This is a genomic window from Pseudomonas sp. ADAK2 TE3594 (assembly GCF_053628675.1).
Genome location: NZ_JBRJGV010000001.1, coordinates 4042533 through 4503905 on the forward strand (window position 1 = coordinate 4042533; position 461373 = coordinate 4503905).

The window sequence follows — 461373 nt, forward strand, 5'->3', positions numbered from 1 at the left end:
CACAACGACTGGAACAACATGGGTCAGCGCCAGACCGACAGCGGCAGCGCCACGTTTGAACGGGTGAGGGTCGAAGAGTCGGAGTTGCTGCTCGACCCCGGTCCGTTGAGCACGCCATTTGCCTGTCTGCGCCCCTTGATCGCCCAACTCACGTTCACCCATATGTTCCTCGGCATTGCCGAAGGCGCTTTCGAAGAGGCGCGGCAATACACCCTCACTGAAACCCGTCCGTGGCACAAATCCAGTGCTGCGGATGTGCGGCAGGATCCTTACGTGCTCGGCCACTACGGCGAATTCTGGGTGGCGCTGGAAGGTGTTCGATTGCTGGTGCAACGCGCCGCCGAATTGCTCGACAAGGCTTGGACCAAGGGCCCGAATCTGAGCGCCGAGGAACGCGGACATCTGGCCACCGCCATCGCCACCGCCAAGGTCGCCGCCACCCGTAATGGTCTGGAACTGTGCAGCCGTTTGTTCGAAGTGACCGGCGCCCGTTCGACTCATGCCTCACTGCGGCTGGACCGCCACTGGCGCAACTTGCGCACGCAAACCCTGCACGATCCGGTGGATTACAAACTCCATGAACTCGGTGACTGGGCACTGAACCAGTCCCTGCCGATCCCGACCTTCTATTCATAGCCTTCCACTCATGGAGCCTGTCCCATGCAACTGCTGACCTTACCGCCCTCGCCCGCGCTGGCCACCTCGATTCGCGCTACGGCGCAGGTGTTCGAAGACCCGAAATCCCAAGCCCTGCTCGCGCACTTGCAGCAGGTCGCGCCGAGTGAGGCCAGCGTGCTGATCATCGGTGAAACCGGCACCGGCAAGGAGTTGGTGGCACGGCACATCCACAACCTCAGCGCCCGGCGCAACCGGCCGTTCGTGGCGGTGAACTGCGGCGCATTCTCCGAATCGTTGGTGGAGGCCGAGCTGTTCGGCCATGAAAAAGGCGCCTTCACCGGCGCGCTGAGCGCCAAGGCCGGCTGGTTCGAAGAGGCCGATGGCGGCACCTTGTTCCTCGACGAAATCGGCGATCTGCCAATGGCGATTCAGGTGAAACTGCTGCGTGTGTTGCAGGAGCGCGAAGTGGTACGCCTTGGTTCGCGCAAGAGCATTCCCATCGATGTGCGAGTGCTGGCGGCGACCAACGTGCAGCTGGAAAAAGCCATCAACGCCGGGCACTTTCGCGAGGACCTGTATTACCGCCTTGACGTGGTCAGCCTGGAACTGAGCCCATTGCGCGAACGCCCCGGCGACATCCTGCCGCTGACCCGGCATTTCGTCGAAGCCTACAGCCAGCGTTTGGGTTACGGCAGTATCACCATCAGCAAAGAGGCCGAACACAAACTGCGCAGCTACAGCTGGCCGGGCAACATCCGTGAACTGGAAAACGTCATTCACCACACCCTGCTGATCTGCCGCAATGGTGTGATCGAGCGCGATGACTTGCGCCTGTCGAACATGCGCATCGAGCGTCAGGACGACCACCACGCCAACGTCGACGACTCACCGGAAGCCTTGCTCGATCGGGCCTTTCAAAAGCTCTTCGAGCAACAGGCCGGCGCGCTGCACGAGAAAGTCGAAGATGCGTTGCTGCGGGCAGCCTATCGCTTCAGCCACTACAACCAGGTGCACACCGCTGCCCTGCTGGGGCTGAGCCGCAACGTAACCCGCACTCGGCTGATCAAGATCGGCGAACTGGCGGTGAATAAACGCCGACCCACGGAGAACGTACAGGGTGAGCGTTTGATGCAGTTGTCGATCTAGCTAGTCAGATGGCAATGCAGTGCGTTGTCGTGGCTAAGCGCCAGGCTATGCAGCACCTGAAATGAGCCGAAGGTGACAGTTTTCGCCCGATGGGCGCGAATCAACTGCCAGAAATCCTGCTCGCCACTTTCGAAGCTCTGAAAAGCCGCTTCCCCGGCTTCGCGGGATTGCCATTGCAGGTAATTAAGCACCCGTCGACCATCGTCGCTGGCCTGGATGCTGGCACTCAGAAACCCTGTGTAGCCTTGGGCCAGACGTTCGGTGTGCGCCGACAGTGCCGACACCAGCGCGGCCTGCTGACGGGGTTCGATCTCGAATTCGATCAGTTGGGTGAAGCTGCGATTTTTCTCTGGCGCGTGCATGAATAGTCCCCACTCACTGTAAGCCGGATCTTGCGATCCGAAGACCCGCAGGGTAAAACCTCGAGCTAACTAGAGGTCAAGGGGCATTTTTTAAATGATCACCTCGCAAAACCTGCATAAAGAACTGACCGTCGGCCAAGTCGCCGCCCGCAGTGGTGTGGCGGTCACCGCGCTGCACTTTTATGAATCCAAAGGCCTGATCAAAAGCAATCGCAATCAGGGCAATCAGCGGCGTTATCCGCGGGAAGTGTTGCGCCGGGTGGCATTGATCAAAGTGGCTCAGCGTTTGGGGATTCCGTTGGCGGAGATTGGCGAGGCGTTGAAATCCCTGCCGGATAACCGTGCACCGACGGCGGCGGACTGGAAAGTGTTGTCGGCGCAGTGGAGTCGGGATCTGGATGAGCGGATCAACCAGCTGACCTTGCTGCGGGACAGGCTTAATGGCTGCATCGGGTGCGGATGTTTGTCGACGGAGGCGTGTCCGCTGCGTAACTTTGGTGATGTGTTGGGTGAGCGCGGGCCGGGCGCGCAGCTGCTTGAGTCGGGGGTTGATCGGAAATAGCGGCGCGGCTATCGCGAGCGGGCTCGCTCCCACATTGGATCTGTTTTCAGACCCAATTCTCGTTCACGACACAAAACTATTGTGGGAGCGAGCCTGCTCGCGATGGCGTCCTGCCAGTCGATGGTGGTTTGGGAAGTAATCTGCTGCTCGTCGGGCACTCGGTTGCGGGAAAGGGGCTGACCTATAGTTATTCGACCGGAAATCGGCGAAGGAACACCTTAACCCCACAATAAAAGGAGAACCGTCATGAGCGTAAAACCTATTCCAGAGGGTTATCACAGCATCACCCCTTACCTGGGCATTCAGAAAGCTGCCGAAGCCATCGACTTCTACAAGAAGGCCTTTGGCGCCACCGAAGTCATGCGCCTGGCCATGCCCGATGGCGGCATCGGCCATGCTGAGCTGCGTATCGGCGACTGCCCGATCATGCTTGGCACACCCTGCGACCAAGGCCCACTGAGCAACCCGGACAACTCGCCATCCGTGGGGCTGCATCTGTATGTGAACGATGTGGACAAGTCCTTTAAACAAGCCATCGATGCCGGTGCCACGCAGGTGTCCGAGGTCAAGGATCAGTTTTATGGCGACCGTTCGGGGACTTTGAAGGATCCCTACGGGCATCTGTGGTTTCTGGCCACGCGCAAGGAGGATCTGACTCAGGAGCAGATCGAACAGCGGGCGAAGGAGATGTTTAAGCAGGGTTGAAATCTTCGGTGCCTGATCAGGCCCCATCGCGGGCAAGCCCGCTCCCACAGTGGCTTTGTGTACACCGTCCAATGTGGGAGCGGGCTTGCCCGCGATGGGGCCACCACGTTCAACATCAATGTAGACCGTCAGACGCCTTCCGCGAGCAAGCCCGCACAGGGCAGCAGAAACACGAAACATTTACTTTCATATCCCCTTTCGGGATTTTCGATGCTCATACGTCTTATTTAGATGCAGTCGGTCGCGTAGGCAAAAGCCACGGCCGGACTTTTTGTGGACCGTAACGCTGGGAAGCCCGCAGCAGAGGTCCTCTCATCGAAACAAGACCTTCAATCATGTCGAAGAAATCCCGCTCAAAACTCTGGTTTCTGGTCCATAGCTGGCTGGCGCTGCCCATCTGGTTCTTTGTGCTGATTGTCTGTGTGACCGGCACGCTGGCGGTGGTCAGTCAGGAAATCGTCTGGCTGGCCAACCCGCAAATGCGTGCCAGCGCGCCTTCGGACGACGCGCCGCTGCTCAACTATGACCAGATCGTCGCCGCCATCAAACAGGCCGAACCGCAAACGCTGGTTCAGAGCATCAGTCGCCCCGACGAGTCGCATTTCGCCCTCGACGTGGACGTCACTTACCCGGACGGACGTTCGGTGACGGTCTATGTGAACCCCTATAGCGGAGTGATTCAGGGCACCGCTCCACAATTCAATTTCAAGGCGTTCACGCGTGCACTGCATGGCTGGTGGCTGGTGCCGTTCACCAACGGCTACAGTTGGGGCTGGTATCTGGTGTCGTTCCTCGCGCTGCCGATGCTGGCGTCGCTGGTGACCGGGTTGGTGGTCTACAAACGATTCTGGAAAGGCTTCTTCCGGCCAACCCTGCGCATTCGCCATGGCGCGCGGATTTTCTGGGGCGACTTTCACCGGCTCAGCGGTATCTGGTCGATCTGGTTCATTGCGGTGATCTCGATCACCGGTGTCTGGTTCCTGATCAAGGCGATTCTGTTCGATAACCAGATTTCGATTACCACGGAACCGGTGGTGTCGGTCGTTTCGCGCGAAAGCGTCCCGTTGACCAGCACCGGCAAGCCGGCCCCGATGATCAGCCTGGAACAGGCGATCAAGGTCGCTCAGGAACAGATCCCCGGACTTGAAGCGAGTTTCGTCAGCCTGCCGGGCAACGCCTACAGCCACCTGTCAGTCGGTGGTCGAAGCTGGTATCCGCTGATGTTCCAGACGGCCGAGGTCAACCCGTACAACGGCGATATTGCCAGCACACGGCTGCTGTCCGATCGCACCAGCCTGGAATTCGTGACCGAGTCGATGCGTCCGTTGCACACCGGTGACTTTGGCGGGATCTGGATCAAGCTGATCTGGTTCTTCTTCGGTTTGTTGCTGAGCATGATGGTGCTCAGCGGCTTGCTGATCTGGACCAAACGCACCGCCCTGGCCACCGCCAATGCGTTCAAGCGCAACAACAAGGCTCCGCGCCCGGTGTCGAGACCGCAAACGGTCATGAACCGCCAGACTCCGGAGGGCAACCTGTGAGCAAGACGATCACTGCACCGCTGCCTTCGCGTGCGAGCCTGCTTTGGCGCAAATGGCGCTTCCACATCAACATTTTCTTGCTGCTGATCCCTTTGGGCTTCATGCCCAAATACTTTGCCGACGCCTCGCTGTTTCGCGGCGACAGCGGACTGGGGGAGCGGGAAATCGGCGAAATCCAGATCGGTCCCTGGAGCCTGCAACTGGCCGAACTGCGCAACGAGGCGCCCCTGTTGACTGGTCCCGCCGGCTACATGAAAGGCTTCAATGCAGCGCTCTGCGAGCGCTGTCGCGATCAGGTCAAGGCGACGTACCTGCGCATCGGCAAACCCCGCAGCCTGCGTGCGGCCGGGGTGATTTTCTTCGGTACGCCATACCGCATGGGCGCGATGCTGCCGGTGCCTGAAAAGACCAAAACCGACGCCGAGCTGTGGATCACCATGGAAGGCTGGGACGGCGCCATACATCAAGCGTCCATCCCCCTGAGCCAGGCATCCCCGGCCACCCTCGCCTGGCTGAACAAACAAGGAGGCAAACCATGATCAGCGTTTTTCGCCCCGTTCTATTGATGTTCTGCACCGCCTTCAGCGCCAGCGCCCTGGCCCATAACCCGATGTGCGAATGCAAGGCCATCGATGCCGAACAGATCCAGTGCACCGGCGGTTTCTCCGACGGCAGCGGCGCGCCGGGCGTGACCCTGGACGTGATCGGCTACGACGAAACCATTCTGGTGCCGGGCAAACTCGGCGCCGATTCGACCCTGACATTCAAGAAGCCCGGCGCCGAGTTCTACGTGCTGTTCGACGCCGGTCCCGGCCACGTCGTCGAGATCGACCAAGCGGACATCCAAGCCCCATGACTACACCAACCACGCACGTCATCCGCCCGGCCGGTGCCGGCCATGAAACCCTCTATGTGCTGCTGTTGTGCCTGATAATCCTGGCGATTGCCGGCTCGGTGGTCGCCTGGCGTGGCGAGGCTCAGGAAGTGAGCAGCGTTGGCAGCCATCAACTGGATGCCCGTCGTGACCTGAGCGCCTCCGAGCAAGGTATTTACGCCGACCTGCGGGTCACGCTGGATGAAATTCATCTGTTGCGTCAGGAACAGCAGGCGTTGCCCACACCCGCCATCCTCGCCGATGAAGGCTTTGCGCCGTTTGCCCGGGACGCCAGTTCCGTCAGCCGCGGTGGCCATGCCTGGCAGTTGCTGGACACCAAGGCCTACTTCGGCCAGAGCCAGGTCCCAACCGTGGCCGGTTCGTTTCTGATGCGCTTGACCGCTGAAGACGACACCGCGCCGGACATCTGGCTCAACCGCGCCAGCACCCTCAACGCCCCGAACGATCTCACCGACGCCGCGCTCAACGGCGCCGGCTGGCAGCAGATCGTCGCGCAATTCGATGCCGGCGTCACCCGCCAGCATCGGCATTGAACCCTCGCCTTCACCCGAGAGAAGACCGCTTTCCCATGCCTAGTTCATCTCAACGTCATTGCTTTTTGCGCCTGCTGCTGGTCGGTCTGTTTGCCTGTTTGCTGACACCTCTGGCCAGTGCCAATGAAGCCAAGCGCCTGCGCATCGGCATCACCCTGCACCCTTATTACAGTTACGTGGCCAACATCGTCGGTGACAAAGCCGAAGTGGTGCCGCTGATCCCGGCCGGTTTCAACCCGCATGCCTACGAGCCGCGGGCCGAAGACATCAAACGCATCAGTGGGCTGGACGTGGTCGTGCTCAACGGCGTGGGCCATGACGACTTCGCCGACCGCATGATCGCCGCCAGCGAAACCCCGAACATCAAGTTGATCGAAGCCAACGAAAACGTGCCCCTGCTGGCCGCCACCGGTGTCGCTGCCCGGGGGGCCGGCAAGGTGGTCAATCCGCACACGTTCCTGTCGATCAGTGCGTCCATTGCCCAGGTCAACAACATCGCCCGGGAACTGGGCAAGCTCGACCCGACCAACGCCAAGACCTACACCCAGAACGCCCGCGCCTACGGCAAACGCCTGCGGCAGATGCGCGCCGACGCCCTGGCAAAACTGACCCAGGCGCCGAACGCCGAACTGCGCGTGGCCACGGTGCATGCCGCCTACGATTATTTGCTGCGCGAGTTTGGCCTGGAAGTGACCGCCGTGGTCGAGCCGGCCCACGGTATCGAACCGAGTCCCAGCCAGCTGAAAAAGACCATCGATCAGCTGCGGGAACTGGATGTGAAAGTGATCTTCTCGGAGATGGATTTCCCGTCCACTTACGTCGAGACCATCCAGCGTGAATCGGGGGTGAAGCTGTATCCGCTGTCGCACATTTCCTACGGCGAATACACCGCCGACAAGTACGAAAAAGAAATGACCGGCAACCTCAACACCGTCGTCCGCGCGATTCAGGAGTCCGGCGCATGACCGCTAAAGAAACCATCAGCCCGACCGCCCCCGAATCCCCTGTGGGAGCGAGCCTGCTCGCGAAGGCGTCCAGTCAGTCAACATCATCGTTAAATGACACGCCGCATTCGCGAGCAAGCCCGCTCCCACAGGTTTCGGGGCCGACGCTGGATTTCGCCGAGGTCAGCCTCACGCTGGGACGCACGACGATCCTCGACAAGGTGACCTTCGAGGTTCGGCCCGGCAGCGTGCATGCACTGGTCGGCCCCAACGGTGGCGGCAAGAGTTCGCTGATCAAGACGTTGCTCGGGCAGATGCCGCATCAGGGCCGATTGAGCCTGCAATGGCCTGGGGAACCGGGAACCATCGGCTACGTGCCACAGGCGCTGGAGTTCGATCGCGGTTTACCGATGACCGTCGACGATTTCATGGCTGCCATGTGTCAGCGGCGCCCGGCGTTCCTCGGGTTGAGCAAACACTACGCGGCGGCCATCGGCGAAGCACTGGAACGGGTCGGCATGCAGGACAAGCGCAAGCGGCGCATGGGCGCGTTGTCTGGCGGTGAGCGCCAGCGCGTTTTGTTGGCCCAAGGGCTGATTCCGGCGCCGCAATTGCTGGTGCTCGATGAACCGATGTCGGCCCTCGATGAGGCCGGTATTCAAGTGTTCGAACGGCTACTGGGCGATTGGCGCCAGAGCGGCATCACCGTGCTGTGGATCGAGCATGATCTGGAAGCGGTCGGGCGACTGGCGGACCGGGTCACCGGGCTCAATCGCCGGGTGCTGTTCGATGCCACACCGAAGCAGGCACTGACCCCGGAGCGACTGCTGACCTTGTTCTCGACCCATCCCCGGAGCGCTGCCTGATGAGTTATGAAGCCTTTCGTTTGATGGTCCAGGGTTGGGCCTCATCAGGTTACCTGCCGGAAGCGCTGGCCTATGGATTTGTGGTCAACGCGCTGCTCGCCGGGCTGTTGATCGGCCCGGTGCTGGGCGGCTTGGGTACGCTGGTGGTGGTCAAGCGCTTCGCGTTTTTCTCCGAAGCAGTGGGCCATGCCGCGCTGACCGGGGTGGCCATCGGCATTCTGCTCGGTGAACCCTACACCGGGCCTTATGGCAGCCTGTTCGGTTACTGCCTGCTGTTTGGCATTTTGCTCAACTACCTGCGTAACCGCACGGGGCTGGCGCCGGATACTTTGATCGGTGTGTTTCTCTCCGTATCGCTGGCGCTTGGTGCGAGCCTGCTGCTGATCCTGGCCGGAAAGATCAACGTGCACATTCTGGAAAACGTGCTGTTCGGTTCAGTGCTGACAGTCAACGGCAATGACCTGCTGGTATTGGCGATCGTCGGTTCACTGGTGATGGCGCTGGCCCTGCCGCTGTACAACCGCATCATGCTTGCCAGTTTCAATCCGCAATTGGCGGCAGTACGCGGTGTGGCAGTGAAGACCCTGGATTACCTGTTCGTGATTCTGGTGACCTTGATCACGGTGGCAGCGGTGAAAGTTATCGGCGCGATCCTGGTCGGTGCGCTATTGGTGATTCCTGCGGCGGCCGCGCGATTGCTCAGTCAGTCGCTGAAGGGTTTCTTCTGGTGTTCGGTGCTGATCGCCACGGTGAGCACGCTGTGCGGAATCCTCGCGCCGATTGTCTTTGACCTGCCTATTCCGTCCGGTGCCGCGATCATTCTGGTGGCCGGTATCGCCTTCGCCCTGGCCGCGATTGCTCGCGGCATCGTCCCAAGTCTGAAAGGGAACCTCGGATAAATGTCTTTTTCTCTGCGTCAATTGACCTTGGCATTGACCTTCACATTGCCCCTGTGTGGGCTGGTCACCATACCGCTGCTGGCGGCTGACAGCGCCAAACCGTTACGCGTGCTCGCCTCCTTGCCCGTCACCTATGGCTTGGGCGAAGTCCTGCTCAAAGGCACCGATGTCAGCCTCGAACGTGCGGTGCCGGCCAACCTGCCCGGCAGTCGGCAGACCGCTTACTTCACCGGCCGTGGTGCCCCGGAGCTGGCCAAACTGGCGACCAACGCCGATGCGGTGATTGGTCTGCGGTCGCTGTGGGCGGATGACCCGCTGTACCCGATCTCACGGCGCAGCAATATCCGCATCATTGAAATCGACGCCGCCCGCCCGGTGGACGGCGCCCTGCCTGGTATCGCCGTGCAGCCTGGCAGCAAGGTCGACGGTTTGAACAGTCAGCCTTGGTTGGCCAGTAACAACATGGGCCGCATGGCGGATGTCATGGCGGCAGACCTGGTGCGCCTGGCGCCAGAAGCCAAACCGAAGATCGATGCCAACCTGGCAGCGCTCAAACAGCGTCTGCTCAAGCTCAGCGCCGACAGCGAGTCACGCTTGGCCAATGCCGACAACCTGAGTGTGATGAGCCTGAGCGATCATTTCGGCTACCTGATCGGCGGCCTTAATCTTGAGCTGATCGGCCTCGATGCACGGCCGGATGCCGAGTGGACGCCCGAAGCGCTGACGCAATTGGGCGCAACGCTCAAAAACAATGATGTGGCGGTGGTGCTGCATCATCGCCAGCCGTCGGATGCGGTAAAAGCGGTGATTACAGAGGCTGGCAGTCGGTTGCTGGTATTGAGTGTCGATGCGGCGGATCCGGTGGCTGAATTGGAAGGGAATGTGGATTTGGTGATTAAAGGGTTGAACGGTGCGTAACGTCAGTTAGACCGCGTTATCGTTCTTCGCGGGCAAGCCTCGCTCCTACAGTTTTTGTATTGATCACGGTATGTGTGGACACCCCAAACCCTGTAGGAGCGAGGCTTGCCCGCGAAGGCAATTTCAAGCCATGAAAAAGCCCACTGACCGTCACCGGTTCAGCGGGCTTCTTTTTGCGCGGTGACTCAGTGAGCCACAGCCGCCTGTTCTTCCATTTTCTGGCGCAGGCTCAGTGGACGCATGTCGGTCCAGACTTCTTCGATGTAGGCCAGGCATTCCTTTTTCATCCCGCTCTTGCCCACGGTGCGCCAGCCTTGTGGCACGGCCTTGTAGTCGGGCCAGATCGAGTATTGCTCTTCGTGGTTGACCACGACCTGAAAGAGGATGTCCTCGCGGTCGAATACTGACGTCATGCTGTCTCTCCATCGCTGTAGGGTGGGCTGCACGCCGTGCGCAGCCGTTATGTAGAAGGAACGTTCAAGGCACCAAAAAATTTAGAGAGTGGCGATGGCTGCAGCCATGGCCCGGCCGAAAATGTCGGCCACCCGATCGATTTCTGCTGCTGTGATCACCAGCGGCGGCAAGAAACGCACGACACCGCCGTGACGCCCGCCCAATTCGAGGATCAACCCACGCTTGAGGCATTCGCGCTGCACCAGCGGTGCCAGACGAGCGAATATCGGTGGATGACCCTGAGCATCCGACACGCCAGCCGGATCGACCAGCTCGACGCCCAGCATCAAGCCACGTCCGCGAATATCGCCCAATTGCGGGAAGTCCCGCTGCAGGATGTGCAGGTGCTCACTCAAGCGTTCGCCCATGGCGGCGGCGTGCTCGCACACCTTGTGCTCCGCCAGGTAGCGCATCACCGCAGAGCCTGCGGCCATGGCCATCTGATTACCGCGGAAGGTCCCGGCATGGGCGCCCGGCAGCCAGGTGTCGAGCCAGTCGCGATAGACCACCACCGCCAGCGGCAGGCTGCCGCCGATGGCTTTGGACAGCACCACCACGTCCGGAATGATCCCGGCGTGCTCAAAGGCGAACATCTTGCCGGTGCGGGCGAAACCGCTCTGGATTTCATCGACGATCAGCGCTACGCCGGCCTTCTCGGTGATGCGGCGCAAACCGCGCAGCCAATCGAGATCAGCCGGAATCACCCCGCCCTCACCCTGCACCGCTTCGACGATCACGGCAGCGGGCAATTGCACGCCGGCCTCTGGATCATTCAGCAGGTTTTCCAGGTAATTCAGGTTGACCTGCACCCCCTGCGCGCCGCCGAGCCCGAACGGGCAACGGTAATCGTAGGGATACGGCATGAACTGCACGCCATTGCTGAGCAACGCACCCAACGGTTTTTTCGGCCCCAGGCTGCCCATCAGGCTCAGCGCGCCCTGGCTCATGCCGTGGTAACCGCCCTGGAACGACAACACGGTGCTGCGCCCGGTGGCGGTGCGCACCAGTTTCAGCGCGGCTTCCACCGCATCGGTGCCAGTGGGCCCGCAAAACTGAATTTTGGCTTCAGCGGCCAATGCCTGTGGCAACAGACCGAACAGGTCCTGGACAAACTGATCCTTGACCGGCGTGGTCAGGTCGAGGGTGTGCAGCGGCAGTTCATCGGTCAGCACTTGCTGGATCGCTTCGATCACCACCGGGTGGTTGTGCCCCAGGGCCAGCGTCCCCGCACCGGCCAGGCAATCGATGAAACTGCGGCCTTCGACGTCCTCGACATAAATGCCCTTGGCACGCTTGAGTGCCAAGGGAATACGCCGCGGGTAGCTGCGTGCGTTCGATTCCTGCTGGCTCTGACGGGCCAACAGCGGCGATTCGTTGAACTGATAAAGCGTCTCGGCCGGCGTCGGGAGGATCCGGGCCGGCTGATCTTCGATAAGGCTGGTAGCGACTGACATCTCTCGACCCCTCAATACGCTGTTGATAGTGACCAAAACTGCACACCGGGCAGGTGCGCGTTCCGGTCACGGGGCGCACTTGCAGGTTTTCCTGTTCTGGAAACGCATCAGGACCTCAAGGATTTAGCCCCTCGATCAGCTTTCTATGAAGGTGGCGACAGCGCCTTGTGCATGGGAATGGCGTGGAGTCCCGCCACAGTGAAGGTTTCAGCGCAAGCCCGGTAACCCAGACGGTGGTAGAACGCCTCACCGGTACGGGTGCTGTTGAGCCGCGCCTGAGGTAAACCGCGAGCGATCAACCACGTCTCGAGGTCCTGCACCAACGCTTGTCCGGCGCCTCGCCGAAACCATTCCGGTTGCACGTAGCAAAACGCGACCTTGCCGCTGATCGCCGCCATCGCGACGCCGATCGGTTTGTCCTGCAGCAGGGCGATGTTCAGGTACAACCGCGGGTCGGCGAGCCAGGGCTGCACGTGTTCGATGGTTTTGTTATGGGTCCAGGTGGCGACGGTTCGCGGATCGTTGCGGTGATCGAGCGCGCAGCCGACGCGAATAGACCGCTCGACGATGCGGCTGATGATGCCGGCGTCGGCAGGCGTTGCCTTGCAGATGTTTATCGATGCATCCATGGCGCTGTTACCTCAATCCATTGAGTCAAAGCTGCCGGGGACGATAACGTTGTGGGAGTCGGGTGGCTAATGGAGAGACGTTACATTTGGTGTGTATGGAAGATTGCTTTCGCGGGCAAGCCTCGCTCCTACAGGTCCGCGCTGATTTCGAAATCGACACTAACCCTGTAGGAGCGAGGCTTGCCCGCGAAGGCCATCACACCGGTTGCAGAGGCATGGTCAGTTCGACCCGCAAGCCATCCGGCCGGCTGTCGAAATGCAAGGTACAGCCGCAGCGCTGGACGATGGCCTGGACAATCGCCAGGCCGAGGCCGCAACCGGTGCTCTGGGCGTTGCGCCAGAAGCGTTGGGTCAGGTGTTGCAGGTCGTCTTCGGCAATCCCCGGGCCGTGATCTCGGACCAAAAAGCGCACGCGATTGTCGGTGGTCTCCAGGCTCAGCTCCACCGCCCCTTCGCCCGGGGTATGGCGCAGGGCGTTGTCGAGCAAGTTGCGCAACGCAGCAATCGACAGCACTGCGGGCATTTGCAGCGGCGCATCGGAGGATTTGACTGGCATCTGAAACTTGATCCGCTGACGATCACCGCTGGTCGCATCCTGAATCGCCAGTTTCGCCACCTGCTCGGCGCTGCATTGCACGCCATCATCGAACGACAGACTGCCCTCGACGCGCGCCAGCAGCAGCAATTGTTCAAGCGTGCGGTGCAGCCGGTCGGCGCCCTCTTCGGCCCGGGCCAAGGACTGATCCCGGGCACTGCCTTCGGTCATGCGCGCCACCTGCAAGTGGGTCTTGATGGCGGTCAGTGGGCTACGCAACTCATGTGCGGCATCACCGGTCAGGCGCCGTTCGCGCTCGATGGTCTTGCCGATGCGCTGGAACAACTGATTCTGGGTTTCCAGCAGCGGCTGCAGTTCGCTGGGCAACGGCTGAATCTGCAACGGCTCCAGAGAATCGGCGCTGCGTCGCATCAACGCATCGCGCATACGATTGAGCGGTGCCAGCCCTTGACCGATGCCGAGCCACAACAGGCACAGGCAACCAAGTAGCGCCACGCCGACCGGTACCGAGGCCGCCAGCAGAATGGACATGTTCAGCGCTTCGCGCTCGATTTGCCGGTCTGCGGTGGTAATGCGCACATCACCACGCGCCAGGGTGAAGCTGCGCCATGGTGCGCCGTCGATCATTTGATCGTGAAAGCCCATTTTTTCGGCTTCCAGGGTTTGTTCGGGGCTACTGTGGCTGCGCGCCAGGATTTCACCGCGCAACGAGCTGACCTGACAGGCCATGCCGCCAGGGATGCTCAGCTGTTCAGCGCTGAAATGGGTCCCTTCGCCCTTGCTCGGCAACGCCGGCAGTTGCTCCAGCAGCCCGGCCACCATCCGCGCCGACGCCACCAGCCGCTGGTCCAGGGAAAACATCATCTGGTTGCGCAGATCACTGAGCATCCAGGCGGCGGCCAGGGCCCAGATCAGCGCAAACGCGGCGCCGAGGGTCAGGCTCAACCGCAAACGCAGGCTCATCACTTCGATTGCTCTCCACCATCGGCCGGCCCCAGGCGATAGCCCAGGCCGCGCACGGTCTCGACAATGCCATTGCCGAGTTTGCGCCGCAGGTGATGGATATGCACGTTGAGGGCGTTGCTTTCCAGTTCGTCGTTGAAACCGTAGACGCTGTCTTTCAATTGCTCGGTGGACAGCACCCGGCCACGGTTGTGCAGCAAGGCCTGCAACAGTGACTGTTCGCGACGGGAAAGGTCCACCGGCTGACCGCCGAGCATGGTTTCGCGGCTGCTCGGGTCGTAGGTCAGACGGCCGTGTTCGATCAGGTTGACGCTGCGCCCCGCCACTCGTCGCAGCAAGGTGTGCAGGCGGGCGGCAAGTTCGCGCAGGTCGAACGGTTTGAGCAAGTAGTCGTCGGCGCCCGCTTGCAGGCCGTCGACCCGGTCGGTGACCGAATCCCGCGCAGTGAGGATCAGCACCGGGATTTCCAGGCCATGATGGCGCAATTGCTGCAACAGCTTCAGGCCGTCTTCATCGGGCAGACCGAGATCGAGCACCATGACGTCGAATTCGGCAACCTTGAGCATCGCACGGGCTGCCGAGGCGGTGGCGACATGCTCCACGGTCAAGCCTTGGGCAGTAAGCCCGGCAACGATGCCGCTGGCGATCAGTTCATCGTCTTCGCAAACCAATACGTGCATGGAAGCTCCCTGAGCAAAAATACGAGTCAAACAGGTGAGGATTAAGGCCAAATTATGACGAGTGATACGACGGACGAGAAGCGTATTCGTGATCTTTAACCAAAGACACAAATTGCCCAATGACGACAAACAACATTCAACCCATATACTTTCAGTCAATCCGAAACACCCATTTCGGTTTTAACTAGAAACACACAACCCCACTAAAACATATTTTAAACTTCAATTTTTTACATTAGTCTGGCACCACCAAATGGCAGTACCCACACAATCAAAATACATTTAACAAATCGCCTACACAAGAAAGCCAACTTAAAATCAATTGAAAGGAATCAAACAATGATAACTATGAAAAACTTCGTCGCCGTCGACTGGCGCAGTGGTCCCGATCGCATTTATTTCTTCTTCAAGGACACTAACACCTACTCTCGCTTTAACCTTGGAGACAACAGTGTCGAGGATAATCACCCCACCGCTGTTGACGATCACTGGGATGACTTCGACAAACACGTGAAAGACCTGCGCTTTGGATTCAACACCTCGGGCCTTAATTGGAAGCAGGTTAACGACGGCGATATAGTTTGGCTTTTCTACTACGAAGGCAATACACCGATGGTATGCAAGTACAAACAATCGAGTGACAAGGTTGTTTTCAAAAAGCCAGTTTCACAAACGGAGTGGGCGGTATTGCTACCTTATTTCGACCGAATCGTCGGTGTCATGTGGAATGAAAATGCGGACACCAAGCACACTTTCTGGATACTGTTGAACGACGGAAACTATATTACCTATAGTCCATGGTCGGAAATACTGTGGGTCTACCCCCTCAAAAACTCTCCATGGCAGAAACTTGAGCAATACAAAGACCGCATGATTACCGCGGTCTTGAACGACCACCCCCTGTTCGAAATTTATTTCTACATCTTCCTGACCGATAATGAATACCTGAGGTATGACGTTGAACATGGAGTACAGGGCCCGATCTCTGTCGATGAAGACTCGTGGCCGGGTTTGATTCCCGATGGACTGTAATAGGATATCGCTTCCTCGATTGTCACGTAGGACGCGGTTAATCATCGGTTAATCGCCGCCCGCCACTGTGCACCTCACTTGCACAGGGATAAGGCTTACCCATGCGTCGACTGTTTTTATTCTTTGTTCTCTTGATCTCGGGTATGGCCCAGGCAGGAACGAATCCGTTCGAGACCAAACCCGATTTTCTCCCGGTGGAAAAAGCGTTCATCTTCACCTCCGAGCGCCTTGAATCCGGGGAAACCCAGCTCTATTGGCAAATTGCCGACAATTATTACCTGTATCAGAAACGCCTGAAATTCGACGGTCTGGCCCCGAAGCAGATGCCGGTGCTACCGGAGGGCGAGTCCCACAGCGACGAGTTCTTCGGCGAACAGCAGGTCTATCGCCAGGGTCTGGAGCTGAGGATCCCGGCCGGTGCCACCGGTCAGATCAAAGTGGGCTTCCAGGGCTGCGCCGATGCCGGTTTGTGTTATCCGCCACAGACTCAAGTCGTCGATCTTGGCGCCAGCAATGTCCTTACCGCGTTTAATGAAGAGGCGCCCGACCAGGCCCTGGCCAGCGGCCTGCAACAACGGGCGCTGGGCTGGAGCCTATTGGTGTTCTTCGGCCTGGGGCTGCTGCTGGCGTTCACGCCTTGCTCGTTGCCGATGCTGCCGATTCTGGCGGGGTTGATCGTCGGCAGTGGTGCCACACCCAAGCGCGGTTTTGCGCTGGCCGGCAGCTACGTGATCAGCATGGCGCTGGTGTATGCGGCGATGGGCGTTCTGGCGGCGCTGCTCGGGGCGAACCTTCAGGCACTGCTGCAAAACCCTTGGTTGCTCGGCAGCTTTGCGGCGGTGTTCGTGCTGCTGGCCTTGCCGATGTTCGGTTTCTTCGAGCTGCAGTTGCCGGTGGCGGTACGTGATCGACTGGAACATGTTTCGCGCAATCAGCGCGGTGGCAGCCTGATCGGTGCCGGTGTGCTCGGGGCTTTGTCCGGCCTGCTGGTGGGACCGTGCATGACCGCCCCATTGGCCGGCGCCCTGCTCTATATCGCCCAAAGCGGCAATGCGCTGCATGGCGGGCTGATTCTGTTCGCCATGGGCATCGGCATCGGTGTGCCGCTGTTGTTGCTGGTGACCGTCGGCAATCGTTTCCTGCCCAAACCTGGCGCCTGGATGAACCTGCTCAAAGGTGTGTTCGGCTTCCTGTTCCTCGCTACTGCGCTGCTGATGCTGCGTCCGGTGCTGGATGAATCGCTGTGGCTCGGATTGTGCGGCGCGTTGTTGTTGATCGCCGCCTACAGCGCCTGGAAGCAGTCACAAGGCTTTGGCCGCGTCGCCCATCTATTCGGCGCCAGTTCGCTGCTGTTGGGGCTGTGGGGCAGCTTGCTGGTGGTCGGTGCGGCGGGAGGCAGTGACGATCCATATCAGCCGTTGCAGGTGTACAGCGCCGGCCGTACCGACGCCGCCGCGCCGAGTGCTCATGATGCATTCACGACGATCAAGGAACCCGCCGTCCTGCAACGCGAACTCGATGCGGCCAAGGCCCAGGGCCAATGGGTGCTGCTGGACTACTACGCCGACTGGTGTGTGTCGTGCAAAGTCATGGAAAAACAGGTCTTCGGCAAACCGCAGGTACTGCAAGCGCTCAGCGATGTGCGCTTGCTACGGCTGGACGTCACCGCCGACAATGCCGCCAGCCGCAAATTGCTCGGCCGCTATAAAGTGCCGGGGCCGCCAAGCTTCTTGTGGATCGGCCCCGACGGCGAAGAGCGCCGCAGCCAGCGCATCACCGGTGAGGTCGATGCCGGCACCTTCCTGCAACGCTGGACCACCACCCGAGACGCTCGTTAATGCTGACCTTTACCCTCGGCACCTTTGCCATCGCGCTTAATCACCTGCTGCTGATCAGTGCCCTGGCGCTGGCGACCTTTGTCGGCTGGCGGGTGGCCAAGCGTGGCGGCGAGAACCCGGAGTCGGTGCTGTTCAGCCTGTTCCTGCTGGGCATGCTGGCGGCCCGGGTCGGTTTCGTGATTGCCTACTGGGCGCAGTATCGCAACGATCCGTGGCAGATCATCGACCTGCGCGACGGTGGTTTCCTCGCCTGGCCGGGGGTGGTCGTGTTGTTGCTTGCTGCGTTGTATCGAGGCTGGCGTCGCCCGGGCATGCGCCGGCCGTTGGGCTTTGGCGTGGTCAGCGGCCTGGCGTTCTGGCTGCTGGCGACGTTCTCCCTGAACATTTATGAACAAGGCACACGCCTGCCGCAGATCACCCTGCGCAATGCCGCTGGCCAAACCATACAGCTCAGCGACTACCAGGGCGGTCCGCTGGTGATCAACCTTTGGGCCACCTGGTGCCCGCCATGCCGCCGGGAAATGCCGGTACTGGAAAACGCCCAGCAACAGCGTCCGGACCTGACCTTCCTGTTCGTCAACCAGGCCGAAAGCATGCAGAGCGTCGCCACCTTCCTCGAAACCCAGGGCCTGAGCCTGACCAACGTGCTGTTCGATGGCAGCGGTCGATTGAGTCAGGCCGTGGGTTCCATGGCATTGCCGACTACGCTGTTCTATAGCCCTGACGGCTACCTGTTGGGCAGCCATCTGGGCGAACTCTCTGAAGCCAGCCTGGCCCGCGCCCTGGAAAACTTCGACACCCCGAACCCGGCCACCTCGGCCACGCCTTCAAGGAAATTACCATGCTCCGCCTCCGCCACCTGCTGACGTTGACCCTGGGTGCCGCCCTGCTGCACTTGCCGTCGGTACAGGCTGAAGAGTTGCCTGCAGCGATCAAGAAGATCGAAGCCAAAGGCGCCAAAATTGTTGGCACCTTCGACGCACCCGACGGCCTGCGCGGTTATGCAGCGCAGTACCAGAACCGCGGCATGGCGCTGTACCTGACCCCAGACGGCAAACATGTACTGCTGGGCAATTTGTACGACGCCGAAGGCAATGACCTGAGCAGCGCGCCGTTGCAGAAACTGGTCTACGCGCCGATGGCCAAGGAAGTCTGGGGCAAGATGGAAGCGAGCAACTGGATCGGTGACGGCAACAAGGATGCACCGCGAATCGTCTATCTGTTCAGTGACCCGAATTGCCCGTACTGCAACATGTTCTGGGAACAGGCGCGGCCGTGGGTCAAGGCTGGCAAGGTGCAATTACGGCACATCATGGTCGGCATCATTCGCGAAGACAGCCCGGGTAAATCCGCCGCGCTGCTGGCCGCCAAGGATCCGCAAAAAGCGTTGGCAGACCATGAGAAAGCCGGCAAAGACAGTTCGCTCAAGGCACTGAAAGATGTGCCGCCGGCCATTCAGGCGAAACTCGCGGCGAACATGCAGTTGATGGAAGACCTGGAACTGGCTGCCACCCCGGCAATTTTCTACATGGATGACAACGGCCAGCTGCAACAGCAGCAAGGCGCGCCGTCGCCGGATAAATTGATGCAGATTCTAGGGCCTAAGTAATCCCCGCTGGCCTCTTCGCGGGCAAGCCTCGCTCCTACAGGATTTGTGTAATTCGCGATTATTGCGAACGACTCGATCGCTGTAGGAGCGAGGCTTGCCCGCGAAGACGTCCGCTTGATCGACTAAATTCTCTCAGCCAAAAACTTCAGCAGTGCCTCTGTAACAAACTGCGGATTCTCCAGATTGGAGATATGCCCCGCCTCCGGCACCAGCACATACGGGCAACCGATCAACTCGGCCATTTCTCTGGTTTCCGACGGTGGTCGCGGTTTGTCCTGATCGCCACACATCAACAGCGTGGTTTCAGGGTTCAGTTCATCCAGGCGCGGCAACAGATCATCACGACCAAAGGTAATCCGCCCCATCGGCACGATGCTTTCACGCAAGCGGTCGGCCGGCAGCGCAGCCAGTTTGGCGCGGAAACCCTGATACAGCGCCGACTGCGGATCGATGCCCGGACGGAAGAAGATCGGCACAATAATGTCGAGCAGTTGCGGCGAGATCACACCGCTGTCTTCGATCTGCTGGAACAGCGAGAAATAGTATTGGCGAGTCGGTTCCGGCTCGACGCCGACGTAGGTGTCCATCAGCACCAGACCATTGAGCCGCTGCGGTGCTGACAGCGCCAGTCGAACGCCCCACATGGCACCGACCGAAAGACCGACCAGCGTGACCTTATGGATATCCAGATGATCGAGCAATGCCAGGGCCTGGCGTGCTACGTCATCCAGCGACTTTGTGCATTCGGGCATCCGCCCGGATTTGCCATGGTCCCACAGGTCCAGGGCGATGACCCGATAGTGCTGCGACAGCGCCGCAATCTGCGGCGCCCACATGGCTTGGTCCCACAGGTAACTGCCGGCCAGCAGTACCGCAGGGCCTTTGCCTTGATCTATGTAGTGAAGCGCCTGTCCATCAACCGTTGCGAAGGGCATCGACTGTCTCCCTGGTGAAATAATATCCATTGAAAAAGCACAGGAAGACTGAGCCGCGTGGGACCGGCAGTCAACCCGCAGCTTTGTGGTGTCTGTGATGACGCCTTCGCGGGCAAGCCTCGCTCCTACGGTATTACGCGGACCTGTAGGAGCGAGGCTTGCCCGCGAAGAGGCCCTCACCGACGCTAAAGAATTACAGGCCCTCCAGCTCCGCCATCAGGTCATTGAGCCGATCCACCTTATCTTCGGTAATGTCGCTCGCCGCCAACCCGTTGATGTACTCGGCCAACTCCGCCACCGTGCTGCACTCGAACATCGCCCGCAACGGCACATTGCGTTGCAGGGCTTTTTGCACCCGCGAGGCGATTTGCGTGGCCAGCAGCGAATGCCCGCCGAGCTCGAAGAAGTTGTCACGCACGCCGACCTTCTCGACCTTCAACACCTCGGCCCAAATATCGGCCAGGGTCTGTTCCAGTTCATTGCGCGGCGCCTGATAGTCCTGGCTCTGCAACTGGCCGATTTCCAGCGCCGGCAAGGCCTTGCGATCGAGTTTGCCGTTGGCGTTGAGCGGCAGCTTGTCGAGCCACAACCAGTGCAGCGGCACCATGTATTCCGGCAATTCGGCGCGCAGGCGTTGCTTGATGCGCTCCAGTCGTTCGTTCGGATTCAGCGCCGACTCCGCGGCAACCAGATAGCCGACCAAATGCTTGCCGTTGACGCCTTCCTGCACACCCACCGCCGCGTCGCGAACTTCCGGCTGCTCGTGCAGACGGGCTTCGATTTCACCCAGTTCGATGCGGTAACCGCGGATCTTCACCTGATGGTCGATACGCCCCACGTATTCCAGCACGCCGTCACTGCGACGTCGGGCCAGGTCGCCGGTGCGATACAGGCGATCCCCCGGTGCGCCGAACGGGTTCGGCACAAACACCTGAGCGGTACGCAACGGATCGCTCACATAGCCACGTCCCACGCCAATGCCGGCCACGCACAACTCGCCCACCGCCCCCAACGGCACCAGTTCCAGCGCACCATCGAGCAGGTACAAACGGTTGTTATCCGTCGGCGTACCAATCGGCAGATAACTGCCGCGCGTCGAGGCCAGGTCGACGCGGAAGAACGCTACGTCGTCCGAGCATTCCGCCGGGCCATAGGCGTTCACCAAACCAATCTGCGGGTAACGCAATAACCATTGATGCGCCAGCTCCGGTGGCATCGCTTCACCCGTCGGCAGCATCCAGCGCAGGCCATCGAGGCTCATGCGGTCCTGGGCGAGCATGCCCTGAATCAGCGACGGCACGCTTTCCAGCACGGTGATGCCCTGGCTCTGAACATGGGCCAGCAACCCCTGCGGATCGTGGGCGATGCTGTTCGGTACGATGTCCACTCGAGCACCGAACAACGGCGCCGCGAGGAACTGCCAGACCGAAATATCGAAGCTTTGCGAAGCGGTCTGAGCGATCACATCAGCCTCGCTCAATTTCAGGTACGGCACCTTGCTCAACTGGTTATTGAGCATGCCGCGCTGCTCGACCATCACCCCCTTCGGCAGACCGGTGGAGCCCGAGGTGTAAATCACGTAGGCAAGGTTGTCCGGGCCGCTGTAAATACCCGGATTGGCCACCGAAACATCGCTCGCCTGCACGTCTTCCCAAACCAGCAATCGAGGTCGGTTGGCACAACCGAACTCTTCCAGCAGCGCGATGGCTTGTTCACGACACGCCTGGGTGCAGACCAGCAACGGCGTGCGGCTCAGGTCAATGATCCGGCTCAGGCGCTGACTCGGCAGGCCCGGGTCCAGCGGCAGGTAACCGGCACCGGCCTTGAAGCTGCCGATGATCATGCCCAACAGATCAAGGTTACGTTCGGCGAGCAGCGCCACCGGTTGATCCAGGCCGACGCCGGCCGCAATCAGCGCATGGCCGAGGCGGTTGCTGCGCTGGTTCAGCTCAACGTAGCTGTGTTGCTGATCAAGACAACTGGCGGCAACTCGCTGCGGATGCTCGGCAACCTGCGCTTCGAACAATGAGACATAGCTCTGCCCCAGCGGGTACTCGTGTTCGCTCTGGTTGCAGCCATGAATCAGGAAGTCCTGTTCCTCGGTGCCCAGCAGCGGCAGGTCGGCCATGTCGCCATGGAAGCCTTCGACCAGTGCCAACAGCAGGCGCTTGAATTCGCCGAGCATGCGCTCGACCGTGGATTCATCGAAATAACGCTGGTCGTAGGACAGGTGCAAGCCCAGGTCATCGCCCGGATAACACACCGCCGTCAACGGGAAGTTGGTGTGGGTGCGGCCCGAATCCGAGGTCGCGTTGAGGCTTTGCGCACGGTCCAGTACCGAGACTTCCACCGGGGCGTTTTCAAACACGAACAGGCTGTCGAACAACGGCTGACCTTTAGGCAGTTCGCTGTTTTCCTGGATGTTCACCAGCGGCAGGTATTCGTACTCACGCAGTTGCATGTTGCTGTCGAGCAAACTACTGAGCCACTGGCGAACGCTGCAACGCTGATCGTCGTCAGGCATTTTCACTCGCAGGGCGATGCTGTTGATGAACAGCCCGACCGTGCGTTGCATCTCCGGCATCTCAACCGGACGCCCAGCGACCGTGACACCGAACAGCACGTCGCGATCACCGCTCAAGCGACGCAGCACCAGCGCCCATGCCGCCTGGGCGAAGGTGTTGATGGTCAGCTGATGGGCCTGAGCCAGTTCGCGCAACTGCGCACCATCGCGGGCATCGAGCCGTGTGTAGCGGTCGCCGACGATCATGCCGCCGCTGTCGCCGGCATGTTCACGCAGGAACGGCCGGTCGCTCGGAATCGGCGTGGTGCGCTCGAAACCTCGCAGGTTCTGCTGCCACCACTGTCGCGCTTCGGCCAGGCTCTGGCGTTGCAGCCAGCCGATGTAATCGCGATAACGCGGCGGCACGGCCAGCTGCGCTTCGCGGCCTTCGCCGAGGGCGGTGTAGATCTCGAAGAAATCGTTCATCAGCAGCGAGCGGCACCAGGCATCGATGAGGATGTGGTGGTTGCTCATCATGAACCAGTAGCGCGCCGCGCCCACGCGGATCAAGCGCAAGTGGAACGGTGCCTGGTTGAGCAAATCGAACCCGGCCTCACGCTCGCCTTTCAGCAGCGCCTGCAACTTCGGCTCTTGCTCGGTTTGCGCGACGTCAGTCCAGTCGAGGTACTCGATTGGCGTGCTGCCCGGTTTGTGGATCACTTGCAGCATGTCTTCGCCGACGTTCCAGCAGAACGAGGCGCGCAAGGCTTCGTGACGGGCGATCACCGCTTGCCAGGCCTGGGCGAAACGCTCGGGGTCGAGCTCGCTGTTGATGCGGTAGCGATCCTGCATGTAGTAGAGGCCGGTGCCCGGTTCCAGCAAGGTGTGCAGCAGCATGCCTTCCTGCATCGGGGTCAGCGGGTAGACGTCTTCGATCATCGCCGCCGGGACTGGCAGTGCGTCGAGTTGCGGCTGAGTCAGTCTGGCCAGCGGGAAGTCCGACGGCGTCAGGCCGCCCGCGTGGTCGCTCAGGCAATGCTGGATCAGGCTTTGCAATTCGCCCAGATACGCCTCTGCCAGTTCGGTGATGGTTTGCCGGTCGTGGCGTTCGGCGCTGAAGGTCCAGCGCAGCACCAACTCACCGCCATACACCTGACTGTCGACGCTCAGCTCGTTGGGCAGCGGCGCGTGTGGATCATGGGCCGCGCCGACCGGCTCATCGAGCGGCCGGAACAGCGCATCACTGCCGAAGCTCTGGTCGAACTGACCCAGGTAGTTGAAGGTGATCGGCGCCACCGGCAGCGCGGCCATGGTCTGACGGCACAGGCCATCGGCCAGGTAACGCAGCACGCCATAACCCAAACCCTTGTGAGGCACGGCGCGCAGTTGCTCCTTGATCGCCTTGATCGAGGCACCCTGCTCTGCCACAGGCGTCAAACGCAGCGGGTAAGCACTGGTGAACCAGCCAACTGTGCGGGTCAGGTCGATCTCGTCGAACAGGGTTTCGCGACCGTGGCCTTCGAGTTGAATCAACGCCGATTCGTGACCGCTCCAGCGACACAACACACGGGCCAATGCAGTCAGCAGCAGGTCATTGACCTGAGTGCGATAGGCCGTCGGCGCCTGTTGCAGCAGTTGGCGGGTGCGATCGCTGTCGAGGCGCACGTTGACGGTTTGCGCGTGACGATTCTGTTGACCGCCCTGAGGCCGATCACACGGTAATTCAACGCTTGGACCGGCCAGTTGCGTCTGCCACCAGCTTAATTCTTCACGCAGGGATTCGCTGCCGGCGTAAGCCTGCAAGCGTGCGGCCCAGTCCCTGAAGGCACTGGTTTTCGACGGCAGTTTTACTGACTGTCGGGACTCGAGCTGCCGGTAAACCGTTTGCAGGTCGTCCAGCAGCACTCGCCACGACACCCCGTCCACCACCAGGTGGTGAATGGCAATGAACAGCCGTTGTTGTCCCTCAGGATCATCGACCAGCAGCGCCCGCATCAGCGGCCCTTGCTCAAGGTCGAGACTGCGCTGGGCATCGGCGAACAGCGCCACGCATTTGTCTATGGCCGGCACTTTCACTTGCCACAGCACTGCAGCGTCGGAGACCGCCTGGTGCTCGGCCTGCCAATGGCCGTCAACGTCGGTGAAACGTAACCGCAAGGCGTCGTGCTGTTCGATCACCGCCAGCAGCGCTTGCTCCAGGCGATGAGGTTCGAGCACCACGGTCGGCTCCAGCAGCAACGCCTGGTTCCATTGTTGACGCTGGGGGATTTCAGTGTCGAAGAACCAGTGCTGAATCGGCGTCAAACGCGATTCACCGCTCAGCAGGCCTTGCTCGGCGGTGACCTGCTCGGTGCGGGTTGCGACGGCGGCCAGCGTCTGCACGGTCTGGTGCTGGAACAGGTCACGCGGGCTGAAGTGGATGCCCTGCTGCCGTGCACGGCTGACCACCTGGATCGACAGAATCGAATCGCCGCCCAGTTCGAAGAAGTTATCGTTGAGGCCGACCTGCTGGACGTTCAGCACTTCGCACCAGATGCCAGCCAGAGTCAGTTCAAGTTCGTTGCTCGGCGCCACGTACTGCTGACGATTCAACTCCGGGTCCGGGGCCGGCAGTGCGCGACGATCGAGTTTGCCGTTGGCGGTCAGCGGCATGCTGGCCAGCAGGATCAAGTGCGTCGGCACCATGTAATCCGGCAACTGATTTTTGAGGTGCGCCTTCAATGCTTCGCGCAATGCAGTTTGTTGCGCTTCATCCTGTTCGGCGACGTGGGTGACCAGGTAGCCGACCAATTGCTTGCCGCTCGGTGCATCGAGGGCCAGAACGACTGCTTCACGGATCGACTCATGTTCCAGCAGACGGGTTTCGATCTCGCCCAGTTCAATGCGGAAACCACGGATCTTCACTTGATGGTCGATCCGGCCGAGGTACTCGACCAGACCATCGGCGCGCTGACGGACAAGGTCGCCGGTGCGGTACAAACGCCCGCCGTTCGCTGCAAAAGGATCAGCGACAAACCGTTCGGCAGTCATGCCCGGACGCTGGTGATAACCCTGGGCCAGACCGGCACCACCGACATACAATTCGCCCGTCGCGCCTTGTGGCACCAACGCCAGATCGGCGTCGAGTATGTACGCCACCCGAGCGCCAATCACGCTGCCGATCGGCACGCTGCCCAGCCCTTCTTCCAGCTGCTCCGGCGCGAGGCTGGCGAGCGGCATGACCACGGTTTCGGTCGGGCCATAAGCGTTGAAAAACAGGCTCGGTTTGAACGCCGCGCGAATCCGTTGCAAGTGTTCGCCGGTCAACGCCTCGCCGCCGGTGATGCACATGCGCACTGGCAGGGTTTCGCCCTGAGTCGCCAGCCATTGCGCCAACTGGCTGCCGTAGCTTGGGGTGAAACCAAGAATATTGATGTTGTGGCGACGAATCAGGCCGCAGATTTCTTGCGCATCCCACTGGCCTTGCGCACGCAGGACCACCTGCGCACCGCTCAACAGCGGCACCAGCAGACGTTCGGTCGCGGCATCGAAGTTGATCGAGTAGAAGTGCAGTTCGCAGTCGTCAGGACGCATGCCGAAGCGCTCGATCACCGCACGGCAATGCATGGCGATTTCACCGTGAGACACCACCACGCCTTTCGGTTTTCCGGTGGAGCCCGAGGTGTAAATCAGGTACGCCTGATGTTGCGGCAGGCTGATAAACGGCAGCTCAGTGGCCGGGTAATTGGCCAGTGCAGCGGCATCTTCTTCCAGGCACCAGCGGCCGACCCTGGCCGGCAATTCACCGAGGGCCGCGAACATCGCCGCATCGCTGAGCAGCAAACCGATGCCGCTGTCTTCGATCATGTAGTGCAAGCGATCCAGCGGGTACTCCGGGTCCAACGGCACATAGGCGCCGCCCGCCTTGAGGATCGCCAGCAGGCCGACGACCATCTCCAGCGAACGCTCCAATGCCAGGCCAACCCGAACCTGTGGCCCGACACCGCGCTCGCGCAGCATCCAGGCCAGACGATTGGCGCGGCTGTCGAGCTCGGCGTAGCTCAATGTTTGCCCGGCGAACGTCAGGGCCGGTGCGTCCTTGCGCACCAGCGCCTGTTCGCTGAACAGGTGATGGATGCATTGATCGAGGCGATGCTCGCCCGGCTCAATGCCGAGGCTGTCGAGCAGGTTTTGCTGTTCAGTGGCTTCCAGCAACGGCAGTTCGCTGAGGCGTTGTTGTGGGTCGCTCAGCAACGCTTCCAGCAGGTTGCGCCAGTGCCCGGCCATGCGCGCAATGCGCGGCTCGTCGAACAAATCGGTGCTGTAGGTCAGGCAGCAACCGAGGCGATGGTCGAGGTCGGTGACTTCCAGGTTGAGGTCGAACTTGGTCGCTCGCGCATCGTTGGCCAGGTACTCGACGGTCATCCCGGCCAGGGTGCGACTCTGCTGGAATTCCCAGCGCTGCACGTTGCACATCACCTGGAACAGCGGGTTGTACGCAGCACTGCGGGGCGGCTGCAAGGCTTCCACCAAATGATCGAACGGCAGGTCCTGATGGGACTGGCCTTCGATCACGGTGTGGCGAACCTGCTCGAACAACTCGCCGACAGACATCTGCCCGTCGAGCTGGCAACGCAGCACTTGCGTGTTGAGGAACGCGCCGATCAGCCCTTCGCTTTCCGGGCGAATGCGGTTGGCCACCGGCGCACCGATGCGCAGATCGGTCTGGCCACTGTAGCGGTAAAGCAGCACCGCCAGCGCGGCAGTCATGGTCATGAACAGGGTCAGACCGTTGTGTGCGTTGAAGGCACGGACCCGCGCCGCGAGATCATCGCTTAGGTCAAAGCGGAACAGTTCGCCCTGATGGCTTTGTACCGGCGGACGCGGACGATCGGCCGGCAGTTCCAGCAGCGGATGTTCACGGCCCAGTTGCGTGGTCCAGTAATCGAGCTGGCGCTGACGTTCGCCGGACTCCAGCCACTGGCGCTGCCAGACGCTGTAATCCAGGTACTGCACCGGTAGCGGTTGCAGCGGTGATTCGCGATCATCGACGAACGCTTCGTAGAGCGCGCTCAGTTCCCGGGCAAAAATGTCCATCGCCCAGCCTTCGGTGACGATGTGATGCAGGGTCAGGACGAAGTAATGCTCCTGCTCGGTGGTCTTGACCAGGCAAGCACGCAGCAGTGGTCCGGTTTCCAGATCGAAAGGCTTATGGGCTTCGTCATCGGCCAGTTGCTGTACCCGTTGTTCACGGGTGTCGACCGCCAGCGCGGAAAAATCCTTCCAGTCCATGCGCAGGCCGGTGTCTGGCTGAACCTGTTGCCAGGCCACGCCGTCGATGCTCGGGAACGTCGTACGCAGGGTTTCGTGACGGATGATCAGCGCTTGCAGCGCCGCTTCGAAACGCCCGACATCCAGCACGCCGCGCAACCGCGCCATGCCACCGACGTTGTACGCCGGGCTGTCCGGTTCCATCTGCCAGAGGAACCACATGCGTTGCTGAGAATAGGACAGTGGCACCGGTTGGCTGCGATCGACCTTCTCGATCGGTGGCTGTTTGTTGGTTTTACCGCTGGCCTGGATCAAGCGAACCTGCTCGGCAAAAGCGCCCAGTTCGCTGTTCTCGAACAGTGTGCGCAGCGGTAACTCGACATCGCAGGCCTGGCGGGCGCGGGAGATGATTTGGGTGGCCAACAGCGAATGGCCGCCGAGGGCGAAGAAGTCATCGCGCAAGCCGATCTGTGTTTGGCCCAGCACTTCACGCCAGATGCCGGCGATTTGTTGCTCAAGGGCAGTGGCTGGTTCGACGTGCTCACGGACTTGCCATTGAGGTTCCGGCAAGGCGCGACGGTCGAGTTTGCCGCTTGGGCTCAGGGGCATTTCATCCAGACGCATGAGTTGCGCCGGGACCATGTATTCCGGCAGCTCGGCGGCGAGTGCGGCTTTCAGGCGGGTGGTTTGAGCATCGAGAGTTTCGCTGGTTTCAGTGGCGGTGTAGTAACCGATCAACTGCCCGCCGGCCGCCGTTTCGCGCACCAGCACCACCGCTTGGGCGACACCGGACTGCGCCAATAGACGCGCTTCGATTTCTTCCGGTTCGACACGAAAACCACGCAGTTTGACTTGCTGGTCGAGACGGCCGAGGTATTCGATCACACCGTCGGCTGTCCAGCGCGCACGGTCACCGGTGCGGTACAGACGTGCGCCCTGCTCGCCCTGCGGATCGACCACAAAGCGTTCCGCAGTCAGACCTGGGCGACCCAGATAGCCACGGGCCAAACCGATACCGCTGATGCACAGTTCACCCGGCACACCGACCGGTACCGAGTTGAGGTCGCTGTCGAGTACTCGGCACAGCACGTTGCCCAATGGCCGGCCAATCGGCGAGCGCTCGCCATCGGCGGTTGTGCAATGCCAGTGGGTGACGTTGATCGCCGTTTCGGTCGGGCCGTAGCGGTTGTGCAGTTGCACTGCCGGCAAGTGTTCCAGCACGCGATTGCGCAGTTCGGCGGGCAAGGCTTCGCCGCCGGAGAACAGTCGGCGCAGGCTGGTGCATTCGGCGCTGAGCGGTTCGTCGATGAACAACGAAAGCAGCGGTGGCACGAAGTGCAGCGTGGTCACGCCGTACTGCTGAACAAGCTGCGCGATGCGATGCGGATCACGGTGTTCACCGGGGCCGGCGATCAGCAGGCGGCACCCGGTGATCAGCGGCCAGAAGCACTCCCACACCGACACGTCGAAGCTGATTGGCGCTTTTTGCATCAGCACATCGGTTTCGTTCAGACGGTAGGAGGCTTGCATCCATTGCAGCCGTTCAGCGAGGGCCGCATGAGTGTTGCCAACGCCCTTCGGCTGGCCGGTGGAACCCGAGGTGTAAATCACATAGGCCAGGTTGTCGCCGTGCAGGTGCAGACCGGGCGCATGACTTGGCCAGTTCTCCAGATGCAGGGCGTCCATGGCAATCACGCTGACGCCATCGGTGGCCGGCAGTCGGTCGAGCAACCCGGTTTGGGTCAGCAGCAACTCAACGCCACTGTCGCTGAGCATGTAGGCAAGTCGGTCGGCCGGGTAGTCCGGGTCCAGCGGCACATAAGCGCCACCGGCCTTGATGATCGCCAGCAAGCCGATCAGCAGCTGCGGCGAACGCTCGGCGGCGATGGCCACGCACACGTCCGGGCCGACGCCTTTGTCGCGCAGGTAATGCGCCAGGCGGTTGGCCTGGGTGTGCAGTTCGGCAAAATCCAGGCTGCCACCATCCCACAGCAGCGCGGTGCGCTCCGGGGTCTGGCGCGCTTGCTCGTTGAGCAACTCAGGCAGCCATTGACTGGCCGGTGTGCAGGGGGCGGCGCTCCAGGCGGATTGCTGATCGTGCTCGCTCGGAGTCAGCAGTTGCAGGTCGCCGATGGTGGTCGTCGGTTGTTCGCAGATGGCTCGCAGCAGGTTGCTGAAATGCTCGGCCAGACGCTCGATGGTCGTCGCGTCGAACAGCTCGCTGGCGTAGTCGAACGACAGGCTCAAGCGACCGTTACGGTCTTCTTCGCTGTGCAATTGCAGATCGAACTTGGCTTCGCGACTGTGCCACGGCAGCTCTTCGGCGAGCAGTCCCGGCAAGCGACGCAGTGCACTGAGATCCCGTTGCTGGTGGTTGAACATGACCTGGAACAGCCCCTGCTCGCGGGCCTGCGGGAAGGCTTCGAGCAGTTGTTCGAACGGCAAATCCTGATGCGCTTGCGCACCCAATGCGGCTTGACGGGTTTGCGCCAGCAACTCAACGAACGGCAGTCGCGAATCCACCTCGGCGCGCAACACCTGGGTGTTGATGAAGAAGCCAATCAGCCCTTGGGTTTCCAGGCGCGGACGGTTGGCATTCGGCACGCCGATACGAATGTCGCGTTGACCGCTGTAGCGATGCAGCAGGCTCTGGAATGCCGCGAGCAACAGCATGAACGGCGTCGACTCATGGGCCTGGGCGGTCTGGCGAATGGCATCGCTCAGGCTCGCATCCAAACGCCGGGTGTGACGGGCGGCGCTGTGAGTGTGTTGCGCCGAGCGCGGATGATCGGTGGCCAGGCTCAGGGTCGGATGATCAACGCCCAACTGCTCTTTCCAGTAAGCGAGTTGACGCTCGCCCTCCCCTTGCGCCAACCACTGGCGCTGCCAACTGCCATAGTCGGCGTATTGCGTCGGCAACGCTGGAAGGCTGACGGTTTGGCCTTGAGAGGTAGCCGCGTACAGGCGCGAGAATTCGTCGATCAGCACGTTCATCGACCAGCCGTCGGCGATGATGTGGTGCATCGTCACCAGCAGTTGATGGTCTTCATCGCCGAGGCGCACCAGGGTCACCCACAGCAGCGGGCCTTTTTCCAGATCGAACTGGGTGCGGGCTTCGTTCTCGCGAATTTGCTGCGCGCGGGCTTCACGCTCGGCGGCTGGCAGGTCGCTGATGTCGATCACTTGCAGGTTGAATTCGCCGGCAGTAATGACCTGTTGCAGGGCTACACCGTCACGCTCGAAAAACCGTGTGCGCAGGGATTCGTGACGTTCGATCAGTTGCTGGAAACTGGCGCGCAAGGCGTCTTCGTCCAGTTCGCCGCGCAGGCGCAAGGCACCGGGAATGTTGTAGGCGCTGCTCTGCGGATCGAGTTGCCAGGTGATCCACAGACGGTTTTGTGCCAGGGATTGCGACATGGCGTCACTGCGCGACAGCGTGGTGATCGCGCCTTGAGCCTGGCCGCCATCCTGTTGTTGCCGGGCGACCGCGGCAGCGAATGCGCCGAGGGTTGGCGCTTCGAACAACAGCCGCAGATTCAGCTCCAGCCCCAACTCTTCACGCAGGCGCGCGACCACTTGAGTGGCGGCGATGGAGTTGCCGCCGAGCAGGAAGAAGTGATCGTCGGCATTGACCTGCTTGACCTGCAATTGCTCACACCAGATCTGGCCGATCAACGTTTGCAGCTCAGAGCCCGATTCAGTTTCAGACGTGCTTGCGATGTCTGCCGACGGGAACAGCGCATAGCTGTCGAGGCTGCCATCGGCCAGGCGATTGCGGCAGGCGGAGCGTTGCAGCTTGCCGCTGGACGTCTTCGGCAGCGCCCCCGGATTGAGCAATACCACCACGCTCGGCGCTTGCTGATACGCCTCGGCCACCGCTTGACGGATGGCTTTGATCAGCGCCTCGGGCGGCAGGATTTTCTGCACGCTGCGGCTGATTTCCGCGGCGATGCCGATGCCTTCCTGCCCCTCGATGTTGATCGCGAACGCGGCCACGCGACCTTTGCGCACCACCTCCACTTCACGCTCGATGGTCTGCTCGATGTCCTGCGGATAAAGGTTGTGACCGCGAACGATCAGCATGTCTTTCAGGCGCCCGGTGATGAACAGTTCCCCGTCACGCAAAAAGCCCAGGTCGCCGGTGCGCAGCCAGGTGCGGTTGGCGTGCTGGACGAACGTCTTGGCCGTGGCTTCAGGGTTGCGCCAGTAGCCATGGGCGATGCTCGGCCCGGTGGCCCAGACTTCACCGATCGCGTTGTCGGCGAGTTCTTCGAGCGATACGGAATCGACAATCAGCACCGCGTGATCCGGCTGGCTGATGCCGCAACTCATGATCGGACTGCCATCGCCCGGCTCGGCACGGTTCTGCGCCAAGGCCTGATCATCCACACGCAATGCCGGGATGCCCTGGCCGCGCGGGCTGCCGGCAACGAACAGCGTGGCTTCCGCCAAGCCGTAAGAGGCCATGAAGTTGTCCGAGGTAAAGCCACAGGCCGCGAACTTCTCGGCGAAGCGTTCCAGGGTGTCGAGGCGAATCGGCTCAGAACCGGAATACGCGACGCGCCAGCCACTCAGGTCGAGGCGTTCCAGCGCCGATTCGCTGACCCGTTCGCTGCACAGTCGGTAGGCGAAGTCCGGCCCGCCGCTGATGGTGCCGCCGTATTCGCTGATCGCTTCCAGCCAGCGCAATGGCCGACCGAGGAAGTAGGCCGGCGACATCAACACGCACGGCACGCCGCTGAAAATCGGCTGCAACAGGCCGCCGATCAAGCCCATGTCGTGGTACAGCGGCAACCAACTGACGATCACGTCGTCGGGGTTCAGATCGATGCCGAATCCGTGGCGAATCAGCAGCTCGTTGGCCACCAGGTTGCCGTGACTGACTTGCACACCTTTAGGCAACGCCGTGGAGCCGGAGGTGTATTGCAGGAAGGCGATGTGATCGCCTTGCAAGTCCGGCGCGAGCCAGCGTTCGGCCAGGGCACTGTCGAGGGTGTCGACACACAGCAGCGGCGGCGCCTCGTTGATTTGCAGCAACGCGTCGCGCAGGTCAGCGCTGGTCAATAGCAAGCGTGGTTCGGCATCGCTAATGATCGACAGCAGACGTTCCTGGTGATGACGACGGGTCGATTCCGGCGGATAGGCTGGCACCGCAATTACACCGGCGTACAGGCAGCCAAAAAACGCCGCGACGTAATCCGGGCCGCTGGGGAACAGCAATACCGCGCGATCGCCAAACGACGTCTCGGCCTGCAACGCACCGGCAATGGTTCGCGCCCGCTGATCGAGCTCACGATAACTGAGCACCACAGCCTGATCCTGGGTTTCGGCGAGAAAACGCAAGGCCACCCGGTCCGGCGTCAGGGCCGCGCGGCGCTGAAGGGCTTGGACCAGTGTGCTAGGGAGTTCGAACGCGTCGGTCATGAGGTTTCCTGCCTGAATTCGGCTTGCAAGTGGAATCGGTTTTCGTACGTCACGCCCGTTCATGGGCATGCAGGACGCGGTCTTCACCGACCGCGCAAGGATTGGGAATGCTGTTTTGGCCGGGGCTTGCGCCCGGAACCATTCACCAATGAGAACGGATGAGGTCTTGAAATAATTAGTCGCCAGGCTTGAGCGCCAGCAGGCTTGCGGTCAGTAGGTGAGTCAGCGTGTCGCAGTTCTCACTCTGCTTTTTTGTGGAGCATTAATTCTCTTTCTCAATTGACAATCATTATCATTCAACATAATTTGTCGCTCGATGTGTAGGACGACGCCGATCCCCCTGTCGTCCCACGACCCTATTTGCAGCAAGGTGATTTCCAATGACGGAACAAGTATCCACAAGCAGGTGCGATTCACCGCTACTTCAGGCCTTCGTCGACAACCGACTGATTCTGGTCAAGATTGCCGCCCGCATCACCGGTTGCCGATCACGCGCCGAAGACGTGGTGCAGGATGCGTTCTTCCGGCTGCAATCGGCGCCGCAGATCACATCGTCAATCAAGGCGCAGCTCAGCTATCTGTTCCAGATCGTACGCAACCTGGCGATCGATCATTACCGCAAGCAGGCGCTGGAGCAGAAGTATTCGGGCCCGGAAGAGGAAGGTCTGAATGTGGTGATTCAGGGCGCTTCGCCGGAAACCTCGCACATGAATTTCTCGACCCTGGAAAACATTGCCGATGCGCTGACGGAGCTGCCCAGCCGTACCCGTTACGCCTTCGAGATGTACCGCCTGCACGGCGTACCGCAAAAAGACATCGCCAAGGAACTCGGCGTCTCGCCAACCCTGGTGAACTTCATGATTCGTGACGCGCTGGTGCATTGCCGCAAGGTGTCGGGCAATCGTGCGGATACCTTTGCGCGCCGTTAAGATTTTGAATCGCGGCGCCCCCATCGCGAGCAGGCTCGCTCCCACATTTGATCTGTGGTGTTCACAAATGGTGTGTTCACAGGAGACTCAATGTGGGAGCGAGCCTGCTCGCGATGGCTGACTCAAGACCAAAGCAAGTATTGAGCCTTACGCATCAAGCCAACGAACACCGATCAAAAAACCGCTCACGCCCCAACATCATCAGCGCCGCACGCTTGTGCGGGAAGTCGAACTCTTTTTCGCAGTGGAAACACTGATTGTGCATATGCCCGATCATCTTCGCGTTGTCGGCGCGAGGCTCGGCGACCACCCGTTGGGTGCGTGGATCATCGAGAAACAGGTAGTGCACCAGCGCCGATAGCCAACTCGCCACCTTATGCGGGCCGCGGTGATGTTCTTCGCCCACCAGCATGTGGATGCCACGGTCGTAATCGCCAGCGTCATAGAACGGCGCAATGCGATCTTCCTTGGCCCAATAGGCTTCGAAATAGGCAAACGGCTGATCATCGAAGCAACCGATCAGCGTCAAGGTGTGCGGGTCGGCTTCGAGCTTGCTCAGGTATTCGCGATGCTTCTCGAGACCGCCCTCCTCCTGCCAGAAATTCGCCACCCGCGGGCTGTTCTGCCAGCGGCTGAAACGCGCCAGGTCATGCTCGATTTCTACCGTGCGCAGGGAGACCCACGCACCGAGCCGCGCATCGAAGCGTCGATACACCTCACCACGGGGTTTGACCGCACGCAATGGATGGCGCTTGCCGCCACTGATGACCATTTGCTGCGGATAGCTGCCAGTGCGCGACTCCCCCAGCCAAGGCTGGGGCAGCTGCCAGAACAGCGTGCGTTCGCAGCGATACTGGCCGGTGACTTCGGTTGCGATCAGCAACCCGCTGAGCAAGGCTTCGGTGGGTACATCATCGAGGTGCCAGGTCAAACGCTGACACGCCGCGTCACGGGCAAACAGCCAATAACAGGCCGCCCAGAATGCCTGACCGTCAGGACGGCCGAAACGCTCCTCCAGCCGCAGATGCAACTCCGGCTCGCGGGTCAGCCGCAGTTCGATCAACGGCTGCCCTTGCAGGCTGAGGCTCAGACGGCTGGCGGTTTCATCGGCCACAAGACAGTTACCTGACGGCAAGGCCAGGGTGGTCAGGTCATTCAGATTGGACATGGGTGGGGCTCACGGTAATCGTCGACAGTTAACTGAGGGGACGTGAGCCAGGCATGGAAATTTAACGAAAAACACCGCGAACCTTAATCAGCGTTCGCGGTGGCATGCATAGCCTGGATCAGTTCCAGGCCATTGACGTTGTGCAGGCGCTAGATCGACCTGACCCAGATTTCGCGGAAGGCATAGTCATTCCCGTTTCCGGTGGCGACATGGTTAACGATCTGCAATTCCATCTGCGACGCGCTCGCGGTAAAAGTGCCTTTGAGCGGTGCCCAGGCCATTGATGAGATTTCCGTCGCGGGGGCGATGATTTGCGATCCGCTGTTGAGTGACAGCACCGGAACTGAATATTTGTCATTCCATCTGCGCACGGTCAACCCGAACTCATAGGACCGCCCCACCTCCAGCTTCTGAAAGGTCTTTTTCAACACTGTCCCGGCAGAGTTGTTGGTGTAGGTATTGTCGAATAATACGTAGATTCCCCCATCGTTGGTGATGGTGAGATCCCGTGGATCAGTCGCAGCCTCCCCCCTCATCCAGCCATTCCAGTTATTGGTGCCGTCTGTTGCCGAGAAGGTCGTTGTGTCATCGAAAGGCGCCCGAACCTCAAGACACAATGGCGGGAACAGTGCCGGGCAAGCACAGTTGCCTCCATCCAGCTCGGCCTGAAAAACAAACGAGAGATGGCTGTGGTCTTTGAGGTTTTGCAAATACGCCCAGGCAATATTCCGACGCCAGCCCTCCTGGAACTCTTGTTGCGTGACGGGCTCGGCGTCGGCCACTCGCAGCATCACTGGCGAGCCGTCGGCTTGTTGACCGCAGACATGCAACGTCGCCTTTTGATTGACCACCATGAACGGCCAACGCGCCACCTCGACCGTGACACCAGCCGAATCATCAGGTTTTTTCAGAATGAGTACATTGTCGACAGCTTGCGCCACTACAGGAGAGGGAACGCAGGAGAGAGAAACCAACGAGGGGGTTGTCATGGCAGAAATCCTTTCTGGATGAGAGCCGACCCCTCCATGGGGTCGGACACAGAAAAGGAGCTAAGACCACGTTAGGCGAAGCGTCTACTGTCAATTCGACCATTCGAACAGCAGAACACAAATACTGGATGAATGGTCGTCCGCTCCCCTGAACCCGGAAATTGCATCGGTCAGTGCTTGCCCACCGGCACCAGGGCAATTTTGTAGGGGTCGAAAATCTTCAGCATCTGGCCGTTGTTCCGAAGGCCTTGCAGCAACTTGCCAAACGCTTCACCGGTAATCGGCGCCTGCGGGCGAATCAGCGCGTAATGGTGATAGACCTGATCGATGCGCTGCGACACCAGCAATTGCTCGCCGACTTTCTCGTTACGCAGCAGATAATCGCTCAGATAGGAGCGAGTCACCAAGGCAATGTCCGCTCGTCCACGCAGCACCATCAGCAGGTTGCTGTCGTGGGAATAAGTCAGCGTGGCCTTGTAGGTGTCGGCCAGATACTTGGGATCGGCGTTGAAATTGGCAAACTCGTAGTGATAGCCGCTGTACAGCGCCAGGCGCTTGCCCGTCAGGTCCTTGAAGTAATTCTCATCGCGACCGGGTTGCTTCTGCGCGACAAAGATTTCTGCATCTTCCAGGCCCATGTCGACGTCGGTATGCGCAATGTCCTTCCAGCCCCACTCCGGGTTTTCGAAAATCGCCATATCGACCCGGCCTTCCTTGAAGTCATTGAAACGTCGAGGAATCGAGGTGGGTACCAGCACAAACTGATAATCGGTTTGCAACTGATTCAGCGCTTCCACCAGTTGCGGCAGCAGACCGGTGTCGGCACCGGACTCCGGGCGCACGGTATAGGGTGGAAAATGGGCGGCACCGACCCGCACCTGTTGCGCGGCCTGAGATGGCAACACCCAGCACACCGCAAGCGCCGCCAGCAAAAGCCGCGACGCCATTCGAATTGGCGAAGACTTCAAAACAGCACACTCCCCAAAAAATACTCATCAATGCATACAAACTAGGTGGTTTCGTCAACTTAGCCAGTTTCTTGCCGAGATAGACGGCTCATTACCGTTCTTCAAGCACCAGAATCAGTGCCTCATCGGCCAATTGATCAAGGCTCATGCTGCCATCGGCACGAAACCAGGTGGTGGTCCAGGACAACGCGCCCGTCAGGAAACGGCGAGTGATGAACACGTCGCCACGGATAAAACCGGCGTCCTTGGCTTCGCCCAGCACCTGCAACCAGATGTCTTCATAAATATCACGCAGCGCCAGAACCTGCGCCTGGCCTTCTGCTGACAGCGAACGCCACTCATACACCAGCACCGCCATGGCCTCGCCGCTGCCGCCCATGATCGACTGTAATTCGCAGCGAATCAGCGCCAACACCCTCTCGCGCACACTGCCGGCCTCGGCCAGGGCGGCGCGCATCAATGCGGTATTGTAGCGAATGGTTTCCTCCATCACTGCCCGCAGGATCTCATCCTTGCTTTTGAAGTGATGAAAAATACTGCCTGACTGAATACCCACCGCACCGGCCAGATCACGCACGGTGGTGCGTTCATAACCCTTGTTGCGAAACAGGTGAGCGGCCACTTGCAGCAGTTTGCCGCGGGCGCTGTCCGGGTCGGTCAATTGGCCGCTGTCGACCAACTCGCGCATCACCCTCAGGGCTTTTTGCTCGTCCACCCGTTCTCTCCTACAGTCGATCAATCAATTGCGCCGCTGCCCGCTAAAACAGCGGGGTTGCGCGGGCAATTTAAGCTGGCGGAGGCGACCAAGCAAGCGCTTGGGCAGAAGATAGTTCAGGCGTTTACAAACCAAGCGCTTGCTTGGTAGTCTCGAAGCACTGCTGTCGGAGGTGGCTATGGAGTTGACTGTGCCTAAAACAATCCGCATCGGGTGCGCCAGCGCATTCTGGGGCGACACCTCGACCGCCGCCGCGCAACTGGTGGAAGGCGGGCGGCTGGACTATCTGGTGTTCGATTATCTGGCCGAAATCACAATGTCGATCATGGCCGGGGCGCGGATGAAAGATCCGGGGGCCGGCTATGCCAGCGACTTCATCGAAGTCCTCAGTCCCCTCCTCAACCAGCTCGCGGAACAGAAGATCCGCGTCATCAGCAATGCCGGGGGCGTCAATCCACAGGCTTGCGCCGCGGCCCTGCAAACGGCCTGCGATAAAGCCGGGGTAGCGCTGAAGATCGCCGTGCTGTCGGGTGACGATTTGCAATCTCAGTTCAAACGCCTGAGCAGCCTTGGCCTCCATGAGATGTTCAGTGGTGCGCCCCTGCCGCCGATGTGCGTGTCGACCAACGCCTACCTCGGCGCTCCGGGCATTGTCGAAGCCCTGCGTCTGGGCGCCGACATTGTGATTACCGGGCGCATGGTAGACAGCGCCGTGGTCAGCGCCGCGCTGGTGCATGAGTTCGGCTGGTCGTGGCACGACTACGACAAACTCGCCCAGGCTGCATTGGCCGGGCACCTCATTGAATGTGGCGCCCAATGCACCGGCGGCAATTTCACCGATTGGCGCGACGTTCCCGATTACGAACATATCGGTTTTCCGATCGTCGAAGTCGGCGCCGACGGCCAGTTTATCGTCAGCAAACCCGACGGTTCCGGTGGTCTGGTCACGCCCCTGACAGTGGGCGAGCAGATGCTTTATGAAATCGGCGACCCGCAGGCCTATCTGCTGCCTGACGTGGTGTGCGATTTCAGTCAGGTCAAACTTGTGCAACAAGGCAAAAACGCCGTTCAGGTGCATGGCGCAAAAGGCTTGCCGCCGACCGATCAATACAAGGTCAGCGCCACGTATCCGGACGGTTTTCGCTGTACCGCCAGCTGCCTGATCGCCGGGATCGATGCCGTGGCCAAGGCCCGACGGGTCAGCCAGGCGATCATCAACAAGACCTCGGAAATCTTCAGCCAGCGCGGCTGGGCGCCCTACAGCGAAGTGAACATCGAACTGCTGGGCAGCGAAGCCACTTATGGCCCGCATGGCCAGCGCCAGGACAGCCGCGAAGTGGTGATCAAACTCGCCGTGCGCCACCCAAGCAAACAGGCCTTGATTCTGTTCTCCCGGGAAATCGCCCAGGCCGCCACCGGCATGGCGCCGGGGTTGACCGGGATCGTCGGCGGGCGGCCGACGGTGTACCCGCTGATCCGGCTGTTTTCATTCCTGATCGATAAAACGGCCTGCACCCTGCAAATCGACCTCGCCGGTGAGCACCACTCGTGCGCCCTGCCCGCCCTCGATGTACTCGACCCGGATGACTTGCCGCTACCGTTCGATCCGCCCCAACCCACAGAACGCGCCGACGCCAGCGTGGCCCTGATCAAACTCGCCGTGGCGCGCTCCGGCGACAAGGGTAATCACAGCAACATCGGCGTCATGGCCCGCCATCCCGACTACCTGCCGTGGATCGCCGAAGCGCTGACACCTGAGGTGATGGTCGACTGGATGAGCCATGTCCTCGATCCGATCCACGGGCGTGTCGAACGCTGGTATTTACCCGGCACTCAGAGCTTTAATTTTCTTCTGGAAAACGCACTCGGCGGCGGTGGCGTGGCCAGCCTGCGGATCGATCCGCAAGGCAAGGCGTTCGCCCAACAACTGCTGGAGATCCAGATTCCAGTGCCGCAGCGCATCGCCGATCAGGTCTAGGGGGCGTTCTCAATTAGTTTCCCCGCCGCGCCGGGTCTGCTGTTGTGCAGGGCAAGGCGCGAGAAGCGTAGTTTGGTCATTCCAAACAAGCTTCGAGCAACACAGCCCTGCACAACAGCAGGCCCGGCCCTTCGGGTTGTGCCTTAAAGCGGGCCAGGCTGCGTTGCAGGCCTTGGAAAGGGAGCTACCATTCCCAGCGGCCTGCGCCTTGCCTGGCCCGCTTTAAGGCGACAACGCGGCAGGGAAACTAATTGAGAACGCCCCCTAAGAGGACCGTCGCCATGGCTTATGACTCGATTTACAAACCCGACCTGTTCGCTGGCCAAAACATCATCGTCACCGGTGGCGGCAGCGGTATCGGCCGTTGCACCGCCCACGAGCTCGCAGCCCTCGGCGCGCAGGTGCTGCTGGTGGGGCGTAATGTCGAAAAACTGAAAAAGGTCGCCGCTGAAATCACCGAAGACGGCGGTAAAGCCAGTTGGCAGGTCTGCGATATCCGCGATGAAGACGCCGTCACGCAATTGGTCAGCGAACTGATCCGTAAACACGGGCCGATTCATGGGTTGGTCAACAATGCCGGCGGGCAGTACCCCTCGCCCCTGGCGTCGATCAATCAGAAAGGGTTCGAAACCATCCTGCGCACCAACCTGGTGGGCGGTTTTCTGATGGCCCGTGAGGTGTTCAATCAGTCGATGAGCAAGCACGGCGGCGCCATCGTCAACATGCTCGCCGACATGTGGGGCGGCATGCCCGGCATGGGTCACTCGGGCGCGGCGCGCTCGGGCATGGACAACTTCACCAAGACCGCCGCGTTTGAATGGGGCTATGCCGGCGTGCGGGTCAACGCCGTCGCGCCGGGCTGGGTCGCCTCAAGCGGCATGGACACCTACGAAGGTGCGTTCCGGGCCGTGATCCCGACCCTGTGCGAACACGTGCCGCTCAAGCGCATCGGCACCGAATCGGAAATCAGCGCGGCGATTGTTTTCCTGCTCAGCCCGGCAGCCGCGTTTGTCAGCGGCAGCACGTTGCGCATCGACGGTGCCGCCAGCCTCGGCGGGCGGGCCTGGCCGATGCACAAGGCGCAGAACAGTCATTCGTACAACGGCTTTCACCGCGCCTATTTACCCGAAGTACTCAGACCCGACGCGTCCAAACCAGACGTCTCCAAGCCAGACGAGCTCAAGGACAAGGAATAACCATGCCGGTCATCCAGTCCCAGATAGATCCGTTCAGCGAACCGTTCGCCCGTAACCGCACGGCCATGCTGGCCGGCATCGAGAAGGTCCGCCAGCTCGAACAGAACCTGCTGAGCAAGGCCGCCGAAGCCAAGCCCAGGTTCGACAAGCGCGGGCAACTGTTGCCCCGGGAGCGGCTTAACCTGCTGCTTGACCCCGGCGCGCCGTTCCTCGAACTGGCGAGCCTGGCCGGCTACAAGCTGCACGACGACAAGGACGGCAGCTCGGCCGGCGGCGGTTTGATCGCCGGCATCGGCTACGTGTCCGGCGCGCGGGTATTGGTGGTGGCGAACAACAGCGCGATCAAGGGTGGAACCATTTCCCCCAGTGGTTTGAAAAAATCCCTGCGCCTGCAACAGATCGCCATGGAAAACAAACTGCCGGTGATCACCCTCGCGGAGAGCGGGGGCGCCAACCTCAATTACGCGGCGGAGATTTTCGTCGAAGGCGCGCGCAGCTTTGCCAATCAGGCGCGGATGTCGGCCATGGGCTTGCCGCAAATCACCGTGGTCCATGGCTCGGCCACGGCGGGCGGTGCTTATCAGCCGGGGTTGTCGGATTACGTGGTGGTGGTGCGCGGCAAGGCCAAGCTGTTTCTTGCCGGGCCGCCGCTGCTCAAGGCCGCCACCGGAGAAGTCGCCACCGATGAAGAACTGGGCGGCGCCCAGATGCACGCGCAAACCGCCGGCACCGCCGAATACCTGGCCGAAAACGATGCCGATGGCATGCGCCAGGTGCGCGAGATCATGAGCCTGTTGCCGTGGAACGATCAGCTGCCATGGTTACCCGAACGTCAGTGGGAAGAGCCGCTCTACCCCATCGACGAACTGCTGGGCCTGATCCCGGATGACCCGAAAAAACCCTACGACGTGCGCGAAATCATCGCAAGGATTGCCGACGCTTCGAACTTCCTCGAATTCAAGGGCGAGTTCGACTCGCAAACAATCTGCGGGCATTTGCAGCTTCAGGGTCGAGCCTGTGGGTTCATCGGCAACAACGGGCCGATTACACCCAAAGGTGCGAGCAAGGCTGCACAGTTCATTCAGCTCTGCGACCAGAGCCAGACGCCCCTGCTGTTTTTCCACAACACCACCGGCTTCATGGTCGGCACCGAGTCGGAACAACAAGGGGTGATCAAGCACGGCGCGAAAATGATTCAAGCGGTGGCCAATGCCCGAGTGCCCAAACTGACGATCGTCGTTGGCGGTTCCTACGGCGCTGGCAACTACGCGATGTGCGGCCGAGGCCTCGACCCGCGTTTCATCTTCGCCTGGCCCAACAGCCGCACCGCGGTGATGGGCGGCGCCCAGGCCGGCAAAGTGCTGCGGATCGTCACCGAAGCCAAACAGCTGAAGGACGGGTTGGTGCCCGATCCGAAAATGCTCGACATGCTGGAGCAGGCCACCGCGCAGAAACTCGACAGCCAGTCCACCGCACTGTATGGCAGCGCCAATCTGTGGGACGACGGGCTGATCGATCCGCGGGACACCCGCACGTTGCTCGGGTACTTGCTGGATATCTGCCATGAGGCCGAGGTTCGTTCGCTGCAATCCAACAGTTTCGGCGTAGCCCGTTTTTGATGACGCGGAGCGTCTAAGGCTGCATTCCCACGCAGAGTGGGAACGATCACAGGAGAACAATAAAAAATGATCTTCACCCAGGAACACGAAGCACTGCGCCGCACCGTCCGCCAATTCGTCGATCACGAGATCAATCCTCATGTCGAGGAATGGGAAAAGGCCGGGCGCTTTCCGATCCATGAGATCTTCCGCAAGGCGGGCGACCTCGGTCTGCTGGGGATTTCCAAACCGGAAAAGTTCGGCGGTATGGGGCTCGATTACAGCTATTCGATTGTCGCCGCCGAAGAGTTTGGCACCATTCATTGCGGCGGTATTCCGATGTCCATCGGCGTGCAGACCGACATGTGCACCCCGGCCCTGGCGCGTTTCGGCTCCGATGAACTGCGCGAAGAGTTCCTGCGACCGGCGATCACCGGTGAACAGGTCGGCTGTATCGGCGTCTCCGAAGTCGGTGCCGGCTCCGATGTAGCAGGTTTGAAAACCAGCGCCCGCAAGGACTGCGACGACTACGTGATCAACGGCAGCAAGATGTGGATCACCAACTCGCCGAGCGCCGACTTCATCTGCCTGCTGGCCAACACCTCGGATGACAAGCCACACATCAACAAGTCACTGATCATGGTGCCGATGAACAGCCCCGGCATTAGCCTCAGCTCGCACCTGGACAAGCTCGGCATGCGCAGCTCGGAAACCGCCCAGGTGTTTTTCGACAACGTGCGCGTGCCGCAACGCAACCGCATCGGCCACGAAGGCGCGGGGTTCATGATGCAGATGCTGCAGTTCCAGGAAGAACGATTGTTCGGCGCCGCGAACATGATCAAAGGCCTGGAGTACTGCGTCGACAGCACCATCGAGTACTGCAAGGAGCGCAAAACCTTTGGCAATGCGCTGATCGACAACCAAGTCATCCATTTCCGCCTGGCCGAACTGCAAACCGAAATCGAATGCCTGCGGGCGCTGGTCTATCAGGCCACCGAGCAATACATCAAAGGCCAGGACGTCACCCGTCTGGCGTCCATGGCCAAACTCAAGGCCGGACGACTGGGGCGGGAAGTCAGCGACAGTTGCCTGCAATATTGGGGCGGCATGGGCTTCATGTGGGACAACCCGGTGGCGCGGGCCTACCGCGACGTGAGGCTGGTGTCGATCGGCGGCGGTGCCGACGAAATCATGCTGGGGATTATCTGCAAACTCATGGGCATCCTGCCGGGGAAAAAGAAATGAGCACCCTCCCCATTTGTCAGACCCTGTTGCTCGAACGGCATAACGGCGTGTTGCACATCACCCTCAATCGCCCCGACAGTCGCAACGCCATGAGCTTGCAAATGGTCGCCGAGCTGCGCGCGGTGCTGGCGGCGGTGCGCGATGACCGGCAGGTTCGTGCGTTGGTGATCGGCGGTGCCGGCGGGCATTTTTGTGCCGGTGCCGACATCAAGGACATGGCCAATGCCCGCGCTCAAGGCGCGACCGCCTACCGCGAATTGAACCGTGCGTTCGGCGCCCTGCTGGAAGAAACCCAGCACGCGCCGCAAGTAGTCATCACGGTGCTGCAAGGCGCGGTGCTTGGCGGCGGCTTCGGTCTGGCCTGCGTCAGTGACATAGCCATGGCCGATCATCAGGCGCAATTCGGCCTGCCGGAAACCAGCCTCGGCCTGTTGCCGGCGCAGATCGCGCCGTTCGTGGTGCAGCGCATTGGTCTGACCCAGGCCCGCCGACTGGCCCTGACCGCCGCACGGTTCGATGGCACCCAGGCGCGGCGCATGGGGCTGGTGCATTTTGTCGAGCATGACCCGCAAGCCTTGGCCGAGCGCCTCGATGAGGTGCTGGCCCATGTGTTGTGTTGCGCACCGGGGGCGAATGCGGCGACCAAAAAACTCTTGCTGGCAAGTGCCGGGCAACTCTCGGATGGCCTGCTGGATCAGGCCGCCGAATGGTTCAGTGAAGCAGTGACCGGGGATGAAGGGGTCGAGGGGACCATGGCCTTTGTGCAAAAGCGAAAACCGGGTTGGGCAATTTAAGAGCTTCGCGGGCAAGCCTCGCTCTTACAGGGATATCACGCAGTCCGTAGGAGCGAGGCTTGCCCGCGAAGAGGCCCTCACATTCACCGCAAAAACCAAGGGAACAACCCATGCCCGCCTTCAGCAAAATCCTGATCGCCAACCGCGGTGAAATCGCCTGCCGCATCCAGCGCACCGCGCAAGAGCTTGGCTACCGCACCGTCGCCGTGTTCAGCGATGCCGACGCCGACGCATTGCATGTGCAGATGGCCGACGAAGCCGTGAACATCGGCCCGGCCCCGGTGCAGCAGTCTTACCTGGACATCCCGGCAATCATCGACGCCGCCCGGCGCACCGGTGCCGATGCGATACACCCCGGTTACGGCTTCCTCTCGGAAAACGCAGAATTCGCCCGCGCCTGCCAACAGGCCGGCATCATCTTCATCGGCCCCAGCCCCGAGGCCATTGAACTGATGGGCAGCAAACGTCTGTCGAAACTCGCCATGATCAAAGCGGGCGTGCCCTGCATCAAAGGCTATCAGGGCAGCGAACAGGACGACGCGACGCTGAGTCGCGAAGCCGAACGCATCGGCTACCCGCTGATGATCAAGGCCAGTGCCGGCGGCGGCGGTCGCGGCATGCGCCTGGTGCACAGCGCTGGAGAGTTGCTGGAGCAGATTCGCACCGCACGCTCCGAGGCGCGGCATGGGTTTGGCAGCGACGAACTGATCCTCGAGCAAGCCTTGATCGACCCGCGTCATGTCGAAGTACAGGTGTTCGGCGATCAGCACGGCAACCTGATCTACCTTGGCGAGCGCGATTGTTCGATCCAGCGCCGCCACCAGAAAATTATCGAAGAAGCGCCCTGCCCGGTAATGACCGCCGAGTTGCGCCAAGCCATGGGCGAAGCGGCGCTCAAGGCGGGGTGCACGGTGAATTATGTCGGCGCTGGCACTGTGGAATTCCTGCTGGATGCTCGCGGGCAGTTTTACTTTCTGGAGATGAACACCCGGCTGCAAGTGGAACATCCAGTGACAGAGCTGATCACCGGCCTCGATCTGGTGGCCTGGCAGTTACATGTCGCCGAAGGATTGCCACTGCCGTTGCGACAGGAGCAGGTGCAGCTCAACGGCCATGCCATGGAAGTGCGCCTGTACGCCGAAGATCCAGCCCAGGGATTTCTGCCGCAAACCGGGCGAATCGCAGCCTGGGAGGCTGCGTTGCAGGGCAGCGTGCGGATCGACCATGGCCTGATCGAAGGCCAGTCTGTCAGTCCGTTTTATGACCCGATGCTGGGCAAGCTCATCGCCCACGGTGCCACCCGCGAAGAAGCCCGGCGCAAGTTGCTGCGGGCGGTGCAGGACAGCGTGTTGCTGGGCGTGCAAAGCAATCAGCGCTTGCTCGCCTGTCTGCTGGAACATCCGCAGTTCATCAGTGGCGAGTTCAGCACCGGGTTCATCCCCACGTACTTCGCCGATCATCCTTGCCTGCATCCCTACCCGCCGAGCAGCGAAGAACTGGCCATCGCCGCAACGCTGTTTTATCAAGCTTCAGCGCAGGCTCACCGCGCCCCGCTGGCCGGTTGGCGCAACAACGCCAGCGTGCCTTTGCACTACCGAATCGGCCTGGAGGATCAGGATTGGCCAGTAGAATTGAACGCTGAACCTGGCAAACCCTACCGTGCTCAGATCGGCGCTCGTGCCCTCGAACTGAAGATCATCGGATGCGACGGACGCTGGGTTACCCTGGAAATCGACGGCATCCGCCAACGCCATGCCTACCGCCTCGAGGCCGGGCAACTGTGGTTGTTCACGCGCCCCGGCAGCCTGCGGCTGGTCGATCGGACCCAGGCGCTGGTCAGCAGCCAGGCCAGCGTCAGTTCCGGCACGCTCAAGGCGCCGATGGACGGGGCGATCGTCGATGTACTGGTCAGTGAGGGCAGCCCGGTCAGCAAAGGTCAGCTACTGGTGGTGCTTGAAGCAATGAAAATGGAGCATCCACTCAAATCGGGTATCGACGGAGTCCTCACACGGTTGCAGATCAAGGTAGGCGATCAGGTGAAAAATCGTCAGATTTTGTTAGAGGTCGAATAAGCCGCTAGGCGGATCCGCCGGGTTTGGCTACGCTCAAGCCCTATCAGGACGCGGATACCAGGAACCCTGCGATGCCCCACTGGCTGGTCATTGATCTGGAAGCCACCACCGATGAGGGTGGCTGGCCAGTAACGGAAATGGAAATCATCGAAATCGGTGCCACCCTCGTGGACCGCAAGGGCCAGGAACTGGATCACTTCCAGTGCTTCGTGCGCCCGTTGCGCCGGCCCTTGCTGACGCCGTTTTGCCGGGAACTGACCCACATCACCCAGGCCAATATCGATGCCGCACAGCCGCTCACCGACATCTGGCCGTTGTTCGAACGCTGGCTCGGCCAACATCTCGAGCGCCTGGAAGGCTGGGCCAGTTGGGGCGATTACGACCGTAAACAACTGCTTCAAGACTGGCAGCGCCTGCAACTCGACAGCGCCCTGAGCCGGGTGCCGCACATGAACCTCAAGCAACGTTTTGCCAAGGCTCGTCGGCTGGAGCGCCCGCTGGGGCTTAATGGAGCCTTGCAACTGGCGGGCCTGCAGTTCAACGGTCAGCAGCATCGGGCGCTGGAAGACGCGCGCAATACTGCGCGTTTGTTACCGCTGGTTTTCCCCGCTAATCCTTGAGTGCAGGAGGTGACGCCTATCGACACCTTGTGCATACTGGCCGGCCCTTTTTAGCCCTTTTCGAGGAACCGCCCATGTTTAAAGTCAACGAGTACTTCGACGGCACCGTCAAGTCGATCGCCTTTGGCACCGCTGAAGGTCCAGCGACCATCGGCGTCATGGCACCGGGCGAATACGAATTCGGCACCAGCCAGCGTGAAATCATGCATGTGGTGTCCGGCGCCCTGACCGTCAAATTGCCCGACAGCGACACCTGGGAAACCTTTGCCGCCGGCAGCCAGTTCAACGTGCCCGCCAACAGCAAATTCCAGCTGAAAGTGGCTGTCGACACCGCTTACCTGTGCGAATACCGCGGCTAAAACCCCCTGGCTTTCACAGCGACAAAAAAATGCCCGTGTCCTTGGACACGGGCATTTTTTCATTTTGAAGGGCTTTTATTCGAGAATCGTCACGGGCATGCCGACTTCAAGCCGGCCATTGCCGTCGTTGACCAGGTTCTGTCCGAACATCGCACCGTCGGTCTCGGTGCGGTATTTCTGCAAGGTCGCCAGCGGTTCACGATCTTCGCTGCGTTCGCCGGTCTGCGGGTCGATGGTGGTCAAAATGCAGCGTGAACAGGACTTGACCACGCGAAACTCGACCTCACCAATGCGGATGCGCTTCCAGCTATCTTCGGCATATGCCTCGCTGCCCTCAATCACCAGATTGGGCCTGAAACGCAACATCTCCAGCGGCCGCCCGACCTTGCTCGACAAGTCTTCCAGCGACGCCTGACCGATCAGCAACAACGGAAAGCCATCGGCAAAAGCCACCTGATCATCGTCCTTGCCATAACCGGCCTGGGTGGTCCGCGCGCGATCAAGCGGCACTTGCACCAGACGCGTCGGTTTGCCGATGAACTCACTGACCCAGGCACCCGCCGCATCGCCGGCATCGGGAACGCGCAAAGTGTCGCGCCAGATGGTCACCCCACGCAGATCGGCCTCAGCGTCAGGCAATGCAATATCGATCGGTGAATGGTCCGGGGCACTGAGGGTCAAGCCGCCGTCGGCATTCCATAACGCTGACAACTGACTCATTTTCGCGACCGCGCGCTGGGTCAGAAAGCGCCCGCTGGCCTCGTCCACCAGCATCCAGCGTCGATCACCGTCCAGTCCCAGCTTGTCCAGGCTGACCTGATTGAGGGTCTCGCCCTTGCCGGATTTCAACGGATAACGATAAAGCGCGCTCAGACGCAGCATGGCCAGCTCCCTGGTAGGTAAAAACGTCACCCTATACGAGCTTGTTTGCCGAATCAAAGCCCCGTGGCGGGGGGCTTGCGCAGAATCTGTAGGCGCGAGGCTTGCCCGCGAAGAACGATGACGCGTAATACCTGAAAAACCGCGGCGCATTCTTCGCGGGCAAGCCTCGCTCCCACAGGACTTTCGTCGCTCAAAATTCTTGACTTACCGGCATCGGAGCTTGCCCCCGTTAGCTACGCAGCGGCCCCAACCACTGCCACCGCGCGTTTCCAGATCGTTATCAGGCAGGCACTGCGTCGAGCATCAGGCGCTGGCGCACCACGTCGACGAGTTTGTCGGGCTGGAACTTGGAGAGGAAGTTGTCGCAGCCGACCTTCTTGACCATCGAGTCGTTGAAGCTGCCCGACAGCGAGGTGTGCAAGACCACATAAAGGCCGCGCAAACGGGGGTCGTTACGTATTTCGGTGGTAAGTCGATAGCCGTCCATTTCCGGCATTTCCGCATCGGTGAAGATCATCAGCAGCTTGTCAGTCATGACTTCGCCCGTATCGGCCCAGGCCTTGAGCATGTTCAGCGCCTTCAAGCCGTCGCTGGCGATGTGCATCTTCACGCCCAACTGACCCAAGGTGTCGCGCAATTGCGACAGGGCCACGTTCGAGTCATCCACCAACAGCACTTCACGACCACGGGCAAGTTCCAGAACCGGATCGTCGAGTTTTTCGCGCGATACCTTGGCGTTGTACGGAACGATTTCGGCCAGGACTTTTTCGACGTCGATGATTTCCACCAACTGATCATCGACCTTGCTGATGGCGGTCAGGTAATGCTGGCGACCAGCGCTGGTCGGCGGCGGCAAAATGGCTTCCCAATTCATGTTGACGATGCGGTCCACGCCACCCACCAGGAACGCCTGCACCGAACGGTTGTATTCGGTGACGATGATGGTACTGGTGGGGCTTGGCACCAGCGGACGCATGCCGATGGCTTGGGACAGGTCGATTACCGGCAGCGTCTGGCCACGCAGGTTGACCACGCCGCAGACAAAGGGATGACGTTGCGGCATCAGGGTCAGCTTCGGCAGCTGCAGCACTTCCTGGACCTTGAAGACGTTGATCGCAAACAATTGCCGTCCGGCCAGCCGAAACATGAGAATTTCCAGGCGATTCTCACCCACTAGTTGCGTGCGTTGGTCTACCGTGTCGAGAATGCCGGCCATTAATGACTCCTGGGCTTGTTCTGATGAATTCACTAAAGGGAGTTATCGGCTGTTCTTGCCGGACCTTGACCCCCAGACAAAATGCCACGATCAAACATTGATGTCACATTAACATCATGCTTTACTGGCTCCGTGATTTTCATCTGCTTCATTCCCTGCGGCGCGACCTCGGTTTGCACGTTAGGTTCCCCTGCGTAAGGGATTCCCCTAGTAACAATCAGGCCCAACCTGATATTCGCAATATCCAATAGCCATTAATGTGACGCCATTCTCATTGCATGAACGGAGTCAGGCTTTTGTGTGCGATCGCAGGTCAGTGGCCATCCACCCTCTCGAGTTCCCCAGCCGGCGCTCAAACCTGCCGGAGCGCGATCTCACGAAGGCTTGGCAGCGCCGGGACGCGTATGGTTCCCGTTGGCACACACGACATTCCCTCATCTGACATGACGTTGTGGAGATAAGCATGCCGAACGACACCAAAGAGTGGGCTCAACGATTTCCAGAATTTCTCGTCGAGGCCGAAACACTCTTGGCCAAATCCGAGGAATGCCTGAGTCATTTGCAACTGATCAGCAATGACAAGGACGCCATCGATTGCATGCTCAGCACCCTTCTCAAGCTGTCCAGCAAGGCTGATGCCTTGGCCCTGGCGGCGGTCTCGGAGTTCTCGCTGCATATCCATGGATTGCTGAGCCACGCGCAGAACCACATGGACCTGCACGATCAAGCCCTGGACGCGCTCAAGGACTGCTTCACATTAATGGCCTGGCAACTCGAACTCATCGATCAGACTACTGGCCAGCTCAGTCTCGATGACAGTGAACAGACCTCACTGATTGAAGCGTTTGCGTTTCAAGTGGGACATAGTCAGTTTCAACCGCCCAGCCACTCCAGACCGTTCAGGCTCGTTTCGTTCGCGGAACGGCAAGCCTGAAATCACCTTGCCTCTGGCCGTGTTGCGCTTTTTATGGTCATGACGCGGCCATGTAACTTGGTGCGTTCATGTCGCAATTGAATATTTCTGACCATTCCACGACAGCGCGAAACAAATAGTTATCCCTGTCTCGACTTCAGATAGTGCCTGTCCAATAAAAACAAAATGCCTGGCAATCGATATATTCCTACGATAAAACTCGACAGTTTTTCCATTATGGAACCATCGTCCAAAAACCATATTTCCTGACTGTATAGAGTTATATACCGAGCGCGACCAACGGTATCTTAAGTGTTATTATGCCGACCATTAATTGACGTTCATTAATGACAGAGTGACTCCAGACGAGCACATTGAAGTCTGTATTTCGAGCACTGCACCGCAGCCATTGAAGCCGACTTCACACAACGATTTCCACACACAGACCCGTCAGTCCTTACGGCCGGTCTGCCCGCAGCGAACATCCATTGGCTCCATCCGCTATGTACGCCAGCCTCAAGTCAAATACCCTGTGGCCACCTTCCCGAAAAAACGCGCGCCGGTTTACGCTTTTACTGTGCATCTGCTCGGCGCTTGGCAGCCTGCTGGTCTATAGCTTGTCCATGCCTCTGCCGGTGAGTCTGCTGGTGCTCAATGGTGCGGCGCTGACCTGTGTCTGGGTGGGGCATTGTCTCTCGCGCAAATCGATAAAGTTTCAACCTCAAGAACTGGCTGACCGTCTGCTGCAAGTGCAGGAAAACGAACGCCACCGGCTCAGTCGGGAGCTGCATGATGACATCGGTCAATTGCTGACCGCCGCAAAACTTCAAAGTGAATGGCTCAAACGTCGATTGCCCGAAGAACTACAAGGCCAGTGTTCGATACTCAGCGATACGCTAGACGAAACCCTGACCAAGGTTCGTGACGTCTCGGCCATCCTCAATCCGCGGCAACTGGCCAGTCTCGGGCTGGAAGCCAGTCTGCGTGCGCATTTACTCAGGACGATGGCCAATACCTCCGTGCACTGGAGCCTGGAATGCCATCAACGCTTGACGGGTATACCGGAGGAAATGGCGGTGGCAGCTTTTCGAATCACTCAAGAAGCAATTACCAATATACTGCGTCACGCCGAGGCCAGTAACCTGTTGGTCCGCCTGCAACGCCTGCCCCAAGGCCTGACCCTGTTGATCAGCGACGACGGTTTGGGTTTCGCACCTGCGGCAGATCCCGCTCGCGAGGGGCAACGGGGAATGGCCGGAATGTCGGAACGGATCGATCAGTTAGGTGGCACGCTGACCGTGACCAGCGAACCAGGCAAAGGCACTCAAATAGAAGCACTCTTCCCCTGGGCGCCCCGTGCGCTAGAACGGGCCAGTACGAATAAGGTTATGCATTGACTTGTAACTTACTTCTGGTGGACGACCACTCGCTGATCAGGGCTGGCGTGCGCGCCCTGGTGCTGGATATTCCCGGCTATGCGGTAATCGGGGAGGCCAATGACGGCTCGCAGTTGGTCGAGATGGTCGAGCAGCTATCCCCGGACATCATTCTGCTGGATATTTCCATGAAGGAAACCGGTGGCCTTGAAGCCTTGCAACGACTCAAACGAGTACGCCCGCAGTGCAAAGTGCTCATCCTGTCGATGCACACCGACCCGGCGCTCATTATGCAGGCACTGGAGTCAGGGGCTCATGGCTACCTGCTCAAGGACACCACGGCCACCGAACTCGAACATGCCCTGGATGCCTTGCGCAATAACGAACGCTACCTGAGCCCGGCCATTGCCCATACCGTCATCAACCAGGCGCTGACCCGAACCCAGAAAAATCAGACGCAAACCCAGGACTCGCACAATCTGACGGCACGTCAGCTGGAAATCCTGCGACTGATTGTTCGCGGCAAATCCACCCGGGAAATCGCCAATGGCCTGGGTCTGAGCATCAAGACTGTCGAAACCCACCGCTCGCAGATCATGAAACGCTTGCAGATCTACGATGTGGCCGGCCTGGTGCTGTTCGCCGTGCGCGAGCAAATTATCAGTCTGGACGATTAGCTGGTTACGAGACGCTCAGCAGCGGCGAGCCCTCGGGCAAATGCACCCGCAATGCCGCCGGGCGCGCCGAGAATCGCAGACTATCGCCCTCCAGAGGTTCACCATCAAGGTTGATATAAAGGCCCTCCGAGGCTTTGATCTCGACCCACGGCAAGCGAGCTCGCACAAACATGTTGTCGATGCCAAAGCCATCGGCCAGCAAATCTTTCAAGGTACCGACCACTTCCTGTGGCGCGGGCAAAATGCTGATATCCAGCAGACCATCGTCAGCCAGCGCCTGCGGGCACAACACATGTCCACCGCCAGCCTGTCGACCATTGCCAATGCCCAATGCCAGCAATTCGCCGCTCCAGTGAAAATCCGGCCCCTGCAACTCGCCATAGGCCGCATGCAACTCACTGAAGCGCGATAAACCCGTGAAGAGATAAGCGGCGCCTCCAAGAATTTTTTTCAGATCCTCGGAGGTATTGGCCGTGACCTGACTGCCAAAGCCGCCGGTGGCCATGTTCAGGAAAACCTGACCGCCGACTTCTCCCAGATCAATGGTTCGCGGGGCAACCTCCAGAAGATCCAACGCCTGAGCGGGCTCCAGAGGCACACCGGCAGCGCGAGCAAAATCGTTGGCGGTGCCCAAGGGCAAAAGTACCAGACTGGCCTGCGTAGAATGCGCCGCCATGGCTTCGGCAATATCACGCAAGGTACCGTCGCCGCCGCCGGCAATCAGTTGCGTATAGCCTGCCTTCAGCGCTTCTTCCACCAACCGCTGCGCATCCCCGGCCTCCCAGGTCAGTCGAACGGCCAGTTTCCAGCCCTGCTGGCGCTTGCCTTCGACGGCTGCACGGACCTCCTCATTGAGTGCCTGCTTGCCATGCAGAATCAACAGTGCCTTGCGCTCGCTCATTTTTGCCACTCCCATATCCGCAATTCCATGGGATATGTTGACCTCGCAGCGCCTCATAAAAGTCGCAGGAATTTGAATTATTTCCAGGGAAAGGAAAGGTGAGTCCTACAGAGTGGTATTTTTTCTTACAAAACGTGAGGAATCGGCTCAATTGACCCAACAGGGCAATTGGTACACCGTTGTGTCTCGGTTATCAGTCATCACCCGTTAATTTACACAGGGACGTGAAAAACAATGAATGGAACCCCCTTAAGGGCCTCAAAAAGCGCAAGCAATAACGGCATCGACCACTTGAATGGTTTTAACGCAAGGAGCCAGTTACTCCATGCAAAGCCATGACCTCAGACTACCGGTAACTCCGGTCGCGCCGTTCGCAGAAAATCGCGCCAATCATCAGGCTGAACTCAAAAACAGCGCAAAGCCCGCCGGAGAAGTTGATATGGAACCTCGCGTCATTGAACTGGAGACACACCTCAAATACATCCGAAGAGACATGGATGAAGTCCGGGGTGACGTCAAATCCATCAAACACAGACTTGCCTATTCAGCTGGCGGAACAGCCGTGATCCTGGGACTTCTGACCTGGATCGCCAACAGCCGCTTCGACCAGGTCGTGACACTTCTGGCACATTAAGGAATGGTCATGCACGCAAGCCCAATGCGATCAACCGGGCTTGCGTGACAAAACCAGCGCCTGTATCAGCTCAAGACTTCACTCAGCGGGATGAAGCTCACACAATCACCCTCGATCAGCGTACGGTCTTCCAGCACTTCAACCAGACCGTCAGCCCAGGCAGCACTGCGCAGTACGCCAGAGCTCTGATTCCTGTAGATGATTGCCCGGCCATTCTCCAGACGTCCGCGCAAGTACTCACGTCGGTTACCAGCCTTTGGCCAGACAAACCCTGCCGGCACCTGAAACTTCAGGGGCTCAACCTCTTTTACGCCTTGGCGGCGTAAGAGGTAGGGCCTTGCCAACAGAGCAAAAGTCACCAGGGTCGATGCCGGATTGCCGGGTAAACCAATCACAGGCACACCGCGAAAATGCCCGAACGTCAGTGGTTTGCCTGGTTTGATGGCAAGCTTCCACAGAGTCAATTCGCCCTCTTCCCGCAAGGCAATGCCCAGGAAGTCAGCCTCTCCCACCGATACGCCACCGGTCGAGAGAATCAAGTCGACATCCTTTAGCTCACCAAGGCGGGCACGAGTGGTCGCTAAATCATCGGGAAGAATGCCGGCATCGATCACCTCACAACCCAAGCGCTGCAACCAGCTGCAGAGCAATACCCGATTGCTGTTGTAGATCTGTCCCGGCCCAAGGGCCTGACCGGGCTCAATCAACTCATCACCGGTAGACAAGACCGCAACACGAGTTTTGCGAACCACGTCCAGCTCAGCGCACCCCAGCGATGCCGCCAGCCCCTGCTCGATAGGCCCCAGACGTGTTCCGGCGGGCAAGATCAGCTCACCGACGTTGGCTTCCTGACCTTGTGGACGGATGTTCTGTCCCGGGGTCATGGTCTCGGTGAAACGTACCCGCTCATCCGCCTGAACCTCGGCGTTCTCCTGCATCTCGACACAGTCGGCACCTGCGGGCACAGGCGCGCCGGTGAAGATCCGCGCACAGGTACCCGGCTTCAAGGGCTCCGGGTCCTGGCCTGCAAAAATCTTCTGACTGACCACCAACGGCTCTCCCGTCCAGTCGGCCAGATGCAAGGCGTAACCGTCCATGGCACTGTTGGGCCAAGGCGGCAAATCAAGTGTCGAGACCAGGTCAGTGGCCAGTACACGCCCCTGAACCTGCGCCAACGGCAAGCGTTCGTGCTCACGAATCTTCGTGGCGTCGGCCATTTCCAGTAAACGCGCCAGTGCCACTTCGACAGCCATCAGACTGCCAGTCTTGCCTGGCTTACCCGCGCGATTCACAGGGTGCCGCCTGTTTCAGGTGGGCCACGAAATTGCACGGACGGTGACGCGAATCCAGTTGCTCGGCAAGAATGCCGTCCCAACCAGTGCGCACCGCATTGGTCGAGCCCGGCAAACAGCACACCAGCGTGCCATTGGCCAGACCGGCCAAGGCCCGGGACTGCACTGTCGAGGTGCCGATATCCGCTACCGATATCTGCCGGAACAACTCACCAAAACCATCAACCTGTTTATCCAGCAGGCAACTCACGGCTTCGGGCGTGCTGTCGCGACCGGTGAACCCGGTACCGCCGGTGATCAGCACCACTTGCACGACCTCATCGGCAATCCAGTTGGCGACTTGCGCGCGAATTTTGTAGAGGTCATCTTTAAGCAGTACACGGGCCGCCAAGTTATGACCGGCAGCGCTTAAACGGTCAACGAAGACCTGGCCTGAGGTATCGGTTTCCAGGGTACGGGTATCGCTGACAGTCAGCACCGCGATGTTGAGCGGTGCGAAAGGTACATCAGCCTTGGCTTTCATAGGCTCGTCCAGTTGTAGGAGAAACAGCCCGGTGTTATATCACAGCGCCTCATTTTTTCGCCGCCCCCATGGAGAAGTGCGATGACCTCGAATACACCTCTGGCGCCTTGCTCCATTCTGCTCCTGGCCGGCGGTCGCGGCCAACGCATGGGGGGTCAAGACAAGGGTTTGCTGGATTGGCACGGCGAGCCACTGATCGCGCACCTGCACCGTAAGACGCGCCCACTGAGTGATGACCTGATCATCTCCTGCAACAGAAACCTGGAAAAATATGCGCCTTATGCGGATCAGTTGGTCCATGACGACGAAGGCGACTTTCCGGGGCCATTGGCGGGTATTCGCGCAGGCATGAAGGCGGCCCGTCATGCCTACTTACTTGTGCTGCCTTGCGATGTGCCACGCATCGATGCCGCGCTGCTCCAGAACATGCGTGAAACTGCCGGGCAGCATCCGGACAAGCCGCTGATGCTGCGCCACGGCGAACACTGGGAACCCTTGCTGTGCATGATTCCTGTCGCCCTTTCAGCGGCTTTCGAGACGGCCTGGAACGAAGGTGAGCGCAGCCCGGGCCGCCTTATGCGCAAACTGGGCGCCACGGCCCTGCAATGCCCGGATAACGACGCTCGCCTGGCCAATCTCAATACGCCGGAACTGTTAAGCACACACCACACTGTGTCAGACTGACACGCGAAGGAACTTGCGCGCGTTGTATACGTCTCAAGCTCGGCAATCAAAAGAATTTCCATTCGGAGACACACCCATGACCCAACGGACCCTCGCCACTTTCATGCTCGCACTGGGCCTTGCGACCCTCGCCGGTTGCGCATCGCCTACAGTGATCACCTTGAATGACGGTCGAGAAATCCAGGCCGTCGACGCGCCTAAGTACGATGAAGAATCGGGCTTTTACGAGTTCGAACAACTGGATGGAAAACACACCCGCGTCAACAAGGATCAGGTTCGCACCGTTAAAGAGCTGTAATCTTTGCGGCGACACCAGATACAGAAAAGCCCGCTTTAAAAGCGGGCTTTTTCGTGGCTTAAGAAAAGCAGAGTCGTTAGCCCTGTGATCACCACTGCAAGGTGATAGTGCTTTCGAATTCTCTGTCCTGCCCCGTGACCGGATCGACAAATCGCAACCCCTGAGCCAACAGCTTCAAGGGGTTGGCATAGTCATCTTCTACGTCCTTGAGCACCTGCGGATAGAACGGATCATTGCAGATGCTGGCCCCCAGGGCCGTCATGTGAACTCGCAACTGATGTTTCTTACCCGTCACCGGGTACAGCGCATAACGCCAGAGTTCACCGTTTTTTTCCCTGACCTCGACAGCCGTCTCGGTATTGCTGATGCCCGGACCTTCTTGCATGCGAAAAAACGGCTCGCCATCGATAAGTCGACTTTTATGGACCAGCGGGAAGGAGTGTTCAGGCAATGCCCGGGCGATTGCTTCATAGCGCTTTTCGATCTGGCGTGTAGGAAACAATGACTGATACGCCGACCGACTCTGAGGGTTGGCTGAAAACAGCACCAGCCCCGCCGTATGCCGGTCGATGCGATGCAATGGCACCAGATGCGGGTTATCCAGTCGACGGATCAGCCGTCGCAGCAATGTCTGCTCCACGTATTCACCCGCCGGAGTCACAGGCAGAAAGTGCGGCTTGTCCGCCACCACCAGATGCTCGTCGGCATAGAGGATCGACTCCACTACCGGGATCGATTTTTCGTCCGGCACCTCACGGAAGTAATGAATCCGCAGACCTTCCTTGTAAGGCAGGTCCAGGGCAATCGGCAGGCCGTGCCCATCGAGGACACGACCGCGAGCAATTCTGTCCAGCCATTGTTCACGACTGATGGCGCTGAAGTGTTCGCACAGGCAATCGAGCACGGTCTGCCACGGCCCCGGCGGCAGATAGAGCGTGCTGGCCTGGTTATGTGCAGCAGAAAAAGATGAAGTGGACATACGAAAAGCTCTAACCCCTCAATGCAGGGCGGCATTATCCAACAGTGGCCGGAACGAACCTAGAAGAGAATCCTCAGGCCGGTATCGACTGTGTTCGAGCGGCCGCTTCGGTGAACTCCTTGAGCCAGCGCAGCACATCGACCGCTTCCCAGCGCCCCGGATCATAAAGCGCATACAACAAACCCTGATAGCCCACGACATCCAGCTGCCGGTGATAGCCCGCACGCTGGAACAAGGCTTCGATTTCGGCGAAACAGGTATTGAAATGCAATTTGTTGAAGGGCGTTTTTCCTTCCGTGACCAGGCCATCCAAACGCAATTCGACGACGGCCTCGCGCACCACGTCCGCCGACATCCGGTTCACGCTGTTCTTCAATTGCTCGACATTGACCAAGGTTCATCCCTCTGACGTCCGGGATCGGCTGCCAAACCCGAAACCGGGAAAAGCATGGCAGGCAATCGGAATAACTGTATGCACATACAGTAACCGAATAACCTGTCTTTGGCCAATGGATGACACGAGGATCGCGACAGGTGGGGCACATCGCAAGCAGCATCAGGGTTCGCGCAGGAACGCCACCACTTCATCGGCACCAAACGGCCAGCCCAACTCAGCGCCGGTATCGACCCGTCGCAACACCGGAATACGCAGACTGTAAGCTTCGAACCAGGTTTCATCGTCAGCGATATCCACCAGTTCCACCAACAGACCACGCTCGACAAACTCCATCAGCATGGCTTCGGCGACTTCACAGAGATGGCAACCAACGGTACCGAACAGCTGACATTCAGGAGGCATGACGACAAGACCCATCGAAGTAAGCGCTCATTCTAGGCCCGCTATCAAAAGCAGTCGAGCCGATGCCCTATCTGTCTGAGCAATGGCTGATTTCAAGAGATTTCGGCAAACTCCTGACGCACATCATTCGCCTCAACGGTCATTTGCGCGATGCTCGCGTCTTTTTTGCCTCTACGCTTGAGTAGTCAGAACCCTCACCGGAGCTTTTTGTGTTCGCCAATCTGTTGATCATCTTCACCTCCTCACTGGTGGTGATTGCACTGTTCCAGCGCCTGCGCTTGCCGCCGGTGCTGGGCTACCTGTGCGTAGGGCTGATGATCGGGCCGACAGCGTTCAACTGGGTGAATGAAAGCGAAGAGCTGCCCGACCTTGCCGAGTTGGGCGTGGTGTTCTTGCTGTTCTCCCTCGGGCTTGAGTTTTCCCTGTCGAAAATGCTCGCACTGCGCCAAGTGGTATTTGGCCTGGGCAGCCTGCAAGTACTGGGTTCCGGGATTGTGCTGGGGGGGTTGCTGATGCTGTTCGGCATGCCGACCAAGCCTGCACTGTTACTCGGTACCGGTTTGGCGCTGTCGTCCACCGCCATTGTCAGCAAGGAGTTGAGCAGCCTCGGTGAGCTCTTCAGCCGCCATGGCCAGAATGCCATCGCCGTGCTGTTGTTCCAGGACGTGGTCGCAGTGTTGCTACTGACCCTGGTGCCGGTGTTCGCCGGCAGCAGCGACCAGGCCTGGTATTGGGCGCTGCCTTTGACGCTGGGCAAGACCATAGTGCTGTTCGTCGGCCTGCTGCTGGTCAGTCGCTGGTTTCTGCCACGGCTGTTCCATGAAGTCGCCGCGTCCCGGTCCGCAGAGTTGTTCGTGCTGTTGGCGCTGGTGATCGTTTTGCTGACGGCCTGGTTGACTCACCTGCTCGGCCTCTCCCCAGCCCTGGGTGCCTTTCTCGCCGGCATGCTACTGGGGGAAAGTCACTACCGACATCAGATCGAAGCGGACATCCGTCCGTTCCGCGACATTCTGCTCGGGGTGTTCTTCGTCAGCATCGGCATGCTGATCGACTTGCGGTTGTTTGCCAGCCACGGCCTGCTGATTCTCGGTCTAACGCTGGGATTGCTGCTGATCAAAGGCACCGTGGTCGCGGTGTTGGTCAAATGGCGCGGCAGCGATGTCGAAACCGCCTGGCGCAGCGGCCTGGCATTGGCTCAAGGGGGCGAATTCTGCTTTGCCCTGATGGCGCAGATGCAGCAGAGCAAACTGATGCCCGCCGACTTCGGTGGCCTGCTGCTGGCCGCCACGTTCTGCTCGATGCTGGTGACGCCTTTACTGCTGCGCGCCGCTCCCCACATCGCCACACGCCTGCACCACAAGCCCAACGAAGAAGCCGAACTTGAAGAAATCAGCGCGCTCAATGCAGGCTTGCACAATCACGTAGTGATTTGTGGTTACGGCCGCGTAGGCCAGTCCATCGGGCGGGTCTTGCGTAATGTAGATCAACCTTACATTGCGCTGGATACCGACCCGGTGCGGGTTCAGGAAGCAGCCGTCAATGAAAGCTGTGTTCATTACGGCGACTCACGTCGCGGCGAGTTGCTGGTCGCGATAGGGCTGGAACGCGCCCGACTGCTGGTGGTCGCCGTGGACAAGACGGACATCGCACTGTTGATACTCAAGGAGGCACGCCGGTTCAACCCGAGCGTATCGATCCTGGTGCGCACGCGGGACGACAGTCAGTTGGCCGAGTTAAAGGCGGCTGGCGCCAGCGAAGTCGTACCCGAGTTGCTGGAGTCCAGCCTGATGCTCGCCTCCCACGCGCTGATCATGCTGGGCATACCCGGCCAGCAAGTGCGAGACCGGGTCGACCAGGTACGACGTGACCGCTATCGCCTGCTGCACGGTTTTTACCCCGGCGCAGACGATGAGGAACGGTGATTCAATCCTGACTCACGGCGCCGATCTTGTGCACCGACAAGTCCGCGCCGTAATACTCCTCTTCCTGGCTCAGGCGCAGGCCATGGAACGTCTTGATCGTGCCATACACCGCAAAACCGCCGGCCAGCGCCACGATCACCCCCAGAGAAGTGCCGATCAACTGACTGATCAGGCTCACGCCCCCCAAGCCACCCAAGGCGGTTTGACCAAAGATGCCGCAAGCGATCCCGCCCCAGACACCACACAGCCCATGCAAAGGCCAGACGCCCAGCACATCATCGATACGCCATTTGCCTTGAGCCGCGGTAAAGCACCAGACAAACAGTGCCCCGGCGATGGCACCGGTCACCAATGCGCCCACCGGGTGCATCAGATCCGAGCCGGCGCAGATCGCCACCAACCCGGCCAACGGGCCGTTATGCAGGAAGCCCGGGTCATTGCGCCCGACGATCAACGCCGCCACGGTGCCGCCGACCATGGCCATCAGCGAATTCACCGCCACCAGCCCGCTGACCCCTTGCAAGGTCTGGGCGCTCATCACGTTGAAGCCGAACCAGCCGACGATCAAAATCCACGAACCCAACGCCAGAAAGGGAATGCTCGACGGTGCGAATGCCACGAGTCGCCCATCGCGATAACGACCTTGCCTTGGACCGAGCAACAACACCGCCGCGAGTGCCAGCCAGCCGCCCATGGCGTGAACCACTACAGAGCCTGCGAAGTCATGGAAGCTGGCGCCAAAGCGCTCCAGCAACCAGGCCTGCAGACCAAAGTTGCCATTCCAGATCATGCCTTCGAAGAAGGGATAGATGAACGCCACGATCAGCGCCGTCGCACACAACTGCGGCACGAACCGGGCGCGCTCGGCGATGCCTCCGGAAATGATTGCCGGGATTGCCGCAGCAAAGGTCAACAGAAAGAAAAACTTCACCAACCCATAGCCATGGTCGGCAGTAATCACCGCCGCCGGTTGCATGAAAGTGACCCCGTAAGAAATCCAATAGCCTATAAAGAAGTAGGCTAGGGTCGAAATGGCGAAGTCGCTGAGGATCTTCGACAAGGCGTTGACCTGGTTCTTTTGTCGAACCGTACCCACCTCGAGAAAGGCGAAACCGGCGTGCATGGCAAGGACCATGACCGCACCGATAAGGATGAACAACGTGTTGGAGCTATGGACCAGACTGTCCACAGCACTTTGCAGATTTTCCATGGATTGGCAGACCTGAAGGCTGAAAAAAGCACCAAAGCAGTTCGCGCGGACGACTGACGCACCAAGTTGCAGCTCATCCAGACCGCAGCGCTAATCTGGATGAACCGCTTTGGCGCACAAGAACGCAGCCTTTGCGCGAGTTTTGATTATTTGAGTTAAGGTTTTCCTTAAATCATGCCCAGCAACAGCGCAATGGCGCAGGCTGACGCACCACGACACAGCAAAAGTTGTACCAGTCATTTGTACTGAACCTTCACGCAAGGCTCATACTCGAACGCTTCAGAAGCCACTTACGGAGATCACCAATGGCACGCACTACAGCAAAGACTGCTCAAGAAGTTCTGATGGAAGATTTTCAGACGCTGGTCACCGACACTGAAAGGTTGCTGGAACACACCAAATCCCTGGCTGGCGATCAAGCCGATGAGTTGCGCCAGCAGATCCATGACAGTCTGATGCGCGCGCGGGAAACCCTGAGATTGACCGAAGACTCTGTGCGCGAGCGCGGCAAAGCCGCTGTCACCGCCACGGAAGATTACGTCCAGGCCAACCCATGGCAATCGGTCGGAATTGCGGCTGGCGTGGGTTTCCTGATTGGCCTGCTAGCCACTCGGCGCTGATATGGCGATCGGCGAATCCGGCTCGTCCGAGACGGGCACCGGCTCATCACCGCGGCGCCTCGGTGCCGCGTTTCTTGGCCTGCTGCACAGTCATGTCGAACTGTTTGGCATTGAATTGCAGGAACAAAAAGCACGCACCGTAAGCCTGTTGCTGTTTGCAGGCCTGACGCTGGTCTTTGCCTTGTTATTACTGGTGGGGTTGTCGACGCTGGTGTTGATCCTGTTTTGGGACACCTATCGCCTGGCAGCGATCATCGGGCTCTGTGTGTTCTATACCCTCGCAGCGTTGTTCTGTGCGATGCGCTTGAGAGCAGCGATTTTCGATGAATCCTCGCCCTTCCATGGCACCCTGGAAGAGTTGGCCAATGATCGGGAGCGTCTGTTGCCATGAGCATGCCTGAACTTCCCCGCAACAGCTCGCGCACGGAAATGCGCAAGGCACTGATCCGCCTGCGCATGGAAATGCATCGCCAGGAAATTCGCCACGAATCCCAACACCTGTTGCATCCCCTGCAACGCGTGCGTGACATGACGCAAAACCTGCAAGACGGTCTCGGCATCAAACACGCCCCGCTCTGGGGCATCGCGGCCGTGATCGGGTTGGGCTTTCTGACCGGCAAGGGTGCCAAGGGTGGCGGTATCGGCAGCCTGACTCGGCTGGCTCGCCTGGGCGTCACGCTGGGGCCACTGATCAAGCTGATCATGCAGAACTCGCGCAAACACTAATCAGTCCTGTTTGGCTGCATTCTTGCAATACCACCGGGATCAACCTCTTTATCGAGAGGTTGATCCCGCGTGCCTGCCTGATGTCCAGGTTTACCCAGAACAACCCCTCACTAAGGAGGCCTCGTGATCGACGGGCAACCGCTCGCCTGCTTTCAACCGTTCATCGATACCGCGACGGGCCGCATCGCTGGCGTCGAAGCGCTGGGTCGACTGCGTCAGGCCGACGGTCAACTGACCTCGGTAGGACCGCTGTTCGCCGACCCGCGAACCCCCGCCATCGCCCTGCGTCGTCTCGATCGCCAGATTCGCGATGATGCGCTGAGCCGTCTGCATGAAGCGCCCCCGGACTGGTTTCTCAGCCTGAACATATCGCCCCGCTGGATCAGTCGCTTGCGCCGGGACCAGGCACTGCCAAGCCTCAAGCAGCTGAGCAGGCATGGCGTCGACGCACAGCGAATCGTATTCGAAATCACCGAACTGAGCGGCGACAGCCAGCGTCTGGCCGAAGTCGTGGCCCGCTACCGGCAAGCCGGGGCGCGGATCGCCATCGATGATTTCGGTGCCGGTTACTCTCAGCTCGATCGCGTGCTCGCTCTGCAACCGGACATTCTCAAGCTCGACATGCGATTGTTCCAGGCCGCCGCGCTGGGAGGCCCCAGCAGTGACGTGGTGAAGGCACTGGCGCAAATGGCGGAGAAAACCGGTTGCTGGATTATCGCCGAGGGCGTGGAAACCGAAGCTCAACTGAATTTTGCCCTGGAGTGTGGTTCACGCTACGTACAGGGCTTTCTGTTCGCCCGTGCGCAAGCTGACTTCTTCGCCACTGATGCCTTTGTCGAGCGCTTCGCGCAACTGCGCCAGCGCTATGTTCAGCAAAAACTGGCTGAACGCGCTCGTCTGATGATCATGCGCCAGCAACTCAGCGAACTGATGACCATCCTGCAAGCCTGGGCTCAAGCCAGCGCACCCCTCAGTACCTTGCCGCAACTGGAAGCGTTTCCCTGGTTATTGCGTTTTTATCAATGCGACCGCCACGGCACGCAGCTGACCCCCAACCTGGAATGGCGCAACAACGGCTGGGAAGCCGATAACCGCTACCTGGGCCATAACTGGTCATGGCGCCCCTACTTTTATCATTTGCTGGCCGAGGGTTGGGATGAGCGCCGGCTGACGCTTTCCAACACCTACCGCGATGCCACCAGCAATCAGTACTGCCTCACCGCCGGGCAATTTTTCGATAACGGCGAACGACTGCTGCTCATCGATATCGATGCCGCAGGGCTTTAGGGTCTGTTGACGTATGGTGGCGGTCGTCACCATACGTCAACAGACCCTAGTTCCTCTTGCAGGTATCGGCGCGAACCGGGAAGCTAGGGGATCAGTCACCTGACGGAGAAACCAGCCTTGGATTGGCAAACCCTGCTTACCCGCGAACGCCTCGGAAAGCCTGTGCACAGCCCGGAAGAACTCGGCCGCAGCCCTTTCCATAAAGACCATGACCGCATTATTTTTTCAGGCGCGTTTCGCCGTCTCGGGCGCAAGACCCAGGTCCATCCGGTCTCCAGCAACGACCACATCCACACGCGCCTGACCCACTCGCTGGAAGTCAGCTGCGTCGGCCGTTCGCTGGGCATGCGCGTTGGTGAAACCATCCGCAGCGCCCTGCCCGACTGGTGCGAACCGAGCGACCTGGGAATGGTGGTGCAATCGGCTTGCCTGGCCCATGACATCGGTAATCCGCCCTTCGGCCACTCCGGCGAAGACGCGATCCGCCACTGGTTCCAGCAGGCCGCAGGCCGTGGCTGGCTGGATGCGATGAGCGAAGCCGAACGCAATGACTTTCTCAATTTTGAAGGCAATGCCCAGGGTTTCCGGGTACTTACCCAGCTTGAATACCACCAGTTCGAAGGGGGGACCCGCCTGACCTACGCCACGCTGGGCACCTACCTGAAATACCCGTGGACTGCTCGGCACGCCGACTCACTGGGCTACAAGAAGCACAAGTTCGGCTGCTATCAGAGCGAACTGCCGCTGCTGGAACAGATCGCTCATAAACTCGGCCTGCCCCAACTGGACGAACAACGCTGGGCGCGCCATCCGCTGGTGTACCTGATGGAGGCCGCCGACGACATCTGCTACGCGCTGATCGATCTGGAAGATGGCCTGGAGATGGAGCTGTTGGAGTACGCCGAAGTCGAGTCCCTGCTGCTGGACCTGGTGGGCGATGACCTCCCCGAAACCTATCGCCAGCTCGGCCCGCAAGATTCGCGTCGGCGCAAACTGGCGATTCTGCGGGGCAAAGCCATCGAACACCTGACCAACGCAGCAGCCCGAGCGTTCGTCGAGCAACAGGACGCGCTGCTGGCTGGCACGCTGCCTGGCGACCTGGTGGAACACATGCATGGCCCCGCCAAACGCTGCGTCTTGAATGCCAAGGACATGGCGCGCAAAAAAATCTTCCAGGACAAGCGCAAGACACTCCACGAAATCGGCGCCTACACCACCCTGGAAATCCTGCTCAACGCCTTTTGCGGCGCGGCGCTGGAGCAGCACAACGGCCGTACGCCATCCTTCAAGAACCGTCGCATACTCGACCTGTTGGGCAATAATGCGCCCGATCCTCATGGCCCTTTACACACCTCCTTCTTGCGCATGATTGATTTCATCGCCGGCATGACCGACAGCTATGCCAGTGAAATGGCGCTGGAAATGACCGGTCGTTCAAGCCACGGATAGAAGCGTATCGGTCAGCCGTGCCAGAGCACTCTGAACGGCTGATCGAATGTCTCGACATTCATCTGTATTTCAACGTCGACAGAATCGCCCTACACCTTGTGCAGAGCGGACTGATCGATTGTTCGACCATCTCGCGAAATAATCACACTCCCCTGCTCGACAGATGACGCATGAAAACTCCTACGTTCAAACATGATTGGCGCATCTTGCTGGTGGAAGATCATCCCTTTCAGCTACGGGCGACTCAGTACCTGCTCGAGAGTTATGGCTTCACCCAACTGACCGCCACTGACAGTGCCGAAGGCGCCTTGCAGCAAATGCTCAAGGCTGCGCAACCGTTCGATATTCTTCTGTGCGACCAATGCCTGCCCGACCTTCCAGGCCTTGATTTGATCGAGTACGCCAGTCACCGGGGGATGATCAGGCAGGCAATACTTCTGAGCAGCCTGACATCCGTCGAACTGGACAAACTTAAAGTAGTGGCCTACGAACATGGACTGCCCTTGCTCGGTTACTTGATAAAGCCATTGAAACAATCAGACTTCAGAAACTTATTGACCTTGGCCTCAGCATAAAAACACAAAAACCCAAACACACTACAAACATGACCAAATCATAGGTTCACACCTCTAACTCAATGCTTTCAATCTCTCGACCAGCCCTACCAAACTTTTGCTCTTCCTCATGCAAAACCTAGTTGATACGTAGTCCTATTCTTCTTCGGCTGTAGGACTTTTCCTATATTGCTGCTACAGCCCCCTCAGTTCATGCGGCCCCTCAACTATCTGAGCTAAGGTGCGCGCTTTATTTGTGCACGTATGGGATTTGATTATGAACTCCGTTTTTATTGTCGACGATCACCCTGTTATCCGCCTTGCCGTTCGAATGCTGCTGGAACATGAAGGTTACAAAGTCGTCGGCGAAACTGACAATGGGGTCGATGCAATGCAGATGGTTCGCGAATGCATGCCTGACCTGATCATCCTCGACATCAGCATTCCCAAACTGGATGGGCTGGAAGTTCTCTCCCGTTTCAACGCCATGAGCACCCCCCTAAAAACACTGGTATTAACTGCACAGTGCCCGACACTTTTCGGTATTCGCTGCATGCAGTCCGGCGCATCGGGCTATGTATGCAAACAAGAAGATCTCAGTGAACTGATGAGTGCGATCAAAGCGGTCTTATCAGGTTACAACTACTTCCCCAGTCAAGCCTTGAACCCTGTTCGTCGTGACGACGCGCGCTGGGCCGACCTGGAATTATTTAAATCCGTTAACGATCGAGAGCTGATGGTATTACAGCTTTTCGCTCAAGGCCGTACCAACAAAGAAATTGCCAAGGGCATGTTTCTCAGTAACAAGACGGTCAGCACTTATAAAAAGCGACTCATGCAGAAACTCAAGGCCAAGTCCCTGGTTGAACTCATCGATATGGCAAAACGTAACGCGTTAGTGTGAGAAACAGGATGCCCAGCCGTTTCAAGGATTATCTAATACTCATGGCCGCGGGTTTATGCCTGAGCACCTCAGTACTCGCGGCTCAGACGGCCAGCGAGCACTACTCCCTGCTCAGTCGCTCGACGGCCGGGCACATGGAAGTCCAGCTGGATACCTCACAACAACAATGGGTTAAAGACAAACGTGAATTGATCCTCGGTACATCGGCCCCGGATTATCCTCCTTTCGACCTGACCCTCAGCGGCCATGACTATGAAGGTTTCACCGCCGATTACGCAGGTATCCTCGGCAAGGCCATAGGGTTGCCGGTCAAGGTTCAGCGCTTCGCATCCCGGGGGGCCGCGATCGAGGCGCTGGAAAAAGGCCAGGTCGACATGCTCGGCACCGCCAATGGGTTCGAGGCCGACAATGCCGACATTTCCCTGTCCACGCCTTATGCGGTGGATCAACCCGTACTGGTGACACGAGAAGGAGAAACCAGATCGCTGACCGATGGACTTGCCGGCATGCGGCTCAGCATGGTGTATCACTATCTGCCTCTGGATGAGGTCAGGGCGCTGTATCCGAAGGCAATCATCACCTCCTATCCGTCCTACCAGAATGCAATCAATGCGGTTGCCTTCGACCAGGCCGACGTTTTTCTCGGCGACACCATTTCAACCCACTACATGATCAACAAGGGGTATCTGAACAACATCCGCATGGCCAACTTCGGTAAACACGAAGCCCATGGTTTCAGTTTTGCCGTGCAAAAGGACAACCCGGATCTGCTCGGGATCATCAACGCGGTACTCAAGGCCATCCCCACCAGCGAGCGAGAAAACATCGCCAAACGCTGGAGTGCCGGCAGCGACATTCTTCTCACCGATCACAAACTGCAACTCAGCCACCGTGAAGAACGCTGGCTGGCACAACATCCGGTCGTGCGCGTCGTGGTCAATGAAGCGTTTGCGCCGCTGACGTTTTTTGACAGCGACGGTAACTTTCGAGGTGTCACGGCTGATCTGCTCGAGCTGATCAGATTGCGCACCGGTTTGCGTTTCGAAATCCAGCGCAGCCGAAGCGATGACGCGATGATCGAGCAGATCGCTAACCATCAGGCTGACCTGATCGCCGCCCTGCTTCCCAGCGTCCAACGTGAAACCACACTGAACTTCAGCCGCCCCTATCTGGAAAACTCCTTTGTGCTGCTGACGCGAAAAGCGGCCGACAGCCCGACAAACCTCACGCAATTGCAAGACAAACGCCTGGCCATCGCCCAAGGCAATCCACTGGTGGATTACCTGCGTAGCGAGTTTCCGCGGATCAACCTGGTTGAAACCCCGGACACGTTCAGTGCCGTGGAGCTGCTCGCCGAGGGCCAGGCAGAAGGGGCGGTGAACTCACTGGTGATCGCCAACTACTTCATCTCGTCGAGGATCTTCGAACAGACACTTCAGATCAGCACCACCATCGGCACCCGACAGGCAGCGTTTTCCCTGGCGACCGGGCGCGACGCCAAGGAACTGAATGCCATCCTCGACAAGGCACTGCTGAGCATTGCACCGGAGGAGCTGGGCATCATCAATAACCGCTGGCGCGGCTATTCAGCGGCCTCGCAAAGTACCTGGCGCAACTATCACCGTGTGTTCTATCAGATCGTTATCACTGCCGGCGTGTTACTGCTGATATCCATTGCCTGGAACGCCTATATGAGGCGCCAGATAAAACAGCGGCAAGCGGCCGAGCGCGCCTTGAACGATCAACTGGAATTCATGCGATCACTGGTCAATGGCACGCCTCATCCCATTTATGTACGTGATCGCCAGGGATTGCTGCAAAGCTGCAACGACAGTTACCTGGAAGCCTTCCGTGCAAAACGCGAAGACATCATCGGTAAAGGCGTCATACCAGGCACCCTTGGCAATGCCTTCGAAGCAAGGGAATATCAGGCGGATTACCAGCGCGTCATGGCCGAGGGGACGCCGCTGATTCTCGACCGTCCGTTGCACATCGACGACCGCAATCTAACGATCTATCACTGGATTCTTCCCTATCGCGACTCGAGCGGCGACGTGCAAGGCATCATTGGCGGCTGGATCGACATCAGCGAACGCCGGCAACTGTTCGATGAACTGCGGGCCGCGAAAGAGCAAGCCGATGCTGCCAACCGAGCTAAAAGCACCTTTCTGGCGACCATGAGCCATGAAATCCGCACGCCCATGAATGCAATCATCGGCATGCTCGAACTGACGCTCAAACGTATCGATCACAGTCATCCGGATCGGCCAGCCATCGACGTCGCGTACCACTCGGCGAAAGACCTGCTGGAATTGATCGGGGACATTCTCGATATTGCGCGCATCGAATCCGGACGTCTGAGCCTGAGCCCGGAGCGCGTCAACCTGGCTGAAACCATAGCCTCGGTGGTGCGAATTTTCGACGGGTTGGCCCGGCAGAAAAATCTCGGACTGCACCTGGAGTTCAGCCCTGCCAAACCTGCGACCGATGTTGTGTTAGACCCGATGCGCTTCAAGCAGGTGCTGTCCAACCTGATCAGCAATGCCATCAAGTTCACGCAACAAGGCCAAGTCAGGATCAGCGTCGAGTTGCAGCCGACCGACGAGCCCGACCGGGTCCAGTTGCAGTTGCGGGTTGAAGACAGTGGCGCAGGGATCAGCGAACAGGATCAACAGCGATTGTTCGAGCCTTTCGTCCAGGCCGATAACTCCGGCCAGTCAGCCCGAGGCGGTGCGGGGCTGGGCCTGGTGATCAGTCGCAATCTATGTGAAATGATGGGCGGCAACCTGCAATTGAACAGTCAGCCGGGAGTCGGCACGCAGGTCCGGGTTTCGCTGAACCTGGCCACCCTGCCGACAGAACGGATGCCGGAACCTGCCGGGCTGCAAATCCACCCGAGCACTGCGCCCTTGAACGTGCTGGTGGTCGATGATCACCCGGCCAATCGTCTGCTCATGTGCCAGCAGCTAGAGTTTCTGGGGCATCGATTCAACGTCGCAGCGGATGGCGAGGCGGGGTTCGAGGTCTGGAAGAATCAGCCATTCGATCTGGTGATTGCCGATTGCAACATGCCAATCATGAATGGATATGAGCTGGTCCGTGCCATTCGCCAACATGAACAGCACCTGCAGCGCCCTCCCTGTACCGTTCTCGGTTTCACCGCCAACGCGCAGCCGGAGGAAAGACAACGCTGCAAACTGGCCGGGATGGACGATTGCCTGTTCAAGCCCCTCAGCCTGACGGCCTTGAGCCAATGGGTCGAAAGCATCACACCGACGGTCCGCGAGCCGGCCTTCAGTCTGGAGGGGCTGCACCTGTTGACCGGTGGCAACCCGACACTGAACCAGCGATTGTTGACCGAACTGCTTAACAGCAACCGCCTGGACCGCACAGCGCTGCTGGCGTTATCCGAGTCAAAGGACCGGCAGTCACTCCTCGACATTGCCCACAAAATCAAGGGCGCGGCCCGAATCGTCCAGGCATCGCGACTGATCGACAGCTGCGAGGCGCTCGAACAGGCCTGCAATAACAGGCTCCACCACGATGAAGTGGCCGATTGCAGCAAGTCCTTGGAGCGCGCCATGCTCGAACTGGAGCAGGCATTGCAACAACAGATGGCACGCCATGACAAAAGCAGAATGAAGGAGCATTAACTATGCTTGGGGGCTGAGCAGTGTGTTAATCATCATGGAGAAAGCTGCAATGCCCAGCCCACTGCGCCCGGATCAACGCCGGTTCCCTCTGCACATCCATATCAGTGTGATGTTCACCTTCCTGTTGTTGCTGACCGGGGTGGTACTGGGCATTTTCAACTATCGGCAAACCACCCAGATCATTCTTTCCAGCAGCGAAAAGCTCTTCAACCGCATCGAGCAGGATGTCCGTCTGGACCTGCATCGCACCTATCAGCCGATCCGTCATTTGCTGAACCTGCTGGCGGACAATCCAGCGACCCAGGCGCCCGATCTTGAGCAACGCCTGGCGTTGCTCAAGCCCTTCAGCCAATCGCTCAAGGACAACTCCGATCTGGCCTCGCTGTACCTGGGCTATGGCAATGGCGACTTCTTCATGGTTCGTCCTTTGCGCACCGACGCCCTGAAAACGCTGGTCAAGGCACCGCAGACGGCGGCGTTTCAGGTATGGAGCATCGAGCACCCAGGCAGCGGTCAGATCCGCTCCCAATCATTGTTCTTCGATCAGAACCTGGCCCTCATCGGCCGTCAGGACAACCTCGACGAAACCTACGATCCCCGTACCCGCACCTGGTTCTCCAGCGCCCGCAGCGACCGTGATCAGATCACCACCGAACCCTACCTTTTTTTCTCCACCCACAACGTCGGCACCACACTGGCCCGGCGCAGTGGCGAGCATGCGGTGATGGGGGCCGACCTCACGCTGGCTGAACTGTCGGCGACCCTGGCCAAACATGTGGTGACCCCCAATACCGAAATTGTGCTGTTCGATGCCGAGGGCAATGCCATCGCCTACCCCGACAGCAGCAAACTGATCGTCGACGACCAGACTGCCCGGCTGGTCAAAGCCGCCGACCTGAGCCCCAGCCTCGCGGCCCTGCTCACAAGTCCCACCGAGGTCAATCGCCTGAACACCGCGGGCCGCCAATGGATCGTGGCGCGCAGCAGTATCCAGGAGGGTGGCCCGCAGGGACTGCAACTGGCGCTACTGGTGCCGGAGGATGAATTGCTCGTCGATGCCTACCGTATGCGCTGGCAAGGCGCATTGATTACCCTGGCGACGCTGCTGTTGTGCCTGCCGATGGGTTGGCTGACCTCGAGAGTCCTGGTCAAACCCTTGCGCGCCCTGGTGCAGGAAGCCGATGCGATTCGCAGTTTCGATTTCAATTTTCCGGCCTCCCGTCGCTCGCCGGTGCTTGAAGTCGACCAACTGAGCGTGTCGATGGCGCGCATGAAAGACACCCTGGCAAGTTTTTTCCAGATTACCGACAGCCTGAGCGCCGAGACCCGTTTCGCCCCGCTGCTGCAACGGGTGTTGTTTGAAACCGTGAAAATCGGCCAGGCCCAGGCCGGTCTGCTCTACCTGCGGGAAAGTGATGACGATCGCGTGGAGCCTCATGCGCTGGTCATTAACGGCAGCTCACAGGCATTGTCATCATTCGATATTCAAGGACACACGCCTCAGGATCCGCTGAGCCCTCAATGGATGCAGGAGCTGTCGAATACCAACAATGTTGTCAGCCACCTCGGCTTCGAACAGGCAGGGGACCTGCAGAAGGTTTTGCTCGCGCTGGAGTGCCCTCGGGTTCATCTGATCGGTATCCGGCTGCACAATCGTCATAACGAAACCGTCGGGCTACTGGTCCTGCTGCTGGCCGACAGCGGCACGCAAGACGACCTGGAAAAACTTCGCCCGGACCGCATCGCATTTCTCCAGGCGGTTTCCGGTGCAGCCGCCGTGAGTATCGAAAGTCAGCGCCTGCAAGCCAAACAGAAACAGTTGCTGGACTCTTTTATTCAACTGCTGGCTGGCGCGATCGATGCCAAAAGCCCCTATACCGGCGGGCACTGCCAGCGGGTGCCAGCACTGACGCTGATGCTGGCACGGGCTGCCGCGGCCAGTCAGGACCCGGCCTTCAGCAGCTATCGGCCCACCGAAGATGAGTGGGAAGCCCTGCACATCGCTGCCTGGCTGCATGATTGCGGCAAGATCACCACGCCTGAATACGTGGTCGACAAAGCCACGAAGCTTGAGACCCTGAACGACCGCATCCACGAAATCCGCACCCGTTTCGAAGTGCTCAAGCGTGATGCCTGGATCAACTATTGGCAGGCTATCGCGCGAGGAGGTGACGAGCAGCCTCTGGCGCAATTGCGCGATACGAGCCTGGCGGCGCTGGATGATGATTTCGCATTTGTGGCCCACTGCAACTTGGGCAGCGAGGCCATGGCCGAGGCCGATCTGCAACGCCTGAACACTATCGCCAAACGCACCTGGACCCGAACCCTGGACGATCGACTTGGGGTTTCATGGGAAGAGAACCGTCGCCAGGCCCGGACTCCGACGCCGACCCTGCCGGTCAGCGAGCCGCTGCTGGCGGATAAATCCGAACACTTGCTCGAGCGTGCCGACAGTGAACTGATCCCGGCCGACAATCCGTGGGGGTTCAAGCTCGACGTACCGCGCTACAAGTACAACCGGGGCGAGCTTTACAACCTGAGCATCACTCGAGGCACCCTGACCCGCGAGGAGCGTTACATCATCAATCACCACATGGTGCAGACGATCCTGATGCTCAGTCACCTGCCCTTCCCCGGCCACCTCAATAACGTCGCGGAGATCGCCGGCGGCCACCACGAAAAAATGGACGGCACCGGTTATCCCAAACGTTTGAAGCGCGAAGACATGAGCCTGCCGGCGCGGATGATGGCGATTGCCGATATTTTCGAAGCGCTGACCGCCGCCGATCGCCCCTACAAGAAAGCCAAATCCTTGAGCGAAGCGCTGGGCATCATGGCCACCATGTGCCGTGATGCCCACATTGACGCTGAATTGTTCGGGTTGTTCATCAACGACGAAGTCTATTTGCAGTACGCCAACCGTTTTCTCGACCCACGACAGATTGATGCGGTCGACCCGTCAAGCCTGCTGATCAAGGCCGGCTTGATGGCCTGATCAGCAGTCGGTCAGACGCAGGAAAATCGCCGCCAGTTGCTCGATACCGGCCTGATCGTCAGCGGTAAAACGCGCGAGTTTCGGGCTATCGAGGTCCAGTACACCGATCAGTCGACCGTCCTTGACCAGCGGCACCACCAGCTCACTGTTCGAGGCACTGTCGCACGCGATGTGCCCAGGGAATGCATGTACGTCTTCGACCCGCTGGGTCTGCAAGGTGGCCGCCGCCGCCCCGCACACACCGCGACCGAATGGAATACGTACACAGGCGATCTGCCCCTGAAACGGGCCAAGCACCAGTTCTTCGTTGCGATTAAGGTAGAAACCGGCCCAGTTCAGGTCATCGAGCTGGTTGAACAGAAACGCCGAAAATTGTGCGGCGTTAGCGATAAAATCACGCTCGTCCGCCAGCAGCGATTCAAGTTGTGCCCACAGCATGCCGTAGCCCTCCAGGCCCTGGCCGCTCTTTTGTAAATCGATCATGCCTTGTGCTCCAACAGCTTCAGCCCGACCCAATAACGGGCAAATTGATACGCGCAACGTCCGTTGCGATTGCCCCGGCCTGTGGCCCAGCGCACTGCGAGGATGTCCAACTCTTCGTCACGCTGCCACTCAAGGCCGGCCTTGTCGGCCAATTGGCCGATCCAATGCTCGACGACGTTAAGGAAATGCTCCTGAGTAAACGGATAGAACGACAACCACAGACCAAAACGGTCCGACAGCGCGATCTTGTCTTCCACCGCCTCACTGGGGTGGAGTTCGCCATCGACCCTTTTCCAGTTCTCGTTATCACTCTCCTTTTCCGGCACCAGATGGCGACGGTTGGAGGTGGCGTACAGCAGAACGTTGTCTGGCGCCTGTTCGAGCGAACCATCGAGCACGCTCTTGAGCACGCGGTAATCGCCCTCGCCCGACTCGAACGACAGGTCATCGCAAAACAGCACAAAGCGCTGAGGCAACTTGGCGATCTGTTCGACCACGCGCGGCAAGTCCGCCAGGTGATCGCGTTCGATCTCGATCAGCCGCAGGCCGCTCTTGGCGTGTTCCGACAGCAAGGCGCGCACCAGCGACGATTTACCGGTGCCACGCGAGCCCCAGAGCAAAGCGTGGTTGGCCGGCATGCCGTCGAGAAACTGTCGGGTGTTGCGGCCCAGTTGCTCCAGTTGCCGGTCAACGCCGATCAAGTCGGACAAACGCGTGTCCAGGCTGACTTGCAGCGGCAACAGAAAACCGCTGCGCCCCTCGCGCTGCCAGCGTGCGGCCAGGCAGTGCGTCCAGTCGATGGTTTGCCGAGGCGCGGGCAGCAGCGGCTCGATACGGGCCAGAACGGCATCGGCGCGTTCAAGAAAAGCATTCAATCGGGAATCCACGTCTTCTCCTCGGGCACGTTCACGGTAATGATGGCGGTACAACGACGAAACACAGCATCTACACCCCCTGCAGGTGTTTTGCGAGAACATCGGTATCCATTGATGATCGACTATGCTTGAGCAGCGAAGGGAAACGGAAGTGGTTCAACATCCCATGGATATCAAGTTCAGCCACCGGCTGTCGTACAAACAAGCCAGGATTACGGTGCTGGCCGGTTTCATTCTGGGCACGCTGCTCAGCCTGCTGCAAATAGGCATCGATTATGCCAGCGAAGACGCCTCCATCAACCGCGAAATACTGTCCTTGCTGGAAATCAGCCATAACCCGGCATCCCGCATCGCCTACAACATCGATGCCGAACTCGCTCAGGAACTGGCCCTGGGTCTGTTGCGCTCCCCGGCAATCATCGGCGCGCAATTGACCGACAACAACAATACCGTGCTGGCCGCCGTCAAACGTCCGGGCCTGGAAAACAATGACCGGATGATCAGCGACTTCCTGTTCGGCGCCAACCGGCAGTTCGAAGACCGCCTTTATCTCGACCACTTGCCGGAAGAATCCCTCGGGACATTGCGCCTGGAAGTCGATACCTACACCTTCGGCAGTCGTTTCCTGCGCCGGGCCGAAGTGACCCTGCTCAACGGCTTCGCGCGCAGCCTGATTCTCACAGGCATTCTGCTGGCGCTGTTTTACGTGATGCTGACCAAACCGCTGGTGCGGGTTATCCGCGAACTCAGTGGCCGTGATCCGCGCAGTGCGGAACCGACGTTGCTGGAGTGTCCGACGGGGCATGAAAACGATGAAATCGGGGTCTTGGTCGAAGTCGCCAATCAGCAGTTCGAAAATATCGCCACCGAAATCCAGCAACGACGCAACGCCGAAAACCGCCTGACTGACTACCTCTCGCAACTGGAAAACATCGTCTCGGCCCGCACCGCGGAACTCAAGGCGATCAATACCCGCCTCAGCCAATCCAACGAGGAATTGGAAGTCGCCCGCAGCACTGCGCTGGACATGGCCGAAGCGCGCTCGGTGTTCCTGGCCAACATGAGTCATGAAATCCGCACGCCCCTCAACGGTCTGCTGGGGATGATCGCGCTCTCGCTGGACGGCCCGCTCAATGCCGAGCAGCAGCAACAGCTGTCCATCGCCCATGACTCGGGCAAAGTGCTGGTGGAACTGCTCAACGATATTCTCGACCTGTCGAAGTTCGATGCCGGCCAGCTCGAACTCGAACACATTCCATTCGACCTTGGTTCGCTGATCGAAGATACCGCCAACCTGCTGTCCCAGAACGCCGCGCCGAGTGTCGAGCTGGCATGCCTGATCGACCCGCAATTTCCCGCACTGGTGCTCGGTGATCCGACCCGGGTCCGGCAGATCGTCAGCAACTTGTTGTCCAACGCCCTCAAGTTCACCCGCTTCGGGCGGGTCGATGTGCGTCTTTCAACGTTCGAAGACGGTGTGCGAATCGAAGTCTGCGACACTGGCATCGGCATCGCCCAGGACGCGCAGGTCAAGATCTTCCAGCCGTTCACCCAGGCCGGTGCCGGCATTACCCGGCAATTCGGCGGGACCGGGCTGGGCCTGGCGCTGACTTATAGCCTCTGCGAAGCCATGCAAGGGCGTCTGACGATCAGCTCGGAAGCGGGCTTCGGCAGTCAGTTCTGCGCCGACCTGCCCCTGCCCTGCCATACCCGGGCCATTTCCCCGGCAGCACTGCGGGGCAACGTCGTCGCGATTACTGCCGCCAGCAGCGGTCTGGCGGAACTGTTGAGCAGTCTGTTGCCCGGCTGGGGGCTCGACTATCAGCAGCGTTCCATCGATGACCGGCTAATCGGCCTGGAGCCGGATGTACTGATCACCGATTGTCCCGAATGCCTGTTTGGCCTGCGTCCTACCTTCACCGCGCCGATTCTGTTGGTGACCGCTTACGGCAGTTTCCTGCCCGGCGAGCAAGCCAACGCCCTGGCGCCTTTGCAGCAGCAGGCGCGGCCTTTGGCGCGCAACGCGCTTTATCAGGCATTGCGGCGGATCTTGCAGCCGGAACTCACCACGATCAACGGTGCCCGGATCGAAGCCATCTCACCCCAGCGACGCGGACGCATCCTGCTGGTGGAAGACAATCCGGTCAATCAGTTGGTGGCCAAGGGAATGCTCGGAAAACTCGGTTGCGAGGTGAGCGTCGCAGCCCACGGCGGCGAAGCGCTGGATCAGCTTGAGCAGAGCGAATTCGATCTGGTGCTGATGGACTGCAACATGCCGGTGATGGATGGCTATGAAGCCAGTCGGCAGATTCGTCGTAGCGGGCGCTGGCCACAGTTGCCCATCGTCGCCCTGACCGCCAACGCCATGTCCGAAGAACGCGAACGCTGCCGCGCGGCGGGCATGAGTGACTACCTGGCCAAACCTTTCCGCCGGGAAGAACTGGCCGCCCTGCTCGACTTGTGGATACCCACTACGACAGCGCTTTGATTTGTCCCAGCAGGTGATCGAGGCCATCGCGCAGATCATTCAGGCGATCAAGATCGACGCCGCTATCGCACAACAGCCGGGCCTTGAGCGGCCCGACCTGATCGCGCAAAGCCTTGCCGGAGGGCGACAGGCTCAAGTGCACCTCACGCTCATCGCGCGCCGAACGCTGACGCTGCACCAACTGCAGTTGCTCAAGGCGCTTGAGCAGCGGCGTCAGGGTCCCGGAATCCAGCGCCAGGCGCTCACCCAAGGCCTTGACCGTCGGCTGCTCCGGCGCCGTCTCCTGCCATTCCCACAACACCAGCATCGCCAGGTATTGCGGGTAAGTCAGGCCCAACTGATCGAGCATCGGCTTGTAGGCACGGATCACCGCCCGAGAAGCGGCGTACAGTTTGAAGCAGAGCTGACTGTCGAGCTTCAGCGAATCAACTGACAACGTGTTCATTTGAGCAGGGCTTCGATCTCGCGGCTCAGGTCCTGCGGCTTGGTCGCCGGAGCAAAGCGCTTGACCAGCTTGGCGTCTTGGCTGATCAGAAACTTGGTGAAGTTCCACTTGATGCCTTGGGAACCGAGCACGCCCGGTGCGCGCTTTTTCAGCTGAACGAACAGTGGATGGGCGTCGGCACCGTTCACTTCAATCTTCTTGAACAGCGGGAAACTCACCCCGTAATTCAACTCGCAGAACTCGGAAATCGCCCCCTCGTTGCCCGGCTCTTGCTTGCCGAACTGATTGCAGGGAAAACCGAGCACCACCAGGCCTTGATCCTTGTAGGTCTGCCACAGCTCTTCGAGGCCTTTGTACTGCGGGGTGAACCCGCACTTGCTCGCGGTGTTGACCACCAGCACCGCTTTGCCGGCGAAATCGGCCAGGGTCTTTTGCTCGCCCTTGATGGTGGTGCAAGGGATGCTCAGCAGGTTGTCGCTCATGGCACGAACTCCGAGTGAAGGAAGAAAGACCAAACATAGCGAGCAATTGAATTGTGTGCAATTTAAATTGTGAGACGCTGATCCTCTGTAGGAGCGAAGCTTGCTCGCGAAGGCGTCTTAACATTCAACACTGATGTTGACTGACCCGACGCCTTCGCGAGCAAGCTTCGCTCCTACGGGGCTCGCCTTACTCGCGGGGAACCAGGTCCAGGCACACCGAGTTGATGCAGTAACGCAGGCCAGTGGGCGGCGGACCGTCCGGGAACACATGCCCAAGGTGCGCATCGCACTTGGCGCAAACCACTTCGGTGCGGATCATGCCGTGGCTCACATCACGGATCTCGACCATGGCGCTGTCGCCGATCGGCGCGTAGAAGCTCGGCCAGCCGCAACCGGAATCGAATTTGGTCCTGGAGTCGAACAGCGGCGCGTTGCAGCAGATGCACTGGTAGACACCGTCGGTTTTGGTGCCGTTGTATTTGCCGGAGAATGGCCGTTCGGTGCCCTTGAGGCGGCAAACGTTGTACTGCTCCGGATCGAGCATTTCACGCCATTCTTCCAGGGTTTTCTGCAACTTTTCCATTGTTACACCTCAGCAGCTGAAAAAGCCCGATCTGTACCTTTTCCACGGATCGGGCGGCACGTATGATTGCGCCTCGTCAAACGCCAGTCTGGCAGCCAGACCACGTGCATTCAAACGGATTTATGAGTGCCGTCACTCAAGGCGTCAGGCCTGTGTGAATACGCAGGATTCCCAGCACGGTCGTTCATACGCCGCCTGGATCGTTCATTTTCGGGAATACATCGCCATGCAGGTCAGCAAATCGAACAAGCTCGCCAACGTCTGCTACGACATTCGCGGCCCAGTGCTCAAGCACGCCAAACGCCTGGAAGAGGAAGGTCATCGCATCCTCAAGCTGAACATCGGCAACCCGGCGCCCTTTGGTTTCGAAGCGCCGGATGAAATCCTTCAGGACGTGATCCGCAACCTGCCGACCGCCCAAGGCTATAGCGACTCCAAAGGCCTGTTCAGCGCCCGCAAGGCCGTGATGCAGTACTACCAGCAAAAGCAGGTGGAAGGCGTCGGCATTGAAGACATTTATCTGGGCAACGGCGTTTCCGAGCTGATCGTGATGTCAATGCAGGCCCTGCTCAACAACGGCGACGAAGTGCTGGTGCCGGCCCCCGACTATCCGTTGTGGACTGCCGCGGTAAGCCTGGCGGGTGGCAACCCGGTGCATTACCTGTGCGACGAGCAGGCCAACTGGTGGCCGGACCTGGCCGACATCAAGGCCAAGATCACCCCGAACACCAAGGCCCTTGTCATCATCAACCCGAACAACCCTACCGGTTCGGTGTATTCGAAAGAAGTACTGCTGGGCATGCTGGAACTGGCCCGCCAGCACAATCTGGTGGTGTTCTCCGACGAAATCTACGACAAGATCCTGTACGACGATGCCGTGCACATCTGCACCGCCTCGCTGGCACCGGACCTGCTGTGCCTGACCTTCAACGGTCTGTCCAAATCCTATCGCGTGGCCGGTTTCCGTTCCGGCTGGGTCGCCATTTCCGGCCCGAAACATCATGCCCAGAGCTACATCGAAGGCATCGACATACTGGCCAACATGCGCCTGTGTGCCAACGTGCCGAGCCAGCACGCCATCCAGACCGCGCTGGGCGGCTATCAGAGCATCAACGATCTGGTGCTGCCGCAAGGGCGTCTGCTGGAACAGCGCAATCGTACCTGGGAACTGCTGAACGACATTCCGGGCGTGAGCTGCGTCAAGCCGATGGGCGCATTGTATGCGTTCCCGCGGATCGACCCGAAAGTCTGCCCGATCCACAACGACGAGAAATTCGTGCTCGACCTGTTGCTCTCGGAGAAGCTGCTGGTGGTACAAGGCACGGCCTTCAACTGGCCATGGCCGGACCACTTCCGTGTGGTCACCCTGCCACGACTCGACGACCTGGATCAGGCGATTGGCCGGATCGGTAACTTCCTCAAATCCTATCGCCAGTAAGTGGCCTGTCACCGTGCGACGCTGCTTAAAGTCGCACGGTGATTAATTCAGCAACATATCTTTGCACCCTGCCCTGCATCGTTGTTTCAAGCGCTGACTGACGACACGTTTCATGCCCGCGCCTAACAACGGCGGGGGCCTGCGACGCTAATTGGCTGACAACCGTTTCCCATGCCGACGTCGGAAATGCCCTTCAAGCCGCTAGACTGTTGTTGTAGGACACAGTTTGAAATAGTCACTCGGTTGAATAGCCCGGTGCAGCACCTTATATACCCCGCAGTACGCTACATATTTAGCACGAGGAGATTTCTACAACCATGATGCGCATTTTGCTGTTTTTGGCCACTAACCTGGCGGTCGTGCTGATTGCCAGCATCACCCTGAGCCTTTTCGGCTTCAACGGGTTCATGGCGGCCAATGGGGTTGATCTCAACCTCAATCAGCTGCTGATTTTCTGTGCGGTCTTTGGTTTCGCCGGTTCCCTGTTCTCGCTGTTCATCTCCAAGTGGATGGCGAAAATGAGTACCAGCACCCAGATCATCAGCCAGCCGCGCACCCGGCACGAGCAATGGCTGCTGCAAACTGTCGAGCAATTGTCCCGCGAAGCCGGGATCAAGATGCCCGAAGTCGGGATTTTCCCGGCCTATGAAGCCAACGCCTTCGCCACCGGCTGGAACAAGAACGACGCACTGGTCGCGGTCAGCCAAGGCTTGCTCGAGCGTTTCTCGCCGGATGAAGTGAAAGCCGTCCTGGCCCACGAAATCGGCCACGTGGCCAATGGCGACATGGTTACCCTGGCGTTGATCCAGGGCGTGGTGAACACCTTCGTGATGTTCTTCGCCCGGATCATCGGCAACTTTATCGACAAGGTGATCTTCAAGAACGAAGAAGGCCAAGGCATTGCCTACTACGTGGCGACCATCTTCGCCGAACTGGTCCTGGGTATTCTGGCCAGCGCCATTGTCATGTGGTTCTCGCGCAAACGTGAGTTCCGTGCGGACGAAGCCGGCGCGCGCCTGGCCGGTACCAGCGCAATGATCGGCGCCCTGCAGCGTCTGCGTGCAGAACAAGGGCTGCCGGTGCACATGCCGGACACGCTGAATGCCTTCGGCATCAACGGTGGTCTCAAACAAGGGTTCGCCCGTATGTTCATGAGCCACCCGCCGCTGGAAGAACGCATCGACGCATTGCGTCGTCGGGGCTGACAGACTCCGCATCAAAAAAAAGGCCCGCAGCGATGCGGGCCTTTTTTTGTTTGTTTGATTAGTGCGGTGCTCTTCAGGGCCTCATCGCGGGCAAGCCCGCTCCCACAAGGATATGCGTTTGTCGATGCACCACCATCCCCTGTGGGAGCGGGCTTGCCCGCGAAGAGGCCAGCAAACTCAACACACCTTAATGGCTGGAAACCCGATACACCCGCTCTTCAAGCCGCGTGACACCGGCCTCAAGAAACTTCCAGCTCTCACCCAGGACGTCCTGGTCTTCCAGAATCTTCAGCGCCCACACATCGCCGAACAACCGCCGCACTTCATCATCCAGCACCGCAAACGGCGGCCCGTCCATCTGCGCCTGGTCGTAATCCAGGGTAATCAACAACCCCAGAGAATCCTTCGGCAGAATGCGAATCAAATGAGCCGCGTATTGCTCACGCATCGCCGGCGGCAGGGCAATCAACGCCGCGCGGTCGTACAGCCCGCTGCAGTCGGCGACATCGCCTGCCGTCAACTCAAAGAAATCGCCACACCACAACTCGATTGAACCGGCACGGTAGACCTTGAAGGGCCCCTGCTCACTGACGTCCGGGTCAAATTGATGCTCACTGAAGAAATCCTCCACGGCCTTTTCCGACAGCTCAATCCCCAAGACCTCATGACCTTGGTGCGCCAGCCACAACAGATCCAGACTTTTCCCACACAGCGGCACCAGCACGCGAGCGCCCTCTTCCAGGCTCAACGCTGGCCAGAACCGTTGCAGATAAGGATTCACTTCCGGCAGATGAAAGCCGATCTGATTCGACGCCCATCGTTTGTGCCAAAACTCCGGCTGCATAATTAACCCCGAAAAATTCGATCAAAAGACCCTAAAACTTATATTAGATTTAGATCAATGATCTGACTGAAGATGGTGCCATCTTACTCTCAGGAGCTCATTCATGTTCCCCAGCCTGTATATCTCTCATGGCTCCCCGATGCTAGCCCTGGAACCCGGTGCCAGCGGACCGGCTCTGGCGCGTGTGGCCGCCGCATTGCCGAAACCCAAGGCCATCGTGGTGGTTTCCGCGCATTGGGAAAGCAGCGAACTGCTGGTCAGCGGTAACCCCCAACCTGAAACCTGGCACGACTTCGGCGGCTTTCCGCAGGCCTTGTTCGAGGTGCAATACCCGGCCCCGGGCAATCCGCAACTGGCGGCGGAGGTGGTCGAGCTGCTGAAGGCCGACGGCCTGCCTGCGCGCGTCGACAGCCAGCGACCGTTCGACCACGGAGTTTGGGTGCCCTTGTCGTTGATGTATCCGCAAGCTGATATTCCGGTGGTACAGGTTTCGCTGCCCACTCGTGGTGGCCCCGCCCTGCAAACCCGTGTCGGCCATGCCCTGGCCAGCCTGCGCGAGCACGGTGTTCTGTTGATCGGCTCCGGCAGCATCACCCACAACCTGCGCGAACTGGACTGGCACGCCGGCCCGGAAAGCGTCGAACCCTGGGCCAAGGCGTTCCGCGACTGGATGATCGAGAAGCTTGAAGCGAATGACGAAGCCGCATTGCACGACTATCGTCAGCAAGCTCCGAATGCTGTGCGCAGCCATCCGAGTGACGAGCATCTGCTGCCGCTGTACTTTGCCCGCGCGGCTGGGGGTGAGTTCAGCGTGGCGCACCAGGGTTTCACCATGGGGGCACTGGGGATGGACATTTATCGCTTTGGCTGACAGGTAGACCGAGTCGCCCCCATCGCGAGCAGGCTCGCTCCCACATTGATCTGCGGCACCTGTGGGAGCGAGCCTGCTCGCGATGGGGGCGACTCCGCTCAAAAGCCGGGCAGAAACAGCAGGCAAAAAAAATCCCCGAACCAGTCAGGGATTTTTTATGTGCGATCAATCAGCTCGAGAGCGGATCAATCTTCGCGATAGCGACGCAGCTTCAACTGCTTACCGGCAACGCGAGTGTCCTTCAGTTTGGTCAGCAGCTTCTCCAGACCATCTTCCGGCAGCTCGACGAGGCTGAAGCTGTCACGTACCTGGATGCGGCCGATGGCTTCACGCGCCAAACCGCCTTCATTCAGGATGGCGCCCAGCAGGTTCTTGGCAGCGATACCATCACGCGCACCCAGCGCGGTACGGCAACGAGCACGACCTTCGGCCAATGGAACCGGAGCGCGACGCTCACGATCACCACGGTCTGGACGATCACCGGTACGCTCAGGACGATCGCCACGCGGTGCGTTGTTCGGCACCAATGGACGTTCTTTCTCGATTGCGGCCAGGGTCAGCGCCTGAGCGTTGGTTGCCTTGCGCAGCAGAGCAGCGGCCAGTGCACGCGGGGTGCAACCGATGTCGGCGGTCAGGCGATCCAGCAGATCACCGTGAGTCGATTCGGCATCAGCGACCAGCGGCGACAGGCTGTTGGTCAGTTTCTTGATGCGAGCATCGAGAACGGCCTGGGCATCCGGCAGACGAACTTCGGCAACCTTCTGACCGGTAACACGCTCGATCACTTGCAGCATGCGGCGCTCACGAGGAGTCACCAGCAGCAGTGCACGACCTTCGCGACCGGCACGGCCGGTACGGCCGATACGGTGAACGTAGGACTCAGGATCGTACGGCATGTCAACGTTGAACACGTGAGTGATGCGCGGAACGTCCAGGCCACGAGCGGCAACGTCGGTCGCCACAACGATGTCCAGACGGCCATCCTTGAGGGATTCGATCACGCGCTCACGCTGGTTCTGAGCAATGTCACCGTTCAGCGCAGCGGCTTTGTAGCCTTTGGCTTCCAGGGCACTGGCCAGGTCCAGGGTCGCTTGCTTGGTGCGCACGAACATGATCAGGGCGTCGAAATCTTCCACTTCCAGCAGGCTCAATACAGCCGAGGTCTTCTGGTCAGCGTGAACCAACAGGTGAGCCTGTTCGATCGCGGTAACGGTCTGAGTCTTGGTCTGGATCTTCACGTGTTGCGGATCGCGCAGATGGCGTTCGGCAATGGCACGGATCGACTGCGGCAGGGTGGCCGAGAACAATACGGTCTGACGGGTTGCAGGCAGTGCCTTGAAGATAACTTCGAGGTCGTCCATGAAACCCAGTTTGAGCATTTCGTCCGCTTCGTCGAGAACCAGGTGGTTCACGGTAGCCAGGACTTTTTCGTCACGACGCAGGTGGTCGCACAGACGGCCCGGCGTGGCGACAACGATCTGTGCGCCATTACGGATTGCTTTCAGTTGTGGACCCATAGGGGCGCCGCCGTAAACGGCCACAACGGTAACGCCCGGCATTTGCTTGGCGTAGGTTTCGAAAGCGGTTGCTACTTGCAGCGCCAACTCACGGGTTGGCGCCAGGATCAGGGCTTGCGGCTCGCGCTTTGCAGGATCGATGCGGTGCAGGATCGGCAGGGCGAACGCGGCGGTTTTACCGGTACCGGTTTGCGCCTGACCAATCATGTCGTGACCGGCCATGATGATCGGGATCGATTGCTGCTGAATAGCCGAAGGCTCTTCGTAGCCGGTCGCAATGACGGCTGCAAGAATATTCGGATTAAGATTAAAAGCGGCGAAGCCGCCGGTTTCCTGGGTCATGGGTCTGCCTCTAAGTGCATCCGCAAAGACCCATGCTCCAAAGCTGCGCATGCCGTGTAAGACTCAAGAGTCGCCCTGGCTGCTTTGTCGGCGGGGATTTGCGAAAACGAATGAATGAAAAAGATTCGTCAAGGAAGAGTCCGCTGTGCGGACGTGCAGCCGAAGCTGACTTCGGGGAATTGCGCTACCTAAACGCGGCCCGGTTAAAGGCCGGCGCGCACTATACCGGAATTAGCCCAAAAAGGGAGCTTTTTTTATCGGAAAAAACCGGCGTACGCCGTTGTGTCATGGGCTTTGCGGATAATCGTGCGACGGTCTATTTTGCAAAGGCCCGGCCCTGCTGACGATGGCGCTAAAACGGTTCACTCTTGTGACGCAGACCTTTGGTCTCACATATCCCTTCCCGCCCCTTCCCGCCCGAGGAAATGTCCCATGAATCAGCCCAGCCCCAGTCGTGTAACCCGTGAACGACATGGTCATGTCCTGATGATCGGCCTGGATCGGGTGGCCAAGCGCAATGCCTTCGACCTCGACCTGCTCAACGAACTCAGTCTGGCCTATGGAGAGTTCGAGGCCGACAGCGAGGCGCGGGTGGCGGTGGTGTTCGGTCATGGTGAGCATTTTACTGCCGGGCTCGATCTGGTCAGCGCCGGCGCGGCCCTGGCCGAAGGCTGGCAGGTACCGCCCGGTGGCTGTGACCCGTGGGGCGTGCTCGCCGGCCCCAGGGTCAGCAAACCGGTGATTGTCGCGGCTCAAGGCTACTGCCTGACCGTTGGCATCGAGTTGATGCTGGCTGCCGACATCAACCTGTGCGCCAGCAATACCCGTTTTGCCCAGAAGGAAGTGCAGCGCGGGATCTTCCCGTTCGGCGGCGCCACTTTGCGCCTGCATCAGGTCGCCGGCTGGGGCAATGCCATGCGCTGGCTGCTCACCGGCGATGAATTCGACGCCCATGACGCCTTGCATCTGGGGTTGGTACAGGAGGTCATGGCCAGTGAGGACTTGTTGCCGCGGGCAATTGAACTGGCTGAGCGGATTGCCCGGCAGGCACCGCTGGGGGTTCAGGCAACGCTGATGTCTGCCCGGCAGGCACGCTATGAGGGTGAAATGGCGGCAGCTCAGGCCTTGCCGGCGCAGGTGAAAAAATTGCTGAATAGCGAGGATGCCAAGGAAGGTGTGCGGTCGATGATCGAGAAGCGACCGGGCGTTTTCAAAGGGGTTTGAGGATGTATTGACAGGAAGGAAGCCTTCGCGGGCAAGCCTCGCTCCTACAGGGTTAGGTCGTTCACATTGCCGTAAACGACACAAAACCTGTAGGAGCGAGGCTTGCCCGCGAAGAGGCCCTAAAGGCCAACCACTCTCTACGTCGCCGGCCGAATCGCTTTGATCAACGACTGCAACGAATACCCCAATCGCGGCGCCAGGCCTTCAGCGCGTGCGATCAGCCCATCCATGTCCAGTTCCTGATCCAGCTCCGATGGCACGATCAGAATCACGTTGCCCTCCTTCACTGGCAGCTCCCAGTAATGCCGGTGATAGAGGCCGCGCAACAACGCCGCCCCCAACGGTCTGCCATCGTCGGTGGCCCACTGGTTGATCACCAGCCAGCCACCCGGATTCAAACGCTTCTGACAGTTTTCCAGAAAACCCCAGGCCAGATGCCCGACACCCGGCCCGACATCGGTATAGAGGTCGACGAAAATCAGATCGGCCGATTCAGCCGTATCGAGCAATTCCAGGGCATCGCCGACGCGGATGTACAGCCGCGGATCGTCATCCAGCCCGAGGTACTCGATGGCCAGGCGCGGCACATCGGGGCGCAGCTCGATGGCTTCGACGTCTTCCAGTGGCAGGAACTTGAGGCAAGCCTGAGTCAGCGTGCCGGCGCCGAGCCCGAGGAACAGCGCGCTTTCCGGCTGTTCGTGGCACAGCGCGCCAATCAGCATCGCCCGGGTGTAATCGTACTCGAGCCAGCTCGGGTCAGCGGTGAACACGCAGCTCTGTTCGATGGCATCACCGAACTCCAGAAAACGGTAATCGGCCACTTCCAGCACGCGAATCACGCCGAACTCGTCCTGTACCTCGGCGAGCAGATGCTCGACGCGCTCCTCAGTCATTTCGTCTCCTGATCGTTACCGGGCCCGGTAACGTAATAAACCGCAGGGTTGAAGCGGCAAAGGCGCGATTGTCCGCGAAGCGACGGGAACAGGTCACGCACTAATTGCTGATAACATAACCGTCCGAGCGTAAAACACTAGAGACTGCAATGAGCCAACCCTGGAGCCCTGACAGCTGGCGCGCCCTGCCGATCCAGCAACAACCTCAATACCCCGACGCGGCGCATTTGCTGCACGTCGAGCAAACCCTGGCGAGCTATCCGCCGCTGGTGTTTGCCGGTGAAGCCCGGGAGTTGCGCCGTCAGTTCGCCGAAGTCACCCAGGGCCGGGCATTTCTGTTGCAGGGCGGCGACTGCGCCGAAAGCTTCGCCGAATTCTCCGCCGCGAAAATTCGTGACACTTTTAAAGTGTTGCTGCAGATGGCGATCGTCATGACCTTCGCCGCCGGTTGCCCGGTGGTCAAAGTCGGGCGCATGGCCGGCCAGTTCGCCAAACCCCGTTCGGCCAACGATGAAACCATCAACGGCGTGACGCTGCCGGCCTACCGTGGCGATATCGTCAACGGCATTGGTTTCGACGAAAAAAGCCGTGTACCGGACCCGGATCGCCTGCTGCAGTCTTACCACCAGTCCACCGCAACCCTGAACCTGCTGCGTGCCTTTGCCCAGGGCGGCTTTGCCGACCTGCATCAGGTGCACAAGTGGAACCTGGACTTCATCGCCAACTCGGCGCTGGCCGAGAAGTACAGCCACCTGGCCGACCGCATCGATGAAACGCTGGCCTTCATGCGCGCCTGCGGCATGGACAGCTCGCCGCAACTGCGCGAAACCAGCTTCTTCACCGCCCACGAAGCGCTGCTGCTGAACTACGAAGAAGCCTTCGTGCGTCGCGACAGCCTGACCAACGACTACTACGATTGCTCGGCCCACATGCTGTGGATCGGCGACCGTACCCGTCAACTGGACGGCGCGCACGTCGAATTCCTGCGCGGGGTGCACAACCCGATCGGCGTGAAGGTCGGCCCGAGCATGAACCCCGAAGACCTGATTCGCCTGATCGATGTGCTCAACCCGGACAACGACCCGGGTCGCCTGAACCTGATTGCGCGGATGGGCGCGAACAAGGTCGGCGATCACCTGCCGCAGCTGATCCGCGCAGTGCAGCGCGAGGGCAAGCAGGTGCTTTGGAGTTCCGACCCGATGCACGGCAACACCATCAAGGCCAGCAGCGGCTACAAGACCCGCGACTTCGCGCAGATCCTTGGCGAGGTGAAACAGTTCTTCCAGGTTCACGAGGCGGAAGGCAGTTATGCCGGCGGCATCCACATCGAAATGACCGGGCAGAACGTCACCGAATGCATCGGCGGCGCGCGGCCTATTACCGAGGATGGGTTGTCGGACCGTTACCACACTCATTGCGACCCACGGATGAATGCCGATCAGTCGCTGGAATTGGCGTTTTTGATTGCTGAGACGTTGAAGCAGGTTCGGCGGTGAGTCAGTAGGTTTTTTTATTGCCTGACAGGCCGCCATCGCGGGCAAGCCCGCTCCCACAATGACCGCGTCGTTCACAAATTATGTGTTTGGCACAAACCCTGTGGGAGCAAACTTGCCCTCATCCTGAATGACCCTGCCGTTCACAAATTATGTGTCCGGCACGAACCCTGTGGGAGCGGGCTTGCCCGCGATGGCGTCGGCTCAACCACCCTCAATCTGTGCCAATGCCACCCGCAATCTTGCTGCACTCGCCCGCGGGCAATTCAATTGAATCTGCGCCAGCCCCAACCAATCCGCCATCCGCCGCAGATTGACCGCCAACGCCAACATCCCCGCCTCATCCAGCCCCGGTTCTTCCTCATGCACGGCATGCACCGCCAACCGGCCCAACGCTCGCTCGGCCCGTAAGTCGACCCGCGCGGCAATCCGCTCATGGTGCAAAAACGGCAATACGTAATAGCCGTAGATGCGCTTGTGCTGCGGCGTATAAATCTCCAGCCGATAACGGAAATCGAACAATCGCTCGGTACGACTACGTTCCCAGATCAGCGAATCGAACGGTGAAAGCAACGCACTGGCCTCGACCTTGCGCGGTACTTTCGGCTCTGCCAGGCAATAGGCCGGTTGTCGCCAGCCTTCAACCTCACACACCAGCAGATCACCTTCCTCTACCAACTCTGCCAGACGCGGCCGGCTGTCTGCCGGGCTCAGGCGAAAATAATCCCGCAGGTCCTTTTCCGTCGCCACGCCCAACGCATTGGCGGCATGTAGCAACAGCCCGCGCTGAGCCTCGGCCTCGTTGAGCAAGGGCTGCTGGAGAATCACCGAAGGAATCACCCGTTCCGGCAAGTCATAAAGCCGTTCGAACCCGCGCCGGCCGGCCACGGTCACTTCACCGGCAGCGAACAACCATTCCAGCGCATGTTTTTCCGCGCTCCAATCCCACCACGGCCCTGCCCGCTCCTGACGGGTCGACAAGCTGCCCGCCCCCAGCGCACCGAGTTCCTGAACCGACGCCAACACGCGGCGAATCGTGTCCTGCTGCTCACGACCGAAGCGCGCCAGTTGCTGATAGATGTCTTCACCGCGGGTCGCGCGCCGCATGCGCCAGCGCATCAAGGGGTACATCGACAAGGGCAATAAAGACGCTTCGTGGCCCCAGTATTCGAATAACGTGCGTCGACGGCCCTGGCTCCAGGCAGCCTGATCGAGCAAGTCGGATGAATAATTGCCAAGACGGGAAAACAAGGGAAGGTAGTGCGAACGCACCAACGCATTGACCGAATCGATCTGCAGAATGCCCAGGCGTTCGATCAGCCTGTTGAGCTGAACCGCTTTGATCGCCGTCGGCGGCTGGCGCCCGTTGAACCCTTGGGCAGCCAGCGCCAGACGCCGAGCCTGTTTGAGGGAAAAAGACAGTGTGGCGGGCATGAGCATCTCCTTGTCTGCTCGCAACCTACCTCACCCGCAAGTGGTTTGTGTAGCGATGGCATCATCATTTATGCATCGGATCATCCCAGAACGGTCTTACCGTCTCATGCTCCACATCCGCACGGCTCACGCCGATATCCTTCAGTGCTTCGTCGCTCAAGCTCGCCAACATTTCCCGCTCACGGTGAAGTTCGTACCAGCGACTAAACTTGTGCAGCAGATCAGATACCGCGTGGATCGAGAATTTTTGTTCCGTTACATGCTCGTTGTGACCTTTCATCGTGTAGCCCTCCTTTAGGGATGGCCCAAGTCTCGCGCCAGCGCTAAGATCAATCCAACGAATGTTTCTGATGGCATACATCTCGGAGATTGATGAATGTCCGCCTACCCCAGTATCGACACCGATGTACTGCGCACCTTCGTCGCGATCGCCGATCAGGGCGGTTTTACCCGCGCCGGTGAAATGGTCAACCGCACCCAGTCGGCGGTGAGCATGCAGATGAAACGCCTGGAAGAAGACGTGCTGCAGCGCCAGCTGTTCGAACGCGACGGGCGCCAGGTCAAGCTGACCGCCGAAGGCCAGGTATTGCTGGGCTATGCGCGGCGCATCCTCAAACTCCACAGCGAAGTCTTCAATACCCTGCGCGAGCCGCACATGGTCGGCACGGTGCGCATCGGCACGCCCGACGATTACGTCATGCGTTTTCTGCCGGGCATCCTGTCGCGCTTTGCGCAGTTCTACCCGCTGATCCAGATCGAGGTTCATTGCGAATCGACTCGGCAACTGTTGCAGCGCCAGGACCTGGACCTGTCCATCGTCACCCGCGAGCCGGGTAACGAGATTGGCCAACTGCTGCGCAAGGAGCGTTTTGTCTGGGCCGAAGCCCAATGCTTCAGCGCCCATGAGCAAACACCGTTGCCGCTGGCGATGTTCAACAGCGATTGTTTCTGCCGCCTCTGGGCATGCAATGCCCTGGATGCCATGGGCCGCGACTACCGGATTGCCTACAACAGCTCCAGCCTGTCGGCGTTGATGGCCGTGGTCAGCGCGGGCCTGGCGATCACCGCGCAGCTGGAAAGCCTGATCACACCGGACATGCGCATCCTCGGCGCCAACGAAGACCTGCCGCTGTTGCCGGAAGCCAGCATCATGCTGATCCGCAACCTGAACAACCCTTCGCCGATCACCGAATGCCTGGCCGAGCACATCGTCGAAGGTTTCAAACTTTAAACGCGAGCATCACCGCACAGACCACCAGAAAACCACAGAACAGCCCGCGCAGGAGCCGCTCGGGCAATGCGTGGGCAATTCTCACGCCCCAACTGATGCTCATCAATCCACCGACCGCCAACGGCACACCAATCGCCCAATGCACCTGATGATGCACCGCATAAGTCGCCAGGGTGACGCCCGTACTCGGCAACGCCAGCGCCAGCGCCAACCCCTGGGCAACCACTTGAGTGGTACCGAACAGGCTGGTCAACACCGGCGTTGCCACCACCGCCCCGCCCACTCCAAATAATCCGCCCATCGTCCCGGAAGCCGCGCCGAGCACACCCAGCCACGGCCAGGAATAGCGCATCTGCGAAGAGGCCGGTGCGTTGGTGGTGAACATTCGCATCAGGTTGTAGACCGACAGCGCGATCAGGAAAGCGACGAAGCCCAAGCGCATGGTTTGCGCATCGATACCCACCGCCCAGATCGAACCGATCCAGGCAAAGCAGAACCCCATCGAGGCCAGTGGCAGCGCATGCCGCAATTCGATGCGATTGCGCTGGTGATAGCGCCACAGCGCCAGCATCACGTTCGGCACCACCATCACCAGTGCAGTGCCTTGGGCAATCTGCTGATCGAGACCGAACCACACGCCCAGCAGCGGGATCGCGACCAACCCGCCACCAATGCCGAACAGGCCGCCGAGGGTTCCCAAGGCCGCGCCAAAAACCAGATACAACAAGAACTCAATCACAGGCGATTTCCTTTTGTCAGGCTGTTCATCCTACGCAGTCGGCTCTGGCGGGGAAACGCACAGCAACGCACAATGGCTGTGCCAATTTCGCACAAGCGCCGACGAACCATGAACCCCAATCAATTGACCGAACAACTTGGCCTGTTTCTCGATGTGCTGGAAAGCGGCAGTTTTTCCGCCGCGTCCCGCCGTCATCCATTGACGCCTTCGGCAGTGGCACGACGCATCGATAGCCTTGAAAGCGCCGTCGGCAGCCAGTTGTTCATTCGTAGCACCCATGCCGTGCGCGCTACCCCGGCCGGTCTGGCTTTTGCTGAGCGTGCGCGGCGGATCGTCGCTGAACTGCGCCTGGCCCGGGCGGAAGCGGTGTCTCTTAGCAGTGCACCGGAAGGCTTGATTCGGGTGGATGCGCCGGCAGCGTTCGGAAGACGACACCTGGCGCCGGTGATTGCCGACTTCCTGACGCTTTACCCTGGCCTCGACGTGCAATTGCACCTGATCGACAGCTTTGTCGACATGCAGGGCTCGAATCTGGGCAAGGTCGATCTGGTATTACGTGCCGGGCAGATGGCCGATACCCGACTGGTGGCGACGCCGCTGGCGAGCATGGTGCGCATCGCCTGCGCCAGCCCCGATTACCTGCAACGGCGTGGTGTGCCAACCGATCCGGCGCAGTTGGTCGATCATGATGGCCTCGACTGGGAAGGCCTGGCTCCACCCTTCGCCTGGCGCTTCGAGCGGGATGGACAGATGCACTTGCACCGGCCAGCGCGAATCCGCATGAGTGCCAACAATGCCGAGGCACTGGTCTGCGGCGCACTGGCCGGGTTGGGCATCGCGCATTTACCGACCTGGCTGGCCAGCGAATATTTGTTACGCGGCGAACTGCTGCCGCTGTTTTGCGAAAACGGTCTGCCAAAACCGGAAAGCACCGGCATTTATGCGTTGCGCCTGGAGCAGCAACCCAGTTCGCGCAGCCGCTTGTTGCTGGAATACCTGAAAACCCGTTTCAGCCCTATCCCGCCGTGGGATCTGGCGCTGCAAACCAACCTGGACCGCCACTAGTCCAGAATTATCTGGCGCATTAAAGATTCGCCCGCTAGATTTATGACGATCACTGATCAAGGCTTTGAAATGAACACCGAGCGCAACAACCCGGATAACTGCGACGACCTGCTGCTGGACAATCAGGTCTGCTTCGCCCTGCATTCCACTTCGCTGCTGATGACCAAGGTCTACAAGCCGCTGCTGCAAGCGCTGGGCCTGACGTATCCGCAGTACCTGGCGATGATGGTGTTGTGGGAAAAGGATGGGTTGACGGTCGGCGAAATCAGCACCCGCCTGCTGACCGATCCCGGCTCCCTCACCCCGCTGCTCAAGCGCCTGGAAGCCGAAGGCCTGCTGAGCCGCACCCGCAGCCGTGAAGACGAGCGAGTAGTGATTGTCGAACTGACCGAGCAAGGCCGTGCACTGCGAGACAAGGCGCGGGGCATTCCCCAGTGCATCCTCGGCGCCAGCGGACAAACGCTGGAACAGTTGAAAAAGCTGCAAGCGGATCTTCAAGCGCTGCGTAGCCATCTGCAAGACAGCCTTTAGACCGCGTTATCGTTCTTCGCGGGCAAGCCTCGCTCCTACGGGTTTTCGGTCGATAAAGCGACACAAAACCTGTAGGAGCGAGGCTTGCCCGCGAAGGCGCCCTCCCCGTCGCAAAAAATTTTACTTCGCAAAAATCCCGCACAAAAGCCTCTATCTCAAGCTTCTCCTCCACAATCAAATTGCTGGGCTACGACTCAAAACAATTTTCTTCGAAAATTTATCTTGCGCGCTAAATATTAGCGAGCTACATTCACTTCGCACTTACTTAGCGCGCAAATATTTAGCGCAGAACATCCAAACCCGAACGAGGCTCACACCATGCAAACTCTCTACACCGCAATCGCAACCTCCACCGGCGGCCGTGACGGTCGTGCGATCTCCAGCGACAACGTCCTCGACGTCAAACTCGCTACCCCGAAAGAACTCGGTGGTGCTGGCGGTGCGGCAACCAACCCTGAACAACTGTTCGCAGCTGGCTACTCCGCCTGCTTCATCGGCGCGCTGAAATTCGTCGCCAGCCAGACCAAACGCAAAATCCCGGACGACGCATCGATCACCGCCCATGTCGGCATCGGCCAGATCCCTGGCGGTTTCGGTCTGGACATCGACCTGCACATCAGCCTGCCGGGCCTTGAACAAGCCGATGCACAAAGCCTGGTCGAAGCTGCACACCAAGTCTGCCCGTACTCCAACGCCACTCGTGGCAACGTCGATGTGCGCCTGCACGTTACCGTCTAACCGCTGACTCCAAGGCCTGACAGGAAATGAATATGAACACTTTCAGCAAAGTCTTGACCGGTACTCTTCTCGCCCTGTCCATCAACAGTGCATTCGCAGGCAACGGGGTTGAACACAACACCCAGGCGTTCCTCGATGTACTGAATGCCGGCACCGGCAAACCGATGGAACAGCTCACGCCTGCCGATGCCCGCGCGGTGTTGGTGGGTGCGCAGGCCGGGGTGAAACTGACGCTGCCAAAAGCCGATGTCAGCGAGAAGACCATCCAGGTCGAAGGCCAACCGATCAGCCTGACCATCGTTCGGCCGGCCGGGGCCAAAGGCGAGCTGCCGGTGTTCATGTTCTTCCACGGTGGTGGTTGGGTGCTGGGGGACTTCCCGACCCACGAACGGCTGGTTCGAGACTTGGTAACGGGTTCGGGCGCGGCGGCGGTGTTCGTCAATTACACCCCGTCGCCGGAAGCGCATTACCCGGTGGCCATCAACCAGGCCTACGCCGCAACGAAGTGGGTGGCCGAACACGGTAAAGAGATCAACGTTGACGGCAAACGTCTGGCCGTGGCCGGCAACAGTGTCGGTGGCAACATGGCAGCCGTGGTTGCGCTGATGGCCAAGGATAAAGGCACGCCGGCGATCAGGTTCCAGGTGTTGTTGTGGCCGGTGACTGATGCCAGCTTCGAGACGGCGTCCTATAACCAGTTCGCCGAGGGGCACTTCCTCACCAAAAACATGATGAAGTGGTTCTGGGACAACTACACCACCGACGCCAAGCAACGGAACGAGATCTACGCGTCACCGCTGCGGGCGACCACTGCGCAACTCAAGGGCTTGCCACCCGCGCTGGTGCAGACAGCCGGCGCCGATGTATTGCGCGATGAGGGTGAAGCCTACGCCCGCAAACTCGATGAGGCTGGTGTGCCGGTCACGGCAGTGCGCTACAACGGCATGATCCATGACTACGGTTTGCTCAATGTGGTGAGCCAGGTGCCCGCGGTGCGTTCGGCGATGTTGCAGGCGTCTGAAGAGCTCAAGCAGCATTTGAAGAAATAACATACCCCTTGTAGGAGCGAGGCTTGCCCGCGAAGGCGTAGTGTCAGTCGGCATCAATGTCGAATGATTAATCGCCTTCGCGGGCAAGCCTCGCTCCTACAAGGGCACGCACAAAAAAGCCCGACTCAATGGTCGGGCTTTTTCATTCCTGAGGCTGTGCTTATTTGGCACGGCCTTTGTAGGAACCGCCTTCGCGGGTATCGATCTCGATCATGTCGCCGATTTCGATGAAGTCAGCAACCGACAGTTCGGTACCGTTCTTCAGTTTGGCAGGCTTCATCACCTTGCCGGAAGTGTCACCGCGAGCGGAACCTTCGGTGTAGTCAACCTGACGCACGATAGTGGTCGGCAGTTCTACGGAAACCAGACGCTCTTCGAAGAAGATCGCTTCGCAAACATCGGTCATGCCTTCTTCAACGAAAGGCAGAACGGCTTCGATGTCTTCAGCGTTCAGCTCGTACATGGTGTAGTCGGTGGTGTCCATGAACGTGTAGGAGTCGCCGCTGATGAAGGACAGGGTCGCTTCTTTACGGTCGAGGATTACGTCGTCCAGTTTGTCGTCGGCGCTGTAAACGATCTCGGTCTTGTAACCGGTCAGCAGGTTCTTCAGCTTGGTCTTCATGATCGCGCTGTTACGACCCGACTTGGTGAATTCAGCTTTCTGAACCAGCCAAGGATCGTTTTCGAGACGGATCACCATCCCGGGTTTCAGTTCTTTACCAGTTTTCATTGCGAATATCCGAATTTGGATGGGATTTACAAAAATCTAGGCCGCGTATCATATCCAATTTAGGTAAAACTGTACCAGCGCTGCGGCAAGATCTGCCTGCAAGGCTTGTTCCAGACACCATGTCTCGGCATGTTTTTCCAGTTCAGGCCAGTGTTTGCGGGTTGATTTCCAGTGATCGGTCATTGTCTCACCTGCATTCCATGCCCGCCATAGACCGCTGATCGCCTCGCGGGCAGGCTCGGACAGGCCTTGGGTGTACAGGGTCAGGAAAGCGTCGAGCTTGTCCAGATGGATATCTTCGTCCTGCCGATAGATGTGCCAGAGCAACGGCCGACCTGCCCATTGAGCGCGGACAAAGGAGTCTTCGCCGCGCACGGCGTTGAAATCGCAGCTCCATAGCAGCAGGTCATATTGATCCTGTCGGACGAACGGCAGCACTTGCACGGTCAAGGCGTCGCGCACATGCACCGCACCGGCCTTCAGCCCATCCACCCCGAGCCAGCGTTCGACGTCGCCGAGAATCCGCCCTTCGGGCACCAGCAAATGCGTCGGCGTCGAGTCGGCCGCCATCGTGTCGAGCCAACTGGCCAGCCCGGTATTTTCGTAGGCAAACAGCGAGATCAGTTGGGCATTCGGCACGCGATCAATTCCCAGGCCTTGCAGGAATTCTTGCTGAGCTTGCGGGCTTTGCTGAAACTGCCGACGCCGCTCCAGCAATCCGCTTTCACGCAGCAAGCCGCCAGTGCCCTTGCGAAAGCCCGGGAAGAAAAAGAACTTCTGCACGTTCTTGTACTTTACCGATGGCAAGCCGTGGCAGCCGACGACCCAGTCTTCGGCGCTCAGATAATCGAGGTTCATCCACAGCGGCGGTTTTTCCCGTTCGGCCATGGCCTCCATATAGGCACTCGGCAACTGGCAGGCGAATGCGGCGATGACGACATCAGCGGCTTCAGTGAGTTGCCAGTCGGCCGACCACTGTCGCACCTCGACGCCCTGCTGCCACTGCTGCGCAGCGTTGATATCGATCTGCGGACACAAACGCTCGAAGGCTCGCAGGTCGTCGACCCACAAGCGCACTGTCGCGCCATGTTCGGCCACCAGTTGTCGGGCCAGGCGCCAGGTCACACCGATGTCGCCGAAGTTGTCGACCACGGTGCAAAAAATATCCCAGCGCCAGCGGTTTTTCACTTGAGGCATTTCAGGCATTCCAGGCTCCCGTTGGCAAAGGCGCCGATTGTCCGCATAAATTAGCCCGCGCAGAAGAGCCGACGGCGATTAATCTTCGTGCGACAATCGCCACTTGCCCGCGACCACCCGCCAGGAGGCAGTAATGCCCTACCGTCCCAACCCGCGCCGTCCCTTGCCGATCCAGTTTAATGCGCTGCAACTGACCGGCAGCATTGCCCTCGGTTTGTGGCTGGGATTCATCGCGATTGCACTGACTTGCTGGCTCGCCTGGCGCCTGTTGTTCAACGAGCAATTGGCGCCCTTGGCCCAAGCGGTGGAGCAACTGGCCAAGCCACCGGTGATTGAGCAACCCGCCCCGCAAAACCCGATGCTCGATCAGTACGAGGACAACCTGCGCAGGAATGAACAGCAGCAAATGGTGGAACAGGCCAGAAGCAGCAAACACAATCTGTCCAATCCAAAATGCCAGTTCTGGCTGCAACAGAATCAAAATGCACCGAGCGAAAAAAGCCGCGCCAACGTCCTGCAGTTCTGCGATTGATCATGAAACTCTCTATGCACAAGCCGACCGTCCACCAACTGATTATCGACAAGCTGCGGATCGATCTCGACATCGCCGAACGAGCCGCGCAAACCGCTTACGAAACCGCGACCCACGAAGAAAACATAGCCGAAAACAAGTACGACACGCTGGGGCTGGAGGCGTCTTACCTGGCGGCCGGACAGGCCAGACGAGTGGAAGAAATCAGGCAGTCATTGGCCCTTTGCCAGAATCTGACATTACGGCCTTATGACGATCAGCGCGGTATCGAAGTCGGCGCCCTGCTCGGTCTGGAAGACGAAAAGGGTCGCGAACAATGCCTGTTCCTGGCCCCTGACGCGGCCGGGCTGAAGGTTGATCTGGTGGGGCAACTGATTACCGTCATCACCCCTCGCTCGCCGCTGGGCAAAAGCCTGCTGGGCAAGTTCGAAGGGGATGAAGTGGAGATTCTGGTGGCGGGCGCTCGGCAACAGTTCTCTGTTACCGAGGTGGTGTAGAAAAAACGATTAATGCACCGGCAGTTCGACGCCGTCGAACAGCTCTTCCAGTTCCTGTTTGTTGTGGCACTGAATGGCCTTGGCCATGACTTCGCGGGTCAGGTGCGGTGCGAATTTCTCGATGAAGTCGCACATGAAGCCACGCAGGAACGTGCCGCGACGGAAACCGATTTTGGTAATGCTGGATTCGAACAACTCGCTGGCATCGAGCACCACCAGGTCGCTATCGAGCTTGGTGTCGACCGCCATTTTAGCCACGATGCCCACGCCCAGGCCCAGACGAACGTAAGTCTTGATCACGTCGGCGTCGGCGGCGGTGAATACCACTTTCGGTGTCAGGCCGCGATGACTGAAGGCTTCGTCGAGTTTCGAACGGCCGGTGAAACCGAACACGTAGGTCACGATCGGGTATTCGGCCAGGGCTTCGAGAGTCAGCTTCGACAACTTGGTCAGCGGGTGGCCCTGAGGCACGACCACGCAGCGGTTCCAGCGGTAGCACGGCATCATCACCAGGTCGCCGAACAACTCCAGCGCTTCGGTGGCGATAGCGAAATCGACGGTGCCGTCAGCGGCCATCTCGGCGATCTGCATCGGCGAGCCCTGGTGCATGTGCAGGGCAACGTCCGGGTATTGCTTGATGAAATTGCTGATCACCGGTGGCAACGCATAACGCGCCTGGGTGTGCGTGGTGGCGATCGACAGGGTGCCTTTTTTCTCGTTGGAGAATTCCTGGGCGATCTGCTTGATGCTTTCAACTTTGCGCAGGATCTCACCAGCGGTGGTGATGATACGCTCGCCGGCCGGGGTCACCCGGGTCAGGTGCTTACCACTGCGGGCGAAAACCTCGACCCCCAATTCGTCTTCCAGCAGACGGATCTGTTTGCTGATGCCCGGTTGCGAGGTGTAGAGGCTTTGGGCTGTAGCTGAAACGTTGAGGTCGTGGTGCGCCACTTCCCAGATGTAGCGCAATTGTTGAAGCTTCATATGAATCCCTCAAAGCAGGTAGACGCCACGGGCATCAGCGACGGTATATAACTATATTAATGGTTTGATTAATAAATCTAGAACTTTTTTATCAAAACGCCATTATTCGTATCCTAGCGATCCCCTTTGCGGCGACGTTCCGTCAGCGGCACCAGATAGACCGGCACCCTGGACAGTTGCAACACGCGCGCAGCGGTTCGGCCCAATGGCGTTTCCGCGCCAGCGCCATGACTGTGACTCCCTACGATCAGCAAATCGACGGAGAGTTTCTGCGCCTGGTCGAGAATCACCTGCGACGGATCGCCCTGCAGCACCCGCACTGCCCGAATCCGTTCCAGGTCCTGCTCCCCCTCATCCCCCAGCTCTTCGCGAAAGCTGTCGAGCACCCGCTGCTCGATATTGGCAATCACCGTATTCAGACCCTGACTGTGAAACTCGTTCAAGGCCTGCTCATCGAGGTAACTCTGTAGCACCGATTCGGCGAACAACCCCATCGGCTCAACCGCGTGCACCACATACAAGTCGGCATTGAATGTTCGAGCCAGTGCCAACGCATGCTGCATCACAAAAGGTGCATACAGACCGAGGTCGGTGGCATACAGCATCGAATGAATCATTGGGACCTCCTGAATGCCAACATGGCGGAGATTGATTCAGCTTAGCAGTGCCGTGGCGAGAGCGGCGTTCGGCGCCATGCATTGAACCGCAGCGCTTTAAATCGATGGTTCGTTACTGATGCCATGCGGCACGTGACCGGTGGCGACCACTTCACGGGCCAGCTCGCAGTGGCCGGCCTGATCGTCGAAAAACACGTCGGCGGCAAAGGCTTCGAGAAACGGTGCCTTGTTCAGGCCGCCGAGGAACAGCGATTCGTCCAGACGGATGTCCCATTCGCGCAAGGTGCGTATCACCCGCTCATGGGCCGGTGCAGAGCGCGCCGTCACCAGCGCGGTCCGGATCGGACAGGCATCATCGGGGAACTCGCGCTGCAAAAGGTTGAGCGCTGCGAGGAAGCCTTTGAACGGTCCGCCACGAAGGGGTTCGCGGGCTGACTCGCGTTCGCTGGCCTGAAACGCCGCCAGGCCTCCCGACTGATAGACTCGCTCCGACTCATCGGAAAACAGCACCGCGTCACCGTCGAAAGCAATGCGCAATTCATCGCTGGCGGCGCGACTGGCACCGCCCGATAGAATAGTCGCTGCGGCGAAACCGGCATCCAGCGCACTGCGCACATCGTCGGAATGGGTCGAAAGAAACAGGTCGCAGCCAAAGGCCTTGAGGTACGGATAAGGACTTCGCCCGCCGGAAAACGCTGCGCGGGAGATTGCCAGGCCAGAATCGTTGATCGAGTTGAAAACCCGCAGGCCGGTGTCGGCGCTGTTGCGCGACACCAGGATCACCTCGACCCGGGCACGGCCGAGACTGGCATTCAGGTTCAGGAGTTTTTCCACCAACGGGAACGCATCGCCGGGCTCGAGAATTTCGTCTTCGTGTTCGATCTGGTATTGCCGATAGGCCTCGACGCCGCTCGACAGATAAACCTTGTGACTCTCACTCAAGTCGAACAGTGCTCGCGAAGAAATCGCCAACACCAGTTTGTCGTCTATGCCATTGGCCATGCCCTTCCCTCTCCTTTTGACCGACTCAGTGATTACGTCGATCGATAAAACTCAAGCTGCGATACAAGGCTTCTATTCGCGGCAACTCACATCCCGCCGCCTTCGCCGCTGCCAGTGGTCGAGTGTAGATCGCGTCCAGTTCCAGCGGCCGCTTGTGCAGGAAGTCGTGGTACATGCTCGGCCAATAGTCGGGCATTTTTTCAGTCACCATGAACAGATGGTCGGCATATCCGGCCGGCATTTCGTGACCACAGGCCGTTGCCCCCTGAACCACTTCGGTCATCAGCGCCTTGATCAGCTCCCGGCAGTCGGTATCGGCCATCAACGGCGTGGTGCTTGCCCCGAGCAGAACCGACAGACCGTTGTAAGGGATATTCCAGACCAGTTTTTGCCAACGCGCCTGATGCAGGTTCGGCATGGCCTGGGAATCGATTCCGGCGGCGCGGAACAGTCCGGCGCCTTCCTCGACAATCGCCATCCGCGCCTGCTCATCGACTGCCGGGCCGCTGTGGTAGCCGACATTCACCGCGCCGAGTGCCTGATGGGTGATGACGCCAGGTCCCTTGCGATGGACGCAGATAAAACAGAGCCCACCCAGCAAGTGCAGCGAATCGGGGAGCAAGTCGCGCAGGCTGTCTTCGACGTCCAGGCCATTTTGCAACAACAGCACTTTGGCATTCGGAGCGGCAGCTTGAATGATTGTCGGCGCCAAGTCCGCGTTACTGGTGGTTTTCGTGCCCACCAGCAACCAGTCGCAGGGCGGCATATCTTCGGCCGTCGAATAGGCCTGAACCGGTTTCAACGTCAACGTGCCGTGCACCGCACTGTCGAGTTGCAGCCCGCGTTCGGCCACCGCTGAAAATTCACTGCGCAACAGAAAATGCACATCGAAGCCGGCACGCGCCAGCATCAACCCGTAGAAACCGCCGATCGCGCCGGTTCCGACAATACCGATTGTCGGCTTGGCAACTGCCCCCATCATGGTAATTCCTCTGCTATTCGACTCAACGCCAGCCCCACGGCTGCATTGAGCTCGGTGCTGGTCAGGCGCGATTTTAGTGCCCCAAAGAACTCACCGTCGCGCACCACAAACAGCGCTGGCAAATGAAATACCTGATAACGCTCCACCGCACCGCCGTTGTTCCCGGCATCGATCCAGCACAGTTGATCGATCGCCAGATCCAGCGTGGGCAATTGCTCACGGGCAAAGCGGCAAGAGGCGCAACCAATGCTGGTAAAAATCACCAGTGAAATGCCGCTCATCGCCAACAGCCGTTGGTCGGCATCGAAATCGGTCAGTTCCAGTTCGACCACTATACTGGGAGGAACAATGTCAAATGGCCGACACAGGGAGTCCGTGTTCATGGGACGTTATCTTCCTCATCCTGACGATGTACCCGTTGAATTAACGTTGCTCAGACATGAATGTATTTCGCGGCAACAGCTGCACACTATCAGCCTCGGCGGCATGGCTTGCAATTATCACCGCGCGTGGCGCCACGGTACGGCGCTGGAAGTGCGCATGCCGACCGTGAACCCGGACTTGCGTTATCTGGGCTATGTGGCCTGGTGCCTGCGACGAAAGCACGGCTATCTGGTGGGTATTGCTTTCGTTGACGAGCACACGCTGTTCAGTGCGCGGATGGGCGAGCAAGTGTGCCAGATCGAACGCTATTGCCGCATGCATGAGACTCACAGCGACTTGCATGACAACCAGGCACTGGCCCTCGAATGGGTCCAGCGACATGCCGACGAATTCTCCCACGACACCGTTCGCAAGGCATTTGCACAGCCAGCGCTGGGTTAGAGGCGCGCTCAATTGGTTTCCCCGCCGCGAAACTAATTGAGAATGCCCCCCGAAACCGGCGTCTACCCATTGTCGAGCCACGGTGTAACGCGCTAAGGTTCGGGCTCCCCCGACGCGCTTAAATTTGCTGTGCTCCGCCGCGCGGGGATCGCTGGCGGCCGGCACCCGTGACCTGACGAGTAAACGATGGCTGATTTACCGATCAACGACCTTAACGTCGCCTCCAACGAGACCCTGATCACTCCCGATCAGCTCAAGCGTGATATCCCTCTGAGCGACGCTGCCCTGCGCACCGTCACCAAGGGCCGCGAAGTCATTCGCAACATTCTTGATGGCACCGACCACCGCCTGTTCGTCGTGATCGGGCCGTGCTCGATCCATGACATCAAGGCTGCCCACGAATACGCCGAGCGCCTGAAAGTGCTCGCGGCCGAAGTGTCCGATACCCTGTATCTGGTCATGCGCGTGTATTTCGAGAAGCCACGCACCACCGTCGGCTGGAAAGGCTTGATCAACGACCCGTACCTGGACGACTCGTTCAAGATTCAGGATGGTTTGCACATCGGTCGTCAGTTGCTGCTGGACCTGGCCGAGATGGGCCTGCCGACCGCGACCGAAGCCCTCGACCCGATCTCCCCGCAATACCTGCAGGACCTGATCAGCTGGTCGGCGATCGGCGCACGCACCACCGAATCCCAGACTCACCGTGAAATGGCTTCCGGCCTGTCCTCGGCTGTCGGCTTCAAGAACGGCACCGATGGCGGCCTGACCGTGGCCATCAACGCCTTGCAGTCAGTCTCCAGCCCGCACCGTTTCCTGGGCATCAACCAGGAAGGTGGCGTGTCGATCGTCACCACCAAGGGCAATGCCTACGGTCACGTGGTGTTGCGCGGCGGTAACGGCAAACCGAACTACGATTCGGTCAGCGTCGCGCTCTGCGAGCAAGCGCTGAACAAAGCGAAGATCAAGCCGAACATCATGGTCGACTGCAGCCACGCCAACTCCAACAAGGACCCGGCCCTGCAACCGCTGGTGATGGAGAACGTCGCCAACCAGATCCTCGAAGGCAACCAGTCGATCATCGGCCTGATGGTCGAAAGTCACTTGAACTGGGGCTGCCAGGCGATCCCGAAAGACCTCGCCGACCTGCAATACGGCGTGTCGATCACCGATGCCTGCATCGACTGGACCGCCACCGAAAACACCTTGCGCAGCATGCACGCCAAGCTCAAGGATGTGTTGCCTAAACGCGATCGCAGCTGATCACCGTTTCACGCAAAAAAAAACGCCAGGCTTAAACCTGGCGTTTTTTTATGCGTTCGCTTTGTTCACAGCTTGGCGGCATGCCGCGCGTGACGCTCCATGTAGCGCTCCACATAGGAACACGATGGAATGACTGTGTAGCCCATTTCCTCGGCGTATTGCAGTGCCTGCTCGGTCAACGCCGCCGCGATGCCGCGACCACGCAGTGCGTTGGGCACAAAGGTACGATAAATATCCAGGGTCTGTTTCCCCAGATCCATATAGGTCAGGTAGGCACGATAACCGTCCACAGTGGTCTCGAACTGATGACCAGCCTGGTCATGGTGGATGGACAACGCCTCGCTCATCACTACTCCTCGCGGGTCTTTAATTCTGACCCCTACCTTACCGATGTTTTTCCGGCGAAGGAACATCTACGCCACCCTGTGCCTGAATGGACACCGAGAGAGCAACACCAATCTCGCGCAACCGAGCACGTATCAAATAGTAGGCACCATTGGCAGAAATGCTCAAGGGACGCTCGTCATGCTGGCAGGCGGGTGCTGCTTGGGGTAATGCAGGGACGGCTCGACCGGGATCTTCCCGGGTCCAGGCCTGAACATTGCCGGATATTGAGACTTAAGACGAGCGCGCTTTGTTTAAGTCACCTCAACATGGATAAAGATATGAGAGCCGCTGCGCAAAATCCGAACAAAAGTGTGGACGATCCCATCTAGACAGACTTTAGCCTAGACTGAAAAACAGCTGCCGACACCGGGAACTTTTCTCCAGAAGCTCGCTCAGCTCGGGCCTCGCAGCTGGATATTTTTTATACAATGCAGTTAAAAGTTGCTCGAAAAAGAATCAACGCCTACAATTTTTTTTGCTTCTTGCTCTACGTCAGTTTACTTACTACAAGTAATGGGTAGTATGTACGCCGGCTATTTCCTCACTCTGAGGAGACAGCTACTTAATAGAAAGTCCTTGAAGGGGAACACGATGAACAACGTTCTGAAATTCTCTGCTCTGGCTCTGGCCGCAGTTCTGGCTACCGGTTGCAGCAGCGTATCGAAAGAAACCGAAGCACGTCTGACTGCTACTGAAGACGCAGCAGCTCGCTCCCAGGCTCGTGCAGACGAAGCTTACCGTAAAGCTGATGAAGCTCTGGCTGCTGCTCAAAAAGCACAACAGACTGCTGACGAAGCTAACGAGCGTGCTCTGCGCATGCTGGAAAAAGCTAGCCGCAAGTAATAGTCCTTCGGGATTGTTATCAAGCCGACCCATTTTTTGGGTCGGCTTTTTTATTGCCCGCTGTTTCTGCAGGCCATAAAAAACCCGCCGACGCGGCCTGCGTCGGCGGGTTGCTTTTAACGCGTTACTGCTGCAGGTCGATCGGTGCACTCGATACCATCGGCGCCGACGCATTCGGTACGGCGATTTCCACCGGCAGGCCATCTTCAGCGGCAACCACGTCACGCACAACATCCCAGTTCATGCGCAAGTTGTTAGTGATGTCCTCACGCTTGAGCATCGCATTGATCACTGCGGTGTGCTTGTCGACTACCGAAGGGTTGCCCTTGTCGTCCAGCGGCGTGTGCGCTTCCAGATAAACCTTGCCGCCACTGAGGCCGAACTTGTACGGGTCGTTGAGGATGCGCACCGACGTCCCTACCGGCACCATGCTGGCCATTTCCAGCACGTTGTTGTTGAACATGCGGAAGCAACCGTGGCTGGTGCGCATGCCGATACCGAACTTCTTGTTCGAACCGTGGATCAGGTAGCCCGGAGTGCCCAGTGTGAACTTGAACGGCCCCAGCGGGTTGTCCGGGCCGGCTGGCACCACATTCGGCAGCGGGTCGCCATCAGCGGCGTGCTCGGCCTTGATCGACGCTGGAGGCGTCCAGGTCGGGTTCGGCGTCTTGGCGATGATGCTGGTGTGGGCAATTGGCGAGCCCCAGCCTTCACGGCCGATACCCAGCGGGAAGGTGTACACCACGTTCCGGCCTTTCGGGAAATAGTAAAGACGGTATTCAGCCAGGTTGATGACGATGCCTTCACGGGGGCCCGGCGGCAGGATGAAGCGCGTCGGCAGGACGATTTCGGTACCTGCGCCCGGCAGCCATGGATCAACACCCGGGTTGGCCGCGACCATTTCCGAATAGCCCAGATCGTAGGTGGTGCCAAGGTCGGCGAAGGTGTCTTCGTACTTGGCCTTGATCACTTGCACCTGACCGATGATATCTTCACCGGGTGGTGGCAGGGGTAGCTCCAATGCTGCTACCGGACCCGCGACACAGAGGGCGGCAAGAGACAGGCAGCGGGTGACGGCGGGAAAGCGCGGCAACATCCGGAAAATCCTTCGCATGATCGACAAGGGTATAAAAACGGAATTGTACACCGCCTTCCGTAATTTCGGGGAGACGTAAAGACCTGTGGTTGCGGAGCTTGCCTGGGGAGGTTATGGAGGCATAGGTCTCTATCTTGATGGTGTACATATCCGTTTCTGCGATCACGGCTTCTATTGGTTTCGCTTTTACAGCGAGTCACTTTCGAAAAGCGCGAAAGTAACTCGCTGTAAAAGCGAAACCGCCAGCCGTCGCTACCGCAGAAACGGATATGTACCCGATCAAAAGAGCCCAGTCGACTATCAGGCCGCCTTCGCGGGCAAGCCTCGCTCCTACAAGAGCGGGCGATAACCGCCGACCCAACACAGAGGGAGCCCCCTCGCCACAGGGATCTAAAGCTCGAACCGCAACTCAGGCCAGATCGGCGAGGTGCCGCGTTTTTGCGATTCCAGAATGGCCCGGCACAGCGAGCACAGGCGCTGGTCCTGGAACACTGTACGGTCGACGCTCGACCAGCGCGGTTGCGCCGGCAACAGGCTGCCGCACAAGGTTCGGTCCGCCGAGCCGCCCAATTCCAGCTGACGGGTCACCAGATGTACCCGCACTTCCTGGCAGGCGAACAGATCCAGCTGTTCGTCAGGCTCGATCAGTTGGTAGGCAAAAAGGGACCAGGCAGGACGCGGCATCGGGGGCTCCAAATCGGGGGCGCCACCTTAGCCGAAACACCGCCGCTAGAAAAGCGTCAAAGCAGCGGTTTCAGTATCGGCCAGACATTTTCCAGCAACTTGTCCTGAGCCGCCGCTGCCGGGTGCAGGCCGTCGCCTTGCATCAGGTCCGGATGACCACCCACACCGTCGAGAAAAAACGGCACCAGCGGAATCTTTTTCTCGTTGGCCACCTTGGTGAATACCTCGGCAAAGGCCTGGGTGTAACGCACGCCATAATTGGGTGGCAATTGCATGCCCAGCAACAGCACCTTGGCGCCACTGACGCGGGAGCTGTCGATCATCGACGCAAGATTTTGTTGCAATTGTGTTGGCGGCATTCCGCGCAGGCCGTCATTGCCTCCCAACTCGAGGATAACCAGCGCAGGCTTATGCTCTGCAAGCAGCGCCGGCAGGCGCGCCCGGCCTCCGGCACTGGTGTCGCCGCTGATGGACGCATTGACCACTTTATCGTCGAAACCTTCGCGCTTGAGCCGTTGCTCGAGCAATGACACCCACCCCAAGCGGGTATCCAGGCCGAAACCGGCGCTGATACTATCGCCAACGATCAGGACTGTACCCGCCGCTGCGCTCTGGGCCATGCACATCAAGGCCAGGCCAGCACTCAAAAACCACACACGCATCGGATTCTCCATGGGCGCAAGCATTCTCACCGCGAAGAACCTCAGCAAAGTGGTTCCGAGCGCGGAAGGTGAACTGACTATCCTGCACGAACTCAGCCTGGAACTGAACAAGGGCGATAGCCTGGCCATCGTCGGCGCTTCCGGTTCCGGCAAATCCACCCTCCTCGGCCTGCTCGCCGGCCTCGACCTGCCGAGCAGCGGCGAAGTCACCCTCGCCGGGCAAGGCCTGAGCAATCTCGATGAAGATCAGCGCGCCCGCATTCGCGCCGAGCACGTGGGGTTTGTTTTTCAATCATTCCAGTTGCTCGACAGTCTCAACGCTTTGGAAAACGTCATGCTGCCGCTGGAACTTGATGGCCGCAAAGACGCTCGCGAACGCGCCACCGAACTGTTGCAACGGGTCGGTCTGGGCCAGCGCCTGACCCACTCACCACGCCAGCTCTCCGGCGGCGAGCAGCAGCGCGTGGCGATTGCCCGGGCGTTCGCCGCCGAGCCCGACGTGCTGTTCGCCGATGAACCCACCGGCAATCTCGACAGCCACACCGGCGAGCGCATCAGCGATCTGCTGTTCGAACTCAACCAGGAAAGCGGCACGACCCTGGTGCTGGTGACCCACGACGAACGCCTGGCACATCGCTGCCGGCGCCTGATCCGCCTTGAAGCCGGCCTGCTGGTCGCCCCTCTGGAGCCTTGATGGCACGCTTGCCGCTGTTGCGCCTGTTCAGCCTCGCCATCCGCCAACTGCTACGCGATGCCCGCGCCGGTGAGTTGCGGGTGTTGTTCTTCGCCTTGCTGGTGGCCGTGGCGGCAAGTACCGCCATTGGTTACTTTGGTGCCCGCCTGAATGGCGCCATGATGCTGCGCGCCACCGAATTTCTCGGCGCCGACCTGCTGCTCGAAGGCAGTTCGCCGGCGCGGCCGGAACAGATCAGAAGCGGCACGGAGCTGGGCCTCGAGCACGCTCAGGTGGTGGAATTTTCCAGCGTCATCGCCACCGACAACGGCATTCAGCTGTCCAGTATCAAAGCCGCCGATGACGTCTACCCGTTGCGCGGCGAACTGAAAAGCGCCCCCGCACCCTTCGCGCCGGAAGAACCCGGTGGTAGTCCGAAACCCGGCGAAGCCTGGGTCGAAGCGCGACTGCTGACCGCACTGGACTTGAAGATCGGCGACAGTATCGACGTCGGCATGAAAACCCTGACGCTGGCGCGAGTGCTGACCTACGAACCGGATCGCGCCGGCAATTTCTACAGCCTCACACCACGGGTGCTGATCAACCTCAGCGACCTTGAGGCGACCGGCGTGGTGCAACCCGGCAGCCGGGTCAGCTACCGCGAACTCTGGCGCGGTAAAGCCGAGGCGCTGGAAAGCTATCGTCAGCTGATCAAACCCGGGCTGGCGGCCAACCAACGCATCCAGGATGCTCGCGATGGCAACCGGCAGATCGGCGGCGCCCTGGGCAAGGCCGAACGTTACTTGAACATGGCCAGTCTGGTGGCGGTTCTACTGTCTGGCGTGGCGGTGGCGCTGTCGGCGACACGCTTCGCCACCCGCCGCTTCGATGCCAGTGCATTGCTGCGCTGCCTGGGCCTGTCCCGTCGGGAAACCATGGTGCTGTTCAGTCTGCAACTGACCGTACTCGGACTGCTTGCCAGCATCAGCGGCGCCCTGCTCGGCTGGCTCGCGCAGCTCGGGCTGTTTGCACTGCTGCGTGATTTACTGCCAACCGATGTTCCTCCGGGTGGCCTGCTGCCGGCCATCGCCGGGATCGGCACCGGGCTGGTCGCACTGGCCGGTTTCGCCCTGCCGCCACTGGCCGCTTTGGGTCGAGTGCCACCGCTACGAGTGTTGCGTCGCGACATGCTGCCCATCCCGTCCAGCACCTGGATGGTCTATGGTGCGGCGTTGGGTGCCCTCGGCCTGATCATGTGGCGCCTGAGCCTGGACCTGGTGCTGACCTTCGCCCTGCTCGGCGGCGGAGTGATCGCGGCGTTGGTGCTGGGCGGCTTGCTATTGCTGCTGCTCAAGAGCTTGCGCCGGATGCTGGCGCGCGCCTCACTACCATGGCGCCTCGGGTTGGGCCAACTGTTGCGCCATCCACTGGCAGCGGCGGGCCAAGCCCTGGCCTTCGGTTTGATTCTGCTGTCCATGGCATTGATCGCTTTGCTACGCGGCGAGTTGCTCGACACCTGGCAAAACCAGTTGCCGAAAAATGCCCCGAACTACTTCGCCCTGAACATTCTGCCAGCGGACAAACAGGCCTTTACCGATCGATTGATGGAGTTGTCAGCACAATCGGCGCCGCTGTACCCGGTGGTGCCGGGACGGCTGATCAGCATCAATGGCCAGCCAGTGCAGGACATCGTCAGCAAGGATTCAGCCGGTGATCGAGCCATTCAACGCGACCTGAGCCTGACCTGGGCGGCAGACCTGCCGGCCGGCAACAAACTCACCGCCGGCAATTGGTGGGATCAGCAACCCGCGGATGAGATACCCGGTGTTTCGGTGGAAGGTAAAGTCGCCGAAAGCCTCAAACTCAAGCTCGGCGATCACATGGTGTTCACCGTTGGCGGGGTCAATCGGGAGGCGAAAGTCACCAGCCTGCGGGAGATCAACTGGGACAACTTCCAGCCAAACTTTTTCATGATCTTCCAGCCCGGCACCTTGAAGGACTTGCCGGCGACCTACCTGACCAGTTTCTACCTGGCGGCCGGTCACGATCAGCAGATCGTCGACCTGTCCCGCAGCTTTCCGGCAGTGACCATTCTACAAGTCGAAGCCTTGTTGGCGCAGCTGCGCAGCATCCTCGCCCAAGTCACTCTGGCGGTGGAATACGTACTGTTGTTTGTATTGGCGGCGGGGATGGCGGTGCTGTTCTCCGGTTTGCAGGCAACGCTGGATGAACGCATTCGCCAAGGTGCATTGCTGCGAGCACTGGGTGCCGAGCGACAGTTGTTGGTCAGGGCTCGACGTATCGAGTTCGGCCTGCTCGGCGCGGTCAGCGGGTTGTTGGCGGCACTGGGTTCGGAACTGGTGAGTCTGGTGCTCTACCGTTATGCCTTCGACCTGCCTTGGCATCCGCATCCATGGCTATTGGTGTTGCCACTGATCGGTGCCGTGCTGATCGGCGGTGCCGGTGTGTTCGGCACGCGCCGCGCCTTGAACGCCAGCCCCCTGACAGTCTTGCGCGAGGGTTGATAAACTCATCAAGTATTCAATCACAATAAGCACCACGAGCCGTTATCGCCCTCCCCGTAGGGCGATCGCTCGGAAAACGCCGAGTACACCCTATTTCGGGTATCTGATCTCGTTTATCCACCACAACATTTCTCCGCTCGGGGTCTGCACAACGGCCTCATCACCGACCTCTTTCTTCAAAAGCGCACGCGCCATTGGCGAATCGATGGAGATGTAATCGTTGCGACCGTAGATTTCGTCATACCCCACAACCCGGAATTTCTTGATTTCACCTGCCTCGTTTTCGATCTCGACCCAAGCCCCGAAAAAGACCCTGCCTTCCTGCTCAGGTGAGTACGCAACCACCCGCACATCTTCGAGGCGCTTGCGAAGGTAGCGAACACGTCGGTCGATTTCCCGGAGCAGCTTCTTGTTGTATTGGTAATCCGCGTTTTCGCTGCGGTCGCCGAGCGACGCCGCCCAAGTGACCTTGCGCGTGGTGTCAGGACGCTTTTCCCGCCAAAGGTAGTCGAGCTCCTGCTTCAGAGCCTCATGACCTTCCTTTGTGATGATGTTCGTACTCAAGATGGATTTCTCACTAACGATTTATCTCCAGCAAGGCTGTATCGGCTCTTGGAGCCCCAGGCCGCGCTCAAGCGAAGCGCACCCTTGAATCACTGAGAACCCGGTGAATTGCACCCCCCGCAGACTTGGGGATTTTCAGTGCTCTGAGCACACGATCCCAGTCATCAAGCGCCGCGAGGGTTTGGTCGATGTATTCATCAGGCTTGAGGTATTTGTAATCCTTGCACAAGTCTCTGATGACCTTTCGTGTCGGTTTACCATGACCTGAAAATGCAGTGGAGTGCTCGCCCATCCCATCGGAGAAAGTAAGGTCGTACGCTGGAGACAGCCTCCAGCCCCCCTGCCCACTTTTGTCCTGAGGTTCGTGATACAGAAACGCAAAGTTTTTGGTGTGATCGTCGTAGTTGTGGAACACCGCATTGAAGATCATGAGCCTTGCCATTTTCTCAACCTCGGCAGCGCTTTTCGTCAGCGCGCTTGTCAGCTTGAGTATCTGGCTGTAATCCATCGTTGGCGCCCGGAAGTCCGCGTAGACCAACGCGCAGAGGGTAATCATGTGAATCTTGCGGTCGCCATCACGATCGAAACGTTTGGCTGCGAAGAATCGCTCAAATCCGCCCTGAGGCATCTGCACCCCTAGCAGTTCCGTATGCGCCATACTCACCCCAGCCTTTCTGGCCATCACCGCATACGCTTGCTCGATCCCGCCAGTCTCCAAAGGCTCACTCAGAGCCCTGAACTTCACAAGCCAGTGAGCGTATCCAGGTGGAAGTTGGCCAAAAGCTGAAGTCGCAGTTTCAAGATCGTGTGACAGTGCGGCGATTGCTTTGGGACGAGCACCACCAGGGGAACCACCCGCCAAGCGTAACCCCTTGAGCACTCTTGGGGTGTCTCCTTGTTGTACCTCGACAGATGCCTCGAACAGGCGAGCAAGATTCACTGACTCGGCGGCAACCTTTTCTGCTTTGGGATGGTACTCAAAGATCCCCATAGCCCGATCACCAATATAGGCCAGCCGATCCAGCGGACTGAGCGTTAGCGAGGTGCCTGCTCCGAAGGTCGCGTCGAAGAATCTATCCATCAGCAGAAGCCCCCAACCGTCCGGCAAGGAATCTGCAAATGGGCCATGCAAGCCCTTGAACACACGACTTTCACGAGCGAGCTGTGGCTTGTCGTCGAATGTCATTGTCAGGGGAGAAAGGTCGAACCCCTTGGCCAGCCATTCTTTGTCGTACACAAAGTAGATACCTTTCCCCTCGATACGGCTCAATTCACCAACCATTACGCCATTGGCAGTGACGGTGAGCGATTCAGTGGGCTTGAACCTGGGGGTAGGCGAACTCATTTGGTGCCTCGTTTACGCTTGAGATTTTTTAGCTCGTCGATTGAGCCTGGATGCGAGGGTTTGAAAAGACTCATCACCGGCGTTAGCTCATCGAGCGCCGTGGCCAGGAGAATCATGGACTCAAGAGTGATCGAGCCTGAGTGTTCGAACCGCTTGATGGAGGACTCAGACACTCCGGATTGCTCAGCCAAGGTTCTGCGAGAAAGGTTCTTGGACAAGCGCAACGATTCGGCATTCTTCCCCAGCTCGCGTGCGATTTCCGCTGGGCTGTACAAAAAATGCATAAGCGACATAGATTTCTCCGAACACACTATTGGTCATAACTGACCCAGTATGACCAATAATATCGAACAAAGGATCTATTCTGACCAGTTGCATCAATAGCAAGATATGTAATTTATTGTATTAATGGTCATATTTGACCAATTAATACAACATAATAACTATAAAAGGTCAGATACGACCAATAGAGTTAAAATGCGCGCGGCCTGATCGGCAAGGCACTGGACGCCGAAGTGCGGGTCCAGACACCGACCGGTGAACAATGCGTGTATATCGTGGCGATCGACTATTTTTGAGCCGCGGCGCTCTGAGCCGCAGCGCCATGAACCTCAGCGACGAGTAATCAGCCCTTGGCGAGCCACACGAGTCAGCTGCCTGATCACTTCCGGCGCATCCTCGACGCTGGGCGCCAGAATCACCGCCAGATCGAAGCTATCGTTGGCAAACCGTGCCAGTGACTCGCCGTCGTCGACAAACTGAATCAGGAACGCAGCAGGCCCACCGGTACGACGTGGCCAGCCATCGAGGTAACGCAGAAGCGTCGGCTGATGTTTACCGCCAAGCAGGATTTTTGGATTGCGCTGGGTGAGGTGTGCCGTGATCGGCGCGGGGCGTATAACGGGGCTTAATGCATTCATTGTGTCGTGTCTCTGCCTCAAAAGTCTGCATGGCAGGTGAGAGGCAACACCGAACCAGCGCTTTAGCGGTATTTCGAAGCCTGTTTCAAGCTTCTATCGGCAACTGAAGGAGTCACCTGGCGCCCCGCAAGTAGCTGTTTAAATCGGCGCATGGGCAGCATCCTAGAGAAGCTGACCGGACAGTGTCAAGAATCACCCATAACAAAAAAGGCCTGCACAGTGCGTCGCACAATGCAGGCCTTTTTGTTGAACCAGAGCGGTCAGTCGGTGATGGCACGGTCGACCGAGAGTTTGCCTGCACCTTCGATCAGTACTGCGAGGCTGCCGCCGAGCAAAGCCAGGGCAAATTCATAACCGTTATTAGCCATGAACAGACCGTTGCTGATGTGCACCGTGAAGATCGCCACCAGCGAGAGGAAGGTCAGGCCCAGCGCTGCCGGGCGTACCAGCAGACCGATGATCAATGCCAGGCCGCCGAAGAACTCGGTACCACCCGCCAGGATCGCCATCAGGTGACCCGGTGCCAGCCCGATGCTTTCCATGTACTGCGCGGTGCCGGCAATGCCGTAGCCGCCGAATGCGCCGAAGAGTTTCTGTGAGCCATGGGCCGCAAAAATAATGCCGACGAAAATACGCAGAATCGTCAGACCGTAGCCCGCGCGAGTGAACAGTACCTTGTTGATCAGTGTGCTCATGCTGTGTCATCCATTGTGAGTGTGTGTTGGTTGGCCGCTATATTAATCAGTAAAACTCATGTTAAAAGCGCAAAAAACGCACCATAACAATCAGCTTAGTCGATCATTTCCGTGAGGCCACTTTTTGCCCCTGAGGCTCCAACGACTCCCGCTCCCGATCGAACGCCAGGTAATACTTGTTCACGCTATTAACATAGCTGACAGCCCCCATTCCCACCTGCTCCATGGCAATGCGCTCGACCTGGAAGAACCACTGATTAGGATTCAAGCCGCGTCGCCGGGCTTCGGCACGCATGCCTTGAACCCGCTCCGGCCCCATGTTGTAGGCCGCCAGCACGAACGCCATGCGCTCGCGCTCATTGAGTTTGGGGCTGGCAAAAAACTTGCGGCGGATCATCGCCAGGTACTTGGCGCCGGCCTGCACATTGGCGTCGAGGTTTTGAATATTACTCACGCCAACCCGTAGGGCGGCGGACGGGGTGATTTGCATCAGGCCGGTGGGGCCGCTACCGCTTCTGGCGTTGGGTTGCAGCGCCGACTCTTTGAAGGCCAGCGCTGCCAGGTTCAGCCAGTCCATGCCTTGGGCTTCGGCATGTTTTTGCAACACCGGGCGAAGTTTTTCCAGGCGCTGCCGATCGGCCTTGGCCAAGGGATAGTGCACTTGATACAGGCGCCTGTAGATCCGCAGGAACGCTGCATCCTGATCCGACGGCGTCTTGTAGGTAGTCAGGAAGCGATCGATGCTCGAACGCAGCATCGAGGCGTCGCGGCGCACGAACCAGTATTCCTCACCCGGCTCGCTGATAAGGACCTGACGATCGAAGCGCAATTTGGGCAGGATCTTGCCCCAGCGTTCGGCAATCGGTTGCTCGACAATCGTCAGATGAAAGATCCCGCCCTGGACCATTTCCAGCACGTCCTCGACCGCCAGGCTTGGATCGACCCACTCGATCTTCACCGGAGGCAGTTTGTGCAGCGCGAGCTTCTGATTGATCTGACTGACCGCATCCCCGGCGGCACTGCCGGTGGGCAGTGCCAGGGTTTTGCCCGAGAGTTGTTCGAGACGGGTGTAACGTCGCTCGCCTTTGATCCCCACCAGCAGTAACGGCACATTGCTGGCGATCGGTTGACTGGTGCTGACCGCGAGGCCCGATTGCGGGTCGAGCAATTCCCCCGGCGCGACCAGATCACCCTCCCCGCGCTGCAACGCACCGAGCAGTTGATCCTTGGCTTTGGGAATGATCTTGAGGGTGATTTCCTGGCCGTCACGGGCATGGCCATTGAGGTATTGTTCGAAAGCGCGCAGGCGGTGGTATTCGACGCCGATGGCCTGGCCCTGGACTTCACCGGAGCTGTTGCGGCTCTGGTTGACCAACACCCGCAGCACGCGACTGCTGCGAATCTCCGCCAAGTCGCGGACCTGGGCCGCCGGCACGGCTTGCAACGGCCCGGCCAGACGCGCAACCACCGGCATCGGCAGCAGCAACGAACAACACAGCAGTAACAGAACCGAGGGACGAGTCATCCACTCTCCGGAAAGAATACTGGTCGACTTCATGGGTGATTTCATGACGTCGAGCGACAGAAACAGAGCGCCTGAAGCGCTGGCAAAGTGCGCGAGAGTGGCACAGTGATAGCAATTCTACCAACCCGACTTGTCTCGCGGCCTCAACAGACAGCTTTAACTCGTTGTAGTTCTTGGCTTTTCTTATAAATCTACAGCTCTGATATGCTTTCCGGCCTTTGGTCCGAGGTAGCACCATGCAACTCATCGATATCGGCGTCAACCTGACCAACCCCAGTTTCGCCGACAAACACCAGGCTGTACTTGACCGTGCCTATGCTGCCGGAATCTGCCAACTGGTGCTCACCGGGACCAGCGTCGAGGGCAGCGAACAGGCTCTGGAGCTGTGCCAGCAACTGGACGAAAGCGCTCAGCGGCTGTTCGCTACGGCCGGTATTCACCCGCACTCGGCCAGCGACTGGAACGCCGACAGCGCCCAGCGCCTGCGCAGTTTGCTCAAGGAGCCGAACGTGGTGGCCGTGGGTGAATGCGGCCTCGATTTCAATCGTGATTTCTCGCCCCGCCCGCAACAGGAAAAGGTCCTCGAAAAACATCTGGAGATGGCGGTCGAACTGCAGCTGCCGGTGTTCCTGCACGAGCGCGATGCCAGCCAACGACTGCTGGAGATCCTGCGCGATTACCGCGACCAGTTGCCGGCTGCCGTGGTGCACTGCTTCACCGGTGAAAAAAAGGCGCTGTTCAGCTACCTCGATCTGGATCTGCACATCGGCATCACTGGCTGGATCTGCGATGAACGCCGGGGCACGAACCTGCACCCGTTGGTCAAAGAGATAAAACGCGGGCGCTTGATGCTAGAGAGCGATGCGCCGTATCTGCTGCCGCGCAGTCTGCGCCCCAAGCCGAAGAATGGTCGCAACGAGCCGGCGTATCTGACCGAAGTGTTGCGTGAGGTGGCGTTGCATCGTGGGGAGACAGTGGATGATTTGGCTGCTCACAGCACGGCCTGTGCGCGAGCATTCTTCAGTCTGCCCTCAATCACTCAATAAACACACTTCCCCTGTGGGAGCGGGCTTGCCCGCGATGACGGAATATCAGGCGACATCTCTGGCGCCAGATACACCGCTATCGCGGGCAAGCCCGCTCCCACAGGTTAGCGGTGTTGCCCATTGATCCATATCAAGAGTCGGCCTCCTGAGTAGCGGCACACTAATGGCACCTTGCCAAAACTGTTTCCGCTATCAGAGAAGACCTCCATGGGTGCCTGGCTTAGCAACATCTCGCTGAAATACAAATTCTGGGCGGTCAACGCCGTCGCCTTCGTCACCACCCTGTTACTGGTGCTGTACGCCGTGCAGCTTGAACAACAAGCCCGCAGCCACGCCGCCCTGGCTTCGGTTCAGGCCCAGGCGCAATTGCTCAATGCCTGGCCTGCCGGGCAGCCGCTGCCCAAGGCCGATAACCTGTTGACCTTCAATCGCGGGCAGGCGCCGTTACTGAATGGGCAACCGGTGCTGGAGCTGACCGATACCAACGGTTGGGTCGAGATTAACGCTATGCCGCTGTTCGGTGAAAACCCGTTGATGGGCGCCGAGGTATTCACTCGCCCTGACGGTCAACAGATCGCGGTGATTGCCTATGGCCCGAGCCTGAGCCAAGTGTTCGGCGAACGCTTCACCCACTACGCAGTAGCCGTATTCATCCTGATGCTGGCAATGCTCGGCGCGTCGCAACTGTTGATCCGCTTCCTGCTCAGCCAGCTCAACACCTTGAAAGACGTGATGCTCCACGTCGAGAAAACCGGCGACCTGTCGGCCCGTGTGCCACTGGCTTGCAAGGATGAAGTCGGGCAGATGGCCAACGCCTTCAACGCCATGCAGGCCGGTTACCAACGGGTGGTCAACACCGTCGCCAGCACCGCCCGGCAACTGGATGTCGGTGCCGCGCGGCTGGCTTCGAGCATGAACGAGGTGCGTCACGGCATGCTCGGTCAACAAAGCGAAACCGATCAGGCCGCTACGGCGATCAACGAGATGACTGCCACGGTTCATCACATCGCCCAACACGCCGGCGCCACCCGCGACCTCTCGCAAACCGCCGACACCCTGGCGGGCAGCGGCCAGGCAGTGGTCACTCGGGTGCAGCAATCGATTGGCGGCTTGTCCACCGGCGTGCAGCAAACGGCCGAGATGATTCAGCGTCTGGCCGAGGACAGCCAGAAGATCAATGGCGTGGTCAGCGTGATCCACAGCATCGCCGAACAGACCAACCTGCTGGCCCTAAACGCAGCCATCGAAGCGGCCCGGGCCGGTGAAATGGGCCGCGGATTTGCGGTGGTCGCCGATGAGGTGCGTAACCTGGCCAAGCGAGTCCAGGCGTCCACCGACGAGATCACCACCATGGTTTCAGCGCTGCAGGCCGGCACTCGGGATGCTGTGGACTTCATGCAGGAAAGCTCGTACAAGGCGGACGACTGCATGCAACAGGCTCAGGAAGCCAGTGTGGCGCTGGTCGAAATCACGAGTGCGGTGGCGCAGATGCGTGAAAGCAATACGCAGATCGCGGTCGCAGCCGAGCAGCAGAGCCATGTGGCGCAGGAGATGAATCGGGCGGTGGTGAGCATTCGCGACGTGACCGAAAACACCGTGCAGCAGACCGTGAATTCGGCGATTACCAGCAATGAGTTGGCGATGTTGGCCGGGGAGTTGAGCAAGGCCATTGGGCAGCTCAAGCTTTAGAGATCGCTAAAAGATCGCAGCCTGCGGCAGCTCCTACGCCGATCGCGGTCCCCCGTAGGAGCTGCCGCAGGCTGCGATCTTTTTTGCCCATCACACCTATCATGTCGATAGCCAGCCTCGATTCGCCGACGGCTTTCGCCAAGCCTATTCTTTGTTCAAGAGCCTCATCGAACCAAGGATAAGCATCATGGGCAAACGTCATCCCAACCTTCCCGCCTGGCAATGGCGAGCGTACCCGCATAATCACCAGCACCCGACCAATCTGGTGTTGCACCTGATTGCCGTGCCGCTGTTCATCGTGGCGTTTTTACTGATGGTCTCGGGGGTGTTCAGCCTGGATCTGGCGAGCATCGCGATCGGCGTTATCGGCCTGATCGCCGCCTTGGGTCTGCAGCGCCAGGGTCACCGTCTGGAGGCGCAAGCCTCCGAGCCGTTCAGTGATCGCAAAGATGCGGTATCACGCTTGTTGGTCGAGCAGTTCCTGACCTTCCCACGGTTTTTCTTCAGTGGCGGTTGGTGGCGCGCCTGGCGTGAACGCCACCGTCGTCGTCACTGATCAGGCGAAAATCGTGACTGTCTGCCGGCTCATGGCGATCAACTGACCGTCTTCGCTCCACAGTTTTGCGGCGGCGTGCCCGTAGCCGTCAGCGGCATACTCGATTTCAACCAGGTACTTGCACCAGTCCAGCGTGCTCAATGCGAGCAACGGCTGGACGAATTCGATGGTCCAGGTCAGCGTGCTGCCTGCCGCCGGTTTCTTCAGATACGACAACAAGGACGGCGGCCAAGCGTCCACCAGCGCCAGAGTATGCGCTTCGCTGACCGTCTCGTCCTTCACCTCCCCACGCAAGCGCACCCAACCACCCATCTCGCGGGATGTGTTGCCGGTAAACGGCAGGCCACCGACACTCCAGCGCATTGCCATATGACGCATGAATTCCGGCGTCACCCCTTTGATATAGGGCATTTCCTGACAGTCGTCCCAGTGCTTCATCTCGGGCGCCGCGTTGGCCGTGACCGCCACTTCGGAAGGTCGCGAGGCGCCGAAGCTGCCCTGGACCAACGTCACCACCTGGCCCTTCTGCATCGCCCGGCCCAACACCTGGCTGACGGCTTTGCCTTCGCGCAGCACATCGACTTCAAAGCTGACCGGCACATCGGGCTCGACCGGTCCGACAAAGGTGATTGCCAACGAACGCACCGGACGATCCGCCGGGACTTTTGCGCGCATGGCTTCGTATTGCAAGGCGGCTATCAGCCCACCAAAACTCGCCCGCCCCTGGCCCCATTCGGCCGGAATAGACAGCTCCTGCGGCTGGCTGCGAACAGTGTCGAGCAGATCGGAAAAGCGCATGGGAACCTCAGAGACAGGAAAATGGATGGAACGATCTTAACCAGCCCGCAAAGCCGACACAGCGCTTATTCCGGCCAAAATCACTGACAGATGAGCCGTGCCTGCATTGAACACACAACTAATGTGGGAGCGAGCCTGCTCGCGATGAGGCCATGACATTCAACATTGATGCTGGCTGTCATGCCGCCATCGCAAGCAGGCTCGCTCCCACATTTGATCTTTGGGGTTTTCAGGATTTGAAGCAGGCGACGCTGAATTTTTCGAGGACGCGGTCGGCGCGCTCTTCGGCCTTGGCCAAGGTGGTTTTCCAGACCGCGACACACGGCTGCAAATCGGGCTCTTCCTTGGCGCGCTCCAGCCACTGCCAGCTATCGTGCCAATCACCCAAGGCAGCCTGCGCCGATTTCAGTCTGGGCAGGGCCGCTTCCGGCAAGCGATCCAGTTCGGGGTAGGCTTCGATGCCATAGCGCACGCGCTTGATCAGCAGGCGCAGGCGATGGCGGTCATGGGCGGGGTCATGCAGGGCCTGGTCGAGTTTCTTCCATTGTTTGCCCAGGCGTTTTTCGATGCGCTTGCGCAAGCCCTTGAGCAAGCCCTGACGCTGGGAAGCCCGCAGGAAGCGCGGAAAAGCGTCGAGGATCATCAGCATCTGCGCCACTTCCGGGCTCGCCGCCACGAGGGGATAAGCCTCGGCCATCCGCACCATGCGCCGGTGCGCGGCCTCGGGATGATCGTGCTGGAGCAGGTACGCCGCCAGCACTTCGCGATCGCGCAACGGCGTGGTCAGGTCACCGACCCGGGACGCCGCCGCTTCCAGTTGCTCGACCCCGGGCAAACCGCGCAAGGGCCGCAGCAGGCTGCGCAAACGTCGCACGGTGGTGCGTAGATCGTGCAACGCTTCGGAGTCGGTGCGGGCACTCAAGCGTGCCTGACAGGCGAGCAAGCGAACGTCCAGGCTCAGAACATGAGCCACCAACCGATCAACCAAGGCAGACATCGCTTGCTCCCTGAATCGAGTTCCCCCATTGGCTATAGCATGCTTCAACGGCCGGCGCGAGACTCGCGAATGTAGAAGCGCGCCTTCTCGGCTTTCCTGGTGCAACCCTCATAGGCTTCGAATTGCTGCTGGGTCTTGGCACCGGTCAGCAACGACAGCGCCTTGGAGTAGCTGACGGTCCCGGCAAAGCCCTCGACCTTGGCCAGGTCCAGTTCATGCCAGGCGGCGTCGAGCTGGCTTCCGCAGCTGTCACGGTAAGCGGTTTTACCGGCACAACCGGCGAGTGCCAGGGCAATCAACGGCACACAGATCCAGACTTTCATCACTCACACCTCAAAGATAGGTAAACATGCATGCACGTAAGACGGTCTGGCGCGTGAAAAGTGCCTTGGGCCCGCAGTGGAAACTATGGCGCCCGCGAGAATACCCATTAGCCTTCCCGGAGTGTCAAAAAACGACGCACTGGCCTCGCCGAACGACCATAGCGATTGAAGCGTGCCCCTCGATAGGTGCATTGTTGAACCTTGTCAGAGAGGTCGATTCATGAAAAAGCGTGTCGCACTGGTGTTGGGCTCGGGTGGCGCCCGGGGCTACGCTCATATTGGCGTCATTGAAGAGATCGAACGGCGCGGCTACGACATCGCCTGCATCGCCGGTTGCTCCATGGGCGCGGTGGTCGGCGGGATTTATGCTGCCGGCAAACTCAACGATTATCGCGACTGGATCGAGAGCCTAGATTACCTCGACGTGTTGCGTCTGGTGGACGTCAGCTTTCGCCTGGGCGCGATTCGCGGGGAAAAGGTCTTCGGGCAGATCCGCAAGATCGTCGGCGAGATCAACATTGAGGACCTGCGCATTCCCTACACGGCGGTGGCCACAGACCTGACCAACCAGCAGGAAATCTGGTTCCAGGAGGGTTGTTTGCACCAAGCCATGCGCGCCTCGGCGGCAATCCCCAGCCTGTTCACGCCGGTGATGCAGGGCAATCGAATGCTGGTGGACGGCGGTATCCTCAACCCGTTGCCGATCGTGCCGGTGGTGTCGAGCCATTGCGACCTGATCATCGCGGTCAACCTCAACTCCACCAACCAGCGTCACTATCAACTGCCAGTGATCCAGCGCCCGGCCGCGTTCAGGACCCGCTTCGACAGCCTGATCAACTCGTTGGGTTCTAAATTGCCCTTCCGCCGCAAACAGGCCGAACAATTGCTGCTGTTGGAAAAGGAAGCGTTGATGGCAGAAGCGGCCGAGATTAATCCGTGGATCGAATCCGCCGCGCCCGAAGGCCAGCAACCGGCGGCGGCCCCGGAAAGCAACGGCGCACCGAAATCCGCCACCGGGTCGTTCATCATCGACAACGTCGGGCCGGCGTCCTTGCTGGACCTGATCAACCAGAGTTTCGAGGTGATGCAGACCTCATTGGCGCAGTACAAGATTGCCGGGTATCCGCCGGATATCTTGATCAACGTGCCCAAGCGAGTGTGTCGGTTTTTCGAGTTCTACAAAGCGCCGGAGTTGATCGCGCTGGGGCGCGAGATTGCGCGCGATACGCTGGATCGGTATGAGAATGAGCGGGATTCCTGAAGCTCTCGGTGAATGTGAGGGCCTCTTCGCGGGCAAGCCTCGCTCCTACAGGGTTTGAGTCGATCATACGTTTTGTGAGCGACATCAAACCGTAGGAGCGAGGCTTGCCCGCGAAGGCGTCAGATCAATCAATACAGAACTAAAGGCTGCCCTCACTCAACAACCGATACCCAACCCCCGCTTCGGTAACGATGAACCGTGGCTGAGTCGGATCATCCGCCAGTTTCTGCCGCAGGTGCCCGACCACGATCCGCAGATAGTGACTGTCTTCGGTGTGAGTCGGGCCCCAGATGTCCTTGAGCAATTGCTGCTGGGTGATGACCCGCCCCGGATGCCGCGCCAGTTGCGCCAATACCGCATACTCCTTGCGCGTCAGCGCCACTTCGGCGCCGTCCAATAGCACCCGGCGATAAGCCAGGTCCACGGTGAGCGGACCAAAACTGAGCGCCGCTTCCTGGGCCTCACCCGTCGGCGCCTGACGCAGCAACGCGCGCACTCGGGCCAGAAACTCCTGGATGCCGAACGGCTTGGTCACGTAGTCGTTGGCGCCGCCATCCAGGGCTTGTACTTTCTGCCCTTCGCTCGCGCGCACCGAGAGCACCAGTACCGGCACCGTCGACCACTCGCGAAACTCGCGCAGCACCTGCTGGCCGTCCATGTCCGGCAGGCCGAGGTCAAGCACCAGCAGGTCGGGTTTGTTCAATGCGGCCTGGGCCAGGCCTTCCGTGCCGGTGCCGGCCTCGAGCACTTTATAGCCTTGGGAGGCGAGACTGATGCGCAGGAATTTGCGGATCTGCGGTTCGTCGTCAATGACCAAAATGGTCGCGGTCTGGCTCATGAATTCACATCAACACAAAGAAGTGGCAAGAGAGTAGCGCAGGCGAGATCAGGCTTCACTGTCCAATCCCGGTTGAGTCTGCAACGGCAGGTGCAGCGTGATGCAGGTACCGCGCCCTTCGATGCCGTCGGCGACGCTGATCCGCCCGCCATGGGCACCGACCATGCCCTGACAGATCGCCAGCCCCAACCCGGTGCCCTGCCCGCCGCGATCGCCGCGAGCGGCGGTGTAGAACATGTCGAAAACCTTCGCCCGTTCCTCCTCCGGAATCCCCGGTCCCTCATCGCTCACCGAAAAAAACAGCTCGCTGTCATTGGCCCCTGCACGCAATTCAAGACGCCCGTGGGGTGGTGAGAAACGCGCGGCGTTTTCCAGCACGTTGACCAGAGCTTGTTCGATCAGCGCGGCATGCACATAGAGCAGCGGCAACTCGGCCGGTACTTCGGTAATCACCTGCAACGATGCCAGCACCGCGCGCAGACGATTGAGCGAACTGCCGACGATGTCTGCCGGCGACACCCAGTCCCGCGCTAGCTTCAGGGCGCCGTGACCGAGGCGAGTCATGTCCAGCAGGTTTTGAATATAGCGATCCAGCCGTTCGGCTTCATCGCGGGTGCCTTCGAGCAGTTCGCGGCGGTCCTCCAGGGGAATCGCCTCGCCAAGCGCCAGCAGGCTGTCGATGCTGCCGCGCATGGAGGTCAGCGGCGTGCGTAAATCGTGGGACACCGAGGCCAGCAGCGCGCTGCGCAGTTGCTCGGTTTCACCATGCAAGCGTGCCGCCTCAAGGTCATCGGCCAGTTGCGCGCGCGCCAATGCTTGGGCCAGCGGTTGGCTCAGCGCGGTCAACAAGCGTCGACGCTGGCCGCTCAGAGTCTGACCTTCTTTGGCACACACGCCGAGCAGCGCCAGCGGCCCATCGTCCACCGACAACGGCCACCACCACCAGCGCCCGAACGGCAAGGTGCCGGTGCCTGCGCCGGCCGGTTGGTCGTGTTGCCAGGCCCAATCGGCGGCAGCGCGCTCGGCTTCGGAGAACTCCAGCGGCCCGCCGGTTTCAACTTTCCAGCCGCTCTGGCCATCGCGATTGAGCAGGCACAGTTTCAGGTCGGTCCAGCCATTGAGGTGCTGCGCCGCAGCGCTGACCACGGCCTGCCGGTCGGTGGCGGCGGTGAGTTTGCGCGACAGGTCGAGCAGTTCGCTGGTTTCTTCCTGGGTGTCGCGCAAGGCCTGCAATTGCCGCCGTTGCCGAGCCGCAAGGTTGCCGGTCAAGGCCGCCATCAACAGGAAGAACAACAAGGTCAGCACGTCTTCTTCGCGCTGGATGCGGAAGGAGAAATTCGGCGGAATGAACAGAAAGTCATAGGTCAGGAATGACAGCGCCGCGCAGGCCAGCGCCGGGCCAAGGCTGCTGCGCACTGCCACCAGCAACACCGCGGCGAGGAACACCAGCGAAATGTTGGGCAGCGGCAAGACGCTCGACACCGCCCAGGCCAGGGCACTGGCGAGCACCGTCGCCACCAGCGCCAACGCGTAGTCGAACCAGACCAGAGATTGCGCCGAGCGTTGGCGCGGTTGATGCTGTTCGTGGTCACTGTCGAGCACGTTGATTTCCAGCCCGCGAGCATCGCGCAGTAAACGAGACGCCAGCCCGCCACCGAACAACCGTCGACGCAAACGCTGGCGCGACTGGCCCACCAACACCAGGCTGGCGCGTCGTTCAGCGGCATGCTGGATCAGCGTTTTCGCCACCTCGCCCGCGCGCAGCAACACCACTTCGCCACCGAGGCGTTCGGCCAGTTGTTGAGCGCTTTGCAGGCGCAGCCGCGATTGCTCGTCGCGCACACGGCCGTTGTCCACATGCACCAGGCTCCACGGCAGATGCCGCCGCTGGGCGACGCGACTGGCATGACGTACCAGGCGTTCGGCCTGAGCATCGCCATCGACGCCCACCAGCAAGCGACCACGCACAGCCGGCGCGGCCTGCCCCAACTGGCGGTAACCCTGCGCCAGATCGTTATCCACCTGAGCGGCTGCGGTTTGCATCGCCAGTTCGCGCAGGGCGGTGAGGTTGGTCTGGGTGAAGAACGCATCGATGGCCGCCCGCGCCTGCTCAGGCACGTAAACTTTGCCGTCGCGCAGACGCTCCAGCAACTCGCGCGGCGGCAGGTCGATCAGCAGCAGTTCGTAGGCTTCTTGCAACACCCAGTCAGGCAGGGTTTCGCGCACCTGAACGCCGGTGATGCCGCGCACCTGATCGTTGAGACTTTCCAGATGCTGGACGTTGACCGTGGTGAACACGTCGATGCCGGCAGAGAGCAATTCCTGGATGTCTTGCCAGCGCTTGGTGTGACGACTGCCAGGGGCATTGCTGTGGGCCAGTTCGTCCACCAGCACCAGTTTCGGTTTGGCTTTGATCAGACCGTCGAGGTCCATTTCTTCAAGCATCACGCCACGGTATTCCGAGCGCACCAACGGCTGCTGCGGCAAGCCAGCCAGTAGCGCTTCGGTTTCGGCGCGACCGTGGGTTTCGACCACCCCGGCCATGACTTTCACACCTTGGCGCAACTGAGTGTGGGCGGCTTGCAGCATGGCGTAAGTCTTGCCGACCCCCGGGGCTGCGCCCAGGAATACCTTGAGCCGGCCACGGCCATCGCGGGGCAGGTCTGCTAACAGCGCGTCGGCGCGGCCGGAGTCACTCATGCTTGAAGTTCTCTCTCATTCTGATGTTGATGCAGTGACTGTCAGGGCCTCTTCGCGGGCAAGCCCGCTCCCACAGGGATCGATGGTGGCCACAAATTCTGTATCCACCATCGCCTCCTGTGGGAGCGGGCTTGCCCGCGATTGGCGGCGCCACCGATTTACAGTTTTTCCAGTGCCATGTTCAGCGCCAGCACATTCACCACTGGCGGCCCCACCAGGGGCTGCTCGATGTGCGCGTCCAGCAGTTGCTCAAGCGTAGACACCGGCAGATTGCGCGCCGCCGCGACACGCGCCAGTTGATAGGCAATCGCCGCCGGTGGCAAGTGCGGATCGAGGCCGCTACCAGAGGTGGTCAACATGGCCAGCGGCACTGGCCCCTGACCGGCTACCTGCAGTTTATTGGCTTCGTCGATAACGCGAGTGGCCAGCGCCGGATTGCTTGGCGAGAGGTTGCTGGCGCTGCTCGACACAGTGGCAAAGGCACCTGCCGATGGTCGCGGGTGGAACCAGGTGTCGCCGACGAAATCCTGGGCAATCAATGACGAGCCACGGACCTTGCCGTCGGCGTCACGCACCAGGCTGCCGTTGGCCTGGGCCGGGAAGGCGACTTGGGCGACGCCGGTGACCACCAAGGGATAGACGACGCCGGTGATCAGGGTCATCAGCATCAGCAGGCTCAGGGCTGGACGTATCAGTGTGGACATTTCAAAATCCTCGAATTCAGAGAACAAATACAGCGTTCAGTCAGGTGAACCGTGGCGCATTCATCGCGAGCAGGCTCGCTCCCACAGAGGAATGTAGTGCCTTTGTGGGAGCGAGCCTGCTCGCGATGGCGGCGCAGCTGGCGCTCCGCGCAAGTCAAACCAAATGCAACGCCGTCAACAGCATGTCGATCGCCTTGATGCCCACGAACGGCACCAGAATCCCGCCCAATCCATAGATCAACAGATTGCGTCGCAACAACGCCGCGGCACTCACCGCCTGTACCCGCACACCCCGCAACGCCAATGGAATCAGCACCACAATGATCAGGGCGTTGAACACAATCGCCGACAGAATCGCGCTCTGCGGACTGCTCAGGTGCATGACGTTGAGCACACCCAGTTGCGGGTAGATCGAGGCGAACAGCGCCGGCAGGATCGCGAAGTACTTGGCCACGTCGTTGGCGATGGAAAAGGTCGTCAGCGCACCGCGGGTCACCAGTAATTCCTTGCCGATCTGCACCACGTCCAGCAGCTTGGTCGGGTCGCTGTCGAGGTCGACCATGTTCGCCGCCTCCCGCGCCGCTTGCGTACCGTCGTTCATCGCCATACCGACGTCCGCCTGGGCCAGGGCCGGGGCGTCGTTGGCGCCGTCGCCGCACATGGCGACCAGGCGACCGTCGTTCTGCTCGTGACGAATGCGCGCCAGTTTTTTCTCCGGCGTGGCTTCGGCCAGCACGTCATCCACGCCTGCTTCGGCAGCAATCGCAGCAGCGGTCAGCGGGTTGTCGCCAGTGACCATGACCGTGCGAATCCCCAATTTTCGCAGTTCGGCGAAACGCTCGCGGATGCCGGGCTTGACCACATCCTTGAGGTGGATGACACCGAGCAATTTGCCGTCGGCGCAGACCAGCAGAGGCGTGCCGCCACTCTGAGCGATCTTGTCGATTTCCCGGGACAGAGGCGCGGCCAGATCGGCGCGTTTCAGGCCGACGAAGGTCAGCAGCGAATCCACCGCGCCTTTGCGATAGACCCGGCCTTGATAGTCGACACCGGACAGGCGGGTTTCGGCACTGAACGGCACAGCGGTCAGCACCTCGGCGGACGGCTCGGGTTGTGGGTGAAGACCGCGCAGGTACTCGACGATGGATTTGCCTTCAGCCGTGTCATCGGCCAAGGAGGCAAACAACGCGCCCTCGGCCAGTTCCCTGGCAGTGACACCCGGCGCGGCATAGACCGCGGAGCAGCGACGGTTGCCGAAGGTGATGGTGCCGGTCTTGTCCAGCAGCAAGACGTGAACGTCCCCCGCCGCTTCCACGGCGCGACCGGACTTGGCGATCACATTCAGACGCACCAGACGGTCCATCCCGGCAATCCCGATCGCCGACAACAAACCGCCGATAGTGGTCGGAATCAGCGTGACCAATAACGCCACCAGGAACACCAGCGGCAGGCTGCCATTGGCGAAATGGGCGAATGGTTGCAGAGTCACCACCACCAGCAGAAAGATCAGGGTCAGGCCGATCAGCAGAATATCCAGCGCCACTTCGTTCGGGGTTTTCTGGCGTTTGGCGCCTTCGACCAGCGCGATCATGCGGTCGAGGGTCGACTCGCCGGGGTTGGCGGTGATGCGCACCAGCAGCCAGTCGGACACCAGGCGAGTGTTGCCGGTGACGGCCGAGCGGTCGCCGCCGGATTCGCGAATCACCGGCGCGGATTCACCGGTAATTGCCGCTTCGTTGACCGCCGCGATGCCTTCGATCACCTCGCCGTCACCGGGAATCATCTCTCCCGCTTCGACGCGCACCACATCATCTTTGCGCAGGCTAGTGGCGGGCACCACTTGAAAACTGCCATTGGCAGTTTTGCGACGGGCACTCAAGCCTTCGCTGCCAGCCTTGAGGCTGTCGGCGCGGGCCTTGCCGCGACCTTCGGCCAGCGCTTCGGCGAAGTTGGCGAACAACACGGTGAACCACAACCACAGTGCGATTTGCGCGGCGACGAAGGTCGGCACGGCACTGTCGGGAATGAAGCACAGCACAGTGGTCAGAATCGCAGTCAGCTCCACCACCAGCATCACCGGCGCACGTTGCAATTGCCGAGGGTCGAGCTTGACGAACGCTTGCACCAGCGCCGGGCGCCAGAGCGCGGCGATCGCGGTTTTCGGTTGTTCCGGCGCCTTGACGACGGCGGCTTTAGTTGCGGGCATATTCATCATTGACTCCTTAGAAGCCCAAGCTCAGATGTTCGGCAATTGGACCCAGCGCCAGCGTCGGCAAGAAGGTCAAACCACCCACCAGCAAAATGGTCACGGTCAGCAAGGTCACGAACAGCGGGCCGTGAGTCGGGAAGCTGTTCTGGCCGATCGGCGCGGTTTTCTTCATCGCCAAGCTGCCGGCCAGGGCCAGTACCGGGAGGATGTAGCCGAAGCGCCCGATCAACATGCCCAGTCCCAGCATCAGGTTGTGGAACGCGGTGTTGGCACCGAAACCGCCGAACGCCGAGCCGTTGTTGGCACTGGCCGAGGTGTAGGCATAGAGCAACTGACTGAAACCGTGAGCACCAGGGTTACTGACCGCCGCGACCGGGCCAGGCAGGCTGGCGGCAATCGCGCCGAGCACCAGCACGCCGACCGGCATCACCAGCAACGTCACCACCAGCAGCTGAACTTCCCGGGCTTGCAGTTTCTTGCCGAGGTATTCCGGGGTGCGGCCAATCATCAGGCCGGCGAGGAATACCGCAATCAGCACGTTGAGCAACATGCCGTAGAGCCCGGCTCCGACGCCGCCGAAGATCACTTCGCCGACCATCATGTTGACCATCGCGACCATGCCGCTCAGCGGGTTGAGGCTGTCGTGCATGCCATTGACCGAACCGTTCGACGCCGCCGTGGTGGTCACCGACCACAGCACGGTGGCGGTGGTACCGAAGCGCGCTTCCTTGCCTTCCAGCGGCGCGGTCTGTTCGACGGCGACGTTGTTCAGGGTCGGGTTAGGCTGGTACTCAGCCCACAGCGAAGTCGCGCCGCCGATCAAAAACAGCGCCAGCATGCAGGCGATGATCGCGCGGCTCTGACGCAGGTCTTTCACGTAATGGCCGAAGGTGAACACCAACGCCACCGGGATCAGAATGATCGAAGCGACTTCGAACAGGTTGCTCCACGCCGTCGGGTTCTCGAACGGATGCGCCGAGTTGACACCGAAGAAGCCACCGCCGTTGGTGCCCAGTTGCTTGATCGCAATCTGGCTGGCGGCCGGGCCGAGCGGGATCACCTGATCGACGCCCTGCATCGTCACGGCATTTACGTACTGAGCGAAGGTTTGCGGCACGCCCTGCCACACCAGATACAGCGCCAGCAGCAGACACAGCGGCAGTAGGCCGTAAAGGGTGGCGCGAGTCATGTCGACCCAGAAGTTGCCGAGGGTTTTGGTGGATTTGCGGCCGATGCCGCGACAGAGTGCAACCAACACGGCGAGGCCAGTGGCAGCACTGACGAAGTTCTGCACGGTGAGGCCGACCATTTGGCTCAGGTAGCTCAGGGACGCTTCGCCGCTGTAGGCCTGCCAGTTGGTGTTGGTCATGAAGCTGACGGCGGTGTTGAACGCCAGCGTCCACTCCTGACCCGGCAGGTTTTGCGGGTTCAATGGCAAATGGTCCTGGAACAGCAGGATCGCAAACAGCAGCAAAAAACCCGCGAGGTTAAAAGCGAGCAAGGCCAGGGTGTATTTCTGCCAGCTCTGCTCGGCCTGCGGATCGACGCCGGCCACCCGATAGCAACCACGCTCCACCGGCCCGAGGATCGGTGAAAGCCAGGTGCGCTGCCCTTCCATCACCTTGTAGTAGAAGCGCCCCAGAAACGGTGCCGGAATCAGCACCACGGCGAAGAAGGCGAGGATCAGCCAATAGTCATAACTGTGCATAGCCGCTCCTAGTTCCGGTCCGCGCGCAACAGCGCAACCAACAGATAAATGAACAGCCCCACTGCCAATAGCAGTGACACCCCGTCCAGAACGCTCATGGAAGTTCTCCGTATTACGGCGTATTGCCGTGTGTGGAGTGATTGTCGGTAGGGAGGCTGTAAAGGCGCGAGATCGAGGGGTGGGGCGGGGCATAAAGAATGCGTAAAGAGTGGGTTTATGCCGTTGTTGCAGCGGTGTCCGGGCGGGCCTCATCGCGGGCAAGCCCGCTCCCACAGGGGACGGTGGTGTATCGCTAAACGCATATCCTTGTGGGAGCGGGCTTGCCCGCGATGACGGCAGAACAGGCACCGACGCCCCCAACTGGCGCACAAAAAACCCGCATTCAGCCGCGAACATCCCCGATACGACAGCTTTCAGCGCTTTACGACGCCCACCTGAAAAATGGCACGCCCACTGCACACGCCCTCCCCCGAGCTTTTCCAAACCGTTCAGGGAGCAACGCATGAACACACAACTCAAACCCACGCTGGGCACGCTCCACCTGTGGGGTATCGCGGTCGGGCTGGTGATTTCCGGTGAGTACTTCGGCTGGAGTTACGGCTGGGGCGTTGCCGGGACACTGGGCTTTTTGGTGACCTCTTTCATGGTCGCCACCATGTACACCTGCTTCATCTTCAGTTTCACCGAACTGACCACCGCCATTCCCCATGCCGGCGGTCCCTTTGCCTACAGCCGCCGCGCCTTTGGTGAAAAAGGCGGATTGATTGCCGGGTTGGCGACCCTGATCGAATTCGTCTTCGCCCCACCAGCGATTGCCCTGGCGATCGGTGCCTACCTGAACGTGCAGTTTCCAGCCCTCGACCCGAAACACGCGGCGGTCGGTGCCTACATCGTGTTCATGGGCCTGAACATCCTCGGCGTGAAACTGGCCGCGACCTTCGAACTGGTGGTCTGCGTGCTGGCGGTCGCCGAATTGCTGGTGTTCATGGGCGTGGTCGCTCCGGCATTCAGCTTCAGTAACTTCGCCCTCAACGGCTGGGCCGGTTCTGATGTGTTCGGTGCGCCAGCGATTGCCGGGATGTTCGCGGCCATTCCGTTTGCCATCTGGTTCTTCCTGGCCATCGAAGGTGCAGCCATGGCCGCCGAAGAAGCCAAGGACCCGAAACGTACGATTCCCAAAGCCTACATCAGCGGCATCCTGACCCTGGTGCTGCTGGCCATGGGCGTGATGTTCTTTGCTGGCGGCGTCGGCGACTGGCGCACCCTGTCGAACATCAACGATCCGCTGCCGCAAGCCATGAAAGCCGTGGTCGGCGAAAGCTCCGGCTGGTTGCACATGCTGGTGTGGATCGGTTTGTTCGGCCTGGTGGCGAGTTTTCACGGGATCATCCTCGGCTACTCGCGGCAGTTCTTCGCCCTCGCCCGGGCCGGTTACCTGCCGGCATCGCTGGCCAAATTGTCGCGTTTCCAGACCCCGCACCGGGCGATCATCGCCGGTGGCGTGATCGGCATCGCGGCGATCTACAGCGACGGCTTGATCAACCTCGGTGGCATGACGCTGACGGCGGCGATGATCACCATGGCGGTATTCGGCGCGATCGTGATGTACATCATGAGCATGCTCAGCCTGTTCAAACTGCGCAAAACCGAACCGAACCTGGAACGCACTTTCCGCGCGCCTTGCTACCCGCTGGTGCCGTTCATTGCGCTGGTGCTGGCAGTGGTTTGCCTGGTGGCGATGGCCTGGTTCAACACCTTGATCGGGTTGATCTTCCTCGGCTTCATGGCAGTGGGTTTCGTGTATTTCATGCTCACCGCGCAACTGCGTGCCGACGCGCCGGCCGATGCGATGTTGACCGGGCTCTGACTGTAGTTTCGAAGATATGGCGCAGATGAACGGGACATAACAGGCCTAGAATGGAACCACTGCGAAATTCCATCGCTCAAAAGTGGTATGCAGGATCGATCGGCGAACCCTCGCCCATCGGCCTGTCCTTAAGGAGAGCCGTTATGCCTTGGTATGCCTGGTTGATTCTGATCGTTGCCATCGGCTCGATCGTTGGCGGTTTGATGATGCTGCGCGACACCGCCAACAAGGTCGAATTGACCGAAGAGCAACGCAAGCGCGTCGCCGAACGCAACGCGGAAGCGGATGCCAAGGATGCGCAGGACCGCTAGATCAAAAGATCAAAAGATCAAAAGATCAAAAGATCAAAAGATCAAAAGATCGCAGCCTTCGGCAGCTCCTACGAGTCTGCGATCTTTTTGCTCTGCTTTTGGCGCTTACTTTTCCCAATCGGCCTTGGCGATGTGCAAGCCATGCAGCCCTTTGTAAGCCGCACGTTCCGGCTGGCTCCAGCCCTCGAGCAAAGAATCCTCCAACCGATAAATCTCCACCCCAAGCGGACGACACACACTCAACGGATCCTGCGCATCCGGCCCCCACATGGCCAAGGACAGATCGCCACCCGGACAGGTCGACAGTGCACACAGCAAATCAATCTCGGCAAAAAACTCCAGGTAATCGCCCTTCTGTGCCGGGCAGGCTTTCATGAAGTACATGTCGTCGTGGTTCAGGCCGGTGCACTGAAAAATGTTCAGCACATCATGCACGTCAAACTCGGTCAGGCCATGGGGTAACACTGCGCGAGTCAAATTCGAGTGGCAGTGATGATGGAAGTCCTCGCCGGTGAGCATTTTGTTCACATAGGGATCGCAGCGCGTCCCCAGCAAATCATGCAAACGCCCGCCATGTTCGTCGATGCCGTACCCGGCCAGGCTATCGTCGGTAATGGTCACCAGCGGTCTTAAGAAAGGCAGGTTCGACCAGAGCCGGTCATGGGTGCTGACATGCGCCCCTTGCAACTGCCGGGTCCGCGCGGCCCACAAGCGTTCGCGCGGGTCGTGGGCATTCCAGACATTGAAGTCCCCGACTTGCGGGCCGATCGGGGTCGTGACCCTGAACACATGCCCGGCTGGCACATTCCAGGCGCGGCCGGTGCGGATCGGCACTTCGAATTGTTCGATCAGCGTGCGCCCTTCTTTCTTGTCCCGAACTCTCTCGTAGAAAGCCGTGTCTACCTGCAAGGCCGAGCCTTTGCTGACTTGATAGGCCGCCGGATAGTCTTTGTACATGGCACAAATCCTCGATCAGTGATGGGAAGAAGGGGCAAGCATTTGCAACAGGAGGTGTTCGGAGTCGTCGAGATAAAGGCTCATGGCGTCCCCGGCCGCGCGCTTATCGCCGTCGGCCAACAAGTCATGAATCTGCCGGTCACGCGCTAGCCAGGGCGCCTGAAAACGTGATTCGTCGGGAGCGGTGCAAAACACCAGGCGCAGTTGCGCGACAACGTTAGTGAAGAACTCATCGAACAATGGACCTGCGCAGCAATCCGACAATGTGTTGATGAAATGCCAGGCTGTGGGTGCCGACGGCACGCCAGTCCTCACGCTCCCGGGCCAGCTCGGTGGCCTCCAGGGCTTCAAGCATCCGGTCGGACTGATAATCACGAAGCGGCTGACTGGCGCTGATGGCTTGCAGTTCCAGGGTGCGACGGACCTTGAACAGATCGCGCACATCATCAGCCCCCAACCTGCGCACCATCACGCCTTTGTTGCGGACATAACGGGTCAGCCCTTCCTGCCCCAGACGATGCAACGCCTCGCGAATTGTGTTTCGCGAGGCGTTGTAAGCCGACACCAGATCGTTTTCCACCAACGCCATGCCCGGCAGCAAACGACCGCCGATGATGTCAGCGCGTAACTCCAATGTGATGTGGTCGGCCAGGGACAGTCCGCTGCTCATACTCAACGCCTCGTGATTGTTCAACAATCGTTAGCGAATGAGTAATCACTATTCGTGCCATCTGCCTTGAACTACTCATCCCAGTATTTGAACAACACACTGGCGTTGACGCCGCCAAATCCGAAGCCGTTGGACATCGCGTACTCGATCGTCATTGGCCGCGCCTGACCGTGAACGATGTCCACGCCTTGCGCCGCCGGATCCGGGTTATCGAAGTTAAGCGTCGCCGGCACCACCTGATCGCGGAGCGCCAGCAGCGTAAAGATCGCCTCGATCCCGCCAGCGGCGCCTAGCAAATGCCCGGTGGCAGATTTGGTCGACGTCACCGCTATCTTGTTGTCCGAGCCGAACAACGATTTGATGGCCGCCAACTCCCCCAAATCCCCAACCGGCGTCGAGGTCGCATGAGCGTTGAGATGCTGCACCTGCGCCGGCGAAATGCCTGCCTGGGCCAACGCCAGCGACATCGCCCGACGTGCACCGCTGCCATCTTCAGGCCCCGCGGTCAGGTGATAGGCGTCGGCGCTGGTGCCGTAACCGACCAGCTCCGCCAACGGTTGAGCGCCGCGCGCCAGGGCATGCTCCAGGGACTCGATCACCAGCAGGCCAGAGCCTTCGCCCATCACAAAGCCGTCACGATCAGAGTCGAACGGCCGCGAGGCACGTTCCGGGGTGTCGTTGTAACCGCTGGACAAGGCTCGAGCTGCTGCGAACCCGGCGAGGCTGACACGATCGATCGCCGCCTCCGCACCGCCACACACAGCAATGTCTGCCTCACCACATCGAATCAGCCGCGCCGCGTCACCAATCGCCTGAACCCCGGCCGCGCACGCTGTTACCGGAGCCCCCAAAGGACCCTTGAAACCGTGCTCGATCGACACATGGCCCGCGGCGAGGTTGACCAGAAACGAAGGAATGGTGAACGGCGACAAACGTCGCGGACCACGGCTGTCGGTGGTGCGCACCGCATCGGCAATCGCGCCGAAACCACCCACGCCCGAGCCAATAATGGTGGCCGTGCGTTCCTGGGCGTTGACGTCCTGCGGATGCCAACCGGCCTGCTCCAGTGCCTGACGCGCCGCCTCCATGGCAAACATAATGAAGCGGTCCATCTTCTTCTGCTCTTTGGGCGGCGTCGCCCGGTCCGGGTCGAAACCCGCCTCCGGATCTTCCGCCAGCGTCTGCACTGCGCCACCAACCTTGGTGGACAGATCGGCAACCACCTCGTCCGGTAACGCCCGCAACCCAGAACGCCCGGCCAACAGACGCGCCCAAACCGCTTCGACGCCACTACCCAACGGCGACACCAGGCCCATGCCCGTGACCACTACTCGACGATTACTCATAACGCAAATACCTCAAGCCGATTCATGGTGCCTCACTTGTAGCGCGTGGCGGCCGTGCTTCTGGACAGATTCGGCGCCATCGCATGACGCGCCGCCATAAAGGCCTCCCACTCGGAGGCATTCGGTAACGAAGGAATGGTGATCAACTCACCTTGGTCCAGACCCGACAATGCCGCGTCGACCATCTCTCCCGCTTCCATGATCATATCCGCCGGAATCTGGGACGCATCGATACCGGAGCGCTCCAAAATCTCGGTGCGTGTTACACCCGGCAACACCGCTTGAACCTGGACCCCGGTGCCCTGCAGTTCGGCGTTCAACGACTGAGTCAGGCTCAACACATAAGCCTTGCTCGCGCTGTACGTCGCATTGAACCGCTCAGGAAACAACGCCACCACCGACGCAATATTGATGATCGTCCCGCGACCAGCCTTGGTAAAACTGGCCGCCGCCGCCGAGGCCAAGCGCGTCACCGTAGTAACGTTCAACTGAATCAAACGCTCCAGCTGATCCATATCGGCGTTGGCGAGCAAACCATCCGCCGCCACACCGGCGTTGTTCAGCAACAGGCTGATACTCGAATCGCTGCGCAGACGCTGCTCAAGCTTCAACACATCATCCTTTTGCGTCAGATCTGCCTTCAGTACCTCCACCTGAACCCCATGCGCAGCGCGCAACTTGCTCGCTGCCGCTTCCAGCCGTTCTTGATCACGGGCCACCAGCAACAAATCAAAACCACGCGCTGCCAACCGCTCCGCGTAAACCGCACCGATGCCGGAAGAAGCACCGGTGACGAGGGCCGTACCTTGGGTCTGGACAGAATTCATGACAATGCTCCTGGAGGATGCTTGAGGAAGGCGAGCGCCTGAAAGTCAGGGCGCATCAACGAATGACGAATTTATTATAGGCATAATTTAAGAGCTATATGATAGCCGTAATTTTTTGTCTTCCGATGAAAGGCGCCAAATCACCCTCTGCGGCAATATGCAAAAAGGCCGGTCAATGACCGGCCTCTTGGGTGGATTTACAAGCTTAGTTCACTTCCAGCTTCTCGCGATTCTTGTCCAGAATGGCTTTGCCAATCCCTTTCACTTCCAACAATTCGTCGACGGACGAAAACGGCCCATTACTCTCACGATAAGCAACAATCGCCTTGGCCTTCGCTTCACCAATCCCGGTCAACTCGCGCTGCAGAGTCGGCGCATCAGCCCCATTGAGATCGACCTTGGCGGTTTGAGCCTTGGCGGCAACGTCCAGCATCAAGGGTGCCTTGGTAGCCTCTGCCACGACCGTCGGCGCAGCGATGGCCGCGATAGAGGCGCTGGTGAGCAGGGCAAAAACCAGAGAGTAGAAATAGCCAGTACGCATAGATGAAGCTCCATGACATCGATTGAAAGAAGCAGCTTTTCCGAAGCTGCCCCCTAAACTTAGGCGATGTTATGGAGCTGTCAAAAGTGTGTCTATTGCAGGATGTGAAACAATCAGGGTTCGAGACGGCGTTGCTGGTAGATCCAGTCAACGATTTCGCCGTCGGGGGTATAACCACTGACCGTTTCTCGCAGGAGCTGGCGCACGCGGGAGTAATCGTCCTGCTCAACCGCCAACAACAGCTCGGTCAAACGGCCCTTGAGCACATCCCAAGGCAGATGGTCTTCGTTGGCGGACATGATCATTGGATGGGACGTCGCAGCGACGTTATCCCCGATCAGTAACTCCTCATAGAGCTTCTCTCCCGGACGCAGGCCGGTGAACTCAATGGAAATGTCACCGTGCAGGTTCTTTTCCGAGCGGATGCTCAAACCGGACAGGTGAATCATCTTCTCCGCCAATTCGATGATCTTCACTGGTTCCCCCATGTCCAGCACGAACACATCGCCCCCCTGCCCCATGGAACCGGCCTGAATCACCAGTTGCGCGGCTTCGGGAATGGTCATGAAGTAACGGGTGATCTTCGGGTGCGTGACCGTCAGCGGCCCGCCGGATTTGATCTGACTGTGGAACAACGGAATCACCGAACCTGACGACCCCAACACATTGCCAAAACGAACCATGGTGAAACGGGTTTTGTTGACCCGGGATACATTGGCCTTGTCGCCAAACAGTACCGGGGCAACTTCACGACTGAGGGCCTGCAGGGTCAACTCCGCCAAACGCTTGGTGCTGCCCATGATGTTGGTCGGACGCACCGCTTTATCGGTGGAGATCAACACAAAGTTGGCCACACCCGACTGCAAGGCAGCCTGAGCAGTGTTCAACGTGCCCATGACATTGTTCAGCACGCCTTCAGCGATATTATGCTCGACCATCGGCACATGTTTATAAGCAGCCGCGTGATAGACGGTATCTACCTGCCAGGTCTTCATCACATCGAGTAGTTTGTGCGGATGACGGATGGAGCCCAGAACCGGCAACAACCTGACGGGCAACGACTCCCGAAGGATTCGTTGCTCAAGTTCCAAAAGAATGGTGTAAAGATTGAATTCGCTATGATCAAACAACAGTAATGTCGTAGGCGCCAACTCAATGATCTGCCGACACAGCTCGGAACCGATTGAACCTCCAGCCCCGGTCACCATGACCGTTTGACCCTTGATGCAATGCTCCAGCAAAGCGTGCTGGGCTGGAACGGCGTCTCGTCCCAGTAAATCGGCGATGTCTACTTCTTGAATGTCGTCGACTTTAACCCTGCCACTGGCCAGATCCATGAAGCCGGGAACACTGCGTACGTGTAACGGAAACCCTTCCAGGAAGCCGAGGATTTCTCGACGGCGCCCACGGCTGGAAGAAGGGATAGCAAGCAGGATCTCCTGAGCCCCGGTCACATCTATCATCTGTTGAATCTGTTTGGGTTTGTAGACTTGCAACCCCGAAATGACCCGGTCAGCAATACCGGCATCATCATCGATAAACGCCACAGGGCGCATCACACGGCCCATGCGCAGCGCGGCGACCAACTGATTACCAGCAGCCCCCGCACCATAAATGGCGACTTTCGTCAGACCATCTTCGCGGCCGGAGAAAGGCGATCTTTGAGATGCCGAAAACCAGTCGCCCATAAAATAATGGCGCATGCCGAGACGCAGACCACCAATGATGACCAGGCTGAGCCACCAATAATTGAAGACGATGGACCTCGGCACCACGGTCTGATGGTTGCTGTACCAGTAGACGATGACTGAAAGTATCAAGGAGGATAACGTGACGGCCTTGAATATCTCGATGAGCGCATCATTGCCAAAGTAGCGCATCACCGCACGATACATGCCGAACCGGACAAACAGCGGAATGGCGATCAGCGGAGCACTGACGAACAACCACAGATGCTCGCGAAACGGATTCACCATATCGTCGATGCCCAGACGCACGATAAATGCCATCCACAGGGCACCCCAGACCAATATTACGTCAGTAAAAACCTGGATCATCCGTTTCCGCCGACGAGGCAACGCCAGCAAAAACGCGCGCAATCTATCCATATACCCCTTTACCAATCTGGCCTGCTCCCTTGGATGAATCGGCAACGCTCATTGTACGTAGGTAAGGTTCATCGTCACAGAAAAATTACAATGAAGATTGCCCCGCAGATTGATTCGTTTGCGACGAATCGAAAAAGAACAGGAGAATAGCTATGTAACTGCCCAAATGGCCGCTAAATGATGCGCCGTCATCCGCCGTCGCCTCCCCCCCCGCCTGCAGCGCCCCCCACCTTCTCTGGGGTGACGGGCGCAATTTGATGGTCTGTGCCACGTCGCTTGCCGTTGAACAACCTGCAAATCAATCATTGTCTCGCAGCAACAGCTACTTGACCGCTTCAAACACCTGAACCGTTGGCAAGTCGCACACTCTTTTAAACCGTTGATTATTAAACGCGCCTGTTAGAGCCAGCTCAATCCGGGCAGCACGGTCGTTTTTTAAAGACTCCACCAGTTTCTCATCAGTTGAAGCTAGTTTTTTTTCAAACTCGTTCTGAGGTAATGAACCCGGCACTGTTTTATCAAGGACAATAAAATCCAACGGCCGATCACAATATTTTCCAGCCGGCGACAAATTGTTCCAAACCACAGAAACGCAGGACTTCGGAAAGCTCAAAGAGTTGAATCCAGTCGGGATAGTAAAATCTATAAACACATGCCCTGGCCACGCCCTGTTCTCAGAGACACCCATACATTTCGATATCTCGCCACCGGTTTCAACCTGGCCTCTGAATTTGATATCTTTCACAAAATAGGTCAAATGATTCCACTTACTCCCCCTTACATCACTTACATTGAACTCTGTATTCAGCTCATATTGTTCCCGAACAACCAAATCAACGAAGAGTAAAGATGGCAACCCTATCAGTACGAAAAAACCGTAACGGGTACGTGCCCATCCGGCAACGCCAAACAAGAACAGAAACGATACCGATGTAAAATAAACACCGATGCTGTTGCCATTTTTTACCGTGATCCCCAGATACAGTCCCACCAGCAAAACAACAAAAGCAATGGCCACTAAATCCAGTCTGACTTTTTTCTCTTTAGCAAAGAACAACATCACACCAATCACTAGCATCAGCATGATGAAAAAATTCATTCCACTTGAAAATACAGCTCGATAAAATCTGAAAACAGCACTTTCGGAGCCAGAAGCGATGTGCGTGACGGCCATAAAATGACTTAGTATTTCCCAGTACTTTTCAGCGATATCCGGATAAAAATAAGCAAGCATCAATGCGGGATTGGTAAACACCACGAGCAACAACGAGAACAACAGACAAGCAATAATAAAATCGCGCAGGATAATAGCGGGGGACTGGCGCTTGTAGCGAAATACCACGAGTAAAAAAACAAGCGGCGCGATGAGTAAACCACTTAGCTTTATCCCCCCCGCCATCGCCAGAGAAAGAACAATCCATACACGCCCCCGCCCCGTCGACGGGTTATCTCGTAGCGCCAGATATACACTAAAAATTGAAAAAAACATCACCGCGCTAACGGTTCCAAACTTCAGTGAAAAAAAACCAAATGTCGGGAACAGTGTAAAGATCAATAAGGCGATCGCCCGCTCCCTTGCCGCAACCCCTTCCGCAGACAACAACTTGCTCAGAACCGGAAGACTCATAACAGAAAACAACAACGACAGTTGCCTAGGTGCAACAATCAATGGCCAATCAATACCCGCGTGGGTACTTAACAAATACAATGGGTAGGTCAAGAACGATAAAGGCGCCCAAAAAATCCAACCGTAAGCATAGTCATTTATCTCCCATATTTTCGAATACTGCGAACTTTCGATCAGTAAATGAACACGCCTTAATGTTTCCTGAAATGCAACATCGTCTATTTCTCTAAAACGAAGCACGATAAAGCTTTCGGAAAAAACAAAGTTCTCAACAAAAAGTGTCAACACCACCAATAAAATCAATAAATAACAGACCCTCGTAACATATTTACTGATCAACGCCTGGCGATCAACCACACTCCCATCAAAATTATTATTTTTTGTCATTCTAAAAAAATCCGAAATCGTAGCCATACTATTGAGAGACCTGGATTCTGTAAAGCTCTGCATCCCAGTGCAGCAGCTCAAACACCTGGGGCTCTGACAACGCGCGAATCTTCGCCTCTTCGGGCTGGCGCCTGATAACTTCGTAATAGCAAAGTAATTGAGCGTACTTGGCCTTAGTAAAGTCCGCTTTTACATAAACTCCCCGCCCTTGCACAAACACAAGTTCTGGTTCAGACCCGCGCTCCTGAATAACCTGTGAAAGCACCTCAAACGAGGGGTAGGTGTGAGCTTGCGCACCTAGAAAAACCACATGATCAGGGTATAACGCCCAAGTCGGGCCAAGTGCCGCAAAAAGCTTCGGATCGAGCGCCAATTGATGCAGCACGCGGTCTACTACCGGCACGTACCGCTCCAGGCCAGGCAGGGCTGTAGGTATTTCCGACGGCGTATCAAGCGCGCTTTCGCCAACGTGAGCGCTTAGCTGACTGATTAACAATGTCAGCGTGTGATTGATCTCTTCGACATCATCACCTCCAATCACCACGCCATGGTTACGCAAGAAAACGATCTTTATCGCCGAGTCCTGTGCGGTAGCCGAGTTCACCGCACTCGCCAATTCGGCGCCTGGTTTGTAGTAATCAACCATCACCCATCGAGGACAATTGGTTAACAACGCCTGGAAAAGCTCTTCACAATTTTCCCGGACCAAATATGCCAAAACCTCGATGGCATGGAGGTGTGCAACAACTTTCTGAGGCATCAGGGCATGAAGTAAGGTTTCAATCGACGGCTTTAGACTCCCCCCATCCAGCGCTTTTGGTTTAACGTCAAAATGCCCCGCGTCTATCGCCACGCGAAGTTGCTGCAAGTCTACGGGGACGAAGATCTCCTTGCTTGCAGCAGCGAGCCATGTACCTGACGCTTTTACCCACAGTGTGTCACCATCTTTCCAGGAGACATTGCCGCCAGCGCCTTGAACTAACAGAGGGTCCTGACCTATCTGATCGCAATAATTGATGACCGAAGTCACGCGTTCGTCTTCAACAAAATTCATTGCCGCTCTCCCAACTTGGCCAGACAACGACGAAGCGCTCCAAACTCCTGGAATGAAGCATCAGGGGCGTTTTCGCCAACCCCTAGCGGAGTCCCTTCATGGATTTTTTGTATCGTCACTGCTCCGATTTTCTCTCGGCCACCACGGATATCATTAACTGGATTGTCACCAATCATCCAAATGCAGTCGCCTTTGGGGCGCATTTTTTCCAAGGCAATCTGGAACGGAGCTTCGTGCGGCTTATCGAACCCGGCTTCCTCGCTGGTAACGATGTAGTCAAAGTAGTGATCAAGACCGAAATAAACGACTTTTCGAAACTGAATTTGAGCCGTCAAATCAGTCACGATTGCGGTAGGAATACCGAGAAGTCGAATGTCATCCAGCAACTCCTTGACCTCGCGAAATAGCATGGCGTTACTGAGGAACGTCCTCCAATACGTCTGTTCGAAGTCAAGGGCGAGCAGTACCTGAGATCCCAACCCCATGAGTTCGAGCATGCGCTGGAGATACAGAAGTCGACTATGGGATGACGCCGTACCTTTAAGGCGTGACTTCACTTGCTCTCGTGCTTCTTTAAAGGTTTTGTCAAAATCCTCGGGTTTAATCGAAAACGTCTTGACCACCTTGTTTCTTACGGCTCGCTGCGCCGCCGCGTGGGCAGGATCATAGGGGTACAACGTATTATCGGTGTCGAACAGAATGGCGTCCGGCAATCGATCAAATCGCTCTTTTGAATATATCTTCATCATATGAACCGTTTTGTAAGCGCTTGATTGATGTGAGACAAAGTGATTAGTTGCATCAAGCCCATAACCCCATCTTGCCATTTCGGCTGGACATCTAAAAACTCAAAAATGCGAGGACAGATCAAGTGTGCGGCCAGCGCAATATCCTCAGCGGATGTTTCGCCTTCGATCGTCAGTTCAACCTCCGAAGAAACACTCCCTCCCACCATGTCCACGTGCAAGCCACAAACGCCTATGAGCACTCTCATCAACGTCAATTCACCGAGCCCGTTACGCGAGCGCGCGACAAGCTTGAAGCGCATGGGGTTATTGCCGGCAGTGTCATCAAGGGTGCAGGGGTGAATCGGTTGCAGCGAGAACACCAGATCCGCAAGCGACGCTTGCGGCCGAATGAATCGTACGGAGTCCGGCTCACGCTTTTCAAAGGATGACATTACCCGCTCGACAGTATGCCCTCGTTGATGGACATCACGCCTGAGCTTAAAATACTGTCGCAAGCCTTCATCGATATCCAGATAGACGCTCAGGTTGTAGCAGTTACGCAAGATCGGCAAGTAGAGCGCATGGAGGCCGCTGGCAATAATAATGTCGTTGCTTTTGACATGAAGCGGGCGACTCATCCGACCACTCTGGTGATCGTAATGACGTGACTGGATGCTTTTTCCGTCGGTCAGCGACACCAGATCATGCGCAAGCCCTTCAAGGTCGTTCGCCATTGGATTGAGATGGGTCATGACCTGCCACATGGGTTTTTGTCTATCCCAAAGATGGTAGTCATCGCCCGAAACGGTAGCGACTGAATGACTACCGAATAAGCCTTCTATCGCATCCGAGAATGTATCTTTGCCAGCGCCAGAGTCACCCGCGACCCCAAGGACAAACGGTTTACGACTTAAACGGAAAAAATCGTTACGACTCACCGTTTCTCGCCAGATGCGGATGGCAAGCACAATACCAGTAGCCACCATTCCAGTATGGAGCAATGACAATACATGCGCCTCCAGTTGAGGAGGTATCGTCCAGCCAATCCAGGCATAAAACGATGCCGACAGCAAACCAATCTGCGCGCTCATCAGTAGACTGCTCAACACATACAATACGGAGAATATTGACACCAACAACACTGCGATATTATCGCTATTAACTTGATACGTTACTAATAGCGGCACTATCCAAACAAACCAACCGGGAGAGGCCGGCGTCATTAGAATCACAAGCAAAAACGAAATACCCAATATTGCGTTAAACAACTCGAAATTCAGGCGCCTGACCCGCCACGCCAGATAAAGTATTAACAGATACACCAAGGGGGTAATATAAATTTTAATATTACCACCCAGATCAATAGTTAACTGGTAAACCTTTACCATCTCCGGGTTGTTGAGCAGCATTGCCACGCCGGCATCCGCTATGATAAAAAACGGCAGCAATGTGAACACAGCTCCGATCAATAAACCCTTGATGAAATAGCGTAAAAACTGACGAAGCGTACGATTATGGAATAAGTAAATCATGAAAAACGGCAGCGCCAATATCATGCTTAACTTTGCTGAAATTGCCGCCACGCAGGCTAAACCCGCAAGAAGCAAACGAGCCTGCCTCATGTAATACAGCGAGACAACCAGAAACAACACGGGGATCAAATCGTTGAATCCAAAAAAATAACTGGCAACGATAACGATCGGTGACAACCAATAAACGGCCAACAGCAGTCGATCCTGACCTGGCAGCATCCTCCTCAGTATTAGTAACACTGCTATGTCCGCCACGAACAAAGTGGCCCCATATGCATAAGTAATCGGTATTCCTATTGCGTCACAGATCAGCGTCTGCGGTAGAAACGACAACCACATCGTATAACCGTACGGAAAAGCCGCCGGAACGCCACCTTGCTGAAGCCAGACAGCCCATGGATCAAGGCTCACTGAGCTGGCACTTACCTGCAAAAAAGGAGCATACCAATCAGCCACTGCAGTTGGGACGATTACCGCAATCAACGACAACCGAATGACGAGTCCCAGCAGGAACAGAGGATTCAATACGCGTCCTCTCATGGTCGGTTAGCTACTTGTTCCCAGAGGTCAGGTCGCTTCGTACATACGGCATCCGCCGTAATATCAAGCGAATCCAGTAACAAGATTAACTCCGGGATTTCAGTCTCTGCATTGCGCCCTTGAAGCTCCGGGGAAACCAGACACAATTTGAAACCGGCTGTCTTCAATCGGGTTGCATCAGTTTTGCTCAGGGGGAAGCGACTGAAGCAATCTACCCAGATCCAATCGACCTTACCGGCAAGTGTCAAAGCAGTTTCAATCGATTCAAACTCCGAAACTCTCGCCGCGCAGCGGTTTACTCCCAAATTTGACCATTTTATTAAGAACGGAAAAGACTGATCAAGAAAGAAATAGTCCTCAATACCCCGGGATTCCATCAACGAAATCAATCGACCCTCAAGGCCCTCTTCTTTAACGTTCAAGATTAATGTGGAATGCTGGTAGACAGCGAGCCAGGCATCAAAAGACTCCCCAGAGACAAACGGGTCGTGATGAATAATCAATTGCTCTCCACAACTGCGAATATCGACTTCGACACCGTACTTTGTCGGGGTCGCATTAAGTTCTGCAATTGTGTTACGACGATGTGAAATTAGTTTCATGGCTCTAGACTCTTCTTCAACTGAATACTGAATTCCACCGTGCGGCGAATGAACTTTAGCTTGGCGGCCCAATTGATGTTCCAGTGCGACGAGCCATGCGCTCTGTCGCCAAATTTTACTGAAAAACGATGCACATCAAGATGATGACTGCGCGCTAGATAGTACGCATAAAGGTCAAGGGAAAAATCGTGAGGCGGGTGTTGCCAAGACTGATAAAAACGCTTGGAGAACATTGTGGGTTGGGCATTGATATCCCATAGCGGTTTACGTAACAGCAGCGTTTCAAAAAGGCTCATGCAAACCGTAAAGACCACATCGCTCATCGGGCGTCCATAGCGCCGTCCTTTCACGAAAATATCCGATCCATACTGCTCGAACAGTTTTAAACCACGCAAAGCATCCTGCGGGTCCGTTTGCATGTCCGCGTGAGTCCAGCCCAAAATCTCCCCTTCGGCGACACTAAGACCCGATAGAATACCAAACCCGTAACCTTGATTTTTTTCGACGCGAATACTACGAAGCCCTGGGTACAGGGGCAGCAAATCCCGTAGAACTCTCGGACTATCATCTGTCGAACCATTGTCGACCAGAATCACCTCCACATCAGGAAGGCGAGCGAAATCCTTACATCGCTCTAACAATAAAGGCAGGTTAGCGGATTCATTAAAACAAGGAATTATCAAGGAAAACTTCATCGATGCTCCAGCACGGGTTTCTTTTTAAATACGAACCACTTCATGCCTACGAAATTTAATGCGGCCGAGACTCCCGTTGCCAGCAAGAAAGCCCACTGAACAACTGCTGACGCGTGACGAAACATATCCAGCGTCCATGTATTAACCAGTACATTAGCGCCGAGCGTAATGGCATAGAGCGTTATAAAACGCCAAGCCGTACCCGAGAAGTGAGTCACGCGGCCAAATGTCCAGGTCCGGTTCATAAAATACGCGAAAATCGTTCCGATCAAAAAACTGGAACCCTTCGCAATATCAACCTGGATCGCGAGCCCTTCCACCAACCCACGATAGGACAAAAAATCAACTAATACCGTCAGTGAGCCAACGATGATGAAGATGCCCAGTTCGCGGCCTAGCATTTACGCGCTTCCGGCAAGCTAATCAGCGGCGCCATATAAAGCGCATCAAGCGAAGGTAGCGCTTCGATGGACACGCGCTTGTCTAGCTCGAGACGATAAGGGTGACCTGGCCATTTGTGGAAACAGGACTGCCAATATTCAAATGTCCGCAAATCATTGGGCGTGCCCCAAGAAATAAAACTGTCCACTTCAAACAGGAAACACTTTAAACCAAGTTCGATGGCATCATTAATACAGGAGTCAATATAAAACTCACCATTGACGCGTCCATCCCGAGCAATTAAACGATCAATTACCCGGCGAAAATCCTCTGACCGACGGAAGGTAAAACACCCTATAACAATAGGATCGTTTGCCGGTGTATCAAGAGGAACCTTTACTGAAATCGATTTTACGAGCCCGTGCTCAGCGTCTATCCAACCAAACATTTGAGGATGGCGAATGGCGTTGGCATGCCTGCGAACACCCCAGACGATGACATCCGCCTCTGGGTTACCAATGAGCTTTTGAAACGCCTGAGCGTCGAATAAAACTCCGTTATCGCACGCACCAATTGTAATCGGCCCTGGAACATTGCCCATCGATTCTTCAAGCGCGTCGAGTCCAAGCAGTGCGGTACATGCTTGCCCTTCTGTGATCCCCGGAATAGTACACACAATTGCATCGGGGTAGAGTATTCCGATTTCCTGGGTAATGACGTCATACTCAGGCATATCACTTCTAATCACAAAAGCATGATGACGTGCCGAAGGCAAATCTTCGACAGCCTGGGTAACCATCGGTTTACCTGAAACGGGGATGAGAGGTTTGGTAACGCTGTAACCTTCATTTACAAAGCGCGATCCCAACCCGGCCATTGGAATAATTATAGAACCAACTTGTGGTGTCGCTGCATCAGCTGACGATAACATCGCGCGGAAAGCAGTTGACCAACCGTTGTATTCCGACACATCTTCAGGTGTCCCCCATTGCATGAAATGTTGAAGTGGGTAGACAGCGACAGGCAGATGACTCTCGAGTAGCGGTTTATACGCAAGGCTGACGTAAAACTCCCCCCCCACATTCAACCCCTGATCGACGGTCCGATCAAAGGCCTCTTTCATGATTGCCCCTGAGGCGAAATAATACGTGCCGCTGGAGGCAAACTCAGCCATACGATTGTTAGTGTAGGGTTGCTTTTCCTGTATATCCTGAACCCAGCCATCTGTTTCACGCAAATAGGCGTAGTTAGTGCTACCTAGTGTATGCGGGTGAAATCCTTTGTAGGCGGGTATCGCTCCAACACATGCGGTTTCACGAACAAATTTCTTGAAATTATTCCAATCCCAATAGCAGGTAAAATCGCAATAATTAACAATGACCGGCGCGTCGAGATCTATAAGATCAGCGACTTGCAAGACGGCATGAACAGGTCCCAGCTTATGCGACGGAATACCCACTACACGACCGCTAGGGCAATACTGATTAAGGACTTCTGCCATCCGATAATCAGGATTATCCAGATGATCCTGATTACAGATAAAAATAAAATCTTGCTCACCTGGAAACATATCGATCACATGAGCAACGATAGGCTTTCCGTCAATTTCGATCAGGGGCTTAGGCTTGGAGTACCCCGCACGGCGGAAACGTTCGCCGAACCCAGACATAGGAATGATAATCTGCACAGAACACCTATTCTTTTTGCCAGCTATGAAGCGTTACTCCTAACCAGCAGCATTATCCATAAAAATGAACTACTGCGGCCATATTAATGGGTACACAGGGCATATGCCACCTGTGATTTTGCAGATATGCATTTGCTGCAAACCGATTCGAAAATGACGTAGCTGCTTGACAAAGCGCTGACACCCCACGGGCGCGCGCACGAAAAAAGACTGTCTATTGCACACACTGGAAAGACAATACGAATGCTGCTTCCGCGCGGAGGTTTAGCGGGCTCCACCTCCAAGCCGCATCTGCTGCGGACCTGCACACCTGGTGAACACCTAGACGTCCAACTCATGGGCGTATCGCAACCGCGCTTGCCAGCGCGGTGTCTTGGATCAACCTCGAATCGTTTCGAAACGATAGAAGGCTAAGTGGGTTCCTTGGGGCCAGCACCAATTAGTGTGGGACCGCATCTTGTCGCGACCTGCTTGTGAAACCCTGCGAGCGATGCGCAACGGTACCTGTCTGCTCTAACGGAAAAAGCAGGCACAGGTCTGTGTTTCTCCATGTTAAGATTCACCAAAATACCAAACGGACTCAGCAATATGATTGCAAAATCTGAAATCCTCCCGCTTACTGGGTTGAGATTTTTTGCGGCACTTTATGTTTTCCTTTTTCACATGCATATCCGCTGGCCGCTGTCCGACAACACTTATATAAAAAACATACTGGACCAAGGTGCTATCGGGATGAGTCTGTTCTTCATCCTTTCGGGTTTTGTACTTGCTTATAGATACTCAAACGACAATACAACTTACCGATCATATCTGATCAACAGATTCTCTCGAATATATCCAATTTACGCGTTCACCGCGATTGCCACGCTACCATGGATTGGCGTTGACTTCGGTAGCGGTTCAGTTATCGATACAACCATGGCACTCATAAAAATAACCCTGCTGCTTATCGCAAATGCCTTTGTTATTCAGGCATGGTTCCCGCAGATGTTCAGCTACTGGAACGACGGGGCAAGCTGGTCTATCTCGGTAGAAGTTTTTTGTTATTTCCTACTCCCCTTCATACTGCCAAAGCTGATCAGTATAAATAACAAACGTCTTTTCATACTGAGTGCGGCCTGCGTGTGCTTTTCCGCAATGATAGGTATAAGCGCAGCGCTATTTGACGATCCAGCAAATAAAGTTTTTTACTCAATCCCAATATTCAGATTACCAGAGTTCATCGTTGGAATTTGCACCTATCTATTTTTCCTGCGCGGATATAAAAAATACTGCACCCCCGTCATTCAAATATCCTTAATTATGACGGTAGCTATTTATCTATGTATCATCGGAAGCAAAATGCCGCTTTACGTTGGGCACAATTGGATCATCGTACCCTCAATTGCCTTCTTGCTAATATCGTTCTCTGTCGGAAACGGTGTACTGGCGAAACTGCTGTCATCCAGAATAATTGTATGGCTAGGAAAAATAAGTTATTGCTTCTATTCATTACAATTCTTAATCATTGTCCCACTTGTGAAACATCACGACTCCGTCGTGCAATATTTTAATGCCTTAAACAACCCGAAGATCTTGATGCTATGCGCACTTTTGATACTCATCGGCGCTTCTGCTCTTGCTCATCACCTCATCGAAGAACCAGCTAGAAAGTGGATTAACAAGCGTTACCAAGAAAAGCGCACCACCGAGCCTGCAGCTTCTCAAGCCAGCACTCCAGACAGCTTCGGTATTCCGACCGCAAAGTAGCATAAGCGATCCATAACCCTTAAAAACGGGTTATGGATCGTACGACTCTACATTTATAGGTATGCACAATAACCGGGGTTTCAAGCTTGCTCCGGCATTCCGGCACGGTATCTGTGCGCGAGAACCAGCAAAGGTAAATAGGCGATCAACAACCCTAGCCCCCCGTCAAGCTTCATACACACTACCAGCGCCGCAATGGGTAAAAGCCAACATAGATTGATTAAGCCTACGGTCATCGTAACAATTAGGTGACTACCATGCGCCCTCGATGCTGACTGATAGGCATGACTTCGGTGGGCTTCATAGACTTTTTCCCCACGTAGTAAGCGCCCGCCCAATGTGTAAGTCGCATCAACAATGAAGACCCCCAATAGTATCATCCAGCCCCACAGAAACTGAGGATCTGCCATTGCTCCGCTTACTGACAAAACCCCCAACATCAGCCCGATAAACCCACTGCCTGCATCCCCCATGAATATCCGCGCGGGCGGGAAATTGAAGAACAGAAAACCTGAAACCGAAGCAGCCATGACCAACGGCGCCCAAATAAGATTATCCCGCCCCACCAGCCAATATAGAAAAGCCGCAGAAAGCGTTACTGTCAGCGCCTCTACACTCGCCAAACCATCGATACCGTCCATGAAGTTATATAAATTTATCATCCAGACTAAATAGAAAACAGCAAGAAACCCACAGACGTACCAGGAGCTAATGACAAAACCCGCTATGGAAATAGAGGGACTACCACCAAAACAGAATAAAACCCCCAGCGCCGCAGCAAAGTGGCCGAGCAACCGCCAACGCGCAGAGACATGACCGTGATCATCAACAAAGCCTAATGTCGCAACCAGTATGCCTGGAAAAAAAAACGCCATGAAAAATGGCAGTGAAATCATGCCCACCGCTAACAACACCACGTTCGCCAGCAAAAAAGAAAAAACAATCGCTACCCCCCCACCTCTAGGCGTTGGAATCACGTGAGAACTTCTTGAATTAGGAACGTCAATAAGCTTGCGTGCTATCGCGTAACGGCGCAATCCGAAAGTCAGCGCGAGCGAAAGCAAAACAACAAAAGCTATGAAGAAGTAATAGATCATGCTCTGACATTCTCAATATAAGCTTTAACAGTATTTTCTATGCCCTGATCCACGCTATAAGGTGGCTTCCAATTTAATAGCAGTGAATTTTTACTGACATCAACTTGCAAGGATGAAAACAGTCGGGTGGTGATAGCGCGCTTACCCAAAACAATCGCGCAAAAACTCATCAATCGAACGGGTATGGATATAAAAAAAGCTGGTCGACCTAATGCTGCAGATATTTTTGATACCAGACCTGGTGTTGATAAGTCCTCCCCGTCACTTATCAAAAAAACATTACCTGCGGCAGCAGGGTGCACCATACACAACTTGATAAATTCGACCAAATTGCCCAGGTAAACAAAGCTACGTTTGTTACGAACTCTTGCAAAGGGCAGCGGTACCCTCCGGTTGATCAAAGTCATTAGTGTTAGAAAATTAGCCTTCACGCCGGGACCATAAACCAATACAGGCCTTATTATCACCAACTCCATTTGAGCCGTGGCGACGAGGCGTTGCAACTCTCGCTCGGCCTCCATTTTCGATACACCATAAGGATCAACGGGTTCAGGGGTATCCTCTGCGCTAAACGCTCCGTCCTTCTCAGTCAACTCCCCATTAACCTTGATAGAACTAATATATATGAATCGCTTAACATTGGCGTCAACCGCCTGCCTTGCCAGTTTGATGGTTTCGAGTACGTTGACGCGACGGTATTCTTCTAAACACGTATTAGGGTCGTCGTGCATTTGATGAGCCCGGGCACCACAATGGACCACCACATCAATATCTTTCAATAATGGCAGGTCTGCTTCGGGAATAGAAAAGCCCTCTGAAATCAAGACCTTTGAATTAGCAGGCGCGTCTTCAATAGTTCGCCGAGACAGCGCTATGACTCTGTCACCGGTCACTTCGCAGAGTTTATGCAACAGCGCACGACCGACAAAACCTGTTGCACCTGTCATTAATATATTCACTGACACTTTTCCAAGTTATAGAACACGTCATGACTTCAGAATGGATTTCAAATAAAAGTCCATTTCAGCAGTTACATAGTCTTGCGAAAAAAAATTTACCGCGCGCTGATGAGCCTGTTCTGCCAGCTGGCTTCTGAAGAGCGGATCCTCGTAGAGCTTCTTCATACAGTTAAATATTTCATCTCTGTCGCCTGCCGGATGAAAAACACCGGTTTTACCTTCATCAACCGCATCAGTGAGCCCATAGATCCTTGAAACTATAGCAGGCAAGCCGACACTCGCCGCCTCGACAACCGCCGTTCCAAAGCCTTCACGATAGCTTGGTAGACAAAAAATATCAGCAGCAGCCATCCATTCCTCCGGGACGTTGGTAAATCCCATCCGATGATAGCGCCCCTCCTTACCCACAAGGATGGAGCTTAATTCCTTATCAACACCGTCGTCGTCGGGCCCCACCAAAAGCAGTTGCACATTTTCAAATTGCGCTGACAACTTTCTGAAAGCGCATGCAAGATCAAAGACCCCCTTAGCCCGCGAAGCACGTCCCAGGAATAGGAAAACAACATCGTTTTCCTTAATACCTAACATTTCCCTGATCTTGCATCTGATTAACGAATTGGCAGCAAACCGATTGGTATCAACACCACTGATGGAGCCATTGCCCAATACTTTAATCTTGCCTACCGGTGCAACCCGGTTAACTTCCAAGAAGCGTTTTTGTGAGTGGCTATCCGCCAAAAGATGAGTCGCGCACAATGCCAGAAGTCTATCCAGCGTCGACAATAGAACACGGAACAGCCCGGATTTGGTTGCCCAAACTTGCCCTGTAAAGATGTGCAGCCTCACGGGGGTCCTTGCTATAAACCCCGCTAACATTCCGATTAAGCCCGATTTTGGCATAAGAGAGAATACACAATCATACTTGGCCATTCTCAAATGTTTAGAAAATAAGAAAAGTGCTCGAAAATCTTTTCTAATGGAAATTTTTCTCTCGATATCCAAACGCACAAAATCAACATGCGCAGATAGTAATTCATCAACGCCTTCTACGGTGCCAGATGTCACTAACGTGACATCAAAAAACTCTGAAAGCTTTAAAATATGCGAACGCATGAAAACATGCAGGACAATAGGCACAGTTGAAACTATACAAATCTTTTTTCTTTCCATCAGCGTTGCCCCTCCAGAATGGAGGGGACAGAACCAGGAATATCAAAAATGGCGATAAAGCCCAGTTCAGCCTTTATTAGTTCACTCGAATAGCTGACTTTTGAAACCAAAGCATCAACCCTCCCAGTGGTTAGCGGAAACTTTGGTATCCACGAAAAAAAACTTACGGACAAACGAATCAACCACGCGGGGACTACCAGACGAGGGCATCTAACCTGGTAACGCTTGGCCATTGCAACAATGACTTCGCGCAACATACAGTCGTTAGAAACAATGTATGTCCTATTTTTTGCACGCTCGTCTGTCGCACAAAGCACAAGTGCACGAACAACATCCTCTACATGCACATAATTCGCGACAGCTGCCGAGTTTCCGATATAAAAAAATATACCGCTGCGCACCATATTGGCCAACTGATGAAATGACCGATTAGACATACCCTGCCCAACAACATTTGTTGGACGAACAATTGTAAAACTCATTGTTGGATCTGCTGTGCAGTAGCTAACAACTATTTCATCTGCGACAGTCTTGGTGACCTCGTACTGGCCTACAGGGTAAGGAACGGATTGTTCGTTAACCGATATTTTGCGTCCGTTTGATCTCGAGGCCATGCCATAGGCACCGACACTGCTAAGCTGCACGAAGTGTATTGGTTTTTTTGTTTTCTTTGAATGACTCAAAAAACTTTCAATCAGCCTTCTGGTGCCGTTAACATGTAACTCGTACATCTTTGTTTCTGCTCCGACCTCTCCCATGCAGTTAATAACCACATCAACATCATGGAGTCGGGGAGATAACTCGCTCCCCCAATCGAAAACATCACCGAGAATCACCTCAACCCCGGGAATAAGCAGCCCAGCCTTTCGGCTTAGAACCACCACTTCATCTCCACGAGTTACTAGAGCGCGGCACAATGCCCTGCCAATGAAACCACTGCCTCCCGTAATAAAGAACTTCATACTCCTCCTTTAATAAAAGCGCAGTGCACTATCATTGGCATCCATGTTAAAAGCACAATCGGCATTACTACCAACGAAAAAAAAGATAACATAAGCCCTGATAAAAACGCAGTTCCTTATAAACCTGAGGAGTTCGTGCAATACTAAAAAAAACCCGCAGCGACTCTTTCTTCCTGGCGATTGATAAATCCCTGAATCGAGCACATTCGACAACAATTCGCGCTTGAGCATAATATTCATGCCCTGAATACCGCTCGATAATCTTTACTTTTTCTGCATGCATTGCATCAAGCTGCTTCCATGTATTGGATGAATGAACGCGATAACCCGCCAACACATCAGAAACTACAGCAATAGCAGTACGCCTTCCTATCGAAAGCTTCAACCACATATCCCAATCTTCGACTTTGGTATTCTTGTCGAATCCTCCAACGCGATTCAGCTCACTGCGTCTAATCAACGCTGCAGGAGCCGGAAGCTCGGCTCGCAGTAAGAAAATATCTTTAAAACTATAGATTGCGCTTGCCGTCCGCTGAGCTATTTTTTTGGAGTTCTCATCAATTAGATAAACAGAACCAAAGGCAGCAACGGTATCGGGATTACTTTCCAGATATTCAACCAAGACACTGGTTTTATTGGCAAAAATCACGTCATCAGAGGCCAAGCCACAAAAATATTTGCCGTCGGCCCACCGCAAGCCCTCATTCAGTGTCTCGGACACTCCGACATTAGGACGAGAGATAACCTTGAATCGCTGAAAACGTGCTTTACAAGCATCGATATAACGCTCAACTATCGCATAGGACGAATCAGTTGAGCCATCATCTATAATGATAAGTTCGATATTCGGATAGGACTGAGCAATCACACTTTCGATGCACTCCGCCACGAAATCCGAGTGATTAAAAACAGGAATGCAAACGCTAACAAGCGGCCCGGCACTGCTGGAGTACATTGTATTTTCCCAGGATCGCAAAAACACCAACTGTATTCTATGCAGCCCGCCAGGACTTCCTTAGCCTGGCAGGCTTATATGCATAGAATTATTGGGTCAACTTAAATGAATTACAAGCGTTTACTACTTCCTCAGCTTGCTCCAAGCTCAGGGTCGGCCCCATTGGCAAGCTAAGAACTTCATCGTGAATTTGCTCAGTAACCGGCAAATTCAGTGCATTGAATTGCGAGTAAGCTTCTTGTTTATGTGGCGGAATCGGGTAGTGAATCAGTGTTTGAATACCCAGTTTCGACAGGTGAGCTTGTAGCTGTTCACGATGTTCAGTTCTAATAACGTACAAGTGCCAGACGTGTTGATGCATATTCATCACATCTGAATCTTTACTGACCGGCAGGGAGATCAAGTTATTATTAATGCCTTTCGTGTAGAGACTAGCAACCTCTCTACGATGGGTAACGGTCTGATCAAGATATTTTAACTTTACGCTGAGCATTGCAGCCTGAATTTCGTCCAATCGGCTGTTAACGCCCTGATACAAACTTTTATATTTCTCATGCGAGCCATAATTACGAATAGCTCGAAGGGTACTATTTAATTCAGGGTCATTTGTTGTGATGGCCCCCGCGTCTCCCAATGCACCGAGGTTCTTGCCAGGGTAGAAACTGAATCCTGAGGCATCACCCCAGTTACCGGCGCGTTTGCCATCGATACTGGCGCCATGCGATTGGGCAGAATCCTCCAGGACCAGCAGATCATGCTCCTTCGCAATAGCCATCAGATTTGGCATATCTGCGAGTTGACCATACAAGTGAACGCACATAAGTACGCGTGTTTTGTCGGTCAGTGAGGCTTTAACATTTTCAGGACAAAGGTTGAACGTTTTACTATCTGGTTCTACAAACACAGGCGTGAGATTATTTTCGGTAATAGCTAGCACACTGGCAATGTACGTGTTGGCTGGCACGATAACTTCGTCACCATCCTTCAACTTGCCGAGTTCTTTCCACGCGCGCAACGTCAGGATAAGGGCATCAAGCCCGTTAGCAACACCAATGCAATGCTTAACTTCGCAGTAACTAGCGAAGTCTGCTTCAAACTTTTCCAGTTCTTGCCCGCCGATGTACCACCCGGAATCAATAACCCGAGTCGTAGCTTCAATCAATTCACTACGTAACGTCCTGTTTACAGAAGACAAATCAAGAAATGGAATAGTTGTCATTTGAAAATCACCGAAAGTTTCTGCTCTGAATGCTTAACTGCATCATTTGTAATTTCATAATAGTAGTTAGCGTCATCTTCGCCAACTTGAACAGCGCCCATTTTCTTATGAAAGGATATGACTTTATCATTGCCTTTCATTACATCGAAATGGCATTTCTTGAACCCTAGCTGCTCGAAACCGAATTTATAGACTAGAAATGCACTTTCGATTGCCGCAAAACGGGTTTTATTTTCATTGAGAATCCAGCTTCCCCAACAGAACGAATCGGGGCGAATATCGTATATTCGAACAGTTCCACAAGGTGTGCCGTCGAGCCTTTGTATAATAAAATAAAACTGTTTTTTGTCAGCTTCATCAGCTTTATACTTTGCAATCCAGGCTTTTTGCGATTCGAGATCTGGAGAAACCCCTGACAAAAATTTATTGTATCTATCATCCAAACGCAGACTCAGGATGAATTCCGCGTCCGTCACCTCAACCAACCTGAGGCCTATTGTGGAATGCTCTAAATTCACTACGCATTTCTCCATCAGTGCAAAATTGGCGTTGATTTCAGCCACCAATACACACTGCTCATTAGTTGGTTATCTGATCTATCGGACTCATCAGATACACCCGGCCATCGATTGAGCAGCACCACAGAGCGGCTGCACCGAAATTATTGTAGCGGGCCACTGTTAAAAACACCAGAAAGTCTTTAAGACCGGTTATCTATCAGCCGTTAATATCAACCACCTCAAGAGGAATATACTGTGCTTGGGCGACCGAGAGGTATATGTTCGCTAGCCAATACAGGGCTGATCAAGCACGACGAGATGGGCACGTCACAGCCGCAAGATACTGTAAATATTAAGGCGAGGCATTGACGAAAACAGAGACTGCGGTGGCGAAACAGGGGGGCAAAGTAAAGCGCTATCGACTTACAAACAAGACCAAGCCCTGCGATCAGGGCTTGGTCATATTCACATCAACTAATGGAGAGACCTGGATTAGCATCGCTGATGAACTTGTCATAATCCCGGTAATAGTCTTCTTCATCGTAAAAATCAGACGCTAACACCATACATACCGCACCAGAGGAAAAGTTATCAATCTCCCGCCAGATCATCGGACAAACATATAGACCAGAGTAACTACGATTCATATGAATCGTTTTCTTGCCGAACCCATCATCAATATGAATATCAAAAGAGCCTGACATGGCGATAATCAACTGATGTAATGCCTTGTGAGCGTGACCGCCCCGCTCTGCTCCACCTGGAACATCATAAAGATAGTAAACTCTCTTTATATCAAACGGAATATGGCGACCCGCCTCAACAAAAGTGAGATTCCCACGAGGATCATTGACTCTCGGCAAAGTTAATATTTTACACTTATCCAAATTCATTTCCAGCGCCTCCTCTCTTCGGGTCACGATATTCACGCAGGAATATCCGCTTCAAGCACACTTAAAAAGTTTTTTAAATCGATGCTGAAATCAGCATGGATACCCTTTCCAGTGGAATCGGCTGCTCCCAATACGTAGCTTATCTGCTTCCCGGAGGAGCAAGCCATGTTTTGCCAATACCAGTAACTGGTTTCGGGAAACTTGCTTATCAAGATGAATATTTTTGCATCTTTTGGCGCAAACACCAGGTTTCCCAATGCGGCACCTGACGAGCCAATAATTATTTTTGCACGGCTAAACAGTAAGACCTGCTGTATAAATGTAAGACTTTCCGTTTCAACAACCTTAAAGCCTTTTGGAACAAGCGCCGACTCCAGGTCCGCAAAATTGCTGACCAGTCGGGCTCCGGTTCTTCTTCTAAGAATAATTTTTTCTGGCCAGTTACCATCTGATTGAACAGCCTGACTTTCCGCACTCGTCTTCAGCAGATCAAGCGCAGAAGGACTGAACAGGCCATGTGAATGCCCATCCAACGCTGTATTACGACGCTCGAATGGCACGTAACCCGCAACCGATGTGATATATAACTGGGCAACGGCAACAGCTTTACCTGTTGGTAGTGCAATAATCTTACGATCGCCACCTGTAATAACTTTTAGCGACTCCATCAAATTCCGATGTAACCCATCATTTATAAGAATCGGAATATCCTTATAAGCCTCATTCGCGCAAAAAATAGCGACTCGGGGCAATACTTCAGTCATCCAGTGCGCGTAGTTGGATGCACAGGAGTCAAGAAATGAAGCAGCCACCGGGATTACTTCGGGAGCAGCATCGTGTGATAACCAGCGCCCTTTGCTTAGCGCGCGATCGAACACTAATCTGCCGTGCAGTTCTTCACTTGTGTAATCTCGAGCAAAATCATAAAGATCATGATGCAGGATTTTGTTTTCGACCAGCACGAAGTTTGACCCACCGTACACGATTGCATTATTCGCGGAAAAAACATAAATCTCCGGATATACGTACGATGTATGCGGCGAGGTTAAATAGTCTTGATCATCCGCGGGAAGGACTCGTGGCGCGGGCGTTTCGACCTGCTCTTCCGGCACAAGCATCAGCGAACTCAAATTATGCGATGCTACATAATCCTTATGACTCGTGAGTTCGCGCCATTTTTGATTTTTACTACCCGACAAAAGAGCACGAACATTAGCATAAATTGGGTAGCCGTTACGCCAAAGCCATAGCACGACCCAACGAATGAGTGCATTCTGTTTAAGGTGCTTTAAATAAAACTGGCCGACTGCCGTACTTCTTAATCTTTCAACTTTGTTATGAGGCTTTTCAGCGTCAAACTCGAGCCTTTGAACTGTTGCGTCAACTGCCTCAATTTTTTTCTCTGCCACGCTGGGTGTAGGCGTCCATCTGGAAACTTCAAAGATGCGGCCTTGCGCGTTAAGCAATATACTTAATGAGCGCAGTTGCTCTTCGTGCTTCTCTACTTTTTCCTCAAGCAGCGCTATTTGCTTTTTTAACTCATCACTACTTAGCTCATCCATGAGTAGGTGCTCCCTTGAGGTACATTTCTATAACTTCAGCAGGATCGCCATCAGCAATCTTCTTTCCGTGATCCATCCAGATGACTCGATTACACAAGGACTTAACCAGATTATGATCGTGAGAAACCATGATCATAATATCTGCCTTGGCAATCATAGAGTGCATTCTCGCCTTGGCCTTTTCCATAAAGGCCGCATCGCCACCAGCAAAAATTTCATCGAGCACCAGCACTTCAGGGTGTACAGCGGTCGCCAGCGAAAATGCCAGGCGCATATACATACCTGTAGAGTAGTACTTGACCGGCGTATCAATAAACTCTTCGAGTTCAGCGAACGCGATAACTTCTGGTTCAATCTCTTTCAACTGGCTTTTTGTATAACCCAAAATCGAGCCATTCAAGTAGATGTTTTCTCGCCCGGTAAATTCCGGGTGGAAGCCAGCACCAATTTCCAACAACGGCGCGATACGGCCCGAGACTTTTATCGTACCTTGTGAAGGCTCATATATTCGGCACAACGCTTTCAACAACGTACTCTTTCCTGCGCCGTTGTGCCCTACAATTCCGACACGGTCGCCCGCATTCAAATTAAAGGAAACATTATTGACCGCCAAAAAATCCGAGTACGCCGACTTGCTCTTTTTTTTGAATATGCCGGTAAAATAATCTTTAAATGAAGGCGTCGAATCGTGATAAATACGAAACTTAACTGATAAATCGACAATTGAGACATTCGACATATTATTTACAGCCTAAAGATAATTTTTTTCTCTTTAAGGAGAAAAAATATAAACCCGAGAGAAAGACTGCATGCGGCCAGAGCCATGCAAATCATAACCGTTGTAGAGTTTGGCAAGACGCCTTGAGTCAAGGGAGCACGAAACATATCCACAAACGGAACGACCGGATTAAAGCTCACTAACCAAGCCACCTTCCCCATCAGAGCGTCATTTTTGTACATGATTGGCGTCAGAAAAAACCAAGCTTGCATTGCAATCAAAATGATATGTTGCAGGTCCCGGAAGAAAACTGTCGCAATTGAGATAAATAGAGCAATCCCTAGCGAAAACACAAACAGCAGCATATAGGCGAATGGAATAGACAGGAGTGCCCATGTCAGGTGTCCACCAATCGCAAAAATGATCAAAGACAGAGCAACGAAAGATAGACAACTATCAATCAAAACTCCAACAGCAACACTCAACGGGAAGATCAGCTTTGGTAGATATATCTTTTTTATCAGGCTTTCGTTATTGATGAACGCGGCCCCTGACTGCGTCACTATTCCGCTAAAACAATTCCAGGGAATCATCCCTGCAAACAAGAATACGGCATAGGTTTTCAGGTCTGCCTTGAACAACGTCGAAAAAACTACGGCAGTTACGGTCATCATCATCAGTGGATTAATCAACGTCCACAGATAGCCCAGTGCAGTCCTTCGATACCGCAGGATCAAATGTTGACGAACTAACTGCCATAGAACGGCGTGGCTACTGTACAGCTCAAAAAGCTGCCTAAATGCCTTATTAATCACCCGATCACCTCAGCGACCATATCAACATCAAAACTATAATGCTGTTTCATTTTTTTGCCTTATCACTAGCAGAGCATACCCTTTTTTCCAACACTTATTGTGGAGGGTCATTGTTAAGCTCGCGTGCTCTTTATTTCTTTCAGAATAGCCAGTAGATACTTACCATATCCATTTTTCGCCAATGGCGCCGCGAGCGCTTCTAACTGCTCATCATTAATCCATCCCTGCCTGAATGAGATTTCTTCAGGACAAGCGACTTTCAATCCCTGACGGCTTTCTATTGTGGCAATAAACTGCCCTGCATCAAGTAATGACTCGTGTGTCCCGGTATCCAGCCATGCATATCCTCTGCCCATGGTTTCGACGTCCAACTGGCCTTTTTCCAGATAGAGTTTATTCAGGTCAGTAATTTCGAGTTCACCTCTGGCGGACGGCTTTAAACTCTTGGCGAGCTCCACAACTTGTGAATCATAGAAGTACAACCCTGTCACCGCGTAGCTAGACTTGGGTACCGCTGGCTTTTCTTCGAGGCTGATGACCTTCCCTTGACTATCAAACTCTGCGACGCCATACCGCTCCGGATCATTGACGTGATATGCAAATACGCTTGCCCCCACCGTCCGAGCCATTGCGTTCTTGAGTAGATTATGGAAATCGTGACCGTGGAATATGTTGTCACCCAAGACCAGCGCGCAAGCCCCTCCGTCAAGAAACTCCTCCCCAATTACAAATGCCTGAGCAAGGCCATCAGGCGAAGCCTGTACTGCATACTGCAGGTTGAGACCCCAACGCTTACCATCACCGAGCAACTGCTCGAAGCGTGGCGTGTCCTGGGGAGTGGAAATAATCAGAATGTCTCTTATGCCCGCGAGCATCAGCACGCTTAGCGGGTAGTAGATCATAGGCTTATCGAAAACAGGCAAAAGCTGTTTTGAGATAGCCAACGTTGCAGGGTGAAGGCGCGTTCCCGAGCCACCAGCGAGGATGATGCCTTTGCGGTTTGTCATGGTCATTTATTCAAAACTTCCCTAAGCATTCGGATTACACCACTTTGCCAATCCGGCAAGTGTAGAGAAAAGGTGTCACGCAGCTTCTGAGTATTCAATCGCGAATTCAGAGGGCGGAGTGCAGGTGCTGGATAAGCGGTCGTATCGATTGGGTTGACCGTCGAGACGGCTAGTTCTTCGCCAACAGCCCTGGCAAAACCAATCACCTCACAGGCATAGTCGTACCAGGACACTTCACCGCTGGCCGCCAGGTGATAAAGGCCCGACAACTCTGGCTGATCAATGATCCGGTGAAGCGCCAAAGCCGTTACGTCAGCGATCAGGTCGGCCCCTGTCGGAGCACCTATCTGGTCAGCTATAACATTAAGGGTTTCACGCTCTTTGGCCAGGCGCAGCATTGTCTTGGCAAAATTTTGACCGCGAACGCTATAGACCCAGCTAGTGCGAAAGATCAAATACTTGCAACCTGACGCCTGAATCGCCTGCTCTCCGGCCAGCTTACTCACGCCATAGCTATTTATCGGAGCCGCTGTATCCGTTTCCAGCCATGGGGCTTGCCCCTGTCCACTGAAGACGTAGTCTGTTGAATAATGAATCAGCCAAGCCCCGAGAACCTGCGCCTCTTCTGCCATGACTTGAATAGCCTCACCATTTAAGAGGTGGGCCAAATCGGGTTCGGACTCAGCTTTATCAACGGCGTTATAAGCAGCAGCATTAACAATAACGTCTGGCTTTATCTGCCGAATCGTTGTGCGCAATGCCTCAATATCTGAAAGGTCACCGGACAGCCCATTTACCGTCTTGCGGTCCAGGGCGATCAACTCACCGAGCGGCGCAAGGGAACGCTGCAGCTCCCAACCCACCTGGCCGTTTTTTCCCAACAAGAGGATTTTCATGCGTTATTCGAACGATCTGCGTAGTTCTGATCGATCCACTGCTGATAACTACCGCTCTTCACGTGAGCCACCCATTCAGTGTTGTTCAGGTACCACTCGACGGTTTTGCGAATACCGGTTTCAAATGTTTCTTCCGGCGTCCAACCCAGCTCGCGCTGAATTTTGCTGGCATCGATTGCGTAACGCTGGTCGTGGCCCGGGCGATCCTGGACATAGGTGATCAGGCTTGCGTGCGGACGATGGGCAGAGTCCGGACGCAGTTCGTCGAGCAGTGCGCAAAGGGTGTGCACCACTTCGATGTTTTGCTTCTCGTTATGGCCGCCGATGTTGTAAGTCTCGCCGATTACGCCTTCGGTCACGACTTTGTACAGTGCGCGGGCGTGGTCTTCGACGTAGAGCCAGTCGCGGACCTGGTTGCCTTTGCCATAGACCGGCAGCGGCTTGCCTTCCAGTGCATTGAGGATGATCAGCGGGATCAACTTCTCAGGGAAATGGCATGGACCGTAGTTGTTCGAGCAGTTGGTAACCAGAGTCGGCAGACCGTAGGTACGACTCCAGGCACGAACCAGGTGATCGGAACTGGCCTTGCTGGCCGAATATGGCGAGCTTGGCTGATACGGCGTGGTTTCGGTGAAGAGGTCTTCCGGACCTTCGAGGTCTCCGTAGACTTCGTCGGTGGAAATATGGTGGAAGCGGAAGTTGGCTTTACGCGCATCATCCAGTGCCGCCCAATAATGGCGTGCTGCTTCCAGCAAGGTGTAAGTGCCAATGATGTTGGTCTGGATGAATTCGGACGGACCGGAGATCGAGCGGTCAACGTGGGACTCTGCGGCCAGGTGCATGATGGCATCCGGTTGGTGTTCACGCAGGACACGGTCCACTTGATCACGGTCGCAGATGTCGACGCGCTCGAACACGTAACGCGAGTTCTGACTGACTTCGGCCAGCGACTCAAGGTTACCGGCATAAGTCAGTTTATCGACGTTAACGACAGAGTCGTTAGTGTTGGAGATGATATGACGAATGACTGCCGAGCCGATAAACCCGGCGCCGCCGGTTACTAGAATTTTCACGCGAAACCATACCCTTAAGTTACTGACAGGGCCGCCAATCGCGCACTGTCTAATCCATGAATGCAAAAGCCATCAAAATCAGCCGTGGCTTCTGACAGAGTCAGTCTGAACCGATTCGGGAACTACCCTATCGACCAAGCGCAGCATTTTACAGCTTAATGAAGGTTTTACTAATGGATATGGACAAGCCGGGATGCAAGTTCAACGTGTACCACAGGTTTGTCGCGATCAGACAAGGCGCTTGCGCGAGGCTCTGGACGTACGTCCCAGAAACCAGCCAAGAATCGGCCCGATCACCATACCGATCAGCAGCGCAACCACCATGACCAGCGATACTGGCAACTGCGGGCCTGCCCAGCCCAGGAATAGCAGCGACACACTTTGCTGGTTCTCCAGAACGAACGCCAGGATCGCGAGAACGAGCAATAGGACAAATACAGCGAGAAGTACGCGCATGAGGTTACGCATCAGCGGTTCCTTGAAGTGCAGCAGCTGTCAAAGCCCCTCCTCCTCTTCCTCGTTCACGCGATCGCGCAGTTCTTTGCCTGGCTTGAAATGCGGAACGAACTTGCCGTCGAGGCTGACGGACTGACCGGTTTTTGGATTGCGACCTACGCGCGGGGCACGATAGTGCAGGGAGAAGCTACCAAAACCACGGATCTCGATTCGATCACCGGTGGCCAGACATTGGGACATTTGCTCAAGCATGGTCTTGATGGCCAGCTCCACATCCTTGGATGAGAGCAGCCCTTGATGGGTGACAATTCGTTCGATCAACTCCGACTTCGTCATATTTTTCCCTTCTTTTTCAAGCAGCTAGATCAGCGCTTCAAAGGTTTTAGCATGCCCGGAGGAATTTGAACAGCCCGAGTTTTGACATATCTTTCCTTGTAATGAGGCGCCCGATTTCAGAGCATCGGAACATTGCTTAAACGCGGCATTCATCTACAGATAACCAGCATGGTGCGCGTCAGATAACCCGCGGGATTGAAGCCAAAAGGGAACTCATCTTCCTCCTTCGCATCATCGGACCTTACGACAACTTTATAACCTGCACCCTTGCACTCCCTGGCGGCTCTCTTGTGACACTTCTCCCATCCGGAGCCCAATCCTGAACAATCGATCTCTATACCACTGACTCCACGTACTGCATGAGTCTTGGCGCTCGTGGTACAGCCCGCCAATGTCAGTACTGCTATCACGACAATGAGCTTGTTCATTCACTTCCTTATGCCAGGCGCACTGCCCAGCGGTCGTTCACTTCAGACCAAGCCTAGCCTTGGATAGACGATTGACCTGTATGAAGTTACAGACAACTTATGTAGATCATTGGTTTCACGAAAGAAATAAGCCAGCGGGCGGTGGTGTCAGCCCTCCCCTGGGATTCACCAAATCGCAGACACAAAAAAGGGCGACCGAAGTCGCCCTTTTTCTATGGTCTGACAGAACTCAGTTCTGTTTTTCCATTTGTGCACGCAACAGGTCGCCCAGAGTGGTAGGACCAGCAGCGATGCTATCCGAAGGCTTGTCTTTCAAGCTTTGGATGGCTTCTTTCTCGTCTTCAACGTCTTTCGACTTGATCGAGAGCTGGATTACGCGGCTCTTGCGGTCAACGCTGATGATCTTGGCTTCTACTTCTTCGCCTTCTTTCAGAACGTTGCGCGCGTCTTCAACGCGGTCACGGCTGATTTCGGAGGCTTTCAGAGTCGCTTCGATATCGTCGGCCAGAGTGATGATGGCGCCTTTAGCGTCAACTTCTTTCACGATGCCTTTAACGATGGCGCCTTTGTCGTTCTCTTGAACGTACTCGGAGAACGGATCGCTTTCCAGTTGCTTGATACCCAGGGAGATGCGCTCGCGCTCTGGGTCAACCGACAGGATAACGGTGTCCAGCTCGTCGCCCTTCTTGAAGCGGCGAACGGCTTCTTCGCCCACTTCGTTCCAGGAGATGTCGGACAGGTGAACCAGACCGTCGATGCCGCCGTCCAGACCAATGAAGATACCGAAATCGGTGATCGACTTGATGGTGCCGGAGATTTTATCGCCCTTGTTGAACTGGCCAGAGAAATCTTCCCATGGGTTAGATTTGCACTGCTTGATGCCGAGGGAGATACGACGACGCTCTTCGTCGATGTCCAGAACCATAACTTCCACTTCGTCGCCGACTTGTACGACTTTCGAAGGGTGGATGTTCTTGTTGGTCCAGTCCATTTCGGAAACGTGTACCAGGCCTTCAACGCCTTCTTCCAGCTCAGCGAAGCAGCCGTAGTCGGTCAGGTTGGTTACACGAGCGGTAACGCGAGTGCTTTCTGGGTAACGGGCTTTGATAGCAACCCATGGATCTTCGCCCAGTTGCTTGAGGCCCAGGGAAACACGATTGCGTTCGCGATCGTACTTCAGAACCTTGACATCGATCTCGTCGCCAACGTTGACGATTTCGGAAGGATGCTTGATACGCTTCCAAGCCATGTCGGTAATGTGCAGCAGGCCATCGACGCCACCCAGATCGACGAATGCGCCGTAATCGGTGAGGTTCTTGACGATACCTTTGACTTGTTGGCCTTCCTGCAGGGATTCCAGCAGAGCTTCACGCTCGGCGGAGTTCTCGGCTTCGAGGACGCTGCGACGGGAAACGACAACGTTGTTGCGTTTCTGGTCGAGTTTGATGACCTTGAATTCCAGCTCTTTGCCTTCCAGGTGCGTGGTGTCGCGCACTGGACGGACGTCAACCAGAGAACCTGGCAGGAACGCACGGATGCCGTTAACGTCGACAGTGAAGCCGCCTTTAACCTTACCGTTGATAACGCCCTTGACCACTTCTTCGGCTGCGAAGGCTGCTTCCAGAACAATCCAGCATTCAGCGCGCTTGGCTTTTTCACGGGACAGCTTGGTTTCACCAAAGCCGTCTTCAACCGAGTCCAGAGCAACGTGAACTTCGTCACCGACGTTGATAGTCAGTTCGCCAGCATCGTTGTAGAACTGCTCAAGCGGGATGAGTGCTTCAGACTTCAGGCCAGCGTGAACGGTTACCCAGCGAGCTTGGTAATCGATATCAACGATAACACCGGTGATGATGGAGCCTGCCTGAAGGTTCAGGGTTTTTAGGCTTTCTTCAAAGAGTTCCGCAAAGCTTTCGCTCATTTTAATTCCTGTTGAATAAGGGCGAAGGATACGCCCATCTCCACATCCCAGACGATGTGGGTTACGTTCATTTAAAGAAACGGCACAGGACTATGACTGGTCCCCTGGGTCGTTTCTTGGTCACCCGGCGATATCGCGAATGGCGATCTCGCTCATGATGCGTTCCAGCACCTGATCGATGGATAATTCCGTGGAATCCAGCTGGATGGCGTCAGCCGCCGGTTTGAGCGGGGCTACCGCTCGCTGGGTGTCACGCTCATCGCGCGCACGTATCTCATCTAGCAGACTCGACAGACTAACACCATCGACTTTGCCCTTCAACTGCAAGTATCGACGGCGCGCACGCTCCTCGGCACTGGCGGTCAGGAAAATCTTCAACGGCGCGTCGGGAAATACCACCGTGCCCATGTCGCGACCATCGGCCACCAGACCCGGTGACTCCTGAAAGGCCCGCTGGCGCTGAAGCAGCGCGTCGCGCACGGCGGGCAACGCAGCGACTTGCGAGGCACCCGAGCCGATACTTTCAGTGCGAATGACATCGCTGACTTCGTCGCCTTCCAGAATAATGCGCTGCAGCTGACCGTCGGTCGCTGCGATGAATTGCACATCCAGATGAGCGGCAAGCTTTTTGAGCAATTCCTCGTTCGTCAGGTCGACGCCATGGTTATGCGCAGCGAAAGCCAGCAATCGATACAGCGCACCGGAATCCAGCAGGTTCCAGCCCAGGCGCTTGGCCAACATCCCGGCGACCGTGCCCTTGCCAGAGCCGCTTGGCCCATCAATGGTGATGACCGGTGCGATGTTTTTCACGACTGAGCCTCTTGTGCAACACGGATACCGACCTGCGCGCACAGCGCGAGGAAGTTCGGGAACGAGGTCGCGACGTTGGCGCAATCATGGATGCGGATCGGTGCACTTGCGCGCAGCGAAGCCACGCTGAAAGCCATGGCAATCCGGTGATCGCCGTGACCGTGCACTTCGCCGCCGCCGATCTGGCCGCCGTCGATGATGAGGCCGTCCGGGGTTGGCTCGCACTTGACGCCCAACGCCAGCAGGCCGTCCGCCATCACCTGGATCCGGTCCGACTCCTTCACGCGCAGCTCTTCGGCGCCGCGCAGCACGGTGCGCCCTTCGGCACATGCCGCGGCCACGAACAGCACCGGGAACTCGTCGATAGCCAGTGGAACCAGCGCCTCAGGGATCTCGATACCTTTGAGTTTAGCTGCCCGTACGCGCAGATCCGCTACCGGTTCACCGCCGACTTCACGCTGGTTTTCCAGGGTGATATCAGCGCCCATCAGGCGCAGGATGTCGATCACACCGGTACGGGTCGGATTGATGCCGACGTGCTCAAGCACCAGCTCCGAACCTTCGGCAATCGACGCCGCCACCAGGAAGAACGCCGACGACGAGATATCGCCCGGCACTTCAATGTGGGTCGCGGTCAACTTGTGGCCGGACTCGACCGAGGCAGTCGCGCCGTTGACGGTCACCGGGTAGCCGAAGCCGCGCAGCATACGCTCGGTGTGGTCGCGAGTCGGTGCCGGCTCGGTGACGGTGGTCTTGCCTTCGGCATACAGACCCGCCAGCAACAGGCAGGATTTAACCTGGGCGCTGGCCATTGGCATGGTGTAAGTCAGGCCCTTGAGCTTGTTGCCGCCACGAATGGTCATCGGTGGACGACCTTCAGCAGCGGTCTCGATCACGGCGCCCATTTCACGCAGCGGATTGGCCACGCGATTCATCGGACGCTTGGACAGAGAAGCATCGCCGGTCAGGGTGCTATCGAAGTTCTGCGCAGCCAAAAGGCCAGACAGCAGACGCATCGAAGTGCCGGAGTTGCCCAGATAGATCGGGCCCGGCGCAGGCTTCAGGCCATGCAGGCCGACGCCGTGGATGGTCACACGACCGTGGTGCGGACCTTCGATGACGACACCCATGTCGCGGAAAGCTTGCAAGGTCGCCAGAGCGTCTTCGCCCTCGAGGAAACCTTCCACTTCGGTGACGCCTTCAGCCAGGGAACCGAGCATGATCGAGCGGTGGGAAATCGATTTATCGCCCGGTACACGAATCCGCCCAGTCAGGCGGCCACCAGGTTGTGCCAGGAAAATCAGATCGTTGGAATTCATAGCGTCCACATAGGCCCGGCGGGCCAGGATTTTACTGAAATGCTCGCGGGCAACCCGGGCGCGAGTGAACACGCCCAACAATTGGTGCCCATCCCCTGCATCGACCGCGTCGCGCAAGGCGTCGAGGTCGCTGCGAAATGTATCGAGTGTGCGCAGGACAGCTTCGCGGTTGGCGAGGAAGATGTCGTGCCACATGACCGGGTCGCTACCGGCGATTCTTGTGAAATCGCGGAAACCGCCCGCAGCGTAACGGAAGATCTCAAGATTTTCATTGCGTTTGGCCAACGAATCGACCAAACCGAACGCCAGCAAGTGCGGTAAATGGCTGGTCGCCGCCAACACTTCGTCGTGACGCTCGACCTGCATGTGCTCGACGTCGGCGCCCAGTTCGCGCCACAACCGGTCGACCACTGCCAGCGCGGCCGGGTCGGTCTGATCCAGCGGCGTCAGAATCACTTTATGGCGACGGAACAATTCGGCATTGGAGGCTTCCACCCCGCTCTGCTCGGAACCGGCAATCGGATGCCCCGGCACAAAACGCGCCGGCATGCCGCCAAACGCCTCGGTCGCCGCGCGCACCACATTGCCTTTGGCGCTACCGACGTCGGTCAGAATCGCTTGCCCCAGGTCCATGCCCGCCAACAGCGCGAGCAACTTCTCCATGGCCAGGATCGGCACCGCCAGCTGAATCACGTCAGCGCCCTGGCAAGCCGCCGCCAGGTCTTCTTCGCAGCGATCCACCACGCCCAACTCGACCGCCAGCTTGCGCGACTGCGGGTCGAGATCGACCCCGACCACTTCGCGGCACAGACCGCTTTCACGCAAGCCTTTGGCAAACGAACCGCCGATCAACCCCAGGCCGACCACCACCAGGCGACCGATCATAGGTTGAGCAGATTGCAGTGCAGTGACATCAACCACGGGCCAAAACCTTGGTCAGCGCCTCGAGGAAGCGGCTGTTTTCAGCCGGCAGACCAATGGTGATACGCAGGTGGTTCGGCATGCCGTAGTTGGCCACCGGACGCACGATCACGCCTTCACGCAGCAACCCCTCGAACACTGGCGCCGCAACGCGACCCAGATCGACACAGATGAAGTTGCCTTTGGATGGAATCCAGCTCAGACCCAGCTCACGGAAACCCGCTTGCAGCTGCTGCATGCCGGACTCGTTCAAGCGACGGCTTTCGGCCAGGTACTCGACGTCTTGCAACGCGGCACAAGCGGCAGCCAGTGCGAGGCTGTTGACGTTGAACGGCTGACGCACGCGATTCAGCACATCGGCGACGATGGCCGAGGACAAGCCGTAACCGACCCGCAGCGACGCCAAGCCATAGGCCTTGGAGAAGGTGCGCGAGACCAGCAGGTTCGGGTAGGCCGCCAGATAGTCCAGGCCATCGGGCAAGTCGCTGCCTTCGGCGTACTCGATGTAGGCCTCGTCCAGCACCACCAGCACATGGGCCGGTACGTCCTGCAGGAAATCATCCAGCGTTTGGGCGTCGAACCAGGTCCCGGTCGGGTTGTTCGGGTTGGCGATGAAAACCACGCGGGTATCGGCATCGATCGCGGCGAGCATGGCCGACAGATCATGCCCCCAGTCTTTGGCCGGGATCACTTTTGCCTGGGCGCCGACGGCCTGGGTGACGATCGGATAGACCGCAAACGCATGCGCGCTGAATACCGCGTTCAGGCCTGGCGCCAGATAGGCACGTGCCACCAACTCCAGAATGTCGTTGGAGCCGTTGCCCAGCGTTACCTGGCTCAGCTCGACGCGGCACTGATCGGCCAGCAGGGTCTTGAGTGCAAAACCGTTGCCGTCCGGATAGCGGGTCAGCTCGGTCAGCGCTTCGCGAATCGCCGCCAGCGCCTTGGGACTGGCGCCCAACGGGTTCTCGTTGCTCGCCAGTTTGACGATATTGGCCGGATCGAGGTTCAGCTCACGGGCCAGTTCGTCCACGGGTTTACCCGGAACGTAAGGCGAAAGTTGTTGCACGCCCGGCTGTGCCAGAGCGAGGAAGTTGCCACTCATTTGCTACCGCCCTTAGAGAACTGCTTTCGGGTAGGAACCCAGCACTTTGAGTGCTACTGCTTCCTGACTGATCTTTTCCAGTACACCTTTGACCAGTGGGTCGCGGTGGTGGCCGACGAAGTCGATGAAGAACACGTAGGTCCATTTACCGCTGCGCGACGGACGGGTCTCGATACGCGTCAGGTCGATGCCGTTGTCGTGGAACGGCACCAGCAGCTCGTGGAGCGCGCCGGGTTTGTTGCTCATGGAGACGATGATCGAGGTCTTGTCGTCGCCGGTCGGCGGTACTTCCTGGCTGCCGATCATCAGGAATCGCGTGGAGTTGTCCGGACGATCCTCGATTTTCTCGGCCAGACGAGTCAACCCGTACAGACCGGCGGCCATGTCGCCGGCAATCGCCGCCGAGTTCCACTCACCCTTGACCCGCTTGGCCGCTTCGGCGTTGCTCGAAACCGCCACGCGTTCGACATTCGGGTAATGGGCGTCCAGCCACTTGCGGCACTGGGCCAGGGACTGGGCGTGGGAATAGATGCGGCTGATGCTGTCGGTCTTGGTGTTTTCACCCACCAACAGGTGATGGTGAATCCGCAGCTCGACTTCGCCACAGATCACCATGTCGTGTTCGAGGAAGCTGTCGAGGGTGTGGTTGACCGCGCCCTCGGTGGAGTTTTCCACCGGGACCACGCCAAAGTTCACCGCACCGGCCGCGACTTCACGGAACACTTCGTCGATCGCCGCCATCGGCTTGCTGATCACCGCGTGGCCGAAGTGCTTCATGGCTGCGGCCTGAGTGAATGTACCTTCAGGACCGAGGTAAGCCACTTTCAGCGGCTGCTCGAGGGCCAGGCACGAGGACATGATTTCGCGGAACAGCCGCGCCATCTCTTCGTTGCCCAGCGGCCCCTGGTTACGCTCCATCACACGCTTGAGCACCTGAGCTTCACGCTCAGGACGATAGAACACCGGCACTTCGCCTTCGGCCAGCGAGGCCATCTTTACTCGCGCAACTTCCTGGGCGCAACGTGCGCGCTCACTGATCAGCTCCAGGACTTTTTCGTCCAGAGCATCAATGCGCAGGCGCAGTGCCTTGAGTTCTTGCTCAGACATTAGCCGTGTTCCTTCTCGAACTCTGCCATGTACGAAACCAGTGCGTTGACCGCAACAATATCGACGGCGTTATAGATGGAGGCACGCATGCCGCCCACGGAACGGTGGCCCTTGAGGTTCAGCAGGCCACGTTCGTCGGCACCGGCCAGGAACGGCTTGTCGAGACGATCGTCGGCCAGACGGAACGGCACGTTCATCCACGAGCGGTCCGACTTGTTGATCGGGTTGCTGTACAAGCCGCTGGCGTCGATGAAGTCATACAGCGTGCGCTGCTTCACTTCATTGAGCTTGCCGATGGCTTCGACGCCACCCTGCTCTTTCAGCCACTCGAACACCAGACCGGACAAGTACCAGGCCAGGGTTGGCGGGGTGTTGTACATCGAGCCGTTATCGGCCGCGACCTTGTAGTTGAGCATGGTCGGGCAAATGGAACGGGCGTGACCCAGCAGGTCTTCGCGCACGATGTTCACGACGACGCCACTCGGGCCGATGTTTTTCTGGGCGCCGGCGTAGATCATGCCGAAACGCGAAACATCGACTGGACGCGAGAGGATGTCCGAGGACATGTCGGCCACCAGCGGTACATCACCGGTTTCCGGGATCCATTGGAATTCCAGGCCGCCAATGGTTTCGTTCGGTGCGTAGTGAACGTAGGCCGCATCCTTGGACAGGTTCCATTCGTTCTGACCGGGGATAGCGAAATAGTCGTAGGGCTTGGCGGTGGCGGCAACGTTGACGTGACCGTAGCGCGAGGCTTCTTCGATAGCTTTCTGCGACCAGATACCGGTATCGATATAGTCGGCAGTGCCGCTTTCCGGCAACAGGTTCAGAGGAATCTGAGCGAATTGCTGGCTCGCGCCACCCTGCAGAAACAGCACTTTATAGTTCGAGGGGATATTCAGCAGATCACGCAGATCCTGCTCGGCCTTGGTGGCAATAGACACGAACTCATCGCTGCGATGGCTCATTTCCATGACCGACAGGCCCTTGCCATGCCAATCAAGGAGTTCACCCTGGGCGCGCTTCAGGACAGCTTCGGGAAGCGCCGCAGGACCGGCACAGAAGTTATAGGCTCTCTTGCTCACATCCAATCTCGCTCTGATTTGGTGGTCACTTAAATCTTTCGGTCTGCGGATGATCGTTCCCACGCTCTGCGTGGGAATGCATCCAATGACGCTCTGCGTCATGGGACGCGGAGCGTCCCGAGCGGCATTCCCACGCAGAGCGTGGGAACGATCCTGTGCAGTGTCGCAAATTTTCAAACAGAACAAACAACAAGGGGGCGAATCTTCATCCGCCCCCTGCTTGCCCGCTTACTCTTGCGGCTCTTCGTCAGCGGCGGCGTCGAGTTGCTGGTCTTCGGCCACGTCGTCGATCACGACCTCACCGTCGAACACTGCACCCTCTTCACCTTCAAGCCCTTCACCTGCCAGCTCTTCGCCTTCGACTTCCGATGGCTCTTGAACCCGCTCCAGGCCCACCAGCGTTTCATCGCTGGCCAGCTTGATCAGGGTCACGCCCTGGGTGTTACGACCCAGGCTCGACACTTCGTCGACACGGGTACGAACCAAAGTACCCTGGTCGGAAATCAGCATGATTTCCTCGCCGTCGAGCACCTGAACCGCGCCGACCAGACGGCCGTTACGGTCGTTGCTGACCATGGCGATAACGCCCTGGCCGCCACGTTTGTACTCAGGGAACTCGGTGATCGCGGTGCGCTTGCCGAAACCACGCGCCGAAGCGGTGAGGATCTGGCTGCCTTCTTCCGGGATCAGCATGGAAATCAGCTTCTGGCCTTCCGGCAGACGCATGCCGCGGACACCGCGAGCGGTACGGCCCATGGCGCGGACGTCGGTTTCCTTGAAGCGAGTGACCTTGCCACCGTCGGAGAACAACATGACTTCGCGCTCGCCATCGGTAATGGCGGCAGAAATCAGTACGTCGCCTTCATCCAGCTCCAGCGCGATCAGGCCGACACTGCGTTGACGGCTGAAGGATTCCAGCGGGGTCTTCTTCACAGTGCCTTTGGCAGTGGCCATGAAGATGAAATGACCTTCGGTGTATTCCTCGACCGGCAGCATGGTGGTGATGTATTCATCACTGTCCAGCGGCAGCAGGTTGACCAACGGACGACCACGGGCAGCGCGGGAGGCTTCCGGGATTTCGTAGGTTTTGAGCCAGTACACTTTGCCTTTGCTGGAGAACAGCAGCAGCGTGGTGTGGCTGTTGGCGACCAGCAGGTGAGCGATGTAGTCCTCATCCTTGACGCCGGTAGCCGATTTGCCTTTACCGCCACGACGCTGAGCCTGGTACGCAGCCAATGGCTGGGTCTTGGCGTAGCCACCGTGGGAAATGGTCACGACGCGCTCTTCTTCCGGGATCATGTCACCCAGGGTCAGGTCGAGACGGGCATCGAGAATCTCGGTGCGACGCACATCACCGTATTCGGCGCGGATCACTTCCAGTTCTTCGCGGATCACTTCCATCAGGCGCGTGGCGCTGCTGAGGATGCGGATCAGCTCGCCGATCTGGTTGAGGATCTCTTGATACTCGGCCAGCAGCTTCTCGTGTTCCAGACCGGTCAGACGGTGCAGACGCAGTTCCAGAATGGCTTGCGCCTGTTCTGGCGACAGGAAGTACTTGCCTTCGCGCAGACCGTATTGCGGGTCCAGGGTCTCTGGACGGCAGGAATCGGCACCGGCACGTTCAACCATCGCGACCACCGCGGAGGATTCCCAGGCAGTGCTGATCAGCGCTTCCTTGGCTTCCGACGGTGTTGGCGAGGCCTTGATCAGGGCGATGACCGGGTCGATGTTCGACAGGGCAACCGCTTGACCTTCCAGGATGTGACCACGTTCGCGCGCTTTGCGCAGTTCGAACACGGTACGGCGGGTAACCACTTCGCGACGGTGACGAACGAAAGCTTCCAGCAGGTCCTTGAGGTTGAGGATCCGCGGACGGCCGTCGATCAGCGCGACGATGTTGATACCGAACACCGCTTGCAGCTGGGTCTGGGCGTAGAGGTTGTTGAGGATCACCTCAGGCACTTCACCGCGACGCAGTTCGATCACGACGCGCATACCGTCCTTGTCGGACTCGTCGCGCAGCTCGGTGATGCCTTCGAGCTTCTTCTCTTTTACCAGCTCGGCGATCTTCTCGATCAGACGCGCCTTGTTCAGCTGGTAAGGGAGTTCGGTGATGACGATCTGCTGACGACCACCGACCTTGTCGATGTCTTCGATCATCGAGCGGGCACGCATGTAAATGCGCCCGCGGCCGGTACGGTAGGCTTCGATGATGCCGGCGCGACCGTTGATGATCGCGGCGGTCGGGAAGTCCGGACCGGGGATGTATTGCATCAGTTCATCGACGGTCAGCTCAGGGTTGTCGATGAGTGCCAGGCAACCGTCGATGACTTCACCGAGGTTGTGCGGCGGGATGTTGGTCGCCATGCCCACGGCGATACCACTGGAGCCGTTGACCAGCAGGTTGGGAATACGGGTCGGCATGACCGCCGGGATCATTTCGGTGCCGTCGTAGTTCGGCACCCAGTCCACGGTTTCTTTGTGCAGGTCAGCCAGCAGCTCGTGCGCCAGCTTGGTCATGCGCACTTCGGTGTATCGCATGGCCGCGGCGTTGTCGCCGTCCACCGAACCGAAGTTGCCCTGACCGTCTACCAGCAGGTAACGCAGCGAGAATGGCTGCGCCATCCGAACGATGGTGTCGTACACCGCGGTATCACCGTGAGGGTGATACTTACCGATCACGTCACCGACAACACGGGCAGATTTCTTGTACGGCTTGTTGAAGTCGTTGCCCAGCTCGCTCATCGCGAACAGCACACGCCGGTGCACGGGCTTCAAGCCATCGCGCGCATCCGGCAGTGCCCGCCCGACAATCACGCTCATCGCGTAGTCGAGGTAGGACTGCTTCAGCTCGTCTTCGATATTGACCGGGAGGATTTCTTTGGCCAGTTCGCCCATGAGAAGCCTGATTCCTTTTTCTGGTGAAACTTCGTCACATCCATATGGGACGAACGAAGCTCGCCGATGCAGACTGAGTGCCGTGCACCGACTTACGACAAATCAACGAGTTATGCCATGGATCTGCGCAGTAAAGGCAGCCACATCAGGCTACCCTGGAAACCGCCGGATGTTATCACAAGAGCCGCCACGCACCTATCCCCCAGATGCGCATGGAGCATAGTTAGTTGACCGGTGACAGGCTTGAAAGGGACGAGAGGGGCTTAGAGCCGTGTTGAATGAAGAATCCAGGCCTGATTCGAGCCTTATTCATTGTCTTCCGGGCCTCTTCGCGGGCAAGCCCGCTCCCACAGGGTTCTCTAGCGCTCACAAAACCTGAGGGAGATCAGGCTTGCTTCATTGGCTTTGAGGGCCTCTTCGTGGGCAAGCCTGTTCCCACAGGGTGTGGTAGCGCTCACAAAACCTGTGGGAGCGGGCTTGCCCGCGATAGCGATTGATCAGGCGCCTGGGATCATCAATGCAGACGCTTACGGCACATCAACTGCGCCATTTTCGCGGTATCCGGCCGTTCGACGATGCCTTTTTCGGTAACAATCGCGTCGATCAAATCCGCAGGCGTTACGTCGAACACCGGGTTGAACGCATCGACATCCGCCCCGACCCGCTTGCCGCCAACTTCCAGCAACTCGCGGCCGTCACGCTCTTCGAGGGGGATCTCGTCACCACTGGCCAGGTTCATGTCGATGGTCGAACTCGGCGCCACCACCATGAAGCGCACGCCATGGTGCATGGCGTTGACCGCCAGCTGGTAAGTGCCGATCTTGTTCGCCACATCACCATTGGCGGTAATGCGGTCGGCGCCGACGATTACCCAGGTCACGCCTTTGGTTTTCATGATATGTGCAGCGGCGGAATCGGCATTGAGGGTCACGGGAATGCCTTCATTGGCCAATTCCCATGCGGTCAAACGCGAACCTTGCAGCCATGGCCGGGTTTCATCGGCATAGACGCGCTCGACCATGCCCTCGATGAAAGCCCCGCGAATCACTCCCAGCGCCGTGCCGAAGCCGCCAGTGGCCAGGGCGCCGGTGTTGCAGTGCGTTAGGATCGCCTGGGCGTTACCCTGATGCTTGCGGATCAGGTCCACACCCAGTTGGGCCATGGTCAGGTTGGCTTCGCGATCACTTTCATGGATGGCGATGGCCTCCGCCTCCAGCGCCGCCAGAGGATCTGCGTCGTCCTTGAGGCGGTCCAGGCGGTCACGCATGCGATTCAAGGCCCAGAACAGATTAACCGCTGTTGGACGGGAATCGGCCAGTAGCGCGTAATCCTCTTCCCACGCCGCCAGCCAGTCACCGCCCTCGGCAATTCGGGCGCGGGCCGACAGCACCATGGCATACGCCGCACTGATGCCAATCGCTGGCGCGCCGCGTACCACCATCGAGCGAATGGCCTCAGCCACACCCGCGGCGCTGGTGTAGGCGATCCAGGTTTCCTCGAACGGCAAAATACGCTGATCCAGCAGATACAGGGCGTCATTACGCCAATCGATGGCCTTCACCCTCTCCGCAGCCAACAGTCGATCGCGCATCCCCATACCCCGCACTCATGAACAAAAACCGCCGATTATAGCGAGCCCCCCGCGAAGACGCTCGGGTATACTTCGCCATCCTTTACAAAAGCACTGGAACCGACTTTCGATGCCGACCCCCACCGCTGCGCTCGACCTGTTATTGCTGCCGACCTGGCTGGTACCCGTCGAACCGGCTGGCGTGGTCCTTAAAGAGCATGCCTTGGGCATCCGCGACGGTCGTATCGTATTTATCGGCCCGCGCGCAGCAGCCTTGAAGTTTAACGCAACCGAAGTCCGCGAATTGCCGGACATTCTGCTCAGCCCCGGCCTGATCAATGCTCACGGGCATGCGGCAATGACGCTGTTCCGCGGCCTGGCCGACGATCTGCCGCTGATGACCTGGCTGGAAAAGCACATTTGGCCCGCTGAAGCCAAATGGGTAGACGAGGCGTTCGTACGCGACGGCACCGACCTGGCCATCGCCGAGCAGATCAAAGGCGGCATCACCTGTTTCTCCGACATGTATTTCTTCCCGAAGGTTGCCAGCGAACGCGTACATAACAGCGGCATTCGCGCCCAGATCGCCATTCCGATCCTCGATTTCCCGATTCCAGGCGCCGCCACGGCGGATGAAGCCATTCGTCAGGGCGTTGAATTATTTGGCGATCTCAAGCATCACGAGCGGATCAAAATCACTTTTGGGCCCCATGCACCCTACACCGTGGGCAACGAAACCCTGGAAAAAATCCGGGTGATCGCCGAAGAACTGGACGCCTCGATTCATATGCACGTCCATGAAACCGCTTTCGAAGTGCAGCAGTCGGTCGAGCAGTGCGGCGAACGCCCGCTGGCCCGCCTTGGCCGCCTGGGCCTGCTCGGGCCGCGCCTCCAGGCCGTTCACATGACCCAGATCAGCGATGAAGACCTGATGCTGCTGGTAGAAAGTAACACCAATGTGATTCATTGCCCGGAGTCGAACCTGAAGCTGGCCAGCGGTTTCTGCCCGGTCGAGCGCTTGTGGCAAGCCGGGGTCAATGTGGCGATCGGCACCGATGGCGCGGCCAGCAATAATGACCTCGACCTGCTCGGCGAAACCCGCACCGCTGCGCTGCTGGCCAAGGCCGTCGCTGGCTCCGCCACCGCGCTGGACGCCCATCGTGCCCTGCGCATGGCCACGCTCAATGGCGCTCGCGCGCTGGGAATCGAAGCTGAAACGGGTTCGCTGGAAGTCGGCAAAGCGGCGGACATCGTCGCGTTCGACCTGTCGGGCCTGGCACAGCAACCGATCTACGACCCGGTTTCGCAACTGATCTATGCCACTGGCCGCGACTGCGTGAAACACCTTTGGGTCGCCGGCAAGCAACTGCTCGACGACCGTCGCTTGACCCGCCTGGATGAAGCACAGCTGTGCGCCACCGCCAACGCCTGGGGCAGGCGCATCAGCGGCCACACCGAATCGTAAGTACCGAATTGTAAGCACCCTGGACCGAAACCGGGGCAACAGGATTTTTCAAGTTTTAGAGGACTGACACCATGAGCAACGTCGACTACGCCGAAATCGCCAAATTCGAAGCCCTGGCCCATCGCTGGTGGGATCGCGAAAGCGAGTTCAAACCGCTGCACGACATCAACCCGCTGCGGGTCAACTGGATCGACGAGCGCGTCAATCTGGTCGGCAAGAAAGTCCTCGACGTCGGTTGCGGCGGCGGCATCCTCAGCGAAGCCATGGCTCAACGCGGCGCGACCGTGACGGGCATCGACATGGGTGAAGCGCCGCTGGCCGTCGCTCAATTGCATCAGCTGGAATCCGGCGTGAGCGTCGAGTATCGGCAGATCACCGCCGAAGCCCTGGCCGAAGAAATGCCCGAGCAGTTCGACGTGGTGACTTGCCTGGAAATGCTTGAACACGTGCCGGATCCGTCGTCGGTCATCCGCGCCTGCTTCAAAATGGTCAAACCGGGCGGCCAGGTGTTCTTCTCCACCATCAACCGCAACCCGAAGGCGTATCTGTTCGCCATCGTCGGCGCCGAATACATCATGAAGTTGCTGCCGCGCGGCACCCACGACTTCAAGAAATTCATTCGCCCCTCGGAGCTTGGCGCCTGGAGCCGCATGGCCGGCCTGACCGTCAAGGACATCATCGGCCTGACCTATAACCCGCTGACCAAGCACTACAAGCTGGCCGCCGATGTCGACGTCAACTACATGATCCAGACCCTGCGCGAGGAGTAAGCCGATGCGTATCAGAGCAGTTCTTTTCGACATGGACGGCACCCTGCTCGACACCGCGCCGGATTTCATCGCCATCTGCCAGGCGATGCGCGCTGATCGTGGTTTGCCGCCAATCAACACTCAACACATTCGCGATGAAATTTCCGGCGGCGCCAAGGCGATGGTCGCTGCGAACTTTTCCATGGACCCGGAATCGCCGGGGTTCGAGGAACTGCGTCAGGAATTCCTCGACCGCTACCTCAAGGGCTGCGCGGTCCACAGCCATCTGTTCGACGGCATGGCCGAAGTGCTGGAGAAAATCGAAAAGGCCAACCTGATCTGGGGCGTTGTCACCAACAAACCGGTACGTTTCGCCGAGCCGATCATGCAGCAGCTGGGCCTGGCCGAACGTTCGAAAGTGCTGATTTGCCCCGACCATGTGAAGAACAGCAAACCGGACCCGGAGCCGTTGATCCTGGCGTGCAAGATGCTCGACCTGGACCCGGCCAGCGTGCTGTTTGTGGGCGATGATCTGCGGGACATCGAATCCGGCCGCGATGCGGGCACCAAAACCTGCGCGGTGACCTACGGTTATATTCACCCGGACGATAACCCGAAGCACTGGGGCGCAGACGTGGTGATCGATCATCCGCTGGCGTTGCTCGAGGTGTTGGACAACGCTTTGTGCAGTTGCTGATTCAAATCAAAAGATCGCAGCCTGCGGCAGCTCCTACAGGAGACCGCGATCGGCGTAGGAGCTGCCGAAGGCTGCGATCTTTTTCGGCCCTGTTAACGGATTATGTTGAGGTTTTTTATGTTTGATTATTCCGCCCGCCCTGAATTGCTCAAGGACCGGGTCATCCTGGTCACCGGCGCTGGCCGTGGCATTGGCGCTGCCGCTGCAAAAACCTACGCCGCCCACGGCGCCACCGTGCTGTTGCTGGGCAAGACCGAAGCCAACCTGACTCAGGTCTACGACGAAATCGAAGCCGCCGGGCATCCACAACCCGCCGTGATTCCGTTCAATCTGGAAACCGCACTGCCTCATCAATACGATGAACTCGCAGCCATGATCGAGACCGAGTTCGGCCACCTTGACGGCTTGCTGCACAACGCCTCGATCATCGGTCCCCGGACACCGATCGAGCAGTTGTCCGGCGAGAATTTCATGCGCGTCATGCACGTCAACGTCAACGCCATGTTCATGCTTACCAGCACCCTGCTGCCACTGCTCAAGTTGTCTCAGGACGCCTCGGTGGTGTTCACCTCCAGCAGCGTCGGTCGCAAGGGTCGTGCGTATTGGGGCGCTTACGGCGTTTCCAAGTTCGCTACCGAAGGCCTGATGCAAACCCTGGCCGACGAAGTAGACACGGTGGCACCGGTGCGTTCCAACAGCATCAACCCCGGAGCTACCCGCACCAGCATGCGCGCTCAGGCCTACCCCGGTGAAAACCCGCTGAACAACCCGACACCCGAGGAGATTATGCCGGTCTACCTTTACCTGATGGGTCCGGACAGTACCGGCATCAATGGTCAGGCATTTAACGCTCAGTAATGCCCGTGCGTCGCTTTTCTGCCGCGACGGCTTCCCGCCGCGGCACTCAAACCCGGTGGCAACCACCCCTGCTTCAAGTCAAATAAATGTCATCACCCTCCACGACTCCTCTCCCATCTCCTTCCAGTATTTTGATTTTTAAAGCTTTTTATTCGACTGAACCGAATGGCACGACTTTCGCTCTAATTTTGCTCAGACACGCCGTGTGAAAGCAGAAGAGGCGGAGCTTGAGCCGATAGGTTACTAATCTTCGGCAAAGCGGACTAAACTCGTGCCAAATGTCCTACGGGACTGATGGACCAGTATGACGCGCAGCCCAAAGCCGCTCTCACCCAGCCTGTAAGACAGCCTTACTGCTTAGGGGCTCATGCCATATGAAATCACCTTCCCAGACCAACGCAATTGACTTCGACAGTGCCAAATTGCAACGCCTGGGCTTTGGTCAGCAGCCTCCCCTCCTGGAGCGGCCCATCAGTCTTGCGCAGTTGCGCCAAGCGCTGGGCCTGCAACTGCAAACCAGTCTTGAGCCGCAACGCATTCTCGGACTTTTCTTCCGTGAAATTCAGCGCCTTGTGCCGCTGGATGCCTTGAGTTACGAACATCAGCCCAGCGACTTGCGCCTGCAATTCGGCGCGCGGGGTCATCATTCAATCAGCTACAGCCTCAGCCATGAAGGCGAGCAATTGGGTGAGCTGGTGTTCCGCCGCAATCAGCGTTTCAGTGAACAGGAACAGGGCAACCTGGAGTCACTGTTGTCGACCCTGCTCTTCCCCATGCGAAACGCTCTCCTCTACCGAGCGGCGACTCAAAGTGCATTGCGTGATCCGCTGACCGATACCGGCAACCGCATCGCTATGGATCAGACGCTGGAACGGGAAATCGAAATGTCGCGGCGACACTCCCAGCCCCTGTCGCTGTTGATGCTGGACATCGATCACTTCAAACAGATCAACGACACCTACGGGCACAGCGCCGGCGACGAAGTGCTGAAGGCCGTCGCAGCCTCGATCAAAAACCAATTGCGCAACGTCGATATGGTGTTCCGGTTTGGTGGCGAAGAATTCCTGATTCTGCTTTCCAACACCAGTCGGGAAGCTGCAGCCATGATCGGTGAACGACTGCGGTTTGCGGCGCAGGCTCAGGACTATGAGGCCGAGGGCAAGATGATCGAACTGACGGTCAGCATCGGTTGCTCGACGCTGCTGCCCGGCGAATCTGCCGAGGGTCTGTTGCGACGGGCCGACAGTGCGTTGTATGTGGCCAAGCGCGAGGGGCGTAACCGGCTGGCGATGGCAGGCTGATATTTCAGCACCGCTGCATAACCAATGTGGGAGCGGGCCCGTGGCGAGGGGGCTCGTCGGAACGCCGCACCGCCCCGTTGGGCTGCGAAGCAGCCCCCAAATCTCTGATGTATCAAAGATCTTGTGAGTGCTACGCACTCAGACGGGGGCGAGCCCCCTCGCCACAGGTTCGCTCCCACATTTGGTTTGTATTGCTCAGTGGATCAGCTTTCGGCCAACGCCATCCGCTCACGGGCTACCGGGGTTTTCACTGCCAGTTCCAACTGCATGCAACGTTCCAGGAACAGATACATGTAGTCGTAACTTTTGCAGACAGCTTGGCGCAATTCCACTTGCAGTGCTTTGCTCGGGTTCATGCCTGCCAGGGTGCAGATGATTTCCAGCGCTTCCCATGGATGGGCATCGTCATACTGGGCGTGCATCTTCAACCACTTCATGGCCCGCTTGCGATCTTCCTCGGGGAACGCTGCCGCGTAGACGCCACTGGAACAGACCAGCGCCGACCACTCCCCGGTCGCACCCTCGATGGCGTAGTTGGTGGCGGCGATGGCCACGATCAGCGAGTCCGACGAACTGGTGTGCCAGCACCAGTGGCTCAAGGCGTGAAGCTCAGGGGCCACCTGTTGGGCTTGCAGATCTTCCAGGCTGATACCGTGAGCACGGCTCCAATGCACCCAGTAATCGGCATGGTTCAATTCGACGCGAATGTTGCGCATCAGCCAGCGACGCGCCATGTCTTCGCCAGGGTGGCGCGCAAAACGGGTCTTGGTCAGGTTCTGTGCCATGTATAAAGCGAACTGTTCGACCACCGGCCAGCCACCAATAAGGTACTGGCGCATGGTTTTTGCACTGAGTTTGTTATCTCGCATGCGTTGATACAGTTCGTGTCCGACAACCCGGCGCTTGCTCTCGCTGCAATCCTGGATCAGTTGCTGAGCCCAGGCGGGATAACTTGCAGCTTCCATGAGTGGTCCGGTTCTGTTGAATGTGTCGATCACTGTCGCGCTCCTTTTGATTGTGATTTTCAGATCAACAAAAGTTTCAACGGAACGTGCCCGGCGCCTTGAACAACAAAGGTCGGGGCCGGGCAGGACGACTTTGCAAACTATCCCAGGTAAACAGATGCGGGCGTTCAATCACATACCCTTGAGCGTAATCCACCCCGATCTCCAGCAATGCCTGCTCGATCTGAGGTGTTTCAACGAACTCGGCAATCGTGCGCTTACCCATGACATGACCGATGTGATTGATCACTTCGACCATGGCGCGGTTAATCGGGTCGTCCAGCATATCCTTTACGAAACTCCCGTCGATCTTCAGGAAGTCTACAGGTAAATGTTTCAAGTAAGCGAATGAGGACATGCCAGCGCAAAAGTCATCTAGCGAAAAATGACAACCTAAACCTTTGAGTTCATTGATAAATCTAATCGCGCTGCCCAGATTTGCAATCGCACTGGTTTCTGTAATTTCAAAACAAATCATTTCAGGTGGAATTGAATATGCAACAAACTGTTCACGAAGGAAGTCCAGAAACGCCTCATCTCCGATAGTAATACCTGACAGATTTATCGCACACATGGCCAACGGCCCTGCGCGCTCTTCAGCGATGCATTGGGCAATGACCTTGAAAACATTTTCCACCACCCAACGGTCAATCGACGTCATCAAACCGTAACGCTCGGCGGCCGGAATGAAACTGTCCGGCAGAATCATGCGCCCCGCTTCGTCATGCAGGCGCAGCAGGATTTCGATATGCCCGCGGCCTTGCTCGTCAGAGCCAAGGGGCGCGATTTCCTGGGCGTACAGACAGAAGCGGTCTTCTTCCAACGCTACGTGCAGGCGCTGCACCCAGGCCATCTCGCCAAAACGCAGGGACAGCTCCGAGTCATCAACGTGATAGACCTGAACCCGGTTGCGGCCCTTTTCCTTGGCCATATAACAAGCCATGTCAGCGGCCCGCAGCGAAGCTTCGAGGGTGGCCGGGCTCTGGGCCACATGCACCAGACCGATACTCACGGTGGTCACGAACGGCCGGCCTTTCCAGACAAAATGCAGGTTCTGCACGGTCTGGCGCAGGCCCTCGGCGATTTTCTCGGCCGCTTCCGGCGCGCAGTTTTCCAACAGTATGCCGAACTCGTCGCCACCCAATCGGGCCAGGGTGTCGCCTTCGCGCAAACCTGATTGCAACAACGCGCATATATGCCGCAACAGCTCGTCGCCCGCCGCATGACCGCAGGTGTCGTTGACCAGTTTGAATTGATCCAGATCGAGAAACATCAAGGCGTGACGCCCCGCTTGGCGCATCAGGTTATGCAGGGCCTGTTCGAGGCGATATTCGAATTCGCGGCGGTTGGCCAGCCCGGTCAGGGCGTCATGGGTCGCCTGCCACGACAGATTGGCGATGTACTGTCGCTCCTGGGTCATGTCATGCAGCACCAGCACGGTGCCACTGACCTTGCCCGTATTACGGATTGGCGCGCCGACCAGCGTGACCGAAACTGTGCTGCCATCCAGGCGCTGGATCAGTTTGGAATGCTCGCTGCCACCGCTGAGCTGACCGCTCAAAATGTGCTCGATCAAGGTAAAACCGTCGGCCTGAGCGTTCTCGTCCAGAAGATTGAACAGCGCCGCCAATGGCAACCCCGCCGCCTGTTCGGCCTTCCAGTGAGTCAAGGCCTCGGCGGCCGGATTCATATAGGCAATCGCACCCTCGACATCCGTGGTGATCACCCCATCGCCAATCGATTGCAGAGTGATCTGCGCCCGGTCTTTCTCCAACTGCAAGGCATCGGCGAAGGCATGGCGCTGCTTGAGCAGTTTATGAGTGCGCAGCAGGGCCAACACAATCAAACCCAGCGCGGTGGCGAGGTTCGTCATCAACAGCAGCCGGAGAATCACCCGCGAGCCTTCGCCCAAGGCGTCGCTGAACGCTTTGGCGGCAGGCGTCACGCCATCGTTGATGGCAAAAATCTGATCTTTCCAGCGTTTGACGTCGGCATCGGTGACCTGGCTATCGGCAATGCGCTGATGCATCTCCCGTGCGACGTCATCGAGTCGCACCAGGTACGCGTCACCGACCGTCCAGAGGCCGATGGCTTTTTCAAGGTAACTGAAGTGGCGGAAATTGAGGTACAGCCAAATCAGGCTGGAGACGTCGTCAGGGTGGTTGCCGCCCTTGAGGATCGCGATCCGCGCCGCCTCGATATTCGGAGGCTGATGATCCAGTGCCAGACGCAATTCATGGCCACCCTGAGGCACCGCAATCGCGTTCTGGTATTTGAGAAAAATCGTTTCGTCGCGACTGTCGGCGTAGAGATTGAGGTAATAGATGGCGTCTTTCTGGCCCTTGGACCACAGGCTTTCACCACCAACGTAGCCGCGTACCGCCGAAAGAACGTAAAGACTGACACTTCCCAACACTGCCTGAAATAACACGACGGCGATAAAAGGCCAGACGATGCCCAACAACCGAGGGGTTGCGAGAGTCCTTTTTGGCTTCATGAGGTCCCTTGTCTTAACACTGCTCGATCGTCGTCCGGACGAAAACGCTACCGCTAGACTAGGATGGGTTCTCACTCTAGGCAAGCCGGGGAAGCTCATGCTCAACAGCAGCACAGTCCCGGCGATTCAGGGCTGGCTCGTCTTCATGTGCCAATCCTTGCCGGGGAAAATGCCCTGAACGTCTTGTGGCATTAATCTAGTGCTGCTGTAAATGCCCATAAAGCTTGGCGTACAAACCACCATCGGCAATCAGCTGCTGATGGTCGCCATCCTCGGCAACCTGACCACCGTCGAACACCAGCACTCGGTCAGCCTGCTTCACGGCCGACAACCGGTGCGCAATGATCAGCGTGGTGCGGTGACTCAAGAACCGCGCCAGTGCCTGGTGCAGGTTGTATTCGGTGGCCGCGTCCAGGGCGGACGTGGCCTCGTCGAGGATTACCACTTTGGGTTCGGCCAACACCATCCGCGCAATCGCCAGGCGTTGACGCTGCCCGCCGGATAAACGCACACCGGAGCGCCCGACAATACTATCCAGGCCATTGGGCAATTCACGCACCGTGTTGTGCAGTTGAGCAATTTCCAATGCCTGCCAGCAGGCTTCATCGCTGCGTTCGCGGCCCATGGTCAGGTTGGCGCGCACGGTGTCGTTGAACAGTGCCGGATGCTGCAAGACCACGGCGACATTTTCACGCACGGTTTCCAGGCCGATCTCTTCCTGCGTCGAACCACCGAAACGGATGGTGCCGGCCAAGGGCGTATACAAGCCAAGCAGCAACTGCACCAGGGTGCTTTTGCCTCCCCCGCTGGCGCCGACAATCGCGACTTTTTCACCGGGGGCAATCGACAGGTTCATTTGATTCAGCACCAACTCGTCGCCGTAGCCGAAACTCAGCCCCTGAACTTCGATGCCTACCGTGTCACGCCCTTGAAACGGGTCGACACTACCGGTGTACTGCGGCTCATCAGCGCGGGCCAGCAACTCGTTGATCCGCGACAGCGCACCGCCGGCGGCGTAAAAGGCGTATTGCAGGTTGAGCAGTTGTTCCACCGGACCGATCATGAACCACAGGTAGCTGAACACGGCCAGCATCTGGCCGATGGACAGGTCGGAAAACAGCACGGTGAGCATGGCCGCGGCGCGAAAAATATCGATGCCGAACTGGAACAGCAAGCCGCTGGCACGGTTCGACGCATCGGTTTTCCACTGCGAGTTCACTGCGTAATCGCGAACTTCACGCGCTCGCTGGCCAAGCCGTCCGAGGAAAAAGCCCTGACGATTACCGGCGCGCACTTCCTGGATGGCATCCAGGGTTTCGGTCAAGGCCTGGGTGAAGCGTGAGGTGCTGTCGTTCTCGAGTTTCTTCAGGTGTTTGACCCGCTTGCCCAACTGCACCGTGGCATAGATCACCAGCGGGTTGAACAGCAGGATCAGCAGCGCGAGTTTCCAGTGCATCCACATCAGGATGGAAGCGGTGCCCACCAGCGTCAGCATGGCTACGAGGAAACGACTGAGGGTTTCGCCGACGAATTTGTCCAGCGTGTCCAGGTCGGTGACCAGGTGCGTAGTCACCGTGCCGCTGCCCAGGCTTTCGTATTCCCCCAGCGAGATGCGCTTGAGTCGCTCGATCAGCCGCACCCGAATCCGATACACGATGTCCTTGGCCAACGCCGCAAACAATTTCGCCTGCACAACGTTGAACAACAACGCTGCACAGCGTAGTACGAGCGTCACCAGCAGCATCAGGCCAATGTAACCCGCAGCTTTCTGCCAGACGTCGGGCAGCGCGTGGTTCATGATTTTCAGCGCAGCGTCACCGTGGCCCAGCAGTACTTCGTCGACCAGCAACGGCAACAGCAAGGGGATCGGCACGCTGCACAGCGTTGCCAATACCGCGACGCCGTTGGCGATCCACAGGGATTTTTTATGGTGAAGGGCCAAGCGACGAATTTCCGCCCAGCTCAGACGGTCGACACGCGAAGGGGCTGGAACGTCGTCGGGCAGATCATGCACAGGCAGCGCGCTCCAGCCAGCGGCCGAGCAACGGTGACAACACACTCAGAGGCTGATACCCATTGGTCAGCAACGCCAATTGACCATCACGCTCTGCCAGCAAGGTCGGGAAACCGGCAATGCCCAGGTCCTGGACCCAGGTGAAATCGGCAGCGGTGGCGGCGTGCTGATCAGCACGGTCGAAGGCGGCGGCGAACTCGATGCGCGGCAAACCTGCCTGTTCTGCCAGCTCCACCAACACACTGGCGTGGGTGACGTCGCGACCTTCGGCGTAGAACGCATGCTGGATCAGCCCGAGCAGTGTCCACGCGCAATCCGGTGCCAGGCTGCGCGCCGTCACCAGCGCCCGACACGCCGGCTCGGTGTCGTAGACAAACCCGTCGGGCAGCGCGCCTTCAAACTTGAACGGTTGGCCTGTAGCCTCGGCGACTGCCTGCCAGTGCTCAAGGATGTAGCGCCGGGTGGTCGGTTCCAGCGCCGCACCACTGCCGGTGCGCAAACCGCCGACTACCAGATGCACGTCCACCCCCGCTGCCTGCGCCTGCTCGACCAACGCTTTGGCCACCGGCGCAAAACCCCAGCACCAGGAACACATCGGGTCCATCACATAGAGCAGGCGACGCGCAGACATGGTTCAAGCCTCGGAAGGAGTTTGCTTGTAGTTGTAACCGATCGGGTGCGGCATGTTGCGTGCCTTGGCCAGTTCGATCTGCTTCTGCCGGTCGATGGCACTGCGACGGGTTTTCTCGCTCAGCTTATCCCAGCAATGCGGGCAACTGATGCCGGCCACATAATGCTCGGATGCACGGTCTTCCACGCTGACGGGCGTACGACAGGCATGACATTGATCGTAGTCGCCTTCGCTGAGGTCGTGACGAACGGTCACGCGGTTATCGAACACGAAGCAGTCGCCCTGCCATTTGGTTTCTTCCTGCGGCACCTCTTCGAGGTACTTCAGGATGCCGCCCTTGAGGTGATAGACCTCATCGAAACCCTGGTTGAGCATGTAGCTCGAAGCCTTTTCGCAGCGAATACCACCGGTGCAGAACATCGCGACTTTCTTGTGCACGGCCGGGTCGAAATTGGCTTTGATGTAGTCGGGGAATTCGCGAAAACTGGTGGTCTTCGGATCGATGGCGCCTTCGAAGGTGCCGATCGAGACTTCATAGTCGTTACGGGTGTCGATCAGCAGTACTTCCGGATCGCTGATCAGCGCGTTCCAGTTCTGTGGATCCACATAGGTGCCGACTTTTTTGTTCGGGTCTACGCCTTCGACGCCGAGGGTGACGATTTCTTTCTTGAGTTTGACTTTGGTGCGATAGAACGGCTGCTCGTCGCAGTACGACTCTTTGTGGTCGATGTCGTCCATGCGTGGGTCGTTCTTGAGCCAGGCCATCAGCCCGTCAATGCCTTCGCGGCTGCCGGACACGGTGCCGTTGATGCCTTCTTCGGCGATCAGCAGCGTGCCTTTGATGCCGTTGTCGACCATCGCTTGCAGCAGCGGCTCGCGCAGGGCGACGTAATCTTCCAGGGTGACGAACTTATACAGTGCCGCCACGACAATCTGTTGTGTCATGGGTAATTCTCCAGGTGGCTACCCTCGTAAGGGGTGAACCGGATGCGAAAAAAAACGCGCCGGGTGAGGGCGCGTTGCGGATTCTAGCAAAAATAAACCCTCCTGTAGGAGCATGGCTTGCCAACGATAGCGATCTTGAATACGCCTTCGCGGGCAAGCCTCGCTCCTACAGGTAACAGGACATCAATGTTTGCTACCGCCAGCACAGGTCGGCGAGGCCGGGGCCGCGTCGATCTGTGCCCATTCTTGCGGCGTGTAGGTATGCAGCGCCAACGCATGGAACTCGCCCATCAGTTCGCCCAACGTGCCGTACACCTTCTGGTGGCGTTTGACGCGATTGAGGCCCTCGAACTGCTGGCTGACCACCACCGCCTTGAAGTGGGTCTGCAACCCACGGCTGTGCATGTGGCTTTCATCCAGCACTTGCAGGTGCTCGGGCTGTAGCAGCCCGAGCGTCGATTCGATGCGTTGTTGCATGGTCATCCCGAACTCCGCTTAAGGCTTTTTCTTGGCAGGAGCGGCGGCGCCTTTAGGCTCCAGCTCGGCCGTCATGTCAGCCAGCAGTTTGTTGACCACAGGCACCGCGCTTTCCAGCTTGGCTTGAGTCATCTGGGCCGATTGTTGAGTCAGCTGCGGCATTTTTTCCAGGACTTTCTTGCCCAGTGGCGACTGGTAGAACGCAACCAGCTCCTTGAGCTCGGATTCGCTGAAATTGGTAGTGTAGAGCTTGACCATGTCCGGCTTCAGCTTGTTCCAGCCAATGGCTTGATCCAGAGCGGCGTTGGCCTTGGCCTGGTAAGTTTCCAGAACGGCTTTTTTCGATTCAGGGGCTTTGGTCTGTTCAAAGCGCTGAGCGAACATTTGCTGCACTTGCATGTACACCGGAGTGCCCAATTTGTCAGCGTGCGCCAGGGTCAGGAAAGCTTCGGCACTGGCGTTGTGGCTGGCGGTATCGGCAAAAACCTGGCCGCTGGCGCAAACCAGTGCAACCGCGGTACAGATGGCACGAAGACGAGTCATCGAGTTTCCTTTTCTAGCAGGCGAGGCAAAACCTCAAGGGCGTCCATTCTGCACCTAAAAAAGTGTGTCACTCAACCCCAAGCCTTGTCGCGCCTGATTTAGAGGGGTTGAACGGTCAAATTCCAGACTGATGGAACCACGACCGGCGATCACGGCCTAAACTGCGCTATCAGACCTACAGGAGTGTGCATGATGAGCCGTATCGAAACCGACAGCCTGGGCCAGGTGGAAGTCCCGGACGACGCTTACTGGGGCGCTCAGACGCAACGCTCGCTGATCAACTTCGCCATTGGCAACGAGCGCATGCCGCTGGCGGTGCTGCACGCCCTGGCCCTGATCAAGAAAGCCGCGGCGCGCGTCAACGATCGCAATGGCGACCTGCCCGCCGACATCGCCCGGCTGATCGAACAGGCTGCCGACGAAGTACTCGACGGCGACCATGACGATCAGTTCCCGCTGGTGGTCTGGCAGACCGGCAGCGGCACCCAGAGCAACATGAACGTCAACGAAGTGATCGCCGGTCGCGCCAACGAACTGGCCGGCAACCCGCGCGGCGGCAAGGCCCCGGTACACCCCAACGATCACGTCAACCGTTCCCAGAGTTCCAACGATTGCTTCCCCACGGCCATGCACATCGCGACGGCTCAGGCGGTGCAGCAGCATTTGCTGCCGGCGATCAGCGAGTTGTCTGGCGGGTTGGCGGAGCTGTCCGCACGGCACATGAAGCTGGTCAAGACCGGTCGTACCCATATGATGGACGCCACGCCGATTACCTTCGGCCAGGAACTCTCGGCATTCATCGCGCAACTGGATTACGCCGAGCGGGCGATCCGCAGCGCGCTGCCGGCCGTCTGTGAACTGGCTCAGGGCGGCACTGCGGTCGGCACCGGATTGAACTCGCCCCACGGTTTTGGCGAAGCGATCGCTGCTGAACTGGCCGCCCTCTCCGGCCTGCCGTTCGTTACGGCCCCCAATAAATTTGCCGCTCTAGCCGGCCACGAGCCGTTGGTCACCCTCTCCGGCGCACTGAAAACCCTTGCCGTGACCCTGATGAAAATCGCCAATGACTTGCGTCTGCTGGGCTCCGGACCGCGAGCAGGGTTTGCCGAAGTGAAACTGCCGGCCAATGAGCCCGGTAGCTCGATCATGCCCGGCAAGGTCAACCCGACTCAGTGCGAAGCCCTGTCGATGCTGGCCTGTCAGGTATTGGGCAATGACGTTGCCATCGGTTTTGCCGCCAGTCAGGGCCACCTGCAATTGAACGTGTTCAAACCGGTGATCATCCACAACCTGCTGCAATCGATCCGCTTGCTGGGCGATGGTTGCAGTAACTTCCAGCAGCATTGCATCGCCGGGCTGGAACCGGATGCGCAGAAAATGGCCGAGCATCTGGAACAAGGTTTGATGCTGGTGACGGCGCTGAACCCGCATATCGGCTACGACAAATCGGCGGAGATTGCCAAGAAGGCTTACAGCGAGGGACTGACCTTGCGTGAGGCGGCGTTGCAGCTGGGGTATCTGACGGATGAAGAGTTTGATACGTGGGTGAGGCCGGAGGATATGTTGGAGGCAGGTGCCAAGGGCTGAGTACTCTAGCGACCGACAGTCAGTCATCGCGGGCAAGCCACGCTCCCACAGGTTTCGGGTCGTTCACAGGTATTGTGATCGACACAAAACCTGTGGGAGCGTGGCTTGCCCGCGATGAACGATAACACGGTCTAACTGGCCGCCATCCGCACCCGCCGGGCCCTGAGCCCCGCCATCAACGATGGCCCCAACGCCACCAGCGCCGACCCGAGCACCACCAACACCGCTCCGCCGTAACCCAGGCCGTTGATCTGCTCGGCATGCACATACTCCGGCCATAACCACGCGGCCACGGCCACGGCGGCAAAGGTCACCAACGGCGTGATCGCCAGCGTTGCGCTGACCCGCGAGGCTTCCCAATGGGCCAGGGCTTCGGCGAAGGCGCCATAAGCGATCAGGGTGTTCAAACAACACGCCAGCAGCAGCCAGCCTTGCAGCGGACTCAATTGCAGCGCCTCCAGCGGATGCACCCATGGGGTCAGCAACAGCGCGCAAAACAGGTAAATCACCATCATCACCTGCAACGAATTCCACACCGTGAGCAACTGCTTCTGGCCCAAGGCATAGAAGGTCCAGACCGTGGACGCCAACAGCACCATCAACACACCCGCGGTGTAATCGGTCAGGGAAGTCAGCAGTTCACTCAAACGCTGATTGAAGAACAGTGCAAAGCCGATCAGCAGCACCAACAGGCCAATCCCCTGCCCCACGCTGAAACGCTCCTTGAACACGAACAGACTGGCGATCAGCAACATGATCGGGCCCATTTGCACCACCAGCTGCGCGGTGCCGGGGCTGAGCAGGTTCAGGCCCATCAGGTACAGCACGTAGTTGCCGACCAGTCCGAGTACCGCCATCAACACCAGCCAGCCACCGCGCGGGCCGAGGACTTTGCGACTCGGCAGGCGTTTGGTCGCTGCCAGATAAATGAACAGGCAACCGCCGGACACCAGCAAGCGAAACCAGGTCACCGTCACCGGGTCCATCACCAGCAGCACTTGCTTGAGCTTGATCGGCAGGATTCCCCACAGCAACGCGGTCAGCAAGGCCAGGCACAAACCATAAACCCAGCGACCCGATGAAATATGCATGCTGACCCCGAAGCCGATTGGCGATAACGGTCATTCTAGGCTCAGACCGGGGCGCGACACAGGGACAGTTGCCGATGGGCCGCGAATGAAACTGTGCAGGTCGCATTATAAAGTTGACGATATGCCGTCGATCAGCTGGCCAGGCGCGGCAAGTGGTTCATGCATAAGCTCATTGAAACCGTCATCCGCAGGAGATCGCCCATGTACGGCATGCGCACCCAAGACAACGCCCCCGCCACCCACTTTCGTTGTGACCGGTTGTGTCGTGTGAATGGAGAGCTGTATTTCACCACGCGGGAACAGACGCTGGAGGGGCCGTTTGAAAACCCGGAGGTCGCGGCGCGGGAGATTCAGGCGTATATCGAGCGGATGCAGTTCTTGTGCACGAGCCGGTAAACCGCGGCGCCTACATCGCGAGCAGGCTCGCTCCCACAGTGGATCTATGGTGAACACACTATTGGTGAACACCAGTGATCAATGTGGGAGCGAGCCTGCTCGCGATAGCGGTCAATCAGGCAACACGAATTTGCAGATTTAACGCACCGCCTCAAACAACCCCGTAGCCCCCATCCCGCCCCCCACGCACATGGTGACGATGCCGTAACGCAGGTTACGCCGTTGCAACTCACGCACGATGTGCCCGACCTGACGCGAACCGGTCATGCCGAACGGATGGCCGATGGCAATCGAACCGCCGTTGACGTTGTACTTGTCGTTATCGATTTCCAGCCGATTGCGGCTGTACAGGCATTGCGAGGCGAACGCTTCGTTGAGCTCCCACAGATCAATGTCGGCAACCTGCAATCCCTTGGCCTTGAGCAACTTCGGCACCGAAAACACCGGGCCGATGCCCATTTCGTCTGGCTGACACCCGGCCACGGCAAAACCGCGGAAGAAGGCTTTGGGCTTGAGCCCCAGCGCCAGGGCTTTTTCCAGGCTCATCACCAGGGTCATCGAAGCGCCGTCGGACAGTTGCGACGAGTTGCCGGCGGTCACCGAGCCGTCCTCGGCAAACACCGGTTTCAACCCGGCCAGGCTTTGCAGGGTGGTGTCAGGGCGGTTGCAGTCGTCGTGATCGACGATGCCGTCGAGGATCTGCACCTGACCAGTGTTCTTGTCTTCAACGCGATACTTCACCGCCATCGGCACGATTTCATCGTTGAACAACCCGGCGGCCTGCGCCAGGGCGGTACGTTGCTGGCTTTGCAGGGCGTACAGATCCTGCTCTTCGCGGCTAACGCTGTAACGACGCGCGACGATTTCGGCGGTCTGGCCCATGGGGAAATAGATGCCCGGTACCTGCTCTTTCAGCAGCGGGTTGATCAGGTTGTCGGTGTTGACGCTTTTCATGGTCAGGCTGATCGACTCGACGCCACCGGCGACGATGATGTCGCTGCAACCCGAAGCGATCTGATTGGCGGCAATGGCGATGGCCTGCAAGCCCGATGAACAGAAGCGGTTAAGGGTCATGCCACCCGTGCCGATGCCCAAGTGCGAAAGCACCGCGACGTTACGGCCGATATTGAAGCCCTGGGCACCTTCATTGGAGCCGGCGCCGACGATGCAATCCTCGACACTGGCCGGGTCGACGTCATTGCGCGTGAGCAGCGCATTGACACAGTGGGCCGCCATGTCGTCCGGGCGGGTCATGTTGAACTTGCCGCGAAAGGATTTGGCCAGGCCGGTCCGCACGCTGTCGACGATCACCACTTCACGCATGGCATACACCTCATTGTTGTTGTCAGTCAGGAGTTGGACCGAGCATAAGTCCACCCTATGACTGACCGCGACAATCATTCACCCCGCGTATGCGTAGCCATCGGTTCAGCGCTTGCGCAGTTTCTTCTCGCGTTTGTCGGACTTTTCGAACGCCTCTTCCAGCGCCTGGTTAATGGTGCGCAGGACCTTGACCCGCGCCCAGCGCTTGTCATTGGCTTCCACCAAGGTCCACGGTGATATCTCGGTGCTGGTGCGATCGACCATATCGCCGACGGCGGCACGGTAATCGTCCCACTTGTCGCGATTGCGCCAGTCGTCTTCAGTAATCTTGAAGCGTTTGAAGGGGATCTCTTCACGCTCCTGGAAGCGTTCCAGTTGGGTCTGTTTGTCGATGGCCAGCCAGAACTTGACCACGATCACCCCGGCATCGGCGATCTGCTCTTCGAAGTCGTTGATCTCGCCATAAGCGCGCATCCAGTCCGCCTTGCTGCAAAAGCCTTCGATGCGCTCCACCAGCACCCGGCCATACCAGGAACGGTCGAACACGGTGAATTTGCCCCGGGCCGGGATATGCCGCCAGAACCGCCAGAGATACGGCTGGGCCCGTTCTTCCTCGGTAGGCGCGGCGATCGGCACGATGTCGTACTGGCGTGGGTCGAGCGCTGCGGCCACCCGACGAATTGCCCCGCCCTTGCCTGCCGCGTCGTTGCCTTCGAACACCGCGATCAACGCGTGACGACGCATGCGCTTGTCGCGCATCAGCCCGGAAAACCGTGCCTGCTCGGTAATCAGCTGTTCTTCGTAATCGTCCTTATCCAGCTGCTGAGTCAGGTCCAGGCTGTCGAGCAGATTCACTTGATCGACGCTGGGAAACAATGGCGCGGCGCTGACTTTGTCCGGGTGAATCCTGGGTCTCTTCAGAGCGCTTTGCAGGCCCTCGAGCAAGATCTTGCCGACTGCCAGGCTTCGATAGTGCGCGTCCACGCCGGCGATCACATGCCACGGCGCATAGTCGCGACTGGTGCGGCGCAGCACCCGTTCGCCGTACTTCACAAATTTGTCGTAGGTCGCGGATTGCTGCCAGTCCAGCGGGCTGATTCGCCAACTGTGCAGCGGGTCATCGGCCAACGCCTTGAGCCGCGCTTTCATTTGTTTTTTGGAGAGGTGAAACCAGAACTTGAAGATCAGCGCGCCTTCATCGCACAGCATCTTCTCCAGCCGCTCGGCCCCATTGATGCTTTGATCGAGTCGCGGATCCTTGAACAAACCATGAACCCGTCCCTGCAGCATCTGGCTGTACCAGTTACCAAAGAAAATCCCCATGCGGCCTTTGGCCGGGAACATCCGCCAGTAGCGCCAGGCGGGCGGGCGCGCCAGTTCTTCATCGGTCTGCTGGTCGAACGTGCGGACCTCGATCGAACGCGGGTCCATCCATTCGTTGAGCAACTTGACCGTCTCGCCCTTGCCGGCCCCTTCAATGCCGTTGATCAAAATGATCACTGGAAAACGGTGTTGCTGCCGAAGTTCGAACTGCGCTTCGAGCAAAGCTTCACGCAGGGCCGGCACTTCGGCGTCATAGGTTTCTTTGTCGATGGTATGACCGATTTCGGCGGATTCGAACATGGAGCGGCTCCTTCCAGGATTGAGCAAGACTAGCGGATTGGGCAGGTAGTCATCAGAAAAATTCCCAGGGGAAGGGGGCCGCACAACCTGTAGGAGCGAGGCTTGCCCGCGAAGAACGATGACGCGTAATACTTGAAAAACCGCGGTGAATTCTTCGCGGGCAAGCCTCGCTCCTACAGGATTTTGGATCAAGCACCACAACGGCGATCAGCTAGAATGGCCACCTTGTCGTTGCCGAGCCTGCCATGAAACCTGTATTGCCCCACGCCCAGCTCGACTGGGACGACCAAGGTCGCCCGCGTTCGCGGGTGTTCGATGATGTGTATTTTTCCGACCTGTCGGGCCTTGAAGAAACCCGTTACGTGTTTCTACAGCAAAACGATCTGCACGATCGTTTCGCCGCCTTGCCGGCGGGTGGGCGACTGGTGATTGGCGAGACCGGGTTCGGTACCGGGCTGAATTTTCTCTGTGCCTGGCAGTTGTTCGAACAGCACGCGGTGGCCGGTGCGCGACTGCATTTTGTCAGCGTCGAAAAGTACCCGCTGAGCGCGCCCGATCTGCAACGGGCCCTGGCGTTATGGCCGCAGCTCAAGCCATTCGCCGATCAATTGCTGGCGCAATACGTAGCGATCCATCAGGGCTTTCAGCGCCTGGTGCTGGACAACGGTCGCGTCACCCTGACCCTGCTGATCGGTGATGCACTTGAGCAATTGCCGCAACTGGATGCGCAGATCGACGCCTGGTTTCTCGACGGTTTCGCTCCGACGAAAAACCCCGACATGTGGACCGCCGAATTGTTTGCCGAACTGGCGCGCCTGGCAGCACCCGGCTCGACCATCAGCACCTTTACCAGCACCGGCTGGGTGCGCCGTTTGCTGAACGCGGCGGGTTTCAAGATGAAGCGCACGCCGGGCATTGGCCATAAATGGGAAATTCTGCGGGGCACGTTCCTCGGTTGGCCCGAAGAGGCCGCTAAACCAGCCTCGGCAAAACCATGGTTCGCTCGTCCACAGCCGCAGACCGGCGAACGCCACGCCCTGGTGATCGGCGCCGGGCTGGCCGGTTGCGCCAGTGCCGCCAGCCTGGCCGCGCGGGGTTGGCAAGTGAGTTTGCTGGACCGCCACGAAGCACTGGCGCAGGAAGCCTCGGGCAACCCTCAGGGCGTGCTGTACCTCAAGCTTTCGGCCCATGGCACGGCGTTGTCGCGATTGATCGTCAGCGGTTTTGGTTACACCCGCCGTCTGCTGGAACAGCTGCAGCGTGGCGTCGACTGGGACGATTGCGGCGTCTTGCAACTGGCCTTCAATGCCAAGGAAGCCGAGCGTCAGGCGCAATTGGCCGCGGCCTTTTCACCGAGCCTGGTGCACCTGCTCGATCAACCCCAGGCCCAGACCCGAGCCGGCATCGAATTGGCGCACGGCGGCTTGTTCTACCCTGAAGGCGGCTGGGTTCATCCGCCTGCGTTGTGCCTGTGGCAGGCGTCTTCCAAAAACATCCAGTGGCTGCCCCATCGCGAGGTGCTGGAACTGCGCAAGGTCGATGATCAGTGGCAGGCCTGGGACGGCGATGCACTGCTGGCCAGCGCGCCGGTGGTGATTCTGGCCGGCGCTGCCGAGATCAAGCGGTTTCCTCAAAGCGCCGACCTGCCCCTCAAACGTATTCGCGGCCAGATTACCCGACTGGCGCAAACCCCTGAAAGCCAGAGCCTGGCGACCGTGGTCTGCGCCGAAGGCTATGTGGCGCCCGCACGCCTGGGCGAACACACACTCGGCGCCAGCTTCGATTTCAAAAGCGATGAGCTGACCCCGACCGTCGCCGAACACCTCGGCAATCTGGCGTTGCTCGAGGAAATCTCCACTGACCTGGTCGCCCGTCTGCATGTTCCAGACCTGGACCCGCAGCAACTGGAAGGGCGCGCGGCATTCCGCTGTACCAGCCCCGACTATCTGCCGATCGTCGGACCGTTGGCCGACCAGGCGGCCTTCGCCGAAGCCTATGCCGCGCTGAGCAAAGATGCCCGGCAAGTGCCCGATATGCCATGCCCATGGCTCGAGGGGTTTTACGTCAACAGCGGTCACGGTTCTCGCGGTTTGATCACCGCGCCATTGTCTGGCGAGCTATTGGCCGCATGGCTTGAAAACGAGCCCCTGCCCTTGCCCAGAACCGTGGCCGAGGCCTGCCATCCCAATCGTTTTGCCTTACGCCAATTGATCCGCGGAAAAGCCTGACCCCTCGACATATAACTTATCGGTCTAAAACTCCAGGGATCCCGCTGGGTCAGTTTCCGGGTACCCGCCGTTTTTGGCGAGGTATCGATTGACCCTCCCCAACGGAAAAACCGGTAAGGACTTATGTGCGGATTAGCTGGAGAATTACGTTTCGACCATCAACCTGCGGACCTCGCAGCCATTGAACGAATCACCCATCACCTGGCCCCTCGCGGCCCTGATGCATGGGGTTTCCACAGCCAGGGGCCGATTGCCCTGGGCCACCGGCGCCTGAAAATCATGGACCTGTCGGACGGCTCGGCTCAGCCGATGATCGACAACCAACTGGGCCTGTCCCTGGCCTTCAACGGCGCGATCTACAACTTCCCGGAACTGCGCACCGAGCTGGAAAACCTCGGTTACGCCTTCTATTCCGGCGGCGACACGGAAGTGCTGCTCAAGGGTTATCACGCCTGGGGCGAAGCCCTGTTGCCCAAACTCAACGGCATGTTCGCCTTCGCCATTTGGGAGCGCGATGCCAAGCGCCTGTTCATCGCCCGCGACCGTCTCGGCGTGAAGCCGTTGTATCTCTCGCGCACCGGGCAACGCCTGCGCTTTGCCTCGGCCCTGCCAGCACTGCTCAAGGGTGGCGACATCAACCCGATTCTCGATCCGGTGGCACTCAATCATTATCTGAACTTCCATGCGGTGGTCCCGGCTCCGCGCACCTTGCTGGCGGGCATCGAGAAACTGCCCCCGGCGAGCTGGATGCGCATCGAAGCGGACGGCACCACCGAGCAGAAAACCTGGTGGACCCTGCCCTACGGCCCAAATGCCGACGAACTGAATCTGACCCTCGAAGATTGGCGCGACCGCGTGCTCGACAGCACCCGTGATGCAGTGGCGATCCGTCAACGGGCGGCGGTGGATGTCGGCGTGCTGCTTTCCGGCGGCGTCGATTCGAGTCTGTTGGTAGGCCTGTTGCGTGAAGTCGGGGTCGAAGACTTGTCGACCTTTTCCATCGGCTTCCAGGATGCCGGCGGCGAGCGTGGTGACGAGTTCCAGTATTCGGACCTGATCGCCAAGCACTACGGCACCCACCATCACCAATTGCGCATCGACGAAAAAGAGATCATCGAGCAACTGCCCGCGGCGTTCCGCGCCATGAGCGAACCGATGGTCAGCCATGACTGCATCGCGTTCTATCTGCTATCTCGCGAAGTGGCCAAGCACTGCAAGGTGGTGCAAAGCGGCCAGGGCGCGGACGAGTTGTTCGCCGGTTATCACTGGTATCCGCAGGTGGACGGTGCGAGCGATCCGTACGCGGCGTATCGCGATGCGTTTTTCGACCGCAGCTACGCCGACTACGCCGCCACGGTGCAGCCGAAATGGCTGACGGCCAACGACGCGGCCGGCGACTTCGTGAAGGAACATTTCGCCCAGCCCGGTGCCGACGCAGCCGTAGACAAAGCCCTGCGTCTGGACAGCACCGTGATGCTGGTGGATGACCCGGTCAAACGGGTCGACAACATGACCATGGCCTGGGGGCTGGAAGCGCGTACGCCGTTTCTCGACTATCGCCTGGTGGAATTGTCGGCGCGGGTGCCGGGCAAATTCAAATTGCCGGATGGCGGCAAGCAAGTCTTGAAAGAAGCCGCACGGCTGGTCATTCCGAGTGAAGTGATCGACCGCAAAAAGGGTTACTTCCCGGTCCCCGGCCTCAAGCATTTGCAGGGCGACACGCTGAACTGGGTGCGTGAACTGCTGCTCGATCCGAGTGAGGATCGTGGCCTGTTCAACCCCGCCATGCTCGACCGCCTGCTGACCGATCCACAAGGTCAACTGACCCCGTTGCGCGGTTCCAAGCTGTGGCAATTGGCAGCCCTTAACCTGTGGCTCAGTGAACAAGGAATCTGATCGATGAAACCTCACGCTACGGCTTATAGCCAACGCTTGTTGCGCGGTCAGGCGCCCTCCTACGAACGCTTGCAGGCGCGCCTGGCCGAAGACGGCAGTGAATTGAGCGCCGCGCCAATCGCGGTGCATTGCGGTTGGGGCCGGCTGCTGATCGGCCATACCTTTCCCGATGCCGCGAGCCTTGCCCAAGAGTTGCTCAATGAGCAGCCCGGTGAGCGGGACATCGCCTTGTACGTCGCCGCGCCCCAGCAAGTGCTGGGGCTGGAGCCGGCGCAACTGTTCCTCGACCCGTCCGACACCTTGCGCCTGTGGTTCAGCGACTACCGTCAGGCCACCCGGGTATTTCGCGGCTTTCGTATCCGTCGGGTGCAAAGCGAAGCGGACTGGCAGGCCGTCAATCAGCTGTATCAGGCGCGCGGCATGCTGCCGATTGATGCGAGCTTGCTGACGCCTCATCCCCAGGGCGGCCCGGTTTACTGGCTGGCCGAAGATGAGGACAGCGGCGCGATCATCGGCAGCGTCATGGGCCTGAATCATCACAAGGCCTTCAACGACCCGGAAAATGGCAGCAGTCTGTGGTGCCTGGCGGTCGATCCACAGTGTTCCCGCCCAGGCGTCGGTGAAGTGCTGGTGCGGCACTTGATCGAACACTTCATGAGTCGTGGCTTGAGTTACCTGGACCTGTCTGTGCTGCACAACAACCGTCAGGCGAAAAGTCTTTACGCCAAGCTCGGATTTCGCAACTTGTCGACCTTCGCCATCAAGCGCAAAAACGGCATCAACCAGCCGTTGTTTCTCGGCCCCGGCCCCGAAGCCGAGTTCAATCCGTATGCGCGAATCATCGTCGAGGAGGCTCATCGGCGCGGCATTGAGGTGCAGGTAGATGACGCGCAAGCGGGTCTGTTTACCTTGATTCACGGCAGTCGTCGGGTGCGTTGCCGCGAATCCCTGAGCGATCTGACCAGCGCCATCAGCATGACGTTGTGTCAGGACAAGAGCCTGACCCACAAGGTGCTGAAAAACGCTGGTCTTGAACTGCCCGCCCAACAACTGGCGGGGAGCGCGGACGACAATCTGGCGTTTCTCGACGAGCACCAACGGGTGGTGGTCAAACCGCTGGACGGTGAACAGGGCCAAGGGGTGGCGGTGGATTTACGGACCCTCGAAGAGGTCCAGCAGGCCATCGAAAACGCCCGCGCATTCGACAGTCGAGTACTGCTGGAAAGCTTCCATGAAGGCCTCGACTTGCGGATTCTGGTGATCGGTTTCGAAGTGGTCGCCGCCGCCATTCGCCGGCCGGCGGAAGTGGTGGGCGATGGTCAGCATTCCATCGGCGCGCTGATCGAAGCCCAGAGCCGTCGCCGCCAGGCGGCGACCAGCGGCGAAAGCAAAATCCCGCAGGACCATGAGACCCAGCGCACGTTGCAGGCTGCGGGTTACGACTACAGCAGCATTCTGCCGGCCGGTGAGCATCTGTTCGTACGGCGCACGGCGAATCTTCATACCGGCGGCATTCTTGAGGACGTCACGGCGATTCTGCATCCGACCTTGGTGGATGCGGCGGTGCGCGCGGCGCGGGCGCTGGATATTCCGATGGTCGGGCTCGACCTGATGGTGCCGGCCGCCGACCAGCCGGAGTATGTGTTTATCGAAGCCAATGAGCGCGCCGGGCTGGCCAACCATGAACCGCAACCGACAGCGGAGCGGTTTGTGGATTTGTTGTTTGCGCATAGTCAGCCGGTGGCCTCTTAGTAATGTAGTGCCTGTCAGGCCGCCTTCGCGGGCAAGCCTCGCTCCTACAGGTATGAGGCGACGACACCAATCCTGTAGGAGCGAGGCTTGCCCGCGAAGGCGGCCTGACAGGCAACGTAGATTCCCCCTCCTCATCGAAACCATCGATGCTCTCACTTCATCAGGAGTTTCCATGACCAGCAAAATTCCCGAACCGGACCTCAATTACCTGCAAAAAGTCCTGCTGGAAATGCTCGCCATTCCCAGCCCCACCGGGTTCACCGACACCATCGTACGTTACGTCGCCGAACGCCTCGAAGAGTTGGGCATTCCCTTTGAGATGACTCGTCGCGGCACTATCCGCGCCACCCTCAAGGGCAAGAAGAACAGCCCGGACCGCGCGGTCTCCGCTCACCTGGACACCATTGGCGCAGCGGTTCGCGCGATCAAGGACAACGGCCGCCTGACCCTCGCGCCGGTCGGTTGCTGGTCCAGCCGTTTTGCCGAGGGCAGCCGCGTCAGTCTGTTCACCGACAATGGCGTAATCCGTGGCAGCGTGTTGCCGTTGATGGCCTCGGGGCATGCGTTCAACACCGCCGTGGATGAAATGCCAATCAGCTGGGATCACATCGAATTGCGCCTGGACGCCTATTGCGCCACCCGCGCCGATTGCGATTCGCTGGGGATCAGCGTCGGCGATTTCGTCGCCTTCGACCCCTTGCCGGAATTCACCGAAAGCGGCCACATCAGCGCCCGCCACCTCGATGACAAGGCCGGCGTTGCCGCCCTGCTGGCGGCGCTGAAAGCCATTGTCGACAGCGGCGAAGAGTTGATGATCGACTGCCATCCGCTGTTCACCATCACCGAAGAAACCGGCAGCGGCGCGGCGGCGGCCCTGCCTTGGGATGTCAGCGAATTCGTCGGCATCGACATCGCGCCGGTCGCGCCCGGCCAGCATTCCAGTGAACACGCGGTGAGCGTGGCAATGCAGGATTCCGGCGGGCCTTACGACTATCACCTGTCGCGGCACCTGCTGCGTCTGGCCAGTGATAACGAACTGCCGGCGCGCCGCGACCTGTTCCGCTACTACTTCAGCGATGCTCACTCGGCCGTCACGGCTGGCCACGACATTCGCACCGCCCTGCTCGCCTTCGGCTGCGATGCCACCCACGGTTACGAGCGCACCCACATCGACAGCCTCGCCGCCCTCAGCCGCCTGCTCGGCGCCTACATCCTCAGCCCGCCGGTATTCGCCAGCGATGCTCAGCCAGCCAAGGGGTCGCTGGACCGGTTCAGTCACCAGATCGAACACGAGACGCAGATGGAAAGCGATACCCGGGTGCCGTCGGTGGATAGCTTGATTGGGCAGCGTTCGGAGGGCTGATCCTGACATTTTGCCACCAGGAAAATCGCCATCGCGGGCAAGCCCGCTCCCACAAGGTATGTGTCGATCCGGGATATTGTGATCGACGCAAAACCTGTGGGAGCGGGCTTGCCCGCGATGGCGGTAGCTCAGTCAACACATCATTACCAGGCTAGCCGCAACCCTTCATTCGCCGTAGCATCGCGCCATTGTTTAGCCGAGGTGCCTTATGCTGATCCCCCACGACCAACTTGAAGTCGACACGCTGACCCGTCTGATCGAGGACTTCGTGACCCGCGACGGCACGGACAACGGCGATGACACACCGCTGGAAACCCGCGTTTTGCGTGTTCGTCAGGCATTGACCAAGGGCCAGGCGCTGATCGTCTTCGATCCGGAAAGCGAGCAATGCCAGTTGATGCTCAAGCACGACGTGCCCAAGCACCTGTTCGACTGAGGTTCTTAACGGGCTTTGGCTTTGGCCTGTTTGATCTGGATGCGCTCATAAACTTCGGCGCGATGTACGTTGACCTGCTGCGGCGCTTCAACACCGAAGCGCACGCTGCTTCCGTTGACGGCGAGAACCCGCACGGTGATGTTGTCACCAATGGATATCAACTCGCCCACAACGCGACTAAGTACAAGCATGGCATTCATCCTTCAGGGTTACCGGCCCTTGAAGATGCCCGGCGCGTAGCGGGTCTTCAATGCAACAGCAGCAAAACAGTCTCGCCCTACGGCGCAGGATGCCTCACCCTGAAGGACGTATCCGACAAACCGGTTTGAATGCAGGACCGATCCTTCAGGAAACGGAAAAGCGCGGGCCAAACAGGATGACGCTCGCCCCGATCACACACAGCGCCACGCCAATCCAGTCCGAGCCCAGCGGACGAATCCGCTCGACCACCGCCAGCCAACCGATCGACGCAATGATGTAGATGCCACCGTAGGCCGCATAGGCGCGGCCGGCATAGCTCGCTTCGACCCGGGTCAGCAGCACCGCGAACAAGATCAGGCTGAGCAACGCCGGGATGATCCACCAAGCGCTTTTACCCTGGCGCAACCACATCCAGAAGGCGAAGCAGCCGGCGATTTCGAACAGCGCGGCAAGGAAAAACCACAGGTAATTGATCATGCAGATGTCTCGTGAGGATGGCCGGTTGCGGCCACCCTAACGACGGTCTTGCATACGGGCAAGTTCAGCCTGCGGATTGTTTGGCCTTTGCGCGCATTTTGTCGGCCATTACGGTCATTTCGTTGTAGAGCACTTGCGGGTCTTTTTGCTTGATCGCCCAGGCCATGCGGCCCTGTTCGTGAGGCAGAATCAGGAATTCGCCGGCGGCGACCTGCAGATAGATGTAGTCAGCAATGTCGGCAGCGGTGATCGGCGAACTTTCCAGCAATTTGCCGACCTGGGCTTTCATGGCCGGGGTCGGGCCGCGGAAGGAATCCAGCAAGTTGGTCTGGAAGAACGACGGGCAAACGACATGCACGCTGACTTCCTCGTGGGCCAGTTCGATCAACAGACTTTCGGACAAAGCCACCACACCCGCCTTGGCCACGTTGTAGTTGCTCATGGCCGGACCTTGCATCAGTGCCGCCATCGAAGCGATGTTGATGATCTTGCCTTTGCTTTTCTCCAGCAGCGGCAGGAACGCCTTGCAGCCCTTGACCACGCCCATCAGGTTGATCGCGATCTGCCAGTCCCAGTCTTCCAGCGACAGTTCACTGAAGAACCCGCCCGAGGCCACGCCGGCGTTGTTGACGATGACATCGATGCCGCCGAACTTCTCTTCACAGGCTTGGGCGAACGCCGTCAGCTGGCTGTAGTCGCGCACATCGCAACGCTGGATGAAACCGTCACCGCCGGCTTCGCGAACCAGCTTCAGGGTTTCTTGCAGGCCGGGTTCACTGACATCCGACAAGGCCAGCTGCCAGCCTTCACGCGCCCAACGCAGCGCGATTTCGCGACCCAGGCCTGAGCCCGCGCCAGTGATCATCATGCGATTTTGCATAGCAAACAGCCTTGTTGTTCCGGGGAAGATGCAGCGAGTGTAGCGAAGGATAATGCGCGACCCACGCTCCATCAGAGTGCTGAATGGCCGACGATGAATCATGGCGCGGTTCGGTTGTTTCAACGTTGAGACGCAGTAAAAGAAATAAACGTGCTTTCCAAATACATTAAAAAAACCTGGAATTTTTCTTCATATCCATGAGTCGGATTTTGTAAGCAGCTAGGATTAATAAAACGTCCAGCTGATGGCTAAAACGCCAAGTCAAATCCACAACGCTTCCAACAAGGAAACAGACATGGGCACAATTCTTATCGTTATTCTTATCCTGTTGCTGATAGGTGGTCTACCGGTCTTCCCACACTCCAGAAGTTGGGGTTATGGCCCGTCCGGTATCATCGGCGTGGTGTTGGTGGTGCTGTTGATCCTGCTGCTGCTCGGCAAGATATAGAGGTTTAACAGGCAAAAAAAAGAGGCCCTTGAAAGGACCTCTTTTTTATTGCGCCAACACTTAGTCTGGCTTGCCGTCAACCACACCGGCAGTGTTGTCGATCAGGCTTTTGGTGGCCGTCTGGATGAACGACTCGAGCTTCTGCTTGAGCGCCGCTTCGTCAGCCGACGCCGGGATTAATTCACCTTTCGGATTAGCGCCCAGTTCGTATTGATACAACTTCGGCGGCATCTCTTTGGGCAGTACCAACACGCGATCCGCGGTGAGCAATGCGACCGTCTGATCGCTGCCCGATGGCTTGATCACACCGAAACCCTTGTCGCCTTCCGGCAGGTTCAGCAAGTCGCGCCCCCAGCATTGTTGAATCACGTCGCCACCGATGCGGCCCATGATGGTCGGCACGATGTCGATCTGGGTGCCCACGGTGTGGTCGACCTGACCGAATTTCTCCTGGACACCCGGACCGATCATCAGCATCGGCACATTGAAGCGGCCCAGGTCCATTTCGGTGATCTGTTGTTCATTACCAAAACCGTGGTCGCCGACCACCACGAACAGGGTTTCCTTGAAGTACGGCTCTTTGCGGGCCTTCTCAAAGAACTGACCCAACGCCCAGTCGGAGTAGCGCATGGCGGTCAAGTGTTCGTTGAGGCTGCCGCGATCGGTCACGCGCGCAACCGGCAATGGCGTTGGCAAGGCGTACGGCGTGTGGTTGGACAGGGTTTGCAGCAAGGCATAGAACGGCTTTTTGTCCTTGCCATCGCGAGCTTTCAACTCTTCCAGGCCACGGTTGAACATGTCCTGGTCGGACACGCCCCAGGTCGGATCGGAGAACACCGGGTTGACGAAGTCATTGCGCCCGATGAAATTGGTCATGCCCTGGTTGCTGAAGAAGCCTGACTGGTTGTCCCAGGCAAAATCGCCGTTGTAGACATACACATCGTCGTAGTCACGAGCGCTGAGCAACTGCGGCAGGCCGGACAGTTTGTGGCTGCCTTCCGGGGTCTGCATCAGGTATTCGAAACCCGGCAGGTTCGGGAAGCAGGCCATGGTGGCGAACATACCCTGATGGGTATGGGTGCCATTGGAGAAGAAGCGGTCGAACAACAGGCCTTCTTTCGACAATTTGTCGAAGTACGGCGTGACTTCACCCGGACGACCCAGAGCGCCCACCGAGTGACCGGCGAAGCTTTCCATCAGGATCACCACCACGTTCTTGATCGGCAGTGTCTTGTTGGCATCGGGGGTGGAGTTGCGGCGCACCGCGGCGATCTCGGGATCGACCAGCTTGTCGCTTGGGGTCAGCAACATATCGCGCACGGTCTGCTGGGCCAAAGGCTGCGGCAGTGTGGCTTTCCAGATGTTGTCGCGATCTTCGGACATCCGGCTCTTCGCCGCCGCGATCAGCGACAGCGTGCCGTTGAGGCCCAACTGGTTGGCGAAGTTGGAGTCGGTGGTGTAAACGTCACCCCAACGCAGCGGCGGGCCTTGACGCAACGTACCGCGAGCCGCGACCACGCAAACCAGCAGGCAGACCACGAACACCACGCCGCGCGCATACCACGGAGCCACCTGCCGCGTACTAATGCTGCCACCGCTGAACGGCCCGCGAGGACGCGTGGCACGGTCGGCGCCCTTGAACGCGAGGGTCAGAATCAACGTCCCCACGGCCCAGGCCAACAGATAACGAACCACCGGAAAACCATACCAGAGCATGCTCATCACGGTTTTCGGGTCTTCTTTCACGTACTGGAAGACCAGACCGTTGAGGCGCTGGTGGAACTCGCGGTAAAAGTCCATCTCCATCAGGCCGAGGAACAGCGCGATGCTCGAGACAACGGTCAGCCACAACCGGAAGAACCCGCGTGCGGCCATGGCCCTGGCACTGAACAGGGCCAGCAGTAGCGGAATGCTGAGGTAAACCACCAGGCGCAAGTCGAAACGCAGGCCGTTGGCGAACGCTTCCAGAAAGGTCGAGGCCGGTGTGTCGAGGATCATCGAGCTGTTGTAGACCAGCAGCGCCACGCGCAGCAGGCTGAACATGACCATCATGACCAGGGCACACAATAGCGTGTAGGCCAGATGCGATTTGACGGTCGGTTGCAGCAGGCGACTAGAAGCTCGCTGCTGACTCAGGGCGTCCGGGTTTGCCATGTCGTTTTAGGACCCATTGGAAGTTGAAGTTTCAAAAATACAGCGGCGCCTTGCCTGATGCTGGTCGGTCAAGAAGCGAACCCCGTGGGAGCGGGCTTATGTGGCGAGGGGGCTTGCCCCCGTTCGAGTGCGCAGCGCTCGCAAATTTTGGGTCCGCTGCGCGGCCCAACGGGGGCAAGCCCCCTCGCCACAAACCCGCTCCCACATGGATTGCGTTTAACTGACCGGCATCAGCTGTCTCGCCCTCTGTTGGCCATCCTCGGCCCCGGGGCTTGCGCGGTGCGCAAATGTTGCACGATCAACCGCGGCATTACCATTGATTACTGACCCGCAGGCCCGTCTGTCGCTTGTAGCGTTGTGGGACAAGAGACATGGTGCAAAGTTGCGGGCTGACTCATTGGGACGCGAGTGAATTGTCTTGGAGGCTTTGTGAAAATTTCGTTCAACGCATATCCAGAAACAAAATAAAGCCCCGCCCTTGGTAAAAAAGCAAACGCCCCGATCAAATCGGGGCGTTGCCCAACAGGCCATATCAAAAGAATACGCGGTTACTTCTCGGCGCGTTCTTTCAGGGCTTTCAGGGTATTGAACGGCGCGTCGACCACAAACTTGTTGGCCAACCAAGACGGCACGCTGCCGCCGGGTTCGGTATGGGCCTGATAAGTCACTTCGACTTGATCGCCCTTAGGCACGAGCTTCCAGAAACCTTTGACCTGGGCCACCCGTACAAAACCTTTTTCTTCCGGGACGTACTTGGGCTGCCCTTCCAACTCGCGGGTCAGGCTGCCGTCGGCGCCTTCAACGGTGGTGACATGCAACACGGAGTCGCGAGGAGTAACCGGCCAAGGGGTATTGAACTGGGTGTAGGTCCAGCTCTGGTTACCTTCATGCTTGAGCAGCTTCTGGGTCTTGCATTCGTGGATCCAGGCGCAGGCGCCCGGCACGTCTTCCTGCAATGCACGCAGTTTGGCCATGGTGGTCTTCATGACGGTCACGCCACGGTAAGCCTTGTATTGGGAACCGGCCACTTCACTCAAGGACACCTTGATGCCCTCTTCTTCCTTGGCGGTTTTCCATTCTTCGGCCTGGGCCGTGGAGGCCAGCAAAACCGTCAAACCACACAGCACAGCCATACGATGCAGCGAACCCATAGTCTTATTCCTTATTGTTGAAGTTCCGTTCGTTGAACACATCACGCGGCCGTCATTTGTTCCCACCAGCCCAGCAACTTGATCGCTTCGTCGCTGCTGCTTCCGCAAACCTCGACATCGGCTTCAAATGCCGAACACACCGCAGGACGTTCCGGCTTGCCGAAAATGCTGCACAGGTTATCGGTAGACAGCTGTACGCAACGTTCTCCGGCGGCTTTGCCATTGGGCATTCCGGGAATCGGCGAACTGATGGAAGGGGCAATGCAACAGGCGCCACAGCCTTCACGGCATCTCATGACGACAAGCTCCTCGCGACGAGTAAAGGGACGTGGCACAGAGTAACGGCTAAAACGACTGTTTAAAATTACCTGAGCCCGGGTTTTTTCGCTCAAACGAACGTGACTGACCAGTCTCCGACAAAGCGTCTGGTCCGCGGGTCACGAATGGGAGGGATTTACTGCTTGAACTCGAATTCCAGCGCCGCGCCTTCAACTTCCCGACGCTCTTCATTGCGCAGTTGCAGCTGCATTTCGTTGCTGAGCAGGCGTCCGTTGAGCTGGAACGGGCTGCTCTTGTCACCGAACATTTGTGGCAACAACGCATCGTGTCGGGGCAACCGTACCGTGCCGACCGGCTTCAGATCTTCGACCATGTCCTTGGGCAAGCTCAAGTCGAGATTTGCGGAAGGGAGTTTGGTTTTCACGACTTCACTGGCCGGTTTCGACTTGGAAGCAATGGGGGAACGTTTTTTGACCGCCGCAGCCTGCTTTTTGGCCGGTGCGGCCTTTTTGACCGCTGCCGTTTTTTTCTCGGTGGTGCTGGCTGTCGGTTTTTCCTGAACGGAAGCCGCCATGACGCCTTCCGGGTGACAGGTCATTAACAGGCAGATCAACAACCCGGCGGCAGGAAAAATCGGCTTCATGGACCCAACGGCGTGAACGGCAGAAGGCTATATGCTCGCCTGTTGGAGACGACAAGACAAGCGGGCAGTTCAGAACTGCCCAGCCGTTTAAAAACCGCTCGCCGTTTCCTGACAAAGTTGCGTCGCCAGTAACCCCAGCGTCATCAATGCACGCTCGGCCTCGCGGTTCCAGGGGATGCCACAGTTCAGGCGAATGCAGTGATTGAACTGCTCGGTATTACTGAAAATCAGCCCCGGCGCAATGCTGATGCCTTGCTGCAACGCACGCACATGCAGTTCCTGCGTGTTGACCCGCCCCGGCAGGCTCACCCACAGAATGAAGCCACCGGTGGGCCGCGTCATCTGCGTGCCTTCCGGGAAGTACTGCTGGACCGCCAACTGAAAAGCGCTGAGGTTCTTGCGGTACTCCTGACGGATGTAGCGCAAATGCCGGTCGTAGCCACCGTTCTCCAGATAGGCCGCGATGCCCATTTGCGTGACGCTGCAGGCCGAATGGGTGCTGAAGGTCTGCAAGCGCTGGATTTCCTGCTGGTACTTGCCGGCGATCATCCAGCCGATGCGCACACCGGGCGACAGGGTTTTGGAGAAACTGGAGCAATAGATCACCCGATCCAGCCGGTCATAGGCCTTGAGCGACTTGGTGCGACCCTGCTCGAACATCAGTTCGCCGTAAATATCGTCTTCGACCACCTGGATATCGAAATCCGAGGCCAGGCGCAGCAGTTGTTTCTGCCGCTCTTCGGGCATGGTGCCGCCCAAGGGATTGCTCAGGCGCGTGGTCAACACCAACGCCTTGATCGACCACTGGTTGGCCGCCAGTTGCAGGGCTTCGAGGCTCATGCCGGTGGCTGGATCGCTGGGAATCTCGATGACTTTCAGCCCCAGCAGGTCGGCCAGTTGCAGCAAACCGTAATAGGTTGGCGACTCGGCCGCGATCAGATCGCCCGGCCGGGTCAACACGCGCAGAGACATCTGCAACGCATCGACGCAGCCGTGGGTGATCACCACTTCCGACGGATCGACCACCACGCCGGCATCGCGCATGCGGATCGCCACTTGCCGACGCAACGGCTCGAAACCGGGGCTGAACATGTAGCTGAACGCCCGCGGACTATGGAAACGGGTGACTTTGGCCAGTTGCTGATGCAGCGCCCGCACCGGCAGATAATCGACGCTCGGTACAGCCGCGCCCAACGGAAAGACGCCTTCGCGACGGGATTCGACCAGGACTTGCTGAATGATGCTGCTGCGGGTGACAAGGCCAGGTCGCTCGACCCGTGCGATGTCCGGGGTTGGCGCCGTGAGCGCTGGCGTCTGGTGCACGTAGTAACCGGATTGCGGCCGGGCACGGATCAGCCCCTGATCCTCAAGGTTGGCGTAGGCCTGCAACACCGTTGCATGGCTGACGTTGAGCTGCGAGCTCATCTTGCGCACCGAAGGCACGCGCTCCCCCGGTTGATAAACGCCGCGGCGGATATCTTCGGCCAGTTGCTGAGCAATACGTTGGTAGAGCAAGAGATTGGTCATGACGCAGCACTCGATTTCACGGGCATTTTATTCTTGTGTGAAACATTACCGGAACAGTTTGGAAGTGTACTGGGACAGTTGCCACAATAGTCGACCGTACAGTGCATTGTCAGCAAAAACTGTACTGTTTTCAGGAAGAGTATTGGCTGATTGGCAGACACAAAAAAACCCGGCACTGCTGACAGGCCGGGTTTTCCAGTAACGCAGCCCTTAGCGGGCGGCGCCGAGCTGGCCTTTTTCGTCGGAGAACACAATTTCCACCCGACGGTTCTGCGCACGCCCGCGCTCGGAAGCGTTCACGTCCACCGGGTATTCATCGCCGTAGCCTTCGACTTTGATACGTTTGTCGTCGATGCCCAGGTCCATCAGCACATCCGCCACCGATTGCGCACGGTCGCGGGACAGCTTGAGGTTTTCCTGTTTACCGCCAGTGCTGTCGGTGTAGCCCTCGATCCGCACCACACGCTTGGGGTTGAGCTGCAAGAACTGGACGATCTTCAGCACCACGCGGTTTGCCGAGCTTTTCAGCTCTGCTTCACCGGTATCGAACAGCACATCGCCCAGGGTCATCACCAGGCCACGGTCGGTTTGGGTAGTCGCCAGCGCCACGATCTGCTCTTCGAGCCACTTGCCCTGTTGCTGAACACTGAGCAACTTGGACTCACGCAGGGCCAATTGCAGGCGCTGACGTTCGAGCTCGAGCTTCGCCGCGCGTTCCTCATTGAGCACTTGATTGGTGTGTTCCCGGGCGATTTCGCTGTAGCGCTGGCTCAGGTAGGCGTAATGCACAACGTCCGAACCGCTGCCCCAGTAGCTGGACAGGCGATCGGCGCGGGCCAGGGACTCGCCGGCACGGATCACGTCTTTGGGCGCAATGCGCAGCACGTTGGAGTCTTCCTTGACCTTCTGGAAGTCAGTGCCGGCCTGCTGCAATGCGGCTTCGCTGTGTTGACCGGCGCAGCCATAAAGGCTTGCGCAGCCAGCCAGGATCAAGCCGCCAAGTACTTTGGTCTTCAGGCTCATTGGGCATCTCCCAGTTGCTTGCGCAGGCGAGTGATGCGGGTATTGAGCACGTTCAACTGCTCCTCGCTCTTGAGGGTCAGAACCCGGGCTTCGGCCAGGCGCGCGTCCAGCTCGGCCTGCTCGGCCCGCATGCGCGCGTTCTTGAAGGACTGGTCGGCCATGTTGCCCTTGGCACGCTTGAACTTGTCTTCAGCCAGCTTCAGCTCTGGTACTTCGTCGACGGTAGCACCCACGGCCTTGGCTTGTTCGAGTGCCTGTTCGGTCAGGCGTATTTGTTCATTCGGCGCCGGATCGGCTGCACAACCCGCCAGAGCCAGAACGGCCAGGGCAGCGAAAAGAGGTCGAATACTCACTAAGAATCCCTACTGTTTTGGGGTACTGACAGGTTGTGGCTGCGGTTGTGAGAGTTGCGCTTTCCAACGCTCGATATTGCGCAGCAGTGCAGCTTCTGTCAGTCCAGACGCGGGCAATTCTGTCATCTTTTTGGCCAGCTGTCCGCGCAACCAAGGATCGTTGCAAGCAGAGTTATGGGAAACGGCGAGATACAGGCCGGGTTTGTCGATGGGTTGTGGGTGGGCCATCAAGTCATCGGCCATCCCCAGCGTTTGCACCATGGCCATGCCCGAGTAGCGTCCGGCGAGGACAAATTCCACCTCGTTCAGCAGCAATTTCTGAAAGGCCTGGGTCAGATTGGGCGTGCGCACCAGGGTCAATTGCTGCTCGGCGAAAGTGCCAAATGAGGGGGTTACTCGAGCCTTTTCCGACAAGGCACCGGGATGACCGTGAAGGTCCTGCGCTTCGTTGTAGACCAGTAACGAGTCGTTGCGGGTCCAGACCAGATAATCGTTTTCCAGCAGCGGTGGATGGATGTAATCCAGATTTTCCAGCTCACTGACCGTCAATGGCGCGTCGGCCAGCATGTCCATTCGTCCGCTGCGCACTTCGTCCAGGGCCTGGGAGCGCTTGCCGGCATAAAGCAGTTCGACCTTGATGCCCAACTCCCCCGCCACTTGCTGCAACAGGTCGGCGCTGGCGCCTATCAGGTACTTGGGGTTTTGCGGGTCTTGCCACAGATACGGCGGCGCGTCCGGGCTGCCGGTCACCACCAGGCGCTCGCATTTGCCTGCGGCTACGGACAGCCCCGGCATCATCGTCAGCCCCAGCAGTAATGACCAGCCACACACGCGGCGAAAATCCATGGGGACACTCCCTACAACCTATTATTTTCGCCCGTAGGAGCTCCTACAGAAGCACAAAAAAAAGCCCGACCAAAAGGTCGGGCTCTTTATAAGTCAAGCCGCCGGATTAGACCAGCTTCTCGAACTCGGGGATGGCTTCGAACAGGTCTGCCACCAGGCCGTAATCGGCCACCTGGAAGATCGGCGCTTCTTCGTCCTTGTTGATCGCAACGATCACCTTGGAGTCTTTCATGCCGGCCAGGTGCTGGATCGCGCCGGAAATACCGACGGCGATGTACAGCTGTGGAGCAACGATCTTGCCGGTCTGACCGACCTGCATGTCGTTGGGTACAAAACCTGCGTCGACCGCGGCGCGGGAAGCACCGACGGCAGCGCCCAGCTTGTCAGCCAAGGCGTACAGGTGTTTGAAGTTGTCGCCGTTCTGCATGCCGCGACCGCCGGAAACGACGATTTTGGCAGCGGTCAGTTCCGGACGATCGGACTTGGCCAGTTCTTCACCGACGAAGCTGGAGGTTCCAGCGTCGTGTGCAGCGGCAACGGCTTCAACAGCCGCCGAACCACCTTCAGCTGCAACCGGGTCGAAACCGGTGGCACGCACGGTGATCACTTTGACCGCCGCGTTCGACTGTACGGTAGCAATGGCGTTACCGGCGTAGATCGGGCGCTTGAAGGTGTCGGCGCTTTCGACCGAGATGATCTCGGAGATCTGGTCAACGTCCAGGGACGCGGCAACGCGCGGCAGGATGTTTTTGCCGTTCGAAGTAGCGGCAGCCAGGATGTGGCTGTAGCCCTTGCCCAACTCGGCAACCAGAGGAGCAACGTTTTCCGGCAGTTGATGAGCGTAAGCGGCGTTGTCGGCCACCAGCACTTTTGCTACACCAGCGATTTTCGCAGCGGCTTCAGCAACAGCACCCACATTCTGGCCAGCGACCAGAACGTGAATGTCGCCACCGATCTTGGCGGCAGCAGCAACGGTGTTCAGCGTGGCCGGGGCCAGTACTTTGTTGTCGTGTTCAGCAATAACCAAGATAGTCATTTAGATTACCTTCGCTTCGTTTTTCAGTTTCTCGACCAGTTCAGCCACCGACTTGACCTTGATACCCGCGCTGCGTGCAGCCGGCGCTTCGACTTTCAGGGTCTTGTTGGTGGAGGCGGTGGAAACGCCCAAAGCGTCCGGAGTCAGCACTTCGAGAGGCTTCTTCTTGGCTTTCATGATGTTTGGCAGAGACGCATAGCGCGGCTCGTTCAAACGCAGGTCGGTGGTGACGATGGCCGGCAGTTTCAGGGAAACTGTCTGCGCGCCGCCGTCAATTTCGCGGGTCACGGCAACAGTATCGCCGCTGACTTCGACTTTCGAAGCGAAGGTGCCCTGACCGTAGCCGCTCAATGCAGCGAGCATCTGGCCAGTCTGGTTGTTGTCGCTGTCGATGGCTTGTTTGCCGAGGATCACCAGCTGAGGCTGTTCCTTGTCGACAACAGCTTTCAACAACTTGGCAACCGCCAGGGAAGTCAGATCTTCAGCGGATTCGACGAGGATGGCGCGGTCGGCACCCAGAGCCAGCGCGGTGCGCAGTTGCTCTTGAGCGGTGGACGGGCCGATGGAGACGACGACGATTTCAGTCGCAATGCCTTTCTCTTTCAGACGTACGGCTTCTTCCACTGCGATTTCGCAGAACGGGTTCATCGACATCTTGACGTTAGCGAGGTCGACGCCGGAATTGTCCGCCTTGACACGAACCTTGACGTTGTAATCCACAACGCGTTTGACAGCTACAAGAACCTTCATGGATTCCTCGTTACTCTCCGGTGAAAAGAAAGTCGCCTAGGCGAACCTGGCGGTTGATGCTCATCGGCGCAAGGGCACCTCTAAAAACGCTGGCAGGTGTATCGGGTGAACGTTGCTCACGAGGCTGATAACCGTTCGTCAGTGGTGACCGACGAGTCATTCATTATCGCTGCGTGTAAACTGCGCGCCTGACCTGCACTGCGCATCACCTTATACTGCCATCGCCCTGTCTTTAGAGGTGCTCTTGAAACCAACAGTCAGCCTACGGCGAGCGCAAAACCGCCCGTATCTTGACCGGAACGCCTATTCCGGTCAATACGGCAAAATAGCCGTTCATAAGCCGCGTGACTTTGATTTCTCTGGGTTTGAGCCAATTCAAACAAACGTTTGTATTGGACGCTAGGAGTGGTGTAGATATAATGCGCCACCTAGAGAGAAAGGTGGGTCGTCCATTGTCCCTTCCGGCAGTTGCCGGAGGAAATAATGGATGCGACACCAAACCTCCAATTAGAAAAAAACTGTTGAGCCTTGAGTAGGAGATAGCCTGTGGAACGCGAATACATGGAATTCGACGTGGTCATCGTCGGTGCCGGCCCCGCTGGCCTGTCCGCCGCCTGCCGTTTGAAGCAGAAGGCCGCCGAAGCCGGTAAGGAAATCAGCGTCTGCGTGGTCGAAAAAGGCTCCGAAGTCGGCGCTCACATCCTGTCCGGTGCCGTGTTCGAACCACGCGCCCTGAACGAACTGTTCCCGGACTGGAAAGAACTCGGCGCGCCGCTGAATACGCCAGTCACACGCGATGACATCTTCGTTCTCAAGAACGCCGACAGCGCGCAGAAGATTCCTGACCTCTTTGTGCCCAAGACCATGCACAACGAAGGCAACTACATCATCTCCCTGGGCAACCTGTGCCGCTGGCTGGCTCAACAGGCCGAGAACCTGGGCGTGGAAATCTACCCGGGCTTCGCCGCCCAGGAAGCACTGTTCGACGAGAACGGCGTGGTTCGCGGGATCATCACTGGCGACCTGGGTGTTGATCGCGAAGGCAATCCGAAAGAAGGCCTGTACACCCCAGGCATGGAACTGCGTGCCAAGTACACGCTGTTCGCCGAAGGTTGCCGTGGCCATATCGGCAAGCAACTGATCAAGCGTTTCAACCTCGACAGCGAGGCCGACGCCCAGCATTACGGCATCGGCCTGAAAGAAATCTGGGAAATCGACCCGGCCAAGCACCAGCCTGGCCTGGTGGTCCACACCGCCGGTTGGCCGCTGGACATCATGGGCACCGAGAACACCGGTGGCTCGTTCCTCTATCACCTGGAAAACAACCAGGTGGTCGTTGGTCTGATCGTCGATCTTTCCTACAGCAACACCTTCCTGTCGCCGTTCGACGAGTTCCAGCGCCTCAAGCATCACCCGGTGCTCAAGCAATACCTGGAAGGCGGCAAGCGCATCAGCTACGGCGCGCGTGCTATCTCCAAAGGCGGCCTGAACTCGCTGCCGAAAATGGTCTTCAAGGGCGGCGCGCTGATCGGTTGCGACCTCGGCACCCTGAACTTCGCCAAGATCAAAGGCAGCCACACGGCGATGAAGTCCGGCATGCTCGCCGCTGAATCCGTGGCCGAAGCGCTGTTCGCTGAAAAAGACGGCACCGAAGAGCTGACCACCTACGTCGACGCGTTCAAGAAGAGCTGGCTCTATGACGAACTGTTCGCCAGCCGTAACTTCGGCCCGGCGATCCACAAGTTCGGCGCCATCGTCGGCGGCGGTTTCAACTGGCTCGATCAGAACATCTTCGGCGGCAAACTGCCGTTCACCCTGCACGACACCAAGCCGGATTACGCTTGCCTGAAACTGGCGGCCGACTGCAAGAAGATCGACTACCCGAAACCGGACGGCAAGATCAGCTTCGACAAACTCAGCTCGGTGTTCATCTCGGGGACCAACCACGAAGAAGAGCAGCCTTGCCACTTGAAGCTGACCGATCCGAGCATTCCGATCGCCAAGAACCTGCCGATGTACGATGAACCTGCCCAGCGTTACTGCCCGGCCGGCGTGTACGAAGTCGTCACCCAAGAAGACGGCGAGAAGCGCTTCCAGATCAACGCCCAGAACTGCGTTCACTGCAAGACCTGCGACATCAAGGACCCTGCACAGAACATCACCTGGGTGGCACCGGAAGGTGCCGGTGGCCCGACTTACCCGAATATGTAAGTTGACTCGCTGAACATCAAGGCTCCCAACATGGGGGCCTTTTTGTTGCCCGATAAAAGTTACAGCGGGCGTAATCTTCAAGGACGCCTTCGCGGGCAAGCCTCGCTCCTACGGTGATGTGTCGTTCACACCTCCCTGTAGGAGCGAGGCTTGCCCGCGAACACCGCGAAGCGGTGCCAGACATCAAGCAGCCCGCTCATCCCCGGGATTACGTTCGAAGTAGCGCTTGTACTCGCGGCTGAACTGCGACGTGCTCTGATACCCCACCCGATGCGCCACTTGGGCCACGCCCAATCCTTCGCCCTGCAGCAAGCGCTGGGCCTTGAGCAAGCGCAAACGCTTCAGATACTGCACTGGCGACAACAAGGTGCAGCGTTTGAAATGCTCATGAAACGTCGACGCGCTCATGTTCGCGCAACTGGCCAGGGCGTCGACGTTCAGCGGCTCGGTGTAATGCGCATGCAGATGGCTCAGGGAGGCCGCGATCCGGGCGAACTGCCCCTGTTGCTCCACCAACGCTCGCAATACATCGGCTTGCGGCCCACGCAAGGCGACGAACAACAACTCACGCAATCGCGCCTGTCCCATAACCTGGCTCTCCAGCGGGTCGTGCAGACAGCGCAACAGCCGTTCAACACAACCACGCATCGCATCATCGAGCACCGCCGAAGTCATGGACTCTGGTGTCTGCGCCGCGATACAGCGCCCCGACGCCAGCCCCATGGCCAGCACCAACTCTCCGAGCAATACCCGGTCAATGGCGATGGAAATGCCCAGCATCGGGCCATCGGGCGCGGAAAACGTCTCGCACTCGAACGGCACCGGCAGCGCCTGAATCAAATAATGCCCGGCGCCGTATTCCAGAGTACGCGACCCCAGATACGCCAACTTGCCGCCCTGGGCAATGATGACCAGGCTTGGCTCGTAGATTTGCGGGCCACGGGCCAAATCACGACTGGCCCGCAAAATCTGCACGCCTGGCAACGCGGTAGGCGTGTAACCATCGCGGGTGGTCAGCGACTGGATCAGCGAAACCAGCGTGGCATTGGCATCGAGATAACGTGTCAACAACATGGGGAGCTCTTCACAAAAAAGTAGCGAAAAAAGGGATGAAAACATCATCGCAGGTCTGAACGCCAATGCGGCCAATCGAAGGTGCATGCCGGAGGATTAGGCATGACAGCCGGAGGAATCGCCATGGCCGGTCACCCGTGCGGTGTCCAGAATGGCTCGCCTCACCTGTCACTGCTTTTGCGAGGTTCACCATGTACACAGCCATCGGATACGCCGCTCAGTCGCCCACCACTCCCCTCGCCCCGATGAAATTCGAACGCCGCAGTCCACGGGCCGACGACGTCGCAATCGAGATTCTCTACTGCGGCGTCTGCCATTCCGACATCCACCAGGCGCGCAACGAGTGGGGCATTGCGGTTTACCCGCTGATGCCCGGCCATGAGATTGTCGGCAAAGTGACCGCCGTCGGCGCGAACGTTACTAAACACAAAGTCGGCGATCTGGTCGGCGTCGGTTGCATGGTCGACTCGTGCCGCCACTGCGAAGCCTGCCAGGCCGATCTGGAGCAATACTGCCTCGAAGGTCCGACCACGACATACGCCACCCCGGACCGGGTCGATGGCAGCAATACGATGGGCGGTTACTCCGACAGCATCGTGGTCAGCGAACACTTCGTCGTGCGCATCCCGGAGAAGCTTGACCTGGCCAGCGCCGCCCCGATTCTGTGTGCCGGCATCACCACCTACTCGCCGCTCAAGCACTACGGCGTCAAGGCCGGCGACAAGGTCGGGATTCTCGGCATGGGCGGCCTCGGTCACATGGGAATCAAGTTCGCCAAGGCGATGGGGGCTGAAGTGACGTTGTTCACCCGCTCGGCGAGCAAGGCTGAAGAAGGTCGTCGCCAGGGCGCGGACCACGTGATCATGTCCACCGATGCCCAACAGATGAAGGCTGCCGCAGGACAGTTCGACTTCCTGCTGGACACCATTCCGGTGCAGCACGACCTCAATCCCTACCTCGATACGCTGCGTTTCGACGGCGTGCACATTCTGGTGGGTTTGATCGAGCCGATCGATCCGCCGGTGCATGGGGGCAAACTGGTAATGAGCCGTCGCGTATTGGCCGGCTCCCTGATCGGCGGCATCGCAGAAACCCAGGAAGTGCTGGATTTCTGCGCCGAACACGGCATCACCTGTGACATCGAAATGCTCGACATCCGCCAGATCAACGAGGCTTACACCCGCATGATTGCCGGTGACGTGAAGTACCGCTTCGTGATCGACATGGCAACGCTGAAAATCTAAACCTTCAACCCGAGCTCCGCCGACAGCCGGGCTGTGACCCCTTTGATCAGGGGAATCAGCTCGGCCATTTTTTCCAATGGCATGTACGGTACGGTGCTGGCGATGCTGATACCGGCGACGATGCGCTTGCTGGCATCGCGGATCGGCGCCGCCACGCAGCGAATCGACGGTTCGTTGTCTTCCAGGTCAAAAGCATACCCACCGGCCACGTACTCGATCATGCGCTGCTGAAACTGCTCCCAGGATTGCTCCGGGTGCTGCGGCCAGAACTGATTTTTCCCACCCACCGGCAAGCTGATTTCGTACAGCCGTTGCCATTCTTCCTGTGTGTCATCGAGCATCAGCGCCTTACCGATCCCGGTACGCGCCAATGGCATGCGATGACCGACTCGCGAACGCATTTCCGGACCGTTGCGCCCCGGATTCTTGTGCAGGTACAACACCTCGTCGCCCTCACGAATCGCCAGGTGAATGGTGTCACCGGTCAACGCCGACAACTCATCCAGATACGGCCCGGCCAGCGTCACCAGTGGCAACTCTTCACGAGCCTGGAAACCCAGCTCGATCAGTTTCGGCCCTAGCAGATAACCGACTTGTGGCACCACCCGCAAATATCGCTCGTCCACCAGGCAACTGGCCAGACGATGAGTGGTGCTGCGCGTTGTGCCGATCAGCCGGGCGATTTCCTTGAGATCGCGGGCGCCACTGGCCACCGCCTGCACCACACCCAGACCACGAAGCAGTGTCTGGGTGCCGGTCGGCGCAGCGTCCTTGGCGATTTTTGGGGCATCTTCCTGCATATCCAGCCTTTACCGTTGAGCGAGTGAACGGACGGCATTATGGTCGCCCGACGGCTGCGACTACAACTTGATACGCTCGACCTTGCCCACCAGCAACACGTAGGAAAGCGCACCCAACAACGCCAGAACCGAGATATAGGTAATCGCCGGGGCAAACGAATCACCGGAGGCGAGAAAACCGATGACGATCGGCGTGGTGATCGCCGCCAGGTTGCCGATGAAATTGAACACGCCACCGGTCAATCCAAGCAAGCGCGCCGGGGCCAGGGTCGACACCAGCGACCAGGTGATCGAGGCCAGACCGTTGCCGAAAAACGCCAACGCGAGGAAGGCAATCACCAGCGGCGTCGATTCAACGAAATTGGCGCCGATGATCGAGGTGGAAATCAGCAGGCCGCCAATGATCGGCAACTTGCGGGCGAAACCCACCGTGTAGCCGCGACGGATCAAAAAGTCCGAGAAGAACCCCGAACACAGCACACCGACGAAGGCCGCCAGAAACGGTAGCGACGCCAGCAAGCCAGACTTGATGAAGTCCATGCCGCGATATTTCACCAGGTAGGTGGGGAACCACGTCAGAAAGAACCACAAGGTCGAATTGAGGCAAAACTGGCCGAGGTAGATGCCCCACAACTTGCGTTTGCTCAGGACAATCCCAAGGTCGATCCAGCTGAATTTCGCCTTGGCCTTGGCGGCCTCGGCCTGGATATCCACCAGCCCGCCACCCTCGCGGATCAGTTCGATTTCAGCGTCATTGGCGCCCTTGAAATCCCGGGGTTCGCGATACACTGCGTACCAGATCACCGCCCAAATGATGCCCACCGCACCGGTGCTGACAAACACCATGTGCCAGCCATATTGGTGTTGCAACCACGCGAGCACCGGCGTGAGAAACGCCAGCCCGACGAACTGCCCGGAGGTGTAGAAACCAATGGCCGTGGCGCGCTCGCGTTCGGGGAACCAGGTCGTCACCACGCGGCTGTTGATCGGATACGCCGGTGCTTCCAGCGCACCAACGGCCATGCGCAGCACGAACAGCGCGATGAAGCTGGCAGCGAAGCCGAGCATCACCGTGGCCAGCGACCACAGCAGCAATGCGACGCTATACAGGATGCGCGGCGGCACCCGGTCCACCAGCCAGCCGCCGGGGATCTGCATGGCGGCGTAAGTCCAGCCGAAAGCGGAAAAGATCAGCCCGACATGGATCGGATCGATGCCCAGGTCGCTGGTCAGCGCCGGGGCGGCAATCGACAGGTTGCTGCGGTCCAGATAGTTGATCACCACAGTGATGAACAACAGGACCATGATGAAAAACCGCTTGCGGCTCGGCGTCACCAACGACGCCTGCCCGGTGAGGGTTTGCGGTTGCATGAGAGGTGCCTCTTCTTATGTTTATTGAGGTCAATGGACGAAACGCAACAAAATCTGTAGGAGCGAGGCTTGCCCGCGAAGGCGTCAGTGGGAACGCCGATGAGAATCAAGCAGACCGAGGCGTGGCCTTCGCGGGCAAGCCTCGCTCCTACAAGGACGGTGTCAAATCACCACTCGGCAAAACTGCCATCGGCATGACGCCAGATCGGGTTGCGCCAGCGGTGGCCGACAGCGGCGCGTTCGATCACGTATTCCTCGTTGATCTCGATGCCCAGGCCCGGGCCGTTGGGGATCTTCACGAAGCCTTTGTCGTAGTCGAACACCCGTGGATCTTTCACATAATCGAGCAGGTCATTGCTCTCGTTGTAATGGATACCCAGGCTCTGTTCCTGGATGAACGCGTTATAGCAAACCGCGTCCAGTTGCAGGCACGCCGCCAAGGCAATCGGGACCAACGGGCAATGCAGCGCCAGTGCCACGTCGTAGGCTTCGGCCATGTTGGCGATCTTGCGGGTTTCGGTGATGCCACCTGCGTGGGAGGCATCGGGCTGGATGATGTCGACGTAGCCTTCGCTGAGTACACGCTTGAAGTCCCAACGCGAGAACAACCGCTCGCCGAGGGCAATCGGGGTGCTGGTCAGCGGTGCCAGTTCTTTCAGCGCTTCGTAGTTTTCGCTGAGCACCGGCTCTTCGATGAACATCAGTTTGTACGGGTCGAGTTCCTTCATCAGCACCTTGGCCATGGGCTTGTGCACCCGACCATGGAAGTCCACGCCGATGCCGACATTCGGGCCGACGGCATCGCGTACGGCGGCGACGTTGGCCAAGGCCAGGTCGACCTTCTCGAAGGAATCGAGGAATTGCAGTTCTTCGGTGCCGTTCATTTTCACCGCAGTGAAACCACGGCTGACCGCTTCTTTCGCAGCGCGAGCGGTGTCCGCCGGGCGATCACCACCGATCCACGAATAAACGCGGATCTTGTCGCGCACCTGACCACCCAACAGATCGCTGACTGACACACCCAGAGCCTTGCCCTTGATGTCCCACAACGCCTGGTCGATGCCGGCCAGAGCACTCATGTGGATCGCGCCGCCACGGTAGAAGCCACCGCGGTAAAGCACGGTCCAGATGTCTTCGATGTTGCGTGGGTCTTTGCCGATCAGGTAGTCGGACAATTCCTCAACCGCAGCGGCGACGGTGTGCGCGCGGCCTTCGACCACGGGCTCACCCCAACCGGTCACGCCCTCGTCGGTTTCGACCTTGAGGAAGCACCAACGCGGCGGAACGATGAAGGTAGTGAGTTTGGTGATTTTCATCTTCTGCTCTCTTTTTGTTAATGCAGCTCTTATTAGATGTAGCGCGCTCGGCGCCAAAAAGTCTTAACGCAGAGCGTTCCATGCAGCGACATACGCCTTGGCGTTTACTGCCACTTGCTCAGGTGTCATGCCCGGTTTGAACAACCCGGAACCGAGGCCGAAACCTTTGACGCCGGCCTCGATAAACACCTGCATGTTGTCCGGTGTAATCCCGCCCACCGGCACCAGCACCGTCCCCGCCGGCAACACCGCCAGCCAGGCTTTCACAACGGCTGGGCCCATCTGTTCGGCCGGGAACATCTTCAGCACATCCGCCCCTTCGGCCAATGCAGCAAAGGCTTCGGTCGGTGTCGCGACGCCCGGCGACAGGAACAGCCCCGCCGCTTTCGCCGCGCGCAACACCTTGGCATCACTGTGGGGCATGACGATCACTTGGCCGCCCGCCGCTTTCACTTGCTCGACCTGTTCCGGCGTCAACACCGTGCCCGCGCCGATCAGGCAATCGGCGGGTAAGGTACTGCGCAGGATGCGGATACTTTCGTACGGTTCGGGGGAATTAAGCGGCACTTCGATGACGCGAAATCCGGCCGCGTACAGGACTTCGCCGACGGCTGCCGCTTCTTGCGGGCGCAGGCCACGCAGGATCGCGATCAGTCCGTTTTGTGCCAGTGCTTGCTTGAGCATGTCAGACCTCCAGTCAGGTTTAACGGGATGGGGGTGTCGTGATCAGTCCGGCGGCGACCGCCAACTGCCACAACCCGCGTTCGGTGGCCTGCTCGGCCAGAGTCACCCGGGCAAAACCGCAGGCGTCGAGTGCCCGGTTGTAGCGGGCGCAGAGTTGGGTATTTCCGATGAGGATGATCGAAGGCAAGTGCACGCTGTTACGCCGACGCCGCTGAACGTTGGCCAGGGCTGACAGTTCATGACCAATCAGCAAGCCCGACAGATAGTCCGGTTGAGCCGTGGCGCTCAGTTCACCGGTCAGCCCCAGACTGCGAGCACTGAACAATGTCGACAGCGGTCCGATCTCGCCGTCCGCCGACAGGGCTACCCGTACGCCGCGATCAAACGCTTCGCCATCGAAAGACCCGCCACGCTGCTGAGTGCGCCCCAGAATGCTGTGTTCGCTGAGGACGGCGAAGACTTCGCCCGTCATGAAAGTATCGAAATGCACGATGCAGCCGTCGGCCACTTCCACCCATTTCGAATGGCTGCCCGGCAGACCGATCAACAGATCGTTGCCCGCCCCGCTCGGCAGATTCTGCAACACACCGAGGACTTGGGTTTCCTCGCCGCGCATCACGTTCGGCAAACGAGAACGCTGAATCACGCCCGGCACGATATGCACATCGACACCGCGAAGACTGCGAACGGTTTGTAGGGAAGTTCCGAGATTGGCGACGTTCGCCGGCGTGTCGCAGTAGGCCGCTTCGCGCCAGCCCTGAGCGCTGCCGACCATGCCGCAAGCAATCACCGGCAAATCGGGCTGCGCGTCGAGCCAGTCACCGCACGCCTCATTGAAGGCCAATTCAAAACCGTCGGCACATTCCTGGCCGGCGATGATTCGCGGCGTCTTGGGCAGCTGCATGATCCCGGACGACAGCGAGCGTTGTTCCAGTACCTGGCCACCGAAGCCGAGTTTGTAAGCACGTAATGAGGTTGTCCCCCAATCGAGCGCGATCAATTGCGCCAGCATCGCTTCACCTGTTTTGTTTTTTGGCAGTGAGTGAGCTGGACTATAAACCTGGACGCAGATAAATCTCAATATATAAATATCACTCCCATATTATGGGATTTACAAACACCCTTCCAGGCCAAAGCTCTGCAACGCAGCATCACTCGCCGTGTGGGTGAAACCGCCGAGATTGCGGATTTCAGTCAGGAGTATACGTACTGGAAAACGGCCTTCGATGAAGGGAAGGCCGGGGTTTTCAAGATCACCGTGAGGCAGGCACTTGATGGTTTGCTCAGTGGTAACTGGGAAGCAAGTGAGTAATAAGGCTGCTTGCTTTCTGACAAGAAGCCTCACCGTTCGCTATTACTCTTGAGTAGCCGCCCTCAACAGATCTGCTGTCGGCACGCGCATAACATTTGAGAAGTATGTTTTATAGCTAGTGGTATGAACTCTGAACGTGCAAGCCATGAACTCTCGCTTATCGAGAATCTCACGCAGTGCTTGATCGGTGAGAATAGTCTCCTTCCCTTGCAGTTCTCCAGCCTCGCGAAAGAGGATCGTTGAAACATAATGTTCACCTGAAGAATCTTTCACAAATTCGACAGCCCCTCTTCCTGAGCGTTTTATGTAATGCCCGACGGAAAAGTCAAGATCATCTTCTAGCGCACATACCAACCCCTCACCGATCTTGGACTTGAACAACCCCAATAGCTCGGTATCACTGGTAAAACTTATCAGATAGGCGTTACCACTCGGTGCAATTTCCACCTTCTTGTAATAAAGCGTCGCGATGGGTCTTCCGTGATTTGAAGAGCACGAAGCACACAACACCACAAGAAGACAAAAAACAAAACTGCGCATAGCTATTTCTCTTTAAAGTAGCTGAGTATGGACTCCGCCAACAACTGGCGAGCAGACTTCCCACCGTCTAACGGCTTCGCGAACATAATGTTCGCATCTGCATGATTGACATCTACCCTGCCACTTACATTCGGACCCGACGCAATCTCCCATTGCTCACCAAAATCCGCAACAAAGTCAGACACGTTCCGGTCTTTTATTTTTGCAGCTCGGACATTGATCCAGAACTCTGCTTTGGGTTTAGGAGTCAGCCTGTAAATATTGGAGATGCCATAGACAATTTTCCCTTCGCCCACTGGGTCCAGAGTAATCAACATCCTTATTTTGTACCCTTTATCCGTCAACACACTGGAGAGATGCGCACCGTTCCAACCACCCAAGCTGTGTCCGATAATATAAACCGCTGTGGAGGTATCAGGAATTTCGCTCAGAACATTTTTTGCCAAATCTTCATCAGTTATAAATTTGTTGTAAGCCATTGCCCGTACAGGGCACCGACAGAGATAGCTCAGAGCATCAGCATCCGCCAACACGTCGTCGCGAACATAACTGACGTTCCAGTTTGGGCCACTCAAGTAGTAACTTTCCTGATCCCCAGCCCCACCAATAAAAAAGATAAATATTTTCTTTACCGCAATGGCAACCTGCTTCACTGACGTGTCTTTCGGGTCTGTAAGTGGATGATCACAAACCTGTCTTTTCGGCAATTCTTCCTTCACTGCCGCGCTTTCGCCTGCCATCTCCAATCACTCCACAAACAATTTAATAGTTTCAGCCAAATGCGAACTGACGGTATGGGTAAACCCGGACGCATCCGTGATGCCATGCTCTTCGCTGCCGTCACCACGCTGAATGGTGTAGGGGTGATAGGGAACGGGTTCTCCAGTTGCCTCATTGACCACCTGCAACCTGTCCGTGAAATGCACCGGCATCGGCAGCAACCCACTAAACGCCGCCCCTCCGCCACTCTGGCCAATAATTACCGTGCCAGAGCCGCCAACCACCACGTTGCCATGCCCGCCCGTACTGTCGAGCGTTGCGGCGTTGAGGCCGTTGATGAATACCGTGCCGGAGATGGCGCCGGTGATCGGGCTGCCGCAGGCGGATTTGTCGGTCATGCGAGCGGCGGCGAGGCCATCGAAGAACACGTCCGGGGAGCCGGATGCGATCGGGTTGGTGCCATGGCCCGGCAACGGGCATGCGGTCGGGTCGGTGACGCGCGCAGCGGGTTTTCCACTCAAGTCAAAGCTCCTTGCTTCTGAGATTCAGGGTAAGGCTGATGGATATCGATGTCGGTCGCGGCAAAGCGCCAGCGGTTATCGACCGGGTCGAACAGCGCGTGGCAATTGTCATGGCTGTCGGAGGATGAAACGTTGTGAAGGGTTTGCCAGGCCTCGGCGACTTGCCATTCCAGAGCCGCATCCGAGACGCTGTCGAGGTCGTTGAGCACGGCGTTGTAGTCGCGCAGCCCGATCCGGTCATAGGACGCCTGCAGCAGGCTGGCCATCTGCGGGCCGAAGTCGATGTAATGCTCCGCGGTCCATTGGCCGATGTCGAAATAGACGTACCAACCCATGGGCAGCAACGTGCCGTCGCTCAATAACGATTGATCCGCCAGGGCAACGAAGCCACAGCAGACGTGCAGCGTCAGCCAGCCCTGATGTTGCTGGATAAACGGATTTGGATCGAACGTGCGAAGCGGTATGACACGGTACTCCTCAAGACCGCGACTGCGCGCCATCAACTCGGCGTCCAGACGCGAGACGAACGCCCGGATCGCCTTACCGCCCGTGCGGTTGAGGGTGCAAAGGATGTCCACCGGCTGGCGATGGAGGTCGTCCGTGGAGCCGAGGTTTTTCACCAGGCCATACAAACGCAGAGTCGCCCGAAGTCCGCTCATCGCCGGTCACTCATTGACGCGGCGAAGGCTCCACGGGCGTGGAGAAAGAGTGCCAAAGGCATTGCAGGTGTCGTCCGTGAGCGCGCAAAGGGCGCACAGAATGCCGGACTAAAGCGGTGCGAACAACTGATTCATATCAGATTGCCAGCAGCAATCACCGACCCTCGGCAAACTCCCTCAACACCGCCCCATCCATCCGATACCGCACCCACTCCTCCTGCGGTTGTGCGCCGAGGGATTTGTAGAAATCGATCGCCGGTTTGTTCCAGTCCAGCACGCTCCATTCGAAACGGCCGCAGTCATTGGCGCAGGCGATTTTCGCCAGGTGGCGCAGCAAGGTTTTACCGGCGCCGCCGCCCCGTTGTTCGGGAGTGATGTAGAGGTCTTCGAGGTACAGGCAGTTGCTGCCCAGCCAGGTGGAATAGCTGAAGAAGAACACCGCGAAGCCGATCGGCTGGCCGTCGCGCAGGCAGATCAGGCCATGGGCGGTGGCGCCTTCGCTGAACAGGCTGCGCTCGATGTCGGCGACGCTGGCGATGACCTCGTGGCGGGCACGTTCGAAGTCGGCCAGTTCAGTGATGAACGCGAGGATTTGCGGAGCATCGCTGGGAGTTGCCGGGCGGATTTCGATCGTCATGAACGTGCCTTGTAAAAAGTTGAAAACGCCATACTAAGTCCGCGCGCGGCGCTCGTCACATTTGATAGCAATGTGGCGAGGGAGCTTGCTCCCGTTCGGCTGCAAAGCAGTCGCAAAACTGGCGACGCCGATCTAACTGAAATACCGTGTCGTCTGGGGGTGGGGCTGCTGTGCAGCCCAGCGAGAGCAAGCTCCCTTGCCACAAAAGCGCTTCCACACTAAAGGACTTTTATGACTGCTATCGCTTTTGCGCCTCTGCATAATCTGGCCTCAAGACTGCTGCCCCATGCACTGGAACCTGGCGAGGATGGCGCCCATGATCTGTCGCACTTGCAGCGGGTGTGGCACAACGTGCGCACGCTTCATGCGCAAGGAGGCGGTGATCTTGAGGTGCTGCTGGCCGCCGTGCTGTTGCACGATTGCGTGGCGGTGGAGAAGAACTCGCCGCAGCGCTCACAGGCCTCACGACTGGCGGCGCAGAAAGCTTCGACAGTTCTGATAGCAATGGATTGGCCTCGCGCAAAAATCACAGCGGTCGCCCACGCCATCGAAGCCCACAGCTTCAGTGCCAACATCATGCCCATCACCCTCGAAGCGAAAATCATCCAGGACGCCGACCGCCTCGACTCCCTTGGCATGCTCGGCGTGGCACGTACCTTCTACATTGCCGGGCGCATGGGCAGTGCGTTGTATGACCCTTTGGACCCAGAGGCAAAAGAACGGGACTACGACGACAAGCGCTTTTGCCTCGATCATTTCCAGACCAAGCTGCTGCACCTGGCGGACGGTTTCCAAACGACCACCGGTCAACGTCTGGCACTGATTCGCCACGAACGCCTGAAGGGTTTCATGGAGCTATTCAAGGAGGAAATTGGCGTCGATCAATAAGTCTGGGCGGCACCGCTCGTCGTTCATCAGGCACCAATCCAGGTCAGGAAGGACCAATATCGGGTAAGGGCTCGCCGATGTGAGCGAGGAGCAACACTCGTCCATCCCAACCAAGAGGTAACCATGAACGTCGATAAAAACCTGGAAAAAGAAGTCCTGACCCGCCTGCTGCACGCCCACCCGAATGGCTTGGGCAAGGAGGTGCTGGACAATTACCGGGGGGAGAGAGTCGTGGCCAGCACCCTCGCGACTCTGCAGGAACGCGGGTTGATCCAGCACGGTCATGTGATCTGCAATGAAGCCGGCGAGCACTCGCTGAACCTGCCGATCAAACTCAGCGCCGCAGGGGTTGAAGCGGCGCGCAAGCTGGATATCTAACCGAGTAGGCGCTGCAACAGGTTGCGATCTTTTGCCTGTGAATGTTTGAAGAGCAAAGATCGCAGGCTTCGCCAGCGCCTGCAACCAGGAGAAATCCCATGCCTCGTGGAAGCAAAGACAAATACACCGCCGAGCAAAAACGCAAGGCCGAACACATCGAAGAAAGCTACGAGCACAAAGGTGTGTCGAAAGATGAAGCCGAAGCTCGCGCCTGGGCCACGGTGAACAAGCAGTCAGGCGGAGGTGAACGCGCTGGCGGCTCCGGGCGCAAGAAGCCGGCCAGCGCCAAGTCTGCAGATCGCAAGGAGTCAGCCCGACGTGCGGTGGCCACCCGTGATGGCAAGCCGCGCAACAGCAAGGCTTCGCGCGATACGCAGACGGTAGACAGCCTGAAGAAAGAAGCCCGGGCGAAGAAGATTCCGGGGCGCTCGAGCATGCGCAAGCAGGAGTTGATCGAGGCGTTGCGCAGGGCGGGTTGAAGGTCAGGATTGAGGGTGGATTCGAGGGCCTCATCGCGGGCAAGCCCGCTCCCACAGGGGATTTGTGTCGTTTACGGTCCAATGTGGGAGCGAGCCTGCTCGCGATAGCGGTCGATCAGGCGCCGTAGGTCTCCCGGATCAACGCATCCACCTCAACCGCCCCCGGCGAAGTCGCCGGCCCCCAACAAGTGACGGCCAAAGCAGCTGCCGCGTTCGCCCGCCGCGCCGCGTCTATCGCCGACAAACCTTGCGCCAACCCCGCAACCAACACCCCGGCATGGGCATCCCCCGCACCGTTGCTGTCGACGGCCACGACCTTGAATCCCGGCACATGCTGACGGTCACCATGCTGGCTGATCCAGCACCCCTGCGACCCATCGCGAACCACCATCAAGGCGTCCGCCGGCAAATGATCCGCCAGCCCATTCAACGCCTCGGCAATGTCCTTCGCCCCAGTAAATCGCAACGCCTCGACACGGTTGCTGGTCCACAGATCGATGCGCGGCAACAAGGCCTTCATCAGCGGTGCGTCCGGCGAATCCACCAACGGCCCCGGATCGAACACCACCTTGACCCCGTCCGGCAAATCCAGCACCCAATCCACCAGCGCCTGAGCCTTGCCGCCATGCAGCAGGCTATAGCCGCTGACATAGACAAAATCGCCCGCCTCGGCCGGCACACTCGCCAGGTCTTCGGCGGTCAATTCGCCTTCGGCACCGATGCTGGAAATGAATGTGCGCTCGGCCGAGGCTTCGGTCAGCGCGACACACAGCCCGGTGTCGCGCTCAGTGCTTTGATCGATGCCGATCCGAATGCCTTCAGCCGCCATCGCCTCTCGGGCCAGGTCGCCGAAACGGCCCTTGCCATGGCCACCGAGGTAGACCACCGGCAAGCCGTTTCGCCGGGCCGCAGCCATCACATTGAAGCCACCGCCAGCTTCGAAACGGGCGGATTGCGCCAGCACGTCACCGCCCGATTGAGGCAATTTATCCACGGCCATGACCAGGTCGATCATGACCTGGCCGGTGTGTAGCAGATTAGGCATGAGCCGGCTCGATCAACGCGGCTCGGCGGTCCTTGGCGCCGCCGAGGACCCAGTAAATGCCACCGGCCACCAGGAACGTCACGATCCAGCCCAGGCCGTTGTGGCCCAGCCAGGAGTCGGACAAAAAGCCCCGGAACCAGACATCTTGTTCAGTGGTGCCAATGGTGGTGAAACTGAAGCCCAACACGATCGCCAGCGCCCACGCACCGAAGGCGCGCCACTCGACGCCACCGCGATACCAGTAGGCGCTGCTCGGGCTGACGTCCAGCAGATCTTTGGGGCTGTAGTAATGCCGGTGAATCAGGTCGACCACAAAGATCCCGACCCACGCCGTGATCGGCACCGCCAGCAAGGAAATGAAGGTGATGAACGGGCCGTAAAAACTCTCGGCTATCAACATGAAGTAGATCGAACCGGCGAAGATCGCAATGATATCGAGCACCACCGCATACACGCGCTTGACCTTCAGGCCGAGGGTCAAGGTGGTCAAACCGGCGGAGTACACCGACAGGTTGTTCGACAGCAGCAGCCCGCCGAATGCGGTGATCAGGTACGGTACGGCCATCCAGGTCGGCAGCATGTCGCGGATCGCGACGATCGGGTCAGTGGCCGAGGCCAAATCATTGTTGCCTACCGACAGCAAACCACCGAGGGTGATCAGCAACACCAGCGGAATCCCCGCACCGAACGCCGCCGACGCCACCAGACGCACGGCTTTGACGCTGCGGTGCTGGTAGCGCGACATGTCGGCACCGGCGTTGGCCCAACCGATCCCGGTGCCGGCGGCCATGGTGCCGATGCCGATGATCATTGCGCTCAGGGGCGCTGGCGTGGCGTTGAATACGGCGCTCCAGTCGATGGTCGCGCAAAGGAAACCGCCGACCAGGATGTTCAACGCACCGAACACGTAGGTCGCCCATCTCTGGATCACCAGCAACGTGGCGTGGCCGAGGCCGGACACCGACAACGTCAGCAGTACGAATATCGCGATAAAGACCAGGGTCAGCAGCGGCGCGCTTTTGGCTTCCACCGGCGAGCCGAACAGAATCGAGCACAACGACAACAAGACGAATGCGGCGGTGGTGGTGTTGACGGTTTCCCAACCCAGTCGCGACATCAGCGAGACCAGCGTCGGGCCGATATTCCCGCGTACGCCGAAGATTGCTCGCGACAGAGTCAGACTTGGTGCGCGACCACGGCGACCGGCAATGGAGATGATCCCGACCACCGCGAAAGAGCCGGCGGCACCGAGGATGGCGACGATGATCGCCTGCCAGATCGCCAGGCCCCGGAAGGCCACCAGCGTGGCGCCCAACGGCAAGCCGAGGATGGAGATGTTGGCCGCAAACCAGACCCAGAACAGTTGCTGTGGGTGACCGTTGCACTCCCCTTCCGGCACCGGTTCGATACCACGGGTTTCCAATTGCCCGGCACTTTGCCCGGCGCTCGATGAACTCATAAAAATGCTCCTGTTGCCATTGTTGTGGTTATGGGCAATTTCGGAAGTCGAGATAAAATTCCGGCGATCCTTGCCATATCAGTGCGTTCCATTGCGGGTGAAATTCTAAATAGGCGGCGCCCCTATCGCGAGCAGGCTCGCTCCCACAGGTACGGCGTGTGCCTTGAGATTGCACCATACCCTGTGGGAGCGAGCCTGCTCGCGATGGCGTCAGCGCGAATAACGCAAAGCCAGCAGCCCCTGCACCAACGGTTCCAGCTGCAAATCATTTACCGCTTTAACCTGCTCGATCATCGCGACAGGCCAACTCTCAAGCCCCAGGCAGGCCCCAAGCATTGCGCCGAGAATCGCCGCGATGGTGTCGGTATCACCGCCCAAACTGGCAGCCATGCACAACGCTTCGAAGGCCGTCATCTCCCCGATGGCCACTTGCTGAGCCAGCGCGAACGACACCACCACCGATTCCTGCGAGGCCACCGAAGTGCCGATCACGTCGTACAGCAAGTCCGCCAGCAACGCTTTGTCGCTGTCGACGCTGATGCTCCGCGCCCAACTGATGCGCGAAGCGATACGTCCGCCAGCAATCCAGTGGCCATGACCCTCGGCTTGCTGAGCGATCTGCTGGCCGAGGTTCAATGCTTCGCCCAGGTCCATGCCGTTGATCCCGGCAGAAACCACCGCCGCCACCGCCGCCGCACTAGCAATTCCCAGCGTGGTGTTGTGGGTCACCTGACAGGCTTGCACCACGGCGCGGATGAAACGCCCGGGATCGGCAACATCGGCCGCAATCCCCACCGGCGTGATGCGCATGGCCGCGCCATTGGTGGTGCCGTGGCGACCTGCCTCTTCCAGCGAGTGGCCGGCGAGGATCATCTCGATCGCGCGTTTGGTCGAGGGGCCGAGCAAATCCTGCGAGCCCTTGGCTTGCATCCCGGCTTCCCATTCGATCAAGCGCTGGGCCAGCACCTGCGGTTCGATCCAGCCCTCGCCTTCAATCAATAGCTGACCGACCAGGATCGCCTGCTCCGTATCGTCAGTGATCGAGCCTTTGGGCATGTTTGCAGCGATCGGTTGATCCGGGCCTGCGTCTTGCAGATCGGTGATCTCACCGAAGCGCGCCTTGATCTCGGCGCGGCTCAGGGATTGTGTCGGCATGCCCAACGCATCGCCCAGGGCCAGTCCGTAGAACGCGCCGAGGGCACGGTCGAGTTTGGTCACTTTGAAGCTCCAATTTGCAAATGCAGACGAAAGCGCACCGGATCGAGCAGGCTTTCGACTTGTTCCATGAAGCGGTTCTGACGGTCGTAGGTGGTACGCAGGGCCTTGAGGAACACCGTGCCCTCCGGGCGCCCGAGCAGCTTGGCGTCTTCGGCGTTCAAGGGTTCGGCACCGATCCACTGATCGCCATGCTCGCCAATGTAGCCGTAGGCTGCCAGCGTGATGGTCAGGGAATCATCGATCAGCCCCACTCGCGGGAGACTTTCCAGGCCGCCAGTGGCAGGCATCAATGAACGCTCAAGAGACACCAGGGTGCCATCGGTGCCACGGCGGCGACGGTCGAGGGTGATGAATTGATCGGTACCGAAACGCGCCAACAGGTCCGGACGAGTAACCGCCTCCAGCCGCAGCACTTCGGTATTGATCAGCGCCCCGTTGTCGGCCAGCGCCTGGGCCCAGCCGTTGCGCTGATCGAGCACCACACCATCGAACGTGACGATGGACCCCACTGCGCCTTGCGTAACGATGTCGTGGCGCCGCTTCAGTTCGACCAGGGCTTCACGCAGCGTGCCGCGGCTGACCTTGAATTCTTGAGCCAACTGATGTTCGCCCGGCAATGGAACGCCGTCCTCCATGAGGCCGTTTTCGATGCGTCGGGTGAGCTCGTCGACCACCTGTTGTTTCTTGTCTAATCGTACTGGTCTGATCATGTACACCTCGGGTGTACCGTCATAGCTGAAACGGGTTGGGGCGAGCAAGGGATATTTTGTGAAAGTGGGTGAAGGATGCCGGTTCAAAATCGACCGCTGCGCGATCAATCGCGAGCAGGCTCGCTCCCACAGGGGATCTGCCGTGTAGATAAATCTTGTGCGCGACACCGATCAACTGTGGGAGCGAGCCTGCTCGCGATGGCGCAGGCACATTCAAGCTCAATGTGTCAGACAGCCCACTCCCACAAGGAAAATCAGCGCTGTTTCAACCGGTCAATCACCACCGCCAGCAACAGGATCGAACCACGAATCACGTACTGATAAAACGTATCGATATTCTTCAGGTTCATCGCATTCTCGATGATCGCCAGAATCAGCACCCCGGCAATCACATGCCGAATCATCCCGATCCCGCCGCTCAGCGACACCCCGCCAAGCACGCAGGCCGAGATAACCGTCAGCTCGAAACCCTGGCCGATCATCGGCTGACCGGACGTCATGCGCGACGCCAGAATCACCCCGGCCAACGCACCAATCACACCGTGCACGGCGAAGATGATGATCTTGGTCCGATCGACATTTACGCCGGCTAACAACGCTGCTTCCTGGTTGCCGCCGATGGCCATGGTGTTGCGCCCGTAGGTGGTGTAGTTCAGCAACCAACCGAAAAACAGGAAGCAGACGATGGTGATCAGAATCGGCACCGGCACACCGAACAACTGGCCGTTACCGAAGACGAAGAACTGTTCCTGCGAAACGCCCACCGCTTTGCCGTTGGCAAAAATGTAAGCCAGGCCACGCACGATCTGCATGGTCGCCAGCGTGGTGATCAACGCATTGACCCGCAGCTTGGCGATCACGATCCCATTGATCAGCCCGACGATAAGCCCCATCACCAGCGCCGCACTCACGCCGAGGAACACGCTGTCGGTGTCGCGCATCACCACCGCCGCGACTACGCCGGCACAGGCAATCACCGAGCCCACCGACAAGTCGAAATGCCCGGACGCCAGGCAATACAACATGGTGCACGCGGCAATTCCGGTAGTAGAAATCGCCAGGCCCAGACCGCGCATGTTCAGCGGCGACAGGAAGTTATCGATCAGCAAGGTGCAAAGCACAAAGATCCCGACGGCCGCCAGCAGCATCACCCAGTCATCGAGAAAGCGCCGCAGGTCCAGAGGTTTTCGCGGGGTTGGCAGAGCGTTGTTTTGGACGGTCATAGTCACCTCTCAGTTCGCCACGTCGGCAGCGCGTTGGCGTGGCAACGCCAGTTGCAGCAGGTTGGATTCATTGGCTTGTTCGCGGGTCAGTTCGCCGCGCATCGCGCCTTCGCAGAGCACCAGGATGCGGTCGGAAATGCCCATGACTTCCATCAGGTCGCTGGACACCACAATCACCGCGATGCCGCTGGCCGCCAGGTTATGGATGATCTGGTAGATCTCGGCTTTTGCACCGATGTCGATGCCCCGGGTGGGCTCGTCGAGCAGCAGGACTTTCATCGGCATCGACAGCCAGCGACCGAGGATCGCCTTCTGTTGATTGCCGCCAGACAGGTACATGATTTTCTGCGCCGCGTTGGGCGTCTTCACCTTCAGCGCCTTGATCTGCTTGTCGGCATTGTCCTTTTCCCACAGGCCGCGCAACAGGCAGCCGAAGGTGGAATGGGCGCCGCGAGCGCTGATGTTGATGTTCTCGGCGACGCTTGCCAGCGGCAGGATGCCCTCCTTCTTGCGGTCCTCGGGGCACAGCAGAATCCCCGCGGCGATGGCATCGCGAGGCGAATGCAGTTTCAGTTCACGACCGCGCAACTCCAGGCGCCCGGCAGTGTTGCGCGTCAGCCCGCTGAGCATCCGGAACAGCTCGGTGCGCCCGGCACCGACCAGGCCGAACAGCCCGAGGATTTCACCCTTGTGCGCCTCGAAACTCACCGGCTCACGCAAGCCCGGCCCCAGTAACCCGTCGACCTTGAGCGCCACCGCGCCACGCGGACGGCTGCGGTAATCGTAGATGTCCTGAATGTCGCGACCGACCATGCACGTCACTAACTGATCATGGGTCAGCGCGCTCATGTCCTCGAAGGTGCGCACGAAGCGGCCGTCCTTGAACACCGTCACCGCGTTGCAGATGCGGAACACTTCTTCCATACGATGGGAGACGTAAAGCACCACTTTGCCTTCGTCGCGCAGGCGCCCGATGATCGCCATCAAGCGATCGATCTCCCGCGCCGACAGGCTGCTGGTGGGCTCGTCGAATGCAATCACATGCGCGCCACGGGACAACGCCTTGGCGATTTCCACCAGTTGCCGCTGGCCCAGGGACAAGCGCCCGACTTTCTCTTGCGGATCGATTTCATCGGCCAGGCCTTTAAGGCAGGCCAATGCCTGTTGTCGCAAAACGCCGCGATTGATCAGGCCGAAACTCGCCGGCAGATGCCCGAGAAACAGGTTCTCGGCGACCGTCATTTCCGGCACCAGGTGCAGCTCCTGATGGATCACCGCGACCCCGCTGCCAATGCTGTCGGCGGTGGATTTGAAGATCCTCTTCTGCTCGCCGATCTGCAGATCGCCGCTGCTCGGCGTGTAAGCACCGCCAAGGATTTTCAGCAGCGTGGATTTACCGGCACCGTTCTCGCCCATCAAGGCGTGAACCTGCCCCGGATGGGCGACGAAGCTGATGCCGTCCAGCGCCTTGACCCCGGGAAAGGTTTTACCGATCCCGTTGAAGCGCAGGCTGCCGCCGATACTCTGTTCATGTGTTTGTACGTGTGCGTGCATAAACCCACCTCATCACACCGGTCAGGCAGCCCCGTCGCCAGGGCCGCCGATGAAATCAACCGCGCCTCAGTTCCACAGGCCGATTTTTTCCAGTTCCTGCTTGAAGTTGTCGCGCGTGATCAGCGTAACGTCGTCCATCGCGGTGTATTTCGGCGGTTCTTTGCCGGTGGTGACCCACTCGTACATCATGCTCGCGGTGTTGTAGCCCTCGATGTGCGGGCTCGGCAGCATCGAGCCGAAGAAGCCGCTGTTGGGTTTCTTCAGTTCGCCGATGGCATCGGTGCCGTTGATGCCGATGCCGATCACGTTGGCCGCGGCAAAACCGGCGCTTTCGGTGGCGCGCACGCCGCCCAGCACGGTGTTGTCGTTCATGCCGCCGATGATCAGGTTTTTCGCCGCGCCCGGAAGCTTCACCAAGGCCGAGTTGGTGGCGTCCATGCTGCCCGGTACGTCGAGGGTTTTCAGCGCCGAGAAAAGGATGTGGTCTTTCGGCATACCCGCGTCTTCCAGCGCTTTGACGGAACCGTCAGTGCGCTTCTTACCGGTGTCGAGTTCGTTGTAGGTATTGATCACCGCGTAGGTGTCTTTCCAGTCCCAGCCGCGTTTTTTCGCTTCGGCGGCCATGGCGGCGCCCTGCTTCTGGCCGACTTCGAAGGCAGCCATGCCGAGGTACGGCACGTTCTCCATGAACTTGCCGCCGGCATCGACGAAACGGTCATCGACGGCGATCACTTTCAAACCGTTGAGTTTGGCCTTGGCCATGATCGCCGGGCCCAGGGACACGTCCGGCGGGCAGATCACGAAGCCCTTGGCGCCGTTGGCCGCCAGGCTGTCGATGGCCGAGAGGGTTTTCTCGCCGTCAGGCACGGCGATCTTGATGACGGTGAAGCCCTTGTCCTTGCCGGCCTTTTCGGCGAAGGCCCATTCGGTCTGGAACCAGGGCTCTTCCGCTTGCTTGACCAGAAAACCGATCTTCACTTCCTCGGCCGCCAGCAATGTACTGCTGAGGCTGACCGCGGTGACCGCCAAAGCGGCACAGCACAGGGAACGGATCCCACGACGACGTTTCATAAGCTGACTCCTTGTTATTTTTTTTGAGCGTTATTTGAAAGCCTTCAAAGCATGCAGCTAATAGTCATATCGTATGATGATTGGATTTCAGACGTAGTTTCGCGCTTGAAACCCGAGTTATTCAGTCGTGGTACATGACCGAGCGCCCACCATCGATGGTGATGCATGAAGCGTTAATGAACGGCGCTTCATCGCTGGCCAGGAACACAGCGGTCATCGCCACTTCAATCGGCTGGCCTATGCGCCGCGGTGGATGCAGGTCGAAGGCCCGCTGACGTTCGGCATGGGGGTCGGCAAAACCATTCCAGTAATCGACGTTCAGCTGGGTTTCGATATAGCCCGGTGCGATGGCGTTGACGCGAATGCCCTTCGATGCGTATTCGATACCCAGGGCGCGGGTCAGGCCGAGCAAACCGTGCTTGGCCACCGGGTACGGGAAGCAGCCTGGAATGATGTGAGTGGAATGGGTCGAGGCGATGTTGATGATGCTGCCGATGCCCTGCTCGATCATCTGCGGCAACACGGCCTTGCAGCCATACCAGGCGCCGTCCAGATCGATGGCGAAGCAGCGATGCCAGTCTTCTTCGGTCATTTGCAGCGGGTCGCGGAACACGTTGACCCCGGCGCAGTTGACCAGCACGTCGATCCGGCCGTGAAGCTCAATGGCCAATTTGGCCATGGCATGCAGGTCTTGCTGGCGCGACACGTCGGCCTTGATCGCCACGACATCCGCGCCTTGTTCACGCCAGTGCGCCGCGACTTTTTCGACTTTCTCGCCCTGGATATCGCTGATGACCAGCCTGGCCTGCTGAGAGGCGAAGGTCGCGACAATCGCTTCGCCGATACCCTGAGCCGCGCCGGTCAGCAGCACCACCTTGTTCTTCAGGCGCTCACCCTTGGGCGGTTCGGGCACCGGTGGCAAGGAAAGAGGTTCAGCCATGGATCAACACTCCTGTTCGAAGGCACGACGAAAACCGGACATCTGTCGATGTCCGGTCAAAAGGCTTTGGGGAATAGGCAGGCAGGCGCGAAAACGCCCGGGCGCCGAGGCGGCCTGAAGCACTGACTCCGTAAGGGAGTGCGGTGGAATATCGCTGCATCACTTCACCTGTTTTGTTTTTTTAAGTGTGAGTGCGTGTAACTGATGGGGCCGACTATAAACCCGACCACCAAATAATCTCAATATATAATTTTACATCCCATATTTTGGGATTTATCCAGCAAACCGTTGACAAGCTTTTCCGGGCACATCCATTCGAATCGATAACAGCGCGCCGTCCAACGGGTGATTGAGCGGGCTTGCGGCGCTGGTGATGTACAGGGTTTTGAAGTCTTCGCCACCGAATACACAACTGGTGGGACGGCTGACCGGCAGTTCGATTACCCGATCCACATAACCGTCCGGGTTCAATCTGAGCAGACAACTGCCGTCCCAACGGGCATTCCATATATAGCCCTCGGCATCCATCGCCGAGCCGTCGGGGCCGCCACGTTCGTGGGGGCCAAGCCAGACATAGGCGGTGTCCAGGTTGCCGTCGGTATGGATGAAATACCGGTAAAGCGTGCTGTCGAGGCTGTCGGCGAAATACAGGGTTGTGCCGTCGTCGCTCCACAGCAACGTGTTGGGAATACCTAATCCTCGAAGCAGCGGCGTGACCCGAGCATCGCGGTCAATGCGAAACAGCCCCCCCGAGCGACGCACGACAGGTAAATCTTCGCCCTGCTCGCCGATGTTGTTTTGCATGGTGCCCAGCCAGAGCCGGCCCTGGGCATCGCAGCGAGCTTCGTTGGGGCGATTGCCGGGTTGCGGATCGGCCATGCAGAACAAGGTCAGCCGAGGTTCCAGGCCTGGGGAATCCAGATCCAGCCGATAAACCCCACTGCTCAATGTCACCAGGGCATCGCCGCTTTCGCAGGGGATGAACGCGGACACGTGTTCCGGCATCTGCCAGATTTCCACGTTGGCGCCGATCAGCCGGAGCGCTTGTTTACCGGCGATATCTACCCAATACAGTGCCTGGGTTGGGGCATCCCAAAACGGGCCTTCGCCGAGTTGCGCACGGTGTCCGGTAACCGCAGTCCACGTCATGAAACCTCCTGCTTTTATCTTTTATGTGGGAGCGAGCCTGCTCGCGATTGCGGTCTGTCTGGCACATGGATGTTGGATGTACCGATGCTATCGCGAGCAGGCTCGCTCCCACAGGGTTCGTCTGGTTAGCTGGCCTTTTTATCGGCCATGACTTGCGGGTAGAAGCGTTTGATCGCCAGGTCCGCGTTATCGATCAGCGTCATGCAAGCCCACACACCCCGCGCGGCATCCCGGGCGGCGATGGCGTCGGCCATGTCTTTGTGGATTGGCAAGGTTCGGCGCAGTTCGTCCGGGTCAGCGGCAGACACTTCGAAAGACACTGCCAGCAACGCGCCGAGGGCCGGGACCATTTGTTCGATGAATTGATTGTGGCTGGCGGCGAGGATGCACTCGTGAAAGAACTGGTCGGCGCGGTTGTAATCGATGCCGCTGTCCACTGCCCGTTCCAGCGCGTTATAGGCCTGGAGTACGGCTTGCACTTGTTCCACCGTCGCCCGCTCGCAGGCCCAGCGCACCGCCATGGGTTCGATGGTGCGGCGCAGGTCGAGCAGGTCGTCGACGAAGTTTTCCGGTAGGCCGCTGCGCGACAACCAGCCGACGACTTGCGGATCGAAGAGATTCCAGCGCCGCACCGGCAATACGCGTGTACCGACCTTTGGCCCGACTTCAAGCATGCCTTTGGCCACCAGGGTTTTGATGGCTTCGCGGATGACCGTGCGACTGACACCGAGCTGCTCGCCCAGATCGGCTTCGACCTTGATGGTTTCGCCGGGTTTTACCTGGCCGGCAGCAATCCAGCACCCCAGCCAGTCGACCGTCGACGCATGAAAACTGCTGGACATGGGCACCTCGTCGACCGGAGATAAAAAAGAAACGACACAAAGCCGTTCGCGATGGGTGTCCACGCTAATCATCATATGATTGGGTGTCAATTGGATTTTCAGGTGTCCCTGAAAAAACGGACTTGCCCGCCTGCTCAAAGGGATTTGAACATACCCGCTTTGTAAACTACGTTTAGCCGCAACAGATCAGGTAGTCAGCGATCTGCTCCCCTTCAAATCCGCTATCGATAGGTATGAACATGGACATGGATGCGTCTACGAAATACCCCATTGTGTTGGTTCACGGTCTTTTCGGCTTCGATAGAATCGCCGGTTACCCCTACTTCTTCGAAATCGAGGAAGCCCTTGAACGCGCCGGCGCCCAGGTGTTTGCCGTCAATATTCCAACCGTCAACGGTAATGAGGAACGCGGTGAAAAACTGCTCGAACACGTCGACCGCATTTTGCTGGAAACCGGAGCCGCCAAGGTCAATCTGATCGGCCACAGCCAAGGCCCCTTGGCCGCACGCTACGTTGCAGCCCTGCACCCGGAAAAAGTCGCGTCGGTCACCTCGGTCAGCTGCCCCAATCACGGCTCCGAGATTGCCGACCAATTGCATAAGGCGCTGACGCCCGGAGAGTTGCCCGAAGCCTTCGTACTGGCCCTGTTGAGCGCGGTCGGCACCTTCATTTCGTTGATCAGCGGCCACCCGGAAAACCCCGTGGACCCTCAAGCTGCATTCGAATCGCTGACCAGCGCAGGATTGGCTGCCTTCAATCGCAAGTACCCGCAAGGGGTGCCAAAGGTTTGGGGCGGGGAAGGCAACGAAGTTGAAAACGGCGTGTATTACTACTCCTGGAGCGGGATCGTGCAGAACTTCCAAAGCCTGCAACTCCTCGACCCGACCCATTTGAACTGTAAAGTGCTGTCGAAGTTATTTTATAAAGAGAAGCACGCCAACGATGGACTGGTCGGTCAATACAGCTCTCACTTGGGCAAAGTGATCCGCTCGGATTATCCCATGGACCATTTCGACGCAGTCAATCAGATGGCCGGGATCAACAGTTGGAACGTGAGCCCGGTCATGCTCTACCTGGAACATGCTGCCCGACTCAAGAGCAAGGGTTTGTAAGCCCATAAAAAAACGGCCCGTTGCAATAACGGGCCGTTTCGTTTCCGGCGCTCAACCCGTTACGGCTCAAGCCCGATAGGGAAGAATTCGCCACCGCTCCACACGCCCAGCCAACGCTGCCCGTCGATCTCACGGGTCACCGCCAGCTCCACCAGTTGGTAGAACACGTTGCGGTGAATCAGCGCTTCAAGATTGGTGCGCACATGCACGTACGGCGCGGGTTCTTGAGTTACCGGATCGATCACCACGCGCATAGGGTGCTCGGCGCCGGCATCGGCCGTTTCATCGACGTTGGTGGTAAAGCGCAAGACCTGAGCTTCACCCTCGCCTTCGACCTCCACGGCAATCGCCACGAACGGCGCATCGTCAACCTTGATGCCAACCTTTTCGACCGGGGTAATCAGAAAGTAATCATCGCCATCGCGGCGAATAATGGTGGAGAACAGCTTGACCATCGGCTTGCGCCCGATCGGCGTGCCCAGGTAATACCAGGTGCCGTCGCGGGCGATGCGCATGTCGATGTCGCCGCAGAAGTCGGGGTTCCACAAGTGGACCGGCGGCAAGCCTTTGGTTTTGGGGATTTGCCCCAACAGGTCGTTGGCTTTTTGCGGGCCACTCATGGCGTTCTCCTTTGAATTACTGGTCGCTGAGCCCCAGCAGGCTACGAGCGTATTGCTCCAGCGGCGGGCCCAGCAAGTCTTCTGGCTTGTTGTCGTGGAACGTCAGTAAACCGCCACGACTCTTGATACGTGCAGTATCGATCAAATACTGGGTGCTGGTCTCGATCAACATGATCTGAATTACGCCGTTGTCGATTCCGAGGCGATCCACGTGTTCCTGGTCGAGCCATTCGTCCGAATTGCCGATGCGGTCGTCGGCCTTGGCAAAACGGGTGTACAGCAGGTAATGGGCGCCGGCGGCACGGGCTTCGCCCATGGCAGCGTCGAGGCCTTCCGGCGCGCGGGCGCGGCGAACCATCGGGAAATATTCGATAAAGCCGTTGAAGGCCTCCTCGGCCACCACGTTAGGGCGCGGGTAGGCATTGCCCGGCGGCACGAAGGCACCTTGGGCGATGTAGATGAACGAGTCCGGCTGAATGCGGAAGTTATTCACGCGACGGCTGTCGCTGTGGTCCAGCAGCCCCGCGTCGCTCATGTGGTAGCGAGTCCCTTCGGCCATATCGCTGACATTCATGCAGCCACCAAGCGCCAAAACGGCCAGCAGCAAAACCAGGCTACGCATCCTACCCTCCAGAGGCCGGTGACGGAAAACCGGCGAATGGCCATGGGATGCAGCTTCCGCGCCAGCTCAATGTACAGGGGATGTGTCAGGTGTTTTTGGGGAACCGAAAGATAGCTTTCGCGGGCAAGCCTCGCTCCTACAGGTCATATGTGTAACCTGTGGGAGCGTGGCTTGCCCGCGATGAGGCCCGATCAGCCGCCAATAATTTTCATGATGGTCGCACCACCAGAGAACGCCACTTCCTGCTTGTCCCCCAAGGCTTTGACCAGCAGTCGCTGCAAGGCCGGTAGCGCCTGGTGACGAGGCTTGTCCAGCAGGTCGCCGACATAGTGGCGATTGCTTGACGACAGGCAGCCATGCAGCCAACCCGTGGACGACAAGCGTAGACGCGAACAGGTGCGGCAAAACGGAACGCTTTCGTTGGCGATCACGCCGAAGTGGCCCAGCCCTGGAATCTGGTAACGCACCGCCGTGGCATCGACCGGCGCATCGGCCTGAAGGTACTCGTAGCGCTCGCCGATCAGGCTCAGCAATTGCTGAAGGCTGACGAACTGCTGCAGGAAGGCGTTGGAGTCGCTGGCCAGGTGGCCCATGCGCATCAACTCGATGAAGCGCAACTCGTAGCCGCGCTCCAGGCAGTAGTCGAGCAGTGGCATCACCTGATCGAGGTTCTGCCCACGTAGCGGCACCATATTGACCTTGATCTTCATGCCGGCCGCGGCGGCCTGGTCCATGCCGTCGAGGACGGTCGCCAGATCACCGCCGCGCGCAATGCTGCGAAAAGCGCTGGCATCCAGGGTATCGAGGGAAACGTTGATGCGCCGAATGCCGGCATCCACCAGCAGTGGCAGCTTCTTCGCCAGCAACTGACCATTGGTGGTCAGACTGATGTCCGCCAGGCCCATCTGCCCGACGGCGGTCATGAAGGCTTCGAGTTTGGGGCTGACCAGTGGCTCGCCACCGGTAATGCGCAAGCGCTCGATGCCCGCAGCTTCGATCAGATAGGCCACGCCGCGTGCCATGGCCTCGGCCGACAACTCATCCTGCGCAGCCACCAGACGCTTGCCGTTGGGCACGCAGTAGGTACAAGCGTAGTTGCAGGCTGAGGTCAGACTGATCCGCAAATTGCGAAAACGCCTGCCTTGACGGTCAACGATCATGATCACTCCGGCGAAAGAAGATTCGAACGCGCAAAACTTGACTCACAAATCAAGTTTTAGCAAGCCCTATGCCTGAGTATATTCCTGCGGTACTGCGCCATGTAGCTAAATCATGGCGCAATAAGGCAACTGAATGGTTCAGCTGCTCGGCGTGTCGGTATCGCGCTTGCGCTTGTTGCCCATGCGCACGCCGATGTCCATCAGGAACTGGAAGAAACCTTCCTGATCTTCCAGCACGTTGCTCCAGAACGGCGAGTGATACAGCGCCACGGCGCCGTGCACCAGCGCCCAGGCCGCGCAGTAATGGAAGTAAGGCGGCACGTCTTCGAGCTTGCCTTCGCTGATCCGGCCCTTGATCAGCAGGGTCAGGCGTTCGAAGTTCGAGGCGCGGATCTTGTGCAGCTCCTCGACCATCTCCGGCACCTGGTTGCCCTTGACCACCTTTTCTTCCAGGCGATCGAACAACCGATAGCGTTGCGGATCGCGCATGCGGAATTCGAAATAGGCCCGGGACAGGGCTTCCTTGTCCTTATCGACATCGGCGGAATGCAACAGCTCGTTCAAATCGCGCTCGTAATCGAGCATCAGGCGCAGATAGATCTCTGCCTTGGATTTGAAGTGCTTGTAGATCGTGCCTTTGCCGATACCGACGGCATCAGCAATCATCTCGACGGTGACACTGTCTTCACCTTGTTCGAGGAACAGCTTGAGCGCGGTATCGAGAATTTCTTGCTCGCGGCGACGAAACTCACGGACCTTACGAGGTTCTTTATGCATAAGAAAAGGTCTGTAGGGGTCAAAATTCGAAGCCGCGTATTATGCCTAACTTACGCCAAAATGCACGGATCATCCGACCATATATGTGTTTCTTGATGAATTCGCGCAACCTCGGCGGTTGATGAGAACTCAACCGAAGCGCGCGTATTCCAAATTTGTTTAAAAACCCGACCAGCTAAACTGGACTCGGCGCAATACTGATCAATACTTCAACTGTCGGCGAGGCATCTCCCCCAAGTGTCGCGCCGATGAAGGTACCAAAGGATTGCGTGCCTTTGTTTTACTCCTAATGGTCTTAACCCGGATTCACCCCCCAGAACCCGGGTTTTTTTTGCCTGCGATTCAGCGGCCAAAGCCCCTTGGGAGCTGCCGAAGGCTGCGATCTTTTCTAACGTTACACCGATGCCGCGACGTGCGCCAACGGGAACAAACGCTTGAAATTCTCGGTGGTTTGCTCGGCAAATCGTTCGTAGGACTCACCTCGCAACATAGCCAGAAATTCCGCTACCTCGCGCACGTATTGCGGCAGGTTCGGTTTGCCGCGATAAGGGATCGGCGCCAGGTACGGCGAGTCGGTCTCCACCAGCAACCGGTCAGCCGGCACCTTGCTGGCCACATCCCGCAGGGCATCGGCATTGCGAAAAGTGACAATACCGGACAAGGAAATGTAATACCCCATGTCCAGCGCAGCCTTGGCCATCTCCCAGTCTTCAGTAAAGCAATGCAGCACGCCCGCCTGAGGCAGTGCCGCCTCGCGTAGCAGCTCAAGGGTATCGGCCCGCGCGCCACGGGTATGGATGATCACCGGTTTGCCGGTCTGCTGAGCTGCTTGCAGGTGCAAACGGAACGATTCCTGCTGCAACGCTGCTGCTTCCGGCTCGTAGTGATAATCCAGGCCGGTTTCACCGATCGCCACCACTCGCGGATGGTTGAGTTCGCGCAACAGCCAATCCAGCGCCGGTGCGGCACCCGGCTGCACATCGAGGGGATGCACGCCGACCGAACAGTCGACATCGTCGTAACGTTCGGCCAGGGCTTTGACGTCGGCGGCGTTATCGGCGCTGACGCCAATACACAGAAAGTGCCCTACCCCGCGCTCACGGGCCGCATCGAGTGCGGCATCCAGGGAGCCGTCGTGGGCAGTGAGGTCGAGGCGATCAAGGTGACAATGGGAATCTACGAGCATAAAAAGGGCTGCAACTTACATCGTATGAGTGGGACGGTCGGACTTCAGGGCTCCGGCCAGATGGGTTTCGATTCGACTGCGCGCGGTGTTGTCGCCTTCGTTGAATTGCACACCAACCCCCGCGGCACGGTTGCCTTGGGCGCCTTTGGGGGTGATCCAGGTGACCTTGCCGGCAACCGGAATTTTTTCCGGTTCGTCCATCAGGTGCAGCAGCATGAAGACCTCATCGCCCAACTTGTAGCTTTTGTTGGTCGGGATAAACAGGCCACCGTTCTTGATGAACGGCATGTAGGCCGCGTAGAGCACGGCCCTGTCCTTGATGGTCAAGGACAAAATGCCATTGCGCGGCCCCGGACTGATGGGTTCGTTCATGCTGACCTCCATTTCTGATGATCAGAGTCTAGGCCCAGACGGTCACTTCTGGGTAGGCAAGGATACCCATTGCACCAACAGCGCCTCCAGCAACAACGCAGGATTGAGGTTGGCTTTACTCATCACTTTCTGCCGCTGGGCGAGGATCCAGTCCTGGATATTCAGGACTTTGTCCTGTGCGGATTTCTGCGCCAGGTATTGAACGACCTTGCGCATGTCCGCCAGGCCCAGCCCTGCTTCATCCTGAGTCAATTGATAACGCAGGATCAGGCTCGACCAATCACAGAACCAGTCGAACAGCAGCAACATGGGAATGGTTTTCCACTCCTCGGCCAATTGCGTCGGCGATTGCTGCTGCTTGAGCAGCTTCTTCACACCCTCGACCACCAGCGCCCGCTGCTCGCGCACGCCTTGTGCCTGCAGCTTGACCGCGGCCAGGGGCGAACCGGCGGCGAGGGTCAGCAGTTCAATGCGCTCTTCTTCCGAACAGTCCGGCAAAGCGCTGGCCAGCCAAGCCAGACTCATGGCCTCGCTTGGCAACGGACAGGCCTGCTGCACGCAACGGCTCTTGATGGTTGGCAGCAGACGGCTGGTCTGGTGGCTGACCAACAGCAATACGGTATCGCCGGACGGTTCTTCAAGGCTTTTCAGCAAGGCGTTGGCGGCATTGATGTTCATCGACTCGACTGGCTCGATCAGCACCACTTTGCGACCGCCCATCTGCGCGGTCTGAACCACGAAGCTGACCAGATCACGAACCTGATCGACCTTGATCGCCTTGTCTGCTTCTTCCGGCTCCAGGATGTAGTTGTCGGGGTGACTGCCGGCCTTCAGCAGAAGACAGGATTTGCACTCGCCGCAAGCCTCCAGGGCAGATGGGCGCTGGCACAATAAACTGGCCATCAAACGCTCAGCCAGCGCACGCTTGCCGATCCCGGCCGGGCCATGCAGCAAATAGGCATGGGCGTGCTGGGCACGACCGGCCAATTGCTGCCAGAGGCTGTCCTGCCACGGATAGGCTTCAGCCACGGGTCAACTCCAGCAGACGTGGCAACAAGGCATCCAGAGACTGCTGAACCTGCGCCAGCGGCTGAGCGGCATCCACCAGGACATAACGCGCAGGATCCGCCTTGGCACGCTCGAGGAAGGCAGTGCGCACCGCATCGAAAAACGCTCGGCCTTCGAGCTCGAAGCGATCCAGGCGACCGCGGGCGCTGGCCCGTGCCAGACCCACTTCCACCGGCAGATCGAAGATCAGCGTCAAGTCCGGGCGCAGATCGCCCTGGACGAACGTTTCGAGGGTCGCGATGCGCTCCAGCGACAAACCGCGGCCACCGCCCTGGTAGGCATAAGTCGAATCGGTAAAGCGATCGCACAAAACCACCGCACCACGGGCCAGCGCCGGGCGGATCACCTCGGCCAGATGCTGGGCTCGCGCGGCGAACACCAACAGCAGCTCGGTGTCGGGGTTCATGACCTCATCGACCGGCGCCAATAGCACGTCGCGGATCCGCTCAGCCAGGGGCGTGCCACCGGGCTCCCGGGTCAACACCACTTCGATCCCGGCAGCGCGCAGACGTTCGGCCAGGTATTCGCGATTGGTGCTCTTGCCGGCGCCTTCCGGGCCTTCCAGGGTAATAAACAAGCCAGTCACAGGCAGTCCTTAGTCAGAGTCATTGCGGGCTTTGCGGCGCGGGCGCATCCGCTTCGGGTGCTGGCGCTGGCTCTTGTGCAGAGCCTTGCCCGGAGTCTTGCGGCGCTACGGGAGGCAGGTCTTCGGGCATCGTATCGGGCGAAGCCGCCGGGATTGGCGCCTTGGTATCTTCCGTCTGCGGCGTGACAGTCGGCGCCGGGCTGGAACGGTAATCGGCTCGTCGATTGATCTGGAACTCGCGCACCGCATTGTTGTGGGCGTCCAGATCATCGGAGAACACGTGGCTACCATCACCGCGCGCGACAAAATACAGGCTGTTGCCGTTCGCCGGATTCAGCGCTGCATGGATCGCTTCGCGACCGACCATCGCGATGGGTGTCGGCGGCAAACCAGCAATCACGTAAGTGTTGTACGGCGTCGGCTCCTTGAGATGAGCGCGGGTCAACTTGCCGTTGTAGCGATCACCCAGACCATAAATCACGGTCGGATCGGTCTGCAACAGCATGCCCATCTCCATGCGCCGCACGAACACGCCGGCGATCTGCCCACGTTCCTGCGGCACACCGGTTTCCTTTTCCACCAATGAGGCCATGATCAGCGCCTGATAGGGCTCGGTGTAGGGTACGTCGGCAGCGCGCTGGTTCCACTCCTTGGCGAGGACCTCGTCGAGGCGGTCGTAAGCTTTCTTGAGCAGATCGGCGTCGGTCATACCACGCACGAAACGATACGTGTCGGGAAAGAATCGTCCTTCCGGAAAAATCCCGCTGTGCCCGAGCTTGTCCATCACTTGGCTGTCGCTCAGACCGTTGAGGGTCTGCTCGAGTTTTTCATCCTTGGCCAGGGCCGCGCGAACCTGATGAAAATTCCAGCCTTCGACCAGCGTCAGGCTGTACTGCACCATTTCTCCGCGTTTCCACAGGTCGATCAGCCCGTTGACTGTCATACCGGGCACCATGCGGTATTCGCCGCTGTGCAGCGGTTGCCCTGCCAGATTGAAGCGCCAATACACACGCAGCCAGAACGCGTCCTTGATGACACCATCGGCTTCAAGTCGCAGGAAAGTGCGGTTTGGCGTAGTGCCTTTGGGTACTTCCAGCAGCTCTTCCTGGGCGATGTTCAGCGGCTGTTCCAGCGCCGAATCGATTTTCCAGGCGCAAGCGCCCGCCAACAGCCCCGCCAGAACCAATCCGGTTTCCAGCAGCAGCAAGAATTTACGTCTCACGAATCAAGCATCCAGTAGCGCACGAGCAATGGTTTGGAGTTTACGGGTGAGCGGCCCAACCGGCCAGCTCAGTGCGGCATAGGCGCGCACCGGCCAAACGCCATACACGCTGTTGCAGACAAAGACCTCGTCAGCCCATTGCAGCTGCTCGAGGGTGATATCGGTGATTTGCGTGGGAATCCCCAATGACTTGGCTTGAAACAATAATTCGGCACGCATCACACCCGCCACGCCACAGCGTTTGAGATTGGCGGTTACCAGTACACCATCGCGCACCAGAAACAGATTACTGAACACGCCTTCGATCACCCTCCCGACCTGATCCAGCATCAAGCCTTCGGCATGCTCGGAGTCCTGCCATTCGGAGCGGGCGAGCACCTGCTCCAGACGATTCAAATGCTTGAGACCGGCGAGCAATGGTTGCTTGGAAAGACGTGTCGCACAAGGAAACAGCCGAACGCCCTGCTCCGCATGAACAGCCGGATAAGCAGCAGGAGGATTGCCTTGCAGAATGCGTCGAGCCTGAGCCGAGGGATCGGCGGTGTAACCGCGCAAGCTGTCGCCGCGGGTGAGGATGAGTTTGAGCACGCCCTCGCCCAGCGCCGCGGCATAGGCCAGCAGCTCTGCGCGGATCAGTTGATGATCGGCGGCGATCGCCAAGCGCGAACAACCCTCCGCCAGACGCGACAAATGTCGATCCAGCAGCAGCGGCTGCCCGCCCTTGACCGCGATGGTCTCGAACAGACCATCACCGTAAGCCAGGCCGCGATCCTTCAGCGACAAAGCGTCAGCCGGTTGACCGTCGACCCAGCTGTCCATCAGTCAGCGAACCGGCGGAACACCAGCGAGCCATTGGTACCGCCAAATCCGAAGGAGTTGGACAGCACCACGTCGATATCCATGCCACGCGCGGTGTGGGGTACGAAGTCGAGGTCGCAGCCTTCGTCCGGCTCATCGAGGTTGATGGTCGGCGGTGCTACCTGGCTGTTGATGGCCAGTACGCTGAAAATCGCCTCGACCGCGCCCGCCGCACCCAACAGGTGACCGGTCATGGACTTGGTCGAACTGACCGCCAGCTTGTAGGCGTGATCGCCGAACACGGATTTGATCGCACAGGCTTCGGCAAGGTCGCCAGCCGAGGTCGAGGTGCCGTGGGCGTTGATGTACTGAACCTGATCGCCATTGATCTTCGCATCGCGCAAGGCATTGGTGATGCAACGCGCAGCACCCGCGCCATCGGCCGGTGGCGAGGTCATGTGGTAAGCGTCGCCACTGGTGCCGAAGCCGATCAGCTCGGCGTAGATGGTCGCGCCACGGGCCTTGGCGTGCTCCAGCTCTTCGAGAACCAGTGCGCCGGCGCCGTCGGACAGCACGAAGCCATCACGGCCTTTATCCCATGGACGGCTGGCGCGGGTCGGCTCGTCGTTGCGGGTCGACAGTGCGCGGGAGGCACCGAAGCCGCCCATGCCCAGACCACACGCGGCCATCTCGGCACCACCGGCAATCATGACGTCGGCTTCGTCGTACATGATGTTGCGTGCCGCCATGCCGATGCAGTGTGTACCGGTAGTACACGCGGTGGCGATGGCGTAGTTAGGTCCCTGTGCCCCCAGATGGATGGACAGGAAACCGGAAATCATATTGATGATCGAGCCAGGCACGAAAAACGGAGAAATCCGTCGTGGCCCGGAATCATGCAGTGTGCGACTGGTCTCTTCGATATTGGTCAGACCGCCAATACCCGAGCCCATAGCCACGCCGATCCGCTCGCGATTGGCGTCGGTGACCTCAAGACCTGCGTTACGCACGGCTTGAAAACCTGCAGCCAGACCGTATTGAATGAACAGGTCGAGTTTGCGAGCTTCCTTGACCGACAGGTATTCCTCGACATTGAAGCCCTTTACCGAGCCGCCAAAACGGGTGGAATAGGCAGAAAGGTCGGTGTGTTCGATCAGACCAATGCCACTACGGCCAGCCAGAATGCCCTGCCAGCTGCTCGGCACATCCGTGCCCAGTGGCGACAACATACCCATACCGGTGACTACGACGCGTCTACGCGACACAGCACTCTCCTTTTTCAAATGACGACTTTGCATCAGGCCTAAAGAAAAAACCGCACGCCATGATGGCAGTGCGGTTTTTCCATGACAGCGAGCGACGACTAAAAACTATTACGCCTGGTGGCTGGTAACGTAGTCGATTGCTGCTTGTACAGTAGTGATCTTCTCAGCTTCTTCGTCAGGGATTTCGGTCTCGAATTCCTCTTCCAGAGCCATCACCAGCTCAACAGTGTCAAGGGAGTCGGCACCCAGGTCTTCAACGAAGGAAGCAGTGTTGACCACTTCTTCTTCTTTAACGCCCAGTTGCTCAGCAACGATTTTCTTGACGCGCTCTTCGATGGTGCTCATACCTTGTTTTCACTCCTAATGGACAAATTCAGGCAGCTGGCCGGTGGGTAAGTGTATAGAAAGACTTTTCAGTTTTTCAACTGAAAGCTTCACTCCTCAAACCCGGCGACCCTCTGCCTATAAATAGATTGCAGCTTTATAACGGATTTTAGACAGCTCGTATGACATTTTTTTGAAGCAATCCGTCACATTTAACTCATGTACATCCCGCCGTTCACCGGGATTGTAGCCCCAGTAACGTAAGCCGCACCGTCGGATGCAAGAAAAGCGACCACAGACGCGATCTCTTGAGCTTGCCCCAGACGACCCAGCGGAATCTGCGTCTGCAAGGCTTCACGCTGCGCCTCAGGCAGTTCACGGGTCATATCGGTGTCGATGAACCCAGGGGCCACCGAGTTTACCGTAATCGAACGCGAACCGACTTCACGCGCCAGTGCACGGCTGAAACCTTCCAGACCGGCCTTGGCGGCAGCGTAGTTTACTTGGCCTGCGTTGCCCATGGCACCCACAACCGAACCAATACTGATAATTCGTCCCCAACGGGCTTTGGTCATGCCGCGCAAAACGCCCTTGGACAGGCGGAACAAGCTGTTCAGGTTGGTATCGACGACGTCATGCCATTCGTCGTCTTTCATGCGCATCATCAGGTTATCGCGGGTGATACCGGCATTATTGACCAGGATCGCCGGCGCACCAAATTGTTCCTGAATGCTCGCCAGCACGGCCGCTACGGACTCATCGCTGGTGACATTGAGTTCCAGGCCAGTACCCTGAATACCATTTTCTTTCAGGGTCGCAGCAATACGCTCGGCCCCCGAAGCGGAAGTCGCGGTGCCGATAACAATGGCACCCTGACGACCCAATTCCAGAGCGATAGCCTGGCCGATACCACGGCTGGCACCAGTAACCAGTGCAACTTTACCTTGCAGACTCATGCAAGCTTCTCCTTGTTCAGGCCAGCGCTGCACGGGCGGCAGCGAAAGCGTCTGGGGTATTGAGGTTAGAGGTCGACACGCCTTCAGCGCAACGTTTGTTCAAACCGGCAAGTACTTTGCCAGGGCCGCATTCGACCAGCTCGGTCGCGCCCTTGGCAGCCAGCGCCTGGATCGACTCGACCCAGCGCACAGGCTTGTAGAGCTGTTCAAGCAGATCGCGCTTGAGGGTTTCCAGATCGGCCGGCACGTTGGCGCTGACGTTCTGTACCACAGGGATCTGCGGCGCCTGCCAGTCGATCGCTGCGATCGACTCGGCGAACCGCTCGGCGGCCGGACGCATCAATTCGCAGTGGGACGGCACGCTGACCGGCAATGGCATGGCGCGCTTGGCACCACGTGCCTTGCAGCCTTCGATGGCGCGCTCGACCGCAGCCTTGGCGCCAGCGATCACTACCTGGCCCGGGGAGTTGAAGTTGACCGCACTCACCACTTCGCCTTGCGCCGCTTCGGCACAGGCGGCCAGCACATCGGCATCTTCCAGACCCAGGATTGCAGCCATGCCGCCCTGCCCGGCCGGAACAGCCTCTTGCATCAACTGACCGCGACGCTCTACCAGCTTCACGGCATCGCCCAGACTCAGACTGCCTGCAGCCACCAGGGCGCTGTATTCGCCCAGGCTGTGACCGGCAACGTAAGCCGGACGCGCGCCGCCTTCAGCCAGCCACAGACGCCACAAGGCGATCGAGGCGGTCAGAATGGCCGGCTGGGTTTTATCGGTTTGATTGAGTTGTTCTTCCGGCCCTTGCTGGGTCAGTGCCCACAGGTCGTAACCCAGAGCATCGGAAGCTTCTTTGAATGTTTCGAGGACCACCGGATGTTGCGCGCCCAACTCGGCCAGCATGCCGAGGGACTGCGAACCCTGTCCTGGAAAGACGAATGCGAGGGAAGCAGACATGTAACAAGCCCCTAATGATCTTGTCGTCGGAGAATTGACGTCCCGTTTGTGGAACGCAAGAAACTCACAGTTGGATGGCCCATTGAACTGAGCGGTCACATTTAAGCATTGTCCGACGAAAACGCCTAAGGCAACAAATCTTCCAGGCGCCCATGAAGCCGTTCAGGCAAGTTTTCCTGGATCTCGATCAACGCGCGTTGAATCGCACTCTGAAAACCCTGCACCCCCGCCGAGCCGTGGCTTTTCACGACAATTCCCTGCAAACCAAGGAAGCTTGCGCCGTTATGTCGTGCCGGCGCCAACTCGGCCTGCAAGCGCTTCATCAGCGGCAGCGCCAGTGCGCCCACCACTTTCGACGCGAAATTTTTCTTGAACAACGCCTCGATGCGCCCGGCAATCATGGTCGCCAGGCCTTCGCTGGACTTGAGCAGGATATTGCCGACAAAGCCGTCACACACCACCACATCCGCTTCGCCACGGTACAAGCCGTCACCTTCGACAAACCCGATGTAGTTGATGCCACGAGCACTCTGCAACAAGGTGGCCGCCAGTTTGACCTGCTGATTGCCCTTGATGTCTTCGGTGCCGATGTTCAGCAATGCGACCCTCGGGCGAACGACGCCCAGGGTTTCTGCCGCAACCGAACCCATCACTGCAAACTGCAACAAGTGCTCGGCACTGCAATCGACGTTGGCACCCAGATCGAGCAACTGGCAGTAGCCCTTCTGTGTCGGAATGGCCGCGATCATTGCCGGTCGATCGATGCCCGGCAAGGTCTTCAGCACAAACCGGGACAACGCCATCAGCGCGCCGGTATTGCCGGCACTGACACAGGCCTGAGCCTTGCCATCGCGCAACAACTCCAGCGCCACGCGCATCGACGAGTCAAGCTTGCCACGCAAGGCCTGCGCAGGTTTTTCGTCCATGGTGATGACTTCGGACGCCGGCGTAATCGACAGGCGCGCGCGATCCACAGCCGATTGGCTGGCGAGCAGTTCTTCAAGAAGGGAGGGTTGACCTACGAGGGTCAGGTGCAGCGAGGGTGTAGCAGACAGACAAGCAAGGCTGGCCTGAACAATGCTGCGGGGACCGAAGTCCCCGCCCATTGCGTCAATCGCGATGACTTGAGCGGACAAGTGATTACTCGTCAGCGCCCTTGTCGATCACTTTACGGCCACGGTATACGCCTTCTGGCGATACGTGGTGACGCAGGTGAACTTCACCGGTGGTTTTTTCTACAGACAGGGTGCTAGCCTCGAGAGCGTCGTGCGAACGACGCATGTCACGGGCAGAGCGGGATTTTTTGTTCTGCTGAACAGCCATAATTGATTAACTCCTAAACGTTTGGGTCACGCTTTAACTGCGCCAATACACTGAACGGGTTGGACCGCGTTACCTCGTCCTCGCTCGGTTCGGGCTCATCGAGACCCGCCGGCTGCTGGCATTCTTCCGGATGATGAGCAGGCACAATGGGCAAGGCGAGCAGAAGCTCCTCCTCGATCAGTGACTGCAGATCCAAAGGATCTTCGCCCAGTTCCAGCACGTCATAACCTTTCGGCAACGACTGGGTATTCGCACCCTCCTTCACCACAGCATAACTGCATTCGCTATGGATCGGCAGGGTGACCAGCTCAAGACAACGCTGGCAAACCATTTTGACTTCGGTGTCGATAAAGCTGTGAATTACCACAGATTTACGTTCATCTCGTTCAAAAACGAATTTAGCCTGCACCGTACCGACAGTATCGGAAAGCGGGTCGCAGAGTCTCTCCAAATCGGCCAGCAGCAGTTCACCTTGAAGGGTGGTGCCACGGTCAGCCAATTTGCGCGGGTCAACGTGAGGTGGAATCGGGTCATTCAACATAGGCGCAGCATTATAGGGATGCCCCCAGCCATGTCAAAGGAAATTCAGCCCTGTCCGTCACTTGAGCCTGCGCTAGAATTCGCCCCTGCCCTTTTGGAGATGCGCATGCTGCCTTTATTACTCGCTTCAAGCTCGGCCTATCGCCGGGAACTGCTGGCCCGCTTGCAGCTGCCGTTCACGTGCAGCTCGCCGGATATCGACGAAAGCCATCGCCCGGACGAGTCAGCCGTCGAACTGGTAAAGCGCCTCGCCGAAGAAAAAGCCCGCGCACTTGCAGGCAGTCATCCAGCCCACCTGATCATCGGCTCGGATCAGGTCGCCGTACTCGGCGAGCGGATTATCGGCAAACCTCACACCTTCGAAAAGGCCCGCGAACAACTGCTGGCATCCAGCGGCGCCAGCGTGACCTTCCTGACCGGCCTGGCACTGCTCAACAGTCAGACCGGCCACTGCCAGGTCGACTGCGTGCCCTTTACCGTACACATGCGCACGCTCGACGCAGCGCGCATCGAGCGCTACTTGCGCGCCGAACAGCCCTACGACTGCGCTGGCAGCTTCAAGGCCGAAGGTTTGGGGGTGAGCCTGTTTCAAAGCACCGAAGGCCCTGACGCCACCAGCCTGATCGGCCTGCCGCTGATTCGCCTGATCGATATGCTGTTGGCTGAAGGCCTGCAAATCCCCTAGCGATATTTTGCGCATAAAAAAAACCGGCCACTCAGGCAAATGCCTCGTAGGAGCCAGGCTTGCCGGCGAAGGCGCACTTAAGGACGCCTTCGCCGGCAAGCCTGGCTCCTACGAGGCACACGCCACGCAGGTCGGTTTGTTTATGCAGCCAGATGATCAGCGCAATGCTGGCCCCTGAAAGCCCATCCACATCGCCAAATGCTCAGCCACGCTAGCCCCGAGCTTCTTCGAGAAGCGATCGAATGGCGACTCCTCAACAGTGAAATCCACCAACTCTTTCTCGCCGATCACATCGCGCGCAACCGAACTGGCATTACCCAGACCATCGATCAAGCCCAGCGACAGCGCTTGCTCACCCGACCAGACCAGCCCGGAGAACAGTTCCGGATGCTCCTTGTCCTTCAGGCGATCACCACGACCCTTCTTGACGCTGCTGATGAACTGCTGATGAGTGGTATCGAGCACGCTCTGCCAGAACTGGGTTTCCGCAGGCTTCTGCGGCTGGAACGGATCGAGAAACGATTTGTGCTCGCCAGAGGTGTAGGTACGACGTTCGACGCCCAACTTCTCCATGGTCCCGACAAAACCGTAACCGGCCGCCGTCACACCGATGGAACCCACCAGGCTCGCCTTGTCGGCGTAGATCTGATCCGCGGCGCTAGCGATGTAATAGGCACCGGAAGCGCCCAGATCCGAGATCACCGCATAAACCTTGGTATCTGGATTCAAGCCGCGCAAACGACGGATCTCGTCGTAGACATAACCCGACTGCACCGGGCTGCCGCCAGGGCTGTTGATCCGCAGAATCACACCCTTGACCTTCTTGTCCTCAAAGGCTGCACGCAGGCTGCCAACGATATTGTCGGCACTGGCCGGCTCTTTGTCGGCAATCATACCTGCCACATCGATCAGCGCCGTATAGCCGGAGCCGAGGCTTGCGCCTTTCTCCATGCCTATCAACGGCGATAACAGAATCAACGCGCCGAGCAGGTACAAAAAAGTCAGCGATTTGAAGAATATCCCCCAGCGACGGGACCGGCGCTGTTCCTGCACACCAGCCAGCAGGGTTTTCTCCAGCAGCTTCCAGCTTTTCTCGTCACCGCTTTCTGCACTCGCCTTGGCGGGCGCTTTCCATTCGTCGGTCATGCCATGTACCCCAGCAAAAAAACCAATTAAACCCGCTGATTCAGCCAGGCGTGCAACTCTGAAAAACGATCAATGGCCAGTCTCGGCTCGAATAGCTTCAAGGCGTCGATCGATTGAGCACCATAGCTGACCGCCACCGAATCCATGCCCGCATTGCGCGCCATCTGCAGGTCGAACGACGAATCGCCAACCATCAGCGCCTGCTCCGGACGAACCTCGCAATGGGCGAGAATCTGCTCGAGCATCAGCGGATGGGGCTTGCTGGCGGTTTCGTCAGCAGCACGGGTGATATCGAAATAATCTTCCCAACCGTGAGACTTCAGCACCCGATCCAGCCCACGACGAGCCTTGCCGGTCGCTACTGCCAGATGATACCCCTCGGCACGAAACGCTTCGAGAGACTCCACAACACCCTCAAACAGCGGGGAAGGCACGGTCTCCGCCGCAATGTAGTGATCCGCATAGTGCTGACGGAATGCTATCAGCTCGGTGTCGCCAATCTCTGGATACAGGGTGCGGATCGCTTCCGGCAAGCCCAGACCGATAATGCCTTTGACGGCAAAATCATCACGCAACTGAAAACCGGAACGCTCGGACGCTACATGCATCGCCTCGACAATCCGACCGATGGAGTCAGCCAGCGTGCCGTCCCAATCGAAAATCAGCAGCTTGTAATCAGTAGGGTGCACTCAAGCGCTCCACGGTTTTGGCCCACATCTCGTCGACCGGCGCCTGCAACTTGAGCTCACCACCATCAGGCAGCGGCACAGTGAGCATGTAGGCGTGCAGAAACAGACGCTTGCCGCCGAGATCACGAATCTCTTTGCTGAAACCCTCATCGCCGTACTTGGTATCACCAGCGATGCAATGGCCCGCATGCAGAGTATGGACGCGAATCTGGTGAGTGCGGCCAGTGATTGGCTTGGCTTCGATCAGGGTGGCGAAGTCGCCAAAACGACGCAGGACCTTGAACACGGTCACAGACTCCTTGCCCTCCTCCTCGTCCACCTCGACCATGCGCTCGCCGGAGCGCAGATTGCTCTTGCCCAGCGACGCACGGACTTGCTTGATCGAGGTCGCCCAGTTGCCGCGCACCAGCGCCATATAGCGCTTATCGACGCCATCGCCGCGCAATGCCGTGTGCAAGTGGCGCAACATGCTGCGCTTTTTGGCAATCATCAGCAGGCCGGAGGTATCACGATCGAGACGATGAACCAGTTCGAGTTCCTTGCAATCCGGACGCAACTGACGAAAGGCTTCAATCACGCCGTAGGTCAAGCCACTGCCACCATGAACCGCAATGCCGCAAGGCTTGTTGACCACGATCAGCGCCTTGTCTTCGTAGACAATCGAGGCCTCGAGCCGCTGCAGCAGCCCTTGGGCCAGCGGCACGGGTTCGTCGCGCTCAGGCACGCGAACCGGCGGCACGCGCACGATATCGCCCGCCTGCAGCTTGTATTCGGGCTTGATCCGACCTTTGTTCACCCGCACTTCGCCCTTGCGCAAAATGCGGTAAATCAAGGTCTTGGGCACGCCTTTGAGCCGAGCGAGAAGGAAGTTATCAATACGTTGGCCGGCATATTCCGGCGAGACCTCCAGCAGTTGTACGGCTGGGGTCGAAGGGGCAGTAGTCGTCATGGTGCGGATGATAACAATTTTTTATGGAATTGAAGCACTTAATCATTGCTGCTATAGTCGCGAACGCCGCCAAAAGTGGCCTGGACAGCGGACTAACGGTCAAAAACCGGCCCTGACCAACGCAATTCACGAGGACGAGAGGCCGTCCTACGGGGCTTTCGCTACGTAACGGCAGAGTTTGCAGTTGTAACGAGCGCAGGTGACATAAGGCCTGAATCATGCCGCAAAGCAGAGTTTTCACTCGCCTTCCGAGCAAATATTCACGGCCAGTTCACAAAGTGCAGTCAGCTGCGAACGACCCCGAGCGAACGCTTCGGAAACATCGCCTAAATTAGCCATGATGCGTGACCTCCCCTTTCGGAGCTCACGGTAAATGCCAACCCGCTGCGGATTCTGCGCGCGGCAGCACCCGAATTATCAGGGATACGTGTAGGGTGGAGATGCACAACCGCTGGACTGTGTAGCAATAGGCTTTATCAAGACGCTTCATCTCGTCCACAGCCGCCGGTTGATTCCTCCTCCTGACTGAGTGCTTAAGTAGCCACAGCAAGCAGGACGCGTACGTCGCGACACCGGCCCAATTGGTTGGGGTTCGCTAGACACTGGAGTGGCCAACCACTCCTGACGCACCTGACACCGACCGTGAGAAGTCGTGTGTGCCGAACGCCGTTTCCGGCAGCCCGGAAACCGACGGTACTACATGAAAAGAATGCTGATTAACGCAACTCAACCCGAAGAGTTGCGTGTTGCACTGGTAGATGGCCAGCGCCTCTACGACCTGGACATCGAATCCGGTGCACGCGAGCAGAAGAAGGCCAACATCTATAAAGGCCGGATTACTCGCATCGAACCAAGCCTTGAGGCTGCCTTTGTCGATTTCGGCTCTGAGCGCCACGGCTTCCTGCCCCTCAAAGAAATCTCCCGCGAATACTTCAAGAAAGCCCCTGAAGGCCGCGTCAACATCAAGGACGTCCTGAGCGAAGGCCAGGAAGTCATCGTTCAGGTCGAAAAAGAAGAACGTGGCAACAAGGGCGCCGCCCTGACCACTTTCATCAGCCTGGCCGGTCGTTACCTGGTGCTGATGCCGAACAACCCGCGTGCCGGCGGTATCTCCCGCCGCATCGAAGGTGAAGAGCGCAACGAACTGCGTGAAGCCCTGAACGGCCTGGTTGCCCCGGCCGACATGGGTCTGATCGTTCGCACTGCCGGCCTTGGCCGCAGCAGCGAAGAAATGCAGTGGGACCTCGATTACCTGCTGCAACTCTGGACCGCCATCAAAGAAGCTTCGCTGGATCGTTCCGCACCGTTCCTGATCTACCAGGAAAGCAACGTGATCATCCGCGCCATCCGCGATTACCTGCGCCAGGACATCGGCGAAGTGCTGATCGACAGCGTTGAAGCCCAGGACGAAGCCCTGACCTTCATTCGCCAGGTGATGCCGCAGTACGCCAGCAAAATCAAACTGTACGAAGACAGCGTTCCGCTGTTCAACCGTTTCCAGATCGAAAGCCAGATCGAAACCGCCTTCCAGCGCGTCGTCGAACTGCCTTCCGGCGGCTCCATCGTTATCGATCCGACCGAAGCCCTGGTGTCCATCGACATCAACTCGGCGCGCGCCACCAAAGGCAGCGACATCGAAGAAACCGCCCTGCAGACCAACCTTGAAGCTGCCGAAGAAATCGCCCGTCAGTTGCGCTTGCGCGACATTGGCGGCCTGATCGTCATCGACTTCATCGACATGACCCCTGCCAAGAACCAGCGCGCCGTGGAAGAGAAAGTCCGCGAATGCCTGGAAGCCGACCGCGCTCGCGTGCAAGTCGGTCGCATCTCGCGCTTCGGCCTGCTGGAAATGTCCCGTCAGCGCCTGCGTCCATCGCTTGGCGAAAGCAGCGGCATCGTCTGCCCGCGTTGCAACGGCACCGGCATCATCCGTGACGTTGAATCGCTGTCGCTGGCGATCCTGCGCCTGATCGAAGAAGAAGCCCTGAAAGACCGCACCGCCGAAGTTCGCGCACAAGTGCCGATTCCGGTTGCAGCTTTCCTGCTCAACGAAAAACGCAACTCGATCACCAAGATCGAACTGCGCACCCGTGCCCGCATCGTCATTCTGCCGAACGATCATCTCGAAACGCCGCACTTCGAAGTTCAGCGTCTGCGCGATGACAGCCCGGAAGCCGCGGTCGGCCAGTCCAGCTACGAAATCGCTGCTGCCGCTGCCGAAGTCGAAGAAGTCCAGCCAGCCGCCGCGACCCGCACCCTGGTTCGCCAGGAAGCTGCGGTCAAGACAGCTCCGGCCCGCGCCAATGCTCCGGTTCCGACCGAAGTCGCCGCGGCTCCAGTGGCTGCACCGGCCGTCGCCCCAGAGCCTAGCCTGTTCAAAGGCCTGGTGAAGTCGCTGGTCAGCCTGTTCGCCACCAAGGAAGAGCCTGCTGCGCCGGTTGTGGTTGAAAAGCCAGCCACCGAACGTCCTGCTCGCAACGAAGAGCGCCGCAACGGCCGTCAACAGAGCCGCAACCGTAACGGTCGCCGCGATGAAGAGCGCAAGCCTCGTGAGGAACGTGCACCGCGTGAAGAACGCGCACCACGTGAGCCACGCGAAGCCCGTGAAGAAGCTCCAGCAGTCGCCCTGGAACGCGCTCCACGTGAAGAGCGCGCACCACGCGCCCCTCGCGAAGAACGTGCACCGCGCGCCCCGCGTGAAGATCGCAAGCCACGTGGCGAGCGTGAAGAACGCCCAGTTCGTGAACTGCGCGAGCCTCTGGATGCCGCTCCGGCCGCCGCTGCCAGCGCTGAAGAGCGTCCAGCCCGTCAGCCACGTGAAGAACGCGCTCCACGCCCACCGCGTGAAGAACGTCAGCCACGTACCGAACAAGCCGCTGCTGCCGTTGCTGAAGAAGAGTTGACCACCAACGAAGAGCAACTGCAGGAAGACGGTCAGGAAGGCGCCGAAGGCGATCGTCCACGCCGCCGCTCCCGTGGCCAGCGTCGTCGCAGCAACCGTCGTGAGCGTCAACGCGATGCCAACGGCAACGTGATCGAAGGTTCGGAAGAGTCCGAGTCGGCTGAAAACGCCGAAGCGCCAAGCGCTGCCGATCTGGCCGCCGGCCTGGCTGTTACCGCAGCCGTTGCCAGCTCCGTGATCAGCGCGCCCGCTGAAGCACAAGCCAACGAGCAAGCTGAACGCGCCACTGCCGCCACGCTGGAAACTGCTCCGGTTGAAGCTCCAATGGTTGAAGCGACCACGCCGGTAGAAGTTACCGCTGCTCCGGAAATCGAAGTGGCTCCGGTTCGTGAAGCACAGCCTGAAGTTGAAGCTGCCGCTGAGCCGGCCGTCGTCGCTGAACCAGTGGCCGCTACCGAGCCTGTGGCTGAAGCGCCGGCTGAACCGGTACGTGAAGTTCGCGAAGAGCAAACCACGTTCAACTGGGTTGCCGAGCCACCTGTAGCGGTCGAAGCTCCAGCGCCAGTCGCTGAAGCCCCGGTTGCTGAAGCCATGGTCTCTGAGCCTGTAATTGCTGCTGCCGAGCCTGCTCCGGTGGTTGAAGCGCCGGTGGTGGCCGAACCGGTGGTTGAAGCCGCCCCTGCCAGCGCCCTGACCCCAAGTGGCCGTGCGCCAAACGACCCGCGTGAAGTGCGTCGTCGCAAGCGTGAAGCCGAGCGTCTGCAGAAAGAAGCCGAACTGGCTGCCACTGCTGCTCCGGCCGCTGCCGAGCCAGCACCGGTTGTTGCTGAAGTTGTCGAGGCAGCCCCTGCCCCGACCGCTGAAGTCGCTGCCGAACCGGTTGAATCCGTGATCGACGAAGCACCGCGCTCCGTTCAGGAAGCGGTAGAGCAACACGAGCAAGCCCAGGAAAAAGAGCACGAGCCTAAACCCCTCGCCTGATTCCATCGGCCACTAAAAAGCCCCGCCTGGTGATCCAGGCGGGGCTTTTTTTATGTGAATTTGCGGTGTTTGAGCCGACGCCTTCGCGGGCAAGCCTCGCTCCTACAAGTATTGCGCCGATCCGTGTAGGAGCGAGGCTTGCCCGCGAAGACGGTGTGTCAGGCAAATGCTAATGCAGCAGGCACATCCACATCCCACAACACCCCCGGATCCTCCACCGCCACCTCGACCACCCTCGCCTGTACGAATAGCGACTTGGCGCCGTGATCACCGGTCAACGCCATCAACCCTGGACCGAAGCTTCGCCCGAACCCCACCGGATGCCCATATTGCCCCTCATGCACCGGCACGCTGATCGCATCATCGGCAATATTCGCAACAACCTGTTCAATGCTGGATGGCAGGATAAACGGCATATCCCCCAGCATGATCAGCCAGCCACCGAGTTGCGAGCATGTCGCCACACCCGCTGCAATGCTGTCACCCAGACCGGTCGATTCGATCCGCACAATTTCACAACCGTAGGCCTGAGCCATGCGAATCACTTGCGGGCGATCCGCCGTGGTCACCAGTACGCGCTTCTCCAGCGCGGCCGGCAGATTCACCAGCACCTGCTCGATCACCGAATGCACGGTGACGCCGTCACGAGCGGTGCAGTCCACTAGCAGCTTGTCCTTGTCGTCACCCGCTACCTGTCGAAACCGACTGCCCTGCCCGGCGGCCAGGATGATGACGCCGATGGAGTCGCTCATACGCCCTCCTGCAACGGCCTCTTCTGTTTCAGTTCGATGCCGTTCTTGATCGCCACAATTTCGGCCAGCAGCGACAAGGCGATTTCCGCCGGTGTATGGCTGCCGATGTGCAAACCGATCGGGCCGTGCAAGCGCTCGATGGCCTGTTGTGACAAGCCTAGCTGAGCCAGGTTGTCCCGGCGCTTCTGGCTATTGACCCGCGAACCCAGCGCACCGACATAAAACGCCTTGGAGTCCAGGGCTGTGAGCAGCGCCATGTCATCCAGGCGCGGATCATGGGTCAGAGCAACGATGGCCGTACGTTCGTCGGTCTGGATGGTCAGTACCGCTTCGTCGGGCATGCCCGGGACGAAGCGACCGTGCTGCTCTTCCCAGCCGTAGACAAACTCGGTGCGAGGGTCGCAGATCAGCACTTCGAAATCCAGCAGCCGCGCCATCTCGGCAACGTAGCGCGACAGTTGTCCGGCGCCGATCAGCAGCAACCGCCAGCGCGGACCATAAATGGCGCGCAAGGTCTGCCCGTCAAACACCAGCGCATCCGTCTTGCTCGCCGCCTGCAAAACCACGTCACCGGTCGTCAGATTCAGCTCACGCGCAACGATTTCATGCGCCTCGCAGCGCGCCAGCAATTGGGCGACCCACGTCGGATCGCCGACGCGCTCCTCGGTCAGGCGCAACGTGCCGCCGCACGGCAAACCAAACCGCGCGGCCTCCTCACGGGTGACGCCATAAGTAATCAACTGCACCGGCGGCCCATCGGCCGGAATACGGCCATCGTGCAGCCGGGCAATCAGGTCATCCTCGACACAGCCACCGGACACCGAGCCAATTACCATGCCGTCTTCACGCAAGGCCAGCATGGCGCCAGGTGCCCGGGGCGCGGTGCCCCAGGTCTGGACCACGCTGTACAACATCACCCGCTGACCGGCGCGGCGCCATTGCAGCACGCTGCGCAGGACGTTCAGATCGACGCTGTCCATCAGGCTTGCGCCTTCTGCCAGCCTTGCAACTGATAGCGCACCGGCAGGTTACGGATGCGCTTGCCGGTGGCGGCGAAGATCGCGTTGCACAGCGCTGGCGCAATCGGCGGCACGCCCGGCTCACCGACTCCGCCCAACGGCACATCGCCCGGTGGCGTGACCAGATGCACGGCGACTTCCTTCGGCGCCAGGGACATGCGCGCCACTTCGTACATGTGGAAGTTGTCCTGCTGGACCTTGCCGTCCTTGAAGCTGATTTCCCCCAGCACCGCGTTGCCCAGGCCCATCACGCAGGCACCTTCGAACTGCGAGCGAATCCGCTCAGGGTTGATCTGCGGGCCGCAATCCACGGCGATGTCAGCCTTGTGCACGATCAACGTGCCATCGTCTTTGACTTCAACCTCGATCACCGCCGCCACATACGTGACGAAGCTGTAATGCACCGCCAGGCCTAACCCTCGGCCCTTGGGCATCTCACGTCCCCAACCGGCCGCTTTGGCGGCAGTTTCCAGCACGGTGCGCATACGCGCGGTGTCGATCGGGTAACGCTCGGGGGATTCGCCATAGTTCCACTCTTCACTCAAGGTGCGCGGATCGATCTGACGGTCCGGCCCGAGCAACTTGATCTGGTACTTGAGTGGATCCTGGCCAGCCTTGTGGGCCAGTTCATCGACAAAGCTCTGAATCGCAAAGCCGTGGGGAATGTTCGACACCGAGCGATACCAGCCGACCCGGGTGTGGACTGTCGCTTCAGGGTTTTCCAGGCGCACGTTGGGGATCGCGTAAGCCATGTTGGTAAAGCCCATGCCCAGCTCGAAAGCCGCCTCATGATTCATGCCCGGCGCGAACAACGCGGTGATGCTCGGCGCCACTGTGCGGTGCAGCCAGCCGGACGGCAGGCCGTCCTTGTTCAGGCTGGCCTTCAGGTATTCGGCAGACACGGTGTGGAAATAGGAGTTGTGGATGTCGTCTTCACGGGTCCATTGCACCCGCACCGCCCTGCCCGGGAACTCCTTGGCCAGGATCGCCGCTTCAACGACGAAGTCCGGCTTGGACTTGCGACCGAAACCGCCGCCGAGCAAGGTGACGTTGAACGTGACGTTATCGAATGGAATGCCGAGGCGCTCGCCAATCCGTTCGCGGGTGACTTGCGGAGCCTGGCTTGGGGCCCAGGCTTCGCACACGCCGTCCTTAAAACGGGCGATGGCGACCATCGGTTCCATCGGCGATTGCGCCAGGTGCGGCAGGTAGTAAGAGGCTTCGAGGGTGCTGTCGGCGCTGCCCATGGCTTGGTCGATGCTGCCGGTATTGCGCACCACTTTGCCAGGTTTGAGGGACGCGGCTTCGAGTTCCTTGCGGTAGGCGATCGAGTCATAACTGGCGTTGGGGCCATCATCCCACTCGATTTTCAGCGCTTCGCGGCCCTTGATCGCCGCCCAGGTATTGCTGGCTACCACGGCCACGCCGCCCAGAGGCTGAAACTCGGACGGCAATGGACGGCTTTCGATCTGCAGGACCTTGATCACGCCCGGGACTTTCATCGCTGCGCTGGCATCGAAGGATTTGACCTTGCCGCCATAGACCGCTGGCCGCGCGATGGTGGCGAAAAGCATGCCTTCAAAATGCACATCGGCGCCGTAGACCGCGCGACCATTGACGATGTCCTCACCGTCGATGGCCTTGGTGCCTTCCTTGCCGATGTAACGGAATTCCGATGGCTGCTTGAGGCGCAGACTGTCGCGGGCCGGCACCGCCAGTGCACCGGCAGCAGCGGCCAACGCGCCGTAGCCCAGTTCACGACCGGTTGGTTGGTGAATGACTTTATGCAGTTGTGCACGGCACTCGCTGACCGGCACTTTCCACTGCTCGGCAGCGGCTTGTTCAAGCATGGTCCGCGCGGCAGCACCGCAACGGCGCATCGGCTCGTACCAGTGACGCATGCTGCGCGAACCGTCGGTGTCCTGGTTACCGAAACGCACTTCGTCGCCCGGGGCCTGTTGCACTTTGACCAGCGCCCAGTCGGCGTCCAGCTCATCGGCCACCACCATGCTCAGGCTGGTGCGCACGCCCTGGCCCATTTCCGAACGGTTGCAGACCACGGTCACGCTGCCATCGGCGGCGATGCTGACGTAAACCTTAGGATCATCGATCCAGCCGTTGGGCATGCCGTCGGCGCCGAACTTCTTGTCTTTTTCGGCGGCGAGCGCGTCCTGCCAACCCCAACTGGCTGCCAGCACCAGCGTACTGGTGGCGCCCACGCCTTTGAGGAAAGCACGGCGGCTGAGGTTGCTCAGCGCAAAATCATTCGGTAACCGGCTCATGCCTTGGCCTCCTTCAGGTGAGTGGAGGCCTGGCGGATGGCGGTCTTGATCCGGTTGTAGGTGCCGCAACGGCAAATGTTACCGACCATTGCCTCTTCAATCTGCTCGTCGCTGGGGTTGGGATTGGTTTTCAGCAACGCCGTAGCGGACATGATCTGCCCGCCCTGGCAGAAACCGCACTGGGCCACGGCGCTGTCGAGCCAGGCTTGCTGGACGACTTTGCCAACCGGGTCGGCGTACAGGTTGTCGATGGTGCTGACGTTCTGGCCGACTACCGAGCCAATTGGCGTGATGCAACTGCGCGCAGGCGCGCCGTCGATATGAATGGTGCAGGCGCCACACAGGCCCATTCCGCAGCCGAATTTGGTGCCGTTGTAACCCGCCACGTCACGGATCGCCCAGAGCAGCGGCATGTCCTCGGTGACATCGAGTTGATGATCTTGTCCATTGAGTTTCAGGGTAATCATGGGCACGCCCGCCATTTTTTCTCATAAGAGGTCGAGGTTATGGGGTCGAGCAATCTGTCGCTGGGTTCCTTCACGCAGATCGACTCAGGCTAATGGGCTCTCTTACGCGGACGACAACGTCTGCATCGGGCCTTTGGTGGAGCAAATGCTTGCATCGTTAGGTGGCTAAGTTAACTGAGCATTAACAAAAAAGCCCTGCACATTTGAAAGATGTGCAGGGCTTTGGAATCAGCCTGAAAGCGTAGCCTCAATACTGATTGGGTTCCATTTCCAGGTCGACCTTGAATCGCTCTGAAATATCTTTCTGAATACGTTGCGCCAGGTTCAGCAATTGCAGGCCTGTTGCGCCGCCGTAGTTGACCAGCACCAGTGCCTGTAATTTGTGTACACCGGCATCGCCGTCGCGAAAGCCTTTCCAGCCGGCCCGTTCGATCAGCCAGCCTGCCGCCAGTTTCATTTGCCCGTCGGGTTGCGCGTAGGCCACCAGCTCCGGGTATTGCTCCTTGAGTTGCACCACTAATGTTGCCGGCACCAAGGGGTTCTTGAAGAAGCTGCCGGCATTGCCGAGCACAGCCGGGTCCGGGAGCTTTTCGTTACGGATGCTGCAAATGGCCTGGCTGACATCGGTGGCAGTCGGGTGATCGATGCCCTGTTCAGTCAGGCGCTGACGCACCGGGCCGTACTCCAGATGCAGGTGTGCGGCGTGATCCAGGGCAAAACGAACGCGCAGGATCAACCACCGCCCCGGCTCCTGTTTGAACAGGCTGTCGCGGTAGGCGAAGTTGCACTCGGCCAGCGTGAAGTCGCGCAGCTCGCCGGTCTGGCGATCGAGGGCCGTCAGGCCGGCAAACACGTCTTTGATTTCGACACCGTAAGCGCCGATGTTTTGCATCGGTGCCGCGCCCACGGTGCCGGGAATCAGGCTGAGGTTTTCCAGCCCCGACAACCCTTGCGCCAGGGTGTGCTGCACAAACGGATGCCAAGGCTCGCCGGCCTCGGCTTCAATCACGACCTTGCTGCCGTCATCACTGAGGATGCGAATCCCCCGTGTGGCCATGCGCAGCACCAGCGCCTGCACATCAGCGGTCAGCAGCAAATTGCTGCCGCCGCCGATCACCAGCACGGGCACATCATGTTCCAACCCATAGGCCAGGGCTTCGCGCACGTCAGCATCGCTATGGGCTTCGGCAAACAGCCGGGCCTGAACGTCCACGCCAAAGCTGTTGTACGGCTTGAGCGAAACCTGGGGTTGAAGCTGCAAACTCATAGCCGTCCCTTCAATTCGATCACCAGCAGATCGCTGGCGCGCTCGATCAGGTCCAGTACCTGTTCGAAGCCTTGGTCGCCGTCGTAATAAGGATCCGGCACTTCATCGATTTCCGACTGATAGCGACGCAGGAACAGGTCCAGCTCGGCCTTGCCCTTGATCGGTTGCAGCGCCTTGAGGTGACGCAGGTTGCTATTGTCCATCGCCAGAATCAGGTCGTAGGTCGCAAAATCGGCGCGGGTCACTTGCTGCGCGCGCTGGGCGGACAGGTCGTAGCCGCGCAGTTTCGCCGCAGCCTGGCTGCGCTTGTCCGGAGGCTTGCCGACGTGCCAGTCACCGGTGCCGGCGGAAGCCACTTCGACTTGATCAGCCAGCCCCGCCTCACGCAGTTTGTGCCGCAATACACCTTCGGCCGTGGGCGAACGGCAGATGTTGCCCAGGCAGACGAACAGAACCCGCATCAGGCCTCCAGCAAGCGACGAACGCGCTCAAGGTCTTCAGGGGTATCGACGCCGGTGGGCGGTGCGATCAGCGCATCGGCGACGTGAATCCGCACGCCGTGCCAGAGCGCCCGCAGTTGCTCCAGAGACTCGGTGTTTTCCAGCCAGCACGGGCCCCAGGTGACGAAGTCCTGCAGGAAACCGGCGCGATAGGCATAAATGCCGATGTGACGGCGATATGGCACGCCTTCGGGCAATTGCTCGCGGCTCTTGGCGAACGCGTCGCGAGCCCACGGCAAGGTGGCACGACTGAACGTCAGCGCCAGGCCATTGAGGTCGCTAACCACCTTGACCACGTTGGGGTTGAACAGGGTTTCCACGTCTTCGATCGGCTCGGCCAACGTGGCCATGCGCGCTTCGGTGTGGGCCGCCAGGTTGGCGGCGACCTGATCGATCACGCTCGGCGGAATCAACGGCTCGTCGCCCTGAACGTTGACCACGATGGCGTCCGGGGCCAGACCCAGTTTCGCCGCGACTTCGGCCAGACGGTCAGTGCCGGAATTATGGTCTTCGCGAGTCAGCACCACTTCGGCACCAAAACTTTTGCAGGCCTCGACAATGCGCGCATCGTCAGTGGCAACGACCACACGCTGGGCACTGCTTTTACTCGCTTGTTCCCAGACATGCTGGATCATCGGCTTGCCGGCGATCAGCAGCAGGGGTTTGCCCGGCAGACGGGTGGAGGCATAACGCGATGGAATGACAACGGTAAAGGCTGTGGTCATTTATCCAGACGCTCGTCGGTGGTCAGGGTGCGTGCTTCACTTTCGAGCATCACCGGGATGCCGTCGCGAATCGGGTAGGCGAGGCCGGCGCCCTTGCTGATCAGCTCGGTTTTGTCGGCGCTGAGCTTGAGCGGACCTTTGCAGATCGGGCAAGCGAGAATATCGAGCAATTTGGTGTCCATGAACATTCCCTGGAGAGAAACGGAGTTAAGGCAAAAGACGAGCCGGCAACAGGCGTATCAGCTGCGTATCGAACCAGGCCACGAAGGCCGGCGATGGCGCAGCATCGACCGCCAGGTACCACCAATCGGCGGCGGCGAAGGCACGGCACTTCACCGCGTCTTTTTCAGTCATCACCACTGGCAATGACGGGGTGAAATTCAAGGCCTGCACGCTGTACTCGGCGTGGTCGGCAAATGCATGCGGCACTGGCCGCCAGTGTAGCGTTTCGAGGGTCGTGAAGAAACGCTGGGGATTGCCGATCCCGGCCACGGCGTGAATGGCCTGGCCTGGGGGGAAGTGATCGAGAGGCCGGCGTTCGCCGCTTTGCAGGTTGACCAGCGCCGTGGGTTGCAGCTGGAAGGCAAAACCGTCGATGCGGTCGGCCGTGGCACCGTTGTAAAGCACCGCATCGACGCTTTGCAGGCGCTCGATCGGTTCGCGCAACGGCCCGGCAGGCAGGCAACGCTGGTTGCCCAGCCCTCGGGCGGCATCGATCAGCACCAGTTCCAGAGCCCGGCCCAGCCGGTAATGCTGCATGCCGTCGTCGGAGAGGATCAGGTCCAGCGGCTCGCTCGCCAGCAAGGCTTTGACTGCGCGGCTGCGGTCCGGGTCGATCATCAGCGGCACGCCGGTGCGCTGGACGATCAACAACGGTTCATCGCCCGCCACGTCTGCGCCTTGATCCGCTTCGACCCGCCATGGTAATTGAGCAGGTTTGGCGCCGTAGCCACGGCTGACCACGCCGACCCGCAGACCGTTGCGCTGGCAGTGCTGGATCATCCACAGAATCAGCGGCGTCTTGCCGGTGCCACCTACCGTGATGTTGCCGACCACGATCAACGGCACCGGTGGTTGGTAGATCTCGCCCTCACCCGCCAAAAAGCGTTTGCGCTTGCCGGTGACCACGCGTCGATACAGCCATTCCAGAGGCTGCAACAGCTTCAACGCCGGATGACCTTCGTACCACGCAGCGAGCAATCGATCGGACATGGCCATCAGGATGCCGGCGCCGCCTCGACTGTGGTCATGCGCAAGTGACTGAAACCGAGCTTGCCGGCAGCATCCATCGCAGTGATGACGGACTGATGAGGCGTCTTGCCATCGGCGCTGATGGACAGCGGCAGGTTGGTGTCGCCGTTGGATTCTTTCTGCAGCGCTTCCATCAGGCTGGTCAGGTCATTCTTGGGCAACAATTGGTTGTTGACCGAGAACACCCCTTCGGCGCTGATGGCGATGTCCAGCTGCTTGAGTTGCTGATCCTCGGCCGGGGAACCGCTGACCGCTTCCGGCAGGTCGACGCGCAACTGGGTTTCACGGGTAAAGGTGGTGGTCACGACGAAAAACAGCAGCAGGATAAACACCACGTCAATCAGCGACGCGAGGTTTATGTCGACCGTTTCCCGCGGTTTACGACGGAATTTCACGCTTTGCCCTCAGCCAGGTCCACGTCGCGGTCGCCCTGTATAACCTCGACCAGCTTGATCGCTTCCTGCTCCATGCCCACCACCAGCTCATCGATCCGGCGTTGCAGAAAGCGGTGGAAGAACACGGCCGGGATGCCGACCATCAGGCCCGCAGCGGTGGTGATCAGCGCTTTGGAAATACCACCGGCCAGCACCGAGGCGTTGGTGCCCATGCCCGAGCCCATGAACGCACTGAAAATATCGATCATGCCCAACACCGTACCCAGCAGCCCCAACAACGGGGCCATGGCGGCAATGGTGCCGAGGGCGTTGATGTAGCGCTCGAGCTCATGAATCACCCGCGCAGCGGCCTCTTCGATGCACTCTTTCATGATCTCGCGACCATGCCTGGAGTTCGCCAGACCGGCGGCCAGGATCTCGCCCAACGGAGAGTTGGCGCGCAGTTCCTTGAGTTTTTCTTTGTTGAGTTGTTTGTCCTTGATCCAGACCCAGACCTGTCCGAGCAAGTGCTCCGGGGTCACGCGGCTGGCACGCAGGGTCCAGAGACGCTCGGCGACGATCGCCATGGCCGCGATGGAACTCAGAATGATCGGCAGCATCATCCAGCCGCCGGATTTGACCAATTCCCACACAGTGACAGTCCCCTCGAAAAAGTGCGCCACTCTAACATAGGGGGTGGACGCACCGAAGACCGCGATGTCGCATCCGGTCGGGCTTCAATAACTCGGGTTACTGGCTGGATGGTGGCGGATCGCGCCAGAAGCGCCGTTCTTGAAGCATCGTCCACGGCGGCTTGAAGCGTCCCAGTTGCAGACGAATGGCACCTTGCTCGGCGCTGTCGTAGATCGCCACACCGTGTTTTTGATACCGCGCCACGACCGTGGGATGGGGATGGCCGAAAGAATTGCCGTTGCCACGGGAGATCAGCACCGCTTTGGGTTTCAATACGCTGAGCAACGCCATCGAAGATGAACTGCGACTGCCATGGTGCGGGGCCTGCAACCAATCCGTCGGCACCGCCAATGGACCGTCGAGCAGCGCCCGCTCGGCCGCGCTATCGATATCGCCAGTCAGCAACAACCGCTCGCCATTGGCTTCGATCTGCAGCACACAGGACTTCTGATTGCTGTCGCTGGCCAACGGCCACTGCCAGAGTTGAAATTTCACGCCGTCCCAGGCCCATTGCTGACCGCTCTTGCAGCCCTCGGCGTGCAGTTCGTCTGGCAGGGCCAGATGATCGCCACTGAGTATTTGCTTCACCGGTATTCCATTGGCAATTGCTCGCGCACCGCCGGCGTGATCGGCATCGGCATGGCTGATCAGCATCAGATCGATGCCGTTCACACCCAGTTTGCGCAATGACGGCAGCACCACCCGCTCCCCCAGGTCGATATCGCCGAACCGTGGCCCGGTGTCATACAGCAAGGTGTGATGACGGGTACGCACCAGGATTGCCAAACCCTGACCGACATCCAGCTGCCAGACCTCGGCCATACCTTCAGGCAACGAGTGCCGGGGTGGAAAAACCAGTAACAGCAACATCGGCCAGCCCAACGGGCGCAACGGCACGCCTCGCGGCAGTAACAGGAGAAAGGCACCCAGCGTGCCGAGCGCCCATACCCACAACGGGACCGCCACCGGCACCCACGCGGGCAATTGCCCGGCGATCAACGCCAACCCCTTGAACAAAAGATCGATCAGACCGCCGGCCAGCCAGATCAACCCTTCGCCTACATAAGGAACGGGCAACAGCAGTGTCCCGAGCAAGGCCGGCGGCAAGACCACCAGACTGACCCAGGGCACCGCCAGTAAATTGGCCAGCGGCCCGCTGAGACTGATCGGCAACCCCAGCATCAACAGCAGCGGGCACAGACCGATCGCGATCAGCCATTGAGCGCGGGTCCAGGTTTGCCACCAGCGCCATGCCCCCAATCGGCCGCCAAACGTGAAAATCAGCACCGCGACCGCCGCAAAGGATAACCAGAAACCCGGTTGCAGACTCGCCAGCGGGTCCAGCAGTAAGACACCATCAAGCGCCAACAGCAGCGGCCACCATGCGCCAAGGTGACGAAACCGTAGTCGCCACAACAGCACCAGACCGATCATCAGGCAAGCCCGGCGCACCGGCACTTCGAAGCCGGCCAGCAGCCCATAACCAAGCGCTGCCGCAAACGCCAGTCCGCATGCCCATGGCAGCCACGGCAAGCGCTTGGGCCATAAGCCATAGCGCGCCAACCCGGCAATCAGCAGATACATCACTCCCGCCAGCAAACCGATGTGCTGCCCGGAAATCACCAACAGGTGCACGGTGCCGGTGTCTTGCAGCACCTGCCAGTCCTCACGACTCAATCCGGCGCCATCCCCCAGCACTAATGCCGTCAGCGCACCCGTTCGCCCTTGGGCATCCACGGCCTGCAAACGCTGACGGATGCCGTCACGCCAGGCCCACTGTGCTTCCATCAGTCGCTGGCCATCTTTGACGGTCCCCGTGGCGCCAATGTGCCGGGCCAGTAACCAGGCGTCGTAATCGAACGCATGCGGGTTAAGCAACCCGACAGGACGCTTCAATTTGACAGCCAGCCGCCAATACTCGCCGCTGTTGACGGGCGGCCCGCCATACCAGGCCAGGCGCAGGTGCCGGGGCAGTCTGGTGCGACGCGACTGGCTGTCTGTCAGTTCGAAACGCACTACGCCCTCGGCCTGCTGCGGTAACCCGGTCACACGACCTTCGATCCAGCGAGTCTCGCCATCGAGATTCCGCGCCAGGCGATCATTCAGCGCCCACTGCGCATTCGCCCCCCCCAAACTGAAACCGAACAGAAAAAATGCCAGGGGGAAGGTGCGAAACGGCAGCAACATCAAACCCACTACCGACAACAACAGCCACAACCCCGCCGGCGGTAATACCGGTAAAAAACGCAGGGCCAGCAGACCCAACGCCAGCGCCATCATCCCTGTGCGCATAAGCCCGTCCTTGAGAGTCCCCTCCCTAGGCTTAGCCGGTGCGCCGCACGTACGTCGTTATCAATTGTCACAAAGTCTGAATGGGCGGCTCGTAGAATCCAGACATACTTGCCGCCTGAACCGACCGAGAAGCCTTATGCCCCGGCGCTTATTCAAACGTTACATGCCAGACCCGACCAGCATCAGGGAACACAAATCCTTACGCTTTCTCGGCACCCTGCTGCATGACCCGAACCTCTGGCACCTCAATCGCCACTCCGTCGCACGGGCCATGGCTGTCGGTCTGTTTGCGGCATTCCTGCCCATCCCGTTGCAGATGCTGTTGGCGGCCATCCTTGCCATTGTGGTGCGCGGCAATATGCCGATTGCCGTCAGCCTGGTCTGGCTGACCAACCCGATCACCATGCCGGCGGTGTTCTTCTGTACTTACCAGACCGGCGCCTGGCTGATGGACGTCCCCGCCCGCAGCCTGCCGGATGAGTTGACCTGGGAATGGATCAGCGGCGAACTCTCGAGCCTGTGGCAACCGTTCTTGCTTGGTTCGGTGGTGACGGGGTTGGTGCTGGGTGCCCTCGCCTATTGCCTGGTGATGATGTATTGGCGCTGGTGGGTGAGTAGGCAGTGGAAGCGGCGTAAGCGTAGCCGGATGTAAGAATGCAAAACGGCCTCCACTTGGGAGGCCGTTTTTTTTTATACCGATGGTTTGATCGGGGACATATCCATTGCCGCGGTGACGGCGGCTCTTTGGTTGCGTACATATCCATTTCTGCGGTCACGGCGGCTATTGGTTCCGCTCTTACAGCGGGTCACTTTCGAAAAGCGCGAAAGTAACCAAAGCGCTATTGCCCCGCCATTCGGTGCCTCGCTTAGGCTCGGCATGCCCTCACTCCGGCATTGCTCCGGGGGCGGCTACCGCGGCATCCTTGCCGCGGTGCCCCCTGCGCAACGCCTGCGTTCGGCCTCTGGGAAAGGGGCGACAGATCAAGATCAAGATCAAAAGCCAAAGCAACAGCAACGGCAACGGCAACGGCAACGGCAAGATCAACAGCTTCGCGAGCAGGCTCGCTCCCACAGTTGGACTGGGTACATCCGGGGAAGACTGGTCGGCTGTCAGGCCGCCATCGCAGGCAAGCCAGCTCCCACAATTGGACTGGGTACATCCGGGGAAGATTGGTCGGCTGTCAGGCCGCCATCGCAGGCAAGCCAGCTCCCACAGGGATGATGTGCATCTGTTAGAGATTGGTCGGCTGAAAGGCCGCCATCGCAGCGATGCGGCGACCCGACAAGCCAGCTCCCACAATGGAGCGGCGTACCACGGCGCTTTTCACCACTCAACAGGCCGAGCGTTAGCTCGCCTGCAGCTTTTGATGTTGACGCACCGCCCCCTCGAGAGGCCGAGAGGAGGTTCTGCGCAGTGGGCAACCCGGCATGGATACCGGGTTAGCCGCGCACGGCCATGGATGGCCGATCGCGGCGGGCCCACGGAGCAGGACCGGAGCGAGGGCATGCCGAGCCTGGGCGAGGCACCGAACGAAAGGGGCAAAAGCGCTTTGGTTACTTTGGCGCTTTTCCAAAGTGACCCGCTGTAAAAGCGGAACCGTTAGCCGCCGTTACCGCAGCAATGGATATGTACACCATCAAAAACCACATCGCCTGACACCCAGCCTTCGCGGGCAAGCCTCGCTCCTACAAGAGCATCACCGTACGAGGCTCGCCCGCGAAGGCCGCGCCACAGTCTTGATCAGGTACGCATCCCGCGCCCACTCACCAGCAACCGCGCACAACCGATATACAGCACAACGGTCGCAATGAGCATGAAGGTGATCGCCACGCTGATCTTGATATCCGACACACCGAGGATGCCGTAACGGAAAGCGTTGACCATATGCAGCACCGGGTTGGCCAGCGACACGGTTTGCCAGAACGGTGGCAGCAAGCTGATCGAGTAGAACACCCCGCCCAGGTACGTCAACGGCGTCAGCACGAACGTCGGGATGATCGAAATATCATCGAAATTGCGCGCAAATACCGCGTTGATGAAGCCCAGCAGCGAGAAAATCGTCGCCGTCAGCACCACCACCAGAACAGTCACGCCCAAGTGATGCACCTGCAATTGAGTGAAGAACAGCGACAGCAGGGTCACGATGATCCCGACCATCAAGCCGCGCAGCACACCGCCCAGGGTGTAGCCGATCAGAATCGTATGCGGTGACACCGGCGACACCATCAACTCTTCGATCGAGCGCTGGAATTTGCTGCCAAAGAAACTCGACACCACGTTGCCATAGGAGTTGGTGATCACCGACATCATGATCAGCCCCGGCACGATGTACTCCATGTAGGTGAAGCCACCCATGTCGCCGATCTGCCGACCGATCAGATTGCCAAAGATCACGAAGTACAAAACCATGGTGATGGCTGGCGGCAGCAGGGTCTGCGGCCAGATCCGGGTGAAGCGCTTGACCTCACGGTAGACGATGGTATTGAGGGCAACGAGGTTGGGTTGCAGCTCGGAACTCATACCGCCACCTTCGACAGATTCTTCTCCACCAGGGACACGAACAACTCCTCGAGGCGATTGGTTTTGTTACGCAGGCTCAACACTTCAATGTTCTGCTGCGCCAATTGAGTAAACAGCGCGGTAATGCCCATGGCCTTGTCGACCTGGACTTCCAGGGTATGACTGTCGATCAGTTTGGCCGGGTAACCGAGCAACTGCGGTGCCACTTGCAAGGTGTTCTTCATATCCAGCAGGAAGGTTTCGACATGCAGTTGGCTGAGCAACTGCTTCATGCTGGTGTTCTCGACAATGGTGCCGTGGTCGATGATGCCGATGTTGCGGCACAACTGCTCAGCCTCTTCCAGGTAGTGGGTGGTGAGGATAATGGTGATGCCTTTTTTGTTCAGCTCGGTGAGGAAGGTCCACATCGAGCGACGCAATTCGATGTCCACCCCCGCCGTCGGTTCGTCGAGGATCAGCAGGCGCGGTTCGTGAACCAGCGCACGGGCGATCATCAGTCGGCGCTTCATGCCGCCGGACAGCGAGCGCGACGGCACATCACGCTTGTCCCACAGGCCCAGTTGGGTCAGGTACTGCTCGGCGCGTTCCTTGGCGATTTTCGCCGGGATGCCGTAGTAACCGGCCTGGGTCACGACAATGTCGAACGTCTTTTCGAACTGGTTGAAGTTGAATTCCTGGGGCACCACACCAATGGAGCGCTTGAGCTGCGCAGGATTCTTGTCCAGGTCGTGACCGAAGATATTCACCGTCCCGCTGGTCTTGTTCACCAGGGTCGAGAGAATGCCGATGGTCGTGGATTTGCCGGCGCCGTTGGGGCCGAGCAAGGCGAAAAAGTCACCTTCGGCGACGTCCAGATCGATACCACTCAAGGCCTGGAAACCGTTGCCGTAGGTTTTGGTTAGCTGCCGGATGGACAGAGCGGAACTCATATCGGATTACGCACCAAGAAGGGAAGAAAGGAATAAATAAGGGCGGGCGGCGAGCAATGCAACCGCGGCGCACGAGCGCAATGGTGCTTGTCGCCGCCACACAAGTACAGTCAAGTGTGTCGATAGTGAGTATTAAGTCAACGCGGTCATGACCGCCTTCTTATAGGCCGGACGCTGTTTCAGGCGCTCGTACCAGGCCTGCAAATGAGGCTGCGGCGCGCGCTCGATCGGCATCTCGAACCAGGCATAAATGAAACTGCCCAAGGGAATGTCGCCCATGCCGATCTCATCGCCGGACAGGTACGGTTTGGCCGCCAGCGCTTGATCGGCCATCGACAGCAAATCGTCGCACTCCTTGATCGCGGCCTTGATGGCCGGCCAGTCCTGCTGGTCTTCCGGGGTGCGCAACACGCCCCAGAACACCGTGCGGAACGGGGCGGCAAAACTTGAAGTGGTCCAGTCCATCCACTTTTCGGCAGAAGCGCGGGCCTGCAGGTCTGTCGGGTACCAGGCCGTATCGCTGGCATGACGGGCCATCAGGTAACGGACGATGGTGTTGGATTCCCACAGCACAAAACCGTCGTCTTCGATCACCGGCACGCGGCCGTTGGGATTCATCGCACGGTACTCAGGCGTGTCGACCACGCCAAAGGCGCCGCCGGCATCGATAGCTTCATAGGCCAGGCCCAGTTCTTCGGCCGCCCACAACGGCTTCCTGACATTCGACGAATTTTTCCGACCCCAGATCTTCAGCATGACCGCCCCTTTTTGGATGAATGCGCAGGCAGCATACGCCGGATCAGACGCGACTCAAATCGCTCTGCATATCACCCAGCAGCACCGGCAATTGCTCGCCGAACAGATGCGGATAGCACTTTTCCAGGTGTTCGAAAAAGAACGCTTCCGGCACATCGGTGAACTGGCCGTGATCGATCAGATATTCCATCAACTGCTCGCCGTCACGGTTGAAGGGGTGGAACACGCTGTCGTTGATCCCGTCGAACTCCAGCGGCGCGACATTGAACAGTTCACAGAGTTGTTGATTGAACGCTGGGGTGGCTTTGACCCAACGATCGTTCAGATATAACTCGGTGTAGCCGTGCATGGCGAACACATCGCTTTTGAGCAATTCAAGCAGACGTGGCGTCGACAGATGATTGCGTACATCTGCCAGACCGATACGCGCCGGGATCCCGCAATGCCGGGCTGCACCGGCAAGCAGCGTGGCCTTGGGCACACAATAACTCTCCCCTGCCGCCAGCGCATAGCTGCCGCGCAAGGTCTCTGGATCGCGACTGAAGGTGTAAGGGTTGTAGCGCACGGCCTCACGCACCGCGTAATAGAGATTGATTGCCTGTTCGAGCGGATCGCGCCCGCCGCCACGATGTTTTTCGGCGAACGCCACCACCGAGGGATGGTCACTGTCGATGAAGCGGCCGGGGCTCAGATACGCATGCATGGCAACAATCTCCTGGGGGAAGCCACGAGTCTAGCGACAGCTTCAGCACAGAGATAACGACGTTTCGGCCAAATGTCAGCGCTTGCGGCCCTATTTACGCAAGCGTTAAACCGTCCGCCCTCGAAATAACTGACGAATTTCAGTCGTTGTTTCCTACACGCTCAGACTCATGCGCTGACCACCCACTTTTATGGATGCCGTCTAAGCTCTGAAAGTGGTTTTGCCTCTGGCTTCATGGAGAATTGAATATGTTGCTGTTGTGGATACTGGTTCTGGTGGTCGGGATTGCCTACCTCGCACATCGCCGCACTGCGCCTCTGCCCGCCTTGGGCATCATCGCTGTCTATCTGCTGGCGATGGGCATATTCAGACATGCGAGCCATGCGCCCGTCTGGCTTATGCTGATTTTCTGGGTGATGCTCGCAGCCGTGGCCGCTTTCCTGTTGCTGCCAGACCTGCGCCGAAAACTCTTCACGGCGCCAATATTCGGCTGGTTTCAAAAAAACCTGCCGCCGATGTCGCAAACCGAACGTGAAGCCATTGAAGCTGGCACGGTCTGGTGGGACGGCGAGTTGTTCAACGGCCGCCCGGACTGGAACAAGCTGCTGGCCTATCCAAAAGCGCAGCTGAGCGAAGAGGAACAAGCGTTCATCGATGGCCCGACCGAAGAGCTCTGCGCCATGGTCAGCGATTGGCAAATCGGCCAGTTGCTGGATCTGCCGCCCAAGGCTTGGGATCACATTAAACAACATGGCTTTTTTGCCCTGATCATTCCCAAGGAATACGGTGGCAAAGGCTTCTCGGCTTATGCGCACTCCCAGGTGGCGATGAAACTGGCCACCCGCAGCGGCGACCTGGCCTCGACCGTCATGGTGCCCAACTCCCTCGGCCCGGCGGAGCTGCTGCTGCATTACGGCACCGACGAACAACGCAATCATTACCTGCCACGGCTGGCCCGTGGCGACGATATCCCCTGCTTTGCCCTGACGGGTCCGATGGCGGGCTCCAACGTCGGCGGGATGACCGACACCGGGGTGATCTGCAAAGGTGAATGGGAAGGCAAGGAAACCCTCGGCCTGCGTCTGAACTGGGAAAAACGCTACATCACCCTCGGCCCGGTGGCGACCTTGATCGGCCTGGCGTTCAAGGCTTATGACCCGGATCATCTACTGGGCGACAAAGTCGACCTGGGGATCAGCCTCGCCTTGATTCCAACCCAGACCCCCGGTGTAGAAATCGGTCGGCGTCACCTGCCGCTGGGCGCCTCATTCATGAACGGCCCGAACTCCGGCAAGGATGTATTCGTACCGCTGGAATTCATCATTGGCGGTCAGGAGATGCTCGGCGAGGGCTGGATGATGCTGATGAACTGCCTGTCGGTCGGGCGTTCCATTTCGCTGCCTGCCATCGGTACCGCTGCGGGCAAGTTCACCAGTCTGGTGACGGGCCAATACGCGCAGGTTCGCGAACAATTCAACGCACCACTGTCAGCCTTCGAAGGGATTCAGGAAGCACTGGCGCGGATCGGCGGCAGTACCTGGCTGATGGACAGCGCACGGATGCTCACCGCCAACGCGGTCGATCTCGGCGAAAAACCGTCGGTACCTTCGGCCATTATCAAATACCACCTCTCCGAACGCGGTCGCGAATGCATCAGCCACGCCATGGATGTTCACGGCGGCAGGGCCATCATCATGGGCCCGAACAACTACCTGGCGCGTAGCTGGCAAGGTGCGCCCATTTCCGTCACGGTCGAAGGTGCGAACATCCTCACACGCAACTTGATGATCTTCGGCCAGGGCGCTATTCGCTGCCATCCGTTCGTGCTCAAGGAAATGGCCCTCGCCCACCGCGAAGACAAACCACAGGCACTGATCGAGTTCGACGCACTGCTGCTCGACCACATTGGTTTTGCCGTGAGCAACGCCGCCAGCACTCTGGTACTGAACCTCGGCCTCGGGCATTTCGAACACGTGCCCGGGGACAAGCTCAGCCAAGGCTATTTCCGCGCCCTCAACCGTCAAGCCGCGGCCTTTGCGCTGCTTGCAGACCTGAGCATGATGCTGCTGGGCGGCGAACTGAAACGCCGCGAACGGCTGTCCGCACGTCTGGGCGATGTACTCAGCTACCTGTATCTGGCCTCCGGCGCACTCAAGCGTTATCACGATCTCGATTCGCCGGAGCATATGCGTCCGCTATTCGCCTGGGCCATGGAAGAGAGCCTCGGCCAGTCCGAACGTGCGCTGGACGAACTGCTGACCAACTTCCCGAACAAGGTACTCGGATGCCTGCTGCGGGTGATGGTGTTCCCGTTCGGTCGTCGCCACAGAGGCCCGTCGGACAGGCTGGCAGCCGAAGTTGCAGCCGTCACCGGCCGTGCCAAGGGCGATCCAACCCTTGAGGAGTTACTGGGGGGCTGCTATCGCCCGCAATCGCCCGAGGATTCGGTCGGCGCCCTGCAGCACGCCTGCGACTTGTTGAACGCTGCCAAGCCGCTACAGAAAAAACTCAATACGGCGCTGAGAAGTCGCCAGGTCAAACCCACTGTCGGAGAATCGGCCATCGATGCAGCCCTGGAGACTGGCGTCTTGCAACCGCTTGAAGCCCAGACCTTGCGCGAGGCAGAAGTGGCGCGACGCAAGGTGATCGATGTCGATGATTTCGATCCAAAGGAGTTGGTATTGGCCAAAGGCAAGGTCCGCTGATCCGGCGGACCCTGTGTCTTGCATGGGGCTCTTTAATATGTGAAAAGGGGCGCGGGAGCTTTATACTCCCGCGCCCGTTTTGTTCTTGAGGACTTATCTCGTGTCCAACGTCGTTGCCGATCATCTCGTCTTGCTCGACCACCTGCGCAGCATCCTGGTCGCCGTAGGTGAGGCCGAACAGGTTCCCGAAGAAAGCCATGCCTTGTTCCTGGAGCGCTTCGACGAACTGCTGGCATCACTGCCGATCGAACCGATCGAAAGCCAGTACCTGGGCCAGGACATCCTGACGCAGGTCATTTCCCGTTATCCGCAAATCGCCCACCTGATTCCACGGGACCTGCTGTGGTACTTCGCCGGCGACTGCCTGCACTACCTGTCCGACGAAGAAATCGACCTGTACCAGGCCCTTGAAGAGCGTCGCTTCGAAGCCGAACAGAATGACGAACCGTTCGACTGGAATCAGGAAAAACAGCTGCTGGCGATGTCGAACCAGGACAGCAAGCACTGATCCCACTGTCAGCAAATGCAAAGGCCCGCATGGTTATTCATGCGGGCCTTTTTTTTGTGGCATTGCCGAGTGATGTGGTGGTTCGAAGTCAGTCTTCGCGGGCAAGTCGGATCGCCGCACCGCTCGCTCCTACAGGTTGGTGTCATACGTAATGGCGCGCGACATAAACCTGTAGGAGCGAGGCTTGCCCGCGAAGAGGCCCTTCAGAGCAACCCATCACTCTCTGGCAACTCATACTCCACCGCGACCTTGCCCAACGCACCCGGCTTGCCCGGCCGGCTCAAGGTCGGCTCTTTCTCCAGGCATTCCACCAGATAGTCGATAAACACCCGTAACTTGGGCGGTAGATAGCGGGTTGGCGAATGCAGCAGCCAGGCGCCTCCGTGGTAGGACGCCAGAAAAGTCCAGTCCGGCAGAACCTGCACGATCAGCCCTTGTTCCAGCGCATAACGGGCGGTGAAGTACGGCAGGCTGCCGATTCCAATGTGTTGCAATACCGCGCCCAGTCGCACGCCCGTGTGATTGGCGGCATAACGTCCGCGCACGCCGACAGTCACGGCTTTGCTGCCTTTCTTGAATTTCCAGCGAGCATCGCTCGGGGTTTCGCCCAGATAGATGCAGCTGTGGTTGAGCAAATCATGGGGATGAGTCGGGGTGCCGTGCTCAGCCAGGTACTGCGGCGTTGCGCAGAGCAAATGATCAATGGTCAGCAGCTGGCGCCCCACCAGCCCTGCGGGTGGGCGGTCGGTAATACGGATCGCCAGATCGACGTTGTCGTCGATCAAGTCCACCTGACGGTCCTCAAGCAACAACTCCACATTCACTTTGGGATAGCGCCGCAGAAATTCCGGCATATGCGGATGAATCACGAATCGCCCGACGGCCTTGGGCACGCTGACGCGCACCAGCCCTTCCGCTTCATGGGTGAACTGACCGCTGATTTCCATCACCGACTTCGCCGCGCTGACCATCTCCTGGCAGCGCTTGAACACCTCTTCGCCACCGTCACTCAGGCGCAGCTTGCGCGTGGTTCGTTGCAGCAGCCGCGTGGCGAGTGCCTTCTCCAGCCGCGAAATGCTGCGACTTACCGCCGAGGGAGAAGAGCCTAATTGGCGTGCCGCTTCGGAGAAACTGCCGGTCTCGACAACCTTGACGAAAATCGCCATTTCACCGAGCAGCGGCAGGGGAAGATTTATGCTCACAGCGCAACAGTCCTTTGATGATTGAACGGATTATCACGCAATTCCACGGTTCATATAATAAAAAAAGAAACTTTAATAAGGGCATGGAATATGACGCTTCGCCTCTTTTTCCATAGTGATGACCTCAAGGCCAATGTGGAAGTCCTGGATTGCACGCCCTACGAGAACGAATTCGCAGTAGTGCTGCGCGCCACACTGTTTCATCCCCAAGGCGGCGGGCAACCCTGGGATACCGGCTGGATCGGCGAAAGCCAGGTGCTGCGCGTGATTCAGGATCCGGACCGGATCATCCATTTTGTCGACCACCCGGTAAAACTCGGCATGACCCAGATTCGGGTCGACGAGCAACGCCGCCGGTTCAACACGCGCATGCATTCGGCGGGGCACTTGATTGGCCACTTCGTCCAGGCGATGGGCTGGATGCCGATCAAGGCTCATCACTGGCCGGATGAAGGACGTGTCCAGTTCAAGCCGGCTGATAGCGCGCAGGAGGTCGATGCGCAGACGATTCAGTACGGCATCAAGCAATGGATCGCCCATGACCTGCCGCGCCTGACGTCGTTGCGCGAAGGCGCCCGGGAAATCGGTTTCGGTGAACTGCCCGCCTACGGTTGCGGCGGCACCCATGTACGGAGCCTGAAGGATTTGGGCACGGTCACGATCGCTTCCCTTTCACAGAAAAAGGGAACGTTGTCAGTCCACTACAGCGTGGATTGAACATTTGGGCGATGTCGGCCCCGTCATCGCCTGACGCCGGGGGAGCCTGCATTCGCGAGCTCTGTTGACTATCGATAGATGGACCTAAAAACATGATGCTTGACGTCGAGCGTCTCGATGAGACGTGCATACAAAAACTGGCCAACGAAGAAGTCCTCGCCATTCGCGTCAAAGGCTTGTTGCCTCGGCCGTTGGCGATCCAGATCGGCGACAAGATCCTCGCCCCCGGCTTCGAAGGCTACATCAACGCGCCGAGCATCGGCCGCATTGGCATGGCGTTTTATGAAGCGGAAAACCAGCCGCTGCTGATCGAGGATTACTTCGAGCGCGCCACCAGCAATATCGCCGAACTGCGCAGCCGTTGTGCGCCCTACTCCTCTCCCGTCGACACGTTGCGCTGCATGCTCGACGAGTCTTGGCCGGCGGGGGCGCATCTGGAAAATCTCTATGGCCGCAAGATGTATGTGGGGCTATCCCGGGTCGTCAAGCCTGGAGTGTGTTTCCTCGCCCATCACGACATTTTCGCCAAGGATGCCCCGGACAGCTTCCAGGCCAAAAGCCTGGAAGCGCAGTTCGCCTGCAATGTTTACCTGAACATGCCGACCGAGGGCGGCGCATTGCAGATGTGGGACCACGACATTTCTGCGGACCAGTTCGACGAAATGCGTGGCGACAGTTACGGCATCGACCCGGCTTTGCTCGGCCCTCCAACCCTGGAGATTCGTCCTGAGCCGGGTGATTTCATCATGTTCAATTCGCGCTGCATGCACTCGGTGACCCCGGGTGTGGACGATCCGCGATTGAGCCTTTCGTTCTTTGTCGGCTATCGCGGCAATGCTTCACCCCTGACTTTCTGGAGCTGAGATGTTTTCGAATTACCTGGGCGAGTTTCTGGCGCTGGCAACGATCCACTTTCTGGCCGTGGTCGCCCCCGGACCGGACTTCGCCGTGACCATCCGCCAAAGCGTGCGTTTCGGCCGCTTAGTGGGGATTTGCACCGCGCTGGGTATCGGCGCGGGCATTTCCGTGCATGTGCTTTACACCTTGCTCGGCGTCGGCGCGCTGATGCACACCACGCCCTGGTTATTGACGGTGGCCAAGGTCGTGGGGGGGGCCTATATTTTGTACCTCGGCGTGAGCCTGATACGCAGCAAACCCAAATCGGCAATTGAAGGCGACAAGAGCGCAGAGGCGTCAGCTGAACGACAGACCTTGTTCAAGGCCTTCAGCACGGGGTTTCTGACCAACGCCACCAACCCCAAGGCCACGCTGTTTTTCCTGGCGATCTTCACGACCATCATCAGCGCCACGACGCCGCTGCAGATTCAGGCGCTGTACGGGCTGTGGATGTGTTTCGTGAATGCCTTGTGGTTCGTGATCGTGGCGCTGTTTTTTTCCAGCGCCCGGGTGCGGTTGCTGTTCATGCGCATGGGGCACTGGTTCGAACGAACCATGGGGGTAATCCTGATTCTGTTCGCTGGCCGATTGATTCTGTCGATGTAAAACAAACGGCCCGCCAGTCTGGCTGGCGGGCCGTCGATATCATTTCTTGTTCGATAACCGAGACACTTACCAAAGCGCCAGGGTATAGCTGATGATCAAGCGATTCTCATCCAGGTCATTGCCAAAGTTCGAACGCACCGACGCGTTGCGCCATTTAAAGCCCAGGCCTTTCAACGTACCGTCCTGCACCACGTAAGCGATATCGGTGTCGCGCTCCCACTCCTTGCCTTCACCCGCAGCGCTGCGCTGCACGTTATCGCCCGAGATGTAGCGGGTCATAAAGCTCAACCCCGGTACACCCAATGCGGCGAAGTTATAGTCATAGCGCGTTTGCCAGGAGTGTTCGTCAACGTTGGCAAAGTCACCGATCTGCACGAAGTTGACCAGGTACGGATCGCTGCGTCCGATGTACGGAAACGGATCATCGCCGCTCATGCGCTGATAGCCGAAGCCCAGTGCGTGGCCGCCGAGGCTGTAGGTAAACATCGCACCGAAAGCCTGGTTATCGAGGTCACGGAAGTTGCCATCTTCGATGCTGCGCGCATAGCGCACGTCGCTCTTGAGCGACTGGCCGGCCCCCAGATCCAGCAGGTGGACCAATCCGAGGTAGTTTTGCTGGTAGATATTTTCCAGCTTGCCGTAGCGGTACTGCGCTGTCAGGTTCGGCAGGAATTGATAGTCAGCCCCGGCGAACTGGAACTTGTCGCTTTGCCCGCCGATGCGATTGGCAGTCATGTCCTGATAGTCAGTGGAGTCGACAAAGTTGATCTGCGTGAGTTGACCGGCGGTGAGCTTCAAACGGTCGATTTCCTGAACATTCACCAGTGCGCCCTTGAATGTTCCGGGTAACAGGCGAGTGTCGTTGGAGTTCACCACCGGATCCTTGATCTGCAACGTCCCCAGCTTCAGGGTGCTCTTGGATAAACGCACTTTGGCGGTCAGGCCCAACTCGCCATAGCGATCCTGTGAGCCGCCCGACGAATCCGGCGGCAACAGATTGGTGCCCGCCGTGCCGCCGCCGGAGTCCAGTTTAAAACCGGCCATGCCCAGCGCATCCAGACCAAACCCCAGCGTGCCAGCGGTATACCCGGACTCCATCCGCAACAGAAAACCCTGTGCCCATTCCTCGGCTTTGTCTCGCGAGCCGTCCTGGCGGAAATCACGATTGAAGTAAAAGTTGCGGGCTTCCAGGCTGCCTTTACTGTCGGTAATGAAATCCGCCTGAGCGGGCGGTGCGCCGAGCACACTCAAACCGAGCAATGTGCCGACCGGGATGTACAAGCGTTGGGTGGAAAGCGAATAGTGCATGCCGTGCTCCTGTTACGGACGCGAGCGAGCCCTCTCGGGGGCGTTACGATCGCGACCGATATTTGTCGATTAGCAATGGATCAGCGACGTCTGGGCACAATGGCCCAGACGTGTCGGGGTTCAGGATTCGAGTTGGCGACCGCGGGTTTCCGGCAGGCTTAACGCGGCCAGAATCACCACGCCGTAGGCACCGGCAGCGAAGATTCCGATCCCCGTCCCAATCGGCAACGTTTCGCTCAGCGCACCGATGAACAACGGAAACAGCGCCGCAATGGAACGCCCGGCGTTGTAGCAAAAGCCCTGGCCCGAACCGCGCATGCGGGTCGGAAACAACTCGGTCAGAAAAGCGCCCATGCCGGCAAAAATGCCCGAGGCGAAAAACCCCAACGGAAAGCCCAGCCAGAGCATCCAGGTGTTGTCGATGGGCAGTTGGGTGTAGGCCAGAACAATCGCCATGGAACCGACGGCAAACAGGATGAAGTTCTTCTTCCGGCCGATGGCATCGGTCAGCAATGCACTGGTTACATAGCCGATGTAGGAGCCGACGATCACCATCGCCAGATAGCCGCCAGTGCCGAGCACGCTCAGGCCGCGCTCGGTTTTCAGGTAGGTCGGCAACCACGTGGTGATCGCGTAATAACCCCCCAGCGCGCCAGTGGTCAGCAACGAAGCGCGCAAGGTGGTACTGAGCATCCGAGGCGCGAAAATTTCGAAGAAGGCCCAACGCGAATCCTTTTCAGGCTTGGCCTTGCGCTCAATACAGGCCTGCTCGAAGGTGTCCGACTCCTTGACCAGTCGGCGGATCACCAAGACGAAGAGCGCAGGCACCAACCCGATCATGAACAGCGCCCGCCAGGCCTCTTCCGGTGGCAGAAAGCTGAATAATCCGGCGTAGAGCAATGCCGTAAGCCCCCACCCCAGCGCCCATCCGGCCTGCACCATGCCCACTGCCTTGCCGCGATCCTTGGAGCGAATCACCTCGCCAATCAGCACCGCACCCGCGGTCCATTCACCGCCGAAGCCAAAGCCCATCAAAGTCCGGGCCACCAGCAGTTGCTCGTAGTTCTGTGCCAGCCCGCAGAGGAAAGTGAAGAAGGCGAACCACAGCACCGTCAGTTGCAAGGTGCGCACCCGACCGATGCGGTCGGACAGTATTCCGGCGATCCAGCCACCCGCCGCCGAGGCCAGCAGCGTACAAGTGCCAATCATCCCGGCATCGCCCTTGGAGATGCCCCAGGTTGCGATCAGGGTCGGAATGACGAAACTCAGCATCTGTGTGTCCATGCCATCCAGGGCATAGCCGATCTTGCAACTCCAGAAGGTACGCTTTTCATTTTTCGACAGGGGGCCGTACCAACTGAACGGGCCGGTGCGGCCCGAACCTGAAAGCACGTGGTCAGTCATGGTCTTTTCCATGGGAGTTCCTGCGGCAGCAAGCGAAGATGACGGACACGCCTCATTATTTTTTTGTGAAGGCGTTGTCGTGGGGAACGGACGCAGTGACCTGCGTCGTGGAGCAGATTCTTCGTGCCGATGCCAAGCAGCGTCAAACGGGAAAAGTACGAGGCTACGCATAAGAAAATTTGATACCCCCGGCGACGAACTCTGGAGTAACAATTGCAATGCGTCGAACACTTATCCCTGTGGGAAAACCGCCATGAACCTCAAATTCCTCGAAACCTTTGTCTGGGTCGCCCGCCTGCAAAGCTTCAGCCTCACCGCCGAGAAAATGTTCAGCACTCAGGCCGCTATCTCCAGCCGGATTGCCTCGCTGGAAGAAGAGTTGGGCCTGCGTTTGTTCGTGCGCGATTCGCGCGGCGTGTCGCTGACGCTCGAAGGTCTCAAGGTGCTCGACTACGCCGAGCAGATGCTCGAGGTTCAGCGAGCGTTGAAACACTCACTGGATAACACCAACCCGCAACAGGGCCTGGTGCGCATCGGTGTGATGGATACGGTGATCCACACCTGGCTCAGCCCGTTGATGTCGACCTTGATGCAGACTTTCCCCGCCGTGGAAATCGAGATCACGGCCGACGCCGCACGCAATCTGTGCGAGCAGTTGCAAAAGGGCTATCTGGACATCGTGTTCCAGACGGACCTGATCCGCCACGAAAGTGTGCGCAACCTCGAACTGGCGCACTACCCCATGCACTGGATCGCCGCCAGCAATTCAATCTATGCCCGCCCCTATGCCTCACTGGCCGAAATGGCCAGCGAGCGCATCATCACTTTCGTCAAAAACTCCCGGCCGCATCAGGATGTACTCAACCTGCTGCACGCCCACGGCATCAGTACGCCACGCGTCAGTTGCGTCAACTCGGTGTCGGCCATGACCCGGCTGATTCGTGACGGTTTCGGTATTGGCGCCTTGCCGGCCGCGCTGGTGGCCAAACCTTTGGCCAGCGGCGAGTTGATTCAGCTGGAACCGGGCACTCGCTTGCCGCAACTGGATGTCGTGGCTTCGTGGCGCGCCGGCGTCGGCCTGGAGTTGATCGAGAGCATCGTCGACATGAGCCGCCAGGTAGTCTCCCAATACGCTGCGGATGTCGGCCCGCTTCGAATGGTTCCGGCACCCGGTCTCAACAGCCGACGGTCCCTTGAATAACTTTTAGTTGTCGGGGGGTAACAACATTCCTGGTTGGACGGCATCGTCATGGTTTTCTAAAAAGGCTCATCGAACCTGAAGAGATGCCGTGATGAGCCAACCCACCCTGTCTTTCGAACAACTGAGGCACAGCGTTCCACTGGCCCTGCGCCAATGCATCGCTGCCGGACAATATCAGGGCCACACCAGCGGCCTGGCCCAAGGTCGGGTGCAAGCCAATATCGTGATTCTGCCCAATGATTGGGCTAACGAGTTTCTGCGGTATTGCACGCTCAATCGTCAGGCTTGCCCGGTGCTCGACGTTACCGAACCGGGTGATCCGTATTTTCGCAACCTCGGCGCAGCCATTGATATCCGCCACGAGGTGTCCCGATACCGGGTCTATCGCCATGGCGAACTGAGCGAAGAACCGGCGGATATCGGACATTTGTGGCAGGACGATCTGGTGGCCTTCGCCATCGGTTGCTCGTTCTCCTTCGAACAACCGCTGCTGGATGCCGGCATCGCCCTCAGGCACATCGATCTGGGGCGCAATGTTGCCATGTACCGGACGAACATAGACACTCGCCCTACCGCTCGCCTGAGCGGCAAGCTGGTGGTGAGCATGCGCCCGATGAAGGCCGCCGCGGCGATCCAGGCGATCCAGATCACCGCACGCATGCCCAACGTCCACGGCGCGCCCGTGCACATCGGTGATCCGGCGCTGATCGGCATCGATTCACTAAGCAGCCCGGACTACGGCGATGCCGTGCCAGTCGAAGCCGACGAAATCCCGGTGTTCTGGGCCTGCGGTGTGACCCCGCAATCGGTGGTGCAAACTTCACGTCCACCGCTGTGCATTACCCATGCTCCCGGCTGCATGCTGGTAACGGATGTGTGGAATAGCGCTTTGTAAATGAGGGCGGGCTCGCGTGGAATAGTAACGTGAGCCTCGGATAAGGATGTTCTCAACCTGATAGGGATGCGACGGACAAACAATGAACACTGCTCAACAATCGATTCGACAGTACATAAAAGCCAAGGACAGTAATCGCCCACATTTGTTGCGCCAGGCCTTTGCGCCAGACGCGATACTGGACATGGTCGTGCACACCGGCTCTATCTCGTTTCCACCCCACGTTGAAGGCCTCGGATCTATCGGCGATGTGCTCGTCAGGCGATTCGGCCAGACTTTCGAAAACGTCTATACCTTTTGCTTGGGACTCCCACCTGAACCGCAGGCCAAAACATTCCAGTGCAAATGGCTGGTCGGCATGTCCGACAAGAGTTGCGGCGAAGCCCGAGTCGGTTGCGGTCTGTATGAGTGGCAGTTCAGCCCCGAGTCGGGGCTTGTCGAGAGGCTCACTATCACCATTGAGCACATGAAAACCCTGCCAGCGACTGATCTGCACTGCATCATGGAGTGGGTATCGCATCTGGATTACCCATGGTGCAGTTCGCAAACGTTAGTGAACGATGCTCCTGACATAGACACGCTTGAAGAGGTGATCCAGTACCTTACGGCCAATACTCCAACCTGAACTTCGCAGGTGTAGAACTACACAATCTGTCGTATTCAGCTTCCTTGTCATATCCCGCCAGATGCCATTGTTACGATTGGTCAGCATTCGAAAAGTACAAACCGGCACGCCTGAGAACGCCACTCAATGAGTGGCGTTCTTGTGAAATATACAGCGCAAAACCCAAAGAAAAACTCGCGGGACCGTGAAGCCCCCCTTATTCCATCAGCATCCAGCGCAATACCAATGATTGCGTGGCCTGACCGTGGTTTTCAGAAAAAAACCAGTATCTGTATCGAAAGTTTTCGTTCAAAGCGTGGCGCTTTGCCTTGGTTGAACTACCTTTCAAACAAGAAGAAGACATAACGGTTTGAAATTGCACGTTAGGTTCAGCGATCAGATAGCGAAATGGCAAAAGGAGTTACCTCACTATGGTCCTGACAAGCGTTTTCCGGCTCTTTGCGTTGTTTGCCGGTTGCTTTTTAGGGGAGTCAGGTCAGCGGACAGTGGCGTCTTTAGCTGCTGTTGCTTTCGAGCCTGAGCATTTAGTTCGGGTCGACAGCTCAGGTATCTGGATCACTAAAAACCGTTATAGCGAAGGTCGCTCGTTGTTCCGTCAGAACAGCGTATTGCAGTTGCTTGCATGTAGCACCAAAGAATATTGCCGGGGCCATTAGTCAGGGGTCTGGCGGGGTAGAGGGCCGACCGAGGCCCCTTGTAGTGATCCGAGGCAACCTGGTTTTGCCTCAAAGATGGCCTATTCAGCGAGGATGCACTTAATGAGCTATCGTACCGTGCCCGCTTTCAAGCGAATTATCCATGGTCTGTTCTGGACGGGCCTCAGCGTGAATGCGGCTCAGGCCGCGCCGGCCAATTGTTCGCAACTGGATAATATGCCGACAACGTTTGAGGTCGGTCAGGGGCTTCAGAATGAACTGCGCGTCCCCGTCCCGGTGACACAGCTGGCAGTCGGCGATCCGAAAATCGCCGACGTGCAACCCAGCGGCAACAACCCCAATGCCTTCTTGCTCACCGGTATGGCGCCGGGGACCACCAGCCTGATGGTCTGGACTGCCTGTTCGACAACGCCGCGCCAAAGCATGGTGTTCGTCAAGGGCAAGGCCACCGCGGCGCTCACCAGCGTCACGACAGTGCCTTCCGAAGATCCGCTGTTGCCGATCCAGGTGCAAACCGACATCCGCTTCGTTGAAGTCAGCCGGACCAAACTCAAGGAAGCCAATGCCTCGATTTTTGGCCGCCAAGGCAACTTCCTGTTCGGCTCACCGAGAACCTTGCCCACCGTCGGCGGCATTGTCACGCCGTCGGTGCCGGTGAACAACGGCATGTTCAACTTCGCTTTTGCGTCCAGCGATACTCTAGTGTCGATCAACGCACTGGAAGGTAGCGGTTTCGCCTACACCCTGGCACGGCCAAGCCTGGTAGCGCTCAGCGGGCAGAGTGCGAGCTTCCTGGCCGGTGGTGAAGTGCCGATTCCAGTGCCCAGTTCCGGCAGCGATAACGTGTCTATCGAGTACAAGGAATTCGGTATTCGCCTGACCCTGACGCCGACCATCATCGGGAAAAACCGTATCGCGCTGAAGGTGGCGCCGGAAGTCAGTGAACTGGACTTCACCAACGCTGTAAGCATCGCCGGCACCATCGTTCCGGCGCTGACCATTCGACGTACCGACACCAGCATCTCCCTGGCCGACGGCGAAAGCTTCGTCATCAGCGGCTTGATCAGCACCCGCAATAGTTCCCAGGTGAACAAGTTTCCGGGGCTGGGCGATATCCCGATTCTGGGCGCGTTCTTCCGCGACAACAGCATCAACCGTGAAGAGCGTGAACTGCTGATGATCGTTACCCCGCATCTGGTCCAGCCACTGGCTGCCAATGCACAACTACCGTCATTGCCTGGCGAGCAACTGCGCAATTATGACCCGAACTTCTACCGCATGTTCTTCCTCGAAAATGGCGATTTCGACAGTCGCTCCGGGCTCTCGCAATGAGCCTGAATCAGACTTGCCTCGCCCTCACTCCTAACGGTGATCTTGAACGCCTGCCAAGCCAGCTTTATTGCCATTGGCCAGGCGTTCAACGTGTTGTAGCCAGAGGACACTCGATGAAAGCAGTCATTGCAATAGCGGCGACATTAATGCTCGCAGGTTGTGCCAGCAATGGCCTGCCTTCGCGACCGCCTGAATGTGCCAAGCCCGGTTCGGATCAAGAGTTGGCCCTGAGCCTGGCCGACAACATGGTCAGCGAAGGCCGTTTGTATGCCAGCCTGGCGAATCTTGAAGGTTTGCCCGACAACCTGGTCCAGGTTCGCCTGCGCAAGGCTCGGGTGCTGCGCTTGATGGGGCGTAACGAGGCGGGGCCGTTGTATCAAAGCTTGCTCGGCACCTGTCTGGCCGCCGACGGGGAACATGGCTTGGGCCAGTTGGCCGCGGCCAAAAATGATTACGCCAACGCTACCACTCACCTTGAGCGTGCGGTGAAGATGGCCCCCACCGACGACAGGATGCGCAATGACCTGGGGGTGGTCTACCTCAATCAGCGACGGATCCCTGAAGCACGCTTTGAGTTCATGACCGCCATGGAGCTCAAACAGTCCAATTCACTGGCGGCACTCAATATGGTGACGCTGCTGATCTATCAGGATAACTGGAAGGCAGCTTCCGAACTCGTGACCCGCGCCAGCTTAAACCCTCAGCAAGTCGCAGAGGCTCAAACCCGCGCGGAAAAACTCAAGGCTTCTGCTAAAAAAGCAGTGGCATCCGAGGGGAATCGCAGAACTGAGGTAGCCGCTGCCTCAACCAGTGCGACCAAGTAAAACGTACGAGGAGTCGAGATGAATACCAAGAGGCTGTTGATCGTGTGCATGGCTTGCCTGTCCACCAGTGCCTGGGCTATTGAACCGGGTCCCTCTTCGAAGGAGCAAAAAGGTACCGAGCAGTGGATGCAGCTACAGATTCGCGGCATCGTTGCGTCACCCAAACTGCAGACCGCTTCGGCCACCGAACGTGACTTGGCCATGCAGCGCTGGCTGAACAGCTTCAACTACCCGATTCCAGAGTTTTTTGACCAGGATGTAGGCGGCGACGCCGCCAGCAGCAGCAACTGAAATACGTCAATGGGTGATCAGCCTCTGGCATCGTCCAGAGTAAGCCTGGCTGCAAGCCGGGCTTAACGACGTATGCAGAAAAGTATTGATATCCACATTTTCCAATCCTGCCCGGATTCTCCCGTAGGAGCTGCCGAAGGCTGCGATCTTTTGTTCTTCAGCAATCCCTCGGCCATCAAAATCAAAAGATTGCAGGCTTCGCCAGCTCCTGCCCGCTCGGTGTTCCAGGAGGAGGTGTCTGGTAACCCATTACTTGCGCCTTGATCAGTCTGTCACCGAGCGTATCGCAACAATCAGCGCCAGGTTGTGATCAACCGATGCACGCAAATCTCTGTACGAACTGTCGCAGGCTGCGATCTTTTGATTCAGAGGCCTGGACAACTAATTGCCTGGCATAAAAATCAAAAAATCGCAGCCTGTGGCAGCTCTACAGAGAAGGTGTAGATCTATGGCGTGCAGATCAGGTTCGGGTGGCGAGGCCATCTGACTCGGCAGCCTCCACCCGTTCCTCTCACATATTTCCGAAGGCTCTGAACACGCCAATCATGGCCGGGCCGATGGCAACCAGGAAGAAGCTCGGCCACAGGCAGAAAATCAGCGGGAATATCAGTTTGGTACCGATTTTCGCCCCCATCTCTTCGGCCGCCTGGGTACGCCGGTCACGGAACTCATCGGCATAGATGCGCAAAGTGTCGGCCACACTGGTACCAAAGCGGATGCTCTGCGCCAACAGGCTGACCAATCCTTGTACGTCCTCCAGGCCGGTGCGCACAGCCAGTTGCTTGAGCGCCTCGGTGCTGGAAATGCCCGCGCGGATTTGCGCATTGACCAGGGCCAGTTCTTCAGCCAGTTCAACCTGACTGACCGACATCTCTTCAGCCACCCGCTCGATGGTCGTGGGCAGGGCCAGGCCCGACTCCACGCAAACCACCATCAGATCCAGCGCATCTGGAAACGCGGCACGCAGCCGGCCTTGCCGAGCCTGCTTGCGCTTGCCGACATACAGTGCCGGCAGCAACCAGCCGATACCGGCCGCCATGAGCACCAACACCACGCCAATGTTCAGCGAAACCCTGGGGATCATGGGTAATAGCAGCAATGTAACGCCGACCATCAACAGCGGTAACATCATGCGCACCGCCCAATACATCTGCACCGCCGAAGAGGAACGGTAGCCCGCGTGCATCAACAGGGTCTGGGTGACAGAGGTTTTAGCCGATTCGGTCGAGGCAAAACGCTGGCCGACCCGCTCCAGCAATAGCTGCAGATTACCCGGAGCTTCCTGCCCGGCCGTGTTGCCTGAATGACCACGTTTGATCAGCGCCAGGCGACGCTGCACCGGGTCCTGAAGACCCAGCATCAGCAACATCACGGCGCTAGCCGCAAGCACCGCACTAATACCGACCACGCTGATAAACAATAGGCGCGCCAGCGCTTCATTCCCCGTAACCCGACTGAACAATCCGAGTAAAAAGTCCATGACCTATACCTCCCGGTAGCGAATACCGCTTAAACCTGAATCCGGATGATTTTTTTTATCCAGAAAATCCCGATCAACATGGCGCAGAAAGCCCCGATGATCAGCTTGTGGCCAATGGGATCATTGAGCAGCACAGGCATGTATTTTGGGCTTGTGAGCACGATCGCAATGGCCAGCACGAAGGGGATCGCCACCAGCACCCAGGCCGACATGCGCCCTTCCGCCGACAGGGTTTTGATCTTGCGCTGAAAGCGGAAGCGCCCTCGGATCAGTCGGCTCAAACGTTCCAGCACTTCGGTCAAATTGCCGCCGGTCTCACGATGGATGAGGATCGAAGTCACCAGCATCATCACCGTCATGCTCGGCATCCTTTCCAGTAGGCCAAGCATGGCCCGGCGTACATCGTTGCCATAGTTGATATCGGCGAAGGTCAGGCCGAATTCATGGGCGACCGGCCCCTTGTGCTCTTCAGCGACCAGGCGCAGGGTTTCGTTGAACGGGTGCCCGGCACGCAGGGCCCGGCACATGGCGTCCAGCGCATCCGGCAGGCCTTCCTCAAACTGAGCGAAACGTTTGCCGCGGTCACGAGAGATTTTCAGCAGGGGTATCCAGAACGCCCCGAAGGCCGCCAGGAGCGCCATCCACCAGACCGACGAGAGCATCAGGATCGAAATGCCCGCGCAGGCGCCCAGGAACAGCCCGAGCAATATCACCCGATAAGCACGATATTCATGTCCCGCCTGCTCGATCATCTGTGTCAGGTTCGCCATAAAAGGCAACTGCTCGAGCATGGCCTCCAGTGGCGACAAACGCGTCAGGTATTTCTGCCGCAACACCGTCTGCATGTTGGGCAGATTGTTGGCTTTTTCCAGCACGTGCAAACGGCCGCGGATGCGTTTGCGCATCTTGCCGGCCTCGCCGAACACCGGCACCACCACGCCCTGGGACAGCAGGAACACGGCAATAAACACCATGCCAAGGAACATCAGAATGAATTCACTGGGAATATTGTTCATGACTGCCGTCCCTCCATCCATTCAGGCCTGAACATCGTCAGCGGCAATTCGATGCCGCGTTTGGCCAGCACATCGCGGAAGGCCGGGATCATGCCGCTGGGGCGATAGTCGCCGAGCACTTCGCCGTTTTCACCCATGCCTTGACGCGCAAAGGAGAAGATTTCGGTCATGGTGACGACCTCGCCTTCCATGCCGTTGATCTCCTGCACGCTGACCAACCGGCGCTTGCCGTCCTCCTGACGCTCCAGCTGGATCACCACATCAATGGCCGAAGCGATCTGCTGCCGCATGGCCTTGATCGGGAAGGTCGCTCCGGTCATCGACACCATGTTCTCGATTCGCCCCAACGCATCGCGCGCGGTGTTGGCGTGGATGGTGGTCAAGGAACCGTCGTGGCCGGTGTTCATGGCTGTCAGCATGTCCAGCGCTTCTGCGCCGCGCACTTCGCCGATGACAATGCGGTCCGGGCGCATCCGCAGACTGTTGCGTACCAACTCCCTCTGACTCACCTCGCCACGCCCTTCGATGTTGGAAGGTCGGGTTTCCAGGCGTACCACGTGGGGCTGCTGCAGTTGCAGTTCGGCCGAGTCTTCGATGGTGACGATCCGCTCGTTCTGCGGAATGAAACTGGACAGCACATTGAGCATGGTGGTCTTGCCGCTGCCGGTACCGCCGGAAATCAGCACGTTCAAGCGCCCACGGACAATCGCCTTGAGCAGCAGGGCAATGGCCGGGGTCAACGTCCCCACCGAGATCAGGCTGTCGGTATTGAGCAGGTCCACCGCAAAGCGGCGAATCGACATGCTCGGGCCGTCGATGGCCAGCGGCGGGATAATCGCGTTAACCCGCGAACCGTCCTTGAGTCGGGCGTCCACCAATGGCGAGGACTCATCGATACGCCGACCGAGGCTGGACACGATGCGGTCTATGATGTTCAGCAAATGCTGATCATCGCGAAAACGCACATCGGTCCTTTGCAGTTTGCCAAAACGCTCGACATAGACCGAGGCAAAGCCGTTGACCAGAATGTCGGACACGCTGTGATCGGCCAGCAACGGCTCCAGGGGACCCAGGCCGAGGACCTCGTCGGTGATCTGCTTGATGATCAACTGGCGGCTGGTGGTACTCACCGGCGCCGAATGCTCTTCGAGCAGGCGCTGGCAAATATCTCGAATCTGCCGCGTGGCTTCGGCTTGTTCAAGGGAGTCCAGCAAGGACAGGTCCATGACCTTGAGCAACTGCTGGTAGATCTTTTCCCGCCACTCGGCCTCCACCGGGGTGACCTGGCTTCTGGTTTCGTAAAGAACGTCGGGTGCTGCACGCTCCCACGCCATTATTTCCTCTGCCGGATCCAGTTCGTCGCCGGTCTGAGCGGCGGGTTTAGCGGACTGTTTGCGCAAGCGGTTACGAAAGTCGCTGATCATGGGTCATCCCCCGAAAAAACGGTTGAAGGCGCGTTTGAGTAAGCCTTTGTTCCCGGCCACCTGTTGACCGACCAGGTCCTCGGTCATGTCGCGCAGTGCAGCAGTGATCGCTGCCCTCGGCGCATGCAGCCCCAACGGCACGCCAGTGTTCTGACTCTGGCTGACCAGGTTGAAGTCGTTGGGTATTTTCGACAGATTGGTGCAGCGCAGCGCCTCGCCGATATCTTTGAGGCTGATCGCTCCCGACTTGTCAAAGCGGTTGACCACTATTTGCAATTGATCCCCGCGCACGCCCAGGTCATCGCGAAGGATCCGCACCAGGGAGCTGGCATCGCGCAGATGGCTGACGCTCTGCTGCACCACCACGTACACCCGGTCCACCTGTTCCAGCACAGAGCCAGTGAGGTGGTCGATTTGCCGCGGCAGGTCAATCACCACCCAGTCGTAGCTGGCGCGGGCCAGCTTCAACAGAGCGTCAAGTTGCTCGGGCTGGGCGTCCTGCGGCAGACACAGCTCACCGGCCCGACCACCCAGCACATGCAAGGTGGGGCTGAAGTGACTGCAAAAACCGCGTAGCGCGACGCTGTCCATGCCGTCGATCTGGTGCAACACCTCCAGATGGCTGTGCGACTGCGCCACATCCAGGTAATGCGTGACGCTGCCAAATTGCAGGTCCATGTCCAGCAACAGGGTGCTGCCGCCCCTGGCACTGAGCTGCTGAGCCAGGTTGCAAGCCACCAGGGTTCCGCCGGAGCCGCCCTTGGCGCTCATCACGGCGATCAATTTCCCTTCCGCCCCACTGCCGGTCCGAACCTCCATGACCAGCCGATTCAAGGCGGCAACCAATTCCGTCTCGGCGATGGGCTCGGGCAGCACGTCACGGGCGCCGGCCTGCATCGCCATACGCATACCTTCCTGTTCGGTCAGCAGACCGCAGACCAACATCGGCGGGCGCTCATGGGCCGGGTGCAGCAACAGCGCCGCCAGTTCCTCACGCCACAGGTGACTGACGCGCAACAGCAACAGATCGGGCATCCGGTCCAGGCCGTAGAGCGGGTCGACATGCCCATTGCTCACCAGGCGAGTGCTCACCTCAAGGCTCGGCATGCGTTGGCAGACGCTCTGCAAATCGCGCAAAGAGGTGGCATCACGGCTGCTGATCAGCAACCGGAGCCCGCCTTTGCCGGTCGAGGTGGCGACTGGAGTTTCTTTAGTATTCAGCATGGCGTGATCTCCCCGGAATCGGAATGACGTCCTAGGCTTTCACGTGGCAACGTTGCCCTGAATGTGGGCAACGTAATGGGCACGCCGAACCCGGGAATAAACAGGTTGAAAACGAAGTTTTGCAGGCTCAACTGGACATAGCGGATGGCACGGAATCCATTGACCCCACTCGTGTCGGAGGGGTTGGCCACCACAGCACCGTTTACATCCAGATAGGTCAATATCAGGTTGCTGGTGGTCAGGTCAGTGATCAGCTGGCTTGTACCAGCGTCGCTCGCGGCATTGAAGATCGCTCGCCGCAGGACCACCGGATCACTGATATTGCATACCGCTGCCAGGCGCGCACCACGTCGCGCGGCTTCATCCAGCGCATTGACCGTAAAGTACACCCGGCCCATTTCCACCACGCCGAACAGCAGGATGAACATCAACAAGCCAACGAAGGCGAACTCCACGACATAAAGGCCCTGCATATTTTTTTTGTTCATTACAGTGCCCTCATGACGGTCGTGGCGACCAGTGGAATGCTCAGCGCAATCTGACTACCAAAAAACCCCGGAATCGATCCGCCACAATTGCCACTGCCAATCACCGGGCAGAAGTTATAGGTAATGGTGACCCGCACATGGTCGATGCCCACTGCGGCGACTGTTACGTTCGCGGTCGTCAACCCTGACACCACCGCGGTGCCGGTGTTGGCAGGCACGCCATAGACCGCGACGTTTTTCGTCTGGGTCAGCAGCGCATTACTCAAAGAGACTGTGCCAAGCGTCGAGTTCCAGGCCTGACCAGCGACAAAACGGTCGGCATCGCGGCTCGCTTGCAGCAGGACGTTGTACTGGTAAAGCATGCGGCCAAACTCGCCGAGGCTCAGCAACAACAGGAGCAACACTGGCAGCACCAGGGTGAACTCCACCAGCGCCACGCCTTGCTGGGCCTGTGCTCGTTTAAATGCATGAAGTCTCATGACGCCTCCTACGAGTCAGTGCTCGGAATGCCGATGCCGAGATAGGTTTTGTAGAGCTGGATGATCTGCGGGCCCGAATCGTTTGACGGCGAAGGGCTAGGCACGTTGTCGCCTTCGCACTCCCTCACAAACTGGCCGAAGATCTGCGCTTGCGTGCCGCCGCTACTCATTGGCTGCACTATGAAATAGCAACCAAAACCCAGGACGGGGATCGTGGTTGAACCGCCCTGTTTACCGGTGCAGTTGCCAACGACGACTTTCAGCATCCGACGCTCGAATACTCCATTGCTCTGGCAGCCACTGCCGGCTCCCGCCACACATGCGGCCACGCTCGCCTTCCAGTCGTTGTAATCCTTTATCGCGTTGCCGCCCGCGGTGAGATTGCCATTGCTCGAGGTAACGGGTTGCCCCTGGTACAGCACCTGCGCGGGGGTGACCGAGTCGTTGTAGGTGATTGCGGGACTGCTCGATGATGTCACCAGGTCTGGCGGATAGTTCGAGGCACTGACCGGGCCGTTGTAGATGCCGAAGCGCGTATTCAAGCCTTGAGACGCAGGGCCCACCATGTTGCCGGGTGAGGTCTGGACATTTTCCCCCACATTGCGGCAGACCGAGCCGCCTCCGGCCAGGTCTTCTCTGACCGAACTGCCGCCCGAACCAAAATCAAGCAACTGAAAGTTGCCTGGCCCTATGGCAGACGAATTGCCGGCAGCCGACTTCAATACTTGCAAATCACCAAATTGAAAGCCCCAGAACATGCCTGCGCCCGGGTTGTATTGACTCGCGTCGCCACAGATCATCAATGGTGCGAGATCACATGGGCTGGTAGGGCTGGGTCCAGCAGTGGCGATCGCCGCCACCGCTTTGCCCCCCAGTCCGCTGGAGCCGATTGTCTGGGCGAAGTTCCAGAAAAATCCCGTCAGGCTGTAGTTCGATACCGATACCCGAACGTATTTGGCATCCGTCGGCCCTGGATAGGAGAACGGGCCATAGACGCTGCTGGACAGCTCTACCGTCGCAAAGGCGCCTGGGTTGCCGGCGACCGCCGTGGCCAATTCGGTGTTGCCTGCAGCGTTGGCGTTTGCCTGCAGCGTAAACAGCGCGGCGGTTCGTGTTGCACTGGCGGTATTGAGCCCTCCCGTCACCTGGCTCAAAGTTTTGGCGCCACTCAGGGCGGCGGCGTCCACCGCATTCTGCAGGCGCGTTTTGTTCAGCAACATGTGCCCACCGTCCAGGGCCAACGCCGCCATCATGCCAATCGCCGCCAACGCGAACACCATCAAGACACTTACCGCTCCTTCCTGGCGCCTTGGCGTCGCAGTGAACGGCTGCTGAATACGAAGATTCATCATCAAGCCCTCATTTGCCGATGCTGATCCGGATCGGCTCCGCCAAGACCTGGGTGTCCAGGCACCTGTTGCGCTCTGTCAGCGAATGTTGACTACCTTGGTTTCGATCCCACGGATAATGGTGATGGCTCCGCCACGCTCGCCGCCGCTGCGCTGCACCACGCGTTTTGGCACCGTGGCGGTGGCCACAGCCATGACCGGTGCGACTGGTGCAACAGGTGCAACGGCCGCGATTTTTTTCTCGGAGTTCAGCGGGTTGCGCAGGGTCAGTTGCAATTTCCCTTCCGTTTGCGCCGTGACCAGGGTTTCAGCCTCTGCTGTCGTCATCTCCAGAGTCACTGCACGCACCACCACCGGTTGGGTCTTGTCGGTACCCGCCGTCTGGTCCACCGCCAACACCCGCAAGTTCTCGAGGATGGTCCTGGACACGGCACTGTTACTGCCGGCACTGGTGGTTTTGGTCGCCAGCACATCAACCCGGTTGCCTGGAAGGAGGAACCCGCCCACACCGACCACATCGTCCACGCGTACTGATATGGCACGTTTGTCGGTCGCAATCAGAGAGGCCAGGGTGCTGCCACCCAAGTGCTCACTCAGACGCGCGCCGCGCACGATGTCGCCCTTCAGGATGTCGAACGTTGCGATCTTGCCCACTGCTTTGTCGCTGGAGTCGAAGGCATCGTCCGGGATCGTGTCCATGGGCATGCGCATGGTCGTGACCTGCTGGGCTTCGACCATCTGCCCGAATGGAATCTCTACCGTGGCGACCACCACGCTTCGAAGGTGATCATCCGGGCTGGCATTGAGCCGTGCGCTCAGCCAGGAGTCAGCCATCCATGCAGCACCAAGGCCCATGACCAGGGAAACGCCTACCAGGGTAAGAGTACGAGAGCTCATGTCAGTATCTCCGCATCAAAGAAAGTCGAGCTGGACGAAGTAGTTGTGCCAGGCCCATTCCAGCTCCTGTGGCGACAGAGCTCCGGAACCGCCCATATAACGCTGACGGTCGAGTGCCATATTCAGGAGATCGCGGGGATGGCAAGGCACCAGGGGCATGCCTTCACTTGCATAAAGCCTTTGCAGTACATAACGCACTAACAGCGGGTCGTAAGGAATGCCCATACGCTCGCTTTCCTGACGCCAGATCTTTTCGTACTCCTCAGGCTTCAGGTAACCGAATTGCAGCTTGTAGCCAATCCGGCGAAGGAAGGCCTCATCGGCCAGCTCCAGGGGATTGAGGTTGGTGGAAAACACCAGAACCAGATCGAATGGCAGCTCGCAATGCCGACCGCCGCCCAGGTTGAGGAAGTCGCGTTTCTCTTCCATTGGAACAATCCAGCGATTCAACAACTCGGCAGGTGCCATGCGCTGGCGCCCCATGTCGTCGATGATGAACAGGCCATTGCTGGCCTTGAGCTGCAAGGCAGCCTGGTACTGACGGGTGAAGGGGTCATAGCGAACGTCCAGTTGCTCCATGCTCAGCTCGCCGCCCGTAATCACGATCGGGCGTTTGCAGCACAGCAGTCGACGGTCGATCCCTTCGTTGAGCATCAGATTGTTCTGTTGACTGTTTTCGTCGAGCCGCTGATGTACTTGCGGGTCGTAGATCTCGATCACCGATTCGTTGATGACGATGGCGTAAGGCACCCAGATGGCCTCGGCGAACAGACGAATCAACCGACTGCTGACATACGTCTTGCCGGTACCCGCGGGACCATAAATCATGATCGCCCGTCCGGAGTTCAGGGCCACGCCCAACTGATCGAGCATGCCTTCGGTGAGTACAACGCCAGCGAGGGCACTGTGCATATCCTTGGCAGTGATGCGACCGTGGTGAATGGTCTGGATTTTGATCAAGGAACGGTAGCTACTCACCGGAAAAGGTGCCGCGCCGATGTAGCCACTGCGCGACAAGGCGTCGCGGGCGGCGCTGCGACCGCGCTCTGTCAGGCCATAACGCAGCATCTGCCCGCTCGTCGTTTGCGGCCCCATCTGGCCCAGCACTTCGACACGACCATCCTTGCGCAAGAACGCCAGGACTTCTTCAAGTACAGCGCCGGTCAGCGCCAGGCGCTCCACCAGCCGCGGCATGTCCAGCACGCCGGCGTCATACAAATGCTTGCACACCAACTCACCGAGAAAACTGTCGGTCAAACCGGTATCGCGAATTGTGCACGGTTGAGGAGCCAGCCGTTGCACAGCGTCCCGATCGCTGGGGTAGGCATCACTATCGACGATGACGTGCATGACTAAGCTCCCAATCCACCAGCAACGAGTTGCCAGTAGACGCTGTTTAAAGTGCCGATCAGAATGGCGATCGAATAAGGAAAAGGTTTACCGGCTACTTCATCCGAAGCAGGCGCCAGATAGGACTGCGCCCTCAGCATCAGCCGATAGCGGCCCAGGGTTTGAAGTAATTGACCGCGGAACAGCACAATCAAGAAACCGCATACGCCGCCGGCAATCAGGCTGAACAAGGCAGCCCACAACGCGTAATGAACCGGTAAAAAACTGCCTACCATGGCCATTAACTTGACGTCACCGGCGGCCATGCCACCCACGGCGTACATCGGCAGAAAGAACCCAAAACAGATCAGCATACCCAGCAGGCTGTCACTCAATCCGCTGACACCACCTGAATAAGTCTGACTGACCAATCCCAGGGCAAGCCCCAACAGCACCAGCATGTTGGGAATACGGTGGCGAAGCAGATCGCTCACCACCGCCACGCCCAATAGTCCTAGCAGTAATACAGTCGACACCAGCAATTCCATGGACATGGCGCGTCTCCCCTACCGGGATTATCGTTAGCAGGCCGCACCTTTGACCGCAGCGCACAACGCTGTGATCCTGGTATTCACCTCGCCGCCCAAAAGAACGAACATGGCAGCAACAGCGACCGTAATCAGCCCACCCGCCACCGCGTATTCCACAATGGTCAGGCCATCTTCATCTTTGGCGAACGTGCTTATCGACGTTCCGATTGTTTGCAGATTCATTTTGTGTACCTCACTTCAGCGATCAAACAGCTCAGAAAGTACATTGGCGGGGACAGTGCGAAATCCATTGGGTTGCTCCATGGATGTCGGCGCGCCCCCCCCTCCGTGAGTTGCCCTGTCAGCAGGCAGCACCTTTGACTGCAGCGCAAAGCGCGGTGATCCTGACGTTCACGGCGGTGCCCAAAAGACCGAACATTGCGGCAACAGCCACCGTAATCAGCCCACCGGCCACCGCGTATTCCACAATGGTCAGGCCGTCTTCGTCTTTGGCGAACTTCACTACTGAAGCCTTGATTGTTTGCATGATCATTTTGCCCACCTCACTCGAATGTTGTTTTTTCCGGAGGCAGTACGTTCTGTGCTGCCTGGATGCAACACTAGTCAGGGGTAAGGCATGGGCGTTAGGAAGATTTTGCACATCACTAGGACTTTTTTGCGGGTGAGCCAAATACGGGTCATGGGCCCTTGAAGAAGTAAATAAGAGGGGGCAAAACGAGGGGAGGCAGGCAAAGGCGATTGCCATTGATTCACAAGCGACAAGCGGTTGATATCGGGTGTTGCCAAGCCACGTCAACAATACAGTCGCCCTAGACCGACCTCAGGCAACACATAGAGCGAATAGAACTAACTTCCGTCTTTCTTATCAGCATTTATTCTGCAAAGTGATAGCACGTTAGCAATACTACTCACCGAGAACGGCACGAAGAACCGCAGAGTAGAGACATGACGTCCAATTTGACCAAAAGGCCATCGCTGCTGTGGTTCGATCAGACCCATGATCGCTCCACCAAGGAACTCATCGCGCAGTTCGAGAGCGCCTGCGACTGCAAATTGGCGAAAAGCCCCGTGTTGCCCCACGGGGAACAGGCAGACATGATCTGCATCCATTTTGATCGCCCCGACACACCAGGCTTGAGGCTGTTGCTGGAGATCAAACGCACCACTCCTACCATCCCGATCACCATGTTCACCGTGCAGCACTCGGAAGAACTGGCTGTCTGGGCCATGCGCTCCAGTGTCTGGGAATACATGGTGCTCCCACTTTCGGCCACCGAGAGGAAACGCTATCTGACAGCCGTGGTGCAGCTGTGCGAGTTGCGCCGAAATGCCAACGGCCAGCGCCAGACATCGTTGATCGATCACTCCCCGACCCTGCCGGACAGCATCCGGTTGACCGCGGGACACCAAAAACACCAGGCGCTGAGCAACATCATGCTGTACATCGATCAGCACTTTCGGGACAGCATCGATCAGAGGGATTTAGCGAAGCGCTGCGGCATGACGACCTTTCGCTTCAGCCGCCTGTTCAAGGAAGCCAATGGCGTTGGCTTCACCGATTACATCCTGGACAAGCGCATGAGCTTCGCCAAGCAACTGCTCGACAATAGCCAGATGCCTATTACCAGCATCGGCTATGAGGCCGGCTTCAAAGATCCGTCATACTTTGCTCGCGCCTTCAAGCAGTTCGTCAACTGCACGCCCAGCGAATACCGTTTGACCTGCCAACTCAGAGCGGTGGCAGCACAACCGGCGCTGGAGGATACAACCACGCAAGCGCTCGAAAGCCTGGTGCAAAGCCTCGGAAATTGAGGCAGGTTTTACACGCACACAATTTCAGCCACGACGCACTCTTTGTAGCAGCAGCCTCGAAGGTTTTTATTCCAATCAATGAAAATGGCAAATAACGCGCATAAAAAAACGCCGCTCAATGAGCGGCGTTTTTTTGAATTTGGAGCGGGAAACGAGACTCGAACTCGCGACCCCGACCTTGGCAAGGTCGTGCTCTACCAACTGAGCTATTCCCGCAAATGGCGTCCCCTAGGGGACTCGAACCCCTGTTACCGCCGTGAAAGGGCGGTGTCCTAGGCCACTAGACGAAGGGGACACGCTGCCCGGAACACATGGTGTGTGTTTCGGTGCCCAGATCCGCATCCGAAGATTTGGTTCTGGTTTCACTCAGCCCTGCCCGAAAGCAAAGCCGTTTAAAACTGGAGCGGGAAACGAGACTCGAACTCGCGACCCCGACCTTGGCAAGGTCGTGCTCTACCAACTGAGCTATTCCCGCATTGGCGTCCCCTAGGGGACTCGAACCCCTGTTACCGCCGTGAAAGGGCGGTGTCCTAGGCCACTAGACGAAGGGGACACACGTACAACATTCACTCCCTACCGCGTTTCGCTGTGTGCTTTACGCTGTAAGTGGCGCGCATTCTATGGATGGATTGAGGGGTCGTCAACCCCCAGATATAAATTTATTTAAATCAATGACTTCGCCCTGCTTTCAGCAGCGATTCGGGCTTTTCCGTCGCCTGACCCTGGGCGCCTATATTCTGGCATCCATCAAGACGCTATAGTCCGCGCCGAGATGATGGCAATGTGCACCTCGCACGTTATTTACTTATATATGCAGCAATACGGCCGATATAAACAGAGCTGTAACCGATTCAACTCGTCGAGCGGCCCTATGCGCCCAAATGCCAAGCCACTACACTCGACTCGCACGCGAACCCCATAAAGAGGTCTTACCGGTGACACCACTCATGATCACCCTGCTAGTCGTAGCCGGGATCGCACTATTGATCGCCATTGGCTACATGAACCATGTGGTGGAAAACAACAAGCTGGAAAAGGCCCGCACCAAGGTTGAACTCAACGACCGCCTGCGTCGCTGCGGCGAAATCACCGAGACCTTCCCCGGTCAATTGATGACGCCGGCGCTCAAGCTGCTGTTGACCCGTCTGGAACTGAACGTCTGCCAGCGCCTGCTGAACCTGGAAAAAACCAATGCCACGTTGAAGGCTCGGATTACCGAACTGAGTGCCCTGGTCGCCCAGGGCGAATCGATCCCGGTCAACAACCCGCCGGCACCGATCCAGACCGAAGCCAAGGCCAAAGACGTGCGCTTCCTGCTCGAAGCCCTGCATGGCCAGATCACCCGCGCGGCACAGGACGGTTTCCTGCCGCCCAACGAAGCCAAGCGCTGGATCCGCGAGGTCCGCCACATCCTGGTCCTGCTGCACATCGAATTCTTCAACAACCTGGGCCAGCATTCTCTGCAACAGAACCAGCCCGGCCAGGCACGCCTTGCCTTTGAACGCGGTGTGCAATACCTGCGCAAACAACAGGAACCGCAGGTTTATGCAGAGCAGCTGGAATACCTGGAGAAACTCCTGGCCCGCGCCAACGCCCAGGTCATGGACAAGATCGCTCCGGTTGAAGGCGAAGTGAACCAACTGACCGAAGGCCTCAAAGACGTCGAGGCTGATGCCGACTGGAAGAAAAAAGCGATCTACGACTGATCAGAACAAACAACGAAGCCACCGAAAGGTGGCTTTTTTTTGCGCGCCGTTTGCCGACGATGGGCAATGGGGCCTTGAGCCCTAAGGCCGGTCAGTTAAGGTGCAGCACCTGTGGGAGCGGGCTTGCTCGCGAAGGCGGCGGGACAGTCAACATTGAGGTTGACTGACACTCCCTCTTCGCGAGCAAGCCCGCTCCCACATGAATTGCGGCGCTTAACTGACTGGCATTAGCCTTGAGCCCTGCATTGCTCAGAGCCTGAAATGCCCCACCATCCCCTTCAGCTCAACCCCCAGCTGCGCCAACTCAATACTCGACGCCGCATTGCCCCGCATCGCCAACGACGACTGATCCGCACTGGCACGAATACTGGTGACACTGCGATTGATCTCCTCGGCCACTGAACTCTGTTCTTCCGCAGCCGCTGCAATCTGCTGGTTCATCTGCTGAATCAACGACACCGCTGCCGCAATGCTCCCCAATGCGCTCTCGGTCTGCAACGCATCGCTCACCGCCAGCTTCACCAACTCGCCACTGCTCTGAATCTGCTGCACCGACGACTGCGCCGCCGAGCGCAAGGCACTGACCAGCCGTTCGATTTCCTCGGTCGATTGCTGAGTTCGCTTTGCCAATGCCCGAACTTCATCGGCCACCACCGCAAAACCCCTGCCCTGCTCGCCGGCCCGCGCCGCCTCGATGGCGGCATTGAGCGCCAACAGGTTGGTCTGCTCGGCGACGCTTTTGATCACGCTGAGCACCGTGCCGATGTTCTGGATTTCCGCACTGAGGCTTTCGATGCTGGAGCTGGCCGAGGTGGCCGAGTCCGCCAATTGTTCGATTCGCGCCATGCTTTGACGCACCACCTGCTGACCGCTTTCGACCTTGCCATCGGCAGTCTGTGCCGCCTGGGCGGCCTCTTCCGCGTTACGTGCGACGTCGTGCACCGTGGCGGTCATCTGATTCATTGCGGTGGCGACCTGCTCGGTTTCTTCCTTCTGGCTGCTGACTTCAAGGTTGGTCTGCTCGGTCACCGACGACAGCGATTGAGCAGAGCTTGCCAGCTGTTCGATACCGGCCTGCAAACCACTGACGATATTGCTCAGCCCTGCGCCCATTTGCTGCATGGCTTGCATCAACTGGCCGATCTCGTCACGGCGGGTCACTTCAATCGTTGCACTCAAATCGCCCGCAGCGATCTGCTGAGCGACACGGATCACACTGCGCAGCGGCGTGACGATCAACCGGGTGATCACCCACGCAGCAATCAGCCCCACCAGCAAGGCCAGTGCCGAGGAGCCGATGATCAATAGCGAGTTCTTTTTCAGCTCTGCCTGCATCGACAGGTCTTCGGCAACGTAGGCCTGATCCACCCGCTCCACCACTTGAGCGGCGCGCTGGTGGAGTTGCTCGTAGACGGTCTTTTCCTGCGCCAATAACCCGGTGTACTCGGCAAGTTTCTCACTGAAACCGGCGATGTGACCGGACACTTCATTGAGGACGGTCTGGTACCCCTCATCCTTGATCGTGGTTTTCAGTTGCCCGGCTTGGGTCAGTGCCTGATCGGCTTGCTCGATCTTGCCCTGCCCGCCACTGTCGTCGCCCTTGCGGCTCTGGTCCAGGCGGACGCGCGCTTCGTTCATGGCTTGCAACATCAGCCGCGATACCTGACTGACCTGATTGGCCTGCTCGATGAATTGCGCGCCGTCCTTGCCCTCGGATTCCTTCAAGGTATAGGCACCATCATCGGCGAGCCCGGCCTGCAGCACGTCCAGGTTATTGGCCACGCTGGATACCGACCAACTGGCCATTTCCAGCGCCAGGTCCTTGGCCTGACTCAGCGAGACGAACTCGTCAAAAGCCTTGCGATAAGCCCCCAGAGATTGCTCGACGTCATTCATGACCGGCACGTTGGCCGCTGACTGGGCCTTGAGCTGGGTCGCCAGAGCGATCAGAGCGTCCACCCCGGCGTGCAAGGCGTCCGCGGTTTTCGGATTACCGTGCAAGGCGTATTCCTGCTCGAGCAGGCGAACCTTGAGCAAACCACTGTTGAGCGACGACATCTGCTTGAGCCCGTCGAAGCGCTGACTGATGGTTTGCAGGGACCATACGCCGATGGCCGCCACCAAGGCTGTCAACAGCAGCACCAGTACAAACCCGACACCCAGTTTTTTCGCCATACCGAGGTTGGCAAAACGTCCTTGCACGGCCGAAATCATTGCGCTTAGTCCCCTGCCATTGTCTGTGGATGCAGATTCGCAACGGGCTTGTGCCAACACAAGTCTCTGGCGTCGGAATAATGGCAAAAAGCTACGCCCACGTCGCTTTCAGAACGCTTGAGGTCGATCCCCAGGGCCTGTCGACGTTTGGTGACGACCGCCAAACGTCAACAGACCCTGGCGGTGGCTTGAAAAAATGCCCGGGCGCGAGGATCACAGGCATAGGCAACGTTGATGCGCTGCCAGTCATCAGCCTGGCCGCTCGGACTGAACGCCGTCGGGCAAGACAGCAGGACACCAAAACGCCGAGCCTGAGTTCGCACCTGAGCGTAGTCAGACTTGCGCGATCGCGCCCAGATGAACAGGCCACCTGCCGGTTTGCCGAAAACCTCCCACTCCGCGTCTTCGAGCACCTGCAAGGCCGCTTCCCTGCCAGTGCTTAAACGCTGGCGCTGACGCTGCACCAATTTGCGGTAGGCACCACTGGCCAACAGACAAGCCAGCACCGACTCGCTAAACCGCGAAGCCCCCATGCTGCTGATCATCTTGACCTGCGCCAGTCGCGAAATCACATCGGCGCTGGCCACTACAAAGCCAACCCGCAAGGAACTGCTGAGGGTTTTGGAGTAGCTGCCGACGTAGATCACGTTGTCATCGATGCCGAGTGCCGCAAGGCGCGTGCCGGGACCGCTGTGAAAATCAGCATAGACGTCGTCTTCGATCACCAGCGCGCCGTGATTTTTGGCCAGTTGCAGGACCTGCTGAGCCACCCCCGTGGTCAAACAGCTGCCAGTGGGGTTGTGATAAAAGCTGTTGATGAACAAGCCACGGGGTTTGTACTTCAACAACAATGCCTCAAGTGCTTCGGTATCTGGCCCGCGAGGGGTTCGTGGCACCTCGATCATGCTGACCCCGTGCAGCCTGAGCAAATCGAACAACATCGAATAACCGGGGCTTTCCACCACCACGCAATCGCCCGGTTTGAATAAAGTGCGCACAATCAGATCGAGCCCATGACTGGCCCCCGCCGTGGTCAGTATTCGGTTTTCATCCACCTCGATACCCAGTTGTTTCAGTCGTTTGAGGATCTGCTGGCGCAAAGCAGGCAGGCCCAGTGGAGTGCTGTAATTGAACAACCCGGCCATGTCGGTGCGGCTGACCTGGCGTATGGCGTAGCTCAGGTCGTCAGTCTCGCGCCAGCTCTCGGGTAAGCCGCCGCAACCCAGTTTCAGTTCGCCGACGAGGCCGCTTTGCTGCTCAACCCCTTCGGACCAGGGAAGATCTCGTTGCCCCTGAACGGCCACCGTTGCCGCGACAAAGAAACCCGCCCCGTTGCGCGTCGCCAGTACACCTTGAGCCACAAGCCGTTCACAGGCCTCGATAACACTGGATTGACTGAGCAGATTTATCCGTGCGATTTGCCGGACGGAAGGCAAACGCGTCCCCGGTGACACCTCGCCGCGACGGAGCCAGTCGGCCAATGCGTCGACGATTTGCTGCACGACCGGCACCAATGCCTGTCGATCGATTCTCAACTCCATGAGCAAGCAAACTCCTGTCCGTTTTGCGGGAAACAGTTAATCACAGGAGTGCTCGAGGGGATGTGCGACAACACCGCCAAAACCCTCGGTTCTAACCATTTGAAACACATTGACCGGCATCTTCGCGGAATCAACGCCGAACAATAAAAAAAGTGGGAGCGGGCTTGTGTGGCGAGGGGGCTTGCCCCCGTTGGGTCGCGAAGCGGCCCCCGGCACCCGTCCAGACAGACCGAGTTGTCTGGATTTACGACTGCTTCGCAGCCGAACGGGGGCAAGCCCCCTCGCCACACAAGCCCGCTCCCACACGGATTGCACTTGACTGACATTACGCAGCCTGAAAGGTTAAAACGCCGTGACCCCACCATCCACCGCCAGCGAATGACCGGTGGTGAATGCCGCGCCGTCGCTGCACAGGTACAGCACCGCGCTGGCAATTTCTTCGACCTTGCCGATACGCCCGACCGGGTGCATGGCGTTGGCGAACTCGCCCTTCTTCGGGTCCGCTTCATAGGCACGACGGAACATGTCGGTGTCGATCACCGCCGGGCACACCGCATTCACGCGAATCTTTTTCTTGGCGTATTCGATGGCCGCCGATTTGGTCAGGCCGATCACCGCGTGTTTCGAGGCGGCGTAGATGCTCATCTTCGGCGCAGCGCCCAGGCCGGCGACCGAAGCGGTGTTGACGATTGCGCCGCCGCCCTGGGCCAGCAGCAACGGCAACTGATACTTCATGCACAGCCAGACGCCTTTGACGTTGACGCCCATGATCGCGTCGAACTCATCGACCGTGCCGTCGGCCAGTTTGCCTTTCTCGATTTCGATGCCAGCGTTGTTGAAGGCATAGTCGAGACGGCCGTAGGTATTCACCACCTCGTCCATCAGATTTTTTACATCGCTTTCCACCGTGACGTTGCAGCGCACGAAGGTCGCTTCACCGCCGGCAGTGCGTATCAGCGCCACAGTACCTTCACCACCGGCCGCGTCCAGATCGGCGACCACCACTTTCAAACCTTCAGCGGCGAACGCCAAAGCGGTCGCGCGGCCAATACCATTGGCCGCGCCCGTCACAACGGCGACCTGGCCGGAAAACGTCATGCTCATTGTTATGTCCTCGGAGGGAAGAATGCGGGGGATCGCGTGTGCCCAGTCTAGGCACAGGGGCCTGGGGCAAGGCAGCACTATCAAAAGGCCGGTTGGGCACCCATGAGTTGCAGTGATAGAACCGCCGCCCTGACTATCACTGCACTGGATCGATGTGCATTCGCGCCATCAGCCAACCTTGCGGCATGGCCAATGAAGGTCTATCAACAAGACTTCATTCATCTTGAGTGCCTGTCATGACTACCCAGACCAATCGCCAGTTCCTGCTCGCCAAACGTCCCGTGGGGCCGGCCACCCGTGAGACGTTCACCTATCAGGAAGTACCGGTCGGCGAACCGGCGACGGGTCAGATCCTGGTCAAGAACGAATACCTGTCCCTGGACCCGGCCATGCGTGGCTGGATGAACGAGGGCAAGTCCTACATTCCTCCGGTCGGCATTGGCGAAGTCATGCGTGCATTGGGCGTAGGCAAAGTCATTGCTTCGAACAATCCGGGCTTCGCCGTGGGGGACTACGTCAATGGCGCCCTTGGTGTGCAGGATTACTTCCTCGGCGAGCCACGAGGTTTCTATAAAGTCGATCCGAAACTGGCACCGCTGCCGCGCTATTTATCCGCGCTGGGCATGACCGGGATGACCGCCTACTTCGCCCTGCTCGATGTCGGCGCACCGAAAGCCGGCGATACCGTGGTGCTGTCGGGCGCGGCCGGGGCGGTGGGCAGCATCGCCGGGCAGATCGCCAAGATCAAAGGTTGCCGGGTGGTCGGCATTGCCGGCGGCGCGGACAAGTGCAAGTTCCTGATCGATGAACTGGGTTTTGACGGTGCCATCGACTACAAAAACGAAGACGTGCAGGCCGGCCTCAAGCGCGAATGCCCGAAAGGCGTCGATGTGTATTTCGATAACGTCGGCGGCGATATTCTCGATGCCGTGCTGAGCCGACTGAACATGAAGGCGCGGGTGGTGATTTGCGGCGCCATCAGCCAGTACAACAACAAGGAAGCGGTCAAAGGCCCGGCCAATTACCTGTCGTTGCTGGTCAACCGCGCACGGATGGAAGGCTTCGTGGTGATGGATTACGCCGCACAGTTCGGCGCTGCCGGGCAAGAGATGGCCGGCTGGATGGCCAAGGGGCAGCTCAAGAGCAAGGAAGATATCGTTGAAGGACTGGAAACATTCCCGGAGACGCTGATGAAATTGTTCAGTGGCGAGAATTTCGGGAAGTTGGTGTTGAAGGTTTAACCTGATATCTGAAGCACCACAAAACCTTGTGGGAGCGGGCTTGCCCGCTCCCACAGGTTTAGTGGCGTTTAGGCGAGTTCGGCCACTACCGCCGCCAACGCCTTCGCCGGATCCGCCGCCTGGCTGATCGGACGCCCGATAACCAGATAGTCGGAACCCGCTTCCAGCGCCTGGCGCGGGGTCAGGATGCGGCGTTGATCGTCCTGGGCGCTGCCCGCCGGACGAATCCCCGGGGTGACCAGTTGCAGCGACGGATGCGCGGTTTTCAGGGCCCGGGCTTCCAGGGCCGAGCAGACCAGACCGTCCATCCCGGCTTTTTCCGCCAGCGCGGCCAGGCGCAGCACCTGCTCCTGTGGTTCGATATCCAGACCGATACCCGCCAGATCCTCACGCTCCATGCTGGTCAGCACGGTCACGCCGATCAACAACGGTTTCGGGCCGCTGCGCTGATCGAGCACTTCACGGCAGGCGGCCATCATGCGCAAACCGCCGGAGCAGTGCACGTTGACCATCCACACGCCCATTTCCGCGGCAGCCTTGACAGCCATGGCGGTGGTGTTCGGAATGTCGTGGAACTTGAGGTCCAGGAACACTTCGAAGCCTTTGTCGCGCAAGGTGCCGACGATTTCCGAGGCGCAACTGGTGAACAGTTCTTTACCGACTTTGACCCGGCACAGCTTCGGGTCCAGCTGATCGGCCAGCTTCAGTGCGGCGTCACGGGTAGGGAAATCCAGGGCGACGATGATAGGCGTCTGGCAGGCGGACATGAGTGGGCTCTCAGGCAAGTCGAAATCGGCGCGCATTGTAGCGGAACCAGCGCCGCTGCGGGACCCGATGATCGGTAATTCGTCGTCGCGGCCAAGACAAGACTAGCTTCTGCAGCAATTGTGTCGAGTTCGGTACACACACGACACGCCCACAACATCCTTCAACGCTACCCTCGGCAGCCGCAACAGGTCCTACAGCACTTCCCGCCTCACGGCCGGACGCCTATGCTGAAGCCACAACCTCGCAGCCTATCTTTGTGGTTGGCAGCCTATCTGGCAGATGAACGCACGCATGCACAACTCCCCAGCACCTCTGAACGACGATCAAAAAGCGCCGGCCGACGATAAACGCTGGAGCATTCGCGCCCTGATCGTAGACGATGACGTCCCGATCCGTGAACTGATGATCGACTACCTGGCCCGGTTCAATATCCACGCCAGCGGTGTCACCGATGGCGCCGCCATGCGTCAGGCGCTGCAAGCCGAGCATTTCGACGTGGTGGTGCTCGACCTGATGCTGCCCGGCGAAGACGGTTTGTCGCTGTGCCGCTGGTTGCGCGCCGAATCGGACATCCCCATCCTGATGCTCACCGCCCGCTGCGAACCCACCGACCGGATCATCGGCCTGGAACTGGGTGCCGACGACTACATGGCCAAGCCATTCGAGCCACGTGAGCTGGTCGCACGGATTCAGACCATTCTGCGTCGGGTGCGCGACGACCGCACCGAACAGCGTGCAAATGTTCGCTTCGACAACTGGCGCCTCAATAGCGTGCTGCGCCAGTTGATCGCCGCCGATGGCCTAGTGGTGCCGTTGTCCAACGCCGAATTCCGTTTGCTTTGGGTGTTCATCGAACGTCCGCGCCGGGTACTCAGCCGCGAACAACTGCTGGACGCCGCCCGTGGTCGTTCGATCGAAGCGTTTGATCGCAGCATCGATTTGCTGGTGTCGCGCCTGCGCCAGAAACTGGGTGACGATCCGAAAGCGCCACAACTGATCAAGACCGTTCGCGGCGAGGGTTATCTGTTCGACGCACGAGACATCGGCTGATGCGTGCGCGCTTCGATACGCTGTTCGGCCGCCTGTTTGGCGTGCTGCTGCTGGCGATCGTACTCGCGCACCTGTTGGCGTTCCTCTGGTTCAAGCATTACGGTCCACCGCCTCCCCCTCCTCCTCCGCCGGAATTTTCCGAGCGCTTCGACGGACAACGCCCACCACCGAACCCGCGCTTCGGCAACCGGCCGCCACGGCCGTGGTTCGGCGGGCCGCTGGTGCCGCTGACCTTTCAGTTTGTCTCGCTGATCATCGCCGCCTGGTACGGCGCCAAGCTACTGACCCGCCCGATTCAACGCCTGAGCGATGCCGCCGAGCGCCTGAGTGAAAATCTCGACAGCCCGCCGCTGGATGAGTCGGGGCCACGGGAAGCGCGGCAAGCGGCCCACACCTTCAATCTGATGCAGCAACGCATTCTTGAACAGATGCAGCAGCGCTCGCGGATGCTTGGCGCGGTGTCCCATGACCTGCGCACGCCGCTGTCGCGACTCAAGCTACGGCTGGAGAAGATCGATGACGACAAGCTGCAAGGCCAGATGCGTCAGGACCTCGACGACATGATCGGCATGCTCGATTCCACCCTCACCTACCTGCACGAACAGCGCACCAGCGAGGCGCTACAATGGATGGACGTGCAAGCGCTGGTGGAATCCCTGAGCGAAAACGCCCAGGACCAGGGCGCCAACGTCCAGGCCAGCGGCCATTGCGCGCCGTTGCAGGTTCAGCCGATGGCCTTGCGCTCGTGCATCAATAACCTGCTGGACAACGCCTTGCGTTATGCCGGCGACGCGCTGATCACCCTTGAGGACAGCCGCGAGGAACTGCTGATCCGGGTCATCGACCATGGCCCGGGTATCGCGGCGGATAAACGTGAAGCAGTGTTCGAACCGTTCTTTCGCCTGGAAGGTTCGCGTAATCGCAACTCCGGCGGCGTCGGTCTGGGCATGACCATCGCCCGGGAAGCCGCGGAGCGTCTGGGTGGGCAGTTGAGCCTGGAAGAGACTTCCGGTGGTGGTTTAACCGCCGTCATTCGCCTGCCCCGCCTCTAAGCCACAACGACTCCCCTGTGGGAGCGGGCTTGCCCGCGATAGCGATCTGACAGCGAACATTGATGTTGGATGTGCTGGCCCCATCGCGGGCAAGCCCGCTCCCACAGGATCTGAGCCAGGCCAATATTTGTGTGTACCAATCGGTACAAATCCCACATACCCACGACAACTTGCTCCTTGAGGCTGGATAAGCCGGTGTACCCACCGGTTTCCAATAAGGAGTGAGCCTAATGATCGGTAGTATCAGCAGTAACTACACGAGCTATACCAGCACCAGCAGCACCTCCACCAACAGTGCCCGCGGCCAGCAATTCCAGAAAGAATTGCTCGCCAAACTCGACAGCAACAGCGACGGCGCGGTGGATCAGGACGAGCTCACGAGCGCCCTGTCGCAGAAAACCGACGACGGTCTGCTGGTTAGCCTGAGCAAGAACTTCAGCGACCTGGACAGCGACGAAAGCGGCAGCCTGAGCAGCGAGGAAATGGCCGCGATGGCCCCTCCACCGCCACCGCCGCATGATCAGGCACCGAGCACCGAACTGGCCGATGCACTGATCAGCGCTCTGGACACTGACGGCGACGGCGCCATCAGCAGCGATGAACTGAGCAGCGGCCTGAGCAATGCCGGCAGCACGGCCGACAGCACGGAAATCTTTTCGGCCCTGGACAAGAACGAAGACGGCACCGTCAGCCAGGACGAACTTGTCGCCAGCCTGACCCCGCCGCCACCGCCACCCCAGCAGATGTCCAGCGAAGAGCTGTTCAGCCAGCTCGATACCGACAGCGACGGCAGTGTCACCGCCACCGAACTGAGCAGCGCCCTGGCCAGCGACAGCACCTCGTCGACCAGCACCGACACCAGCGCCGCACTGCTCAAGATCCTGGACAGCGACAGCAGCGGTGGCGTCAGCAGCGATGAACTGAAAACCGCCCTGCAAGCCGGTCGCGAACAGAACACTGACAGCTCCACCAATCAGTTCAACGTGACCGAAGCGCTGAACAAAATGATCGCCAACCTGAGCAAGCAGTACTCGCTCGACAACGTGGCGACCGTGGGCAAATACCTGAACGAGGCGACCTGAGTCAAAAGCTTCGCGGGCAAGCCTCGCTCCTACGGATGTGCAGGGACACCGATGCAACGTACCGTAGGAGCGAGGCTTGCCTGCGAAGAGGCCCTAAGCCCCAACAAAAAAACCGGGGCCGGATATCCTGAATCCAGGCCTCGGCTCTTTTGCTTCTTGGACACTGGGTGGGTAGATCAAAAGATCGCAGCCTTCGGCAGCTCCTACGGGGGATTGTGCTCAACCGCGATAGGGCGGTGAACACCAAATCTGTAGGAGCTGCCGAAGGCTGCGATCTTTTGACTTTCAAAACCCCAAACAACAAAAAGCCCACCATTTCTTTCCAAAGAAATGGCGGGTTTTGTCGTTTCAACTCACACCGTATCCACCTTCAACGAATGGTCATTGAGCATGCCGTTGATGATCGTCGCCGTATCGTGACCGCCAGCAATCACACCACCCGCTCCCGGTGTGACGCCGTAATGACTGGCCAGGTTCACGCCGGCAAGGTCGATGGTCTGGTTCGGCGTGGCGCCGGCCATGGCGCTGACGTCGATGCTGGTGACCAGTGAGGCGCCGCTGCCGGTGACCTTGAAGTGCAGGTAGTCATCCAGCGACGCCGCGGTGCCGTTTTCCCCTTGCAGCAGTTGTGACAGGTCGAGTTTGTCGGTGCCTGGGGTGAAGTCGGTGATGACGTCGTGCCCGCTGTTGCCTTTGAGCCACTGGAAGGTGTCGGCGCCGCTGCCGCCGGTGAGGGTGTTATTGCCCAGACCTCCGATCAGGAAGTCATCGCCGCCCCCGCCATTGAGCGCATCGTTACCCAAACCGCCGTTGATGATGTTGCTGTTGTTGTCACCCATGAGGCTGTCGTTGAAGTTTGAGCCGGTGAGGTTTTCGATGCCGGTCAGGGTGTCGGTGCCTGCGCCGAGGGTGTTTTGCGCGGTGAGCTGGCTCAGGTTGACGGTAACTCCGGCGGTGGCGTGGGCGTAGCTCGCGGTGTCGTTGCCGGTGCCGCCATCGAGCAGGTCGTTGCCCGCGCCACTGAACAGCAAGTCATTGCCGGCGCCGCCGTGCAACTCGTTGTTGCCTGAACCTGCGGTGAGTACGTCGTTGCCGCCGCCGGCATTGATGACGTTGTTGCCCGTGCCCGCCACCAGTACGTCATCGCCCGAAGTGCCGGTGAGGGTGTGGCCGTCCTGATAGCTGATGGTCACGCCCGCGCTATCACTGCCGCCATGGTTGTCGTTGGCGGTGTAGGTGCCATGGAAATCCGGGGTGCTGTCATGAGCCCCGGCGTAGTTGACGGTCATGGTCAACTGGTAGTTTTCCGACCCCTTCCCGCTGTTGCCCGGACCACCGTCGTCGATGTTGGTGATGTGGATCTGGTACGTGCCGTCTGCCGCAGCGGTGATGGTCTGGCCGTCGGCGATGGCAATGTAAGCACCGCCGTTGACCGAGTACTCCATGGTGATGTGGCCGGCTGCCAGGTTGTGGTCCAGGTTGAGGGTTTCACCCTGCTTGAGGTTGACGGTGATCTGGTCCTCGTCGTTGGTATTGTTGTTGCTGACCGACCCCAATGCCCCGCTGACCACCAGCACCGCGGTCATGGCTGCGGTGTTGGCGACGAATGCGCTACGGGCGATGGTCACTGCCTGGTTATTTCCGGTGAAGCTGAAGTTCGAGTTGGTGCCGGTGAAGTCCGCGCCCTTGACCACCCACCCGGTGTTGAAGGTGGTTGGCGAAGCGGTGAGCGCGTCGCCATTCACGTCGCTGTCGTTGGCCAGCAGCAGTTCGCCCGGCACCACAATGCTGCCCGACAGCACGTTGGTGATGACATGGTCATCGACCGCCACCGGTGGCGTGTTCGGAATCACGTTGATCACCAGCGTGGAGTTGGCCAGATCACCGTCGTTGTCGCTGGCGGTGAAGCTGATGTTTTCGGTGATCGTCACGGCCGTGGTTTTCTGCGAGAGGTAGGTGTACTCGCCGGTGTCGAGGTTCACCAGCAGCGTGCCGCTGTTGTCGGTGGCGATGCTCAAGGTGTTGTTGGCGGTGTTGAAGGTGCCGTGGTTGACGCCGCCGCTGAAGATCAGCGAACCCTGATTGCTGTTGCCTTTGGGGTCATAGGTATAAGTGGTGCCATCGACGGTGATGGTTTTGATGAAGCCGCCATCGGCGCCGAACGTACCGCCCTCGCCCTCGCCCAGCAACAAGCCGGTGACCGGCGCGCCTTGCACGGTGCCCGAGAGTACCGAGTTGAGTTGATTGAGGTCGGTCACTGCCACGGCATTGGTGTCGGTGTGCGTGCTGCCGTCATAGGCCACTGGATCGAGGCTGTCATTACTGACGCCGCTGCCCAGGCCGATGGCGTAGTTTTTGATGCCATTGGCGTCAAGGAAGGCTTTGAGCGCGGCCTCGTCCGCGGTGCCGATGTCGCCTTCGTTGGGTTTGCCATCGGAGAAGAAGTAGCCGACGTTCTGCGCCCCGGTGAGTTTGCCCGAGGTGTTGAACGCGGTTTGCATGGTCGCCACGGCCGCGTCGTAGTTGGTGCCGCCGCCCGCGCTGAGACCGGCGATAAGCGACTTGGCGGTCGCCACATCGACCCAGATCGACGTCTGGTCCGTGGCGCTACTGCTGAAGGTGACGACCTGCACTTTCACATCGCCCAGATTGTCGTACTTGTCGAGCAGTGCGCTGATCGCCTGTTTGGCCAGCTCAAGTCGCGACAGGCCCGATACGCCGGAGGGATCGTCCATGCTTCCGGACACGTCGATCACCAGCAGCAGGTTGGAGTCGATCTGCACCGCGGGCACCGAACGGTCCGAGGCGACGGCGTTAGACGGCACGTCATCGACGATGCTGACCACAAGGGTGCCGGTGGTGCTGTTGCCCACCGAATCGGTGGCGGTGTAGGTGAAGCTTTCGTTCAGGGTGTTCGCGCCGTCGTTGGCGTTGGGCGAAGTTTTCGGCGCCGAGGTCAGGGTGTAGGTGTAGCTGCCGTCGGGGTTGAGCAGGATCTGCCCGTAGGTTCCGGTGGCGCTGCCGACCAGGGTGTAAGTGATTGCGCCGTTGGCGCCGGTGACCGCACCGACCAGCGTACCGGAGCCGGTTTCACCGGTGTGGCCAGGCTCGCTGCCGGTGACCGTGCCCGCTGCCAGGTCTTGGCCGTCCTTGGTCAAATCCAGGGCTTTTTCGTAGACGGTCACGTCGGTATCGGGGACCGTTACGAGGCAGCTGTTGTGGACGTCGATGACCAGGGTGGTGGTGCTTTCATCACCATCGGCATCACGCACGGTGTAAGTGAATACATCCGTGGCGCCCGGCTCGCCGACCGAGTTCGGGTTGCTGTGGTACACGGCGTTGCCGTTGGCATCCAGAGTCAGGTAGCCGTAGGTGCCGTTGATTTGGCTGTTCAAGCCGCCGATGGCAGAGGTCGAGGTGTCGCTGCCGGCGCGCACGCCGACCACTGCACCGCCCAATGCAGGGCCGTCAGCACCGAGCACATCATTGCCCAACACATTACCGCTGACTGTCCCGCCCTCTACCACCGAGACTGAATCGCAGTAAGCAGTCGGCACGTCATCGACGATGTTGATCACGATGGTACTGGTGACGCTATTGCCTAGAGAATCGGTGGCCTGATAGGTGAAACTTTCGCTCAGGGTATTCGGTCCGTCGTTGGCATGGGGCGTGGTCGCTGGTGCCGATGTCAGGGTGTAGGTGTAACTGCCATCCGGGTTGAGCAGGATTTGCCCGTAGGTTCCGGTGGCGCTGCCGACCAGGCTGTAAGTGATCGCGCCAGTGGCGCCGGTGATGGAACCGACCAGCGTGCCCGAAGCGGTTTCACCCGTGTTGCCTGGATCGCTGCCGGTGACGGTGCCCGCCGCCAGGTCCTGGCCATCCTTGGTCAAATCCAGCGCTTTCTCCTGAACCGTCACGTCGGTATCGGGAGCCACTACGAGGGAGCAGTTGGACACGTCGACGGTGATGGTCGTGGTGCTTTCATCGCCATCGGCATCACGCACGGTATAGGTGAACACGTCCGTGGCACCCGGCGCGCTGACCGAGTTCGGATTGCTGTGGTACACGGCGTTGCCGTTGGCATCCAGAGTCAGGTAGCCGTAGGTGCCGTTGATTTGGCTGTTCAAGCCGCCGATGGCCGAGGTCGAGGCGTCGCTGCCGGCGCGCACGCCGACCACTGCACCACCCACCGCTGGGCCGTCGGCACCGAGCACATCATTGCCCAACACATTACCACTGACCGTCCCGCCCTCCGCCACCGAGACGGCATCGGCATGAGCGGTGGGTACGTCATCGACGATGTTGATCACGATGGTGCTGGTGACGCTGTTGCCCAAGGGATCGGTCGCTTGATAGGTGAAACTTTCACTCAAGGTATTCGGCCCGTCGTTAGCGTGGGGCGTGGTGGTTGGTGGGGAGGTCAGGGTGTAGGTGTAGGTACCGTCGGGGTTGAGCAGGATTTGCCCATAAGTCCCGGTGGCGCTGCCGACCAACGTGTAAGTGATCGCGCCAGTGGTGCCCGTGACCGCACCGACCAGCGTACCGGAGCCGGTTTCACCGGTGTTGCCAGGCTCGCTACCGGTGACCGTGCCCGCTGCCAGGTCCTGGCCATCCTTGGTCAAATCCAGGGCTTTTTCGTGAACCGTCACGTCGCTATCGCTGGCCGCTACGAGGGTGCAATCGGCCACGTTAATGGTGATGGTCGTGGTGCTTTCATCGCCATCGGCATCACGCACGGTGTAGGTGAACACATCCGTGGCACCCGGCGCGCTGACCGAGTTCGGGTTGCTGTGGTACACGGCATTGCCGTTGGCATCCAGCGTCAGGTAGCCGTAGGTGCCGTTGATTTGCGTATTCAAACCGCCAATGGCCGAGGTCGAGGTGTCACTGCCAGCGCGCACGCCAACCACTGCGCCACTGAGTGCCGGGCCGTCGGCGCCACCGACGTCATTGTTCAGCACGTTGCCCGAGGCGGTTGCGCCCTCCGCTATCGTGGCGAGATCAGGATTGGCGGTGGGCAAGTCATCGACAATGTTGACGTTGATCTGACCCAATGCCGTGCTGCCGTCGACGTCGGTGGCGACGACGTTGAGGTTCTCGATAATGCTGTTGGCGCCGTTGGCGTTCGGATGGGTTTCGTTATCCGTCAGGGTGTAGCTGTAGCTGACTACGCCGGTGGTGCTGTTGAAACCGCTGATGGTCAGCGTATTGCCGAGCGCAGTGACAATCGATTGCGGGAAGCCGGCGGCCACGCCACCGGTGACTACCGCGATGCCACCCACGGTCAGGGTTTGCAAACCGTCGAGGGCGGTGACGGTGAAGGTGCCGCTCTGGGTCAAGGCCGGGGTGTTGGGGTTGGTGCCGTCGCTGAGGTTTTTTTCGTAGACGGTGAGTTCGCCGCCGTCGACGTTCAGGCCATCGAGGGTCACTGGGTCATCGTTGTTGTGAATCTCCAGCACCAGGTTCGCGGTGCTGGTATCGCCGTCGGCATCCGTCAGCGTGTAGGTGAAGGTTTCCGTGGCACTGCCGTCGCCATGCAAGGCTTTGAAGTCGGCATCGCTGGTATTCAGGGTGTAGGTGTACGTGCCGTTGGGGTTGAGCACCAGCGTGCCGTAAGTCCCGTTGAACGTGCCGCCGATGATCGGCCCGCTGTCGGGGCCGGTGGCAATACGGTCGGCGCCCTGGATGTCATTGGGCAGCACGCTGCCGGTCAGGGTCAGCAGGGTTTCGGAGGCGGTATTGGCGTTGGTGTCGTCGATCGCTTTGGGCACATCGTCAGTGATGTTGACGTCCAGCGACCCGGTGGCGGTATCGCCGTTGCTGTCACTCGCGACCACGGTGAACTGTTCGCTGAGGTTGTTGGCGCCGTCGCCAGCCGAGTGCGTTTCGTTGCCGACCAGGGTGTAGCTGTAACTCACCACGCCGGTGGCCGGGTTGTAGCCGGTGATCGTCAGGGTGTTGCCCAGTTGAGTGGTGATCGACTGCGGGAAACCGGCGGGCACACCGCCACTGATCACGTTGATCCCGCCGATGTTCAGGCTGGTCAGCCCGTCAGCCGCAATGACTGTGAAGGTGCCGTTTTGAGTCAGCGCTCCGGGGTTGCTGGCCGAACCGTCCGCCAGGTTGGCTTCATTGAGGGTCAGTTCACCTCCCGCCACCGATAGGCCTATTAGGGTGACCGGGTTATTCGGCGTAGCTGTACCGCCTGCGCCGCCTGCACCGTTGTCGCCGTTGTCCGGATCCCGGCGCTCCAGGGGAAATTCGGGAATACCGTTGAAGCCCGCAGTGGGGAAACCAATGATGGGATCGACTCGGCCCGCTACTTCTTCCAGCAACACAAAACTATGGCCGCCGCCCAGTGCGCCACCCGGTGCCCCGGATGCGCCCGGCCCGGCGGCGGTGGCTTCACCTGTTTGAGTCGGGTCGGCGCCGGCAGCAATGGCTTTTTGCAGTTGCTCGACATCGGTCAGTTGCGCCTGGCTCGGCGTTACCGCATCCGCGGTCTCCACATGCGGGACCTGATGCGCCAGTAATTGGGACGTCATCTGCAGGCTGCTGTCACGCCCCAGGGTCAGCTCCTGGCCATTTTTCAACTGCACCGCCACCGCGCCTTCGGCCCCGGAGACCAGTTGCTCGCCGGCAAACAGCCGATCGCCCTCGACCAGGGTGCGTCGGGTGCCATCACCCGCCACTGCGTACACCTGACCGATGACCTTACTGACGATACCGATGAGCGTTGCCATGTGCATTTCCTCCGCTGCCAACTGCTGTCGGCATCCTGTTTGCGCGAAGACGTGCTCATGGTTCAGGCAGGTTGTCTGGCGGATTGTTGGCCGAGAAAGCGTTTACCTGAGGTAAACCGCTGCCTCCCGACGCTTTCGCCAGGCATGTCGCTCGCGAGGGGGATTTCTGGATCGGGATAAAACCCTCTGCAATCAATGGCATCGGGGTCCACTTCCAAAATAACCGGCCTGCGAACGATGCGTAACGGTTTTGAATCACTCGAGCGACAAAAAATTGTCACCTGAAAACCGTCTCGCTTCCCTCCCCTCCAGCACTTCTTCGCCCTGTGTCGAAAAGTGAATGGAACTTTTCTAAAGCCCGTCGATGCTCTGAGAGCTCACAAAAACAAGGCTTTCGCATTGAACAATGTGCTGGATTTTTCAGAGCGCATAAGTTTTTTTCGGCATAAGACTTATGAGAAATCCTTCTTAGCTTCTCCTCAGGATGTTCTTAGCTCTGTTGTAACAAGCGTGAGACGGTTTCGCTTAAAAATAACGTCAAATATTTGGCGACTAAGTAAGTACCATCAGGAATCAGGGAGAGGCATCCATGCGCGTTTTAACCCCCCTCTGCAGCGCGATTTTGCTGGCCATGGCCTGCACTTCTCAGGCTCAGGCGATGTCATTGACCGAGGCGATCCAGAGCACCATTGCGACCCACCCGGAACTGGCGTCGCGGGTCGACGCCCGGCTCTCGGCCGACGAGCAGATTAAAGTCGCCAAAGGGGGCTTCTATCCATCGGTGGATTTGAACGCCGGCTACGGGCGCGGGTACAGCGATAACACCACCACTCGGGCGCAGGGCAATCACCACACCGAAATCCTCACCTACACCCAATCGGAACTGCGCCTGCGGCAGATGCTGTTCGACGGCTTCAACACCTCCAACGAGGTCGCGCGCACCAAAGGCGTGGCCAACTCTCGAGCCTATTACGCTCAGGGCACCGCCCAGGATCTGGCCTTGCGCACCATCGAGGTGTACCTCGAAGTGCTCAAGCGCCGCGAACTGGTGACCCTGGCCAAGAACAACCTGCAAGCGCACATGCGGGTCAACGATCAGATCGGCCTGCGCACCCAGCGTGGGGTCGGCAGCAACGCCGACTCCGACCAGTCCATCGCTCGCCGGGCGCTGGCGCAAAACAACCTCGACACCGCCGAAGTCGATCTGGCCGATGCCGAGACGAATTTCTACAGCGTTGTGGGGCGCATGCCCGATGAACTCGAAGCGCCGCCATCGACCCGTGGCGAATTGCCCGCCACCCTGCCGGAAGCCCAGCAGAGCATGGTGGAAAACAACCCGTACCTGAAATCCGCCCAGGCCGATGTGCAATCGGCCGAAAGCCAGTACGAAGTCGCCAAGTCGCCGTTCTACCCGCGTTTTGACGCTGAAGCAGCGGTGGGCGCGAATAATAATATTCAGGGTGATAAAGGCCACGACAACGAATGGCGAGTGGGGGTGGTGATGAACTACAACCTGTTCCGCGGTGGCAGCGACAAGGCCCGGCTGGCCTCCGATGCGCACCAGATCAACCAGGCGCTGGACATCCGAAACAACGCCCTGCGCCAGCTCAACGAGAACATCCACCTGGCCTGGAACGCCATGCTCAACGCCAAGAAACAAACCCCGACCGCACGTGAATACGCCGAAACCACCACCCGTGTGCGGGCCGCGTATCAGGATCAGTTCGGCCTTGGCCAACGGACCTTGCTCGACTTGCTCGACAGTGAAAACGAACTCTACAACGCCAACCGCCGCTACACCGAAGTGCGCTACACCGAGGAGTTTTCGATGTACCGCGTGCTGGCAAACATGGGGCAGTTGTTGAGCAAACAACGGGTGGTGCTGCCCGCCGATGCGATCGCCTCCACCGAAGTGAAAAACGAAGCTCGCTTGCCTGAACTGAAATGAAGTAGCTCAACGTGACCAATTGTGGCGAGGGAGCTTGCTCCCGCTGGGTTGCGCAGCAACCCCGAACACCGATTGAAGATGAAAACAGTGTGAGTGCTGCGCACTCAAGCGGGAGCAAGCTCCCTCGCCACAGGCAATCAATATGACCAGCATGGAAACCGGCAACACGGGTGTCGATCCGCGTCTAAGCTTCGATGACCCGCTTCTGGACGGTCTGTTGATCCTCTGCAAACTTCATGGCGCGACGGTCAGTCGCGCCAGCCTGAGTGCCGGGTTGCCAATGGCACACCAACGTTTGAGCCTGGACCTGCTGCCGCGCGCAGCGGCCCGGGCCAGTTTGCAGGCACGTGTGTTGCGCCGTGAGCTGGGGGAAATTTCCGCGCTCAACCTGCCCGTGATGCTGATCCTCAACCATGGCCGCTGCGCAATCTTGCGTCGCTTCGGCGATGACGGTCAGGCGCTGATTCTGCCGAGCGAAGCCGACGGTGGAGAACAATGGGTCAGCACGGACGAGCTGACCGCCAACTACAGCGGCCAGGCCTTGTTCGCCCGGCCGCGGCATGAACTCGAAGATTTGCGCGCGCCGTTGGTGCCGCGAGTGGAGGCGTGGTTTCGCGACACGTTGAAGTTGTCGAAGTGGCTGTACAGCGATGCGATTCTGGCGAGTTTCCTGATCAACCTGCTGGGGCTGATGGTGCCGCTGTTCGTGATGCAGACCTACGACCGAGTGGTGCCAAACCAGGCCACTTCAACGTTGTGGGTGCTGTCGATCGGCTTGCTGATCGGCACCGGTTTCGAACTGGTGCTGCGAGTGGTTCGCGCGCACTTGCTGGACACCGCCGGGAAGAAAACCGACGTGATTCTTTCAGCGACCTTGTTCGAGCGCATCACCGGCATGGCGATGAAAGCGCGGCCAGCCACCATCGGTGGTTTCGCCCAGAGCATTCATGATTTCCAGGGCCTGCGGGAGTTTCTCACCGCCGTCACGCTGACCAGCCTGATCGACTTGCCCTTCGCGGTGTTGATGCTGGTGGTGATCGGCCTGCTCGGTGGCTGGCTGGTGGTGATTCCGCTGTTGGCCTTCCCCATCACGATCATCTTTGCGATGGTGATTCAGGCGCGCCTGCGTGACACCGTGCAGAAAAGTCTGAGCCTCGGCGCCGAACGCCAGGCCCTGCTGATCGAAACCCTCGGCGGCCTGGAAACCCTCAAGGCCTGCAGCGCCGAAAGCGAACGCCAGCATAAGTGGGAAAGCACCCACGGCGCCCTCACCCGCCTCGACAGCCATGCGCGCAACCTCTCGGCGCTGGCCACCAACGGCACGCTGTTCATCCAGCAATTCTGCGGCATGGCGACCATCGTCGCCGGGGTCTACAGCATCATCGCCGGTAACCTCAGCGTCGGCGCGCTGGTGGCGACCTACATGCTCGGCAGCCGCGTGCTCGCGCCGCTGGGACAAATCGCCGGGCTGATCACCCGTTATCAGCAAGCACAATTGACCATGAAAAGCACCGATGCGCTGATGTCGCTGCCGCAAGAACGTGACGCCAAGCAGCGGCCGCTGGAGCGCACGCAATTGCAAGGCGCACTCGACGTCAGCGGCGTGACGTTTCACTACAACGGTCAGAATGCGCCGGCCCTGGCCAACGTCAGCTTCAGCATGAAACCGGGCGAGCGGATCGGCATCATCGGCCGCAGCGGTTCGGGCAAAAGCACGCTGGCGCGGCTGGTGATGGGTTTCTATGCGCCGGAAGAAGGCCAGTTGCTGCTCGATGGCCTGGACCTGCGACAACTGGACGTCGCCGACCTGCGCCAGCAGATCGGTTACGTCGCCCACGACCTGCCGCTGCTGGCCGGCAGCCTGCGCGACAACCTGACCCTCGGCGCGCGCTACATCAGCGATGCGCGGATGCTCGAAGTCGCCGAACTGACCGGCGTCACCGAGCTGGCTCGCCAACATCCACAAGGCTTCGACCGGCCGGTGGGTGAACGCGGTCAGTTGTTGTCGGGCGGGCAACGGCAAGCGGTGTTGTTGGCCCGCGCGTTGTTGCTCGATCCACCGATCATGCTGCTCGACGAACCCACCAGCGCCATGGACAACAGCAGCGAAGACGTCCTGCGGCAGAAACTCCATGGCTGGATTCAGGGCAAAACCCTGCTGCTGGTCACTCACCGCACCTCGATGCTCAGCCTGGTGGACCGGTTGGTGGTGCTGGACAACGGGCGGATCGTCGCCGACGGCCCGAAAGAAGCGGTCATCGATGCACTGCGCAAGGGCCGTGTCGGCTCTGCGACGGTTTAGGGGCACAAACACATGACCCGTGGCGAGGGGGCTTGCCCCCGTTGGGTCGCGAAGCGGCCCCAAAGCCATTCACCCCGCTGTATCAGACAGACCGAGTTGGCAGGTTTTACGACTGCTTCGCAGCCGAACGGGGTGATGCGGCATTCCGACAAGCCCCCTCGCCACAAAGCTCCATCGCCACAGGTTTGTGTTCGGCTTTGTTTCTCTTAACTGACGGGTATTGCCCATGTCTGCTCAAACACCGGATTCAGCGGCCCGAAGCTACCTCGGCAGTTTCAGCAAAAGTGCCGAAAGCGAATTCATGCCGGAAACCGCCGGCGCCTCGTTGCAGGATTCGCCGCGCTGGTCGCGGATCACCGTGTGGCTGGCAGCGGCGCTGCTGATCACCGCACTGGTCTGGGCCAAGTTCGCCGTGTTGCAGGAAGTCACCACGGGTGAAGGCAAGGCGATTCCGTCGAGCAAGATTCAGGTGATCCAGAACCTGGAGGGCGGCATCGTCACGGAAATCTTCGTGCGCGAAGGGCAAATGGTGAACAAGGGCGACACCTTGCTGCGCCTGGATGACACGCGATTCCTGTCGAACAAGGGTGAGAGCGAAGCGGATCGTTATGCGCTGACCGCGCAGGTCGAACGGCTGTCCGCCGAAGCGGAAGGCCGGCCATTCAAGCTGTCCGCGGAAGTCATCGCCAAGGCGCCGCAAGTGGCCGAGGACGAACGCTCACTGTACGAACAACGTCAGCGCCGACTGGCCAGCGAACAACGCACGTTGACCGAACAACTTCGGCAGAAAACCCAGGAGCTGGCGGAATTCCGCTCCAAACAGGGGCAGTTCAGTTCAAGCCTGGCGCTGCTGCAACAAGAGATGAACATGTCGGCGCCACTGGTGGGCACCGGAGCGGTTTCGCCGGTGGAAATCCTGCGGCTCAAACGCAGCGCGGTAGAAATCCGCGGCTCGCTGAATGCCACGACACTGGCGATTCCCCGTGCCGAATCGGCGATCAATGAGATCAAAAGCAAGATCGACGAGTCCGAACAATCCTTCCGTTCGGACGCGGCGAAAGAGCTGAATGAGAAACGCACCGACCTGTCGAAAATCACTGCGACGAGCATTGCCATCGACGACCGGGTGACGCGCACCACCGTGGTGTCGCCGGTTCACGGCATCATCAAAGTGCTGAAGGTCAACACCATCGGCGGCGTGGTCCAGCCGGGCAACGACATGGTGGAAATCGTGCCGCTGGAAGACAACTTGCTGATCGAAGCCAAGGTCCGCCCTCAAGACGTGGCGTTCCTGCACCCGGGCCAGAAAGCCATGGTCAAGTTCAGCGCTTACGACTACACGATTTACGGGGGGTTGAGTGCGAAGCTGGAACTGATCGGGGCGGACACCATCACCGATGACAAGGGCAACAGCTTTTATCTGATTCAGGTGCGCACCGACAAGAATCACTTGGGCGGGGATGTGAAACCGTTGCTGATCATTCCGGGGATGGTGGCGACGGTGGACATTATTACCGGGGAGAAAAGCGTGCTGGATTATTTGCTTAAACCGGTGTTGAAAGCGCGGACCGAGGCGATGCGGGAACGTTGATCGCTTCTCCCTGACAGCCATGCCATTCGTCGGAACTGTCAGATATGTCAGTAGCTGCTTATTTCATTTTCATGGGAAACAGGATTTGCCACTTTAAACAAACGCAAGTGGTTAACCTGACGAAAAGGATAGTTCTCATGAATACGAATCAACTGAGCGGGCTGACATATGAAGATTTTGAAGATGTAACGAAAGGGCCAATTCTTCACCATGAACCTTTGACTGCAAAAAACATGAAGATCTATGCCTTACAGGCAGATGATCAAGTTCAGGCAGTCGAAACGGTTGGACCCTATGCACCATTTGTGCACAAAGGGAGCATTCAAATAATTGGGCCAGGGGGGATCAATGTGAAATTGGACCAACCGGCGAAAGATTTAAACTTTGCGATGGCTGATCCGGTAGATGCAACAATTCAAGTAACCTTTTACGGCCCTAACGACGAAATGTTAGCTTCAAAACAATATGAGTCAAAACCAGAATATGGTGAATGGATCAAATCCCCCGAAGGCAAAACCATCAAGCGGTTCGAGATAAAATGCCTGACAATTCGAGTTTATATCGATAACTTTGTCATGTATGTCGTTTGATATTTTGCCAACTGCACGGTTAGCCACTGCATCAAGATAATGCTGTATTTCCTGAGGAGGGAGTTTGCCCCCTCCTCAGGAAGGTAGCGCTGCGCACCAATGGACCAACATCGACAATGTTCATCTGTCGCCATGATTGCGCTGAAAAACCTCCTCTCCCATCGCCGCAATCTGCCCCTCGATCAACGCCTCGAACGGCTTCAACAACGGCTCAAAACTGACGGGTGACTCCAGCGTCTGCAACGCCTGCACAATCGCCTCCACTGTCGACAACGCCCCAGGCCCCGGAGCCTTGCGCAAGCGATAACGCGACACCGCGCCCTCGGCCAATGTCACTCTGGGCAACGCCGCCAACAACGGATTGAGGTGCAGCATTTTGCGCGCCTTGCGCCAGGTGCCGTCCGGGACCACCAGCAATAGCGGTTCATCATGGGTGGTGTAAGCCTGCAACGGTTGCGCATCCTCGGCGGGAAACAGCAGCCGCGCCTGATAGCCCGGCTGATTCAACAACGCCGGCAAATCCTCAAACACCTCGCCGACGATCAACTCGGCATTCTTCAACCCCAACGCGGCCAACCGCGCGGTGTTCAGCGCGTGGTTCACTTCGCTCGGATGCTGAAGCAGCAACACTCGAGTGCGGCTGTCGAGGCTCGGGATCAGCGGGCACAGGCAATGGGTTTGCGGACGCAGGCAACGCGGGCACTGGATTCTGGACATTGTCTCAAGCCTGATTCAGTTGTGCTTTAAGCAGATCACGAAAGGTCTGGATCAGCGGTTCGCGGCTGCGGCCACGGCGCACGATCATCGAGAACGGCGCCTGATAACCGAACGTCGCCGGCAGCAGCACCCGTAAATCACCTTTGTCAGCCCAAGCCTGGGCGTAGTGCTCCGGCAAATAACCGATGTAGGCGCCGGACAGCACCAGAATCAGCTGGGCTTCCATACTTTCCACGGTCGCCGCGCTGTGTTTGAAACCGTGGCGGGCCAGTTCGGCCTGGCTCCAATAGCCGCGACCGACCATGCGCTGTTGGGTGATCACTTGCTCAGGAATACGCCGCTCGGTGAACAGCGGATGACGACTACTGCAATACAGCCAATGTTGCTCGCGGTACAGCGGCATGTAGACCAGACCGCTCATGCGCGTGGAAAAAGCACCGATGGCCAGGTCGAGGCGGTTGTCCTGCACGCCGAGCTGCAGCTCGTAAGGGCTCATGACCGACAGATGCAAATGCACCGCCGGGTGCTCCTGACTGTAGGCACCGATGGCTTCGGCAAAGGGCAAGGCCTTATCGCTGACGGTGGAGTCGATCACGCCCAGGTTCAAGGTGCCACGCAGCTCGCCTTTGAGGGCGGCGGCGTATTGTTCGAAACCTTCGAGTTCCGCCAATAGACGCAGGGTTTCCTGGTGGAACAGCTCACCCTTGCTGGTCAGGCTGAAACCACCGCGACCACGATGGCAAAGCACCAGGCCCAAGGCCGCTTCGAGCTGGCTCATGTAAGTGCTTATAGCCGAGGTCGAGAGATTGAGCTCGTGCTGAGCATTGGCGAACCCCTGATGGCGAACCACGCTAACGAAGATGCGCAATAGTTTCAGGTCGGGTAAAGCGTTGGCCATGGGGGACTCCAAGCACCTAGATCGTTCCCACGCTCTGCGTGGGAATGTAGCCCGTGACGCTCTGCGTCACATGCAGGAAACAGCTGGACGCGGAGCGTCCGTGGATGCTTTCCCACGCAGAGCGTGGGAACGATCACGCGTAAGAGTCTATCTCCGCCCTCGCCATTAGTTTAGAAAAATCTGAACTAAGTATTTGCCCGTAGCGATTCTTCCCGGCCACTACATTTCGCAGAATCGGCCCACAGCGGTGCCCGTCTCTCCCCGAGCGTGCAACCGACATAAATAAAACAACGACGATGAGGCCTTACCCGTGGACAAGATTCTTCACCAACCACTGGGCGGCAACGAAATGCCGCGCTTCGGCGGCATCGCCACCATGCTGCGACTCCCCCATTTACCATCTGCTGCTGGCCTGGACGCTGCCTTTATCGGCATCCCGCTGGACATCGGCACGTCCCTGCGCCCCGGCACCCGCTTCGGGCCGCGTGAAATCCGCGCTGAATCGGTGATGATCCGCCCGTACAACATGGCCACCGGCGCCGCGCCGTTCGACTCGCTGTCGGTTGCCGACATCGGTGACGTGGCGATCAACACGTTCAACCTGCTGGACGCCGTGCGGATCATCGAAGAGGCCTACGACAATATCCTCGAACACGATGTGATCCCCATGACTCTCGGCGGCGATCACACCATCACCCTGCCGATCCTGCGTGCCATCCATAAAAAGCACGGCAAGGTCGGCCTGGTGCACATCGACGCTCACGCCGATGTGAACGATCACATGTTCGGCGAGAAGATTGCCCATGGCACGACCTTCCGTCGCGCTGTAGAAGAAGGCCTTCTGGATTGCGACCGCGTGGTGCAAATTGGCTTGCGCGCTCAGGGTTACACCGCTGATGACTTCAACTGGAGCCGCAATCAAGGCTTCCGTGTGGTTCAGGCTGAAGAATGCTGGCACAAATCCCTGGCACCGCTGATGGCCGAAGTTCGCGAGAAAGTCGGCGGCGGTCCGGTGTACCTGAGTTTCGATATCGACGGTATCGACCCGGCCTGGGCACCAGGCACTGGCACCCCGGAAATCGGCGGTCTGACGACCATTCAAGCGATCGAAATCGTGCGCGGCTGCCAAGGCCTCGATCTGGTCGGCTGCGATCTGGTAGAAGTCTCGCCAGCGTACGACACCACCGGTAACACCTCGCTGTTGGGCGCCAACCTGCTGTACGAAATGCTCTGCGTACTGCCGGGCGTGGTCCATCGCTGAGGATCGGTCATGAGCGAACGTGATCAGGTACTCAACGCCGCCGCCGAGCTGGTATCGGCCTTTGCCCGTAACGATCGCGAAGCTTACTTCGGCGCATTCAGCGTTGATGCCAGCTTCGTGTTCTACACCCTCGAGCAGCCCCTGCTGTCGCGCGATGCCTATCAGGCGTTGTGGGACACCTGGCGCGCCGAGGACGGCTTCGAGGTGCTGTCATGCACCTCGAGCAACGCCTTCGTCAGCCTGCAAGGTGACGTGGCGATTTTCATCCATGACGTAGCCACCGAGCTGCGCATGCAAGGGGAGCAACACTTCAGCCAGGAACGCGAGACGATTGTTTTCAAGAAACAGACGTCTGGCCAAGAACAACAAGGCCTATGGCTGGCCTGCCACGAACATTTGTCCGCAATGCCGGAAGGGCTGCCACCCCCTTAGCCAAACAGGTGACGCTCACGCACGATGAGCGCGCCTTTATGATCGGAGCAGATCATGAATAACAACAACAAAGACCAAAGCCTTACGCAAATCGAAACCTACGGGGTCGAACAGATCCCGGACAACGAACGCACCGCAGGCCCGACGGACTTGTTCCGGATGATCTTCGGCGGTTCCAACACCTTTGCCACCGCCGTGCTCGGCAGTTTCCCGGTACTGTTCGGCCTGTCTTTCCAGGCAGGCGTCTGGGCGATTGTGCTGGGCGTGTTGCTGGGTTCGCTGATCCTTGCGCCCATGGGGCTGTTCGGCCCGATCAACGGCACCAACAACGCAGTGTCGTCCGGTGCGCATTTCGGTGTGCACGGGCGGATCGTCGGTTCGTTCCTGTCGCTGCTGACCGCCATCGCCTTCTTCTCGCTCTCGGTGTGGAGTTCGGGCGATGCGTTGATCGGTGGCGCGAAACGCCTGATCGGCTTGCCGGAAACCGACTTGACCCTGGGCCTGGCCTACGGTCTGTTCGCGATCCTGGTGCTGACGGTGTGCATCTACGGCTTCCGCTTCCTGCTGTGGGTCAACAAGATCGCCGTGTGGAGTGCCAGCCTGTTGTTCCTGCTGGGCATCTTCGCCTTCGCCGGTCCTTTCGATGTGAACTACGCCGGCAGCGTCAGCCTCGGTCAACCGGGTTTCTGGGCGGCCTTCATCGGCGCTGCGCTGGTAGCGATGAGCAACCCGATTTCCTTCGGGGCGTTCCTCGGCGACTGGTCGCGCTACATCCCGCGTGACACCTCCAAGCGCCGGATCATGGCGGCCGTGGTGATCTCGCAGATCGCCACCTTCATCCCGTTCCTGTTCGGCCTCGCCACCGCCACCATCGTGGCGATCAAGGCACCGGACTACATCGCGGCCAACAACTACGTCGGCGGTCTGCTGGCGGTGTCGCCGAGCTGGTTCTTCCTGCCGGTGTGCCTGATTGCGGTGATCGGCGGCATGTCCACTGGCACCACGTCGCTGTATGGCACCGGGCTGGACATGTCCAGCGTGTTCCCGAGGGTGCTGTCGCGGGTCAAGGCGACGTTGCTGATTGGCGTGATGTCGATTGCCTTCATCTTCATCGGGCGCTTTGCGGCGAACCTGGTGCAGAGCGTGTCGACCTTCGCCGTGCTGATCATCACCTGCACCACCCCGTGGATGGTGATCATGATCATCGGCCTGCTGGTGCGTCGCGGCTTCTACTGCCCGGATGACCTGCAAGTGTTCACCCGCGGCGAGAAAGGTGGCCGTTACTGGTTCACCCACGGCTGGAACTGGCGTGGCCTGGGTGCCTGGATCCCGAGCGCGCTGGTGGGTTTGTGCTTCGTGAACCTGCCGGGGCAGTTTGTCGGCGTGCTGGGTGATCTGGCCGGGGGCATCGACATCTCCCTGCCGGTGACACTGGGCCTGGCCTCCGTGGTGTACCTGACGCTGCTGAGCCTGTTCCCGGAATCGCGGGAAGTGTTTGGCCCGACCGATGCACGCAGCAAGGGCAAGGATTCGCTCGGTAAACCGGCGTTGCGCCAAGCTGCCTGACTCAACGCATTACCTGTAGGAGCGAGACTTGCCCGCGAAGAACGATGACGCGGTCTGCCTGACAGACCGCGGCGCAGCCATCGCGGGCAAGCCACGCTCCCACAGAAAAGACTGATTTTCGCCTCACCATAAAAAAGACAATCGGAGACACGCCATCATGGCTTTGGATTTATTCGTCGTACTCATCTACGCCGCCGCGATGCTGATACTCGGCTACTACGGCATGCGCAAGGCCAAGACCAACGAAGACTTTTTGGTTGCCGGTCGTAACCTCGGCCCGAGCCTGTACATGGGCACCATGGCCGCTACCGTTCTGGGCGGAGCATCTACTGTTGGCACCGTGCGCCTGGGCTATGTCCATGGCATCTCCGGTTTCTGGCTCTGCGCGGCCCTCGGTTGCGGGATCGTGGCGCTGAACCTGTTCCTCGCCAAACCGCTGCTGAAACTGAAAATCTACACCGTTACCCAGGTGCTGGAAAAACGCTACAACCCGATGGCCCGCTCCGCGAGCGCGGTGATCATGCTGGCGTATGCGCTGATGATCGGCGTGGTCTCGATCCTGGCCATTGGCACCGTGCTGCAAGTGCTGTTCGACCTGCCGTTCTGGCTGTCGGTATTGGTCGGCGGTGGCGTGGTAGTGATCTATTCGGCGATCGGCGGCATGTGGTCCCTGACCCTGACCGACATCGTCCAGTTCGTCATCAAGACCGTGGGCCTGATGTTCATCCTGTTGCCAATCTGCCTGTACCGCGTCGGTGGTTGGGATGAGTTGGTGTTGAAACTGCCGGCAACCGCCTTCAGCTTCACCACGATTGGCTGGGACACCATCATCACCTACTTCATGATCTACTTCTTCGGGATCCTGATCGGCCAAGACATCTGGCAGCGTGTATTCACCGTCAAGAGCGCCAAAGTGGCTCAGGTCGCCGGTACATTCGCAGGCTTCTACTGCATCCTCTACGGACTGGCCTGCGCCCTGATCGGCATGGCCGCTCATGTGCTGATCCCGGACCTGGACAACGTCAACAACGCCTTCGCCGCCATCGTCAAACTGTCCCTGCCGGACGGTATCCGTGGCCTGGTGATTGCGGCTGCCCTGGCGGCCATGATGTCCACCGCCAGCGCCGGCCTGCTCGCCGCCGCCACCACCCTGACCGAAGACTTGCTGCCGAAACTGCGCGGCGGTAAACAGTCGAGCCTGGCGGTCAATCGCCTGTTCACCCTGCTGACCGGCATCGCCGTGCTGGGTATCGCGCTGGTGGTGAACGACGTGATCAGCGCCCTGACCCTGGCCTACAACCTGTTGGTGGGCGGCATGCTGATCCCGCTGATCGGTGCAATCTTCTGGAAACGCGCAACCACCGCCGGCGCTATCGCCAGCATGGGCATGGGCTTTGCCACCGCACTGCTGTTCATGGTCAAGGACGGTATGGACGCCAACACCCCGATCTACTACAGCCTCGGCGTGGGCCTGGTGAGTTTCGTGGTGGTCAGTTTGCTGTCCCGTCGCCCGGCACCGGTGGCGAGCGCCGCCTAAGCTTAAACATGACGACTTGATGCTTTCTTCGACGGGTGTGGCGTCGGTTGCCACACCCGTTTTTTTTCGTCCGGAGAAAACCTTTGATGAAGATTGTTTCTCGCGATCAGTGGTTCGAGGTCAAACAGCTCAGCGACGGGATTCGACTGATTCACGAGCCTTACATTCGGCCCTTTTACCGCTGCAACCTCTGGCACATTCAGGGGCGTGACAAGGATTTGCTGCTGGACAGCGGTTCCGGGCTGGTCAGCCTGCGCGAGCAATTGCCGTGGATCACCGAGCGACCACTGGTGGCGGTGGCCAGCCATTGCCATTTCGACCACATCGCCGGGCATCACGAATTCCCCGAACGGCTGGTGCACCCGGCCGAAGCACAGATCCTCGCCGAGCCCGATGGTGACAACACCCTGAGCAAGGCTTTCGTCGGTGACGACATGTTCGAGGCTCACCCCGACTGCCCGTTGTGCTACGCCGAATACCGGGTCAAAGCCGCACCGGCCACAGGTTTGATTGAAGAAGGCGACGTGCTCGATCTCGGTGATCGGGTCCTGCAAGTGCTGCACACGCCGGGTCATTCACCGGGCGGCATCAGCCTGTTCGAGGCGGCGACCGAAACCCTGTTCAGCGGCGACATCATTTACGACGGGCCACTGATCGAAAACGCCTACCACTCCAACCTCGACGACTACGCTCGCAGCCTGCAACGCTTGCGCGCGCTGCCGATCCGCACGGTGCACGGCGGGCATTTCGGGAGTTTTTCCGGGGAATATTTGCGCACAATGATTGACGAGTGGCAGCGCCGACACGCCTGAAGCCTGCTGTACTCAGCACCAGGGACAACAACAATAACGCCCTCGAAGAACAATCATGACAAGAGATGCCGTTCGTACAACCGTGCACCGCTTCATCAGCCGCCTGCTGGAGGGCCGGGATGACTTCGACGACAACACCCGTCTGGTGCAGTTGGGATTGGATAAAGAAGACATTGAGGAACTGATCTTCCATCTGGAGGATCATCTGGGATTGACAGCGTTTACCGCCGAAGAAGACCGGATGCTCAAGACTGCGACGACCGTCGACGACTTGAGCCGGTTTTTGATTGAGATCGGGCGGTATTAACCGCAACACTTGATCTAACCTGTCGACCACCAAGATCGCAGCCTTCGGCAGCTCCTACAGGCACCCGCAATCGCAGCACAGGCGCACTCCTGTAGGAGCTGCCGAAGGCTGCGATCTTTTTCAGGATAAATAACTTACCTGCGGCGCTGCTGGCGGCGACGTTGTTCGTCGTCAGTGCGAATGGGTATGGGTTGCAGAGGCGGTTCGATCAAACCGAGTGCGACACCCAGGTCATGCAGCCAGTTTTGGATTTTCTCTTTCATGATGCCCCCCTTCAGGGTCGTGCCGAGCGGCCGAAGTTCTGTAGCCCCTTCGCACTGATAATAGTCCGAAGTCCTACGCAATGCTCGCCCAAGATCGCAATGATCTGTTACTAAATTGATCCAAATCCCATACCGCCCGTTCAAGCAATTGCCTGGGCCTGAATCGCTGCCGACGGATACACCGCCTGCTGCTGCTCGATCCATGCATTCAGGTTGGCCCCGACCATGCCTTTGCGCCACATCAGCCAAGTGGTCGCGCTGGCGAACGGCTCGGCCAACGGGTGCACTGCCACGCTTTCGCGCCCTGGCAGGCTGGCGAGCATCGACTCCGACATCAGCGCCACGCCAGAGCCGGCAATCACACAGGCGAGCATTCCCGGATAGGACTCGATCTCCATCGCCCGGCCCATGGCCGCGTGATCATGGGCAAACCAGGCTTCCAGACGCATCCGATAGGAACAGCCCTGCCGAAACGTGAACACCGAACGTCCTTCGACATCCAGTGCGCTGCGTACCGGCGCATGATCGGCCTCGCTGATCAACACCAGCCGTTCGTCGCACAACGGCACGCCGTCGAGCCCGGCCAGTTCCAGCGGGCCGTCCACCAGCGCCGCATCGAGGCGCCCGGTGAGCAGACCTTCGAGCAATTCGCCGCTGGGGCCCGATTGCACTTGCAGGTTCACCGTCGGATAGCTGCGGTGATAACGCGCCAACAGCTCTGGCAGGTGAATTGCGGCGGTGCTGTACATGGTGCCCAGTACGAAATCCCCGGCCGGTTGCCCGCCCTGCACTGCCGCATGGGCTTCGTCGTGCAAGGCGAACAGCTTGGCGGTGTAGTCCAAGAGGACTTTTCCCGCAGGTGACAACTGCAAACGCTGACGCTCACGTACGAACAGTTCGACACCGAGTTGCTCTTCGAGCTGCTTGAGCCGGGTCGACAGGTTGGACGGCACGCGATGCAGGCGTTCAGCAGCGCGGGTAATGGAGCCCTCCTCCGCCACCGCCTGGAAGATCCGCAATTGGCTGAATTCCACGCCATTCTCCAAACCAGAACAAGTTTCTCACTATTATTCATTTTTAAAGAAAATCAATCAGTCCTAGCCTGACGGTCATTGATCCTCGGAACGGAACTCAGACCATGTCCCCTCTGATTCGCTTAACCGCCAGCTTCATCGCCCTGATGATGGCCATGGGCATCGGGCGTTTCGCCCTGACCCCGCAACTGCCGCACTTGCTCAGCGAAGGCCAGATCGACCTGACCGCCGCTGGTCTGATTGCCGCCGCCAACTACCTCGGCTACTTCGTCGGCGCGGTGGACGCGATGTTCGCCCGTCGACCCGACCAGGTTCGTCGGCGCCTGATCGGCGGTTTGTGGCTGTGTGTATTGCTCACCCTGGCCTCGTTCTGGGCTGACGGGTTCTGGTCGCATCTGGTGCTGCGTTTCGGCACGGGCGTGGCCAGCGCCTGGGTGTTGGTGATGATTACCGCATTGAGTCAACCGCTGGCAGCGGCGGCGGGTCGTCCGCGGCTCGGCGCGCTGGTCTTTGCCGGGCCGGGCCTGGGGATTTTTCTGACAGGGTTGCTGGCCTTGGGCTCGAACCTGCTGGGGCAGACGTCCGCAGTCTTGTGGCTGGTATATGCCGGTGTCGGGCTGGTGATGCTGTTGGGGATTCTGCCGTTCCTGCCGCAATCGGCGGCCTCTTCTGTGGCGACACCGCCTACTGCCACATCCGGCACCCAAGGTGTCGGACGTTTACCGGTGATCTATGGTCTGTACGGTTTGGGCTACATCATCCCCGCCACTTTCCTCTCGCAAATGGCCAACGCGCAGTTCCATGGGCAATGGCAAGCCGATCTGTTCTGGCCATGCTTCGGTCTGGCGGCGGCAATCGGGGTGGCGTTGGTGAGCCTGCGTCGGCACAACCCGAATGCCACTCGCCATTGGCTGATGGCAACGTTGTGGTTGCAGGCGGCCGGGGTCTTCGCCTGCCTGTTGGGCAGCGGTGCCGGCCTGGCGTTAGGGGTGATCTTGTGTGGCGGACCGTTCCTGGCCTGCATGCAACTGGTGATGCAGCGCTCCCGGGAACTGGCGCCCCATGCCACCCAGCGCAACGCCGGGCTGCTGACCGCGTGCTTCGCCGTGGGTCAGCTCAGCGGACCGTTGCTGGCCGCGCTGAGCAGCCATTTCAGCGGTGGATTGCAACCCGCGCTGGTGATCGCCGGCAGCGGTTTGCTCATCGCAGGAGGCCTGTTGCAGCGCCCGGTCAGGGTTGCCCAAGTGCTTTGCGCAAACGATGGCGGACCCACTGTTCTGCGCTCACAAAAGTGATCCCGAGCAGCACCAGCACCGCGCCGATCACAAAGTTCAGGCTCAGTTCTTCGCCCAGCAGCACCACGCCGAACGTGACGCCGAACAATGGCGTCATGAACGAAAACACCGCCAGGTTCGCCGCCAGATAACGGCGCAGCAGCCAGAACCAGGTCAGATAACTGAAGAACGACACCACCAACCCTTGGAACAGCACGCTGGCCACGGCAACAGTGGTCAGGCTGACATGGGTGACCTGCCCGCTGAGGATCGCGATCAACAGCAGGCCGACGAAGCCGACGATCAGTTGATAAAACAGCGTCAGGGTCACCGGCGCTTCCGACAGACGCGAGGCGCGCACCACCACGGTGGTCGCGCCCCACGACGCGCCGGCCAGCACGCCCAACGCATCGCCCATCAGCATGCGGTGGTCGAGGTTGTCCCACGACACGCCACCGGCAAACGCAATGGCAATGCCGATGAAGGCGAGAAAAATCCCCAGCCATTGCACCGGTCTTAAACGCTCACTCGGCAGCAGCCAATGCACGCCCAACGCGGTGAAAATCGGCGCGGTGTAGAGGAACACCGACATGTGCGCCGCCGTGGTCAATTGCAGGCCTTCGGAAATGAAAAAGAACTCCAGACCGAACAACACACCCGCCAGCAAGCCGCCGCGCCAGGTAGTGCCGACCTGATCCCAACCGCCCTTCCAGCAGATCAACAATCCTACGAGCAACGCGGAAATACCCGACCGCCCCGCCGCCTGCATGACCGGCGCGATGTCGGGCGCGGCCCATTTGATCATCACCTGCTGCACGCCCCAGATCAGGCATAACCCGACCATCACTTGCAGGGCAAACCCATCGGCGCTACGCCGGGTGGCGCTCACCGGAACACCTCGACAACACAATCCATGGCAGTGACTCGACAGTAAAAGCAAAGCCCCGACCTTCTGGCTGAGCAGAGTGCCGGGGCGAAAAATATGCCGTCGATTATTAACCAGATGGACAGAAAAAGGTGTCTGCAAAAGACCTTTAAATCGCCGCTTGCGTCATCCCGCTACGACCAGCGCCGCCGACTGCTGTGCCTGCTCGCGCTTGGCCAGCGCGAAGTACAGGACGCCGCCGAGAAAGCAGCCCGTGAACCAGGCAAAATTGGCCATTGGCTGCAGGACTGGAATGAAGGTGATCGCAACGCCCATCAGGGTGGCCGGAATCAACGCCTTGACCGCCGTCCAGTTGATTCCGCCGCTGTAGTAATAACGTCCGCTCGGGCCGTCGTTAAACAGCGCATCGACGTCGATCTGCTGTTTTTTGATCAGGTAGTAATCCACCAACAGAATCCCGAACAGCGGCCCGATGAACGCCGCCAGCACGTCGAGGGTGTAGTGAATCACTTCGGGGTTGTTGAACAGGTTCCACGGGGTGATGAAAATCGAAGCCACGGCGGCGATCATGCCGCCGGCGCGCCAGCTGATTTTGCTCGGGGCGACATTGGCGAAGTCGAACGCCGGGGACACGAAGTTGGCGACGATATTGATGCCGACGGTCGCGGTGACGAAAGCAAAGGCACCGAGCAGCACCGCTACGCTGTTGTCGATGCGCGCCACAGTGGCGATCGGGTCGTGAAGCATTTCACCGAATACCGGCAAGGTGCCGGAAACGATCACCACGGTCACCAGCGAGAACGCCAGAAAATTCACCGGCAGGCCCCAGAAATTGCCACGCCGCACGTCGTTCATGCTGCGGCAGTAGCGACTGAAATCGCCGAAGTTCAGGGTCGGACCGGAAAAGTACGACACCACCAATGCCGTTGCCACGATCACTTGACCGAAAGCTTCCCAGCCAGATAGGGATTTTTCCGCCAGGGTGAAGCTAATGTTGCTCCAGCCGGCCTGCCAGACGATCCAGCCAGCGAGCAGGAACATCACGCCGTAGACCACCGGGCCAGCCCAGTCGATGAAGCGGCGGATCGACTCCATGCCAGTCCAGAACACCAGCGCCTGGACGAACCACAGGCTGAGGAAACCGAACCAGCCGAGGTAGGACAAACCGGCAAAGTGCGGTTCGGCGTAGGCCGCCATTGAAGGAAAAAAGCGCAGCACGACAATGATCAGGGCACTGGACGCCAGGTACGTCTGAATCCCGTACCAGGCCACCGCGATCAGGCCGCGGATGACCGCAGGAATATTCGCCCCGAACACACCGAACGCCAGTCGACAGATCACCGGATACGGCACCGCCGCCTGCTGGCTCGGTCTGGCCACCAGATTGGCGATCAATTGCACGATGCAAATCCCCCCCAGCAACGCAATCAACACCTGCCAACTGGCCAGCCCCAGCGCAAACAGGCTGGCGGCGAACACATAGCCGCCGACGCTGTGCACGTCACTCATCCAGAAGGCAAAGATGTTGTACCAATTCCATTTCTGCGGCAGCGGCCCCAGGTCCTGGTTATACAGGCGTGGGCTGTAGCCGTTGGGCAATTGCTCGGTCATCGCAGGGCTCCTCGAAAGTACAGGCGCGGCCCCCGAGATTGATGCGGTGACCACACTGCGTACGGGAGCTGGCATGGTTTGTATACGAGTTGCTACGCAGAATGCGTGCCATACGATCGAAAGATGCGACAAGTCAGGCTTTGAACTCTGTTCAGAGCAAAGCCTTTAGGACGTAGAGGGGGTGATAATGCCCATGAACAGGGCGTCAGCGCCTGCAAACGGTGCAGGACATTATGTATACAAAGAGATAGGTGACTGCTGCGCAGTCAATCGCGAGCGGGCTCGCTCCCACATTGGATTTGTGGTGAGCCTGGGTGTTTGCGCCCGACGCATATTGTAGGAGCTGCCGCAGGCTGCGATCTTTTGACTGTAAAAAGATCAAGATCAAAAGATCGCAGCCTGCGGCAGCTCCTACAGGGGCCGGCGTAAGGTCAGCTGAGTTCGATACGATCAGCGTGAATGACGATCTGGCCGTTCTTGTACAACGCACCGATGGCCTTTTTGAAGTTGCCCTTGCTGACGCCGAACATACTGCTGATCAGCGTCGGGTCGCTCTTGTCGCTGACTGGCAGAGTGCCGTTGTTGTCGCGCAACTTGGCAAGAATCTTCGAGTTCAGGCTGGTGGCGGCTTCTTCGCCCACCGGTTGCAGGCTCAGGCTGATCTTGCCGTCGGCGCGGACTTCTTTGATAAAGCCCTTCTCTTCTTTACCGGCGCGCATGAACTTGAAGATTTCGTTCTTGTGGATCAGGCCCCAGTGCTTGTTGTTGATGATTGCCTTGAAGCCCATATCGGTCGCTTCGGCCACCAGCAAATCAACTTCCTGGCCAGGCGTGTAGTTGGCCGGGGTCTTGTCCAGGTAGCGATCCAGACGTGCCGTCGCGGTGATGCGTCGCGTGTGTTTGTCGAGGTAGACGTGCACCACGACATATTCGCCGGCCGTCATCTGGCGCTTTTCTTCGGAATACGGCAGCAGCAGATCCTTCGGCAAACCCCAATCCAGGAACACGCCGATGCTGTTGACTTCAACGACTTTCAAACTGGCGAATTCACCGACCTGAACTTTCGGCTTTTCGGTGGTGGCGATAAGTTTGTCATCGCTGTCCAGATAAATAAAAACGTTGAGCCAGTCTTCATCTTCGCTGGGAATATCTTTGGGGATATAACGATTAGGCAGGAGGATTTCGCCATCCGCGCCACCGTCCAGATATAAACCGAAGTTAGTGTGTTTAACCACTTGCAAACTGTTGTAACGCCCGACTAAAGCCATGTCCAATACCCTCATTGCGTGGGCGGCATTCTACCCGGTTTTGCGGGCGGCGTTCGGCGGCCGGCCCGGTGGCGCAAGAAAATCCGTCGAAGGCCTTAATTTTCCTGGGTTTTGCCGTGTGCGTTTGGCCGCTCGTCAGGCCGTTCGGCTGGTCTTCCCCCTCGCCAGCCCATCCGAAAAACGCTTTTTCTTCACTTGGGTTCTTAGTTAAAACAGTAGCTTAGGGGAGCATTGCGAATAATAACTTGCGATAAATTGCGTTTCTCCGAGGTGTATTTCGGGAGGATATTTACCAAGCAATTGTCAAGTATTTCCTGTACGATGCCTGGCCAAGTTAATTTCTACAGGTTAATGGCCGCCATGCGTGTAAAAGCATCCAACAGCAAAGCAAAGCCAGCTCCAGCCGTTGAAACCAGCGAATCGATCAACAACCAGATCGCTGCGTTCCTCAAGTCCGGCGGAGAGATCCAGCAAATTGCCAAAGGCGTCAGCGGCCAGACGTTCGGCCCGTCCAAGCAGATCACGCTGGGCAAAAAGTAATTTCCCCCGCGTTAACTGGTCCGTAAGCGCTTTGAGCTTCGAAGCGCTTGGACTGGAACCCTCCCGCAATACCCCATCAAACAAATCAATATTTCAAAAATCGACGAACGGCCCTCGATGCCGAGCATTCGCCGGTATGCTTGCACACGTCTAGATCAAGCGTTTCAGTAGGTTTCAAGGACCTGCTCCTCGCTGTTCATGGAGTGACGCATGCTCAAGCCCTCTCTTTTCCTGCTCTGCAGCGTGCTGTGGTGTTCAGACGCCAATGCGCAAGTCTTCCAGCGCGAACTGGGCGACTTCGACCTCAAACTCGCCACCACCCCCAGCCGTAGCATGGCCCAAGGGCTGGTCAAGCCCTCGACGACCGGCTCGTTCCACGGTGGCCTCGACCTGAGCCACGACAGCGGCTTCTATGTGGGTCAATGGTCCCCCAGCATGGGACTGAGCCCATCCAGCAACCTTGAAGTCGATTCCTACATGGGTTTTAAACAGCCCTTCGATCAATCCCTCGGCTACGAAGTGGGCATGATCCGTTACAGCTACCCGAAAGTGGACACCCTCGACAGCCAGGAGCTGTTCGGCGGCCTGACCCTGCTGGGCAGTCGCTTCGGCGCGGCCTTCAGCAACGACCCGGACAAACAGAACAGCACCCTCTTCGCCGACCTCAGTGGCAATCAGCCGTTCGGCATCGGGATCAGCCTGAAATACACCACCCACCAACTCAACACACCGGTGTCCGTCGACGATGGGTATGTAGGCAGCTTTACCGACTGGTCAGTGAAATTGTCCCGGCCGTTCATGGGCATCGATCTGGACTTGATCTACAGTGATTCAAACCTGAGCGGCAGCGATTGTTCCGCTTACTCCGGCCACAATAGCGAGTGCGACGGTCTGGTTACCCTCAAAGCTGCGCACAGCTTCTATTAATCGGCTGAACTGCCGGGCTCGTCCTGCAATCACATAAGAGAACCCGATAAGAAACCAGGTCTTCGCAAGGATTTGCCATGTCGCACTGGTTGAAACAGATTACCGTCATCATCACCCTCAGTCTCACCGTGGCCGCATGCAGCCGCGTGGGCCTGGCTTACCGTAACCTCGACGTGATAATTCCCTGGACGCTCAGCGAGTACCTGGACATGAACCGCGAGCAAAAGGACTGGTTCAACGAGCGCCTCAAGGAACACCTGATTTGGCACTGCACCACGCAACTACCCGGCTACCTCGATTGGCTTGATCGTTTACAGGCCATGGTCGTGAACAACCAAATCACCGACGCCGCACTGCAAACCCGCACTCAGGAAGCCAAACAGGCCATCGCCGAAACCGCCCTGGAAATCACCCCGTCGGCCATTGAGCTGTTGCAGGGGATGGATGACAAGCAAGTCGCGGAAATGAACGACGCCTTCACCAAGGACCAACGCAAACGCCAAGAGGCCTACCTCAAGCCGTCTCTGGAGCAACAGATCAAAGAGCGGAGCAAGCGCATGGAGAAACGCCTGAATGACTGGCTCGGCCCGCTCAGCCCAACCCAACAGCAACGGGTAATGGCTTGGTCGAATGCCTTGGGTGATCAGAACAAGCAATGGATTGCCAACCGCGCCCATTGGCAACAGCAATTCAGCGCGGCAGTCGCGCAGCGGCAGAGCCCGGAATTCCCACAGCGAATCGAGACACTTCTGGTGAATCGCGAGAGTTTGTGGACGCCGGCTTACCGCCAGGCCTACGCCAACACCGAAGCCCAGGCTCGGGCGTTGCTGGTGGACGTGATGGCCGAGAGCACACCGGTTCAGCGTGAACGGTTGCTGCAGAAGATTGAAGGCGTGCGCAAGGATTTCACTGATTTGAAATGCCTGAAAGCGGCGCGACAGGATTAAACGGACCACCACAATTCAATGTGGGAGCGGACTTGCTCGCGAAGGCGATTTAACATTCAAAATCTTTGTCGACTGTCATACCGCATTCGCGGGCAAGCCTCGCTCCTACAGGTAAGCGTCGTTCACACATTTTGTGAACAACACAAAACCCGTAGGAGCGAGGCTTGCCCGCGAAGCTGTTTACGCTATCAAGCAATCTGCGCCTTCGACGCCACGTCATCAAACGTCAGCTCCTCCAGCGCATCTTCCTGTTCATCCAGCACCTCGCGCGGATGCTCATTACCCGGAATGCTGCTGTCGATCAGGCTCAACAAACTCGAGCCCCGAGGCGTCAAAATGTAGTTCTCGCCATTGCCGCCCTGATCTTCTGGCCGAGGCTCGATATAGCCCCGCAGCAGCAGTAATTTTTCGTACTCACCAGCCACCGTTTTCAGGTGATCCAGGTTCTCAAACGGCTCACCCGCGGCAGCTTTCGCCGCCGCATACTGTTCGGCATAAGGCCGTGGAGTGAAGTTGTGGCCAGCGCCGTTCTGCACTTCATGCAGCAAGCGCTCCATCAAATCCCAGTTATAAGTCGTCATCCTGATCAACCTCCAGAGCCCGTGTGTGAAATGGCCTTCATAGGTTGTGACCGACAGGGAGGGCGGCCGTTCAGCCGAGGTATTTCGCCCTACCGACCGGCGGTATGTCGAATAGGGCACAGGCCAAACGACTAGGCTGTGTAAGACGGTTTACCCCTCTGCGCGGATCGACTTTCGCCAAAGCATGCAGGAGAAATCACCATGAACATTCAGAATCATCCGGTCGTGTCCCGGGAAGAATGGCTCGCCGCCCGCAAACAACACCTGGCCCACGAAAAAGCCTTCACCAAGGAACGAGACAAACTCAGCGCCGAACGCCGCGCCCTGCCCTGGGTAAAAATCGACAAACCCTACCGCTTCCAGGGCCCCAACGGCGAACTGAGCCTGGCCGACCTGTTCGGCGGCCACAGCCAATTAATCATCTATCACTTCATGTTCGCCGCAGGCTGGGACGAAGGCTGCCCGGGTTGCTCGTTCCTGTCCGACCACATCGACGGCGCCAACCAACACCTGGCCCATCACGACGTGGCCGTGGTCGCGGTTTCCCACGCACCGTTCGCCGAGTTCCAGCCTTTCAAACGGCGCATGGGCTGGACATTCGACTGGGTGTCGTCCGAAGGTTGCGACTTCAACTACGACTTCGGCGTCAGCGCCCGGGCCGAAGACGTCGCCGCCGGAAAAGCTACCTACAACTACGAAAAAACCGACGGCGCCGAAGAAGAACTCCCAGGGCTCAGCGTGTTTTATCGCAATGAAGCGGGGGAGATTTTTCACACCTATTCGACTTATGCACGAGGCCTGGATCTGCTGGTCGGTGCCTACAACTACCTCGACCTCACACCCAAGGGGCGTAATGAAGAGGAAATCATGGAATGGGTGCGGCATCACGACCGGTATGAGGACAAGGCAGCGGCCAGTTGCTGTCATGGGGGATAGACCCTCAAGGATCGAGGCTCAGCCATCGGGGGCATTGGCCCAGACTGGACACAGCCCCCATGAACACCACAAGGTTGCGTGGTGTTCTGTAGGTACATGCGGTTGCCTGACTGCAACTGGGGCAAATGCCCTACAACAACCTCGGAATCAGGCACCTTGCACCGCTGGAACGATGAAGCTTATAGTCCGCCCGTCGCCCAAATGGCGATTCAGGTTTGGCGACCTGATTATAGAGAATGCGAAGGCTATCAGCTTAATTGCAGGCGCCAACGCACCCGCAAAGCCGCTATTTTATGGCGGCTGTGCGCGGGAGATCTTCGGATCTGCCGGTTTCTCTGTACCGGTTCGCCAACCTGCGTACAGCTGCCACCCTCTCGTTTGGCGACGACTGAGTGACGGCATTAGCCAATCAAACAGAGATCTTCAAATGAATCGATACATGCCCCTCACCGGAATCGACCTGATCCCGGCGTCTCTACTTATTGATACCCAAGCGCCACTCGACGTCCTGCACGCGATGGCGGATTACCGCATTCGCACGGTCACTCAGGTGCTGGAAAACATCGCCTTTCGTGCCGAGATTGGTTGCGACACAGTGGTGCTTTCCGACTTTTCAAAACTGCTGGCCATACCGCTGCGTGATGGCTGTGATTTGATGGATGTAATTGGCAGACGGCTGCGGGCGCAGGCTGCGGAGTGAATGAAAAACGGGCGACCTATGGGCCGCCCGATTTACATAGGGAATACAAATAAACTAACGTCTTTTACGCAGAAGGCATGCTCGCCACGGGAATGCGCTGCTGAGGCTGCGTTATATCGTAGATATGCTGCTCACAGCGGCTATCAACAAACTGGAACTCCACCAAATAGACCTTGCTTCTTTCCGGCGTGAAAGTGGTTTTGAGCGGACCGCAGCTGTAAGTATTCCCGACGCCCCCACCCTTTGAGTAACCCGACACCTGGAATGGCTGATCGGCATCGGCCTGTACTTCCAGCTGTGGGAAGCGTTTAAGCGTGGCGCTGTTGGCTGCTTCGTTGAGTTTGGCAATCCAGCCGAATACCTTCCCCTGACCTGAATCCACCACGGTTCCAAGCACCTCCATACGCTGGTCAGGATCCGCTGCGCGCCTGATCGCGAACTCTACCGGAGAAGTGTTACCTGAGGCTTTCATGATGACCTTGGCGTGCTGCGCATCGACTGTCACCTTGTTCTGGTGCAGTTGGACACCGTCTTTCAACAGGCTGGGGGAAGACTCCCTGACGTTGGAATGGCAGCCTGGTAATGCCAGAATCAGGGTCAGTGCTAATAGTGTGGTTCTCTTCACGTCTGAATGTCCTTGAAAGCGTATGTTCGGCTGATGAGAAAATATCTGTCAAAGCGGCGCATCATAAATGCTGAGTTCGCTATAGGGGGTCTGTCAGGCCCAAGCGCGTATAGCGCAAAAACAAGGCTAATTTATTAGCCAAGATAATCTAGAAGTAAATCCGCCTATTTACTCCCTTCCTTCATCATTCATAAATTTTCGCCACACAAAATATTTTCGCAAAAATTTTCCAGCTTGGTGTAATCACTTCCCAAAAAGCGGACAGATTTATTTTCTGGTCACTGCATAAAACCAAACAAATAAATTCATCCCTTCTTCTCAGAAATGAGCCCCATTTACACCCAGTTGAAATCAGGCGTAATTTCACAAACAATCCCAGCAGACACAAGAACATTTCGAACTCGCAGAACTTCCTCCGCCTGACCGACAAATACTAGAACGAGGCCTTTCTGGAGCGTATTTCTTGATGTTAAAAAATTGCAGCCTGTCACTTCAGAAACAGCTTTTATGTGAGTTTTATCTTGATAGTCACCGCGACAACGCACCTCATACTTCGTCTCATCAACTTTAATGCCCGGAATATCCGTTGTCACTACCGACCAGCCGCACCGAGTACACTTCACTCCCAGAGTGCTGCCCTCTCTGAAACTAGCTAACTCACCTCCACACTGCTCGCACGTCATAAGATATGTTTTTTCCATTACGGCTTACCAGGATTAAATACTTTAAACGTCCCCTGATTTTTTAAGTCAGGGACATTAAACAGTGGCGAACTCGGACTTGACGAAGTTCGTGGAGCGACTACCATCATACCATTGCCATAAGCCCATACCAAGTTGGTTGGCGCCTTCACCGGAACTCCCATTTTGTTTGCTAGATTCTGAGCAAATCCAGCATCGCACGCCCCGGTGTCACAAGACAATAATCGGATAGGCTGTCCATTATAGCCGGGATTATTCTCAATAAGCCTGGAAACGAGCCGTTGGTCAGCCATAACTGTTCCATTAGGTGTAACGATTTCTATTTTTTGTGTACTACCATGAGCTATCACATCAAAAAAACCATCGGCATCAACATCCGATCTCTTAGATGCATTTTTAAAGAACAGGTCCGTACTACCCATAAAATTCGCCGGCCCAGGAACCGCTTCGTTAGTTGGCGCAGTTGGCCCTTTTATACCGTAGAAACCAGCTAACGTCGCAGTAAGCGTGCTGAGCATCATCGCCGTATCATAGCGACGCTCGACCTCTTCGCGATTTAACCCCGACTCTTTTGTCAACGCGGTAATAACCACGTCTCTTGTAATATCTTCTGACCCTAATCCTCGCAAAACGGTTTCTAGATTTTCCGCATCAGCAGGGTACAAGTCTTTGTAGAGCAGGCGGTAGGATACGTTTTCGCCATATTGTGCAAGAGCCTCTTTGGCTTCTGCGACCAAAACGGCGCATCCTCCAGAAGATTTATTACCCGCTGTACATATTGATGCAATTGCAGCATCTCGATCCTTATCACGCTTTTTGATCGAGGCTAGCTCTGCCTTTTCCTCATCGTTAAGAATGCTTTTACGCTGAAGAATCGCTTTTCTTGTGGCTTCTTGAAGGCTGAGATAGTTATTTTCTACAGCATTTTTCCCAGCCAGCGCCGCCGCCACCGCATCCAGAGCACCGCTCCCGACAGACGCACCGCCGATACCTGCAACCAAGGTAGCCAGGCTGGAAATGGTTTGCTTCTGCTCTGGAGTGAGTTGTTCATTACTAATCTCGCCGTACAGCTCTTCCTTAATGATTCGTGCCGTCTCTTCTGCCGCAACCGCCCCTACCGCCCCTGCAAGTGCAGAGTTACCGCTGGCCTTTGCAACTAGCGCGCCCAGCACCGCGTGGGCCATTAGGTTGGCTGTCGGGTCTCCTTCAGTTGCGTCCCTGATTTCTTGAGCAATATAGGGCGCCGCGGCGCCACTCAAGGCACCAACGATATTCCCGCTCAGCACGCCTTGCACAATAGAGACGATGGCCTGTGAAGCTTTCTGAAAGCTGCTGCCCATGCCATAGTCGCGTTGAACCTGCTGGCTTATCTGTTCGCCTGTAGGATTTACGATTCCCTGGTCTTTCAGTTTTTGGATAGCGGCTTTTGATGCCTCACTCTCCGGATCCTGAGCCTCCTTGATCTTCGCCGCAGCAATCGCGTCTCCGACGTCTTTCACCAATTCAATCGAGCTCTTCACCAGCTCGATTCGCTCGTTCATGGCATCTTCGTCGGGCTTGTCGATTCGTTCGTTGGCATTTGCCGTGTCGCGATTCAGGCCGACGAGATCTTTGGCTCCCTCAGGGTTGCGAACGATGATCGTGCCTTCGCTCACAGCGCTGCGAGTGTGACTCTTGTCGGACTCGCTGAGAGAGATGCCGTACAAACCACCTACCGAGGCAGATGCTCCAACGCCACCGTAACCTCCCGAGATGTTGATGCCTGCGGACTGGGCCTCGATTTCGCTTATGTTTTTGATGTCACGAGTGATAAGCCGGTCAGTCATCAGCAGGTTTTTATCCGCAGTGGCATCGCTGGCAATCACACCGCCCTCAAGGGTGGTAGTTTTGCGAACATCAACGCTATAGCCACCCGCACCTGCGAACAGGCCGGTCTGGTCGGTGACGGCTTTGTATTCACTGTTCATATTGCCCGCAGCCAAGTTGGCTGAGGCTGTTACGGGTGTTCCGTAGCAAAATGGTGGGATGCAAATGCTGGCACCGAATCCGCCGCTGCTTTGTTGGCTCTTCTGGTCTTGGGTATCCTGACGAGAAATGATGTTGAGGTTACCGTCGATAATCGCATCGATTGTATCGGCGCGAACCTGAGCCCCTGCCAACGTAGTGTCGCCGCCGCTGCGCAACGATAGCGAACCGCTATCCACCGTACTGTTGACCTGCGTAACAGAGCTGCCGTTGCCCATACCCTTCGCGAGTTGTGCGCCAAGGTCCAGGGTGAAGCCGTTTTGCTGGCCGATGTTGAAGCTAGCGCCAATGGCAGTTTTGCTGTTGCTGTTGCGGTTGGACCAATCCGCGGTGTTTTGCGCGCTTTCCACAATGATGTTGTTGCTGGCAAGCAACGAGGTATTGGTCGCTTTGAGGCTGCTGCCGACAATATGAATATCACCCTCGTTTTGTGCGGCATGACCATTGGCAATGATGGATAAGGTGCTGCCTGCGTTGAGAGTACTTTGCTTCGCGGTCTGGCTGACGTAGTCGCTGGTACTTTTGCTATGGGTATTAGCGATCTCGGTGCCGATTTTGATCAGAGAACCATTGCTGGCCGTACCACCCTGTTTGTCGGCGAAGCCGGTTTTTTGGTCATTGGCGTCCGATGCCATGCCGCCGAGGTTGTAGGCAGCCAAGGCAGCCTGGGCCAGTTTCACAGCCTTGAGTCGAGGGTCATCCGCATCTTTCGCCGCCTCGACCGCCGAGTGAATGGTCTTGACCGTGTCGATGATCGCACCGCCGATAACACGCCCCACAGCCAGGCTATTGGCTTTATCAACGGTGCTTTGATTCGACGTTTCCATGCCTGCGGCGATAGTGATGTTCGAGCCACGAAGGCTCATGTCTTTTGTGCTGACCAAATCGCTGGCGATGACATTGAGGTCCCCACCGGCCACAAGACTGACGTTCCCTTTACTGGAGCCGATGGTACTTCCGGTCAGGGTCGTTTGCGACATCGTGCCGTTGTGTTTCTGATTGCTGATTGACAGATGTTGATTGCCAGTAATGTCGTCGATGCCCAGATTGTTTGCCGTCAACACTCCCATTAGGTCGCGATTCTTTTCCTTGTGCATTTCAGTGCGGGAGAAAGTGTTCTCTGCTGCGTCGATTGTCAGGTCACGTCCTGCATGAATTGCCAGGTCATTGGTGCTCACCAGCGCCGAGCCGGTGACGGTGGCATCCCGTTTGGCGTTGACGGTAATGGTGTCGCCCGAGATCAGGCTGCCCACCGCGGTCGTCTGGGTTTCGGCCAATTGATCCTCGACCTTACTCGACTTCAAACCGCCCCAACTGCTTTTGCTTTGGCTGCGCTCGTGACGGGCGCTACTGGAGTCTGTAACAGCCACAATTTCCACATCGTTGCCGGCCCTCAAGCCGACACTGCCTTTTTCGGACGTGACGTTGCTGCCTTTGATCAACAGATCATTGCCGGCGGTCAGCGCGCTGTTGCCCCCGGAGGTGACCGAGCTGGCAACATTGGTAACCGAGTTGGTTTCATCAAGACGAAATTTCTTCCCGGAAGAAGACTTCTTGGTCTTGCTATAGAAGCTGTAATCCGAATCCTCAGCCGATTGCAGCACCAGATTCGAACCCGCCACCAGATAAGCCTCATCCCCAGCACTCACCCGGCTGGCAATCAACCCCAAATCCTTCCCCGCACTCAGCACCACGTTCCCACCCGCCGTCACGCTGGTAGACACCTGACTGACATGATCCTCCTGACTCGTCACCTTCTTGCTCTTGCCATACGAGTGCTGCTCATCCGCCGCCGAGGCCAGGGTCAAGTCGCCGACAGCGCTCATGCTCACATCGCGTTTGGCGTCGATCTGGCTGGCGATAGCGGTGATATCCCGTCCGGCATTGACCTTCAGGTCCTGCCCTACATCAATGTCTGAGCCATATTGAGTGATGGTCTGATCACGATGCCGACCGCGCTCGCCGCTGACGATCTGCTCGGCTGAAGTGAGGTTGACGTCGCGACCGGCAGTGATCGTGGTGTCAGCCCCGCTTTTCAGCACGCCACCAACGTTGTTGATATCACGTCCGGCGTTGAGCGTGAGCGAGTTTCCGGCTTCGATGCGGGCGGCGTTGTCGACGAAGTCGGTGCGCTCGTTGCGATAGCCGCTGCCGCTTTCGTGGGTGGTGACGGTGCGTTCGTTGATCACGTCGCCCCGGGTGGTCCGGAGTGTGACGTCACGGCCGGCGATGATGCCACCCGCCTTGTTGACGAGGTTGTTGCCTGCCAACAAGTCGAGGCGATTGCCGGCTTCCACCAGGCCGCTGTTGACCAGGTCATTGCCAACATTGGCCGACAGGTTGTTGGAGGCGCGCAAGGTGCCGGCATTGTTCAAGTCCTTACCGGCGATCAGGGTCACGTCGCTGCCCTGGATCAGGGCGCCGTTGGCGGCCAGGCGGTTGTTGGCGTTGGCCAGGTACAGCACCGGCACCAGCACTTGCTCGCCGTTCACTTCGGCGTTTTCCATCCAGACAATGTCGTGGGTCAGGGCCGCGACTTGCTCGGAGGTCAGGCTGACGCCCAACGACAGGTTGAGCTCTGTTTTGCTGGCGATGGCGTTGTCCATCAGGTATTTGAACAGGGCGTTGTTGGAAGTCTGACCATCGATGAAGCGCTGGCCGGTACGGGCAACCACGGCCTGTTGAATCAGGGTTTGTTCATAGAAACCGTCACCCAGGCGCTTGGCACTTTGATCGGCGTCGTAACCCAGGTTCGACAGCAGGTAATCCGAGCTCATGAATTGCTTGAGGTTGGTGAGCACCGGGTTGGTTTCGATCAGGTATTTATGCGGCTGGGATTTGCCGGCATTGCTCGGTAGGCCCTGTACGCGGTTGAGGGTGATAGGGGCACTGGCGGACGAGGTGACGGTGGCGCCGGTGAGGTTCCAGCTCTGCGGGCCGGTGCCGATCGGGTTGGTGCTGCCTTCCTGGCTCAAACGGAACAGGCCGTTCTGGCCGGTGGGCAGGCTGAAACCGGGCAGACTCAACGGGTTGACTTGCTGTTGCGTCAGGTTGGGCGGTAGTTGCTGGTTCAGGGTGATGCGAGTGGAGTACTGGCCGCTCGATGCACCAGTGCCGGTCTGCGGGCCGCTGCCCACGTAGGTGTAGCCGGGACGGACGACGCTGTTGTCGATGTTGTTTTGGGTGTTGATATTGACGGCGCCAGCGGCCTGGATCACGGCGGCGTAACTTTGGTCGCTGGAGGCAAGTTTTTCGGTCGTGCGAAGTTGCGTAGTCTCCCCTTCGGTCGTGCCAATAAAGTTGGCCATTGCGGCCTCAAGACCGCCCAGGTCATTGGCGTCGTAGCCCCCGCTTTCGTACCAGTACTTGTTAGTAAAGGCACTTGCCGCGTTAAACCACCCACTTGGACTCCGGGTTCGCTCGGATTGAAATATTCGGGTGGTTTCGGTTTCGCCGGTCTCGATGCCGCTGTTGGTCAGGTTGACCAGCGAAGCGCTCAGATTGCCGCCGGTGGCGATAGTGCTGCTCTGGTTCAGCAGGTCGCCACCGGTCAGGCTCAGGTCCCCACCCGCAGTGATGCTGGACGCGGCACTGGCCTCGGTGACCTCAAACTTATCGCGCTGCACGATTTTCCAGGCATAGTGCTGCTTGCCACTGCAGTCGGCGTTGATCAAAATCGCGCAGTCAGTGTTGGTAATGGAGGCGGTGTAGATGCCCTGGTTGTTGGTGGTCAGTACTGCGCGGACGTTCTGAATTGTGCTCGCCGCCAGGCTCATGGTGCCGTCGCTTTGAATCGACGCAGAGCTGTTGACGATGCTGGCGGCCTGGGCGCCTTGCCCATTACGATCAATCGTGAGATTGCCCAGGCTGTAAATGTTGGCGTAGCTGTTGTTCAGCGCGTTGACCCGCAGGCTCATGGCGCCACCGCTGAAGATCAGCCCGTGATCGTTAACCAGTGAGCCGGTGGTCACAGTCAGACCTTGGCCACTGCCCAGCGTCCCCGAGTTATAGAGGCCACCGGCGTTCACGGTCAGATTGGCAGCCGAAGTCATGCGCCCGGCGTTGTTCAGTTGACCACCCACCGACACGGTGGTGTCACCCCCACCGGCAATGCTGCCGGCCGCGTTGAGGTTCAGTTGTGCGGCGCTCAGGCCGAGTGTTCCCAGGCTGCTGACCCGACCGCTTCCCGAATAAGTGCCGCCAAGGTCGATCTTCAAGTTGCCATCACTGGCGATCAGACCATCGTTGTTCCAGTTGCTGCCGCTACCGCTCAGTTGGCTGACAGCCAAGAGCTGACCATTGGCCGTCTGGTTGAGATTATTGATGTTGACGGTCAGCCGATCGGCCTGAATCACGCTGCTGTTGGTCCAGCCGTCAGCGGTCAGGGTCAGGCCACCGCGAGTGACGAAGCTGCCGCCGGCACTGCCCAGTTGCCCGGTGGCAATGTCGAAGATGCCGGTGCCGACGTGCAGCACGTTACCGCCGACGTTCAGCAAACTACCGGCGCCGAGGCTCAGGTTACTGTTCGCGGACTCCACGGTGCCGTTGCGGTTGTCGAACAGGCCACCGATGGTGAAGGCGGTTTTGCCATTACCGCCCAATGCGCGCAGTTGGCCGGTCTGATTGTCGAGGCTCGCCGCCGTGATGGTCAGGGTGTTTTCGCTTTCGATGATGCCCAAACGGTTGTTCAACGCGCCGCGCAGGCTCAGGTCGACCTGTAGCCCGGCAATCTGCCCGTCGTTGTCGCCGCTGTTGTCGAAGTCTTTACCGGTGACGCTGACTCGGCCCTTGGCATATAGACCGCCATTGCGGTTGTCGAAGTTGCCGTTCGTACCGGTGTCGACGATGGCGTCACCGGTTTGTGCGGTGATGCGTCCGCCGTAGTTGTCGATGCCGGCCAGTGCCGTGAGGTTCAGGCTCTGAGCCTGAATGATCCCGCCCTGGCGGTTGTTGTTCAGGTCATAGCCGTTGCGCAGTACGCCAGTGATGTGGCTGCTGAAGGCACCTTGCAGACTGGAGAGCACACCGCCGCGGCTGTCGAGGCTAGCGGCGGTGATGCCCAGGTTGCCATCCTTGGCGACAATGCGTCCGCTCTGATTATCTATGGCAGCACTAGTTTCGACGGTCAGGTCGCCCTGGCTTTGCAGAGTGCCCTTGGCGTTGTCGAGGCTGGCGGCGTTGAGCGTCAGGCCGGCGTCGCGGCTGAAGATCAAACCGTCCGCGCTGTTTTGCACGGCGCCACTGGCCGTGAGCGTCAGTTGATCGTTCGCGGCGAGGGTGCCGCCATCGCGGTTATCGAGGCCACCGGTCAACAGGCTCAACAAACCCTGGCTAACCAGTTGGCCACGCTGGTTGTCGATCTGCACCGCGCGTTGAATAACCAGCGGGCCGTTGCTTGCCAGTTTGCCGTTGGTATTGGTCAGGGTGCCGAGCAGGTCAAGGGTGACGGCACCATTGCCGGCCAATGTGCCGGCGCTGTTGTCCAGGTAGGTGCCGGTGAAGCCGATATCCTTTTGCGCGCGGATGGTTGCGTTGGTGTTATCAAGGGTCTTGGCCTGGATGTCCAGACCGGCACCACTGTCGATCAGGCCACCCTGGCTGTTATCTAGTGTCCCGGTAATGACGAAGGTTTGCGTACCGCCACTGGAAAGAATGCCTTGGTTACTGTTGTCGAGGCTGGCCGCCGTGATCTTCAGCGTGCCGTTACTGACCAGCGCCCCGGCGTTGCTGTTACGCACGGCCCCGGTGAGGTCCACCAACACATCACCGCTACGGCTCGACAAGGTGCCGAGGTTGCGGTTGTCGAGACTGCCGCCCAGAAGACTCAGCCCCTGCCAGCCGGAGATCAGGCCATTGAGGTTGGTGGTGGTCTCGGCGGTGAGGTCCATTTGCTGACGGCTGATGAGTTTGCCGTCGCTGTTGTCCAGGTTGCGCGCGGTCAGCGTGTAGCTTTCGCTGCTGGAGAGTTCACCACCCTGGTTGTTCAAGTCCCGCAGGTTGCGGATGCTCAGTTGCCCTGTGGTGGTGATCAGGCCGTTGGCGTTGTTCAGGTCGCCCATGGCACCGCTGAAATCAATCGTAATCGCGCTGCCCAGCAATGAACCGACGTTTTGGTTGTTCAAACTGGCGGTGTTGATGGTCAGGGTGGCGGTGGCGTTGATCAGCCCCTGGTCCTGGTTGTCGAGCGCCCCGTTAACCTGAAGGTCGACGTCGCCCCGACTGGTGAGGGTGCCGCCGTTGTTGTTCAGGCTACCGGCCTGTACGTCCACGTATGCCGCAGCGATCAAGCCTTTGATATTGGTCAACGCCTGCTGCACACGCAGGGTCACTGCCTGATTGCCGAGCAGTTTGCCGTTGTTGTTATCCAGGCTGTCGGCCGCCAGTGTGAAGGCTTGGGCACTGGAAATCTCGCCGTTACGGTTATCGACCTTCTGGAGGTTTTTCAGCACCAGCACCGGGGCGTTGATCAAACCGTTCTGGTTGTTCAGCTCGCCGTGATTCAGATCCAGGCTCAGCGACGTGCCACTGGTGAGTTGCCCGCCATCGTGCTGGTCGAGGCTGCTGACATTGACCGTCAGGGCATTGTTGCTGGCGATTCGGCCCTTGACGCTGTTATCGACCGTGCCGGCGTTGAGGTTCAGGCTGTCGAGGCTGGTCAGCTTGCCGCCCTGGTTGTTCACCGCACCTGTGGCGGTGATGCTCAAGGCCTGACCGGCGGTCACCAGTCCCGCCACGTTATCCAGCGTAGCCATGCGCAGAGTTGCGGTGGCCAGGCTCGAGAGTTCGCCAGTGCGGTTGTTCAGGTGGCCAAGAGTGGCACTGAGATTGCCGGTACTGGTGATCAGACCGTTGGTGTTGAGGACCTGATTGGCCGTCACGTTCAGCGCGCCGCTGCTCAACACTCGCCCGTTGTTCTGGTTGTCCAGCGTCCCGGCGGTGATGTTGGCGGTTTGCGCGGCGTTCAACGTGCCGCCCTGATTGCTCAGGGTCTGGCTGGTGTTGACCGTCAGATTACGACTAGCCACCACAGTCTTGCCGGTGTTGTTGAGGTTCTGCGCGCTGAGGCTCACATCGCCCGCGGCGTTGCGGCTAGTGTCGGCATTAACCCCGGCCTCGATGATGCCGTTATTGGTGAGCACACCGCCGGCGCTCAAGGTGATGTTGTCCCGAGCCGCGAGGGTTTGCTGGTTGGTCAGATTGCCTTGGGTTTGCACGTTCAGCGCAGTGCCGGCGTAAACCGGTCCCCGGGCTTCGAGGCTCGCTGCTTTGACGTTGACGACGCCCGCGGCCGACGTTTGCGCAAGGCTGAGATGTCCATTGGCATCGAGCTGGATATCACCGCCACTGGCGGCCAGATTGCCATCGAGTTTCACCCCGACCCCGGCTTCGGTACCGACCAGTTTGATCGCCCCGGCGTACATGCCGCCGAGGGCCGAAGAGTCGATGGCCAGTTGCGGTTTGGCGCTGCCGTCATTGGCACGGGCGGTGGCGTTGAGGCTGTCGGCGTTGACGTTGTTGCGACCGGCGATGATGGTCAGGTTCCTAGCCTGAATCTCGGCGTTGATCTTGGCGCTGCGGGTGATGATTTCGAAGCGGTCGACGTTGTTGGCATTCAGCCCGGCGCCGTCGATGGCAACGCTGCCTTGATCGACCTGGAAGCGATCCAGCCGACCGTTGTCCAGCACCGGTTTGCCGGTGGTCAGGGTCACGCGCGGGGTGTTGATGAAGCCGCAACCGTTGCAGCTGATGCCGTAGGGGTTGGCGACGATCACCCGCGCCGACTGCCCCGCCACTTCGGTGTAACCGCGCAACTGGCTGGGGCTGCCGCCGACCACTTCGTTGAGGATGGTTTGTGCGGCGACCCGGTTGGTCAGGTTGGGGTTACCGATGATAATCCCGCCCAATTGCGTCGCGCCGGTCTGGTTGGCGACGTTGTTGAGGATCACACCCTGGGTGCCGACGTTGTAATCGTGAAACTGGTTATGCGACAGGCCGCTGCCGTTGGGTGTGGCGATGTTGACGATCGGCACCCCATTGCCAGCCTGACCGAGACTGGTGCCCGGCGTGGCCACCACAATCCCGTCCGCCTGCGCCCACATTGGCTGCCAGAACATGACGTTGGCCAACAGGAACGCCAACCCGCGCTTGGGCATGCCCCAGAAGTGTTCTCGGGTTTTCAGGCCCGCAGAAGGCTGGCGCGCGAGAAAGGCGTGATGGCGAACGTCCATGATTTGAATCTCGTTAAAACAGAATTTAGAGGAAGAAATCCACGCGGAAATAGATCGGCGCTTCACGCTCGGTCAGGGTGTCCGGGCGTTCCAGGGAATGAGCAAAGGTCACGCTGGCGGCCAGATGCTGACCACGGGCAAACAGCTCCACGGAGTTGCTGGACATGCGTCCGTGCTGATCGCCGTTGTAGCGGTCGCCACGGATCACGCCTTGGTCGTAGCCGAGGCTGGTGCCGTATTCGGCGAACACCGGGCGCAGCCACTCCAGAGTCACCGGTCGACTCCAGCGCAGGTCGTTGCGCCAGTAGCCGCCGCTGTCGCCGGACAAGGATTGATCCTTGTAGCCACGGATCGACGACTGCCCGCCGAGGCTGGTGCGTTGCGGGCTAAACAGCACGTCTTCGCTACGCTGGCCGGTCATCAGGCTGCTGAAACTGAAGGACTCGCCCCACAACTTGAACGGCTGCAAATAACTCGCGGTGGCGGTGTATTTGCGGTAACGCGCATTCGGCTCGCCGGGGCCCGGGTGACCGTTACCCTGAGCATCGAACGCGCCGATGCCTTCCTGCATCCCCAGGTCGAGGTTGACGAACGCGCTGCCGACCCGCCGACCGTGGTTGATGCCGAACTGTGCTTCGCTGATGCGGTTGCTGCTCAGCTTGAGTTTGCTGTCTTCGATGAAGTTATTGGTGCGCAGGTACGAGAGGCCGGTGCTGAGGGAGGTCTTGCTCAGGGCGTCGCGATGGATCACCCGCTCGGCACGCAACTGATGGTTTTCGCTGTCGCCGGTCTGCTTGAAATTGAAACCGTTGGCCTGCGCTTGCGAGCGGTATTCGCTCTGACTGTAGGTGTAACTGAAATTCCACCAGCCCCACGGCACGCTGTAATTGAGCATCGCGTTGTTGGAGGTGTGCTGGTGATCGGTCATCGCATCGTGACCGCCGCGCAGCATTAACTGATCGGCCAAACCCAGCGGGCTGTCCCAATCAAACGTCGTGCCCCACTGCTGCTCTCCGGTACTGCGCTGGCCATCATTACTGCGGGACAACCCGGCACGCCAAGGCTTCTGTGGGGTGTTCTTGACCAGCACTTCGCTGCCACCAACGTTCTTGCCCGGCGACAATTCCATCTGCGCCTGATTCGACGGCAAGCGGTTCAACTGATCCACCATCTGCTCGATTTCCCGCAGATTGACCAGCTCACCGCTCTTGCCGGGGAAAGCCATCCCCAATTCGCGGTCCGACAGCTTGCTGCCCTCCGTCCCCTTCAATCCTTCGAGCCTGCCCTCGACCACCAGTACCTTCAAATGCCCGCCAGACAAATCCTGCTGCGGCAAATAGGCCCGGCTAGTGACCAGGCCTTTTTCGATGTAGTAATCGGTGATGACTTTCAGCAACTCGTTGAGCTGCGTGACGCCCAGGCACTGACCGATGTAAGGCTTGAGCAGGCGATTTTTATCGCTGTCCGAGAGACTGTCGGCGCCTTTGAGCTCGATGTCCTTGATGGGGAAACAACGGGCGTCGGCTGGGGCCGTCGGAGGCATGGGTTTGGCCTCCTTGCCGGGTAATTCCTTGAGCTCCTCGAGACGCCGACGCTGCTCTTCGAGCAAGCGATCCTGACGTTCGCGGATCAGATCGGTTTCACCGGGGGTGGGGGCGGCGTGAGCAAGATTCAGCGGAGAAAGGCACAGCAAAGCCAGGCACAACCTCGCCACGAGGGCGGGTGGGTACATGTTCGTTCCCTCGAAATGGAGATTGATAGCATAATAGTGGCGCGATATTAGTTGGCCATTATTCTGGCGTCAATGAATGGATCCATTTGGGGGTGGGGGTCGATGGACGGTAGGGGTGTTGCGCTCGCCTTTGATTAGGCATTTCGTTGCATGAGGTGGCGATGTTTGTGACAACGAGGGATAGATACATGCCCCTCACCGGAATCGACTTGATCCCGGCATCGCTGCTGATTGACACCCAAGCTCCACTCGATGTTCTGCACGCCATGGCTGACTACCGCATCTGCACTGTTACTCAGGTGCTGGAAAACATCGCGTTTCGCGCTGAAATTGGTTGCGATACGGTGGTGCTTTCCGACTTTTCAAAACTGCTGGCCATTCCATTGCGGGATGGCTGTGATTTGATGAATGTGATTGGTAGACGGTTGCGGGCGTTGGCTGCGGAGTGAATGAAAATGGGCGACCTGTTGGTTGCCCGTTTCCCGTTATGCCAACAAGTAATATCTGATGCGTTTGGATTTTTTAAGGCAGTTTCACGATAACTACTGTTTCCAACGATTCAGGCAGTCCCAGGAAATAACTCCACTGCTCCAGTACCAGACGCCATTCTTGCAGGGTAAATTTACCCTCGGGTCGTCCGACCCAGTCGTCGTTGATCAGGATGTCGACCTGTACACCTGAAGCGTCCATGGTCAGCTCAACATCATTTCCCCCCCCGACCTCTGATGTTTCGGAACCATCTTCGATCGACGTTATGCAACCTAGTAGTCGATCACAATTCTCTTGTGTCTGAGCAATCGCGTTTAGCACAGTGCAAATATAGAGCTCATACCGCTCGGTATTCTCTCCAGAAGAAACCAGCGCGGCGCTGTATAGCACCTCCCCTGTAATAGGGTGATTCCCCCCAGAAATATAGTAATACTTCAGTTCCATCCCTCTTCCCTGCTTCAAGGTTTATAGATTGTGAAAACGGTTACCCTTGGTGACGTGTCCCCCCTAACCGTAACCCCGGATGGCGTCTTCGATCTCCATAGGGTTCCCGTTACAACTTTGTTAGGACTATTCCAGGCGCCGTCAATTTCATCTATCAGTCGTGCCTTGTCCCAAGTAGCCGGGAACATGCTATTTCTCGCGGAAAATCGGGGAAAATCGGGGACAGACCACGTTTAAATCGAAAGAGCACAGCCCGACTTCAGAAAAACGTGGTCTGTCTCCGTTTACCGCTACGGTAATTTCACCGTAACGATCTCATCAGAACCTTTAGGCAGCTCCAGAAGGTACTTCCATTGCTCAAGGATCTTGCGCCATTCCTGCAAGGTAAACTTGCTCTCCGGCTGTCCGATCCAGTCGTCGTTGACCAGAATATCGACTTGTACACCTGAAGCATCCATGTTCAATAGGACATCATTTCCCCCTGCACTGATTGACTCCTCAGTCCCTTCTTCGATTGAGGTGAGAAATCCCAGCAATCGATCACAACTTTTCGGAGTTTGAGCGATTGCCCCCAGCACACTGCAGACATAAAGGTCGTAACGTTGCGCATCCTCCTGTTCAGGAGATACCTCGGCTACGTCATGGAAAACCTCCCCCACATTGGGGTAGGTTCCCCCTGAGGAGTGATAAAACTTCAGTTCCATTGGTGCCCTCAATGTTTAAGGTCTGAGAAAACCGGGGACAGACCACGTTAGAAAACCGGGGACAGACCACGTTTAAATCGAAAGAGCACTGCCTGGAAGGTGTAGCCGGATTCACCTACCCATGAATGCACAACGCGCCGGAGTGCGGCGCGTTGTGGGGGTCAGATCAACAACAGGCGATCAGCGGTTTTGTACGCGCTCAATGGCCGTGTCATACACCGGGTTGGCCTTCTGCGTCTTGGCTAATTGGTAATGACGCAGGGCGTCGGGGAACTGACCGGCCGCTTCATAGATACGGGCAATGTTGTAGTAGGAACCGGCACGTACGGTGGCGGCCGAATTGCCGCTGGCCAGGGCAATGGCCTTGCGGTTGGCCCAGATCGACTCGGCGGTGTTACCGGCCTTCTGATACGCCAGGCCCAGGTTGCCGTAGGCCTGACCGTAGCTGTTATTCAGATCGATCGCCTGACGGAAGAAGTCGATTGCCAGCGGCAGATTACCGGTTTTGTAGGCCGCTTCGCCTTTGGTGTTCAGGCCTTTCGCATCGGCCTGCGCCGAAGCGCTGACCGCCACCGCCGTCAGCGCAACGCTGTCATCCAGCAATGGCGACACTTCGTTCAACACGTTTGCCGCATCGACCCTGGCACCCGTAATGCTGTTGATGTCCTGGAAGTCGCCATTGCCGGTCATGCGGAACACGGTCCACAGGTTGCCGCTGCGGTTCTGCGGCACGTAGTAGGTGCGCACCAGCGACTGGCCCATGTACACGAACACCTTGGCCTGGCTGTTGGAGAGATCACGCGAACCCGGCTCGCCGCTATTGCTGTAGTCATGCACGGCGTAGACGTAACTTTCGCCGTAGTGCTTCTTCTCAAGGGTGATGGTTTCCGGGCCATAGCTGGTGGTGTCGTCGACATCCAGATTGGCATCGTCACCGTGCTGTTTTTGAAAATAGATGTTGTTGCCGGGGAAGATCATGTGGGAGTCGAGGTCCGACGGGGTCGCACCCCAGGTCAGCACCACGCGCAGACCGTCGAGGTTCTGCATCACCGGGCTGATGGCATAGGTCATGCCCTTGCACGGGCACTTGACCACCAGATTGGAGTAGCCGGGCTTCTTGATGATCAGCAGGTTGCCGGCATCATCGGCAAACTCGGTGGTCAGGCTGACTTGGCCCTGAGCATTGGTGCGACCCACCACGTTTTGCGCACCGTTGCGCTGCAATAGCAGCTCGGCGTCGGCGATCTTCTGGTCCTTGACCACCGCACTCAGCACTTCGATCGGCAGTTGCTCGGCCTGCACCGAAAACGCCGCCGCCCACAACGACAACACCGAAACCACGCGACAAAACCGCATACTTAATTCCTTTAAGTGAAAGTAACGGACATAGCGAAATGTCCTACAGATTTTGGCGCGAACCATACACAGTTTTTGCGTCGGGTGCCCGACAATTGCATAGGAAATTTGTTCACTAAGGGAATCGCTGAAAAAACCAGGGAAGTGCGTAGGAGCAAGGATTAACAACAAGTAAAAACCCCTAGTAAAAATGGGGAAACCACGTTTCCTATCTAAGGAATAGAATTTTTTTTCGGTCTGCCCGGGCATCCCCGCCGAGCTCGTCGCCCAATCATAGCTTCGATTTCGGCAGTAAATCGCGGACCACCAAGTACATAGTTACCATTGGTGGCAGCCCGAATCTGGTCAACCAGCCCTATCTCTAACTCGCTTCTAAAAAGCTCGCGATAGACTTCAGCAGTCAATACATCTGTGTCCCCAAGCGATAGGTACTGAGCATGCGGGGTAATGAGGTGCGAAAATTCTGATTGGGCGTTAGCACGATAACTCGACCAACGATATTCCGCAGGATGCGTCACCATTTTGGCTCTGACAGGATTCATCTCAATGTAGCGATAACAGGCCAATACATAACTATCACTTTGAACAAGGCACGAACGGAAGCGTCCCTCCCATAAAGTCCCACTACGTCCATATGTACGATTTATGTATTGCACATATCGCTGCCCTATCCCCTTCATAAGCAAACTTGCACTGCCGTGTTCATGAGGACTAATCAACAAATGGACATGATTAGTCATAAGACACCACGCGTGAACTCCACACGCATATTTGTAGGCCTGTTCAGCAAGCAGTTCTAAATAAAAAAGGTAATCATCCTCTGAGAAAAAACAAACTGATCTATTATTTCCTCGTTGAATCAGATGCAAGGGGATACCTGGTATCAAGACACGTGCTCTGCGTGGCATATGGTGAGTCCATTCACAATTAATGATGCCGAAAGCTTAGTCAATCCTACGAAAAACAATCTCCCTATCTATTTCACACTATTTCAGATCGTTAAAGTGCGACACAGAGAAACGTGGTCTGTCCCCGTTTATCCTCGTTGAATCAGATGCAAGGGGATACCTGGTATCAAGACACGTGCTCTGCGTGGCATATGGTGAGTCCATTCACAATTAATGATGCCGAAAGCTTAGTCAATCCTACGAAAAACAATCTCCCTATCTATTTCACACTATTTCAGATCGTTAAAGTGCGACACAGAGAAACGTGGTCTGTCCCCGTTTATCCTATCGGTCACAATTCTGCGGAATCTGCACGATTGCACCTAGGACGCTGCAGACGTACAGGGTATAGCGCTGCGCATCGTCCTGCTCAGAAAACACCTCGGCCATAGCATGAAAACTTGTCGTGCATTGAGGTAGGTTCCCCCGGCGACGTGATAAAACTTAAGTTCCATGGGCATCCTTAAAATTTGGGGCCCCCTCAGGTTCCGTCCCCTGTTTGCGTTGCTCGTTTTTCTTATGGCAGTTTAAATGTAACTACTGACTCTTCCGACTCGGGCAATCCCAGAAAATACCTCCACTGCTCTAGAACAATTCGCCACTCCTCTAGAGTAAATTTTCCCTCAGGCTGCCCATTCCAATCGTCGTTGATGCGGATGTCGACTTGTACACCTGAGGCGTCCATGGTCAGCACAACATCGTTCCCGCCAGTTTCGACAGTCTGTTCCGAGCCGTTTTCGACAGATGCAATATAAGCAAGTAATTCATCGCATCGCTTTTGGGTCTGCGCAATAGCGTCAAGCACAGAGCATATATAGAGCTCATAGCGCGGGGCACTTTTTCCCGAAGAAACCGTCGCACCCCGGTAAAACAAATGCCCTAAAACAGCGTCATATCCCGCGTAAATATGGCAAAACTTCAGTTCCATTTCTCTCTCCTGCTTTAAGGTTTGTATGCATGGGTGTATGCATGGGGACAGACCCCGTTTTCCATCCATGGGGAATACAAAAAACTAAATAACAGCGAACGTGATCAGCCGGACCGCAAGTGCTCACTGACTTCTTGTGCCAGCGCCTCTACGATCGACCTCGGTCCTTCGATCATCAGCCCCATATACGTCTCGGACTCAATGGTTATCATGGCATCGCCCAGTTTGACGCGTGCGGTATCAAGCTCCTGAGACCCACCTACTCTCCAGAAGCTCCCCGCGCCTACTGCGCCACGTGATGTAAGCACCGCAACCAAAGCGGCCTTCAACACGTCGTCATACTCATCCCCAAGCCGGATGCTGGTGATTTCTGTATTCATCCGAGACAGGCCTAAATTGAAGAAAAAAACGTGGTCGGTCCCTCTACGTTTTATTACGTCTATTCAACACGCAAATTCACATATACCGTTTCAACAATAGCATCTTCCTCTCCGATATCGGGAGCATATAGCCTTAGCCCTAAACTATTCACATAAAAACCTGAAGAGTTAAACGTCAGAACCTGACAATTATTTTCAAAGAACTGTTGAACCAACTGCAAATTCTCACCCGCCAACCGTTGCCCCTTCCAGAAAAAAATCACTCCACTTTAAAAACTCCACACCGACAACCCTATAACTTTCATCATAGTAAACATGTAACCCAAAATCATCATACGCATCTGTTGGTACAACAGAGTCTGGCCCTTTGAGAAACTCCTCAAAACCACCCCCCAGGATCGACCTTACCTCAGCCCGACTCAGGCCGTTTTTAATCGAGCCAAGATCACCAAACGCCAACAGTTCGAAATTCATACTCATCATCTCTTAAAATCATCAGCATGAAAAAGGGGACACCCATTAGCCTTGATTCGAGACCGACTAATGCCCCCCTTTACCCTACGAAATCCCGAATGCCATTTTATATGCGACTTCCAGTTCGTACGGCTCAAGCTCTTTATATTCGGCTAATAAATCAGATCCCAGGAGCAATCCTGTTTTATCGCTATAAACGGCATACACACTTCCATTCCATTGTTCGTCATCAACACAAAAAACCTTAATAGACGGACTGCTATATTCCGTTCCGCACCAAGCAATCGTAGCTCCGTGGCTGACGAACCACTTAAGCGACTCCTTAATAAGAAGAGGCCACACACTCTCAGCTGGCCAGGCCGTTATTCTAAGTTCTATTGAGAGATCACTTAGAGATTCATCCTCCCACAATCGGGACTTAAATTCTGCTACTTCCTTCCAGATAGACTCAAAGGAGGTGAGTTCCTGGGTCAATTCTTTCGTAAAGCCTTTGGACCAATAGCCATAAAAAATCAGACCACTGACTTCATCCTGATAAACATTGCCGGTTGCCGGGTCTTTAACACTCCAAAACATCCCCAGACTGTCTAAAGTTTTCATAATCCAAAATTCGCCATTTGCTGAGGTGAAGGTTGTGTAGCTGTCACGAGGTCGCCGATTTTTATTTTACCTCTCGGCTCCTTCGCCACATAAATTGTCACATCCTTCCCGTTGACTTTACCGTAGTACCCTTTTACAGCTTGTCCGCCTTGAGACATAACGTGATCAAACGTTTGGGTTGAGTTGGTCAACAGACTTTCAGCAATTTCTTTGAAGCTTGTCTAGTCCTGAAACAGGTGTAAACCTATTTCAGGACTAGACAGACAAGCCAGACAAATAAATCCGTCCCCTTTCCCCGGCATCGCTGCTTATCGACACCCAAGCTCCACTCGATGTTCTGCACGCCATCGCTGACTACCGCATCCGCACCGTTACTCAGGTGCTGGAAAACATCGCGTTTCGCGCTGAAATTGGTTGCGATACGGTGGTGCTTTCCGACTTTTCCAAACTGCTGGCCATACCGTTGCGCGATGGTTGTGATTTGATGGATGTGATTGGTAGACGGTTGCGGGCGTTGGCGTCTGAGTGAAGTGAAAACGGGCAACCTTTGGGTTGCTCGCTTCATGTACAAGGTTACTAATCCATCCTCACCTGACACTTTCCTCAAATTTGTAATAGGGAGGAAATTAAGGTGTGGAATGTCGTACTGCGCAAACTCCATCGGGTGGCACATTAAATAGAAATGGGGACAGACTTATTCATTCACCCTGAAATAAATAAATCCGCCCCTTTACTACTTTATGACCCAAGGAGTACTACCTCCCCCCCCAAGATAAACGTGGACTGTCCCCGTTTATCCCGTTGGCCCCTGTTTTTTTCTTCAACATTAACGCTGCTCCAATACTATTGGAGCTTCTGTTTGATCAAACAGATAGACTGCCTCAACTGGGCAGTCGGGATATACCCATTTACTCCAATTCGCAACAATCCATTCTTTTGAGATTCCATGACTTCCGGGCACACCACTTTCGATTGGCAAACAAACCAATACAAGCCCTGATTTATTACCTGAAGCGACAACAATTGAATGCCCACGCTTCTCATCTGGAATATCAACCACCATAAAATCCACTATAGGCTCATACGGCCAACTTGCTGGAAGACGAAAAATCTGTCCTCTACTTATCGCCGGTTCTGCATACTCAATCAGTTTAATGCCCTTCATCACTTGACCCTCAAATCATGCCGACCTGTTTCATCCTTAGAATTAGGAACAGGCGTCGAATCGAATTTTACCTCACCTTGGTGTTCCCCTGTCCGCCTGTCCACTTGTTCCCATCTACCGTGTTGGCTATCCACTGCATACAAAAATCCATCGCCCCCCAGATAAACATCTCTACCGTTCATTTTTGTCAATAGATTACTCTTTGGCCAGCCTAGCGAATTAGCGAGCTCCTTGGCCCTGCTTTTTACGATTGCGACCCTTTCTCCTGATGGAAGGTTAACCAATCCTTTTTCAAATTCAGAAACGGATTGGCCCCAAGGCAGACTGTAAACGTTCCCTAACGAGGGGTTATCAACTGATGGATTTGTGTAAGCTCCATCGTCCGGTTCAGCAATTGGGCTTCCATCAGTACTGGTTGGTAACGATGGCTGAGATACGTAGCCGCCGACACTCACCGGATGCAGCGAACTATCATCCACGGCCGGATTAGTCAATACCCCATACTTAGGATCTAATAAATGTATCGGGAATGCAGTTCCAAGAACCAACGTCCAGAGTTCCGCTGACACAGACAACTGTTGCGATCCGGTGTATCCAGCCGAATTAGTAGACTCGACGAGTGCATTTACTGCAGCTCGTGTATTTTCTTGATTTTGTTGCCCGCTTGCGGAAGATAGCAGCATTGCCCCTAACGTAGCGATAGCTCCACCAGCCAGCACAACTGGAACAAAATTTAATATCTCAGGATGAGGGTTTTGCAAGCGCTTTAGTAGAACCAACATCCCGAAAGCCCGATCGGGATCACTGCCAGCAATTTCAGTAATACGTGTAATCAGCGCCTGAGCTTCGGCACTCGTATCACCATTCGATATATTTTGTATTACGGTGCTAACAGCTGCCGTTCTGACTGTTTCATCTTTACTGCCCAATTGCCTCTTGAAAACGCGCAACAGAGTAACTTTATCTGCAATTCCGAAACCACTTCCGGTCGCAATATTGGCCGCACCAAATAAGAGATCGGTCAGTGTATTCAACGACTCAAGACTATTTTCCCCAAACTTTTCAACACTTACCTTCCATCTATCAAGTGTTCCTTCGGCGTTCATCACAGACTTTACCGAGCTGTCACTTACATACAGTTCAGTCCGATGCTCCTCATCTCGAGTCACTTCGTAAGCCTTATTCAGATCACGATTGAGCCCGACTGTAGAATCTTCACCCGTTTTTTTGTCATGACGCACAACAATATCGCCACTACCGATCGTAGCGCGGAGAATCTGCTCGCGATCCTTTTCGTAGTTGTAGCCTTCGACCGCCCAGCTGTTCTTGTCGGATCCTTCCATACCTTTGTTAGGCTTGTCAGCTTGAGAGCCACTATTAGAACCGTAGCTGCCGCTAACATTGAGATAGTATCCGTGCTCATTGTCCTTGCCGGTGATATTGCGGAAACCCAAAGTATCCGTATCTACCTTGAGATTGCCGTTATCAGCAGACAACACCGCGCCATCCAACTGTGTGTGGTTTTCGGTGCGGATATCCACTTTGTTTTTACCGCTGATAACGGTTTGATTTTCAACCCAGTTAGTCTTGCCTGTGGTTTTTCCATAACCGACCGAACCACTCACGCCGTAAAACGATCCGGTGATACTGAGGTCCAGCTCTTTACCACTCACTTTGCCGGTGTTAGGTATGGAGGTCACGGTGAGATTTCGACCGACATCACCATTAACTTCATCGCCACGTAAGGTGGCGCCAGCGATGTTGGTGTCACGGCCACTTTCGAAGTCCAGCTTGTTGCCGGCGTACAGGTAGGCTTCCTGCTGCTGAACACCTTCGCGATTGAGATCGCCAATACCGATATTGGCGGAGCCATAGATACCAAACCCGTCCTTACCAAGGATCAAGCCGCCCTCTGCTCCCCAATTACGCCGGTCGTGCTCGCTGCTGGAGGCGTTTTGCGCCGACAGGATATTCAGGTCGTTGGTGGCCTTGAGTTTGATATCCCGCTCGGCGGTGACCTGAGTGCCGATCAGGGTGAGGTCGTTTTTAGCGTCCAGATTGATGCTGCCACCGGCACTGAGTTGCGTCGGTGTCGAAGCACCTTGAGTCGACTCATCAGTGCTTCCGGCGTTGCTGATACCTACGCCGAGTTTGAAGCCTCCGGTCGTTCCCCCCTTGAGTCCTCCTTTGCTTTGAGTTTGATGACCATCACTGCTATCGGCACCGTGAACCACATCAAAGGTGATATTGCGGCCAGTGACATTGATGTCGCGCCCCGAGTTGAACTGACTGCCGATCACATTCACATCGTTACCGGCATCCAGAATGATGTCATTACCGGCCGAAAGATTGGATGGACGATTGGTCAAGGAGGACTGGGTCCGCGTCTGGCTGGTGCTTGATCCGCCCAGATGACCATCGAACTTCGGCCCACTGAAAAACTGATCGAGGGTATCGACGCTCTTTAGAACGCTTGATCCCTTGCTCACCCCGTCCTCACCTTTCCCGGTGCCTTTAAGGCCGTCCATCGTGTTACCAATGTTGTAGGCAACAGTGGTGGTGGTGCCGTTGCGTTTCACACTGTTGCGGATCGTCACTTCGTTCGTCTCATCCGCAGCATCAATGTTGATATTGCGGCTGGCTTTCAACCTGATGTCGTTATCCGCAAAAAAATCCGAGCCTTGCTGATTGATGTCGCGATCAGCAGTAACCTTTAAATCGTGGCCCGCATTGATGACACTGCCTGCGGCAGTGCGAGCGTTACTATCGACCCCGTTCTTGATCGTTTCATTGCCAACAAACGTGGTGAAGCCATTGTTATCAACGTCCTGTTTGATGCCGTAGCTTTTGTTTGTTTCCCAGCTATTACTGCGCTGCTGATTAGCGCCTGCCAGTACATTGACATCACGACCAGCGTCCAATGTAGCGTTGCGCTCCGCGCTTACCCCGCTACCAATGATGTTGATGTCTCGCGCTGCATTTAAAGTGGCATCACGGCCCGCACTCACCTGGCTACCGACGCTGCTGGAGCTGATGACTTCGCGGCCCTCCTTGTGCGATGCGTTCAGGGTAATGTCAGCGCCGGCGCCTGGAGTACCAGCGAACAAACCGATGGTGTCCTTGAGCGTCAAACCGACTTTTTTCTTGAACTCCTCGGCACGGCTGTAAGCTTCGTCATCAGCGGCTGCAAGGTTGATGTCACCCGTTTTATCCACCAACCCGGCGTGCAATTCGGCGTCGTTCTCGGCGGTGATTTCACTGGCGTTTAGGCGCACGTCACGGCCCGCAACAATCACGGCATCGTGACCTGCACTCAGCTCGCTGCCCACCTGAGTGACACTCGTCTGGAGCAAGCTGCTACCGCTTTTCGACATCCCGAACAACCCGGTCTTGGTCTTCTTGCTATAGTCGCCACTTTCTTCGACGCCGGAGAGCACTGCGACATCATTGGTAGCACCGACCACCAGATCAGTTCCGGCCTTCAACTGGCTGCCGATTATGGTGACGTTGCGTCCGCCATTGAGGCTGACGCTACCATCCTCTTCCTTGGTGGTATTGATTGTCAGGTTACCGCCCGCTTCGATCACCGAAGCAACGTTGGTGCTGTCGTAACTCTCTTTCTGGGTGGTACTGCTGCGACCGAACGAACCTTTTTTCTTCTTGTAGTAGTAGGACGAACTCTCGTCTTTTGCGGAGGCGACGGTGATGTCCTGCACGGCATCGAGGCTAACGTCTTCCTGGGCCTTGATCCGACTGGCGATGATGCCCAGATCGTTGCCCGCATTGAGGGCAATGTCGCGACCTGCATTCAGCACGGAGGCTTGCTGGGTTGTACTGTGGGTTTCCTGCGCTCGCTTTTTGCTGCGCGAGACGTAATCGCTCTCGTTGGCGGCCGAGGTGATGACGATGTCGTTGCCAGCATTGACCCCGATATCACGCTTGGCGTCGAGGCGACTGGCAACGATGGCGACGTCACGATCAGCACTGATCGACAGATCCCGACCCGACGTCACCTCAGCAGCATGCTGGGTAATGGTCTGGTTGAGGAAGTTGCTGCCCCGCGCATTGGTGCTGCGATCCTGGACCGAGGTGATGTTGACGTCTCGGACCGCATCCAGTTCGAGGTCACGCCCACTCTGCAATACACCGCCAATGTTGTTGATGTCTCGACCGGCATTAATGCTCAGATCATTGGCTGCCTCGATCCGTGCCGCGTTATCAAGATAATCGCGATGGAGCAAACTCCCACCCCGACGGACATCAACCCCGGTCACGTCACGCTGGTTGATGACATCGCCATTGGTGGCAGTCAGCGTCACGTCACGACCGGAAATGATCCCGCCCGATTTGTTGACGATGTTGTTGCCCGCTTTCAGTGTCAGGCGATCACCCGCCTCGATCAAGCCGGTGTTGGTGAGGTCGTTGCCGGCCTCGGCCGATAGATTGTTAGTGGCGCGCAGGGTGCCGGCGTTGTTCAGGTCTTGGCCGGCGATCAGGGTCACGTCGCCGCCCTGGATCAATGCGCCGTTGGGTGCCAGACGATTGTTCGCCTGGGCCAGATAGAGCACCGGCACCAGGACTTTTTCACCGTTCACTACGTGCTCTTCGAGCCAGACGATGTCGTGGGTCAGGGCGGCAACTTGTTGGGAGGTCAGTGTCACGCCCATGGACAGGTTCAGTTGGTCTTTGCTGGCGATGGCGTTGTTCATCAGATACTTGAACATTGCTTCGTCGGAAGTCTGGCCGTCGATGAAACGTTGGCCGGTGCGAGCGACGATCGATTGCTGGACCAGACGTTGTTCGAACAAGCCATCGCCCAGGCGTTTGGCGCTGGTGTCCGGGTCATAGCCGAGGTTCGCCAACAGGTAGTCCGAACTCATGAACTGCTTGAGGTTGGTGAGTACCGGGTTGGTTTCGATCAGGTATTTGTGCGGGTTGGAGCGCACGCTGGTGTCAGGCAGCCCCTGCACACGTGGCACGTTGAAAGATGGGCTCCCGGGCAACAGCACACCGACCGGACCGTCGCCGGTGGCGGCGTTGACGTTGACCTGAGCGGTCTTGTCGTTGAGATTCACCGACGGGCGACTGGCCAGGGCCAGTTCGCGATTTTTGACCGAGACCGGGTCATTCTTGTCGAACTGGAGTTCGGTGGCTTGTCTGACAGGCATGCCGTCCGAACGCTGCGTGGTAGCGGCCGTAACGGAACCAATGGTCCAGCTCTGTCCGGGTACCATCGTTTGCTCGGTGCCGCCTTGACCGCTAAGGCGGAACAGGCCGTTATTGCCGGTCGGCAGGGTGAAGCCTGGCAGCGTCAGCGGGTTGACCTGTTGTTGGGCCAGATCCGGTGGCAGTTGGGAATTGATGCTGATGACGGTCGGGGTGACCTGACCGGCGAGTTGCGTGGACCCTACGCGTGGTCCCCGGGTGCCAGGAGCGTAGCCGTCACGAAGCACGGTATTGGTCAGGTTTTTTGTAGCGTTGATGTAGACCTTGCTGCCGGCCTGAACGACAGCATTGGCGGTTGACGACGGGCTGCTTTCGGTAATGGTGTTCTCAAAAAAAACGGCATTCTTGACGAGGGCTGGCGCCTCGGTGCGTACACCGTCGTTATAGTGAGGTGCGGGTACGTTTAATCCCCCCCCGTACTCGATCCACACAGGGCCAAATTTTACGTAAGGAGTCGACTCTCCTCCTTGCTTGGTCACGACCCTCGTATACGACTCATCACCGTTACTGTTCCACAAGCGAATGTTCGGTCGGACAAAGGCCCCTTGCCCTGCGATGTAGCCGAGTTCGCCAGAATCATAAAGGGGATCATTGGCTGCGTTGTAATTCAGTATCGAGTTCCAGAAAACCAAACTTTCGGATGGAATTTCAAACGACTTCCTGACGCTATAAGTACCGACCGACGCGCCTTCACTGGTGAAACTCTGAAGGTTGAGTGTCATGTCGTTGCCGGCAGTGACGGTGGAAACCTTGTTAAGGAAGGCCCCGCCGTTTACCAGCAGATTTCGTCCAGCGGTGAACGTCGCAGAAGCAGAGTCCTTGACGATTTCAGATTGATAGTTTTCCACCCACACCAGGTAGCTTGGGTGTTGATACACGTAATCGCCGAGTGAAGTACAGGACTTGCACTGGACACCAATGGCTCCTGAAATCAGCCCGCCACCAGCCACCTCGAACACGTCCTTGCGATTCTCGATGTAACCGGCTGCCATGGTGAGGTCGCCGACACTTTCAATCGTCCCCGAGATGTTGTTAATCGATGAACTCCAGCCATTGCTGTCATCCCGGGCGATGCTGATGTTGCCCAAGCCATAGATGTCCGCGTAGCGATTGGTGAGCGTCCCCACCCGCAGCGCCATGTCACCACCACTGAAAATCAGCCCGTTCTGGTTGAGCAATGAGTTACTGCTGATGCGCAATTTGCCGGCACCACCGAGGGTTCCGTTGTTGGTCAGCGAGGCGGCATTGACGGTCAGGCTATCAGCCGATGTGAGCCGTCCCAGGTTGGTCAGGTTGCCACGGCTGGTAACGGTTGCGGTGGTTCCGCCAGTGATACTGGCCGCAGCGGTCAAGTCGATCTGCGAGGCCGTAAGCCCCAGATTACCGACACTGCTGACCCGCCCGTTTCCGCCGTACGCTCCGCTCAAGTCGAGACTGAAGGTGCCGTTACTGGCCAGCAGACCTTCGTTGGACCAATTGACCCCGCTGCCGATGAAACTGTCGGAGCCCAGCAACTGGCCGCTTGCGGTTTGTACCAGGTTATTGACGTTAACCCGCAACCGCCCCGCCTGAATCACACTGCTGTTCGTCCAGCTATCGGCATTCAACGTCAGCCCGCCACGCGTCACCAGCGAACCGCCAGCGTTCATGACGTTGGCCGTCGAAATATCGAACTCACCCACGCCCACATGAGTCACGGTACCGCCCGCGTTCAAGAAGCTCGGCGTCGCGAGGGTCAGGTCGGCATTCGCCGTTTCCACCAGGCCATTGCGGTTATCGAACAGGCTGCCGATCTGGAAGTTGGTTTTGCCCACGGCACCCAACGCACGCAGTTTGCCCGTCTGGTTATCGACGCTGGCGGCACGCACGGCGAGGGTTCCGGCGCTTTCGATCAATCCGCCGCGGTTGGTGAGGTTGCTATCGAGAACGACGTCGATACCATCGCCACTGATCTTGCCGGCGTTGTTGTTCAGCGAACCGCCATTAACCTTGACCAGGCCTTTGGCGTAGATCCCGCCATTGCTGTTATCGATAGCGGCGCTGCCAGCGTTAAGCAGAATGTCGCCGGCGTTGGCGGCGATGCGTCCGCCGTCGCTGTAAATTCCGCCCAAGGCCTGGAGGTCGAGGCGATTGCCTTCGATCTTGCCGCCCTGGCCGTTGCGCAATACGCCTGTCAGGCGGGTCTGCAGCAAACCTTTGAGGCTCGACAGCACACCGGCGCGGCTGTCGAGGCTGGCGGCGGTGATATTCAGCTCACCGTTCTGGGCGATAACCTTGCCGCCCTGGTTGTCGATGGCGCCGCCCTTCACGTCCAGGGTCAATGCGCCCAGACTTTGCAGCGCGCCGCCGGCATTGTTGAGGGACGCAGCTTTGACGTTGACGCCTGCATCGCGACTGGAGATCAGGCCGCCGGCGTCGTTGCGAACACTGCCGGTGGCGGTGAGGTCGAGCTGCCCATTGGCAACCACGGTGCCCTCCAGGCTGTTATTCAGGTTTCCAGTCAACAGGCTCAACAAACCTTGACTGAGCAGTTGGCCGCCCTGGTTATCGATGCTGCTGGAACGCTTGATCACCAGCGGCCCTGTACTACCCAGCGCGCCTTTGGTGTTGGTCAGCGTACCGAGCAGGTCGAGGGTGACGCTGTCTGCGCCGACCAGGCTGCCGTTGCTGTTATCCAGGCTCGTACCGGTGAAGGTCAGCGCTTTGTTCGCGGTGACGTTCCCCGACGCGTTGTTCAGGGAGGCCGCGCTGATATCCAGTGTGCCGCTGCTTTCGATCAAGCCACCCGAGGTGTTGTTGATCGCACCTTGAGTCATCGTCAGCGTCTGCTTGCCGCCACTGGTGACGATGCCGTTGCTGTTGTCGAGACTGGCAGCGGTGATGGTCACGTCGCCTTTGCCCGCCAGGCCGCCCTTGGCGTTATTGATCAGCGCACCGCTGAGGTCAATGTTCAGATTGCCGAGCAGGCTGGAGAGCGTGCCTTCCTGGCTGTTGTCGAGGCTACCGCCGGCAACGGTGAGTTTGTTCCAACCGGAAATCAGGCCACCCTGGTTATTCAGGCGGGTTGCGTTGAGGGTCAATTGATCATTGCTGATCAGGTTGCCGCCGCGGTTATCCAGCGTGTTGCCGGTCAGGCTGAAGCTGTTGACGCTGGAGATTTCGCCTTGCTGATTATTAAGATCGCGCAGGTGCGCAATGCTCAACACGCCCTTGGTGTTGATCAGGCCGTTCTGGTTATTCAGGTCGGCAGGTGTTGCACCCAGATCGATGCTCAGGCCAGTGCCGCCCAGCAACGTACCGCCTTGGTTATCCAGCCCGTTGCTGTTGAGGGTGAGTTGTCCGGCCGCTTTGATCAGGCCTTTGTTCTGGTTGGTCAGTAGACCGTCGACGGTCACTTGCAGATCGCCATCGCTGAGCAGTGTGCCGGCGCTGTTATCCAGACTGGCGGCGCGAACTTGCAATGCCGCGGCGGCGATTTTGCCTTTGACAGAGGTCAGCGCGTTGTCGATCAGCAGCGTGAGTTTCTGATTGCTGAGCAGTTGACCGCCGCTGTTATCCAGTTGTTTGGCGATCAGGTCGAAGGCTTCCTCGCTGGAGATTTCACCGTTGCGGTTGTTCACGTCAGCAAGGTTTTTCAACAGCAACTGGCCCGGGGCGCTGATGAAGCCATTCTCGTTGTTGAGCGCGCCGCCGTTCACGTCCAGGCTCAAGGTGCCCTTGCTGAACAGTTTGCCACCTTGCTGATCCAGGCCACTGACGTTGGCAACCAGCGAGGTGGCCGCGCCGACGCTGCCGCCGGTGTTGGTGACCTGGCCAGCGGTCAGTTCCAGACGGTCGCCCGCGTAAATACTGGCTTGGCTGTTATTGAGCGCGCCGGTGGTGATGTTCGACCCACCTTTGCTGCTGATCGCACCTTTTTGCTGGTTATCCAGGCTGGTGCTGGTGAGGGACAGCGTGGTGTCGGTCAACAGCTTGCCGCCCTGGTTGCTGACCGCGCCTTTGCTATCGACTGTGAGCGCCTTGGCGCTGGAGATCGTGCCGCCGTTGTTGCTCAGGCTCTGGGCATCGATTGCCAGTTCGCCCTCGCTGACGAGGCTGCCCTGATTGTTGTCCAGATCCGAAGTGAGGTTCACCGTGAGGTTGTTCAGCGTGGTCAGGCGACCGCTGTTTTCCAGGGTTTTCCCGGTCAGCGTCAACCCGGCGTCGCCGGACAGTAGCCCTTTGTTGCGGTTGATGACCTTGTCTACGGTCAGTGCAAGGTTGCCACCGGCCAGGATGTAACCGGCGTCGCTGTTGTCGAGTTGCTGGCCGATCAGTGTCACATCCGCCTTGCTCGACAGTTCGCCGTTACGGTTATCGATGTCATCGACGGTCAGTTTCAGCGCTTTTGTGGCCCCTACCAAACCCTCCTGGCGGTTATCGAGGCTGGAAGCTTTTACGGTCAACCCGTCATCGGCAATGACCACACCGGCCTGGTTATCGAAAGCATCGGTGATCGTCAGATCCACTTCGCCGCGACCACGGATTTCACCACTGGCGTTGTTCAGGCTGGCACTGCGGCTGTCGAGGCCGGCAGAGGCGATCAGACCTTTGACGTTGCTCAGTGCACGGTCGATAACGAGCGTGAGTTTCTCGTTGCTCAGCAGCTTGCCGCCATCGTTGTTCAGGCTTTGCGCTGTGAGGTTGTAGGCCTTGGCACCGGAGATTTCGCCGCCGCTGTTGTTCACCTCATTGAGGTTTTTCAACAGCAACAGACCCGGTGTATGGAGGTTGCCGCGCTGGTTGTTCAGCAAGCCATTATTCAGGTCGAGGGTCAGGTCGCTGTTGCTGAACAGCTCGCCGCCGTCTTGATCCAGGCTCGTGACCGAGACATTCAACTGCTGCTGACTGCCAATTTGCCCGGCCGAGTTATCCAGGTGTTTGGCGGTCAGGTCGAGGGTGCCGTCAGTCGCCAGACTGCCGCCCTTGCTGTTGTTGAATTCGCCAGTGGTGACGGTGGATGCAGCCTTGGCACTGATCACCCCCTTATCGCTGTTGTCGAGGCTGCCGCTGACCAGCGTCAGGCCTTTTTGCGAGGCGATCAAACCACCCTGGTTTTGCAGCGCAGCCGTCGTGGTGAGCGCCATGGCTTCGAGGCTGGACAGTTTGCCCAGCCGGTTGTCCAGTGTGTCGACGGTGAGCGTCAGCATCCCTTCACTGCTGATCAGCCCTTGCTGGTTGTCCATGACGTTGTCGAACGTCAACACCAGGCTGTTCTGGCTGACGATTTTGCCTGCGACGTTGTTAAGCCCGATGCCGTTGAGCGTGCTCGCGCCTTTGCTGAAGATCAGGCCGGCGGTCTGATTGATGATCTGATCGACCTTCAGTTCCAGGGTCGTGTCAGACAGCACTTTGCCGCCGTCGCTGTTGTTCAGGTTCGCGCCGCTGACGTGCATGTCGCTCTGGCTGGAGAGAGAACCGCCACGGTTGTCGACCTGTTCGACGTTGACCGTCAGCGACTTGAGGGACGCGACGAGGCCGTTTTTCTGGTTGTCCAGGGTTTTGCCGGTGAGTTTCAGATGACCTTCGGCAACCAGTTCACCGCCCTGTTGACTGAGGGAGTCGACGTCCGCCTCGACATCGCCCTTGCCGGAGATCCGGCCGGCGTCGTTGGTGACCTCCTTGGCCTTGAGGGTCATCAGGCCGCTGGCCGTCAGCAGACCCTCGTTGCGGTTGTCCAGTTTGTTGCCGTCAAAGGTCAATGCAGCTTTGCTTTCGAGACGTCCCTTGTCGCGGTTATCCAACTCGGTGACCAACAACTTCACCGCCTGATCGGCACGAATCACCCCATTGCGGTTGTCTGCGTTGTTGCTGCTGACCGTTAGCGTGTTGAGGCCGGAGATCTTGCCTTCACGGTTGTCCAGGCGCGTGGCCTGCACATCCATCGCGCCGTTGGCCTGGATCAGCCCTTTATTTTGATTGTTCAACAGGCCACTGACTCGGGTGGTCAGTTGACCTTCACTACTCAGCTCACCTTGTTGGCTGTTGTCGAGATTTTGGGCGCGGACGGTCAGCGCATTTTTGCCACCGAGGGTGCCCCCGACATTGTTGATCGCGCCACTGGCGGTGATATCCAGCAATCGTCCGGCCATCACCAAACCCGCGACGTTATCCAGCGACGTCATGTTCAGGGTTGCGTTAGCCAGACTGGTCAACTCGCCATTGCTGTTGTTCAACTGACCAATCGTGCCCGTCAAATTACCCGTGCCATTGATCACCCCATTGGTGTTGAGGACCAGATTGGCCGTGACGTTCAGCGCACCGCTGCTCAACACTCGACCATTGTTCTGGTTGTCCAGGGTCCCGGCGGTGATGTTGGCGGTTTGCCCGGCGCTCAGCGTGCCATTCTGGTTGCTCAGGGTCTGGCTGGTATTGACCGTCAGATTACGGCTGGCCACCACGCTCTTGCCGGTGTTGTTGAGGTTCTGCGCGCTCAGGCTCACATCACCGTTGGCGTTGCGGCTGGTGTCGGCATTAACCCCGGCCTCGATGACGCCGTTGTTGCTCAGCACACCGCCGGCGCTCAGCGTGATGCTGTCGCGGGCCGCGAGGGTTTGCTGGTTGGTCAGGTTGCCTTGGGTTTGCACGTTGACGGCGGTGCCGGCGTAGACCGGGCCGCGCGCATCGAGGCTGGCGGCTTGGACGTTGACTGCGCCGTTCGTGGCCGAGGTGTCGACCAGACTCAAGTGGCCGTTGGCGTCGAGCTGGATGTCGCCACCGCTGGCGATCAGTTTGCCGTCGAGTTTCACCCCGACCCCAGCCTCGGTACCCACCAGTTTGATCGCCCCGGCGTACATGCCGCCCAACGCAGAAGAGTCGATGGCCAGTTGTGGTTTGGCGCTGCCGTCATCGGCACGGGCGGTGGCGTTGAGGCTGTCGGCGTTGACGTCGTTGCGACCGGCGACGATGGTCAGGTTGTTCGCCTGAATCTCGGCGTTGATCTTGGCGCTGCGGGTGATGATTTCGAAGCGGTCGACGTTGTTGGCGTTGAGCCCGGCGCCGTCAATGGAGACGCTGCCCTGATCGACCTGGAAGCGATCCAGCCGACCGTTATCCAGCACCGGTTTACCGGTGGTCAACGTGACTCGCGGGGTGTTGATGAAGCCGCAGCCGTTGCAGCTGATGCCATAGGGGTTGGCGACGATCACCCGCGCCGACTGCCCCGCCACTTCGGTGTAACCGCGCAACTGGCTGGGGCTGCCGCCGACCACTTCGTTGAGGATGGTTTGCGCGGCGACCCGATTGGTCAGGTTGGGGTTGCCGATAATGATCCCGCCCAACTGCGTCGCGCCGGTCTGGTTGGCGACGTTGTTGAGGATCACACCCTGGGTGCCGACGTTGTAATCGTGAAACTGGTTATGCGACAGGCCCGTGCCGTTGGGCATGGCGATGTTGACGATCGGCACCCCGTTGCCCGCCTGACCGAGACTGCTCCCCGGCGAGGCCACCACAATCCCGTCGGCCTGCGCCCACATCGGCTGCCAGAACATGACGTTGGCCAACAGGAACGCCAACCCGCGCTTGGGCATGCCCCAGAAGTGCTCGCGGTTTTTGACCGCAGCAGAAGGCTGGCCAGCGAGGAAGGCGTAATGGCGAACGTCCATGTCAAAAGGTCTCGTTTCGATCGGCAAGAATGGAATGAGCAATTCACAGACACAGCCGTCCCGACACGGCAAACGCAGGAGGCGTTTGCAGAGCGAATACGTCATAAGGGGATAAAGGCGCGCTTGGGTCAGAAGGTCCAAAGCGTGGCGTAAACGACCATTGCATCAGCGTGCGAATGGTCTGTTCGGTCCCTCGAAACGGCGAAGTGATATCAATGTGATGGCGCGATGTTAAGTTGCCATCATTCTGGCGTCAATAAGCCGTTTAGAGTGTTTCTGGCGAAACGCTCTAGCGCGCGGGTTTTGGTCCACTGCCTGAACTTTCTGGGCGGAGAAACCCTCCACTCAATAACGCCGTGACATTGATAAATGAGGCCCGCTCATGAAAAACATCCTGTTGAAACTCACCCTCGCAGCCACCCTCGCCTGCGCCCTCCCCGTTTGGGCCTGCCCGCCCGACGAAGCCACCGCCAAGCGCGAACAACTGGCCAGGGAGGTCGCCAAGATCACTGAGCAGAACCCGGCCAAGGCCAAGGAGATCAACGACGAGTTGCAGAAGATGGATCTGGACACGGCCAGCGCGGATTTGCCCGACAAGTGCCAGCTGATCGATCAGCGTCTCAAGGAGCTGGAATCGGCGGAGAAGAAAGCCAAAAGTTAACGGGCAAGATCAAAGGATCGCAGCCTTCGGCAGCTCCTACGGGACGAACGCCGATCCCGTGTAGGAGCTGCCGAAGGCTGCGATCTTTTGACGCAAAAAAAACCCGGACACTGTCCGGGTTTTTTATTGGATCGCTACGGCGCCTTACTCAGCAGCCGGCGCTTCCGGCTTGCGGCGCTTGAGCGGCGCCATGCCGTCCTTGCTGACCAGCGACAGGGCGTCGGTCTTCGGGCGGTTGGCGATCTTGCGCTTGGTCGGGGCCTTGGCGCCGGTTTTCTTCTTGTCGCCTTTGGCGTCGACCTTTTTCTTCTTCACGCCAACGGCTTTGCCCGAGGCCTTGACCTTTTTCGGTCCGCCGTAGGTGCCTTTGACTTCCTTGATGGTGCGGCGCTCGAAGCTCTGCTTGAGGTAGCGCTCGATGCTCGACATCAGGTTCCAGTCGCCATGGCAGATCAGCGAGATGGCCAGGCCATCGTTGCCGGCGCGACCGGTGCGACCGATGCGGTGAACGTATTCGTCGCCGCTGCGCGGCATGTCGAAGTTGATCACCAGGTCCAGGCCTTCCACGTCCAGGCCACGGGCGGCGACGTCGGTGGCCACGAGGATCTTCACGCCGCCCTGTTTCAGACGGTCGATGGCCAGTTTGCGGTCTTTCTGGTCTTTGTCACCGTGCAGCACGAACGCTTTGTATTCCTGCGCCACCAGACGGCCGTAAATACGGTCGGCCATGGCCCGGGTGTTGGTGAACACGATGGCCTTCTGATAGGTCTCGTTAGCCAGCAGCCAGTTCACGATCTGTTCTTTGTGCTGATTGTGGTCGGCGGTGATGATCTGTTGACGAGTGGTGGCGTTCAGATCGCTGACGTTGTTCAGCTGCAAGTGTTCAGGGTTGTTCAGGACCTTGGCGACCATCTCGCGCAGGCCCGAACCGCCGGTGGTGGCGGAGAACAGCATGGTCTGCTGACGGTTGGTGCACTCTTCCACCAGACGCTGCACGTCTTCGGCAAAGCCCATGTCGAGCATGCGGTCGGCTTCGTCGAGCACCAGCACTTCGACTTCTTTGAGGTCGAGGTTGCCGGCGTTCAGTTGCTCGATCATCCGGCCCGGCGTGCCGATCAGGATGTCCGGCACCTTGCGCAGCATGGCGGCCTGGACCTTGAAGTCTTCACCGCCGGTGATCAGGCCGGACTTGATGAACGTGAACTGAGCGAAGCGCTCGACTTCCTTGATGGTCTGCTGGGCCAGCTCGCGGGTCGGCAGCAGGATCAGGGTCTTGATGCTGACGCGGACTTTGGCCGGGCCGATCAAGCGGTTGAGGATCGGCAAAACGAATGCAGCGGTTTTGCCGCTACCGGTTTGCGCTGTCACCCGCAGGTCACGCCCCTGGAGCGCCAGCGGAATGGCCGCTGCTTGCACAGGCGTTGGCTCGACAAATTTAAGCTCGGCCACGGCTTTGAGCAGGCGTTCGTGCAGGGCGAATTGGGAAAACACGGGTGCTACCTCGAAGAAATACAAAAAAACAGCTGCATAGGGTAACGGTTTCGAGCGCGAAGGCCGAGTTTCTTTATACAAACGGCTGCAAACAGTGGTTTTTTTGTTGCCTGTTTTGTCTCAAAACGTCATCCGGAACGTCTTAAATGCTCTAATCGCCCCGTCGCGTCCTACAGAAGAACCGTTTTCGCCCATGGATATCAAACAGCTCTGGCTCAACGCCCAAGACCTCTGGGGTGCCCTCGATCAGCACCCGCTCCTGCATTCCACGCTCGCGCTGATGTTGCTGCTGGTGGTGGCGCTGGTGCTCGGACGAGTGGCGCGTTATCTCATTCTTCATGCGACCAAAATGCTCGGTCGCCAGCCCTCGTTGCACTGGATCACCGATTTTCGCCACAACAAAGTGTTTCATCGCCTGGCGCAGATGACGCCCTCGCTGGTGATCCAGTTCGGCCTGCACCTGGTACCGGAGCTGAGCAAAACCGCCCTTAACTTCCTCGGCAATGTGGCGCTGGCGTTCACCATTCTGTTCCTGGTACTGGCCGTCAGCGCATTGCTCAATGCCCTGCTGGACATTTATGCCCGCACCGAACACGCCCGCACCCGCTCAATCAAAGGTTATGTGCAACTGGCGAAAATGGTGTTGTTCGTGTTTGGCGCGATCATCATCGTCGCCACGTTGATCGACCGTTCGCCGCTATTGCTGCTGTCGGGTCTGGGCGCCATGTCGGCGGTGATTCTGTTGGTCTACAAAGACACCCTGCTGTCGTTCGTCGCCAGCGTGCAACTGACCAGCAACGACATGCTGCGGGTCGGCGACTGGATCGAGATGCCGCAAGTCGGTGCCGACGGTGACGTGGTGGACATCACCTTGCACACGGTCAAGGTGCAGAATTTCGACAAGACGATTGTGTCGATCCCGACCTGGCGCCTGATGTCCGAGTCGTTCAAGAACTGGCGCGGCATGCAGCAGTCCGGTGGGCGCCGGATCAAGCGCAGCTTGTTCATCGACGCCAGCGGTGTGCGGTTTATTCGCGATGACGAAGAACTGAAGTTGGCCCAAGTACATCTGCTGACCGATTACATGGGCCGCAAGAAAGCCGAGCTCAAGGCCTGGAACGAAGCCCAGGGCAACGTCGCAGCGATGTCGGCCAACCGTCGACGGATGACCAACATCGGCACCTTTCGCGCCTATGCGCTGGCCTACCTGAAGAGTCACACGGAAATCCAGCCGAACATGACCTGCATGGTTCGCCAGATGCAAACTACCGCCCAGGGCATTCCGTTGGAAATCTACTGCTTCACCCGCACCACCGTGTGGGCCGATTACGAGCGGATTCAGGGGGATATTTTCGATTACCTGCTGGCGGTATTACCGGAGTTTGGCTTGAGCCTTTATCAGCAGCCGAGCGGCGGGGATTTGCGGTCGGGGTTGCTCCCGGCGGTGTTGGGCGCGAGCCACATTCCCGAGCCCGAGAAACACCTGATGTAGCACCACAAAACCCTGTGGGAGCGGGCTTGCCCGCGATGAGGGAGTATCAGTCAACGAATTTGGTACCTGACACTCCGCTATCGCGGGCAAGCCCGCTCCCACAGGTTCAGCGTGCTGTTACTGATTGGCGTACACCCAACCGACTAATCCACACCGCCATCAGAATCACCATCCCGCCAAACAACAACCGCCCCAGCTCTTCATGCTGATTCCAGATCAACAAGTTGATCAGCAACCCCACCGGCACATGCAGGTTGTTCATCACCGCCAACGTCCCGCCGTTCACCAGGCACGCGCCCTTGTTCCACCAGTACAAACCCAGCGCGGTCGAGACGAGGCCGAGGAACAGCAGCACGCCCCATTGCAGCGGTGCTTCGGGCAGGAAGTTCTGTTTGCCGAACAGCAGAAACGCCGGCAATGCCACCGCCAACGCGCCCAGATAGAAGTAGCCGAAACGTCGGTAATGCGGCAGATCACTCGGATGGCGGGCCACCAGATGCTTGTAGAGCACCTGCCCGGCGGCGTAGGTGAAGTTGGCCAATTGCAGAAGCAGGAAACCCATGAAGAAATCCGGGTTGATCCGGTCATAACGAATCACCGCCGCGCCCGCCACCGCCACCAGTGCAGCAATCAAGGCCCACGGATTGAAGCGGCGGTTCAGCGCGTCTTCGATCAGGGTCACGTGCAGCGGTGTGAGGATGGTGAACAGCAACACTTCCGGCACCGTCAGCACTCGAAAGCTCAAATACAAACAAACGTAAGTCACGCCGAACTGCAACGCGCCGATCAGCAACATGCCGCGCATGAAGGCCGGTTCCACCGAGCGCCAGCGCGTCAGCGGAATGAACACCAGCCCCGCCAGCAGCACCCGCACCAGCACCGCGAAGTAACTGTCGACATGACCGGCCAGGTATTCGCCGATCAAGCTGAAGGAAAACGCCTGGATCAGCGTGACAAAAAGTAGATAGCCCATGGTCGCCTCATTTCGAATGGCGGCGACGATAGCGGGTTTTGCCCGTCATCGCGAACAGTCAGGTAATACACAACACCCTGTGGGAGCGGGCTTGCCCGCGATGGCAGTGTATCAGTCGACTTCAATGCTGCCTGACACACCGTCATCGCGGGCAAGCCCGCTCCCACAGGTTTATGTTGCGCTCACTAAATCGCAGGCAAAAAAAAGCCCGATCTCGCAATGCGTTCAATCGGGCTAGAGCACTCAGGAGCAACAAGTGCAAAGGGAGGTTCGATGCGCGTGCAGCTTGAAGGGTTACCCCAGGTCACTAGATCATCCAGCGATTATCTGGCGATTAACGTGTCAGGCGACCTGGGAAAGCTTCGCGTTGGCCTGGTTCAAGCCTTTCTCCTGGAAGTCACCGCCCAGGTTCATGCCTTCGGCGTGAATGAACGTCACGTCGTGGATGCCGATGAAGCCCATGACCTGACGCAGGTAGGGTTCCTGGTGATCCGCGGTGCTGCCGGCATAGATCCCGCCGCGAGCGGTCAGCACATAAGCACGCTTGCCGTTGAGCAAGCCCTGTGGGCCGGTTTCGGTGTACTTGAACGTCACGCCGGCACGCAGCACGTGGTCGAGCCAGGCTTTCAAAGTGCTCGGAATGGCGAAGTTGTACATCGGCGCTGCCATTACCAGTACGTCGGCGGCCAGCAGTTCATCGGTCAGCAGGTTGGAGCGTTCCAGCGAGGCCTGCTCGATGTCGTTGCGTTGTTCGGCAGGTTTCATCCAGCCGCCCAGCAAGTTGATGTCCAAATGCGGCACCGGGGTGGTGGCCAGGTCACGGACGGTGATCTGGTCGGCCGGATGTGCGGCTTTCCATTGGCTGATGAAGGTCTGGGTCAGTTGGCGGGAAACCGAGTCTTGCTGACGGGCGCTGCTTTCGATGATCAGAACGCGGGACATGGGATGTAGCCTCCATCTGAGAATGCTGTAGGTCGATGGAGTGAAGGTTAAACAGAGTCATATCGATGAAAAAGCGCAAATAACTGCTATAAAGCATCGATAAATTCGTTTATAAGCGGAGCATGTCCCAGCTGGGCTGCTCCGCTCGATGTCATTTCGGGGTGCAGGTCAGGTTGATACGCATCTTGATGATGGTCCGGGTGAACTTGGCAGTGGCGTTTTTATGTTTACCGGCGGGCACTTCGATTGTGCGGGTGCGCGGCGACTCCGGGCCATTGTTGAAAACCACCCTGCAGATCGCATCAGTGCTGCCGTAGTTGTTCACTTGAATGGAGGCGATGTCGTTATCCGTGTCGTACGAGTTGTAATCGATGCTCAAGCCGTTCAATTGCTTTTGAACGTCGATCGGATAGGCAAACGCAGTCAGCGGCAACATCGCCCACACCGCACAACCCGCCATCACACAACAAAGTTTTTTCATTCGGCAGTCTCCAATAAGGACTGCCAGCTTAGGACAAGAGGAGCTCAACATGAAAGCGCCCCGCGTGACCCTTGATCAATGGCGAACATTGCAAGCCGTGGTCGATCACGGCGGTTTCGCCCAGGCCGCCGAAGTGCTGCACCGCTCGCAATCGTCGGTCAGCTACACCGTAGCGCGCATGCAGGACCAGCTCGGTGTGCCGCTATTGCGCATCGACGGCCGCAAAGCGGTGCTCACCGAGGCCGGCGGCGTACTGCTGCGCCGTTCCCGGCAACTGGTGAAACAGGCCAGCCAACTGGAAGACCTGGCCCATCACATGGAACAAGGCTGGGAAGCGGAAGTGCGGCTGGTGGTCGACGCCGCCTACCCCAGCGCCCGCCTCGTTCGTGCACTGACCGCGTTCATGCCACAAAGCCGTGGCTGCCGGGTGCGTCTGCGCGAAGAAGTGTTGTCGGGTGTCGAGGAAGTGCTGCTCGAAGGCGTGGCCGACCTGGCCATCACAGGTTTCAGTATTCCCGGGTATCTGGGCGCAGAATTGAGCGACGTCGAATTTATCGCGGTCGCCCACCCCGAGCATCCCTTGCATCGCCTGAACCGCGAACTGAACTTCCAGGATCTGGAAAGCCAGATGCAAGTGGTGATCCGCGACTCCGGCCGTCAACAACCGCGAGACGTCGGCTGGCTCGGCGCCGAACAGCGCTGGACCGTCGGCAGCCTGGCCACCGCCGCGACTTTCGTCAGCAGCGGCCTGGGCTTCGCCTGGCTGCCCCGGCACATGATCGAGCGCGAATTGAAGGAAGGCACGCTCAAGCTGCTACCGTTGGACCAGGGCGGCAGCCGCAACCCGAGCTTCTTTCTGTATTCGAACAAGGACAAACCCTTGGGCCCGGCCACGCAGATTCTCATCGAACTGCTGCGCACCTTCGATACCGCGCCGCTGGACGCGCCCTTCGCAGCCCCAGAGCAAGCCTGACACGGAGTGTACCCATGGCCTATTTCGAACATGAAGGTTGCAACCTGCACTATGAGGAATATGGCCACGGCACGCCGTTGCTACTGGTCCACGGGCTAGGCTCCAGCACCCTGGACTGGGAAATGCAGATCCCGGCGCTCTCGGCTCACCATCGGGTGATCGTGGCGGATGTGCGCGGCCACGGGCGCTCCGATAAGCCCCGCGAGCGCTACAGCATCGCCGGGTTCAGCGCCGACCTGATTGCGTTGATGGAACACTTGAATCTTGGCCCTACGCATCTTGTCGGGCTTTCGATGGGTGGCATGATCGCTTTTCAACTGGCGGTGGACCAGCCGCAACTGCTCAAGAGCCTGTGCATCGTCAACAGCGCACCCGAGGTCAAACGGCGCAGCCGCAACGATTACTGGCAATGGTTCAAGCGTTGGAGCCTGATGCGCGCGCTGAGCATGGGTACTATCGGCAAGGCTCTGGGCGCCAAACTGTTTCCCAAGCCCGAACAAGCTTCGCTACGACAAAAAATAGCGGCGCGCTGGGCAAAAAACGACAAACATGCTTATCTCGCCAGCTTCGATGCGATCGTTGGCTGGGGGGTTCAGGAACGACTTTCCAAGGTCTCCTGTCCAACCCTCATCGTCAGCGCCGACCGTGACTACACCCCGGTCGCGCTGAAGGAAACCTATGTAAAACTGCTGCCCGATGCGCGGCTGGTGGTGATCGCCGATTCGCGCCACGCCACCCCGCTGGATCAACCCGAACGCTTCAACCAAACGCTGCTCGAGTTTCTCACCGCAGTCGACACCACCACTCAGGATCACTGACCCATGCTGAAAAAAATCGCCCTCGTCGCCGGCTCCGTTCTGTTTGCCGCCAACCTGATGGCCGCCACGCCCGCCAAGGCGCCGCACGTGCTGCTGGAAACCACTAACGGCCAGATCGAAATCGAACTGGACCCGGTCAAGGCGCCGATCAGTACCAAGAACTTCCTTGAGTACGTCGACAGCGGCTTCTACAACAACACGATTTTTCACCGTGTGATTCCTGGCTTTATGGTCCAGGGCGGCGGTTTCACTCAACAGATGCAGCAAAAAGAAACCAAGGCGCCAATCAAGAACGAATCCAAAAACGGCCTGCATAACGTGCGTGGCACCCTGTCCATGGCCCGCACCTCTGTGCCGGATTCGGCCACCAGCCAGTTCTTCATCAATGTCAAAGACAACGACTTCCTGGACCAAGGCGACGGCTATGCCGTGTTCGGTAAAGTCGTTAAAGGGATGGACGTCGTCGATGTCATCGTCAACTCCCAGACCACCACCAAAAGCGGCATGAAAGACGTGCCGGCCGACCCTGTCTTCATCAAGTCGGCCAAGCGCATCGACTGAGAGTAAGCTGGACAGGGAGTATTGAGCGGCCGCCGGTTCTGCCGGCGCCGCTCATATCGTTTAAAGGAGAGCCCGTGCGCGGGCGGAGAACCGATGCTTTATCGTCGTTTTGAAAAACTGATCGACATTTTCCGCGATGCACCGACGGCGGCTCCGCCGGATCGGGTTCTCCCCTTCTATACCTATTACCTGAAACAGGTCTGGCCGAGTTTCGCCGTCCTGCTGATCGTCGGCCTGTTCGGTGCGCTGATCGAAGTGGCGCTGTTCAGCTACCTGAGCCGCATCATCGACCTCGCCCAAGGCACGCCCAACGTCGATTTTTTCAAGGAACACGGCATCGAACTGGCCTGGATGGCGGTGGTTGCGCTGGTCCTGCGCCCGATGTTCGTTGGCCTGCATGACCTGCTGGTGCACCAGACTTTGAGCCCCAGCCTGACCAGCCTGATCCGCTGGCAGAACCACAGTTATGTGCTCAAACAGAGCCTCAATTTCTTCCAGAACGACTTTGCCGGGCGCATCGCCCAACGCATCATGCAGACCGGCAACTCGTTGCGCGATTCGGCTGTGCAAGCGGTGGACGCGCTATGGCACGTGCTGATCTACGCGATCAGTTCGCTGGTGCTGTTCGCCGAAGCCGACTGGCGCCTGATGATCCCGCTGCTGACCTGGATCGCCGCCTTCATCGGCGCCCTCTACTACTTCGTGCCACGGGTCAAGGAACGCTCGGTGGTGTCGTCCGATGCGCGCTCCAAGCTCATGGGGCGGATCGTCGATGGCTACACCAACATCACCACCCTGAAGCTGTTCGCCCACACCAATTTCGAGCAGCAATACGCCCGCGAAGCGATCAAGGAACAAACCGAAAAAGCCCAACTGGCCGGCCGTGTGGTGACCAGCATGGACGTGGCCATCACCAGCATGAACGGCCTGCTGATCGTCAGCACCACCGGCCTCGCGCTGTGGCTGTGGACGCAATCGCTGATCACGGTGGGCGCCATCGCCCTCGCCACTGGCCTGGTGATCCGCATCGTCAACATGTCTGGCTGGATCATGTGGGTGGTCACTGGCATTTTCGAAAACATCGGCATGGTTCAGGACGGTTTACAGAGCATTTCCCAGCCGGTCAGCGTCACCGACCGCGAGCAGGCCAAGCCTTTGAATGTGGCGCGTGGCGAGGTGCGTTTCGATCACGTCGATTTCCACTACGGCAAGAAAAGCGGGGTTATCGGCGACCTCAACCTGACCATCAAACCCGGTGAGAAAATCGGTCTGATCGGCCCGTCCGGTGCTGGCAAATCGACGCTGGTCAATCTGCTGCTGCGTCTCTACGACGTGCAGGGCGGGCGGATTCTCATCGACGGCCAGAACATCGCCGAAGTCGGCCAGGAAAGCCTGCGTGAACGCATCGGCATGATCACCCAGGACACTTCGCTGCTGCACCGCTCGATCCGCGATAATTTGTTGTACGGCAAACCCGATGCCACCGACGCCGAACTCTGGGAAGCGGTGCACAAGGCCCGGGCCGACGAATTCATTCCGTTGCTGTCGGACTCCGAAGGCCGCACCGGTTTCGATGCTCACGTCGGTGAACGCGGCGTGAAACTCTCCGGTGGCCAGCGTCAGCGGATTGCCATCGCCCGGGTCCTGCTCAAGGACGCGCCGATCCTGATCATGGACGAAGCCACCTCGGCACTGGACTCGGAGGTCGAAGCGGCGATTCAGGAAAGCCTCGAAACCCTGATGCAAGGCAAGACCGTGATCGCCATCGCCCACCGCCTCTCGACCATCGCGCGGATGGACCGCTTGGTGGTGCTGGAAAACGGCAAGATCGCCGAAACCGGCAGCCACGCCGAACTGCTGGCCCATGGCGGCTTGTATGCGCGGTTGTGGCAGCACCAGACCGGCGGGTTTGTCGGGATCGATTGAGGCTTGTGAATCAACACCGGCCCACACTGGATCTGGGCCGGCCGCGGGTTACAGCGTCAACACCATCTCATGCCACGCCATGCCGCCATGGTCGGACGCCGAAGGCTTGATGTAGGCAAAGCCAAACCCGGCATAGAGCGCAATATGCCGCTCTTTGCACATCAGGTGGATGCTGGCCTTGTTCAGTGCACGCATGCGCTGGATAAATTCACCCATCAAACGTTTCGCCAGGCCCTGCCCTTGGTAGTCGGGATGTACCACCACCGACATGATCACCACGTGCGGGCCGGCCGGGTCGTGGCCGATCAGTTCCTTGAACGCCTCGTCCGACATTTCTACCTGAAATGCCGCACCGGAATTGATGAAACCGGCTACAACGCCATCCACTTCAGCGACGATGAAGCCCTCGGGCCAAGTGGCAATACGGGTGGCGATTTTCTCGCGGGTAGCGGCTTCATCGCCTTCGTAGGCAACGGTTTCGATGGCATAGCAACGGTCCAGGTCAGCGGGGCTGACGTGGCGGATGACGGTGTTCATGGCAGCTCGGAATCGGCGTGGGGAAGGTTGGGGATCATAAATCAATAAGGTGTTGATATCGATCAGAGCAGCGGACCGACGATCCGCCGCTTGACCCGCTCATTACACTTTTAGCGGCAGCCAGATTTCCAGCACGCCGGTATTGAGCTTCGGGTTGAAATCGTCGCTGTAGCGTTCGAAATCCGGGGCATCCGCTGCCTCGCGACCGGACTGCGGTAGCCAGGTTTTCCAGATGTACTGAAAGGTTTGCGGCAGCGTATCCAGAGGGCCCTTGTGTTCGAACACCGCGTAATACTGGGGCTGAATCTCGATCCAGCGGTATTTCTCGGGCAGGTCGTCGAGCTTGCTGATCTCGACGCCGGCGATGTATTCGAAACCGCCCTTGCCGTCGGGATTACAGCAAACACCATAGGTCGCTTCGCCCTGTTGGCCGGGCACATTGCCGAGGTGCGGGACGAATTTTTCCCACAGTTTGGGAATCTGCTTCGGGGCCGTCTCTTGGGTAAATCGTCCGCCCAGCCCCGCTATGAGCATGAAGTGCCCGTTTTCGAAGCGTGGTTCGGCCGTTTCGACGCCTGTTTGCTCATCCATGACTCAACTCCTGGTACAAAAGGTGGGTTCGGCTGGGAGTATAGAAGCCAAACCCGATTCGCCAAATTACAGTGCGTGCAACTGTTCGATGGCGCCTGGACCGATGAACTCGTTATAACCCGACAGGATCACGTAGACCGCGAAATAACAGAAGATCGCTGCCGATGCCATGTAGGAATAACGCAGCAATTTGTCACCGAGCAATTTGCCGCCGTGGCTCGCAGCGAAGCACAGACCAACACACCAGAGCACCCCGGCGCACAAGAAACCGCCGAGAAACAGCGCCGAACTGAGCGCGCCACCACCGCCGGAACGGGCGATCAGCGTGCCGCCCACCGCGGCGAACCAGAGAATGGCACTGGGCGATGACATGGCGAGAAAAATCCCGCGGAAAAACTCGCGACGGTGCGAGTTGTGCCCCACCTCCGGGGTTTGCGCCAACAGCGCTTCATGGTGAATGGCCGAATAGATCATCTTCGCCGCAAAATACACCAACAACGCCGAGCCGCCGATCCACAACACCCAGCGCACGGTCTCGTACTGCAGCAATACGGTCATGCCGGCCAATGCCAGCACCGCGTAAATCAAGTCGCCGACACACGTCCCCAGCCCCAGGGCAAAGCCTTGAAAATAGCCGCGCTGCATCGCCAGCGTGATCATCGCGATATTGGCCACACCGATGTCCAGGCACAGCGAAAGGCTCAACAAGAAGCCACTGGTAAATTCCATCGACCATATCCTTGGGGAAAATTTATTGATGCGCAGGCTAGACAGTTTGCCACGACTGCCCTTACATTCCGCCACAGGCCACCGCAGTGGCCAGCGTCGCTCGGACGGTTCCGGGCGCTTACGTTATCCGAGGCAACAATGGCCGAACAAGGTTCGCCGCGCCGCTTTGCGCGCATAGATCGACTCCCCCCTTACGTTTTCAACATCACTGCCGAGCTGAAGATGGCCGCCCGTCGTCGTGGCGAAGACATCATCGACTTGAGCATGGGCAACCCCGACGGCGCCACGCCACCGCACATCGTCGAAAAACTCGTCACCGTTGCCCAGCGTGAAGACACCCACGGTTACTCCACGTCCAAAGGGATTCCGCGCCTGCGCCGGGCGATCTCCAACTGGTACAAGGATCGCTACGCGGTCGATATTGACCCGGAAACCGAAGCCATCGTCACCATCGGTTCCAAGGAGGGTCTGGCGCATTTGATGCTGGCCACCCTCGATCAGGGCGACACCGTGCTGGTGCCGAACCCGAGCTACCCGATCCACATCTACGGTGCCGTGATTGCCGGTGCCCAGGTGCGGTCGGTGCCGCTGATTCCTGGCGTGGATTTCTTCGCCGAGCTGGAACGGGCGATTCGCGGCTCGATCCCGAAACCGAAGATGATGATCCTCGGCTTCCCGTCCAACCCCACCGCCCAGTGCGTGGAGCTGGACTTCTTCGAGCGAGTGATCGCCCTCGCCAAACAGTACGACGTTTTGGTGGTGCACGACCTGGCCTACGCCGACATCGTCTACGACGGCTGGAAAGCCCCGTCGATCATGCAGGTGCCCGGCGCCAAGGACATCGCGGTGGAGTTTTTCACCCTGTCCAAGAGCTACAACATGGCCGGCTGGCGCATCGGTTTCATGGTCGGCAACCCGGAGCTGGTCAACGCCCTGGCGCGGATCAAGAGCTATCACGATTACGGCACGTTCACCCCGCTGCAAGTCGCGGCCATCGCGGCGCTGGAAGGCGATCAGCAGTGCGTCAAAGACATTGCCGATCAGTATCGGCAGCGGCGCAACGTGCTGGTCAAAGGCCTGCATGAACTGGGCTGGATGGTCGAAAACCCGAAAGCATCGATGTATGTCTGGGCCAAGATTCCCGAGGCTTACGCACACATGGGCTCGCTGGAATTCGCCAAGAAACTGCTGGCCGAGGCCAAGGTCTGTGTCTCGCCGGGTGTGGGATTTGGCGAGTATGGGGATGATCATGTGCGCTTCGCGCTGATCGAAAACCAGGACCGGATTCGTCAGGCCGTGCGCGGGATTCGCGGGATGTTCCGGGCGGATGGATTGGTTCAGAAAACCAGCGCCAGTTAAATCGCCTTCGCGGGCAAGCCTCGCTCCTACAGGTTCATACCATTCCTGTAGGAGCGAGGCTTGCCCGCGAAGCTTTTAAACGAACAACGACAACAGCAGGATGAAGCCCAGGCCCACCACGGACAGGATGGTTTCCATCGCGGTCCAGGTCTTGAAGGTTTCCGCAACGGTCATGTTGAAGTACTGCTTCACCAGCCAGAAACCTGCGTCGTTGACGTGGGACAGGATCAACGAACCGGCACCGGTGGCCAGCACCAGCAGCTCACGGTTCACACCCGGAATCATCCCCACCACCGGCACCACGATGCCCGCGCCAGTAATGGTCGCCACGGTCGCCGAACCGGTCGCGATACGGATCACCGCCGCCACCAGCCAGGCCAGCAGGATCGGCGAAATCTGTGCGTTCACCGCCATGTGGCCGATCACATCGCCCACACCGCTGGTTACCAGCATCTGTTTGAAGCCACCACCGGCACCGATGATCAGAATGATCGCGGCGGTCGGTGCAAGGCTTGCATCGAGCCATTTCATCATTTGGCTGGAACCGATGCCCTGCTTGTAGCCGAAGGTATACAGCGACAGCAGCAATGCCAGCAGCAACGCCGAAATCGGGTGACCGATCAGGTCCATGAAAGCGCGGAAGATGTTGCCATCGGGCAGCACCACGTCGGCAAATGTCTTGAGCAGCATCAGGAACACCGGCAACAGCACGGTCACCAGAGTGATGCCGAAGCTCGGCAGTTCAGCCGAATCCGTTTCGCGCGCCAGTTGATCCACCAGCTCCTGGTTCGGATGACCGGGAATGTGCTTGGCAATGAACGTGCCGTAGATCGGACCGGCAATAATAGCGGTCGGCAACGCAACGATCAGACCGTAAAGAATGGTTTTACCGATGTCGGCACCGAACACGCCGATGGCCAGCAGCGGACCCGGGTGCGGCGGCACCAGGCCGTGTACCGCGGACAGACCAGCCAGCAGCGGGATACCGATCTTGATGATCGACACGCCAGTGCGACGGGCCACGATGAACACCAGCGGAATCAGCAGCACGAAGCCGATTTCGAAGAACAGCGGGATGCCGACCAGGAAGGCCGCGAACATCATGGCCCACTGCACCTTGTCCTTGCCGAACGCACGAATCAGGGTCTGGGCAATCTGATCCGCCCCGCCCGACTCGGCCATCATTTTGCCGAGCATGGTGCCCAGCGCCAGGATGATGCCGACGAAACCAAGCACACCACCGAAGCCGTCCTGGAACGCCTTGATGATGGTGCCGATCGGCATGCCGGACGTCAGCCCGAGGAAGGCGGCGGCGATGATCAGTGCGAGGAATGGGTGCAACTTGAACTTGGTGATCAGGACGATAAGCCCGATCACCGTGACCACTGCATCGAGCAGCAGAAACGTCTCGTGGGACATGCCAAACATTAGGGGTGTCTCCTGGTTGTTGTTGTTATTAAAGCGGTTATTCAGAGGCCGTCAGGACAGCGCTATCTCTTGGAGCAAAACTCAACTGGCGAGTTTCAAGCCATGATCGAGCCACCAGGCATGAGCCTGCTTCGCCAACTCATCGACGCTGTGGCTGGACGCATCCAGAGCCAGGGTCAGGGGCTCACCAACGGGCGATTCAAGTGTGGCGAACTGGCTGTCGATCAAGGTCGACGGCATGAAGTGGCCCGGCCGATGAGACACACGATCGGCGGCGACTTCGGGGGTCAGCTCAAGGAAAACGAAGCCCAGGCCCGGCAAGGCACTGCGCAAGCGTTCGCGGTAACTGTGTTTGAGGGCCGAGCAAGTCAGCACCGGGCGCTCGCCCTTGGCATCGACGCGGCGCAGTTCATCGCACAGGCTGTCGAGCCAGCCGGCACGGTCTTCATCGTTCAAGGGGATACCCGCGCTCATCTTTTCGATATTGGCGGCAGGGTGGAAAGTGTCGCCTTCAATGGCGGTCGCGCCGCTAAGCTGGCACAGGGACTGGCTGACGCACGTCTTGCCGCAACCGGCAACGCCCATGATGACCAGGGCGGTGATGGGATGATTCATGTAACACCTCAGCGCGCAGACAGCGCTACCTTTGCTACGTAAGACTCTAGTGCAAAAGCAGAAGTTGCCGACGCCTTCTTGTCATTTTTGTGGGTTGCAGCATGTTCGTTCTCGATGCCAAAAAAGCGAGGATCAGGCAAACCTCGTTCACGCATTTGCAGCTGCATCGAGACAGCGCTACCTTAGTGCCTTGAATTTTGTTTGGCAAGCCGTCCGATGATTACCCCTAAAAACGATAAAAATACTCGCACCACTGGCCGCCCTACCCTCAACGAAGTCGCGCGCCTGGCCGGTGTCAGCCCGATTACCGCGTCCCGCGCCCTGCGCGGCGTCAGCACGGTGGCCACCGAACTGGTGGAAAAAGTCCAGAAGGCCGCCCTCGACCTGAACTACGTGGTCAACCCCGCCGCCCGCGCCCTGGCCTCGGCCCAGAGCCATTCCGTCGTGGTTTTGGTGCCGTCATTGTCCAACCTGCTGTTCATCGACACGCTGGAAGCCATTCATCAGGTTTTGCGACCAAAGGGCTTCGAAGTGCTGATCGGCAACTTCCATTACTCGCGTGATGAAGAAGAAAACCTGCTGCGCAATTACATGGCTTATCAGCCTCGCGGCCTGTTACTGACCGGTTTCGACCGCACCGAAAGTTCGCGGCGAATGATCGAGGCCAGCAACATTCCCTGCGTCTACATGATGGAACTGGACAGCGCGGCCGGGCTCAATTGCGTCGGCTTTTCGCAAGTCGCGGCCGGCGAAACGGCGGCCGGGCATTTGCTTTCCCGCGGTCGCAAACGCCTGGCCTACATCGGCGCTCAACTGGACCAGCGCACGCTGCTGCGCGGCGAAGGTTTCCGCCGCGCGCTGCAAAAGGCCGGCTTGTACGATCCGGACCTGGAAGTGCTGACACCACGAGCCTCGTCAGTAGGTCTGGGCGGTGAATTGTTTCTGCAACTGCTCGCGGCCCATCCGGACGTCGATGCGATCTTCTTCGGCAACGACGACCTGGCCCAGGGCGCGTTGCTCGAAGCGTTGCGCAATGGAATCAAGATTCCCGAGCGCGTGGCGATCCTCGGCTTCAACGACCTGCCGGCATCTGAGCACATGGTGCCGCGCCTGAGCAGCATCAGCACTCCACGAGAAGCCATTGGCCGTCGCTCCGCGGAGCTGATGCTGACCTTGCTGGCCGGCAATTCAGTGACCAAACCAGTACAGGATATGGGGTTTGAATTGAAGGTGCGCGAGAGCACCTGAAGCACGACCATTCCCATGCTCCGCGTGCTAGATTCCCGATACCTGGAACAGCAAACGGAGTAGCTCAATGGGATATGCGCTGAAGATTTTGGGTAGGGCCTCGTCAATCAACGTCAGAAAAGTCCTGTGGACCTGCGACGAACTGGGCGTTTCCTACGAACGCGAAGACTGGGGCAGCGGTTTCGCATCAACCCAGAGCCCGGAATTTCTCCAGCTCAACCCCAACGCCCAGGTGCCGGTGCTCATCGACGAAGCCGGCGTGCTGTGGGAGTCCAATACCATTTGCCGGTACCTGGCCGGTAAACACCAGAACACTGACCTGTTGCCCAGCGAACCGGCGGCCCGCGCTCGCGTGGAGCAGTGGATGGACTGGCAAGCCACCGAACTCAACCCATCCTGGGGCTACGCATTTTTTGCGCTGGTCCGGCAATTGCCGAACTTCCAGGACTCGCAGCGGATTGCCGATGGCGTTCGCGGCTGGAACGCGAAAATGGGCATTCTCGAACAGCAACTCGCAGCGACCGGTGCATATGTCGCCGGACCGCAGTTCACACTGGCCGATATCCTCATCGGATTGTCGGTCAACCGCTGGCGGATGACCCCGATGGAACGCCCGAACTACCCCGCCGTCGACGCCTATTGCCAGCGGCTGGCGTTGCGGCCGGGGTTCATGGAACACGCCTGTAACGGCGTGCCTTGATTTAGTCAGCGCAATCCATGCAGGAGCGAGGCTTGCCCGCGAAAGCAGCGTGTCAGGTAATGATGATGTCGACTGACACACCGTCTTCGCGGGCAAGCCTCGCTCCTACATGGATTTGCGCTACGGACAGTCTGCGAGCATTCCCAACAATGCCCGCACCGCCGCCGAAGGTTCTTTGTCGGGCGCGACCACCAAGGCAAACTCCCGCTCGATACGCGGCCTCACCGGCACTACTCGCAAGCCTTGGCGATTGGCCGGCAAGGTCATTTCCGGCACCACAGTCACACCGATGTTTTCCCGCACCAGAGTGAACGCACTGCTCCACTCTCGCACCTCGGCTCGCACATCCAGCAGTTGCAGCCCGGCATCGGCTGCCAGGCTGCGGGCATTGGTCGAACAACCGCCCGTGGCCAGCACAAAGGGTTGCTCCGCCAGTTCAGCCAATGAAACGCCCTCCTCATTCGAGCGGCGCGCCAAGGGGTGGCCACCGGGTAAAACCGCCACCCAGGCATCACGCCCCAGACGACCGGCATTGCGCGCGGGCGCCGGGTTCAACACCACGCCGACATCCACCAGCCCGGTACTGAGCAATGTTTCCACTTCATCGTCGCTGACCTCCAGTGCCACCACTTGAATGCCGGGATACAGCCGATTGAACTGGCGCAGCAGCGGCGGCAGAAAGGTCGCCAGCACCAACGGAAAACTGGCCAGGCGAATCGTCCCGCGCTGGATGTCCTTAGCGGCATCGACGGTACTGCGAATGTTCTCGAGGGCGCCGAGCATGGTTCGCGCCTGTTCGATCACAGGCAAGCCGATGGCGGTCGGCAAGGTCTGGCGGTTTTCCCGGCTGAACAGCTGAACGCCCAGGGTTTCTTCGATCAGTGCCAGCGCCTGACTGGCACCGGACTGGGTCATCCCGACCCGCTCGGCCGCCCGGGTTATGTTGCCGGTATCGGCCACCGCCACCACCATTCGCCAATGCATCAAGTTCATCATGGCAGTAGCTTTCCTAATGGCAGTGTTCTGAAAGATTAATTTTACCGAGGGTGCCGCGCACTATGACACTGGCGCAAACCCGCAACCAGAGCCCTGCCCATGAAGTTGTATTACGCCCCGCAAGCCTGCTCATTGGCGCCGCACATTGTGCTGCGCGAACTGGATTTGCCGTTCGAGTTGGTCCGCGTCGACAACAGCACCAAGAAAACCGTCAGCGGCGAGGACTTTATTGCCGTCAACCCCAAAGGCTACGTTGCGGCATTGCAGCTGGATAACGGTGATGTGCTGACCGAAGGCCCGGCGATCCTGCAGTACCTGGCGGACTTGCGGCCCGAGGCCGACCTGGCAGCGGAAAACGGGACGTTCGAGCGGGTGCGTTTGCAGGAATGGCTGAATTTCATTTCGACCGAGATTCATGGCGGGCTGGGTTGGCTGTTCAACTCGCTGTTTCCGGAAGGTGTGAAAGCGCTCATCAAAGAGAAGCTGTTCAAGCGTTTTGTCGTGTTGAGTCAGACGCTGGAGGGGCAGGATTATTTGATGGCTAGCGGATTCAGTATTGCTGATGCGTATCTGTTTACCGTGTTGCGCTGGACGCAGGTGTTTGGCATCGATTTGAATCAGTGGCCGGCGTTGGCGCGGTTTCAAGTACGGATTGGTCAGCGGCCAGCCGTGAAAGCGGCGTTGGCTGTGGAGTTGGCGTAAGGCTTTAGATCGCTTCGCGGGCAAGCCCGCTCCCACAGGATTTGTGAACACCGAAGATCCAGTGTGGGAGCGGGCTTGCCCGCGATAGCTATCGATCAAACACCGCTGAACTACAAACTCGAATTCACCTTCGCGGCCACCTCCCCCGGCACCCAACTCTTCCACACCTGCGGCTGATCGCGCAAAAACGCTTCGGCCACCTGACGCGGTTGCTGGCGTTTTTCGCTCATCTGCCCGAGGGTCTGGTTCAGCAGATCAATTGGCAAATCGACCTTTTCGAAGAACGCCACCAGGTCCGGGTACTGCGCCTTGAACGGTGCCGACACACCGATGGCCAGGCTGGCTGGCATCGATCGCGTGCCCTTGGGGTTCGGGTTGTTGGCATCGGCCAGAGTTTTCCAGGCTTGCGCGTCGAACGGCGGTTCTTCGAGTTTCACCAGTTTGAAGCGGCCCAACAGTGGCGTCGGCGACCAGTAGTAAAACAGCACCGGTTTGCCACGACGGATCGATGAAGCGACCTCGGCATCCAGCGCCGCGCCGGAACCGGTGCGGAAGTTGACGTAGCTGGCAGTCAGGTCATAGGCCTTGAGTTTCTGGCTGTTGACGATCTCCGACGTCCAGCCGGTCGGGCTGTTGAGGAAACGTCCGCGGCTTGGGTCTTCCGGGTCACGGAACACGTCTTTGTAGCGCGCTAGGTCGGCGACGGATTTCAGCTCCGGCGCCAAAGGTTTAATGCCGCGTTCCGGGTCGCCCTTGATCACATATTCCGGCACCCACCAACCTTCGGTGGCGCCTTTGACCGTGTCGCCCAAACCAAACACTTTGCCCTCCGATGCCGCCTTGACCCAGGCCGGACTGCGCCCCGCCCACTCTTCGCCAATCACTTGAATGTCGTTCTTGGCCAACGCGGCTTCGAGGCTGACGGTACTGCCCGGCAAAGTGTCGGTCGGGTAGCCGTAACCTTTCTCGACGATCAACCTCAGGATCTCGGTGATCAGGCTGCCACTTTCCCAGGTGATGTCACCGAAGTGGATGGGCGTGGTTTTTTCTGCAGCCGGAACGTGCCCAGCCACAAGGCTCAGCGCCAGCAGCGAACTACCGAGCAGGGTTTTGATCGATCTCATGCGGACCTCTGGGTCAGGGGTGGTCGGTTCAAGGGTTCGTTGGCGCTGTGCTGGGTGCACAGAGCCTGAGAGCGGGTCATGTAGACGCTGACCGAGCGCAGGGAAACGCCCAGTTCGGCGGCGATTTGGGGGTAGGTCAGGCCGTCGATTCGCGACAACAGGAACGTTGCCCTGACCTTGCCCGGCAGGCGCTCGAGGGTTTGATCAAGGTGTGTCAGGGCCTGGGAAAACTGCGCCAGATCTTCAGGCGATGGCCCGCCGAACGGGTCAATCGGCGATAGCTGATCGAGGTGCTGGCGTTCCAGATCGCGACGACGCCACAGCTGATAAATCAACCGATGGGCAATGGTGGTAAGCAAGGCGCGAGGTTCGCGAATGGGTGTCAAGCCTGGTGATTCGAGCAACTGTACGAAGGTCTCGGCAGCGATGTCTTCGACACTGGGACTGGCCCCCAGGTATCGGCGCAGCCGTGCGCACAGCCAGGCGTAGTGAGCGCGGAACAATCCGCCCACGTCGTTGCGATGGGAAAGGTCGGCGCCGGACATAGAGGCTCCATGGGTTAGGGGTCGCTGAATGTCCGGTGATCCGGTGGCGCGATCCTAGCAAGGAGCCTTATTCATTAATAATACTTAAAACGAATTTTTATATTCCATAAATGAATTTAAATAAGCGGCGCCTGATACATCGCTATCGCGGGCAAGCCACGCTCCCACAAGTCCACCGAAGTCCTGTGGGAGCGTGGCTTGCCCGCGATTGATGGAACTGTCGGCACAAGCCTCAAGCCTCATCGCAACCGCCCGTACCCCAGCGCCTCGGCCTCCTGCTGATAATCGAGAATGACTTGATAGTCGCTTTCGGTGGCCGGCAGCACCTCTTGCAGGCCGAGGATTTCCGCGACCTCGGGCAACTCCTTCAACGTCTGGTTCATCACCCGTCGAAGCTGTTCAGCCTGCTCATCGGTGGTGTCAGCGGCTGCGATGTAGGGCAACGTCGGGCTGAACGCCGTGCGCGCCAACACGCGCAGGCCCGTGACCTCCGCCTGGGCATGCTGCGCCAGATAGGCGAAGGTCACGCTGTCGATGGCGGCCAGGTCTGCCAAGTCATCACGCAGCCAACGCAAGCTTTCGCGGTGGCTGCCGCTGATGGCGACGGTGGCAAAAAACTGCCCGTCGCGGTGCAGTGGCGCCAGTCGGTGACGCAACAGATTCATGCCACTGTTGGAGTCTTCACCGTTGATCACACCGCGACTGCCTCGCAAGGCCGACAAGGTCCATCGAGGATCATCGGCACGCGTCAATAACAGGCTGCAATGGTTACCGCCGTTGCTGTCCGGGAGTTCGTAACGAGGACGACCGATGACCCGGACGCGACCGCGTAACGCCGTCATCAAGGGATAACCGCAAGTCTGGGTCAGTAGCAGGTGCGGGGACAACCAGAGGTCCATCAGCGACAGCCCTTCGGCAGCGAGGCGAGTGCTGCCGAGCTGTTCGAGAATCCGCGCCAGCCAACGCTCGTTGGCCTGGCGGATCGGCTCGGGGGCGATGTACATCAGTAATTCAGCGAGGTGTTGTGTCATTGAAACCCTCTAAGCAACAAATAACCCTGTGGGAGCGGGCTTGCCCGCGATAGCGCCGGACCAGTCACCAGGTGTGTTGGATGTGAAATAGCAATCGCGGGCAAGCCCGCTCCCACAGGGTTCAATGGTGGCCATGCATCAACTAAAAGGATGCCGCGGGCTGTCGATCGCCCTCACCCCATGCTCGCGCACCAACTGAGCATAACCCTGCACCAGAAACCCGCCACTGCGCGCCAGCCATTGCTCGCGGCGCGCACGATAGGCCCTCGGCAAGTCGTACCAGGGCAGACCCGGCAAGTCGTGGTGCACCAGGTGCAAGTTGAGGTTCAGGAACAGCCAGCGCCACGGCCATGCCGCTTCGTTGATGACGGTGCGTTGCTCGGGTTGTATATGAGGACGGTGTTCATAGTAGGAGCGGATCATTGCAATCGACAGCGCCGGCACGCTGATCAGCAACAGGTAATGCCAGACCGGCAGCACGCTATAGCGCGCGATGAACGTCAGCATCAGCAGCGTCAGTGCACCGTGGGTCAGCCACATCAACCAGGCTTGGCGCTCACCTGCTTTTAGCCGTTGCAGCTCTTCGCGGGCCAGCGCCAGCAAGGCCAGTGGCGCACCGAGGACAAAGCGGCCGAGCACGGTTTTGTTCAGCCAGTGCAGGCCCTGTTCGAACGGTGAACGGCGCTGCCACTGTTCAGCGCTCAGGTATCGGCTTTCCGGATCGCGACCGGGGACGGTCAGGTCTTCATCGCGGTGATGCAACAAATGACTGTCGCGGTACAGGGTGTAGGGATACCAGACCGCGAACGGCGCATAACCGAGGACCTTGTTCAGCGTTTGCCAACGGGTAGGATGGCCGTGCAGCAATTCGTGCTGCACCGACAACCACAATACCAACAGTGGAATCAGCAGCAACGTACTCCACCAGAGCCCCAATCGGGCGCTGCCCAGGACAATGCTGCACCAGCCGACGTACACGCCGATCAACAGCAGCCAGGTCGGCCACTCGGTGCGAGCGGTCAGGCGTTGGCGCAGGGTTTCGATTTCTTCACGGTGGGCAGCATCAAAATAATGGGGCATGGCTTTGCTCAGAACGGGAACCAGTCTCCCTCTGTGCAACGGCGCAGGGATTTCTTGCAGATTGTTTGGTTATTTCGATAGGCATAAAAACAAGGAGCCCGAGGACTCGGGCTCCGTTGACGCGGGATCAGTGGCCGAACACACCTACCTTCTTGGCCTTCTTGTCCGCACGTTTTTCATCGGCGGTTTTAGCCGGTTTTTTCTTTGCCGCTTTCTTTGAATCCATGCCTTTGGCCATGATACATACTCCACTCATACGGGACGTGAGATCAGGTATACACCTATCGCAGCGCCCGCGTTCTTTTATAATCACCCGCTTTGCGCACTGACAGTCCAGGCCCATGCCCAACACCCAGTACACCTTGCTCGACGAGCCGTTATGGCCGTTGATGAACAAGTTTTACCGCGCCCACCAGTCGTCGATGAAAGCGGTTCGCGACGCTCAATTGTGGGTCGCAAAACGCGAAGAGATCATTGCAGCGTTATGTTTGCGGCCCGTGGCCGGTGGGCATTGGCTGACCGGGCTGTTCGTCGCCCCGAGCTGTCGCGAACAAGGGATCGCCGCGGCGTTGATCGACCACGCCGTCAAGCATCTCGAAGAGCCGGCCTGGTTGTTCTGCCATCCGGATTTGCGTGGCTTTTATGAGCGCCGCGGCTTTACGTTCGACCCACCCCTGCCCTATGCCATGGCTGAACGCTTGAGCCGATATGCGCGGAGCAAACCGATGATTGCGATGGGGCTGGAACCGCGCGCCCTCTGAAACGACACAATCCCTGTGGGAGCGGGCTTGCCCGCGATGCAAACTGCCTGACAACATTGATACCGGATGTGCCGGCCTCTTCGCGGGCAAGCCCGCTCCCACAGTGTTTTGCGTTGGATTCGAAGGACGATCTCAATCGTCCGCTGCAGGATCAAGATCCGGGAACATCACCTCGGTAAACCCGAATTTGCTGAAATCACTGATGCGCGACGGGTACAGCCGGCCGATCAGGTGATCGCACTCATGCTGCACCACCCGCGCATGAAACCCCGAGGCAATGCGCACGATCGGCTCGCCCTTGGGATCGAAGCCTTCATAGCGAATCTGCTGATAACGATCCACCGCGCCGCGCAGGCCCGGCACCGACAGGCAACCTTCGAAACCCTCTTCGAGGGTCGGGCTCAACGGTGTGATCAGTGGATTGATCAGAATCGTCTGCGGCACCGCTTCGGCGTCCGGATAGCGTTCGCTGTGTTCGAAACCAAAGATCACCAGTTGCAGGTCGACACCGATCTGCGGCGCGGCCAGGCCGACTCCGCCGACACTTTCCATGGTCTGGAACATGTCGTCGATCAATTGCCACAACTCAGGGCTGTCGAACATTTCTGCCGGTACCGGTGGGGCAATACGCAGCAGGCGTTCATCGCCCATTTTCAGAATTTCACGGATCATTTTATGGCTTCGTCAGTGGTCGGCTTGATTGAGTGGTCCCGTCCCAGTCCCGAAACGTGGTGTTTGGGTTCTTCGGGCACGTTTTCGCCGTGTTTCTTGTTTTCGGATGACATGTGCTCGATCACCGCGTTCATTTCTGCGCCGAGCAACAACACTGCGGCGGAAATATAGAAGTACAGCAACAACACGATGATCGCGCCGATACTGCCATACATGGCGTTGTAGTTGGCGAAGGTTTTGACGTAGAGACCGAAGCCCAGCGAAGCGATGATCCAGACCACCACGGACAACACCGCACCCGGGGTGATGAAGCGAAACTCTTGTTTGACGTCAGGCATGACGTAGTAAATCAGCGCTACCGCCATCATCAGCAGAATCACCACCACCGGCCAGCGGACGATGGTCCAGACGGTCACAATGAAATCTTCGAGGCCGACTTGCGCGGCGATCCAGCCCATCACCTGCGGCCCGAGCACCATCAGCGCTGCGGCGATCAGCAACATGCCGGCGATGCCGATGGTGTAGAAAATCGACAGCGGAAAGCGTTTCCAGATCGGACGGCGTTCGACCACGTCGTACGCGGCATTCATCGCGCTCATCATCAGTCGCACACCGGCGGACGCGGTCCACAGGGCGATCACGATACCCACCGACAACAACCCCCCCTTGGATTGCTGCAGCTGATCGATCACCGGGTTCACCTGGTCAAGCGCCTGGGGTGGCAGGACCAGTTCCGATTGCAGGCGCAGCCAGGAAAAGAAGTCCGGCAAGTGCAGAAAACCGATCAGGGCGATCAGGAACAGGATGAAAGGGAACAGCGAGAACAGCATCTGATAGGCCAGCGCCGAGGCATAGGTCGACATCTCATCGTCGACGAACTCGGTGACCGTGCGCATCATCACCCGATGCAGGGGCAAACCTTTCATGGTCGGAAAAAACATTAGCGTCTCCTTTCGCCGCAAAAAGGTTGAAGTCATGGCGACTCAGGGGCCGTTTTCTACAACAAAGTAGCCTACTTGGCGACTTTGAAACAATTTCCTTGCTCAAGTTCAAGCTGACACAGAAACGGCCATCCGCGGATGGCCGTTTCTATTACTCGTCAAAGCCGGATTATGCCTTGTCGATGCCTTTTTTAAGAGCATCCTTGATTTTGCCGACTGCTTGCTGGGTTTCGCCTTTCCTCTCCTGCGCCACGCCTTCGGAGCGCAGTTTTTCGTTACCGGTGGCCTTGCCAACGCCTTGCTTGACGTTGCCGGCCGCTTCGTTTGCCATACCTTTAACTTTATCGCCAGTGCTGCTCATGGTATTTCTCCTGTGAACATTTCAACGGGGAAAGTGGTTACATAAGGATTGACCGGGGGCCTTTGCGCGGAGTTTCATTTATTTATTAACCGGAGATTTCGCAGGTTAGGCTTTATGTTTGCAGGCTTTGCCCCGAGAATGCGCAACGTATTCAGGCCATGGCGCTGAAGATCCAATCCCGTAGGAACGTTATGAAACTCGATAAAAAACTGGCCATCGCCCGCAGAAACCAGGAACTCGGCGGTGCTGTGCTTGGCGTCAACAACTGCCATTTCACCGAATTGAACCGCAACCGCAATATCTTCTGGTTCGATATTCCGGTCGCGCGTCTGGCCGTTGGTCAGTACGAATGGATTCACTTGCTGATGCACACCCCGGATACCGACGAACTGCTGCACTTGAAAGTGCCGACGGTGTTCCTGCGCGAGAAGCTGGAAGGCCTGGTGGTGCGCAACCAAGGCAAGCGCAAGGCAGCCCTGAGCCTGGAACTGAGCGCCGACAAGGACTCCTACCTGCAAGACATGCGCCCGGCCGGTACCAACGTCAATTTCGCGCAGTTCCGCCAGTGACCCAAAAGCATCGCGAGCAGGCTCGCACACATTTAACCGAGTTCCTTCAGAAAGAATGCAATCACATGTGGGAGCGAGCCTGCTCGCGAAGGCGGCCTGACAGACGCTGAAAAATGTCCCGGCCAGAAACAAGAAGCCCCGCATCGGCGGGGCTTTTTGTTTGACTAGGCGCTGACTTTCTTCACGCCCAGTTTCTTCAGCTCTTCGTCGCGCAGTTCGCGGCGCAGGATCTTGCCAACGTTGGTGGTTGGCAGCGCGTCGCGGAACTCCACGGCTTTCGGTACCTTGTAGCCGGTGACGTTGGCGCGCATGTGCTCCATCACCTGCTCCTTGGTCAGGGTCACACCCGGTTTGACGACGATGAAAATCTTGATCGCCTCACCCGACTTCTCGTCCGGCACGCCGATGGCTGCGCATTGCAGCACGCCCGGCAGGGTCGCCAGCACGTCTTCCAGTTCGTTGGGGTATACGTTGAAACCGGAGACCAGGATCATGTCTTTCTTGCGATCGACAATGCGCATGTAACCGTCTGGCTGGATCAGCGCAATGTCACCGGTCTTCAACCAGCCTTCGCTGTCGAGGATTTCATCGGTGGCGTCCTGACGCTGCCAGTAGCCCTTCATGACTTGCGGGCCTTTCACACACAGTTCACCGATGGCGCCCAACGGCTGTTCAACACCGGCATCGTCGATGACTTTGCACAGGGTCGATGGCACCGGAATACCGATGGTGCCGATCTGGATGTTCTGGCTCGGGTTCACCGTGGCCACCGGGCTGGTTTCGGTCATGCCGTAACCTTCGCAGATCGGGCAACCGGTGACCGCTTTCCAGCGTTCAGCCGCAGCCTGCTGCAAGGCCATGCCGCCGGACAGGGTGATTTTCAGATTCGAGAAATCCAGCTTGCGGAACGCTTCGTTGTTGCACAACGCGACGAACAGCGTGTTCAGGCCGACAAAACCGCTGAACTTCCACTTCGACAGTTCCTTGACCATCGCCGTCAGGTCGCGCGGGTTGCTGATCAGGATATTGTGATTGCCGATCAGCATCATCGCCATGCAATGAAAGGTGAAGGCATAGATGTGGTACAGCGGCAGCGGAGTGATCAGGATCTCGCAACCTTCGTTGAGGTTGGAGCCCATCAGCGCCTTGCACTGCAGCATGTTCGCCACCAGGTTGCGGTGGGTCAGCATCGCACCCTTGGCCACGCCGGTGGTGCCGCCGGTGTATTGCAGCACGGCAACGTCGCTGCTGGCCGGATTGGCTTCAGCCACTGGCTGGCCATGGCCCTTGCTCAGCACGTCATTGAATTTGATGGCCTTGGGCAAGTGATACGCCGGGACCATCTTCTTCACGTACTTGATGACGCTGTTGACCAGCAGACGCTTGAGCGGCGGCAGCAGGTCGGCCACTTCAGTGACGATCACGTGCTTGACGCCGGTTTTCGGCACGACGGTCTGGGCCAGATGCGCCATGTTGGCCAGGCAGACCAGGGCTTTGGCACCGGAATCGTTGAATTGGTGTTCCATTTCCCGCGCGGTGTACAACGGGTTGGTGTTGACCACGATCAGCCCGGCGCGAATCGCACCGAAGACAGCAACCGGGTATTGCAACAGGTTGGGCAGTTGCACGGCGATTCGATCGCCGGGTTGCAAATCGGTATGCTGTTGCAGGTAAGCGGCAAAGGCACCGGACAATTCGTACAGCTCACCGTAGGTGATTGTCTTGCCCAGGTTGCTGAATGCCGGTTTGTCAGCGAAGCGTTGGCAGGATTGCTTCAACACTGCCTGAATATTCGGATACTCGTCTGGATTGATCTCGGCAGCAATTCCAGCTGGGTACTTATCCTTCCAAAAGTCTTCGATCATGGAAGCCCACTCCTCAGCAACGCGAATTCAAATACCGCATTTGGTGCGATTATTATTGGTGTGTGTTTTTGGTGAGTCTGGCTTTTAACATAGGCCGAGAAGTCACAAAGCGCGCCGAGAGTAGCAGCTTTGCCAAGGGCCGACTAGAGCCAAAAGAGGCCCGCACAGTCACTTTAATGACTCAAGAATAGCAAGCAGTCATTTTAGAGCAAAAATTCTATACAGCCTTAAAAGCCCCGTATTTTGGGCCTCGTCCCTTAAAAGCATCGCGGGCAAGCCCGCTCCCACAAGGTCCGCGTCGTACACATTCTCTGTACACAACACCAAACTTGTGGGAGCGAGGCTTGCCCGCGATCCGCGCGAAGCGCGGCCATTCAACGATCAGGCAATCTCACGCAACTCCCGCCGCAAGATCTTGCCCACCGGCGTCATCGGCAACGACTCACGCAAGACGATGTGCTTGGGGACTTTGTACGCCGTGAAGTTTTCCTTGCAGTACGCCTTCAGCTCTTCAAGGCTGACCCCGGATTCACGGGCCACCACAAACAACTTCACCGCCTCCCCCGAACGCTCGTCCGGCACGCCGATCACCGCGCAGTTGGCGACTTTCGGATGGGCCATCACCACGTCTTCGATCTCGTTCGGGTACACGTTGAAGCCCGAGACGATGATCATGTCTTTCTTGCGATCGACGATACGCACAAATCCGTCCGGGTCGATCACCCCGATGTCGCCCGACTTGAACCAGCCGTCGGCGTCCAGCACTTCGTCGGTGGCTTCGGGTTTCTGCCAGTAGCCCTTCATGATCTGCGGGCCCTTGATGCACAGTTCGCCACGCTCGCCCAGCGGCTGCTCGACGCCTTCATCGTTGATCACTTTCAGGGTCGTGCCCGGCACCGGCAGGCCGACCGTGCCGATGCGCGACTTGTCGCCGTAAGGGTTGGTGCAGGCCACCGGCGAGGTTTCGGTCAGGCCGTAACCTTCGGTGATGCGGCAACCGGTGAGCTGTTCCCAGCGCTCGGCGGTGGCCTTGACCAGCGCCGTGCCGCCGGAGTTGGTGAGCTTGAGACTGGAGAAATCCAGGCTCTTGAAGTCGGGATGTTCCATCAGCGCGACGAACAGCGTATTAAGCCCCAGCAGCGCCGAAAACCGCCAGTTCTTCAGTTCCTTGATGAAGGCGCCAATGTCCCGTGGATTGGTGATCAGCACGTTGTGGTTGCCGGTCACCATCATGCACATGCAGTTCGCCGTGAAGGCGTAGATGTGGTACAGCGGCAGCGGCGCGATCATCACTTCCTGGCCTTCGCGTAGCAGCGGCTGACCGTCAGCGCCGAATTGCCCCAGGCACGCCCGCGCCTGCTGCATATTCGCCACCAGGTTACCGTGGGTCAGCATGGCGCCCTTGGCCAGCCCGGTGGTGCCGCCGGTGTATTGCAGCACGGCGATGTCGTCGAGGCCGACGTTCAGCGGTTTGATGCCCAGGCCCCGGCCCAGACGCAGCGCGCTTTTGAAAGAAATCGCCTGCGGCAAGGAATAGTCCGGGACCATTTTCTTGACCTTGGCGACCACAGTATTGATTAGCCAGCCCTTGGCGGTGGGCATCAGGTCGCCCATCTTCGCTTCAATCAGGTACTGGATGTCGGTGTCGGGCAGCACTTCCTGGACCTTCTGTCCGAACACGTTCAGGTAGACCAGCGCCCGGGCACCGGAGTCCTTGAACTGATGACGCATCTCCCGCGCGGTGTACAACGGGTTGGTATTGACCACGATCAGCCCGGCGCGCAAGGCACCGAACACGGCAATCGGGTAATGCAGGACGTTGGGCATCTGCACCGCGATGCGATCCCCTGGCACCAGGTCGGTGTGGGCTTGCAGGTAACCGGCGAACCCTGCGCTGTAGCGTTCCAGTTCGGCGTAGGTCAGGGTCACGCCCATGTTGCTGAACGCCGGGCGATCGGCAAATTTCTTGCAGGAACGCTCGAACACCTCGATTACCGACTTATAGGCCCCAAGGTCAATATCCAGGGGCACGCCGGCCGGGCGTTTGTCATTCCAGAAATCAGGTTGCATTATTCTTGTCCTCTTTACCTGAGCCTATCCGGGGCCGCTTTTCTGTCCTTTCTCAAAAACAGAAAGCGAAAAACGGTGCTTCCCGGACACTAGCAGCTATAACGAATCAGGCAAATATGCGCACGGTCGTCATTGATCGCGTGAATCTTGCTGCCCCGGCGTGACCTGATCAGACGGTAGGCGTTGGATGCGCTATACAATGCAACGGGGCTGTTTTCCACCCAGCAGCCTCATGCAGCCCAACGCAAAGGAATCGCCATGATCCACGACACTTTCTGGCTGACCGCGAGTGACCGCAGCCGCCTCTTCGTCAACCAGTGGCTGCCGGCCGCGCCACTCAAGGCGGTGATCCTGCTGGCCCACGGCATGGCAGAACACAGCGGTCGCTACGCCCGCCTGGCGCAAGCATGCTGTGATCAGGACTACGGCGTTTATGCGCCGGACCTGCGTGGACATGGCAAAACTGCCGAAAACGGTACGCTGGGCCATTTCGCCGACGATGATGGCTGGTGCAAAGTGGTCGGCGACCTCGCCAGCCTTAACCAACATATCGGCCAACAGCATCCCGGCGTGCCGATCGTACTGCTGGGCCACAGCATGGGCAGCTACATCGCCCAGGCTTACTTGCTGCACCACAGCGCCAGCCTGCACGGGGCGATTCTCAGCGGCTCGAACTTCCAGCCCGTGGCGCTCTATCGCGCCGCGCGACAGATTGCTCGGTTCGAACGCCTGCGCCAAGGGCCCAAGGGGCGCAGTGCGCTGATCGAATGGCTGTCGTTCGGCTCGTTCAACAAGAAATTCAAACCGGCGCGCACGCCGTTCGACTGGCTGAGCCGCGACCCGGCCGAAGTCGACAAGTACGCCAATGACCCGCTCTGCGGCTTTCGTTGCACCAATCAGTTGTGGATCGATTTGCTCGGTGGCTTGCAGCAAATCAGCAAAGCGTCCAATCTCGCCCAGATCGATCGGGGCCTGCCGTTGCTGGTGATTGGCGGCGAATGTGATCCGGTGAGCGAAGGCAAACGTCTGAAAGATCTGGCCCACGCCCTGCGCGACGCTGGCTGCCAGAGCCTGCAACTGACTGTTTACCCGCAGGCTCGGCATGAACTGTTCAACGAGAGCAATCGCGACGAAGTGACGGCCGACGTGCTGAGCTGGATCGCCCAGGCCTTGAGCAACCGCCGGCCACCCAGAGCCGAATAGTTTTTTTGTGGATTTATTTAATTCGTCACAGGAATCGAGACAGATGACCCAGGTTACCAACACCCCTTACGAAGCCCTCGAAATCGGCCAGACCGCCAGCTACAGCAAGACCGTCGAAGAACGCGATATTCAGTTGTTCGCCGCGATGTCCGGCGATCACAACCCGGTGCACCTGGACGCCGAATTCGCCGCCGCCAGCATGTTCAAGGAGCGTATCGCCCACGGCATGTTCAGCGGCGCTTTGATCAGCGCAGCGGTGGCTTGCGAGTTACCTGGGCCGGGGACTATTTATATCGGTCAGACGATGAGCTTTCAGAAGCCGGTAAAAATTGGCGACACGCTGACTGTGCGCCTGGAAATTCTTGAGAAACTGCCGAAGTTTCGTGTGCGTATCGCCACTCGGGTATTCAACCAGCGCGATGAATTGGTCGTGGATGGCGAAGCGGAGATTCTGGCGCCGCGCAAGCAACAGACCGTGACGTTGCCGACGTTGCCAGCGATCAGCATCGGCTGATTTACGACTCCATCTGCGGCCAGGATGGGCCTCTGTGGCGAGGGGGCTTGCCCCCGTTGGGGTGCGAAGCGCCCCTGATTCAAGCACCGCGCTAGATTATTTAGCGCGGTGGCCGGTTTTACGACTGCTGCGCAGCCGAACGGGGCGATGCGGCGTTCCGACAAGCCCCCTCGCCACAGGGAAACCGTCAAAAGATCCGACAATCCCGAGCACAAAAAAACGCCAGACTGGCTGGCGTTTTTGGCAGGCAACGAACCCTTACGAGCGTGCGCGAGCCTGATTACGCAGGGCTTTCACCTGATCGTGGTTGCGTTGTACGCCGTGATACTGACGCTCAACGATGTCACGAATGCCCACCAGGTTGTCCTTGTTGATTTTCTCCAGTGCTTCCTTGTAAGCCTTCAATGCGTGGTCTTCACCGCGTTCGGCTTCGTTCAGCACTGCCTCTTCATCCTTGCCGGTGAACATCGCCTTCACGTCGACCCAGCGACGGTGCATATCGCCACTGACACTGGTGGAGGTTTCCGGATCACCGCCCAGGGAACGCACAGTGGCTTGCAGTTCGGCAGCGGCAGCAGCGCAGTCGGAGGAGCGCTGTATGAACAGGTTTTTGAGTTCTGGATTCTTGATGTCTTCAGCGCAAGTCTTGAACCCTTCCTGACCGTCTTTACTGGTTTCAATCAGGTCGTTGAGTACAGAGATCGCTTCTCTATTAATGTCGGTCATTTTTCAATTCCTTGCGGTTGATGAAAGATGCAATAAGTAACTGCATCCTGCATGCCAGCTTCGAACTGATGTCTTTTTACTTATATTTCAATAAGTTAACTTTCAAGACGGAATCTGTACCCGCTTTTTTTGCATGATCTGTCATTTGGCCTGCATGCAGAATGCCTGTATTTTCCAGACTGTTTTTGAATCAAGACGACTGATGATGAATCCCGAAAAGCTCGAATTGCTGATTACCCGCGAAATGCCCTTCGGCAAATACAAGGGCCGCATCATCGCCGACCTGCCCGGCCAGTACCTGAACTGGTTCGCTCGCGAAGGTTTCCCTCATGGCGAACTGGGCGGTTTGCTGGCCTTGATGCAGGAGATCGACCACAACGGCTTGTCGGAGTTGCTCGAACCGCTGCGCGCCAAACACGGCAAACCCGCCCCTCGCCACTGATCTGTCCTACCTCACCGAGTAGCCCATGCCCGATAACACCCGCCGTGCCCGCGATGAAGTCTTTTGGCAGACCTTTGCCGACCGCTACGCTGTCGAACCCGGCCCCCTGAATCTGGAGAACGGTTATTTCGGGCGCATGTCACGCACGGTGGTCGAGGAGTATCAGCGCAACATCGAGCTGATCAACCGCGGCAATTCGGTGCATGTGCGCCAGCGCTTCGAACAGGGCGAAAGCGTCGGGATTCGCGCACAACTGGCCGAGTTGATCGGCGCACCGGCCGAAGCCGTCGCCCTCACCCGTAACGCCTCGGATGGCCTGCAATCGCTGATCCGCAACTACAACCGTCTGGAACCGGGCGATCAGGTACTGCTGTGCGATCTGGAGTACGACACGGTCAAGGGCGCGATGCGTTGGCTGGCGCGCTATCGAGGCGTGGAAGTGATCGAGATCGAACACCGTCACCCCGCCAGTTTCGACAGTTTGCTGACCACTTATCGCGAAGCTTTCGTGCGTTATCCGCGACTGAAGCTGATGGCGCTGACCCACGTCACCCATCGCACCGGGCTGGTCATGCCGGTGCAGGCGATTGCTGCCGCTGCCAGGGAACACGGCATCGATGTAATTCTCGACGGAGCACATGCCCTCGGCCAGATCGAGTTCAATCTCGATGAACTGGGCATCGCCTTTGCCGGCTACAACCTGCACAAATGGATCGGCGCGCCGCTGACCCTGGGCTTCATTTACATCGCGCCCGAGCGCCTGGCCGACATCGACCCGGACATGGGCGAGATGCATTTCCCGGTCACCGACATTCGCGCCCGCACGCCCTACAGCACACCCAATATTCCGGCCCTGCTGACCCTGCCGCTGGTGTTCGAAGAACATCGCGCCATGGGCGGTTCCGTCGCCAAGGGCACGCGGCTCAATTACCTGCGCAACCGATGGGTCGATGCCGTTCGGGGGCTGCCGGGGATCGAAATCATGACCCCGGATGACCCGCGCCTGTATTGCGGCATCACCTCGATGCGTTTTACCCGGCATGCCGATCAGCAGGCGATGGTCGAGCGACTGCTCAACGACTACAACCTGTTTACCGTGACACGCAGCGGCGCGGCGTGTGGCCCGTGCATCCGCATTACGTCGGGGCTCACCACCACTGCGGCCGACATGGATCGGCTGGCCCAGGCGCTGACTGAATTGCGCTGACGTCACACGGTGTACTTGTCGAAGTCCTCGGGCTTGATCTGCGATGACACCGCAAACGTGTCGACACCGATGGTCATGTGCCCGAAAAAACCGTCTTCATTCGAGTCTCGACCGATGGCGTGAATGTTCAGGGTCGAGGCTTCGCCGCCCATGGTTTTGTAGAAAAAATCCTGATCGTTGGTCAGTGGTGAAGCGACTCGACCGCTGTACTCACGGGTGTTAAGTACTGACCTTGATGCAACCTGCGGCAAGTAAAGCTGCCCGACCCAAGCGACATGTCGCTCTTCCAGATAGTTGTTGCCGGCCGTGATTCGTACCGCCACATGAATATGCAGGGCGCGTCCGGCGTAATACCCCGGATAAATGGTGGTAAACCGCACGATGCCGTTTTTATCGGTGAACTGCCCGCCGCGCAGGTAGGTATCGTCATCGGTGCGCGGAATCGAGCCGATATCACCGACATCGACTTCCTGGTCCGGATTGACCTTACTCCAGCCCGAATACGCCCCGCGCGCGTTGCAATGCCAGATGTCGACCACGGCCCCCGTGACCGGTTGACCGGTCATGGCATCGACGATCGTCAGTCGCAGCACCAAGGGGATGCCGTCCATGCCTTCGCTGATGTTTCGTCTGATCAGTTTCGGGTTTCGAAAATACGGGCCGGCGATCTGTTCGGGTGACAGCTGATAAACCGGTGATGGGGATGCAGCTGAGGTGTTGTCGTCCATGACGTTCTCTCTTCCATAAGATGAACGCAGGGTAACGCTGGACGAGTAGCGAGATGCGGTAACTATGTATCGCATGATGTCCTGTGGGAGCGAGGCTTGCCCGCGAAGGCGGTCTTCCAGCCACATCAATACTGAATGTACCGACGCCTTCGCGGGCAAGCCTCGCTCCTACAGGTTATTTTTTGGCAGAAAAAACGGCGTGGCAGCCATAAGGGTTTTATTTCAGGCAAAAAAAAACGGTGCACCGACCAAGCGCACCGTAAAGCCGTAGAACACACAACGAAGTGTTTGGTAAATCCGGTTAATCAGTCCAGCAGGGCCAACGCCTCGGCGGTGCACTCCTGGATGCGGGCCCAGTCGCCGTTCTTGATCCACTCGGGGTCAAGCATCCAGCTACCGCCCACGCACATCACGTTTTTCAACGCCATGTAGCTCTTGATATTGGCCGGGCTGACGCCGCCGGTCGGGCAGAATTTAACTTCGCCGAACGGACCGCCCAGGGCCTTGATGGCCGCGACGCCGCCGCTGACTTCCGCCGGGAACAGCTTGAAGCGGCGATAACCCAGGCTATAGCCTTCCATGATGCCGGAGGCATTGCTGATACCCGGCAACAGCGGGATCGGGCTGTTGACACTGGCTTCAAGCAGATCACGGGTGATACCCGGTGTAACGATGAATTGCGAACCGGCTGCTTCGGCAGCGGCGAGCATGCTGCGGTCAAGCACGGTACCGGCACCGGTCACCAGTTCCGGGCGATTCTCGCGCAGGATCTGGATCGCCTTGAGGCCGAACTGCGAACGCAGGGTCACTTCCAGCGCCGTCAGGCCACCGGCCGCCAGGGCGTCGGCCAATGGCAGCACGTCCTGCTCACGAGCGATGGTGATCACCGGCAGAATCCGCGCCTTGGCGCAGAGGCTGTCGATCAGGGCAACTTTGTCCGCCATGGAAACGGTCGGGGATGTGTTTGTCATAGCGGCTGATCCTTGGTTCATGGGCACCAGTAAATCTCTAACGTAGGTTGCAGAAACGCCCGAATCGGCATGGCGGCGACATCGTCACCGGCCAGTGCGGCATTCAGGGTGGTCAGCTTGGACTGACCGGAAATCGACAGAACGGTGTACTTCGCCGAGGCCAGCAGCGCGCGACTCATGGTCAGGCGTTGATGGGGCACGGTCGGCGCCAGCATCGGCCAGCAACGACGGGTGCCATCGACGTTCAAGGCGTCGGCCAGGTTCGGGCTATTCGGGAACAGCGAGGCGGTGTGACCGTCGTCGCCCATACCGAGTATCAGCACGTCGATCGGCGGCAATTCCGCGAGCAAGCGATCCGCCTGCTCGGCGGCCAACTCAAGGTTCGCGGTGGCGCTGTACAGACTAAGGAACTGGGCCTTGGCCGCCGGGCCTTGCAACAGGTAACGCTTGAGCAGGCCGGCATTGCTGTCGGCATGCTCCACCGGCACCCAGCGCTCGTCAGCCAGGCTGACCACCACTTTCGACCAGTCCAGCTTCTGCTTGGCCAGGTGCTGGAAAAACGCCACCGGGCTGCGCCCACCGGACACCACCAGCGTCGCGGCGCCCTGTGCGGCAATCGCGTCACTCAGTTGCCTGGCTACCGTCAATGCCAGGCCTTCGGCCAGCAGCACCGGGCTTTTGAACTCATGGGCACTGACGCCCTGAGGCAGTTTCAATTCAGATATCGCCATACCACGACCTCCCGTCCCGCGTGATCAGTGCAATGGAGCTCATCGGTCCCCAGGACCCGGCCGCGTACGGCTTGGGCGCATCACCGGATTTTTTCCACCCGGCGATCAACTGGTCACACCACTTCCACGCGGCTTCGATTTCATCTTTACGGACAAACAAATTCTGATTGCCGCGCATCACTTCCAGCAACAACCGCTCGTAGGCGTCGGGAATCCGCGCGCTGCGATAAGTGTCGGAAAAATTCAGCTGCAACGGACCGCTGCGCAGCTGCATGCCCTTGTCCAAGCCTTGTTCTTTGGTCATCACGCGCAAGGAAATACCTTCGTCCGGTTGCAGGCGGATGATCAGTTTGTTGCTGATCTGCAAGCGCTGCTCGGGGGCGAAGATGTAGTGCGACGGTTCCTTGAAGTGGATGACGATCTGCGACAGTTTTTGCGGCATGCGCTTGCCGGTGCGCAGGTAAAACGGCACACCGGCCCAGCGCCAGTTACGAATATCGGCACGCAGGGCGACGAAGGTTTCGGTGTCGCTCTGGGTGTTGGAATTAGGTTCCTCCAGATACCCGGGTACCGATTTGCCTTCGCTGTGACCGGCGATGTACTGGCCGCGCACCACTTGAGTGGTCAGGCCTTCCGGGCTGATCGGCGCCAGCGCCTTGAGGACTTTGACTTTCTCGTCGCGAATGCTGTCGGCAGACAGGTCGGCCGGCGGGTCCATGGCGATCAGGCAGAGCAGTTGCAGCAGGTGATTCTGGATCATGTCCCGCAGCTGGCCGGCCTTGTCGAAATAGCCCCAACGGCCTTCGATCCCGACCTGCTCGGCCACGGTGATTTCCACGTGGGAGATGTAATTCTGGTTCCACTGGGTTTCGAACAGGCTGTTGGCGAAACGCAGGGCGATCAGGTTTTGTACGGTCTCTTTGCCCAGGTAGTGGTCGATGCGGTAGGTGCGGTTCTCCGGGAAGAACTGCGCCACGGCGTCGTTGACCTTGCGCGAGGATTCCAGGTCCGAACCGATAGGTTTTTCCAGCACCACACGGGTGTTTTCGGTCAGGCCGACCTTCGACAGGTTCTCGCAAATGGCGCCATAAACCGCCGCCGGGGTGGCGAAGTAAGCAATCACCCGCTGGGCACTGCCGGCCTGCTCGGCCAGGGCGACGTAATCGTCAGCCTTGAGGAAGTCGACGTGCAGGTAGCTCAAACGGGCCAGGAAGCGCTCGACCATCGCTTCATCCAGCTCTTTGGCGCCCACATAGCGGCGCAGCTCAGCGGCGATGAACGCCAGATGCTGTTGCTCGCTGCCGGGTTCACGGGCCAGCGCGATAATGCGCGTATCCTCATGAAGCAGGCCGGCGCCATCGAGTTGATAGAGGGCAGGAAACAGCTTGCGCAGGGCCAGATCGCCAAGAGCGCCGAACAAGGCAAAGGTGCAAGGTTCAACCGTAATCGAAGGCATGATGTTTGTTCTTTTATCAAGTTAAGCTACAAATACCTTTTTTCAAGGCATCACTCAAGGGAAAATGTAGTAATAACCACAACATTTTCGCAAAATACAGATTCCGAGTGGTGGTCGATCGGAGCCATCAGTAGGATAGGCCACCGTTATGGGCCATATCAAAGGCCCAATTTGCATTAGTCGAACGCTTATTTGCGCTGCTGACCTAAGGAACATGAAATGGATCGCGTGCGAAATTTACTGGAACAGATCCAGAATCGCCTTGAAGACCTGAATAAGGCTGAACGCAAAGTCGCCGAAGTGATTCTGCTCAACCCGGAGCAAGCCACCCGGTTCAGCATTGCCGCCCTCGCCCAGGCCTCAAAGGTCAGCGAGCCGACGGTCAACCGTTTCTGCCGCTCGTTTGGCGTCAGCGGCTACCCGGAACTGAAACTGCAGCTGGCCCAGAGCCTGGCCAGTGGCGCGGCGTATGTCAGCCGGGCGGTTGAAGCCGATGACAATCCGGAAGCGTATACGAAAAAGATTTTCGGCAGCGCCATCGCCTCTTTGGACAGTGCGTTGCAGGCGCTTGACCCGAGCCTGATCAGCCGCGCCGTCGACCTGTTGATTCAGGCCCGGCAGATCCACTTCTTCGGCCTCGGCGCCTCGGCCCCGGTGGCGCTGGATGCGCAGCACAAGTTCTTCCGCTTCAACCTGGCAGTGACGGCCCATGCCGACGTGCTGATGCAGCGCATGATCGCCTCGGTGGCCCACACCGGTGAGTTGTTCGTGATCATTTCCTACACCGGTCGCACCCGCGAACTGGTGGAAGTGGCGCGCATCGCCCGGGAAAACGGTGCTTCGGTACTTGGCCTGACGGCGGAGGGTTCGCCGCTGGCCAAGGCCAGTACCTTGAGCCTGAACATTCCGCTGCCGGAAGACACCGACATCTATATGCCGATGACGTCGCGGATCATTCAGTTGACCGTGCTCGATGTGCTCGCCACCGGCATGACCCTGCGCCGGGGCGTGGATTTCCAGCCGCATTTGCGCAAGATCAAGGAAAGCCTGAATGCCAGTCGGTATCCGATTGGGGATGAGTTTAATTAGTCCGATAGCTCTATTGCCTGCTTGGGCCTCTTCGCGGGCAAGCCTCGCTCCTACAGGATTCGCGCCGGTCAGCAAATCGGCGACATTCCGTAGGAGCGAGGCTTGCCCGCGAAGAGGTCAGCCGCAACACCGAAGGTCTTGAGCTAAACCCCCAACCCGCGCCTGCAAACTCAAATGCGCCCGCTCACCCGGTGCCAGGCTCAAGCTGTCGGTCCCGCCGCTGGCCGCCTCCACACAGACGAACTCTAAAATCTCGTTCCAGCTTACGCCCAGCAACGGCCGCGAGCCCGGATGCCAGACCACCGTGTCCGCATGGTCACCGGTGTCGATGCACAATTGCCGTTGCCAGGCGTGGTCCTTGAGCTGCAATTCGCCGTCATGCTGGAACACTCGCTGACAACCGCCGTCGACCCGCAACTCGCCTTCCTGCTGGCAAACCTGGCGGCTCAATTGGTCGTAACCTTGCGCGCCATCAAGCCCGGACAGCGCTACCTCGCCCACGTCACCAATACGCCAATAGGCGTGCAACGCCTGGCTCAACTGGCACGGCATGTCGTCCTGATGCTCGGTGCTCAGGTGCAAATCCATGCGTTCACCCAAGTGCGCGTGCAAGTCCACTTGCCAGTCGCACAGCTGTAACTGCCAGTGCAGGTGCACGCCATCGTCGTCACTGCTGCTGTCGAGCAGTTTCCAGTCGAGCAAACGCGCCCAACCATGGGACGGCCAGGCGTTTTCGCTCGGATGACGGCCGTACCACGGCCAGCACACCGGCACACCGCCGCGAATCGCACCGACATGCGGCCACTTCGCCGCGCACCACAGCCAGGGTTTCTGCCCCTTGGGCTGGAAGTGCAGCAGCTGTGCGCCCTGCCGACTGAACACCGCCTGACACAGCGGATGGTCGATCACCAGCACATCGCGCATCTGATAGCGCTCCCACGCAAACACCGGACGTTCGCGCAAGGATTTGAAGAAGCGTTGTAGCGGATGCTCAAGCATGTGCCACGGTCCTGAAAATCATTTTTCTACCTGATCGTTCCCACGCTCTGCGTGGGAATGCATCCCGTGACGCTCTGCGTCACATACGATGGACGCAGAGCGTCCAGAGCGGCGTTACCACGCAGAGCGTGGGAACGATCTGTCCAAGGGGTGCGCTACCCCCAAAAAAAAGCGGACAGCCATGGCCGTCCGCAAAAATGCGCACATAGAGAGGAGCTTATCGCAACAGCGTTAGAACACCGACTGAATTTTCAGACCAGCCACCAGAGCGTTGTCGACTTCATCCACACCACCTGGATGGGTGATGTATTGCAGGTTAGGACGCACCGTCAGCCAGTTGGTAACGTGGAAACCGTAGTTGATTTCGTAGTTGTACTCGGTGGTACGCAGCGGCGAGAACAGCGGATCTTCGTAGTCGGTGACACCATTGGCGGCGTTGACCAACTCGGCGTTTTTCTTCACGTCATCGTTGACATGGATACGGGAGAAACCGATTCCGACGTCATCTTTAGGACGCGCATCGAACGGCCCCTTGTACACGAACATCAGCGACTGGTAGTTGTCGACGAAGTTGGTGTCCTTGTCGTGGAAGGTGGCGTTGGCCGCGATATTCAGACCGCGGGAAGCATCACCGTTGTGGGTGGTGAGTTGTTGCTGCGCCACAAACCAGTAGCCATGTTTGCTGTCGTGGCTGCGATAGGCATTGCCGCTGGTTGCCGCATCATTGCCGTTGTCATCTTTACGGACGTCGTCGGCATCGGCCGTGCTCTTGTAGTAACCGACACGGTATTCGCCCGGCAGGTTGTTGACCTTCGGCGACCAGACCAGTTCGACCGGCAAGACGGTGCCCTTGGTACCACTGCCGCTGAGCTTGAAGCCGTTACCGTGCTCCAGTTGCGATGGGTTCTGGTTGTACGCGCCGATCTGCGCGTAGAACTCAGGCGTGATGTTGTACTTCACGCGAACCGCCGCCTGCATGACCGGCCAGTTGTACCAGATGCCGGTCGCCCAGTTACCCGCTTGTGAACCGCAGAACGCCAGGTTCTGGAACTCGCAAGGGAAGGTGTTGAAGTCTTCGCCTTCGCCGAAGTAACCAGCCTTGACGTCCAGTTTACCGTCGAGGAACTGGTGCTTGATCCACAATTGGGTCAGACGGACCATATGACCACGGCCGTAGACTTCCTGGGAGGAACTCAAGGTGCCGGCACGCGGGTCGCCGACACGGTCATTGGAGATGTTCTGGCCATTACGGTTGGTGAGCTGAATCTTGGCCTGGGTGTTATCCCAGCCCCACAGTTTTTCCAGGTCCAGCGCCACGCCCAAGCCAAACTGGTCGGCGTAACGCGCCGTCTTGTCGTCGTTGTAGCCGCCATGCAGGTTGGCGCCCACTTCACCGACGTAGTCGGCCTTGATGTCGATACCTTGTTCGATCAGCCTGGTACGCTCACCACCCCAATCCCCGGTCATCCACTGCGAGTCGGCACTGAACGCGTCAGCCGCGTGTGCGCTACCGGCCATCGTCATCATCGCAAGCGCTGACAATTGGCAGATAAGCTGAGCGTTGTTCTTCTTCTTCATCCCTACATCCTCGTCTTTATTGTTATTAACTGTTTTTATCTAACGCGGTTTACATCGATTGCGACGGATGTCCCCATCCACCGCACATCCCCCTGTGGGAGCGGGCTTTTGTGGGAGCTGGCTTGCCTGCGATGGCATCAACTCGGTTCAACGTAAAACCGAGTCGCTTGTATCGCGGGCAAGCCCGGCTCCCACACAACCCCATTCCCACATTTGATTCTTCAGCGGCCTTTGAACTGTGCGACGTTGGCGCTGTGAGCTTCGGTTTTTGGCAGGCCGGCCACCCCCAGGCGTTCACCGGTCTTGGCATCGAACAACAGTACTTTCGATGGATCGAATTGCAGGGTCAGGGTTTCGCCCACGGCCGGCGCGACGTCCGGTGCCAGGCGGCAGCAGACTTTGGTGTCGTTGAGATTGACGAACACCAGGGTGTCGGGACCGGTCGGTTCGGTAACCTGCACTTCGGCGCGAATGGTCGGCAAACCATTCGGCTCGCTGCCCGCCAGCACGATCTGCTCCGGGCGCATGCCGAGGATCACTTCGCGGTCTTCGAGCCCGGCGTCCTGCATGCCCAGCGGCAATTCGCAGCGCGCCTGACCGCTGTCGAGCAGCGCCACCAGACGACCGTCCTTGCGCTGCAAACGCAGAGGAATGAAGTTCATCGGCGGCGAACCGATGAAGCTCGCCACGAACAGGTTGGCCGGGTTGTTGTAGATGTCTTTCGGCGTGCCGAACTGCTGGATGATCCCGTCCTTCATCACCGCCACTTTGTCGCCCAGGGTCATGGCTTCGATCTGGTCGTGGGTCACGTAGACCGTGGTGGTTTTCAGGCGCTGGTGCATCAGTTTCATTTCGGTGCGCATCTCGACCCGCAGCTTGGCGTCGAGGTTGGACAGCGGTTCATCGAACAGGTAAATCTTCGGCCGCCGCGCCAGCGCCCGGCCCATGGCCACGCGCTGTTGTTGACCACCGGAAAGCTGACCCGGTTTGCGGCTCAGCAGGTGTTCGATTTGCAGCAGCTTGGCCACGCGAGCGACTTCTTCGTCGATTTCAGCGGCCGGCATTTTGCGAATCTTCAGGCCGAACGCGATGTTGTCGCGCACGCTCATGGTCGGGTACAGCGCGTAGGACTGGAACACCATGGCAATGTCGCGATCTTTCGGGCTCATGCCGCTGATGTCGGCGTCGTCCACCAGGATCGCCCCGCCGCTAATGTTTTCCAGACCTGCGATGCAGTTCATCAAGGTGGATTTGCCACAGCCCGACGGACCGACCAGGATCAGGAACTCACCGTCATTGATCTTCAGTTCGATGTTTTTCAGGGTGTCCGGCAAACCGGCACCGTAGGTCTTGTTGACGTTGCGTAATTCGAGAGTTGCCATGTTCTACCCCTTGACCGCGCCGGACGTCAGCCCACGCAGGAAATACTTGCCAGCGAATATGTAGACCAGCAGTGTCGGCAGCCCGGCGATCATCGCGGCGGCCATATCAACGTTGTATTCCTTGGCCCCGGTACTGGTGTTGACCAGGTTGTTCAGGGCCACGGTAATTGGCTGGGCATCGCCACTGGCGAAGACCACGCCGAACAGGAAGTCATTCCAGATTTGCGTGAACTGCCAGATCAGGCAGACCATCACTATCGGGATCGACATCGGCAGCAGGATCTTCCAGAAAATCGTGAAGAAGCCCGCGCCATCCAGCCGCGCCGCCTTGACCAGCGCATCCGGAATGCTCACGTAGTAGTTACGGAAGAACAGCGTGGTGAACGCCAGGCCGTAGACCACATGCACCAGCACCAGGCCCGTGGTGGTGTTGGCCAGGCCGATCTTGCCGAGGGTGAACGAGGCTGGCAGCAGCACGGTCTGGAACGGCAGGAAGCAGCCGAACAACAACAGGCCGAAGAACAGTTGCGAACCACGGAAGCGCCACATCGACAGCACGTAGCCGTTCATGGCACCGATGAACGTAGAGATCAGTACCGCCGGCACGGTGATTTTCACCGAGTTCCAGAAGTAGCTGCCGACACTGTCCCAGGCCTTGATCCAGCCGATGCCATCAATCACTTGCGGCCAGCTCAAGAGGTTACCGGTGCGGATGTCTTCCGGGGATTTGAAACTGGTCAGCAGCATCACCACCAGCGGGATCAGGTAGATCGCGGCGGCCAGCAACAAGGTTGCGTAGATTGCGATGCGGCTGAAGCTGATCGCCGGTTTTCCGAGTTGATTACTCATGGCGTTTGCCTCGCAATTCGGAGTACAGGTACGGCACCAGAATCGCCAGGATCGCGCCGAGCATCATCATGGCGCTCGCCGAACCAATGCCCATCTGGCCACGGCTGAAAGTGAAGGAGTACATGAACATCGCCGGCAGGTCGGACGAGTAGCCCGGGCCACCCGCGGTCATTGCCGCCACCAGGTCGAAGCTCTTGATCGCGATGTGCGCGAGAATCATGAAGGCGCTGAAGAACACCGGGCGCAGGCTCGGCAATACGATCTTCAGGTAGATGGTCGGCAGGCTCGCACCGTCGACTTGCGCCGCGCGGATGATCGATTGATCGACGCCACGCAGGCCTGCCAGGAACATCGCCATTACAAACCCGGAGGCTTGCCACACGGCGGCGATCACCAGGCAATACACCACGCGATCCTGATCCACCAGCCAGTCGAGACGGAAGCCTTCCCAGCCCCAGTCACGCAGCATTTTGTCCAGGCCCAGGCCCGGGTTGAGCAGCCATTTCCACGCGGTACCGGTAACGATCATCGAGAGCGCCATCGGGTACAGGTAAACGGTGCGGATGAAGCCTTCCTTGCGAATACGCTGATCCAGCAGCACCGCGAGGAACACGCCCAGCACCAGGCTGATGCCGATGAACATGCCGCCGAACACCGCGAGGTTCTTGCTCGCGACCCACCAGCGATCGTTGTCCATCAGGCGAATGTATTGCTGCAGGCCGACCCATTTGTAGCTCGGCATGAAGCTGGAATTGGTGAAGGACAGAACAAATGTCCAGATGATGTAACCGTAAAAACCAACCAGGACGATCAGCATGCTCGGCGCCAAAACCAGTTTGGGGAGCCAGCGTTGCAATGCGTCGAACGGTGAGGCTTTGCTGAAAACCGCCACAGAGCTCATCGGGATAATCCAGGTGAAGAGAAATGAAATCGGCACGGCGATCCCTTGTGGGAGCGGGCTTTTGTGGGAGCTGGCTTGCCTGCGATGGCATCAACTCGGTTTGAAGTTAAACCGAGTTGCCTGCATCGCGGGCAAGCCCGACTCCCACATAAGCCCCATTCCCACAGGGGTCACGCGGCGTCAGGGATTACTTACTGGGCAGCTTTGACGGCCGACGCCAGTTGCTTGCTGGCCGTCGCCGGATCAGCGTTCTTGTCGTTCATGAAGTTGGTCACCACATCAAAGATCGCGCCCTGCACGGCCAGGGACGTGGCCATGTTGTGCGCCATGCTCGGTTGCAGGCCGCCGGTCTTCTCGTCAGCCAGGAAATCCTTGGCGGACGCTTGAGCGCAAGAATCGAAGCCCAGCGCGCTCATGTCGTTAAGCATGTCGGTACGCACCGGGATCGAGCCTTTGTTGATGCTGAAGACTTTCTGGAAGTCTTTGCCCAGAGCAACCTTGGCCAGGTCTTGCTGGGCGGCGATGTCGCCTTTGCGATCGGCCTTGAGCTTGAACACGGCCATTGAGTCGATGTTGTAGGTGAAGGCTTTTTCAGTGCCCGGGAACGGCACGCACTGGTAGTCCTTGCCCGCAACTTTCTTGGCTGCGGTCCATTCGCTCTTGGCCCAGTCGCCCATCATCTGCATGCCGGCCTTGCCGTTGATGACGTCGGCTGCAGCGATGTTCCAGTCACGACCGGCGCGGTTCGGGTCCATGTAGCCGGTGACTTTTTTCAGCTCGGTGAAGGCCTTGGCCATCTCAGGCCCCGAGAGGGTTTTCTGGTCCAGGTCGACCAGGGCTTTCTTGTAACCGTCTGCGCCCATGACCGAGAGCACCACGTCTTCAAACACGGTGCTGTCCTGCCAAGGCTGGCCACCGTGGGCAAGCGCGATGAAGCCGGCGGCTTTCAGCTTGTCACCAGCGGCATAGAATTCTTCGAGGGTGGTCGGCGCTTTTTCGATCCCGGCTTTCTTGAAGACTTCCGGGTTGATCCACAACCAGTTGACGCGGTGGATGTTCACCGGCACGGCGACATAATCGCCTTCGTATTTCACGGTATCGGAGACTTTCTTGATCAGCAGGTTATCCCAGCCTTCGGACTTGGAAACCTCTTTGAGGGTGTCGGTGCTGAGCAGGCCAGTGCTGCCCCACTCCTGGATGTCCGGCCCCTTGATCTGGGCTACGCCCGGCGGGTTGCCGGCCACGGCGCGGCTTTTGAGTACGGTCATGGCCGTGGAGCCGCCACCGCCGGCGACTGCGCCGTCTTTCCAGGTGAAGCCGTCTTTTTCGACTTGGGCCTTGAGCACATCGACGGCCGCTTTTTCACCACCAGACGTCCACCAGTGAACGACTTCCACCGAACCTTTGGCATCGGCGGCAAGGGCACTGAGGGGAAATGCTGCAACAGGAAGCAGTGAGGCGAGAGAAATGACAGTAGCGAGGCGAGAAATCGCATTCATCTAGTAGTACCTTTCTTGTTGTTATGCATGCAAGTCTGGTGCTTGCGCTGCATAGGATTCTAAACAGGGGATGCCCCTTCGCAGGTAACGAAGGGACGCGCGAATGTCACCACATGGTTACACAGCAACGCTCTGGGACAACTGCGCCAGCGCACTGGCCATGCTCGGCGCCAGCGGCAGGCGCGGGATCAATACGGCTTGCCAGGCGTGATACAGGTCGGGTTTGCCGGCCCAGATATCGGCGCTCGGACGGTTCAGAGGATCGAGTTCGTGATGCCAGCTGCCATCGCAACGGTCAATAAAATGACTGTCACAGAATTCCCAGAACAGTCGGTACCAGCGCTCGTATTGCTCATCACCGGTGCGTTTTAGCAGCGCACTGGCGGCGGCGCTGGCTTCGCAATGAGTCCAGTGCAAGCGATGGCGAACCACCGCACGGTTATCCCAATCGAGGGTGTAGACAATGCCCGGCGCACCGTCGACGTCCCAGCCGTGACGGCAATTGTGCTCGAAGAGTTTTTGCGCATCGGTTGCCAGCCAGCCCGGTGTGAGTATCCCGGCCTGCACCCGGGCCGCTTCAAGATGCAGCAACAGCCGGGCCCATTCAAAGCCATGGCCCGGCGTGGTGCCATAAGGGCGGAAACCGTCAGCCGGGTTGTCGTGGTTGTAGTCACGCAGCGGCTGCCAGTCGCGGTCGAAATGCTCGACCACCAGGTAATCGTTGGCCGCGGCGTGCTCATGAATGACGCGCTCGACGATGCGCTGGGCGCGAATCAGCCAGCGGTTGTCCTCGGTGACATCGGCCAGGGCGAGAAAGGCTTCGGTAGCGTGCATGTTGCTGTTGGCGCCGCGATAGGCTTCCTCGACGCTCCAGTCGCGGTTGAAGGATTCGCGCATGGCGCCCTCCTCCTCGCACCAGAAATGCGTGTCGATGATATGGATCGCATCGTCGAGCAAGGCTTGTGCACCGGGACGCTGAGCGACCACAGCAGAACTCGCGGCCAACGCCACGAAGGCATGCAGGTAAGCGGCTTTGCCGGTATTGCCGTCGCGGTGTTCGGGCGTGGCGAACCAGCCGCCGTGTTCGGCATCACGCAGCGGCCCGCAGAGGGCTTTGATGCCGTGATCCACCAGCTCGGCGAAACCCGGCAGGCCCTGGATGTGGGCCATGGCGAAGCTGTGGGTCATGCGCGCGGTGTTCATGGTTTCGGCTTGCGCGTTGGCCGGGAGGCAACCCTTTTCATCGAGATTGCCGAAGCCTTCGGCAAGCCTTGAAGCCTTGGCGAATGCCAGCAGGCGCAGGCCTTCAGTGGCGAGCCATTGCTGATGGGCAGGCGCGTTCAGCCAACTGCTGAAGGCGGGTTGGAAAGTGTCCATGGGAAGACCTTTTTTTTTGTTATGACTGGGGGCAGTCTAAACAACGGGCGGTGGCGGGCAGGTAACGAAGGGGGCGGCCTTTGTCACAGAGTTGTGACATTAGCCTTCAGGCATGTGTTGGATGCTCTGACGCCATCGCGGGCAAGCCCGCTCCCACAAGGTTATGCACATACCTTGAAAATGCAGGCAATTCTGTGGGAGCGGGCTTGCCCGCGATGAACGATAACGCGGTGCCGCTAATCAACACTACGCGGCAACTGCAACGTCACCCGCAACCCGCCGTCACGCAGGTTTTGCAGGCTGACTTCACCGCCATGGCTGTGGGCAATGTTGCGTGCTATCCCCAGCCCCAGGCCATAACCCTGCTGCTGTCCGGCCAAGCGAAAGTGCGGCTCGAACACTTGCTCCAGCCGCTGCTCTGGCACACCCGGCCCTTCATCATCGACATGCAGGACGAACGCGCTCTCGTCGTCATCGATGTGCAGATGCGCGTTCTGCCCATATTTCAAGGCGTTGTCGATCAGGTTGCCGATGCAACGCTTGAGCGCCAACGGTTTACCGGGATACGGCGCCAACGCCCGGCCATGCTGGGTCACGCGGCCATTGCCGTTGGGCGCCAGATACGGTTCCACCAGGCAGTCGAGCACATGGTTGAGGTCCACCGGTTCGATGTTTTCGTGGATGTCGGTGTCTTTCACGCATTGCAACGCGCCCTTGACCAGCAACTCCAGCTCATCCAGATCGCGACCGAACTTGGCTTGCAGCTTTTCGTCTTCGAGCAACTCCACCCGCAGTCGCAACCGGGTGATCGGCGTGCGCAAATCGTGTGAAATTGCGCTGAACAACTGGCTGCGTTCGGTCAGGTAACGGCTGATGCGCTCGCGCATCGCATTGAAGGCGCGGCCCACTTCCACTACTTCACTGCCGCCGCCCTCGGCCACCGGTTCGACTTCGGCGCCCAGGGACATGTCCCGCGCCGCGCGAGCCAATCGCTTGAGCGGTCGGCTCTGCCAGTGCACCAGCAGGCCGATGAACAGCAGCAAGAAACCGCTGGTGAGCACGATGAACCAGACCTGCTGCGCCGGCAGGCCTTGTTCTTCAAGACTGGTGTAGGGCTCGGGCAACAGTGAGGCGATGTACAGCCATTCCCCCGGTGCCATCTGGATTTGCGTGACCAGCACTGGCGGGTTCACCGGTTCCAGGGTCAACGCGTAATGCGCCCAGGAGCGCGGCAACTCATCGAGCTTCAAGCCGCCGTTGAAAATCCGCAGGTCTTCGGGGCTGACGAACGTCACCGAGATGTCGATGTCCTGACCCAGCGACTGGCGCAACACTTCGTCCACCGCTTTGAGCACCGCTGCTTTGCGCGGGGTGATCGGCAGCACTTCCATGCCCAAGGGTTTGTCGTTGAGCGTCACCACAAACCGGGTGCCGCCCATGCTGCGTAACTGATCGAGTACCAGCGGCCTGAACGCTACCGGCAAAGAGCGGAAATAACTGACGCTGGCCGTCATCGAATGGGCCAGGCTGCGGGCACTGGTGACCAGGCCTTCGAGCTGCGTGGCGCGCAATTGCGACACCCAGATCACGCTCGACAGTGTCTGGGCGAACAGCACCGCCAGCAGGGTCAGCAGCAACATGCGCCCGAGCAGCGAGCGCGGTACCGGCACCCGCCCGGCGAGCTTGCGCAGGAACTCAGTGGCCATTGCCGGCAACCACATTGGCTGCCAGTTGGTAGCCACTGCCGCGCACGGTACGGATCAGCCGTGGCGGCTTTTCGGTGTCGCGCAGGCGCTGGCGCAAACGGCTGACCGCCATATCGACGATGCGATCGAGCGGCATCAAGTCACGACCACGGGTGGCGTTGCCGATGGTGTCGCGGTCGAGGATTTCCTGGGGGTGATCGAGGAACAGTTTCAGCAGCGCGAAATCGGCGCCCGAGAGAATCACTTCCTCGCCATCGATGTGGAACAGCCGATGGCTGACCATGTCCAGCCGCCAGTCATCGAAGGCCAGCACTTCGCTGCCAGAACGCTCCTGACCGAACTGCGCGCGGCGCAACAAGGCTTTGATGCGCGCCTGCAATTCACGCGGGCTGAAGGGTTTTCCGAGGTAGTCGTCGGCGCCCAGTTCCAGGCCGATGACGCGGTCGGCCTCGTCGGAGCTGGCGGTAAGCATGATGATCGGCACCTGGGCCTGACGCGGGTGTTGGCGGATCCAGCGGCAGAGGCTGAAGCCATCTTCGTCCGGCAGCATCACGTCGAGAATCACCAGATCGCTCGGCGCCTCGTTCAAGGCCTGACGAAAGCCTGCGCCGTCGGGCGTGGTACGGACCTGGAAACCGGCGCGGGTCAGGTAGGTGTCCAGCAACTCGCGTATCTCTTGATCGTCATCGACCAACAAAATCGACTTGTTGACTGAGCTCACGGGGCGGCGTCCTTGTTGTTTGAATTGGGTGGATTATGCCTGATCGTTCAAAGATCTATGTTGCCTGTGAGGGCCTCATCGCGGGCAAGCCCGCTCCCACAAGGTTATGCGTACATTTTCAGATGTAGGTAATCCTGTGGGAGCGTGGCTTGCCCGCGATGAAGGCGACGCGGTCTCAAGCCTGATCGAGCGCCACACCCGCGCCCACCAACCCGGAATACGGCGCCGTCACCAGCCACACCGGGATGCCTTTGAAGTAATCGCTCATGCAACCCTTGTCGGCGAAGCAGCGGGCGAAACCACTTTCGATGAAGAAATCGGCAAACCGTGGAATCACGCCGCCAACGATGTACACACCACCCCGTGCACCGGTGGTCAGCACGTTGTTGCCGGCCACGCGACCGAGCCAGCAGCAGAACTGCTCGAGCACTTCCAGGGCAATCGGATCACCCGCCAGCCCGGCCTTTGTGATCGCCTCAGGCGTGTCGAGCACAGGCGTGTGACCGTCCACCGCGCAGATCGCCCGGTAGACCCGCGGCAAACCACTGCCACTCAATGCCGTTTCAGCGCTGACATGGCCGATCTCATTGAAGATGTGCTGCCACAGTTGGGTTTCTCGCGGGCTGCTCAGCGGCAGATCGACGTGACCACCCTCTCCCGGCAGCGGGGCAAAACGGCCCTCGCCCAGATCGAGCAACGTGCCCACGCCCAGGCCAGTGCCCGGACCGATCACCACCGCCGGCCGGAACGGTTCCGGCGTGCCTTCGCAGACCACCCGAAATTCGCCGGGCTGCAAACGGGTCATGCCCAGCGCCATCGCCGAGAAATCGTTGACCAGCAGCAGTTGATCCACCTGCAAAGTCTTGCAGAAACCCTTGCGACTGAGTCGCCAGTGATTGTTGGTGAATTTGAATTCATCGCCACTCACAGGGCCCGCCACCGACAGGCACACCGAACCGATCGAACCCGGCGCCAGACCGAGCCCGCTCAGGTAGAGCGCAATCGCCTCCTCCGGGCTGGCGTGGTCTGCCGTCGCCAGCACCTGGATCGATTCCAGTTGCTGGTTTTTCCACAACGCGAAACGTGCGTTGGTGCCACCGATGTCACCGACCAAAGCCAGTTTCAATTAAGCGTCTCCAGGGCAGAAGTAAAGGCGCTAGCGCCTTGCTCTGCGGAGCTGAAGGCCATGCGCATGAAACCAAACAGTTCGCGACCGCTGCCGATGTTATTGGCCAACAAGCCCTTGGCCGGCGTGCGCGCTGCAAATTCTTCGGCGTCCACCTTAAGCTCCAAGGTGCCTTTGACGCCATCGACGCGGATGATATCGCCCTCTTGTACCCGCGCCAAAGCGCCGCCCACATAAGCTTCGGGGCTGACATGGATTGCCGCCGGGATTTTCCCCGAGGCGCCGGACATACGCCCGTCAGTCACCAACGCCACTTTGAAACCGCGATCCTGCAGCACGCCGAGGAACGGCGTCATCTTGTGCAGTTCCGGCATGCCGTTGGAACGTGGGCCCTGGAAGCGCATCACCGCGACAAAATCCTTCTCCAGCAAACCGGCCTTGAACGCATCGGCCAGATCCTGCTGATCCTGGAACACCATCGCCGGCGCTTCGACAATCTGGTTTTCCAGCGCGACTGCCGAGACCTTCATTACGCCACGGCCGAGGTTGCCTTCCATCACCCGCAAGCCACCCTCTGGCGAGAATGCGCGAGCGACCGGACGCAGGATGGTTTCGTCGAGGCTTTCGATCGGGCCTTCGCGCCAGACCAGTTCGCCGTTTTCCAGGAACGGTTCCATGGTGTAGCGGCTCAGGCCGTGGCCCAGCACCGTGTTGACGTTTTCGTGGAGCAGGCCGGCTTCCAGCAGTTCGCGGATCAGGAACGACATGCCGCCCGCCGCCTGGAAGTGGTTGATGTCGGCTTTACCGTTCGGGTACACGTGGCTCAGGGTTGGCACCACCTCGGAGAGGTCGGCCATGTCCTGCCAGGTCAACTGAATGCCCGCGGCCATGGCGATGGCCGGCATGTGCAGGGTGTGGTTGGTCGAACCGCCGGTGGCGTGCAGGGCCACGATGGAGTTGACCAGCGAACGCTCGTCGACGATTTCGCCGATCGGCATGAAGTCGCCGTTCTGCTTGGTCAGGCGGGTGACCTGGTGCGCCGCTTCGCGGGTCAGGGCATCGCGCAACGGGGTGTTCGGGTTGACGAAAGAGGCGCCCGGCAAGTGCAGGCCCATGACTTCCATCAGCAACTGGTTGGTGTTGGCGGTGCCGTAGAAGGTGCAGGTGCCAGGGCTGTGATAGGACTTCATCTCCGATTCCAGCAGCTCTTCGCGCGTCGCCTTGCCTTCGGCGTAGCGCTGACGCACATCGGCTTTCTGCTTGTTGGAGATGCCCGACACCATCGGCCCGCCCGGCACGAAGATCGTTGGCAGATGACCGAAACGCAACGCGCCCATCATCAGGCCCGGCACGATCTTGTCGCAGATGCCGAGCATCAACGCGCCGTCGAACATGTTGTGGGACAGCGCCACAGCAGTGGACAACGCGATCACTTCGCGGCTCGGCAGGCTCAGTTCCATGCCCGGCTCACCCTGGGTCACGCCATCGCACATCGCGGGGGTGCCACCGGCGAACTGGCCGACGGAACCGATTTCGCGCAGGGCTTTTTTGATTTGTTCCGGGAAGACTTCGTACGGCTGGTGCGCCGAGAGCATGTCGTTATATGACGAAACGATGGCGATGTTGGCGGAGTTCATCATCCGCAGGCTGTGCTTGTCGTCGCTGCCACACCCGGCCACGCCATGGGCGAAGTTGGCGCATTGCAACTTGCCGCGCATCGGGCCGTCGCTGGCGGCGCCGCGGATCAATGCAAGGTAAGCCTCACGCGTGGCGCGGCTGCGGGCGATAAGCCGTTCGGTGACCTCAAGGACGCGGGGATGCATGTGTAGAACTCCAGGCTAACGGATGTGGCGACCTGATTGTCTATGCTGACCAAGTACCGCTGTGATCGGGGTGACAGACGGTTTTCTTGATCATTCGGACCAGTTGATTCAGGTCACTCGTTGTAGATAAAACAAAATATTGCCACTAAAAAGGCTTGTTTTCTATTTTTTTGCGAATAATCTTGTAATTCCAACAACAAAACGACGGCGGCGCTGTAAATGACTCTTCGAATCGCAATCAATGGTTTTGGCCGTATCGGCCGTAATGTCCTGCGCGCACTGTATACCCAAGGCTATCGTCAGGATCTGCAGATCGTAGCGATCAACGACCTGGGCGACAGCTCGATGAATGCTCACCTGCTCAAGTACGACACCGTTCACGGCACATTCGATGCCGATGTCCAGCACGATCAGGAAAGCCTGACCGTCAACGGCGACCGTATTTCGGTCAGCGCCATTCGCAACCCGGCCGAACTGCCTTGGGCCGCGGAAAAGGTCGACGTCGTGTTCGAATGCACCGGTCTGTTCACCGACCGTGCCAAAGCCGCCGCGCATATTACGGCCGGCGCGCGCAAAGTGATCATCTCGGCCCCGGCCAAAGGCGCCGATGCCACCGTGGTTTATGGGGTTAACCACGACATTCTGCGCCAATCGCACCAGATCATTTCCAACGCCTCGTGCACCACCAACTGCCTGGCCCCGGTGGCCCAGGTGCTGCACCGCGAGCTGGGCATCGAAAGCGGTCTGATGACCACCATCCATGCCTACACCAACGACCAGAACCTGACCGACGTCTATCACACCGACCCGTACCGCGCCCGTTCCGCCACCCAGAACATGATCCCGAGCAAGACCGGCGCCGCTGAAGCGGTAGGCCTGGTGCTGCCGGAACTGGCGGGCAAACTGACCGGCATGGCGGTGCGTGTTCCAGTGATCAACGTGTCGCTGGTGGACCTGACCGTGCAGCTCAAGCGTGAAGCGTCGGCCGATGAAGTCAACGCGATGCTCAAACAAGCCAGCCAGCACTCGAAGATTCTCGGCTACAACACCCTGCCGCTGGTTTCCAGCGACTTCAACCACAACCCGCTGTCGTCGATCTTCGACGCCAACCACACCAAGTCCAGCGGCAAGCTGCTCAAAGTGCTGGCCTGGTACGACAACGAATGGGGCTTCTCCAACCGCATGCTCGATAACTGCCTGGCGCTCTGCAACGCAGAATAAACAGCTACGTCGACGCGGCCCCCGTAGGAGCTGCCGAAGGCTGCGATCTTTTGATCTTGATTTTTGCCGGCCTCACAACCGCCAGGATCAAAAGATCGCAGCCTTCGGCAGCTCCTACAGGTATGTGAAAACGCCGGAAAATGCGTCGTCGCAGGCGCATTACGCCTGGGAGAAGCAAGCGATGATCGGTATCAGCTTTACGCAAAAAACCCTGGCGGCGCGCAAGCGTATCGCCCTGGTTGCCCACGACCACTGCAAGGTATTTTTGCTGGACTGGGCCGAGCGGCAGAAAGACAAACTCGCACAGCACGAACTGGTCGCCACTGGCACAACGGGGTTGTTGTTACAACAACGCCTCGACCTGCCGGTGGAAAGCATGATCAGCGGTCCGCTGGGCGGCGACCAACAACTGGGCGCGCGAATCGCCGAGCAGCGGGTCGATATGCTGGTGTTCTTCTGGGACCCGTTCGAACCGCAACCCCACGACCCGGACATCAAGGCCCTGCTGCGGGTCGCGGCGGTATGGAACATCCCGGTGGCCTGCAACGAATGCAGCGCCGACTACCTGCTCAGCAGCCCGTTGATGGATCAGGCTCACGAACACCGCATTCCGGATTACGCGACCTATCTGCTGGGTCGTGGGTAAAGCGTCACAAATCAGCACTTGACCATTCGAGCGGATGATAAGCATTATCATTTGCTCGAAATGGATCAGGTCCTCCCGTGAGTCAATCGCGCTTCAATCACGTCTTCATCGCCCAGCGCGTTTCACTGCTGCGCACGCTGGAGCGGATGGTCAACAATCACAGCACCGCCGAAGACCTCTTGCAGGAAACCTACCTGCGCGTCACCCGAGCGCTCAGCGAGCGGGCCATCGATCACCTTGAACCCTTCGTATTCCAGACCGCCCGCAACCTGGCGCTGGACCATTTGCGTGCGCGACGCATCCAGTCCCGCACGATGCTCGACGACGTGCCGCTGGACGTGGTGCAGGCAGTCGCCTCACCTGTCAGTAGCGCCGAGGATGCCGCCCATGCCGAACAGTTGCTCGAACGCTTGAACGTGAGCCTCAGTGAACTCAGCCCTCGTCAGCAGCAGATTTTCATCCTCAGTCGCCTGCACGGGCACAGCTATCTGGAAATTGCCGAGAAGCTTGGCGTGTCGTTGAGCACCGTGCAAAAGGAGCTGAAGCTGATCATGGCGATCTGCATCGGTATCGCGCAGCGGCTAAACGGCGACTGAGGCGGCAGATTTTCACGCGCAGGCTTTGCTACTCTTGCCCCACTTCGAGCTTCACTAAAAAACAGCCGTGCACAGACACTGCCGAGGAAACACCGTGACGGACACCCATCGCTCCCCTCCGCCCTCCCCGGCGCGGGACTCCGCCAGCGCAATGGACCAGGCGCTGGACTGGCTCATCGTGTTGGGCAGTCCGAGCGAAGAACAGACCCGACAATTCCATGACTGGCTCGACGCCGACCCGTTGCATGCCGAGGCGTTTGCCAAGGCGCAGGCGATCTGGGACGGCCCGCAGGTTACGCAATGCGCGCAAAACCTGGCCGCCCAGCCGCCGAAAGTGACCGTCCTGTCGCGTCTTCGTCCGCACTGGAGACCGCTGGCCACGGCGGCAGTGCTGATTCTCGGGTTGTTCAGTTTCAGCAATCTGCCGATGCGCCTTCAGGCGGATCATCTGACCGTGATCGGTGAACGCCAGCGCCTGCAACTGGAGGACGGCTCGAGAGTCCTGCTGAACACCAATTCGGCGTTTTCCAGCACCATCAACGATCAGCAACGCGTGGCCCGTTTGTATCAGGGCGAGGCGTTTTTCGAAGTGCCGGCCAATCGCGCCGAGCCGCTGGAGATCGACGCCGGGCCGGTCAAGGCCAGCGTGCGCGATACCGCATTTGCCGTGCGCTATCTGGACGGCGTGGCCCAGGTTCGGGTGCAGCGTGGCGATGTCGATTTGCGCGCCACGCGCAACGACGCGCGCGTGCGACTCTCTGCCGGCGAAAGTATCCGCATCGGCCCCAACGGTTTCGACCGTCCGGCCAGGCTTGATGCCGCCACCGATCTGGCTTGGGTCCAGGGCCGACTGGTGTTCGAGAACTGCCCGCTGAGCCAGGTGCTGGCGGAACTGCGGCGCTACTATCCGGGCTGGATCATCAACACCAACGAGCAGTTGGCAGACGTCGCCGTCACCGGTAATTACCGGCTTGACCAGCCACTGGATGTGGTCCGTTCCCTCGCGCACATCACCTCCGCCAGGCTTCAGGAATTCCCGGCGCTGGTGATCTTGAACTAAATGAGAATTATTTTTACTCGATAGCCGGAGCTCGTTCGTCTCGTTATAGCCAATGCAATTGATTCGCATCTCGCGATGCCGATCAGCACCTATAAAGATTCGTGCGACACGGAGCGCTATCGATGTCCTCTCGCCTTACCCGCCAGTCCTCTTCACCTTCACGCGTATTGTCCCTGTTGACCGCCGCCATCCTGATGGCCGGCAGCGCACAGCTCATGGCCGCCACCGCCGCCGAGCAACCAAGCCGCAACATGGGCGACTACTCGTTCGCGATTGCCCAGCAGCCACTAGTGTCGGCGCTCAATGCGTTTACCGCCGTCACCGGTTGGCAAGTCGGCTTGCCGGCCGAACTGGCTGAAGGCGTGGCCTCGCCGGGGGTGCGGGGTTCGTTGCCGCCGGAAAAAGCCCTGGATCGCCTGTTGGTGGGGACCAACCTGAGCTATCGCAAACTGGGCAATAACAACATCGTGCTGGAGAAACGCAGCAACAGCGGCGCCCTCAATCTGCAACAGGTGACCATCAGCGCTACCCGGCAGGAACAGGACGTGGCCAGCGTGCCGAGCACCGTCACCGTCCATACCCGCGAAGAGCTGGACCGCAACAACGTCAATAGCATCAAGGATCTGGTGCGTTACGAGCCCGGCGTTTCGGTAGGGGGTGCTGGTCAGCGCAGCGGCCTCACCGGCTACAACATCCGCGGTATCGACGGTGACCGCGTGTTGACTCAGGTCGATGGGGTGCAAGTGCCCGACGGTTTCTTCAACGGCCCGTATGCCCAGACCAACCGCAACTATGTCGACCCGGAAATCGTCAAGCGTGTGGAAATCCTCCGCGGCCCGGCTTCAGTGCTATACGGCAGCAGCGCCATCGGCGGCGCGGTCAGCTACTACACCCTGGACCCGGACGACATCATCAAACCCGGCAAGGACGTCGGCGCACGCCTGAAAACCGGCTACAGCTCGGCCGATGACAGCTGGCTGACCTCCGGCACCGTGGCCGGCCGCACCGGCGAGTTCGACGGCCTGCTGCACCTGAGCCAGCGCAATGGCCATGAAACAGAGTCCTATGGCGAAACCGGCGGCACCGGCCTGAACCGCTCCGAGGCCAACCCCGAGGACGTGCGCACCACCAACGTGCTGGCCAAACTGGGTTGGAACTACGCCGACGACTCGCGCTTCGGGCTGACTTACGAGCACTACAAGGATGACCGCGACACCAACCAGCTGAGCGCGGTGGGTGGCCCGTTCAACACGGGACGCGGTTTCGGTTTCTATAAATCGCGTACCGGCAACGACACCATCACCCGTGAGCGGTTCGGTCTGGAACATAGCTTCGGCCTGGACAGCGCCTTGGCCGACCACATCAAGTGGACGCTGAATTACCAGATCGCCAAGACCGACCAGAGCACCGAAGAAATCTACGCGCCGTCGCGCACGGTACTGCGCACCCGCGAAACCACCTACAAGGATCGCCAATGGGTGTTCGACGCCCAGGCCGACAAGTCGTTTGCCATCGCCGACACCGACCACCGCGTCACCTATGGCACCACCCTCAAACAGAGCAAAGTCACCGGCCTGCGTACCGGTAGCGGCACTTGCCTGACCGTCGCGGGCGCTTGCCGGGTCATCGGTGCCGCCAGCGCCACCGACACCCTGAAACCGGCCAGCGATTTCCCGGATCCGACCATCAACACCTACAGCCTGTTCGCCCAGGATGAGATCAGCTGGAACAACTGGACCTTCCTGCCCGGTGCACGCTACGACTACACCCAGCTCAAGCCGCACATCACCGATGAGTTCCTGGTCACCGCCGACCAGAGCGGTAACGGCGTGGTGAGCGACGACACCAAGACCTGGCATCGGCTGTCACCCAAATTCGGCACCACCTACAGCTTCAACGACCACTACACCTGGTATGGCCAGTACGCCGAAGGCTTCCGCACTCCGACCGCCAAAGCCTTGTATGGCCGCTTCGAAAACCTGTCTGGCGGCTATCAGGTCGAGCCCAATCCCGACCTGAAACCGGAAAAGAGCAAGAGCTATGAAACCGGCCTGCGCGGCCAGTTCGAAGCGGGCACTTTCGATGTGGCGGTGTTCTACAACAAATACCGCGACTTCATCGACGAGAACGCCATCACCCCCGGCTACACCGAGACCACGTTCCAGAGCAACAACATCAAGCACGCCACCATCAAGGGCCTGGAGCTCAAGGGTCGTCTGAACCTGGACAGCTTCGGTGCGCCGACCGGCCTCTATACCCAAGGCTCGGTGTCCTATCTGTATGGTCGTAACGACGACAACGGCCAGCCGCTTAACAGCATCAACCCGCTGACCGGTGTGTTCGGTCTGGGTTACGACCAGGACAACTACGGTGGCCTGTTGAGCTGGACCCTGGTCAAACGCAAGACCCGGGTCGACAGCACCAGCTTCAACACTCCGGACGGCACCAGCACCCAGTTCAAGACCCCGGGTTATGGCGTGCTCGACCTGGCGGGTTTCTACAAGGTGACCGACGATCTGACCCTCAACGCTGGCCTGTACAACCTGACCGACAAGAAGTACTGGCAGTGGGATGACGTGCGCGGTTACGACAGCGTCGGCGAAGCTTCGGTGACGCAACCGGCCAACCTCGATCGCCTGACCCAACCGGGTCGCAACTTCGCGGTCAATCTGGTCTGGGATATCTGACCCAGTGTCCTCCCCGTGTTCTTTTCACAGGAGCGCGGGGATTTTTTTACTGTCCGGCGCCGTCCCGTTCGTCTCGTTACCAAGCGCCTCTTTTTCTCAAGGACTTCTCATGACTTCCCAGGACACTGCTCAACGCCCTGCTCTGCGTTCGCAACGTTTGAACCAGATCACGAACGAGCCACACAGCAAACTCGATGCGTTGGTCAAAGCCCACGCACCGTTCGAAACCCAGGCCAACTTTGCGCGTTTCGTAGTCGCGCAGTACTTGTTCCAGTCAGAACTGGTGTCGCTGTACAACGATGCGCAACTGACAGCCATCGTTGCGGACTTGCCGACCCGTTGCCGTGCTGAAGCGGCCAAGGCTGACCTGGCGGATCTGGAGACCGACGTGCCGGAGCCGGTTGCCGGTGCCGTGAATAATCCGACAAAAGCCCAGGCCCTGGGCTGGCTCTTCGTGTCCGAAGGCTCGAAGCTCGGTGCGGCTTTCCTGATCAAGCGCGCCGTGGGTCTGGGGTTGAGCGAAACCTTTGGCGCTCGCCATCTCGCCGAACCGGCCGGTGGCCGCGCTGAGGGCTGGAAAAGCTTTGTCAGGACTCTCGACGCACTGGAATTCAACGTTCAAGAAGAAGCCGAAGTGGAGAAAGGCGCAATCGATGCGTTCAACCGCTTTACCGTATTGCTGGAACAGGCCTACGCCACCACCCCCGAACTCGCCTGATCACACCGCACCTGTAGGAGCGAGGCTTGCCCGCGAAGAAGGCATCACGGACTTTCAGACAGACCGCATTATCGTTCTTCGCGGGCAAGTCGGATCGCCGCACCGCTCGCTCCTACAGGTTACAACGCCCTATGACTCACACATCCCTAGCCCGAATCCTCTTCGCCCTGCTGGCCTACCTCAGCCTGGGCATCGGCCTGATCGCCATCGTCATCCCCGGCCTGCCGACCACCGAGTTCATCCTGCTGGCCGCCTGGGCCGCCACCAAGAGTTCGCCACGCCTGAGTGCCTGGCTGGAAAACCATCGGCTGTTCGGGCCGATCCTGTGCAACTGGCGCAACGGCAAAATCATCGCTCGTCGAACCAAGGTCAGCGCCACCGTCAGCATGCTGCTGTGCGCGGGCTTGATGCTGGTGATGCTTGATCACGGCTGGCCGATTTACCTGGCAATTGCAGGCATGAGTCTGGGCAATCTGTGGTTGTGGTCGCGACCGGAATCGTTGCCGAAAATCTCCTGAATTCTTGTTCTTTTCAGGGCATTTTCCTGCGCAAACGTTTACCTGCTGCCGTTCGTCGGCTTGCGTTCATACAACCTCCGCCCACGCCGATGCGCATTAAATGGCGCTGAATGGATTTGGCGACTCGGGTCGACTTCGGCTCACAGCCAACAGCTCATCCATTCACGAGATCGCCCTATGTTCGACTCTCTCTCCATCCGCCTGAAAATCGTCTTGCTGTCCGGTCTGTGCCTGCTTGGCGTGGTCGTTTTGATCGTCGGCATGAACATCTACCAGACCAATCAGAACGATGAACTGGTCAGCGCCTCCAGCAGCAAGATGCTCACTGCCAGCGTGCAGAACCTGCTCCAGGCCAAGGCCGCCGAGCAAGCAGTGCGGGTGCAGAAGACATTTGGCGAAAGCCTGCTGGTGGCGACTGCCCTGGCCGATCAGATCAAGGACATGCGGGCCATGGCCAGCAAACGCGCCCTTGAGGCCGGTGCCCTGCGTGAAGAGTTGAACCAGAGCCTGAAAACCGCCTTCGAGCGCAACAGCAAGGTGCTGGGGATCTGGCTGGCGTTCGAGCCCAACGGGCTTGACGGCAAGGACAGTGAGTTCGCCAATGATGCGGCTCGCCAGTCCAACGAAGCCGGTCGTTTCGCCAGTTACTGGAGCCGTGCCGGCGGCGCCGGGATCAACACGATCATGGTCGAAGACGACATGACCAAAACCACCCTGAGCCTCAGCGGTACGCCTTACAACAGCTGGTACACCTGCCCTCGCGATAGCAAGCGCACCTGCCTGCTGGATCCGTATGCCGATACCGTCGGCGGCAAAGAAATGCTGATGACCACCATTTCCGTACCGCTGCTGGTGGACGGCAAATCCATCGGCGTGGTCGGTGTGGACATCGCCCTCGACGCCCTGCAAGCCGCCGCGGTCGACTCCCAACGGGACCTGTTCAACAGCGCCGGGCACATGCTGATCGTCTCTGGCAGCGGTGTGCTGGCCGGCTACAGTGTCGACGCGAGCAAGGTCGGCAAAAGCATCGGCGAGACCCTGGGCGCAGACGGCAAGGACATCCTGCAACTGCTCAGCGGCGGCACGCCGAAGATTCTCGAACAGGGCGACCTGATCCGTGCGGTTTATCCGGTCAGCCCGATCAGCGATTCCAAAGCCTGGGGCGTGGTGATCGACCTGCCGAAACACGTGCTGTTGGCCGACTCGGTGAAGCTGCAGGCGGTGCTCGATGACGCCCAGCAAACTGGCACGATCAAAGCGGTGCTATTGGCTGTCGCTGCCGGTCTGGCCGGTCTGTTGCTGATCTGGCTCACCGCGTCCGGCGTGACCCGGCCAATCAACAGCGTGGCCGAAATGCTCAAGGCAATTGCCAGCGGCGACGGTGACCTGACCCAACGCCTGCACTACAGCAAGAAAGATGAACTGGGCGAACTGGTCAGCTGGTTCAACCGCTTCCTCGACAAGCTGCAACCGACCATCGCGCAGATCAAGCAAAGCATCACCGACGCCCGTGGCACCGCCGACCAGTCTTCGGAAATTGCCCGTCAGACCAGCGAAGGCATGCAGGTGCAGTTCCGCGAAATCGATCAGGTCGCCACCGCCTCCAACGAAATGAGCGCCACCGCTCACGACGTCGCCAACAGTGCGTCGAACGCGGCCAATGCCGCCAAAGGTGCCGACCAGTCGGCTCGCGATGGCATGTCGATCATCGAGCGCAGCACCCGTGACATCAATCAACTGGCCGAAGAAGTCAGCAAGGCCGTGACCGAAGTCGAAGCGCTGGCGGTCAACAGCGAGCAGATCGGTTCGGTACTGGAAGTAATCCGCAGCATCGCGGAGCAGACAAACCTGCTGGCGCTCAACGCGGCAATTGAAGCGGCGCGTGCCGGCGAGAGCGGTCGCGGTTTTGCGGTGGTGGCCGATGAAGTGCGCAACCTGGCCAAACGGACCCAGGATTCGGTGGAGGAAATTCGCATCGTCATCGAGCGCATCCAGACCGGCACCCGCGGCGTGGTCGCTACCATGCATTCGAGCCAGACCCAGGCCCACAGCAACGCCGGGCAGATCCAGCAAGCGGTCCAGGCGTTGAGCAAAATCAGTGATGCAGTCACGGTGATCAGCGACATGAACCTGCAAATCGCCAGCGCCGCCGAACAGCAAAGCGCCGTGGCCGAAGAGGTCAATCGCAATGTCTCGGCCATTCGCACCGTCACCGAAACCCTCACCGGCCAGGCCACCGAATCGGCACAGATCAGCAGCCAGCTCAACTCCCTGACGACCCAGCAGATGAAATTGATGGACCAGTTCCGGGTGTAGCTGTTTGCTCCTGTAGGAGCGAGGCTTGCCCGCGAAGGGAGCGCTGCGGTTTTTCAGGCAGACCGCATTATCGTTCTTCGCGGGCAAGCCTCGCTCCTACAGGTGACATTTTGATCTATGCTCGGGCTCTCGCTCCGGAGGGCCTTCGATGACTGATTTACTCACGTCCATTCAAGCCGCACTCGGCTTGCCCCACACACCCATCCCGTTCACCTCGAGCGGCGCCCTGCCCTCGGCGTTTGCCGTCACCGACCTTGCCTGCGCGAGTATTGCCGCAGCCGGTCAGGCTGTCAGTGAATGGCTGCAACAACACACCGGCCGTTTGCCTGGCCTTGAAGTCGACCGCCGCCTGGCGTCGTTCTGGTTCGCGACGTCGATCCGCCCCGTCGGCTGGAGCGTTCCACCGTTGTGGGATCCGGTCGCCGGCGACTACGCGACCAAGGACGGCTGGATCCGCCTGCATACCAACGCGCCTCATCATCGTGCCGCCGCTGAACGTGTGCTCGGCGACTGCGCCGACCGTGCAGCAATGGCGAGCAAGGTTGCGCAATGGGTGAAAAGTGATCTGGAACAGGCCGTCGTTGATGCCGGTGGTTGCGCGGCCGAAATGCGCAGCTGGGCGCAATGGCAAGCACATCCCCAAGGTGTGGCGGTGAATGCCGAGCCGTTGATTCAGTTCAGCGCCGACAGCGGCGAAAATGCAAAGCCGTGGCGGGGTTCGGTGGCGCAGCCGCTGGCGGGCATCAAGGTACTGGACTTGACCCGTGTGTTGGCCGGCCCCATCGCCAGTCGTTTTCTCGCCGGTCTCGGCGCCGATGTTTTGCGCATCGACCCACCGACCTGGAACGAACCGGGCGTGGTGCCGGAAGTCACTTTGGGCAAACGCTGCGCGCGCCTGGATCTGCACGACAAGGCTGATCGTGCGGTGTTCGAAAGCCTGCTCAAGGACGCCGATATCTTGCTCCACGGCTACCGCGCCGATGCACTGGAAAGGTTGGGCTACGGCGTCGCCGTGCGGCAAAAACTGGCACCGGACCTGATTGATGTGAGCCTCAACGCCTACGGCTGGAGCGGCCCATGGCAGAACCGTCGAGGGTTCGACAGTTTGGTACAGATGAGCAGCGGGATTGCCGAAGCGGGAATGCAGTGGAAGAAAGCGAACCAACCGACACCGCTGCCGGTGCAGGCGCTTGATCACGCCACCGGGTATTTGATGGCGGCTGCGGCGATCACGTTATTGGGACGTGGCGGGTCGGCCAGGTTGTCGTTGGCGCGGACCGCCAAGTTGCTGATTGAACATGGCGCGGGGATTGATGAGGCGTTGCGGGCGGAGGATCAAAGCGATCAAGGGATGTTGGTTGAACAGACGCCTTGGGGGCCGGCCCATCGTTTACAGGTACCGCTGAAAATCACCGGGACACCGTTGCAGTGGGCGCTGCCGGCCGGGGAGTTGGGTTCCCATCGCGCGCAGTGGTGGTGACTGTTCGGGCCCCTTCGCGGGCAAGCCCGCTCCCACAGTTGACCGAGTCTCCCTGGAGGAATGCGATCACATGTGGGAGCGGGCTTGCCCGCGAAGGGGCCCCCGGAAACGCATCCATCTCCCGCAACTGCCGCGAGGCTGTTACGCCAGCAACAACCTCACAACGACAACAATCCGCTATACAACCCATACGCCGCCAACCCCGCCCCGGCAACCACACAGCTGAAAATCCCCTTCTCCACCAATGTAAACAGCGGTTTGCCCTGTTCCCGCTTGGCCTGGGCAAACAAAATCACCCCTGGCGCATACAACAACGCCGAGAGCAGCAGGTATTTCACCCCGCCGGCGTACAACAACCAAACCGCGTAACACAGGGCAATGCCACCGATCAGCAAGTCTTTCGTACGCTCGGCCGAAGCATGCTCATAGGTTTCCCCTCGCCCGCTCAACAACACCGCATACGCCGCCGACCACAGGTACGGCACCAGAATCATTGATGAGGCGAGGTAGATCAGGCTGGTGTAAGTACCGGCGGAGAACAGCGTGATCAACAGAAAAATCTGGACCATCACATTGGTCAGCCACAGCGCGTTGACCGGCACATGGTTGGCGTTTTCCTTTTGCAGGAACGCCGGCATGGTCTTGTCCCTGGCCGTGGCGAAGAGGATTTCGGCGCACAGCAGCGCCCACGACAACAAGGCCCCCAGCAGCGAAACCGCCAGGCCGACGCTGATCAACAGCGCCCCCCAAGGGCCGACGATATGTTCCAGCACCGCCGCCAGCGAGGGGTTTTGCAAGGTAGCCAATTCGGGCTGGCTCATGATCCCGAGGGATAACACGTTCACCAGCACCAGCAGCGCCAACACACCGACAAAACCGATGACCGTCGCCCGGCCTACGTCCGAACGTTTCTGCGCCCTCGCCGAATACACGCTGGCACCTTCGATACCGATGAACACGAACACGGTGACCAGCATCATGTTGCGCACCTGGTCCATCACGCCGCCGAAATTCGGGTTGCTGCGGCCCCAGATGTCGCGGGTGAAGATGTCCGCCTTGAAGGCTACGGCGGCGATGACGATGAACATGATCAGCGGCACGATCTTGGCCACCGTGGTCAGTTGATTGATGAACGCCGCTTCCTTGATTCCGCGCAGCACCAGAAAATGCACGGCCCACAGCAGCACCGAGGCGCAGCCGATGGCGATCGGCGTGTTGCCCTGGCCAAACACTGGAAAAAAATACCCGAGAGTACTGAACAGCAACACGAAATAACCGACATTGCCCAGCCAGGCGCTGATCCAGTATCCCCAGGCAGACGAGAACCCCATGTAATCGCCGAACCCAGCCTTGGCGTAGGCGTACACCCCGGAGTCCAGTTCCGGCTTGCGATTGGCCAGGGTCTGAAACACGAAGGCCAGGGTCAGCATGCCAACGGCAGTGATCGCCCAACCAATCAATATCGCCCCGGCATCGGCACGCGCCGCCATGTTTTGCGGCAAGGAAAAAATCCCACCGCCAATCATCGATCCCACCACCAAAGCGATCAGCGCACTCAGGCGAAGCTTTTGTGTCGGTTGCGACATTCGTGCATCTCCCTTTCCCCGCCGCGCTATGGTCTCAAGACCGTCACATAGTCGGTTTTTAACTAAATAGATAAAGCGTAATAACGTTTATCCATTAACGCCAATCTTGTTTTTTATTTATAACTGATCACGCTATCGCAGCCATCCAGAAATAGCGGTTTTGTCGGTAGATCCTAATAAATCAATATCACTGCAAAATCAAACAACCAATACTTGCCAAAACAAAAAAACAAACTAGCGTCTACACTTCAACTGATACGCTTTATTTCTTTAACCTTTATACGAAGCCTCTGAAAAGGGCTTTTCGGGCATTAGACCTTATGCCTGCAAAAACCCCATAAGTCTTTAATTAACAATGGAATGTGACCATGCATTGATCTAAGTCAGATAATTTAACAGCAAACGAAATTAATCTGTTTTCTCTCTTCTCCTGCACTGGAGTCATGCAATGTCTGAATCCCCCGGAAAACTGAAACTCGGCGCCCTGGTTGCATTGGTTGTCGGCTCAATGATTGGTGGCGGGATCTTCTCTTTGCCCCAGAACATGGCCGCCAGTGCAGACGTCGGTGCCGTTCTTATCGGTTGGGCAATTACCGCAGTGGGCATGTTGACCCTGGCCTTCGTGTTCCAGACCCTAGCTAATCGAAAACCTGATCTGGACGGCGGTGTCTACGCCTACGCCAAAGCCGGTTTCGGCGACTACATGGGTTTCTCGTCCGCCTGGGGTTACTGGATCAGTGCCTGGCTGGGTAACGTTGGTTACTTCGTTCTGTTGTTCAGCACCCTCGGCTACTTCTTTCCCGTTTTTGGCGAGGGCAATACTGTCGCGGCCGTGATCGGCGCGTCTGTGCTGCTCTGGGGCGTACATTTCCTCGTGCTGCGGGGCATCAAGGAAGCAGCGTTCATCAACCTGGTGACCACCGTCGCCAAAATCGTACCGCTGCTGCTGTTCGTGTTGATTGCGATTTTCGCCTTCAAGTTGGACATCTTCACCGCCGACATCTGGGGCCTGAAAAACCCTGACCTGGGCAGCGTGATGAACCAGGTGCGCAAGATGATGCTGGTCACCGTCTGGGTGTTCATCGGCATCGAAGGCGCGAGCATCTTCTCGGCCCGTGCGGAAAAACGCAGCGACGTGGGTAAAGCCACCGTCATCGGTTTCATCACCGTGCTGCTGTTCCTGGTGCTGGTGAACGTGCTGTCGCTGGGCATCATGACCCAACCGGAATTGGCCAAACTGCAGAACCCGTCCATGGCCGCGGTGCTGGAACACGTGGTCGGTCATTGGGGCGCGGTGCTGATCAGCGTCGGTCTGATCATCTCGTTGCTGGGTGCGCTGCTGTCGTGGGTGTTGCTGTGTGCGGAGATCATGTTCGCTGCCGCCAAGGACCACACCATGCCGGCCTTTTTGCGCAAGGAAAACGCCAACCATGTGCCGGTCAATGCGCTGTGGCTGACCAACGCCATGGTCCAGTTGTTCCTGATCATCACGCTGTTCTCGGCCAGCACTTACCTGTCGCTGATCTACCTCGCCACCTCAATGATTCTGGTGCCGTACCTGTGGTCGGCGGCTTACGCGCTGCTGCTGGCGGTGCGCGGCGAGAGTTATGAAAACGCTGTGGCCGAGCGCAGGAAAGACCTGTTCATCGGCGCCGTCGCATTGATCTACGCGGTCTGGCTGATCTATGCCGGTGGCGTCAAATACCTGCTGCTCTCCGCCCTGCTCTATGCGCCCGGCGTGATCCTGTTCGCCAAGGCCAAGCTTGAAGTCAACAAACCGGTTTTCACCAACGTCGAGAAGCTGATTTTCGCCGCCGTAGTCGTGGGCGCCCTGGTGGCGGCTTACGGGCTGTATGACGGCTTCCTGACTCTGTAACACCTGACCCATTTGTCATCTGGAGGATCACTGTAATGACCACCGAAAAAGTTAAGTACGGCGTCCATTCCGAAGCCGGCAAACTGCGCAAAGTCATGGTTTGCTCCCCCGGCCTGGCCCATCAGCGGCTGACCCCGAACAACTGTGACGAACTGCTTTTCGATGATGTGCTGTGGGTTGCCCAAGCCAAGCGTGACCATTTCGACTTCGTCACCAAGATGCGCGAACGCAACATCGATGTGCTGGAAATGCACAACCTGCTGACCGACATCGTCGCCATTCCAGAAGCGCTGGACTGGATTCTGGAACGCAAGATCACCGCCAACTCGGTCGGCCTTGGGCTGGTCAACGAAACCGGTTCCTGGCTGCGCAGCCTGGAGCCGAGAAAGATTGCCGAATTCCTGATTGGCGGCGTCTCCGCCGATGACCTGCCGGACAGCTTCGGCGGCAAGACCATCCAGATGTTCCGCGAATTTCTCGGTCACTCCAGCTTCATTCTGCCGCCGCTGCCCAACACCCAGTTCACCCGCGACACCACCTGCTGGATCTACGGCGGCGTGACGTTGAACCCGATGTACTGGCCGGCGCGTCGTCAGGAAACCCTGCTGGCCACCGCCATCTACAAATTCCACCCGCAGTTCACCAACGCCGACTTCCAGATCTGGTACGGCGACCCGGACCAGGAGCACGGCAGCGCCACTCTGGAGGGCGGCGACGTGATGCCGATCGGTAACGGCGTGGTGTTGATCGGCATGGGCGAGCGTTCGTCCCGCCAGGCCATCGGTCAATTGGCGGTCAACCTGTTCAAGAACAAAGCGGTCGAACGTGTGATTGTCGCCGGCCTGCCGAAGTCCCGCGCAGCGATGCACCTGGACACCGTGTTCAGCTTCTGCGACCGCGACCTTGTGACCATTTTTCCGGAAGTGGTGAACCAGATCGTCGCCTTCAGCGTGCGCCCTGATGAAAGCAAACCGGGCGGCGTCGACATTCGCCGCGAAGAAAGCAGCTTCCTCGACACCGTGGCCAAGGCCCTCAACCTCAAAGCGTTGCGCGTGGTGGAGACCGGCGGCAACAGCTTCGCTGCAGAACGCGAGCAATGGGACGACGGCAACAACGTGGTGGCCGTGGAGCCGGGCGTGGTCATCGGATACGACCGCAACACCTACACCAACACCCTGCTGCGCAAGGCTGGCATCGAGGTCATCACCATCACCGCCGGTGAACTCGGTCGCGGGCGTGGCGGCGGCCACTGCATGACCTGCCCGATCATTCGCGACCCTATCGACTATTAACCTTCAAACCCTGGCCGCCGCTTATCCAGCGCGGCCCGGGGGATAACCGATACCCAAGGAGATCCAATCATGGCTTTCAACATGCGCAACCGCAGCCTGCTGAGTTTGATGCACCACACCACTCGCGAGCTGAATTACCTGCTGGACCTGTCACGTGATCTCAAACGCGCCAAATACACCGGCACCGAGCGTCCACACCTGCAAGGCAAAAACATCGCGCTGATCTTCGAAAAAACCTCGACCCGCACCCGTTGCGCCTTCGAAGTCGCGGCCCATGACCAGGGCGCCCACGTCACCTACATCGACCCGGTGTCGTCGCAGATCGGCCACAAGGAAAGCATGAAAGACACCGCCCGCGTGCTGGGGCGGATGTTCGACGCCATCGAGTACCGCGGCTTCGAACAGGAAATTGTCGAAGAGCTGGCCAAATTCGCCGGCGTGCCGGTATTCAACGGTTTGACCGCTGAATTCCACCCGACGCAAATGATCGCCGACACCCTGACCATGCGTGAACACAGCGACAAACCGCTGCACGACATCAGCTACGCCTACCTCGGCGATGCCCGCTACAACATGGGTAACTCGCTGTTAATGATCGGCGCCAAACTCGGCATGGACGTGCGCATCGCCGCACCGAAAGCGCTGTGGCCACATCAGGACTTCATCGACCAATGCAAAGCCTTCGCCGAGGAGAGCGGCGCGCGCATCACCATCACCGAAGACCCGAAAGAAGCAGTCAAGGGCGTGGACTTCATCCACACCGACATCTGGGTGTCGATGGGCGAGCCGGTTGAGGCGTGGGACGAGCGCATCGAGCAACTGCTGCCCTACCAGGTCAACGCCGACATGATGAAGGCCTCGGGCAACCCGCGGGTGAAATTCATGCACTGCCTGCCGGCGTTCCACAACAGCGAAACCAAGGTCGGCAAAGACATCGCCGCGCGCTATCCGCACCTGGCCAACGGCGTCGAAGTGACCGAGGACGTCTTCGAATCACCCGCCAACATCGCCTTCGAGCAAGCGGAAAACCGCATGCACACCATCAAGGCGATTCTGGTGTCGGCGCTGGCGGATATTTAAAGGCTCACTCGGTTTGCTCTTTGTGGGAGCGAGCCTGCTCGCGATGACGGACTGACATTCACCATGGATGTTGACTGATACACCGCTATCGCGAGCAGGCTCGCTCCCACAGGAGACCGAGTTACCTGCAACCTCCTCTCTGTTTAGAAGGACTGCATTATGCGTATCGTCGTTGCTCTGGGCGGTAACGCCCTGCTCCGCCGGGGTGAACCCATGACCGCGGACAACCAGCGCACCAACATCCGGATCGCCACCGAACAGATCGCCAAGGTCCATCCCGGCAACCAACTGGTGATCGCCCATGGCAATGGTCCGCAAGTCGGGCTGCTGTCGCTGCAAGCGGCGGCCTACACCCAGGTTTCCGCTTACCCGCTGGACGTGCTCGGTGCCGAAACCGAAGGCATGATCGGCTACATCATCGAACAGGAACTGGGCAACCTGCTGGACTTCGAAGTCCCGTTCGCGACCCTGCTGACCCAAGTCGAAGTCGACGCCAACGACCCGGCATTCCAGGCCCCCAGCAAACCTATCGGCCCGGTCTATACCAAGGCCGAAGCGGAAAAACTCGCCGCCGAGAAAGGCTGGGCGATTGCTCCGGACGGCGACAAGTTCCGCCGCGTGGTGGCCAGCCCGAGACCGAAACGCATCTTCGAAATCCGCCCGATCAAGTGGTTGCTGGAAAAAGGCAGCATCGTGATTTGCGCCGGCGGTGGCGGTATCCCGACGATGTATGGCGCCAGTGGCAAACTGCAGGGCGTGGAAGCAGTGATCGACAAAGACCTGTGCTCGGCGCTGCTGGCCGAACAGCTTGAAAGTGATCTATTGGTGATCGCCACTGACGTCAGCGCGGCGTTCATCGACTTCGGCAAACCGACCCAGAAAGCCATCGCCCAGGCTCACCCGGATGAAATGGAAAAACTCGGCTTCGCCGCTGGCTCCATGGGACCAAAGGTCCAGGCGGCCTGCGAGTTCGCCCGCCATACTGGAAAAACCGCGGTGATCGGTTCACTCTCGGATATCGAAGCGATCGTCCAGGGCAAGGCCGGCACGCGTATCAGCACGGCGACGCTTGGCATAACTTACTTGTAAGGAGAGACGTCAATGGCAACGTTTGAGCCCGGTCATCTGCACATCGAGCGCCACGCGCTGACCCCGGATGATGTCAACTACAACGTGCACCTCGACTATGAAGTCAGCAAGAATGCCAAAGGAGAAAAAGGCATCCAGTTCACCATGCATGGCAGCATTCAGGGCAAGGACATGTCAGAACCCTTCTTCCTGCCCAAAGAGGAGGCCTACAACTTCGCCAGCAACGTGACGAAAATTGCCGAGAAGTACGGAATTCCGAAGGCACACAGCCAGATCGGCTCGGTTCACAAGCATTACGATCTGATGTTTGAAGACATTCGGCAGCAGCTGGATATGAAATCCGGCGACCCGGTAAACCTAGAGAACTTCGAATAACCCACGCACCTTGTGGGAGCGAGCCTGCTCGCGATAACGGACTTTCATTCGCTATGGAAACCGACTGAAAAGACCGCAACACACGACCTGTAGGAGCGAGGCTTGCCCGCGAAGCTTTTAGCGGTCTTGATGGCCTCTTCGCGGGCAAGCCTCGCTCCTACAAATTAGCACGCGCATTTCACCTAAGACCCGCCCCAAGGCATACTTGCCACCCTCCGCACTCCAGAACCCAACCGCCCCATGCGTATCCACGTCAGTTTCATCGACCGCGTCGGAATCACCCAGGAAGTCCTGGCCCTTCTCGGTGGGCGCAATCTCAATCTGGATGCGGTGGAAATGGTCCCGCCCAACGTCTACATCGACGCCCCGACCTTGAGCCCGGCAGTGCTCGAAGAACTGCGCGATGCGCTGTTCAGCGTGCGCGGCGTGCAAGCGGTGACGGTGGTCGACATCCTTCCCGGCCAGCGCCGGCACTTGCAGCTCGATGCGTTGCTCGCCGCCATGACCGACCCGGTGCTGGCGCTGGACAGTGCCGGCAAGGTGCTGCTGGCCAACCCGGCACTGATTGCCCTGTACGGCCGCGAACCGGCGGGTGAAAGCATCAGCGAGCTGTTTGCCGACCCGGCGCTGCTCGACACGTTGCTGGAAAACGGCTTTCGCCTGCCGTTGCGCGAGATCACCGTCAACGGTCAGACCCTGCTGCTGGATGCCACGCCGATCACCGACGCCGGTGCGCTGCTGACCCTGTATCAACCGAACCGCATCGGTGAACGCCTCTCGGCGCTGCACCACGACCACGCCGAAGGCTTCGACGCCCTGCTCGGCGAATCCCCGGCGATTCGTACGCTCAAGGCTCGCGCCCAGCGAGTCGCTGCCCTCGATGCACCATTGTTGATCCAGGGCGAAACCGGCACCGGTAAAGAACTGGTGGCGCGCGCCTGCCACGCCATCAGCGCCCGCCACAGCTCGCCATTCCTGGCCTTGAACTGCGCGGCACTGCCGGAGAACCTCGCCGAAAGCGAGCTGTTCGGCTACGCCCCCGGAGCCTTCACCGGCGCGCAACGGGGCGGCAAACCGGGGCTGATGGAACTGGCCAACCAGGGCACGGTGTTTCTCGACGAGATCGGTGAAATGTCGCCGTACTTGCAGGCGAAACTGCTGCGCTTTCTCAACGACGGCAGCTTCCGGCGGGTTGGTGGCGATCGCGAAGTGAAGGTCAACGTGCGGATCCTCAGCGCAACCCACCGCGATCTGGAAAAAATGGTCAGCGAAGGTGCCTTCCGCGAAGACCTGTTCTATCGCCTCAACGTGCTGAATGTCGAAGTCCCGCCCCTGCGCGAGCGTGGCCAGGACATTCTGCTGCTGGCGCGCTACTTCATGCAGCAGGCCTGCGCGCAGATCCAGCGCCCGGTCTGTCGCCTGGCGCCGGGCACTTATCCGGCGCTGCTGGGCAACCGTTGGCCGGGTAATGTGCGGCAACTGCAGAACGTGATCTTCCGCGCCGCGGCAATTTGCGAAAGCAGCTTGGTGGACATCGGCGATCTCGATATCGCCGGCACCTCAGTGGCGCGCCAGAGCGATACCGAAGTCGACAGCCTCGAACAGGCCATGGAAGAGTTCGAGAAAACCCTGCTGGAAAAGCTCTACGTCAGCTACCCCTCGACCCGCCAACTGGCCAGCCGCCTGCAAACTTCCCACACCGCGATTGCCCATCGGTTGCGTAAGTACGGCATACCTAACAAACCGTAAGGCTTGTGGCTGAACACAATCCCCTCAACACCACAAAACCCTGTGGGAGCGGGCTTGCCCGCGATGGCGATATAAAATTCAGTATAAATGTTGAATGTGATGGCCTCATCGCGGGCAAGCCCGCTCCCACAGGTTCTGCGCTGCTTCGCAAAATCGTTTTCAAAAGCGACCTCCATCTGTACTGAAAGCGCTACAGTGGAATGAAATCGCTACACCATCCCCTGATCACCGCTGTGCAAGGCTTTGATCCACCTCAGCTTTTTTCTTCAGTCTGTGCTGTAGCGATTTCGCTACAGCCAGTCCATTCCGATCTTTACCAAAAACAAATAACTCATTGATTCATAAAGAATAAATAACATTGGCCGCGATTTTGCTAGGTAACCCCTCATAAATCATGGGCATTGCCCAAGCATTCAATCGCGTCCACCAGACGAGTCTGGCCCCCTTAGGAGTTTCCATGAGCGAGTTGCGTTTTACTGAAGATCACGAATGGCTGCGCACCGAAGCTGACGGCACCGTCACAGTCGGCATCACTGCTTTCGCACAGAACGCCCTGGGCGACGTGGTTTTCGTACAACTGCCTGAGCTGCAGTCCTACGACAAAGGCGCTGAAGCCGCCACCGTGGAATCGGTAAAAGCCGCCAGCGGCGTGTACATGCCACTCGACGGCGAAGTGCTGGAAGTGAACCCGGCGCTGGACAGCAGCCCTGAACTGGTCAACGAAGATCCGCTGGGCGAAGGCTGGTTCTTCCGCTTCCAGCCAACCGACGCCTCGGCTGTCGGCCAACTGCTGGATCAAGACGCTTACGACCGTCTGATCAAAGCCAACGCTGAAGCCTGAGGAGCACTGACATGACTCAAG

The 461373-nt window shown here is 58.5% G+C and carries 415 protein-coding genes, 4 tRNA genes and 4 pseudogenes (2 of these 423 running past the window's edge); 161 read left to right on the forward strand and 262 right to left on the reverse strand.

The genetic code is table 11. From position 1 onward, the window contains the following. Both AB7M22_RS17840 and AB7M22_RS17845 read left to right on the forward strand, forming a co-directional pair. Positions 1-636, forward strand: the 3' portion of a protein-coding gene (locus AB7M22_RS17840) for an acyl-CoA dehydrogenase family protein (protein WP_454187291.1). 552 nt of this gene lie to the left of the window's left edge; the window shows 636 of its 1188 coding nt (coding positions 553-1188); its start codon lies beyond the left edge, outside the window; its stop codon occupies positions 634-636. Positions 637-660: 24 nt separating this feature from the next. Beyond that, positions 661-1764 (forward strand): sigma-54 interaction domain-containing protein, encoded by a 1104-nt coding sequence (locus tag AB7M22_RS17845; RefSeq protein ID WP_008006476.1) that lies wholly within the window; start codon positions 661-663, stop codon positions 1762-1764. On the opposite strand, the gene AB7M22_RS17850 is transcribed toward AB7M22_RS17845, so the two are convergent. Further along, complete coding sequence (locus AB7M22_RS17850) at positions 1761-2126, reverse strand: antibiotic biosynthesis monooxygenase (protein WP_007906557.1); 366 nt, start codon at positions 2124-2126, stop codon at positions 1761-1763. The two genes, AB7M22_RS17845 and AB7M22_RS17850, sit on opposite strands and share 4 nt — an antisense overlap. A 94-nt stretch (positions 2127-2220) precedes the next feature. Between AB7M22_RS17850 and soxR the strand changes: the two genes are divergently transcribed. The 10 genes from soxR to AB7M22_RS17900 all read left to right on the forward strand — a co-directional run bounded on the left by soxR (position 2221) and on the right by AB7M22_RS17900 (position 9989). Continuing rightward, a complete protein-coding gene (gene soxR / locus AB7M22_RS17855; RefSeq protein ID WP_454187292.1) occupies positions 2221-2688 on the forward strand; it encodes a redox-sensitive transcriptional activator SoxR in 468 nt (155 codons plus the stop codon). A 246-nt stretch (positions 2689-2934) separates the two neighbouring features. Beyond that, positions 2935-3393: a VOC family protein gene (locus AB7M22_RS17860; RefSeq protein WP_008006472.1), complete on the forward strand. Its 459-nt coding sequence runs from the start codon at positions 2935-2937 to the stop codon at positions 3391-3393. 335 nt (positions 3394-3728) lie between these two features. Beyond that, positions 3729-4934, forward strand: a complete 1206-nt coding sequence (locus AB7M22_RS17865; protein WP_454187293.1) for a PepSY-associated TM helix domain-containing protein — start codon at positions 3729-3731, stop codon at positions 4932-4934. After that, positions 4931-5473, forward strand: a complete 543-nt coding sequence (locus AB7M22_RS17870) for a thiamine pyrophosphate-binding protein (RefSeq protein WP_454187294.1) — start codon at positions 4931-4933, stop codon at positions 5471-5473. The genes AB7M22_RS17865 and AB7M22_RS17870 overlap by 4 nt, the downstream gene beginning before the upstream one ends. Then, positions 5470-5790 (forward strand): hypothetical protein, encoded by a 321-nt coding sequence (locus AB7M22_RS17875; protein ID WP_454187295.1) that lies wholly within the window; start codon positions 5470-5472, stop codon positions 5788-5790. Before AB7M22_RS17870 ends, AB7M22_RS17875 begins: the two co-directional genes overlap by 4 nt. Further along, entirely contained in the window at positions 5787-6362 is a 576-nt protein-coding gene (locus AB7M22_RS17880; protein WP_454187296.1) for a DUF6162 family protein, read from the forward strand. Before AB7M22_RS17875 ends, AB7M22_RS17880 begins: the two co-directional genes overlap by 4 nt. Before the next feature lie 35 nt (positions 6363-6397). Continuing rightward, positions 6398-7327, forward strand: coding sequence for a metal ABC transporter substrate-binding protein (locus AB7M22_RS17885; RefSeq protein WP_454187297.1), 930 nt, complete (start codon positions 6398-6400; stop codon positions 7325-7327). After that, complete coding sequence (locus AB7M22_RS17890) at positions 7324-8172, forward strand: metal ABC transporter ATP-binding protein (protein WP_454187298.1); 849 nt, start codon at positions 7324-7326, stop codon at positions 8170-8172. The genes AB7M22_RS17885 and AB7M22_RS17890 overlap by 4 nt, the downstream gene beginning before the upstream one ends. Continuing rightward, positions 8172-9071 carry a metal ABC transporter permease gene (locus tag AB7M22_RS17895; RefSeq protein WP_007906536.1) on the forward strand — a complete coding sequence of 300 codons (900 nt, stop codon included), beginning with the start codon at positions 8172-8174 and terminating at the stop codon, positions 9069-9071. Before AB7M22_RS17890 ends, AB7M22_RS17895 begins: the two co-directional genes overlap by 1 nt. Continuing rightward, positions 9072-9989: a metal ABC transporter substrate-binding protein gene (locus AB7M22_RS17900; RefSeq protein ID WP_454187299.1), complete on the forward strand. Its 918-nt coding sequence runs from the start codon at positions 9072-9074 to the stop codon at positions 9987-9989. It abuts the gene before it with no gap. 185 nt (positions 9990-10174) lie between these two features. On the opposite strand, the gene AB7M22_RS17905 is transcribed toward AB7M22_RS17900, so the two are convergent. The 5 genes from AB7M22_RS17905 to AB7M22_RS17925 all read right to left on the reverse strand — a co-directional run bounded on the left by AB7M22_RS17905 (position 10175) and on the right by AB7M22_RS17925 (position 14724). Then, entirely contained in the window at positions 10175-10402 is a 228-nt protein-coding gene (locus AB7M22_RS17905; RefSeq protein ID WP_008006457.1) for an MbtH family protein, read from the reverse strand. A gap of 81 nt (positions 10403-10483) precedes the next feature. Beyond that, the gene (locus AB7M22_RS17910; protein WP_454187300.1) at positions 10484-11896 is read right to left on the reverse strand and encodes a diaminobutyrate--2-oxoglutarate transaminase; all 1413 of its coding nucleotides are present in this window, start codon (positions 11894-11896) and stop codon (positions 10484-10486) included. A gap of 143 nt (positions 11897-12039) precedes the next feature. Then, positions 12040-12525, reverse strand: coding sequence for a GNAT family N-acetyltransferase (locus AB7M22_RS17915; RefSeq protein WP_454187301.1), 486 nt, complete (start codon positions 12523-12525; stop codon positions 12040-12042). Between the two features lie 196 nt (positions 12526-12721). Continuing rightward, positions 12722-14047, reverse strand: a complete 1326-nt coding sequence (locus AB7M22_RS17920) for an ATP-binding protein (RefSeq protein WP_454187302.1) — start codon at positions 14045-14047, stop codon at positions 12722-12724. Next, positions 14044-14724 carry a response regulator gene (locus AB7M22_RS17925; RefSeq protein ID WP_448093627.1) on the reverse strand — a complete coding sequence of 227 codons (681 nt, stop codon included), beginning with the start codon at positions 14722-14724 and terminating at the stop codon, positions 14044-14046. The genes AB7M22_RS17920 and AB7M22_RS17925 overlap by 4 nt, the downstream gene beginning before the upstream one ends. A 339-nt stretch (positions 14725-15063) precedes the next feature. On the opposite strand from AB7M22_RS17925, the gene AB7M22_RS17930 reads away from it, so the two are divergent. From AB7M22_RS17930 to dsbG, 4 genes are all read left to right on the forward strand, one after another. Further along, positions 15064-15756 (forward strand): hypothetical protein, encoded by a 693-nt coding sequence (locus AB7M22_RS17930; RefSeq protein ID WP_454187303.1) that lies wholly within the window; start codon positions 15064-15066, stop codon positions 15754-15756. Positions 15757-15857: 101 nt separating this feature from the next. After that, positions 15858-17594, forward strand: coding sequence for a protein-disulfide reductase DsbD (gene dsbD / locus AB7M22_RS17935; RefSeq protein WP_454187304.1), 1737 nt, complete (start codon positions 15858-15860; stop codon positions 17592-17594). After that, positions 17594-18460 carry a prolipoprotein diacylglyceryl transferase family protein gene (locus AB7M22_RS17940; RefSeq protein WP_454187305.1) on the forward strand — a complete coding sequence of 289 codons (867 nt, stop codon included), beginning with the start codon at positions 17594-17596 and terminating at the stop codon, positions 18458-18460. The genes dsbD and AB7M22_RS17940 overlap by 1 nt, the downstream gene beginning before the upstream one ends. Beyond that, positions 18436-19203 (forward strand): thiol:disulfide interchange protein DsbG, encoded by a 768-nt coding sequence (gene dsbG, locus AB7M22_RS17945; RefSeq protein WP_454187306.1) that lies wholly within the window; start codon positions 18436-18438, stop codon positions 19201-19203. The genes AB7M22_RS17940 and dsbG overlap by 25 nt, the downstream gene beginning before the upstream one ends. Before the next feature lie 122 nt (positions 19204-19325). On the opposite strand, the gene AB7M22_RS17950 is transcribed toward dsbG, so the two are convergent. Both AB7M22_RS17950 and AB7M22_RS17955 read right to left on the reverse strand, forming a co-directional pair. Next, positions 19326-20138: an alpha/beta fold hydrolase gene (locus AB7M22_RS17950; RefSeq protein WP_454187307.1), complete on the reverse strand. Its 813-nt coding sequence runs from the start codon at positions 20136-20138 to the stop codon at positions 19326-19328. Positions 20139-20331: 193 nt separating this feature from the next. Continuing rightward, positions 20332-33315: a non-ribosomal peptide synthetase gene (locus tag AB7M22_RS17955; protein WP_454187308.1), complete on the reverse strand. Its 12984-nt coding sequence runs from the start codon at positions 33313-33315 to the stop codon at positions 20332-20334. A 380-nt stretch (positions 33316-33695) separates the two neighbouring features. On the opposite strand from AB7M22_RS17955, the gene AB7M22_RS17960 reads away from it, so the two are divergent. Then, on the forward strand, positions 33696-34244 hold the full coding sequence (locus tag AB7M22_RS17960; RefSeq protein WP_007894994.1) for an RNA polymerase factor sigma-70: 549 nt from the start codon (positions 33696-33698) through the stop codon (positions 34242-34244). A gap of 154 nt (positions 34245-34398) precedes the next feature. Here the strand turns inward: AB7M22_RS17960 and AB7M22_RS17965 are convergent, their stop codons facing one another. The 4 genes from AB7M22_RS17965 to AB7M22_RS17980 all read right to left on the reverse strand — a co-directional run bounded on the left by AB7M22_RS17965 (position 34399) and on the right by AB7M22_RS17980 (position 38084). After that, positions 34399-35412 (reverse strand): GNAT family N-acetyltransferase, encoded by a 1014-nt coding sequence (locus tag AB7M22_RS17965; protein ID WP_454187309.1) that lies wholly within the window; start codon positions 35410-35412, stop codon positions 34399-34401. 149 nt (positions 35413-35561) lie between these two features. Further along, positions 35562-36401 carry a sugar-binding protein gene (locus AB7M22_RS17970; RefSeq protein WP_454187310.1) on the reverse strand — a complete coding sequence of 280 codons (840 nt, stop codon included), beginning with the start codon at positions 36399-36401 and terminating at the stop codon, positions 35562-35564. A gap of 170 nt (positions 36402-36571) precedes the next feature. Continuing rightward, positions 36572-37348, reverse strand: coding sequence for a substrate-binding periplasmic protein (locus tag AB7M22_RS17975; protein ID WP_454188831.1), 777 nt, complete (start codon positions 37346-37348; stop codon positions 36572-36574). A gap of 112 nt (positions 37349-37460) precedes the next feature. Further along, positions 37461-38084, reverse strand: a complete 624-nt coding sequence (locus AB7M22_RS17980; protein ID WP_454187311.1) for a TetR/AcrR family transcriptional regulator — start codon at positions 38082-38084, stop codon at positions 37461-37463. Between the two features lie 190 nt (positions 38085-38274). Between AB7M22_RS17980 and AB7M22_RS17985 the strand changes: the two genes are divergently transcribed. The 8 genes from AB7M22_RS17985 to ppnP all read left to right on the forward strand — a co-directional run bounded on the left by AB7M22_RS17985 (position 38275) and on the right by ppnP (position 47946). Continuing rightward, on the forward strand, positions 38275-40062 hold the full coding sequence (locus tag AB7M22_RS17985; protein WP_454187312.1) for an acyclic terpene utilization AtuA family protein: 1788 nt from the start codon (positions 38275-38277) through the stop codon (positions 40060-40062). 281 nt (positions 40063-40343) lie between these two features. After that, complete coding sequence (locus AB7M22_RS17990) at positions 40344-41258, forward strand: SDR family oxidoreductase (protein ID WP_008009338.1); 915 nt, start codon at positions 40344-40346, stop codon at positions 41256-41258. Between the two features lie 2 nt (positions 41259-41260). Beyond that, the gene (gene atuC / locus AB7M22_RS17995; protein WP_454187313.1) at positions 41261-42877 is read left to right on the forward strand and encodes a geranyl-CoA carboxylase subunit beta; all 1617 of its coding nucleotides are present in this window, start codon (positions 41261-41263) and stop codon (positions 42875-42877) included. A 66-nt stretch (positions 42878-42943) separates the two neighbouring features. Next, complete coding sequence (gene atuD / locus AB7M22_RS18000) at positions 42944-44101, forward strand: citronellyl-CoA dehydrogenase (protein WP_454187314.1); 1158 nt, start codon at positions 42944-42946, stop codon at positions 44099-44101. Further along, on the forward strand, positions 44098-44895 hold the full coding sequence (locus AB7M22_RS18005; protein WP_008009342.1) for an enoyl-CoA hydratase/isomerase family protein: 798 nt from the start codon (positions 44098-44100) through the stop codon (positions 44893-44895). Before atuD ends, AB7M22_RS18005 begins: the two co-directional genes overlap by 4 nt. Before the next feature lie 110 nt (positions 44896-45005). Continuing rightward, entirely contained in the window at positions 45006-46967 is a 1962-nt protein-coding gene (locus AB7M22_RS18010) for an acetyl/propionyl/methylcrotonyl-CoA carboxylase subunit alpha (RefSeq protein ID WP_454187315.1), read from the forward strand. 71 nt (positions 46968-47038) lie between these two features. Further along, complete coding sequence (locus AB7M22_RS18015; protein WP_454187316.1) at positions 47039-47587, forward strand: exonuclease domain-containing protein; 549 nt, start codon at positions 47039-47041, stop codon at positions 47585-47587. Positions 47588-47661: 74 nt separating this feature from the next. Continuing rightward, entirely contained in the window at positions 47662-47946 is a 285-nt protein-coding gene (ppnP, locus tag AB7M22_RS18020) for a pyrimidine/purine nucleoside phosphorylase (protein ID WP_007895072.1), read from the forward strand. 75 nt (positions 47947-48021) lie between these two features. Here the strand turns inward: ppnP and AB7M22_RS18025 are convergent, their stop codons facing one another. Together AB7M22_RS18025 and AB7M22_RS18030 are read right to left on the reverse strand one after the other, a co-directional pair. Beyond that, complete coding sequence (locus AB7M22_RS18025; protein ID WP_454187317.1) at positions 48022-48828, reverse strand: MOSC domain-containing protein; 807 nt, start codon at positions 48826-48828, stop codon at positions 48022-48024. Between the two features lie 280 nt (positions 48829-49108). Further along, positions 49109-50044, reverse strand: a complete 936-nt coding sequence (locus tag AB7M22_RS18030) for a chemotaxis protein CheV (protein ID WP_007895068.1) — start codon at positions 50042-50044, stop codon at positions 49109-49111. A 463-nt stretch (positions 50045-50507) separates the two neighbouring features. Here AB7M22_RS18030 and AB7M22_RS18035 point away from each other — a divergent pair, with 463 nt between their 5' ends. From AB7M22_RS18035 to AB7M22_RS18045, 3 genes are all read left to right on the forward strand, one after another. Further along, entirely contained in the window at positions 50508-50978 is a 471-nt protein-coding gene (locus AB7M22_RS18035) for a hypothetical protein (RefSeq protein ID WP_454187318.1), read from the forward strand. 482 nt (positions 50979-51460) lie between these two features. Beyond that, complete coding sequence (locus AB7M22_RS18040) at positions 51461-52354, forward strand: sensor histidine kinase (protein ID WP_454188832.1); 894 nt, start codon at positions 51461-51463, stop codon at positions 52352-52354. After that, positions 52351-53010 carry a response regulator gene (locus AB7M22_RS18045; protein ID WP_007895065.1) on the forward strand — a complete coding sequence of 220 codons (660 nt, stop codon included), beginning with the start codon at positions 52351-52353 and terminating at the stop codon, positions 53008-53010. The genes AB7M22_RS18040 and AB7M22_RS18045 overlap by 4 nt, the downstream gene beginning before the upstream one ends. 4 nt (positions 53011-53014) lie before the next feature. Here the strand turns inward: AB7M22_RS18045 and yegS are convergent, their stop codons facing one another. Then, a complete protein-coding gene (gene yegS, locus AB7M22_RS18050) occupies positions 53015-53911 on the reverse strand; it encodes a lipid kinase YegS (RefSeq protein WP_454187319.1) in 897 nt (298 codons plus the stop codon). Between the two features lie 325 nt (positions 53912-54236). Here yegS and AB7M22_RS18055 point away from each other — a divergent pair, with 325 nt between their 5' ends. After that, a complete protein-coding gene (locus AB7M22_RS18055; RefSeq protein WP_007895062.1) occupies positions 54237-54545 on the forward strand; it encodes a hypothetical protein in 309 nt (102 codons plus the stop codon). Positions 54546-54610: 65 nt separating this feature from the next. On the opposite strand, the gene AB7M22_RS18060 is transcribed toward AB7M22_RS18055, so the two are convergent. Continuing rightward, positions 54611-55837 (reverse strand): molybdopterin molybdotransferase MoeA, encoded by a 1227-nt coding sequence (locus tag AB7M22_RS18060; RefSeq protein ID WP_454187320.1) that lies wholly within the window; start codon positions 55835-55837, stop codon positions 54611-54613. Next, positions 55821-56360: a molybdenum cofactor biosynthesis protein B gene (gene moaB, locus AB7M22_RS18065; protein ID WP_007895059.1), complete on the reverse strand. Its 540-nt coding sequence runs from the start codon at positions 56358-56360 to the stop codon at positions 55821-55823. The genes AB7M22_RS18060 and moaB overlap by 17 nt, the downstream gene beginning before the upstream one ends. An 81-nt stretch (positions 56361-56441) precedes the next feature. On the opposite strand from moaB, the gene mobA reads away from it, so the two are divergent. Further along, positions 56442-57044 carry a molybdenum cofactor guanylyltransferase MobA gene (gene mobA, locus AB7M22_RS18070; RefSeq protein ID WP_454187321.1) on the forward strand — a complete coding sequence of 201 codons (603 nt, stop codon included), beginning with the start codon at positions 56442-56444 and terminating at the stop codon, positions 57042-57044. Positions 57045-57120: 76 nt separating this feature from the next. After that, positions 57121-57342, forward strand: coding sequence for a YgdI/YgdR family lipoprotein (locus AB7M22_RS18075; protein WP_008009361.1), 222 nt, complete (start codon positions 57121-57123; stop codon positions 57340-57342). 88 nt (positions 57343-57430) lie between these two features. On the opposite strand, the gene AB7M22_RS18080 is transcribed toward AB7M22_RS18075, so the two are convergent. The 3 genes from AB7M22_RS18080 to AB7M22_RS18090 all read right to left on the reverse strand — a co-directional run bounded on the left by AB7M22_RS18080 (position 57431) and on the right by AB7M22_RS18090 (position 59120). Next, positions 57431-58321 (reverse strand): pseudouridine synthase, encoded by an 891-nt coding sequence (locus AB7M22_RS18080; RefSeq protein WP_454187322.1) that lies wholly within the window; start codon positions 58319-58321, stop codon positions 57431-57433. Positions 58322-58394: 73 nt separating this feature from the next. Continuing rightward, positions 58395-58715: a hypothetical protein gene (locus AB7M22_RS18085; RefSeq protein WP_008009365.1), complete on the reverse strand. Its 321-nt coding sequence runs from the start codon at positions 58713-58715 to the stop codon at positions 58395-58397. 162 nt (positions 58716-58877) lie between these two features. Next, positions 58878-59120: a glutaredoxin family protein gene (locus tag AB7M22_RS18090; protein ID WP_032835369.1), complete on the reverse strand. Its 243-nt coding sequence runs from the start codon at positions 59118-59120 to the stop codon at positions 58878-58880. A gap of 209 nt (positions 59121-59329) precedes the next feature. On the opposite strand from AB7M22_RS18090, the gene AB7M22_RS18095 reads away from it, so the two are divergent. Continuing rightward, the gene (locus AB7M22_RS18095; RefSeq protein ID WP_454187323.1) at positions 59330-61042 is read left to right on the forward strand and encodes a cation:proton antiporter; all 1713 of its coding nucleotides are present in this window, start codon (positions 59330-59332) and stop codon (positions 61040-61042) included. Position 61043: 1 nt separating this feature from the next. Here AB7M22_RS18095 and AB7M22_RS18100 read toward each other — a convergent pair whose 3' ends face one another. After that, entirely contained in the window at positions 61044-62252 is a 1209-nt protein-coding gene (locus tag AB7M22_RS18100) for an ammonium transporter (RefSeq protein WP_454187324.1), read from the reverse strand. Positions 62253-62557: 305 nt separating this feature from the next. On the opposite strand from AB7M22_RS18100, the gene AB7M22_RS18105 reads away from it, so the two are divergent. The 9 genes from AB7M22_RS18105 (at position 62558) to AB7M22_RS18145 (ending at position 74440) form a co-directional block, all read left to right on the forward strand. Then, on the forward strand, positions 62558-62872 hold the full coding sequence (locus tag AB7M22_RS18105; RefSeq protein WP_454187325.1) for a DUF883 family protein: 315 nt from the start codon (positions 62558-62560) through the stop codon (positions 62870-62872). 1 nt (position 62873) lies between these two features. After that, the gene (locus tag AB7M22_RS18110; RefSeq protein ID WP_008009373.1) at positions 62874-63263 is read left to right on the forward strand and encodes a phage holin family protein; all 390 of its coding nucleotides are present in this window, start codon (positions 62874-62876) and stop codon (positions 63261-63263) included. Next, complete coding sequence (locus tag AB7M22_RS18115) at positions 63260-63598, forward strand: hypothetical protein (RefSeq protein ID WP_454187326.1); 339 nt, start codon at positions 63260-63262, stop codon at positions 63596-63598. The genes AB7M22_RS18110 and AB7M22_RS18115 overlap by 4 nt, the downstream gene beginning before the upstream one ends. Positions 63599-63721: 123 nt before the next feature. Beyond that, on the forward strand, positions 63722-64885 hold the full coding sequence (locus tag AB7M22_RS18120) for an EAL domain-containing protein (RefSeq protein WP_454187327.1): 1164 nt from the start codon (positions 63722-63724) through the stop codon (positions 64883-64885). A gap of 117 nt (positions 64886-65002) precedes the next feature. Then, complete coding sequence (locus tag AB7M22_RS18125; RefSeq protein ID WP_008009376.1) at positions 65003-66334, forward strand: deoxyguanosinetriphosphate triphosphohydrolase; 1332 nt, start codon at positions 65003-65005, stop codon at positions 66332-66334. 170 nt (positions 66335-66504) lie between these two features. Then, on the forward strand, positions 66505-66909 hold the full coding sequence (locus AB7M22_RS18130; RefSeq protein WP_454187328.1) for a response regulator: 405 nt from the start codon (positions 66505-66507) through the stop codon (positions 66907-66909). Between the two features lie 256 nt (positions 66910-67165). Then, positions 67166-67792 (forward strand): response regulator, encoded by a 627-nt coding sequence (locus AB7M22_RS18135; RefSeq protein ID WP_007895044.1) that lies wholly within the window; start codon positions 67166-67168, stop codon positions 67790-67792. Positions 67793-67800: 8 nt separating this feature from the next. Beyond that, positions 67801-71445 (forward strand): transporter substrate-binding domain-containing protein, encoded by a 3645-nt coding sequence (locus AB7M22_RS18140; RefSeq protein WP_454187329.1) that lies wholly within the window; start codon positions 67801-67803, stop codon positions 71443-71445. A gap of 49 nt (positions 71446-71494) precedes the next feature. Continuing rightward, positions 71495-74440: an HD domain-containing phosphohydrolase gene (locus AB7M22_RS18145; RefSeq protein WP_454187330.1), complete on the forward strand. Its 2946-nt coding sequence runs from the start codon at positions 71495-71497 to the stop codon at positions 74438-74440. Here the strand turns inward: AB7M22_RS18145 and AB7M22_RS18150 are convergent, their stop codons facing one another. Together AB7M22_RS18150 and AB7M22_RS18155 are read right to left on the reverse strand one after the other, a co-directional pair. After that, a complete protein-coding gene (locus tag AB7M22_RS18150) occupies positions 74441-74923 on the reverse strand; it encodes a GAF domain-containing protein (RefSeq protein WP_007940023.1) in 483 nt (160 codons plus the stop codon). It lies immediately after the preceding gene. Then, a complete protein-coding gene (locus AB7M22_RS18155) occupies positions 74920-75810 on the reverse strand; it encodes an ATP-binding protein (RefSeq protein WP_007895040.1) in 891 nt (296 codons plus the stop codon). Before AB7M22_RS18155 ends, AB7M22_RS18150 begins: the two co-directional genes overlap by 4 nt. Before the next feature lie 154 nt (positions 75811-75964). Here AB7M22_RS18155 and AB7M22_RS18160 point away from each other — a divergent pair, with 154 nt between their 5' ends. Next, the gene (locus AB7M22_RS18160) at positions 75965-78286 is read left to right on the forward strand and encodes a response regulator (protein WP_454187331.1); all 2322 of its coding nucleotides are present in this window, start codon (positions 75965-75967) and stop codon (positions 78284-78286) included. Here the strand turns inward: AB7M22_RS18160 and AB7M22_RS18165 are convergent. The 3 genes from AB7M22_RS18165 to msrB form a co-directional block, all read right to left on the reverse strand. Beyond that, positions 78270-78731, reverse strand: coding sequence for a MarR family winged helix-turn-helix transcriptional regulator (locus AB7M22_RS18165; RefSeq protein ID WP_008009390.1), 462 nt, complete (start codon positions 78729-78731; stop codon positions 78270-78272). The genes AB7M22_RS18160 and AB7M22_RS18165 overlap by 17 nt on opposite strands. Further along, positions 78728-79213, reverse strand: a complete 486-nt coding sequence (locus tag AB7M22_RS18170) for a glutathione peroxidase (protein ID WP_050681933.1) — start codon at positions 79211-79213, stop codon at positions 78728-78730. The genes AB7M22_RS18165 and AB7M22_RS18170 overlap by 4 nt, the downstream gene beginning before the upstream one ends. Positions 79214-79400: 187 nt before the next feature. Further along, the gene (msrB, locus tag AB7M22_RS18175; RefSeq protein WP_454187332.1) at positions 79401-79796 is read right to left on the reverse strand and encodes a peptide-methionine (R)-S-oxide reductase MsrB; all 396 of its coding nucleotides are present in this window, start codon (positions 79794-79796) and stop codon (positions 79401-79403) included. 226 nt (positions 79797-80022) lie between these two features. On the opposite strand from msrB, the gene AB7M22_RS18180 reads away from it, so the two are divergent. Then, positions 80023-81234 (forward strand): pyridoxal phosphate-dependent aminotransferase, encoded by a 1212-nt coding sequence (locus AB7M22_RS18180; protein ID WP_454188833.1) that lies wholly within the window; start codon positions 80023-80025, stop codon positions 81232-81234. Between the two features lie 317 nt (positions 81235-81551). After that, positions 81552-82439 carry a protease HtpX gene (htpX, locus tag AB7M22_RS18185; RefSeq protein ID WP_454187333.1) on the forward strand — a complete coding sequence of 296 codons (888 nt, stop codon included), beginning with the start codon at positions 81552-81554 and terminating at the stop codon, positions 82437-82439. Positions 82440-82626: 187 nt separating this feature from the next. Here htpX and AB7M22_RS18190 read toward each other — a convergent pair whose 3' ends face one another. Further along, the gene (locus tag AB7M22_RS18190) at positions 82627-83283 is read right to left on the reverse strand and encodes a thiopurine S-methyltransferase (RefSeq protein ID WP_454187334.1); all 657 of its coding nucleotides are present in this window, start codon (positions 83281-83283) and stop codon (positions 82627-82629) included. Between the two features lie 103 nt (positions 83284-83386). On the opposite strand from AB7M22_RS18190, the gene AB7M22_RS18195 reads away from it, so the two are divergent. Continuing rightward, entirely contained in the window at positions 83387-84154 is a 768-nt protein-coding gene (locus tag AB7M22_RS18195) for a DODA-type extradiol aromatic ring-opening family dioxygenase (RefSeq protein WP_454187335.1), read from the forward strand. A 185-nt stretch (positions 84155-84339) separates the two neighbouring features. On the opposite strand, the gene AB7M22_RS18200 is transcribed toward AB7M22_RS18195, so the two are convergent. Next, positions 84340-86013 carry a DEAD/DEAH box helicase gene (locus tag AB7M22_RS18200; protein WP_007943712.1) on the reverse strand — a complete coding sequence of 558 codons (1674 nt, stop codon included), beginning with the start codon at positions 86011-86013 and terminating at the stop codon, positions 84340-84342. A gap of 110 nt (positions 86014-86123) precedes the next feature. On the opposite strand from AB7M22_RS18200, the gene AB7M22_RS18205 reads away from it, so the two are divergent. Together AB7M22_RS18205 and AB7M22_RS18210 are read left to right on the forward strand one after the other, a co-directional pair. Beyond that, a complete protein-coding gene (locus AB7M22_RS18205) occupies positions 86124-86357 on the forward strand; it encodes a hypothetical protein (RefSeq protein ID WP_454187336.1) in 234 nt (77 codons plus the stop codon). Positions 86358-86445: 88 nt separating this feature from the next. Then, positions 86446-87237, forward strand: coding sequence for a crotonase/enoyl-CoA hydratase family protein (locus AB7M22_RS18210; protein ID WP_454187337.1), 792 nt, complete (start codon positions 86446-86448; stop codon positions 87235-87237). 137 nt (positions 87238-87374) lie between these two features. Here AB7M22_RS18210 and AB7M22_RS18215 read toward each other — a convergent pair whose 3' ends face one another. Continuing rightward, complete coding sequence (locus tag AB7M22_RS18215; protein ID WP_454187338.1) at positions 87375-88130, reverse strand: spermidine synthase; 756 nt, start codon at positions 88128-88130, stop codon at positions 87375-87377. Positions 88131-88279: 149 nt separating this feature from the next. Here AB7M22_RS18215 and AB7M22_RS18220 point away from each other — a divergent pair, with 149 nt between their 5' ends. Next, the gene (locus AB7M22_RS18220; RefSeq protein ID WP_007899909.1) at positions 88280-89626 is read left to right on the forward strand and encodes a class II 3-deoxy-7-phosphoheptulonate synthase; all 1347 of its coding nucleotides are present in this window, start codon (positions 88280-88282) and stop codon (positions 89624-89626) included. A 201-nt stretch (positions 89627-89827) separates the two neighbouring features. Here the strand turns inward: AB7M22_RS18220 and AB7M22_RS18225 are convergent, their stop codons facing one another. Both AB7M22_RS18225 and AB7M22_RS18230 read right to left on the reverse strand, forming a co-directional pair. Next, positions 89828-91057, reverse strand: coding sequence for a winged helix-turn-helix domain-containing protein (locus AB7M22_RS18225; RefSeq protein WP_454187339.1), 1230 nt, complete (start codon positions 91055-91057; stop codon positions 89828-89830). A gap of 64 nt (positions 91058-91121) precedes the next feature. Further along, entirely contained in the window at positions 91122-91337 is a 216-nt protein-coding gene (locus AB7M22_RS18230) for a DUF1127 domain-containing protein (protein ID WP_032835366.1), read from the reverse strand. Positions 91338-91433: 96 nt separating this feature from the next. Here AB7M22_RS18230 and AB7M22_RS18235 point away from each other — a divergent pair, with 96 nt between their 5' ends. Next, a complete protein-coding gene (locus AB7M22_RS18235; protein WP_007899911.1) occupies positions 91434-92288 on the forward strand; it encodes a LysR substrate-binding domain-containing protein in 855 nt (284 codons plus the stop codon). Here AB7M22_RS18235 and AB7M22_RS18240 read toward each other — a convergent pair. Continuing rightward, entirely contained in the window at positions 92278-93027 is a 750-nt protein-coding gene (locus tag AB7M22_RS18240; RefSeq protein WP_454187340.1) for a sulfite exporter TauE/SafE family protein, read from the reverse strand. The two genes, AB7M22_RS18235 and AB7M22_RS18240, sit on opposite strands and share 11 nt — an antisense overlap. Before the next feature lie 108 nt (positions 93028-93135). Between AB7M22_RS18240 and AB7M22_RS18245 the strand changes: the two genes are divergently transcribed. From AB7M22_RS18245 to AB7M22_RS18260, 4 genes are all read left to right on the forward strand, one after another. After that, positions 93136-94092, forward strand: coding sequence for a LysR family transcriptional regulator (locus tag AB7M22_RS18245; protein ID WP_123723193.1), 957 nt, complete (start codon positions 93136-93138; stop codon positions 94090-94092). Positions 94093-94161: 69 nt separating this feature from the next. After that, on the forward strand, positions 94162-94623 hold the full coding sequence (locus tag AB7M22_RS18250) for a MarR family winged helix-turn-helix transcriptional regulator (RefSeq protein ID WP_007899914.1): 462 nt from the start codon (positions 94162-94164) through the stop codon (positions 94621-94623). Between the two features lie 318 nt (positions 94624-94941). Next, complete coding sequence (locus tag AB7M22_RS18255) at positions 94942-95361, forward strand: organic hydroperoxide resistance protein (protein ID WP_008009416.1); 420 nt, start codon at positions 94942-94944, stop codon at positions 95359-95361. A 32-nt stretch (positions 95362-95393) separates the two neighbouring features. Further along, positions 95394-96410 carry an alpha/beta hydrolase fold domain-containing protein gene (locus AB7M22_RS18260; RefSeq protein WP_454187341.1) on the forward strand — a complete coding sequence of 339 codons (1017 nt, stop codon included), beginning with the start codon at positions 95394-95396 and terminating at the stop codon, positions 96408-96410. Positions 96411-96570: 160 nt separating this feature from the next. On the opposite strand, the gene AB7M22_RS18265 is transcribed toward AB7M22_RS18260, so the two are convergent. Both AB7M22_RS18265 and earP read right to left on the reverse strand, forming a co-directional pair. After that, a complete protein-coding gene (locus AB7M22_RS18265; protein WP_007899917.1) occupies positions 96571-97140 on the reverse strand; it encodes an elongation factor P in 570 nt (189 codons plus the stop codon). Positions 97141-97188: 48 nt separating this feature from the next. Next, on the reverse strand, positions 97189-98346 hold the full coding sequence (gene earP / locus AB7M22_RS18270; RefSeq protein WP_454187342.1) for an elongation factor P maturation arginine rhamnosyltransferase EarP: 1158 nt from the start codon (positions 98344-98346) through the stop codon (positions 97189-97191). A 124-nt stretch (positions 98347-98470) separates the two neighbouring features. Between earP and AB7M22_RS18275 the strand changes: the two genes are divergently transcribed. Next, a complete protein-coding gene (locus AB7M22_RS18275) occupies positions 98471-98869 on the forward strand; it encodes a hypothetical protein (RefSeq protein ID WP_008009422.1) in 399 nt (132 codons plus the stop codon). Positions 98870-98883: 14 nt separating this feature from the next. After that, positions 98884-99366, forward strand: a complete 483-nt coding sequence (locus AB7M22_RS18280) for a GreA/GreB family elongation factor (protein WP_454187343.1) — start codon at positions 98884-98886, stop codon at positions 99364-99366. 9 nt (positions 99367-99375) lie between these two features. On the opposite strand, the gene cysB is transcribed toward AB7M22_RS18280, so the two are convergent. From cysB to AB7M22_RS18305, 5 genes are all read right to left on the reverse strand, one after another. Beyond that, positions 99376-100350 carry an HTH-type transcriptional regulator CysB gene (gene cysB, locus AB7M22_RS18285; protein ID WP_007899921.1) on the reverse strand — a complete coding sequence of 325 codons (975 nt, stop codon included), beginning with the start codon at positions 100348-100350 and terminating at the stop codon, positions 99376-99378. A gap of 113 nt (positions 100351-100463) precedes the next feature. After that, positions 100464-100967, reverse strand: a complete 504-nt coding sequence (locus AB7M22_RS18290; RefSeq protein ID WP_008009427.1) for a universal stress protein — start codon at positions 100965-100967, stop codon at positions 100464-100466. 96 nt (positions 100968-101063) lie between these two features. Beyond that, positions 101064-101969, reverse strand: coding sequence for a 5'-nucleotidase (locus tag AB7M22_RS18295; protein WP_454187344.1), 906 nt, complete (start codon positions 101967-101969; stop codon positions 101064-101066). A 25-nt stretch (positions 101970-101994) separates the two neighbouring features. Continuing rightward, complete coding sequence (locus tag AB7M22_RS18300) at positions 101995-102951, reverse strand: putative 2-dehydropantoate 2-reductase (RefSeq protein ID WP_454187345.1); 957 nt, start codon at positions 102949-102951, stop codon at positions 101995-101997. Continuing rightward, positions 102948-103334: a thioredoxin gene (locus AB7M22_RS18305; protein WP_454187346.1), complete on the reverse strand. Its 387-nt coding sequence runs from the start codon at positions 103332-103334 to the stop codon at positions 102948-102950. Before AB7M22_RS18305 ends, AB7M22_RS18300 begins: the two co-directional genes overlap by 4 nt. Between AB7M22_RS18305 and AB7M22_RS18310 the strand changes: the two genes are divergently transcribed. Together AB7M22_RS18310 and AB7M22_RS18315 are read left to right on the forward strand one after the other, a co-directional pair. After that, entirely contained in the window at positions 103333-103776 is a 444-nt protein-coding gene (locus AB7M22_RS18310; protein WP_081499846.1) for a PilZ domain-containing protein, read from the forward strand. The two genes, AB7M22_RS18305 and AB7M22_RS18310, sit on opposite strands and share 2 nt — an antisense overlap. A 186-nt stretch (positions 103777-103962) precedes the next feature. Beyond that, positions 103963-105039, forward strand: coding sequence for a 3-deoxy-7-phosphoheptulonate synthase (locus tag AB7M22_RS18315; protein WP_008009435.1), 1077 nt, complete (start codon positions 103963-103965; stop codon positions 105037-105039). A 65-nt stretch (positions 105040-105104) separates the two neighbouring features. On the opposite strand, the gene AB7M22_RS18320 is transcribed toward AB7M22_RS18315, so the two are convergent. After that, positions 105105-105386 (reverse strand): GNAT family N-acetyltransferase, encoded by a 282-nt coding sequence (locus tag AB7M22_RS18320; protein ID WP_007899932.1) that lies wholly within the window; start codon positions 105384-105386, stop codon positions 105105-105107. A 631-nt stretch (positions 105387-106017) separates the two neighbouring features. Here AB7M22_RS18320 and oprI point away from each other — a divergent pair. After that, positions 106018-106269, forward strand: a complete 252-nt coding sequence (gene oprI / locus AB7M22_RS18325; protein ID WP_003172710.1) for an outer membrane lipoprotei OprI — start codon at positions 106018-106020, stop codon at positions 106267-106269. Positions 106270-106393: 124 nt separating this feature from the next. On the opposite strand, the gene AB7M22_RS18330 is transcribed toward oprI, so the two are convergent. From AB7M22_RS18330 to AB7M22_RS18340, 3 genes are all read right to left on the reverse strand, one after another. Continuing rightward, the gene (locus AB7M22_RS18330; RefSeq protein ID WP_454187347.1) at positions 106394-107365 is read right to left on the reverse strand and encodes a L,D-transpeptidase family protein; all 972 of its coding nucleotides are present in this window, start codon (positions 107363-107365) and stop codon (positions 106394-106396) included. Between the two features lie 390 nt (positions 107366-107755). Then, a complete protein-coding gene (locus AB7M22_RS18335; protein ID WP_007899882.1) occupies positions 107756-108049 on the reverse strand; it encodes a hypothetical protein in 294 nt (97 codons plus the stop codon). Between the two features lie 56 nt (positions 108050-108105). Further along, positions 108106-108711 (reverse strand): arylesterase, encoded by a 606-nt coding sequence (locus AB7M22_RS18340; protein ID WP_454187348.1) that lies wholly within the window; start codon positions 108709-108711, stop codon positions 108106-108108. Positions 108712-108721: 10 nt separating this feature from the next. Between AB7M22_RS18340 and AB7M22_RS18345 the strand changes: the two genes are divergently transcribed. Both AB7M22_RS18345 and AB7M22_RS18350 read left to right on the forward strand, forming a co-directional pair. Beyond that, positions 108722-109405, forward strand: a complete 684-nt coding sequence (locus AB7M22_RS18345; RefSeq protein ID WP_007899869.1) for an ABC transporter ATP-binding protein — start codon at positions 108722-108724, stop codon at positions 109403-109405. Next, on the forward strand, positions 109405-111909 hold the full coding sequence (locus tag AB7M22_RS18350) for an ABC transporter permease (RefSeq protein WP_454187349.1): 2505 nt from the start codon (positions 109405-109407) through the stop codon (positions 111907-111909). The genes AB7M22_RS18345 and AB7M22_RS18350 overlap by 1 nt, the downstream gene beginning before the upstream one ends. A 90-nt stretch (positions 111910-111999) precedes the next feature. Here the strand turns inward: AB7M22_RS18350 and greB are convergent, their stop codons facing one another. From greB to AB7M22_RS18365, 3 genes are all read right to left on the reverse strand, one after another. Continuing rightward, positions 112000-112473, reverse strand: a complete 474-nt coding sequence (greB, locus tag AB7M22_RS18355; protein ID WP_095055834.1) for a transcription elongation factor GreB — start codon at positions 112471-112473, stop codon at positions 112000-112002. A gap of 67 nt (positions 112474-112540) precedes the next feature. Next, a complete protein-coding gene (locus AB7M22_RS18360) occupies positions 112541-113818 on the reverse strand; it encodes a type II toxin-antitoxin system HipA family toxin (RefSeq protein WP_454187350.1) in 1278 nt (425 codons plus the stop codon). Beyond that, the gene (locus tag AB7M22_RS18365) at positions 113815-114111 is read right to left on the reverse strand and encodes a helix-turn-helix domain-containing protein (protein ID WP_008015150.1); all 297 of its coding nucleotides are present in this window, start codon (positions 114109-114111) and stop codon (positions 113815-113817) included. Before AB7M22_RS18365 ends, AB7M22_RS18360 begins: the two co-directional genes overlap by 4 nt. A gap of 186 nt (positions 114112-114297) precedes the next feature. On the opposite strand from AB7M22_RS18365, the pseudogene AB7M22_RS18370 reads away from it, so the two are divergent. Continuing rightward, positions 114298-114396, forward strand: a pseudogene (locus AB7M22_RS18370) (transcription elongation factor GreB); the annotation flags it as partial. 33 nt (positions 114397-114429) lie between these two features. Here the strand turns inward: AB7M22_RS18370 and AB7M22_RS18375 are convergent. The 3 genes from AB7M22_RS18375 to AB7M22_RS18385 all read right to left on the reverse strand — a co-directional run bounded on the left by AB7M22_RS18375 (position 114430) and on the right by AB7M22_RS18385 (position 116958). Continuing rightward, complete coding sequence (locus AB7M22_RS18375; protein WP_454187351.1) at positions 114430-114738, reverse strand: class I SAM-dependent methyltransferase; 309 nt, start codon at positions 114736-114738, stop codon at positions 114430-114432. Between the two features lie 260 nt (positions 114739-114998). Then, a complete protein-coding gene (locus AB7M22_RS18380; RefSeq protein ID WP_123723181.1) occupies positions 114999-115433 on the reverse strand; it encodes a DoxX family protein in 435 nt (144 codons plus the stop codon). Between the two features lie 103 nt (positions 115434-115536). Further along, entirely contained in the window at positions 115537-116958 is a 1422-nt protein-coding gene (locus AB7M22_RS18385) for a transglycosylase SLT domain-containing protein (protein WP_454188834.1), read from the reverse strand. A gap of 236 nt (positions 116959-117194) precedes the next feature. On the opposite strand from AB7M22_RS18385, the gene AB7M22_RS18390 reads away from it, so the two are divergent. Both AB7M22_RS18390 and AB7M22_RS18395 read left to right on the forward strand, forming a co-directional pair. Beyond that, positions 117195-118004, forward strand: coding sequence for a TatD family hydrolase (locus tag AB7M22_RS18390; protein ID WP_454187352.1), 810 nt, complete (start codon positions 117195-117197; stop codon positions 118002-118004). A 207-nt stretch (positions 118005-118211) separates the two neighbouring features. After that, positions 118212-119693 carry a methyl-accepting chemotaxis protein gene (locus AB7M22_RS18395; RefSeq protein WP_454187353.1) on the forward strand — a complete coding sequence of 494 codons (1482 nt, stop codon included), beginning with the start codon at positions 118212-118214 and terminating at the stop codon, positions 119691-119693. On the opposite strand, the gene AB7M22_RS18400 is transcribed toward AB7M22_RS18395, so the two are convergent. Next, positions 119683-119895, reverse strand: coding sequence for a hypothetical protein (locus tag AB7M22_RS18400; RefSeq protein WP_454187354.1), 213 nt, complete (start codon positions 119893-119895; stop codon positions 119683-119685). The two genes, AB7M22_RS18395 and AB7M22_RS18400, sit on opposite strands and share 11 nt — an antisense overlap. On the opposite strand from AB7M22_RS18400, the gene AB7M22_RS18405 reads away from it, so the two are divergent. After that, positions 119881-120249 (forward strand): Mpo1-like protein, encoded by a 369-nt coding sequence (locus tag AB7M22_RS18405; protein ID WP_008071687.1) that lies wholly within the window; start codon positions 119881-119883, stop codon positions 120247-120249. The two genes, AB7M22_RS18400 and AB7M22_RS18405, sit on opposite strands and share 15 nt — an antisense overlap. Here AB7M22_RS18405 and AB7M22_RS18410 read toward each other — a convergent pair whose 3' ends face one another. The 3 genes from AB7M22_RS18410 to AB7M22_RS18420 all read right to left on the reverse strand — a co-directional run bounded on the left by AB7M22_RS18410 (position 120250) and on the right by AB7M22_RS18420 (position 122367). Then, the gene (locus AB7M22_RS18410; protein WP_454187355.1) at positions 120250-121047 is read right to left on the reverse strand and encodes an acyl-CoA thioesterase; all 798 of its coding nucleotides are present in this window, start codon (positions 121045-121047) and stop codon (positions 120250-120252) included. Between the two features lie 229 nt (positions 121048-121276). Continuing rightward, on the reverse strand, positions 121277-122044 hold the full coding sequence (locus AB7M22_RS18415; protein WP_454187356.1) for a CHAD domain-containing protein: 768 nt from the start codon (positions 122042-122044) through the stop codon (positions 121277-121279). Positions 122045-122088: 44 nt separating this feature from the next. After that, positions 122089-122367, reverse strand: coding sequence for a hypothetical protein (locus AB7M22_RS18420; protein WP_008006022.1), 279 nt, complete (start codon positions 122365-122367; stop codon positions 122089-122091). 220 nt (positions 122368-122587) lie between these two features. Between AB7M22_RS18420 and AB7M22_RS18425 the strand changes: the two genes are divergently transcribed. Beyond that, on the forward strand, positions 122588-123628 hold the full coding sequence (locus tag AB7M22_RS18425) for a patatin-like phospholipase family protein (RefSeq protein WP_454187357.1): 1041 nt from the start codon (positions 122588-122590) through the stop codon (positions 123626-123628). A gap of 139 nt (positions 123629-123767) precedes the next feature. On the opposite strand, the gene AB7M22_RS18430 is transcribed toward AB7M22_RS18425, so the two are convergent. From AB7M22_RS18430 to kdpF, 6 genes are all read right to left on the reverse strand, one after another. After that, positions 123768-124466: a response regulator gene (locus AB7M22_RS18430; protein ID WP_008006017.1), complete on the reverse strand. Its 699-nt coding sequence runs from the start codon at positions 124464-124466 to the stop codon at positions 123768-123770. Positions 124467-124514: 48 nt separating this feature from the next. Further along, positions 124515-127166 (reverse strand): DUF4118 domain-containing protein, encoded by a 2652-nt coding sequence (locus tag AB7M22_RS18435; RefSeq protein WP_454187358.1) that lies wholly within the window; start codon positions 127164-127166, stop codon positions 124515-124517. Positions 127167-127324: 158 nt separating this feature from the next. After that, positions 127325-127870 carry a potassium-transporting ATPase subunit KdpC gene (gene kdpC / locus AB7M22_RS18440; RefSeq protein ID WP_454187359.1) on the reverse strand — a complete coding sequence of 182 codons (546 nt, stop codon included), beginning with the start codon at positions 127868-127870 and terminating at the stop codon, positions 127325-127327. Between the two features lie 154 nt (positions 127871-128024). Then, entirely contained in the window at positions 128025-130082 is a 2058-nt protein-coding gene (gene kdpB, locus AB7M22_RS18445) for a potassium-transporting ATPase subunit KdpB (protein ID WP_454187360.1), read from the reverse strand. A gap of 10 nt (positions 130083-130092) precedes the next feature. Beyond that, positions 130093-131787, reverse strand: a complete 1695-nt coding sequence (kdpA, locus tag AB7M22_RS18450) for a potassium-transporting ATPase subunit KdpA (protein WP_454187361.1) — start codon at positions 131785-131787, stop codon at positions 130093-130095. Positions 131788-131795: 8 nt separating this feature from the next. Next, positions 131796-131885 (reverse strand): K(+)-transporting ATPase subunit F, encoded by a 90-nt coding sequence (gene kdpF, locus AB7M22_RS18455; RefSeq protein WP_007899818.1) that lies wholly within the window; start codon positions 131883-131885, stop codon positions 131796-131798. 404 nt (positions 131886-132289) lie between these two features. Between kdpF and eat the strand changes: the two genes are divergently transcribed. Further along, positions 132290-133654: an ethanolamine permease gene (gene eat, locus AB7M22_RS18460; protein ID WP_008006002.1), complete on the forward strand. Its 1365-nt coding sequence runs from the start codon at positions 132290-132292 to the stop codon at positions 133652-133654. Positions 133655-133797: 143 nt separating this feature from the next. Next, positions 133798-133965 carry a DUF2897 family protein gene (locus AB7M22_RS18465; protein WP_008006000.1) on the forward strand — a complete coding sequence of 56 codons (168 nt, stop codon included), beginning with the start codon at positions 133798-133800 and terminating at the stop codon, positions 133963-133965. Positions 133966-134070: 105 nt separating this feature from the next. Here AB7M22_RS18465 and AB7M22_RS18470 read toward each other — a convergent pair whose 3' ends face one another. The 14 genes and pseudogenes from AB7M22_RS18470 to AB7M22_RS18535 form a co-directional block, all read right to left on the reverse strand. Beyond that, positions 134071-134922, reverse strand: a complete 852-nt coding sequence (locus AB7M22_RS18470; protein WP_454187362.1) for an urea carboxylase-associated family protein — start codon at positions 134920-134922, stop codon at positions 134071-134073. A 15-nt stretch (positions 134923-134937) separates the two neighbouring features. After that, positions 134938-135592: pseudogene (locus tag AB7M22_RS18475) on the reverse strand (GntR family transcriptional regulator). A gap of 71 nt (positions 135593-135663) precedes the next feature. Further along, the gene (gene fabF, locus AB7M22_RS18480) at positions 135664-136938 is read right to left on the reverse strand and encodes a beta-ketoacyl-ACP synthase II (protein WP_454187363.1); all 1275 of its coding nucleotides are present in this window, start codon (positions 136936-136938) and stop codon (positions 135664-135666) included. A gap of 32 nt (positions 136939-136970) precedes the next feature. Further along, positions 136971-137765 (reverse strand): SDR family NAD(P)-dependent oxidoreductase, encoded by a 795-nt coding sequence (locus AB7M22_RS18485; protein WP_454187364.1) that lies wholly within the window; start codon positions 137763-137765, stop codon positions 136971-136973. 205 nt (positions 137766-137970) lie between these two features. Beyond that, positions 137971-138306 (reverse strand): ComEA family DNA-binding protein, encoded by a 336-nt coding sequence (locus AB7M22_RS18490; protein WP_454187365.1) that lies wholly within the window; start codon positions 138304-138306, stop codon positions 137971-137973. Between the two features lie 113 nt (positions 138307-138419). Then, positions 138420-140414, reverse strand: a complete 1995-nt coding sequence (locus AB7M22_RS18495; protein WP_454188835.1) for a polysaccharide biosynthesis protein — start codon at positions 140412-140414, stop codon at positions 138420-138422. 322 nt (positions 140415-140736) lie between these two features. Continuing rightward, positions 140737-142455: a hypothetical protein gene (locus AB7M22_RS18500; protein ID WP_454187366.1), complete on the reverse strand. Its 1719-nt coding sequence runs from the start codon at positions 142453-142455 to the stop codon at positions 140737-140739. Position 142456: 1 nt separating this feature from the next. Further along, on the reverse strand, positions 142457-143482 hold the full coding sequence (locus AB7M22_RS18505; RefSeq protein ID WP_454187367.1) for a class II aldolase/adducin family protein: 1026 nt from the start codon (positions 143480-143482) through the stop codon (positions 142457-142459). Next, complete coding sequence (locus AB7M22_RS18510; RefSeq protein WP_454187368.1) at positions 143479-144228, reverse strand: HAD family hydrolase; 750 nt, start codon at positions 144226-144228, stop codon at positions 143479-143481. Before AB7M22_RS18510 ends, AB7M22_RS18505 begins: the two co-directional genes overlap by 4 nt. Next, on the reverse strand, positions 144228-146267 hold the full coding sequence (locus AB7M22_RS18515; protein WP_454187369.1) for a hypothetical protein: 2040 nt from the start codon (positions 146265-146267) through the stop codon (positions 144228-144230). The genes AB7M22_RS18510 and AB7M22_RS18515 overlap by 1 nt, the downstream gene beginning before the upstream one ends. Positions 146268-146278: 11 nt before the next feature. Then, the gene (locus tag AB7M22_RS18520; RefSeq protein WP_454187370.1) at positions 146279-146884 is read right to left on the reverse strand and encodes a phosphatidylinositol-specific phospholipase C/glycerophosphodiester phosphodiesterase family protein; all 606 of its coding nucleotides are present in this window, start codon (positions 146882-146884) and stop codon (positions 146279-146281) included. Beyond that, positions 146881-147579 (reverse strand): glycosyltransferase family 2 protein, encoded by a 699-nt coding sequence (locus tag AB7M22_RS18525; protein WP_454187371.1) that lies wholly within the window; start codon positions 147577-147579, stop codon positions 146881-146883. The genes AB7M22_RS18520 and AB7M22_RS18525 overlap by 4 nt, the downstream gene beginning before the upstream one ends. After that, positions 147576-147980, reverse strand: a complete 405-nt coding sequence (locus AB7M22_RS18530) for a GtrA family protein (RefSeq protein WP_454187372.1) — start codon at positions 147978-147980, stop codon at positions 147576-147578. Before AB7M22_RS18530 ends, AB7M22_RS18525 begins: the two co-directional genes overlap by 4 nt. After that, the gene (locus AB7M22_RS18535; RefSeq protein WP_454187373.1) at positions 147974-149647 is read right to left on the reverse strand and encodes an NTP transferase domain-containing protein; all 1674 of its coding nucleotides are present in this window, start codon (positions 149645-149647) and stop codon (positions 147974-147976) included. Before AB7M22_RS18535 ends, AB7M22_RS18530 begins: the two co-directional genes overlap by 7 nt. Before the next feature lie 588 nt (positions 149648-150235). On the opposite strand from AB7M22_RS18535, the gene AB7M22_RS18540 reads away from it, so the two are divergent. Continuing rightward, complete coding sequence (locus AB7M22_RS18540; protein ID WP_454187374.1) at positions 150236-151396, forward strand: acyltransferase family protein; 1161 nt, start codon at positions 150236-150238, stop codon at positions 151394-151396. Positions 151397-151476: 80 nt separating this feature from the next. Here AB7M22_RS18540 and AB7M22_RS18545 read toward each other — a convergent pair whose 3' ends face one another. The 25 genes from AB7M22_RS18545 to mtnA form a co-directional block, all read right to left on the reverse strand. Further along, positions 151477-152493 (reverse strand): MraY family glycosyltransferase, encoded by a 1017-nt coding sequence (locus AB7M22_RS18545; protein WP_454187375.1) that lies wholly within the window; start codon positions 152491-152493, stop codon positions 151477-151479. Next, complete coding sequence (locus tag AB7M22_RS18550; protein ID WP_454187376.1) at positions 152490-153452, reverse strand: NAD-dependent epimerase/dehydratase family protein; 963 nt, start codon at positions 153450-153452, stop codon at positions 152490-152492. The genes AB7M22_RS18545 and AB7M22_RS18550 overlap by 4 nt, the downstream gene beginning before the upstream one ends. A 27-nt stretch (positions 153453-153479) precedes the next feature. Then, positions 153480-154622: a glycosyltransferase gene (locus AB7M22_RS18555; protein WP_454187377.1), complete on the reverse strand. Its 1143-nt coding sequence runs from the start codon at positions 154620-154622 to the stop codon at positions 153480-153482. Further along, positions 154622-155584 carry an NAD-dependent epimerase/dehydratase family protein gene (locus tag AB7M22_RS18560; protein WP_454187378.1) on the reverse strand — a complete coding sequence of 321 codons (963 nt, stop codon included), beginning with the start codon at positions 155582-155584 and terminating at the stop codon, positions 154622-154624. The genes AB7M22_RS18555 and AB7M22_RS18560 overlap by 1 nt, the downstream gene beginning before the upstream one ends. A 67-nt stretch (positions 155585-155651) precedes the next feature. Continuing rightward, positions 155652-156539 carry a glycosyltransferase gene (locus AB7M22_RS18565; protein WP_454187379.1) on the reverse strand — a complete coding sequence of 296 codons (888 nt, stop codon included), beginning with the start codon at positions 156537-156539 and terminating at the stop codon, positions 155652-155654. Between the two features lie 88 nt (positions 156540-156627). Beyond that, positions 156628-157758, reverse strand: coding sequence for a DegT/DnrJ/EryC1/StrS family aminotransferase (locus AB7M22_RS18570; protein ID WP_454187380.1), 1131 nt, complete (start codon positions 157756-157758; stop codon positions 156628-156630). After that, positions 157755-158321 (reverse strand): GNAT family N-acetyltransferase, encoded by a 567-nt coding sequence (locus AB7M22_RS18575; protein WP_454187381.1) that lies wholly within the window; start codon positions 158319-158321, stop codon positions 157755-157757. The genes AB7M22_RS18570 and AB7M22_RS18575 overlap by 4 nt, the downstream gene beginning before the upstream one ends. Before the next feature lie 407 nt (positions 158322-158728). After that, complete coding sequence (locus tag AB7M22_RS18580; RefSeq protein WP_454187382.1) at positions 158729-159187, reverse strand: sugar 3,4-ketoisomerase; 459 nt, start codon at positions 159185-159187, stop codon at positions 158729-158731. Continuing rightward, positions 159184-160713 carry a glycosyltransferase family 61 protein gene (locus AB7M22_RS18585; RefSeq protein ID WP_454187383.1) on the reverse strand — a complete coding sequence of 510 codons (1530 nt, stop codon included), beginning with the start codon at positions 160711-160713 and terminating at the stop codon, positions 159184-159186. The genes AB7M22_RS18580 and AB7M22_RS18585 overlap by 4 nt, the downstream gene beginning before the upstream one ends. Then, entirely contained in the window at positions 160706-161452 is a 747-nt protein-coding gene (locus AB7M22_RS18590; RefSeq protein WP_454187384.1) for an ABC transporter ATP-binding protein, read from the reverse strand. Before AB7M22_RS18590 ends, AB7M22_RS18585 begins: the two co-directional genes overlap by 8 nt. A 5-nt stretch (positions 161453-161457) precedes the next feature. Further along, complete coding sequence (locus AB7M22_RS18595; protein WP_454187385.1) at positions 161458-162246, reverse strand: ABC transporter permease; 789 nt, start codon at positions 162244-162246, stop codon at positions 161458-161460. A gap of 113 nt (positions 162247-162359) precedes the next feature. Then, positions 162360-163253, reverse strand: a complete 894-nt coding sequence (rfbA, locus tag AB7M22_RS18600; protein ID WP_454188836.1) for a glucose-1-phosphate thymidylyltransferase RfbA — start codon at positions 163251-163253, stop codon at positions 162360-162362. 2 nt (positions 163254-163255) lie between these two features. After that, the gene (gene rfbD / locus AB7M22_RS18605; protein WP_454187386.1) at positions 163256-164149 is read right to left on the reverse strand and encodes a dTDP-4-dehydrorhamnose reductase; all 894 of its coding nucleotides are present in this window, start codon (positions 164147-164149) and stop codon (positions 163256-163258) included. Further along, entirely contained in the window at positions 164146-165222 is a 1077-nt protein-coding gene (rfbB, locus tag AB7M22_RS18610; protein ID WP_454187387.1) for a dTDP-glucose 4,6-dehydratase, read from the reverse strand. The genes rfbD and rfbB overlap by 4 nt, the downstream gene beginning before the upstream one ends. Positions 165223-165450: 228 nt before the next feature. Beyond that, positions 165451-165690: a LapA family protein gene (locus tag AB7M22_RS18615; protein WP_454187388.1), complete on the reverse strand. Its 240-nt coding sequence runs from the start codon at positions 165688-165690 to the stop codon at positions 165451-165453. A gap of 27 nt (positions 165691-165717) precedes the next feature. Further along, positions 165718-166014, reverse strand: coding sequence for an integration host factor subunit beta (gene ihfB, locus AB7M22_RS18620; RefSeq protein ID WP_007899751.1), 297 nt, complete (start codon positions 166012-166014; stop codon positions 165718-165720). A 149-nt stretch (positions 166015-166163) separates the two neighbouring features. Further along, the gene (locus AB7M22_RS18625) at positions 166164-166442 is read right to left on the reverse strand and encodes a hypothetical protein (RefSeq protein ID WP_030128737.1); all 279 of its coding nucleotides are present in this window, start codon (positions 166440-166442) and stop codon (positions 166164-166166) included. Positions 166443-166671: 229 nt separating this feature from the next. Then, a complete protein-coding gene (gene rpsA, locus AB7M22_RS18630; protein WP_008005961.1) occupies positions 166672-168363 on the reverse strand; it encodes a 30S ribosomal protein S1 in 1692 nt (563 codons plus the stop codon). A gap of 120 nt (positions 168364-168483) precedes the next feature. Further along, the gene (cmk, locus tag AB7M22_RS18635) at positions 168484-169173 is read right to left on the reverse strand and encodes a (d)CMP kinase (RefSeq protein ID WP_007899742.1); all 690 of its coding nucleotides are present in this window, start codon (positions 169171-169173) and stop codon (positions 168484-168486) included. Beyond that, positions 169170-171377, reverse strand: coding sequence for a bifunctional prephenate dehydrogenase/3-phosphoshikimate 1-carboxyvinyltransferase (locus AB7M22_RS18640; protein ID WP_367375765.1), 2208 nt, complete (start codon positions 171375-171377; stop codon positions 169170-169172). The genes cmk and AB7M22_RS18640 overlap by 4 nt, the downstream gene beginning before the upstream one ends. A gap of 28 nt (positions 171378-171405) precedes the next feature. Beyond that, a complete protein-coding gene (hisC, locus tag AB7M22_RS18645; RefSeq protein WP_454187389.1) occupies positions 171406-172518 on the reverse strand; it encodes a histidinol-phosphate transaminase in 1113 nt (370 codons plus the stop codon). Between the two features lie 12 nt (positions 172519-172530). Further along, positions 172531-173625 (reverse strand): prephenate dehydratase, encoded by a 1095-nt coding sequence (gene pheA, locus AB7M22_RS18650; RefSeq protein WP_007899727.1) that lies wholly within the window; start codon positions 173623-173625, stop codon positions 172531-172533. Further along, positions 173625-174710: a 3-phosphoserine/phosphohydroxythreonine transaminase gene (gene serC / locus AB7M22_RS18655; RefSeq protein WP_454187390.1), complete on the reverse strand. Its 1086-nt coding sequence runs from the start codon at positions 174708-174710 to the stop codon at positions 173625-173627. Before serC ends, pheA begins: the two co-directional genes overlap by 1 nt. A gap of 228 nt (positions 174711-174938) precedes the next feature. Then, positions 174939-177608: a DNA gyrase subunit A gene (gene gyrA / locus AB7M22_RS18660; RefSeq protein WP_454187391.1), complete on the reverse strand. Its 2670-nt coding sequence runs from the start codon at positions 177606-177608 to the stop codon at positions 174939-174941. 514 nt (positions 177609-178122) lie between these two features. Next, complete coding sequence (mtnA, locus tag AB7M22_RS18665; protein WP_454187392.1) at positions 178123-179199, reverse strand: S-methyl-5-thioribose-1-phosphate isomerase; 1077 nt, start codon at positions 179197-179199, stop codon at positions 178123-178125. Positions 179200-179308: 109 nt separating this feature from the next. Here mtnA and AB7M22_RS18670 point away from each other — a divergent pair, with 109 nt between their 5' ends. The 5 genes from AB7M22_RS18670 to AB7M22_RS18690 all read left to right on the forward strand — a co-directional run bounded on the left by AB7M22_RS18670 (position 179309) and on the right by AB7M22_RS18690 (position 184248). Further along, on the forward strand, positions 179309-180643 hold the full coding sequence (locus tag AB7M22_RS18670; RefSeq protein WP_454187393.1) for a TRZ/ATZ family hydrolase: 1335 nt from the start codon (positions 179309-179311) through the stop codon (positions 180641-180643). A gap of 71 nt (positions 180644-180714) precedes the next feature. Beyond that, entirely contained in the window at positions 180715-181413 is a 699-nt protein-coding gene (ubiG, locus tag AB7M22_RS18675; protein ID WP_454187394.1) for a bifunctional 2-polyprenyl-6-hydroxyphenol methylase/3-demethylubiquinol 3-O-methyltransferase UbiG, read from the forward strand. A 4-nt stretch (positions 181414-181417) separates the two neighbouring features. Then, the gene (gene mupP, locus AB7M22_RS18680; protein WP_253550442.1) at positions 181418-182089 is read left to right on the forward strand and encodes an N-acetylmuramic acid 6-phosphate phosphatase MupP; all 672 of its coding nucleotides are present in this window, start codon (positions 181418-181420) and stop codon (positions 182087-182089) included. 117 nt (positions 182090-182206) lie between these two features. Continuing rightward, positions 182207-182947, forward strand: a complete 741-nt coding sequence (locus AB7M22_RS18685; protein ID WP_007899713.1) for a YciK family oxidoreductase — start codon at positions 182207-182209, stop codon at positions 182945-182947. Positions 182948-183321: 374 nt separating this feature from the next. Then, positions 183322-184248 carry a GGDEF domain-containing protein gene (locus tag AB7M22_RS18690; RefSeq protein ID WP_454187395.1) on the forward strand — a complete coding sequence of 309 codons (927 nt, stop codon included), beginning with the start codon at positions 183322-183324 and terminating at the stop codon, positions 184246-184248. A 203-nt stretch (positions 184249-184451) separates the two neighbouring features. Here the strand turns inward: AB7M22_RS18690 and AB7M22_RS18695 are convergent, their stop codons facing one another. From AB7M22_RS18695 to AB7M22_RS18725, 7 genes are all read right to left on the reverse strand, one after another. Then, complete coding sequence (locus AB7M22_RS18695) at positions 184452-185213, reverse strand: TenA family transcriptional regulator (RefSeq protein WP_443200868.1); 762 nt, start codon at positions 185211-185213, stop codon at positions 184452-184454. A gap of 76 nt (positions 185214-185289) precedes the next feature. After that, on the reverse strand, positions 185290-187749 hold the full coding sequence (locus AB7M22_RS18700) for an EAL domain-containing protein (protein WP_454187396.1): 2460 nt from the start codon (positions 187747-187749) through the stop codon (positions 185290-185292). A 196-nt stretch (positions 187750-187945) separates the two neighbouring features. Next, the gene (locus tag AB7M22_RS18705; RefSeq protein WP_454187397.1) at positions 187946-189763 is read right to left on the reverse strand and encodes an ABC transporter ATP-binding protein; all 1818 of its coding nucleotides are present in this window, start codon (positions 189761-189763) and stop codon (positions 187946-187948) included. Then, positions 189756-190358: a DsbA family protein gene (locus AB7M22_RS18710; protein ID WP_454188837.1), complete on the reverse strand. Its 603-nt coding sequence runs from the start codon at positions 190356-190358 to the stop codon at positions 189756-189758. The genes AB7M22_RS18705 and AB7M22_RS18710 overlap by 8 nt, the downstream gene beginning before the upstream one ends. A 39-nt stretch (positions 190359-190397) precedes the next feature. Beyond that, entirely contained in the window at positions 190398-191339 is a 942-nt protein-coding gene (gene trhO, locus AB7M22_RS18715; protein ID WP_008005914.1) for an oxygen-dependent tRNA uridine(34) hydroxylase TrhO, read from the reverse strand. A 183-nt stretch (positions 191340-191522) separates the two neighbouring features. Next, positions 191523-191822, reverse strand: coding sequence for a BolA family protein (locus AB7M22_RS18720; RefSeq protein ID WP_008005913.1), 300 nt, complete (start codon positions 191820-191822; stop codon positions 191523-191525). A gap of 12 nt (positions 191823-191834) precedes the next feature. Continuing rightward, positions 191835-192359, reverse strand: coding sequence for a DUF2059 domain-containing protein (locus AB7M22_RS18725; protein WP_454187398.1), 525 nt, complete (start codon positions 192357-192359; stop codon positions 191835-191837). Between the two features lie 192 nt (positions 192360-192551). On the opposite strand from AB7M22_RS18725, the gene AB7M22_RS18730 reads away from it, so the two are divergent. Continuing rightward, positions 192552-193946 carry a class II fumarate hydratase gene (locus AB7M22_RS18730; protein ID WP_454187399.1) on the forward strand — a complete coding sequence of 465 codons (1395 nt, stop codon included), beginning with the start codon at positions 192552-192554 and terminating at the stop codon, positions 193944-193946. 131 nt (positions 193947-194077) lie between these two features. On the opposite strand, the gene AB7M22_RS18735 is transcribed toward AB7M22_RS18730, so the two are convergent. Beyond that, positions 194078-195037, reverse strand: a complete 960-nt coding sequence (locus AB7M22_RS18735) for a DMT family transporter (RefSeq protein WP_123723129.1) — start codon at positions 195035-195037, stop codon at positions 194078-194080. A gap of 201 nt (positions 195038-195238) precedes the next feature. Between AB7M22_RS18735 and AB7M22_RS18740 the strand changes: the two genes are divergently transcribed. Next, positions 195239-195433 carry a DUF6316 family protein gene (locus tag AB7M22_RS18740; protein ID WP_454187400.1) on the forward strand — a complete coding sequence of 65 codons (195 nt, stop codon included), beginning with the start codon at positions 195239-195241 and terminating at the stop codon, positions 195431-195433. Positions 195434-195571: 138 nt separating this feature from the next. Here AB7M22_RS18740 and AB7M22_RS18745 read toward each other — a convergent pair whose 3' ends face one another. Next, positions 195572-196756 (reverse strand): thiolase family protein, encoded by a 1185-nt coding sequence (locus AB7M22_RS18745; RefSeq protein ID WP_454187401.1) that lies wholly within the window; start codon positions 196754-196756, stop codon positions 195572-195574. A 105-nt stretch (positions 196757-196861) separates the two neighbouring features. Beyond that, positions 196862-198379, reverse strand: coding sequence for a polyphosphate:AMP phosphotransferase (gene pap / locus AB7M22_RS18750; RefSeq protein WP_454187402.1), 1518 nt, complete (start codon positions 198377-198379; stop codon positions 196862-196864). Positions 198380-198624: 245 nt separating this feature from the next. Here pap and mnmC point away from each other — a divergent pair, with 245 nt between their 5' ends. The 5 genes from mnmC (at position 198625) to AB7M22_RS18775 (ending at position 206054) form a co-directional block, all read left to right on the forward strand. Next, positions 198625-200607, forward strand: coding sequence for a bifunctional tRNA (5-methylaminomethyl-2-thiouridine)(34)-methyltransferase MnmD/FAD-dependent 5-carboxymethylaminomethyl-2-thiouridine(34) oxidoreductase MnmC (gene mnmC / locus AB7M22_RS18755; protein ID WP_454187403.1), 1983 nt, complete (start codon positions 198625-198627; stop codon positions 200605-200607). A gap of 123 nt (positions 200608-200730) precedes the next feature. Further along, the gene (locus AB7M22_RS18760) at positions 200731-202503 is read left to right on the forward strand and encodes an N-acetylglutaminylglutamine amidotransferase (protein WP_454187404.1); all 1773 of its coding nucleotides are present in this window, start codon (positions 200731-200733) and stop codon (positions 202501-202503) included. Between the two features lie 3 nt (positions 202504-202506). Further along, positions 202507-204255, forward strand: a complete 1749-nt coding sequence (gene ngg, locus AB7M22_RS18765) for an N-acetylglutaminylglutamine synthetase (protein ID WP_454187405.1) — start codon at positions 202507-202509, stop codon at positions 204253-204255. 172 nt (positions 204256-204427) lie between these two features. Continuing rightward, positions 204428-205618: an osmoprotectant NAGGN system M42 family peptidase gene (locus AB7M22_RS18770; protein ID WP_008013602.1), complete on the forward strand. Its 1191-nt coding sequence runs from the start codon at positions 204428-204430 to the stop codon at positions 205616-205618. Positions 205619-205826: 208 nt separating this feature from the next. Next, a complete protein-coding gene (locus AB7M22_RS18775) occupies positions 205827-206054 on the forward strand; it encodes a YheU family protein (protein ID WP_003199186.1) in 228 nt (75 codons plus the stop codon). 5 nt (positions 206055-206059) lie between these two features. Here AB7M22_RS18775 and csrA read toward each other — a convergent pair whose 3' ends face one another. From csrA to AB7M22_RS18790, 3 genes are all read right to left on the reverse strand, one after another. Next, a complete protein-coding gene (gene csrA / locus AB7M22_RS18780) occupies positions 206060-206245 on the reverse strand; it encodes a carbon storage regulator CsrA (protein WP_030132007.1) in 186 nt (61 codons plus the stop codon). Positions 206246-206399: 154 nt separating this feature from the next. Further along, positions 206400-206732 (reverse strand): YnfA family protein, encoded by a 333-nt coding sequence (locus tag AB7M22_RS18785; protein ID WP_052964816.1) that lies wholly within the window; start codon positions 206730-206732, stop codon positions 206400-206402. 64 nt (positions 206733-206796) lie between these two features. Beyond that, positions 206797-207612, reverse strand: coding sequence for an SDR family oxidoreductase (locus tag AB7M22_RS18790; protein WP_454187406.1), 816 nt, complete (start codon positions 207610-207612; stop codon positions 206797-206799). A 295-nt stretch (positions 207613-207907) separates the two neighbouring features. Between AB7M22_RS18790 and AB7M22_RS18795 the strand changes: the two genes are divergently transcribed. After that, positions 207908-208060 (forward strand): DUF3309 family protein, encoded by a 153-nt coding sequence (locus AB7M22_RS18795; protein ID WP_008012020.1) that lies wholly within the window; start codon positions 207908-207910, stop codon positions 208058-208060. 60 nt (positions 208061-208120) lie between these two features. Here AB7M22_RS18795 and AB7M22_RS18800 read toward each other — a convergent pair whose 3' ends face one another. The 10 genes from AB7M22_RS18800 to AB7M22_RS18845 all read right to left on the reverse strand — a co-directional run bounded on the left by AB7M22_RS18800 (position 208121) and on the right by AB7M22_RS18845 (position 217822). Next, entirely contained in the window at positions 208121-210214 is a 2094-nt protein-coding gene (locus AB7M22_RS18800; protein ID WP_454187407.1) for an LTA synthase family protein, read from the reverse strand. A 548-nt stretch (positions 210215-210762) separates the two neighbouring features. Continuing rightward, positions 210763-211365: an START domain-containing protein gene (locus AB7M22_RS18805; RefSeq protein WP_008075148.1), complete on the reverse strand. Its 603-nt coding sequence runs from the start codon at positions 211363-211365 to the stop codon at positions 210763-210765. 41 nt (positions 211366-211406) lie between these two features. After that, positions 211407-211661 carry a YkgJ family cysteine cluster protein gene (locus tag AB7M22_RS18810; RefSeq protein ID WP_008012026.1) on the reverse strand — a complete coding sequence of 85 codons (255 nt, stop codon included), beginning with the start codon at positions 211659-211661 and terminating at the stop codon, positions 211407-211409. Between the two features lie 158 nt (positions 211662-211819). Then, positions 211820-212287: a translation initiation factor 2 gene (locus tag AB7M22_RS18815; RefSeq protein ID WP_454187408.1), complete on the reverse strand. Its 468-nt coding sequence runs from the start codon at positions 212285-212287 to the stop codon at positions 211820-211822. Between the two features lie 87 nt (positions 212288-212374). Further along, a complete protein-coding gene (locus AB7M22_RS18820) occupies positions 212375-213814 on the reverse strand; it encodes an aminotransferase-like domain-containing protein (protein WP_007903895.1) in 1440 nt (479 codons plus the stop codon). Positions 213815-214024: 210 nt separating this feature from the next. Continuing rightward, positions 214025-214837 carry an OmpA family protein gene (locus tag AB7M22_RS18825; RefSeq protein WP_454187409.1) on the reverse strand — a complete coding sequence of 271 codons (813 nt, stop codon included), beginning with the start codon at positions 214835-214837 and terminating at the stop codon, positions 214025-214027. Next, positions 214834-215190 carry a DUF4398 domain-containing protein gene (locus AB7M22_RS18830; RefSeq protein ID WP_007903899.1) on the reverse strand — a complete coding sequence of 119 codons (357 nt, stop codon included), beginning with the start codon at positions 215188-215190 and terminating at the stop codon, positions 214834-214836. Before AB7M22_RS18830 ends, AB7M22_RS18825 begins: the two co-directional genes overlap by 4 nt. A gap of 9 nt (positions 215191-215199) precedes the next feature. Beyond that, positions 215200-216036, reverse strand: coding sequence for a substrate-binding periplasmic protein (locus AB7M22_RS18835; RefSeq protein WP_454187410.1), 837 nt, complete (start codon positions 216034-216036; stop codon positions 215200-215202). 106 nt (positions 216037-216142) lie between these two features. Further along, entirely contained in the window at positions 216143-217072 is a 930-nt protein-coding gene (locus AB7M22_RS18840; RefSeq protein ID WP_454187411.1) for an electron transfer flavoprotein subunit alpha/FixB family protein, read from the reverse strand. After that, complete coding sequence (locus AB7M22_RS18845) at positions 217073-217822, reverse strand: electron transfer flavoprotein subunit beta/FixA family protein (RefSeq protein ID WP_454187412.1); 750 nt, start codon at positions 217820-217822, stop codon at positions 217073-217075. 546 nt (positions 217823-218368) lie between these two features. Between AB7M22_RS18845 and AB7M22_RS18850 the strand changes: the two genes are divergently transcribed. After that, positions 218369-220033, forward strand: a complete 1665-nt coding sequence (locus tag AB7M22_RS18850) for an electron transfer flavoprotein-ubiquinone oxidoreductase (RefSeq protein ID WP_454187413.1) — start codon at positions 218369-218371, stop codon at positions 220031-220033. Between the two features lie 183 nt (positions 220034-220216). Here AB7M22_RS18850 and AB7M22_RS18855 read toward each other — a convergent pair whose 3' ends face one another. Continuing rightward, a complete protein-coding gene (locus AB7M22_RS18855) occupies positions 220217-221107 on the reverse strand; it encodes an AraC family transcriptional regulator N-terminal domain-containing protein (protein ID WP_454187414.1) in 891 nt (296 codons plus the stop codon). Positions 221108-221298: 191 nt separating this feature from the next. On the opposite strand from AB7M22_RS18855, the gene AB7M22_RS18860 reads away from it, so the two are divergent. Further along, a complete protein-coding gene (locus AB7M22_RS18860) occupies positions 221299-222351 on the forward strand; it encodes an NAD(P)-dependent alcohol dehydrogenase (RefSeq protein WP_454187415.1) in 1053 nt (350 codons plus the stop codon). Here AB7M22_RS18860 and AB7M22_RS18865 read toward each other — a convergent pair. The 5 genes from AB7M22_RS18865 to AB7M22_RS18885 all read right to left on the reverse strand — a co-directional run bounded on the left by AB7M22_RS18865 (position 222348) and on the right by AB7M22_RS18885 (position 227534). Beyond that, positions 222348-223151, reverse strand: a complete 804-nt coding sequence (locus tag AB7M22_RS18865) for an IclR family transcriptional regulator (RefSeq protein WP_008012044.1) — start codon at positions 223149-223151, stop codon at positions 222348-222350. The two genes, AB7M22_RS18860 and AB7M22_RS18865, sit on opposite strands and share 4 nt — an antisense overlap. A 60-nt stretch (positions 223152-223211) precedes the next feature. Next, the gene (locus AB7M22_RS18870; RefSeq protein WP_454187416.1) at positions 223212-224522 is read right to left on the reverse strand and encodes an MFS transporter; all 1311 of its coding nucleotides are present in this window, start codon (positions 224520-224522) and stop codon (positions 223212-223214) included. Between the two features lie 167 nt (positions 224523-224689). Continuing rightward, positions 224690-225838 carry a galactonate dehydratase gene (gene dgoD / locus AB7M22_RS18875; protein WP_454187417.1) on the reverse strand — a complete coding sequence of 383 codons (1149 nt, stop codon included), beginning with the start codon at positions 225836-225838 and terminating at the stop codon, positions 224690-224692. Between the two features lie 63 nt (positions 225839-225901). Then, entirely contained in the window at positions 225902-226522 is a 621-nt protein-coding gene (locus AB7M22_RS18880; protein WP_192344015.1) for a 2-dehydro-3-deoxy-6-phosphogalactonate aldolase, read from the reverse strand. A 19-nt stretch (positions 226523-226541) separates the two neighbouring features. After that, positions 226542-227534, reverse strand: coding sequence for a 2-dehydro-3-deoxygalactonokinase (locus tag AB7M22_RS18885; RefSeq protein WP_454187418.1), 993 nt, complete (start codon positions 227532-227534; stop codon positions 226542-226544). Positions 227535-227564: 30 nt separating this feature from the next. Here AB7M22_RS18885 and AB7M22_RS18890 point away from each other — a divergent pair, with 30 nt between their 5' ends. Further along, positions 227565-227834: a hypothetical protein gene (locus tag AB7M22_RS18890; RefSeq protein ID WP_454187419.1), complete on the forward strand. Its 270-nt coding sequence runs from the start codon at positions 227565-227567 to the stop codon at positions 227832-227834. A gap of 42 nt (positions 227835-227876) precedes the next feature. On the opposite strand, the gene AB7M22_RS18895 is transcribed toward AB7M22_RS18890, so the two are convergent. The 5 genes from AB7M22_RS18895 to AB7M22_RS18915 all read right to left on the reverse strand — a co-directional run bounded on the left by AB7M22_RS18895 (position 227877) and on the right by AB7M22_RS18915 (position 230911). After that, positions 227877-228374, reverse strand: a complete 498-nt coding sequence (locus AB7M22_RS18895) for a hypothetical protein (protein WP_454187420.1) — start codon at positions 228372-228374, stop codon at positions 227877-227879. 2 nt (positions 228375-228376) lie between these two features. After that, positions 228377-229114, reverse strand: a complete 738-nt coding sequence (locus AB7M22_RS18900) for an alpha/beta hydrolase (protein ID WP_454187421.1) — start codon at positions 229112-229114, stop codon at positions 228377-228379. A gap of 6 nt (positions 229115-229120) precedes the next feature. Next, entirely contained in the window at positions 229121-229615 is a 495-nt protein-coding gene (locus AB7M22_RS18905) for a PAAR domain-containing protein (RefSeq protein ID WP_008012058.1), read from the reverse strand. Then, complete coding sequence (locus AB7M22_RS18910) at positions 229612-230274, reverse strand: hypothetical protein (protein WP_454187422.1); 663 nt, start codon at positions 230272-230274, stop codon at positions 229612-229614. The genes AB7M22_RS18905 and AB7M22_RS18910 overlap by 4 nt, the downstream gene beginning before the upstream one ends. A gap of 154 nt (positions 230275-230428) precedes the next feature. Further along, positions 230429-230911, reverse strand: coding sequence for an N-acetyltransferase family protein (locus AB7M22_RS18915; protein ID WP_454187423.1), 483 nt, complete (start codon positions 230909-230911; stop codon positions 230429-230431). A gap of 231 nt (positions 230912-231142) precedes the next feature. Between AB7M22_RS18915 and AB7M22_RS18920 the strand changes: the two genes are divergently transcribed. From AB7M22_RS18920 to AB7M22_RS18930, 3 genes are all read left to right on the forward strand, one after another. Further along, a complete protein-coding gene (locus AB7M22_RS18920) occupies positions 231143-231799 on the forward strand; it encodes an HD domain-containing protein (protein WP_454187424.1) in 657 nt (218 codons plus the stop codon). A 123-nt stretch (positions 231800-231922) separates the two neighbouring features. Then, positions 231923-232177: a hypothetical protein gene (locus AB7M22_RS18925; RefSeq protein ID WP_008012067.1), complete on the forward strand. Its 255-nt coding sequence runs from the start codon at positions 231923-231925 to the stop codon at positions 232175-232177. Positions 232178-232275: 98 nt separating this feature from the next. Next, entirely contained in the window at positions 232276-232656 is a 381-nt protein-coding gene (locus AB7M22_RS18930; protein ID WP_454187425.1) for a Rho termination factor N-terminal domain-containing protein, read from the forward strand. Between the two features lie 115 nt (positions 232657-232771). Here AB7M22_RS18930 and AB7M22_RS18935 read toward each other — a convergent pair whose 3' ends face one another. The 10 genes from AB7M22_RS18935 to AB7M22_RS18980 form a co-directional block, all read right to left on the reverse strand. Next, the gene (locus AB7M22_RS18935) at positions 232772-233701 is read right to left on the reverse strand and encodes a PfkB family carbohydrate kinase (protein ID WP_454187426.1); all 930 of its coding nucleotides are present in this window, start codon (positions 233699-233701) and stop codon (positions 232772-232774) included. Beyond that, positions 233694-235160, reverse strand: a complete 1467-nt coding sequence (locus AB7M22_RS18940) for a purine-cytosine permease family protein (RefSeq protein ID WP_454187427.1) — start codon at positions 235158-235160, stop codon at positions 233694-233696. Before AB7M22_RS18940 ends, AB7M22_RS18935 begins: the two co-directional genes overlap by 8 nt. Before the next feature lie 210 nt (positions 235161-235370). Further along, positions 235371-236378 (reverse strand): ADP-ribosylglycohydrolase family protein, encoded by a 1008-nt coding sequence (locus AB7M22_RS18945; RefSeq protein ID WP_454187428.1) that lies wholly within the window; start codon positions 236376-236378, stop codon positions 235371-235373. After that, a complete protein-coding gene (locus tag AB7M22_RS18950; protein WP_007903946.1) occupies positions 236375-237088 on the reverse strand; it encodes a GntR family transcriptional regulator in 714 nt (237 codons plus the stop codon). The genes AB7M22_RS18945 and AB7M22_RS18950 overlap by 4 nt, the downstream gene beginning before the upstream one ends. A 254-nt stretch (positions 237089-237342) precedes the next feature. Continuing rightward, entirely contained in the window at positions 237343-238311 is a 969-nt protein-coding gene (gene araH, locus AB7M22_RS18955; protein WP_095055320.1) for an L-arabinose ABC transporter permease AraH, read from the reverse strand. A gap of 9 nt (positions 238312-238320) precedes the next feature. Beyond that, entirely contained in the window at positions 238321-239865 is a 1545-nt protein-coding gene (gene araG / locus AB7M22_RS18960; protein ID WP_454187429.1) for an L-arabinose ABC transporter ATP-binding protein AraG, read from the reverse strand. A 66-nt stretch (positions 239866-239931) separates the two neighbouring features. Then, positions 239932-240936, reverse strand: coding sequence for a substrate-binding domain-containing protein (locus tag AB7M22_RS18965; protein WP_192344004.1), 1005 nt, complete (start codon positions 240934-240936; stop codon positions 239932-239934). 121 nt (positions 240937-241057) lie between these two features. After that, a complete protein-coding gene (locus AB7M22_RS18970) occupies positions 241058-241876 on the reverse strand; it encodes an SDR family oxidoreductase (RefSeq protein ID WP_454187430.1) in 819 nt (272 codons plus the stop codon). Positions 241877-242149: 273 nt separating this feature from the next. Beyond that, positions 242150-243025, reverse strand: a complete 876-nt coding sequence (locus AB7M22_RS18975) for an SMP-30/gluconolactonase/LRE family protein (RefSeq protein WP_454187431.1) — start codon at positions 243023-243025, stop codon at positions 242150-242152. 125 nt (positions 243026-243150) lie between these two features. After that, positions 243151-243867, reverse strand: coding sequence for a FadR/GntR family transcriptional regulator (locus AB7M22_RS18980; protein ID WP_050683259.1), 717 nt, complete (start codon positions 243865-243867; stop codon positions 243151-243153). A gap of 239 nt (positions 243868-244106) precedes the next feature. Between AB7M22_RS18980 and AB7M22_RS18985 the strand changes: the two genes are divergently transcribed. Continuing rightward, positions 244107-244979, forward strand: a complete 873-nt coding sequence (locus AB7M22_RS18985) for an esterase/lipase family protein (protein ID WP_008014341.1) — start codon at positions 244107-244109, stop codon at positions 244977-244979. 59 nt (positions 244980-245038) lie between these two features. Here the strand turns inward: AB7M22_RS18985 and AB7M22_RS18990 are convergent, their stop codons facing one another. The 17 genes from AB7M22_RS18990 to AB7M22_RS19070 form a co-directional block, all read right to left on the reverse strand. Further along, positions 245039-245599 (reverse strand): DUF1285 domain-containing protein, encoded by a 561-nt coding sequence (locus AB7M22_RS18990; RefSeq protein WP_008014342.1) that lies wholly within the window; start codon positions 245597-245599, stop codon positions 245039-245041. A 16-nt stretch (positions 245600-245615) separates the two neighbouring features. Further along, positions 245616-246221 (reverse strand): DUF4823 domain-containing protein, encoded by a 606-nt coding sequence (locus AB7M22_RS18995; protein ID WP_007903975.1) that lies wholly within the window; start codon positions 246219-246221, stop codon positions 245616-245618. Between the two features lie 191 nt (positions 246222-246412). Next, on the reverse strand, positions 246413-247381 hold the full coding sequence (locus tag AB7M22_RS19000; protein WP_123357798.1) for a GTP 3',8-cyclase MoaA: 969 nt from the start codon (positions 247379-247381) through the stop codon (positions 246413-246415). 138 nt (positions 247382-247519) lie between these two features. Further along, positions 247520-248158 (reverse strand): TetR/AcrR family transcriptional regulator, encoded by a 639-nt coding sequence (locus tag AB7M22_RS19005; RefSeq protein ID WP_007942012.1) that lies wholly within the window; start codon positions 248156-248158, stop codon positions 247520-247522. A 394-nt stretch (positions 248159-248552) separates the two neighbouring features. Further along, entirely contained in the window at positions 248553-249344 is a 792-nt protein-coding gene (locus tag AB7M22_RS19010; protein ID WP_454187432.1) for a TatD family hydrolase, read from the reverse strand. A 15-nt stretch (positions 249345-249359) separates the two neighbouring features. Continuing rightward, on the reverse strand, positions 249360-249716 hold the full coding sequence (locus AB7M22_RS19015) for a PilZ domain-containing protein (protein ID WP_008014345.1): 357 nt from the start codon (positions 249714-249716) through the stop codon (positions 249360-249362). A gap of 42 nt (positions 249717-249758) precedes the next feature. Further along, the gene (locus tag AB7M22_RS19020) at positions 249759-250745 is read right to left on the reverse strand and encodes a DNA polymerase III subunit delta' (RefSeq protein WP_454187433.1); all 987 of its coding nucleotides are present in this window, start codon (positions 250743-250745) and stop codon (positions 249759-249761) included. Then, positions 250738-251370 (reverse strand): dTMP kinase, encoded by a 633-nt coding sequence (gene tmk, locus AB7M22_RS19025; protein WP_008067785.1) that lies wholly within the window; start codon positions 251368-251370, stop codon positions 250738-250740. Before tmk ends, AB7M22_RS19020 begins: the two co-directional genes overlap by 8 nt. Positions 251371-251389: 19 nt before the next feature. Continuing rightward, entirely contained in the window at positions 251390-252592 is a 1203-nt protein-coding gene (gene mltG / locus AB7M22_RS19030) for an endolytic transglycosylase MltG (RefSeq protein WP_454187434.1), read from the reverse strand. Positions 252593-252595: 3 nt separating this feature from the next. After that, a complete protein-coding gene (pabC, locus tag AB7M22_RS19035) occupies positions 252596-253411 on the reverse strand; it encodes an aminodeoxychorismate lyase (protein ID WP_454187435.1) in 816 nt (271 codons plus the stop codon). Continuing rightward, positions 253411-254655: a beta-ketoacyl-ACP synthase II gene (gene fabF / locus AB7M22_RS19040; protein ID WP_052964851.1), complete on the reverse strand. Its 1245-nt coding sequence runs from the start codon at positions 254653-254655 to the stop codon at positions 253411-253413. Before fabF (AB7M22_RS19040) ends, pabC begins: the two co-directional genes overlap by 1 nt. Before the next feature lie 108 nt (positions 254656-254763). Then, positions 254764-255000, reverse strand: coding sequence for an acyl carrier protein (gene acpP / locus AB7M22_RS19045; RefSeq protein WP_003175607.1), 237 nt, complete (start codon positions 254998-255000; stop codon positions 254764-254766). A gap of 191 nt (positions 255001-255191) precedes the next feature. After that, positions 255192-255935: a 3-oxoacyl-ACP reductase FabG gene (gene fabG / locus AB7M22_RS19050; RefSeq protein ID WP_008014356.1), complete on the reverse strand. Its 744-nt coding sequence runs from the start codon at positions 255933-255935 to the stop codon at positions 255192-255194. A 16-nt stretch (positions 255936-255951) separates the two neighbouring features. Then, positions 255952-256890 carry an ACP S-malonyltransferase gene (gene fabD / locus AB7M22_RS19055; RefSeq protein ID WP_007904008.1) on the reverse strand — a complete coding sequence of 313 codons (939 nt, stop codon included), beginning with the start codon at positions 256888-256890 and terminating at the stop codon, positions 255952-255954. A 125-nt stretch (positions 256891-257015) separates the two neighbouring features. Beyond that, the gene (gene plsX / locus AB7M22_RS19060) at positions 257016-258026 is read right to left on the reverse strand and encodes a phosphate acyltransferase PlsX (protein WP_454187436.1); all 1011 of its coding nucleotides are present in this window, start codon (positions 258024-258026) and stop codon (positions 257016-257018) included. 4 nt (positions 258027-258030) lie between these two features. Continuing rightward, on the reverse strand, positions 258031-258213 hold the full coding sequence (gene rpmF / locus AB7M22_RS19065; RefSeq protein ID WP_003179396.1) for a 50S ribosomal protein L32: 183 nt from the start codon (positions 258211-258213) through the stop codon (positions 258031-258033). Between the two features lie 13 nt (positions 258214-258226). After that, positions 258227-258754, reverse strand: coding sequence for a YceD family protein (locus AB7M22_RS19070; RefSeq protein ID WP_004371317.1), 528 nt, complete (start codon positions 258752-258754; stop codon positions 258227-258229). A gap of 105 nt (positions 258755-258859) precedes the next feature. Here AB7M22_RS19070 and AB7M22_RS19075 point away from each other — a divergent pair, with 105 nt between their 5' ends. Beyond that, positions 258860-259438 (forward strand): Maf family protein, encoded by a 579-nt coding sequence (locus tag AB7M22_RS19075; protein ID WP_454187437.1) that lies wholly within the window; start codon positions 258860-258862, stop codon positions 259436-259438. A gap of 156 nt (positions 259439-259594) precedes the next feature. On the opposite strand, the gene sppA is transcribed toward AB7M22_RS19075, so the two are convergent. From sppA to rluC, 3 genes are read right to left on the reverse strand one after another with little or no spacing between them, the layout of a single operon-like run. After that, on the reverse strand, positions 259595-260584 hold the full coding sequence (gene sppA, locus AB7M22_RS19080) for a signal peptide peptidase SppA (protein ID WP_454187438.1): 990 nt from the start codon (positions 260582-260584) through the stop codon (positions 259595-259597). A gap of 26 nt (positions 260585-260610) precedes the next feature. Then, positions 260611-261273 (reverse strand): HAD-IA family hydrolase, encoded by a 663-nt coding sequence (locus AB7M22_RS19085; protein WP_454187439.1) that lies wholly within the window; start codon positions 261271-261273, stop codon positions 260611-260613. Continuing rightward, a complete protein-coding gene (rluC, locus tag AB7M22_RS19090) occupies positions 261260-262222 on the reverse strand; it encodes a 23S rRNA pseudouridine(955/2504/2580) synthase RluC (protein WP_454187440.1) in 963 nt (320 codons plus the stop codon). Before rluC ends, AB7M22_RS19085 begins: the two co-directional genes overlap by 14 nt. 700 nt (positions 262223-262922) lie before the next feature. Between rluC and rne the strand changes: the two genes are divergently transcribed. After that, on the forward strand, positions 262923-266105 hold the full coding sequence (rne, locus tag AB7M22_RS19095) for a ribonuclease E (RefSeq protein WP_454187441.1): 3183 nt from the start codon (positions 262923-262925) through the stop codon (positions 266103-266105). A 158-nt stretch (positions 266106-266263) separates the two neighbouring features. Here rne and AB7M22_RS19100 read toward each other — a convergent pair whose 3' ends face one another. The 12 genes from AB7M22_RS19100 to AB7M22_RS19155 form a co-directional block, all read right to left on the reverse strand. Next, the gene (locus tag AB7M22_RS19100; protein WP_454187442.1) at positions 266264-266857 is read right to left on the reverse strand and encodes a nucleotidyltransferase family protein; all 594 of its coding nucleotides are present in this window, start codon (positions 266855-266857) and stop codon (positions 266264-266266) included. Further along, positions 266854-267837, reverse strand: a complete 984-nt coding sequence (locus AB7M22_RS19105) for an XdhC family protein (RefSeq protein ID WP_454187443.1) — start codon at positions 267835-267837, stop codon at positions 266854-266856. The genes AB7M22_RS19100 and AB7M22_RS19105 overlap by 4 nt, the downstream gene beginning before the upstream one ends. Then, complete coding sequence (locus AB7M22_RS19110) at positions 267837-270158, reverse strand: molybdopterin cofactor-binding domain-containing protein (RefSeq protein ID WP_454187444.1); 2322 nt, start codon at positions 270156-270158, stop codon at positions 267837-267839. The genes AB7M22_RS19105 and AB7M22_RS19110 overlap by 1 nt, the downstream gene beginning before the upstream one ends. Further along, positions 270155-270625 carry a (2Fe-2S)-binding protein gene (locus tag AB7M22_RS19115; protein ID WP_454187445.1) on the reverse strand — a complete coding sequence of 157 codons (471 nt, stop codon included), beginning with the start codon at positions 270623-270625 and terminating at the stop codon, positions 270155-270157. Before AB7M22_RS19115 ends, AB7M22_RS19110 begins: the two co-directional genes overlap by 4 nt. Positions 270626-270872: 247 nt before the next feature. Then, a complete protein-coding gene (murB, locus tag AB7M22_RS19120) occupies positions 270873-271892 on the reverse strand; it encodes a UDP-N-acetylmuramate dehydrogenase (RefSeq protein WP_454187446.1) in 1020 nt (339 codons plus the stop codon). Next, positions 271889-272353 carry a low molecular weight protein-tyrosine-phosphatase gene (locus AB7M22_RS19125; RefSeq protein WP_454187447.1) on the reverse strand — a complete coding sequence of 155 codons (465 nt, stop codon included), beginning with the start codon at positions 272351-272353 and terminating at the stop codon, positions 271889-271891. Before AB7M22_RS19125 ends, murB begins: the two co-directional genes overlap by 4 nt. Further along, complete coding sequence (kdsB, locus tag AB7M22_RS19130; RefSeq protein ID WP_454187448.1) at positions 272353-273117, reverse strand: 3-deoxy-manno-octulosonate cytidylyltransferase; 765 nt, start codon at positions 273115-273117, stop codon at positions 272353-272355. Before kdsB ends, AB7M22_RS19125 begins: the two co-directional genes overlap by 1 nt. Further along, positions 273114-273299, reverse strand: coding sequence for a Trm112 family protein (locus AB7M22_RS19135; protein WP_003174668.1), 186 nt, complete (start codon positions 273297-273299; stop codon positions 273114-273116). The genes kdsB and AB7M22_RS19135 overlap by 4 nt, the downstream gene beginning before the upstream one ends. A 25-nt stretch (positions 273300-273324) precedes the next feature. Further along, positions 273325-274335: a tetraacyldisaccharide 4'-kinase gene (gene lpxK, locus AB7M22_RS19140; RefSeq protein WP_454187449.1), complete on the reverse strand. Its 1011-nt coding sequence runs from the start codon at positions 274333-274335 to the stop codon at positions 273325-273327. Next, positions 274335-274763 (reverse strand): ExbD/TolR family protein, encoded by a 429-nt coding sequence (locus AB7M22_RS19145; RefSeq protein ID WP_008014393.1) that lies wholly within the window; start codon positions 274761-274763, stop codon positions 274335-274337. The genes lpxK and AB7M22_RS19145 overlap by 1 nt, the downstream gene beginning before the upstream one ends. Beyond that, complete coding sequence (locus AB7M22_RS19150) at positions 274760-275395, reverse strand: MotA/TolQ/ExbB proton channel family protein (protein ID WP_454187450.1); 636 nt, start codon at positions 275393-275395, stop codon at positions 274760-274762. Before AB7M22_RS19150 ends, AB7M22_RS19145 begins: the two co-directional genes overlap by 4 nt. Positions 275396-275492: 97 nt before the next feature. After that, complete coding sequence (locus tag AB7M22_RS19155) at positions 275493-277727, reverse strand: DNA internalization-related competence protein ComEC/Rec2 (protein WP_454187451.1); 2235 nt, start codon at positions 277725-277727, stop codon at positions 275493-275495. Between the two features lie 136 nt (positions 277728-277863). On the opposite strand from AB7M22_RS19155, the gene AB7M22_RS19160 reads away from it, so the two are divergent. Beyond that, entirely contained in the window at positions 277864-278379 is a 516-nt protein-coding gene (locus AB7M22_RS19160; RefSeq protein ID WP_192343982.1) for a DUF2062 domain-containing protein, read from the forward strand. 1089 nt (positions 278380-279468) lie between these two features. On the opposite strand, the gene AB7M22_RS19165 is transcribed toward AB7M22_RS19160, so the two are convergent. The 4 genes from AB7M22_RS19165 to AB7M22_RS19180 all read right to left on the reverse strand — a co-directional run bounded on the left by AB7M22_RS19165 (position 279469) and on the right by AB7M22_RS19180 (position 282636). Next, positions 279469-280248: an ABC transporter permease gene (locus tag AB7M22_RS19165; RefSeq protein ID WP_007905224.1), complete on the reverse strand. Its 780-nt coding sequence runs from the start codon at positions 280246-280248 to the stop codon at positions 279469-279471. Further along, positions 280245-281177 carry an ABC transporter ATP-binding protein gene (locus tag AB7M22_RS19170; protein WP_454187452.1) on the reverse strand — a complete coding sequence of 311 codons (933 nt, stop codon included), beginning with the start codon at positions 281175-281177 and terminating at the stop codon, positions 280245-280247. Before AB7M22_RS19170 ends, AB7M22_RS19165 begins: the two co-directional genes overlap by 4 nt. 132 nt (positions 281178-281309) lie before the next feature. Further along, positions 281310-281933: a glutathione S-transferase family protein gene (locus tag AB7M22_RS19175; protein ID WP_454187453.1), complete on the reverse strand. Its 624-nt coding sequence runs from the start codon at positions 281931-281933 to the stop codon at positions 281310-281312. A 43-nt stretch (positions 281934-281976) separates the two neighbouring features. Next, entirely contained in the window at positions 281977-282636 is a 660-nt protein-coding gene (locus AB7M22_RS19180) for a transglutaminase-like domain-containing protein (protein ID WP_454187454.1), read from the reverse strand. Between the two features lie 248 nt (positions 282637-282884). Between AB7M22_RS19180 and AB7M22_RS19185 the strand changes: the two genes are divergently transcribed. Both AB7M22_RS19185 and AB7M22_RS19190 read left to right on the forward strand, forming a co-directional pair. Continuing rightward, on the forward strand, positions 282885-285341 hold the full coding sequence (locus AB7M22_RS19185; RefSeq protein ID WP_454187455.1) for an acyl-CoA dehydrogenase: 2457 nt from the start codon (positions 282885-282887) through the stop codon (positions 285339-285341). A gap of 100 nt (positions 285342-285441) precedes the next feature. Next, a complete protein-coding gene (locus AB7M22_RS19190; RefSeq protein ID WP_008012462.1) occupies positions 285442-285849 on the forward strand; it encodes a PA2817 family protein in 408 nt (135 codons plus the stop codon). Positions 285850-286052: 203 nt separating this feature from the next. Here the strand turns inward: AB7M22_RS19190 and AB7M22_RS19195 are convergent, their stop codons facing one another. Then, positions 286053-287051 (reverse strand): LysR family transcriptional regulator, encoded by a 999-nt coding sequence (locus AB7M22_RS19195; RefSeq protein ID WP_454187456.1) that lies wholly within the window; start codon positions 287049-287051, stop codon positions 286053-286055. 90 nt (positions 287052-287141) lie between these two features. Between AB7M22_RS19195 and AB7M22_RS19200 the strand changes: the two genes are divergently transcribed. From AB7M22_RS19200 to AB7M22_RS19210, 3 genes are all read left to right on the forward strand, one after another. Next, on the forward strand, positions 287142-287768 hold the full coding sequence (locus AB7M22_RS19200) for an alanyl-tRNA editing protein (protein ID WP_454187457.1): 627 nt from the start codon (positions 287142-287144) through the stop codon (positions 287766-287768). A 92-nt stretch (positions 287769-287860) separates the two neighbouring features. Further along, positions 287861-288631: a 2OG-Fe(II) oxygenase gene (locus tag AB7M22_RS19205; RefSeq protein WP_454187458.1), complete on the forward strand. Its 771-nt coding sequence runs from the start codon at positions 287861-287863 to the stop codon at positions 288629-288631. A 1-nt stretch (position 288632) separates the two neighbouring features. Then, on the forward strand, positions 288633-289271 hold the full coding sequence (locus tag AB7M22_RS19210; protein ID WP_454187459.1) for a LysE family translocator: 639 nt from the start codon (positions 288633-288635) through the stop codon (positions 289269-289271). Positions 289272-289337: 66 nt separating this feature from the next. Here the strand turns inward: AB7M22_RS19210 and AB7M22_RS19215 are convergent, their stop codons facing one another. Beyond that, positions 289338-290579: an OprD family porin gene (locus AB7M22_RS19215; RefSeq protein WP_454187460.1), complete on the reverse strand. Its 1242-nt coding sequence runs from the start codon at positions 290577-290579 to the stop codon at positions 289338-289340. A 120-nt stretch (positions 290580-290699) separates the two neighbouring features. Then, positions 290700-291983 (reverse strand): MFS transporter, encoded by a 1284-nt coding sequence (locus AB7M22_RS19220; protein WP_185022051.1) that lies wholly within the window; start codon positions 291981-291983, stop codon positions 290700-290702. Between the two features lie 253 nt (positions 291984-292236). Here AB7M22_RS19220 and AB7M22_RS19225 point away from each other — a divergent pair, with 253 nt between their 5' ends. The 6 genes from AB7M22_RS19225 to AB7M22_RS19250 all read left to right on the forward strand — a co-directional run bounded on the left by AB7M22_RS19225 (position 292237) and on the right by AB7M22_RS19250 (position 297807). Continuing rightward, the gene (locus tag AB7M22_RS19225) at positions 292237-293184 is read left to right on the forward strand and encodes a LysR family transcriptional regulator (protein WP_007905195.1); all 948 of its coding nucleotides are present in this window, start codon (positions 292237-292239) and stop codon (positions 293182-293184) included. Positions 293185-293275: 91 nt separating this feature from the next. Continuing rightward, complete coding sequence (locus tag AB7M22_RS19230) at positions 293276-294079, forward strand: putative hydro-lyase (RefSeq protein ID WP_454187461.1); 804 nt, start codon at positions 293276-293278, stop codon at positions 294077-294079. An 82-nt stretch (positions 294080-294161) separates the two neighbouring features. Beyond that, entirely contained in the window at positions 294162-294704 is a 543-nt protein-coding gene (locus AB7M22_RS19235; protein ID WP_454187462.1) for a hypothetical protein, read from the forward strand. 758 nt (positions 294705-295462) lie between these two features. Continuing rightward, positions 295463-296692 carry a type II and III secretion system protein family protein gene (locus AB7M22_RS19240; RefSeq protein WP_008012433.1) on the forward strand — a complete coding sequence of 410 codons (1230 nt, stop codon included), beginning with the start codon at positions 295463-295465 and terminating at the stop codon, positions 296690-296692. Between the two features lie 113 nt (positions 296693-296805). Beyond that, positions 296806-297516, forward strand: a complete 711-nt coding sequence (locus AB7M22_RS19245) for a tetratricopeptide repeat protein (protein ID WP_454187463.1) — start codon at positions 296806-296808, stop codon at positions 297514-297516. An 18-nt stretch (positions 297517-297534) separates the two neighbouring features. Next, positions 297535-297807, forward strand: a complete 273-nt coding sequence (locus AB7M22_RS19250) for a DUF3613 domain-containing protein (protein ID WP_454187464.1) — start codon at positions 297535-297537, stop codon at positions 297805-297807. A gap of 511 nt (positions 297808-298318) precedes the next feature. Here the strand turns inward: AB7M22_RS19250 and AB7M22_RS19255 are convergent. The 12 genes from AB7M22_RS19255 to AB7M22_RS19310 form a co-directional block, all read right to left on the reverse strand. Beyond that, on the reverse strand, positions 298319-299287 hold the full coding sequence (locus tag AB7M22_RS19255; RefSeq protein ID WP_454187465.1) for a type II secretion system F family protein: 969 nt from the start codon (positions 299285-299287) through the stop codon (positions 298319-298321). Between the two features lie 29 nt (positions 299288-299316). Further along, on the reverse strand, positions 299317-300303 hold the full coding sequence (locus AB7M22_RS19260) for a type II secretion system F family protein (RefSeq protein WP_454187466.1): 987 nt from the start codon (positions 300301-300303) through the stop codon (positions 299317-299319). After that, positions 300300-301727, reverse strand: coding sequence for a CpaF family protein (locus AB7M22_RS19265; protein WP_454187467.1), 1428 nt, complete (start codon positions 301725-301727; stop codon positions 300300-300302). The genes AB7M22_RS19260 and AB7M22_RS19265 overlap by 4 nt, the downstream gene beginning before the upstream one ends. 3 nt (positions 301728-301730) lie before the next feature. Continuing rightward, positions 301731-302951 carry an AAA family ATPase gene (locus AB7M22_RS19270; protein WP_454187468.1) on the reverse strand — a complete coding sequence of 407 codons (1221 nt, stop codon included), beginning with the start codon at positions 302949-302951 and terminating at the stop codon, positions 301731-301733. Then, positions 302945-303439 (reverse strand): TadE family protein, encoded by a 495-nt coding sequence (locus tag AB7M22_RS19275; protein WP_454187469.1) that lies wholly within the window; start codon positions 303437-303439, stop codon positions 302945-302947. The genes AB7M22_RS19270 and AB7M22_RS19275 overlap by 7 nt, the downstream gene beginning before the upstream one ends. Continuing rightward, positions 303439-303918, reverse strand: a complete 480-nt coding sequence (locus tag AB7M22_RS19280) for a TadE/TadG family type IV pilus assembly protein (protein ID WP_454187470.1) — start codon at positions 303916-303918, stop codon at positions 303439-303441. The genes AB7M22_RS19275 and AB7M22_RS19280 overlap by 1 nt, the downstream gene beginning before the upstream one ends. A gap of 8 nt (positions 303919-303926) precedes the next feature. After that, positions 303927-305270, reverse strand: coding sequence for a TadE/TadG family type IV pilus assembly protein (locus AB7M22_RS19285; RefSeq protein WP_454187471.1), 1344 nt, complete (start codon positions 305268-305270; stop codon positions 303927-303929). A gap of 75 nt (positions 305271-305345) precedes the next feature. Further along, positions 305346-306164: a Flp pilus assembly protein CpaB gene (gene cpaB / locus AB7M22_RS19290; protein WP_454187472.1), complete on the reverse strand. Its 819-nt coding sequence runs from the start codon at positions 306162-306164 to the stop codon at positions 305346-305348. A gap of 15 nt (positions 306165-306179) precedes the next feature. Then, positions 306180-307514, reverse strand: a complete 1335-nt coding sequence (locus AB7M22_RS19295) for an AAA family ATPase (RefSeq protein WP_454187473.1) — start codon at positions 307512-307514, stop codon at positions 306180-306182. Between the two features lie 2 nt (positions 307515-307516). Further along, positions 307517-308047, reverse strand: coding sequence for an A24 family peptidase (locus AB7M22_RS19300; protein ID WP_454187474.1), 531 nt, complete (start codon positions 308045-308047; stop codon positions 307517-307519). A gap of 27 nt (positions 308048-308074) precedes the next feature. Further along, positions 308075-308266 (reverse strand): Flp family type IVb pilin, encoded by a 192-nt coding sequence (locus tag AB7M22_RS19305; protein WP_454187475.1) that lies wholly within the window; start codon positions 308264-308266, stop codon positions 308075-308077. A gap of 118 nt (positions 308267-308384) precedes the next feature. Next, entirely contained in the window at positions 308385-308576 is a 192-nt protein-coding gene (locus AB7M22_RS19310; RefSeq protein WP_454187476.1) for a Flp family type IVb pilin, read from the reverse strand. Between the two features lie 413 nt (positions 308577-308989). Between AB7M22_RS19310 and AB7M22_RS19315 the strand changes: the two genes are divergently transcribed. Continuing rightward, positions 308990-309856, forward strand: coding sequence for a helix-turn-helix domain-containing protein (locus tag AB7M22_RS19315; RefSeq protein WP_454187477.1), 867 nt, complete (start codon positions 308990-308992; stop codon positions 309854-309856). Positions 309857-309996: 140 nt separating this feature from the next. Here the strand turns inward: AB7M22_RS19315 and AB7M22_RS19320 are convergent. The 4 genes from AB7M22_RS19320 to AB7M22_RS19335 all read right to left on the reverse strand — a co-directional run bounded on the left by AB7M22_RS19320 (position 309997) and on the right by AB7M22_RS19335 (position 310409). Next, positions 309997-310072, reverse strand: a tRNA-Gly gene (locus tag AB7M22_RS19320). Positions 310073-310075: 3 nt separating this feature from the next. Continuing rightward, a tRNA-Glu gene (locus AB7M22_RS19325) sits at positions 310076-310151 on the reverse strand. A 104-nt stretch (positions 310152-310255) separates the two neighbouring features. Next, positions 310256-310331: transfer RNA gene (locus AB7M22_RS19330), tRNA-Gly, on the reverse strand. 2 nt (positions 310332-310333) lie between these two features. Beyond that, a tRNA-Glu gene (locus AB7M22_RS19335) sits at positions 310334-310409 on the reverse strand. Between the two features lie 394 nt (positions 310410-310803). Between AB7M22_RS19335 and AB7M22_RS19340 the strand changes: the two genes are divergently transcribed. After that, on the forward strand, positions 310804-311562 hold the full coding sequence (locus AB7M22_RS19340; RefSeq protein WP_454187478.1) for a hypothetical protein: 759 nt from the start codon (positions 310804-310806) through the stop codon (positions 311560-311562). A 249-nt stretch (positions 311563-311811) separates the two neighbouring features. Here the strand turns inward: AB7M22_RS19340 and AB7M22_RS19345 are convergent, their stop codons facing one another. From AB7M22_RS19345 to AB7M22_RS19360, 4 genes and pseudogenes are all read right to left on the reverse strand, one after another. Then, positions 311812-312693: a methyl-accepting chemotaxis protein gene (locus tag AB7M22_RS19345; RefSeq protein WP_454188838.1), complete on the reverse strand. Its 882-nt coding sequence runs from the start codon at positions 312691-312693 to the stop codon at positions 311812-311814. A gap of 27 nt (positions 312694-312720) precedes the next feature. After that, positions 312721-313776 (reverse strand): annotated as a pseudogene (locus AB7M22_RS19350) (methyl-accepting chemotaxis protein); the annotation flags it as partial. Positions 313777-313943: 167 nt separating this feature from the next. Further along, positions 313944-315317: an aminotransferase-like domain-containing protein gene (locus AB7M22_RS19355; RefSeq protein WP_454187479.1), complete on the reverse strand. Its 1374-nt coding sequence runs from the start codon at positions 315315-315317 to the stop codon at positions 313944-313946. 342 nt (positions 315318-315659) lie between these two features. Then, positions 315660-316421 carry an SDR family oxidoreductase gene (locus AB7M22_RS19360; protein WP_008011690.1) on the reverse strand — a complete coding sequence of 254 codons (762 nt, stop codon included), beginning with the start codon at positions 316419-316421 and terminating at the stop codon, positions 315660-315662. Positions 316422-316657: 236 nt separating this feature from the next. On the opposite strand from AB7M22_RS19360, the gene AB7M22_RS19365 reads away from it, so the two are divergent. Then, complete coding sequence (locus AB7M22_RS19365) at positions 316658-317662, forward strand: NADP-dependent oxidoreductase (protein WP_454187480.1); 1005 nt, start codon at positions 316658-316660, stop codon at positions 317660-317662. Between the two features lie 68 nt (positions 317663-317730). On the opposite strand, the gene pyrF is transcribed toward AB7M22_RS19365, so the two are convergent. Next, the gene (gene pyrF / locus AB7M22_RS19370) at positions 317731-318429 is read right to left on the reverse strand and encodes an orotidine-5'-phosphate decarboxylase (protein WP_008011684.1); all 699 of its coding nucleotides are present in this window, start codon (positions 318427-318429) and stop codon (positions 317731-317733) included. Between the two features lie 292 nt (positions 318430-318721). On the opposite strand from pyrF, the gene AB7M22_RS19375 reads away from it, so the two are divergent. From AB7M22_RS19375 to xopAW, 3 genes are all read left to right on the forward strand, one after another. Next, positions 318722-319480, forward strand: a complete 759-nt coding sequence (locus AB7M22_RS19375; RefSeq protein WP_032835756.1) for a response regulator — start codon at positions 318722-318724, stop codon at positions 319478-319480. Further along, positions 319480-320532: a sensor histidine kinase gene (locus AB7M22_RS19380; RefSeq protein WP_454187481.1), complete on the forward strand. Its 1053-nt coding sequence runs from the start codon at positions 319480-319482 to the stop codon at positions 320530-320532. The genes AB7M22_RS19375 and AB7M22_RS19380 overlap by 1 nt, the downstream gene beginning before the upstream one ends. Before the next feature lie 230 nt (positions 320533-320762). Next, a complete protein-coding gene (xopAW, locus tag AB7M22_RS19385) occupies positions 320763-321614 on the forward strand; it encodes a XopAW family type III secretion system calcium-binding effector (RefSeq protein WP_454187482.1) in 852 nt (283 codons plus the stop codon). A 353-nt stretch (positions 321615-321967) separates the two neighbouring features. Here xopAW and AB7M22_RS19390 read toward each other — a convergent pair whose 3' ends face one another. Further along, positions 321968-328357 (reverse strand): retention module-containing protein, encoded by a 6390-nt coding sequence (locus AB7M22_RS19390; RefSeq protein ID WP_454187483.1) that lies wholly within the window; start codon positions 328355-328357, stop codon positions 321968-321970. Between the two features lie 589 nt (positions 328358-328946). Between AB7M22_RS19390 and AB7M22_RS19395 the strand changes: the two genes are divergently transcribed. From AB7M22_RS19395 to AB7M22_RS19410, 4 genes are all read left to right on the forward strand, one after another. Next, complete coding sequence (locus AB7M22_RS19395) at positions 328947-330305, forward strand: TolC family outer membrane protein (RefSeq protein ID WP_454187484.1); 1359 nt, start codon at positions 328947-328949, stop codon at positions 330303-330305. Positions 330306-330447: 142 nt separating this feature from the next. Further along, positions 330448-332607: a type I secretion system permease/ATPase gene (locus tag AB7M22_RS19400; RefSeq protein ID WP_008013537.1), complete on the forward strand. Its 2160-nt coding sequence runs from the start codon at positions 330448-330450 to the stop codon at positions 332605-332607. A 226-nt stretch (positions 332608-332833) separates the two neighbouring features. Then, on the forward strand, positions 332834-334198 hold the full coding sequence (locus tag AB7M22_RS19405; protein ID WP_008013538.1) for an HlyD family type I secretion periplasmic adaptor subunit: 1365 nt from the start codon (positions 332834-332836) through the stop codon (positions 334196-334198). Between the two features lie 137 nt (positions 334199-334335). Beyond that, on the forward strand, positions 334336-334788 hold the full coding sequence (locus tag AB7M22_RS19410; RefSeq protein WP_454187485.1) for a hypothetical protein: 453 nt from the start codon (positions 334336-334338) through the stop codon (positions 334786-334788). 120 nt (positions 334789-334908) lie between these two features. On the opposite strand, the gene AB7M22_RS19415 is transcribed toward AB7M22_RS19410, so the two are convergent. Both AB7M22_RS19415 and AB7M22_RS19420 read right to left on the reverse strand, forming a co-directional pair. Then, entirely contained in the window at positions 334909-335505 is a 597-nt protein-coding gene (locus AB7M22_RS19415) for a tRNA-uridine aminocarboxypropyltransferase (RefSeq protein WP_454187486.1), read from the reverse strand. Between the two features lie 4 nt (positions 335506-335509). Beyond that, entirely contained in the window at positions 335510-336403 is an 894-nt protein-coding gene (locus tag AB7M22_RS19420; RefSeq protein WP_258620607.1) for a LysR family transcriptional regulator, read from the reverse strand. A gap of 310 nt (positions 336404-336713) precedes the next feature. On the opposite strand from AB7M22_RS19420, the gene speB reads away from it, so the two are divergent. The 6 genes from speB (at position 336714) to AB7M22_RS19450 (ending at position 342318) form a co-directional block, all read left to right on the forward strand. Beyond that, entirely contained in the window at positions 336714-337664 is a 951-nt protein-coding gene (speB, locus tag AB7M22_RS19425; protein ID WP_007905133.1) for an agmatinase, read from the forward strand. A 9-nt stretch (positions 337665-337673) separates the two neighbouring features. Next, entirely contained in the window at positions 337674-338096 is a 423-nt protein-coding gene (locus tag AB7M22_RS19430; RefSeq protein ID WP_007905130.1) for a YybH family protein, read from the forward strand. A gap of 54 nt (positions 338097-338150) precedes the next feature. Then, positions 338151-339662, forward strand: a complete 1512-nt coding sequence (locus AB7M22_RS19435) for a purine-cytosine permease family protein (protein WP_454187487.1) — start codon at positions 338151-338153, stop codon at positions 339660-339662. A 157-nt stretch (positions 339663-339819) separates the two neighbouring features. Beyond that, on the forward strand, positions 339820-341199 hold the full coding sequence (locus AB7M22_RS19440) for a sodium:solute symporter (protein ID WP_454187488.1): 1380 nt from the start codon (positions 339820-339822) through the stop codon (positions 341197-341199). Between the two features lie 86 nt (positions 341200-341285). Continuing rightward, positions 341286-342011: an MBL fold metallo-hydrolase gene (locus tag AB7M22_RS19445; RefSeq protein ID WP_454187489.1), complete on the forward strand. Its 726-nt coding sequence runs from the start codon at positions 341286-341288 to the stop codon at positions 342009-342011. 55 nt (positions 342012-342066) lie between these two features. Beyond that, complete coding sequence (locus AB7M22_RS19450; RefSeq protein ID WP_454187490.1) at positions 342067-342318, forward strand: acyl carrier protein; 252 nt, start codon at positions 342067-342069, stop codon at positions 342316-342318. Positions 342319-342452: 134 nt separating this feature from the next. On the opposite strand, the gene AB7M22_RS19455 is transcribed toward AB7M22_RS19450, so the two are convergent. Continuing rightward, complete coding sequence (locus AB7M22_RS19455) at positions 342453-342581, reverse strand: PA1414 family protein (protein ID WP_007905120.1); 129 nt, start codon at positions 342579-342581, stop codon at positions 342453-342455. Between the two features lie 140 nt (positions 342582-342721). Further along, a complete protein-coding gene (ptrR, locus tag AB7M22_RS19460) occupies positions 342722-343615 on the reverse strand; it encodes a putrescine utilization regulator PtrR (RefSeq protein ID WP_454187491.1) in 894 nt (297 codons plus the stop codon). Positions 343616-343719: 104 nt separating this feature from the next. Between ptrR and AB7M22_RS19465 the strand changes: the two genes are divergently transcribed. Next, the gene (locus AB7M22_RS19465; RefSeq protein WP_454187492.1) at positions 343720-344910 is read left to right on the forward strand and encodes an MFS transporter; all 1191 of its coding nucleotides are present in this window, start codon (positions 343720-343722) and stop codon (positions 344908-344910) included. Here the strand turns inward: AB7M22_RS19465 and AB7M22_RS19470 are convergent. The 3 genes from AB7M22_RS19470 to AB7M22_RS19480 all read right to left on the reverse strand — a co-directional run bounded on the left by AB7M22_RS19470 (position 344846) and on the right by AB7M22_RS19480 (position 348654). Continuing rightward, complete coding sequence (locus tag AB7M22_RS19470) at positions 344846-345778, reverse strand: DMT family transporter (protein ID WP_454187493.1); 933 nt, start codon at positions 345776-345778, stop codon at positions 344846-344848. The two genes, AB7M22_RS19465 and AB7M22_RS19470, sit on opposite strands and share 65 nt — an antisense overlap. Positions 345779-345940: 162 nt before the next feature. Further along, positions 345941-347386, reverse strand: coding sequence for an NCS1 family nucleobase:cation symporter-1 (locus AB7M22_RS19475; protein ID WP_454187494.1), 1446 nt, complete (start codon positions 347384-347386; stop codon positions 345941-345943). 431 nt (positions 347387-347817) lie between these two features. After that, the gene (locus AB7M22_RS19480; RefSeq protein WP_030131899.1) at positions 347818-348654 is read right to left on the reverse strand and encodes a CvfB family protein; all 837 of its coding nucleotides are present in this window, start codon (positions 348652-348654) and stop codon (positions 347818-347820) included. A 351-nt stretch (positions 348655-349005) separates the two neighbouring features. Here AB7M22_RS19480 and AB7M22_RS19485 point away from each other — a divergent pair, with 351 nt between their 5' ends. The 3 genes from AB7M22_RS19485 to AB7M22_RS19495 all read left to right on the forward strand — a co-directional run bounded on the left by AB7M22_RS19485 (position 349006) and on the right by AB7M22_RS19495 (position 351068). Continuing rightward, positions 349006-349194 carry a hypothetical protein gene (locus tag AB7M22_RS19485; RefSeq protein ID WP_017337097.1) on the forward strand — a complete coding sequence of 63 codons (189 nt, stop codon included), beginning with the start codon at positions 349006-349008 and terminating at the stop codon, positions 349192-349194. A 210-nt stretch (positions 349195-349404) separates the two neighbouring features. Further along, a complete protein-coding gene (locus AB7M22_RS19490; protein ID WP_454187495.1) occupies positions 349405-350121 on the forward strand; it encodes a TorF family putative porin in 717 nt (238 codons plus the stop codon). Positions 350122-350198: 77 nt separating this feature from the next. After that, positions 350199-351068: a DUF6279 family lipoprotein gene (locus AB7M22_RS19495; RefSeq protein WP_454187496.1), complete on the forward strand. Its 870-nt coding sequence runs from the start codon at positions 350199-350201 to the stop codon at positions 351066-351068. Between the two features lie 188 nt (positions 351069-351256). Here the strand turns inward: AB7M22_RS19495 and AB7M22_RS19500 are convergent, their stop codons facing one another. Beyond that, on the reverse strand, positions 351257-351649 hold the full coding sequence (locus tag AB7M22_RS19500) for a transcriptional regulator (RefSeq protein ID WP_454187497.1): 393 nt from the start codon (positions 351647-351649) through the stop codon (positions 351257-351259). A 201-nt stretch (positions 351650-351850) separates the two neighbouring features. Between AB7M22_RS19500 and AB7M22_RS19505 the strand changes: the two genes are divergently transcribed. Beyond that, positions 351851-352585: a DUF899 domain-containing protein gene (locus tag AB7M22_RS19505; RefSeq protein WP_454187498.1), complete on the forward strand. Its 735-nt coding sequence runs from the start codon at positions 351851-351853 to the stop codon at positions 352583-352585. Positions 352586-353012: 427 nt separating this feature from the next. Then, entirely contained in the window at positions 353013-353285 is a 273-nt protein-coding gene (locus tag AB7M22_RS19510) for a hypothetical protein (RefSeq protein ID WP_028939944.1), read from the forward strand. A gap of 64 nt (positions 353286-353349) precedes the next feature. Here the strand turns inward: AB7M22_RS19510 and AB7M22_RS19515 are convergent, their stop codons facing one another. The 4 genes from AB7M22_RS19515 to AB7M22_RS19530 form a co-directional block, all read right to left on the reverse strand. Continuing rightward, positions 353350-353910, reverse strand: a complete 561-nt coding sequence (locus tag AB7M22_RS19515; protein ID WP_454187499.1) for a hypothetical protein — start codon at positions 353908-353910, stop codon at positions 353350-353352. A 335-nt stretch (positions 353911-354245) separates the two neighbouring features. After that, positions 354246-354611 (reverse strand): hypothetical protein, encoded by a 366-nt coding sequence (locus tag AB7M22_RS19520; RefSeq protein WP_454187500.1) that lies wholly within the window; start codon positions 354609-354611, stop codon positions 354246-354248. Next, complete coding sequence (locus tag AB7M22_RS19525) at positions 354611-364864, reverse strand: hemagglutinin repeat-containing protein (protein WP_454187501.1); 10254 nt, start codon at positions 364862-364864, stop codon at positions 354611-354613. Before AB7M22_RS19525 ends, AB7M22_RS19520 begins: the two co-directional genes overlap by 1 nt. A 25-nt stretch (positions 364865-364889) precedes the next feature. Continuing rightward, on the reverse strand, positions 364890-366596 hold the full coding sequence (locus AB7M22_RS19530; RefSeq protein WP_454187502.1) for a ShlB/FhaC/HecB family hemolysin secretion/activation protein: 1707 nt from the start codon (positions 366594-366596) through the stop codon (positions 364890-364892). Positions 366597-366784: 188 nt separating this feature from the next. Between AB7M22_RS19530 and AB7M22_RS19535 the strand changes: the two genes are divergently transcribed. Next, complete coding sequence (locus AB7M22_RS19535; protein WP_454187503.1) at positions 366785-367045, forward strand: hypothetical protein; 261 nt, start codon at positions 366785-366787, stop codon at positions 367043-367045. A 73-nt stretch (positions 367046-367118) separates the two neighbouring features. Here the strand turns inward: AB7M22_RS19535 and AB7M22_RS19540 are convergent, their stop codons facing one another. The 9 genes from AB7M22_RS19540 to AB7M22_RS19580 form a co-directional block, all read right to left on the reverse strand. After that, positions 367119-367529, reverse strand: a complete 411-nt coding sequence (locus AB7M22_RS19540; protein ID WP_454187504.1) for a hypothetical protein — start codon at positions 367527-367529, stop codon at positions 367119-367121. Between the two features lie 14 nt (positions 367530-367543). Beyond that, positions 367544-367717: an EndoU domain-containing protein gene (locus tag AB7M22_RS19545; RefSeq protein WP_454187505.1), complete on the reverse strand. Its 174-nt coding sequence runs from the start codon at positions 367715-367717 to the stop codon at positions 367544-367546. A gap of 102 nt (positions 367718-367819) precedes the next feature. Continuing rightward, positions 367820-368233 (reverse strand): hypothetical protein, encoded by a 414-nt coding sequence (locus AB7M22_RS19550; RefSeq protein WP_454187506.1) that lies wholly within the window; start codon positions 368231-368233, stop codon positions 367820-367822. 180 nt (positions 368234-368413) lie between these two features. Continuing rightward, a complete protein-coding gene (locus AB7M22_RS19555) occupies positions 368414-369589 on the reverse strand; it encodes a tetratricopeptide repeat protein (protein ID WP_454187507.1) in 1176 nt (391 codons plus the stop codon). Positions 369590-369801: 212 nt separating this feature from the next. After that, positions 369802-370497, reverse strand: coding sequence for a transposase (locus tag AB7M22_RS19560; RefSeq protein ID WP_454187508.1), 696 nt, complete (start codon positions 370495-370497; stop codon positions 369802-369804). 556 nt (positions 370498-371053) lie between these two features. Then, complete coding sequence (locus AB7M22_RS19565; protein ID WP_454187509.1) at positions 371054-371464, reverse strand: hypothetical protein; 411 nt, start codon at positions 371462-371464, stop codon at positions 371054-371056. Positions 371465-371568: 104 nt separating this feature from the next. Further along, a complete protein-coding gene (locus tag AB7M22_RS19570) occupies positions 371569-371844 on the reverse strand; it encodes a hypothetical protein (protein ID WP_454187510.1) in 276 nt (91 codons plus the stop codon). A 225-nt stretch (positions 371845-372069) separates the two neighbouring features. Then, a complete protein-coding gene (locus AB7M22_RS19575) occupies positions 372070-372318 on the reverse strand; it encodes a hypothetical protein (RefSeq protein WP_454187511.1) in 249 nt (82 codons plus the stop codon). Between the two features lie 84 nt (positions 372319-372402). Further along, entirely contained in the window at positions 372403-372918 is a 516-nt protein-coding gene (locus AB7M22_RS19580) for a hypothetical protein (protein ID WP_454187512.1), read from the reverse strand. Positions 372919-373198: 280 nt separating this feature from the next. On the opposite strand from AB7M22_RS19580, the gene AB7M22_RS19585 reads away from it, so the two are divergent. Next, a complete protein-coding gene (locus AB7M22_RS19585) occupies positions 373199-373447 on the forward strand; it encodes a hypothetical protein (protein WP_454188839.1) in 249 nt (82 codons plus the stop codon). A gap of 297 nt (positions 373448-373744) precedes the next feature. On the opposite strand, the gene imm45 is transcribed toward AB7M22_RS19585, so the two are convergent. Continuing rightward, positions 373745-374083, reverse strand: a complete 339-nt coding sequence (imm45, locus tag AB7M22_RS19590) for an Imm45 family immunity protein (RefSeq protein WP_454187513.1) — start codon at positions 374081-374083, stop codon at positions 373745-373747. Then, positions 374083-386952, reverse strand: coding sequence for a hemagglutinin repeat-containing protein (locus AB7M22_RS19595; protein WP_454187514.1), 12870 nt, complete (start codon positions 386950-386952; stop codon positions 374083-374085). Before AB7M22_RS19595 ends, imm45 begins: the two co-directional genes overlap by 1 nt. Before the next feature lie 382 nt (positions 386953-387334). Between AB7M22_RS19595 and AB7M22_RS19600 the strand changes: the two genes are divergently transcribed. Continuing rightward, the gene (locus tag AB7M22_RS19600) at positions 387335-387613 is read left to right on the forward strand and encodes a hypothetical protein (protein ID WP_454187515.1); all 279 of its coding nucleotides are present in this window, start codon (positions 387335-387337) and stop codon (positions 387611-387613) included. A 144-nt stretch (positions 387614-387757) separates the two neighbouring features. Here AB7M22_RS19600 and AB7M22_RS19605 read toward each other — a convergent pair whose 3' ends face one another. Next, on the reverse strand, positions 387758-389104 hold the full coding sequence (locus AB7M22_RS19605) for a DEAD/DEAH box helicase (RefSeq protein ID WP_008013572.1): 1347 nt from the start codon (positions 389102-389104) through the stop codon (positions 387758-387760). Positions 389105-389297: 193 nt separating this feature from the next. On the opposite strand from AB7M22_RS19605, the gene AB7M22_RS19610 reads away from it, so the two are divergent. Continuing rightward, positions 389298-390596 (forward strand): mechanosensitive ion channel family protein, encoded by a 1299-nt coding sequence (locus AB7M22_RS19610; protein WP_454187516.1) that lies wholly within the window; start codon positions 389298-389300, stop codon positions 390594-390596. Between the two features lie 106 nt (positions 390597-390702). Here AB7M22_RS19610 and AB7M22_RS19615 read toward each other — a convergent pair whose 3' ends face one another. The 3 genes from AB7M22_RS19615 to AB7M22_RS19625 form a co-directional block, all read right to left on the reverse strand. Next, positions 390703-391569, reverse strand: coding sequence for a carboxylate/amino acid/amine transporter (locus tag AB7M22_RS19615; protein ID WP_454187517.1), 867 nt, complete (start codon positions 391567-391569; stop codon positions 390703-390705). 342 nt (positions 391570-391911) lie between these two features. Beyond that, positions 391912-392511 (reverse strand): FMN-dependent NADH-azoreductase, encoded by a 600-nt coding sequence (locus tag AB7M22_RS19620; RefSeq protein WP_007902473.1) that lies wholly within the window; start codon positions 392509-392511, stop codon positions 391912-391914. A 151-nt stretch (positions 392512-392662) separates the two neighbouring features. Beyond that, positions 392663-392992: a 3-phosphoglycerate kinase gene (locus tag AB7M22_RS19625; RefSeq protein ID WP_454187518.1), complete on the reverse strand. Its 330-nt coding sequence runs from the start codon at positions 392990-392992 to the stop codon at positions 392663-392665. Positions 392993-393041: 49 nt separating this feature from the next. Here AB7M22_RS19625 and AB7M22_RS19630 point away from each other — a divergent pair, with 49 nt between their 5' ends. From AB7M22_RS19630 to AB7M22_RS19645, 4 genes are all read left to right on the forward strand, one after another. Continuing rightward, positions 393042-393965, forward strand: a complete 924-nt coding sequence (locus AB7M22_RS19630; RefSeq protein WP_454187519.1) for a LysR family transcriptional regulator — start codon at positions 393042-393044, stop codon at positions 393963-393965. 14 nt (positions 393966-393979) lie between these two features. Further along, the gene (locus AB7M22_RS19635; RefSeq protein ID WP_007902466.1) at positions 393980-394783 is read left to right on the forward strand and encodes an alpha/beta fold hydrolase; all 804 of its coding nucleotides are present in this window, start codon (positions 393980-393982) and stop codon (positions 394781-394783) included. Positions 394784-394786: 3 nt separating this feature from the next. Further along, positions 394787-395344, forward strand: a complete 558-nt coding sequence (locus tag AB7M22_RS19640) for a peptidylprolyl isomerase A (protein ID WP_007902463.1) — start codon at positions 394787-394789, stop codon at positions 395342-395344. A 93-nt stretch (positions 395345-395437) separates the two neighbouring features. Further along, positions 395438-397270, forward strand: coding sequence for an ABC transporter ATP-binding protein (locus AB7M22_RS19645; RefSeq protein ID WP_454187520.1), 1833 nt, complete (start codon positions 395438-395440; stop codon positions 397268-397270). Positions 397271-397318: 48 nt separating this feature from the next. Here the strand turns inward: AB7M22_RS19645 and AB7M22_RS19650 are convergent, their stop codons facing one another. The 3 genes from AB7M22_RS19650 to AB7M22_RS19660 all read right to left on the reverse strand — a co-directional run bounded on the left by AB7M22_RS19650 (position 397319) and on the right by AB7M22_RS19660 (position 399127). After that, complete coding sequence (locus AB7M22_RS19650) at positions 397319-397807, reverse strand: GNAT family N-acetyltransferase (RefSeq protein ID WP_454187521.1); 489 nt, start codon at positions 397805-397807, stop codon at positions 397319-397321. Between the two features lie 102 nt (positions 397808-397909). Continuing rightward, positions 397910-398398 carry a GyrI-like domain-containing protein gene (locus tag AB7M22_RS19655; RefSeq protein ID WP_454187522.1) on the reverse strand — a complete coding sequence of 163 codons (489 nt, stop codon included), beginning with the start codon at positions 398396-398398 and terminating at the stop codon, positions 397910-397912. A gap of 66 nt (positions 398399-398464) precedes the next feature. Beyond that, positions 398465-399127, reverse strand: a complete 663-nt coding sequence (locus AB7M22_RS19660; protein ID WP_123719239.1) for a LysE family translocator — start codon at positions 399125-399127, stop codon at positions 398465-398467. Positions 399128-399265: 138 nt separating this feature from the next. Between AB7M22_RS19660 and alaC the strand changes: the two genes are divergently transcribed. Then, positions 399266-400486, forward strand: coding sequence for an alanine transaminase (gene alaC / locus AB7M22_RS19665; protein ID WP_454187523.1), 1221 nt, complete (start codon positions 399266-399268; stop codon positions 400484-400486). Positions 400487-400561: 75 nt separating this feature from the next. Here alaC and AB7M22_RS19670 read toward each other — a convergent pair whose 3' ends face one another. After that, on the reverse strand, positions 400562-401914 hold the full coding sequence (locus tag AB7M22_RS19670) for a GntP family permease (protein WP_160389755.1): 1353 nt from the start codon (positions 401912-401914) through the stop codon (positions 400562-400564). Positions 401915-401995: 81 nt separating this feature from the next. After that, positions 401996-402529 (reverse strand): gluconokinase, encoded by a 534-nt coding sequence (locus AB7M22_RS19675; RefSeq protein WP_007902444.1) that lies wholly within the window; start codon positions 402527-402529, stop codon positions 401996-401998. A 216-nt stretch (positions 402530-402745) separates the two neighbouring features. Here AB7M22_RS19675 and gntR point away from each other — a divergent pair, with 216 nt between their 5' ends. Both gntR and AB7M22_RS19685 read left to right on the forward strand, forming a co-directional pair. Further along, complete coding sequence (gene gntR / locus AB7M22_RS19680; RefSeq protein WP_454187524.1) at positions 402746-403777, forward strand: HTH-type transcriptional regulator GntR; 1032 nt, start codon at positions 402746-402748, stop codon at positions 403775-403777. Between the two features lie 67 nt (positions 403778-403844). Further along, positions 403845-404477 carry a glutathione S-transferase family protein gene (locus AB7M22_RS19685; protein WP_454187525.1) on the forward strand — a complete coding sequence of 211 codons (633 nt, stop codon included), beginning with the start codon at positions 403845-403847 and terminating at the stop codon, positions 404475-404477. 120 nt (positions 404478-404597) lie between these two features. On the opposite strand, the gene AB7M22_RS19690 is transcribed toward AB7M22_RS19685, so the two are convergent. Further along, positions 404598-405473: a LysR family transcriptional regulator gene (locus AB7M22_RS19690; RefSeq protein ID WP_454187526.1), complete on the reverse strand. Its 876-nt coding sequence runs from the start codon at positions 405471-405473 to the stop codon at positions 404598-404600. A gap of 99 nt (positions 405474-405572) precedes the next feature. On the opposite strand from AB7M22_RS19690, the gene gstA reads away from it, so the two are divergent. Continuing rightward, the gene (gstA, locus tag AB7M22_RS19695) at positions 405573-406175 is read left to right on the forward strand and encodes a glutathione transferase GstA (protein ID WP_454187527.1); all 603 of its coding nucleotides are present in this window, start codon (positions 405573-405575) and stop codon (positions 406173-406175) included. A 110-nt stretch (positions 406176-406285) separates the two neighbouring features. On the opposite strand, the gene AB7M22_RS19700 is transcribed toward gstA, so the two are convergent. The 4 genes from AB7M22_RS19700 to AB7M22_RS19715 all read right to left on the reverse strand — a co-directional run bounded on the left by AB7M22_RS19700 (position 406286) and on the right by AB7M22_RS19715 (position 409955). After that, on the reverse strand, positions 406286-407299 hold the full coding sequence (locus AB7M22_RS19700; protein WP_454187528.1) for an ABC transporter substrate-binding protein: 1014 nt from the start codon (positions 407297-407299) through the stop codon (positions 406286-406288). Then, the gene (locus AB7M22_RS19705; RefSeq protein WP_454187529.1) at positions 407296-407844 is read right to left on the reverse strand and encodes a sigma-70 family RNA polymerase sigma factor; all 549 of its coding nucleotides are present in this window, start codon (positions 407842-407844) and stop codon (positions 407296-407298) included. The genes AB7M22_RS19700 and AB7M22_RS19705 overlap by 4 nt, the downstream gene beginning before the upstream one ends. A gap of 239 nt (positions 407845-408083) precedes the next feature. Next, the gene (locus AB7M22_RS19710; protein WP_454187530.1) at positions 408084-408875 is read right to left on the reverse strand and encodes a phosphate/phosphite/phosphonate ABC transporter substrate-binding protein; all 792 of its coding nucleotides are present in this window, start codon (positions 408873-408875) and stop codon (positions 408084-408086) included. A gap of 138 nt (positions 408876-409013) precedes the next feature. Next, positions 409014-409955 carry a fatty acid desaturase gene (locus tag AB7M22_RS19715; RefSeq protein ID WP_454187531.1) on the reverse strand — a complete coding sequence of 314 codons (942 nt, stop codon included), beginning with the start codon at positions 409953-409955 and terminating at the stop codon, positions 409014-409016. 341 nt (positions 409956-410296) lie between these two features. Between AB7M22_RS19715 and AB7M22_RS19720 the strand changes: the two genes are divergently transcribed. Continuing rightward, positions 410297-410716, forward strand: a complete 420-nt coding sequence (locus AB7M22_RS19720; protein ID WP_454187532.1) for a GNAT family N-acetyltransferase — start codon at positions 410297-410299, stop codon at positions 410714-410716. 132 nt (positions 410717-410848) lie between these two features. On the opposite strand, the gene def is transcribed toward AB7M22_RS19720, so the two are convergent. The 3 genes from def to AB7M22_RS19735 form a co-directional block, all read right to left on the reverse strand. Then, on the reverse strand, positions 410849-411388 hold the full coding sequence (gene def, locus AB7M22_RS19725) for a peptide deformylase (protein WP_008009487.1): 540 nt from the start codon (positions 411386-411388) through the stop codon (positions 410849-410851). Beyond that, complete coding sequence (locus AB7M22_RS19730) at positions 411385-412329, reverse strand: YihY/virulence factor BrkB family protein (protein ID WP_454187533.1); 945 nt, start codon at positions 412327-412329, stop codon at positions 411385-411387. Before AB7M22_RS19730 ends, def begins: the two co-directional genes overlap by 4 nt. A gap of 169 nt (positions 412330-412498) precedes the next feature. Further along, positions 412499-412690 (reverse strand): CsbD family protein, encoded by a 192-nt coding sequence (locus tag AB7M22_RS19735; RefSeq protein ID WP_454187534.1) that lies wholly within the window; start codon positions 412688-412690, stop codon positions 412499-412501. A gap of 191 nt (positions 412691-412881) precedes the next feature. Between AB7M22_RS19735 and AB7M22_RS19740 the strand changes: the two genes are divergently transcribed. After that, on the forward strand, positions 412882-413259 hold the full coding sequence (locus AB7M22_RS19740; protein ID WP_007902414.1) for a hypothetical protein: 378 nt from the start codon (positions 412882-412884) through the stop codon (positions 413257-413259). 164 nt (positions 413260-413423) lie between these two features. Here AB7M22_RS19740 and fadD1 read toward each other — a convergent pair whose 3' ends face one another. After that, positions 413424-415124, reverse strand: a complete 1701-nt coding sequence (fadD1, locus tag AB7M22_RS19745) for a long-chain-fatty-acid--CoA ligase FadD1 (protein ID WP_454187535.1) — start codon at positions 415122-415124, stop codon at positions 413424-413426. 381 nt (positions 415125-415505) lie between these two features. After that, positions 415506-417194: a long-chain-fatty-acid--CoA ligase FadD2 gene (fadD2, locus tag AB7M22_RS19750; protein ID WP_454187536.1), complete on the reverse strand. Its 1689-nt coding sequence runs from the start codon at positions 417192-417194 to the stop codon at positions 415506-415508. A gap of 258 nt (positions 417195-417452) precedes the next feature. On the opposite strand from fadD2, the gene AB7M22_RS19755 reads away from it, so the two are divergent. Next, a complete protein-coding gene (locus tag AB7M22_RS19755) occupies positions 417453-418397 on the forward strand; it encodes an alpha/beta hydrolase (RefSeq protein ID WP_454187537.1) in 945 nt (314 codons plus the stop codon). Positions 418398-418440: 43 nt separating this feature from the next. Beyond that, positions 418441-418911, forward strand: coding sequence for a MaoC family dehydratase (locus tag AB7M22_RS19760; RefSeq protein WP_007934748.1), 471 nt, complete (start codon positions 418441-418443; stop codon positions 418909-418911). A 258-nt stretch (positions 418912-419169) separates the two neighbouring features. On the opposite strand, the gene AB7M22_RS19765 is transcribed toward AB7M22_RS19760, so the two are convergent. Further along, positions 419170-419637: a PA2169 family four-helix-bundle protein gene (locus AB7M22_RS19765; protein WP_454187538.1), complete on the reverse strand. Its 468-nt coding sequence runs from the start codon at positions 419635-419637 to the stop codon at positions 419170-419172. A 205-nt stretch (positions 419638-419842) separates the two neighbouring features. Here AB7M22_RS19765 and AB7M22_RS19770 point away from each other — a divergent pair, with 205 nt between their 5' ends. Together AB7M22_RS19770 and AB7M22_RS19775 are read left to right on the forward strand one after the other, a co-directional pair. Then, complete coding sequence (locus AB7M22_RS19770; protein WP_007949456.1) at positions 419843-420079, forward strand: DUF3820 family protein; 237 nt, start codon at positions 419843-419845, stop codon at positions 420077-420079. A gap of 25 nt (positions 420080-420104) precedes the next feature. Then, positions 420105-421286, forward strand: a complete 1182-nt coding sequence (locus AB7M22_RS19775) for an aminotransferase class V-fold PLP-dependent enzyme (protein ID WP_454187539.1) — start codon at positions 420105-420107, stop codon at positions 421284-421286. A 2-nt stretch (positions 421287-421288) separates the two neighbouring features. Here the strand turns inward: AB7M22_RS19775 and AB7M22_RS19780 are convergent, their stop codons facing one another. From AB7M22_RS19780 to zwf, 4 genes are all read right to left on the reverse strand, one after another. Next, positions 421289-422014: an intradiol ring-cleavage dioxygenase gene (locus tag AB7M22_RS19780; protein ID WP_454187540.1), complete on the reverse strand. Its 726-nt coding sequence runs from the start codon at positions 422012-422014 to the stop codon at positions 421289-421291. 305 nt (positions 422015-422319) lie between these two features. Then, positions 422320-422985, reverse strand: a complete 666-nt coding sequence (locus AB7M22_RS19785; protein WP_454187541.1) for a bifunctional 4-hydroxy-2-oxoglutarate aldolase/2-dehydro-3-deoxy-phosphogluconate aldolase — start codon at positions 422983-422985, stop codon at positions 422320-422322. A 17-nt stretch (positions 422986-423002) separates the two neighbouring features. Further along, positions 423003-423716: a 6-phosphogluconolactonase gene (gene pgl / locus AB7M22_RS19790; protein WP_008009466.1), complete on the reverse strand. Its 714-nt coding sequence runs from the start codon at positions 423714-423716 to the stop codon at positions 423003-423005. Continuing rightward, positions 423703-425172 (reverse strand): glucose-6-phosphate dehydrogenase, encoded by a 1470-nt coding sequence (gene zwf / locus AB7M22_RS19795; protein ID WP_454187542.1) that lies wholly within the window; start codon positions 425170-425172, stop codon positions 423703-423705. Before zwf ends, pgl begins: the two co-directional genes overlap by 14 nt. A gap of 228 nt (positions 425173-425400) precedes the next feature. Between zwf and AB7M22_RS19800 the strand changes: the two genes are divergently transcribed. Next, positions 425401-426261, forward strand: coding sequence for a MurR/RpiR family transcriptional regulator (locus AB7M22_RS19800; protein ID WP_177319492.1), 861 nt, complete (start codon positions 425401-425403; stop codon positions 426259-426261). A 117-nt stretch (positions 426262-426378) separates the two neighbouring features. On the opposite strand, the gene AB7M22_RS19805 is transcribed toward AB7M22_RS19800, so the two are convergent. The 11 genes from AB7M22_RS19805 to edd all read right to left on the reverse strand — a co-directional run bounded on the left by AB7M22_RS19805 (position 426379) and on the right by edd (position 440222). Further along, the gene (locus AB7M22_RS19805; RefSeq protein WP_454187543.1) at positions 426379-427260 is read right to left on the reverse strand and encodes a D-hexose-6-phosphate mutarotase; all 882 of its coding nucleotides are present in this window, start codon (positions 427258-427260) and stop codon (positions 426379-426381) included. Between the two features lie 231 nt (positions 427261-427491). Continuing rightward, entirely contained in the window at positions 427492-428838 is a 1347-nt protein-coding gene (locus AB7M22_RS19810) for a carbohydrate porin (protein ID WP_454187544.1), read from the reverse strand. 221 nt (positions 428839-429059) lie between these two features. Then, positions 429060-430220, reverse strand: a complete 1161-nt coding sequence (locus AB7M22_RS19815; protein ID WP_454187545.1) for an ABC transporter ATP-binding protein — start codon at positions 430218-430220, stop codon at positions 429060-429062. 3 nt (positions 430221-430223) lie between these two features. Then, entirely contained in the window at positions 430224-431069 is an 846-nt protein-coding gene (locus AB7M22_RS19820; protein WP_007902370.1) for a carbohydrate ABC transporter permease, read from the reverse strand. Next, positions 431062-431970: a carbohydrate ABC transporter permease gene (locus AB7M22_RS19825; RefSeq protein WP_007902369.1), complete on the reverse strand. Its 909-nt coding sequence runs from the start codon at positions 431968-431970 to the stop codon at positions 431062-431064. The genes AB7M22_RS19820 and AB7M22_RS19825 overlap by 8 nt, the downstream gene beginning before the upstream one ends. A gap of 191 nt (positions 431971-432161) precedes the next feature. Beyond that, positions 432162-433469 carry an ABC transporter substrate-binding protein gene (locus tag AB7M22_RS19830; RefSeq protein ID WP_454187546.1) on the reverse strand — a complete coding sequence of 436 codons (1308 nt, stop codon included), beginning with the start codon at positions 433467-433469 and terminating at the stop codon, positions 432162-432164. Positions 433470-433586: 117 nt separating this feature from the next. After that, positions 433587-434846 (reverse strand): D-mannose isomerase, encoded by a 1260-nt coding sequence (locus AB7M22_RS19835; RefSeq protein ID WP_454187547.1) that lies wholly within the window; start codon positions 434844-434846, stop codon positions 433587-433589. Positions 434847-435082: 236 nt separating this feature from the next. After that, a complete protein-coding gene (locus tag AB7M22_RS19840) occupies positions 435083-436552 on the reverse strand; it encodes an ATP-binding protein (protein ID WP_454187548.1) in 1470 nt (489 codons plus the stop codon). Further along, positions 436542-437273, reverse strand: a complete 732-nt coding sequence (locus AB7M22_RS19845) for a response regulator (RefSeq protein ID WP_454187549.1) — start codon at positions 437271-437273, stop codon at positions 436542-436544. Before AB7M22_RS19845 ends, AB7M22_RS19840 begins: the two co-directional genes overlap by 11 nt. A 175-nt stretch (positions 437274-437448) precedes the next feature. After that, on the reverse strand, positions 437449-438399 hold the full coding sequence (locus tag AB7M22_RS19850) for a glucokinase (protein WP_454187550.1): 951 nt from the start codon (positions 438397-438399) through the stop codon (positions 437449-437451). Continuing rightward, positions 438396-440222, reverse strand: a complete 1827-nt coding sequence (gene edd / locus AB7M22_RS19855) for a phosphogluconate dehydratase (protein ID WP_008013980.1) — start codon at positions 440220-440222, stop codon at positions 438396-438398. Before edd ends, AB7M22_RS19850 begins: the two co-directional genes overlap by 4 nt. 219 nt (positions 440223-440441) lie before the next feature. Between edd and gap the strand changes: the two genes are divergently transcribed. The 10 genes and pseudogenes from gap to AB7M22_RS19905 all read left to right on the forward strand — a co-directional run bounded on the left by gap (position 440442) and on the right by AB7M22_RS19905 (position 451464). Then, entirely contained in the window at positions 440442-441443 is a 1002-nt protein-coding gene (gene gap / locus AB7M22_RS19860; protein WP_008013978.1) for a type I glyceraldehyde-3-phosphate dehydrogenase, read from the forward strand. 181 nt (positions 441444-441624) lie between these two features. After that, positions 441625-442089: a methylglyoxal synthase gene (locus tag AB7M22_RS19865; protein WP_007903352.1), complete on the forward strand. Its 465-nt coding sequence runs from the start codon at positions 441625-441627 to the stop codon at positions 442087-442089. Positions 442090-442166: 77 nt separating this feature from the next. Further along, positions 442167-442685, forward strand: a complete 519-nt coding sequence (locus AB7M22_RS19870) for an RNA polymerase sigma factor (RefSeq protein WP_454187551.1) — start codon at positions 442167-442169, stop codon at positions 442683-442685. Positions 442686-442779: 94 nt separating this feature from the next. Further along, on the forward strand, positions 442780-443745 hold the full coding sequence (locus AB7M22_RS19875; RefSeq protein WP_454187552.1) for a FecR family protein: 966 nt from the start codon (positions 442780-442782) through the stop codon (positions 443743-443745). A 122-nt stretch (positions 443746-443867) separates the two neighbouring features. After that, complete coding sequence (locus tag AB7M22_RS19880) at positions 443868-446432, forward strand: TonB-dependent receptor (RefSeq protein ID WP_454187553.1); 2565 nt, start codon at positions 443868-443870, stop codon at positions 446430-446432. 109 nt (positions 446433-446541) lie between these two features. Continuing rightward, positions 446542-447150, forward strand: a complete 609-nt coding sequence (locus tag AB7M22_RS19885) for a biliverdin-producing heme oxygenase (protein ID WP_454187554.1) — start codon at positions 446542-446544, stop codon at positions 447148-447150. A gap of 131 nt (positions 447151-447281) precedes the next feature. Further along, on the forward strand, positions 447282-447668 hold the full coding sequence (locus AB7M22_RS19890; protein WP_454187555.1) for a YbaN family protein: 387 nt from the start codon (positions 447282-447284) through the stop codon (positions 447666-447668). A 450-nt stretch (positions 447669-448118) separates the two neighbouring features. After that, a pseudogene (locus AB7M22_RS19895) lies at positions 448119-449126 on the forward strand (PDC sensor domain-containing protein); the annotation flags it as partial. A gap of 102 nt (positions 449127-449228) precedes the next feature. Next, complete coding sequence (locus AB7M22_RS19900; protein WP_404943045.1) at positions 449229-449984, forward strand: methyl-accepting chemotaxis protein; 756 nt, start codon at positions 449229-449231, stop codon at positions 449982-449984. 148 nt (positions 449985-450132) lie between these two features. Beyond that, on the forward strand, positions 450133-451464 hold the full coding sequence (locus tag AB7M22_RS19905) for a CoA transferase (protein ID WP_454187556.1): 1332 nt from the start codon (positions 450133-450135) through the stop codon (positions 451462-451464). Positions 451465-451622: 158 nt separating this feature from the next. On the opposite strand, the gene arcD (AB7M22_RS19910) is transcribed toward AB7M22_RS19905, so the two are convergent. After that, positions 451623-453050, reverse strand: coding sequence for an arginine-ornithine antiporter (gene arcD / locus AB7M22_RS19910; protein WP_454187557.1), 1428 nt, complete (start codon positions 453048-453050; stop codon positions 451623-451625). 448 nt (positions 453051-453498) lie between these two features. Here arcD (AB7M22_RS19910) and arcD (AB7M22_RS19915) point away from each other — a divergent pair, with 448 nt between their 5' ends. From arcD (AB7M22_RS19915) to gcvP, 8 genes are all read left to right on the forward strand, one after another. Then, positions 453499-454926, forward strand: coding sequence for an arginine-ornithine antiporter (gene arcD, locus AB7M22_RS19915; protein ID WP_454187558.1), 1428 nt, complete (start codon positions 453499-453501; stop codon positions 454924-454926). A 35-nt stretch (positions 454927-454961) separates the two neighbouring features. After that, complete coding sequence (gene arcA, locus AB7M22_RS19920) at positions 454962-456218, forward strand: arginine deiminase (protein WP_008005442.1); 1257 nt, start codon at positions 454962-454964, stop codon at positions 456216-456218. A 69-nt stretch (positions 456219-456287) separates the two neighbouring features. Then, on the forward strand, positions 456288-457298 hold the full coding sequence (locus AB7M22_RS19925; protein ID WP_052967949.1) for an ornithine carbamoyltransferase: 1011 nt from the start codon (positions 456288-456290) through the stop codon (positions 457296-457298). Between the two features lie 159 nt (positions 457299-457457). Further along, a complete protein-coding gene (gene arcC, locus AB7M22_RS19930) occupies positions 457458-458387 on the forward strand; it encodes a carbamate kinase (protein WP_454187559.1) in 930 nt (309 codons plus the stop codon). A gap of 12 nt (positions 458388-458399) precedes the next feature. Beyond that, positions 458400-458762 carry a DUF5064 family protein gene (locus tag AB7M22_RS19935; protein WP_454187560.1) on the forward strand — a complete coding sequence of 121 codons (363 nt, stop codon included), beginning with the start codon at positions 458400-458402 and terminating at the stop codon, positions 458760-458762. A gap of 240 nt (positions 458763-459002) precedes the next feature. Continuing rightward, complete coding sequence (locus AB7M22_RS19940) at positions 459003-460511, forward strand: sigma-54-dependent transcriptional regulator (protein WP_008005433.1); 1509 nt, start codon at positions 459003-459005, stop codon at positions 460509-460511. 457 nt (positions 460512-460968) lie between these two features. Then, positions 460969-461352, forward strand: a complete 384-nt coding sequence (gcvH, locus tag AB7M22_RS19945) for a glycine cleavage system protein GcvH (RefSeq protein WP_008005432.1) — start codon at positions 460969-460971, stop codon at positions 461350-461352. An 11-nt stretch (positions 461353-461363) separates the two neighbouring features. After that, a protein-coding gene (gcvP, locus tag AB7M22_RS19950; protein ID WP_454187561.1) for an aminomethyl-transferring glycine dehydrogenase crosses the window boundary here: on the forward strand, positions 461364-461373 show its beginning. 2843 nt of this gene lie beyond the right edge of the window; 10 of the gene's 2853 nt are visible here — the first part of the coding sequence; it begins with the start codon at positions 461364-461366; its stop codon lies off the right edge, out of view.

What these genes read in the sequence shown, in the direction of transcription:
- AB7M22_RS17845 (WP_008006476.1), top strand. Translation starts at nt 661, where the DNA reads ATGCAACTGCTGACCTTACCGCCCTCGCCCGCGCTGGCCACCTCGATT.
- AB7M22_RS17850 (WP_007906557.1), bottom strand. Translation starts at nt 2,126, where the DNA reads ATGCACGCGCCAGAGAAAAATCGCAGCTTCACCCAACTGATCGAATTC.
- soxR (WP_454187292.1), top strand. Translation starts at nt 2,221, where the DNA reads ATGATCACCTCGCAAAACCTGCATAAAGAACTGACCGTCGGCCAAGTC.
- AB7M22_RS17860 (WP_008006472.1), top strand. Translation starts at nt 2,935, where the DNA reads ATGAGCGTAAAACCTATTCCAGAGGGTTATCACAGCATCACCCCTTAC.
- AB7M22_RS17865 (WP_454187293.1), top strand. Translation starts at nt 3,729, where the DNA reads ATGTCGAAGAAATCCCGCTCAAAACTCTGGTTTCTGGTCCATAGCTGG.
- AB7M22_RS17875 (WP_454187295.1), top strand. Translation starts at nt 5,470, where the DNA reads ATGATCAGCGTTTTTCGCCCCGTTCTATTGATGTTCTGCACCGCCTTC.
- AB7M22_RS17880 (WP_454187296.1), top strand. Translation starts at nt 5,787, where the DNA reads ATGACTACACCAACCACGCACGTCATCCGCCCGGCCGGTGCCGGCCAT.
- AB7M22_RS17885 (WP_454187297.1), top strand. Translation starts at nt 6,398, where the DNA reads ATGCCTAGTTCATCTCAACGTCATTGCTTTTTGCGCCTGCTGCTGGTC.
- AB7M22_RS17890 (WP_454187298.1), top strand. Translation starts at nt 7,324, where the DNA reads ATGACCGCTAAAGAAACCATCAGCCCGACCGCCCCCGAATCCCCTGTG.
- AB7M22_RS17895 (WP_007906536.1), top strand. Translation starts at nt 8,172, where the DNA reads ATGAGTTATGAAGCCTTTCGTTTGATGGTCCAGGGTTGGGCCTCATCA.
- AB7M22_RS17900 (WP_454187299.1), top strand. Translation starts at nt 9,072, where the DNA reads ATGTCTTTTTCTCTGCGTCAATTGACCTTGGCATTGACCTTCACATTG.
- AB7M22_RS17905 (WP_008006457.1), bottom strand. Translation starts at nt 10,402, where the DNA reads ATGACGTCAGTATTCGACCGCGAGGACATCCTCTTTCAGGTCGTGGTC.
- AB7M22_RS17910 (WP_454187300.1), bottom strand. Translation starts at nt 11,896, where the DNA reads ATGTCAGTCGCTACCAGCCTTATCGAAGATCAGCCGGCCCGGATCCTC.
- AB7M22_RS17915 (WP_454187301.1), bottom strand. Translation starts at nt 12,525, where the DNA reads ATGGATGCATCGATAAACATCTGCAAGGCAACGCCTGCCGACGCCGGC.
- AB7M22_RS17925 (WP_448093627.1), bottom strand. Translation starts at nt 14,724, where the DNA reads ATGCACGTATTGGTTTGCGAAGACGATGAACTGATCGCCAGCGGCATC.
- AB7M22_RS17930 (WP_454187303.1), top strand. Translation starts at nt 15,064, where the DNA reads ATGATAACTATGAAAAACTTCGTCGCCGTCGACTGGCGCAGTGGTCCC.
- dsbD (WP_454187304.1), top strand. Translation starts at nt 15,858, where the DNA reads ATGCGTCGACTGTTTTTATTCTTTGTTCTCTTGATCTCGGGTATGGCC.
- AB7M22_RS17940 (WP_454187305.1), top strand. Translation starts at nt 17,594, where the DNA reads ATGCTGACCTTTACCCTCGGCACCTTTGCCATCGCGCTTAATCACCTG.
- dsbG (WP_454187306.1), top strand. Translation starts at nt 18,436, where the DNA reads ATGCTCCGCCTCCGCCACCTGCTGACGTTGACCCTGGGTGCCGCCCTG.
- AB7M22_RS17950 (WP_454187307.1), bottom strand. Translation starts at nt 20,138, where the DNA reads ATGCCCTTCGCAACGGTTGATGGACAGGCGCTTCACTACATAGATCAA.
- AB7M22_RS17955 (WP_454187308.1), bottom strand. Translation starts at nt 33,315, where the DNA reads ATGACCGACGCGTTCGAACTCCCTAGCACACTGGTCCAAGCCCTTCAG.
- AB7M22_RS17960 (WP_007894994.1), top strand. Translation starts at nt 33,696, where the DNA reads ATGACGGAACAAGTATCCACAAGCAGGTGCGATTCACCGCTACTTCAG.
- AB7M22_RS17965 (WP_454187309.1), bottom strand. Translation starts at nt 35,412, where the DNA reads ATGTCCAATCTGAATGACCTGACCACCCTGGCCTTGCCGTCAGGTAAC.
- AB7M22_RS17970 (WP_454187310.1), bottom strand. Translation starts at nt 36,401, where the DNA reads ATGACAACCCCCTCGTTGGTTTCTCTCTCCTGCGTTCCCTCTCCTGTA.
- AB7M22_RS17975 (WP_454188831.1), bottom strand. Translation starts at nt 37,348, where the DNA reads ATGGCGTCGCGGCTTTTGCTGGCGGCGCTTGCGGTGTGCTGGGTGTTG.
- AB7M22_RS17990 (WP_008009338.1), top strand. Translation starts at nt 40,344, where the DNA reads ATGGCTTATGACTCGATTTACAAACCCGACCTGTTCGCTGGCCAAAAC.
- atuC (WP_454187313.1), top strand. Translation starts at nt 41,261, where the DNA reads ATGCCGGTCATCCAGTCCCAGATAGATCCGTTCAGCGAACCGTTCGCC.
- atuD (WP_454187314.1), top strand. Translation starts at nt 42,944, where the DNA reads ATGATCTTCACCCAGGAACACGAAGCACTGCGCCGCACCGTCCGCCAA.
- AB7M22_RS18005 (WP_008009342.1), top strand. Translation starts at nt 44,098, where the DNA reads ATGAGCACCCTCCCCATTTGTCAGACCCTGTTGCTCGAACGGCATAAC.
- AB7M22_RS18010 (WP_454187315.1), top strand. Translation starts at nt 45,006, where the DNA reads ATGCCCGCCTTCAGCAAAATCCTGATCGCCAACCGCGGTGAAATCGCC.
- AB7M22_RS18015 (WP_454187316.1), top strand. Translation starts at nt 47,039, where the DNA reads ATGCCCCACTGGCTGGTCATTGATCTGGAAGCCACCACCGATGAGGGT.
- ppnP (WP_007895072.1), top strand. Translation starts at nt 47,662, where the DNA reads ATGTTTAAAGTCAACGAGTACTTCGACGGCACCGTCAAGTCGATCGCC.
- AB7M22_RS18025 (WP_454187317.1), bottom strand. Translation starts at nt 48,828, where the DNA reads ATGCTGCGTCTGAGCGCGCTTTATCGTTATCCGTTGAAATCCGGCAAG.
- AB7M22_RS18030 (WP_007895068.1), bottom strand. Translation starts at nt 50,044, where the DNA reads ATGGCCGGCATTCTCGACACGGTAGACCAACGCACGCAACTAGTGGGT.
- AB7M22_RS18035 (WP_454187318.1), top strand. Translation starts at nt 50,508, where the DNA reads ATGCCGAACGACACCAAAGAGTGGGCTCAACGATTTCCAGAATTTCTC.
- AB7M22_RS18040 (WP_454188832.1), top strand. Translation starts at nt 51,461, where the DNA reads ATGTACGCCAGCCTCAAGTCAAATACCCTGTGGCCACCTTCCCGAAAA.
- yegS (WP_454187319.1), bottom strand. Translation starts at nt 53,911, where the DNA reads ATGAGCGAGCGCAAGGCACTGTTGATTCTGCATGGCAAGCAGGCACTC.
- AB7M22_RS18055 (WP_007895062.1), top strand. Translation starts at nt 54,237, where the DNA reads ATGCAAAGCCATGACCTCAGACTACCGGTAACTCCGGTCGCGCCGTTC.
- moaB (WP_007895059.1), bottom strand. Translation starts at nt 56,360, where the DNA reads ATGAAAGCCAAGGCTGATGTACCTTTCGCACCGCTCAACATCGCGGTG.
- mobA (WP_454187321.1), top strand. Translation starts at nt 56,442, where the DNA reads ATGACCTCGAATACACCTCTGGCGCCTTGCTCCATTCTGCTCCTGGCC.
- AB7M22_RS18075 (WP_008009361.1), top strand. Translation starts at nt 57,121, where the DNA reads ATGACCCAACGGACCCTCGCCACTTTCATGCTCGCACTGGGCCTTGCG.
- AB7M22_RS18080 (WP_454187322.1), bottom strand. Translation starts at nt 58,321, where the DNA reads ATGTCCACTTCATCTTTTTCTGCTGCACATAACCAGGCCAGCACGCTC.
- AB7M22_RS18090 (WP_032835369.1), bottom strand. Translation starts at nt 59,120, where the DNA reads ATGCCTCCTGAATGTCAGCTGTTCGGTACCGTTGGTTGCCATCTCTGT.
- AB7M22_RS18100 (WP_454187324.1), bottom strand. Translation starts at nt 62,252, where the DNA reads ATGGAAAATCTGCAAAGTGCTGTGGACAGTCTGGTCCATAGCTCCAAC.
- AB7M22_RS18105 (WP_454187325.1), top strand. Translation starts at nt 62,558, where the DNA reads ATGGCACGCACTACAGCAAAGACTGCTCAAGAAGTTCTGATGGAAGAT.
- AB7M22_RS18110 (WP_008009373.1), top strand. Translation starts at nt 62,874, where the DNA reads ATGGCGATCGGCGAATCCGGCTCGTCCGAGACGGGCACCGGCTCATCA.
- AB7M22_RS18115 (WP_454187326.1), top strand. Translation starts at nt 63,260, where the DNA reads ATGAGCATGCCTGAACTTCCCCGCAACAGCTCGCGCACGGAAATGCGC.
- AB7M22_RS18130 (WP_454187328.1), top strand. Translation starts at nt 66,505, where the DNA reads ATGAAAACTCCTACGTTCAAACATGATTGGCGCATCTTGCTGGTGGAA.
- AB7M22_RS18135 (WP_007895044.1), top strand. Translation starts at nt 67,166, where the DNA reads ATGAACTCCGTTTTTATTGTCGACGATCACCCTGTTATCCGCCTTGCC.
- AB7M22_RS18140 (WP_454187329.1), top strand. Translation starts at nt 67,801, where the DNA reads ATGCCCAGCCGTTTCAAGGATTATCTAATACTCATGGCCGCGGGTTTA.
- AB7M22_RS18145 (WP_454187330.1), top strand. Translation starts at nt 71,495, where the DNA reads ATGCCCAGCCCACTGCGCCCGGATCAACGCCGGTTCCCTCTGCACATC.
- AB7M22_RS18150 (WP_007940023.1), bottom strand. Translation starts at nt 74,923, where the DNA reads ATGATCGATTTACAAAAGAGCGGCCAGGGCCTGGAGGGCTACGGCATG.
- AB7M22_RS18160 (WP_454187331.1), top strand. Translation starts at nt 75,965, where the DNA reads ATGGATATCAAGTTCAGCCACCGGCTGTCGTACAAACAAGCCAGGATT.
- AB7M22_RS18165 (WP_008009390.1), bottom strand. Translation starts at nt 78,731, where the DNA reads ATGAACACGTTGTCAGTTGATTCGCTGAAGCTCGACAGTCAGCTCTGC.
- AB7M22_RS18170 (WP_050681933.1), bottom strand. Translation starts at nt 79,213, where the DNA reads ATGAGCGACAACCTGCTGAGCATCCCTTGCACCACCATCAAGGGCGAG.
- msrB (WP_454187332.1), bottom strand. Translation starts at nt 79,796, where the DNA reads ATGGAAAAGTTGCAGAAAACCCTGGAAGAATGGCGTGAAATGCTCGAT.
- AB7M22_RS18180 (WP_454188833.1), top strand. Translation starts at nt 80,023, where the DNA reads ATGCAGGTCAGCAAATCGAACAAGCTCGCCAACGTCTGCTACGACATT.
- htpX (WP_454187333.1), top strand. Translation starts at nt 81,552, where the DNA reads ATGATGCGCATTTTGCTGTTTTTGGCCACTAACCTGGCGGTCGTGCTG.
- AB7M22_RS18190 (WP_454187334.1), bottom strand. Translation starts at nt 83,283, where the DNA reads ATGCAGCCGGAGTTTTGGCACAAACGATGGGCGTCGAATCAGATCGGC.
- AB7M22_RS18195 (WP_454187335.1), top strand. Translation starts at nt 83,387, where the DNA reads ATGTTCCCCAGCCTGTATATCTCTCATGGCTCCCCGATGCTAGCCCTG.
- AB7M22_RS18200 (WP_007943712.1), bottom strand. Translation starts at nt 86,013, where the DNA reads ATGACCCAGGAAACCGGCGGCTTCGCCGCTTTTAATCTTAATCCGAAT.
- AB7M22_RS18205 (WP_454187336.1), top strand. Translation starts at nt 86,124, where the DNA reads ATGAATGAAAAAGATTCGTCAAGGAAGAGTCCGCTGTGCGGACGTGCA.
- AB7M22_RS18210 (WP_454187337.1), top strand. Translation starts at nt 86,446, where the DNA reads ATGAATCAGCCCAGCCCCAGTCGTGTAACCCGTGAACGACATGGTCAT.
- AB7M22_RS18215 (WP_454187338.1), bottom strand. Translation starts at nt 88,130, where the DNA reads ATGACTGAGGAGCGCGTCGAGCATCTGCTCGCCGAGGTACAGGACGAG.
- AB7M22_RS18220 (WP_007899909.1), top strand. Translation starts at nt 88,280, where the DNA reads ATGAGCCAACCCTGGAGCCCTGACAGCTGGCGCGCCCTGCCGATCCAG.
- AB7M22_RS18225 (WP_454187339.1), bottom strand. Translation starts at nt 91,057, where the DNA reads ATGCCCGCCACACTGTCTTTTTCCCTCAAACAGGCTCGGCGTCTGGCG.
- AB7M22_RS18230 (WP_032835366.1), bottom strand. Translation starts at nt 91,337, where the DNA reads ATGAAAGGTCACAACGAGCATGTAACGGAACAAAAATTCTCGATCCAC.
- AB7M22_RS18235 (WP_007899911.1), top strand. Translation starts at nt 91,434, where the DNA reads ATGTCCGCCTACCCCAGTATCGACACCGATGTACTGCGCACCTTCGTC.
- AB7M22_RS18245 (WP_123723193.1), top strand. Translation starts at nt 93,136, where the DNA reads ATGAACCCCAATCAATTGACCGAACAACTTGGCCTGTTTCTCGATGTG.
- AB7M22_RS18250 (WP_007899914.1), top strand. Translation starts at nt 94,162, where the DNA reads ATGAACACCGAGCGCAACAACCCGGATAACTGCGACGACCTGCTGCTG.
- AB7M22_RS18255 (WP_008009416.1), top strand. Translation starts at nt 94,942, where the DNA reads ATGCAAACTCTCTACACCGCAATCGCAACCTCCACCGGCGGCCGTGAC.
- AB7M22_RS18260 (WP_454187341.1), top strand. Translation starts at nt 95,394, where the DNA reads ATGAACACTTTCAGCAAAGTCTTGACCGGTACTCTTCTCGCCCTGTCC.
- AB7M22_RS18265 (WP_007899917.1), bottom strand. Translation starts at nt 97,140, where the DNA reads ATGAAAACTGGTAAAGAACTGAAACCCGGGATGGTGATCCGTCTCGAA.
- earP (WP_454187342.1), bottom strand. Translation starts at nt 98,346, where the DNA reads ATGCCTGAAATGCCTCAAGTGAAAAACCGCTGGCGCTGGGATATTTTT.
- AB7M22_RS18275 (WP_008009422.1), top strand. Translation starts at nt 98,471, where the DNA reads ATGCCCTACCGTCCCAACCCGCGCCGTCCCTTGCCGATCCAGTTTAAT.
- AB7M22_RS18280 (WP_454187343.1), top strand. Translation starts at nt 98,884, where the DNA reads ATGCACAAGCCGACCGTCCACCAACTGATTATCGACAAGCTGCGGATC.
- cysB (WP_007899921.1), bottom strand. Translation starts at nt 100,350, where the DNA reads ATGAAGCTTCAACAATTGCGCTACATCTGGGAAGTGGCGCACCACGAC.
- AB7M22_RS18290 (WP_008009427.1), bottom strand. Translation starts at nt 100,967, where the DNA reads ATGATTCATTCGATGCTGTATGCCACCGACCTCGGTCTGTATGCACCT.
- AB7M22_RS18295 (WP_454187344.1), bottom strand. Translation starts at nt 101,969, where the DNA reads ATGGCCAATGGCATAGACGACAAACTGGTGTTGGCGATTTCTTCGCGA.
- AB7M22_RS18300 (WP_454187345.1), bottom strand. Translation starts at nt 102,951, where the DNA reads ATGATGGGGGCAGTTGCCAAGCCGACAATCGGTATTGTCGGAACCGGC.
- AB7M22_RS18310 (WP_081499846.1), top strand. Translation starts at nt 103,333, where the DNA reads ATGGGACGTTATCTTCCTCATCCTGACGATGTACCCGTTGAATTAACG.
- AB7M22_RS18305 (WP_454187346.1), bottom strand. Translation starts at nt 103,334, where the DNA reads ATGAACACGGACTCCCTGTGTCGGCCATTTGACATTGTTCCTCCCAGT.
- AB7M22_RS18315 (WP_008009435.1), top strand. Translation starts at nt 103,963, where the DNA reads ATGGCTGATTTACCGATCAACGACCTTAACGTCGCCTCCAACGAGACC.
- AB7M22_RS18320 (WP_007899932.1), bottom strand. Translation starts at nt 105,386, where the DNA reads ATGAGCGAGGCGTTGTCCATCCACCATGACCAGGCTGGTCATCAGTTC.
- oprI (WP_003172710.1), top strand. Translation starts at nt 106,018, where the DNA reads ATGAACAACGTTCTGAAATTCTCTGCTCTGGCTCTGGCCGCAGTTCTG.
- AB7M22_RS18330 (WP_454187347.1), bottom strand. Translation starts at nt 107,365, where the DNA reads ATGTTGCCGCGCTTTCCCGCCGTCACCCGCTGCCTGTCTCTTGCCGCC.
- AB7M22_RS18335 (WP_007899882.1), bottom strand. Translation starts at nt 108,049, where the DNA reads ATGCCGCGTCCTGCCTGGTCCCTTTTTGCCTACCAACTGATCGAGCCT.
- AB7M22_RS18340 (WP_454187348.1), bottom strand. Translation starts at nt 108,711, where the DNA reads ATGCGTGTGTGGTTTTTGAGTGCTGGCCTGGCCTTGATGTGCATGGCC.
- AB7M22_RS18345 (WP_007899869.1), top strand. Translation starts at nt 108,722, where the DNA reads ATGGGCGCAAGCATTCTCACCGCGAAGAACCTCAGCAAAGTGGTTCCG.
- AB7M22_RS18350 (WP_454187349.1), top strand. Translation starts at nt 109,405, where the DNA reads ATGGCACGCTTGCCGCTGTTGCGCCTGTTCAGCCTCGCCATCCGCCAA.
- AB7M22_RS18360 (WP_454187350.1), bottom strand. Translation starts at nt 113,818, where the DNA reads ATGAGTTCGCCTACCCCCAGGTTCAAGCCCACTGAATCGCTCACCGTC.
- AB7M22_RS18365 (WP_008015150.1), bottom strand. Translation starts at nt 114,111, where the DNA reads ATGTCGCTTATGCATTTTTTGTACAGCCCAGCGGAAATCGCACGCGAG.
- AB7M22_RS18375 (WP_454187351.1), bottom strand. Translation starts at nt 114,738, where the DNA reads ATGAATGCATTAAGCCCCGTTATACGCCCCGCGCCGATCACGGCACAC.
- AB7M22_RS18380 (WP_123723181.1), bottom strand. Translation starts at nt 115,433, where the DNA reads ATGAGCACACTGATCAACAAGGTACTGTTCACTCGCGCGGGCTACGGT.
- AB7M22_RS18385 (WP_454188834.1), bottom strand. Translation starts at nt 116,958, where the DNA reads ATGACTCGTCCCTCGGTTCTGTTACTGCTGTGTTGTTCGTTGCTGCTG.
- AB7M22_RS18390 (WP_454187352.1), top strand. Translation starts at nt 117,195, where the DNA reads ATGCAACTCATCGATATCGGCGTCAACCTGACCAACCCCAGTTTCGCC.
- AB7M22_RS18395 (WP_454187353.1), top strand. Translation starts at nt 118,212, where the DNA reads ATGGGTGCCTGGCTTAGCAACATCTCGCTGAAATACAAATTCTGGGCG.
- AB7M22_RS18405 (WP_008071687.1), top strand. Translation starts at nt 119,881, where the DNA reads ATGGGCAAACGTCATCCCAACCTTCCCGCCTGGCAATGGCGAGCGTAC.
- AB7M22_RS18400 (WP_454187354.1), bottom strand. Translation starts at nt 119,895, where the DNA reads ATGACGTTTGCCCATGATGCTTATCCTTGGTTCGATGAGGCTCTTGAA.
- AB7M22_RS18410 (WP_454187355.1), bottom strand. Translation starts at nt 121,047, where the DNA reads ATGCGCTTTTCCGATCTGCTCGACACTGTTCGCAGCCAGCCGCAGGAG.
- AB7M22_RS18415 (WP_454187356.1), bottom strand. Translation starts at nt 122,044, where the DNA reads ATGTCTGCCTTGGTTGATCGGTTGGTGGCTCATGTTCTGAGCCTGGAC.
- AB7M22_RS18420 (WP_008006022.1), bottom strand. Translation starts at nt 122,367, where the DNA reads ATGAAAGTCTGGATCTGTGTGCCGTTGATTGCCCTGGCACTCGCCGGT.
- AB7M22_RS18425 (WP_454187357.1), top strand. Translation starts at nt 122,588, where the DNA reads ATGAAAAAGCGTGTCGCACTGGTGTTGGGCTCGGGTGGCGCCCGGGGC.
- AB7M22_RS18430 (WP_008006017.1), bottom strand. Translation starts at nt 124,466, where the DNA reads ATGAGCCAGACCGCGACCATTTTGGTCATTGACGACGAACCGCAGATC.
- AB7M22_RS18435 (WP_454187358.1), bottom strand. Translation starts at nt 127,166, where the DNA reads ATGAGTGACTCCGGCCGCGCCGACGCGCTGTTAGCAGACCTGCCCCGC.
- kdpC (WP_454187359.1), bottom strand. Translation starts at nt 127,870, where the DNA reads ATGTCCACACTGATACGTCCAGCCCTGAGCCTGCTGATGCTGATGACC.
- kdpB (WP_454187360.1), bottom strand. Translation starts at nt 130,082, where the DNA reads ATGAATATGCCCGCAACTAAAGCCGCCGTCGTCAAGGCGCCGGAACAA.
- kdpA (WP_454187361.1), bottom strand. Translation starts at nt 131,787, where the DNA reads ATGCACAGTTATGACTATTGGCTGATCCTCGCCTTCTTCGCCGTGGTG.
- kdpF (WP_007899818.1), bottom strand. Translation starts at nt 131,885, where the DNA reads ATGAGCGTTCTGGACGGGGTGTCACTGCTATTGGCAGTGGGGCTGTTC.
- eat (WP_008006002.1), top strand. Translation starts at nt 132,290, where the DNA reads ATGAACACACAACTCAAACCCACGCTGGGCACGCTCCACCTGTGGGGT.
- AB7M22_RS18465 (WP_008006000.1), top strand. Translation starts at nt 133,798, where the DNA reads ATGCCTTGGTATGCCTGGTTGATTCTGATCGTTGCCATCGGCTCGATC.
- AB7M22_RS18470 (WP_454187362.1), bottom strand. Translation starts at nt 134,922, where the DNA reads ATGTACAAAGACTATCCGGCGGCCTATCAAGTCAGCAAAGGCTCGGCC.
- fabF (WP_454187363.1), bottom strand. Translation starts at nt 136,938, where the DNA reads ATGAGTAATCGTCGAGTAGTGGTCACGGGCATGGGCCTGGTGTCGCCG.
- AB7M22_RS18485 (WP_454187364.1), bottom strand. Translation starts at nt 137,765, where the DNA reads ATGAATTCTGTCCAGACCCAAGGTACGGCCCTCGTCACCGGTGCTTCT.
- AB7M22_RS18490 (WP_454187365.1), bottom strand. Translation starts at nt 138,306, where the DNA reads ATGCGTACTGGCTATTTCTACTCTCTGGTTTTTGCCCTGCTCACCAGC.
- AB7M22_RS18495 (WP_454188835.1), bottom strand. Translation starts at nt 140,414, where the DNA reads ATGGATAGATTGCGCGCGTTTTTGCTGGCGTTGCCTCGTCGGCGGAAA.
- AB7M22_RS18500 (WP_454187366.1), bottom strand. Translation starts at nt 142,455, where the DNA reads ATGGCTACGATTTCGGATTTTTTTAGAATGACAAAAAATAATAATTTT.
- AB7M22_RS18505 (WP_454187367.1), bottom strand. Translation starts at nt 143,482, where the DNA reads ATGAATTTTGTTGAAGACGAACGCGTGACTTCGGTCATCAATTATTGC.
- AB7M22_RS18510 (WP_454187368.1), bottom strand. Translation starts at nt 144,228, where the DNA reads ATGAAGATATATTCAAAAGAGCGATTTGATCGATTGCCGGACGCCATT.
- AB7M22_RS18520 (WP_454187370.1), bottom strand. Translation starts at nt 146,884, where the DNA reads ATGAAACTAATTTCACATCGTCGTAACACAATTGCAGAACTTAATGCG.
- AB7M22_RS18525 (WP_454187371.1), bottom strand. Translation starts at nt 147,579, where the DNA reads ATGAAGTTTTCCTTGATAATTCCTTGTTTTAATGAATCCGCTAACCTG.
- AB7M22_RS18530 (WP_454187372.1), bottom strand. Translation starts at nt 147,980, where the DNA reads ATGCTAGGCCGCGAACTGGGCATCTTCATCATCGTTGGCTCACTGACG.
- AB7M22_RS18540 (WP_454187374.1), top strand. Translation starts at nt 150,236, where the DNA reads ATGATTGCAAAATCTGAAATCCTCCCGCTTACTGGGTTGAGATTTTTT.
- AB7M22_RS18545 (WP_454187375.1), bottom strand. Translation starts at nt 152,493, where the DNA reads ATGATCTATTACTTCTTCATAGCTTTTGTTGTTTTGCTTTCGCTCGCG.
- AB7M22_RS18555 (WP_454187377.1), bottom strand. Translation starts at nt 154,622, where the DNA reads ATGGAAAGAAAAAAGATTTGTATAGTTTCAACTGTGCCTATTGTCCTG.
- AB7M22_RS18560 (WP_454187378.1), bottom strand. Translation starts at nt 155,584, where the DNA reads ATGAAGTTCTTTATTACGGGAGGCAGTGGTTTCATTGGCAGGGCATTG.
- AB7M22_RS18565 (WP_454187379.1), bottom strand. Translation starts at nt 156,539, where the DNA reads ATGTACTCCAGCAGTGCCGGGCCGCTTGTTAGCGTTTGCATTCCTGTT.
- AB7M22_RS18570 (WP_454187380.1), bottom strand. Translation starts at nt 157,758, where the DNA reads ATGACAACTATTCCATTTCTTGATTTGTCTTCTGTAAACAGGACGTTA.
- AB7M22_RS18585 (WP_454187383.1), bottom strand. Translation starts at nt 160,713, where the DNA reads ATGGATGAGCTAAGTAGTGATGAGTTAAAAAAGCAAATAGCGCTGCTT.
- AB7M22_RS18590 (WP_454187384.1), bottom strand. Translation starts at nt 161,452, where the DNA reads ATGTCGAATGTCTCAATTGTCGATTTATCAGTTAAGTTTCGTATTTAT.
- rfbA (WP_454188836.1), bottom strand. Translation starts at nt 163,253, where the DNA reads ATGACAAACCGCAAAGGCATCATCCTCGCTGGTGGCTCGGGAACGCGC.
- rfbD (WP_454187386.1), bottom strand. Translation starts at nt 164,149, where the DNA reads ATGAAAATCCTCTTGTTGGGAAAAAACGGCCAGGTGGGTTGGGAGCTG.
- AB7M22_RS18615 (WP_454187388.1), bottom strand. Translation starts at nt 165,690, where the DNA reads ATGCGTAACCTCATGCGCGTACTTCTCGCTGTATTTGTCCTATTGCTC.
- ihfB (WP_007899751.1), bottom strand. Translation starts at nt 166,014, where the DNA reads ATGACGAAGTCGGAGTTGATCGAACGAATTGTCACCCATCAAGGGCTG.
- AB7M22_RS18625 (WP_030128737.1), bottom strand. Translation starts at nt 166,442, where the DNA reads ATGAACAAGCTCATTGTCGTGATAGCAGTACTGACATTGGCGGGCTGT.
- rpsA (WP_008005961.1), bottom strand. Translation starts at nt 168,363, where the DNA reads ATGAGCGAAAGCTTTGCGGAACTCTTTGAAGAAAGCCTAAAAACCCTG.
- AB7M22_RS18640 (WP_367375765.1), bottom strand. Translation starts at nt 171,377, where the DNA reads ATGATCGGTCGCCTGGTGGTGGTCGGCCTGGGGTTGATCGGCGGTTCG.
- hisC (WP_454187389.1), bottom strand. Translation starts at nt 172,518, where the DNA reads ATGAGTGGCAACTTCCTCGCTCTGGCACAGCCGGGCGTGCAACAACTT.
- pheA (WP_007899727.1), bottom strand. Translation starts at nt 173,625, where the DNA reads ATGTCTGAGCAAGAACTCAAGGCACTGCGCCTGCGCATTGATGCTCTG.
- gyrA (WP_454187391.1), bottom strand. Translation starts at nt 177,608, where the DNA reads ATGGGCGAACTGGCCAAAGAAATCCTCCCGGTCAATATCGAAGACGAG.
- mtnA (WP_454187392.1), bottom strand. Translation starts at nt 179,199, where the DNA reads ATGCGCGATCGACTGTTGGCTGCGGAGAGGGTGAAGGCCATCGATTGG.
- AB7M22_RS18670 (WP_454187393.1), top strand. Translation starts at nt 179,309, where the DNA reads ATGCCGACCCCCACCGCTGCGCTCGACCTGTTATTGCTGCCGACCTGG.
- ubiG (WP_454187394.1), top strand. Translation starts at nt 180,715, where the DNA reads ATGAGCAACGTCGACTACGCCGAAATCGCCAAATTCGAAGCCCTGGCC.
- mupP (WP_253550442.1), top strand. Translation starts at nt 181,418, where the DNA reads ATGCGTATCAGAGCAGTTCTTTTCGACATGGACGGCACCCTGCTCGAC.
- AB7M22_RS18685 (WP_007899713.1), top strand. Translation starts at nt 182,207, where the DNA reads ATGTTTGATTATTCCGCCCGCCCTGAATTGCTCAAGGACCGGGTCATC.
- AB7M22_RS18690 (WP_454187395.1), top strand. Translation starts at nt 183,322, where the DNA reads ATGAAATCACCTTCCCAGACCAACGCAATTGACTTCGACAGTGCCAAA.
- AB7M22_RS18695 (WP_443200868.1), bottom strand. Translation starts at nt 185,213, where the DNA reads ATGGAAGCTGCAAGTTATCCCGCCTGGGCTCAGCAACTGATCCAGGAT.
- AB7M22_RS18700 (WP_454187396.1), bottom strand. Translation starts at nt 187,749, where the DNA reads ATGAAGCCAAAAAGGACTCTCGCAACCCCTCGGTTGTTGGGCATCGTC.
- AB7M22_RS18710 (WP_454188837.1), bottom strand. Translation starts at nt 190,358, where the DNA reads ATGTGTTCCTGGTGCTGGGGTTTTGCGCCGGTGGCCAAAGCGTTGGTC.
- trhO (WP_008005914.1), bottom strand. Translation starts at nt 191,339, where the DNA reads ATGACACAACAGATTGTCGTGGCGGCACTGTATAAGTTCGTCACCCTG.
- AB7M22_RS18720 (WP_008005913.1), bottom strand. Translation starts at nt 191,822, where the DNA reads ATGACCATGCAACAACGCATCGAATCGACGCTCGGGCTGCTACAGCCC.
- AB7M22_RS18725 (WP_454187398.1), bottom strand. Translation starts at nt 192,359, where the DNA reads ATGACTCGTCTTCGTGCCATCTGTACCGCGGTTGCACTGGTTTGCGCC.
- AB7M22_RS18730 (WP_454187399.1), top strand. Translation starts at nt 192,552, where the DNA reads ATGAGCCGTATCGAAACCGACAGCCTGGGCCAGGTGGAAGTCCCGGAC.
- AB7M22_RS18735 (WP_123723129.1), bottom strand. Translation starts at nt 195,037, where the DNA reads ATGCATATTTCATCGGGTCGCTGGGTTTATGGTTTGTGCCTGGCCTTG.
- AB7M22_RS18740 (WP_454187400.1), top strand. Translation starts at nt 195,239, where the DNA reads ATGTACGGCATGCGCACCCAAGACAACGCCCCCGCCACCCACTTTCGT.
- AB7M22_RS18745 (WP_454187401.1), bottom strand. Translation starts at nt 196,756, where the DNA reads ATGCGTGAAGTGGTGATCGTCGACAGCGTGCGGACCGGCCTGGCCAAA.
- pap (WP_454187402.1), bottom strand. Translation starts at nt 198,379, where the DNA reads ATGTTCGAATCCGCCGAAATCGGTCATACCATCGACAAAGAAACCTAT.
- mnmC (WP_454187403.1), top strand. Translation starts at nt 198,625, where the DNA reads ATGAAACCTGTATTGCCCCACGCCCAGCTCGACTGGGACGACCAAGGT.
- AB7M22_RS18760 (WP_454187404.1), top strand. Translation starts at nt 200,731, where the DNA reads ATGTGCGGATTAGCTGGAGAATTACGTTTCGACCATCAACCTGCGGAC.
- ngg (WP_454187405.1), top strand. Translation starts at nt 202,507, where the DNA reads ATGAAACCTCACGCTACGGCTTATAGCCAACGCTTGTTGCGCGGTCAG.
- AB7M22_RS18770 (WP_008013602.1), top strand. Translation starts at nt 204,428, where the DNA reads ATGACCAGCAAAATTCCCGAACCGGACCTCAATTACCTGCAAAAAGTC.
- AB7M22_RS18775 (WP_003199186.1), top strand. Translation starts at nt 205,827, where the DNA reads ATGCTGATCCCCCACGACCAACTTGAAGTCGACACGCTGACCCGTCTG.
- csrA (WP_030132007.1), bottom strand. Translation starts at nt 206,245, where the DNA reads ATGCTTGTACTTAGTCGCGTTGTGGGCGAGTTGATATCCATTGGTGAC.
- AB7M22_RS18785 (WP_052964816.1), bottom strand. Translation starts at nt 206,732, where the DNA reads ATGATCAATTACCTGTGGTTTTTCCTTGCCGCGCTGTTCGAAATCGCC.
- AB7M22_RS18790 (WP_454187406.1), bottom strand. Translation starts at nt 207,612, where the DNA reads ATGCAAAATCGCATGATGATCACTGGCGCGGGCTCAGGCCTGGGTCGC.
- AB7M22_RS18795 (WP_008012020.1), top strand. Translation starts at nt 207,908, where the DNA reads ATGGGCACAATTCTTATCGTTATTCTTATCCTGTTGCTGATAGGTGGT.
- AB7M22_RS18800 (WP_454187407.1), bottom strand. Translation starts at nt 210,214, where the DNA reads ATGGCAAACCCGGACGCCCTGAGTCAGCAGCGAGCTTCTAGTCGCCTG.
- AB7M22_RS18805 (WP_008075148.1), bottom strand. Translation starts at nt 211,365, where the DNA reads ATGGGTTCGCTGCATCGTATGGCTGTGCTGTGTGGTTTGACGGTTTTG.
- AB7M22_RS18810 (WP_008012026.1), bottom strand. Translation starts at nt 211,661, where the DNA reads ATGAGATGCCGTGAAGGCTGTGGCGCCTGTTGCATTGCCCCTTCCATC.
- AB7M22_RS18815 (WP_454187408.1), bottom strand. Translation starts at nt 212,287, where the DNA reads ATGAAGCCGATTTTTCCTGCCGCCGGGTTGTTGATCTGCCTGTTAATG.
- AB7M22_RS18820 (WP_007903895.1), bottom strand. Translation starts at nt 213,814, where the DNA reads ATGACCAATCTCTTGCTCTACCAACGTATTGCTCAGCAACTGGCCGAA.
- AB7M22_RS18825 (WP_454187409.1), bottom strand. Translation starts at nt 214,837, where the DNA reads ATGAGCCTGAAGACCAAAGTACTTGGCGGCTTGATCCTGGCTGGCTGC.
- AB7M22_RS18835 (WP_454187410.1), bottom strand. Translation starts at nt 216,036, where the DNA reads ATGGATTTTCGCCGCGTGTGTGGCTGGTCATTACTGCTGGGGCTGACG.
- AB7M22_RS18840 (WP_454187411.1), bottom strand. Translation starts at nt 217,072, where the DNA reads ATGACTATCTTGGTTATTGCTGAACACGACAACAAAGTACTGGCCCCG.
- AB7M22_RS18845 (WP_454187412.1), bottom strand. Translation starts at nt 217,822, where the DNA reads ATGAAGGTTCTTGTAGCTGTCAAACGCGTTGTGGATTACAACGTCAAG.
- AB7M22_RS18855 (WP_454187414.1), bottom strand. Translation starts at nt 221,107, where the DNA reads ATGTTGTTGACACGTTATCTCGATGCCAATGCCACGCTGGTTTCGCTG.
- AB7M22_RS18860 (WP_454187415.1), top strand. Translation starts at nt 221,299, where the DNA reads ATGTACACAGCCATCGGATACGCCGCTCAGTCGCCCACCACTCCCCTC.
- AB7M22_RS18865 (WP_008012044.1), bottom strand. Translation starts at nt 223,151, where the DNA reads ATGCAGGAAGATGCCCCAAAAATCGCCAAGGACGCTGCGCCGACCGGC.
- AB7M22_RS18870 (WP_454187416.1), bottom strand. Translation starts at nt 224,522, where the DNA reads ATGCAACCGCAAACCCTCACCGGGCAGGCGTCGTTGGTGACGCCGAGC.
- dgoD (WP_454187417.1), bottom strand. Translation starts at nt 225,838, where the DNA reads ATGAAAATCACCAAACTCACTACCTTCATCGTTCCGCCGCGTTGGTGC.
- AB7M22_RS18880 (WP_192344015.1), bottom strand. Translation starts at nt 226,522, where the DNA reads ATGCTCAAGCAAGCACTGGCACAAAACGGACTGATCGCGATCCTGCGT.
- AB7M22_RS18885 (WP_454187418.1), bottom strand. Translation starts at nt 227,534, where the DNA reads ATGCTGGCGCAATTGATCGCGCTCGATTGGGGGACAACCTCATTACGT.
- AB7M22_RS18895 (WP_454187420.1), bottom strand. Translation starts at nt 228,374, where the DNA reads ATGCGCAGTTTTGTTTTTTGTCTTCTTGTGGTGTTGTGTGCTTCGTGC.
- AB7M22_RS18900 (WP_454187421.1), bottom strand. Translation starts at nt 229,114, where the DNA reads ATGGCAGGCGAAAGCGCGGCAGTGAAGGAAGAATTGCCGAAAAGACAG.
- AB7M22_RS18910 (WP_454187422.1), bottom strand. Translation starts at nt 230,274, where the DNA reads ATGAGCGGACTTCGGGCGACTCTGCGTTTGTATGGCCTGGTGAAAAAC.
- AB7M22_RS18915 (WP_454187423.1), bottom strand. Translation starts at nt 230,911, where the DNA reads ATGACGATCGAAATCCGCCCGGCAACTCCCAGCGATGCTCCGCAAATC.
- AB7M22_RS18920 (WP_454187424.1), top strand. Translation starts at nt 231,143, where the DNA reads ATGACTGCTATCGCTTTTGCGCCTCTGCATAATCTGGCCTCAAGACTG.
- AB7M22_RS18925 (WP_008012067.1), top strand. Translation starts at nt 231,923, where the DNA reads ATGAACGTCGATAAAAACCTGGAAAAAGAAGTCCTGACCCGCCTGCTG.
- AB7M22_RS18930 (WP_454187425.1), top strand. Translation starts at nt 232,276, where the DNA reads ATGCCTCGTGGAAGCAAAGACAAATACACCGCCGAGCAAAAACGCAAG.
- AB7M22_RS18935 (WP_454187426.1), bottom strand. Translation starts at nt 233,701, where the DNA reads ATGCCTAATCTGCTACACACCGGCCAGGTCATGATCGACCTGGTCATG.
- AB7M22_RS18940 (WP_454187427.1), bottom strand. Translation starts at nt 235,160, where the DNA reads ATGAGTTCATCGAGCGCCGGGCAAAGTGCCGGGCAATTGGAAACCCGT.
- AB7M22_RS18950 (WP_007903946.1), bottom strand. Translation starts at nt 237,088, where the DNA reads ATGATCAGACCAGTACGATTAGACAAGAAACAACAGGTGGTCGACGAG.
- araH (WP_095055320.1), bottom strand. Translation starts at nt 238,311, where the DNA reads ATGACCGTCCAAAACAACGCTCTGCCAACCCCGCGAAAACCTCTGGAC.
- araG (WP_454187429.1), bottom strand. Translation starts at nt 239,865, where the DNA reads ATGCACGCACACGTACAAACACATGAACAGAGTATCGGCGGCAGCCTG.
- AB7M22_RS18965 (WP_192344004.1), bottom strand. Translation starts at nt 240,936, where the DNA reads ATGAAACGTCGTCGTGGGATCCGTTCCCTGTGCTGTGCCGCTTTGGCG.
- AB7M22_RS18970 (WP_454187430.1), bottom strand. Translation starts at nt 241,876, where the DNA reads ATGGCTGAACCTCTTTCCTTGCCACCGGTGCCCGAACCGCCCAAGGGT.
- AB7M22_RS18975 (WP_454187431.1), bottom strand. Translation starts at nt 243,025, where the DNA reads ATGACGTGGACTGCGGTTACCGGACACCGTGCGCAACTCGGCGAAGGC.
- AB7M22_RS18980 (WP_050683259.1), bottom strand. Translation starts at nt 243,867, where the DNA reads ATGTCCAGCAGTTTTCATGCGTCGACGGTCGACTGGCTGGGGTGCTGG.
- AB7M22_RS18985 (WP_008014341.1), top strand. Translation starts at nt 244,107, where the DNA reads ATGGACATGGATGCGTCTACGAAATACCCCATTGTGTTGGTTCACGGT.
- AB7M22_RS18990 (WP_008014342.1), bottom strand. Translation starts at nt 245,599, where the DNA reads ATGAGTGGCCCGCAAAAAGCCAACGACCTGTTGGGGCAAATCCCCAAA.
- AB7M22_RS18995 (WP_007903975.1), bottom strand. Translation starts at nt 246,221, where the DNA reads ATGCGTAGCCTGGTTTTGCTGCTGGCCGTTTTGGCGCTTGGTGGCTGC.
- AB7M22_RS19000 (WP_123357798.1), bottom strand. Translation starts at nt 247,381, where the DNA reads ATGATCGTTGACCGTCAAGGCAGGCGTTTTCGCAATTTGCGGATCAGT.
- AB7M22_RS19005 (WP_007942012.1), bottom strand. Translation starts at nt 248,158, where the DNA reads ATGCATAAAGAACCTCGTAAGGTCCGTGAGTTTCGTCGCCGCGAGCAA.
- AB7M22_RS19010 (WP_454187432.1), bottom strand. Translation starts at nt 249,344, where the DNA reads ATGCTCGTAGATTCCCATTGTCACCTTGATCGCCTCGACCTCACTGCC.
- AB7M22_RS19015 (WP_008014345.1), bottom strand. Translation starts at nt 249,716, where the DNA reads ATGAACGAACCCATCAGTCCGGGGCCGCGCAATGGCATTTTGTCCTTG.
- pabC (WP_454187435.1), bottom strand. Translation starts at nt 253,411, where the DNA reads ATGGACAGCTGGGTCGACGGTCAACCGGCTGACGCTTTGTCGCTGAAG.
- acpP (WP_003175607.1), bottom strand. Translation starts at nt 255,000, where the DNA reads ATGAGCACCATCGAAGAGCGCGTCAAGAAAATCGTTGCTGAGCAACTG.
- fabG (WP_008014356.1), bottom strand. Translation starts at nt 255,935, where the DNA reads ATGAGTCTGCAAGGTAAAGTTGCACTGGTTACTGGTGCCAGCCGTGGT.
- fabD (WP_007904008.1), bottom strand. Translation starts at nt 256,890, where the DNA reads ATGTCTGCTTCCCTCGCATTCGTCTTTCCAGGACAGGGTTCGCAGTCC.
- rpmF (WP_003179396.1), bottom strand. Translation starts at nt 258,213, where the DNA reads ATGGCTGTTCAGCAGAACAAAAAATCCCGCTCTGCCCGTGACATGCGT.
- AB7M22_RS19070 (WP_004371317.1), bottom strand. Translation starts at nt 258,754, where the DNA reads ATGTTGAATGACCCGATTCCACCTCACGTTGACCCGCGCAAATTGGCT.
- AB7M22_RS19075 (WP_454187437.1), top strand. Translation starts at nt 258,860, where the DNA reads ATGCTGCCTTTATTACTCGCTTCAAGCTCGGCCTATCGCCGGGAACTG.
- sppA (WP_454187438.1), bottom strand. Translation starts at nt 260,584, where the DNA reads ATGACCGACGAATGGAAAGCGCCCGCCAAGGCGAGTGCAGAAAGCGGT.
- rluC (WP_454187440.1), bottom strand. Translation starts at nt 262,222, where the DNA reads ATGACGACTACTGCCCCTTCGACCCCAGCCGTACAACTGCTGGAGGTC.
- rne (WP_454187441.1), top strand. Translation starts at nt 262,923, where the DNA reads ATGAAAAGAATGCTGATTAACGCAACTCAACCCGAAGAGTTGCGTGTT.
- AB7M22_RS19100 (WP_454187442.1), bottom strand. Translation starts at nt 266,857, where the DNA reads ATGAGCGACTCCATCGGCGTCATCATCCTGGCCGCCGGGCAGGGCAGT.
- AB7M22_RS19105 (WP_454187443.1), bottom strand. Translation starts at nt 267,837, where the DNA reads ATGGACAGCGTCGATCTGAACGTCCTGCGCAGCGTGCTGCAATGGCGC.
- AB7M22_RS19110 (WP_454187444.1), bottom strand. Translation starts at nt 270,158, where the DNA reads ATGAGCCGGTTACCGAATGATTTTGCGCTGAGCAACCTCAGCCGCCGT.
- AB7M22_RS19115 (WP_454187445.1), bottom strand. Translation starts at nt 270,625, where the DNA reads ATGATTACCCTGAAACTCAATGGACAAGATCATCAACTCGATGTCACC.
- murB (WP_454187446.1), bottom strand. Translation starts at nt 271,892, where the DNA reads ATGAGTTTGCAGCTTCAACCCCAGGTTTCGCTCAAGCCGTACAACAGC.
- AB7M22_RS19125 (WP_454187447.1), bottom strand. Translation starts at nt 272,353, where the DNA reads ATGCGGGTTCTGTTCGTCTGCCTGGGCAACATCTGCCGTTCGCCCACG.
- kdsB (WP_454187448.1), bottom strand. Translation starts at nt 273,117, where the DNA reads ATGACCACAGCCTTTACCGTTGTCATTCCATCGCGTTATGCCTCCACC.
- AB7M22_RS19135 (WP_003174668.1), bottom strand. Translation starts at nt 273,299, where the DNA reads ATGGACACCAAATTGCTCGATATTCTCGCTTGCCCGATCTGCAAAGGT.
- lpxK (WP_454187449.1), bottom strand. Translation starts at nt 274,335, where the DNA reads ATGGCCATGTCCGATCGATTGCTCGCTGCGTGGTACGAAGGTCATCCG.
- AB7M22_RS19155 (WP_454187451.1), bottom strand. Translation starts at nt 277,727, where the DNA reads ATGCGCACAGGGATGATGGCGCTGGCGTTGGGTCTGCTGGCCCTGCGT.
- AB7M22_RS19160 (WP_192343982.1), top strand. Translation starts at nt 277,864, where the DNA reads ATGCCCCGGCGCTTATTCAAACGTTACATGCCAGACCCGACCAGCATC.
- AB7M22_RS19165 (WP_007905224.1), bottom strand. Translation starts at nt 280,248, where the DNA reads ATGAGTTCCGAGCTGCAACCCAACCTCGTTGCCCTCAATACCATCGTC.
- AB7M22_RS19170 (WP_454187452.1), bottom strand. Translation starts at nt 281,177, where the DNA reads ATGAGTTCCGCTCTGTCCATCCGGCAGCTAACCAAAACCTACGGCAAC.
- AB7M22_RS19175 (WP_454187453.1), bottom strand. Translation starts at nt 281,933, where the DNA reads ATGCTGAAGATCTGGGGTCGGAAAAATTCGTCGAATGTCAGGAAGCCG.
- AB7M22_RS19180 (WP_454187454.1), bottom strand. Translation starts at nt 282,636, where the DNA reads ATGCATGCGTATCTGAGCCCCGGCCGCTTCATCGACAGTGACCATCCC.
- AB7M22_RS19185 (WP_454187455.1), top strand. Translation starts at nt 282,885, where the DNA reads ATGTTGCTGTTGTGGATACTGGTTCTGGTGGTCGGGATTGCCTACCTC.
- AB7M22_RS19200 (WP_454187457.1), top strand. Translation starts at nt 287,142, where the DNA reads ATGACGCTTCGCCTCTTTTTCCATAGTGATGACCTCAAGGCCAATGTG.
- AB7M22_RS19205 (WP_454187458.1), top strand. Translation starts at nt 287,861, where the DNA reads ATGATGCTTGACGTCGAGCGTCTCGATGAGACGTGCATACAAAAACTG.
- AB7M22_RS19210 (WP_454187459.1), top strand. Translation starts at nt 288,633, where the DNA reads ATGTTTTCGAATTACCTGGGCGAGTTTCTGGCGCTGGCAACGATCCAC.
- AB7M22_RS19215 (WP_454187460.1), bottom strand. Translation starts at nt 290,579, where the DNA reads ATGCACTATTCGCTTTCCACCCAACGCTTGTACATCCCGGTCGGCACA.
- AB7M22_RS19220 (WP_185022051.1), bottom strand. Translation starts at nt 291,983, where the DNA reads ATGACTGACCACGTGCTTTCAGGTTCGGGCCGCACCGGCCCGTTCAGT.
- AB7M22_RS19225 (WP_007905195.1), top strand. Translation starts at nt 292,237, where the DNA reads ATGAACCTCAAATTCCTCGAAACCTTTGTCTGGGTCGCCCGCCTGCAA.
- AB7M22_RS19230 (WP_454187461.1), top strand. Translation starts at nt 293,276, where the DNA reads ATGAGCCAACCCACCCTGTCTTTCGAACAACTGAGGCACAGCGTTCCA.
- AB7M22_RS19235 (WP_454187462.1), top strand. Translation starts at nt 294,162, where the DNA reads ATGAACACTGCTCAACAATCGATTCGACAGTACATAAAAGCCAAGGAC.
- AB7M22_RS19240 (WP_008012433.1), top strand. Translation starts at nt 295,463, where the DNA reads ATGAGCTATCGTACCGTGCCCGCTTTCAAGCGAATTATCCATGGTCTG.
- AB7M22_RS19245 (WP_454187463.1), top strand. Translation starts at nt 296,806, where the DNA reads ATGAAAGCAGTCATTGCAATAGCGGCGACATTAATGCTCGCAGGTTGT.
- AB7M22_RS19250 (WP_454187464.1), top strand. Translation starts at nt 297,535, where the DNA reads ATGAATACCAAGAGGCTGTTGATCGTGTGCATGGCTTGCCTGTCCACC.
- AB7M22_RS19255 (WP_454187465.1), bottom strand. Translation starts at nt 299,287, where the DNA reads ATGGACTTTTTACTCGGATTGTTCAGTCGGGTTACGGGGAATGAAGCG.
- AB7M22_RS19260 (WP_454187466.1), bottom strand. Translation starts at nt 300,303, where the DNA reads ATGAACAATATTCCCAGTGAATTCATTCTGATGTTCCTTGGCATGGTG.
- AB7M22_RS19265 (WP_454187467.1), bottom strand. Translation starts at nt 301,727, where the DNA reads ATGATCAGCGACTTTCGTAACCGCTTGCGCAAACAGTCCGCTAAACCC.
- AB7M22_RS19270 (WP_454187468.1), bottom strand. Translation starts at nt 302,951, where the DNA reads ATGCTGAATACTAAAGAAACTCCAGTCGCCACCTCGACCGGCAAAGGC.
- AB7M22_RS19275 (WP_454187469.1), bottom strand. Translation starts at nt 303,439, where the DNA reads ATGAACAAAAAAAATATGCAGGGCCTTTATGTCGTGGAGTTCGCCTTC.
- AB7M22_RS19280 (WP_454187470.1), bottom strand. Translation starts at nt 303,918, where the DNA reads ATGAGACTTCATGCATTTAAACGAGCACAGGCCCAGCAAGGCGTGGCG.
- AB7M22_RS19285 (WP_454187471.1), bottom strand. Translation starts at nt 305,270, where the DNA reads ATGATGAATCTTCGTATTCAGCAGCCGTTCACTGCGACGCCAAGGCGC.
- cpaB (WP_454187472.1), bottom strand. Translation starts at nt 306,164, where the DNA reads ATGAGCTCTCGTACTCTTACCCTGGTAGGCGTTTCCCTGGTCATGGGC.
- AB7M22_RS19295 (WP_454187473.1), bottom strand. Translation starts at nt 307,514, where the DNA reads ATGCACGTCATCGTCGATAGTGATGCCTACCCCAGCGATCGGGACGCT.
- AB7M22_RS19300 (WP_454187474.1), bottom strand. Translation starts at nt 308,047, where the DNA reads ATGTCCATGGAATTGCTGGTGTCGACTGTATTACTGCTAGGACTATTG.
- AB7M22_RS19305 (WP_454187475.1), bottom strand. Translation starts at nt 308,266, where the DNA reads ATGAATCTGCAAACAATCGGAACGTCGATAAGCACGTTCGCCAAAGAT.
- AB7M22_RS19310 (WP_454187476.1), bottom strand. Translation starts at nt 308,576, where the DNA reads ATGATCATGCAAACAATCAAGGCTTCAGTAGTGAAGTTCGCCAAAGAC.
- AB7M22_RS19315 (WP_454187477.1), top strand. Translation starts at nt 308,990, where the DNA reads ATGACGTCCAATTTGACCAAAAGGCCATCGCTGCTGTGGTTCGATCAG.
- AB7M22_RS19340 (WP_454187478.1), top strand. Translation starts at nt 310,804, where the DNA reads ATGATCACCCTGCTAGTCGTAGCCGGGATCGCACTATTGATCGCCATT.
- AB7M22_RS19345 (WP_454188838.1), bottom strand. Translation starts at nt 312,693, where the DNA reads ATGCAAGCCATGCAGCAAATGGGCGCAGGGCTGAGCAATATCGTCAGT.
- AB7M22_RS19355 (WP_454187479.1), bottom strand. Translation starts at nt 315,317, where the DNA reads ATGGAGTTGAGAATCGATCGACAGGCATTGGTGCCGGTCGTGCAGCAA.
- AB7M22_RS19360 (WP_008011690.1), bottom strand. Translation starts at nt 316,421, where the DNA reads ATGAGCATGACGTTTTCCGGCCAGGTCGCCGTTGTGACGGGCGCGGCC.
- AB7M22_RS19365 (WP_454187480.1), top strand. Translation starts at nt 316,658, where the DNA reads ATGACTACCCAGACCAATCGCCAGTTCCTGCTCGCCAAACGTCCCGTG.
- pyrF (WP_008011684.1), bottom strand. Translation starts at nt 318,429, where the DNA reads ATGTCCGCCTGCCAGACGCCTATCATCGTCGCCCTGGATTTCCCTACC.
- AB7M22_RS19375 (WP_032835756.1), top strand. Translation starts at nt 318,722, where the DNA reads ATGCACAACTCCCCAGCACCTCTGAACGACGATCAAAAAGCGCCGGCC.
- AB7M22_RS19380 (WP_454187481.1), top strand. Translation starts at nt 319,480, where the DNA reads ATGCGTGCGCGCTTCGATACGCTGTTCGGCCGCCTGTTTGGCGTGCTG.
- xopAW (WP_454187482.1), top strand. Translation starts at nt 320,763, where the DNA reads ATGATCGGTAGTATCAGCAGTAACTACACGAGCTATACCAGCACCAGC.
- AB7M22_RS19390 (WP_454187483.1), bottom strand. Translation starts at nt 328,357, where the DNA reads ATGGCAACGCTCATCGGTATCGTCAGTAAGGTCATCGGTCAGGTGTAC.
- AB7M22_RS19395 (WP_454187484.1), top strand. Translation starts at nt 328,947, where the DNA reads ATGCGCGTTTTAACCCCCCTCTGCAGCGCGATTTTGCTGGCCATGGCC.
- AB7M22_RS19400 (WP_008013537.1), top strand. Translation starts at nt 330,448, where the DNA reads ATGACCAGCATGGAAACCGGCAACACGGGTGTCGATCCGCGTCTAAGC.
- AB7M22_RS19405 (WP_008013538.1), top strand. Translation starts at nt 332,834, where the DNA reads ATGTCTGCTCAAACACCGGATTCAGCGGCCCGAAGCTACCTCGGCAGT.
- AB7M22_RS19410 (WP_454187485.1), top strand. Translation starts at nt 334,336, where the DNA reads ATGAATACGAATCAACTGAGCGGGCTGACATATGAAGATTTTGAAGAT.
- AB7M22_RS19415 (WP_454187486.1), bottom strand. Translation starts at nt 335,505, where the DNA reads ATGTCCAGAATCCAGTGCCCGCGTTGCCTGCGTCCGCAAACCCATTGC.
- AB7M22_RS19420 (WP_258620607.1), bottom strand. Translation starts at nt 336,403, where the DNA reads ATGGCCAACGCTTTACCCGACCTGAAACTATTGCGCATCTTCGTTAGC.
- AB7M22_RS19430 (WP_007905130.1), top strand. Translation starts at nt 337,674, where the DNA reads ATGAGCGAACGTGATCAGGTACTCAACGCCGCCGCCGAGCTGGTATCG.
- AB7M22_RS19435 (WP_454187487.1), top strand. Translation starts at nt 338,151, where the DNA reads ATGAATAACAACAACAAAGACCAAAGCCTTACGCAAATCGAAACCTAC.
- AB7M22_RS19440 (WP_454187488.1), top strand. Translation starts at nt 339,820, where the DNA reads ATGGCTTTGGATTTATTCGTCGTACTCATCTACGCCGCCGCGATGCTG.
- AB7M22_RS19445 (WP_454187489.1), top strand. Translation starts at nt 341,286, where the DNA reads ATGAAGATTGTTTCTCGCGATCAGTGGTTCGAGGTCAAACAGCTCAGC.
- AB7M22_RS19450 (WP_454187490.1), top strand. Translation starts at nt 342,067, where the DNA reads ATGACAAGAGATGCCGTTCGTACAACCGTGCACCGCTTCATCAGCCGC.
- AB7M22_RS19455 (WP_007905120.1), bottom strand. Translation starts at nt 342,581, where the DNA reads ATGAAAGAGAAAATCCAAAACTGGCTGCATGACCTGGGTGTCGCACTC.
- AB7M22_RS19465 (WP_454187492.1), top strand. Translation starts at nt 343,720, where the DNA reads ATGTCCCCTCTGATTCGCTTAACCGCCAGCTTCATCGCCCTGATGATG.
- AB7M22_RS19475 (WP_454187494.1), bottom strand. Translation starts at nt 347,386, where the DNA reads ATGACCGAGCAATTGCCCAACGGCTACAGCCCACGCCTGTATAACCAG.
- AB7M22_RS19480 (WP_030131899.1), bottom strand. Translation starts at nt 348,654, where the DNA reads ATGGCTTTAGTCGGGCGTTACAACAGTTTGCAAGTGGTTAAACACACT.
- AB7M22_RS19485 (WP_017337097.1), top strand. Translation starts at nt 349,006, where the DNA reads ATGGCCGCCATGCGTGTAAAAGCATCCAACAGCAAAGCAAAGCCAGCT.
- AB7M22_RS19490 (WP_454187495.1), top strand. Translation starts at nt 349,405, where the DNA reads ATGCTCAAGCCCTCTCTTTTCCTGCTCTGCAGCGTGCTGTGGTGTTCA.
- AB7M22_RS19495 (WP_454187496.1), top strand. Translation starts at nt 350,199, where the DNA reads ATGTCGCACTGGTTGAAACAGATTACCGTCATCATCACCCTCAGTCTC.
- AB7M22_RS19500 (WP_454187497.1), bottom strand. Translation starts at nt 351,649, where the DNA reads ATGACGACTTATAACTGGGATTTGATGGAGCGCTTGCTGCATGAAGTG.
- AB7M22_RS19505 (WP_454187498.1), top strand. Translation starts at nt 351,851, where the DNA reads ATGAACATTCAGAATCATCCGGTCGTGTCCCGGGAAGAATGGCTCGCC.
- AB7M22_RS19510 (WP_028939944.1), top strand. Translation starts at nt 353,013, where the DNA reads ATGAATCGATACATGCCCCTCACCGGAATCGACCTGATCCCGGCGTCT.
- AB7M22_RS19520 (WP_454187500.1), bottom strand. Translation starts at nt 354,611, where the DNA reads ATGGAAAAAACATATCTTATGACGTGCGAGCAGTGTGGAGGTGAGTTA.
- AB7M22_RS19525 (WP_454187501.1), bottom strand. Translation starts at nt 364,864, where the DNA reads ATGGACGTTCGCCATCACGCCTTTCTCGCGCGCCAGCCTTCTGCGGGC.
- AB7M22_RS19530 (WP_454187502.1), bottom strand. Translation starts at nt 366,596, where the DNA reads ATGTACCCACCCGCCCTCGTGGCGAGGTTGTGCCTGGCTTTGCTGTGC.
- AB7M22_RS19535 (WP_454187503.1), top strand. Translation starts at nt 366,785, where the DNA reads ATGCCCCTCACCGGAATCGACTTGATCCCGGCATCGCTGCTGATTGAC.
- AB7M22_RS19540 (WP_454187504.1), bottom strand. Translation starts at nt 367,529, where the DNA reads ATGGAACTGAAGTATTACTATATTTCTGGGGGGAATCACCCTATTACA.
- AB7M22_RS19545 (WP_454187505.1), bottom strand. Translation starts at nt 367,717, where the DNA reads ATGTTCCCGGCTACTTGGGACAAGGCACGACTGATAGATGAAATTGAC.
- AB7M22_RS19550 (WP_454187506.1), bottom strand. Translation starts at nt 368,233, where the DNA reads ATGGAACTGAAGTTTTATCACTCCTCAGGGGGAACCTACCCCAATGTG.
- AB7M22_RS19555 (WP_454187507.1), bottom strand. Translation starts at nt 369,589, where the DNA reads ATGCGGTTTTGTCGCGTGGTTTCGGTGTTGTCGTTGTGGGCGGCGGCG.
- AB7M22_RS19560 (WP_454187508.1), bottom strand. Translation starts at nt 370,497, where the DNA reads ATGCCACGCAGAGCACGTGTCTTGATACCAGGTATCCCCTTGCATCTG.
- AB7M22_RS19565 (WP_454187509.1), bottom strand. Translation starts at nt 371,464, where the DNA reads ATGGAACTGAAGTTTTGCCATATTTACGCGGGATATGACGCTGTTTTA.
- AB7M22_RS19570 (WP_454187510.1), bottom strand. Translation starts at nt 371,844, where the DNA reads ATGAATACAGAAATCACCAGCATCCGGCTTGGGGATGAGTATGACGAC.
- AB7M22_RS19575 (WP_454187511.1), bottom strand. Translation starts at nt 372,318, where the DNA reads ATGAATTTCGAACTGTTGGCGTTTGGTGATCTTGGCTCGATTAAAAAC.
- AB7M22_RS19580 (WP_454187512.1), bottom strand. Translation starts at nt 372,918, where the DNA reads ATGAAAACTTTAGACAGTCTGGGGATGTTTTGGAGTGTTAAAGACCCG.
- imm45 (WP_454187513.1), bottom strand. Translation starts at nt 374,083, where the DNA reads ATGAAGGGCATTAAACTGATTGAGTATGCAGAACCGGCGATAAGTAGA.
- AB7M22_RS19595 (WP_454187514.1), bottom strand. Translation starts at nt 386,952, where the DNA reads ATGGACGTTCGCCATTACGCCTTCCTCGCTGGCCAGCCTTCTGCTGCG.
- AB7M22_RS19600 (WP_454187515.1), top strand. Translation starts at nt 387,335, where the DNA reads ATGAAAAACATCCTGTTGAAACTCACCCTCGCAGCCACCCTCGCCTGC.
- AB7M22_RS19610 (WP_454187516.1), top strand. Translation starts at nt 389,298, where the DNA reads ATGGATATCAAACAGCTCTGGCTCAACGCCCAAGACCTCTGGGGTGCC.
- AB7M22_RS19615 (WP_454187517.1), bottom strand. Translation starts at nt 391,569, where the DNA reads ATGGGCTATCTACTTTTTGTCACGCTGATCCAGGCGTTTTCCTTCAGC.
- AB7M22_RS19620 (WP_007902473.1), bottom strand. Translation starts at nt 392,511, where the DNA reads ATGTCCCGCGTTCTGATCATCGAAAGCAGCGCCCGTCAGCAAGACTCG.
- AB7M22_RS19625 (WP_454187518.1), bottom strand. Translation starts at nt 392,992, where the DNA reads ATGAAAAAACTTTGTTGTGTGATGGCGGGTTGTGCGGTGTGGGCGATG.
- AB7M22_RS19630 (WP_454187519.1), top strand. Translation starts at nt 393,042, where the DNA reads ATGAAAGCGCCCCGCGTGACCCTTGATCAATGGCGAACATTGCAAGCC.
- AB7M22_RS19635 (WP_007902466.1), top strand. Translation starts at nt 393,980, where the DNA reads ATGGCCTATTTCGAACATGAAGGTTGCAACCTGCACTATGAGGAATAT.
- AB7M22_RS19640 (WP_007902463.1), top strand. Translation starts at nt 394,787, where the DNA reads ATGCTGAAAAAAATCGCCCTCGTCGCCGGCTCCGTTCTGTTTGCCGCC.
- AB7M22_RS19645 (WP_454187520.1), top strand. Translation starts at nt 395,438, where the DNA reads ATGCTTTATCGTCGTTTTGAAAAACTGATCGACATTTTCCGCGATGCA.
- AB7M22_RS19650 (WP_454187521.1), bottom strand. Translation starts at nt 397,807, where the DNA reads ATGAACACCGTCATCCGCCACGTCAGCCCCGCTGACCTGGACCGTTGC.
- AB7M22_RS19655 (WP_454187522.1), bottom strand. Translation starts at nt 398,398, where the DNA reads ATGGATGAGCAAACAGGCGTCGAAACGGCCGAACCACGCTTCGAAAAC.
- AB7M22_RS19660 (WP_123719239.1), bottom strand. Translation starts at nt 399,127, where the DNA reads ATGGAATTTACCAGTGGCTTCTTGTTGAGCCTTTCGCTGTGCCTGGAC.
- alaC (WP_454187523.1), top strand. Translation starts at nt 399,266, where the DNA reads ATGGCCGAACAAGGTTCGCCGCGCCGCTTTGCGCGCATAGATCGACTC.
- AB7M22_RS19670 (WP_160389755.1), bottom strand. Translation starts at nt 401,914, where the DNA reads ATGTTTGGCATGTCCCACGAGACGTTTCTGCTGCTCGATGCAGTGGTC.
- AB7M22_RS19675 (WP_007902444.1), bottom strand. Translation starts at nt 402,529, where the DNA reads ATGAATCATCCCATCACCGCCCTGGTCATCATGGGCGTTGCCGGTTGC.
- gntR (WP_454187524.1), top strand. Translation starts at nt 402,746, where the DNA reads ATGATTACCCCTAAAAACGATAAAAATACTCGCACCACTGGCCGCCCT.
- AB7M22_RS19685 (WP_454187525.1), top strand. Translation starts at nt 403,845, where the DNA reads ATGGGATATGCGCTGAAGATTTTGGGTAGGGCCTCGTCAATCAACGTC.
- AB7M22_RS19690 (WP_454187526.1), bottom strand. Translation starts at nt 405,473, where the DNA reads ATGATGAACTTGATGCATTGGCGAATGGTGGTGGCGGTGGCCGATACC.
- gstA (WP_454187527.1), top strand. Translation starts at nt 405,573, where the DNA reads ATGAAGTTGTATTACGCCCCGCAAGCCTGCTCATTGGCGCCGCACATT.
- AB7M22_RS19700 (WP_454187528.1), bottom strand. Translation starts at nt 407,299, where the DNA reads ATGAGATCGATCAAAACCCTGCTCGGTAGTTCGCTGCTGGCGCTGAGC.
- AB7M22_RS19705 (WP_454187529.1), bottom strand. Translation starts at nt 407,844, where the DNA reads ATGTCCGGCGCCGACCTTTCCCATCGCAACGACGTGGGCGGATTGTTC.
- AB7M22_RS19710 (WP_454187530.1), bottom strand. Translation starts at nt 408,875, where the DNA reads ATGACACAACACCTCGCTGAATTACTGATGTACATCGCCCCCGAGCCG.
- AB7M22_RS19715 (WP_454187531.1), bottom strand. Translation starts at nt 409,955, where the DNA reads ATGCCCCATTATTTTGATGCTGCCCACCGTGAAGAAATCGAAACCCTG.
- AB7M22_RS19720 (WP_454187532.1), top strand. Translation starts at nt 410,297, where the DNA reads ATGCCCAACACCCAGTACACCTTGCTCGACGAGCCGTTATGGCCGTTG.
- def (WP_008009487.1), bottom strand. Translation starts at nt 411,388, where the DNA reads ATGATCCGTGAAATTCTGAAAATGGGCGATGAACGCCTGCTGCGTATT.
- AB7M22_RS19730 (WP_454187533.1), bottom strand. Translation starts at nt 412,329, where the DNA reads ATGTTTTTTCCGACCATGAAAGGTTTGCCCCTGCATCGGGTGATGATG.
- AB7M22_RS19735 (WP_454187534.1), bottom strand. Translation starts at nt 412,690, where the DNA reads ATGAGCAGCACTGGCGATAAAGTTAAAGGTATGGCAAACGAAGCGGCC.
- AB7M22_RS19740 (WP_007902414.1), top strand. Translation starts at nt 412,882, where the DNA reads ATGAAACTCGATAAAAAACTGGCCATCGCCCGCAGAAACCAGGAACTC.
- fadD1 (WP_454187535.1), bottom strand. Translation starts at nt 415,124, where the DNA reads ATGATCGAAGACTTTTGGAAGGATAAGTACCCAGCTGGAATTGCTGCC.
- fadD2 (WP_454187536.1), bottom strand. Translation starts at nt 417,194, where the DNA reads ATGCAACCTGATTTCTGGAATGACAAACGCCCGGCCGGCGTGCCCCTG.
- AB7M22_RS19755 (WP_454187537.1), top strand. Translation starts at nt 417,453, where the DNA reads ATGATCCACGACACTTTCTGGCTGACCGCGAGTGACCGCAGCCGCCTC.
- AB7M22_RS19760 (WP_007934748.1), top strand. Translation starts at nt 418,441, where the DNA reads ATGACCCAGGTTACCAACACCCCTTACGAAGCCCTCGAAATCGGCCAG.
- AB7M22_RS19765 (WP_454187538.1), bottom strand. Translation starts at nt 419,637, where the DNA reads ATGACCGACATTAATAGAGAAGCGATCTCTGTACTCAACGACCTGATT.
- AB7M22_RS19770 (WP_007949456.1), top strand. Translation starts at nt 419,843, where the DNA reads ATGAATCCCGAAAAGCTCGAATTGCTGATTACCCGCGAAATGCCCTTC.
- AB7M22_RS19775 (WP_454187539.1), top strand. Translation starts at nt 420,105, where the DNA reads ATGCCCGATAACACCCGCCGTGCCCGCGATGAAGTCTTTTGGCAGACC.
- AB7M22_RS19780 (WP_454187540.1), bottom strand. Translation starts at nt 422,014, where the DNA reads ATGGACGACAACACCTCAGCTGCATCCCCATCACCGGTTTATCAGCTG.
- AB7M22_RS19785 (WP_454187541.1), bottom strand. Translation starts at nt 422,985, where the DNA reads ATGACAAACACATCCCCGACCGTTTCCATGGCGGACAAAGTTGCCCTG.
- pgl (WP_008009466.1), bottom strand. Translation starts at nt 423,716, where the DNA reads ATGGCGATATCTGAATTGAAACTGCCTCAGGGCGTCAGTGCCCATGAG.
- zwf (WP_454187542.1), bottom strand. Translation starts at nt 425,172, where the DNA reads ATGCCTTCGATTACGGTTGAACCTTGCACCTTTGCCTTGTTCGGCGCT.
- AB7M22_RS19805 (WP_454187543.1), bottom strand. Translation starts at nt 427,260, where the DNA reads ATGCTTGAGCATCCGCTACAACGCTTCTTCAAATCCTTGCGCGAACGT.
- AB7M22_RS19810 (WP_454187544.1), bottom strand. Translation starts at nt 428,838, where the DNA reads ATGAAGAAGAAGAACAACGCTCAGCTTATCTGCCAATTGTCAGCGCTT.
- AB7M22_RS19815 (WP_454187545.1), bottom strand. Translation starts at nt 430,220, where the DNA reads ATGGCAACTCTCGAATTACGCAACGTCAACAAGACCTACGGTGCCGGT.
- AB7M22_RS19820 (WP_007902370.1), bottom strand. Translation starts at nt 431,069, where the DNA reads ATGAGTAATCAACTCGGAAAACCGGCGATCAGCTTCAGCCGCATCGCA.
- AB7M22_RS19825 (WP_007902369.1), bottom strand. Translation starts at nt 431,970, where the DNA reads ATGAGCTCTGTGGCGGTTTTCAGCAAAGCCTCACCGTTCGACGCATTG.
- AB7M22_RS19830 (WP_454187546.1), bottom strand. Translation starts at nt 433,469, where the DNA reads ATGAATGCGATTTCTCGCCTCGCTACTGTCATTTCTCTCGCCTCACTG.
- AB7M22_RS19835 (WP_454187547.1), bottom strand. Translation starts at nt 434,846, where the DNA reads ATGGACACTTTCCAACCCGCCTTCAGCAGTTGGCTGAACGCGCCTGCC.
- AB7M22_RS19840 (WP_454187548.1), bottom strand. Translation starts at nt 436,552, where the DNA reads ATGGCCACTGAGTTCCTGCGCAAGCTCGCCGGGCGGGTGCCGGTACCG.
- edd (WP_008013980.1), bottom strand. Translation starts at nt 440,222, where the DNA reads ATGCATCCCCGCGTCCTTGAGGTCACCGAACGGCTTATCGCCCGCAGC.
- gap (WP_008013978.1), top strand. Translation starts at nt 440,442, where the DNA reads ATGACTCTTCGAATCGCAATCAATGGTTTTGGCCGTATCGGCCGTAAT.
- AB7M22_RS19865 (WP_007903352.1), top strand. Translation starts at nt 441,625, where the DNA reads ATGATCGGTATCAGCTTTACGCAAAAAACCCTGGCGGCGCGCAAGCGT.
- AB7M22_RS19880 (WP_454187553.1), top strand. Translation starts at nt 443,868, where the DNA reads ATGTCCTCTCGCCTTACCCGCCAGTCCTCTTCACCTTCACGCGTATTG.
- AB7M22_RS19885 (WP_454187554.1), top strand. Translation starts at nt 446,542, where the DNA reads ATGACTTCCCAGGACACTGCTCAACGCCCTGCTCTGCGTTCGCAACGT.
- AB7M22_RS19890 (WP_454187555.1), top strand. Translation starts at nt 447,282, where the DNA reads ATGACTCACACATCCCTAGCCCGAATCCTCTTCGCCCTGCTGGCCTAC.
- AB7M22_RS19900 (WP_404943045.1), top strand. Translation starts at nt 449,229, where the DNA reads ATGCAGGTGCAGTTCCGCGAAATCGATCAGGTCGCCACCGCCTCCAAC.
- AB7M22_RS19905 (WP_454187556.1), top strand. Translation starts at nt 450,133, where the DNA reads ATGACTGATTTACTCACGTCCATTCAAGCCGCACTCGGCTTGCCCCAC.
- arcD (WP_454187557.1), bottom strand. Translation starts at nt 453,050, where the DNA reads ATGTCGCAACCGACACAAAAGCTTCGCCTGAGTGCGCTGATCGCTTTG.
- arcD (WP_454187558.1), top strand. Translation starts at nt 453,499, where the DNA reads ATGTCTGAATCCCCCGGAAAACTGAAACTCGGCGCCCTGGTTGCATTG.
- arcA (WP_008005442.1), top strand. Translation starts at nt 454,962, where the DNA reads ATGACCACCGAAAAAGTTAAGTACGGCGTCCATTCCGAAGCCGGCAAA.
- AB7M22_RS19925 (WP_052967949.1), top strand. Translation starts at nt 456,288, where the DNA reads ATGGCTTTCAACATGCGCAACCGCAGCCTGCTGAGTTTGATGCACCAC.
- arcC (WP_454187559.1), top strand. Translation starts at nt 457,458, where the DNA reads ATGCGTATCGTCGTTGCTCTGGGCGGTAACGCCCTGCTCCGCCGGGGT.
- AB7M22_RS19935 (WP_454187560.1), top strand. Translation starts at nt 458,400, where the DNA reads ATGGCAACGTTTGAGCCCGGTCATCTGCACATCGAGCGCCACGCGCTG.
- AB7M22_RS19940 (WP_008005433.1), top strand. Translation starts at nt 459,003, where the DNA reads ATGCGTATCCACGTCAGTTTCATCGACCGCGTCGGAATCACCCAGGAA.
- gcvH (WP_008005432.1), top strand. Translation starts at nt 460,969, where the DNA reads ATGAGCGAGTTGCGTTTTACTGAAGATCACGAATGGCTGCGCACCGAA.